Below are 452436 nucleotides of genomic sequence, written 5' to 3'. Positions count from 1 at the left end.
CGCTGTTCCTGCCCGAGCGCGGCCCGAAGTCCCGCCGCCGCACGCTCTCCTGGCACGGCACCGTCGGCCTGTGGACGGTGGCCGGTCTCGTGGCCCTCTCCGCCACCGGCCTGACCTGGTCGCGGTACGCGGGCGAGAACATCGGCTCCGTCCAGGACCGGCTCGGCGGCGCGACCCCGGCGCTCTCCGCGGACATCACGGCCGGCGGCCCGGCCGGGGCCGGGGCCGGCGAGCACGCGGGCCACGGCGCCGGGCACCAGCCCGCGCCGACCGCCCCCAAGGGCGCGGACATCGGCCTGGACAAGGCGGTCGACGCGGCCCGCGCGGCCGGCGTCGACAGCCCCGAGATCGCCGTCGTCCTGCCGGCGGACGGCACCGGCTACGTGGTGAAGGAGACCGACAAGCAGTTCCCCGTCGAGCTGGACTCGGTGGCCGTGGATCCGGCCGACGGCACCGTCCTCGACGAGCTGCGCTTCGCCGACTACCCGCTGCTCGCCCAGCTCACCCGGATCGGCATCGACGCCCACATGGGCGTCTTCCTCGGCCTGTTCAACCAGCTGGCGCTCGCGGCCCTCGGGCTCGCGCTCGTCCTGCTCGTCCTGTGGGGCTACCGCATGTGGTGGCTGCGCCGGCCGGGCCGCCCGGTCGCCCGGGGCGCCTGGCGCAAGGTCCCGCCGACCATGCTGCTCCCGCTGCTCGCGGGGACGGCCCTGGTGGCCTGGTTCGTCCCGCTGCTCGGCCTCAGCCTGCTGCTGTTCGTGGCCGTGGACGTGACGGCCGGACTGGTGGCGAGGTTCCGGCACCGGAACCCCGCCACGACTCCCTGATCAGGGGGTGTACTTGTAGCCGACCCGCCGCACGGTCTGGATCGTGTGGCGGTGCTCGGCGCCCAGCTTGCGGCGCAGCCGCGCCACGTGGACGTCGACGGTCCGGCCGTCCCCGACGTGCCCGTACCCCCACACCGTCGTGACCAACTGGTCGCGGGTGTGCACCCGGTGCGGGTGGGCCACGAGGTGGGCGAGCAGTTCGAACTCCAGATACGTCAGGTCCAGCGGGCGTCCGTCCACGACGGCGACCCGCTGGACGCCGTCGATGGCCACCGGGCCCTGCTCGCCGGCCGGCTCGGCCGCCACCGCGGCGGGCTGCTGCTGGTCGGCGGGGAGCAGCACCAGATAGCCGACCATCGGCGGCCGGCCCGGCAGCGCCGGCAGGGTGTGCTGGGGCGCGGGCAGCAGCGTGGCGCCCGGCGGGAGGAAGTCGGCGACCCGCGCGAGACCGGCGACCTCGTCGGGGTCGACGGCTCGCAGCCGGTGCCGGTCGACGCGCTCGACGCGGGGGCGGAGGGCGGTGAGGGTGGCGGCAGCCTGGGTATGGGCCATGAAAGCTCAACTCTTTCGCGCGAGTTACGGACGGACAGGCGTCGTACGTCTTGCGCGTCGGCCGAAGGCCGGAGGACCGGACCTACCGGTCGGGGGCTTTAGAGGGCCGACGCGTTCCTCACGCGTCGACAGCACCGGTCGAAGTCATGGTGCTGACGGGAAGGCCAGAACGGCTCGAGGTCGTGGCGACCCTTCGCGGTGTCGTTCTCGATGCTGGCCATATCCCTATTAAACCAGGAGGGAAGTGCGCTGGGCAGCCCTCGGTCGGCCAAAAGCCCTGTCGCGCGGCCCACATGTGTTTCCCACATGCCGGAAGGGGCGCCCACCGTACGGAACGGTGGGCGCCCCTTCCGGGTGCGCGGATCAGCGGACGGATCAGACCTGGCCGGCCCGCTCCAGGGCCTCGCAGCAGGTGTCCACCATCAGGCGGGTCACCACGTACGGGTCGACGTTCGCGTTCGGACGGCGGTCCTCGATGTAGCCCTTGCCGTCCTGCTCGACCTGCCACGGGATGCGGACCGAGGCGCCGCGGTCGGAGACGCCGTAGTGGTACTTGTCCCAGGGGGCGGTCTCGTGCAGACCGGTCAGCCGGTCGTCGATGCCCGCGCCGTAGTTCTTCACGTGGTCGAGCGGCTTCGAGCCCTCGCCCAGCGACTCGCACGCGGTGATGATCGCGTCGTAGCCCTCGCGCATCGCCTTCGTGGAGAAGTTGGTGTGCGCGCCGGCACCGTTCCAGTCGCCCTTCACCGGCTTCGGGTCCAGGGTCGCGGTGACCTTGAAGTCCTCGGCGGTGCGGTAGAGCAGCCAGCGGGCCACCCACAGCTGGTCGGCGACCTCCAGCGGCGCCAGCGGGCCGACCTGGAACTCCCACTGGCCGGGCATGACCTCGGCGTTGATGCCGGAGATGCCGAGACCCGCGGTCAGGCAGTTCTCCAGGTGCGCCTCGACGATGTCACGGCCGAAGATCTCGTCCGCGCCGACACCGCAGTAGTAGCCGCCCTGCGGGGCCGGGAAGCCGCCGACCGGGAAGCCGAGCGGACGCTCGCCGTCGAAGAAGGTGTACTCCTGCTCGATGCCGAAGATCGGCTCCTGGGCGGCGTACCGGGCGAACACCTCGGCCAGCGCGGCCCGCGTGTTGGACTCGTGCGGCGTCATGTCCGTGTTCAGGACCTCGCACAGCACCAGCACGTCGTCGCCGCCGCGGATCGGGTCCGGGCAGGAGAAGACCGGCTTGAGGACACGGTCCGAGGCGTGGCCCTTGGCCTGGTTGGTGCTGGAACCGTCGAAGCCCCAGAGCGGCAGCTCCTCCAGGGCGACCCCCGTGCCGGGCATGATCTTCGTCTTCGAACGGAGCTTGGCGGTCGGCTCGGTTCCGTCGATCCAGATGTACTCAGCCTTGAAGGTCACGGGTCTCATCCTTTGGCGTGCGCTGCGGGGGTGGTGTCTCCGCGCAGCATCGCAATATCGGATTTCCCGATGGTTGCCCGATTGTGAACCCCGTGTTACTCAGCATTCCTCCGTAATTCCTCCGTATCCACCGGGCGGGGTGCGGCGGGGCGCCGGGCTCCGCTTCGTATACGGGCATCCCGGCGCCGGATGTCCGAGCGGGGCGGCAGACTGGTGGGCATGGTGAAGATCCTCGGCGCGAAGCCCCGTATCGGACTGCTCGGCACCGGCCCCTGGGCCGAACGCACCCACGCACCCGCGCTGGCGGCGCACGCGGGAGTGGAGTTCAGCGGGGTGTGGGGCCGACGGCCCGAGGCCGCGGCGGCGCTGGCCGCCGGGTTCGGGACGCGGGCGTACGAGGACGTGGACGCCCTGTTCGAGGCGAGCGACGCCGTCGCCCTCGCGCTGCCGCCGGACGTCCAGGCCCCGCTCGCGGCCCGGGCGGCGGCGGCCGGCTGCCACGTGATCCTCGACAAGCCGGTGGCGACCTCGGCCGACGCGGCCCGCGACCTGGCGGCGGCCGTCACGGCGGCGGGCGTCGCCTCCGTCGTCTTCTGCACCCTGCGCTTCGCGGAGCCCACCGCCCGCTGGATCGACGAACAGGCCGCGGTGGGCGGCTGGTTCCTCGGCGAGGCGCACTGGCTGGGCTCCCTCTTCGCCCCCAGCTCCTCCAGCGCGTACGCGGCCTCGCCGTGGCGGCGTGAGAAGGGCGGCCTGTGGGACGTCGGCCCGCACGTCCTCTCCGTCTACCTGCCGGTCCTCGGCGACGTCACCTCGGTGACCTGCGTCCCCGGCCCCGAGGACACCCGCCACCTGGTCCTGCGCCACACCTCGGGCGCGAGCAGCACCGCCACCCTCACCCTCAGCGCCCCGCCCGAGGCCGCCGAGGCCGCGCTCTCGCTGTACGGGAAGGCGGGGCGGGTGACGATGCCGGGCTGGGACGGCGCCCTGGGCGCCTTCGGGGGAGCGGTGGACGCCCTCGTGGAGGCCGTCCGCAGCGGTGAGCCGCACCCCTGCGACGTGCGCTTCGGGGCGCGGCTCACCGAGATCCTTGCGGAGGCGGAGGCGGCGTCCGCCTGAGCCCGGACGGAGAGCGGCCGGCGGGACAGCGCGTCCCGGACGGAGAGCGGTCAGCGGGACAGCGCGTCCCGCACGGCCTCCTCGGTGCGGGCGACGACGGCCGAGCCGTCCTCCGCGGTGATGATGGGCCGCTGGATCAGCTTCGGATGCGCGGCCAGCGCCTCCACCCAGCGGTCCCGGCCCGCCGCGTCCCGGGGCCAGTCCTTGAGCCCGAGCTCCTTCGCGTCCGCCTCCTGCGTCCGCGTGATGTCCCACGGCTCCAGGCCCAGCCGGTCGAGCACGGCCCGGATCTCGTCCGGACTCGGCACGTCCTCCAGGTAGCGCCGCACGGTGTAGTCGGCGCCCTCGGCGTCCAGCAGGGTCAGTGCGCTCCGGCACTTCGAACAGGCGGGATTGATCCAGATCTCCATGCCCCCAACGTACCGCCCGAAGGACCGCCGAACGTGCCACTAAAGCCCGTCTGGCCAGGGGCGATTGTCAGTGGTGGCGACTAAAATCGGGGGTGAAGGTGAGGGTCCCGGGGAGGGCTCTCGCCCACCGTTCGCCAGGAGGTCGCGCATGGCTCTCGCCGTGATCCGGACACCGTCCCTCGAACCCTGGAAGCCGCTCCAGAAGCAGCCGCTCCCCGCGGGCCGCCCCCGCGAGTGGTACGTCACCCACAACCGCCGTCTGAAGGCCATGCGCCTCGCGATAGCCCTGCTCGACGCCGGGGTCTACATCCCGTCGCGGGCCACCAACGCGAAGATCCGCACGACCGCCGTCCAGCTCGGCATCCACCCGCCCTCCGACACCACCTGCCACATGGTCCGGGCCCTGATCCGCTACGGCCGCTGACCAGGAAGGGGCGCCGCCCGGCCACCGGGCCGGGCGGCGCCCCCCCGCTCAGATCCAGTCGCGCTCGCGGGCCGCCAAGGCCGCGCCGAAGCGGCTCGGTGCGTCCAGGCGGCGGATGAGGGCGGCGACATGGCCGCGGTAGGTGCGGACGGACATGCCGAGTTCGCGGGCGCCCGCCTCGTCCTTGGCGACCCGGGCCATGGTGCGCAGGACGCGCAGCTCGGCGGGGCTCGGCAGCTCGGCCGCCGGCCCGTGCGCGCGGGCCCAGCGGGATTCGAAGAGGGCCAGCAGCGGGGCGACCAGGGCGGGGTGGCGGACGACGAGCGCGCCCCGGGTGATGTCCGCCGGGTCGGTCGCCACCAGCGCGGTCCGCCGGTCGAAGATCACCATGCGTTCGAGCGGCCCGGCCGTGCCCCGCACCCCGGCACCCCGCTCGGCCAGTTCCGACACGAAGCGGCCGACCCCCGGGGCGCCGAGCGCGCGATCGTGTACGAGGGTCCGCATCCGCAGGCCCCGCCGCAGGTACTTCAGGTCGGAGCTCCTGACGGCGTCGAGGGCGGCGGTGAGGATCGGGCCCGGGTGCGTGGTCAGGCGCTCCTCGCGGGCGAAGAACGACAACTCGTCCACGCACGCGATCACCTGGTCGAGGCCCTCGACGTGCTGGAGCTCGACGGCCCGGCCCCACGTCCCGGCGCGCCGGTCCTCGGCCAGGCTCTCCACGAGGTGACGCGAGGAGGCGACGCGGCGGATCTCTCCCTGGAGTCCGCGGATCCGCAGGCGGGCCAGCCGGTCGATCACGGACACCGGGTCGGTGCCGCTGAACGTCCGCTGGTCGCCGGTGGCCACCATGCCGAGCTCCCGGAGCCTGCCGAGCGCGGCCCCGGCGCTCTCCTCGTCGATCCCGCACGCGCCGGCTATCGCGGCGATGCCGAGCCCCGGTGAACGCAGGGTCGTCCGGTAGACCGCCTCCTCGCCCGCGCTCACCCCGAGGAACGCGAGCATGTTGCCCTCCACCGTGCCCACCCTGATGCCACCCCGTTCTCCTGTCGACCGTCCGCACACGAGCGGGGGCCCCGCCCCCGCGTGCCGGGGCCCCTGCCGGACCGAGATCCTCCAACAGCCCGGGTCCGTCCCCCTAGGGACCTAGGTCCGTTTCCGAAAGGACCAACGCCCCGGGGTGGCCGGAGGCCGCGGAGGTCCCCGCCCCCTCAAGTGCCGTGGCGATGCGGGGAGATGGGGGTCCATCGCGGGGGAGTGGCTCATAGGCCGGAGCTATGGGGTCATAAGGCGGGGGCCTCTCGCCCTGCAGGAAGCTGCGGCACCGGTCCGCAGGAACTCCCCCCGTTTTCCGTCCTCCGGCCGGTGTGACCGTCCCTAGCTTTGATCGGGTCCGTGATGGCCCAGGCAGAGAGAAGAACGATGGTGGGGCGGAAACGCAGGATCCGTACGGTGGTCGGCGTGCTCGCGAGCGGCCTGCTGGTGAGCGGTGCGGCGACGACGGCGGTGGCGGCCGAGGCCGGTGGCGGAGACGCCGACGACGGGGTCGTGGTCGTCAAGAAGGCCGCACTGCGCGAGGGCGATTACATCGCGCACGTGACCGAGCCCGAAGGCAAGGACGACGGGGTGCCCGGCGGCCTGATCAAGGTGACGACCGAAGACGGCGACACCCTGCTCGCGTACTGCCTCGACGTCCGCACCGCCGTGAAGAGGGGCGCCGAGTACCGGGAGGCCGACCGGTCCGAGGTGCCCACGCTGAAGGACAACCCGGACGCGGCGAAGGTCGACTGGGTCCTGCGGCACGGGTACCCGGCGTACAAGCCGGCCGACCTCGGCAAGCTGACCGGCCTCAAGCTCTCCGAGAACGCGGCGGCCGGAGGCACCCAGGCCGCCGTCTGGCGTCTCACCAACCACGTCAAGGCGGTCCCGCTGGACCCGGCGGGCGCGGCTCTCGCCGACTACCTCGTGGCACACGCCGTCGACACCCCGGAACCGGTCACCCCGCTGGTCCTCGACCCCGAGACGGTGACCGGGCCGGCCGGGTCGGTCCTCGGTCCGATCACGGTCGGCACCACCGGCGACCAGGTCATGGCCGCCCTCGACCCCGCGGCCGTCGCGGCCGGCGTGGTGCTGACCGACCAGGAGGGGAACGTGGTCTCGGGCGCCGACGGCAGGCTGACCCAGGCCGTGATGGACGGCGAATCGCTGTTCGTGAAGGCCCCGGCCGGTGCCCGGCCGGGCACCGCGACCGTCTCGGCGACGGCCTTCGTCCCGGTCCCGGTGGGCCACAAGCTGGTCGGCGAGGACAGCCAGGCCCTGGCCCTGGTGACCGGCGACCGGGTTCCGGTCATCAGGCACGCGAAGGTGAGCTGGACCGGCGGCACTCCGCCGTCGCCCACCCCCACACCGACCTCCGACCCCGGCGGCTCGCCGAGCCCGACCGCGAGCCCGACCCTTCCCCCGACCGCCTCCCCGACCGCATCGGGCTCTCCCGGCGCTTCGGCGAGCGCGGACCCGAGCGGGACACCGGGACCCGACCCCACCTCCTCGGCCGGCGCCGGGGGCTCCGAGCTCGCCTCCACCGGGAGCTCCGGTGCCCTCGGATTCGTCGCCGTGGCCGCCGGCGGGCTGGCCGTGATCGGTGCTCTCGTGGTCCTCGTCCACGAGTGGCGGCGTCGCTACCGCGACCTGGACTGAGCCCAGCCGGGCGGGAACGGCCGAAACGGACGGGCCCCGGGCGGCGTCATGCCGGCCCGGGGCCCGTCCGTCAGGTGTGTCAGCGGCTCGAACGAGCCTCACGCTCTAGAGGTCGAAGTACAGCTCGAACTCGTGCGGGTGCGGGCGCAGCTGGATCGGGGCGATCTCGTTGGTCCGCTTGTAGTCGATCCACGTCTCGATCAGGTCGGACGTGAAGACGCCGCCGGCCTGGAGGTACTCGTTGTCCTCCTCCAGGGCGGTGAGGACGGCCTCGAGGTTGGTCGGGACCTGCGGGACGTTCGCGTGCTCCTCCGGAGCCAGCTCGTACAGGTCCTTGTCGATCGGCTCCATGGGCTCGATCTTGTTCTTGATGCCGTCGAGGCCCGCGAGGAGCAGGGCGGAGAAGGCGAGGTACGGGTTCGAGGACGGGTCCGGCGCGCGGAACTCGACGCGCTTGGCCTTCGGGTTCGAGCCCGTGATCGGGATGCGCATGGCGGCGGAGCGGTTGCGCTGCGAGTACACCATGTTGACCGGGGCCTCGAAGCCCGGGACCAGGCGGTGGTACGAGTTCACCGTCGGGTTGGTGAAGGCGAGCAGCGACGGGGCGTGCTTGAGGATGCCGCCGATGTAGTAGCGGGCGGTGTCCGACAGGCCCGCGTAGCCCGTCTCGTCGTAGAACAGCGGGTCGCCGTTCGACCACAGCGACTGGTGGACGTGCATGCCCGAGCCGTTGTCGCCGAAGATCGGCTTCGGCATGAAGGTCGCGGTCTTGCCGTTCCGCCAGGCGACGTTCTTGATGATGTACTTGAACAGCATCAGGTCGTCGGCCGAGGCGAGCAGCGTGTTGAACTTGTAGTTGATCTCGGCCTGGCCGGCGGTGCCGACCTCGTGGTGCTGGCGCTCGACCTGGAGGCCGACGTTCTCCAGCTCCAGGGACATCTCCGAGCGCAGGTCGGCGAAGTGGTCGACCGGCGGGGCCGGGAAGTAGCCGCCCTTGTAGCGCACCTTGTAGCCGCGGTTGTTCTCCTCCGCACCGGTGTTCCAGGCGCCGGCCTCGGAGTCGATGTGGTAGAAGCCCTGGTTCGCCGAGGTCTCGAAGCGCACCGAGTCGAAGACGTAGAACTCCGCCTCGGGACCGAAGTAGGCGGTGTCGGCGATGCCGGTGGAGGCGAGGTACGCCTCGGCCTTCTTCGCGATGTTCCGCGGGTCGCGGCTGTACGCCTCGCCCGTGATCGGGTCGTGGATGAAGAAGTTGATGTTCAGCGTCTTGTCACGGCGGAAGGGGTCCACCCGGGCCGTCGACAGGTCGGCGCGCAGCGACATGTCCGACTCGTGGATGGCCTGGAAGCCGCGGATCGACGAACCGTCGAACGCGAGCTCCTCCGACGGGTCGAAGGCCGTCGCCGGGATCGTGAAGTGCTGCATGACGCCCGGAAGGTCACAGAAGCGGACGTCGACCATCTTGACGTCGTTGTCCTTGATGAACTTCTGGACCTCGTCGGCGTTCTGGAACCCGTGCTTCTCGGACATCCAACTCCTCCTACTCCCGGCCCGGGGAGGGGCGGGCTTGCAGCTCGGTCGTGCGGCCAGTGCGGTGGCACACGCAGGACCCGACCATAGGCAGACGGGATTTCTCAAGCATGACCCATTTGTTTCGTCGAAGTTAACCGGGGCGGGTGTGTGTCCGCCCGCCCGGGGCCTCCCGCCGACCCAGGCCGAAGTGATCAAAAACGGGCACAGTACCGTGGTCGGGTGGACAACAGGCAAGCACTCGGATCATGGCTCTCCGGCCCCCGCGCCGCGGCCGAAGAAGCGGGCGTGGACTTCGGCTACCGGGGGCAGCAGCTCGGTCTTCCCGAGGAGGGGCCCGGCTCGATCGCCCGCCCCGGCCGCCGGCTCGGCGCCCTCGCCGTCGACTGGGCCCTCTGCATGCTGATCGCATACGGCCTGATCACCCACGGCTACGGCCAGGCCACCGGCAACTGGGCGCTGCTCCTCCTGCTGGTCGTGAGCGTGCTGACGGTCGGCACGGTCGGCTCCACCCCCGGCAAGCGCCTCTTCGGCCTCCGGGTGGTCTCGGTGCGCGGCGGCCGTCTCGGCATCCTGCGGGTGGCCCTGCGCAGCGCCCTGGTCTGCCTCGCCATCCCGGCCCTCATCTGGGACCGCGACGGCCGCGGCCTGCACGACCGCTTCTCCGGCGCCGTCCAGGTCCGCATCTGACGAGCCCCCCGCACGCGCGCGACGGGAAGCGCCCCGGACCTGATCGATCAGGTCCGGGGCGCTTCCCGTCGTACGCGTGCGTGTGCGGCTTCGCTCGCGCCGCTCAGCGCATCTTGCCGCCGCGCGGCATCCGCATGCCCTTGGGCATCGGACCCTTCGGCAGCGGCATGTTGCTCATCAGGTCGCCCATCGCCCGCAGCCGGTCGTTGGCGGCCGTCACCTGGGGGCCGGAGAGCAGCCGGGGCAGCTTCAGCATCTTGGTGCGGACCTTCTTGAGCGGCACCTGGCCCTGGTCCTCGTCGTTGCCGACGATGATGTCGGTCACCGGCACGTCGACGACGATCCGGGCGACCTTCTTCTTCTCGGCCGCGAGCAGCGTCTTCAGCCGGTTGGGGTTGCCCTCGCCGACCAGCACGACGCCCTGACGGCCGACGGCCCGGTGCACGACGTCCTGGTTGCGGTTCATCGCCACCGCGGGGGTGACCGTCCAGCCGCGCCCGATGTTCTGCAGCACCGCCGCGGCCGCGCCGGGCTGGCCCTCCATCTGACCGAAGGCCGCCTTCTCGGCGCGCCGGCCGAAGATGATGGCCATCGCCAGGAACGCCAGCACGAAGCCGAGGATGCCCAGGTAGAGCGGGTGACCGATCAGGAAGCCGACCGCGAGGAAGACACCGAGTACGACGATGCCCACGCCCGCGACGATAAGCCCGACCTTGGGATCGGCCTTCCGGGTCATCTTGTACGTGAGGGCGATCTGCTTCAGTCGCCCGGGGTTCGCGGCGTCAGCGCCGCCCGTGTTTGCACTCCTCGCCATGTCCTGAAGTTTACGTGGCCCGGGAGGCGCGGCCCGACACCGCCTCCATGACGTGCTGGGCCTCGACGCGGTCCTTCGCGCGGCGGCGGTCCTCCAGGACGGAGGTCCAGGCGTTGCGGCGGGCCCTGCGGTGCCCGCGGGCGAGCAGGACGGACTCGACGGCCCGGAGGGCGTCGGTGACGGACGGGAGCGCCGTGGCGCGGATCTGCGCGGCCTGCATGGGCGTGGGCCTCCGTGAACACTCGGTGGCGGTGAGTGAGTACATCCTCACAGAACGGTGTTACCAGGGCGTGACCCCGCGGTCAAACACTGATGAAGCCCTGACGGTGCCGACGGCCCGGATGGCGGCCACCAGCCGCCCCGGAAACGCCGACGCGGCCGTCCGGGGGACGGCCGCATCGGGGAGAGCACCTGGTCAGACGGCCTGGGAGGCGTCGACGGTGCCCGCGCGCTTCTCGATCGCCTGCTGGTAGAGGCGGCCGGCCCGGTACGAGGAGCGGACCAGCGGGCCCGACATCACACCGGAGAAGCCGATCTCGTCGGCCTCCTCCTTGAGCTCCACGAACTCCTGCGGCTTCACCCAGCGCTCCACGGGGTGGTGCCGGACGGAGGGGCGCAGGTACTGCGTGATGGTGATCAGCTCGCAGCCCGCGTCGTGCAGGTGCTGGAGGGCCTCGCTGACCTCCTCGCGGGTCTCGCCCATGCCGAGGATCAGGTTCGACTTCGTGACCAGACCGTAGTCACGCGCCTTGGTGATGACCTCCAGCGACCGCTCGTAGCGGAAGCCGGGGCGGATCCTCTTGAAGATCCGCGGCACGGTCTCGACGTTGTGCGCGAAGACCTCGGGGCGGGAGGCGAAGACCTCCTCCAGGAGCGCCGGCACCGCGTTGAAGTCGGGGGCGAGCAGCTCGACCTTGGTGCGGCCGTCGGCGCGGCCCTCGGTCTGCTGGTGGATCTGGCGCACGGTCTCCGCGTACAGCCAGGCGCCGCCGTCCTCCAGGTCGTCGCGGGCGACGCCGGTGATGGTGGCGTAGTTCAGGTCCATCGTGACGACCGACTCGCCGACGCGACGGGGCTCGTCACGGTCGAGCGCCTCCGGCTTGCCGGTGTCGATCTGGCAGAAGTCGCAGCGCCGGGTGCACTGGTCGCCGCCGATGAGGAAGGTGGCCTCGCGGTCCTCCCAGCATTCGAAGATGTTGGGACAGCCCGCCTCCTGGCAGACCGTGTGCAGGCCCTCGCTCTTCACCAGGCCCTGGAGCTTGTTGTACTCCGGTCCCATCTTCGCGCGGGTCTTGATCCACTCGGGCTTGCGCTCGATGGGGGTCTGGGCGTTCCGGACCTCCAGGCGCAGCATCTTGCGTCCGTCGGGTGCGACTGCGGACACATCGGCTCCTGTAGCTTCGATTCTTCGGCGCACACCAGGGTACGCCCGTTGCTTCCCATGCCTTGACGCTCTGGCCAACCCGTGGCCATGGCTCGGCATTCCTCGGTGATCGTCAGGCCGTCGCCGGCCGGTCGCGGGGCGGCCGTCAGGCCGAGGCCGGCTCGACCGGCCGCGGCCTGAGGTCCGCGTGCTCCAGGATCTCCCGCAGGTGCCCCTCGATGACCGGGAGCACCTCCTCGATCGTGATGTCGCGGCCCAGCTCGGCGGCGAGCGAGGCCACGCCGGCGTCGCGGATGCCGCACGGGATGATCCGGTCGAACCAGGTGTTGTCCGGGTTCACGTTGAGCGCGAAGCCGTGCATCGTGACGCCCTTGGCGACCCGGATGCCGATGGCCGCCAGCTTCCGGTCCTCGCGCCGCTGGCCCGCGTTGGAGGGGGCGTACTCCGGGCCGTTGAGCCGGGGGTCGAACTCGTCGTCGGTCAGCCGCGGGTCGAAGTCCAGCGAGAGCCCGCCCAGCGAGGGGCGCTGCTCGACCGGGTCGCCGAGCACCCAGACCCCGCTGCGGCCCTCGATGCGGGTGGTCTCCAGGCCGAAGTCGGCCGCCGTGCGGATCAGGGCCTCCTCCAGGCGCCGGACGTGCGCGACCACGTCGACCGGGCGGGGCAGCTTCATGATCGGGTAGCCGACCAGCTGGCCGGGCCCGTGCCAGGTGATCTTGCCGCCGCGGTCCACGTCCACGACCGGCGTCCCGTCCAGGGGGCGCTCGCTCTCCGCCGTGCGCCGGCCGGCGGTGTAGACGGGCGGGTGCTCCAGCAGCAGACAGGTGTCCTCGACCTCGTCCGCGAACCGGGCGGCGTGCACCTCGCGCTGCTTGTCCCACGCCGTCCGGTACTCGACGGCGTGCTCGCCGAAGCCCAGACGGACGAATCGCAGCTCACTCACGGCCATGCCTCCTCCTGGATGCCGAGGGCCGGGTTCCGGGGATCGTCCCGGGGCGGGAGCCGGCTCGGCACCATGCGTCATACGCGCCCATGCCACTGTACGGCGGAACGCCGAACAGCCGTCCGGCAGGTGCGTGGGGGTCCGTGCCCGCTGCTGGGAAGCCCTTCGCTTCACGGGTGGCCGTAAAGATAACTCCCCGTTCCTCACACGATCGGATGAATCTGGGGCGAAGGTGGCGGTTAGGGCGGTCCCTGCCGCTAAATTCACGCCGTTCCATGAGGGACACGAGGGTCCGTACGGGCGGACTGCCACCCGGGCCCGGAAGGCAGGAGACCGCACAGCTGATGACGGAACGACCCCCGCAGCGCATCCCGAACCGCCAGCTCGCCGCGCTCATCGCCGAGGCCGGCTTCTCCAACGCGGGCCTCGCCAGACGGGTGGACCAGCTCGGCCTGGAGCACGGACTCGACCTGCGGTACGACAAGACCTCGGTCACCCGCTGGCTGCGCGGGCAGCAGCCGCGCGGCACGACCCCCGCGCTCATCGCCGAGGTCTTCACCCGGCGCCTCGGACGCCGGCTCTCCGCCCAGGACCTGGGACTCGACGCCTGCGCCCCGGTCTACGCCGGGCTCGAGTTCGCGGCCACGCCCGAGGAGGCCGTCGACATCGTCAGCGGCCTCTGGCGCAAGGACTCCGGCAGCCACGCCGAGCTGCGGAAGATCGCCTTCACCCCGGCCGGGCTCGTCGTGCCCAGCCGGGACTGGCTGATCGGACGGGCCGACGAACGGGTGGCCCGCGGCGAGCCCGGCGGGGCCGCGGGAACGCCGCCGGACCCGAGGGTGCCCCTCCAGGGCCGCTACTCGGTGCCCCGCCAGCGCGGCACCGACCGAGGCCCCGGCCAGCGGGTCTCCGGCGGCGACATCGCCGCCCTGCGCTCCGTCGGCGAGCTCTTCCGCGCCCTCGACCACGCCTACGGCGGCGGCCACGCCCGCCAGGCCCTCGTGCGCTACCTGGAGCACGAGGCCGAGCCGATGCTGCGCGGCACGTACGGGGAGAGCACCGGCCGCCGGCTCTTCGGGGCGGCGGCCGACCTCACCCGGCTGGCCGGCTGGACCTCCTACGACATCGCCGCGCACGGTCTCGCCCAGCGGTACTTCGTCCAGGCGCTGCGGCTCGCCCAGGCGGCCGGGGACCGGGCGTACGGCTCGTACGTCCTGATCACCATGAGCCACCAGGCCGTCTACCTCGGGCACGGCCGCGAGGCCGTCCAGCTCGCCCGGGTCGCCCAGCAGGGCGTCGGCGCCGCCGCCCCGCCCGTCGTCCAGGCGCTGCTGCACTCCGTCGAGGCCCGCGGCCACGGCGTCCTCGGCGACTCCCGGGCCTGCGGCGCCTCCCTCGCCCGCGCCGAGCGCGCCCTGGAGGCCGCCCGGCCCGGCGACGAGGTGCCCTACTGGGCCAGGCCCTTCGACGAGGCCCAGCTCGCGGACGAGTTCGGGCACTGCCACCGCGACCTCCAGCAGTACCGGGCCGCCGCCCAGCACGCCGAACGCGCCCTCCAGCTCCGCGCCCCCGGCTACGCCCGCAGCCGCCTGTTCTGCCGCGTCGTCCTCGCCTCCGCCCGCCTCGCGCTCGGCGAGCTCGACCAGGCGTGCGCGCTGGCCGCCGAGGCCGCCCAGCAGGCCTCCGAGATGCGTTCGGCCCGCGCGGTCGAGTACGTCCGCGACTTCGAACGCCGCCTGGAGCCCTACCGCGACGCCCCGGCCGTCCGGAACTACCGCGACCGGGTGGCGGCGCTCGGCTGACGGACCCCCGCCCGGCTACGCCGCCGCCACCTCCGGGGCCGCTCCCGCCGGGCGCAGCCCCAGGTCCGTCAGCAGCGTGACGGCCGCGCGACGGGCCGAGGTGAGCGCGCCGACGGGCGTGCCGGTGGCCCGGTGGTCGCCGCACACGTAGAGGCCCGACAGCAGCCGCACCGGCCGCTCCGGGTCGAAGGGCGGCCGCATCGCCGGGAAGGCGTACGGGGTGTGGCGCAGCGCCAGCAGCTCCCACTCGTCCGTCGACGCGCCGTACAGCGTCGCCAGGTGCTTGCGGACCCGCCGCTCGGTGTCGTCCGGCGCGGTGCCGAGCACCGTCGAGGTGATCAGCGTCCGCCCGGCCGGCGCCCGGCCCGGGTCGACCGCGCTCATCACCGCCGTGTGCGACACCGGGCCGCCCGCGTCGGACTCCAGGAGCAGCACCGGGTTCGCGGTGGGCGCGACCGGCGCGGTGTGGTGCAGCACCGTCGCCGCGTGGTACTCCGGCACGCACAGCCCCGGCAGCAGCTCCGCCGCCGACCGGCCGCCCGTCGCCAGGACCACCGAGCGACACGTGAACACCCCGTGCTCGGCCGTGGTGACCCGCGCGATCGACACCTCGGTGACCCGCACGCCGGTACGGACCGTGCCCGGCGGCAGCGCCGCCGCGAGCCGCTCGGGCAGCGCGTCCGAACCGCCCGCCGGCACGCTCGGCCGGCCCCGCGCGAAGGACCGCAGCGCGAGGTCCGCGCGCCGGCTGGAGGTCGTCAGGTCCGGGTCGCCGAGCAGCGCCGACACCAGCGGGCGCAGCACCCCCTGGACGGTACGGGCGGGCAGCCGGGCCGTCAGCGCCTCCCGGGCGGTCCGCTCCGTGCGGCCGAGCAGGCGCTGCGCGGGCGTCGTGGCCAGCCGGACCAGGGAGGCGCCGAGCCGCGCCTGGTCGAGCGAGGTGGCCGGATTCCGCGGGGCGCTCGCGAGGGCGCGCGCCCGTCCGCGTGCTCCCCCCGCGCCGGGGGCTCCCGTGCCCCGTGAGCTCCACGGGGCGTGCGGCGCCCCCCACCGCCCGTACCGGCCGTCGCTGTGCACGACGACCCCCGGGGCGAAGGGGCGCAGCGGGACGCCCTCCAGCTGTGGCGTGGTGAGCAGTGGCCCGAGCCGGTCGAGCCGGAAGCCGTCGACGGTGTCGGTCGCCATCCGGCCGCCGATCCGCGGTGCGGCCTCCAGGACCGTGACCGAGAGGCCGGCCTCGGTCAGCAGCCGGGCCGCCGCGAGACCGGCGATCCCGGCTCCTACGACGACGACGTCCGAGTTGTTGAGCACGTGCCCCTCCCCAGGTCGGCGCGGTTCGTGGGGGGCCTATGCCCCCAACATGCCCCCGGAATGCCCGAGTTCGCAGAAGAGTAGGCAGCGCTCCCACGCGGCGAAGCCGCGCGCGACGGGGTGCACGCAGCACGGGGGAGCGCACGGGACGGGAAGGGCCGGGGAAGGTGCCAGGTGGCGGGGCCGCCGGGCCGCCGTCCCCGGTGGCGGGTGGCGGATCGTCAGCGGGCCGCCGCGCGCACCGACTCGTCGATCGTCGGGAACGCGAAGTCGAAGCCGGTCTCCAGCAGGCGCCCCGGCAGCACCCGCTGACTGCCCAGCACGTCCTGCGCGAACTCCCCGAGCGCCACCCGCAGCGCGGCGGCCGGCACGTGGAAGAAGGCGGGCCGGTGCAGCACCCGGCTCATCGCCGCGGTCACCTCGCGGTTGGTGACCGGCTCGGGCGCGGTCAGGTTCACCGGACCCGACACCCCGGGGGTGTCCATCAGGTGTCGCAGCGCGGCGACCTCGTCGTGCAGCGAGATGAAGCTCCAGTACTGGCTCCCGTCGCCCATCCGCCCGCCGAGCCCGGCCCGGAACAGCGGGAACAGGCGCCCCCACGCCCCGCCCTCGCGCGCCACCACCAGACCGGTACGGGCGTACGCCACCCGGATGCCGGCCGCCTCGGCGGGGGCCGCCGCGGCCTCCCACTCCACGCACACCGACGGCAGGAAGCCCTCGCCCGCGGGGGCGCTCTCGTCCACCGCGCGGGAGCCCGTGTCGCCGTAGTAGCCGAGCGCCGTGCCGCAGACCAGCACCTCGGGCGGGACGGCCAGCGAGGCGAGCGCCTCGGCGACCGCCCGCGTGCCGAGCACCCGGCTGTCGCGGATCTCCTTCTTGTACGCCTCGCTCCAGCGCCGCTCGCCGACGCCCGCGCCCGCCAGGTGCACGACCGCGTCGACGCCGACGAGCGCGGCGCTGTCCACGTACAGGCGGGCCGGATCCCACTCCACCTCGTCGGCCGCGGCGGCGGGGCGCCGCACCAGCCGCAGCACCTCGTGGCCGTCGGCGCGCAGGGAGCGCACGAGGGCGGAGCCGATCAGTCCGGTGGCGCCGGTGACGGCGACGCGCTTGCGGGGGGCGGCGGGGCGGGAGGAGCGCTGCATGCGTTCATCCTGCCCTTCCCGGCCGGTCCGTGGCACAGTGGCCCGCATGATCGTTCCGGAGATTCGGATACGCGCGGCCCGGCTCGCGGACGAGCGCGCGCTCGCCGAGCTCGACCGCACCGCCTGGTCGCCGCTGCACGCGGTCCTGCCCGCCCCCGAGGGCGACGAGCCGTTCTACGACGAACGGCACCTGCCCGAGCACTACCTGGTCGCGGAGCTGCCCGACACGGGCGTCGTCGGCTTCGTACGCCTGGTGCGCTCGGTCCCGCTCCCCAGCAACGCCCACGTACGCCAGATCCAGGGCCTCGTCGTCGGCGAGGCCGCCCGCGGCAAGGGCGTGGCCCGCGCGCTGGTGCGCGCCGCGATGGACCTCGCCCGACGGCAGGGCGCGACCCGCATCACCCTCCGGGTCCTCGGCCACAACACCCCGGCCCGCGCGCTCTACGAGGCGGAGGGCTTCGCCGTGGAGGGCGTCCTGCCGGGGGAGTTCCTGCTGGAGGGGACGTACGTGGACGACGTGTGCATGGGGCGCTCGCTGAACTGAGCGGGGCTGGACGAGCTGGGATGAGCTGCCCCGGGCCGGACCCGCCCCAGGCTGGGCTGAGCTGCCCCGGGCTGGACTGAGCTGGCCCCCCGCCCCCGGGCGCCCGCCGCGCCCCTCACCCCCCGTTCGTCCCCAGGATCCGCATCCCGCCCATCAGCTCCCCGAGGCAGCGCACCGCCAGGGCGGCGGGTGAGCCCTCGCCGTGGAGGGGGGCGTCGGTCTCCGCCCAGGTCTCCAGGGCGATCCGGATCGCGTCCGTCGCCGCCGCCGCCGCGAGGCGCAGTTCCAGGGGGTCGGCGTCCGGGCCCGCGAGGGTGGCGAGGACGCCGCGCAGGCGGTCCTCGGACTCCTGGTTGACGCGGTACCAGACGGCCCGCAGCGCCGGGTCGGTCTCCGCCGCGCGCAGCAGGCCGCGGGTCCAGCGCAGGCCCTCCGCCGCCTCCTCGTCCGCCGCCGCGAGCGACGCGGCGATGGACCGCTCCAGGGCGGTGGGCAGCGCGATGCCGGGGGCGGTGGTGGTGGCGAGCTCGGCCCGCCAGCGGTCGGCGCCGCCCGCGAGGAGCGGGGCGACGGCGTCCTGCTTGGAGCGGAAGTAGCGGTAGAAGGTGCGCAGCGCGACCCCGGCCCGCTGGGCGATGTCCTCGGCGGTGGTGTCGTCCGGGCCGCGCTCCGTGAACAGCTCGGCGGCGGCGCGGGCGATGTCCAGCTGGGTGGCGGCCTTGCGGCGCTCGGTCAGGGAGGGGGTCCTGGGGGACGCGGTGTCGGCGGCCGGGTTCTTGTCGCTCACGCCACCCAGCGTACGCCCGCGACTGCCATGCGTGCACTCCACGCACCTATGGCAAAACGTGCCACTTAGGCGTACGGTGGCACACATCCCCCGGATAGCTCGACATCGAGAGGTTGCCGTCATGAAGCAGCTCACCCGCTACGTAGGACGCCGCGCCCTGGTCACCGGCGGCGGCTCCGGCATCGGCCAGGCCACCGTCCTGCGCATGCTCGCGGAGGGCGGCACCGTCGTCGCCGCGGACATCAGCGAGGACGGCCTCAAGGACACCGTGGCCAAGGCCGGCGCCGACGCCGACCGCCTCACCACCCTCGTCGTGAACATCGGCGACGAGACCTCGGTGCGCGAGGGCGTCGCCGCCGCCGTCACCGCCCTCGGCGGCCTGGACGTCCTGGTCAACGCGGCCGGCATCCTGCGCTCCTCGCACACCCACGAGACCAGCCTCGACGCCTTCGAGCAGGTGCTCCGGGTCAACCTGACCGGCACCTTCCTCATGATCCGCGAGGCCGTCCCGGCGCTCCTGGAGGGCGAGGGCTCCGCCGTCGTCAACTTCTCCTCCACCTCGGCGACCTTCGCGCACCCCTACATGGCGGCCTACGCGGCCAGCAAGGGCGGCATCCAGTCCATGACCCACGCGCTCGCCGCCGAGTACGCCAAGCAGGGCATCCGCTTCACCGCCGTGCAGCCCGGCTCCATCTCCTCCGGCATGACCGACGGCAGCGGCGCCAGCAAGCAGTCCGCGGGCCCCGGCCTGCCCGAGGACACCGACTGGTCCCTCTTCGCCAAGCTGTCCCCCGCCCTCGGCCAGGGCTTCGCCGGCCCCGAGACCGTCGCCGGCGTCGTCGCGATGCTCGCCTCCGAGGACGGCCGCTTCATCACCGGCACCGAGGTCCGCATCGACGGCGGAACGCACTTCTGATGTCCGCCGCCGACACCTTCGCCGGGCGCACCGCCGTCATCACCGGAGCCTCCTCCGGCATCGGCGCCGGACTCGCCCGGCAGGCCGCCGCGCTGGGCATGAAGCTGGTGCTCGCCGACATCGCCGCCGACCGCCTCGCCGTCTTCGCCGAGGAGCTGCGGGCCACCGGCGCCGAGGTCGAGTCCGTCGTCACCGACGTCGCCGACCCCGGCTCCGTCGAGGCGCTCGCCGACACGGCGTACACCCGGTTCGGCGTCGTCGACCTGCTGGTCAACAATGCCGGGATCATGGCCATGGGCTACTCGTGGGAGATCCCCGCCGAGCGCTGGGACGCCATGCTGCGGATCAACATCGGCGGCTACGTCAACGGCATCCGGGCCTTCGTCCCGCGCATGCTGGAGCGCGGCGAGCGGGCCTGGGTCGTCAACGTCTCGTCCGTCGGCGGCCTGCTGCCGAGCCCGCTCATGGCCCCGTACAGCGTCACCAAGTTCGGCACCCTCGCGCTCAGCGAGTCGCTGCACTACGAGATGCAGATGAAGGGCGCGCCGATCCAGGTGTCCGTCGTGACGCCCGGCTCGGTCAAGAGCGAGATCTTCAAGGCCGCCCGCCCCGGCGCGGACGAGCCCCCGGAGATCGCGGCCTTCAACGCGCAGCTCCAGCAGCTCGCCGACGAGCACGGGCTCACCCCCGAGGAGCACGCCGAGCGGGTCTTCGACATGGTCGCCGAGGGCAAGTACTGGGCGATCCCGCAGCCCGAACAGCTCTTCCCCGCCCTCCAGCCCAGGACCGACATGATCCTCGGCCAGGAGAACCCCCAGCTGCGGCTCGGGGGCTGAAGGACCGGCCCGGTTCGGTCCAGGTACCCCCCCTGTCATCCGGGACCGAACCGGGCCCACAACCGAGGGAAGCGGACCGCGAGCACCCCGTCGTCCGCCAGGTCGACCGGGGTGCCCGCCGGCTCCGCGGCCTGCGGCGGGATCCCCAGATCCGGCGCCTCCACGCCGGTCAGGCGCTCGTACGCCTCGTCCGCCGCGAAACCCAGCTCCTCGCCGTCCCCGTCGATCTCCTCGTCGAAGGCGTCGAGCAGCTCCGCCAGCGCGTCCGGATCGTGCACCGCCCCCTCGAAGACCTCCCGGCCCTGGCCGATCAGCCAGCAGCGGAAGAAGTCGAAGGCGTCGTCCCCCGCCCCGTCGAAGAGCACCGCCGCCGCGCCCCACAGCTCCCAGCTGTACGCGCGGTTGAACCGGGCCTCGAAATGGCGCGCGAAGTCGAGGACGGCATCGGGATCCAGCTGCGTCAGCCGCTCGACGAGCAGGTCGGCGTGCTCCTCCGGGTCGCCGTCGGCGCCCTCCCGGGTGGAGTCGATGATCTCCCAGAACTCCGTCTCGTCCATCACGGGACAAGCATCGTGGGTGGCGCGGGGCGACGCACCCGGAACCGGCCGAAAACAATCCGGACGGAAGATGTCGTATTTTCCTGCCAGGCTCGGCCCATGACCACCGACACGAAGCCCCTGTCCGGCCGGATCGCCCTCGTCGCCGGCGCCACCCGGGGCGCCGGACGGGCCATCGCCGTCCAGCTCGGCGCCGCCGGAGCCACCGTCTACGTCACCGGACGCACCACCCGCGACCGGATCAGCGAGGTCGGCCGCCGCACCGAGACCATCGAGGAGACCGCCGAGCTCGTCACCGCCGCCGGCGGCACCGGCCACGCCGTCCCCACCGACCACCTCGACCCCGACGCGGTACGCGCCCTGGTCGAGCGGATCGACCGCGAACAGGGCCGGCTCGACGTCCTCGTCAACGACGTCTGGGGCGGCGAACACCTCCTCGACTTCGGGAAGAAGACCTGGGAGTACGACCTCGCCGGCGGGCTGCGGATGCTCGAACTCGGCGTGAAGACGCACGCCATCACCTCCCACGCCGCGCTGCCGCTGCTGATCCGGCACCCCGGCGGACTCGTCGTCGAGGTCACCGACGGCACCGCCGCGTACAACGGCACCCGCCACCGCGAGAACCTCTTCTACGACCTCGCCAAGAACGCCCCCATCCGGATGGCCTTCGGCCTCGGCGAGGAGCTGAGGGAGTACGGCGGCACGGCCGTCTGCGTCAGCCCCGGCTGGCTCAGGTCCGAGCAGATGCTCGCCCACTTCGGCGTCACCGAGGACGACTGGCGCGACGCGACCGCGAAGATCCCCGACTTCGGCGTCTCCGAGTCCCCGGTGTACGTCGGGCGCGCCGTCGCCGCCCTCGCCGCCGACCCGGACCGGGCCCGCTGGAACGGCCGGTCCACGGACAGCGGACGGCTCGCCCGGGAGTACGGCTTCACCGACGCCGACGGCTCCCGGCCGGACTCCTGGGGCTTCCTCGTGGCCAAGGAGACCGACCCGGACACCCGGGTCGAGGACTACCGGTAGACCTCGGCCAGCGCCCGCGCCGCCGCCGCGAACCGGGCCCGCAGGGAGGCGGGGGCCAGCACCTCCGCCTCCGGGCCGAGCCCGAGCAGCTGCCCGAAGGCCACGTCCTCGCTCTCCACCGGAAGCGTCACCGTGACCCGGCCGTCCGCCGGGTCCGCCCCGCCCTCGGCGGCCCCCGCCGCCAGCGCCTCCTCGGCCGCCGCCCGGTCCGTCACGTACGGCAGCCGCCGCGCGCCGGCCGGGGTCAGCCGCAGCACCACCTCCGCGCGCAGCAGCGAGCGGGCGAACTCGGCGGACCGCTCGCTCCAGAACGCCGCCAGATCGAAGCCGGGGTCCCGCTCGAAGCGCTCCTCGGCCACCACCACCTCGACGAAGCGGTCCACCCGGTAGGTACGGAACGGGCCGGCCCCGTCCTGGAGGCGCGCGCACACGTACCAGACGCCCGCCTTCAGGACGAGACCGTACGGCTGGAGCTCGCGCTCCACCTCGCCGTCGCCCCGCCGGTAGCGGGCCCGCACCGGCCGGTCGTCCCAGACCGCGTCCGCGACCGGCCCGAGCAGCTCCGGCGTCCGCGGCTCCTGGTACCAGGCGGGCGCGTCCAGGTGGAAGCGGCGGCCCACCGCCTCCGGCGCGTCCCGCAGCGAGGGCGTCAGCGCCGCCGCCACCTTCAGCCGGGCCGCCGAGGCCGCGTCGGCGAGCCCCAGGTCCCGCAGCGCCTCCGGGAGCCCCGACAGGAACAGTGCCTCCGCCTCGCCGCGGGCGAGCCCGGTCAGCCGGGTCCGGTAGCCGCCGACGAGCCGGTAGCCGCCCGCCCGGCCCCGGTCCGCGTAGACCGGCACCCCCGCCTCCGAGAGGGCGAGGGCGTCGCGGGTGATGGTGCGCTCCGACACCTCCAGCTCGGCGGCGAGTTCGGCGGCCGTCATGGACGGCCGGGACTGGAGGAGGAGCACCAACTTGATGAGGCGGGCGGCACGCATGAGTCCATCATGCGTGCCGCCCGCCTCGGGTGGATCAAGGGCCCTTACAGGCCGTAGCGCTCGCGCGCCTCCTTCACCGAGGTCGCCTTGACCTCGCCGCGGCGGGCGAGCTGGGCGAGCGCGGCGACCACGATCGACTGGGCGTCGATGCCGAAGTGGCGGCGGGCGGCGACACGGGTGTCCGACAGGCCGAAGCCGTCGGCGCCCAGCGAGGACCAGTCCTGCTGGACCCACTGCGCGATCTGGTCCGGGACCTGGCGCATGTAGTCCGAGACGGCGAGGACCGGGGAGTCCACGCCCTCCAGGGCCTGGCGGACGTACGGCACGCGCTCCTCGCCGCGCAGCATGGCCGCGTCGGCCTCCAGCGCGTCGCGGCGCAGCTCGGTCCACGAGGTGGCGGACCACACGTCGGCGGCCACGCCCCACTCGGCGGCGAGCAGCTGCTGCGCCTCCAGGGCCCAGTGGATGGCCGTGCCGGAGGAGAGCAGCTGGATGCGCGAGGCGTTCGCCGGGAGCTCCAGGCCGGCCGACTCGGCCGTGTTGAAGCGGTACAGGCCCTTGATGATGCCCTCGTCGACGCCGGACGGCTTGGCCGGCTGCGGCATCGGCTCGTTGTAGACGGTGAGGTAGTAGAAGACGTTCTGGTCCTCGCCCTCGGCCGCCTCGCCGTACATGCGGCGCAGGCCCTCCTTGACGATGGCCGCGACCTCGTAGGCGAACGCCGGGTCGTAGGTGAGCGCCGCCGGGTTGGTGGCCGCGATCACCGGGGAGTGCCCGTCGGCGTGCTGGAGGCCCTCACCGGTCAGGGTGGTGCGGCCGGCGGTGGCGCCGACGAGGAAGCCGCGGCCGAGCTGGTCGCCGAGCTGCCACATCTGGTCGGCGGTCCGCTGCCAGCCGAACATCGAGTAGAAGATGTAGAACGGGATCATCGCCTCGCCGTGCGTCGCGTACGACGTCGAAGCGGCGATGAAGTCGGCCATCGAGCCGGCCTCGGTGATGCCCTCGTTCAGGATCTGGCCGTTGACGGCCTCCTTGTAGTACATCAGCTGGTCGCGGTCGACCGGCTCGTACGTCTGGCCCTTCGGCGAGTAGATGCCGAGCGAGGGGAACAGCGACTCCATGCCGAAGGTGCGGGCCTCGTCCGGGACGATCGGGACCCAGCGCTTGCCGGTCTCCTTGTCGCGGACCAGGTCCTTGACCAGGCGGACGAAGGCCATCGTGGTGGCGATGGACTGCGTGCCGGAGCCCTTGTCGAAGGCGGCGAAGGTCTTCTCGGCCGGGGCCGGCAGCGGCGCGAGCGGGTGCACCCGGCGGGCCGGGGCGGGGCCGCCGAGGGCCGCGCGGCGCTCCTGGAGGTAGCGGACCTCGGGGGAGTCGGCGCCCGGGTGGCCGTAGGGCACCTGGCCGTCGACGAACTGGGCGTCCGAGATCGGCAGCTCCAGCAGGTCACGCATGTTCTTGAACTCGTCGCCGGTGAGCTTCTTCATCTGGTGGTTCGCGTTCTTCGACGCGAAGCCCTCACCCAGGGTGAAGCCCTTGACGGTCTGCGCGAGGATGACCGTCGGCGCGCCCTTGAACTCCAGGGCGGCCTTGTACGCGGCGTACACCTTGCGCGGCTCGTGGCCACCGCGGGAGAGGTGGAAGCACTCCAGGATCTTGTCGTCCGAGAGCAGCTTCGCCATCTCGACGAGGGCCGGGTCGGCGCCGAAGAAGTCCTGGCGGATGTAGGCGGCGTCGCGGGTCTGGTACGTCTGGACCTGCGCGTCCGGCACCTGGCGCAGGCGGCGGACCAGGGCGCCGGTGGTGTCGAGCGCGAACAGCTCGTCCCAGGCGTTGCCCCACAGGGACTTGACCACGTTCCAGCCGGCGCCGCGGAACTGGGCCTCCAGCTCCTGCACGATCTTGAAGTTGGCGCGGACCGGGCCGTCGAGGCGCTGCAGGTTGCAGTTGATGACGAAGGTCAGGTTGTCCAGGCCCTCGCGGGCGGCGAGCGCCAGGGCGGCGGTCGACTCCGGCTCGTCCATCTCGCCGTCACCGAGGAACGCCCACACGTGCGAGGCGGAGACGTCCTTGATGGAGCGGTTGGTCAGGTAGCGGTTGAAGCGCGCCTGGTAGATCGCGGAGAGCGGGCCGAGGCCCATGGAGACGGTGGGGAACTCCCACAGCCAGGGCAGCCGGCGCGGGTGCGGGTAGGAGGGCAGGCCGTTGCCGCCGGACTCCTGCCGGAAGTTGTCGAGGTGGCCCTCGTTCAGCCGCCCGTCGAGGAAGGCGCGGGCGTAGATGCCGGGGGAGGCATGGCCCTGGATGTAGAGCTGGTCGCCGGATCCCTCGGCGGCGCCCGACTCCTTGCCCTTGAAGAAGTGGTTGAAGCCGGTCTCGTAGAGCCAGGCCGCGGAGGCGAAGGTGGCGATGTGGCCGCCGACGCCGTGCTTGGAGCCGCGGGTGACCATCGCGGCCGCGTTCCAGCGGTTCCAGGCGGTGATCTTCCGCTCCATCTCCTCGTCGCCGCCGAACTCGGTGACCGAGGGCTCGGCGGAGGTGGGGATGGTGTTGACGTAGTCCGTCTCCAGCAGCTTGGGCAGGGCCAGGCCCGCGCCCTCGGCGTGCTGGAGCGTGCGGCGCATCAGGTAGGCGGCCCGGTGCGGGCCGGCGGCCTTGGTGACGGCGTCCAGGGAGGCCGCCCACTCGGCGGTCTCCTCGGTGTCACGGTCCGGGAGCTGGTCGAGCTCGCTCGGAATCTTGCCTACGGGATCGGTCATGATCGCCGCCTTCCGGACAGGTGGGGGTGGAGAAAAAGAAGCCGTGTCTGGCAGGACAGGGCGAAGGGCCGGGGTACGGCCCGCCGAAGACTGTAAGCCGACGATCGATGATCGATCAAAGTATTGAACCGAAAAACTTCCCTGGAGTACGAAAGTCGGCACAGGGTGCCGCGAAAACGGGCACCCGGTGCCTTGTTTTCGAAGGATCCGCGCAGGTGGGAGAGCGATTGAGAGCCCCTACGCACGAATGAGCGGGTCCGTTCGAAACGGACCCGCTCAGACGGTGGACGGCGACACGCGTGGCCGGATCACGCCCTCGGGGCGCACCCCAGGACGTGCGCCTTCACCAGCGCGCCGATCTGCGGGTCGCCCCTGCGGAAGGCCTCCACGAGCTCCTGGTGCTCCTCCGCGTACGACTTCTGCACCGTGCCCAGCCAGCGGATCGACAGCGCCGTGAACACCTCGATGCCCAGGCCCTCCCAGGTGTGCAGCAGCACGCTGTTCCCGGCCGCCTTCACCAGCTCCCGGTGGAACGCCACCGTGTGCCGCACCTGCGCCGTACCGTCCGCCGCCGCGTCCGCCTCGTACAGGGCCGCCACGTGCGGCTCCAGGGTCGAGCAGTCCGCCGCCAGCCGGCCGGCCGCCAGCTCGGCCGCGATCTGCTCCAGACCGGCCCGTACGGGGTAGCTCTCCTCCAGGTCGGCGGCGGTGAGATTGCGCACCCGGACGCCCTTGTTGGGTGCCGACTCGATCAGCCGCAGCGACTCCAGCTCGCGCAGCGCCTCGCGCACCGGCGTCTGCGACACCTCGAGCTCCGTCGCGATCCGGCGCTCCACGATCCGCTCGCCCGGCTTCCAGCGCCCGCTGACGATGCCCTCCACGATGTGCTCGCGGATCTGCTCGCGCAGCGAATGGACGACGGGCATGGTCATGGAAGCCGCTCCTTAGGGAGTCATTGACCCTTAGACAATACGGCGGTGTCCCCGCCCGGAAACACATCCGGACGGGGACACCGCAGGTGAGGCTTGTTACGTTGCCTTTCGGCAGCGTGCCTTACAGACCGAGGTCGACCTCGAACTCGCCGGCCTCCAGGATCGCCTTGACGGCCGTCAGGTAGCGGGCGGCGTCGGCGCCGTCCACCAGACGGTGGTCGTAGGAGAGCGTGAGGTAGGTCATGTCGCGGACGCCGATGACGGTGCCCTCGGCGGTCTCGATGACGGCCGGACGCTTGACCGTGGCACCGATGCCCAGGATGGCGACCTGGTTCGGCGGCACGATGATCGTGTCGAACAGCGCACCGCGCGAACCGGTGTTGCTGATGGTGAAGGTCGCGCCGGCGAGCTCGTCCGGCGTGATCTTGTTGCCGCGGACCTTGCCGGCCAGCTCGGCGGTGGCCTTGGAGATGCCGGCGATGTTCAGGTCGCCCGCACCCTTGATGACCGGGGTCATCAGGCCCTTCTCGGAGTCCACCGCGATCCCGATGTTCTCGGAGTCGAAGTAGGTGATCGTGCCCTCGGCCTCGTTGATCCGGGCGTTGATGACCGGGTGGGCCTTCAGCGCCTGGGCCGCCGCCTTCACGAAGAACGGCATCGGGGAGAGCTTGACGCCCTCACGGGCGGCGAAGGAGTCCTTCGCGCGGCCGCGCAGCTTCATCAGCTTGGTGATGTCGACCTCGACGACCGAGGACAGCTGGGCCTGGCCGTGCAGCGCCTTCATCATGTTGTCGCCGATGACCTTGCGCATGCGGGTCATCTTGACGGTCTGGCCACGCAGCGGCGAGACCTCCAGGGCCGGAGCCTTGGCGGCGGCCGGAGCGGCCGGAGCGGCGGCGACCGGAGCCGGAGCGGCCTTCTTGGCCTCGGCGGCCGCGAGGACGTCCTGCTTGCGGATGCGACCGCCGACGCCCGAGCCCTTGACGCCCGCCAGGTCGACACCGTTCTCGGTGGCGAGCTTGCGGACCAGCGGGGTCACGTACGCGCCGTCCTCGGCCGGCTGAGCGGCGACGGGGGCGGCCGGGGCGGCGGGCGCGACCGGGGCCGGGGCGGCGACCGGAGCGGCCGGAGCCACCGGGGCGGGCGCCGGAGCCGGAGCGGCCGGGGCCACCGGAGCCGGAGCCGCGACGGGGGCCGGGGCGGCCGGGGCCGGAGCGGCGGCGGGCGCGGCACCGGCGGCACCGATGACGGCCAGCTTGGCGCCGACCTCGGCGGACTCGTCCTCGGCGACGACGATCTCGAGCAGCACGCCGGAGACGGGCGCCGGGATCTCGGTGTCGACCTTGTCCGTGGAGACCTCGAGCAGCGGCTCGTCGGCCTCGACGGTCTCGCCGACCGACTTCAGCCAGCGGGTGACGGTGCCCTCGGTGACGGACTCGCCCAGCGCGGGCAGCACGACGTCGGTGCCCTGAGCGGCACCGGCGGGGGCGGCGGCCTCGGCCACGGGGGCCGGGGCGGCGGGGGCCTCGGCGACCGGCGCCGGAGCGGCCGGGGCCGGGGCGGCGACCGGCTCGGCGGCCGGCGCCGGGGCAGCGGCGGGGGCGCCGGTGCCGTCGTCGATGATGGCCAGCTCGGCGCCGACCTCGACCGTCTCGTCCTCGGCGACCTTGATGGAGGCCAGGATGCCCGAGGCGGGGGCGGGGATCTCGGTGTCGACCTTGTCGGTCGAGACCTCGAGCAGCGGCTCGTCAGCCTCGACGCGCTCGCCCTCGGCCTTGAGCCAGCGGGTGACGGTGCCCTCGGTGACGCTCTCGCCGAGCGCCGGCAGGGTTACGGAAACCGACATGGTTTCGGTTGCTCCTATCGAATGTGCGGAAAGTGGTCGTCGCGCCCTGGATGACGTGAGCGTCAGTCGTGCGAGTGGAGAGGCTTGCCGGCCAGGGCCAGGTGGGCCTCGCCGAGGGCCTCGTTCTGCGTCGGGTGGGCGTGGATGAGCTGCGCGACCTCGGCCGGCAGCGCCTCCCAGTTGTAGATCAGCTGAGCTTCGCCGACCTGCTCGCCCATGCGGTCACCGACCATGTGGACGCCGACCACGGCACCGTCCTTGACCTGGACCAGCTTGATCTCGCCCGCGGTCTTGAGGATCTTGCTCTTGCCGTTGCCCGCGAGGTTGTACTTGAGGGCGACGACCTTGTCCGCGCCGTAGATCTCCTTGGCCTTGGCCTCGGTGATGCCGACGGAGGCGACCTCCGGGTGGCAGTACGTCACCCGCGGGACACCGTCGTAGTCGATCGGGACGGTCTTCAGACCGGCCAGCCGCTCCGCCACCAGGATGCCCTCGGCGAAGCCGACGTGCGCGAGCTGGAGGGTCGGGACCAGGTCGCCGACCGCGGAGATCGTGGGCACGTTGGTGCGCATGTACTCGTCGACGAGCACGTAGCCGCGGTCCATCGCGACGCCCTGCTCCTCGTAGCCGAGACCGGCCGAGACCGGGCCGCGGCCGATGGCGACCAGCAGCACCTCGGCCTCGAAGGTCTTGCCGTCGGCCAGGGTGACCTTGACACCGGTCTCGGTGTACTCGGCCGACTGGAAGAAGGTGCCGAGGTTGAACTTGATGCCCCGCTTGCGGAACGCGCGCTCCAGCAGCTTCGAGCTGTTCTCGTCCTCGACCGGGACCAGGTGCTTCAGGCCCTCGATGACGGTGACCTCGGTGCCGAAGGACTTCCACGCCGAGGCGAACTCGACGCCGATGACGCCGCCGCCGAGGATGATCGCGGACTCCGGGACCCGGTCCAGGGTCAGCGCGTGGTCCGAGGAGATGATCCGGTTGCCGTCGATCTCCAGACCCGGGAGCGACTTCGGCACGGAGCCCGTGGCGAGGAGGACGTGACGGCCCTCGACCCGGCGGCCGTCCACGTCGACGGAGGTGGGCGAGGACAGGTGGCCGGTGCCCTCGATGTAGGTCACCTTGCGGGAGGCGACGAGACCCTGGAGACCCTTGTACAGGCCCGAGATCACGTCGTCCTTGTACTTGTGCACGGCCTTGATGTCGATGCCCTCGAAGGAGGCCTTGACACCGAACTGCTCCGCCTCGCGCGCCTGGTCGGCGACCTCGCCGGCGTGGAGCAGGGCCTTCGTCGGGATGCAGCCGTTGTGCAGGCAGGTGCCGCCGAGCTTGTTCTTCTCGATCAGTGCGACGTCCAGGCCCAGCTGCGCTCCGCGCAGCGCCGCGGCGTAACCGCCGCTACCGCCGCCGAGGATCACTAGGTCGAAAACGGTGCTGGCGTCGTTCGCCACGTCACGTCCTCCATGCATGTGCGCTCGTCGCCGGTCTGCAGCGACCGGGCGGCGGCTCTGGTGTCCGGCCGCATTTTCTTCGGCCCTGTGGTGGGGGCCCTGTCCTGCCGAGAACCCATCTTCGCACTTGTTGACGGGCGGCGGGACGCGGGGCCGGAGGATGAGACCGGCCGATCGTCCGTACGGACGGGTAATACGCCTGTACGAAGCTGCGGATTTCGTCGCGGGCGAACAGCGCCCGGCCCGCCCCCGGGCGGGTCCCGGACGGCCCCGTGGAACGGCCGGAACGGGTGACGGCCCCGGGGACAGGGGTCCCGGGGCCGTCACCGTGCGTGCGGGAGCCCGATCAGAGCTCGCCGTCCGCGTGGCGCTCGGCCAGCCGGACCAGGGTGCGCACCGAGGAGCCGGTGCCGCCCTTGGGGGTGTAGCCGTACGGGGCGCCCTCGTGGAAGGCCGGGCCCGCGATGTCCAGGTGGGCCCAGGTGATGCCCTCGCCCACGAACTCCTGCAGGAAGAGACCGGCGACCAGGCCGCCGCCCATCCGGACGCCCATGTTGGCCATGTCGGCGGTGGGGGAGTCCATGGACTTGCGCAGGTCAGCCGGGAGCGGCATCGGCCAGGACTGCTCGCCGACCTCGTCCGCGATCTCGTGGATCGCGGTCCGGTAGTCGTCGTCGTTGGCCATGATGCCGAAGGTGCGGTCGCCCAGGGCCAGCACCATGGCGCCGGTCAGGGTGGCCACGTCGACGATGGCGTCCGGGTTCTCCTCCGAGGCCTTGGTCAGCGCGTCGGCCAGGACCAGGCGGCCCTCGGCGTCCGTGTTGAGGACCTCGACGGTCTTGCCGCTGTACATGCGCAGCACGTCGCCGGGGCGGGTGGCCGAGCCCGACGGCATGTTCTCGGCCAGCGCCAGCCAGCCGGTGACGTTGACCACGAGGCCGAGGCGGGCCGCGGCGACGACGGCGGAGAACACGGCGGCGGCGCCGCTCATGTCGCACTTCATCGTCTCGTTGTGGCCGGCCGGCTTCAGCGAGATGCCGCCCGAGTCGTAGGTGATGCCCTTGCCGACCAGGGCGAGGGTCCGCTCCGCCTTCGGGTGGGTGTAGGCGATCCGGACCAGGCGCGGCGGGTTCACCGAACCGACGCCGACGCCCAGGATGCCGCCGTAGCCGCCCTTGGCGAGCGCCTTCTCGTCGAGCACCTGGACCTTGAGGCCGTACTCCTTGCCGGCGGCCTGGGCGGCGGCGGCGAAGGCGGCCGGGTGCAGGTCGTTCGGCGGCTGGTTGATCAGGTCGCGGGAGCGGTTCATCTCCTCGGCGACGACCTGCGCGCGCTCCGCGGCGGCCTTGTAGGCCTTGTCGCGGGGCTTGGCGCCGAGCAGGGCGACCTCGCCCAGCGGCTTCTTGGCGTCCTTGGGGACGTCCTGGTAGGCGGTGTAGGCGTACGCGCCGAGCAGGGCGCCCTCCGCGATCGCGGCGGCGTCCTCGGGGGCGGAGATCGGCAGCGCGAAGGCCGCCTTCTTCGCGCCGGCCAGCACGCGGGCGGCGGTGCCGGCGGCACGGCGCAGCGTCTCGGCCGGGTAACCCTCGCCGTCCTCGGCGACCGCGCCGAGGCCGACGGCCAGGACGACGGGGGCCTTCACACCGGCGGGGGCGGGCAGCTTGGTCGCCTCACCTTCGGCACCGGAGGCACCCAGCGTCTCCAGGACGGCGGCGAGCCCGCCGTCGAAGGCCTGGTCGACGGCCTCGGCGCCGGGGGCGACGACGAGCGCCTTCCCGGACTTCGCGACGCCGACCACGAGGGCGTCGGCGCGCAGCGTCGCCGCTCCGGCGGTGCTGAGAGTGAGAGCAGTCACGGTGGTGAAATCTCGCTTCCATTGAGTTCTTGGCGGTCGAGGGATGGGCCGACCGTGCCCCGCCGCATCGTATTTCGGCCCGATGAGCGCCGAGAACGAGCCTACGCCCGCTTGCCGGGTTCGCTCACGGCGGCGGTGATTCACTCGTCCGTGGTGTCTCTTTCGGGTTTACCCCGTCGGGTCGCGGAGCTCGTTCACACTCGCCTCATTCGCGCAAGGGCGACGCCCTCGCCTTTGCATCCTCTGCAGCATCTCCACAGGTCCTCCCGCCGGACGGGCCTGCCCGAGGGGGGACACCACGTGAAGGACTCCGGCCGAATCCGTACGCCCAGAACGGCCCGCACCGCCCGCACCGCCCGAACGACCACCGCCTCCCGCGCACCCCGCGCCGGGCGCCTCGCCGCCCTCGCCGCCGCCGGGCTGCTCGCCACCGTCGTCCCGTCCGCGCAGGCGGGCGCCGCCGAGCAGGCCCCGCGGGTCGACCTCACCGTGCTCGTCGTCGACGACGGCGGCAGCGCGGTCGAGGCGATCACCGCCGAGCTTCGGGTCTCCGGCGTGCCGTACCGCACGCTCGACCTGAACGACGCGAACCGGGCGGTGCTCACCCCCGCCTTCCTCAGCGACACCGTCGACGGCCGCCCCCGCGCCAAGTACCAGGGCGTCGTCCTGCCGCACGAGGCCGTCTTCGGCCCCGACTCCGCCGAGCAGACCGCCCTCTTCGCGTACGAGCGGACCTTCGGCGTCCCGCAGGTCGACGCGTACACCTGGGCCCACCCCGGCGTCGGCCTCGACTACACCGACGACGGCGGCTACTCCGGCGTCCTCGACGGGACCCGCGCCTCCGTCACCCCCGCCGGGCGGGCGGGCCCCTTCCGGTACCTCGGGGGAGCCGTCGCCTTCGAGGACAACGACCCGGACGTGGCCGAGAGTTACGGCTACGCGGGCCGCCCCCGGGCCGGCTACACCAGCTACCTCGACCTGCCCGTCGAGGGCGGCACCCGGGCCAGCCTGATCGGCGAGTACGCCCACGACGGGCGGCGCGAACTGGTCGTCTCCTTCGCGTACAACCCGAACCAGCGCCAGTTCCGGGCACTGGCCCGCGGCATCGTCGAATGGCTCACCCAGGGCGTCCACCTCGGGCAGGACCGCAACTACCTCTCCGTCCACGTCGACGACGTGCTCGCCCCCGACGCCCGCTGGGACACCGCGCGCAACTGCACCCCCGGCGACCTCGACTGCGCCGGCGGCGACGAGGGGGCCGAGAACCCGATCCGGATGACCGCCGCCGACGCCCAGTACGCCGCCGCCTGGCAGAAGTCCGCCGGCTTCCAGCTCGACCTGGTCTACAACGGCGGCCAGGGCGAGGAGTGGAAGACCGAGCACGGCGGCACCGACCCGCTCGCCACCCGGCTGCTGGCCGACCGCGCCCAGTACCGCTGGGTCAACCACACCTACACGCACCCCTTCCTCGGCTGCGTCCAGGACGCCACCACCGTCCCCTGGCAGTGCGCCAAGGACCCCGCCACCGGGGCGGTGAAGTGGACCGGCCGCGGCGAGATCTCCGCCCAGATCCGCGACAACCTCAACTGGGCGCTCCTCAAGGGGATCCCCGTCGACCGCACCGAACTGGTCACCGGCGAGCACTCCGGGCTCAAGACCCTGCCGCAGCAGTCCGTGGACAACCCCAACCTCGCCGGGGCGCTCGCCGACAACGGCGTGAGATGGACCGCCAGCGACAACTCGCGCGAACCGCGGCAGCGTTCCGTCGGCACCGGGGCGGGAGCCGCGCAGACGGTGCCCCGCCACCCCATGAACGTGTACTACAACGTGGGAACGGCGGCCGAGATGGCCGACGAGTACAACTGGATCTACACCGCGCGCGCCGACGGCGGCAGCGGGATCTGCGAGTCCGACCCGGCCTCCACCTGCCTGCCCGCCCCGCTCGACCCCGCCACCGGCTACGCCTCCCGCATCGTGCCCCAGGAGGCCCGCACCGCGCTCTCCCACGTGATGGGCAACGACCCGCGCCCGCACTACGCGCACCAGTCCAACCTCGCCGAGGAACGCCTCCTCTACCCGGTCCTCGACCGGATCCTCGCCGACTACCGCGAGCTGTTCGCCGCCGACACCCCGCTGGTGAACCCCCGTCAGAAGGACGTCGGCACCGAACTGGACCGCCGCGCCGCCTGGGACCGGGCGCTCACCGCCGGACAGGTCACCGCCTACCGGATCGGCACCACCGTCACCGTCAAGGCGCCCTCCGGCGTCGACGTCCCGCTCACCGCGCCCGAGGGCTCCCGCAAGCAACTCCTCCTCGGCACCACGGCCTTCGGCACCGCGTACGCCGGCGCCCGCTCGGCCTGGACCACGCCCGAACTGCTCCAGACCGCGATCACGCTCAAGCTGCCGACCGCCTGACCGGCGCCGGGGACTGTCCGACACGTCCGGGGGGACACCATGCCGAGCAGCGGCCGTCACGTCACCATGCTCACCGAAGGCACCTATCCACACGTACACGGGGGCGTCAGCACCTGGTGCGACCAGCTCGTCCGCGGCATGCCCGAGGTCGACTTCCGCGTCCTCGCCCTCACCGGCAGCGGCCGCGAACCCGTGACCTGGGAACTGCCGCCGAACATCTCGGAGCACCGCTCCTTCCCGCTCTGGGGCACCCCGGAGCGGGGCGGGGCGCCCCGGGGCCTGGCCCGCCGCCGCTTCCTCGACACCTACGAACGCCTCCTGCTCGCCATCCTCGACCCCACCGCGGGCTGCGACTTCGGCGAGGCCCTCTACGCCCTGGCCGCACTCGCCCGCCAGGGCCGCCTGACCGCCGCCCTGCGCTCGGAGCGGGTCCTGCGCTCCCTCATGTGGATCTGGTCCATGCCCCACCTGCCGACCGCCGTGGCCCGCCCCACCGTCCACGACGCCCTCACCGCCACCGACCTGCTCGAACACGCCCTGCGTCCGCTCGCCGCCCGGATACCCGGCGACCGCGTGGCACACGCCGTGTCCAGTGGTCTCGCCACGCTGCCGGCGCTCGCCGCCCAGCACTTCGAAGGGGTGCCCTTCCTGCTCACCGAACACGGCATCTACCTCCGCGAGCGCTACCTCGGCTACCGCACCGAGGCCCAGCGCTATCCGGTCAAGGCCCTCATGCTCGGCTTCTACCGCGAGCTCAACTCCCTCGGCTACCGCAAGGCCGACCTCATCACCCCCTGCAACCAGTACAACCGGCGCTGGGAGGAGCGCGGCGGCGCCCCCGCCGACCGCATCCGCACCGTCTACAACGGCGTCGACCCCGCCGCCTTCCCCTGGGCCGGCCCCGAACCGGAGACGCCCACCCTCAGCTGGGTGGGCCGGGTGGACCCGATCAAGGACCTGGAGACCCTGATCCGGGCGTACGCGATCGTCCGCGCCGAACTCCCCGAGGTACGCCTCCGGCTCTTCGGCCCGGTCCCGGCGGGCAACGAGGACTACCGCACCCGCCTGGAGAAGCTGGCCGCCGAACTCGGCGTCGCCGACGGCGTCACCTTCGAGGGCCGCACCTCCGACGTCGCCGGGGCCTACGCGGCCGGCAGCATCGTGATGCTCTCCTCCATCAGCGAGGGTTTCCCCTTCTCCCTCATCGAGGCCATGTCCTGCGGCCGGGCCACCGTCTCGACCGACGTGGGCGGGGTCCGCGAGGCCGTCGGCGACACCGGACTGGTGGTCCCGCCCCGCGAACCGGCCGTGATGGCCGCCGCCGTGACGGAACTCCTCCGGGACCACGCCCGCCGGGCGGAGCTCGCCCGGGACGCCCGCCGACGCGTCGTCGACCGCTTCACCCTGCACCGCTCGGTCGACGGCTTCCGCACCATCTACCGGGAGCTGGCGGGCGAGCGGGCCGAGCCCCCGGCCGAGCCTCGGCCGGACTGGACCGTCCGCCTCACCGAGCGGTGGCGCACCGGACTGACGGAAGGAGCCTGGGCATGAGCGGCTCCCTCTGGCTGAAACCCGGCGCCGCACGCGACGCCCTGCCGACCGTCCCCCGCCGCCGGGCCACCGCCCCGGACCCCGCCGGACCACCCCCGGCCCCCGACCCGATGGAGGAACTGGCCGACCGCCTGGACGCCCTGGCGGCGGCGGCCGTCCACCCGGACGAGATAGCCGCCATCCTCGAATCCGACGGCATGACCGACAGCCACATCCGGCTCACCTACGGCCGCGCCGACTCCTTCGCCCTGGCCGAGGACCTCTACGCGAGGACCGAACGCCGCCACGCGGCCCCCGAACCCCCGAGGACCGCGCCCTGGCACACCGGCCTGGCCGGCTGCCTGCTGCGCGGGGTGGTCTTCGCCCTGCCCGGCCTCGCCTACGTGCTGGGCGCGCCGCTGCTCGCCGGCGGCCCGGGCCGGTACGGCCTGCCGCCCGGCACCGTGCCGCTGTTCGCCGGGGCCGTCACCGGCTGGGTGTGGAACCAGGTGCTGTCCCACCGCGCGTACACCTGGCTGGGCCTCGGCGACCGGCGGGCCGCCACCCGCGCGCTGCGCGTCGGCGCCCCGGCGGGCGCGCTCGTGGGCGCGGCCGTGGCCGTCGCGACGGCGGGCCCGGGGGAGCACCCGTCGGCCCTGTTCGGCGCCGGCCAGGCGGTGTACCTGGGCGCCGCGACCGTGCTGCTCGTGCTGGGCCGCGAACGGGCCCTGCTCGGGGCGCTGCTGCCGCTCGCCGGAGCCGTCCCCGCCTTCCGTCACGACCTGCCCGGTCCGCTCCGGACCGCCCTGCTGCTCGGCTCGCTCGCCGCGACGGCGGTCTGCGCCGCGCGGGCCCTGCGCCCGGCCCCCGACGAGCCGCCGGCCCGCGCCCGCGGCCGGGGCGGACCCCCGCTCGCGGCCTCCGTCCCGTACGGCCTGTTCGGCCTGGGCAGCGGGCTGCTCGTGCTGTACGCGGGGGCCGACGCGGTCATCGCGCTGACCCTGTCGATGGGCCCGGCCGAGTGGCTGCTGCACCGCTTCCGCGGCGCGAGCCTGACCCGGCTGAGCCTGCTGACCACGGCGTACGAGTTCCGGCGCGCCGTCACCGGCATGCTCGCCCGCTGCCTGGGCGCCTACCTCGGGGTGCTGGCCGCCCTGACCCTCACCGCCGCCGCGCTGTGGCCCGGTGCCGCGGCCCTCGGCCCCGGGCGGATCGGCTCGCTGCTCCTGGTGGGCGCGGTGCTGTGGCTCGGGCTGCTGCTCCAGGCCTTCGGCGGGGTGTCCAGCGCCGCCGCGGTGTGCCTGCTCGCCGCGGGCGCGCAGACGCTGGTGCCGGCCGCCGGGCCGGTCGCGGCGGGCGCCGCCGCGGCGGCGCTGTCCGTGCTGACCTGCGTCCTGCTGGCCCGCCCCACCACCCACCGCTTCTAGGGACCGGACCATGACCACGCCCTCTCTGCTCGTCCCCTTCTACGAGCACCCCGCCGACCGCCCCGAGGACTGGTCCGCCGTCGTGGCGGCGGCGCCCGCCCTCTACGGGGTCGTCCTCAACCCGGCCAGCGGCGCGGGCCGTTCCCGCGACCCCGCCTTCGCCGAGCTGGCCGCCCGGCTGCGGGCGGCCGGGGTGCGGGTCCTCGGCTACGCCGACACCGACTACGGGCGGCGCCCGCACGCCGAGGTCGTCGCCGACCTGGTGCGGCACCGCGACTGGTACGCGGCCGACGGCGCGTTCCTCGACCAGGTGCCCACGGAGCCGGCGGCGCTCCCGCACTACCGGCGCCTCGCGGTGTCGGCGCGGGCGGCCGGGCTGCGCACCCTGGTGTTCAACCACGGCGCCCACCCGGCGCCCGGCTACGAGGCCCTGGCCGACCTCCTGGTGACCTTCGAGGGCCCCTGGGACTCCTACCGCGACCTCGATCTGCCGGTCGCCGACCACTACTGTCACCTGGTGTACGCGGCCCCGGCGGACGTCCGCCCCACGACCCCGGTGCACTGCGTGGTCCCGGGCACCGGCGCCCACCCGTGGGGCACCCTCCCACACACCCTGGAGCCCACCCGATGAGACGCCCGGCGCCCCTGCTGGCGCTGCTGCTCGTCCTGGCCGGCTGCGCGACGCCCGCGCCCTCCTCGCCCTCCCCGGAGCCCCGGCCCCCGCGCTCCACGGCCCCGGACCCGAAACCCGCCCCCCGCTGGCAGCCCCGCCCGGGAGACGCCTGGCAGTGGCAGCTGAGCGGGCGTCTGGACCCGGCCGTGGACGTCCCGGTCTACGACATCGACGGCTTCGACCACCCGGCGGCGACCGTCGCCGACCTGCACCGCCGGGGCCGCAAGGTGATCTGCTACCTCTCCACCGGCGCCTGGGAGGACTTCCGCCCGGACGCGGCGGAGTTCCCCCGGGCCCTGCTGGGCAAGGGCAACGGCTGGGAGGGCGAACGCTGGCTCGACATCCGCCGCACCGACCTGCTCACCCCCCTGATGGCGGCCCGCCTGGACATGTGCCGGACCAAGGGCTTCGACGCGGTCGAGCCCGACAACATGGACGGCTACCGCAACGACACCGGCTTCCCCCTCACCGCCGCCGACCAGCTCCGCTACAACCGCCTGATCGCCCGGCTGGCCCACGACCGCGGCCTGGCCGTCGGCCTGAAGAACGACCTGGACCAGATCCCCGCCCTGCTGCCGGACTTCGACTTCGCGGTCAACGAGCAGTGCGCGCAGTACGAGGAGTGCGCCCGCCTCGCCCCCTTCGTGAAGGCGGGCAAGGCGGTGTTCCACGTCGAGTACGAGCGGGAGCCGGAGCGGTTCTGCCCGGGCTCCCGCGAGCTCGGCCTGAGCTCGATGCGCAAGGAGTACGCGCTGGGGGCGTGGCGCCGGGCCTGCTAACCCAGCGTCAGCGCGACCAGCGCCACCGTCGCCGCCGTCTCCTCGACCGCGCCGAACACGTCCCCGGTCACCCCGCCGAAGCGGCGCACGCAGCGCCGCAGCAGCAGTTCGGCCAAGCCGAGGGCGGCGAGGGCGGCGAGCGGGAGGCGCAGGGCGTCGTACGGGGAGAGGAGGGCGCCGGCCGCCGCGCACAGGACGAGGACCAGAGCGGCCGTCAGGGCGGCGGGGCGGAGCGGGACGGTCCCGGCGACGATCGCGCCGAGGCCCTCGGGGCGGGCGGCGGGGACGCCCTGCCGGGAGGCGTGGGTGAGGGCGAGCCGGGCGACGACGCCCGCGAGGACCGCCCCGGCCGTGCCGTGCGCCCAGCCCTCGCCGTACAGCTCGTACAACGCGCCGACCTGGGCGAGCAGCGCGAAGAGGAGCACGATCACGCCGAAGGGCCCGATGTCGGACTGCTTCATGATGCGCAGCGCGTCCTCGGCGGGCTTCGCGCTGCCGAGGCCGTCGGCGGTGTCGGCGAGGCCGTCGAGGTGGAGGCCGCGGGTCATCAGGGCGGGGACGCCGACGGTGAGGACGGCGGCGAGCAGCGGGCCCGAGCCGAGCAGCAGGAACACCCCGCCGACCGCGGCCGCGCACAGGCCGACGACGAGGCCCGCGAGCGGGGCGCAGAGCATCCCGGCGCGGGCCGCGTCGCGGTCCCAGCGGGTGATGCGGGCGGGGAGCACGGTGAGGGTGCCGAAGGCGAAACGCAGGCCGTCCATCCGCGGAAGGGTAGTGCCCCGCGCCCGGACGCTAAATTGGCCATAGGGTACGAAAGCGGCCAATCGGCAGAGGGGTGGCATGGGTCACTGGTTCTCACGCAACATCGTCGAACCCGGGAAGCTCCCGCTGTTCCTCGCGCTGACCTCCTTCGTGCTGACCTTCGCGGTCACCCGCACGGTCACCCGGCTCATCCGGGCGGGCAAGGGCCCGTTCCGCAACGTCTCCTCGGGCGGGCTGCACATCCACCACGTGGTGCCGGGGGTCGTGCTCGCCGTCCTCGGCGGCTTCGGGGCGGTCGGCAGCGGCCGGGAGGGGATCGGGGCGTGCGTCTTCGCCGTGGTGTTCGGGATCGGCGCGGGGCTCGTCCTGGACGAGTTCGCGCTGATCCTCCACCTCGACGACGTCTACTGGTCGGACGACGGCCGCAAGAGCGTCGAGGTCGTGGTCCTCACCGCGGCCCTCGTGCTGCTCGCCCTGGCGGGCTTCTCCCCGCTCGGCGTGGACGACATGACGGCCGAGGAACGGCAGGACCGGGCCGGGTTCGTCCTGACCCTCACGGTGAACTTCCTCTTCGTCCTGATCACCCTGGTGAAGGGGAAGTTCCGGATGGCCGTGCTCGGCACCCTCGTGCCCTTCGTCGCGATCGTCGGCGCGGTCCGCCTGGCCCGCCCCGGCTCCTGGTGGGCCCGGCGCTTCTACCCCCGGCGCCACCGGGCCAGGGCCCGCTCCCGGATCCGCGCCTACCGGCACGACAAGCGCTGGACCCGGGTACGCCGCAGGGCTCAGGACCTGATCGGCGGCTTCCAGGAACGCGTCCCCGGGCGGGGCTCCGCGCCGCCCCGCTGACCCCGGCCCCGCCACTCCTGGAAGGCGACGACCACCAGGACCGCGGCGATGGCGGCGATGTGCTCCTTGCCGGCCAGGTTGTTCTTGATCAGCACCTCGACCACCATCGCCACGACCACCAGCGTCCCGGTCCACCGGGCCCGGTAGCGCCAGCACACGTACACGGCGAGGCCGACCACCGCCGCCGACGGGCCGGTGTCCACCACGTGCGTGTCGGAGGCCGGCAGCCCCAGCGGGCTGTCCGGGCCGAGCGCGATGCCGACCCGGGCGTACAGCGTGCCGGCCAGCGTCGCCACGTACGCGACGAGCAGCGTCCGCCACCGGCCCAGGCAGATCTCGGCGATGCCGAAGACCAGCAGGACCTGCGCGAGCGCGCCCCACACCGGCAGGTCGAGGGCCGGCACGAAGAGCGAGAGCGGGGTCCGCAGCAGGGCCAGGACCAGCGGGTCCTCGGCCCGGACCGAGCCGACGTCCTGCACCGGCTGGTAGCCCCAGTCCTGGTTCTGCACGATCTGGAAGAGGGAGGTGAGGCAGACCGCCGCCAGGGTCATCGGGATCGCCCGCCACCCGCGGGTGACCAGCGCCGTCCGCACCGTCGCGCAGAGCGGACCCCACTCCCGTATGGCGAAGCCCTTCAGGGCCCCGCGCACCCCCCGTCCCCGCGTCGCCGCCCGTCCCCCTGCCGTCAACGTCGTCCCTCCAGATGCTTGCGGTGCAGCCACTTGGGCAGTCCCGGGGCCTCCAGGAAGCCCTCGGCGCGCCCGGCGGCGAGGCCGATGCGCAGCAGGTCGGCGCTCTTCTCGAAGAGCATGAAACGGGGCTCCCAGATCGGTCGGTACTTGGCGTTGGCGCGGTACAGCGACTCGATCTGCCACCAGCGGGAGAAGAAGCTGAGCAGCGAGCGCCACATCCGGAGCACGGGTCCGGCCCCCAGCTTCGAGCCGCGTTCGAAGACGGACCGGAACATCGCGAAGTTCAGCGAGACCTGAGTGATCCCGATCTCCTTCGCCCGCTGCAGGAGCTCGATCACCATGAACTCCATCAGGCCGTTCTCGGAGTCCCGGTCCCGGCGCATCAGGTCGAGCGAAAGACCCTTCGGACCCCAGGGCACGAAGGACAGCACCGCCCGCAGCTCGCCGGACTCGTCCGAGCACTCCAGCATCACGCAGCGCCCGTCCTTCGGGTCGCCCAGGCGCCCCAGCGCCATCGAGAAGCCGCGCTCGGTGGCCCCGTCGCGCCAGTCGTCGGCCTTGCGGAGCAGCTCGTCCATCTCGTCGGCGGGGATGTCCTCGTGGCGCCGGATGCGGACCTGGTACCCGGCCCGCTTGACCCGGTTGAAGGCCTGCCGGACGGTGCGCATGGCCCGCCCGTCGAGGGTGAACTCGTCGGTCTCCACGATCGCCTCGTCACCCAGCTCCAGGGCGTCCAGGCCGTGCCGGGCGTAGATGGTGCCGGCCTCCTCGCTCGCCCCCATCACGGCCGGGATCCAGCCGTGCTCGCGGGCCTCGGCCAGCCAGGGCTCGATGGCCCCGGGCCAGGCCTCCGGGTCGCCGATCGGGTCGCCGGAGGCGAGGGAGACCCCGCCGACCACCCGGTAGGCGATGGCGGCCTTCTCACTGGGCGACCAGATGACGCTCTTCTCGCGGCGCAGCGCGAAGTAGCCGAGCGAGTCCCGGTCGCCCTGCTTCTCCAGCAGCGCCCGCAGCCGGTCCTCGTCCTGTTCGGTCAGCGGGTCGACGGCCCGCCGGGCGCGGAAGGCGGCGAAGAGCACGGCGAAGAGCAGCAGCGTCGACATGATGTTGATCACGACGTCCACCCAGCCCGGGGTGGTGATCGAGGCGTACGCCGAGTCGTCCGAGGCCAGCGTGATCAGCCGCATCACGCCGTACTTCCAGCGCTCCAGGAAGGTGGAGTGCCCGGCGGCGGTGTTGGTGACGGTCACCAGGCCCGCGGCGAGCAGCGAGGTCACGAGCAGTCCGCCGACCGCCACGGCCGCGGCGAGCGGCGGGTTGGAGCGGTCGCCCTTCGCGTAGAACTCCTTGCGGCCCAGCAGCAGCGCGGTGAAGAAGGCGGCGGTCAGGACCAGCGAGATCCAGTTCTGGGCGTGCTGGCGGATCTCCGGGAAGATCATCACCAGCGCGAAGAGCAGCAGGAAGAGCCCGCTGAGGACCAGGTTGAGGATCCACGCGGCCCGCTTGCGGCGGCGCATGGTGATCGCCAGGAAGAGCGTGAAGACGCCGGAGGCGAAGCCCGCGGTGAGCATGTACGGGGTGAAGTAGTTGTCCTCGTTGTGCCGGCGCAGGTCCTGGCCGAACGAGACCCACACGGCGCTCAGGAAATTGATGAACGTGACGACGCGCAGGTACCAGACGGCGAACGCGGCGCTGCGCCGCGAGCGGACCGTGGTCCGGGGCGCTTCTTCGGTGGACAAACGGACCTCTCCCATGAAAAGCGATCATATGGGGCATCACCCTGCATGGCTGGGCGCCGGATGGGCCCGTCCCGACGTGGCGGGACGTGCCCATCCGGGCCGGTGATCCGACTCAGCCGACCTCGTCCGCCACCACGGCGACGTCCTCCGCCGTGGTGTCCGCCTCCGGAGTGGTCACCTCCGGCAGCTCCGCGGCCAGCGCGGCGGCGGCCCGGACGAGGGGAAGAGCGAGCAATGCCCCGGTTCCCTCGCCCACAGTGACGCCGTGATCGAGCAGAGGGTTGAGCGACATCCGGTCCAGTGCCTTCGCCTGCGCCGGCTCCCCGCTCACCTGGCCCGCCAGCCACCAGTCCGGGGCCCGGAACGCCGCCCGCTGCGCCACCAGCGCGCAGGCCGCGCCCACCACGCCGTCCAGGAGCACCGGGAGCCGTCGCACCGAGGCCTGGAGCAGGAAACCGGTCGTCGCCGCCAGGTCGGGGCCGCCGACCGCCGCGAGCAGCTCCAGCTGGTCGCCCAGGACCGGCCGGGCCCGCCGCAGCGCGTCCCGGACCGCCGCGCACTTGCGCATCCACGCCAGGTCGTCGATCCCGGCACCGCCCCGGCCGGTCACCACGGAGGCGTCCGTCCCGCACAGCGCGGCGATCAGCGTCGAGGCGGGCGTCGTCCCGCCCACGCTCAGATCCCCGAGCACCACCAGATCGGTGCCCGAGTCGGCCTCCTCGTCGGCGATCGCGATGCCCAGTTCGAGCGCCGCGCGGGTCTCGTCGAGGGTCAGCGCGTTCTCCACGTCGATCCGGCCCGTGCCGCGCCGCACCCGGCGCCGGGTGACCTCCGCCGGCAGCAGCTCCGGGTCGCAGTCCAGGCCCGCGTCCACCACCCGCACCGGCACCCCCTGGGCCCGGGCCAGCACCGCCACCGGGCTCGCCCCGTCGAGGACCGCCCGCACCAGCTCGTACCCGCCGCCCGCGGCCCGCCCGGACACGCCCAGCGAGGCCACGCCGTGGTCGCCCGCGAAGAGCACCACCTTCGGCTGCTCCACCGGCCGCGGCGGGACCGCGCCCTGCGCCGCCGACAGCCACTCGCCCAGCTCGTCGAGCCGCCCGAGCGCTCCGGGACGCACGCTCAGCCGCTCCCTGCGCTCCTCGGCGTCGCGCCGGATCCCCCCGTCGGGGCGCTCGATCAGATCGGAGAAGTCGTCGAGGTTCAAGGTTCGTTCCGCCTAGGGACGTCGGTCATCGGTGGCCATGGTGGTAGGACGTTCGAACCCTACCCGGGGCCTCCGCGCCCTGTCCGGAAGCGCCCGCCCGGGGCCCTACCCGCGCAGCACCAGCGCCTGACCGGCGACCACCAGCAGCACCTGCTCGCACTCGTCGGCGAAGGCCGCGTTGAGGCGGCCCAGCTCGTCGCGGAAGCGGCGGCCCGAGGCCGTCGCCGGGACCACGCCCGAACCCACCTCGTTCGTCACCGCCACGACCGTGCGGGGCGTCGCCCGCACCGCCGCCACCAGCTCGGCGACCCGCCGCGCGAGCGCCTCCCGGCCACCGGACTCCCACCGCTCGTCGTCCCAGGCCCCGACCGCGTCCATGGCGTCCGTCAGCCACAGCGACAGGCAGTCGACGAGGAGCGCAGGACCGTCCTCCGTGAGCAGCGGTACGAGGTCGGTGGTCTCGGCCGTACGCCAGGAGCCCGGCCGCCGCTCCCGGTGCAGCCCCACCCGCTGCGCCCACTCCGGGTCGCCCTCGCGGGTCCCGCCGGTCGCCACGTACAGCACCTCGGGGAAGGTCTCCAGACGCCGCTCGGCCTCCACCGACTTCCCGGACCGGGCCCCGCCCGTCACCAGCGTCCGCCGCGGCACGTCCGGCACCGCGTGGTACTCGCCCACGTACAGCGTCGTCCCGTCCGGCACCGCCCGCGCCCCCGCCGCCGCGAGCCGCCGGTCCAGCTCGGCCCCGGTGGGCGCGTCGTGGTCCAGGTGCGCGGCGATCACATCGGTGCTCGGACCGACCGCCCCGATCGCCCGCAGCCGGGCCAGCCCGTCCGGCCGGCCCGTCACGTCGGCGATCACCATGTCGTACGGCGGCCGGTGGTCGTCCGGGAGCCCTGCCGCCGCGGCGCCCGGCGGCAGGTACAGCAGCCGCTCGCCCTCCGCCGAGGTCACCTCGTACCCGGTGCCGGGCGAGTCCATCGGCACGGCCCGCACCCGGTGGCCGCTGATCAGGGTCAGTTCCCGCCCGTCCGGCACCCGCCCCGCCGTGGGCAGCCCTGCGGGCAGCTCGACGGCCGGCCCGTCGTGCGGGTGCGTGAGCAGCACCTGCCGCACCCCGACCAGCGAGTGCCCCGAGCGGGCCGCGGCCAGCGCGGCCCCCGGCGTCAGATCCAGCAGCAGCGCCCCGTCCACGAGCAGCGAGGTGGCCGCCCGCGCCCGCTCCCCGCGGGACAGCGCGCACACCGCGCAGGGGCAGTCGGGGCGGGGGAGTCCGAGGGGTGCGCCGGTGCCGAGCAGAGTCAGTTCCACCCTCAGATCCTCCCGCGTCACCGCAAGGGGTGCGCGCCCGGCTACGCTGCGGGCAGGAAACCGATCATCCGGAGGCTGGCATGGCATGGACGTGGCGCTTCGAGAAGTCCGACGGCACTGAGATCGCACCGGCGGTCACCCCCGAGGAGTTCCCCACCCAGGGCGACGCGGAATCCTGGATCGGCGAGAACTGGCGCGACCTGCTCGACGGCGGCGCGGACCAGGTGACGCTGTCCGAGGACGGGACGAAGATCTACGGCCCGATGGCGCTCGACGCCGAGGGCTAGGAGCCGGGGAACCCCTCAGCAACCCGGCGAACCCGCCGAACCCGCCGAAACGCGAAAAGGGGTGCGGGCCCGTGCCCGCACCCCGGAAATCCCGGGTGCCTCAGCCCCGTACACCGCAGAGGTGCAGCAGGCCCGCGATGCGCCGGTACGGATCCGTGCGCGAGGCCCGGTCCTCGGCGGTCAGCAGGCGCTCCAGCTCGTCCGCGGCCGGCAGGCCCTCGTCGCCGGGGATGCCGTCGGTGAAGACCCGCACGCCGTACCAGGCGTGCAGCGGCGCCGCGATCCCGGCCAGCGTCGCGGTCAGGGCGTCGAACCGGTCGGCCCGCACCTTGGTGCCGTTGCGGTCGGTGTACACGTCCGACTCGAAGCCGTCGAGCGCGCCCGTCCAGTCCCCGGCGAGGCCCGGCCGCATGGCCAGCGCCTCCGCGTTGGGGACCACCAGGGAGAGCAGGCCGCCGGGGGCCAGCATGCGGGCCAGGCCCGCGAGCAGCGCGTCGGGCTCGTCGGCGTACATCAGCACACCGTGGCAGAGGACGACGTCGAAGCTGCCGGGCAGGAAGTGCACCCCGGTCTCGCGGCCCTCGCCCTCGATCAGCCGGACCCGCTCGCGGATGCCGGCCGGTTCGGTCGCCAGCGAGTCGCGGGCGGCCTTCAGCAGCTCGGGGTCGGACTCCAGGCCGGTCACGGTGTGCCCGGCCCGGGCCAGGCGCAGGGCCTGGGTGCCCTGCCCCATGCCCGCGTCGAGGATCCGCAGCCGCTGCCCCACGGGGTAGCGGGCGGCTATCTGCTCGTCGAGCTGGCGCGCGATCAACTCCTGGCGGACGGTGTCACGCAGTCCGCCCGGCACCACCGGCCAGTGGGCGACGACGGGCGACGCCGAACCGGAGCCGTCCCCGCTCAGGGTCGCTCTCCGCGCTTGACCTGCGGCTTCGGAAGCCGCAGGCGGCGCATCTGGAGCGTGCGCATGAGGCCGTACGCGACGGCGCCGCGCTTCGACTCGTTCGGGAAGCGCGCGTTCAGCTGCTTGCGCAGCCGGAACACGATGCCGATCGAGTCGATGACGATCATGACGATCACGCCGGCCCAGAGCACCAGCGAGATGGTCTGGAGCTGGGGCGCCTTGCTGCCGAAGAGCGAGAGCACCAGGATGACCACGGCCATCGGCAGGAAGAACTCGGCGACCGCGAAGCGCGAGTCGACGAAGTCACGCACGAAGCGGCGCACCGGACCCTTGTCACGGGCGGGCAGGTAGCGCTCGTCACCGCTGGCCAGCGCCTCGCGCTGCCGGACCATGTCGGTGCGGCGCGCTTCGCGCTGCCGCTTGGACGCTTCCTTGCGGTCCAACGGCGCGGACTGCGCGCGACGGCGCTGCGACTGGGCATCACTCCGCTTCGGGGTCGGGCGGCCCTTGGGGGCCTCGGGGTCGCGGGGCTGCTTGGAGAGGTCCGCCGTCACCTTCTCGGTGGGGGCCTTCTCATCCTTCGAACGGCTACGGAACACAAGGCCAAGGGTACGTGGTGCCACGCATGGACCCCAGCGTCGGCGGGAACGATCCGCTAACGGCCCGCGTCCCTGGGCATGGGACCCCGGGGTTCCTCTACTCCCTGGGCGGGAGGACGGATGATCGTCACTCGTCCTTGGGTAGGAGCACATCCGGTCCCGAACAGTGCGGTAATGGAGGCAGGAACCGTACTGTGGTTTCTGTTGGAGAGCTGGAGCCCAGTCCGTCAGAAGGGGGCGCGCGAAGCCCATGAGCGGTGTCATGAAGCGTATGGGGATGATCTTCCGCGCGAAGGCAAACAAGGCCCTCGACCGGGCCGAGGATCCGCGCGAGACCCTCGATTACTCGTACCAGAAACAGCTGGAGCTGTTGCAGAAGGTGCGCCGTGGCGTCGCCGACGTGGCGACCTCACGCAAGCGGCTCGAACTGCAGCTGAACCAGCTGCAGGGCCAGTCCGCCAAGCTGGAGGACCAGGGCCGCAAGGCGCTGGCGCTCGGCCGTGAGGACCTGGCGCGCGAGGCGCTGTCCCGCCGCGCCGCGCTGCAGCAGCAGGTGAGCGACCTGGAGGTGCAGCACCAGACGCTGCAGGGCGAGGAGGAGAAGCTCACCCTCGCGGCGCAGCGCCTCCAGGCCAAGGTCGACGCCTTCCGCACCAAGAAGGAGACGATCAAGGCGACCTACACGGCGGCCCAGGCGCAGACCCGGATCGCCGAGTCCTTCTCCGGCATCTCGGAGGAGATGAGCGACGTCGGCCTCGCGATCCAGCGGGCCGAGGACAAGACCGCCCAGCTCCAGGCACGGGCCGGCGCGATCGACGAGCTGCTCGCCTCGGGCGCGCTCGACGACCAGTCCGGCCTGGGCAAGGACGACATCCAGGCGGAGCTCGACCGGCTGTCCGGCGGTACGGACGTCGAGCTGGAGCTCCAGCGGATGAAGGCCGAGCTGGCCGGCGGCCCGTCGGCGCAGCAGCAGGCCATCGAGGGCGGCGCCGCGGGACAGCAGGACCCGTCTCAGCAGCAGTCCCACCCGCGCTTCGAGAAGTAGCGGCCCGCAGGGGCACTTCCTCGGGGCACTTCCTTCAGGAGGACGGCACGTCATGATCGTACGGATCATGGGGGAGGGCCAGTGCACGCTGGCCGACAGTCACTTCGCCGAGCTGAACGCGCTGGACGACGAGCTCCTTCAGGAGATGGAGTCGGGGGACGAGGAGGGTTTCCGCCGGACGCTCGGCTCCCTCCTCGACGCCGTGCGGCGGCTCGGCGAGCCGCTGCCCGACGACGCCCTCGAACCGTCCGAGCTGATCCTCCCGGCACCTGACGCGACCCTCGACGAGGTGCGTCAGATGCTCTCCGACGACGGCCTGATCCCGGGCTGACCCGTGTCCGGTCCCGGCCCGTGGCGCCCGCCCCGGGCCGGGGGCGCCGTACCGTTTCCTGCTGTGACGACCGACGGCACCCTCCTCGCCCGGGCCCGGGACCGGCAGCGGACCCATCCGCTCGCCTTCGACGCGGGCCTCGCCCTGCTGGTCCTCGTGGCGATGGTCATCAGCTCCTTCACCGACCCGCACGGCCCCGACGGGCCCACCTTCGGCACCCGCGCGCCCACCACCGAGGGCATCGTGCTGATGCTGCTCGGCGCCGGCGCCCTGGTCTTCCGCCGGCGCCGGCCCATCCCGGTGCTGATCGTCACCGGCGGCTTCGCCTTCGTGGAGCTGGTGGGCGACGAGCGGCCCGCGCCGGTCGCCATGAGCGTCGTCGTCGCCCTGTACACCGTCGCCTCGCACACCGACCGGCCCACCACCTGGCGCCTGGGGCTGGCCACCATGGGCCTGCTGACCGCCGCCGCGATGTTCTTCGGCCCCACCCCCTGGTACGCGCAGGAGAACCTGGGCGTCTTCGCCTGGACCGGGATGGCCGCCGCCGCGGGGGACGCGGTGCGCAGCCGCCGGGCCTTCGTGGACGCCATCCGCGAACGGGCCGAGCGGGCCGAACGCACCCGCGAGGAGGAGGCCCGCCGCCGGGTCGCCGAGGAGCGGCTGCGGATCGCCCGCGACCTGCACGACGTCGTCGCCCACCACATCGCCCTGGTCAACGTGCAGGCCGGGGTCGCCGCGCACGTCATGGACAAGCGCCCCGACCAGGCCAAGGAGGCCCTCGGGCACGTCCGCGCGGCCAGCCGCTCGGCCCTCGACGAGCTGCGCGCCACGGTCGGGCTGCTGCGCCAGTCGGGCGACCCGGAGGCCCCCACCGAGCCGGTGGCGGGGCTCGCCGTCCTCGACGACCTGCTGGCGACCTTCCGCAACGCGGGGCTGCCCGTGGAGCTGGCCCGCACCGACGCCGGCACCGCCCTGCCGGCCGCCGTCGACCTCGCCGCGTACCGGATCATCCAGGAGGCGCTGACCAACGTGCGCAAGCACGCGGGCGCCGAAGCCCGGGCCGAGGTCAGCGTCGTCCGGGTCGGCCGCACCGTGGAGATCACCGTCCTGGACGACGGCCCGCCCCTGCCGCCGCCCGCCGCGCACGCCGACCGGGGTGGTCACGGGCTGCTCGGCATGCGGGAGCGGGTGACCGCGCTCGGCGGCTCGCTCACCGCGGCGCCCCGGTACGGGGGCGGCTTCCGGGTGCAGGCGATACTGCCGGTGAACGCCGACAGCGGGGAGGAAGCGTGACCATCCGGGTACTGCTCGCCGACGACCAGGCGCTGCTGCGCAGCGCCTTCAAGGTCCTGGTGAACTCCGAGCCGGACATGGAGGTGGTCGCCGAGGCGGCCGACGGGGCCGAGGCGGTGGCCCTGGCCCGCTCGGCGCGGGCCGACGTGGTCCTGATGGACATCCGGATGCCGGGCACCGACGGCCTCGCCGCCACCCGCATGATCACCGCGGACCCGGAGCTGTCCGCCGTACGGATCGTCATGCTGACCACCTTCGAGGTCGACGAGTACGTGGTGCAGTCGCTGCGCGCCGGGGCCTCCGGCTTCCTCGGCAAGGGCGCCGAACCGGAGGAGCTGCTGGGGGCCATCCGGATCGCGGCGGCCGGCGAGGCCCTGCTGTCCCCGGTGGCGACGAAGGGCCTGATCGCCAAGTTCCTCGCGCAGGGCGGCGGCGCGGAGCCGGCGGACGGGGCGGGGCCCGCGTACTCCGAACGGCTCGCGGCGCTGACCGCCCGCGAGCGCGAGGTCCTGGTGCTCGTCGGGGGCGGCCACTCGAACGACGAGATCGCCGAACGGCTCGACGTCAGCCCCCTCACGGTCAAGACCCATGTGAACCGGACCATGGCCAAACTGGGCGCCCGCGACCGCGCCCAGCTGGTGGTCACCGCCTACGAGTCGGGTCTCGTACGTCCAAGGGTGGAGTGACCCCGGGGTCCGGCGTACTCCAGACGCGGTATGCGCGGCATAAGGATGTGGGCCCGGGGGGCGAGGATCCGCCCGTCTTCATGGCTGATCGTGTAGACGGGCACCCTTGGCGGTGCCCGGACGGCACTCCTCGGGGGTGACCGGACGCCTGCCGAGCACGCCACGGAAGAGAGACCGCATGTCCTGGCTGTCCAGATTCAGCCTCGCGCAACGGGCCCTGATCGGGCTGATGTCCATCGTCGCCATCGTCTTCGGGGCGATAGCGATCCCGCAGCTGAAGCAGCAGCTGTTCCCTTCGATCGAGTTCCCGATGGTCTCGGTCCTCGCCCCCTACCAGGGCGCCTCGCCCGACGTGGTCGAGAAGCAGGTCGTCGAGCCGATCGAGAACGCCCTCAAGGGCGTCGACGGCATCAAGGGCGTCACCTCGACCGCCTCCGAGGGCAGCGCCGTCATCATGGCGAGCTTCGACTACGGCGACGAGTCGACCAAGCAGCTGGTCGCCGACGTCCAGCAGGCCGTGAACCGGGCCCGCGCCCAGCTCCCCGACGCGGTCGACCCGCAGGTCGTCGCCGGCTCCACGGACGACATGCCGACCGTGGTCCTCGCCGTCTCCTCGGACAAGGACCCGCAGGCCCTCGCCGACCAGCTGGAGAAGACCGTCGTCCCCGCTCTCGAGGGCATCGACGGCGTCGGCCAGGTCTCCGTCTCGGGCGTCCAGGACCTCCAGGTCTCCATCACGCCCGACCTGCGCAAGCTGGCCGCGGCCGGCCTGAACACCATGAAGCTGGCCGAGGCCGTCCGCTCCGGCGGCGCCACCCTCCCGGCCGGCGCCTTCTCCGAGGACGGCAAGAGCCGCACCGTCCAGGTCGGCGGCGGCTACACCTCCCTGGCGCAGATCCAGGACCTGCGGATCAAGCCCGAGCAGGGCAAGGCGGTCCGCCTCGGCGACGTGGCCACCGTGAAGCAGGAGGAGTCCCCGCGGGTCTCCCTCACCCGTACCAATGGCAAGCCCAGCCTCGCCGTGTACGCCACCATGGACAAGGACGGCAGCGCCGTCGGCATCTCGGACGCGGTCGCGGACAAGCTGCCGAAGCTGCGTCAGGACCTCGGCTCCGGCGCCGAGCTGACCGTCGTCTCCGACCAGGGCCCGGCCGTCGCCAAGTCGATCTCCGGTCTCACCACGGAGGGCATGCTCGGCCTGGTCATGGCCGTCCTGGTGATCCTGGTCTTCCTCGCCTCGATCCGCTCCACCCTGGTCACCGCGGTCTCCATCCCGCTCTCGGTCGTCCTCGCCCTGATCGTGCTGTGGACCCGTGACCTCTCCCTGAACATGCTCACGCTCGGCGCCCTCACCATCGCCATCGGCCGGGTCGTCGACGACTCGATCGTGGTCCTGGAGAACATCAAGCGGCACCTCGCGTACGGCGAGGAGCGCGAGACCGCGATCCTCACCGCGGTCCGCGAGGTGGCCGGCGCGGTCACCTCCTCCACCCTCACCACGGTCGCCGTCTTCCTGCCGATCGGCCTGGCCGGCGGCATGATCGGGCAGCTCTTCGGCTCCTTCTCGCTGACCGTCACGGCGGCCCTGCTCGCCTCGCTGCTCGTCTCCCTGACCGTCGTCCCGGTCCTGTCGTACTGGTTCCTGCGCGCCCCCAAGGGCACCTCGGAGGACCAGGAGGAGGCCCGCAGGGCCGCCGAGGAGAAGGAGAACCGCAGCAGGCTCCAGCGCCTGTACGTGCCGGTGCTGCGGTTCGCCACCCGGCGCCGTCTCACCAGCGTGGCCATCGCCCTCGTGGTGCTCGTGGTCACCTTCGGCATGACCCCGCTCCTGAAGACCAACTTCTTCGACCAGGGCGAGCAGGAGGTCATGACCGTCCGTCAGGAGCTGGCGCCCGGCACCAGCCTGACGGCCGCCGACGAGGCCGCGAAGAAGGTCGAGAAGGTCCTGGCCGGCACCGAGGGCGTCAAGGACTACCAGGTCACCGTCGGCTCCTCCGGCTTCATGGCGGCCTTCGGCGGCGGCACCGGCGCCAACCAGGCCACCTACCAGGTGGCCCTGGAGGACGCCGCCTCGTACGAGAAGGTCCACGACAGCGTGGAGGCCGCGCTCGGCAAGCTGGACGGCATCGGCGACACCACCGTCTCGGCCGGCGCCGCCTTCGGCAGCCAGGACCTCAGCGTCGTGGTCAAGGCCGCCGACCCGCAGGTCCTCAAGGCCGCCGCCGACCAGGTGAAGACCGCGGTCGCGCAGCTGAAGGACGTCACCGACGTGCAGAGCGACCTGTCGCAGTCGGTCCCGCGGATCTCGGTCCGGCCGAACGCGAAGGCGGCCGACGCCGGCTTCGACGCCACCACCCTCGGCATGATCGTCGGCCAGGCCGTGCACGGCACCCCGACCGGCAAGGCGATCCTCGACGACACCGAGCGGGACGTCCTCGTCACCTCGGCGCACCCCGCCACCACGCTCGCCGAGCTGAAGGCGCTGCCGCTGGGCCCGGTGAAGCTGGGCGACATCGCCAGCGTCGAGCTGGTGGCGGGCCCGGTCTCCAAGACCCGGATCGACGGCGCCCGCGCGGCGACGGTCACCGCCACCCCGGTCGGCGACAACACCGGAGCGGTCAGCGCCGCGCTCCAGACCAAGCTGAAGGAGCTGAAGCTGCCGGCCGGCGCGACCGCGACCGTCGGCGGCGTCTCCGAGGACCAGTCCGACGCCTTCGGCAACCTGTTCCTGGCGATGCTCGCGGCCATCGCGATCGTCTTCATGCTGCTGGTCGCGACCTTCCGCTCGCTGATCCAGCCGCTGATCCTGCTGGTCTCCATCCCGTTCGCGGCGACCGGCGCGCTCGGCCTGCTGGTGCTCACCGGCACCGCGATGGGCGTGCCCGCGCTCATCGGCATGCTGATGCTGATCGGCATCGTGGTCACCAACGCGATCGTCCTGATCGACCTGATCAACCAGTACCGGGCGCAGGGCCTGGGCGTCGTCGAGGCGGTCGTCGAAGGCGGCCGGCACCGACTGCGCCCGATCCTGATGACCGCCCTGGCGACGATCTTCGCGCTGCTCCCGATGGCGCTCGGCATCACCGGCCAGGGCGGCTTCATCGCCCAGCCGCTGGCCGTGGTCGTCATCGGCGGTCTGATCAGCTCGACGCTGCTCACCCTGCTGCTCGTCCCGACGCTCTACGCGATGGTGGAGCTCCGCAAGGAGCGCCGCGCGAAGAAGAAGGCGGCGAAGCGGGAGGCGACGGCCGGCGCCGCGGAGATCCCGCCGCAGGCGAAGGAGCCGGCCGGCGTCTGACGCCGGACACGACGGAAGGGGCGCCCCGCGATCACGCGGGGCGCCCCTTCCCGTTCCGTACGGAGCCGAGCTCCGCCGACGTGCGACGAATCGTTACGGCAGAGCCAGCATCCGCTCCAGCGCCAGCTTCGCGAAGGCCTCGGTCTCCGCGTCGACCCGGATCTGGTTGACCAGCTTGCCCTCGGCCAGCGACTCCAGGGTCCACACCAGGTGCGGCAGGTCGATCCGGTTCATGGTCGAGCAGAAGCAGACCGTCTTGTCGAGGAAGACGACCTCCTTGTCCTCGGCGGCGAACCGGTTCGCCAGTCGGCGCACCAGGTTCAGCTCGGTGCCGATCGCCCACTTGGAGCCGGCCGGGGCGGCCTCCAGGGCCTTGATGATGTACTCGGTCGAGCCCACGTAGTCCGCGGCGGCGACGACCTCGTGCCGGCACTCCGGGTGGACCAGCACGTTGACGCCCGGGATGCGCTCGCGCACGTCGTTGACCGAGTCCACCGAGAAGCGCCCGTGCACGGAGCAGTGGCCGCGCCACAGGATCATCTTCGCGTCGCGCAGCTCCTCGGCGGTCAGGCCGCCGTTCGGCTTGTGCGGGTTGTAGAGCACGCAGTCGTCCAGGGACATGCCCATGTCGCGGACGGCGGTGTTGCGGCCCAGGTGCTGGTCCGGCAGGAACAGCACCTTCTCGCCCTGCTCGAAGGCCCAGTCCAGGGCCTTCTTCGCGTTGGAGGAGGTGCAGATGGTGCCGCCGTGCTTGCCGGTGAAGGCCTTGATGTCGGCGGAGGAGTTCATGTACGAGACGGGCACCACCTGCTCGGCGACGCCGGCCTCGGTCAGCACGTCCCAGCACTCCGCGACCTGCTCGGCGGTGGCCATGTCGGCCATCGAGCAGCCGGCGGCCAGGTCGGGCAGCACGACCTTCTGGTCGTCCGAGGTCAGGATGTCGGCCGACTCGGCCATGAAGTGCACGCCGCAGAAGACGATGTACTCGGCCTCCGGCCTGGCGGCGGCGTCACGGGCCAGCTTGAAGGAGTCACCGGTGACGTCGGCGAACTGGATGACCTCGTCCCGCTGGTAGTGGTGCCCGAGGACGAAGACCTTGTCCCCCAGCTTCTCCTTGGCGGCGCGGGCACGCTCCACCAGGTCGGGGTCGGAGGGCGACGGCAGGTCGCCGGGGCACTCCACGCCGCGCTCGCTCTTGGGGTCGGCCTCGCGGCCGAGGAGCAGCAGGGCGAGCGGCGTCGGCTGGACGTCCAGGGGCTGGGCGGTGGTCACGTCACGCACCCTTTCTACTTCTACGGTGAGCCTCGAAAAGCCTTTTCGTCTAAATGACGCTATCTATCATAACCGCTTCACGTCACTTTGACGATGGCCATAGTGTCGATGTGACGAATTCGCCGCGGCGCCCCCTGGCGGCCCCCGGCGTCCCCCCGGGCCGCCGCCGCTCCCGCCTTCCGCGCCGGGTGTGCGAGCATGAAAGGGAAAGACGCGCCTCGGCCCGGAATGAATCCGCGGCCCCGCCGGTTGCAACCGTCGGCAAGCAGTCTCCGTACCCACCCGGGAGAGAAGCAGATGTCCGTATCGGACGAGAAGACCACTGTCAGCGACGGCATCCTCCTGTCCGACGCCGCCGCAGGGAAGGTCAAGGCCCTCCTCGACCAGGAAGGCCGCGACGACCTCGCGCTGCGCGTCGCCGTTCAGCCCGGCGGCTGCTCCGGCCTGCGTTACCAGCTGTTCTTCGACGAGCGCTCGCTCGACGGCGACGTCGTCAAGGACTTCGACGGCGTCAAGGTCGTCACCGACCGCATGAGCGCCCCCTACCTCGGCGGCGCCTCCATCGACTTCGTCGACACCATCGAGAAGCAGGGCTTCACGATCGACAACCCCAACGCCACGGGCTCCTGCGCCTGCGGCGACAGCTTCAGCTAAGCCGTAGCACCCGAGAGGGCGGCACCCGCATCCGCGGGTGCCGCCCTCTCGCGCGTCCGGGTCGCCCCGTCCTCGCTCACTTACGGGGCACGGCCTGCCCGCTCGCCCCGTCCACCACCGGCCGGTCGCCCAGCGGCTGCTCCAGGGTCACCGTCCTCGTCACGTCCACGGCGAGCGCGACGCAGACCTTGTCCGGGTCGGCCGGCTTCTCCGCGATCCGCACGGTGACCTTCGCCGGGGTCTCCACGGCCGTCACCGTGTACGTGCCGCACACCCCGCCCCAGAAGCTCACCGACAGCTTCCGGCCCGTCGGGTCCGTCGTGAACGAGGAGAGCTGCCGCTCCGGCGCCGCCCCCCGGTCCGGTGCGGGGGAGGAGGTGGCGGGCGGCGCCAGGTACCGCGGGTCCACCGCCGTCCGCACCACCGTGTACGGCGCCGTGCCGGGCTTCTCCCGCGCCTCGAACAGCCACGCGGGCACGAGCACCTGCTCCCCGTCCACGTACTGCGCGGCCAGCCCGAAGCGCGCACCGGTCACCGTCACCACGTGCGGCGGCGCCGCGTCCGTCGTCCGGCACGGCAGGTCGGGCCGCTCGCCCGCGGTGTCGGCCGCACCCGCCGGCGGGTCGGTGGCACAGCCGCCGATCCCGACCGGGCCGGTGCCCCGCGCGGCCTTGTTCAGCTCGTCCAGCGCCTTCCGCGCGCCGACCACCGGATACGTGTCGCCCGCCGGCGGCTCGGTCAGGCGTCCGCTCCCGGCGACCAGCGAGCCGTCCGGACCCACGTGGACGCCGGTCGACCAGCCGTACGTCGGCAGGCCGCCCACCACCGGATCGGCGTTGACCACCCGCACCGAGCCGTTCATCAGCTGCCGCGCGTCCAGCTTGGCGTCGTCCTGGCCGGTCGCCTTGAGCACCGGAGCCGCGGCCGCCTTCGCCGCCGCCTCGCTCACCGGACTGCCGCCGCGCGGGGGCTCGGCCTCCCCGGGCGGCGGGCAGGCCCTGCCCTTCAGACAGGTGTCGCCCACCGGGCCGCCCCGGTACTGGCTGTACGTCCAGCTGCCGGGCGCCTTCGCCGAGACGTCCAGGCGCGGCCCGTTCTCGTCCCGGTCGGGGCCGAGCCGCCACACCTCGCCCACCAGGCGCGGCGTGCCGGACAGGCCCAGCGCCTTCGCCAGCCGGGTCACGTCGGCCGCGCCGATCCGGCCCTCGGGCCGGTGCACCGCGGCCTCGGAGGGCCCCTGGGGGAGCGGGACCCCGGCCCGGTAGACGGTGCCGCCCGGACCGCCGCCGGGATCCGGCTCGCCGGGCGCGATCCCCGGACCGCCGCCGGGATCCGGCTCACCCGGCGCGATCCCCGGGCCGCCGTCGCCCTTCTCGTCCAGGTTCAGCGCCGGCGGGGCGCCGGGCGCCGTCCTCGCGCCCCCGCCCCCGCCGGCGGCCGTGGCGGCGTAGTACACGCCACCCCCGCCGGCCAGCAGCACCCCCGCCGCCACCGAGGCGACGAGGAGCGGGCCGCGCTTCCAGGACCGGTTCTCCGTACTGTTCACCGCACGCTCCTCCTGACCGTGGCGTCCCTCTGGGAGACACCCATGGGACGGGAGAAGCGCTCAGCCGGTTCCGTCGGTCCCGTCCGGCCCGTCGGTCAGGCTCCGTACTCGGAGGTGGCGGCGATCAGCCGGGCCGAGGCGGCCGGCACCTCGACGCCGTGGATGAGTGCGGGGGAGACCCGGACGGTCGCGGGGGCGGCCGGGGTCACCCAGTGCGGAGCCATCCGTGCACTGTCACCGCACAGCTGCGCAAGACTGAACTCGGACTCCTGGGGCTCACGAGGAGCGGGGTACTGGGTCATGGCCGCACCGTACGCACGCCATCGGTTCGGGGAAAAGCCCTACTCTGGGGTAGTTTCCACTGTTCGGCATGCCGGGCCGCACCGGGTAGCGTGAACTGTCATCGCCGTCCTTACCGCAGGAGCGTCCAGCCGTGCGTATCGCAGTCACCGGCTCCATCGCCACCGACCACCTCATGACCTTCCCGGGCCGGTTCGCCGACCAGCTCGTGGCGGACCAGCTCCACACGGTCTCCCTCTCCTTCCTGGTCGACAACCTCGACATCCGGCGCGGCGGCGTCGGACCCAACATCTGCTTCGGCATGGGTCAGCTGGGCGGCAGCCCGGTCCTCGTCGGCGCCGCCGGCTACGACTTCGACGAGTACCGCGGCTGGCTCGACCGCCACGGCGTCGACACCGGCTCCGTGCGCATCTCCGAGGTCCTGCACACCGCCCGCTTCGTGTGCACCACGGACAGCGACCACAACCAGATCGGCTCCTTCTACACGGGCGCCATGAGCGAGGCCCGGCTGATCGAGCTGAAGGCCGTCGCCGACCGCGTGGGCGGCCTCGACCTGGTGCTGATCGGCGCCGACGACCCCGAGGCGATGCTGCGCCACACGGAGGAGTGCCGCACCCGCGAGATCCCCTTCGCCGCCGACTTCTCGCAGCAGATCGCCCGTATGGACGGCGAGGAGATCCGCACCCTCCTCGACGGGGCGACCTACCTCTTCTCCAACGAGTACGAGAAGGGCCTCATCGAGTCCAAGACGGGCTGGACCGAGCTGGAGATCCTGGAGCGCGTCGGCCACCGGGTCACCACCCTCGGCTCCCGCGGCGTCCGCATCGAGCGCGTCGGCGAGCCGGCCATCGAGGTCGGCTGCCCGGAGGAGGACGCCAAGGTCGACCCGACCGGCGTCGGCGACGCCTTCCGCGCCGGCTTCCTGACCGGCCTCTCCTGGGGCGTCGGCCTGGAGCGCGCCGCCCAGGTCGGCTGCATGCTGGCCACCCTGGTGATCGAGACCCTGGGCACCCAGGAGTACACCCTGCGCCGCGCCAACTTCATGGACCGCTTCACCAAGGCGTACGGCGACGAGGCCGCCGCCGAGGTCCGGGCGCACCTCTCCTGAGGCGTCCTCACCCGAGGTTGTCCTGAAAAAGCCCCCCGGAGCCCCGGCCCGCCGCCCGTACGGCGCGGACCGGGGCTCCGGTGCGTCCCCCGGCGGGCCCGCCCCGGTACGTCAGGACACCCGCCGCACCACGTACGCGGCCCCGCCCTTCGGCGACGGCTCCTCGCCCACGTACTCCTGCCCGCGCATCTCGCACCAGGCCGGGATGTCGAGCCGGGCCGCCTCGTCGTCGGACAGCACCGTCACCGTGCCGCCCACCGGTACCGACCCGAACATCTTCGCGAGTTCGATGACCGGGATCGGGCAGCGCTTGCCGAGCGCGTCCACCACCAGCGCGCCCGGCGCGCCCGAGGGCGCCGCCACCGGCTCCGGGGCCCCGAGCCGGTCCCGTACCGAGGCGACCGCGCCCGGCAGCACCGCGAGGAAGCGGTCGACGTCCTCCCCGGAGGTGCCCGTCGGCAGCGACACCCGGACGTTGCCCTCGCTCAGCACCCCCATCGCCCGCAGCACATGGCTGGGCGTCAGCGTCGAACTCGTGCACGACGAACCGGACGAAACGGAGAAACCCTCCCGGTCCAGCTCGTGCAGCAGCGCCTCCCCGTCGACATAGAGACAGGAGAAGGTCACCAGGTGCGGCAGCCGCCGCACCGGATCGCCCACCACCTCCACGTCCGGCACCAGCTCCGGCACCCGCGCCCGGATCCGGTCCACCAGGGCCCGCAGCCGCGCCGCCTCGGCCGCCGCCTCCGCCCGCACCGCCCGCAGCGAGGCCGCCGCCGCCACGATCGCCGGCAGGTTCTCGAAGCCGGGCGCCCGCCCCGACTCCCGCTCGTCGGCCGGGCCTTGCGGGGCGAACCGCACCCCCTTGCGCACCGCGAGCAGCCCGACCCCCGCCGGACCGCCCCACTTGTGCGCGCTCGCCGCCAGCAGCGACCAGCCCTCCGGCACCCGCCCCCAGCCGAGCGACTGCGCCGCGTCCACCAGCAGCGGCACCCCGGCCGCCCGGCAGGCCGCCGCCACCTCGGCCACCGGCTGCTCGGTGCCCACCTCGTGGTTGGCCGACTGCAGGCAGGCCAGGGCCGTACGGGCGTCCAGCGCCGCCGCGAAGGCCCCCGGGTCCACCGCGCCCGACCGCTCCACCGGCACCTCGGTCACCGAGCCGCCCGCCGCCGTGTGGGCCTCTCCCGCGTGCAGCACACAGGAGTGCTCGACCGCCGAGACCACCAGACGGTCCCCGACACGCCGACGCCCGGCGAGGGCCCCGGAGATTCCGGCGTGAACCGCGCGCGTCCCCGAAGGAGTGAAGACGAGCTCGTCCGGCCGGCACCCCACGGCCTCCGCCGCGGCCTCCCGCGCCGCGTCCAGGAGCATCCGGGCCCGCCGTCCCTCCCGGTGGAGCCGGGCCGGATCGGCCCACCCCTCGTCCAGGGAGGCAAGCAGCGCCTGGCGGGCGACGGGGTGCAGCGGGGCGGCGGAAGCGGCGTCGAAGTACGGCATCCGCCCACGCTAACCACTGGGGTCCGCCGGGACGAAGCGCGGACGGGTAAGCCCCCGTCAGATGCCCCGCCCGCACCGCCGATCGGCCCTGTGGAACCCACCCGTGGAACCCCGGAGTCCACCCCTTCGGGGGCTCGGACGGCGCGTTGGGCACCCTCCCCGCGCGACCCCAAATAGCGTCCAGTAGGGTTTGGTCCGCATAAACATCCAAACCCCTGCCCGCGGCCGGGGCGGCGACCGACCAGCGAGACGGACGGCCGTGGCCGACCAAACGCGGGCCGAGACTCTCGGGAAGGCGCTACGTGAGTCCCAACGGCTCCGACCGCTCGTCGCGGCGCCCGATGCGGCGGAAGCTGCCGCAGGTGCTGACTGCGGGCCTGATCCTGGCGACAGCCACCGGCTGCTCGTACAACTGGGAAGACTTCCCCCGCCTTGGCATGCCCACCCCGGTGACGGAAGAGGCGCCTCGGATCCTCTCCCTCTGGCAGGGCTCGTGGGCGGCAGCGCTCATCACGGGCGTGCTGGTGTGGGGTCTGATCCTGTGGGCGACCATCTTCCACCGGCGCAGCCGCACCAAGGTGGAGGTACCTCCGCAGACCCGGTACAACATGCCCATCGAGGCGCTGTACACGGTCACCCCGCTCATCATCGTCTCGGTGCTCTTCTACTTCACCGCACGCGACGAGTCGAAGCTCCTCGAGCTCTCCCCGAAGCCGGCCCACACCGTGAACGTGGTCGGCTACCAGTGGAGCTGGGGCTTCAACTACGTCGAGGACGTGCCCGGTGTGAAGGGCAACGCCAAGACGGACATCAACCTCGCGGCCATTCCGGACAAGTACAAGGAAGCGTTCCCCGCGAACGCGGGCGGCGTCTACGACGCCGGCATCCCCGGTACCCGGAACCCGCAGACCGGCAACCCCGGTCCGACCCTGTGGCTGCCCAAGGGCGAGAAGGTCCGGTTCGTCCTGACCTCCCGCGACGTCATCCACTCCTTCTGGGTCGTCCCCTTCCTCATGAAGCAGGACGTCATCCCCGGTCACACCAACGCCTTCGAGGTCACCCCGACCCAGGAGGGCACGTTCCTCGGCAAGTGCGCCGAGCTGTGCGGTGTCGACCACTCCCGGATGCTCTTCAACGTCAAGGTGGTCTCTCCGGAGCGCTACCAGCAGCACCTGAAGGAGCTGGCGGAGAAGGGGCAGACCGGCTACATCCCGTCTGGCATTGAGCAGACGGACCCGGCCAGGAATGCGGAGACGAACAAGCTGTGAGCATCCTCAACGAACCCCACGGCTCGGCCGCGGCTGAGGACTCGTACGAGAACGAGCTCCCGGTCCGCCGCAAGCAGCCCGGCAACATCGTGGTGAAGTGGCTTACCACCACCGACCACAAGACGATCGGCACCATGTACCTGGTGACGTCGTTCGTGTTCTTCATCATCGGCGGTCTGATGGCGCTCTTCATGCGCGCCGAGCTTGCCCGTCCGGGCACGCAGATCATGTCGAACGAGCAGTTCAACCAGGCGTTCACCATGCATGGCACGATCATGCTGCTGATGTTCGCCACCCCGCTCTTCGCGGGCTTCGCGAACTGGATCATGCCGCTGCAGATCGGCGCGCCCGACGTGGCGTTCCCGCGGCTGAACATGTTCGCCTACTGGCTGTACCTGTTCGGCTCGATCATCGCGGTCGCCGGCTTCCTCACCCCGCAGGGTGCCGCCGACTTCGGCTGGTTCGCCTACTCCCCGCTGTCGGACGCCGTCCGCTCGCCGGGTGTCGGCGCCGACATGTGGATCATGGGTCTGGCCTTCTCCGGCTTCGGCACGATCCTCGGTTCGGTCAACTTCATCACCACGATCATCTGCATGCGCGCTCCGGGCATGACGATGTTCCGCATGCCGATCTTCACCTGGAACGTGCTGCTGACCGGTGTCCTGGTCCTGCTCGCCTTCCCGGTCCTGGCGGCCGCGCTGTTCGCCCTGGAGGCGGACCGCAAGTTCGGTGCCCACGTCTTCGACGCGGCCAACGGCGGAGCATTGCTCTGGCAACACCTCTTCTGGTTCTTCGGACACCCAGAGGTGTACATCATCGCCTTGCCCTTCTTCGGCATCATCTCCGAGGTCATCCCGGTCTTCAGCCGCAAGCCGATGTTCGGCTACATCGGTCTGGTGGCCGCGACCATCGCCATCGCCGGTCTCTCCGTGACCGTGTGGGCGCACCACATGTACGTCACGGGTGGCGTGCTCCTGCCGTTCTTCTCCTTCATGACGTTCCTCATCGCCGTACCCACCGGCGTGAAGTTCTTCAACTGGATCGGCACGATGTGGAAGGGCTCCCTGTCCTTCGAGACCCCGATGCTCTGGGCCGTCGGCTTCCTGATCACCTTCACCTTCGGTGGTCTGACCGGCGTCATCCTGGCCTCGCCGCCGATGGACTTCCACGTCTCCGACTCGTACTTCGTCGTCGCGCACTTCCACTACGTCATCTTCGGCACCGTGGTCTTCGCGATGTTCTCCGGCTTCCACTTCTGGTGGCCGAAGTTCACCGGCAAGATGCTGGACGAGCGGCTCGGCAAGATGACCTTCTGGACGCTGTTCGTGGGCTTCCACGGCACGTTCCTGGTCCAGCACTGGCTGGGTGCCGAGGGCATGCCGCGTCGTTACGCGGACTACCTCGACGCCGACGGCTTCACGGCGCTGAACACGATCTCCACGATCTCGTCCTTCCTGCTCGGCCTGTCGATGCTGCCGTTCTTCTACAACGTGTGGAAGACCGCCAAGTACGGCAAGAAGGTCGAGGTCGACGACCCGTGGGGCTACGGCCGCTCGCTGGAGTGGGCGACGTCCTGCCCGCCGCCGCGGCACAACTTCCTCACCCTGCCGCGGATCCGTTCCGAATCCCCGGCGTTCGACCTGCACCACCCGGAGATCTCGGCTCTCGACCAGCTCGAGAACAAGGGCCACGAGGTGGCGGCGCTCACCGGCGGCAAGGAGACCGGCAAGTGAAGATCCAGGGCAAGATGTTCATCTGGCTGAGCGTCTTCGTCCTCGCCATGGCGATCCTCTATGGCGTGTGGTCGAAGGAGCCGGTCGGCACGACGGCGCTGTTCCTGGCGTTCGGTCTCTGCATCATGATCGGCTACTACCTGGCCTTCACGGCCCGGCGGGTCGACGCCATGGCGCAGGACGAGAAGGAGGCCGACGTCGCGGACGAGGCCGGCGAGGTGGGCTTCTTCGCCCCCCACAGCTGGCAGCCGCTCTCGCTGGCCATCGGCGGTGCGCTCGCCTTCCTCGCCATCGCGATGGGCTGGTGGCTGCTGTACTTCTCCGCTCCGCTGATCCTGGTCGGCATCTTCGGCTGGGTCTTCGAGTTCTACCGCGGTGAGAACCAGAACCAGTAGCACCCGCAGTACCCCGTAACACCCCGAGGGGCCCGGTCACTTCGTGCGAACGAAGCGGCCGGGCCCCTCGTTTGCCATGCTCGGCGCGCTGGGTCGCGGGATTGTTCTTAACGTGAAGTCATGAACGACACGCCGCGCATTCGGACTGTTCTGAGCTGCACTCTTCTGGCCCTCACCGTCACCGCGGGCGCCACCGCGTGTGCGGGCTCCGGAAACCATCCGCTGTCGGCGAAGCCCTACGACGCGGCGGACGAGATCGCCTTCAACGCCCCCGCGGAGGGGAAGAAGGCCGACCCCGAGAAGCCGCTGGAGATCACGGCCAAGGGCGACGACGGGCGGATCACCGACGTCACCGCCCTGGACGAGTCGGGCCACCACCTGGCCGGCGAGCTCACCGCGGACGGCCGCAGGTGGCGCTCCACGGCCGCGCTGGCGGCCGGTGCCCGGTACACCGTCCAGGTGGCCACCGAGGACGAGGACGGCGCTCCTGGGGCCCGTACGTTCACTTTCGAGACGGCTCCGGCCAAACGGGCCCTCACCGCCACCTTCGGCCCGGAGGCGGGCACGTACGGCGTCGGCCAGCCGATCACCGCCGACCTCAGCCTCCCGGTCAAGGACAAGGCGGCCCGCGGCGTCGTGGAACGGGCCCTCAAGGTCCGCTCGACGCCCGCCGTGGAGGGCTCCTGGTACTGGGTCGACGACAAGAAGCTGCACTTCCGCCCGAAGGAGTACTGGCCCACGGGCGCCGTCGTCACCGCCACCGGCAACCTGGCCGGCCTCAAGGTGGGCGACAAGCTCTACGGCGGCGACTCCAAGCCGCTCAAGCTCACCATCGGCGACCGGATCGAGGCCGTCGCCGACGCCGGGTCGCACTACATGACGGTGCGGCGCAACGGAGAAGTGATCAACACCATTCCGGTGACCACCGGGAAACCGGGCTTCTCCACCCGTAACGGGATCAAAGTGGTGCTCGGCAAGGAGTACTTCGTCCGGATGCGGGGCACCAGCATCGGCATCTCGGAGGGCAGCTCCGACTCGTACGACCTGCCCGTCTACTACGCGACACGGGTGACGTGGAGCGGCGAGTACGTGCACGCCGCGCCGTGGTCCGTCGGCTCCCAGGGCGTCGAGAACGTCAGCCACGGCTGTGTCGGCATGTCGACCGGGAACGCCGCCTGGTTCTACGAGAACGTGCGTCCGGGTGACATCGTCCGCGTCGTCAACAGCGAGGGCGAGATGATGGACACCTTCGGCAACGGCTTCGGCGACTGGAACCTGGACTGGGACAAGTGGCGCAAGGGCAGCGCCCTGGTGGCGGACTCCTCGGATCCGGCCGCCACCATGGACGCCAAGGCCCGGCTCAGGCCCTCGCTGTAGGCCCCACGGGCCCCAGCGGCACCCGGGGCCCCCGGGGCCGTCCCGGGCCCCACAGGGCCTCCCGGGCCCCGCGGAACCCTCAGGCGTCGAGGGAGAGCCGCGAACGCAGCAGGGACGCCAGGGACGCCGCGAACTCCACCGGTTCCACCGGAAGGGTGACCGCGGCGTCCGCGCGACTCCAGGTGGCGAGCCAGGCGTCCTGCGGACGGCCGATCAGCAGCAGGACGGGAGGGCAGTGGAACACCTCGTCCTTGATCTGCCGGCACACGCCCATGCCGCCCGCCGGCACCGCCTCGCCGTCCAGCACGCACACGTCGATGCCGCCCTGGTCCAGGGCCGTCAACACGGCGGGCAGCGTCGCGCACTCGACGAACTCGACCGGGGGAACATCGGCCGCGGGCCTGCGACCCGCCGCCAGGCGCACCTGCGCGCGGGTGTTCGCGTCGTCGCTGTAGACCAGGACCGTGGCGCTCGACTGCATCGTTCCTCCGTGAAGGTGGTCGGTCGTTGCGCGGATGCTACTCCGGTCCACACCCCGTCAACACCCGTTCAACACCTGTTCGAAGGGTGCCGGAAGGGCCTTCCGATGGGCCGTTCGGGCTGGACACACCCCCCGGACACTCCGAACGGCACCCCCCGGAGTGAGGGCGGGATAAGCGACCGACATAATGTCGGTCGTGGCGACAGTAACGACAGTAGAAACAGGGCACGCGCACCCGTCGGTCAATCGACCGAACCTCACCAGCGTCGGAACCATCATCTGGTTGAGCTCCGAGCTGATGTTCTTCGCGGCCCTCTTCGCGATGTACTTCACCCTGCGATCCGTGATGGGCGCCGAGTTCTGGGCGGAAAAGGCTTCGGCCTTGAACCTCCCGTTCTCCGCGACGAACACCACGATCCTGGTGCTCTCCTCACTCACCTGCCAGCTCGGCGTCTTCGCCGCGGAGCGGGGCGACGTGAAGAAGCTCCGGTCGTGGTTCATCATCACGTTCGTGATGGGCGCGATCTTCATCGGCGGCCAGGTCTTCGAGTACACCGAGCTGGTCAAGGAGGAGGGGCTCTCCCTCTCCTCGGACCCGTACGGCACGGTGTTCTACCTGACCACCGGCTTCCACGGCCTGCACGTGACGGGCGGTCTCATCGCCTTCCTGCTGGTCCTGGGCCGGACGTACGCCGCCAAGAGGTTCACTCACGAGCAGGCAACCGCCGCCATCGTCGTGTCCTACTACTGGCACTTCGTCGATGTCGTCTGGATCGGCCTCTTCGCCACGATCTACTTGATCAAGTAATCGTGCTCCGCCGCTCCGGCGGGCCACACATCCAGCAAGCATCGACGCAGAAGATCCTGACACCGGGGTAATCCGTGAAAAAGCTCTCCGCACGACGACGCCATCCGCTGGCGGCGGTCGTCGTCCTACTTCTCGCGCTGGCGGCAACCGGGGGGCTGTACGCCGCGTTCGCGCCCGCGGGCACGGCGAAGGCCGACACCACCGCCCAGTCCCTCGCCATCGAGGAGGGCAAGAAGCTCTACTCCGTAGGCTGCGCCAGCTGCCACGGGACCGGCGGTCAGGGCACCACTGACGGTCCGTCCCTGGTCGGCGTCGGTTCGGCGGCCGTGGACTTCCAGGTCGGCACCGGCCGTATGCCGGCCCAGCAGCCGGGCGCCCAGGTCCCGAAGAAGAAGGTCATCTACACGCAGGCCGAGATCGATCAGCTCGCGGCGTACGTGGCCTCCCTCGGTGCCGGCCCGATCGTGCCGACCGAAGGCCAGTACAGCCCTGACGGCGCCGACATCGCCAAGGGCGGCGAGCTGTTCCGCTCCAACTGCGCCCAGTGCCACAACTTCACCGGTGAGGGTGGCGCGCTGACCTACGGCAAGTACGCCCCGAGCCTCGAAGGCGTCAGCCCGAAGCACCTCTACGAGGCCATGCAGACCGGCCCGCAGAACATGCCCTCCTTCCCCGACACGACCATGCCGGAGAAGCAGAAGAAGGACATCATCGCCTACGTCCAGGCCGTCAACAGCGACAAGGCCGACAACCCGGGTGGTCTCAAGCTGGGTGGCCTCGGCCCCGTCAGCGAGGGTCTGTTCGCGTGGGTCTTCGGTCTGGGCGCGCTGATCGCAGTTGCCATCTGGGTCGCGGCCCACACCGCTAAGGCCAAGAAGTCATGAGTACCCAAGAGAATCCAGAAGAGAACCTGCCGTCCGAGCAGGACACCGCGCACGGCGCGGTGAAGGTCGCCGACGACCCGTTCGCCGACCCGGGCCTCCCGCCCCACAAGCCGCGCATCCAGGACATCGACGAGCGGGCCGCTCGCCGGTCCGAGCGTGCGGTCGCCTTCATGTTCACGCTGTCGATGCTGGCCACGATCGGCTTCATCGCGGCGTACGTGATCTTCCCGGTGGACAAGATCGTGTACATCTGGCCCTTCGGCCGGGTGTCCGCGCTCAACTTCTCCCTGGGTCTGACCCTCGGCGCGGCCCTGTTCTTCATCGGCGCGGGCGCGGTCCACTGGGCCCGCACCCTGATGTCCGACGTCGAGGTCGCCGACGAGCGTCACCCGATGGCGGCCACGCCCGAGGTCAAGGCCAAGGTCATGGCGGACTTCGCGGCCGGTGCCGCCGAGTCCGGCTTCGGTCGGCGCAAGCTGATCCGCAACACGCTGTTCGGCGCGCTGGCCATGGTGCCGCTCTCCGGCATCGTGCTGCTGCGTGACATGGGCCCGCTGCCCGAGAAGAAGCTCCGCTCCACCCTGTGGGCCAAGGGCAAGCTGCTCGTCAACATGAACACGCACGAGCCGCTGCGTCCCGAGGACGTCGCGGTCGGTTCGCTGACCTTCGCGATGCCCGAGGGCCTCTCGGAGCACGACGAGCACTTCCAGACCGAGATCGCCAAGGCCGCCCTGATGATCGTCCGCATCCAGCCGGACGACATCAAGGACAAGCGCGAGCTCGAGTGGTCGCACGAGGGCATCGTCGCCTTCTCGAAGATCTGCACCCACGTCGGCTGCCCGATCTCTCTGTACGAGCAGCAGACGCACCACGTGCTCTGCCCGTGCCACCAGTCCACCTTCGACCTGTCCGACGGCGCCCGTGTCATCTTCGGCCCGGCCGGCCACGCCCTCCCGCAGCTGCGGATCGGCGTGAACGACAAGGGCTTCCTGGAGGCGCACGGCGACTTCGAAGAGCCCGTCGGTCCCGCATTCTGGGAGCGCGGATGAGCACTGTGACCAACACGCAGAAGAAGGCCCCCGCCGGCGAGCGCATCGCCGACTGGGCCGACGGCCGCCTGGGGATCTACACCCTGGCCAAGGCCAACATGCGGAAGATCTTCCCGGACCACTGGTCCTTCATGCTGGGCGAGATCTGCCTCTACAGCTTCCTCATCATCATCCTGACGGGCGTCTATCTGACGCTGTTCTTCCACCCGTCGATGAACGAGGTGGAGTACGTCGGACCGTACGTCCCGCTCCAGGGACAGCTGATGTCCGAGGCGTTCAACTCGACCATGCACATCTCGTTCGAGGTGCGTGGCGGTCTGCTGATCCGGCAGATCCACCACTGGGCGGCGCTGATCTTCCTCGCCGGCATGTTCGTGCACATGATGCGCGTGTTCTTCACCGGCGCGTTCCGCAAGCCGCGTGAGATCAACTGGCTGTTCGGCTTCCTGCTGTTCTTCCTGGGCATGTTCACCGGCTTCACCGGTTACTCGCTCCCGGACGACCTGCTCTCCGGCACCGGTGTGCGCTTCATGCAGGGCGCGATCCTGTCCGTGCCGATCGTCGGCACGTACCTGTCGATGTTCCTGTTCGGCGGGGAGTTCCCCGGCGGCGACTTCGTCGCCCGGTTCTACTCGGCGCACGTGCTGCTGCTGCCCGGCATCATGCTGGGTCTCGTGGTCGCGCACCTCATCCTGGTGTTCGTCCACAAGCACACGCACTTCGAGGGCCCCGGCCGTACGAACAAGAACGTCGTCGGCATGCCGCTGCTGCCGGTGTACATGGCGAAGGCCGGAGGCTTCTTCTTCCTGGTCTTCGGCGTCATCGCGGTCGTCGCGGCGATCGCCTCGATCAACCCGATCTGGGCCATCGGCCCGTACCGCCCGGACCAGGTGTCCACCGGCGCCCAGCCCGACTGGTACATGGGCTTCGCCGAGGGTCTGATCCGTGTCATGCCGGGCTGGGAGATCAACCTGTGGGGCCACACGCTGGTCCTCGGCGTGATGATCCCGCTGGCGATCTTCCCGGCGGTGCTCGGCGCGATCGCGGTCTACCCGTTCATCGAGTCCTGGATCACGGGCGACAAGCGCGAGCACCACATCGCGCAGCGCCCGCGCAACGCTCCGACGCGCACCGCCTTCGGTGTCGCCTGGATCACCGCGTACATGATCATGCTCGTCGGTGGCGGCAACGACCTCTGGGCCACGCACTTCCACCTGTCGATCAACTCGATCACCTGGTTCGTCCGGATCTTCTTCTTCGCCGGACCGGTCATCGCGTTCATCGTCACCAAGCGCATCTGCCTCGGCCTCCAGCGCCGGGACAAGGACAAGGTGCTGCACGGGCGCGAGTCCGGCATCATCAAGCGCCTGCCGCACGGTGAGTTCGTCGAGGTCCACCAGCCGCTCAGCCAGGGTGAGCTGCACCGCCTCACGGCGCACGAGCAGTACGAGGCCGCGGCCCTGCCGCCGGCCGTCGACGAGAACGGCGTGGAGCGCAAGACCGGCCCCATGGAGAAGCTCCGGGTCAAGCTCAACAAGGGCTACTACGGCGCTGACAACCAGGTCGCCAAGCCCACCGCCGAGGAGTACAAGGAGATCACGAGCGGCCACGGCCACCACTGATCCCCCGACCTCCTGAAGCAGGTCGCCACGGCGAGAGCCCCGTCCATTCGATGGACGGGGCTCTTTGCCGTCCCCGTGGATCGATAGGGTGGGAAGGTACCCCTACCGAAGATCACCGATCACCGGTCCCGATCATCACTCGCCAGGAGCTGCCATGAGCGCTGCGACCCCCGCTGGAGGACTCGACTCGGCGGGCCGCTCCTGGCCCGCCGTCCTGGACGGTCTGCTGAGCGGCCGCGACCAGAGCGCGGAGGACACCGCCTGGGCGATGGACCGCATCCTGCGCGGCGAGGCCACCTCGGCGCAGATCGCCGGCTTCGTCGTCGCCCTGCGGGCCAAGGGCGAGACCGTCGAGGAGATCACCGGCCTCGTCCGGACCATGTACGAGCACGCCAACACCATCGAGGTCCCCGGCCCGTCCGTGGACATCGTCGGCACCGGCGGCGACGGCGCCAAGACCGTCAACATCTCCACCATGTCGGCGATCGTGGTGGCCGGCACCGGCGCCAAGGTCGTCAAGCACGGCAACCGGGCCGCGTCCAGCGCCAGCGGCGCCTCCGACGTCCTGGAGAAGCTGGGCGTCAACCTGGAGCTGACCCCCGCGCGGGTGGCCGAGGTGGCCGGCGAGGCCGGCATCACCTTCTGCTTCGCGGTGAAGTTCCACCCGGCGCTGCGCCATGTGGCGATGGCCCGCAAGGAGCTGGGCATCCGCACGGTCTTCAACTTCCTCGGGCCGCTCACCAACCCGGCCCGGGTGCGGGCCCAGGCGACCGGCGTGGCCGACCCCCGGATGGCCCCGATCGTGGCCGGGGTGCTCGCCGAGCGCGGCTCCTCGGCGCTGGTCTTCCGCGGCGACGACGGCCTGGACGAGCTGACCACGACGGCGACCTCCCGGGTGTGGATCGTCCGGGACGGCACCGTCCGCGAGGAGTCCTTCGACCCGCGCGACGTCGGCATCGACATCGTCCCGGTCGAGGCCCTGCGCGGCGCCGACGCCTCGTACAACGCCGACGTGGCGCGCCGCCTGCTGGCCGGCGAGACCGGTCCGGTACGGGACGCGGTGCTGCTCAACTCGGCGGCGGCGCTCACCGCGCTCGCACCGGGCGAGGGCACCCTGGCGGAGCAACTGGCCGTGGGCATCGCCAAGGCGGCCGAGTCCATCGACTCCGGCGCCGCCCGCCGCGCCCTGGAGCGCTGGATCGCGGCCAGCAACGCCTGAGCCGTCGCCACCGCCGCCCCGGCCGGCCGTCAGCCGCCCCGTACGCAGCCCCGTTCCGAATGCCGGAACGGGGTTGCGTCGTCGTGATCGACTGGCATAAGTTCTGTGACAGGTCATGAGTGACAGCGACAAAGCCCCGGCTAGCTGTCCGGCAACCCTCCGTCCGTGGCGGGGTGCCCCGGGTGAAGACCAGGCCGTACGAGCAGAAGCCTGCGGCAAGCGCGGACCCCTGCGCACAACCCTGGGGTCCTTGGTCCTCTAGGGAGCAGTGTCTCGTGAGCAAGCGAATGCGTTAGGGCCGTCGGCCCACTTCTTCACCGAACACCCGTACGCGGCACCCCCTTCTTCGCGCTGCCCTGCGGGCTCTTTCACGCCTTTTCGCGCCCCTTTTATGCCGGGAGATACCGTCATGTCCGCATGCCCGAACGCTGCCACCACCACTGCTTCCGCCCCCTCCGGTGACGCGGCGGACCCCTGCTGCGCCGCCCCGCTGCCGGTCCTCGGCCGGGACGTCACCGTCCCGCTCGTCACCGGCGGCGAGGTCAGCTACGCGGCGCTCGACTACGCCGCCAGCGCCCCGGCCCTGCAGCGCGTGTGGGACGACGTCGCCGCGTACGCCCCGTACTACGGCAGCGTCCACCGCGGCGCCGGCTACCTCTCCCAGCTCTCCACCGACCTGTTCGAGAACAGCCGCGCCACCGTCGCCGAGTTCCTCGACTGCCGCCCCGGCGACCAGGTGGTCTTCACCCGCTCCACCACCGACTCGCTCAACCTGCTCGCCCAGGTGATCCCCGCCGACTGCCAGGTCTTCGTCTTCGAGACCGAGCACCACGCCTCGCTGCTGCCCTGGCGCGACGCCCGGGTCACCTACCTCAACGCGCCGCGCACCCCGCGCCAGGCCGTCGAGACCCTGGAGCGGGCGCTCGCCGACCGCGACCCCTACGGCCCCGCCCTGGTCTGCGTGACCGGCGCCTCCAACGTCACCGGCGAGCTGTGGCCGGTCCGGGAACTGGCCGCCGCCGCGCACGCCCACGGTGCCCGGATCGTCCTCGACGCCGCCCAGCTCGCGCCCCACCACCCCGTCTCCGTCCAGGAGTTGGACGTCGACTGGATCGCCTTCTCCGGGCACAAGCTGTACGCCCCGTTCGGCTCCGGCGTCCTCGCCGGACGCGCCGACTGGCTCCAGGACTCCGAGCCCTACCTCGCCGGCGGCGGCGCCTCCCGCAAGGTGGCCCGGCGCGCCGACGGCGGCGTCGACGTGGAGTGGCACACCACCGCCGCCCGGCACGAGGCCGGCTCGCCCAACGTCATCGGCGTCTACTCCATCGCCTCCGCCTGCAAGGCGCTCACCGAGGCCGGCTTCGACCAGCTCGTCGCCCGTGAGCGGCACCTGATCGCCACGGTCCGCGAGGGCCTGGCCGAGGTGCCCGAGGTGCGGGTGCTCTCGCTCTTCGGCGACGACGCCCCCCGGGTCGGCGTCATCTCCTTCGTCGTGGACGGCTGGAACAGCTCCCACTTCGCCGCCGCGCTCTCCGCCGAGTACGGCATCGGGGTCCGCGACGGCCTGTTCTGCGCCCACCCGCTGGTGCGCACCCTGCTCGGCAGCGACCCGCAGGACCCGGGCGAGTGCGGCGCCCCGGAGGCGGCCCCCGGCGAGCGCTCCCTCAACGCCATCCGCGTCAGCTTCGGCGCGGGGACGCCCGACGAGCACGTGGAGCGCTTCGTGGGCGCGGTGAAGCAGCTGGTGCGCGAGGGCGCCCAGTGGAAGTACCGCACCGAGGACGGCCGCTGCGTGCCCGACCGCGGCTGATCCCTCACCCGTACGAGTGAAGCCGGCCTCCCGCGGGGAGAGGCCGGCTTCGTCGTGCGTGGTGCGCGGGGCGTGCCCGCGGGCTCAGCCCTCCAGGCCGATGGCGAAGGCCGCGTCCAGGTCGTTCTGGGAGTAGGCCCGGAAGGCGACATGGGTGTCGGTGCCCTCGACGCCGGGGATCTTGCTGATCTTCCCGGGGATGACGTCGGCGAGGTCGTCGTGGCGCGGCACCCGGACCATGGCGATCAGGTCGTACGTCCCGGTCACCGAGAAGACCTCGCTGACCGAGTCGATCGCGGCGATGGACTCCGCGATCTCGGGGATGCGGTCCACGCTGGTCTTGATGAGCACGATCGCGGTGATCACGGCTGGCTTTCTCCCTCGGTGGCCGCGGCTGGTGGCTTCACCTTAACGCCACCTCTGTACCGGCCCCACGCGTAGACGAAGCCGATCGCGAACCCCACCACGTGCGCCAGGTACGCCACCCCCGGTCCCGCCCCGGCCGAGCGGGCCGCCAGCCACTGGAGCACGAACCAGAAGATCAGCACGATCCAGGCCGGGAAACGCAGCGGCAGGAAGAAGAGGAAGGGGAAGAGGCTGGTCACCCGGGAGCGCGGGAAGAGATAGAGGAAGGCCCCGAGCACCCCCGAGATCGCCCCCGACGCCCCCACCAGGGTCTGCGTGCTGTCCGCGTGCGCGGCCGCGTAGCCGAGCAGGGCCAGATACCCGCAGCCCAGGTAGAAGAGGGCGAACCCGGCCGGGCCCATCCGCTCCTCGGCCATCGCGCCGAAGACGTACAGGAACAGCATGTTCCCGAGCAGGTGCAGCCAGCTGCCGTGCACGAAGAGCGCGGTCAGCGGGGTGAGCAGGGCGTGCGGCCGGCCGCTCGTCAGCTCGGCCGGGATCACGCCCCAGCGCTCGAAGTAGGTGCCCTGCGCCGCCAGCAGCCGGTCGCCGGTGCCGTACCCCGGGTTGAGCCCCGACACCGGGCTCAGGGCGAAGAGCAGGACGCACAGCGCGATGAGGCCGTAGGTCACGGTGGGCCCGTTGCGGGTTCCGTGCCACGTGCCGAGGACCGTGCGCCGCCAGTCGATCATGGACAGATCATGGCGTACCGGGGTCCACCTGGACAGAGTGCCTCGCCGTGACACGGGGTACCCGCGAGGCCGTAGGGTTACGGGCAGACTTCCGCAGTCCGACGGCGCACCGCGGTCCCGTACAACCCCGGAATTCCAGGGAAAGCCCAGAAAGAGGCGGCACGATGACGACGGTTCCCCTGCCGACCCCGGAGACCCGCTGGCGTTGCACGCTCTGCGGCAACCTGACCCGCTTCGACGTCACGCGGTCCTCCAAGGTCGTCGAGTACGTCCATCTGGACCTCGCCGGAGAGCCGAAGGTCGAGGAACGCGAGGTGGTCAGTGAGACCATCGAGTCGGTCCGCTGCCGCTGGTGCAACGCGGTGGACCAGATCGAGCTGGTGGACAGGCCGGGTTCCGCTTCCTGAGAAGCGGCCCGTGAGGGCGACGACGACAGGGAAGTGGGGTGACGGATCGTGGCGCAGCCCGCACACGGTGAAGAGCCGACGGGCTCGGCGGACGACGCCGCCGAGGCGCTCGACCGGCCGCTGCCCGAGCCCGTACGGCGCAAGGTGGTCGCGCTGGTCGCGGACGCCTTCGGCGGGCTGACCGTCGCCGAGCTCCCCGGACCGCTGCGCCAGTACGCCCGCTTCACCGCCTCCCGGCGGGCCAAGTTCGCCGGGAACGCGATGGCGGCCGCCCTGGAGAGCGACCCGCTGTTCCGGCAGCGGATCGGCGAGCGCTTCAAGGAGGCCGAGCCCGAACTGGCCGGCGCCGTCGAGTCCGGCTCCCCGCCCGCCGCCGCCGACCCCGTCGACGTGGCCGCCGCGGCCTACGTGCTGCGCCCGGCCGGCTGGGGCAAGCTGGTCGCCGCCGCCGGCGAGGAGGCCGAGCGCGCCGACGCCGAGCGCGCCGACGAGGCCGGCCGGCGCGAGCTGGAGCGGCTGCGCGAGGAGGTCGCGCACGCCCGCGAGCGCACCCGGACCGAGACCGAGCAGCTGCGCCACGACCTGGAGGCGGCCCGCAAGGAAGCGGAATCGCTTCACCGCAAGCTGCGCAGCGCCCAGAGCGACGTGAAGCGCGGCGAGGCGGCGCTGCGGCGGGTCCAGGCGGAGACCGACGCCGCCCGGACCGAGTCCGCCGCCCAGCTCTCCGCCGCCGAGAGCGAGAGCCGGCGGCTCAAGGCCCGGCTCGGCGAGGTGGAGGCGGCCCTGGAGGCCAGCCGCCGCGCCGCCCGCGAGGGCCGCTCGGTGGAGGACATGCGGCTGCGGCTGCTCCTGGACACCGTGCTCGACGCCGCCCAGGGGCTGCGCCGCGAACTGGCCCTGCCGCCGGTCTCGATGCACCCCGCGGACACCGTGGACGCGGTGGAGCCGGGCCGGATGTCGCCGAAGGACATCGCGGCCCGCGCGCTGTCCGAGACCGACCCGGCGCTCCTGGACCAGCTGCTCGAACTGCCCCAGGCGCACCTGGTGGTGGACGGCTACAACGTCACCAAGACCGGCTATCCGACGATGCCGCTGGAGAAGCAGCGGCTGCGGCTGCTCGGCGGTCTGTCCGCCCTCGCGGCCCGCTCGGGCGCCGAGATCACCTGTGTCTTCGACGGGGCCGAGCTCGCCGCCCCGGTGCTGCTCGCGCCGCCGCGCGGGGTGCGGGTGCTGTTCTCCAAGCCCGGTGTCACGGCGGACGAGTTGATCCGGCAGCTGGTGCGGGCCGAGCCGCCGGGCCGTCCGGTCGTGGTGGTCTCCACCGACCGCGAGGTGGCCGACGGGGTCGCCAAGTCCGGTGCGCGCCCGGTTGCGTCCGCCTTGCTGCTGAAGCGGCTTTCACGCCTCTCGTGACGGCTCGTAACGTCTGCGCCTGATGTCCTTTTTCTGATCCGCACAGGGTCAAGTGACCATTACTGCCCGTGTGATGTGTGTGAATAGTTCGTCACCCGAGCGAGATTTTGCCTATCGGGATTTGAACTGATCACAAGATGGTCACTAGGGTCGGGGCTCGAACCTTCGCGCGGTTGATCATCCATCCGGGGTGGCAGCGGGGGGCCCGCCTGCCGCTCACCCGGTCGGCGGCTGAAGGAAGAAGGAGCTCGCCTTCGTGGCGTCCCACCGTCGTCCCAAGCAGCCGAGCCGCACCCGCGTGACCGTGCTCACCGCGACCGCCGGCCTCGCCGTCGCGATCTCCGCCCAGAGCGGCGCCTCCGCGGCGCCCGCCAAGCCGAAGATCGACGAGGTCAAGTCCAAGGTCGACAAGCTCTACCACGAGGCCGAAGAGGCCACGGAGCAGGCCAACCTCGCCGAGGAGCGCCGCGGCAAGCTCCACAAGGAGATCGACGCCCTCCAGGACAAGGTCGCCCGCGGCCAGCAGGACCTCAACACCCTGCGCGGCCAGATCGGTTCGGTCGCCAGCGCCCAGTACCGCTCCGGCGGCATCGACCCGGCGCTCCAGCTCTTCCTCTCCGCCGACCCGGACACCTACCTCGACAAGGCGTCCGCGATCGAGCAGCTCGGCGCCAAGCAGGCCGACGTGCTCCAGTCGATCCAGGCGAAGCAGCGCACCCTCGCCCAGGAGCGCACCGAGGCCGCGACCAAGCTGGCCGACCTCGAGGACGTCCGCAAGACGCTCAACGAGAAGAAGAACAAGGCCACCGCCAAGCTGGCCGAGGCCCGCAAGCTGCTCAACACGCTGACCGCCGCCGAGCGCTCCAAGATGGAGCAGGACGAGCAGCGCGCCAGCCGCGCCGCCGGCGACCGCGTCGAGCTCGGCAACGAGGTGCCCGCCTCGCAGCGCGGCGCCGCCGCCCTCAACGCCGCCGCCACCCAGATCGGCAAGCCGTACTTCCGCGGCGGCACGGGCCCCGGCTCCTACGACTGCTCGGGTCTGACGCAGTGGGCCTACCGCCAGGCCAACGTCTCGCTCACCCGCACCACCTACACGCAGCAGAACGACGGCGTGAAGATCGGCCGCAGCCAGCTCAAGCCCGGCGACCTGGTCTTCTTCAACAACCTGTCGCACGTGGGCCTGTACGCGGGCAACAACACCATCCTGCACGCTCCGAAGCCGGGCGCCTACGTCCGCTACGAGTCGATGGACTACATGGGCACCTTCCAGTTCGGCGTCCGCATCTGACGCGACGGCAGCTGCCCTCCGAACGGGTGGTTCGCCGGATCCGGGACTGACGTGACGCCCCGCCCGTGACCTGTGGTCACGGGCGGGGCGTCACTTTGTGTGCCCGGCGGCCTCGTTGGACCTGGGGTGATCACCGGCTACTGTCTGCCGCGCCAGACCGTCCAGCCGAACGGAGCGCGTTCCGTGGCGTCCCACCGACGACCCTCCCGGGTCACCGTCCTCACCGCAGCCGCGGCCACCGCGGCCACGGCCCTCGGTGCCGTCCCCGCGCACGCCGACCCGGGCGCCCCGCGCCCCGAGGCCACCCGCGCCACCGTCGACCGCCTCTTCGAGGAGGCCGAGAAGGCCACCGAGGGCTACAACCAGGCCGACGAGAAGGCCGACGCGCTGCGCAGGACCGTCTCGCTCGCGCAGGACGGCCTGGCCCGCGGCCAGGAACGCGTCAACCGCATGCGCGGCGCGCTCGGTGCGGTGGCCGGCGCCCAGTACCGCTCCGGCGGCATCGACCCGGCCCTCGCCCTGCTGCTCTCCTCCGACCCGGAGACCTACCTCGACCGGGCCTCCGTGCTCGACCGGGCCACCGCCCGCCAGGGCGCCGCCCTCGCCGAACTCCGCCGCGAGCTGCGCAAACTGGCCCAGGAGCGGACGGAGGCGGGCCGCGCCCTCGCCGAACTGGAGCGCAGCAGGACCGAGGTGGCCCGGCACAAACGCACCGTCGAGCGGAAGCTGGCCGAGGCCCGCCGGGTGCTGGCCTCGCTCTCCGACGACGAGCGGGCCGGCTACGACCGGGCCTCCCGCTCGGGCCGCGACTCCCTCGACGACCCGCTCCCGCCGCTCGCCGACCTCGGCCCCTCCCGGGCCGCCGCCGCGGTGATCGCCGCCCGCGGCGCCATCGGCAGGCCGTACGTGTGGGGCGCCACCGGGCCCTCCGCCTTCGACTGCTCGGGCCTGATGGTCTGGTCGTACCGGCAGGCCGGGATCGCCCTGCCCCGCACCTCCTCCGCGCAGCGGTACGCGGGCCGCCGGGTGCCGCTCTCGCAGGCCCAGCCCGGCGACCTCGTCACGTACCGCAGCGACGCCAGCCATGTGGCGATCTACGCCGGCAACGGGCAGGTCATCCACGCGCCCTACCCCGGCGCCCGGGTCCGCTACGACCCGGTGAACATGATGTCCCACGCCACCGTCACGCGGGTCTGAGCGGACGGCCGGGGTCCGCCCCCGCCCCCGCCCCGTACGATCGGGGGCGTGGCAGGTCAGGGGAGCGGAAGGGCGCGCGGCGCGGCCGTGTGCCTGGCGGCGGCCCTGCTGGTGCTGACCGGCTGTACGCCCCCCGGCCCCGCCGACCCCGCGCCCGGGCAGATCCAGCGCCTGCTCGACCGGCACGCGCGGGCGCTGCTCGACCGCGACGAGGCCGCCTACCTCACGGCCCTCGACCCGGCCCTCGCACCCGCCGCCCGCACCGAGTTCGACCGGCTCGCGGCGGTCCCGCTGGGCGGCTGGACGTACCGGGTCACCGAGGTCGAACGGACCGGCGGCGGCCGGGCCACCGCCAGGACCGAGCTCGGCTACCGGATCAAGGGCTACGACTCCGGGCCCGCCACCACCGAGCGGGTCCTGGAGCTCGCCGAACGCGACGGACGCTGGTACGTCACCGGCGACCGCCCCGCCGAGGGCGCCCCCCAGCAGCTGTGGCAGCAGGGCGAGGTGACGACCGTGACCGGCCGGCGCAGCCTCGTCCTCGGCGTGGGCCAGAGCCCCGGGCGGCTGCGCGAGATCGCCGCCGCGGCCGACCGGGCGGTGCCCGCCGTCACGGACGCCTGGCACGGGGACTGGGCCGGCCGGATCGTGGTCCTGGTGCCCGCCTCGGTCGAGGCGATGGGCGGGCTGCTCGGCGCGCCGGCCGCCTCGTACCGGGGCATCGCGGCCGTCACGACCGGGGAGACCGGCGGCGGCCCGGCGGCCCCCGCCGACCGGGTCATCGTCAACCCCGACGCGTACGCGACGCTCGGCGCGTTCGGCCGGCAGCTGGTCCTCACCCACGAGACCAGCCATGTCGCGACCCGCGCCCAGACCACCAAGGCCACCCCGGTCTGGCTCTCCGAGGGCTTCGCCGACTGGATCGCCTACCTCGGCACCGGCCGCACCGCCGCCCAGGCCGCCCCCGAACTGCGCCGCGCGGTCCAGGAGGGCCGCCCGCCCGCCGCCCTGCCCGACGACGCGGACTTCGCCTTCGGCGGCGACCAGGACGCCATGGCCCGCGCCTACGAGGGCGGCTGGCTGGCCTGCGAGCTGATCGCCGAGCGCTGGGGCGAGGAGAAGCTGGCCGCGTTCTACCGGGCGGTCGGCGCCCACCCGCAGCGCGAGGGCGCCCTGGAGAAGGCGCTGGAGGACGTCCTCGGCACCACCCCGCAGGAGTTCACCGCGCGCTGGCGCGCGTACGTGGGGGAGCGGCTCGCCTAGGGCCTGTCCGGCGGATCATGGCCGGGGACGCGGCGTTCGCGCCGGGCCGTCAGGAGGAGGCCGGGACCGGGGTCTTCTCGCGCTCCGCGTGCGCCGGGGCCGGCACCGTGACGGGGGTGAGGCGCGGCTCCGTCACCGTCTGGCGCCACAGGATCCGGCAGGCCGACAGGCAGGCCGCGACGAGCAGCCCGTTGCGGACCAGGAGCAGCGCGATGCCCAGCGGGTCGCTGTGCGAGACGTGCGAGAACCAGACCGGGAACTCGAACTGCGTCACCGCCGTCGCCCACAGCACCAGATGCGCGGGCCGCCGCATCCGGCTCGCCCGGTAGACCAGGCACACCGCCGCCAGGCCCACCAGCCAGATCATGTACTGGGGGCTGATCACCCGGCTCGTCGTCACGAACAGCAGCACCGCGACGAAGGCCGCGTCCGCCGTCGTGGTGGTGGTGAAGCGGCGGGTCCGCAGCCGCCACACCAGGAGCCAGCCGAAGGCGGCGAAGGTCAGCACCATCGCCGCCGTGGACACCGCGGAGACCCCCGGGCCCAGGAACTCGATCGAGCCGTAGTTCATCCGCGCCTCGCCCTCCCAGCCGAAGTTCTTCGCCACGTGGAAGACGAGCGCGCCCAGCGACTCGACCTCGGTGCCCCGGTCCCGCTGGAAGCCGAGGAAGGCGAGCGCCCCGGGCGCCGCGAGCACGCACAGCAGCAGCACCCCGGCCGCCGTGCCGACCGCCGTGGGCCAGGACCGCAGGGTGGCCCGGCCGCGCGCGGTGCCCGCCAGCAGCAGCACCGGCCACACCTTCAGCATCGCCCCGAACCCGGCCAGCGCGCCGAGCACCGCCGGCCTGCGCACGGCCGCCAGGAGGCCCGCCACCGCGACCGCCGTCACCATCAGGTCGTAGCGCGCGTACGCGGTCGGCCCGAGCAGCGCGACGCCGGCGATCCACAGCCACGCCCCGCGCGGCGAGCGGCCCGGCCGCCGCCCCGCGTACAGGAGCAGCCCGAAGACGAGGGCGTCGCACGCCAGGCTGAGCACGAAGAAGGCCGCCGAGTAGCCGAGGAAGGGCAGCAGGGCGGGGGAGAGGATCGCCAGCGCGGCGGCCGGCGGGTACTGCCAGGTGACGTCGTCCAGCGGGAACGTGCCGGTCCGCAGGATGTCGTACCAGCCCTGGTAGATCTGCTCGACGTCGCTCGTCACGTCCGGGCCCGGGATCACCACGACCTTGAAGACGCAGAGCAGCAGCAGGACCCGGGTGACGGCCCAGACACCGATGGGCAGCCGCAGACCGTCGCGGGCGATCTCGCGCGCCAGCGCGCCCCGTCCGAGGCCGTCACGTGCCGCCGTGCCCACTGCGCCCGTCATACCTGTCCTGTTCCTGTCCTGTCGTCCGCCGGGGCGGAGGGTGGTGGTGCCGGGCTCGGGGCGCGGTCGCGGTACTGTCGGCCACGATGCACAAGACCCTGATCGTAACGAACGACTTCCCGCCGCGACCCGGTGGAATCCAGGCCTTCCTGCACAACATGGCGCTGCGCCTGGATCCCGAGCGGATCGTCGTCTACGCCTCCACGTGGAAGCGCGGCCACGAGGGGATCGAGGCGACCGCCGCGTTCGACGCGGAACAGCCTTTCACGGTCGTCCGTGACCGCACCACCATGCTGCTGCCGACGCCGCGGGTCACCGCCCGGGCCACCGCGCTGCTGCGCGAGCACGGCTGCGAGTCCGTCTGGTTCGGCGCCGCGGCCCCGCTCGGCCTGATGGCCCCCGCCCTGCGCCGCGCGGGCGCCCGCCGGCTGGTGGCCACCACCCACGGCCACGAGGCGGGCTGGGCCCAGCTGCCGGCCTCCCGGCAGCTGCTGCGGCGGATCGGCGAGGGCACCGACACGATCACCTACCTCGGCGAGTACACCCGCTCCCGGATCGCCGCCGCGCTCACCCCGGCCGCCGCCGGGCGCATGACGCAGCTCCCGCCGGGCGTGGACGAGAAGACCTTCCACCCCGACTCGGGCGGCGCCGAGGTGCGCGAGCGGCTCGGGCTCAGCGACCGCCCGGTGGTCGTCTGCGTCTCCCGGCTGGTCCCGCGCAAGGGCCAGGACACCCTGATCCTGGCCATGCCCGAGATCCTGCGCCGGGTCCCCGACGCGGTCCTGCTGATCGTCGGCGGCGGCCCGTACGAGCAGGAGCTGCGCAAGCTGGCGGCCCGCACCGGCGTGGCCGGCTCCGTGCGGTTCACCGGCGCCGTGCCGTGGGCGGAGCTGCCCGCGCACTACGGGGCGGGCGACGTCTTCGCGATGCCCTGCCGCACCCGCCGCGGCGGCCTCGACGTCGAGGGCCTCGGCATCGTCTACCTGGAGGCCTCGGCCACCGGCCTGCCGGTCGTCGCGGGCGACTCGGGCGGCGCCCCGGACGCCGTCCTCGACGGCGAGACCGGCTGGGTCGTCCGCGGCGGCGTCCCCGAGGAGTCGGCCGACCGCATCGCGACCCTCCTCCTCGACCCCGAGCTGCGCGCCCGGATGGGCGAGCGCGGCCGCCGCTGGGTCGAGGAGCGCTGGCGCTGGGACCTGCTGGCCGAGCGGCTGAGGGAACTGCTGTAGCGCCCGTCCCGGGCGGGGGCGGCCGGACCGGCCGCCCCGGGCCCGGCTAGCCGGGCAGGTAGTCGGTCAGGGCGCAGCCGTCGACGAGCAGCTTCTCGTTGCGGTAGCCGTCGGGCACCTTGAAGCCCTTCTCGCAGGTGAAGAGCAGGACCTCGGAGTCGAGCAGGGCCTTGGCGGTCCTCTCGTCGCCGGGGAACAGGGCGAAGTTCTGTCCGACCAGCACCCGCACGCCCTTGCCCTGGGCCGCGGCGGCCTTGTTCGCCCGCTGGAACTTCTCCATGTCGGAGACGGACAGCAGCGTGACGGTGTCCCGGTCGTCGTCGCCGCACACCCCGCGCGCGGATATCGCCCAGGCCGGGTCGGCGGCCTGCTCGCGCATCGCGCCGCCGCCGTTGGTGCGCAGGTCGCTGCACATGGTGTGGGCGGCGACGAGTTTCTCCATCGCCGCCATGTCGTCGGCCGCGGGCAGCCCGGCGTCCTCGCCCCAGGCGCTGCTGCACCCGGTGAGCGTGACGAGGGCGATGAGAGCCGTGCCCAGGACGGCGGCGGTGCGCTTGAGCCGCATGACTTCCTGCTTCCGTTTCGTATCGGTGTGGCGGAATAGTCCGCTCCGGTCCCGACGCGCGCGAGCGCCCCCGACCGGCCCGCGTCGCGGGCCCGCCAGGGGCGCTCCGAGGGCCTGTCAGCCCTGGTAGATCGCCTCGATCTCGTCGGCGAAGTCCTTCGCCACCACGTTTCGCTTCAGCTTCAGCGACGGGGTGATGTGCCCCGCCTCCTCGGTGAACTGCGCGGACAGGATACGGAACTTCCGCACCGACTCCGCCTTCGAGACCGCCGCGTTGCCGTCGTCCACCGCGCGCTGCACCTCGGCGAGCAGCTCCGGGTCGTCGCGCAGCGTCGCCGCCGTCGCGCCGGCCGGCTTGCCGTGCTCGGCCGCCCAACGGCCCAGGAACTCCTCGTCGATGGTGACGAGCGCGCCCACGAACGGGCGTCCGTCGCCGACCACCATGCACTCGGCGACCAGCGCGTGTGCGCGGATCCGGTCCTCGATGACCGCCGGGGCGACGTTCTTGCCGCCCGCCGTCACCAGGATCTCCTTCTTGCGGCCGGTGATCGAGAGGTAGCCGTCCTCGTCGAGGGTGCCGATGTCGCCGGTGTGGAACCAGCCGTCCGCCAGCGCCTCGGCCGTCGCCGCCTCGTTGTTCCAGTAGCCGGAGAAGATGTGCTCGCCGTGCAGCAGCACCTCGCCGTCGTCGGCGATCCGCACCACCGAACCCGGCAGCGGCTGCCCGACCGTGCCGATCTTCTGCCGGTCCCACGGGTTGAACGTGGTCGCCGCGCAGGACTCCGTCAGGCCGTAGCCCTCCAGGACCGTGAAGCCGATGCCGCGGAAGAAGTGCCCGAGCCGCTCGCCCAGCGGCGCGCCGCCCGAGATCGCGTACTCGCCCCGGCCGCCGAGCACCGCGCGCAGCTTCGAGAAGACCAGCTTGTCGAAGACCTTGTGCTTCAGCTTCAGACCGAAGGACGGGCCCTGCGGGGTGCTGAGCGCCCGGCTGTACGCGATGGCCGTGTGCGCGGCCTTGTCGAAGATCTTGCCCTTGCCGTCCGCCTGCGCCTTGGCCCGCGCCGAGTTGTAGACCTTCTCGAAGACCCGCGGCACACCGAGGATCAGCGTCGGCCGGAAGGAGGCCAGCTCGTCGGTGAGGTTCTTGATGTCGGGCAGACAGCCCAGCTTGATCGGCGCCATCACGGAGGCGACCTCGACCAGCCGGCCGAAGACGTGCGCCGCCGGCAGGAACAGCAGGACCGAGCACTCGCCGGTACGGAACAGCGGCTTCAGCCGCTCCACGATGTTGCCGCACTCGGCGAAGAAGGCGCGGTGCGTCAGCACGCAGCCCTTGGGGCGGCCCGTGGTGCCCGAGGTGTAGACGATCGTGGCCGGGTCGTCCGCGTGCGCGGAGGACATCCGGCGGTCGAGCTCCTCGTCGGAGACCTCCGCGCCGCTCTCCGTCAGCCGCGGGACGGCGTCCGCGTCGATCTGCCAGACGCCCTTGAGGGCGGGCAGGGCACCCCGGACGGACGCCACCGAAGCCTCGTGGGCGGCGGACTCGACGAGGGCGAGCGAGGCGCCGGAGTCGCCGAGGATCCACTGGATCTGCTCCGGCGAGCTGGTCTCGTACACCGGCACCGTCACGGCGCCGGCGCTCCAGATCGCGAAGTCGAGGAGCACCCACTCGTAGCGGGTGCGGGAGAGCAGCGCGACCCGGTCGCCGGGCTCGACACCGGCGGCGATCAGGCCCTTGGCGGCCCCGCGGACCTCGGCGAGGAACTGCTTGGCGGTGACGTCGACCCAGCCGCCGGGCACCTTGCGTCCCATCACGGCGACGTCTGGGTGCTGTGCGGCGTTGCGGCGGATGAGATCCGTCAGGTTGCCGTCCGTGGGGACCTCGTACAGGGCCGGAAGGCTGAACTCGCGCAAGACTGCTGCTCCTCATCGGGCGCCGGCGCCACGGCTCTGTGTGATGCGTCGGTGCGGTCCAAGATCGGGCAGGTGCTCAGTGGGGGTGAGCACGACCGGACTGCCCGGACGTTACCCATCAGTACGCGGTTCCGGATAGGGGGTCCTGGCCAGATGTTCCATGCGTCACACGTGTATGGCGTTCCTCCGCGCACAGTAATCCACCGCTTTCCCGACTCGGAAGTAACCGCAGGTCCGACCGGGCGGGCCCACCCGGGAGGCCCTGCCCCCTACGCTGACGCCATGAGGATCAACGTGGTGAGCGACGTACACGGCAACACCGGGGCCCTCGCCACGGCGGGAGAGGGCGCCGACGCCCTCATATGCCTCGGGGACCTGGTGCTCTTCCTCGACTACGCCGACCACGCGCGCGGCATCTTCCCCGACCTCTTCGGCGTCGAGAACGCCGACCTCATCGTCGAACTGCGCACCGCCCGCCGCTTCGACGAGGCCCGCGACCTGGGCCGCCGCCTCTGGGGCGAGCTCGGCATCGACCGCGCCACCGCCATCGAGTCCGCCGTCCGCCGCCAGTACGCCGAGATGTTCGCCGCCTTCCCCACCCCCACGTACGCCACCTACGGCAACGTCGACATCCCCGGCCTCTGGCCCGAGTACGCCCGCCCCGGCACCACCGTCCTCGACGGCGACCGGATCGAGCTCGGCGGCCTCGTCTTCGGCTTCGTCGGCGGCGGCCTGCACAGCCCCATGCGCACCCCCTACGAGATCTCCGAGGAGGAGTACGCGGCCAAGGTCGAGGCCCTCGGCGAGGTCGACGTGCTCTGCTCCCACATCCCGCCGGACGTCCCCGAGCTCACCTACGACACCGTCGCCCGCCGCTTCGAACGCGGCAGCCGCGCCCTCCTCGACGCCATCCACCGGGTCCGCCCCCGCTACGCCCTCTTCGGCCACGTCCACCAGCCGCTCGCCCGCCGGATGCGGATCGGCGCGACCGAGTGCGTGAACGTCGGCCACTTCGCGGCGACCGGCCGGCCGTGGACGCTGGAGTGGTGACGGAAGCCCGATGACGGCGCGATAGCCTTCTGACAGATACGACTCGCGTCCATACGAGGAGCCACCGCGATGGCGGAACACACCAGCTCGAGCATCACCATCGAGGCGGCCCCGGCCGAGGTCATGAGCGTGATCGCCGACTTCGCGCGCTACCCCGAGTGGACGGGCGAGGTGAAGGAGGCCGAGGTCCTGGAGACCGACGGGTCCGGCCGCGCGGAGAAGGTCCGCCTCCTCCTCGACGCCGGCGCGATCAAGGACGACCACACCCTCGCCTACACCTGGACCGGCGAGGACGAGGTCAGCTGGACCCTCGTCAAGTCCCAGATGCTCCGCGCCCTCGACGGCTCCTACCGCCTCGCCCCGGCCGCCGGCGGCGCCCGCACCGAGGTCACCTACCAGCTGACCGTCGACGTCAAGATCCCCATGCTCGGCATGATCAAGCGCAAGGCCGAGAAGGTCATCATCGACCGGGCCCTCCAGGGCCTGAAGCAGCGCGTCGAGTCCACGAGGTAGCCGGCCGCCCGCCGGGGCCGGACGGCGGCCTCGCGGGCGCCTCCGCTCCCCTCCCCGCGCCCGGGCACCCTCCCCGCACCTGCCCCGCCCACGGCGAACGGCGCCCGGTACGGTCGCCCCATGCGGATCATCCTCGTCACCGGAACCGGCGGAGCCGGACGCACCGCGGTAGCCACGGGCACGGCCCTCGCCGAGGCGAAGGCGGGCAGGCGCGTCCAGCTGGTGTCGGCGGACGCCGACCCCGCCTGGGCGACCGCCGTGGACACCCTGCGCCTCCTCACCCCCGACCCCGCCGCCGACTTCCGCCGGGAATTCCTCGCCCTCCAGTCCCGCTCCACCACCGCCCTCGACCTCCTCGGCACCACCCCCTTCGAGGACGCCGAGCTCACCGAGCTCCCCGGCAGCGCCCAGTTCGCCCTGCTCAGGGCCGTACGGGACGCGGCGGCCACCGACGCGGACCTGGTCGTCGTCGACCTGCCCCCACTGCGCGAGGCCCTCGCCCTGCTCGCCCTGCCCGAGCAGCTGCGCCGCTACCTGCGCCGCCTGCTGCCCCCCGAGCGGCAGGCCGCCCGCGCGCTGCGCCCCATGCTCGCCCAGCTCGCCGGCGTACCCCTGCCCGCGCAGTGGCTGTACGAGACCACCGCCCGCTGGGAGGCGGAGCTCGCCGCCGTGCAGGACGTCGTCGACTCGCCGCGCACCGGCGTCCGGCTGGTCGTCGAGCCCGGACCCGACGCCTCCGAGGCCCTGCGCACCGCCCGCCTCGGCCTCGCCCTCCAGGGCCTCGCCCTCGACGCCGTCGTCGCCAACCGGGTGCTGCCCGCCGACTCCGCCGACCCGTGGTTCGCCGCCCTCGTCGCCGAGCAGCACCGGCACCTCGCCGCCCTGCGCGAGGAGCACCCGGCCGTGCGGGAACTGCCGCACCTCGGCCGCGCGCCCCGGGGCCCCGAGGACCTGGCCCTACTGGCGGTCGAGGACCCCGCCCCCGCCGCCGCGCCCGGCTGGCGGGTCGAGGACCGGCGCGAGGCGGACGGCATCCTGGTCTGGCACGTCCCGCTGCCCGGCGCCGTCAAGGACGGCCTCTCGCTGGTCCGCCGCGGCGACGAACTGCTCCTGACCGCCGGACCGTTCCGCCGCAACGTCCCGCTCCCCGCCGTCCTGCGCCGCTGCACCGTCACCGGCGCCGGACTCGTCGAGGGCGACCTCCGGATCCGCTTCACCCCCGACCCCGGACTGTGGCCGAAGGCTGCTCCCTGAGCCCCCGCGAGGCGTGTACCGTCGACGGTAGGAGAACCTGAGGAGTACGCCATGAGCGATGGGGACGCCTGGGCCAAGGCCTGCGCCGAGGACCTGGAGGCCGAGAAGGCCCGCCGCCGCGCCGAGCGCGGCGAGGAGACCGGCACCCCGGCCGAGGAGTTCCGCAAGCTGTTCGAGGCCGTCGCCGGGAAGTTCTCCGGCACCCTCGGCGGCTCCCTCCTCGGCGGCCAGGCCGCCGAGACCGTCCAGCAGGTCGTCCACCAGGCGAAGGCCCTCGTCGAGCCGGTGATCGAGCGCAACCCGGAGGTCTTCGACCACCTCGCCGCCGCCGGCAACGAACTCCTCGCCGCCTACCGCTCGGCCGTCCAGGGCCACGAGACCCGCTGGACCCGCGGCGACACCAGCGGTACGGAACCGGGGGATCCGCGCGACGAGGGCCGCGACGAGGGCCCGGGCGCCGGGCAGCACATCGATCTGGACTGATCGGGAGCGCCCTCCCCCTCGGGTACGGTTGGCCCTAGCGGGGCTCGACCGAAAACTGAGGGACTAATGGGACTCACCATCGGCGTCGACATCGGCGGCACGAAGATCGCGGCCGGCGTGGTCGACGAGGACGGCAAGATCCTCGACACCCACACCGTGCCCACCCCGCCGACGCCCGAGGGCATCGTCGACGCGATCAGCGCCGCGGTCTCCGAGGCCGGCAAGGGGCACCAGATCGAGGCCGTCGGCATCGGAGCCGCGGGCTACGTCGACGACAAGCGCGCCACCGTCCTCTTCGCGCCGAACATCGACTGGCGGCACGAGCCGCTGAAGGACAAGGTCGAGCAGCGGGTCGGCCTCCCCGTGGTGGTGGAGAACGACGCCAACGCCGCCGCCTGGGGCGAGTACCGCTTCGGCGCCGGGCAGGGCCACGAGGACGTCATCTGCATCACCCTCGGCACCGGCCTCGGCGGCGGCATCATCATCGGCAACAAGCTGCGCCGCGGGCGCTTCGGCGTCGCCGCCGAGTTCGGCCACATCCGGGTCGTCCCCGACGGCCTGCTGTGCGGCTGCGGCAGCCAGGGCTGCTGGGAGCAGTACGCCTCCGGCCGCGCCCTCGTGCGGTACGCGAAGCAGCGCGCCGCCGCCACCCCCGAGAACGCCGAGGTGCTGCTCGGGCTCGGCGACGGCACGCCCGAGGGCATCGAGGGCAAGCACATCAGCCAGGCCGCCCGCGCGGGCGACCCGGTCGCCATCGACTCCTTCCGCGAACTGGCCCGTTGGGCCGGAGCGGGCCTCGCCGACCTGGCCTCGCTCTTCGACCCGTCGGCGTTCATCGTCGGCGGCGGCGTCTCCGACGAGGGCGAGCTGGTCCTGGACCCGATCCGCAAGTCCTTCCGGCGCTGGCTGATCGGCGGCCAGTGGCGTCCGCACGCCCAGGTGCTCGCCGCGCAGCTCGGCAACAAGGCCGGCCTCGTCGGCGCGGCCGACCTGGCCCGCCAGGGCTGAGCCCCGGCGGGCCACCCCGCGCGTCCGTGCCCGTCGTGCCCTCTGGGGCGCGGCGGGCACCGCGCCTATCGTGGGGCCATGGCGACCGGTGCGAACACCTCGATCAGCGAGCTGCCCAAGTCCCGTACGGAACCCGACGGTTCGGCCGTCGTCCGGGTCCTGTCCTACAACATCCGCTCGATGCGCGACGACGAGGACGCCCTCGCCCGGGTCATCCGGGCCTGCGCCCCCGACCTGGTCCTCGCCCAGGAGGCCCCGCGCTTCTTCCGCTGGCGCAAGCACGCGGCCCGGCTCGCCGCGAAGAGCGGACTCGTCGTCCTCTCCGGTGGAGCCACCGCCGCCGGACCGCTCCTGATGTGCTCCCTGCGGGCCACCGTCGAACGCACCGAGGACGTCCTCCTCCCGCTCACCCCCGGCCTCCACCGGCGCGGCCTCGCCACCGCAGTGGTCCGCTTCGGCGGCGCCCGGGTCGGACTCGTCAGCTGCCACCTGAGCCTGCGGGCCGACGAACGCTACGCCCAGGCCGGCCTGGTCCTCGACCGGGTCGCCGCCCTCGGCACCCCGCACGCCATCGTCGCCGGCGACCTCAACGAGGGCCCCGCCGGACGCGCCTTCGGCCGCCTCACCGAGGAACTCCGCGACGGCTGGGCCACCAGCCCCTGGGGCGCCGAACACACCTTCCCCCCGGCCGATCCCCGCCGCCGCATCGACGCGATCCTCACCACCCCGGACATCGACGTCCTCACCTGCGGCGTCCCCACGGACCTGGACCCCCACGACCTACGAACGGCGACGGACCACCTGCCGGTGCTGGCGGTGGTCCGTATCCCTGCGATCCGCGCGGAGCGGCCGGCCCCGCAGGTCTGAGCGGGAGCCGGACCCGGCGGACGGAGTCCGCCGCAGCCTTCCCGAAGCCCGTGAGGCGCCCCGGCGCCGAGCGGTGCGAGGGGGGGCGTGAGGAAGGCTCAGCCCACCTGCCGGTACTGGCGGTGGTCCGTATCCCTGCGATCCCTGCGATTCCCGCGATCCCCGAGGAGCCGCCGGCCCCGGCGTACCCCTGAGGGGCTACACGACCGCCCCGCGCCCCGGGTCGTCGAAGCCGTCCTCGTCCTCGTCGTCGTGCTTCATCCGGGCCACCAGCGTCACGAAGCCGCCCAGGAAGCCGCCCACGCACAGGGTGGTCAGCCACCAGGTCATGTCCCACTGGAGCAGCACCGCGAGCAGCAGCAGGATCGGACCGCCCACCACCGCGAGCCAGGCGAACTTGGTCGTCGTGTCGGCCTCCGGCAGCGGCGGCGGCTCCGGCGGGACGAAATGGCCCTCGTCGGAGTCGTCAGCGCCCTTGCGGCCCTTGCCCTTGCCGCCCTCCGGCGCCTCGTCCGGATCGGCCACCGAGTAGTCGCGCGGGCCGACGCTCACGCCCGGCGCGAAGACGATCGACGAGCCGAGCGCGGGCCGCCCGGCCCCCTCGGAGCCACCGCCCCCGCCGTCCGTGTCGTCCGCGTGCTCTTCGGTGCCTTCGGCACCCTCGGCGCCCTCTTCCCCGGCGGCCGGCTTCCTGAACTTGTCCGGCTTCACCGCCGCCCCGCCGTCCTCGGGCATCGGCGGCAGCGCCAGGTCCTCCACCGGCCGGAACGGCCTGGTGCCCGGCGGGTCCACCGGCTCCTCGCCGTACCCAGCGACGATCGCGGCCCAGGCCGCCTCCTCGTCGATGGGCTGCGGCTCGCGCTCCCCGTCCTGCTGCTCAGCCACCGCTCGCGCTCCCCTTCTCGCCGACGAGTTCCGGAGCGAGCCGGGACACGAACGCCCAGCTCTCATCGAAGATCCGCTCCGCGTCGTGGTCCAACGTCGCCACGTGGTAGCTCTGTTCCAGCAGGACCTCCTTCACGTCCGTCGACGAGACCCGGCTCAGCACGCGCGCCGAGTCCACCGGCGGCACCACGTGGTCCTGCGGGCTGTGCAGCAGCACCATCGGCTGCGTCACCTGCGGCAGCTCCGCGTCCACGACCTGGAAGAAGCGCCGCAGCGAGTGCGCCGCGTGCAGCGGCACCCGGTCGTAGCCGACCTCGGCCGCGCCCGGCTTCGCGATGTCGCTGGCGATGCCCTTGGTCGACGGCACCAGGTGCCGGACCACCGGCAGCGCCTTCGCGGCCAGGCCGTGCACCTTGTTGCCCGGGTTGACCAGGACGATGCCGCTGACCGCCTCGCCGTGCCGCGCCGCGAGCCGCAGGGTCAGCGCCCCGCCCATCGACAGGCCCATGACGAAGACCCGCTCACAGCGGGCGGACAGCTCGCGCAGCGCCTGGTCGACCTCCGCGTACCAGTCCTCCCAGGTGGTGAGCTGCATGTCCTGCCAGCGCGTGCCGTGCCCGGGCAGCAGCGGCAGCGACACCGTGAGGCCGCGCGCGGCCAGATACTCGGCCCAGGGGCGCAGCGACTGCGGGGAACCGGTGAATCCGTGACAGAGGAGTACGCCGACCTCTCCGCCCTCATGGCGGTACGGCTCGGCTCCAGGAAGGACCGGCACGGGGTCTCCTGTTCGGGTTCGACTTCGGGCCCGGCTCTCGCGGACACCCGAAGCGGCGACGGAAAGGGGAAGGCTTTCACCGTACGCGACCGGACCGACACCGACCAGGGCCGTTCGCACGAAGGAGCACGCCGGCCCGGTGCGCCCGGGCCGCCCGCGGCGGTCCGGGCGGGCCCGTACGGGATAAAGTCGTCGTGACGGCACACGGAAGGCATGGCGAGTTGATCTACGGCGCAATGAAGTTCTCGATCGGCGGGTCCCTGAAGCTCGCCTTCAGGCCCTGGGTGGAGGGCCTGGAGAACATCCCCGCCGAGGGGCCTGCGATCCTCGCGAGCAACCACCTGTCCTTCTCGGACTCCTTCTTCCTGCCCGCGGTCCTCGACCGCAAGGTGACCTTCATCGCCAAGGCCGAGTACTTCACCACCCCCGGCGTCAAGGGCAAGCTGACGGCCGCCTTCTTCAAGGGCGTCGGCCAGCTCCCGGTGGACCGCTCCGGCGCCCGCGGCGCGGGCGAGGCGGCGATCAAGGCCGGCATCGAGGTCATCGAGGGCGGCGGCCTCTTCGGCATCTACCCCGAGGGCACCCGCTCGCCCGACGGGCGCCTCTACCGCGGCAAGCCCGGCGGCCTCGCCCGCGTGGCGCTCGCCACCGGCGCCCCCGTGATCCCCGTCGCCATGATCGACACCGAGAAGATCCAGCCGCCCGGCAAGGTCGTCCCCAAGCTGATGCGCCCGGGCATCCGGATCGGCAAGCCGCTCGACTTCACCCGCTACCAGGGCATGGAGGGCGACCGCTTCATCCTGCGCTCGGTCACGGACGAGGTCATGTACGAGATCATGAAGCTGTCCGGCCAGGAGTACGTGGACATCTACGCGACCGCCGCCAAGCGGCAGATCGCCGATGCCGAGAAGGCCGCCAAGGAGGCCGTCAAGGCCGAGATCGCGGCACGGGAAGAGTCCGGCGCCTGACCCTCTGCGAGGGGAGTGCCCAGGGGTGGGGAAGATGGCCAGGCGCGAACGGGTCGTGCGTATGTCGGTCGAGCAGCCGCTGTGGCGCGCGCTCACCGCGTACCGCGTCCTGACGATGGTCTACGCGGTCCTGCTCTTCGCCTTCGGGCACGGCCGCTACGAACGGCCCTGGGTGGCGGTCGGCTTCCTCGCCGTCATGTGCGTCTGGACCCTCGCCACCCTCCCCAAGGTGGCGAGCGCGGTCGCCTGCACCCGGCGCTTCCTGGTCGCCGACCTCGCCCTCGCCCTCGTCGGCATCCTGCTCACCCCGCTCGCCGACGAGCAGGCCCGGACGATGGACGGCACCACCCTCCCCTCCATATGGACGGCGGGCGCCGTCCTCGCGTACGCGATCAAGGGCGGCTGGCGCTGGGCGGGCTTCGCCTCCTCCTTCGTCGCCGTCGCCAACATCGTCGAGCGCGGCCACCCGAGCCGCGACACCCTGCACAACGTGCTGCTCGTCTGGGTCGCCTCCATCGCCATCGGGTACGTGGTCGAGGTGGCCCGCGCCTCCGAGCGCACCCTCGCCCGCGCCCTGGAGATCGAGGCCGCGACCCGCGAGCGGGAGCGGCTCGCCCGCGACATCCACGACAGCGTGCTCCAGGTCCTCGCCATGGTGCAGCGGCGCGGCACCGCGCTCGGCGGCGAGGCCGCCGAGCTGGGCCGGATGGCCGGCGAGCAGGAGGTCGCCCTGCGCACCCTGGTCGCGGGCGGGCTCATCCGTACCTCGTACGTCTCCGAGGACGAGTCCGAGGGCGCGGTCGTCCGGGTGGTGGAGGAGCCCGACGACGAGGATCCCGCCGCCGAGCTCGACCTGCGCACCCTGCTCCTGCCCCGCGCCGGGGCACGGGTGACCCTGTCCGACCCGGGCACCCCGGTCCTCCTGCCGGCCCCGGCCGCCCGCGAACTGGCCGCCGCCGTCGGCGCCGCCCTGGACAACGTGCGGGTGCACGCGGGGGAGGACGCCCGGGCCTGGATCCTGGTCGAGGACTGGGGCGACGAGGTGATCGTGACGGTCCGGGACGACGGCCCCGGCATCCCCGAGGGCCGGCTCGCCCAGGCCTGGGGCGAGGGCCGGATGGGCGTCGCCCTGTCCATCCGGGGCAGACTGCGGGACCTCGGCGGCAACGCCGAGCTGATCTCGGTCCCGGGCCAGGGCACCGAAGTGGAACTGAAAGTCCCGCGGGCACCGCGGGAGCGGCGGGGGAAGGCGGGAACGAAGTGAGCGAGCAACAGCGGATCAAGGTGATGGTGGTCGACGACCACCCGATGTGGCGGGACGCGGTCGCCCGCGACCTGGCCGAGGCGGGCCTCGACGTGGTGGCCACCGCGGGCGACGGCGAACAGGCGGTGCGGCGCGCGGCGGCGGCCTGCCCCGACGTCCTGGTCCTCGACCTGAACCTGCCGCTCAAGCCGGGCGTCCAGGTCTGCAAGGAGCTCGTCGGCGCCGACCCCCGGCTGCGGGTCCTGGTGCTCTCCGCGAGCGGCGAGCACGCCGACGTCCTGGAGGCGGTGAAGTCCGGCGCCACCGGCTACCTGCTGAAGTCGGCCAGCACCGAGGAGCTGATCGACGCCGTGCGCCGCACCGCCGTCGGCGACCCGGTGTTCACGCCGGGCCTGGCGGGCCTGGTCCTCGGCGAGTACCGGCGGCTCGCCTCCGAGCCGCTCCCGGCGGCCGGCGGCGACGAGCCGAAGGCGCCGCAGCTGACCGAGCGGGAGACCGAGGTGCTGCGCCTGGTCGCCAAGGGGCTCAGCTACAAGCAGATCGCCGAGCGGCTGGTCATCTCGCACCGCACGGTGCAGAACCACGTCCAGAACACCCTCGGCAAGCTGCAGCTGCACAACCGCGTCGAGCTCGTCCGGTACGCCATCGAGCGTGGCCTCGACGACGCCTGATTCACTCGGTTCGCCGTGTCGGGGGGACCCGGCCCACCACTAGCGTGGGCCGCATCCCCCCACGTACGGCGAAGGAGTGCCCATGCACGTCGGTGTGCTGACCGGCGGCGGCGACTGCCCCGGGCTCAACGCGGTGATCCGAGCGGTCGTCCGCAAGGGCGTCCAGGAGCACGGCTGGAGCTTCACCGGCTTCCGCGACGGCTGGCGCGGGGTCGTCGAGGGCGACACGGTCCCGCTGGACGTGCGGGCCGTCCGCGGCATCCTGCCGCGCGGCGGCACCGTGCTCGGCTCCTCCCGGACCGACCCCTTCGGCGTCCCCGACGGGGTGCGGCGGATCGGGGAGCAGCTGGCCAAGCGCCGGGCCGACGCGCTGATCGCCATCGGCGGGCGCGGCACCCTCGCGATCGCCGCCCGGCTGCACGCGGAGCACGGGGTGCCGTGCGTCGGCGTCCCGAAGACCATCGACAACGACCTGTCGGCCACCGACTGGACCTTCGGCTTCGACACCGCCGTCGGCATCGCCACCCAGGCCATCGACCGGCTGCACACCACGGCCGACTCCCACCGGCGGGTCCTCGTCGTGGAGGTGATGGGCCGGCACACCGGCTGGATCGCGCTGCACGCCGGACTGGCCGGCGGGGCCAACGTCATCCTCGTCCCCGAGCAGCGCTTCGACCTCGACCAGGTCTGCGCCTGGGTCGCCTCCCGCTTCGAGGCCACGTACGCCCCGATCCTCGTCGTTGCCGAGGGGGCGCGGCCCCGTGACGGCGCCCCGGTGGAGGGCTCGGTGGGGGTGTGGCTGGCGGCCGCGATCGAGCGGCGCACCGGCAAGGAGGCCCGCACCACCGTCCTCGGGCACGTGCAGCGCGGCGGCAGCCCGAGCGCCTTCGACCGCTGGCTGGCCACCCGGTTCGGGCTGCACGCCGTGGACGCCGTACGGGACGGGGCGCACGGCACGATGGTCGCGCTGCGCGGCACGGAGGTGGTCCGGGTGCCGCTGGCCGCCGCCACCGCCCGGCTCAAGACGGTCGACCCGGCGCTGTACGCGGAGGCGGGCGTGTTCTTCGGCTGAGGGCGGGAGGCCGGGAGAGCCCGTATATTCGCTCCCGTAATCAGACATATGCGGCGCAATCCCCGGAGGGGCCCCGTGGAGATCCTGGCATTCGGTGTGCAGGCGGACGAGAAGCCGCTGATCGAGCGGGCCTTCGCGGGGCACCACGAGGTGCGCTGCCTGGACGTCTTCCTCACCGAGGACACCGCCCCCATCGCCGTCGGCTACGAGGTCGTCTCGACCAGCGTCAACGCCCAGCTGAACCACCGGGTCCTGCAGGCCCTCGCGGCCGGCGGGACCCAGATGATCGCCCAGCGCTCCACCGGCTTCAACAACATCGAACTCGACGTGGCCGAACGGCTGGGCCTCACGGTCGCCCGCGTCTCCTACTACTCGCCCTACTCCGTCGCCGAGTTCGCCTGGACCCTTGCGATGGGCGTCAACCGGCGGATCGTCCGCGCCTCCAACCGCACCCGGGACTTCGACTTCCGCCTCGACGGACTCATGGGCCGCGACATGCGCGGGCGGACGGTCGGCGTCCTCGGCACCGGCAAGATCGGCGAGGCGTTCACCCGGATCGCCCACGGCTTCGGCATGAACCTGCTCGGCTGGGACGTCGCCGAGAACCCCGCCTGCCTCGCACTCGGCATGAAGTACGTGGAGAAGGAACGGCTCTTCGCCGAGTCCGACCTGATCAGCCTGCACGTGCCGCTGCTCCCGGCCACCCACCACATCATCGACGCCGCCGCGCTCGGCATGATGAAGGACGACGCCATCCTGGTGAACTCCAGCCGCGGCGGCCTCGTCGACACCGAGGCCCTCGTCCGCGAACTGCGCGCGGGCCGCTTCACGGGCGTCGGACTCGACGTGTACGAGGCGGAGGCCGGGCTGTTCTTCCTCGACAAGTCCCTGGAGGTCGTCGAGGACGACACCCTGGCCCGCCTGGTGACCTTCCCCAACGTGGTGGTCACCTCCCACCAGGCCTACTACACGGTCGACGCGGTCGGACAGATCATCGACACCACGGTCCAGAACGTCCTCAACTACATCGCGGGGCGGCGCGACGAGAACGTCCTGGTACCGAAGATGCCGACGACGCCGTAGCGCCCGGCGCCCCGACGCCCTAGACGAGCACGCCCGCGAGGAGCGAGGCGGTCACGGCGGCCCCCTCCGTCGTCAGGACCGACTCCGGGTGGAACTGCACGCTCGCGAAGCCCGGCCCGCGCAGCGCGTGCACCTCGCCGGTGTCCGCGTCCCGGCTCACCTCGATCCGGTGCAGCGCCAGCTCGGTCGCCGCCCGCTCGTCGCACCGCGCCGTGAAGCTGTTGTAGAAGCCGACCGTCCGCTCCTGCCCGAACAGGTCGATCCGCACCTGCGCGCCCTGGAACGGGACCCGCTTGCGGACCAGCTCCAGGCCCAGTTCGGCCGCGATCAGCTCGTGGCCCAGGCAGACCCCGAGCAGCCCGTGCCGGTGCCCGCGCAGGAGATCCGCGGTGAGCCCGCGCAGGAACCGCATCTTCGGGTCGGCCGCGTCCGCGGGGTCGCCGGGACCGGGCCCGAGCACCACCGGTCCCTCGTGCGCCAGCGCCAGCTCGCGCAGCCCCGGCTCGTCGTAGCGCAGCACCGACACCTCCAGGCCCGAGGACCGCAGCAGGTGCGCCAGCATCGCCGTGAAGGTGTCCTCGGCGTCGACGACCAGGGCGTGCCCCGACAGCTCCGCCGACCGGTCCTGCATCTTCAGCCAGAACGGCGCCAGGTCCGCCCGGCGCGCGTCCAGCGCCGCCCGGACCCGCGGGTCCTCCGCCAGCCGCGGCCCCGCCGCGCCCGGCTCGGCGGGGCGCCCCTCGCGCACCCCGAGCGCGGTCAGCACGCCCGCCGCCTTGGCGTGGGTCTCGGCGACCTCGCCCGCCGGGTCGGAGTGCCGCACCAGGGTGGCGCCGACCGGGACCCGCAGCCGCCCTTCGGGCGAGATGTCGGCGGTCCGGATCAGGATGGGGGAGTCCAGGGTCTGCGTGCCGTTCCCGTCGGTGCCGAGCAGGGCCAGCGCCCCCGCGTAGTAGCCGCGGCCGCCGACCTCGTGCCGCTCGATCACCCGGCAGGCGTTCTGCACCGGGGAGCCGGTGACGGTCGCCGCGAACATCGTCTCGCGCAGCACCTCGCGCACGTCGAGCGAGGACCGGCCGCGCAGCTCGTACTCCGTATGGGCGAGATGCGCCATCTCCTTCAGACGGGGTCCGATCACCACCCCGCCCCGGTCGCCGACGGTGCACATCATCTTCAGCTCCTCGTCGACCACCATGGAGAGCTCCTCGGTCTCCTTGCGGTCGGAGAGGAACGACAGCAGCTGCTCGGCGGTCGGCGCGGCCCCCGACGGGTAGCGGAAGGTGCCGCTGATCGGGTTCATCACGACCGTCCCGCCGGACATCCGCACGTGTACCTCGGGGCTCGCCCCGACCAGCGTCCGGTCCCCGGTGTGCACCACGAAGGTCCAGTACGCGCCCCGCTCGCCCGCGAGCAGCCGCCGGAACAGGGCCAGCGCGTCGGCCCGCCCGAAGCCGGGGATCTCGCCGGTGTAGGTGCGCCGGATGACGAAGTTCGCGCCCTCGCCGGCGCCGATCTCCTCGTCGATCACCCGCCGCACGATCCGCCCGTACTCCTCGTCGCCGACGTCGAACCCGCCGCCCTCGACCCGTACGTCATGGGCCGGGAGCCCGTCCAGGACCTCGGCGAGCGGCAGCTCGTACGCCTCCTCGGCGACCAGGACGGAGAGCGGGGTGCCGTCGTCGCGCACCTCGAAGCCGCGCTCGCGGATCTGCCGGAACGGCACCAGCGCCAGCGTCGGCCGCTCGCCCACCGGCAGCTCGGCGAGCCGCCCGGCCTCGTGCACCGGGCCGATCAGCACCTCGACGGTGTCGTGGTCCCGGCCCGGGGTGCGCCGGCGCAGCAGGGCGAAGGGCGGGCAGGAGTCGTCGAGGAGACGGGGGAGGAGCAGGGGGAGGTCCATGGCGGTTCGTTCCTTCCGATGGGGCTCGGATGCGGGAGGAACGGCCTCGGGACACGAGAAAGGCCGCCCTCGGGCGGCCTTCGCGTGGTTTCTGTGTACGCGCAGTCAGTGGGCCGCCGGATGAGCGGTCCACCACCAGTTCTGGTTCGTCTGCGTGAACATGGCGCCGATCGTAGCGCATGACCCGGATCACACCCGTCTCATCCATCGGTCACTGGCGTGGACGCGGCCTCCGGCACCGTACTGTGGTGGCGTGACCGTGAACGCTGATACCCACGCCGTCGCCAAGGCGACCTGGCGAGACCTGCCCGCGGCGCAGCAGCCCGAGTACCCCGATGCCGAGGCTCTGCGCGACGTCGTCGCGGAGCTCCAGAGCTATCCCCCGCTCGTCTTCGCGGGCGAGTGCGACCAGCTGCGCGCCCGGATGGGAGCCGTCGCCCGTGGCGAGGCGTTCCTCCTCCAGGGCGGTGACTGCGCCGAGGCCTTCGACGCCGTGTCCGCCGACCACATCCGCGCCAAGCTGAAGACGCTGCTCCAGATGAGCGCCGTCCTGACCTACGCGGCCTCCGTGCCCGTGGTCAAGGTCGGCCGCATCGCCGGGCAGTACTCCAAGCCGCGCTCCAAGGGCACCGAGACCCGCGACGGCGTGACCCTGCCGACCTACCGCGGCGACTCCGTCAACGGCTTCGACTTCACCGAGGCCGCCCGGATCCCGGACCCCGAGCGCCTGAAGCGGATGTACCACGCCTCTTCGTCGACGCTGAACCTGGTCCGCGCCTTCACCACCGGTGGCTACGCCGACCTGCGCCAGGTGCACGCCTGGAACCAGGACTTCGTGAAGTCGTCCCCGTCGGGCCAGCGCTACGAGGCGCTCGCCCGCGAGATCGACAACGCGCTGAACTTCATGAAGGCCTGTGGCACCGACCCGGCCGAGTTCAAGGCCGTGGAGTTCTACGCCTCGCACGAGGCGCTGCTGCTCGACTACGAGGGCGCGCTGACCCGTACGGACTCGCGGACCGGCAAGCTGTACGACACCTCCGGCCACATGGTCTGGATCGGTGAGCGCACCCGCCAGCTGGACCACGCGCACGTCGAGTTCGCCGCGCGGATCGCCAACCCGATCGGCATCAAGCTGGGCCCGACGACGACCCCGGAGGAGGCGCTCACCTACATCGACCGCCTCGACCCCGACCGCGAGCCGGGCCGGCTGACCTTCATCGTCCGCATGGGCGCCGACAAGGTCCGCGACAAGCTGCCCGAGCTGGTCGAGAAGGTCACCGCCTCGGGCGCGACCGTGGCCTGGGTGACCGACCCGATGCACGGCAACACCTTCGAGGCGGCCTCGGGTCACAAGACCCGTCGCTTCGACGACGTGCTCGACGAGGTCAAGGGCTTCTTCGAGGTCCACAAGGAGCTCGGCACCCACCCCGGCGGCATCCACGTGGAGCTGACCGGCGACGACGTCACCGAGTGCGTGGGCGGCGGCGACGAGATCTTCGTCGACGACCTGCACCAGCGCTACGAGACGGCCTGCGACCCGCGCCTCAACCGCAGCCAGTCGCTCGACCTCGCCTTCCTGGTCGCGGAGATGTACCGCGATCAGTAAGGAGCTTCCTACGACGATGGGGCGCGGATCCATGTGATCCGCGCCCCATCGTCGTATCCGGGTCTTTTACGGCCCGGGACCGCCGGGTAAGGTTAGGTTAGCCTTATCGATCCCGGCGGGAGGTGAACCGCGTGTACGTCTGCTCATGCTTCGGTGTCACGGAGAAGCAGGTCAAGGACCACGCGGAGGCCGGCGCCTGCACGCCCCGCCAGATCGCCTCGGCCTGCAAGGCCGGCACGGACTGCGGTTCGTGCGTGAAGCGCATCCAGGCCCTCCTCGGGCGCGGCAACTGCCCGCGGCGCGAGCTGGTGGACCAGGGCATGCCGGCCCTGGCGGCCGACCTGTCCGAGGCCGCCTAGCCCCCGCTCAGCTCGGCTGCTCGATGAGCGTCGAGCAGTAGAGCGCCTCGCCGAGCTGCTCGATCAGCTCCAGCTGGGTGTCCAGGTAGTCGATGTGGTGCTCCTCGTCGGCCAGGATCTCCTCGAAGAGGTTGGCCGAGGTGACGTCCCCCTTGGCCCGCATGACCTCGATCCCGCGCCGCAGCCGGTCGATCGCCTCGACCTCGACCTGACGGTCCGCCTCGAACATCTCCTTGACCGTCTGGCCCACCCGGACATGGAAGAGACGCTGGTAGTTGGGCAGGCCGTCGAGCATCAGGATGCGCTCGGTCAGCTTGTCCGCGTGCTTCATCTCGTCGATGGACTCTTCGCGGGTGTACTTGGCCAGCTTGGTCCAGCCCTTGTTGTCCTGGATGCGGTAGTGCAGCCAGTACTGGTTGATCGCGGTGAGTTCGCCGGTCAGCTGCTCGTTGAGGAACTCGAGGACCTCGGGGTCGCCCTGCATCGCTTCAGGATCCTTCCACCTATGTAACCGCCGCCACTGGGCAGGATGGCCGCATCCTCGCAGCGCGCATGGGTGGCGTCCAGTAAGTGCAGGCTTACTGTGAGTTGTCCCGAACGCCTGAATGTCGCACGATGTCGGGCGGTCACTGGTCATGACCACCCCTCGCCGTCTGTCACCATGGATGACATGGGTCAGCCGGAGGGCGGAGTACGCCGGGAAGCAGGAGCGACGGATCTTCCGCCGGGGCAGCGTCTCCAGCGCGGCTGGCCGGTCACCCACTACGGCCCCGTGCCGCGCTTCAAGCCGGAGCGCTGGGAGTTCCGGGTCTTCGGGGCGACCGCCGACGGCGACAAGCACTGCTGGAACCACGAGGAGTTCTCGGCGCTGCCCTTCGGCTCCGTCGTGGCCGATCTGCACTGTGTGACGAAGTTCAGCATGCTCGGATCCGAATGGGGCGGGATCCCCGCCCGCACGATCCTGGAGCTCGCCCCGCCCGCGCCGGGCGTCACGCACGTGATGGTCTGGGCGGAGTACGGCTACAGCGCCAACATGCGGCTGGCCGACTTCGCCGCGGAGAGCACGATCTTCGCCACCCACAAGGACGGCGAGCTGCTCACCGCCGAGCACGGCTTCCCGCTCCGGCTCGTGGTGCCCCACCTGTACGCCTGGAAGGGCCCGAAGTGGGTGCGCGGCGTGGAGTACATGGCCGCCGACCGGCGGGGCTTCTGGGAAGAGCGCGGCTACCACAACATCGGCGACCCGTGGACGGAACAGCGCTACTCGTACCAGGAGGAGCCGGGCGACGGCCCCGAGCTCTAGGCCGTCTCTTCCGGATCTTGCCGGGCTCGCGGCGCCCGGCACGCGCGCTCGCCGCGTTGTCGTCGGTCGTCGATGCTCCGCATGGACTCCCTCCTCCGCCTTGCGAGCGCACGCACCGGACACCGCTCCCTGATCCAGCCTGATCCGGAAGAAACGGCCTAGTCGTTCCTCACCGCAGCTTCTTCAGCAGTTCCACGTCCGCCCGGTGCCCTTCGGGGCCGCCCGGCGTCTCGATGATCAGCGGCACGCCGTCGGTGGCCGGGTGGCTCAGCAGATGCCCGAAGGCCTCCTGGCCGATGTGCCCCGCGCCGATGTTCGCGTGCCGGTCCTTGCGCGCGCCCACGACGTCCTGGGAGTCGTTGGCGTGGATCAGTTTCAGCCGGCCCTCGCCGACCACGTCGACCAGCGCGTCGAGGGTCTGCGCCGCGCCGTACGGGCCGGTCAGGTCGTGCCCGGCGGCGAAGATGTGGCAGGTGTCGAGGCAGATGCCCAGCTTCGGGTGGTGGTCGAGCGCGTCGAAGTACGGTCCGAAGTCCTCCGCCCGCGAGCAGAGCGAGAAGCCCTGCCCGGCGGTCGACTCCAGGAGCAGGAACGGGTCGTCCTCGTGGGTCAGCTCGTCCAGCAGCGGCAGCATCCGCTCGCGGACCTGCGCGAGCGCCTCCGCGCGCGGACGTCCGCCGGTCGCCGAGCCGGTGTGCACCACCACGCCCTTGGCGCCGATCTCCCGGCCGCGCCGCAGCGAGTGCCGCATCGACTCCACGGACTTCTCCACCGTGGCCTCGGTGTGCGAGCCGAAGTTGATCAGGTACGGGGCGTGCACCCACGCCGACAGGCCCTCGGCCTCGCAGCCGGCCCGGAACAGCTCGTCCTGGGCCGGGTTGCCGACCGGGGTGGCCCAGCCGCGCGGGTTGGCGACGAAGACCTGCACGGTCTCGGCGCCGAGCTCGCGCGCGTAGCCCAGACCGGTGGTGGCGAGGCCGCCGGCCACGGGGACGTGTCCGCCGACGGGGTTGCGCATGAGTCTCTACAGTCCCTTGATCGTGAGCGTGATGGTGGAGCCCTCGGCGGCGGTGGAGCCGCCCTCGGCGGACTGGCCGGTGACCGTGTCGCCGAGGAAGGGGAAGGTCTTCGCGATCTTCACCTCGAAGCCGGCCGACTCCAGCTCGGCACGGGCCTCGTCGGTCTTCATGTCGACGACGTCCGGCACCTCGACCATCCGCGGCCCCTTGGAGACGGTGAGGGTGATCGTGTCGCCCTTGGCGGCCCGGCTGCTCTCGGCGAGGGACTGCGCGGCGACGGTCCCGGCGTCCTCGGGCGAGTTGATCCGCTCCGGGGCCACCGTCACCGTGAGGCCGGCGTCCTGGAGCGTGGCGGTGGCGTCGGCGACCGACTCGCCGGTGACGTCCGGGACCTCGATCGGCGTGCCCTTGCTGACCACCAGGGCGATGGCCGAGTCCGGGGCGCGCTCGGTGCCGGGCTCCGGGTCGGAGCTGATGACGGCGCCCTGCGCGACGGCCTGGCTGAAGGCGTACGTGACCACCCCGGGCGCGAGTCCCTCGTCGGTCAGCCGCTTCCTGGCGTCGGCCAGCGGGACGCCCTTCAGGTTCGGGACCTTCACGATCTCGGGGCCCCGGGAGACGGTCAGGACCACCGTGCCGTTGCCGCGGATGCGCTCGCCGGAGCCGGGGTCGGTGGCCATCACCGTGCCCCGCTCGTACACGTCGCTGAACGCGCGCCGGGTCGCGCCCACGTCGAGCCCGGCGTCGGCGAGGCGCCGGGTGGCCTGCGCCTCGCTCTGGCCGAGGACGGCGGGGACCCGGGTGAACTGGCCCGAGTTGATGTACCAGACCCCCGCCCCGACGCCCAGGGCCAGCAGGACGGCGGCGACGATCAGGAACGGCCCGCGGGGCGCCGTCCGGCGCCGGGACGCCGGGGGCGCGGGCGGCGGGGTCGGCAGCAGGCTGGTGTGCTCCACCGGCTGGGGGAGCAGGCGCGGGATGACGCTGGTGCGGTCCTCGGCGCCGGAGCGCTCCGGCGCGTGCGCCCGCGGCGGCACGGCGTCCAGCTGCCCGTCGTCGAGCCCGGCGCGGGCCTCGCGGAGCAGCGCGAGCAGCGCGACCGCGTCGTACGGCCGCAGGTCAGGGTTGCGGGCCGTGGCGCCCGCCACCAGGTCGTCCAGCTCCGGCGCGAGCCCCGGGAAGGCGGCGGACGGCGCCGGTACGTCGGTGTTCAGGTGCTGGTAGAGCACCTGGGCGGGGGTGTCCCCGGAGTGCGGCTTGGCGCCCGTCAGCATCTCGTACAGGACGACCCCGCAGGCGTACACGTCGACGCGGGTGTCCGCGGTGCCGTGCTCGATCTGCTCCGGGGCGAGGTAGGAGACGGTGCCCAGGACCGCGCCGGTGGTGTCGGTGGCCGAGCCCACCGCCCGTACGAGACCGAAGTCGGCGACCTTCACCCGGCCGTCGTCCCCGATGAGGACGTTCTCCGGCTTCATGTCCCGGTGCACGAACCCGGCCCGGTGGGCGGCGCCGAGCGCGGCCAGCACCGGCTCCAGGATGTCGAGGGCGGCCCGGGGCGAGAGCGCCCCGCGCTCGCGCAGCACGTCACGGAGGGTGCACCCGGCGACGTACTCCATCGCCAGGTACACGTAGGCGCCGTCCGCGCCCTGGTCGAAGACCCCGACGACGTTGGGGTGCGCCAGGCGCGCGACGGACTTGGCCTCGCGCATGAACCGCTCCACGAACGCGGCGTCGGTGGCGAGGTCCGGGTGCATCACCTTGAGAGCGAGCACCCGGTCGAGACGGGTGTCGACGGCCCGGTAGACCGTGGCCATCCCGCCGACGGCGATGCGCGCGTCGACGCGGTAGCGGCCGTCGAGCAGCCGCCCGACGAGGGGGTCCTGAAGGGTCGTGTCCACGGCGTCGAGTCTACGAGCCGCGTACGGGCCCGCCGCCCGCGTCGGCCGCTCTGCAGCGCGGTTGTGACGCGGGCGACCCCCGGTCCGCGCCGGTCAGGCCCCGAACGCCGGCCGCTCCGGGTCCAGCCGGGCGCGGCCCTCGTGCGGCGAGGAGGCCTCGGCGAAGCGGCGGCGGGGGATGCGGCCCGCGCGGTGGGCGAGGCGGCCCGCCTCCACCGCGTGGCGCATCGCCTCGGCCATCAGGACCGGCTCCTGGGCCCGGGTCACCGCGGAGGCCAGCATCACCGCCGAGCAGCCCAGCTCCATCGCCAGGGCCGCGTCGGAGGCCGTCCCGGCGCCCGCGTCCAGGATCACCGGCACCCCGGCCCGCTCCACGATCAGCTCGAAGTTGTGCGGGTTGCGGATGCCGAGCCCGGAGCCGATCGGCGAGCCCAGCGGCATGATCGCCGCGCAGCCCACGTCCTCCAGCTTCTGGGCGAGGACCGGGTCGTCGTTGGTGTACGGCAGCACGACGAAGCCGTCGTCGACCAGGGTCTCGGCGGCGTCGAGCAGCTCGATCGGGTCGGGCAGCAGGGTCCGCTCGTCGGCGATGACCTCCACCTTGATCCAGTTCGTGCCGAGCGCCTCCCGGGCCAGCCGGGCGGTGAGCACGGCCTCGCCCGCGGTGTAGCAGCCCGCGGTGTTCGGCAGCACCCGGATGCCGAGCCGGTCCAGGACGGACAGCACCGAGCCGCGCACCGTCGGGTCCAGGCGCCGCATGGCGACCGTGGTCAGCTCCGTGCCGCTGGTGACCAGGGAGCGTTCGAGCACGTCGAGGCTGGGCGCCCCGCCGGTGCCCATGATCAGGCGGGAGGAGAACTCGGTGTCGCCGAGCGCGAAGACGTCGTCGGACACGGCTCAGCCCCCCTGGACGGCGGTGAGGACCTCGACCCGGTCGCCGTCGCCGAGCAGGGTCGCGGCCCACTGGCTGCGCGGCACGACCGCCTCGTTGACGGCGGCGGCCACCCCGGCGGGGGCGACGGTGAGGGTCGCGACGAGGGCGTCGAGGGAGAGGGGATCCGCGAGCTCGCGGGGCTCTCCGTTCACGGACACGTTCACGCGTGCTCCAGGTGTGCGGGGGAGAAGCGGCGGGCGGTGAAGGGGCGGGCCTCGTCGGGCAGCGCCCCGGTGGTCAGGGCCTCGGCCATGACGTCGCCGGTGACGGGGGTCAGCAGCACCCCGTTGCGGTAGTGGCCGGTGGCCAGGTGCAGGCCGGGCAGCGCGCTCGGGCCGAGCAGCGGCGCGTTGTCGGGGGAGGCGGGCCGCAGTCCGGCGCGGGTCTCGGTGAGCGGCAGCTCGGTGATGCCGGGCACCAGCTCGTGCGCGTCGCGCAGCAGCTCGTACACGCCGCCCGCGGTGACGGTGGTGTCCCAGCCGAGTTCCTCGCTGGTCGCGCCGACCACCAGCTCGCCGTTCTCGCGCGGCACCAGGTAGACGTGGCTGCCGCGGACGACCGCGCGGACGGTGCGGGACAGGAACGGCGCGTACGCGGGCGGCACCCGCAGCCGCAGCACCTGCCCCTTCACCGGCCGGACCGGCGGCAGCACCCGCTCCGGCACGCCGGCCAGCCGGCCGCTCAGGCTGCCGGCCGCCAGCACCACCTGGTCCGCCGCCAGCTCCTCGCCGCCGGCGAGGACGGCGCCGCGGGCCCGGTCCCCGACGACCGTGAGCCGCTCGACGAGCGTCCGGTGGAACACCACCCCGGCCCGCTCGCAGGCCACGAGCAGCGCGTCGGCGAGCCGCCGCGGATCGACCTGGTGGTCGCCGTCCACCCGCAGCCCGCCCCGGACGCCCGGGGCCAGCATCGGCTCCAGGCGGCGGCACTCGCGCCCGTTCAGCCACTCCGAGGCGAGCCCGCAGCGGGTCTGCAGGGCGTGCAGCTCGCGCAGATGGGCCCGGTCGTCGGCGTCGAGGGCGACGGCGAGGGTGCCGCAGGCGCGGTAGCCGACGTCGTGGCCGGTGGCCTCGGCGAGTTCGGCGACGAACGCGGGGTAGCGGCGGGCGGAGTCGAGGTTGAGCCCGAGCAGGGTCTCCTCGCCGAAGTGCAGTTCGGTGACGGCGGCCAGCATGCCCGCCGCCACCCGGGCGGCGCCGCCGCCCGGTTCGGGGTCGGCCACGGCGGTGCGCAGGCCGCACTGGGCGGCCCGCCAGGCCGTGACCAGGCCGATGATGCCGCCCCCGATGACGAGGACGTCGGAGGTACCGCGTGTACGCGACATGGGCGTCCAGCCCCTCCCTTCGCCGGCATGACCCGGATCAGGTTCGTACGGTCGGAGGCCGGACAGCCTCCCTCTCAGCCCGGTGCGTCCGGGCTCCCGCGAGTGCTTTACGGCCGCCACACTAGCCGCAGGGCGCGGCCCGCCGCAGGCCCCTCCCTTCCTGACGGTCCGTCAGATGCGTAAGGTGGGCGGGTGAGCGAGCAGAAGCAGACCCAGCGGCCCACCGAACGGAACGTCGTGATCGTCGGCGCCGGAATGGCGGGCGTCCAGACCGCCGTCGCCCTGCGCGAACAGGGCTTCACCGGACCCGTGACCCTCATCGGCGCCGAACCCCACCAGCCCTACGACCGGCCCCCGCTCTCCAAGGCGGTCCTCCTCGGCACGGCCGAGGGCTCCGCCTTCGACATCGACTTCGAGTCCCTCGGCATCACCCTGCGCCTCGGCGTCGACGTCACCCGGCTGCGCCCCGCCGACCACGAGATCGACACCGAGGCCGGCCCCGTCGCGTACGACACGCTGGTCCTCGCGACCGGCGCCCACCCGCTCACCCTGCCCGGCACCGAGGGGGTGCCCGGCGTCCACCTGCTGCGCACCCTCGACGACGCCATCCGGCTGGGCGGCGTCCTGGAGGGCCGCCACGACGTCGTGGTCGTCGGCGCCGGCTGGATCGGCGCCGAGTTCGCCACCGCCGCCCGCGCGGCCGGCTGCGCCGTCACCGTCGTCGAGGCCGCCGACCGCCCCCTCGCCGGCGCCCTGCCCGCCGAGGTCACCGCCCCCATGACCGCCTGGTACGCCGAGAACGGCGCCGAACTGCGGCTCAACGCGCGCGTGGCGGGCGTCGAGAAGGGGCGGGTGGTCCTCGCCGAGGGCGCCGACCGCTCCGGCGAACGGGCCGAGCTGCCCGCCGACGCCGTCGTCGTCGGCATCGGCGCCCGCCCCGCCACCGGCTGGCTCGAAGGCTCCGGCATCGCCCTCGACCCGAGCGGCGCCGTCACCGCCGACGACCGGCTGCGCAGCTCCCTGCCCGACGTGTACGCGGTCGGCGACTGCGCCTCCTTCCCCTCCGCCCGCTACGGCGAGCGGCTCCTCGTCCACCACTGGGACAACGCCCTCCAGGGGCCGCGCACGGTCGCCGCCGACATCCTGGGCCGGGTCGCCGGGGAGCCCGCGCCGTACGACCCGGTGCCCTACTTCTGGTCCGAGCAGTTCGGCCGCTTCGTCCAGTACGCCGGCCACCACGCCGCCGCCGACACCCTCCTGTGGCGCGGCGACCCGGCCGACGGGTCCTGGACCGTGCTCTGGCTCCAGGACGAGGTGCCCGTCGCCCTGCTGACCGTCAGCCGCCCCCGCGACCTCGCCCAGGGGCGCCGGCTGATCGAACGCCGCACCCCCCTCGACCCGGCCAAGGCGGCCGACCCCTCCGTCCCCCTGAAGGCGGCAGTCAGGTAGGCCCGACTACCGGCTGTCAGTCCGGGATGGCACGCTTGTCCCGTGACCGAGATCGACGCAAAGACCGATGCACTCGTCCCCGCCTGGCTCTTCCTCCCCGACATCGCGGAAATGCTCGATGTCGAGGTGACGCGTGTGCGCCAGCTGGTCAACGAGGGCCAGCTGATCGCCGTCCGCCGCGGCGAGCGCAACGTGCTCCAGGTGCCCGCCGCCTTCATCGACGGCGACAAGGTCGTCAAGGGCCTCGTCGGCACCCTGACGCTCCTGCGGGACGACGGCTTCAGCGACCGAGAGATGCTGGAGTGGCTCTTCACCCCGGACCCGAGCCTGCCCGGCACCCCCGCGCAGGCCCTGAGTGAGAATCGCGGCACGGAGGTGAAGCGCCGCGCCCAGGCGCTCGCCGTCTGACCCAGTACCACCGCGCACCACCGAACACACCACCGCGGCTGCCGGACCGGCCCCACCGGGCCGGTCCGGCACCCGCGCCACCCGACGGGGGAACCACCATGTCCACGCCTCGCGCACAGCTCGCCGACGCCCGGCTCTACCTGTGCACCGACGCCCGGAAGCGCCAGGGCGACCTGCCCGACTTCCTCGACGCCGTGCTCTCCTCCGGCGTGGACATCGTGCAGCTGCGCGACAAGGGCATGGAGGCCGGTGAGGAGCTGGAGCACCTGGCCGTCCTCGCCGACGCCTGCCGCCGCCACGGCACGCTGCTCGCGGTCAACGACCGGGCCGACGTCGCCCACGCCATCGGCTCCGACGTGCTCCACCTCGGCCAGGGCGACCTCCCCGTGCCCGCCGCCCGCGCGATCCTCGGCGACGAGGTGCTGATCGGGCGCTCCTGCCACGCCGAGTCCGAGGCGGCCGCCGCCGCCGTCGAGCCGGGCGTGGACTACTTCTGCACCGGCCCCTGCTGGCCCACCCCCACCAAGCCGGGCCGGTACGCGCCCGGGCTCGACCTGGTGCGCCACACGGCGGCCCTGGCGCAGGACCGCCCCTGGTTCGCCATCGGCGGCATCGACGAGGGCAACCTCGACGAGGTCCTGGACGCGGGCGCCCGCCGGATCGTCGTGGTCCGCGCCATCACCGAGGCCGACGACCCGGCCGCCGCCACCGCCTCGCTCGCCAAGCGGGTCCGCGACCGCCTCGCGTGACCGACCCGCCCGGCCCGCCCGGCCGCGGCTCCGGCCTCGCCGGACACGCCGGGCTGGCCGGAAACCTGTCCAGAAGCTGTCCATAACGCGGACGCGCCTTCTGTCTCCCCCTGGACCCCGTCTAACCTGCCCGTATGGCCCTTGGTACCGCTTCCACCCGCACGGACCGCGCCCGCACGGTGCGGGACATCCTCGCCGACGGTGGCCCCTCGTACTCGTTCGAGTTCTTCGCGCCCCGGACCGAGAAGAGCGAGCAGAGCCTCTGGAACGCCATGCGGCGGATCGAGGCGGTCGCGCCCAGCTTCGTCTCGGTGACCTACGGGGCCGGCGGCTCCACGCGCGGCGGCACCGTCAAGGCCACGCAGAAGATCGCCTCCGACACCACCCTCACCCCGGTCGCCCACCTCACGGCCGTCGACCACTCCATCGCCGAGCTCCGCAACGTCCTCGGCCAGTACGCCGACGCCGGCATCCGGAACATGCTCGCCGTCCGCGGCGACCCGCCGGGCGACCCGCTGGGGGAGTGGATCGCCCACCCCGAGGGCGTCCACTACGCCGCCGACCTGGTGCGGCTGATCAAGGAGTCCGGCGACTTCTGCGTCGGCGTCGCGGCCTTCCCCGAGATGCACCCGCGCTCCACCGACTGGGACACGGACATCCGGCACTTCGTGGACAAGTGCCGTGCCGGGGCGGACTACGCCATCACCCAGATGTTCTTCGACCCGGAGAACTACCTGCGGCTGCGCGACAGCGCCGAGAAGGCGGGCTGCGAGACCCCGATCATCCCCGAGGTCATGCCCGTGGTGAGCGTCCGGAGCCTGGAGCGACTGCCCCAGCTGAGCAACGCGGCCTTCCCCGAGGACGTGAAAGACCGCATCCTCGCGGTCAAGGACGATCCGGCCGCTGTACGCTCCATTGGCATCGAGTTCGCGACGGAGTTCTGCGCGCGGCTGCTCTCCGAGGGTGTCCCCGGACTGCACTTCATCACGCTGAACAACTCCAAGGCGACGCTCGAGATCTACGAGAATCTCGGACTGCACCAGCAGTCGTGACCGGCCGTACTCGCCCCTTCCCGCGGCGGTGGCCGTAGGAGAGGGGCGGGCATGGGGTGGACGGTCCTCTACATCGCGTTCGGTGTCGTGGCGTTGTGGCTGCTGGGTGAGGTGCTCCTCCAGTACAAGGCCCGGCTGCGCTGGCGGCTGCTCGCCTTCGGCGGCTTCCTCGGCGTCGTCGTCGGCGTGCTGCTGCCCTCCGTGCTGGTCATCGTCGTGGGCGCCGTCGCCTTCGCCGTCGGCCAGACCTATGTGACCCTCTCCTTCCGGCGCGGCTTCTCCACCGGCTGGGCGATCGGCGGCAGCCCCGGCGCGAGCCGTCGCCGCAGGTCCGGCGGGCGGGCCGCGAAGGAGGGCCCGACGCTGGAGGTCAGCGACCTCTCCTACGAGCCGGCCCAGGCCCCCGCGGAGCACACCTCCGCCGAGGACGCCTTCCCGGAGCCGCACGAGGTCCGGGCCGCCGCCTCCGACGTGTACGAGCCCGAGCCGATGCCCGAGGACACCGGCCAGTACGCCGTCTACGGCACCGCCTACGACCAGCAGCAGCCGTACGCCGACGCCTACGCGGGCGGCTACGAGCAGCAGCCCGGCTACGACTACGGCACCGAGGGCCAGCAGCAGTACGCGGCCTACTCCGACCCGTACATCGGCCAGCAGGCGTACACCGACGCCGGCCAGCAGTACGGCACCTACCAGCAGCCGTACACCGACCCGTACGCGCCCTCGTACACGTACGACACCCCGCCCGGCGGCGTCTGGGTGCCCCAGCAGCAGGGCCGCCCCGGCCAGGACGGCGCGGCGCAGCACCCGCCGGAGCAGCAGCCGTACGGCCACGGCGAGGACCAGCAGTACCGCTACTAGGGCCTGTCTGGCGGATCATGGTCGGCGCCGCGCGCCGGACCGGTCACCGGGAGCCGCGGAAGTCCGCGCCCTCCACGATCAGTCCGGCGACCAGCGCCCCGGACATGCCGGCGTGCGCGAGCCCGCCGCCCGGGTGCGACCAGCCCCCGACGAAGTGGAGGCCGGGCAGCGGCGACCGGTTGGCCGCGGGCAGCCACCGCCCGCCCGCCCCGGCCAGCGCCGGCCCCGGGACCTCGGCGGCGCCCGTCTCCAGGAGGGTGTCGTCCGGGGTGCGGACCTCCTGCCAGAGCAGCCGCCCGCGCAGGTCCGGCACGGCCGTCGCGGCCTGGACCAGCATCCGCTCGGCGAACTCCGCCCAGGACGCCGAGATCCCCACCGTCGCCGTGACCGTCACCGACTCGTGCGCCGCGTCCGGCCGCAGCGCCGGGTCGTCGGGCCGCAGCACCGTCACCGTCGGCAGCTCCCCGGAGGCGTGCACGACCGTCCGGTGCGCGGCGCCGGACTCCCGGGCCCCGCGCAGGGCCAGACAGAGCGTCACCCGGCCCGTGGGCATCGGCTGGTAGCGCGGCCACTCGTCGCCCGACTCCCAGCCGACGATCTGCTCGGTGTAGAGCGCGGGCACCGGCGCGCCCGCGACCACGTGGTCGGCGGCCACCGTCACCCCGCCCGCCAGCGCGAGGCCGGTGGCCCGGCCCCGCTCCTGGAGGACGTCGGTCACCTCGGTGTCGAAGACGAACTCCACCCGCCGCTGACGGCACCGCTCGTACACCGCGTCGGCGAGCGCCCGGATGCCGCCGGCCACGTACCAGCTGCCGAAGGTCTGCTCCATGTACGGCAGCACGGACGCCGCCGCGGGCGCGGTGACCGGGTCGAAGCCGTAGCTCCAGGCGTACGAGCCGAGGAGCGCGGCCAGCCGGGGGTCGCGCAGCTCGCGCTCGCCGATCCGGCCGAGCGTGGTCGTCGGACGGCGCAACAGGCCCGCCTTGGGCGCCGGATAGGGCTCCCGGCCCAGCGCGGAGACGTCCTCGGGCTGCGGCTCCTCCAGGAGGGGGCGCCGGGTGCGGTCCCAGGCCTCGCGGGCCCGCCCCATGAACGCGCCCCAGCGCTCGCCCGCGCCCCCGCCGAGCGCCGCGTCCAGGGCGGCGATCGTGCCCGCCCGGGAAGCGTTCGGCAGGTCGACGCGGGTGCCGTCGGCGAAGACGTGACGGCTCGCCGGGTCGACCTGCGTCAGCGTGACGCACTCCTCCAGCGGCTGCTTGCCGGTCTTGACGAAGAGGTCGCGGTAGACCGCCGGGAGGTGCAGGAGCCCGGGGCCCGTGTCGAAGCCGAAGCCGTCCCGCTCGAAACGGCGGACCCCGCCCCCGTACGTCGCGCCGCTCTCGTAGACCGTCACCCGGTGGCCCGCCACCGCCAGTCGGGCGGCCGCCGCCATCGAGCCGAGTCCCGCCCCGATCACCACAATCCGTGCCATGACGCCGACCCTATCCGGCGGGTCCGGCGCTCAGAAATGCTCCGAACCGTCCGTCGGCGCGGGTGGCCGCTCCCGGACGGCCGCCAGCCTCCGCTCCTCGCGGCGTTGCGCCCGGCGCCGCCAGAAGCGCCGGATGGCGTGCGCCAGGAAGGCCACTATGACCAGGCCGAGGACGAGCAGCACGGCCGCGATCACCGCCGCGGCGACCGGATGGAATATGGCGAACGTGATCACCCCGGCGACCCCGAGGTCCTCCGCCGTGGACACCGCGATGTTGGAGAAGGGCTCCGGCGAGGTGTTCACCGCCATCCGGGTGCCGGCCTTCACGAAGTGGCTCAGCAGGGCCGTCGTCCCGCCCACCGCGCCCGCCGCCAGCTCCGGCAGCGAACCGGACTGCCCGGCGAGGAGGGCGGCGACCACGGCGCCGGCGAGCGGCCGGATCACCGTGTGGGCCGCGTCCCAGACGTTGTCCACGTACGGGATCTTGTCCGCGACGGCCTCGCACAGGAACAGCACGCCGGCCACGATCAGGACGTCGGGACGCTGGAGCGCCTCGGGCACCTCGTCGGAGAGCCCGGTCGCGCCGAACAGGCCGAGCAGCAGGACCACGGCGTAGGCGTTGATCCCGCTCGCCCAGCCGCTCGTGAACACCAGGGGGAGTACGGACACGTCCGCGATCGTAGCCAGGTCTGAGTATCCGTACCTAGGGCGTGAGATGAGTAGGTGCGCGGATGGGCCGTGACCTGCGGGGAAGGGAGAGTGGACCGCACGGAAGGGGCGCGGCTCCGGCACCGCCGGCACGGGGCTGCGGAACGGGGTCGCGCACCTGCCGCCACGAGGTCCACGGGGGATACGGGGACCACGGGGGAACGGGTCCACGGGGGACACGGGGACCCACGGGGGAGTACGGAGGAAGCGCCGGTCCGGCGTGGCTCGGGGGGATCGAGCCTCGCGGGACCGGCGCTTCTTTCGTGTCCTCGGTGTCCTCGGCGTCCGGCGGGGGTCTCCCTCGTGCCCCGGCCGTCCGGCGACCGCCGTCAGCGGCCGCCCACGCGCCCGTGCAGGAGGCGCGAGAGCGCCGCGTGCACGTCGTCCAGGGAGCGCTCGCTCTGGAACGCCTGCCAGTCGAGCGCGGCCACCAGGACCATGCCGACCAGCGCCGCCGCCGTCAGCTTCACGTCGATCTCCTCGTTCAGCTCACCGGCCTCGACGCCCTCGCGCAGCACGCCCTCGACCACCGCGACGGCCTCCTGGCGGACCACCAGGAGCGTCGAGTTCCAGGCCCGGTTGGTGCGCCAGAGCTCGGCCACGTACAGCTGGGTGAAGGCCGGGTAGCGGTCGATGAAGACCAGGCCGGCCCGGATCATCGCGTCCAGCGCGTCGACCCGGCTGCCGCCCCGCTCGGCGGTCTCCTCGGCCGCCGAGCGCAGGGAGGTGGTGAGGAGGGAGACGCCGTGCCGCAGCAGCTCCTCGAAGAGCTCGGTCTTGCTCTTGAAGTTGTAGTAGACCGTGCCCTTGGCCACACCCGCCCGCTCGGCGATCTCGTCGACGGTCGTCGCCGAGAAGCCCTGCTCCGCGATGAGCGTGACGGCCGCCTCGTAGAGCTTGGTGCGCGTGGCCTGGCGTCTGGTGCTGCTGCTGTCCATGGGCTCGATTCTCACAGGTTCAGAGCGACAGTTCGGGGTGGAGCCGGTCGAGCGACCACACCTGCTTCTGCCGGGCGGTCAGGGCGGTCAGGGCCAGCGCGCCCACCGTGAAGGCGGTGAGGACGGCGACGGCCTGCCAGACCGGTCCCAGGCCGCCGCCCGTGATGAGCCGGCGCAGCGCCTCGACCACGTACGTCATCGGCAGGTACGGGTGGATGGCGTTGAAGAAGCCCGGACTGGTCTGCACGGGGTACGTGCCGCCCGCCGAGGTCAGCTGGAGCATCAGCACCGCGAGCACCAGGATGCGTCCCGCCGCGCCGAACTTGGCGTTCAGCCACTGGATGATGGCGGCGAAGCAGCAGGTCACCAGGGCGAGGAAGCCGACGGTCCCGGCGGCCCGCGCCATCTGGAGCCCCAGGCCCCAGTGGAGCACCGACATCAGCGCGGCGACCTGGAGGACGCCGATCGCGGCGACCGGCAGCCAGCCCGCCAGCGCGATCCGCCAGGCGGAGGCACCGGCGGCCAGGGCGCGCCGGTTGAGCGGCTGGATGATCATGTACGCGACCATCGCGCCGACCCAGAGGGAGAGCGGGATGAAGTACGGGGCGAAGCCGGTGCCGTAGTTGGGCGCCTTGTGCATCGACTGGGCGGCCAGCTTGACCGGGTCGGCCATCACCTCGGTGCGCTTGTCGCGGTCCGGCTTGTCGTAGTCGGGGATCTGCTTGACCCCGTCGTTCAGACCGGTGGCCAGCTCGCCCGAGCCGTCGGCCAGCTTGAACAGGCCGCCGTCGAGCTCGCCGGCGCCCTTCTTCAGCTTGCCGACGCCCGAGTCCAGGCTGCTGGAACCGGTGCGCGCGTCGGTCAGGCCGGTGTGCAGCCGGTCCGCGCCGTCGGCGACCTTCGCGGCGCCCGCGTTGAGCTCGTTGATCTTCTTGATGGCGCCCTCGACGTCCTGGTCCAGGTGCGGGGCGCGGCGGGCCAGCTCGTCGGCGTCCTTCTTCAGCTTGGCGAGCCGGGTGTCCAGGGTCTTCAGGTCGCCCTTCTGGTCCTTGGTCAGCTCGTGCAGGTCGTCGGCGATCGTGGCGACGTCGGCGGCGGAGACCGATGCCTCCTTGAGGACCTCGCACTCCTGGGCGTCGGGCAGCGGGTTCGTCACGCAGCGCTTCTTGTAGAGCGCGGCCAGCTTGTCGTCGGCCAGGTGGGCGGCGCTGCGGGCGGCCGGGGCGCGGCGCACCAGGTCGTCCAGGTTGTGCCGGACGGCGGTCGCGGAGTCGGAGACCAGCCGGGCGGTGTCCCGGATCGACTTGCCGTTGTTCGCCAGGTACGGGCGGACCTTGTCGGCCGTGCCGTTCACCTTGTCGGCGAGCGCCTGGGTGCCGTCGGCGACCTTCCGGGAGCCGTTCTCCAGGTCCTTGGCGCCCTTGTTCAGTTTCTTGATGCCGGTGGCCAGGTCGCCGCTGCCCTTCTTGGCGTCCTTGAGGCCGTCGGCGAGGTTCTTGGAGCCCGCCTTCGCCTTGTCGACGCCGTCCTTCAGGTCGTCGGCACCCTTGGCGGCCTTGGCGGTCGCCTCGTGGATGTCGGAGAAGGAGATGAAGATCTTGTCCAGGAAGGTGCGCGAGGACTTGGTCGAGGCGGCGGTGCGGACCTCGGAGAAGACCGTGCGGGAGATCTGCCCGACGATGTAGTTGTTGGCGTCGTTCGTGCGCACCTTGAGGGCGCCGGCCTCGGGGGAGTCGCCGGAGCTGGAGGCGATCCGGCTGCTGAAGTCCGACGGCATGGTCAGGGACAGGTAGTACTTCCCGTCCTCGACGCCCTCGCGGGCCTCGTCGTCGCCGACCTCGTGCCACTCGAAGACGGCGCTCTCGCGCAGGTTCTCCGTGATGTCGGAGCCCGCGGTGATCTTCTTGCCGTCGACGGTGGCGCCGCGGTCCTCGTTGACGAGGGCGACGGGGATCTTGTCGAGCCTGCTGTACGGGTCCCAGAAGGACCACAGGTACAGCGCGCCGTAGAGCAGCGGCAGCAGCAGGATCGCGACGAGCGCGGCCCGCGGCAGCTTCCCCCTGCCGAACCGCTTGAGCTCAAGCGCGGCCAGTCGCGGCGAACGCATCGGACTCCCCCTTCTGGTCCTTCTGCCGGTCCTTCTGGACGGTGTCGTCGTCGCCCGCGGCGGGTGCGGGTGTGGGTGCCGTCTCGGGCGCGGGCTCGGTGGGCTCGGGCTCGGCCTCGGTGGGTGCGGGCTCGGGTGTCCTCGGCGTGGTCCGGGTGGCGGCGGGCGCCGTGGAGACGCGCAGGGCGCCCTCGGGGGCCTCGCTGCACACGGCGAGCACGGTGACGCCGGAGTCGGCGACGGACCGGAGCAGGGCCCAGGCCGCGGCGCGGTCGGCGTCCGAGAGCTTCAGGTCGGTGTCGTCCAGGCCGATCAGCCGGGGGCGCCCGAGCAGGGCGAGGGCCAGCGACAGGCGCAGCGCCTCCAGCCGCTCCAGGTCCCGTACGGAGGTCCGGTCGCCCTTCGGCAGGGTCTCCGGGTCGAGACCGGCGGCCTTCAGGGCCTCGTCGATCCGGGCCCGGGTGGCGGCGGCGCGCTCGGCGGGCGGCCGGAGCAGCGCCTTCAGCGAGCCGTCGAAACGGCGCTGGAGCAGGGCCCGCTCGCGCAGGTGCTCGGCGACGGTGAGGGCCGGGTCGAGGTCGCTGACGCCCGGCACCGGGCCGAGCGTGCTGATCCGCCGTACGGCCGCCATCTTCTTGGGCAGCCGGAGCCTCGCCACCTGGGCGTGGCCCTCCTGGGCCTTCATCCGGCCGGTGAGCGACAGCAGCAGACAGGTGCGGCCGGAGCCCGAGGGCCCCTCGATGGCGACCAGCGATCCGGGCGCGGCCTCGAAGCCGATGCCGCGGAAGGCCCAGCCGCGCGGGCCCTTCAGCCCGTATCCGTCCGCGACGACGGCGGCGCCGTGCGGCTCGTCCGGGTGCGCGTCCACGATCCCCCCTAGGAATTCTTTGAACTGACCAGTCAGTGCAAAAAGTTACCGCTGAGTCGCCGAACTGGCAAAACCCCAGGTCAGGCTGATTGTCAGTGGGGGCGGGCACGATGAACACATACGGCCACAGCGCCGTCACCCGACGACAGGAGGCTCGTCATGGCCGGCCACTCCGCCGCAGCCGCACCCCGGCGCCACACCGCGCCGCGCCCCGCCCCCGCCCAGTTCGGACCCGCGTCCGACATCCACCCGGTCGCCCGCCGCGCCCCGGCCCCGCCCGCCGCCCTCGACCTGCTCGCCAAGGCCAGGGCCGGACTCGACGAGGCCGCCGCCCTCGACGTGCCCAACGAGTGCTACGCCACCGCCCACCTCGCCGCCCTGCGCACCGCCGCCGCCGTGCTCGCCGCCCGCGGCCGGCCCGAGCGCGACCCCCGCAAGCGGGCCCGCATCCGCAGCACCTGGGAGGTGCTCCCGGAGATAGCGCCCGAGCTCACCGAATGGAGCGCCCTGTTCGCCTCCGGCGCCACCCGCCGGGCCCGGGCCGAGGCGGGGATCACCGGCGCCGCGAGCCGACGGGACGCCGACGACCTGCTGAGGGACGCGGCGATGTTCCTGCGGCTGGTCGAGCGCCTCCTGGTGCTCCAGCCGGTGCTGCCCCGGCAGCCGGGCGGCGAGGAGACCACGGGATGATCGGGACCGGAGGCCCGAGGCCATAGGGTGGAGCCGTTCGTCCCCGTCACCGAGGAGTCAGCAACCGTGTCGGACCCTTCCCCTGTCTTCGGCCGAGAGGCGACCTCGCGCCCGTCGCGCGCCTCCCTGCGCACCGCCGTCGTCTGGGACGTCCTCAAGGACGCCCTCGACCGCCGGGTCAAGGCCACCGGGAACGACTGCCTCGATGTCCTCGACACGGGCGGTGGCTCCGGCAACTTCGCGGTGCCCGCGGCCTGCCTCGGACACCGCGTCACCGTCGTCGACCCCAGCCCCAACGCGCTCTTCGCCCTGGAGCGGCGCGCCGCCGAGGCGGGCGTCGCCGACCGGGTGCGCGGGGTCCAGGGCGACATCCGCGGACTCTTCGACGTGGTCGACCGCGGGGGCTTCGACGTCGTCCTGTGCCACGGCGTCCTGGAGTACGTGGACGACCCGGCCGAGGGCGTGCGCAACGCGGTGGCCGCGCTGCGTCCCGGCGGCGGCCTCAGCCTGCTCGCCGCCGGACTCGGCGGCGCCGTGCTCGCCCGCGCGCTCGCCGGTCACTTCACCGAGGCCCGGCACGCGCTGAGCGACCCCGCGGGCCGCTGGGGCGACGGCGACCCCGTGCCCCGGCGCTTCACCGCCGACCAGCTCACCGGGCTCGCCGAGGACGCGGGCCTGGAGGTCGGCGCGGTGCACGGAGTCCGGGTCTTCGCCGACCTGGTGCCCGGCGCCCTCGTCGACACCGAGCCCGGCGCCGCCGAGGCGCTCCTCAAGCTGGAGGCGGCGGCGGCCGAGCTGCCGTCCTTCCACGCGATCGCCACCCAGCTGCACGTCCTGGGCGAGAAGCGGGCCTGACACCCGCACGGCGGTGCCCCCGGGCTCGGGCCCCGGGACACCGCCGCACCTGCTGAGCAGCGGCGCAACCGCACATGGAGTACGCCACAGGCCGCCCGTTCGGGGACTTGTCCCCGTATGATCGGGGGACACGATCCGGCATGACGGGCAGGGGGCTGGGGAATCAACGCCTCAGCATCCGAACCGCATGGCGGCCCGGATTGGCATTTGGCATTGAGGGCGGGTTTCACGGGGGCGATTCCCTGCCTATCCTGAAAGGGCCGCAAACCGGTCGCCCCCGCGACCGACGACTAGGAGGACTCCGTGCCGCTCTCGGAGCACGAGCAGCGAATGCTCGAGCAGATGGAGCGAGCGCTGTACGCCGAAGATCCCAAGTTCGCGACAGCGCTCGAGGGAAGCGGGCTGCGTACGTACACCCGGCGACGGGTCTACCAGGCAGTCGCCGGCTTCCTGGTGGGTATCGCGCTCCTCATGGCCGGAATGATCGCTCCGCAGATCTGGCCGCTCAGTGTGGTGGGGTTCCTCATCATGCTGGGCTGCGCGGTTCTTGCGGTCACCGGATGGCGCAAGGCGCCCAAGCCGGGCGAGCAGGCCCGGACGGTCGGCGGCGGCGGGCGGCAGGCCCGGCAGCGCCGCTCGATGATGAACCGGATCGAAGAGCGGTGGCAGCGCCGCCGCGACGAACAGGGCGGCGGCCACCACTGACCCGCCCCACCCCCACACTCCGCTGAGCCCCGCGAGGCCGTCCCCACGGCCGACCGGGGCTCAGCCGTGTCCGGATCCGTCCCCGAGCCCGCCCGCTCCCCGTGATCCCGTTCCCCCGTGATCCCGTTCCCCCGTCCCGGCCCTCCACTCCGGCCTAGCCACCCCGGCCCCACCCGCCCCGGGTTCCGCTGAGCTCCCGGGAACCCGGGGTGGGCGGGGCCGCGGCGCGCGGCCCCGCCCACCCTCAGGCCGACTCGCCCGACGGACGCCGGAAGAGGGCCCGGGCGCGTGTCGCCGCGCCGGTGCGCAGGGCGTCCCAGCGGGCCCGGGTCGCCCAGGCCACCCGTACCGCCGAGCGCGGGGCCAGCACCGCCCGCAGGCGGTTCGAGCGGGTGGCCGCCGCGTGGAAGCCCCGCCGGATCAGCTCGGCCTCCGCGGCGAGCCCCGGAGCGGGCTGCGGGCGCGGCGCGTACAGCGTCTGCTCCACCGCCCGCGCCACCCGGTGCACCGCGTCCGCCGCGTCCGGCGCCGGCTCACCCAGACGGATCAGCCGCGCCGCCGTCCCGCGCGGCGTCAGCGAGTCGTCCGGGGCGACCCCGTAGTCCCAGGCCGTGTCCTTGATCTCCGCCCAGACGGCGAGGACCTCCCCCCGTCCCAGCCGCCGCGCCCGCAGCCGGGTGCGCCAGAGCCAGGGCAGGAGCGGGAGGGCGAACAGGAGCAGCACGCCCAGGAGCAGGAGGGTCAGCCGCAGGGGCGGCAGGCCCGAGTCGGCGGACGCCGGGTCCGCCGTCGCCTTGTCCGGTCCGCACTCGCCCATGCGCCGCAACTGCGGCGGGCAGCTCTCCGCGGCGCTCGGCGCCGCCGAGGGCTGGGCCGACGTGCCGGTGGAGGGCTGCGCCGTCGGGGTCGTCGCCCCGCCGGCGGACCGCTCGCGGGTGTACTCCGGCACCGAACCGCGCGAGGGCGTCGGCTCGAAACGGGTCCAGCCCGCCCCCTCGAAGTACAGCTCGGGCCACGCGTGCGCGTCCCGGATGCCCACGGACAGGGAGCCGTCCGGCTGCGGGGTGCCCGGCATGAAGCCGACCGCCACCCGGGCGGGGATGCCCAGGGAGCGGGCCATGGCCGCCATCGAGAAGGAGAAGTGGACGCAGAAGCCCTCCCGGTCCTTCAGGAAGCGGGAGATCGCCTCGACCCCGGTGCCGGAGTCGACCTTCACGTCGTAGCGGAAGCCGCCGTCCCGGGCGAACCAGTTCTGCAGCTTCACCGCCCGCTCGTACCCGTTGTGCGCCCCGCGGGTGACCTCGACGGCCGTCGACCGCACGTCGGCCGGGAGCGAGGCCGGGACCTTGGTGTACTCGCGGAGCAGCTTCTCCGGCGCGGGCGGCGCCGCGGCCAGCTGATCGGCGGTCGGCCGGATGTCCAGGCTGGTCACCGAGTACCGCGCGCCCTTGGTGTTCTGCCCGTTGTCGCCGACGAGCATCCGCCCGGCCGGCTCGTACCGCCAGCTGCCGCCGATGGAGACCTTCGCGGCCGGGTACGGCATCGGCAGCCACTTCTGCTCGTACGCCGTGGAGGCGACGAAGTTGCTGGTGACCTCGGTGGTGGTGACGTCCTGGGCGAGGCCGTCCGGCCAGGGCAGCAGCTCGGGCACGTCCTCGATGGGGCGGACCGAGGACTTCCACGCCGTCCCGTCGAACTGGTCGAGCGCGACGAGCCGCAGATACATCCCGGACGTGTCCCGGGCGTTGGTCCGGTAGCGCAGGACCTCGCGGTCGTCCGGCTGGCGCAGGTCGTTCTGGAGGGAGACCAGCGGGTTCACCGCCGAGATCGTGCCGCCCTTGCCGCCGGCGCCCTCGCCCGCGCCGCCGCCGAAGATCCCGCCGCTCAGCCCGGGCAGGGCGAACGGCACCACCAGCGCGATGCCCAGGGCCACCACGCCGATCCGCCGCCCGGTGCGGACCGGGGCGAACGCGGAGCCGCCGTCACCGACGGCCGAGCCGGGCCGCCCCGAGCGGTGGGCGCCGCCGAAGACCCGGCCCCACTGGGAGAGCCGGTCCCGGCCCTCGGCCAGGAGCAGCAGCAGATAGCCGGCGGCGGCCAGCAGGAAGTACAGCCAGCCCGCACCGCCGCCGGAGAGCCCGGCGGCCACCGAGTAGAGGGCGAGCAGCGGGAGCCCGGCCGGGGCCGAGCTGCGGAAGGTCACCGCGAGGGCGTCCACGAGGAGCCCGACGGCAGCCACGCCGACCACGAGGAGCAGCCGGATGCCGGCCGTGTCGGGGGCGGGGATCGCGTACGTCCCCACGTCGTCCACGCCCGCCTGGAAGAGGGTGCCGAAGGTGGTGAAGACCTCGGGCCCGGGCAGCAGGCCGAGGAGGGCCTGCTCGCGGGCGAAGACCACGGTCAGCACGAGCACCGTGACGACCGCCTGGGCGCCGATGGTGAGCGGCCGGGCCAGCGGCACCCGCCGGGTGATCGTGCCGATGGCGCTCTGCAGGCCCAGGACGAGCGCCGCGGTGAAGATCCAGGTCGCCGGTTTCACCAGCGGCAGCAGCGCGGCCGACGCCAGCAGCGTCGCGCCGAAGGCCGCAAGCGTCAGCCGCCCGCGCCCGCTCATGACCAACCTCCGTACGTGTCGGCCACGGGGGCCTGGTGCGGTGCGCCGCCGGCCTGCTGCCAGAGCTGGGCGAGGCGGGTGCCCGGGGGGACGGCGACGGCCGTCCAGCCGGCCTCCCGCAGCCGTAGCAGCCGGTCCTCGACCGCGCCGGTGACGGCGCCGCCGGTCAGCCAGGTCCCGGAGTCCAGCAGGAAGGCCACCGCGGCGCCGCCGCGCCGGCGCATCCGCGCGGCCAGCGCGGCCTGTTCCTCGTCGAGGTCGCCGACGAAGGCGACCAGGAGGCCCTCGTGTCCGCCGCGCAGCACGTCGTACGCGCGGGAGAGTCCGGCCCCGTCGGAGTGGTCGACGACCGCGAGGGTGTCCATCATCAGTCCGGCGGTCTCGGCCGTGTGCTGTCCGGAGCCGGTGAAGCCCTCCGCGCCGTCGCCGGGGAGGCTGCTGCCGGTGTCGGTGAGCAGCCGGACCGCGTAGCCGCGCTCCAGCATGTGCACGAGGACGGAGGCGGCGCCCGAGACGGCCCATTCGAAGGCCGAGTCGGGTCCGCCGCCCTCGTAGGCGATCCGGCGGGTGTCGAGCAGCACGGTGCAGCGGGCCCGCTGGGGCTGCTCCTCGCGGCGCACCATCAGCTCGCCGTAGCGGGCCGTGGAGCGCCAGTGGACGCGGCGCAGGTCGTCGCCGTGCCGGTAGGCGCGCGGGATGATGTCGTCGTCCCCGGCGAGGGCGAGCGCCCGCTGGTGGCCCTCCCCGTACCCCGCGGACTCGCCGTCCAGCTTCACCGGCGGCAGCGGTTCGGTGCGGGGGATGACGGTCAGCGTGTCGTACGCGCTGAAGGAGCGGGTCAGCTCGCACATGCCGAAGGGGTCGTTGAGCCGCAGCTGGAGCGGGCCGAGGGCGAAGCGTCCGCGCAGGTCGGAGCGGACCCGGTAGGACACCTCGCGCCGGCCGCCGGCCTCCACGCGGTCGAGCACGAAGCGGGGGCGGGGGCCCAGCATGTAGGGCACGTGGTCCTGGAGCATCAGCAGCCCGGTGGGCAGCCGGGAGACGTTGTCCATGCGCAGGTGGACCCGGGCCTCCGTGCCGGTCTCGACGCGCTGCGGGGCGAGCCGGCGGCTGCCCGCGACCCGGTAGCGGGTGCGGTGCAGCACGACCACGCAGACCAGGGGCAGCACGGCGAGCAGCAGCCCGACGCGCAGCAGGTCGGCCTGGCCGAGCACGTAGGCGCAGACACCGGCGGCGATCCCGGCGGCGAGGAAGGACCTGCCGCGGGTGGTGAGGCCGCCGAGGGCGGCCCGCAGGCCGCCCCGGTCCTCGTCGCCGTCCTCCCGCTGTCCCCCCGGGGAGGCGGTGCTCATCACAGCCGCCGGCCGCCGGGCTGCTGCTGGCCGTAGAGCGGTCCGGCGGGCGGGGCCTGGGGCGCGCCAGCCGGAACGGGGGTGCGCTGGAGGATGTCGTGGACGACCTGCTCGGCCGTGCGCCGGTTGAGCTGGGCCTGCGCGGTGGGCAGCAGGCGGTGGGCGAGCACGGGCGCGGCGAGCGCCTGGAGGTCGTCGGGGAGCACGAACTCCCGGCCGCTGAGCGCGGCGGAGGCCTTCGCGGCCCGCAGCAGGTGCAGCGTGGCGCGCGGGGACGCGCCGAGTCTGAGGTCCGGGTGCGTTCTGGTGGCGGACACGAGGTCCACCGCGTACCGGCGGACGGCCTCGGCCACGTGCACCCCGCGCACGGCGTCGATCAGCTTGGCCACGTCGTGGGCGTGGGCGACCGGCTGGAGGTCGTCCAGCGGGGAGGCCGAGCCGTGCACGTCGAGCATCTGGAGCTCGGCCTCGGCGCTCGGGTAGCCGATGGAGACCCGGGCCATGAAGCGGTCGCGCTGGGCCTCGGGCAGCGGGTAGGTGCCCTCCATCTCGACCGGGTTCTGGGTGGCGACCACCATGAACGGGCTGGGCAGCTCGTAGGTCTGGCCGTCGACCGTGACCTGGCGCTCCTCCATGGACTCCAGGAGTGCGGACTGGGTCTTGGGGGAAGCCCGGTTGATCTCGTCGCCGATGACGATCTGGGCGAAGATCGCGCCGGGCTTGAACTCGAACTCGCGCCGCTGCTGGTCGAAGATCGACACGCCGGTGATGTCCGAGGGCAGCAGGTCGGGCGTGAACTGGATGCGGCGCACCGAGCAGTCGATGGACCGCGCCAGGGTCTTGGCGAGCATCGTCTTGCCCACGCCGGGGACGTCCTCGATGAGGAGGTGTCCCTCGGCGAGCAGCACGGTCAGCGCAAGCCGTACGACCTCGGGCTTGCCCTCGATCACGCCTTCCACCGACCTGCGCACCCGCTCCGCTGTGGTGGTCAGATCTGTGAGGCTCGCTCGATCGTCATAGGTCGTCACCCGGCCCTCCTCGGCCCTTCCGGCAGCACCGACACCTGCCCCCGGAACCAGGTCCGGGGGGTGTCACCCGTGCATTGTTGTTGCCGTGGCCGGGTTGTGTCACTTGCCGGCGGCCGCCCTGTGGATAACTCGGGGCGAATTGCCGGGGTTTGCTGTCTTGTGCCGGGTTGATCAGGCCGGGCTGATCTCCCGCAGCAGACCCGTCGTCACATCGAAGACGAAGCCGCGGACGTCGTCGGTGTGCAGCAGGAACGGGGAGGTGCGCACCCGCTGCATGGACTGGCGCACGTCCTGGTCGACGTCGCGGAAGGCCTCGACGGCCCAGGCCGGACGCTGGCCGACCTCGTCCTCCAGCTCGTGCCGGAAGTCCTCGGTCAGCGACTCCAGGCCGCAGTTGGTGTGGTGCACCAGCATCACGCTGCGGGTGCCGAGCGCCCGCTGGCTGATGGTGAGCGAGCGGATGACGTCGTCGGTGACCACGCCGCCGGCGTTGCGGATGGTGTGGCAGTCGCCGAGCTCCAGGCCGAGTGCGGCGTGCAGGTCGAGACGGGCGTCCATACAGGCGACCACGGCGACGTGCAGCACGGGGCGCGCGTCCATTCCCGGGTCGGTGAAGTCGGCGGCGTAACGCGTGTTCGCCGTGACGAGGCGGTCGGTGACCGCGCCCGCGTTGCGTATGGCGTCGGCAGAGGGGTGCGCAGAGGTCGACATGTCTCTGACGTTAACGGTCACGGACGGTCCGGGCCTGCTGTGAGAGTGGACAAAGAGCGCCAATGAACCTTGTTGTGAGGGAACCCACAGGCCGTGCGGCGACGGGGCCGTCCGGGTGAGCCGTCCGGAGGGGTTCCGGGAGCCTTCCGGCGGCGCCGACCGGGGCGCGCGACGCGCCAGCCGGTTGGTTGACCGACCCGTCCGGTGGACTAAAGTGACGCGGAGTTCACGGAGACATCGAGCGATTTTCGCCGTTTCTCCCCCGTATGTGCGGCGGTACCTGCGGCTCGGCCTCCTTCCGCTCGCCGGTGGTACCTGTTTCCGCCGGACCTGAGAGGGCGCATTGAGCAACGACCGACACGTCCCGGTGATGCTCCAGCGGTGCCTGGACATGTTGGCCCCCGCACTGGAGCGCCCCGGCGCGGTCGTCGTCGACTGCACCCTCGGCCTCGGCGGCCACAGCGAGGCGCTGCTGCGGAACTTCCCCGAAGCACGGCTCGTCGCCCTGGACCGGGACAAGGAGGCGCTGCGCCTCTCCGGCGAGCGGCTGGCCCCCTACGGGGAGCGCGCCACGCTGGTCCACGCGGTCTACGACGAGCTGCCCGAGGTCCTGGACCGGCTCGGCATCCCGCGCGTCGACGGCGTCCTGTTCGACCTGGGCGTCTCCTCCATGCAGCTGGACGAGGCCGACCGCGGCTTCGCCTACGCGCAGGACGCCCCGCTCGACATGCGCATGGACCAGACGACGGGCATCAGCGCGGCCGAGGTCCTCAACACCTACGCGCCCGGCGAGCTGGTCCGCATCCTGCGCGCGTACGGCGAGGAGAAGCAGGCCAAGCGGATCGTCTCCGCGATCGTGCGCGAGCGCGACAAGGAGCCGTTCAGCAACAGCGCGCGGCTGGTCGAGCTGATCCGCGACTCGCTGCCCCAGGCCGCCAAGCGCACCGGCGGCAACCCCGCCAAGCGGACCTTCCAGGCCCTGCGCATCGAGGTCAACGGGGAGCTCTCGGTCCTGGAGGAGGCGATCCCGGCGGCCGTCAAGGCCCTCGCCGTCGGCGGCCGGATCGCCGTCCTCTCGTACCACTCCCTGGAGGACCGGCTGGTCAAGCAGGTGTTCGCGGCGGGCGCCGCGAACACCGCGCCGCCCGGCCTCCCGGTCGTCCCCGAGCGCTACCAGCCCCGCCTCAAGCTGCTCACCCGCGGCGCCGAGCTCCCCACCGAGGAGGAGGTCGCCGAGAACCGCCGCGCGGCCCCGGCCCGGCTCCGGGGGGCCCAGCGGATCCGCGAGGACGAATCCGCGTGACACGACAGGGGCCCCTCAAAGGGCGGGCCGCGCGGCTCGGGAGGCTCATGCCCTCCGGGCCGAGCAGTGCGGCCCGGACCCCCTTCGTGCTGCTCGTCGTGGTGCTGCTCGGCGGCGGCCTGATCAGCCTGCTGCTGCTCAACTCCGCCCTCAACCAGGGCTCCTTCGAACTCAGCGAGCTGAAGAAGAGGACCACCGAGCTCACCGACGAGGAACAGGCCCTCCAGCGGGACGTGGACGACAGCTCCGCCCCCGACGCCCTGGAGCGGCGCGCCCGGGAACTCGGCATGGTGCCGGGCGGCAGCCCCGTCTTCCTGGACCCCGACGGCAAGGTGCGCGGCGTGCCCACCACCGCCGCCTCGCCCAAGCCCACGCCGACGCCCGCCCCGCCCGCGGCCGACCCGGCGACCGGCGCGAACACCCCGGCCTCCCCGAACACCGCGGCCACGACCCCGCCGGCCGGCCGGCCCCCGGCCACCGGCGGGCCGGCGAGAACCGGCGACACGCCGAAGCCGCCCGCGTCCGGGACGACGGGGCCGCCCGCCTCGAAGACCCCCGGTACGCCGCAGACCACCGCGACCACCCCCACGACCTCCGGCAGGTGACCCCGTGCCCTCCAAGGAGCCCCCGCGCCGCCGCGTCCCCGGCCCCGCCCGCCCCCGCCCCGCGGCCCCCGGCCGCCCCGCGCCGAGGCCCGCGCAGGCACGACGCCCCGCGCCCCGGCCGCCGGCCAGGGCGCGCACCATCCGGCTCGGCAGCCCCAAGCCCCGGCTGCGCCTGGTCTCCCTCGGGCTGACCCTGGTGATGCTGGTGTTCGTGGTGAGGCTGCTCCAGGTCCAGGCCGTGGACGCCAGCGCCTACGCGGCCAAGGCCGAGAAGCACCGCTACCAGGAGTACACGCTCTCCGCCGACCGCGGCGAGATCACCGACCGGTCCGGCGTCGCGCTGGCCGCGAGCGTCGACGCGTACGACATCACCGCCGACCCCAAGCTCTTCACGCCCGAGGAGTCCAAGGTCAGGGACGCCCCCGAGCAGGCCGCCGCGCTCCTCGCCCCGATCCTCGGCAAGGAGCCCGCCGACCTCGCGAAGAAACTGCGCACCCCCAAGTCCCGCTACACCCTGCTCGCCCGCAAGCAGACCCCGCAGGTCTGGAACCAGATCAAGGACCTGAAGAAGGTCTACGAGCAGAAGGCGAAGCCGGCCAACGGCGGCAACGGGGTCGGCCTGCTCGGCGGCATCCTGAGCGAGCCGGTCACCAAGCGCGTGTACCCGAACGGCGAACTGGCCGCCGGGATACTGGGCTACGTCAACGCCGAGGGCCGCGGCGCCGGCGGCGTGGAGTCCATGCTGGACACCGACCTGGCCGGCAAGGACGGCAAGATCAGGTTCGCCCAGTCCGGCGGGCGCCGGGTGCCCACCGCGGGCTCCCAGGGCACCCCGGCGGTGCCCGGCTCCGACATCGAGCTGACCATCGACCGGGACATCCAGTGGGCCGCCCAGCAGGCCATCACCGACCAGGTCCGGAAGTCCAAGGCCGACCGCGGCTACGTCGTCGTCCAGGACACCAGGACCGGCGAGGTCCTCGCCATGGCCAACGCCCCCGGCTTCGACCCCAACGACCTCTCCCAGGCCAACGCCACCGCCATGGGCAACGCGGCCCTCCAGGACGCCTACGAGCCCGGCTCCACCAGCAAGGTGATGTCCATGGCCGCCGTCCTGGAGGAGGGCGCCGCCACCGCCGGGACCCGGGTCACGGTCCCCAACCGGCTGCACCGCGGCGACCGCCTCTTCAGCGACGACATCGACCACATCACCTGGTACCTGACCCTCAACGGCGTCCTGGCCCGGTCCAGCAACATCGGCACCATCCTCGCCACCGGGCAGCTCGGCGAGAACCAGGCCGAGGCCAACCGGGTGCTCTACAACTACCTGCGCAAGTTCGGCGTGGGCAGCCCGACGGGGCTCCGCTTCCCCGGCGAGACCCCCGGCATCCTCGCCAAGCCGGAGGACTGGTCGACCTCGCAGCAGTACACGATCCCCTTCGGCCAGGGCCTCTCGCTCAGCGCCATGCAGGCCACCTCCGTCTACCAGGCCATCGCCAACGGAGGCGTACGCATCGAGCCGACCCTGGTGCGCGGCACCAAGGGACCCGACGGGCGCTTCACCCCCGCACCTGCCCCCAAGGAGAGCCGGGTGGTCAGCGAGAAGACCGCCAAGACCCTCGCGCAGATGCTGGAGTCCGTCGTCGACGACGAGGACGGCACCGGCAGCAAGGCGGCCATCCCCGGCTACCGCGTCGCCGGCAAGACCGGCACCGCCAACCGGGTCGACCCCGAGCTCGGCGTCTACAAGGGCTACACCGCCTCCTTCGCCGGCTTCGCCCCCGCCGACGAGCCCCGGATCGCCGTCTACTGCGCCATCCAGAACCCCACCAAGGGCAGCTACTTCGGCGGCCAGATCTGCGGACCGATCTACAAGAAGGTCATGGAGTTCGCCCTCAAGACCCTCCATGTCGCCCCGACCGGCAGCGAGCCCGCCCGTCTGCCCACGACGTTCAAACCGACCCCGTGACACACCGGGAGCACCAGTGACCACCATCACCCCCCGTTCCGGGAACCGGAAATCGAACTCCGGCGACGCCGTGGCCTCATTTAGCCCCTCGGCCGGTGCGCCCGGTACGCTCACCGCCGTGCCACACGCTGATCAGTACCGAACCACCCCGCCCCGCCCGGAGCGGCTCCGCCCGACACCCCTGGGCGAGCTCGCCGCACGGCTGGGCACCGGGACCGCCGAAGGGACCGCCGACACCGGCGCCACGGAGGTCACGGGCATCACGCACGACTCCCGGGCGGTGCGTCCGGGCGACGTGTACGCGGCCCTGCCCGGCGCCCGGATGCACGGGGCCGACTTCGTCGCCCAGGCCGCCGGACTCGGCGCCGCCGCGATCCTGACCGACCCGGCCGGCGCCGACCGCGCCGCCGCGACCGGCCTGCCGGTCCTGGTCGCCGAGGACCCGCGCGGACGCATGGGCGAGCTCGCCGCCGAGATCTACGGGCGCCCCGGCGCGGACCTGCTGCAGATCGGCATCACCGGCACCTCCGGCAAGACCACCACCGCCTACCTCGTCGAGGGCGGACTGCGCGGCGCGGGCCGCGCGACGGGCCTGGTCGGCACCGTCGAGATGCGCATCGGCGACGAGCGCATCAAGTCCGAGCGGACCACCCCCGAGGCCACCGACCTCCAGGCCCTCTTCGCGGTCATGCGCGAACGCGGGGTCGAGGCGGTCGCCATGGAGGTCTCCAGCCACGCCCTCGTGCTCGGCCGGGTCGACGGCTGCGTCTTCGACGTCGCCGTCTTCAACAACCTGAGCCCGGAGCACATGGAGTTCCACTCCGACATGGAGGACTACTTCCAGGCCAAGGCGCGCCTGTTCACCCCCGAGCGCAGCAGACGCGGCGTGGTGAACCTGGACGACGCCTACGGCCGCCGGCTCGTGAAGGAGTCGGGCGTCCCGGTCGTCTCCTTCTCCGCCACCGGCGACCCGGACGCCGACTGGCGCGCCGTGGACGTCGTCACCGGCCCCGCAGACTCCACCTTCACCGTCCTCGGCCCGGACGGACAGCGGATCTCGGCCACCGCGCCGCTGCCCGGCCCCTTCAACGTCGCGAACACCCTCGCCGCGATCGCCACCCTCGCCGCCGCCGGGCTCGACCCGCAGACCGCCGCCGACGGCGTCGCCGCCGTCCCCGGCGTCCCGGGCCGCCTGGAGCGGATCGACGCCGGCCAGCCGTACCTCGCGGTCGTCGACTACGCGCACAAGACGGACGCCGTCGAATCGGTGCTCCGCTCGCTGCGCGAGGTGACCCGCGGCAGGCTGCACGTCGTCATCGGCTGCGGCGGCGACCGCGACACCACCAAGCGCGGCCCGATGGGCGCCGCGGCGGCCCGGCTCGCCGACACCGCCGTGCTCACCTCCGACAACCCGCGCTCCGAGGACCCGCTCGCGATCCTCACCGCGATGCTCGCGGGTGCCGCCGAGGTCCCCGCCGCCGAGCGCGGCGAGGTCCTGGTGAACGCCGACCGGGCCGCCGCCATCGCGGCGGCCGTCGCCCGGGCCCGGCCCGGCGACACCGTCCTGGTCGCGGGCAAGGGCCACGAGCAGGGCCAGGAGGCCGCCGGAGTGGTCCGCCCCTTCGACGACCGCCAGGTGCTGCGCGAGGCCGTCCTGGCCCGCGGCGCCCGACCGGCCGTCGGCGACGAGCAGGACGCACCGCAGGCACAGGACACGCAGGACGCACCGCAGGCACAGGACACGCAGGACGCACACCGTCACGAGAACAGTCAGGGATGAAGCAGTGATCGCCCTCTCCCTCGCCGAGATCGCCGAAATCGTCGGCGGGCAGCCGCACGACATACCGGATCCGGCCCTCCAGGTCACCGGCCCCGTCGTCATCGACTCCCGCGAGGTGAAGCCCGGCAGCCTCTTCGCCGCCTTCGCCGGTGAGCACGTCGACGGCCACGCCTACGCGGAGCGCGCCGTCCAGGCGGGTGCGGCGGCGGTGCTCGCCGCCCGCCCCGTCGGCGTGCCCTCGATCGTCGTGGCCGACGTGCAGGCCGCGCTCGGGGCGCTGGCCCGGTCGGTCGTCGACCGCCTCGGCACCGATGTCGTCGCGCTCACCGGCTCGGCCGGCAAGACCTCCACCAAGGACCTGATCGCCCAGGTCCTGGAGCGTCACGCGCCGACCGTGTGGACGCCCGGCTCCCTCAACAACGAGATCGGCCTGCCGCTGACCGCGCTGCGGGCCGACGCCGCCACCCGGCACCTCGTCCTGGAGATGGGGGCGCGCGGAATCGGCCACATCCGCTACCTCACCGGCCTCACCCCGCCGCGGATCGGCCTGGTCCTCAATGTGGGCACCGCGCACATCGGCGAGTTCGGCGGCCGCGAGCAGATCGCCGTGGCCAAGGGCGAGCTGGTCGAGTCGCTGCCGGCCGCGGCCGACGGCGGCGTGGCCGTCCTCAACGCCGACGACCCCCTCGTACGGGCCATGGCGAGCCGCACCACGGCGCGCGTCGTCCTCTTCGGCGAGGCCGAGGACGCGGCCGTACGCGCCGAGAATGTCCGGCTCACAGAGAACGGACAGCCCTCTTTCAGGCTTCACACACCCACCGGGTGCAGCGACGTGACCTTGCGCCTGTACGGTGAGCACCACGTGTCGAACGCGCTCGCCGCGGCCGCCGTCGCCCATGAGGTCGGCATGCCCGTCGAGGAGATCGCCACCGCGCTCTCCGAGGCAGGCACCCTGTCCCGCTGGCGCATGGAGGTCACCGAGCGTCCGGACGGCGTGACGATCGTCAACGACGCCTACAACGCGAACCCCGAGTCCATGCGAGCCGCCCTGCGCGCGCTCGCGGCCATGGGCAGGCCCGCACAGGCCAGGGGCTCCCGTACGTGGGCGGTGCTCGGCAAGATGGCCGAGCTCGGGGACGAGTCGCTCGCCGAGCACGACGCGGTCGGACGGCTCGCCGTCCGGCTCAACGTCAGCAAGCTCGTGGCGGTCGGGGACAGGGAAGCGTCCTGGCTGCAACTGGGCGCCTATAACGAGGGTTCGTGGGGTGAGGAGTCGGTGCACGTGTCCGACGCGCAGGCGGCGGTCGACCTGTTGCGCAGTGAGCTGCGACCGGGGGACATCGTCCTGGTGAAGGCGTCCAGGTCGGTGGGTCTGGAGCGGGTCGCCCTGGCACTGCTCGACACGGCCGAGGGCGAGGTCGCCGGCCGATGAGGCAGATCCTCTTCGCGGGGGCCATCGGCCTCTTCCTGACCCTGATCGGCACCCCGCTGCTCATCAAGCTGCTCGCCCGCAAGGGATACGGGCAGTTCATCCGCGACGACGGCCCGCGCGGCCACGCCGGGAAGAAGGGCACGCCCACCATGGGCGGCATCTCCTTCATCCTGGCCACCCTCATCGCGTACGCCCTGACCAAGGTCATCACCGGCGAGGACCCGACGTACTCGGGCGTCCTGGTGCTGTTCCTGATGGCCGGAATGGGTCTGGTCGGCTTCCTCGACGACTACATCAAGATCGTCAAGCAGCGTTCGCTGGGCCTGCGGGCCAAGGCGAAGATGGCCGGCCAGCTCATCGTCGGCATCGCCTTCGCCGTGCTCTCGCTGCAGTTCGCGGACCTGCGCGGCAACACCCCGGCCTCCGAGCGGCTCTCCTTCATCACGGACTTCGGCTGGTCCATCGGCCCGGTGCTGTTCGTGGTCTGGGCGCTCTTCATGATCCTGGCCATGTCCAACGGCGTGAACCTGACGGACGGTCTGGACGGCCTGGCCACCGGCGCGTCGGTGATGGTCTTCGGCGCGTACACCTTCATCGGGCTCTGGCAGTTCCAGGAGTCCTGCGCCAACGCGATGACGCTGACCAACCCGAACGCCTGCTTCGAGGTCCGCGATCCGCTCGACCTCGCGGTCGTCGCCGCGGCACTGATGGGCGCCTGCTTCGGCTTCCTGTGGTGGAACACCTCGCCCGCCAAGATCTTCATGGGCGACACCGGCTCGCTGGCCCTCGGCGGCGCGCTGGCCGGTCTCGCCATCTGCTCCCGTACGGAGCTGCTGCTGGCCCTCCTCGGCGGCCTCTTCGTGATGATCACGATGTCCGTGGTCATCCAGGTCGGCTCGTTCAAGATGACCGGCAAGCGCGTCTTCCGGATGGCACCGCTCCAACACCACTTCGAACTCAAGGGGTGGTCGGAAGTCCTGGTCGTCGTCCGGTTCTGGATCATCCAGGGCATGTGCGTGATCGTGGGCCTGGGCCTCTTCTACGCGGGATGGGCAGCAGAGAAGTGAGCGAGCCGGACTGGCAGGGCAAGCACGTCACCGTCGCCGGGCTCGGCGTGAGCGGCATCCCCGCCGCCCGCGCCCTGCACGGCCTGGGCGCGGTCGTCACGGTCGTCAACGACGGCGACGACGAGCGCTCCCGGGCGCAGGCCGCGGAGCTGGAGGCGGAGGGCGTCACCGTCCGCCTCGGCGACGGGGCGACCCTGCCGCCCGGCACCGAACTGATCGTCACCGCCCCGGGCTGGCAGCCCGACAAGCCGCTGTTCCTGGCCGCCGCCGAGGCGGGCGTGGAGATCTGGGGCGACGTCGAGCTGGCCTGGCGGCTGCGCGGCCCCGGCGCGGCACCGTGGCTCGCGGTCACCGGCACCAACGGCAAGACCACGACCGTGCGGATGCTCGCCTCCATCCTGGAGGCGGCCGGCCTGCGGACCGCGGCCGTCGGCAACATCGGCGTCTCCCTCCTCGACGCCGTCCTCGGCGACGAGGAGTACGACGTGCTCGCCGTGGAGCTCTCCAGCTACCAGCTGCACTGGGCGCCCTCGCTGCGCGCCCACTCGGGCGCCGTGCTCAACCTGGCGCCCGACCACCTCGACTGGCACGGCTCCATGGAGGCGTACGCCGCCGACAAGGGCCGGATCTACGAGGGCAACCAGGTCGCCTGCGTCTACAACGTGGCCGACAAGGCGACCGAGGACCTGGTGCGCGAGGCCGACGTCGAGGAGGGCTGCCGGGCGATCGGCTTCACCCTCGGCACCCCCGGCCCCTCGCAGCTCGGCATCGTCGAGGACATCCTGGTCGACCGGGCCTTCGTCGAGAACCGGCAGAAGAACGCCCAGGAGCTGGCGCAGGTCGCGGACATCCGGCCGCCGGCCCCGCACAACATCGCCAACGCCCTCGCCGCGGCCGCCCTGGCCCGCGCCTTCGGCGTCGAGCCGCAGGCCGTACGGGACGGGCTGCGGGCCTTCCGGCCCGACCCGCACCGCATCGAACTGGTCGAGGAGATCGAGGGCGTGGTCTACGTCGACGACTCCAAGGCGACCAACACCCACGCCGCCGAAGCCTCGTTGGCGTCCTACGACCCGATCGTCTGGATCGCCGGCGGCCTGGCCAAGGGCGCCGCGTTCGACGAGCTGGTCCGCAACGCGGCGCAGCGGCTGCGCGGGGTGGTGCTGATCGGCCGGGACCGCGCGCTGATCCGCGAAGCGCTGGCCCGACACGCCCCCGAGGTCCCGGTGGTGGACCTCGACCGGACCGACACTGGGGCGATGTCCGCGGCGGTCCAGGAGGCGGCCTCGCTCGCCCGGCCGGGGGACACGGTCCTGCTGGCCCCGGCCTGTGCCTCGATGGACATGTTCACCAACTACAACAAGCGCGGCGAGGCCTTCGCGGACGCCGTCCGCAGTCTCGCGGCGACCGGGCGCGCCTGACCTGACCAGCAAGGAGGTCCGGCCGGGCCGGGCACGACTGGAGGGGACGGCGATCATGCCGAGCCGAACCGCAGGGACACGCGACCCGTCCGCCGTACGCGGCGCGGGGCGCGCCCCGGCGGCGCCGAGGAAGCGACGCCGGGGCGGGCTTCGCGGGATCCACGAGCGGGCCCGCAGGACCTGGGACCGGCCGCTCACCGCGTACTACGTCATCGTCGGCGCCGGGCTGCTCATCACCGCGCTGGGCCTGGTGATGGTCTACTCGGCCTCGATGATCACGGCGCTGCGCTACGACCTGGTGCCCTCGTACTTCTTCCGCAAGCAGTTCTTCGCGGCGCTGCTCGGGGCGGGGCTGCTGCTCGTGGCCTCCCGGATGCCGGTGAAGCTGCACCGGGCGCTGGCCTACCCGATCCTGGTCGGGGCGATCTTCCTGATGGTGCTCGTCCAGGTGCCCGGGATAGGGGTGGCGGTCGGCGGCAACCAGAACTGGATCTCACTGGGCGGACCGTTCATGCTCCAGCCCAGCGAGTTCGGCAAGCTGGCGTTGATCCTGTGGGGGGCCGACCTGCTCGCCCGCAAGCAGGACATGAAGTTGCTCACCCAGTGGAAGCACATGCTGGTCCCGCTGGTTCCCGGAACGTTTCTGCTGCTCGGGCTCATCATGCTGGGCGGTGACATGGGCACGGCGATCATTCTCTCGGCGATCCTCTTCGGACTGCTGTGGACCGCCGGCGCCCCCACCCGGCTCTTCGTCGGCGTGCTCTCGGTGGCCGGAGCCATCGGGTTCCTGCTGATCAAGACCAGTGACAACCGGCTGAAGCGCTTCGCCTGCATCGGTGCCACCGATCCCGGCGGGGAGGGCGCCCCGTGCCTCCAGGCCGCGCACGGGATCTACGCGCTGGCCTCGGGCGGATGGTTCGGTTCCGGTCTCGGGGCAAGTGTGGAAAAATGGGGCCAACTCCCGGAAGCGCACACCGACTTCATCTTCGCCGTCACCGGTGAGGAACTGGGTCTGGCGGGGACGCTGTCGGTGCTGGCCCTCTTCGCGGCCCTAGGCTATGCGGGTATCCGCGTGGCCGGACGCACGGAGGACCCCTTCGTGAGGTTTGCCGCGGGAGGCGTGACCACCTGGATCACGGCGCAGGCCGTGGTCAACATCGGTGCGGTGCTCGGCCTGCTGCCGATCGCCGGAGTCCCGCTCCCGCTGTTCTCCTACGGAGGGTCCGCCCTGCTGCCGACCATGTTCGCCGTCGGGCTCCTGATCGCCTTCGCGCGACAGGAACCCGCCGCGAAAGCGGCCCTGGCCATGCGCCGCCCCGGCTGGGGCAAGCGGGCCGGGGGGAGATGGAAGTCGATGCGACGGCGCGTCAAGAAGCGTCCGTCCGGAGAGCGGTGAATTTCGGTGCATGTCGTCCTCGCCGGCGGAGGTACAGCCGGCCACATCGAGCCCGCGCTCGCACTCGCGGACGCCCTGCGCAGGCAGGACCCCTCCGTGGGGATCACGGCGCTGGGCACGGAGAAGGGCCTGGAGACCCGGCTGGTCCCCGAACGGGGCTACGAGCTGGCGCTCATCCCCGCCGTGCCGCTGCCCCGCAAGCCCACCCCTGAGCTGATCACCGTCCCCGGACGGCTGCGCGGCACCATCAAGGCGGCCGAGCAGGTCCTGGAGCGCACCAAGGCGGACTGCGTGGTCGGCTTCGGCGGCTACGTGGCGCTGCCCGGCTATCTGGCCGCCAAGCGGCTCGGTGTGCCGATCGTGGTCCACGAGGCCAACGCCCGGCCCGGCCTGGCCAACAAGATCGGCTCGCGCTACGCGGCCGGGGTCGGCGTGGCCACCCCGGACTCCAAGCTGCGCAACGCCCGTTACATCGGCATCCCGCTGCGGCACACCATCGCGACCCTCGACCGGGCCCGGGTCCGCCCCGAGGCGCGCGCCGCCTTCGGGCTCGACCCGAACCTGCCGACCCTGCTGGTCTCCGGCGGCTCCCAGGGCGCCCGGCGGCTCAACGAGGTCGTCCAGCAGATCGCGCCGGTGCTCCAGCGCTCCGGCATCCAGATCCTGCACGCGGTCGGCCCGAAGAACGAGCTGCCGCGTGTCGACAACATGCCCGGAATGCCGCCGTACGTGCCGGTACCGTACGTGGACCGGATGGACCTCGCGTACGCCGCCGCCGACATGATGCTCTGCCGCGCGGGCGCGATGACCGTCGCCGAGCTCTCCGCCGTCGGACTGCCGGCCGCCTACGTCCCGCTGCCCATCGGCAACGGCGAACAGCGGCTGAACGCCCAGCCGGTGGTCAAGGCCGGCGGTGGACTCCTCGTCGACGACGCGGAGCTGTCGCCGCAGTGGGTCCAGGGCAACGTCCTGCCCGTACTGGCCGATCCGCACCGGCTGTACGAGATGTCCCGCGCCGCCTCCGAGTTCGGCCGCCGGGACGCCGACGACCTCCTCGTCGGCATGGTGTACGAGGCGATCGCCGCCCGCCGTCAGGCGTAGCGGCGGCGGAAAGGGAGACGCCCTGTGGCAGCCGGACCCGCGACCGACCGGAAGAGCCCGAGCGGCAGGTCCAAGGGCTCGCCCGGGGCCTCGCCCCGACCGGGCGCCCGGAGGTTCCGGGTGCCCGGCCCACGGGTCCTCCTGGTCTCCTTCGGGGCCCTCGTCCTCGTGGGCGGCGGCGTCTGGGCGCTCTACGGCTCGAACTGGTTCCGCGTGGAGCGGGTGGGCGTCTCCGGTACGGAGGTGCTCACCCCGGACGAGGTGGAGCGCGTCGCGGCCGTTCCCGTCGGCGCGCCGATGGTCTCGGTCGACACCGACTCCATCGAGGCGCGGCTGCGCGAACGGCTGCCCCGGATCGACACCGTGGACGTCGTGCGGTCCTGGCCGCACGGAATCGGTCTGAAAGTGACGGAACGGAAGCCCGTCCTTCTGATGGAAAAGGGCGGAAAGTTCACCGAAGTGGACGCCGGTGGTGTGCGGTTCGCCACCGTGTCCAAGGCGCCCGCCGGCGTCCCCCGACTGGTCCTCGACGTGGCCGCCTCGCCGAGCCTGCGCCGCTTCGACGAGGACCGGCTCCTCGGCGAGGCGGTAGGCGTGACGGGCGAACTCCCGGAGAAAATCGCCCGGGACGCCCGTGTCGTCCGGATCACGTCGTACGACTCCATCACCCTGGAGCTCGGCAGGGGACGCACGGTCTTCTGGGGCAGTGGTGAGGACGGGGCCGTCAAGGCCCGGGTCCTCACCGCGCTGATGAAGGCCACTCCCAAAGCGGGACACTTCGATGTAAGTGCCCCCACGGCGCCCGCTTCATCGGGAAGTTGACGCTCATCAGCCCTGGCCAGCACCCTGGTTGGCCAGCGCTACGGGTGATCACATAGGGTGAAAAGAAAAACGGGAGGTTCGGCGTGTTCGTTGAACGTGCGCCACTTGTCGACTTAGTGTCCTGTTCGGAAGAGTCCAGCGAACAGAGACACTGGTAACCCTAAACTTCAACGTTAGGGTTTGGGTCGGCGTTTCGGACCGTCCCAATCGGCATCCGTCGTCGCGGCGCGCTAACCACCGCGAAGCGGCGACACGTAACTCGAGGCGAGAGGCCTTCGACGTGGCAGCACCGCAGAACTACCTCGCAGTCATCAAGGTCATCGGTGTCGGCGGCGGTGGTGTCAATGCCATCAACCGAATGATCGAGGTCGGTCTCAAGGGCGTCGAGTTCATCGCCATCAACACCGACGCACAGGCGTTGTTGATGAGCGACGCCGACGTCAAGCTGGACGTCGGCCGTGAACTGACCCGCGGCCTCGGGGCCGGGGCCAACCCGGCCGTCGGCCGCAAGGCGGCAGAGGACCACCGTGAGGAGATCGAGGAGGTCCTCAAGGGGGCCGACATGGTCTTCGTGACCGCCGGAGAAGGCGGCGGCACCGGCACCGGCGGCGCACCCGTCGTCGCCAACATCGCGCGCTCGCTCGGCGCCCTGACGATCGGTGTGGTCACCCGCCCGTTCACGTTCGAGGGACGCCGGCGTGCCAACCAGGCGGAGGACGGCATCGCCGAGCTCCGCGAAGAGGTCGACACCCTCATCGTCATCCCGAACGACCGACTGCTGTCGATCTCGGACCGTCAGGTCTCCGTGCTCGACGCCTTCAAGTCGGCCGACCAGGTGCTGCTGAGCGGTGTCCAGGGCATCACCGACCTCATCACCACCCCGGGTCTGATCAACCTCGACTTCGCCGACGTCAAGTCGGTCATGTCCGAGGCGGGTTCCGCCCTCATGGGCATCGGCTCCGCCCGCGGCGACGACCGCGCCGTGGCCGCCGCCGAGATGGCGATCTCCTCGCCGCTCCTGGAGGCCTCCATCGACGGGGCCCGTGGTGTGCTGCTCTCCATCTCCGGTGGCAGCGACCTCGGTCTCTTCGAGATCAACGAGGCCGCCCAGCTGGTGAGCGAGGCCGCCCACCCCGAGGCGAACATCATCTTCGGCGCCGTCATCGACGACGCCCTCGGCGACGAGGTGCGGGTCACCGTCATCGCCGCCGGCTTCGACGGCGGCCAGCCGCCGGCCCGCCGGGACAACATCATCGGTTCGTCCTCCGCCAAGCGCGAGGAGCCGGCCCCGGCCCCCCGCATCGCCGAGACCTCCCGCCCGCTGGGCGGTCTGGGCACGGTGGCCCCGCGCGAGGAGCCGGTGGCCCCGGTCGAGCCGATGCCGGCCGTCAGCGAGACCCCGCTGCCGCCCCTCACCTCGCCGGTGGTCCCGCCGGCCCGCCCGTACCCGGACAGCCAGGCCGAAGAGCTGGATGTCCCGGACTTCTTGAAGTGATAGGGCAGCGTCACGACACGAGCGGCGCCCACTTCGCCTTCACCGACCGGTGGGGCGGGGTGAGCGCCGTTCCGTACGAGGAGCTCAACCTCGGCGGAGCCGTCGGCGACGATCCCGCGGCCGTCCTCGCGAACCGGGAACGGGCCGCGACCGGGCTGGGTCTCGACCCGGCCCGGGTGGTCTGGATGAACCAGGTCCACGGCGCCGACGTCGCCGTGGTGGACGGCCCCTGGGGGGCGGACCCCGTCCCCTCGGTCGACGCGCTCGTCACCGACCGGCCCGGACTCGCCCTCGCGGTGCTCACCGCGGACTGCGTGCCGGTCCTCCTCGCCGACCCCGTCGCCGGGGTCGTCGCCGCCGCCCACGCCGGGCGGCCCGGGATGGTCGCCGGGGTCGTCCCGGCCACCGTGGCCCGGATGACCGCACTCGGGGCCCGCCCCGAGCGGATCGTCGCCCGCACCGGCCCCGCCGTCTGCGGGCGTTGCTACGAGGTGCCCGAGGCGATGCGCGCCGAGGTCGCCGCCGTCGAACCGGCCGCACACGCCGAGACCTCCTGGGGAACCCCCGCCGTCGACGTCACCGCGGGCGTGCTCGCCCAGCTCGCCCGACTGGGCGTCACCGACGTGCTGGCGAGCGGGGTCTGCACCCTGGAGTCCCGGGACCACTACTCGTACCGCCGCGACCGGACCACCGGGCGACTCGCGGGATATGTCTGGCTGAACCGGGAAGAGACATGACGGACCGAACGGCGGAACTCGCAGCGAATCTGGCCCGGGTGGAGGAGCGCATCGCCGCCGCCTGCGCCGCCGCCGGCCGGGCGCGGGAGGAGGTGACCCTCATCGTGGTCACCAAGACCTACCCCGCGAGCGACGTGCGGATCCTGCACGGACTCGGGGTGCGTCATGTCGCCGAGAACCGCGACCAGGACGCCGCCCCCAAGGCCGCGGCCTGTGCGGACCTCGACCTGAACTGGCACTTCGTGGGCCAGCTTCAGACCAACAAGGTCCGTTCCGTGGTGGGTTATGCCGATGTGGTGCAGTCCGTCGACCGCTTGAAGCTGGTCTCCTCCCTCTCCGCCGCGGCGGAGAAGGCGGAGCGCGAACTCGGCTGTCTCCTCCAGGTCGCGCTCGACGCCGAGTCCGGCGCCCGGGGCGACCGGGGCGGGGTGGCCCCCGACGGGATCGAGGAGTTGGCCGCCGCGGTGGACGCTGCGCCCGGACTGCGGCTCGACGGACTGATGACCGTCGCCCCGCTCTCCGGCCCGTTCGCGGGAGGGCAACGGGCCGCCTTCGACCGGCTGATGGATTTGTCGACTGTCCTGCGCGCGACCCGTCCGGCTGCGAACATGGTGTCAGCAGGGATGAGTGCGGACCTCGAGGAGGCCGTGGCGGCCGGAGCGACACACGTGCGCATCGGTACGGCGGTACTCGGAGTCCGCCCGAAGCTCGGGTAACGTCGCGAAGCAGGTCGGACCACAGCAGAAAATATGGTCATTCCGCCAGGGAGGCGGGGGGACCTCGTGGATCGCGGGCACTTGGTGACACTGCGACATTCGGTAAGGGCGATCCACCACAGAGCGGAGGATGCAGAGCATGGCCGGCGCGATGCGCAAGATGGCGGTCTACCTCGGCCTCGTGGAGGACGATGGTTACGACGGCCGGGGCTTCGACCCCGACGACGACTTCGAACCCGAGCTGGAGCCCGAGCCCGAGCGTGACCGGCGCCATCACCAGCCCCCGCGCCAGGTGGAACGGGAGGAGCCGGTACGCGTGGTAGCGCCCCCCGCGCCCCGTGAGCCGGTGTCCCATTCTGTCCCGGTACCCGCCGAGAGCGGGCGTCCGGCCCGAATTGCCCCCGTGGCATCCATCACACCCGAACGCCCGAGCCTGGAGAAGAACGCGCCGGTGATCATGCCCAAGGTCGTGTCCGAGCGGGAGCCCTACCGCATCACCACGCTCCACCCGCGGACCTACAACGAGGCCCGTACCATCGGGGAACACTTCCGCGAGGGCACCCCGGTGATCATGAATCTCACGGAGATGGACGACACCGACGCGAAGCGACTTGTCGACTTTGCCGCCGGACTCGTCTTCGGGCTCCATGGCAGCATTGAGCGCGTGACGCAGAAGGTGTTCCTGTTGTCGCCTGCTAACGTCGATGTCACGGCGGAGGACAAGGCCCGTATCGCAGAGGGCGGATTCTTCAACCAGAGCTGAGAACACGAGACCGAGAACGACCCGGCCGCAAGGCCGGACAAGCGAGATCCAGGGGAGAGGGAAGCGCGGGATGGGCGTCGCACTACAGGTGGTCTACATCGCGCTGATGTGCTTCCTAGTCCTCCTGATCTTCCGGCTGGTCATGGACTACGTCTTCCAGTTCGCCCGTTCATGGCAACCCGGTAAGGCGATGGTGGTCGTTCTGGAGGCCACCTACACTGTCACCGATCCACCGCTCAAGCTTCTGCGGCGGCTCATCCCGCCGCTGCGTCTCGGGGGCGTGGCACTCGACCTGTCCTTCTTCGTTCTGATGATCATCGTCTACATCCTGATCTCCGTCGTGAGCAGCTTCGCGAGGTGATGGTGGAGGGAAATGTGGACGATACGGTCTTGCCGACTGCCGACGACTACGTAGAGGTGAAGAAGAGATGCCGCTGACCCCTGAGGACGTGCGGAACAAGCAGTTCACGACCGTCCGACTTCGAGAAGGCTATGACGAGGACGAGGTCGATGCCTTCCTCGACGAGGTCGAAGGCGAACTGACCCGTCTGCTCCGCGAGAACGAGGACCTGCGCGCCAAGCTGGCCGCCGCGACCCGTGCCGCCGCGCAGAACCAGCAGCAGCAGAGCATGCGCAAGCCCCCGGAGCAGCAGGACCGTCCCGTCGGTCCCGGCGCCCCCGTGCCCGCCGCCATATCCGGACCGCCGGCTCAGCAGCAGCCCCCGCAGATGGGCCCGCCGCAGCTGCCGTCCGGTGCCCCCGCGCTTCCCGCCGGCCCGATGCAGGGCGGCCCGATGCAGGGTGGCCCCATGCAGGGCGGTCCGATGCAGGGCGGCCCGATGGGCCCCGGTGGGATGCAGGGCGGCCCGATGGGTCCCGGCCCGATGCAGGGCGGTCCGATGCAGGGCGGCCCCATGGGTCACCCGCAGCAGCAGCAGATGCAGCCCATGCAGCCGGCCCAGGGCCCGGGCGGCGACAGCGCCGCGCGTGTCCTCTCGCTGGCCCAGCAGACCGCCGACCAGGCGATCGCGGAGGCCCGTTCCGAGGCCAACAAGATCGTCGGCGAGGCGCGTTCGCGCGCCGAGGGCCTGGAGCGGGACGCCCGCGCCAAGGCCGACGCCCTGGAGCGGGACGCGCAGGAGAAGCACCGCGTCGCGATGGGCTCCCTGGAGTCCGCCCGCGCGACCCTCGAGCGCAAGGTCGAGGACCTGCGGGGCTTCGAGCGTGAGTACCGGACCCGCCTGAAGTCGTACCTGGAGTCGCAGCTGCGTCAGCTGGAGACCCAGGCCGACGACTCGCTGGCCCCGGCGCGCACTCCCGCGACCGCGTCCCTGCCGCCGTCCCCCTCGATGGCCTCGGCGGGTGCCCCCGCCCCGTCCTTCGGCGGCAACGGCCCGATGGGCGGCGCCCCGTCGTACGGCGGTCAGCAGCAGATGTCCCCGGCGATGACCCAGCCGATGGCTCCGGTCCGTCCGCAGGCTCCGCAGCCGATGCAGCAGGCGCCGGCGCCGATGCGCGGTTTCCTGATCGACGAGGACGACAACTGACGGCGCCGCACGTCCGCGCGCTGAGCGCGTAGCCGTCGGCGGCAGTCGTAAGGGCCGGGCCCTGGGTATCCACCCAGGGCCCGGCCCTTTTGCGTGCGGCGGCGTGCGGCGGCGTTCGACCGGGGGGCACCGGCATCCCGGGCGGTACGCCGAAGGGCCCGGCACCGAGGTCGGTGCCGGGCCCTTCGCCGTGCGGGTTACGCCTTGCGGAGGCGGAAGGTGAGGGCCAGGCCCTCGTCCTCGAACGGGGTGCCGTACGAGTCGTCGGCGGCGCCCTCCGCGTGGTCCGTGGCCAGGACCTCGTCGGCGATCAGGCCGGCGTGGGCCGTCAGCGCCTCCACCGTCTCCGGGGAGGCGGAGGTCCAGCGCAGCGCGATCCGGTCCGCCACGTCCAGGCCGCTGTTCTTGCGGGCCTCCTGGATCAGGCGGATCGCGTCACGGGCCAGGCCCGCCTTGCGCAGCTCCGGGGTGATCTCCAGGTCGAGGGCGACCGTCGCACCGGAGTCGGAGGCCACCGACCAGCCCTCGCGCGGGGTCTCCGTGATGATGACCTCGTCCGGAGTGAGCGTCACCTCCTCGCCGTTGACGGTGACGACGGCCTCGCCGCCGCGCAGCGCCAGCGACAGGGCCGCCGCGTCGGCCGCGGCCACCGCCTTCGCCACGTCCTGGACGCCCTTGCCGAAACGCTTGCCGAGCGCCCGGAAGTTCGCCTTGGCGGTGGTGTCCACCAGGCTGCCGCCGACCTCCGAGAGGGAGGCGAGCGAGGAGACGTTCAGCTCCTCCGTGATCTGGGCCTGGAGCTCCGGCGACAGGGCCGCGAAGCCGTTCGCCGCGACCAGCGCGCGCGAGAGCGGCTGACGGGTCTTCACGCCCGACTCGGCGCGCGTCGCGCGGCCCAGCTCGACCAGGCGGCGGACCAGCAGCATCTGCTCGGACAGCACCTCGTCGACGAGCGCGGTGTCCGCCTCCGGCCAGGTGGCCAGGTGGACGGAGTCCGGGGCGTCCGGGGAGACCGGGACGACCAGGTCCTGCCAGACCCGCTCCGTGATGAAGGGGGTCAGCGGGGCCATCAGACGGGTGACCGTCTCGACCACCTCGTGCAGGGTGCGCAGCGCCGCCTTGTCGCCCTGCCAGAAGCGGCGGCGCGAGCGGCGCACGTACCAGTTGGACAGGTCGTCGACGAAGGCCGAGAGCAGCTTGCCGGCCCGCTGGGTGTCGTACGCCTCCATCGCCTCGGTGACCGAGACGACCAGTGTGTTCAGCTCGGAGAGCAGCCACTTGTCGAGGACCGTGCGGTCGGCCGGCGTCGGGTCGGCGGCCGAGGGGGCCCAGCCCGAGGTGCGGGCGTACAGGGCCTGGAAGGCGACCGTGTTCCAGTACGTCAGGAGCGTCTTGCGGACGACCTCCTGGATCGTGCCGTGGCCGACCCGGCGGGCCGCCCAGGGCGAGCCGCCGGCCGCCATGAACCAGCGCACCGCGTCGGCGCCGTGCTGGTCCATCAGCGGGATGGGCTGCAGGATGTTGCCGAGGTGCTTGGACATCTTGCGGCCGTCCTCGGCGAGGATGTGGCCCAGGCAGACCACGTTCTCGTACGAGGACTTGTCGAAGACCAGGGTGCCGACGGCCATCAGCGTGTAGAACCAGCCGCGGGTCTGGTCGATCGCCTCGGAGATGAACTGCGCCGGGTAGCGGCTCTCGAACAGCTCCTTGTTCTGGTACGGGTAGCCGTACTGCGCGAACGGCATCGAGCCCGAGTCGTACCAGGCGTCGATGACCTCCGGCACGCGGACGGCCTCGTGCGAGCAGCCCTCGGCGGGGCAGGTGAAGGTCACCGCGTCGATGTACGGGCGGTGCGGGTCGAGCTCCGACTGGTCGGTGCCGGTCAGCTCGGAGAGCTCCGCGCGCGAGCCCACGCAGGTCAGGTGGGAGTCCTCGCAGCGCCAGATCGGCAGCGGGGTGCCCCAGTAGCGGTTGCGGGAGAGCGCCCAGTCGATGTTGTTGTTCAGCCAGTCGCCGAAGCGCCCGTGCTTGACCGAGTCCGGGAACCAGTTCGTCTTCTCGTTCTCTTCGAGAAGGCGGTCCTTCACGGCGGTCGTACGGATGTACCAGGACGGCTGCGCGTAGTAGAGCAGGGCCGTGTGGCAGCGCCAGCAGTGCGGGTAGCTGTGCTCGTACGGGATGTGCCGGTAGAGCAGGCCGCGCGCGTCCAGGTCGGCGGTCAGCTGCTCGTCGGCCTTCTTGAAGAAGACGCCGCCGACCAGCGGCACGTCCTCCTCGAAGGTGCCGTCGGGGCGGACCGGGTTGACGACCGGCAGGCCGTAGGCGCGGCAGACCTTGAGGTCGTCCTCACCGAAGGCGGGGGACTGGTGGACCAGACCCGTGCCGTCCTCGGTCGTCACGTACTCGGCGTTGACCACGTAGTGGGCCTCGGCCGGGAACTCGATCAGCTCGAAGGGGCGCTGGTAGGTCCAGCGCTCCATCTCGGCGCCGGTGAAGGACTCGCCGGTGGTCACCCAGCCCTCGCCGAGGGCCTTGTCCAGGAGCGGCTCGGCGACGACCAGCCGCTCGTCGCCGTCGGTGGCGACCACGTAGGTCACCTCGGGGTGGGCGGCGACGGCCGTGTTGGACACCAGGGTCCACGGGGTCGTCGTCCAGACCAGCAGGGCGGCCTTGCCGGCCAGCGGGCCGGAGGTCAGCGGGAAGCGCACGAAGACCGAGGGGTCGACGACCGTCTCGTAGCCCTGGGCCAGCTCGTGGTCGGAGAGGCCCGTGCCGCAGCGGGGGCACCAGGGGGCGACGCGGTGGTCCTGGACCAGCAGGTCCTTGTCGAAGATCTGCTTCAGCGACCACCAGACCGACTCGATGTACGAGGGGTCCATGGTGCGGTACGCGTCGTCGAGGTCGACCCAGTAGCCCATCCGGGTGGTGAGCTCGGCGAAGGCGTCGGTGTGGCGGGTCACGGACTCGCGGCACTTGGCGTTGAACTCGGCGATGCCGTACGCCTCGATGTCCTTCTTGCCGGCGAAGCCGAGCTCCTTCTCGACGGCGAGCTCGACCGGCAGGCCGTGGCAGTCCCAGCCGGCCTTGCGGGCCACGTGGTAGCCGCGCATGGTGCGGAAGCGGGGGAACACGTCCTTGAAGACGCGGGCCTCGATGTGGTGGGCGCCGGGCATGCCGTTGGCGGTGGGCGGGCCCTCGTAGAACACCCACTCGGGGCGTCCCTCGGACTGCTCCAGGGTCTTGGCGAAGATCTTGTTGTCCTGCCAGAAGTCGAGCACCGCGTGCTCGAGCGCGGGCAGGTCGACCTGGGCGGGCACCTGGCGGTATTGCGGCGGCGTCATGCTTGCGAGCTCCTCCGGCGGACTGTTTCGCTTCCGTCCGGAGGGACGAGAGCAGTGCTCCCGCGGTACCACCCTCCTTGGCCCCGGGCGGCCGCTGCCGTCCTGAGCCCCCTCATTGGGGTCGCGACGCCGGGTCTACTCGCCGCGGTCGTCCGCGGCTTTCTTCCGGCAGCTCCGGGGTGATGCTTCACATCGGGCTCGCCCCCGGGCTCTCACCGTCCCCGGGTCGCTCATGGCTGCGTACGACGCTACTCGTCCCCATCCAAGCCTTTCGCTGAGCTCAGTGTACGGGGCCGGGGTGGGCCCGGCCGACCGGATTTCCGGTGTTTCCCGGTGACCCGAATGGGCACACCGGCCCGTGCGGAGTCGGACTTCGGCCAAGTGGGGGAGGACCGGGACGGATAACCCGCCGGGGAGCTGGGCACAACGGAGGCAGGCTCGTCCCGCAGGGCGCCGGGGCGGGCGCGCAGGGCGGCGTGCCCCGTTGCCGCGGGCTCTGGGCCGATTTATCGTCCCAGCACGATTCGCGAGCAAGATCACTAAATGTGAAGGGGCCGCGACATGGTGGCGAAGAAGACCGCCGCGAAGAAGACGACGGCAGCGAAGAAGACGCCGGCCGTCAAGAAGTCCGCGCCCGCGAAGAAGTCCGCGTCCGCGAGCGGGGCGCCCGCCGGGAAGGCCGCCGCGAAGAAGGCGGCGTCCGCGACGGCGGCGTCGGCCGACCCCGCGGCCCCCGCGAAGAAGGCGGCACCCGCGAAGAGGACCGCCGCGGCGAAGAAGACCCCCGCGGCGAAGAAGACCCCCGCCAAGACGGCGAAGACCGCGAAGACGGCGAAGACGGCGAAGGCCGCGACCGAGAAGACAGGAGCCAGGACGGTGGCAGCGAAGAAGACCGCGGGTGGCGTCAGGACCGCCGAGAACGAGGCCGCGGTGCCTCACTCCCGGCCGGGCGAGCTCGCCGTGCGTCCCGGGGAGGAACCGTGGACCCCCGACGAGGTCGCGGAGGCCCGCAGCGGCCTCCAGGCGGAGGTGCTGCGGCTGCGGAGCGAGCTGGTGCACTCGCAGGAGGAGCTGACCGGGCTGATGCGCGACTCGGGCGACGGGGCGGGCGACGACCAGGCCGACACCGGGACCAAGAACATCACGCGCGAGCACGAGCTCTCGCTCGCGGCCAACGCGCGCGAGATGCTGGAGCAGAGCGAGCACGCCCTGGAGCGGCTCGACGCCGGCACGTACGGCCTGTGCGAGGTCTGCGGCAAGCCCATCGGGAAGGCCAGGATGCAGGCGTTCCCCCGGGCCACGCTGTGCGTGGAGGACAAGCAGAAGCAGGAGCGCCGCGGCTGACGCGGCCCGAGGAGTGTGCCGTACCCTCGTGCACATGGCAGAGGCGGAGAGCGTCATCGGTACGCCGGATTCAGGTACGCCGGATTCAGCAGGGGCCGACGAGACGGCCGTCCCCGAGGAGCGGCCCAAGGGGAGGCGACGGATCGTCGCCCTCCTCGTGGTGGCCGTCCTCGCCTACCTCGTGGACCTCGGCAGCAAGATGCTGGTGGTCGAGAAGCTGGAGGGGCACGCGCCGATCAAGGTCATCGGCGACCTGCTGCGCTTCGAGGCCATCCGCAACCCCGGTGCCGCCTTCGGCATGGGCGAGGCGTTCACGATCATCTTCACCGGGATCGCGACCGTCGTGATCGTCGTGATCATCCGGCTCGCCCGCAAGCTCTACAGCCTGCCCTGGGCGATCGCCCTGGGCCTGCTGCTCGGCGGCGCGCTGGGCAACCTCACGGACCGGATCTTCCGCTCCCCGGGCGTCTTCGAGGGGGCGGTCGTCGACTTCATCGCGCCCGCCCACTTCGCCGTCTTCAACCTCGCCGACTCGGCGATCGTCTGCGGCGGCATCCTGATCGTGATCCTGTCCTTCCGGGGCCTGGACCCGGACGGAACGGTCCACAAGGACTGAGCCGGACCCCCCGCCCGTCCCGTGCGGAAGACAGAGTGTCTTCCGCACAAGGCATACTCGACGGGTGAGCACGAGTCCCGAGATCCGCACCCTGCCCGTTCCCGATGGCCTGGAGGGCGAGCGCGTCGACGCCGCCATCGCCCGTATGTTCGGGTTCTCCCGTACGAAGGCGGCCGAGCTGGCCGCCGCAGGCAAGGTCCAGGTCGACGGTGCCGTCGTCGGCAAGTCCGAGCGGGTCAGCGGCGGCGCGTGGCTCGAGGTCGAGATGCCGGGCGCGGCCGCCCCGGTGCAGATCGTGGCCGAGCCCGTCGAGGGCATGGAGATCGTCCACGACGACGACGACATCGTCGTGATCATGAAGCCGGTCGGCGTCGCCGCCCACCCCAGCCCCGGCTGGACCGGCACCACCGTGATCGGCGGCCTCGCCGCCGCCGGCTACCGGATCTCCACCTCCGGCGCCGCCGAGCGCCAGGGCATCGTGCACCGCCTCGACGTCGGCACCTCCGGTCTGATGGTGGTGGCGAAGTCGGAGTACGCGTACACCTCGCTGAAGCGCCAGTTCAAGGAGCGCGTGGTCGACAAGCGCTACCACGCCCTGGTCCAGGGCCACCCGGACCCGCTGAGCGGCACCGTCGACGCTCCCATCGGCCGGCACCCGCACCACGACTACAAGTGGGCCGTGACCGCCGACGGCAAGGCCTCCGTGACCCACTACGACCTGATCGAGGCCTACCGCGCGGCCTCGCTGCTCGACATCAAGCTGGAGACGGGCCGCACCCACCAGATCCGGGTGCACATGTCCACGCTGCGCCACCCCTGCGTCGGCGACCTCACCTACGGCGCCGACCCGACGATGGCCAAGCGCCTCGGCCTGACCCGCCAGTGGCTGCACGCGGTGCGGCTCGGCTTCGAGCACCCCGGCGACGGGCAGTGGGTCGAGTTCGCGAGCACCTACCCGGCGGACCTCCAGACCGCGCTCGACCGGATCGCGGCGGAGAGCCGGTGACCGGCTCCGCGTACGCCGTCCGCGAGGCCGTGGACGGCGCCGACCTCGACGCGTGCTTCGCGGTGCGCCGCGAGGTCTTCGTGGTGGAGCAGGGCGTTCCGCAGGAGCTCGAGTACGACACGTACGACGAGACCGCCGTGCACGTGCTCGCCGTCGGCGAGGACGGGGTGCCGCTGGGCACCGGGCGGCTGCTGTTCGGGGCGGACGCGACCGGCAGGACCGGCGCCGACGCCTCGGTGGGCTCCCTCGGACGGCTCGCGGTCGGCAAGGCCGCCCGCGGTCTCGGGGTGGGCGCGGCGCTGGTGCGGGCCATCGAGGACGCCGCCCGCGCGCGCGGCCTCGCCGCCGTCGACCTGCACGCGCAGACGCAGGCGCTCGGCTTCTACGAGCGGCTGGGCTACGAGGCGTACGGCCCGGAGTTCCCCGACGCGGGGATGCCGCACCGGGCGATGCGAAGGGCCCTGTAAGCGAGCACCGTCGCGACGGTGGGGCCGGCCGCCGGTCGACCGACCCGGGTTCTCGCCGCACAGTGAACCCTTGGGTGGGGGCAATCGCGGTCAAACCGGGCGTACGTGACAGGGTGGGGCCGTGGATCAATTGGCCCTGCTGTTCCTGCTGCTCCTCGGCGCCGTACTGACCGTGCCCCTCGGCGACCGGCTCGGGCTGCCCGCGCCGGTCCTGATGACCCTCATCGGGATCGCGCTGGCCTTCGCACCCTTCGTGCCCAATGTCGACATCCCGCCCGAGTACATCCTTCCGCTGGTGCTGCCGCCCCTGCTGTACGCCTCCGTGCAGCGCACCTCCTGGCGTCAGTTCGCGGCCAACAGGCGCCCGATCTTCCTGCTCGCGGTGGCCCTGGTCTTCGTCACCACGGCCGCCGTCGGCGCGGTCGCGGACGCGCTCGTGCCGGGCATCCCGCTGGCCGCCGCGCTGGCGCTCGGCGCGCTGGTGGCCCCGCCGGACCCGGTCGCCGCGACCGCCGTCGCCGGGTCGCTGGGGCTGCCCCGGCGGCTGGTGTCGATCCTGGAGGGCGAGGGGCTCTTCAACGACGTCACGGCGATCGTGCTCTACAACGTGGCCATCACCGCCGTGGTCAGCGGCTCCTTCTCGTGGCCCAGGGCGCTCGGCGAACTGGTCCTGTCGGCCGTCGTCGCGGTCGCCGTCGGGCTCGCGCTCGGCTGGACCGCCAACAAGCTGATGGGCCTGCTCGGCGACTCCACGCTCCAGACCGGGCTCACCCTCCTGGTGCCCTTCGTCTCCTACGTGCTCGCCGAGGAGCTGCACGGCTCCGGCGTCCTCGCCGTGCTGGTCACCGCGCTCTTCCTGGCCGAGTACGCGACCGACGCCGACGACGTGATGGGCCGGCTCGCCGGGCAGACCTTCTGGGAGGTCATCGACACCCTGGTCACGGGCATCGCCTTCGGTCTCATCGGCCTGGAGCTGGTGAACGTCTTCGGGGTGGTGGACGACCACGGCGGACAGGTGCTCCGGTGGGGCGCCGCCGTCGTGGGCGTGGTCGTCGTGGTCCGGCTGCTGTGGCTGCTGCCGGCGACCTGGCTGGCGAAGCGGCTGCACACCGGCCGGGACTACGCCGAGGAGATCCCGATGAGCTGGCGGGAGACCGTCGTCATGTGGTGGGCGGGGATGCGCGGGGTGGCCTCGGTGGCGCTGGCGCTCGCCATCCCGCTGCGCACCGACGACGGGTCGCCCTTCCCCGGCCGCGACGAGATCGTCTTCATCGCCTTCTGCGTGATCATCGCCACCCTCGTGGTCCAGGGGCTCACCCTGCCCTGGCTGGTCAAGCGGCTCGGCGTGAAGGCCGACGCGGACGCGGAGCGGGCCTTCGAGCGGGAGCTCGCCCTCCGCGCCGCGAAGGCGGCCAAGCGCCGGCTGAAGGAGATCGAGGAGGTCGAGGAGCTGCCCGAGGAGGTCGCCGAGCGGCTGCAGCGCGGGGCCTTCGACATCGGGGCGCGGATCAGCCCGGACCTGGTCGACGACGAGCGGCGGGCCGCGTTCACGGAGCGGGTGGACCGGGTGAAGAAGGTCCAGCGGATCCACCGGGAGCTGATGTCGGCGGCCCGCCACGAGGTGCTCTCGGCCCGCAGCGAGCCCGGCGCGGACCCGGAGGTGGTGGACCGGGTGCTCCGCGAGCTGGACGTGCGCAGCATGCGCTAGGTCGGGCCGCGCGGATGGGAGGATGGCGGCATGGACATCATGCTTTTCCACTCGGTCTACGGGATGCGCCCCGCGGTGGAGGCCGCGGCCGAGCGGCTGCGGGCCGCCGGGCACCAGGTCTGGACGCCGGACCTCTTCGAGGGCCGCACCGTCGGCACGGTCGAGGAGGGCATGGAGCTCAGGGACGGGATCGGGAAGGACGAGCTGCTGCGGCGCGCGGTCCTGGCGGCGGCGCCGTACTCGGAGCGCGGGCTCGTCTACATGGGCCTGTCCTTCGGGGCCTCGGTGGCGCAGACGCTGGCGCTGGGCGACGAGAAGGCGCGCGGGCTGCTGCTGTTCCACGGCACCTCGGACATCGCCGAGTCGGCGTCGGTGGACGACCTGCCGGTGCAGCTGCACGTGGCCGAGCCCGACCCGTTCGAGACGGACGACTGGCTGTCGTCCTGGTACCTGCAGATGCGCAAGGCGGGGGCGGACGTGGAGGTCTACCGCTACCGGGGCGCCGGGCACCTGTACACCGACCCGGAGCTGCCGGACTGGGACGAGGAGGCGGCGGAGCGGACCTGGTCGGTCGCGCTGGCGTTCCTGGACAGCCTGTAGGCCCGTACGGCCGACGGGGTGTGGCCCCCGGGGAGAGTCTCCCCGGGGGCCACACCTGTGTGCGCGGACGGTGCGTCAGGCGCGGTACGCGGTCCAGGAGTCGTTCATCCGGGTCACCTGGCCCGAGGTGAACTGGGTCATGCAGGAGTCGTACGTGTAGTCCATGAAGTTGTGGATCGGGTCCACGCCGGGCTTCGAGGTGCAGGTGTCACGGCCGGTCGGGCACTCGAAGGCGGCGCTCTTCTCGGCCGGGGTGTCGCTGACGTAGTCGCCGTTGCCCGTGCAGCCGCCCTGGAAGGTGTGGTAGAGCCCCATCCAGTGGCCGACCTCGTGGGTGGCGGTGTCGCCCTCGTTGTAGTTGGCCGCGGAGCCGCCCGGGAGCGAGGCGTCGAGGATGACGACGCCGTCCATCTTCGGGCTGGCCTTGTAGGAGGACGGGAAGGTCGCCCAGCCGAGCAGGCCGCCGCCGAGGTTGGCGGTGTAGACGTTCAGCGCGTTGGCGCCGCCCTTGCGCAGGGTGTTCTTCATGTCCTTCTCGGCCTGGGTGCCGTCGGAGACGTTGTACCAGGTGGCGTTGTCCGTGTAGTCCGTGCCGGCCAGGCTGAACTGGAAGTTGGAGTTCACGTTGCCGGTGCCCTGGCCGCTGTAGGCGGCGTTCAGGACGGCCATCTGGTTGTTGATGGCGGTGGCGCTGAGCTTGCCCGTCGTACCGCTGTGGATGACGTGGAAGTAGACGGGGATCGTCGTCGCGGCGGCGGCGTTCGCCCCGGCGGCCAGGGAGGCGCGGCCGGAGACGCGGGCCTCGCTGACCTTCTTCTTGAGGTCCGCGTCCATGGCCTTGGCCTGGGCGGCGGTGATCTCGTTGGGCTCGGCCTCGGTGGCGTGGCCCTTGGCCTTGCGGGCACCGGACAGCGCGGCGGAGCCGTCCGCGCACTTCTCGGCGGAGGCCAGCGGGGAGGTGGCCGGGGCCGCGGCGGGGGCGGAGAGGGGGGCCAGAGCCAGAGTTCCGGCCATCACGGCCGTGCCCAGCATGCGACGTGACATACGCGGCGATATACGGACAAGAGCGCGCACACTGACTCCTCGTGGGGGGTGATGGAGAGGTCGTTCCTCGCCACTGGCCGGGAGATTACGCGTCCATGTCAGACGTCGTTGAGGAGTGATCAAGCCCAATCATTCGTGGGGCAAATCGGGGCACGGGGAAGAAAAACTTCTGCCGCACCCGGAGTTTGAGACGTGAACGTCACAGAATAGACGCCGAAGGCGGGTGGTGTGTCCGGTTTCGATCTCCCGAACTCGCCACCCGCCGTAGCCATGTGATCTTCCGTTAACAGAGCGGATCATGGCTGAAAAGCATCGCCCCGGAGCTTCGGGGCGCCCCTGCGTACGCCTCAGCGCACCGGCTGGTACACGCGCTCGACGCGCTGCGTTCCGCTGAGCGTGCGGTACGAACGGGCCCAGGACGCCGTCGCCCGCGCGTCCGCCCGGTCGGAGACCGTGTAGTAGTCCATCTGCGAGCGCTCGGCCGTCACGTCGAGCACGCCGTAGCCGTGGTGGTCCATGTCCACCCACTTCACGTGCCGGTTGGCCGCCTTGACCGCGCCCGCCGCCACCACCGAGAGCGTGCCCGGCGCCACGTGCAGCAGGTCGTCCAGGTTGTCCGAGGTCACAGAGGTCACCACGAACTCCGTCGCGGCCGAGGCCGACAGCGGGTACGTCGCCGCCGTCACCGGAACGTCGTTCGCCCAGGCCATGTGGATGTCACCGGTGAGGAAGACCGTGTTCCGGATGCCCCGGTCCGTCAGGTGCCGCAGCAGCTCCTTGCGGTCGTCCGTGTAGCCGTCCCACTGGTCGACGTTGACGGCGAGGCCCTCCTTGGGCAGCCCGAGCAGCCCGGCCAGCGGTTCCAGCAGATGGGCCGGCAGCGCGCCGAAGGCCACCGGCGAGATCATCACCGAGGTGCCGACCAGCTGCCAGGCCGCGTCCGAGGCGGAGAGCCCCGACTTCAGCCAGTCCAGCTGCGCCCGGCCGGTGATGGACCGCTCCGGGTCGTCCACCTTGCCGTTGCCCACGCCCGCCTGCTCGGAGCGGAAGGAGCGCAGGTCGAGCAGGTGCAGATCGGCCAGCTTGCCGAAGCGCAGCCGCCGGAAGACCGTGCCCTCGGTCGAGGTGCGCACCGGCATCCACTCGAAGTAGGCCCGCTTGGCCGCCGCCACCCGGTCCGCCCACGCGCCCTCGGCGCCCGGCGTGTGGTTCTCGGCCCCGCCCGACCAGGCGTCGTTGGCGAACTCGTGGTCGTCCCAGATCGCGACGATCGGGTGCGCCGCGTGCAGCGCCTGGAGGTCGGCGTCCGTCTTGTACTTCCCGTGCCGGGTGCGGTAGTCGGCGAGCGAGACGATCTCGTGCGCCGGCTCGTGCCGCCGGACGGTGTACTTCGCCGCCGGGTAGGCGCCGGTGGCGTACTCGTAGATGTAGTCGCCGAGGTGGAGGATCGCGTCCAGGTCGGCGCGGGCCGCGAGATGCCGGTACGGGGAGAAGTAGCCGGCCTCCCAGTTGGCGCAGGAGACCACGCCGAAGCGGACGCCGGGTCCGGCCGCGTCGGCGGCGGGGGCGGTGCGGGTGCGGCCGGCCGGGGAGACGGCCCCGTCGGCGGTGAAGCGGAACCAGTAGGAGGTGGCCGGGCGCAGGCCGCGGACGTCCGCCTTCACGGTGTGGTCGGAGGCCGCGGTGGCCAGGGCCGTGCCCTGGGCGACGGTCCGGGCGAAGGCGCGGTCCTCGGCGAGCTCCCAGGCGACGGTGACGTCGGGGCCCGTGCCGGAGCCGGGTACGGCGTCGGGGGTGGGGGTGACGCGCGTCCAGAGCAGGACGCCGTCGGGCAGCGGGTCGCCCGAGGCGACACCGTGCAGGAACGCGGGCGCGGCCGGGTCGGCGAGCGCGGGCGAGGCGGCGGCCACCAGCGCCGGGGTCACGACGGCCGTCACGGCGGCGGCCTTCACGACGGTGCGGCGAGTGGGGGCGGATATGAGGTGAGGACTGGTCACGGGCCGTCAGATTACCGGCCGGTACGGCTCAGGGGCAGAGCTGTGCGCAAAGTTCGCCGACTCTTCGGCGGGACGTCGCCGAAGCGCCGGGAGCCACCCGCCGGGAGCCCCCTCCGAGCCACCCCGAATCCGAGCCGCCCCGGACGCGCCGCGGCCCCCGGTCCGCCGCGGAGTGCGGCGGGCCGGGGGCCGAAGAAGCGGTCCCGGGGCTCAGGGAGTCCGGGGGAGGGGCGGAGGGGTCAGCCCTTCATGACCTTGGCGAGCGACGCGTTGAACTGGTCCACCGTCAGCGGCGGGTTGTCGCTGCCCTCGGCGGTCAGGGTCTTGCCGTCCATCTTCAGCGTCGGCGTGCCCGTGACCCCGCTCTTGTCGAAGGCCTTCGACATCTTCATCGCCCAGGCGTCGAAGGTGCCGTCCTCGACGTTCTTCTTGAACTCGGCGTTGCCCTTCAGGGCCGGCACCGAGTCCGCGACCTCCAGGAGGTAGGAGTCCTTGGCGAACTTGTCCTGGCTCTCCTCCGGGTGGAACTTGGTCGAGTACAGCGCCTCCTTGTACTTCAGGAAGGCGTCGGGGCTCACGTTCAGGGCCGCGCCCAGCGCCGACAGGGCGTTCTTCGAGCCCTCGCCCTGGTCGGCGTTGTCGATGAAGGTGGCGCCCACGTACTTGATCTTGTACTTGCCGTCGGCGACGTCCTTCGCCACGGTCGCGCCCACGCCCTGCTCGAAGGTCGCGCAGACCGGGCAGCGGGAGTCCTCGTACAGCTCCAGCGTCTTCTTGGCCTCCGGCTTGCCGACGACGACCGTCGTGCCGTCGGTGCCCTCGGTGTTCTTCGGGGCCGTGACGTTCTTCGCGTCCGCGGCCGCCTCCCAGACGGACGGCTTGTTGGACTGGACGATGGCGAAGCTGATGCCGCCGACCACGGCGAGCGCGGCGACCGCCGACACCGCGACGACGACCTGGCGGCGCGTCTTGTCCTTCTTGGCCTGGCGCTCGCGCTCCTCGCGCAGCCGCTCGCGGGCGGCTGCCTTGTTGGCCTGGGTGTTGCGCTTGCTCATGATCGTGATCTCCGTGACGTGAAGCAGGAAGGGAAAAGGGCGAACGGACCGCGTGCTTGCTCAGACGAGGGCGAGCGCCGGCGCACAGACGCGCCGGAAGCCCGCGGAGCACGGCGGTCCACGCCGTCCCACGGAGTGCACGAGCAGCCGGGCCCGCGACCGGCGGGGCCGGTCCACGGGACGCCCGGCGCGCCGCGGGGCCGTCCCCACGACGCGGAAGAAGGCCGCCACCAGGAGCAGCGGCCGGAAGGCGAGGGCCACGGCCGCCGCGAGCAGCCGGGCGAGCGCCCGCTCCCCGCCGCGCAGCCAGGCGGCGGCCGTGAGCCCGACCACCACATGGGCGGCGAGCAGCAGCCAGGGCAGCGACGGATCGGGCGAGCTCAGCAGCGCCGCCGCCGTGCCGCTCCCCGGGACCGCCACACCCGGCAGCGGGGCGCCGAGGGCGCCGCCGCACAGCGCGTCCACGTCGAAGCCCACCGCGCGCAGCGAGCCGGCGACCGGGCCGCCGGCGGGGCCGTAACAGGCGACCTGCCCGCTGGTGAACAGGGTGTCGGCGGCCAGCTCCAGCGGGACGAGCAGCCCGGCGATCGGGCCGAAGCCGCGCTCCCGCCCGGCCAGCGCGTAGGCGACGGCGAAGACGCCCGCGGCGACCGGGACGACCGTCGCCAGGGGCAGCGGCACCCCGGACAGCAGCACATGCGAGGCCACGGACAGCGCCACGACCAGGGTCGTGAAGAGCGCCGCCCGGAGGGCTCTCAGCTGAATGCTTGCCATGTCCATCGCCGTGGAAGTGTGTCATGCCGGGCCGTAAGGCGTCCCTAAGGCCGAGCTGTGAGACCGCCCGGCCGCCCCACCCGCCGCTACAGCCCCGGGATGCGCCCGTTGCGGAAGAGGTCCACGAAGATCTGGTGGTCGGCCCGCGCCCGCGCGCCGTAGGAGTGCGCGAAGTCCACCAGGAGCTCGGCGAAGCCCTCCTCGTCGGCCGCGATGGCCGCGTCGATCGCCCGCTCCGTGGAGAACGGCACCAGCGACTGCCCGCTGGAGTCGTCCGCCGCCGCGTGCATGGCCGCCGTGGCCCGCCCGAGGTCGGCGACGGTCGCCGCGATCTCCTCCGGGTCGTCGATGTCCGACCAGTCCAGGTCCACCGCGTACGGCGACACCTCGGCGACCAGCTGCCCGGCGCCGTCCAGCTCCGTCCAGCCGAGCCAGGGGTCCGCGTGCGCCTGGAGCGCCCGCTGCGAGATCACGGTGCGGTGGCCCTCGTGCCGGAAGTACCCCCGTACCGCCGCGTCCGTCACATGGCGCGACACCGCCGGCGTCTGCGCCTGCTTCATGTAGATGACGACGTCGTTCTCCAGGGCGTCGCTGTTGCCCTCCAGGAGGATGTTGTACGAGGGGAGGCCGGCCGAGCCGATGCCGATGCCGCGGCGCCCGACGACGTCCTTCACCCGGTACGAGTCCGGGCGGGCCAGGCTCGACTCCGGCAGGGTCTCCAGGTAGCCGTCGAAGGCGGCGAGGACCTTGTAGCGGGTGGCCGCGTCCAGCTCGATCGCACCGCCGCCGGAGGCGAAGCGGCGCTCGAACTCGCGGATCTCCGTCATCGAGTCCAGCAGGCCGAAGCGCGTCATGCCGCGCGCGTCGCGCAGGGCGTCGAGCAGCGCGCCGCCCGCCGTGTCCAGCGTGAAGGGCGGGATCTCGTCGTGCTTGGCGCCGGTCGCGAGCGCGTGGATCCGCTCCCGGTAGGCGGCGGCGTAGATCCGCACCAGCTCGGTGATCTGCTCGTCGCCGAGCGCCTTGGTGTAGCCCAGCAGCGCCAGGGAGGCGGCCAGCCGCTTGAGGTCCCAGGTGAAGGGGCCGACGTACGCCTCGTCGAAGTCGTTGACGTTGAAGATCAGACGCCCGGTGGCGTCCATGTACGTGCCGAAGTTCTCGGCGTGCAGATCGCCGTGGATCCACACCCGCCCGGTCCGCTCGTCCAGGTACGGGCCGCCGTGCGCCTCCCGCTCCAGGTCCTGGTAGAAGAGGCAGGCCGTGCCCCGGTAGAAGGCGAAGGCGGAGCCGGCCATCTTGCGGAACTTGACCTTGAAGGCGGCGGGGTCGGCGGCGAGCAGCTCACCGAAGGCGGTGTCGAAGACGGCGAGGATCTGCTCACCGCGCTCGGCGGCGGTGGGCTGGGGGACCGACATCGAGGGTGCCTCCTGGCTACGGGGACGCGGCGCGCGGGCGCCGCGGAGGTGACTCAAAATTGTGCATGACAAATGGGACAGCTGTTCTCTGTGCCCAACGCCCGACGCTACTCCCGAGTGCCCGCCCGTTGTCGGTCGGGCGACGTAGACTTCCACGCTGTCCCCCCAGGAATTCATCGGAGGCATCCCCCGTGACCAAGCCGCCCTTCACGCACCTCCACGTCCACACCCAGTACTCCCTGCTGGACGGTGCCGCGCGGCTGAAGGACATGTTCAACGCGTGCAACGAGATGGGCATGACCCATATCGCCATGTCCGACCACGGCAACCTGCACGGGGCCTATGACTTCTTCCACACCGCCAAGAAGGCCGGTGTGACGCCGATCATCGGCATCGAGGCCTACGTCGCCCCGGAGTCCCGGCGCAACAAGCGGAAGATCCAGTGGGGCCAGCCGCACCAGAAGCGGGACGACGTCTCCGGTTCCGGCGGTTACACCCACAAGACCATCTGGGCGGCGAACGCCACCGGACTGCACAACCTGTTCCGGCTCTCCTCCGACGCGTACGCCGAGGGCTGGCTGCAGAAGTGGCCCCGGATGGACAAGGACACCATCTCCCAGTGGTCGGAGGGCCTGATCGCCTCCACCGGCTGCCCCTCCGGCGAGCTCCAGACCAGGCTGCGTCTCGGCCAGTTCGACGAGGCCCTGAAGTCCGCCTCCGAGTACCAGGACATCTTCGGCAAGGACCGCTACTTCCTGGAGCTGATGGACCACGGCATCGAGATCGAGCGCCGGGTCCGCGACGGGCTCCTGGAGATCGGCAAGAAGCTCGACATCCCGCCGCTGGTCACCAACGACTCGCACTACACCTACGCGCACGAGGCCACCGCCCACGACGCCCTGCTGTGCATCCAGACCGGCAAGAACCTCTCGGACCCGGACCGCTTCAAGTTCGACGGCACCGGCTACTACCTGAAGTCCACCGACGAGATGTACGCCGTCGACCTCTCGGACGCCTGGCAGGAGGGCTGCGCCAACACGCGGCTGGTCGCCGAGCAGGTCGACGTCGCCGGCATGTTCGAGGCCAAGAACCTCATGCCGAAGTTCGACATCCCGGACGGCTACACCGAGGTCACCTGGTTCCGCGCGGAGACCATGAAGGGCATGCACCGGCGCTTCCCCGGCGGCATCCCCGACGACCGCATGAAGCAGGTCGAGTACGAGATGGACACCATCATCTCGATGGGCTTCCCCGGCTACTTCCTCGTCGTCGCCGACTTCATCATGTGGGCCAAGGCCCAGGGCATCGCGGTCGGCCCCGGCCGAGGCTCCGCGGCCGGCTCGATCGTCGCGTACGCCATGGGCATCACCGACCTCGACCCCATCCCGCACGGACTGATCTTCGAGCGCTTCCTCAACCCCGAGCGCATCTCGATGCCCGATGTCGACATCGACTTCGACGAGCGTCGGCGCGTCGAGGTGATCCGGTACGTGACCGAGAAGTACGGCGCCGACAAGGTCGCCATGATCGGCACCTACGGCAAGATCAAGGCCAAGAACGCGATCAAGGACTCGGCCCGCGTCCTCGGCTACCCGTACGCCATGGGCGACCGGCTCACCAAGGCCATGCCCGCCGACGTCCTCGGCAAGGGCATCGACCTCGACGGCATCACCAACCCCAGCCACCCGCGCTACGGCGAGGCCGGCGAGATCCGGGGGATGTACGAGAACGAGCCGGACGTCAAGAAGGTCATCGACACCGCCAAGGGCGTCGAGGGCCTCGTCCGCCAGATGGGCGTCCACGCCGCCGGCGTGATCATGTCCAGCGAGCCCATCGTCGACCACGCCCCGATCTGGGTGCGGCACACCGACGGCGTCACCATCACGCAGTGGGACTACCCGCAGTGCGAGTCGCTCGGCCTGCTGAAGATGGACTTCCTCGGCCTGCGCAACCTCACGATCATGGACGACGCCGTCAAGATGGTGAAGGCCAACAAGGGGATCGAGCTCGACCTCCTGGCCCTGCCGCTCGACGACGCCAAGACCTTCGAACTGCTCCAGCGCGGCGACACCCTCGGCGTCTTCCAGTTCGACGGCGGGCCCATGCGCTCCCTGCTGCGCCTGATGAAGCCCGACAACTTCGAAGACATCTCCGCCGTGTCCGCGCTCTACCGCCCGGGCCCGATGGGCATGAACTCGCACACGAACTACGCCCTGCGCAAGAACAAGCAGCAGGACATCACCCCGATCCACCCCGAGCTGGAGAAGCCGCTCGAAGAGGTGCTCGCGGTCACCTACGGCCTGATCGTCTACCAGGAGCAGGTGCAGAAGGCCGCCCAGATCATCGCCGGCTACTCGCTCGGCGAGGCCGACATCCTCCGCCGCGTCATGGGCAAGAAGAAGCCCGACGAGCTGGCCAAGAACTTCACCATCTTCCAGGCCGGCGCCCAGAAGAACGGCTACAGCGACGCGGCCATCCAGAGCCTCTGGGACGTGCTGGTCCCCTTCGCCGGCTACGCCTTCAACAAGGCGCACTCCGCCGCGTACGGACTGGTCTCCTACTGGACCGCCTACCTCAAGGCGAACTACCCCGCCGAGTACATGGCGGGCCTGCTCACCTCGGTCAAGGACGACAAGGACAAGTCCGCCGTCTACCTGAACGAGTGCCGTCGCATGGGCATCAAGGTGCTCCCGCCGAACGTCAACGAGTCCGAGTCGAACTTCGCCGCCCAGGGCGACGACGTGATCCTCTTCGGCCTCACCGCCGTCCGCAACGTCGGCTCCAACGTCGTCGAGTCGATCATCAAGACCCGCAAGTCCAAGGGGAAGTACTCCTCCTTCCCCGACTTCCTCGACAAGGTCGAGGCCGTGGTCTGCAACAAGCGGACCATCGAGTCGCTGATCAAGGCCGGCGCCTTCGACACCATGGGCCACACCCGCAAGGGCCTGGTCGCCCAGCACGAGCCCATGATCGACACCGTGGTCGCGGTCAAGCGCAAGGAGGCCGAGGGCCAGTTCGACCTCTTCGGCGGCATGGGCGAGGAGGACAGCGACGAGCCCGGCTTCGGCCTCGACGTCGAGTTCTCCGACGTCGAGTGGGAGAAGGCGTACCTGCTCGCCCAGGAGCGCGAGATGCTCGGCCTGTACGTCTCCGACCACCCGCTCTTCGGCCTCGAACACGTCCTGTCCGACAAGACCGACGCCGGCATCTCCCAGCTCACCGGCGGCGAGCACTCGGACGGCGCGGTCGTCACCATCGGCGGCATCATCTCCGGCCTCCAGCGGAAGATGACCAAGCAGGGCAACGCCTGGGCCATCGCCACCGTCGAGGACCTGGCCGGCTCCATCGAGTGCATGTTCTTCCCGGCCACCTACCAGCTGGTCTCCACCCAGCTCGTCGAGGACACGGTCGTCTTCGTCAAGGGCCGGCTCGACAAGCGCGAGGACATCCCCCGTCTGGTCGCCATGGAGCTGATGGTCCCCGACCTCTCCAACGCCGGGACCAACGCGCCGGTGATCCTCACCATCCCCACGGTCAAGGTGACCCCGCCGATGGTCAGCCGGCTCGGCGAGATCCTCAAGCACCACCGGGGCAACACCGAGGTCCGCATCAAGCTCCAGGGGCCGCGCTCCACCACCGTGCTCCGGCTCGACCGGCACCGGGTGCAGCCCGACCCGGCGCTCTTCGGCGACCTGAAGGTGCTGCTCGGACCGTCCTGCCTGGCCGGCTAGGCGTCCGCCGCACACGCGCAAGGGGCGCGCCCGTCGTCACGGGCGCGCCCCTTTGCCGTGGATCCGTCAGTTGTGCCCGAAGCGCTTCTGACGGCCCTTGCGTGCCATGTCGCCAGGCGTGACCTGGGTGGCGCGCTGCTCGGCCTGGGATTCCATCGCGGACGCCTGCGCCTGCTGCTGGCCGCGTTCTGCCTGCGAGCCTCGCTGCTGACTGCGGTCCTGCTTTCGGTTCTTGGCCATGGGGATGATGCCTCCTCAAGGGGGTGTGGGGGCCAGGGCCGCTGTCAGACTCACACACGGTGGAAAGCGCCGCATTTTGGATCATTACGGACAGTAATCGAGGTCTCCGCGTGAGATCCGCCACGCCGATGATCCAGTTCCGGACCTCTCCGCGCGCGCGGTCGGGCAGACTCGGAGCAACCTGGAGCACTTCCGATCCCGAGGTTCCCGAAAGAGGGTGGAACACGTGGACCGCTGCGTCGTCCTGGTGGACGCCGGCTATCTGCTGGGCGCCGCCGCCAGCCTCCTCGCCGGGGAGCCGGCCCGCTCACGGATCACCGTCGACCACGCCGCGCTCATCCAGCAGCTGCGCGAACGCGCCGAGGCCGACACGGAGCTGCCGCTGCTGCGGATCTACTGGTTCGACGGCGCGCCCGACCGGGTGCCCCAGCCCGAGCACCGCAGGCTGCGGGTGATGCCCCGGGTCACCGTCCGGCTCGGCGCCCTCACCCGTACCGAGGGGCGCTGGGCGCAGAAGGGCGTGGACGCGGCCATGCACACCGAGCTCACCGAGCTCGCCAGGAACCGGGCCTGCTCCGACATCGTCCTCGTCACCGGCGACGGCGACCTGCTGCCCGGCCTCATGTCCGCCAAGGAACACGGGGTCGCCGTCCACCTGTGGGCCGTCCAGGCCGCCGACGGCGACTACAACCAGTCGGAGGACCTCGTCGCCGAGGCCGACGAGCGCCGGGTCCTCGACCGGGCCTGGATCACCCGGGCCGTCCGCGCCAAGGACCTCAGCGGACTGTGCGGCACGCCGCCGGTGCCCCGGCCCGAGATCGCCGCCATCCTCTCCGCCCCGCTGCCCGAGTCCGCGCTCGCCGCCTCCGCCGAACGGGCCGCCGCGGCCGGAGCGCCCCTCGACGGGCTCCGCGCCGACGGGGGCGCGCCCGCGGGTCCGGAGCCCGTCGAGGCCGAGGCCGTGAACGGCTCCGTCATCCCCGCGCCCGCCTCCGCCAAGACCGTCCCCACCCCCAAGGACCTCGCCGCGCTGCGCGGGCCGGCCGCCGCCCCCGCCTCGCCGCACCCGACGGGCGCCACCCTGCGCTGGTCCTCCGACAAGGGATGGATCGACCGGCCGGCCGCCCCGCTCGGCGAGCCCGCCGAGACCGCCTTCCTGCCCACCCTCGCCCAGCTCACCAGTGCCGAGCAGCGCTGGGCCGACCGCGAGGAGGACATCACCACCGTCGGCGGCGACCCCTACGAGGTCGGTCAGGTGTTCGCCCGCCGCTGGCTCGACCGGCTCCCCGAGCCGGGGCACGTCCAGAAGCTGGCCGTCATGTACCCGCGGATCCCGCACCGCATCGACGGCGAACTCCTCCGCTACGCGGCCCGCTTCGGCCTCCTCGCCCACAAGGACGACCAGATCGACGAGCACGACCGGTACGCGATCCGGGCGGGTTTCTGGCGCGAGATCGACGTCCACGCCGCCGGCCAACACGCCCCCGCGCCCGAGGAGAGCCGGGGGACCCCGTAGGCTCATCCCTCGTGAGTACGGTGTGCGTGGTGCGGGATCTGGTCAAGACGTACCCCGCCACGCGCGGCCGACGCGGAACACCCGCGACCCCCGAGGTGCGGGCCACCGACGGGATCAGCCTCGACGTGCGCGGCGGCGAGATCTTCGGCCTGCTCGGCCCCAACGGCGCCGGCAAGTCCACCCTCGTGCGCCAGCTGACCGGACTCATGCGCCCCGACTCCGGCACCGTCCGGATGCTCGGCCACGACCTGGTCCGCCACCCCGAGCGCGCCTCCCGGCTCCTCGCCCATCTCGGGCAGGAGTCCACCGCGCTCGACGAGCTCACCGTGGCCCTCGCCGCCGAGACCACCGGTCGGCTGCGCGGACTCGGCGCCCGGGAGGCCCGCGCCGAGCGCGACGCCGTCCTCGACGAGCTCGGCCTCGCGGAGATCGCCGGGCGCCCCCTGAAGAAGCTCTCCGGCGGACAGCGCCGGCTCGCCTGCGTCGCCGCCGCCCTCGTCGGCGAGCGGCCGGTCCTGGTCCTCGACGAGCCGACCACCGGCATGGACCCCGTCGCCCGCCGGGCCGTGTGGGCCGCCGTCGACCGGCGGCGCGCCGAACGCGGGGCCACCGTGCTGCTCGTCACCCACAACGTCATCGAGGCCGAGACCGTCCTCGACCGGGTCGCCGTCATCGACCGCGGCCGGGTCATCGCCTGCGACACCCCCGCCGGACTCAAGGAGCGGGTCGCGGGGGAGGTGCGGGTCGAGCTCGTCTGGCGCGAGCGGGCGCCCCTGGAGGTCCCCGAGGTCTCCGCGCTGCGCGGCTCCGCCCAGGAGTCGGGCCGCCGCTGGACGCTCCGGCTCGCCCCCGACGAGGCGCGCGCCGCGGTCGCCGCGGTGACCGGCGGGGCGGCCTTCGCGGCCCTCGACGACTTCACGCTGGCGACGCCGAGCCTGGAGGACGTCTACCTCGCGCTCGGCGGCGAGAACCGGGGACTGGTGAAGGCGTGACCCGACCGCACCGCCCGTCGCGCCCGCCGCGCCTGTCGTACCACCCGTCGCACCTGCCGTACCTGCCGCATTCCAGGAGCTGTACGAGTTGAGCACCCTGCCCGCGGAGGCCCTGCCCGCCGCCGCCCTCGGCGACCCGACCGGGGACGCGGAGGAGTACGCCCCCGCGCCCCTCGCCCCGCGCGCCCGGCTGCTGCCCGCGCTCGGCGCCGTGTACCGCGCGCAGCTGTCGCGCGCCCGGGTCTCCCGGATCCCGCTGCTCTTCGTGGCGACCTTCCAGTCGATCGGGATCATGGTCCTGATGCGGGGGGTCGTGGACGGCGGTACGGAGGCGCGGGCCGTGGTGGCCGGCTCCGCCGTCCTCGTCGTCGCCTTCGTCGCGCTCAACCTGCTCGCCCAGTACTTCGGGCAGCTGCGGGCCGGCGGCGGACTCGACCACTACGCGACGCTGCCCGTGCCGCCCGCCGCCGTGGTGCTGGGCGCGGCCGGGGCGTACGCCTCCTTCACCGTGCCCGGGACCGTCGTGACCGCCGTCGCCGGCTCCGTCCTGTTCGGGCTGCCGCTCGGGCACCTGTGGATCCTGGCCGCGGTCGTGCCGCTCTCCGGCGCCGCCCTCGCCGGGCTCGGCGCCGCCCTCGGACTGCTCGCGCCGCGCCAGGAACTGGCCACCCTGCTCGGACAGCTGGGCATGTCGGCGGCGCTGCTGCTCGGCGTCCTGCCGCCCGACCGGCTGCCCGGCCCGTTCGGCTGGGCGCGGGACCTGCTGCCCTCCACGTACGGGGTGGAGGCCCTGGCCCGTACCTTCGACGCGCACCCGGACTGGACGGCCGTCTGCCGCGACCTCGCCGTGTGCGGGGCGGTGGGCGTCCTCTCGCTGGCCGTCGCGACCTGGGCGTACCGTCGGGCGGCGGTCCGCTGAGGCGGCGCACAGGGACACCTGGCACGATGGCGTGGTGACCGCACCTCTGACTCCGCCGCACCAGCCGCCGCACGACTCCCAGTGGCCCGCGCCCTACCCCGCGCAGGACGCGCGGGACGGCGTCCCGAGCACCGGCACCGAGCTGCGGCAGGCCGCCGTGATCGCCGCCGTCTCCGGTGTGGCGGGGGCCCTGCTCGGACTGCTGTGGCTGTGGCTCGCGCCGCGGGTCACCCTGATCTCGGACGGCAAGGCGGTCTTCCTGCGCAACAGCGAGGGGGAGGCGGCGATCGGCATGGACGGAACGTTCGTCCTGATCGCCCTCGGCTTCGGCGCGGTCGCCGCGGCCCTCGTCTTCCTCGTCCACCGGCACGGCGGCATCGCCCTCGTCCTCGGGCTCGCCCTCGGCGGTGTCCTCGGCTCGCTCCTCGCCTGGGGCACCGGGGTCTGGCTCGGGCCCGACCGCGACGTCGTCGCGCACGCCAAGGCGGTCGGCCCCAACGTCGACTTCCAGGCGCCGCTGGAGCTCAACATGGCGGCCGCGGCGATGCTGGCCTGGCCCATCGCCGCGATGATCGTGCACCTCGCGCTGACCGCCCTCTTCGGCCCCCGCGACCCGGAGCCCGAGGACGAGGCCTGGCCCCCGCTGCCCAGCGCTTGAGCCGGACCGCTCCGCAGGGCTTGCGCCGGGACCGCTGCCCAGCGCTTGAGCCAGACCGCTCCGCAGGGCTTGAGCCGGGACCGCTGCCCAGCGCTTGAGCCGGACCGCTCCGCAGCGCTTGAGCCGGGACCGCTGCCCAGCGCTTGAGCCGGACCGCTCCGCAGCGCTTGAGCCGGGACTGCTGCCCAGCGCCGGTCGGGACCGGGCGCGCACCCGCGCCCGCTCCGGCGTCCGTCCCGCGCCCGACGGCCGTCGGCTCAGCCGCGGCCGATCGGGGCCAGCACCGCCCGCGTGAGGGCCGCCAGGTCCTGCGGGGCGAGCTCCACCTCCAGGCCCCTGCGGCCCGCCGAGACGCAGATCGTGAGGTGCTCCTCGGCCGAGCTGTCCAGGACCGTGCGCAGCTGCTTGCGCTGGCCCAGCGGCGAGATGCCGCCGCGGACGTAGCCGGTGGTGCGCTCGGCCGCGGCCGGGTCCGCCATCGCGGCCCGCTTGCCGCCCACCGCCGAGGCCAGCGCCTTCAGGTCCAGCTGGCCCGCCACCGGGACCACCGCGACCGTGAGCTCGCCGTCCACGTCGGCGACCAGGGTCTTGAAGACCCGGGCGGGGGAGACGCCCATGGCCTCCGCCGCCTCCTCGCCGTACGACGGGGCCGCCGGGTCGTGGTCGTAGGAGTGCAGGGTGTACGCGGTGCCCGCCGCCGTCAGCGCCACCGTCGCCGGGGTGCCGCCGGTGTTCTTCTTCTGCTTCTTCGCCACGGAGTCCTCTCCAGAGGTCAGTTCTGGCTGGTCGGCGCCCGGGTCAGGTCCACCGCCGGCAGCGACGGCAGATGGCGCAGGACCGCCGTCTCCGCGCGCAGCAGCGACAGCTCCTCGCGCAGCCGGGTCGCCGTGTCCGGCGCCTGCAGCAGCCGCTGCTTGGCCGGCGTGTCCAGGACCGCGGCCGCCGCCACCAGGTACGACACCACCGAGGGGTCGTCCGGCAGCTCACTGGTCGTCAGGGACCGCTCGCGCGCCCCGGCCAGCCGCTTCTGGTAGTTCCGGAAGGCGCGCAGCACGCCCTCGGCCAGGGTGCCGGCCTCGTCGCCCTGCTCCTCGGGGATCTCCTCCAGCTCGGCCGTCAGGAACGGGCCGCTGGCGTCGACCGAGAGCAGCTTCACCCGGGTCGTGCCGGTGGCCATCACCTCGAAGCCGCCGTCCGGGCGCTCCCGGATCTGGGCCGCGTCGGCGATGCAGCCGACCCGATGGAAGGCCTGGATCGGGTCCGGGCCGAAGCCGGCGGTGGGGCCCTTCTCGGGCAGCGCCGTCTGGTCCGGCAGGCCGGGCGCCGTCGGCGCGACCTCCCGGCCGTCCCGGATCGCCACGACCGCGAAGCGCCGCGGCTCGGAGTCGTCGGTCTTGAGCAGTTCGCGCATCATGGCGCGATAACGCTGCTCGAAGACGTTGAGCGGCAACACGAGGCCCGGGAACAGCACCGCGTTGAGCGGGAACAGGGGCAGGCGAGCGGTGGTCACAGCGGTCAAGCGTAATGGCCGTCCGGGCCGTCTCCACCGGCCCGGTCCCCCCGGTCCGCCGCCGGCACCCGATCGGGGTGCGCCGCGCGCAGCCGGGTACGGCGGGCCACCGCGTGGACGGCCGTCGTCCGGGCCTCCAGAAAGGCGCGCAGCGGGTCGTCGGCGAGCTGCGTCCACGGGAACGAGGTGGCCAGGGTCCCGATCCGCCCGAACTCCGTCAGGGCGTCGTGCCAACGGCCCCGCGCCACCAGGACGTGCACCAGCAGATTGCGCACCTCCGCCGGCCACGGGTCGCCCGCCGGGTACTCCGCCGACAGTTCCAGCGCCCGGTCGGCCGCAGCGTCGACCCGGTCGCCCACCACCCCGTGGCCCGGCCCGGCGAGCAGCTGCGCGAAGGCGGCCCGCACCGGCAGGGCCTGGACCAGCGAGCCGGGCCGCGCGTCCTCCGCGGCCTGCTCGGCGAAGTCGAAGCACTCGCGGTGCGAGCCGTACCACTGCGCCGACAGGTACTTGAGGGCGGCGACATGGCAGCCGTAGTGGTGCGGGGCGCGGCGCACGGCCTGCTCCCACAGCGCCTCGAAGTCGGTGTGCGGGGCGTGGGTGCCGCGCGCGTGGTCCAGGGCGAGCCGCCACGGCACCGGGTCGCTCGGCGCGGCCCCGGTCGCCGCGTCGATCAGCGGCCCGAGCTCGCGCAGCCGCTCGGCCCTGGCCGGCGACTCCCAGGCCCTGCGCACCGCGAGCTGCGCCTTGACGAGCAGGGCGTCCGGGTCGCGCGGGGCGGCGGAGAGCCAGTGCCGCAGCCACTCGTCCCGGCGGTACGCGAAGGTGCTCAGCCGGGTGACGTAGCGGTCGCGGTCCTCCCAGTCGGCGGCGTCCCGGGTGGTGGCGAGCAGCTTGGCGGCCGGCTCCGGGTCGGCCTGGGCGGCGGCGACCAGGGCCGGCGCCAGTCTCGCGTCCGGTACGTCGAGCAGCACGTCGTCGTCCGGCGGGAGCCCGGCGGTGAGGCGCGGGGCGTGCCGGACCATGCGGGCGGTGCCGATCAGGGCGCGGAGCAGTGACATGGTGCGAAACATTGAAAACCGCAGGTGAGGGCCGCGCCAGTGGGGGACTGTGAAGACTTGGTGGCGGCCGGAAGGTTGTTCTGGCGAGGGTCAAGACAGCGTAAAGAAAGGGGCGGGGTGGTGCTCGTCCGGCCCCCTGATCCTCACGATTCCCGCGCGACTACCCCCGTCTCAGCAGCCGCGAGGCCCCCGCCGCCACCGTCGTCGCCAGCACCCAGCCGAGCAGGATCAGCACCGTCGAGGCCCACTGCCAGAAGCCCTCCATGCGCCAGTAGCCGGCCTGGCCCAGGTCGATCACCGGGAGCAGCACGTCGAGGGAGTAGAGGGTGGCGCTCCACTTCGGCGCCTCGCCCGGTTTCAGCGCCACCGGGTCGTAGTGCGAGAAGGCGTAGGCCCCGGCCGCCCACAGCACCGCCATCCACAGCATGGCCCGCCCCGGGCGGTACCCGTAGGCCACCGCCAGGTCCTGGACGTACCCCCACAGCTTCCCGGCGACCGGCAGGGTCTCCCGGCGCCGCCGCTGCTTGGCGAGCAGCACCACCCGCGCGTCGGCGTCCTCGCCGCTGTTGCGCAGCACCGTGGCCAGCCGCTCGTACGGCTCTGGCGCGTACTCCGGGGTGGCCGCCGAGACCCACTCGAGGCGCCGGCTCAGCGGGAAGTGCCCGTACGGCACGAGGTTCTCGTAGACGAAGCCGCTGAGCGCCAGGCCGCCCGGGCCCGGCCAGCTGGTGGACAGGTCGATGAGCGTCACCACCTTCGCCCCGTTGAGCACCACCCGGCCCTCCTCGGGCCGCTCGCCGTTGAAGCGCAGCTCGGGCGTGACGATCCGGCGCAGCGACAGCTCCTCCCGCCGGGAGCCGTCCAGCAGGAAGCGGGCGTAGTGCAGGTCCACCGAGTCGCCGAAGCGCCCGTCGTCCAGCCGCACCCCGCCGTGGCACTCGACGGGCTTGCGCCGGGCGCCCTGCGACGGGGTCACCCCGTAGGGCGGGGTGGCCGTCGCGTCGCCCGAGGCGTCGTACACCCAGGCCGCGTTCAGGTAGAGCGTGCGCTCGACCGTCAGCTGCGGCGCGTTCAGCGCGCGGCGCTGCTGGGCGCCGCGCAGCACGCTGCCCCGCAGGCTCAGCGACACGCCGACCTTCGCCCCGCGCAGGCTCACCTCCCCGTACGTCTCGATCAGCTCGGCCTGGAGGTCCTGCGCGACCACCAGTCCGTCCGCGGTGATCGCCCGGCCGCGCCGGTCCGGCCACACCCGGATCTGGTTGATCAGCAGGTCCGTGCCGATCTGGGCGTCCGTCAGGCGGATGCCGCGCTCGACCCGGCAGCGCGGCAGGTGCAGGTCGCCCGCCGTGTGCAGGCGCGCCGCCTCCAGCCGGGGTATCGCGCACTCGACCAGCCGCAGCGTCCCGAATTTGGCCTCGGGCAGCACCACCTCGCCGTCGAAGCGACAGCCGTTCATCTCCACGTACGGCCCTATCGTGCCGCCCGCCAGGTTGAGCACCCCGGTGATCCGCGCCCCGCGCAGCTTGAGCGCCGCGACGCGCCCGGAGCGGGCCGGCGGTCCGTCGAGCAGCAGCAGCGCCACCACCTCGGCCCGTACGCTGCGCTCCGCGCCCCACACCACCTGCCGGTCGAACGGGTCGTCCCGCTCCGCGACCCCCTCCCTGAGATCACACGCCTTGCCGATCCGGAACGCCCTCCACATGAACCGCTCCGGGCCGGTCAGGCCCTCCGGCACTCCGTCGTCCACGCGCGGCTCGGTCACTGCCGCCCCCTCGCTTTCCACGACTCCGCTTCGCTTCCCCGGATTCGTACAGCCGTTCTTCCCGCTGAGTGACGGACTGAACGCTAACGGTCAGGAGTGGCGACAAGACGCCAGAGTGGCCCGTATCAGCCAGTGATACGGGCGTCCGGGGGCTGTGGGGCGTCTGCGAGAATTGACCCGTGATCTCTCGAATCGATCTGCGCGGCGCGTCCCTCCCCGAGGGTGCCGCCCTGCGCGACCTGCTGCCCCGTGCCGAGTTCGACGTGGAAGCCGCCCTGGAGAAGGTGCGGCCGATCTGCGAGGACGTCCGGCATCATGGCGCCGCAGCGGTGATCGACTACGGGGAGAAGTTCGACGGCGTCCGCGTCGAGAACCTGCGCGTGCCCGCCGAGGCCCTCACCCGCGCCCTCGACGAGCTCGACCCGGCCGTCCGTGCCGCCCTTGAGGAGTCCATCCGGCGCGCCCGCATGGTCCACCGCGCGCAGCGCCGCACCACCCACACCACCCAGGTCGTGCCCGGCGGCACCGTCACCGAGAAGTGGATCCCCGTCGAGCGCGTCGGCCTGTACGTGCCGGGCGGGCGTTCGGTGTATCCCTCATCCGTGGTGATGAACGTTGTGCCTGCGCAGGAAGCGGGCGTAACGTCGCTTGCCGTGGCCTCGCCGCCCCAGGCGCTTCCCCGCACCAGCGGGGATGATCCCGGCTTTGGCGGACTGCCTCACCCGACGATCCTGGCTGCCTGTGCCTTGCTTGGGGTGGACGAGGTCTACGCCGCCGGCGGCGCCCAGGCCATCGCCATGTTCGCGTACGGCACCTCCAGCGGCTCCGACACCTCCGACGCGCCCGGCTGCGCCCCCGTCAACCTGGTCACCGGCCCCGGCAACATCTACGTCGCCGCCGCCAAGCGCTTCCTCAAGGGCCGGATCGGCATCGACGCCGAGGCCGGTCCCACCGAGATCGCGATCCTCGCGGACTCCACCGCCGACCCGGTGCACGTCGCCGCCGACCTGATCAGCCAGGCCGAGCACGACCCGATGGCCGCCTCCGTGCTCGTCACCGCCTCCGAGGAGCTCGCCGAGGCCGTCGAGGCCGAGCTCAAGACCCAGGTCGCCGCCTCCAAGCACGTCGACGACCGGATCGTCCCGGCGCTGGCCGGCCGCCAGTCCGCGATCGTCCTGGTCGACGGCCTGGAGGAGGGCTTGCGGGTCGTCGACGCCTACGGCGCGGAGCACCTGGAGATCCAGACCGCCGACGCCGCCGCCGTCGCCGACCGGGTCCGCAACGCGGGCGCGATCTTCGTCGGCCCCTGGGCCCCGGTCTCCCTCGGCGACTACTGCGCCGGCTCCAACCACGTCCTGCCCACCGGCGGCTGCGCCTGCCACTCCTCGGGCCTGTCCGTGCAGTCCTTCCTGCGCGGCGTGCACATCGTGGACTACACGCGCGACGCGCTCGCCGAGGTCGCCCACCACGTGGTGACCCTCGCCGAGGCCGAGGACCTGCCCGCGCACGGCGCCGCCGTCAAGGCGCGCTTCGGATGGAAGGTGCCGGAGAGCAAGTGACCACGTACGACACGGTCGGCATCGACGACCTCCCCATCCGCGACGAGCTCAGGGGCAAGTCGCCCTACGGCGCGCCCCAGCTCGACGTGCCCGTCCAGCTGAACACCAACGAGAACCCGTACCCGCTGCCCGAGCCCCTGGTGGCCCGGATCGCGGAGCGGGTCGCCGAGGCCGCCCGCGGCCTCAACCGCTACCCCGACCGGGACGCGGTCGAGCTGCGCACCGAGCTCGCCCGCTACCTCACCCGTACCGCGAAGCACCCGGTGTCCCTCGGCAACGTGTGGGCCGCCAACGGCTCCAACGAGGTGCTCCAGCAGCTGCTGCAGACCTTCGGCGGGCCCGGCCGCACCGCGATCGGCTTCGAGCCCTCGTACTCGATGCACGCCCTGATCGCCCGCGGCACCGGCACCCACTGGATCTCCGGCCCCCGCAACGAGGACTTCACCATCGACCTCGCGGCGGCCGAGCGGGCCATCGCGGAGAACGCGCCGGACGTCGTCTTCGTCACCTCGCCCAACAACCCCACCGGCACGGCGGTCGACGCCGGGACCGTCCTCGCGCTGTACGAGGCCGCCCAGGCCGCCAAGCCCTCGCTGGTGGTCGTCGACGAGGCGTACGTCGAGTTCAGCCACCGCGACTCGCTGCTGCCCCTCATCGAGGGCCGCCCGAACCTGGTGGTCTCCCGGACCATGTCCAAGGCGTTCGGCGCCGCCGGACTGCGCCTGGGCTACCTCGCCGCCCACCCCGCCGTGGTCGACGCCGTCCAGCTGGTGCGCCTGCCGTACCACCTGTCGGCCGTCACCCAGGCCACCGCGCTGGCCGCCCTGGAGCACACCGACACCCTCCTCGGGTACGTCGAGCAGCTCAAGGCCGAGCGCGACCGCCTCGTCACCGAGCTGCGGGCGATCGGCTACGAGGTCACCGATTCCGACGCCAACTTCGTCCAGTTCGGCCGCTTCGACGGAGCGGAGGGCTCCCACGCGGCCTGGCAGAAGATCCTCGACCGGGGCGTCCTGGTCCGGGACAACGGCGTACCGGGCTGGCTGCGGGTCACCGCGGGCACCCCCGAAGAGAACGACGCGTTCCTCGACGCGGTTCGTGAGTTGAAGAAGGAGCAGGACGCATGAGCCGGGTAGGCCGCGTTGAGCGCACCACCAAGGAGACCTCCGTCGTCGTCGAGATCGACCTCGACGGCACCGGAAAGGTCGATGTGTCGACCGGGGTCGGGTTCTACGACCACATGCTCGACCAGCTCGGCCGGCACGGTCTGTTCGACCTGACCGTGAAGACCGACGGCGACCTCCACATCGACTCGCACCACACGATCGAGGACACCGCCCTCGCCCTCGGCGCCGCCTTCAAGCAGGCGCTCGGCGACAAGGTCGGCATCTACCGCTTCGGCAACTGCACCGTCCCGCTGGACGAGTCGCTCGCCCAGGTCACCGTCGACCTCTCCGGCCGCCCCTACCTGGTGCACACCGAGCCCGAGAACATGGCGCCGATGATCGGCTCCTACGACACGACGATGACCCGGCACATCCTGGAGTCCTTCGTCGCCCAGGCGCAGATCGCCCTGCACGTCCACGTGCCGTACGGGCGCAACGCCCACCACATCGTCGAGTGCCAGTTCAAGGCGCTCGCCCGCGCCCTGCGCTACGCCTCCGAGCGCGACGTCCGCGCCGCCGGGATCCTCCCCTCCACGAAGGGCGCGCTGTAACCGTGAACGGCCTCTCCACCATCCTGATCGTCGTCGGGCTCTTCCTGCTCGGCGGCATCTACTCCTTCGCCAAGCAGAAGATGCCCAAGGGCCTCATCGTGCTGCTCTCCTTCGGCGCGTTCATGTGTCTGGCGGCCGGTGTGCTGCGGCTGGACGTGTGGTCATGAGCGGCGGCCCCAAGAAGGTCGTCGTCTTCGACTACGGCTTCGGCAACGTCCGCTCCGCCGAGCGTGCCCTCGCCCGGGTCGGCGCCGACGTCGAGATCACCCGCGACTACGAGCGCGCCATGAACGCCGACGGCCTGCTGGTCCCCGGTGTCGGCGCCTTCTCCGCCTGCATGGAGGGCCTCAAGGAGGCCCGCGGCGAGTGGATCATCGGGCGCCGGCTCTCCGGCGGCCGCCCGGTCATGGGCATCTGCGTCGGCATGCAGATCCTCTTCGCCCGCGGCATCGAGCACGGCGTGGAGACCGAGGGCCTCGACGAGTGGCCCGGTTCGGTCGAGCCGCTGGAGGCGCCGGTCGTGCCCCACATGGGCTGGAACACGGTCGACGCGCCCGCGGACAGCGAGCTGTTCGCCGGCCTCGACGCCGACACCCGCTACTACTTCGTGCACTCCTACGGGGTGCGCAGGTGGGAGCTGGAGGTCGGCAACCCGCACATCCGTGCCCCCAAGGTGACCTGGTCCACCCACGGCGAGCCGTTCGTCTCCGCGGTGGAGAACGGGGCCCTGTGGGCGACCCAGTTCCACCCCGAGAAGTCCGGCGACGCCGGCGCCCAGCTCCTCACCAACTGGATCGGAATCCTGTGACCAGCGCGCTCGAACTCCTCCCCGCCGTCGACGTCCGCGACGGCCAGGCCGTCCGCCTCGTGCACGGCGAGTCCGGCACGGAGACCTCCTACGGCTCCCCCCTGGAGGCCGCCCTCGCGTGGCAGCGCTCCGGCGCCGAGTGGCTGCACCTGGTCGACCTGGACGCCGCCTTCGGCACCGGCGACAACCGGCAGCTGGTCCGCGAGGTCACCGAGGCCATGGACATCAAGGTCGAGCTCTCCGGCGGCATCCGCGACGACGCCACGCTCGCCGCCGCCCTCGCCACCGGCTGCACCCGCGTCAACCTGGGCACCGCCGCCCTGGAGACGCCCGAGTGGGTCGCCAAGGTCATCGCCGAGCACGGCGACAAGATCGCCGTCGGCCTGGACGTGCGCGGCACGACCCTGCGCGGCCGCGGCTGGACCCGCGACGGCGGCGACCTGTACGAGACGCTGGCCCGCCTCGACTCCGAGGGCTGCGCCCGGTACGTCGTCACCGACATCGCCAAGGACGGCACCCTCCAGGGCCCCAACCTGGAGCTCCTGAAGAACGTCTGCGCGGCCACCGACAAGCCCGTCGTCGCCTCCGGCGGCGTCTCCTCCCTGGACGACCTGCGGGCCCTGTCCGGCCTGGTGTCGCTGGGCGTCGAGGGCGCGATCGTCGGCAAGGCGCTGTACGCGAAGGCGTTCACCCTGGAGGAGGCCCTCAAGGCGGTGGCGGCCGTATGAGCGACTCCGTGCGCAAGGTCGTGACCGGCGCCCCCTGGGAGGAGCAGTTCGGCTACTCCCGCGCGGTGGAGCTGCCGAACGGGACCGTCCTGGTCGCCGGCTGCACCTCCGTGGTGGGCGGCGCGATCGCCGACGGCGGCCCGTACGAGCAGACCGTCAACTCCTTCGACGTGGCCTTCGCCGCCCTGAAGCAGCTGGGTCTGGGCGCCGAGCACGTCGTCCGCACCCGCATGTACATCACCCACGCGCGGGACGTGGACGAGGTCGGCCGGGCCCACAAGGAGCTCTTCGACGCCGTCCGCCCCGCCGCGTCCATGATCATCGTCTCCGGCTTCGTCGACCCCCGTCTGGTCGTCGAGGTCGAGGTCGAGGCGTACCGCCCGGCGGCCACCGAGGGAGGCGCCGCATGAGTCTCGCCGTACGCGTGATCCCCTGCCTGGACGTGGACAACGGCCGGGTCGTCAAGGGCGTCAACTTCCAGAACCTGCGGGACGCGGGCGACCCCGTCGAGATGGCCAAGCTGTACGACGCCGAGGGCGCCGACGAGCTCACCTTCCTCGACATCACCGCCTCCTCGGGCAACCGGGAGACCACCTACGACGTGGTGCGCCGCACCGCCGAGCAGGTCTTCATCCCGCTGACCGTCGGCGGCGGGGTCCGCTCCGCCGGGGACGTCGACAAGCTGCTGCGGGCCGGCGCGGACAAGGTGGGCGTGAACACGGCCGCCATCGCCCGCCCCGAGCTGATCCGTGAGATCGCCGAGCGCTTCGGCCGTCAGGTCCTCGTCCTGTCGGTCGACGCCCGCCGCACCGCGACGGGCTCCTTCGAGGTCACCACGCACGGTGGCCGGCAGGGCACCGGCATCGACGCGGTCGAGTGGGCGCACCGGGCCGCCGAGCTGGGCGCGGGCGAGATCCTGCTCAACTCGATGGACGCGGACGGCACGAAGGACGGCTACGACACCGAGATGATCGCGGCCGTGCGCAAGCACGTGACCGTGCCGGTGATCGCCTCCGGCGGCGCCGGCAAGCTGTCCGACTTCCCGCCGGCCATCGAGGCGGGCGCGGACGCGGTGCTCGCGGCCTCGGTCTTCCACTTCGGTGATCTGCGGATCGGCGAGGTCAAGCAGGCGCTGAAGGAGGCGGGCCGACAGGTCCGCTGATCGCAGGCTGTGCGGAGAGGCCCCCGGGATCCCGGGGGCCTCTCCCTTTGGTGGATGTGCAGGATTATTTGCGCAACATCCATTGCGCAAGGTTTCCTGTCTATCTAGAGTTCCTGACATGACCTCGTCGGAGAACCGCCGGATCACCGATCTCGGCACCCTCAAAGCCATCTCCCACCCGCTGCGGATGCGCCTCTACCGCGCCCTCTTCGTCGCCCGCACCGCCACCGCCTCGCAACTCGCCGACCAGGTCGACGAGGCCGTCTCCCTCGTCAGCTACCACCTGCGCAAGCTGGCCGACCACGGCCTCATCGAGGAGGCCGAGAATCAGTCCGCCGACGGCCGCGAACGCTGGTGGCAGCCCAGCTCCTACGGGTTCAGCGTCCACGAGCAGGACCTCCGGGACGCGCCCGAACTCGCCGCCGCGAGCACCGCGTTCGGCCGCACGATCAACGCGCAGCGCACCGAGATGCACAGCCGCTTCCTCGACGAGCGGCACACCTGGCCCGAGGCATGGCGGGCCGCCGCCATGAGCTCCGAGTGGCTGCCCCGGCTCACCGCCGCCGAACTCGCCGGGCTCGGCGCCGAACTCGACGAGGTCGTCAGGAAGTACGACGAGCGGGCCCGCGCCGCCGAGGCCGCGGGCGACACCGAGGGACGCGAGAACGTCGCCGTCCACCTCTTCGGCTTCCCGTACCGGGGCTGACCCGATGACCACCGCCGCGGCCCCGGCCGCCGCCCCCGCGCGCCCCGCCCACCGCGACCCGAACGTCCTGCGCTGGACCGGCGCCTACACCGCCTCCACCCTCGGCGACAGCGTCTACCACCTGGCCCTGTCCTGGACCGTCGTCAGCACCGGCACCCCCGCCCAGGCCGGACTCGTCATGGCCGTCAGCGCCGTGCCCCGGGCCCTGCTCATGCTCGGCGGGGGAGTGGTCGCCGACCGCCTCGGCCCGCGCCGCGTCGTCATCGGCTCCGACGCCGTCCGCTGCCTCGTCGTCCTCGGCCTCGCCGCGACCCTCTTCCTCACCTCGCCCGGCCTGTGGGCGCTCGCCGCCGTCGCCCTCGTCTTCGGCACCGTCGACGCCCTGTTCCTGCCCGCGGTCGGCGCCCTGCCGCCACGGATCGCCCCGCCCGACCAGCTGGCCCGCATCCAGGGCCTGCGCGGCCTCGCGTACCGCAGCGGCGCCGTCCTCGGCGCCCCGCTCGGCGGCCTCGCGGTCGCCGTCGGCGGCCCGGCCACCGCCTTCGGGGCCGCCGGAGCGCTCTTCGCCCTCTCGATCCCCCTGCTGAGCACGCTGCGCCTCCGCCCGCTCCCCGCCCGCGACCCGGCCCGCGACGGCACCGCCCTGAGCGACCTCGCCGACGGGCTGCGCTACCTGCGCGGGCACCGCGTCCTCGGCCCGCTGATGGTCATCGTGCTCCTCAGCGACCTCGGCTTCGCCGGCCCCCTCAACGTCGGCCTCGCCGTCCTCGCCGAGCAGCGCGACTGGGGCGCCTCCGGCATCGGCTGGATCCTCGCCGGCTTCGGCACCGGAGCGGGCTCCGCCGCGCTGCTCCTGACGGTACGGGGGCACGTGCCCCGCGCCGGGGCCGTCAGCGGCTGGACGATGACCCTGGGCGCCGTCGCGATCGGCGCCCTCGCCTACGCGCCGGTCCTGCCCGTCGCGGTCGCCGTCGCCCTCGCCATCGGCCTGCTCGCCGGCCTCTCCGGCGCGCTGTGCAACGCCCTCGTCCAGACCCACTGCGAGCCCGCCTACCTGGGTCGCGTCACCGCCGTGGCGGGCCTCTGCTCCCTCGGCCTCGCCCCGCTCGGCTACCCGCTCACCGGCGCGGCGATCGGCCTGTGGGGCCTCGGCCCGGTGTACGTCGTCAGCGCGGCCGTCTGCGCCGTCTCGGGGATCTACGGCCTCGTCGTCCCGGCGGTCCGCAGGGCCGAACTCCCGCGCTAGGGCCCAACTGCCGAGCTAGGGCCGGTCGTCGCGGGGCGGACGGGAGGGCGGCGACGGGCCTTGGGGTCCGGCGTCACAGGTGTCACGGCGTCACGGGTGTCACGGCGTCACGGGTGTCACGACGTCACGCCGGGCTCGTCGCCGGTTCCCCCACCAGGGCGCGGGTGAAGGCGTCGGGGTTGTCGAACATGATGTTGTGTCCGGCGTCGGGGACGGTCACCACGTCCACGCCCGCGGCCCTGAGCCGGTCGGCTCCCGCGAGTTCGCCGCTGAGCCGGCCCTGGAGGTAGACGCGCTCGACGCGGGTGTTGCGGAGCAGCAGTTCCCGCAGGGCCGGATCGGTGCCCCGTACGAGGTGTGCGGCGGTGCGGTGCAGGGCCAGGGGGTCGGCGAGGCGCATCGTCGCCGCCCAGGTGGGGCCGACGCGCTCGAGGACGCGGGCGAAGCCGCCGCCCCGCACGAACTCGTCCTCGGTGTGCGCGGCGATGAGGCTGCTGCCCGCCTGGGGCGGCGGGAAGGGGTCGAGGTTGGCCTCGGTGACGACCAGGCGGGAGACGAGGTCGCTCCTGCGGTCGGCGAGGACGATGGCGACCGATCCGCCCATGCTGTGGCCCGAGATCACGCCGCCGCGCACCCCGGCCGCGTCGAGCGCCGTGGCGAGCGCGTCCGCGTAGTCCTCCAGGGCGTAGCCGAAGTCGGCGGGCCGGTCGCTGATGCCGTGGCCCGGCAGGTCCACGAAGAGGATCCGGCGGCCCGTGAACTCGGGGCGGGCCGCGAGGTGGGCGTGGTAGACGGTCGAGGCGGCGCCCAGACCGTGCACGAACACCGTCGCCGGCCCCTCGCCGGGCGTCTCGGTCCACCGGATCACACTGCCCCGCGCGTCGAATCGGGCCTCACGCACTGTCCACTCCCCACCGCGGCCCGCACGGGCCGCCGACTCGGGCGACTGTACATCGGTAACGTAGTACTACGCCATCGATGTACACCGCTGATGGGCGAGAATGCGGGCATGCTGGAACTGTCCCTGCTCGGATTCCTCTACGAAGCACCCCTGCACGGCTACGAGCTGCGCAAGCGCATCACCGCCCTCACCGGCCACGTCCGCCCGGTCGGCGAGTCCACGCTGTATCCGGCGATCAAACGCCTGGAGAAGGCCGGGCTCCTCACGCGTGAGACCCGGCAAGGCCCCGCCGCCGCACCCCGCCAGGTGCTCAGCCTCACCGCCGACGGCAAGCGGGAGCTGCGCCGGAGGCTCGCCGGGCCCGAGGACACACAGATCACCGACGAGAACCGCTGGTTCGTGCTGCTGACCTTCCTGCGCCACCTGGACGACCCGGCCGCCCAGGCCGAGGTGCTGCGGCGCAGGCTGGCCTTCCTGCGGGAGCCGGCCAGCTTCTTCTACGACGGCGACCGCCCGCTGCGCGCCGAGGAGCTGGACGACCCCTTCCGGCGCGGCGTCCTGACCGTGGCCCGCGCCACCTCCCAGGCGGAGCTGACCTGGCTCACGGCGACCCTCGCCGAACTGGAGCGGGCTTCCTCCTGACCGGGCGCGCCGGAGGAAGGAGGGGGAGGGAGACAGGAGGGGGAGGAGGGAGGCGGGGGACTCGGGTCCGGCGGCCTCAGATTCCCAGCTGCTTCGCCTCGTGCAGCCGGTCCACCGCCTCCTGGTCGCCCTCCAGGGCCACCTTCGCCACGTCCTGGCGGCCGAACAGGAACATCGTCAGCTCGCCCGGCTCGCCGGAGACCGTCACCACCGGGGTGCCCTTGTGCGCCACCGCCGTCTGTCCGTTCGGGCGGCGCAGCACCAGCCCGACCGGGGCCTTGCGGCCCAGCAGCCGGGCGGACTTCTCCAGGCGCGACCACAGCGCGTCGGAGAAGACCGGGTCGAGTTCGCGCGCCGACCACTCCGGCTGCGCCCGGCGCACGTCCTCGGCGTGGACGTAGAACTCCACCACGTTCGCGCCCTCGTCCACCTGCTTGATCGTGAACGGCGAGAGCCGTGGCGGGCCCGTACGGATGAGCTGGACCAGCTCCTCGTACGGCTTCTCGGCGAACTCCGCCTGCACCCGCTCCAGCCGGGCCTTCAGCGCCGGCACCACCGAACCGGCCGCCGCGTCCGGGCGGCGCTCGCGCACCACCACATGGGCCGCCAGGTCCCGGGTCCGCCACCCCTCGCAGAGCGTGGGGGCGTCCGGACCGGCCGCCTCCAACAGGTCGGCGAGCAGAAGGCGTTCACGCTTGGCATGGGTCGACATGTCCGCCAGGGTACGGCGGCGCCCACCGGTCCGCCCAGTGGACGCACCGCCGGACATCCCCGCCCGGCGCGGCAGAATGGCGGCATGAGCAGCACGCCCCGCACCCCCAGCGACCTCGACCCGGCCATCGCCGCCCGCCTCAAGCGGAGCGAGGACGGCCTGATCCCCGCCATCGCCCAGCAGTACGACACCGGCGAGGTGCTCATGCTCGGCTGGATGGACGACGAGGCCCTGCACCGCACCCTCACCACCGGCCGTTGCACCTACTGGTCCCGCAGCCGCCGGGAGTACTGGGTCAAGGGCGACACCTCCGGCCACGTCCAGCACGTCCGGTCCGTCGCGCTCGACTGCGACGCCGACACCCTGCTGGTCACGGTCGACCAGGTCGGCGCCGCCTGCCACACCGGGGCCCGGACCTGCTTCGACGCCGACGTCCTCCTCGCGGCCGAGTAGGGTCTGGCGCCATGGATCTCGAGCACTTCCGCAAGCTGGCGGCCGACCGCCGCGTCATCCCCGTCAGCCGCAGGCTCCTCGCGGACGGCGACACCCCGGTCGGGCTCTACCGCAAGCTGGCCGCCGAACGCCCCGGCACCTTCCTCCTCGAATCCGCGGAGAACGGACGCAGCTGGTCCCGCTACTCCTTCATCGGGGTCCGCAGCGACGCGACCCTCACCGTCGAGGACGGCCAGGCCCACTGGCTCGGCACCCCGCCGGTCGGCGTCCCCGTCGACGGCGACCCGCTCGCCGCCCTCAAGGCGACCGTCGAGACCCTGCACACTCCACGAGACCTCGCGGGCGGCATGCCCCCGTTCACCGGCGGCATGGTCGGCTACCTCGGCTACGACATCGTGCGCCGCCTGGAGCGCATCGGCGAGCACGGCGGCGACGACCTCCGGCTGCCCGAGCTCACCATGCTGCTCACCAGCGACCTCGCCGTCCTCGACCACTGGGACGGCACGGTCCTGCTGATCGCCAACGCGATCAACCACAACGACCTGGAGACCGGCGTCGACGAGGCGTACGCGGACGCCGTCGCCCGCCTCGACGCGATGGAGGCCGACCTGGCCCGCCCGGTCGCCACCGTCCCCGCCGCCCTGCCCGCCTCCGAACTCCCCGAGTTCTCCGCCCTGTGGGGCGGCCCGGCCTACCAGGACGCCGTCGAGGACATCAAGGAGCGCATCCGGGCCGGCGAGGCGTTCCAGGTGGTGCCCTCGCAGCGCTTCGAGACCCCGTGCGCCGCCTCCGCCCTGGACGTGTACCGGGTCCTGCGGGCCACCAACCCCTCCCCGTACATGTACCTCTTCCGCTTCGAGAACGGCTTCGACGTCGTCGGCTCCTCGCCCGAGGCGCTGGTCAAGGTCGAGGACGGGCGGGCGATGGTCCACCCCATCGCCGGCACCCGGCACCGCGGGGCCACCCCGCAGGAGGACCACGACCTCGCCGAGGAACTCCTCGCCGACCCCAAGGAGCGCGCCGAGCACCTCATGCTCGTCGACCTCGGACGCAACGACCTCGGCCGGGTCTGCGAGCCGGGCTCCGTCGAGGTCGTCGACTTCATGTCGATCGAGCGGTACTCGCACGTCATGCACATCGTCTCCACCGTGACCGGCCGGGTCGCCGAGGGGAGGACCGCCTTCGACGTGCTCACCGCCTGTTTCCCGGCCGGCACCCTCTCCGGCGCGCCCAAGCCCCGCGCGATGCAGATCATCGAGGAGCTCGAACCCACCCGCCGCGGCCTGTACGGCGGATGTGTCGGGTATCTCGATTTCGCCGGGGACTCCGACACGGCCATCGCCATCCGCACCGCGCTGCTGCGCGACGGCACCGCGTACGTGCAGGCGGGCGCCGGTGTCGTCGCCGACTCCGACCCGGTCGCCGAGGACAACGAGTGCCGCAACAAGGCGGCGGCGGTGCTCCGCGCCGTCCACACGGCCAACCGGATGACCACGACCGGATGAACGCACGGGGAGCCGGTAGGGGATAGTGGGGTACGTGAGTGCCGTACCCGTACCCCAGCCCCGAGCCGCCCGCACGGGCGGCGCCGCCTCCTCCTCCGGAGCCCGTCGCAGTCTGGCCGCGGCCCTCCTGCTCGGCGCCCTCGGAGCCACCGTCGTGCTGCTCTCCGCGGGCCAGATCTGGGCCGAGGGCACCGCGGCCGTCGGCGGCGGCGCGGTTCCCGTGCACGCCGACGGCGGCTCCGTCACCGGCGTGCCGACCGCGCTCGCGATCGTCGGCCTCGCCGCGCTCGTCGCCGTCTTCGCCGTCCGCCGCACCGGCCGCACCCTGGTCGCCGCCCTGCTCGCCCTCAGCGGCGCGGGCGCGGCCCTCGCCGCCGTCCTCGGCGCCTCCGACAGCGCCGCCCTGGACGCCGAGGCGGCCCGCATCAGCGGCAACACCGCCGCCGTCGTCGACGGACTCAGCCACACCGTCTGGCCGTACGTGACCGCCGCCGGCGCCGTCCTCATCCTGGCCGCCGGACTCTTCGCCCTGCGCTACGGCAAGGCCTGGCCCGCGATGGGCGGCCGCTACGAGCGCTCCGGCGCCCCGCGCGCGACGCGCCGTCCCGCGACGGCCGATCCGGACCGGCCCGAGGACCTGTGGAAGGCCCTCGACCGCGGCGAGGACCCCACCCACGGCGACTGACGGCCGGACCCCGAGCGCGACGCGTGATCGTTCGGGCACCCCGATTCATCTCCGCGCCCCCATGTGCGGAAGAATGAGGCGTCACCACCGAGCAACATCAACGAGGAGCAACTCATGGCGGGCAGCGCCCACGGACACACCCCGGCCGCCTGGACCGGTGTCATCATCTCCTTCATCGGCTTCTGCATCGCCGGAGTCTTCATGGTGGCCGCCAACGTGCCCGGTTTCTGGGGCGGCATCGGCGTCATCGTCCTCGGCGGCATCGTCGGCGGCGTGATGAAGGTCGCGGGCCTCGGCATGCCGAAGCAGTCGGCCGCCGTCGTCGCCGCCCGTGAGGCCGCCACCGAGAGCATCAAGGCGCGCGCCTGACGCCCCGGGCTCACTCCGATGGCGCAGTCCCGCGACGCGGGGCTGCGCCATCGCGCGTCCCGGGCGAGAATCACCGGGTGGACGCGAAGCCGACGGCGGCAGCCGAGACCGAACCCGTACGGGCCCCCTGGGCGCCGCCCGGCCCGTACCCCCTCCCCGTGCCGCCCAAGCCCCTCGCCCGGCGGCTGCTCGCCCCGCTCGGCTCGCTCGCCGGGGTCGCCGCGGCCTTCGCGTACGTGGGGACGGTCGACCCCAACGAACCCGGCCACTACCCGGTCTGCCCGCTGCTCCGCTTCGCCGGGATCTACTGCCCCGGCTGCGGCGGTCTGCGCAGCGCCCACGCCTTCGTCCACGGCGACCTCGGCGCCGCCCTCGGCGCGAACGCCCTGGCCGTCGTCGGCTACGGCGTCTTCGCGGTCGTCATGACCGTCTGGCTGGTTCGCGCAGTCAAGGGGACCCCGATGCGCCTGGCGGTCTCCCCGGTCCTCTGGTGGGGCGTCGGGGCCGTTCTGGCCGTTTTCACCCTGGTGCGGAACCTTCCGTTCGGCTCCGCGCTGGCCCCCTGAAGTCCCAGCAGGTGGGACGCGTCGCGAACCGATGCGGGTCAGGGGCCCACCTGCGGATACCATCGACTTGGCTGAACACTGTTCCCCGGCGTTCATCAACACCGTCACCGTCCCGGAAGGGGGCCTCTCGCGTGAGTGTGCTCGACGAGATCATCGAAGGCGTGCGCGCCGACCTCGCAGAGCGGCAGGCGCGGGTCTCCCTCGATGAGCTGAAGGACCGCGCCGCCAAGGCGCCGCAGGCCAAGGACGGCGTCGCCGCACTGCGCGGGGACAGCGTCAAGGTGATCTGCGAGGTCAAGCGCTCCAGCCCGTCCAAGGGCGCCCTCGCCGCCATCGCCGACCCGGCCGCGCTCGCCGCGGACTACGAGGCCGGCGGCGCCGCCGTCATCTCCGTCCTCACCGAGCAGCGCCGCTTCGGCGGCTCCCTCGCCGACCTGGAGGCCGTCCGCGCCCGGGTCGACATCCCCGTGCTGCGCAAGGACTTCATCGTCACCGCGTACCAGCTGTGGGAAGCGCGGGCGTACGGGGCGGACCTCGCGCTCCTCATCGTCGCCGCCCTGGAGCAGGAGGCCCTGGTCTCCCTCATCGAGCGCGCCGAGTCCATCGGCCTGACCCCGCTGGTCGAGGTCCACGACGAGGACGAGGTCGAGCGGGCCGTCGAGGCCGGCGCCCGGATCATCGGCGTCAACGCGCGCAACCTGAAGACCCTCCAGGTCGACCGCTCCACCTTCGAGCGCGTCGGGCCCGAGATCCCGGACCACATCGTCAAGATCGCCGAGTCCGGCGTCCGCGGCCCGCACGACCTGATCGCCTACGCCAACGCCGGGGCCGACGCGGTCCTGGTCGGCGAGTCGCTGGTCACCGGCCGCGACCCGAAGGCCGCCGTCGCCGACCTCGTCGCCGCCGGCGCCCACCCGGCCCTGCGCCACGGCCGGAGCTGACCTCCGCCATGACCGTCCGACGCGCCACGCCGACCCCGCCAGAGGTCCCGTCGGCGCGCCGTACCCTCCTCCGCACCGCCGCCGCGCCCGCCCACGCCCCGCTGGCCCGGGGCTGTCGGCCGCGCGGCTGCCGCGCACCCGCCCGCCGTGTCCACGGCCGCCGGGTCCGGTACGTGATCGGCGACGAGCCCGGCCAGGTCAACGGCATGCGATGGCGCCCGCGCCCCGCGCGCACCCTCACCCACACCACCCACACGTAGTCCCGCCCACGCCCCGGGCCCCGCCTTCCGCCACCCGCACCCGCAACGGGGCGGCCGTCCCACACCCGTGGGCGACCAGCCACCCCGAGCCAGTGCGGGCAGCCGACCAGCCCCGAGTGCTCGCCTCGTCCACCCCCGTGTGGGCAATCGTCCCGCAGGGCGGGACGGGTGGGCACACGGGACGGCGCCCATTGCGGGCGCCTCCGCTCCTAGTGCCTCGGCCCGCACCACCAGGGCGCCGCACCGGGGGCGGGGCTACAGGCGCGGAAGCCTAGGCCCGGCAAGGGGCGCCGTTCCGTTGTGCCCACCCGTTCCGCCCCAGCGGAACGATTGCCCACAACGGGGGGCGCAGGCCCGAAAGGGTGGGCGTCGCCCCGGCGGGGCGATGGCCCACAACGGGGGCCGGAGGCCCAGGCCGGGCGGTGACGCTCGTGGGGGAGGTGTCGTGTGGGGTCGCGCGCATACCGTGACCATCATCAGCACGCGTCCCAGGAGCAACCGCATGTCCAGCGAGTTCTTCATTCCAGACCCGGAGGGTCAGATCCCCTCCCCCGAGGGCTACTTCGGCGCCTACGGCGGCAAGTTCATCCCGGAGGCCCTCGTCGCCGCCGTCGACGAGGTCGCGGTCGAGTACGACAAGGCCAAGGCCGACCCCGAGTTCGCCCGCGAGCTCAACGACCTGATGGTCAACTACACCGGCCGCCCCAGCGCCCTCACGGAGGTCCCGCGCTTCGCCGAGCACGCCGGCGGCGCCCGCGTCTTCCTCAAGCGCGAGGACCTCAACCACACCGGCTCGCACAAGATCAACAACGTGCTCGGCCAGGCCCTGCTCACCAAGCGCATGGGCAAGACCCGCGTCATCGCGGAGACCGGCGCCGGCCAGCACGGCGTCGCCACGGCCACCGCCTGCGCCCTGTTCGGCCTCGACTGCACCATCTACATGGGCGAGATCGACACCCAGCGCCAGGCCCTCAACGTGGCCCGCATGCGCATCCTCGGCGCCGAGGTCATCGCGGTGAAGTCCGGCAGCCGCACCCTCAAGGACGCCATCAACGAGGCGTTCCGCGACTGGGTCGCCAACGTCGACGACACCCACTACCTCTTCGGCACCGTCGCCGGCCCGCACCCCTTCCCGGCCATGGTCCGCGACTTCCACCGCGTCATCGGCGTCGAGGCCCGCCGCCAGATCCTGGAGCGCGCCGGCCGCCTGCCCGACGCGGCCGTCGCCTGCGTCGGCGGCGGCTCCAACGCCATCGGCCTCTTCCACGCGTTCCTCCCGGACGCCTCCGTCCGCCTGATCGGCTGCGAGCCGGCCGGCCACGGCGTCGAGACCGGCGAGCACGCGGCCACCCTGACCGCGGGCGAGCCCGGCATCCTGCACGGCTCCCGCTCGTACGTCCTCCAGGACGACGAGGGCCAGATCACCGAGCCGTACTCGATCTCCGCCGGACTCGACTACCCCGGCATCGGCCCCGAGCACGCCTACCTCAAGGACAGCGGCCGGGGCGAGTACCGCGCCGTCACCGACGACGCCGCCATGCAGGCCCTGCGCCTGCTCTCCCGTACCGAGGGCATCATCCCGGCCATCGAGTCGGCGCATGCCCTCGCCGGGGCGCTGGAGATCGGCAAGGAGCTCGGCAAGGACGCCCTGCTCCTCGTCAACCTCTCCGGGCGCGGCGACAAGGACATGGACACCGCGGCCCGCTACTTCGGGCTGTACGACAACGGAGCCGAGGGGGGCGCCAAGTGACCGGGAACACGCAGCTGCTCAGCGACACCCTGGCCGAGGCCAAGGCCGAGAACCGGGCCGCGCTCATCGCCTACCTCCCGGCCGGGTTCCCGACCGTGGACGGCGGCATCGCCGCCATCAAGGCCGTCTTCGACGGCGGCGCCGACATCGTCGAGGTCGGCCTGCCGCACAGCGACCCGGTCCTCGACGGTCCGGTCATCCAGACCGCCGACGACATCGCCCTGCGCGGCGGCGTCAAGATCGCCGACGTCATGCGCACGGTCCGGGAGGCCCACGAGGCCACCGGCAAGCCGGTCCTCGTCATGACCTACTGGAACCCCATCGACCGCTACGGCGTCGAGCGCTTCACCGAGGAGCTCGCCGCGGCCGGCGGCGCGGGCTGCATCCTGCCCGACCTGCCGGTCCAGGAGTCCGCGCTCTGGCGCGAGCACGCCGACAAGCACGGTCTCGCGACCGTCTTCGTCGTCGCGCCCAGCAGCAAGGACGAGCGGCTCGCCACGATCACCGCGGCCGGCTCCGGCTTCGTCTACGCGGCCTCCCTCATGGGTGTCACCGGCACCCGCGAGTCGGTCGGCGCGCAGGCGTCCGACCTGGTCCGCCGCACCCGGGCCACCTCCGGCCTGCCCGTCTGCGTCGGACTCGGCGTGTCGAACGCGCGCCAGGCGAAGGAGGTCGCCGCCTTCGCCGACGGCGTCATCGTCGGCTCCGCCTTCGTGCAGCGGATCCTCGACGCCGACGGCGACGAGCGCGCCGGACTCGACGCCGTAAGGGAACTGGCGGCCGAACTCGCCGAAGGCGTGCGCCGCACCCCGTAACCCATACGGGTGGATTCCGGACCGGGGAGGCACGGTGGTGCCTCCCCGGTTCGTTGCTGTGGGCGTGAGCGAGAAGAACAATGGCGGTACCCAGAGCGCGCGGGAGCGCCTCCAGCAGCAGCGGCAGCGCGACAAGGCCCGCGAGAAGCAGCGGCGCGTCCTCATCGTGTCGGCCGCGGTCGTCGGCGTCCTCGGCCTGGCCGCGGTCGTCGGAGTGATCGCCGCCAACAGCGGCGGCAAGGACAGCTCCGACAAGGCCGGCCCCGTGGTCGCCCCCACCGGAGCCATCGGCGGCGACAAGCCCGCCATCCCCCAGGGCAGGCCGGACGCCCCGTCCACGCTCGCGATCTGGGAGGACTTCCGCTGCCCGGCCTGCGCGCAGTTCGAGAACTTCTTCCGGGACACCGTCCACGAGCTGGAGGCGTCCGGCGCCGTCAAGGCCGAGTACCACCTCGCCACCCTCATCGACGGGAACATGGGCGGCAGCGGCTCCCTGCGCGCCGCCAACGCGGCGGCCTGCGCCCAGGACGCCGGGAAGTTCACGCAGTACCACGACGTGCTCTACATCAACCAGCCGCAGGAGACCGACGACGCCTACGCGAAGAACGACAAGCTCATCGAGCTCGCCGCGAAGGTCCCCGGTCTCGACACCCCCGCCTTCCGCAGCTGCGTCCAGGACGGCACGCACGACGCCTGGGTGAAGAAGTCGAACGACGCCTTCAAGGCCAGCGAGTTCACCGGTACGCCGTCCGTCCTGCTCAACGGGGAGTCGATCTTCCCGCAGAAGGGGAACGAGCAGATCTCCGCGGAGAACCTGAAGAAGTGGGTCGCCGAGGCCAACAAGGGCAAGAAGGCCGGCACGGCCTCCCCGGCCGCCGGATCCGCCGCCCGCTGACCTCGTCCGTCACGGTAGTTACGGAGAAGTTGCCGGGCAGGCTGCCGCAGGGCCCGCCCGGCAAGGTAGCGTCGGACCTGCCATGGACCTTGCCTACATTCCCAGCCCGTCGACCGGCGTGATCCACCTCGGACCGATCCCGCTGCGCGGCTATGCCTTCTGCATCATCATCGGTGTCTTCGTCGCCGTCTGGCTCGGCAACAAGCGCTGGATCGCCCGGGGCGGCACCGCCGGCACCGTCGCCGACATCGCCGTCTGGGCCGTGCCCTTCGGCCTCGTCGGCGGCCGGCTCTACCACGTGATCACCGACTACCAGCTGTACTTCAGCGAGGGTGAGAACTGGGTAGACGCCTTCAAGATCTGGGAGGGCGGCCTCGGTATCTGGGGCGCCATCGCCCTCGGTGCCGTCGGCGCCTGGATCGGCTGCCGCCGCCGCGGCATCCCGCTCCCGGCGTACGCGGACGCGATCGCGCCCGGCATCGCCCTCGCCCAGGCCATCGGCCGCTGGGGCAACTGGTTCAACCAGGAGCTCTACGGCAAGCCGACCGACCTGCCCTGGGCGCTGAAGATCACCGCGGGCCCCAACCGCGAGGCCGGCCTCTACCACCCGACCTTCCTCTACGAGTCGCTGTGGTGCGTCGGTGTCGCGCTCCTGGTCATCTGGGCGGACCGCCGCTTCAAGCTGGGCCACGGCCGCGCCTTCGCGCTGTACGTCGCGGCGTACTGCGCGGGCCGCGTGTGGACCGAGTACCTGCGCGTCGACGAGGCCCACCACATCCTCGGCCTGCGGCTGAACGTGTGGACGGCGATCATCGTCTTCGTCCTCGCGGTCGTCTACATCGTCATCTCGGCGAGGATCCGCCCGGGCCGCGAGGAGATCGTGGAGCCGAAGGCGAACAAGCCCGAGAAGGGCGAGAAGACCGAGAAGGACGAGAAGTCCGACGACGTCGCGGGTGAGAAGGCGGACGGCGACGACAAGGCCGCCGACGGCGACCCCGGCCCGGACGACGCGCCGGCGAAGGCGGCGAAGGACGAGCCTTCGGACGCCCCGGCCGAGGACGCCGCCGCCAAGGACGGCGCGGACAACGGCGCCGGCGCGGGCGGGCGCTGACCCGGCCCACTGACCCGGCCCACCGATGCGGCCGACCGACACGGCGAAGGGCCGTCGGGACCATCCGGTCCCGACGGCCCTTCCGCGTCCCCGGCGCCCCGCCCCTCAGGCCGTACGGGCCGCGAGGGTGAGGACGCGGCGGGCGCCCTCGACCACCGCCGCGTCCACGAAGCGCCCGTCGGGGAGGGCGAGCGCCCCCTCCTCGGCCTCCGCCGCCTTCACGACCTCCTCGGCCGCGGCGACCTCGCCGGGCGTGGGGAGGTAGGCCCGGGCGATGACGGGGAGCTGGCGGGGGTGGATCGCGGCCCTGCCGAGGAAGCCCATGGCGCGGCCCCGCGCGCAGCTCGCGGCGAGCGCGTTCAGGTCGCGGACGTCCGGATGCACCGACTGGATGGGGGGCGGCAGCGCGGCGGCGCGGGCGGCGACCACGACGCGGCCGCGCGACCAGTCGAGGCCGCTGTCCTCCCGTACGCCCAGATCGACGCGCAGGTCCGCCTCGCCGAGGGCGATGCCGTGGACCGACGGGTGGGCGGCGGCGATGGCGTACGCGTGCTCCACGGCCAGCGCGTTCTCCAGGAGCGGGTACAGCGGGAGGCCCTGGGCGAGCTCGACGATCCGCCCGATGTCAGTGGGGTGTGTCACCTTGGGAACACGGAGAGCGACGATGCCGGGGAGGGGTGCCAGTGCGGGAATGTCACGGGGGGCGTGGACACGGACGTGGATCGGTACGGGGTGGGGTTCGGCGAGCAGTTCGGCGGTGGCGGCCAGGGCGTAGGCCCTGCGGTCCGGGGCCACCGCGTCCTCCAGGTCGACGATGACGACGTCGGCCCCGGAGTCGAGGGCCTTGCGGACCACGGTCGGGCGGTCGCCGGGGGCGTAGAGCCAGGTGAGGGGGACGGGCGGGGCGGCGAGACCAGGGGGCCCGGCGGGGCCCGTCATACGGCGCCCTCCTCGCGCAGGGCGGCGATCTCGGCGTCGGTGAGGCCCAGCTCGGTGAGGAGCTCGGTGGTGTCGGCGCCGTGGTGGCGGCCGGCCCAGCGGATTCCGCCGGGGGTCTCGGAGAGCCGGAAGAGGACGTTCTGCATGCGGAGCGGGCCGAGCTCGGGGTCCGGGACCTCGGTGACGGTGCCGAGCGCCTGGAACTGGGGGTCGGCGAGCACGTCCCGGACGTCGTAGACCGGGGCGATGGCGGCCTCCGCCTTCTCGAACGCGGCCATCGCCTCGTCGCGGGTGTGGCGGGCGATCCAGGAGCCGACGGCCTCGTCGAGGAGCTCGGTGTGCGCGGCCCGCCCGGCGCCGTCCGCGAACCAGGGCTCTTCGACCAGCTCCGGGCGGCCGACCAGCCGGAGCACGCGTTCGGCGATCGACTGGGCGGAGGTGGAGACGGCGACCCAGGAGCCGTCGGCGGTCCGATAGGTGTTGCGCGGGGCGTTGTTGCGGGAGCGGTTGCCGGTGCGGGGCTGGACGTAACCGAGCTGGTCGTACCAGAGGGGGTGGGGTCCGATGACGGAGAGCATCGGTTCGATGATGGCCATGTCGACGACCTGGCCGCGGCCGGTGGTGGTCCTGGCGGTGAGCGCCGTCATCACCGCGTACGCGGTGGCGAGGGCGGCGATCGAGTCGGCGAGGCCGAAGGGCGGCAGGGTCGGCGGGCCGTCGGGTTCGCCGGTGATCGCGGCGAAGCCGCTCATGGCCTCGGCGAGGGTCCCGAAGCCGGGCCGGTGCGCGTACGGGCCGAACTGGCCGAAGCCGGTGACCCGGGCGAGCACCAGGCGCGGATTGGCGGCGGACAGCTCCTCCCAGCCGAGGTCCCAGCGTTCCAGGGTGCCGGGGCGGAAGTTCTCCACGATCACGTCGGCGTCGGCGGCGAGCCGCAGCAGGGTGTCACGGCCGCCGGGGGTGGACAGGTCGAGGGTCATCGTCCGCTTGTTGCGGCCGAGGACCTTCCACCACAGACCGACCCCGTCCTTCGCCGGGCCGTGGCCGCGCGAGGGGTCGGGCCGGCGGGGGTGCTCGATCTTGACCACGTCGGCGCCGAAGTCGCCGAGCATCATCGCGGCGAGCGGGCCGGCGAAGAGGGTGGCGAGGTCGAGGACGCGCAGCCCGCGCAGCGGAGGGGCGGGGACGGTGGAGGCGGGCGGGTCGGTGGCGGTCATGCGCGGTCGGCCTCCGGTGCGCCGGCCGCCGCCTCGATCTCGGAGCGGTACGGCATCGAGGTGGACGCGCCGGGGCGCTGGACGGAGAGCGCGGCGGCGGCCGAGGCCCACGCGAGCGCCTCCGGTGCGGGCCGCCCCTCGGTGAGGGCGACGGCCAGCGCGCCGACGAAGGTGTCGCCCGCCGCGGTGGTGTCCACGGCCCGGACGCGGGGCGCGGGCACGGTGACCGGCTCGGCGCCGCGCGCGGCGTACAGGCAGCCGGTGGCGCCGAGGGTGATCACCACCTCCGGGACGAAGCGCAGCAGGGCCTGCGCGGCGGCGTGCGGCTCGGTGTGACCGGTGAGGGCGGCGGCCTCGTGCTCGTTGGGCACCAACAGGTCCGTGGCGGCGAGGAGTTCGGCGGGCAGGGCTCGGGCGGGGGCGGGCGTGAGGACGGTGCGCACCCCGAGGCCGCGGGCGGTGCGGGCGCCCTCGACGACGACCGGGAGGGGGAGTTCGAGCTGGAGGAGCAGGGCGTCGGCGGTGCCGATCAGGGCCTCGTCGCCGTGGCTGAGGGAGGTGACGGTGCCGTTGGCGCCGGGGACGACGACGATCGCGTTGCCGCCCTCGTCGTCGACGACGATGTGCGCGGTGCCTGAGGGGCCCTCGACGGTGCGCAGCAGGTCGGTGTCGACGCCGCTGTGGTCGAGCGCGGACCGGAGCCGGGTGCCGAAGTCGTCGGCGCCGACCGCGCCGATCATCGACACCTCGGCACCGGCGCGGGCGGCGGCTACGGCCTGGTTGGCGCCCTTGCCGCCGGGGATGGTGCGGAACTCGCGGCCGGTCACGGTCTCGCCGCGGGCGGGGGCCCTGGGCACATAGGCCACGAGGTCCATGTTCGTGCTGCCGAGCACGACGATGCTGGTCATGGGCGTACGGCCTCCGAATGGGTCAGTGCGGCCAGGGCGTCGAAGCCGATGCCGTCGAAGGACGGCACCGAGGTGGAGAGGCGGTTGTCCAAAGGGGAGGTCCAGTGTGCGGGGAGCCGGTCCGGGCGGCCCGCGAGCAGACCGGCGACGGAGCCGGCCGTGGCGCCGTTCGAGTCGGTGTCCCAGCCGCCGGAGACGGCCGCGCAGACGGAGCGCGTGAAGTCGCCGTCGGCGTGGGTGAGGGCGGCGGCGAGCAGCGCGGCGTTCGGGACGGCATGCACCCAGTGATACCCGCCGTACCGGGCGTGGAGCCGGTCCACGACCGCGTCGAAGGCGTGGGGCGTCCGGGCGCCGCGTGCGGCGGTGACGCCGTACCGGACCGCCTCGGCCAGCCGTGACTCCGGCGGTACGACGGCCAGTCCGGAGGCCAGCGCCTCGTGCACGTCGGCGGTGCCGGTGGCGGCGGTCGCGAGGGTGGCGGCGACGAACAGGGCGCCGTACACGCCGTTGCCGGTGTGGGTGAGCACCGCGTCCCGGTGGGCCTGGCGGGCGGCGGCGGCCGGGTCCCCGGGGTGGGTCCAGCCGTGGACGTCGGCGCGGATCTGGGCGCCGATCCACTCCCGGAACGGGTTGCGGCGGGAGGCGGTGAGCGGGGGTTCGACGCCGTCGAGCAGATTGCGGTAGGCGATCCGCTCGGCCGTGAACGTACGGCCGGCCGGCAGCTCGTCGAGCCAGAGCCGGGCGACGTCGGCGGTGCCGAAGTCCCGGCCGTGACGGCGGAGCAGGAGCAGGGCCAGGAGCGGGTAGTTCAGGTCGTCGTCCTCGGGCATCCCGGCGATGTTCTCGGCGAGCGAGGTGGCGGCGGAGCGCCGGTTCCAGGGATGCGCGGCGAGCAGCGCGGCGGGCACGCCACGGGCGGTGAACCAGCCGGCGAGCGGCCAGTTGCCGGCGGCGCGGGCGAGCGCCCGGATCCCGTCCAGCGGCACCTTCTCCACGGGCTTGCCGAGCAGACACCCGACGGCCCGACCGAGCCAGGCGGCGTGCAGCCGGGGAAGGAGGGCGCCGTCGGCCGCGCGGGACGGCGGCGCCGGGCGGGGCCCCTCGGCGGACCGGCCCGCGCCGGCGCCCGGTCGGTCCGGTCGGTCGGGCTGGTGGGGTCCGTGCGGTTGGTCCGGTCGGTCCGGCCGGTGGGGTCCATGCGGCCAGTCCGGCCGGTGGGCTCCGTGCGGCGAGTCCGGCCGGTGGGGTTCGTGCGGTCCGTCCGGCCAGTCGGGGCAGGCCGCCATGATGGCGGCGAGGGTGGTCGGTTCGCGGGTGGCCAGGGGGGAGGGGAGCGCGGCCAGGGCGTCCAGGATCTCCTCGGCCAGGGGGCGGAGTTCCGGGCGGGGGAGCGGGGACGCCCCGGCGGCCGGCGGGGCCGGGGGGCCGCCGGCCGCGTACCAGCGGGCGGCGAGTCCGGCGGCGTCGCGCCCGTCCTCCGCGGCCTGCCGCAGCTCGTGTCCGACCAGGTCCTCGGGCTGCACCCAGGTCAGCCGCAGCGGGGCGACGGCCTCCGGGGCCGGGCCGCCGGGCGTCCGGGTCCCGGCCGGTGCCCCGGCTTCGGCGGTCGTCATCGGGCCCGGCCCGTCAGGGCCGCGTAGGCCGACTCGTGGGCGCGGCGGCGGGCGGTGTCGCGGCCGTGGATCTCGCGGGAGACCGCGGCGAGGGCGGTCGCCGGGGCGTGCAGGTCGAGACGGCTGGCCTCCGCGACCCGCTTCGCCCACTCCGCGGGGATCACCGACTCGCCGCCCAGCGCGCCGCTGATCGCGCCCGCCATCGTGGCGATCGAGTCGCAGTCCCGGCCGTAGTTGACCGCGCCCAGGACCGTACGCCGGTAGTCGCCCGCGCCGACGAGCAGCATGCCGAGGGCGACGGGCAGTTCCTCGATCGCGTGGACGCGGGAGGGGCGGCGGGCGTCGAGGGAGGGCGCGCGGTAGTCCGGGCCGACGGAGTCGTACGGGGCGACGGCGCGGCGCAGCGGATCCAGCGCGGACTCGAAGTCCCGGTGCTCCTCGGCGACTTCGGTGACGGCCTGGATCGCGGCGCGGGTGCCGTCCTTGGCGAGCGCCAGCGTCGCGTCGACGACCGAGCGCGGGGTGGCGCCCGGGACGCAGGCCGCGGCGACCGCCGCGGCGAGGACGCCGGCCGCCTCCCGGCCGTACGAGGACTGGTGGGCGCCCGCCAGGTCGAGCGCCTCGGCGTAGGCGCCCGCCGGGTTCGCCGCGTTCACCAGGCCGACCGGGGCCATGTACATCGCCGCGCCGCAGTTGACGATGTTGCCGGTGCCGGCCTCGCGCGGGTCGGCGTGGGCGTAGTGGAGCCGGGTCACGATCCACTTCTCGGCGAGGAACACCCGCTTGAGGGGGAGGGCCTCCGCCTCCAGTTCGGGGATCCACACGGGGCGGCCCATGAGTTCGGGGACCAGGTGCTCGGCGACCGCGTACGCGTCGAGGTGGTCGCGGACCCGCTCGTACACCCTGATCAGGGCGTGCGTCATCAAGGTGTCGTCGGTGACGTGCCCGTCGCCCTTGTGGTACGGCGCGAGGGGCCGCGCCGTGCGCCAGTCCTCGCCGTTCCACGGGCCGACGATGCCGGTGACGCGACCGCCGTGGCGTTCCAGGATCTGGGCGGGCGTGTAGCCCTCGACGGGGCCGCCGAGGGCGTCGCCGACGGCGGCACCGATGAGGCTGCCGGTGATCCGGTCATCCAGAGTGGGTGTCATGTCGGAATTGTCCACCCGGGTCGGCCGGTTCCGTGGCTCCGAGGAGACCGGCGAGTTCCACCAGGTCGGTGCCCGCGAGCCGGGGCAGCGCGCAGCCCGCGAGCGTCCGGCAGGCCGCCCGCCAGGTTCCCGGGACCGAACCGCCGCCGCCCAGCGCGCCGGTGAGCGCGCCCACGAGCGCGGGTGCCGAGTCGGCGACCCGCGACAGACAGGCCGCGGCCGGTACGGCGACGGCGATCTCGCCGCGCGCGGCGACGGTCAGCGCGAGGGCGACCGGCACCGTCTCGGCGGCGGCGATGCCGTAGCTGTACACGTGGTCGACGATCCGGTGCTCCAGGAGCGGCACGAGCTCGAACGCGGAGGCGGCGGCGCGGGCCAGCTCGACGGCGTACCGGCCGTTGCGCCCGATCTCGGTGGCCGGCGGCAGCTGCGCCAGGGCCGCCGCCACGGCCTCGTCGGGCGAGGCCCCGCCGATGGCCGCCGCCGTGGCCGCGGCCATCGCCCGGGCGCCGTGCACGCCGTCGCCGTCCTGCGTGTACCGGGCGTCGAACTCGGCGAGTTCGGCGGCGGCGGCCGGGTCGCCGGGGTGCACCAGGGCCAGTACGGCGGCCCGTACGCAGGCCGCGTCGTCGAAGTAGTGCGGGTTGTCGTGGCCGGTGGCGGGCGGCCGGAGACCGGCGGCGAGGTTGCCGAGACCGGCCCGGACGGAGATCCGGGCGCGGAGGGGGAGGACGGCCGACTCGACCTCGGGGGCGCGGGCCGCGGCGGCGGCGACCTGACTGGCGAGCGCGTTCCAGGCCATGTCGACGGCGGCCCGCAGCCGGCGCTCGGGGGGCAGTGCGTGGAAGAGCGGGCCCGCGGAGGCGAGCAGGGCCTCGGCGGTGAACACCGCCCACTCGGCGTCGTCCGAGGGCCCGAGGCGGAGGGGCTCCGGGGGCTGGTTGAGGGCGATGGGGACGGGGAGGGTGGTCGTCGCGTTCTGTTCGGCGAAGGTGTCGAGTTCGCGGGTGAGACGGCGGGTCCACTCGGGCATGCGGGCGGCCCGGTGCCGGGCGGCGGGCCAGCCTGCGGCGTCGCCTGCGGCGAGGCCCAGGAGGAGGCCTTCGATCGTGTCGCGGGTCGCCCTTGGGTGGGCGGGGGGTTTGGGGGTGCCGGTGCCTAGGACCGGCGCGCGTTGAGTGCGGGGGGCGGTGTCCGCGGTGGTGGGCTGTGCCCACCCGTTCCGCCCTGCGGAACGATTGCCCACAGGGCTCATGCGTTCTCCTCCGGCTCCGGTGTCAGCAGGTCCGCGATGTCCAGCACGTGGTAGCCCCGCATCGACGGCAGGCAGCTGCCGGTGACCGGGGTGATGGCGGTGGACCACTCCTCCGGGATGGCGGCGAGGCCGCCCGACGCGCCGGCCAGGGCGCCCGCCACGGCCGCCGTCGTGTCGGCGTCGCGGCCCATGTTGACGGCGGTCAGGACCGCCGTGCGGAAGTCGCCGCGGGCGGCGGCGAAGGCGCCGAAGGCGAGGGCGACGGCCTCGGGGGCCAGGTCCGTCCAGGGGTAGCCGCCGATGACGACCGCCGAGCGGACCGTGCGTTCGCGGGTCAGCGGGTCGGGCTGGACGCGCTGGGCCGCGACCACCGCGCGGCGCATCGAGCGGGCCGTCCAGGAGTCCATCGGGACGACCGACAGGGCCGCCGCGATCACCGAGGTGACCGAGGCGCCGGCCATCGCCGCCGCGACGCCCGCGGCGACCGCCTGGCCGCCGTAGATGCCCTCGCCCTCGTGGCTGACGCTCCCGTCGATGGCGACCAGCCGGGCCGCCTCGGCGGGGCGGCCCGCCGCGAAGACCCCGAAGGGCGCCGCCCGCATGGCGAGACCGTCGCTCCAGGCGTGCCGGTGCTGGGCGGAGATGGGGGCGGCCAGGCCCCGGCGCAGGTTCTCCAGGGTGCCGCGCTCGGAGAAGCCGGCGCCGCGGAACGGGCCCTCGTCGAGGTCGGCGATCCAGTGGTGCCAGGCCCGTTCGACGTGGGCGACGGTCAGCGCCGAGCCGTGCCGGGCGAGCAGCAGGCCGGAGAAGATGGCGTACTCGGTGTCGTCCGTGCCCGCCGGACGGTCCGTCAGGAAGCCCTCGATCCGGCCCCACCGGCGCCGGATCTCCGAGGGGCGCAGATTCTCGGCGGGCGCGCCGAGCGCGTCGCCCACCGCGAGTCCGAGCAGGGCGCCCCTCGCGCGCTCCCGGATGTCACACACCGTCTCGCCGATCATCTTCGCTCCCCTTTCGCGCTCGCCCGAATGCCTGCCACGCGAGGGGGTCCGATCCTCCAAGGAAACGTTTCTGTCACCCGGGTGACAGCAGGTCAGGCAGGCTTGCCTCAGTAATGCGAGCCTTAGTAAGTACGGCCTGCCTTGCTGGCGGGCCCCTTACATCGGGCGTATTTTCGATGCTGTCGAAGGGGGCGGGCGTGCCGAACCCGCTGGAAAGACAGGGGAGAAGCATGTCCATCATCGAAGCCGTCGCACCGCTCCACGAGGCCCACCGCGACAACCACACCCACCGTGACGTCAACGGCGGCTGGCTGCGCCCGGCGGTCTTCGGCGCGATGGACGGACTCGTCTCCAACCTCGCCCTCATGACCGGTGTCGTCGGCGGCGCCGTCTCCACGCAGACCGTCGTGATCACCGGCCTCGCCGGTCTCGCGGCCGGCGCCTTCTCCATGGCCGCCGGCGAGTACACCTCGGTCGCCTCGCAGCGCGAGCTGGTCCAGGCCGAGCTGGACGTGGAGCGCCGCCAGCTGCGCAAGCACCCGGTCGACGAGATGGAGGAGCTGGCCGCGCTCTACGTCTCCCGTGGCGTCGAGCCCGCGCTCGCCCGCGAGGTCGCCATGCAGCTGTCCCGGGACCCGGAGCAGGCGCTGGAGATCCACGCCCGCGAGGAGCTGGGCATCGACCCCGACGACCTGCCGTCGCCGATGGTCGCCGCGGTGTCGTCGTTCGGCTCGTTCGCGCTCGGCGCGCTGCTGCCCGTGCTGCCGTTCCTGCTCGGCGCGACCACGCTGTGGCCGGCCCTGCTGCTCGCGCTCCTCGGGCTCTTCGCCTGCGGCGCCCTGGTCGCCCGGGTGACCGCCCGCAGCTGGTGGTTCAGCGGCCTGCGCCAGCTCGTCCTCGGCGGTGCCGCCGCCGCCCTCACGTACGGCCTCGGCATGCTCTTCGGCGCCGCCCTGTAAGGCGGGCCCCGCGCGGCCCCGGGCGCCCCGCCCGCCTCCCCGCGCGGCCCCGCCCGCCCCGCCCGCGTCGCGAAGGCCCCCGGTCCCTGGACCGGGGGCCTTCCGCATGTCCGAAGACACGACGGACGGCCCCTGTCTCTGTGACGTATATCCCGGAGCGGATCCACCGCCGCGGTGAGACACTATGCGCAGCGCCACATAACTAGCCGGTTACCCGGCGGTTTCGAAAGCCTGACCACCGGGCATGAGGCGTAAGCGCCGCGGGCAATGAGGCCCGCTCTGTGACGGGTCGCGGAAGACCCCGGAGACAGCCCCCCGGACCTCTCGATCCGTCCCCCCATGGGAGCCATGGGAGCCCTTCAGTTCCCGTGTCCCACAGCTGGATCATTGCCACCGCTCACACGCGCGGTGTCCGCATGCTGGAATGAGCTATCCACTTTCCGAGAAGCCAGCCATCATGTAACCTGCACGAAATTTCGCGGAGGGCCAACGTCGTCCCTCGGCTGTTGCATATGCCACGACGACGACGGGAGAGCCGATGCGTTCCGACGCCTGGTCGCCCATGGACGGTCGCCCCGCCCCGCAGGGGATGTACGACCCCCGTAACGAACACGATGCCTGTGGTGTCGGGTTCGTGGCCACCCTCACCGGTGTAGCCAGCCATGCGCTGGTCGAGCAGGCGCTGACCGTACTGCGCAACCTCGAGCACCGCGGCGCCACCGGCTCCGAGCCCGACTCCGGGGACGGCGCCGGAATCCTCCTCCAGGTCCCCGACGCGTTCCTGCGCGAGGTGGCCGGATGCGAGCTTCCCGAGGCCGGCGCGTACGCCGTCGGCATCGCCTTCCTCCCCGCCGACGGCTCCGCACAGGCCGTCTCGCGGATCGAGACGATCGCGTCCGAGGAAGGGCTGAACGTCCTCGGCTGGCGCGAGGTCCCCGTCGCCCCCGAGCTGCTCGGCGCCTCCGCCCGCTCCACCATGCCGGTCTTCCGCCAGCTCTTCGTGGCCGACGGCACCAGCACGGGCATCGCGCTCGACCGCAAGGCCTTCGTGCTGCGCAAGCGCGCCGAGCGCGAGGCCGGGACCTACTTCCCGTCGCTCTCCGCCCGCACGATCGTCTACAAGGGCATGCTGACCACCGGCCAGCTGGAGCCCTTCTTCCCGGACCTGTCGGACCGCCGCTGCGCCACCGCCGTGGCCCTGGTCCACTCCCGGTTCTCCACCAACACGTTCCCGAGCTGGCCGCTCGCCCACCCGTACCGCTTCGTCGCGCACAACGGCGAGATCAACACGGTCAAGGGCAACCGCAACTGGATGACCGCCCGCGAGGCCCAGCTGGCCGGCGACGTCTTCGGCACCGGAGCCGACGGCCGCGGCATCGAGCGGATCTTCCCGGTCTGTACGCCGGACGCCTCCGACTCCGCCTCCTTCGACGAGGTCCTGGAGCTGCTCCACCTCGGCGGCCGCTCCCTCCCGCACGCGGTCCTGATGATGGTCCCCGAGGCGTGGGAGAACCACGACTCCATGGACCCGGCCCGGCGCGCCTTCTACCAGTACCACTCCACCCTGATGGAGCCCTGGGACGGCCCGGCCTGCGTCACCTTCACCGACGGCGTCCAGGTCGGCGCGGTCCTCGACCGCAACGGTCTGCGCCCCGGCCGCTACTGGGTCACCGACGAGGGCCTCGTCGTCCTCTCCTCCGAGGTCGGCGTCCTCGACATCGACCCCGCCAAGGTCGTCCGCAAGGGCCGCCTGCAGCCCGGCAAGATGTTCCTCGTCGACACCGCCGAGCACCGCATCATCGAGGACGACGAGATCAAGGCCGGCCTCGCCACCGCGCAGCCCTACGCGGACTGGCTGGAGACCGGCGAGATCGAGCTCTCCGACCTCCCCGAGCGCGAGCACATCGTGCACACCCACGCCTCGGTCACCCGCCGCCAGCAGACCTTCGGCTACACCGAGGAAGAGCTCCGCGTCATCCTCGCCCCGATGGCCCGCAGCGCCGCCGAGCCGATCGGCTCCATGGGCACCGACTCGCCCATCGCCGCCCTGTCGGCGCGCCCCCGGCTGCTCTTCGACTACTTCACCCAGCTGTTCGCGCAGGTCACCAACCCGCCGCTGGACGCCATCCGCGAGGAGCTCGTCACCTCGCTGCGCTCCTCGCTCGGCCCCGGCAGCAACCTGCTCGACCCGACCGCCGCGTCCTGCCGCAGCGTCACGCTGCCCTTCCCGGTGATCGACAACGACGAGCTGGCCAAGCTCATCCACATCAACGCCGACGGCGACATGCCCGGCATGAAGGCCGCGACGCTCTCCGGCCTCTACCGGGTCTCCGGCGGCGGCGACGCCCTGGCCGCCCGCATCGAGGAGATCTGCGCCGAGGCCGACACGGCGATCGAGGGCGGCGCCCGCCTGATCGTCCTGTCCGACCGGCACTCCGACGCCGAGCACGCGCCGATCCCGTCGCTGCTGCTCACCGCGGCCGTCCACCACCACCTCATCCGCACCAAGCAGCGCACCGAGGTGGGCCTGCTGGTCGAGGCCGGCGACGTCCGCGAGGTCCACCACGTGGCCCTCCTCATCGGCTACGGCGCCGCCGCCGTCAACCCGTACCTGGCCATGGAGTCCGTCGAGGACCTGGTCCGGGCCGGCACCTTCATCGAGGGCCTGGAGGCCGAGCAGGCCATCCGCAACCTGATCTACGCGCTGGGCAAGGGCGTCCTCAAGGTCATGTCCAAGATGGGCATCTCCACCGTCGCCTCCTACCGCGGCGCGCAGGTCTTCGAGGCCGTCGGTCTCGACACCGCCTTCGTCGAGCAGTACTTCAACGGCACCGCCACCAAGATCGGCGGCGCCGGTCTCGACGTCGTCGCCAAGGAGGTCGCCGCCCGCCACGCCAAGGCGTACCCCGCCACCGGCATCCCCTCGGCGCACCGCGCCCTGGACATCGGCGGCGAGTACCAGTGGCGCCGCGAGGGCGAGCCGCACCTGTTCGACCCGGAGACCGTCTTCCGCCTGCAGCACGCCACGCGCTCCAAGCGGTACGACATCTTCAAGCAGTACACGGGCCGGGTGAACGAGCAGTCCGAGCGCCTCATGACGCTCCGCGGCCTGTTCGGCTTCGGCACCGACCGCCCGTCGGTCCCCCTCGACGAGGTCGAGCCGGTCTCCGAGATCGTCAAGCGCTTCTCCACCGGCGCCATGTCGTACGGCTCCATCTCGCGCGAGGCCCACGAGACCCTCGCCATCGCCATGAACCAGCTGGGCGGCAAGTCCAACACCGGTGAGGGCGGCGAGGACCCGGACCGCCTCTACGACCCCGAGCGCCGCTCCGCGATCAAGCAGGTCGCCTCCGGCCGCTTCGGCGTCACCAGCGAGTACCTGGTCAACGCGGACGACATCCAGATCAAGATGGCCCAGGGCGCCAAGCCCGGCGAGGGCGGCCAGCTGCCCGGCCACAAGGTCTACCCGTGGGTCGCCAAGACCCGGCACTCCACCCCGGGCGTCGGCCTGATCTCCCCGCCGCCGCACCACGACATCTACTCCATCGAGGATCTGGCCCAGCTGATCCACGACCTCAAGAACGCCAACCCGGTGGCCCGCATCCACGTGAAGCTGGTCTCCGAGGTCGGCGTCGGCACGGTCGCGGCCGGTGTGTCCAAGGCCCACGCGGACGTCGTGCTGATCTCCGGCCACGACGGCGGCACCGGCGCCTCCCCGCTGACCTCGCTGAAGCACGCGGGCGGCCCCTGGGAGCTCGGCCTCGCCGAGACCCAGCAGACCCTGCTGCTCAACGGCCTGCGCGACCGGATCGTCGTCCAGACCGACGGCCAGCTCAAGACCGGCCGCGACGTGGTCATCGCCGCGCTCCTCGGCGCCGAGGAGTTCGGCTTCGCCACCGCGCCGCTCGTGGTCTCCGGCTGCGTCATGATGCGCGTCTGCCACCTGGACACCTGCCCGGTCGGCATCGCCACCCAGAACCCGGTGCTCCGCGACCGCTTCGCCGGCCGCCCCGAGTTCGTCGTCAACTTCTTCGAGTTCATCGCCGAAGAGGTCCGCGAGCTCCTCGCCGAGCTGGGCTTCCGCACCCTGGAGGAGGCCGTCGGTCACGCCGAGCTCCTCGACACCAGCCGCGCGGTCTCCCACTGGAAGGCGCAGGGCCTGGACCTGGAGCCGCTGTTCTTCGTGCCCGAGCTGGCCGAGGGCGCGGTCCGCCACGCCCTGATCGAGCAGGACCACGGTCTGGAGAAGGCCCTCGACAACGAGCTGATCGAGCTCGCCGCCGAGGCCCTGAACGCCGAGTCCGCCGAGACCGCCCAGCCGGTCCGCGCCCAGGTCGCGATCCGCAACATCAACCGGACCGTCGGCACCATGCTCGGCCACCGGGTGACGAAGAAGTTCGGTGGCGCGGGCCTGCCCACCGACACCATCGACATCACCTTCACCGGATCCGCCGGCCAGTCCTTCGGCGCCTTCCTGCCGGCCGGCGTCACCCTCCGCCTGGAGGGCGACGCCAACGACTACGTCGGCAAGGGCCTCTCCGGCGGCCGGGTCGTGGTCCGCCCGGACCGCGGCGCCGACCACCTGGCCGAGTACTCCACCATCGCGGGCAACACCATCGCGTACGGCGCGACCGGCGGCGAGCTGTTCCTGCGCGGCCGCACCGGCGAGCGCTTCTGCGTCCGCAACTCCGGCGCGCTGGTCGTCTCGGAGGGCGTGGGCGACCACGGCTGCGAGTACATGACCGGCGGCACGGCGGTCGTCCTCGGCGAGACCGGGCGCAACTTCGCGGCCGGCATGTCCGGTGGCGTCGCCTACGTGATCGACCTCGACCGGGACAACGTCAACTCCGGCAACCTGGGAGCCGTCGAGGCCCCCTCGGACGCCGACAAGGCGTGGCTGCACGACGTCGTGCGCCGCCACGCCGAGGAGACGGGCTCGACCGTCGCCGAGCGTCTGCTGGCCGACTGGACCGTGAACGCGGACCGGTTCAGCAAGATCATCCCCACCACGTACAAGGCAGTGCTCGCCGCCAAGGACGCCGCTGAGCTCGCCGGTCTCTCCGAGGCCGAGACCACCGAGAAGATGATGGAGGCGGCGACCCATGGCTGACCCCAAGGGCTTCCTGACCACCGGGCGCGAGGTCGCCAAGACCCGGCCGGTGGGCGAGCGAGTCAAGGACTGGAACGAGGTCTACGTCCCCGGTTCCCTGCTGCCGATCATCAGCAAGCAGGCCGGCCGCTGCATGGACTGCGGCATCCCGTTCTGCCACAACGGCTGCCCGCTGGGGAACCTCATCCCCGAGTGGAACGACTACGCCTACCGCGAGGACTGGTCGGCGGCGTCGGAGCGGCTGCACGCCACCAACAACTTCCCGGAGTTCACCGGCCGCCTGTGCCCGGCTCCGTGCGAGGCCGCGTGCGTGCTCGGCATCAACCAGCCGGCCGTGACCATCAAGAACGTCGAGGTCTCCATCATCGACAAGGCGTGGGACGGCGGCGACGTCCGGCCGCAGGCCCCCGAGCGCCTGTCCGGCAAGACCGTCGCGGTCATCGGCTCCGGCCCGGCGGGTCTCGCCGCCGCCCAGCAGCTGACCCGGGCCGGCCACACCGTGGTCGTGTACGAGCGGGCCGACCGCATCGGCGGACTGCTGCGCTACGGCATCCCCGAGTTCAAGATGGAGAAGCGGCACATCAACCGCCGCATCGAGCAGATGCGCGCGGAGGGCACCAAGTTCCGCACCGGCATCGAGATCGGCCGCGACCTGACCGCGACGGACCTGCGCAAGCGGTTCGACGCGGTGGTCGTCGCCGCCGGCGCCACCACCGCCCGCGACCTGCCCGTCCCGGGCCGGGAGCTCAAGGGCGTGTACCAGGCGATGGAGTACCTGCCGCTCGCCAACAAGGTCGTCGAGGGCGACTTCGTCTCCTCGCCGATCTCCGCCGAGGGCAAGCACGTGGTCGTCATCGGCGGCGGCGACACCGGCGCGGACTGCGTCGGCACGGCACACCGGCAGGGCGCGGCCTCCGTGACCCAGCTGGAGATCATGCCCAGGCCGGGCGAGGACCGGAACCCGGGCCAGCCCTGGCCGACCTTCCCCATGCTCTACAAGGTCACCTCGGCCCACGAGGAGGGCGGCGAGCGGGTCTACTCCGTCTCCACCACCCACTTCGAGGGCGACGAGGACGGCAACGTCCGCTTCCTGCACCTGGTCGAGGTCGCGTTCGTCGACGGCAAGCTGACCCAGAAGCCCGGCACCGAGCGGAAGATCCCCGCCGAGCTGGTCACCCTGGCCATGGGCTTCACCGGCACGGACGTGGAGAACGGCCTGGTCGGCCAGTTTGGTCTGGACCTCGACGAGCGGGGTAACATCGCCCGTGACGCGGACTTCGCCACCAACGTCGATGGCGTGTTCGTCGCCGGCGACGCCGGCCGTGGCCAGTCGCTGATCGTCTGGGCCATCGCCGAGGGCCGCTCGGCCGCCCGCGGCGTGGACCGCCACCTGACGGGCGCCAGCTCCCTGCCGGCCCCCATCCGTCCGACGGACCGTTCCCTGACGGTCTGATCGACCGGACCCCCTGAGAACGTCCCGTACAACGACGTACGGAACTGAGCGCGGCGCCCCCCGAATGTCCCCGACCGGACGACTGGGTAGGGCGCCGCGGCGCGTCCGGAAACCCTCAGGCGCCCAGCCGCCGCAGCCAGTCCGCCGCCCCGTCCAGTGCCGCGTCCGCCTCCGGCAGCACGCCCGCGCCGCCGAGGAAGCCGTGGAACATCCCCGTGTGGACGCGGACCTGCGCCGGGACGCCCGCCGCGGAGAGACGGCGGGCGTAGGCGAGGCCCTCGTCGCGCAGCGGGTCGCAGTCGGCGAGGACCAGCAGGGCCGGCGGGAGCCCGGTGACGTCGGGCGCCAGACCGGGCGAGGCGAGCGCCGGATCGCCGCCGGGGCCCACGTACTGCTCCCAGTACCAGCGCATGTGGGCCGTGGTGTGGAAGAAGCCCTCCGCGTACGTCTCCGCCGACGCCCCCGCCAGCCGGTGGTCCAGGACCGGATAGACCAGGAGCTGCCCGGCGAGCCCGGGCCCGCCGAGGTCGCGGGCGCGCAGGGCGACGGCCGCGGCGAGGTTGCCGCCGCTGGAGTCGCCGGCCAGGACCAGCGGCTGCCCCGGGTACCGGGCCGCCGCCCACTCCAGGGCCGTGCGCACGTCGTCCTCGGCCGCCGGGAAGCGGTGCTCGGGCGCGCGCCGGTAGCCGACCGAGACGACGGTCGCCCCGGTCCGGGAGGCGAGCGCGCGGCACAGCCGGTCGTGGGTGTCCAGGTCGCACAGCACCCAGCCGCCGCCGTGCGCGAAGACGACGACGAGCCCGGCCGCCCCCGGATACACCCGCACCGGGACACCGCCCGCCTCCGTGTCGGTGGCACCCGTCGGGAGCACGCCCAGGTGCGCCCGGGCCGCCGCCCGCAGCGCCGCCACGCCCGCCTCGGGACGGGGGAAGCCGGCCGACAGGGCGTCGCACAGGGCGCGGGCGGCCGGGGTCAGGGGGTCGCGTGTCACAGGGGGGCCCGGGCGGCCTCCCGCGCACGAGCAGGGCCGGCTCACGCGGCGGTCTCCAGCGCGCGAGCAGGACGGCTCACGCGGCGGCCTCCAGCGCGCGGAAGTGCGGGATGACCTTCTCGCCCCACTGCCGGATGGTCTCCATGCAGACCTCCTGCGGCACGGTGCCCATCTGGATCAGGCACATGACCTCGTCGACCCCGATCCGCCGCAGCCGTTCGACGTAGGCGATGGCGGTGTCCGCGTCCCCGTAGGCGTGGTCCGTGTGGTAGGTGCCGGTGTCGACCGGCCGGGCCGGGATGTTCGCCTCGTGCAGCCGGGCGACCAGCTTCCGCCGCTCCTGTTCGAGGGCTCCCGCGTGGTCCTCGTCCTCGGCGTAGCCGGTGGGCGCGGGGGCGCCGCCGTACCAGTGGGCGATGGACTCGGCGAAGAAGCGCTGGCCGCGGGTGCCCAGGCGCAGGGCGCGGGCGGCGTCGTCCAGGACGATCGTCGGGCAGAGCGCGGAGAAGTGGTCGTTGACCTCGGTGGACACCAGCTGCGAGCCGTCCCGTACGGCGATGGCCTCGTCGTACACCGTGCGCATCGCGCGGACGTCGTCGGCGCCCGCGAAGCCCATCACCAGCGCGCCGATGCCGAGTTCGGCGGCCCGCTTGAGGGAGTCGTGCTGCGAGCAGGCCATGAAGAGCGGCGGGTGCGGGCCCTGCACGGGCCGGGGCAGGACGGCGCCGGGGCCGATGTCGAGGGAGCCGTGCCACTCGAACTCCGGCTCGCGCCAGGCGGCGGCGAGGATCCGCAGGGCCTCCTCCATCTGCGGCCGGGTGTCGGCGGGGTCCACACCGAACATGCGGGTCTCCTGGCGGGTCGCGCCACGACCGGCGCCGATGTCGACCCGGCCGCCGGAGAGCACGTCGAGCATGGCGGCGCGCTCGGCCACCCGCACCGGGTGCTGGTAGCCGAAGGGCATGGTCACCACGCCGTGGCCGATCCGGATGGTGCGGGTGCGGGCGGCGACCCAGGTCAGGAAGATCTCGGACGCGCTCATGTGGGCGTACTGGGTGAGGGAGTGGTGCTCGACCGCCCAGATCCGGTCGAAGCCCATCTCCTCGGCGTGGACGGCCTGTTCGACGCAGTCGTGGATGACCTGGCGCTCGCGGGCGGGGGTGGGGTCGACGAGCTGTGCTTCGAAGATCATCGAGAACTTCACGGGGAGCTCCTCCCGAAGCGGATCGGCAGTATGCCTAATCGAAATACTTCTAGCAGGCGTGGAGGGAGGAGGGAAGGGAGCCGCAGGGGAGGGGATCCCGAGGGGGAGCGGGGCGGAGGACCGTAGACTCGCCACCGTGGTGGACGACGAGAAGGCGCCGGAGCCGGCGGAGCTGCCCGAGTCGGCGGAGCTGGCGGAGCTGCCCCAGCCGGCGGAGCTGCCCGAGCTGCCGGGACTGCCCGCGACCAGCTGGGCCGTGCTCGGACTGCTCTCCTTCGGACGGGAGTTGTCCGGTTACGACCTGAAGAAATGGTCCGACCGCTCGCTCGGCCTCTTCTACTGGAGCCCGTCCTTCAGCCAGATCTACGCGGAGCTCAAGCGCCTGGAGAAGGCCGGCTACGCCACCTCCCGGCTGGTCGCCCCCGAGTCCGGTTCCCGCGACAAGCGCGTCTACCGCATCAGCGACGAGGGTCTGGCCGCCGTCCGCGGCTGGGCCCGCACGGCCCCCGTCGACCCGCCGGTCCTCAAGCACGGGCCGATGCTGCGCCTCTGGCTCGGGCACCTCCTCGAACCCGAGCGGACCCGCGAGATCCTCGCCGGGCACCGGGAGCACGCCGAGACCATGCGGCTGCGCGCCGAGGCGGACGCCGCCGACGCCGGGGCCGACGCCTCCTGGGCGTACCCGATGCTCACCCTCAAGTGGGCCGAGCGGTACTACGCCGCCGAGCGGGACCTGGCCGACGGCCTGCTCGCGGACATCGAGGAGCTGGAGAGGAACCGCCCGTGGCACTGAGCCTGCGCACGATCGAGGAGACCGCCCCCGCGCTGGTCAGCCTGTACAAGACGGCGGGCGAATCGGTCCGCCGGCACGGCATCGAAGGGCAGCGGGTCGCCGTCTACCTCGTCGTCGACCACTCCGGCTCGATGCGGCCCTACTACACCGACGGCAGCGTCCAGGCCCTCGCCGACCGGGTGCTCGGGCTCTCGGCGCAGCTCGACGACGACGGGCGGGTGCCGGTGATCTTCTTCTCCACCGACATCGACTGCGAGACCGACATCGAACTCGCCGCCCACGAGGGCCGGATCGACCGCATCGTCGCGGGCCTCGGACACATGGGCAGGACCAGTTACCACCTGGCCATGGACGCGGTCATCGACCACTACCTCGACAGCGGCAGCACGGCACCCGCGCTCGTCGTCTTCCAGACCGACGGCGGCCCGATCAACAAGCCGGCCGCCGAGCGGTACGTGTGCAAGGCGGCCCGGCTGCCGATCTTCTGGCAGTTCGTCGGCTTCGGCGACCCGGACAGCCGCCAGTTCGACTTCCTGCGCCGGCTCGACGAGCTGGCCGTCCCCGCACGGCGGCCGGTCGACAACGCGGGCTTCTTCCACGCCGGGAAGGACCCGCGCCGGGTCCCGGACGAGGAGCTGTACGACCGGCTGGTCGCCGAGTTCCCCGCCTGGCTCGCCGCGGCGCGGGCCCAGGGCATCGTCGGCCGGTGAGACGGGGACCCGGCCGCACCGGGAAAACGGATCGTCAGGGGCGTCCCCCGCACGCGATAGTGACGGGATGAGCTCTCTCGTACGCCACATCACGATCGACTGCGCCGACGCCTACGCCCTGGGCACCTTCTGGGCCGAGGTCCTCGACTCGAAGGTGTCCGACGACGACCGGCCGGGCGACCCCGAAGTGCTGGTCGAGTCGCGGGGCGCGGGCCTGCTCTTCATCCAGGTGCCGGAGGCCAAGTCGGTGAAGAACCGGATCCACCTCGACCTCCAGCCGGAGGACCGCACCCGCGACGAGGAGGTCGAGCGCCTCCTCGCCCTCGGCGCCACCCTCGTCGACGACCGGCGCAGCCCGGACGGCCCGGGATGGGCGGTCCTCACCGACCCCGAGGGCAACGAGTTCTGCGTGGAGCGCAGCAAGGGGGAGCGGGCCGCGACGGCACGCGCGGAGTAATCCGGACAGAGGCTGTCGGGATTCCGTTGTCTCCTGGAGCCATGGGAGACAACGGATCCACCACCACGCCCGCCGCCGGCCCCGGCACGCCCGCCACCTGGGCCGCCTTCGAGGCCGCCGAGCCCGCCTTCGCCGCCACGGTGCGCGAGCGCTTCGGGCAGTACACCCACCACGCCCTCGCGACCCTCCGCAAGGACGGCTCGCCGCGGCTCAGCGGCATCGAGGCCGACTTCCGCGGCGACGAGCTGTGGCTCGGCATGATGCCGCACTCCCGCAAGGCGCGGGACCTCCGACGCGACCCGCGCTTCTCGCTGCTCGCGAACCCGGGCGAGGGCACCGGCATGGGCGGCGGCGACGTCCGCGTCTCCGGCCGGGCGGTCGAGATCTCCGACCCGCGGACCCTGGAGTGGTACGCGAAGGAGGCCGGCCAGCCCCTGCCGTTCCACCTCTTCCGGGTCGAGCCGACGGAGGTCGTCCGCACCGCGGTCGAGGGCGAGGAGCTCGTGCTGCGCACCTGGACCCCGGGCCGGCCGCTGCGCACGATCCGGCGGGGGAACGACGACACCCCGGCCCGGGAGTCCTGAGCCCGAGGCGCTCACCGGGGCGGGCGCCCGAGGGACCAGAATGGACGCGTGCCGACGACCAAGACCTCCGCCAAGACCTCCGCCAAGACCTCCGCCAAGACCTCCGCGAAAGCCTCCGCGAAGACATCCTCCAAGACGTCCTCCAAGACCTCCGCGAAGAAGAAGCCCCAGGCCACCGCAACCCCCGAACGGCGCCGCGAGCTGCTCGACATCGCCGCCGAGGTGTTCGCCGCCCAGGGCTACAACGCCACCACCGTCCGCAGGATCGCGGACGAGGCCGGCATGCTCGCGGGCAGCCTCTACTACCACTTCGACTCCAAGGAGTCGATGCTCGACGAGATCCTCTCGACCTTCCTGAACGAGCTGTGGGACGGCTACGACACCGTGCTCGCCGCCGCGCTGGGCCCCCGGGAGACCATCGAGGCCCTCGTCACCGAATCCTTCCGGGAGATCGACCGGCACCGCGCCGCCGTCGCCATCTACCAGCGGGAGTCCCACCACCTGGTCGACCAGGACCGCTTCCGGTACCTCGCCGACTCGCAGGTCAGGTTCGAGAAGGCCTGGCTGGGCACCCTGGAGCGCGGCGTCGCCGCCGGCACCTTCCGCGCCGACCTCGACGTCCGGCTCACCTACCGCTTCGTCCGCGACACCGTCTGGGTCGCCGCATCCTGGTACCGCCCCGGCGGCCGGCACAGCCCCGAGGAGATCGCCCGCCAGTACCTGTCGATGGTCCTGGACGGAATCGCCGTACGCGCTTAGCCCCGGGCCGTGCCCGGGGGAGCGGCGGGCGGACGGCCAAGGCTCCCGGTCCGGTCAGGGGCAGGCCGCTCCGGCCCGCTCCCACCGGTCGAGCAGCTCCCGCGCCACACGGCGGCTGCCCGCGGCGAGCACCGGCGAGCCGAAGCCGTAGTCCGCTCCGTCCGCGCCCAGGACCGCCAGACCACGCTCCCGGACCAGCGGAACTCCCGCCGCCACGTCCCAGGGCTTCGGGCCGACGCAGAGGCACGCGTCGATCCAGCCCTCGGCGACACCGACGAGGTCCAGGCTCATCGCGCCTTGCAGCCGGACCCGGTGGGCCTCGTCGTGCAGCAGCGTCAGCACGGCCCGCGCCCGTGGATCTCCGGTGCCGGTGAGGCCGACGACCGCCCGTCGGAGTTCCTGTACGGCGTCGGGCTGCTCGGTGGCCAGCGGGTCGGCCGAGATCTTGCCGCCGGCGGTCCAGCGACGGCCGAGCGCGGGGGCGTCGATCACTCCGAGCCGCGGCAACCCGCCCTCCGCGTACGCCAGCGAGATGCCGTACAGCGGCGCGCCACGGGCGAAGTTCATCGTGCCGTCGACCGGGTCGAGCAGCCAGCACTGGTCCGGCAACGGGCCCCCGGCGAAGGTCTCCTCACCGACGACCGGGATGTCCGGGGTCCGGCGACGCAGCAACGAGGAGACCAGGCGCTCGATCTCGACATCGGCGTCGGTGACCTCCTCGCCCGAGGGCTTGTGCCGGGCCCGTGCCCACTCCGCCCCGGCCCCGGCCAGCCAGCGCGCCGCCACGTCGACGGCCTCGCCCGCAACGGCGAGAAGCTTGCTCTCCGACGTCACCGCGGGGCCAGCGTCCTCTCCTCCAGGATCTCCGCGTGGGCACCGTTCTCACCCATCACGTAGAAACTGAAGCGGTCGAAGACCCACGTCCCCGGCACGTCCACCCGCTCGGGCGTCGACCGGACCAGCTCCACGGCCACCGCTTCCTCGGCGCGCCCCAGCGTGATGTGGGGGGCGTACGCGGGTCCCGTGTACCGGTACCCGTATCGCTCGAAGCTCTCCCGCTCGTCCGGGGTGAACCGCGAGACGTCCTTGGACGGGTCGAACGCCGCCCGGTCCAGATACGGCTCCAGCACCTTCAGCGTGGCCTGCTGGATCCTCTCCAGCAGAGACGGCCGCTCCAACGAGAGGAACACCCAGCCGGTGGGCTGGTGGACGACCCCGTGCGAAGCCAGCACGATCCGCTCCGGTGCGTCCACGGCGGCAACTATCCGGTCGAGCTCCGCCGCCGGGTCGAGGGAGTCGAGGAACGGGCCCTGGAACACCGTGACATGGGGCAGGTTGCCCTCCGGGCTCAGTGGCGGACGCAACACATGGTCGCCACCCACCTCCCGCTGGAGGCGAATCGCGGTCGTGCGGTGTCCCGCGCTGGGCAACAGGGCGATGCCGAGCCATCTCGTCACGGCTGAGCTCCAATCTTCGTGATCACGTGCAGTGCGGCGTCGAGTCCCCGGCGCAGGCAGGACGCCGGGGTCTCCCCGTTCGACCAGCCCGCGAGGAAATCCGCGTCGAACGCGTCGCCGCCCCTGGTCCGGTCCACCGGGCGGACGGCCATGGTCGGTCCGGTGACGACCCTGCCGTCCGGCGACGCCCCTAGTGTGCCGCTCGGCCCCAGGGTCAGGATCACATGACCGGACAGGGAAGCGGTGTACCGGAGGGCTGTGCCCTCGAGGGCACCGGGGACCGCGTCGGGCAGGCGGGCGGCCTCGTCCGCGTTCATGAGGTTCAGTGCCCCCGCCCGAGGGACGCCTCCATGTCCCGGCCGTGGTTCCCCGACGAGGTGGACGTGGTCCACCTCGCGGATGACGTCCGCGGCGACCGAGGCGATCGCCGCGCGGCGGTCGGCGCCGAGGAAGGTCATCATCCTCGGGCCGTCGCCTGGCACACGGCGGGGCCGGGTCACGGGCGGCCCAACCGGTAACTCTCGAACAGGACGTGCCGCACCAGCCGCTCCCTGCTCTCCCGGGTGTTCTGCAGCGGGAACGAGGCGTGCGTGACCAGGTCGCGTACCAGTTCCTCGAACCGTGCCTCATCCGAACCCAGATCGTGGAAGGAACGCATGAACTCCTGGTGCAACTGCTCCGGGGGCACCTTCAGCTCCTCCAGCCAGGCGCGGTTGGCCAGCAGGACGTTCGCGGCCGCGGACCTCAGCTGAGCCTGGGCGTCCGGGGGCAGCATGTCGGAGTTCAGCAGCTCGAAATACGCGTCGTCCTCCAGGGCGTGCATCCGCAGGTTCTGTCCACCGACCGCCAGGACGTCCCCGTTGAGATGGAACAGCTCCAGGCCCAGGTGGTGAGGCACGTCGAGGACGCGTACCCCCCTCTCCGCCAGGCCCGCCTCGTCCGTCGAGAACGCCCGCAGGATGTTGTCGAACATGTCGCTGTGCTTGGGTACCGCGATCGTCGCTCCTGCGGGATCCCGTAGGAACTCCTCGCCCGAGGTACTTCCCCAGCGCCCGTCCCGGGCGGCGAGGAGGTAGAAGTTGCGGCCGCCCATCGAGTAGCCGACCCGGCCGACGGGGACGACCTGTGCGGCGACCTCCGGGTCCGTCCCCCGCATGCGCAGCAACCGCTGCTCGTTGTAGACGGCGAGGTCCAGCAGGCCCCCGGCGACGTCGGTCACCAGCCTGTCCGACCACGGCATCTGCACATGGGCGACGCGATGACGGCGGCGGCCGAGGAGCTCGTCGAACCCGCAGCCCAGCAGTACCGCCTTGACCACGATCAGGGTGGAGTCGGCGAGCCGGGTCGTCCCCGAGCCGTGCTTGAGCGCGGACAGCTCGTGCTGGGCCTCGTCCTCCGCGAACGACGCGGTGGTCCTGCCGTACCAGACCGCCAGCTGGGTCAGGGCGTTGAGACACGGCTGTACGTCCTCGGTGGAGATCTCCTCACCGGAGGCGTCCTGCGCGTGACTGCCGTAGTTGCCGTAGTTCTGGATGGTCCGCACCGCGAGCGCGACCTTTGGCGGGACCAGACCCTTCGCCGTGAGGGTGGTCAACAAGGACTCCAGCGTCGGCTTCGCGCCGACCGCCTGCTGTATGGCGATGTCCAACAGGATCGACTCCGCCGCCCTCCGTGCCGTGCCGAGGAAGACCTCCGGGTCCGCCTCCGCGTAGCGCAAAGCCTTCCGGTACAACCGGATCGGCTCCCCCTCGTTCACCGTCACGTCGCCCGTGTCCTCTTCACTGTTTTTCGCGGAAGTTACCAAGGCCGGCAGGCACCCGCCAGCCGCTTCTCCGCCTTGTCCGGCTACCGCCGGTCCCCGCTCAGCGAGGCCAGGACGACGCGGCCGTAGCGGGTGGCGAAGGCGCCGACGGTCGCGACCAGGGCCGCGCCGAGACCGATCATCATGTGAGCCGGGCTCTCGTCGCCCAGGACCTGGAGGATGCCCAGGGCTGTGCTGAGCGGGAGGCCCAGGATCGTCAGCACGCCCAGCGCACCCGCGATCTGCTGGTTGTCCTGGGTCTGTACGAGCCGGCTGTAGTCGGCGGCCTCGGCGAGGATCTCCGCGAAGCGGTCGGCGAGCCGGTACTGAGCCTGGAAGGCGAGGAGCAGCTCGTTCGCCGGGCCGTGCGCCGTCAGGTGCTGCCGCCAGTACGTGCTGCGGAAGGCGGCGATGTGGCGTTCCAGCGCGGTCACCCGGCGGGCCAGCCGCCGCCCGTCGAAGACGTTCGACAGGCCCTCCGTGAGCTCGTCGATGTGGTCGCGCTGGATGGTGCCCAGCAGGATCGCGTCCAGGTACACGGTCCGGGAGTGCAACGCGGCGAACTCGTAGAAGTCGCCCTCACCGGTGTCGGGGCGGTGCCCCAGGAATGCCGCTCCGTGCCGTAGCACCAGTGCGCTCCAGTCCGCCGAGATGCGGACCGTGTCGGCGGTCTGCCGGGGGAACTGCTCAGGAGCGGAGGGGAAGTCGGCGTCGGCGGAGCGGGATGCGAGCGACCACAGCCAGCCGTCGGCCGATCCGGGCAGTTGCCCGTCGACCCGTACCGCGGCCCCGTGCTCGGGGCGTGGGGTGAGAAAGGCGACGGTGTAGGGGCGGGCGATCGCGAAGGGGCCCTGCGCGGTCATCGGCACCGCGACGCCGGCGAGCAGTGCGGCCGGGTCGAGCGGGCCGTCGAGCGGGTCGGGACCCGCGGTGGGGCGCTGGCCGACGGCCCGCAGGGTCGTCAGCAGCGACGGGCCCTTGATGTCGAGGTGCAGGACGGCGAGGGCGTGCCGCGGATGCTGCGCGGTGGCGGTGTGCAGGATCTCCATCGCCCGCAGCGTGAGGTCCCCGTGCGCCACGGACGTGAACGTGTGCCAGCGGCACGGACGTTCGGGGGTGCCGTACAGCGCGCGGGCGGCAGCGGGGGTGAAGTACGTCTGCCGGGTCCCCGCGTCGGTGGTGCGTGTGCCGAGCCGGAGCGGCAGTGGACCGGTCTCCCACGGGGGCGGAGCGGGCAGTCGTACGGGAAAGATGACAGTGACGGCCTGCCGGACGCCGGTCGCGGTGCTGAGATCGGTACTCAACGGCGGCAACTCTCCAGACGCTCGTGCGATCAGGCTTCGCGATCACGCTTCGGTGGGCGCAAGAAGGTTAACTGCACGGCAGGATCGCCACGTTGGGGATTTCGGCCGGTTGACGACGGGCCCTGGTGCGGCGGCCCGGGACGGCGGGCCGCGGCCATGTCGCTCCCGTGAGGTCAGTCGACCAGTCGTGCCCGTAGTGCTGCCAGGGTCCGGAGGTCCAGGCCGAGGCCGGTGGTCAGGTAGTGGTAGACGCTGCCGTAGGCGGTGCGGACCTCGGTGAGGGCGGCGTCCAGGTAGGGCTGGCGGACCTCCTGGAGGGGGATGATCAGGTCCGGGTTCTGCATCAGGCCGGCCTGGCGGAGGCCCTCGCGGACGCGGGCGTCGTTGGCGGCGCGGAAGGTGTTGGAGGCCAGGTAGTCCTCGGTGGCCGCGCGTTCCGGTACGCCGAGGAGGGTGAGGAGCAGCCAGCTGGTCCAGCCCGTGCGGTCCTTGCCCGAGGTGCAGTGGTAGAGGTGGGGGCCCGTGCCCGGGGCGGCCAGTTCGCGCAGGGTCGTGCCGAAGCGTTCGCGGTTGGCGGGGCTGGTGACGAAGGTGCGGTACACCTCGGTCATGAAGGCCGCGGCCCGGCCGCCGCCGAGCATCTGTTCCTGCCGGACCGGGTCGCGCGAGCCGATCGCGGCGAGCAGTTGCCCGTACAGGCCGTTGTCGGTGACGGGGCGGGAGACCAGGGCCGTGCCGGGGGGCAGGCGGTCCGAGCCGTCGGACTGGACTTCGAGGGGGATCCGGAAGTCGATCACCCGGGCGAGGCCGAGGTCGCCCAGTACGGCCACGTCGGCGTCGGTCAGCTTGCCGAGGTGGTCGCCCCGGTAGACCAGGCCGTGCCGGACCCGGGCCCCGTCGTAGGTGAGGTATCCGCCCAGGTCACGGACGTTGACCGCGCCCTGGAGGGGGACCTGCCGGATGGCGTTCGCGGTGCGGGGGTGCGGCCCGGCCAGGGCGGGCGGGGCGGTGGCCGCCAGGATCGCGGCGGCGCCGGCGGTGCTCAGCAGGGTGCGTCGTGAGAGGGGCATGTGGATCAGCTACCTTTCCACCAAACGCTTGTTAGGTGAGCGTGCTGGGAGGAAGGTAGCAGCCGGGGGAGGAGGAGGGGAGGGTCGGTGGCGGGGCCGGGGCCGGGGCCGGGGCCGGGCGCGGGGCCGCCTCGTCGCCTGCTGCGCGTTGTCTCATCGACCTCGCCGCCGCGCCCCGCCCGTCTCATCGCTGCCCCGCTGCCCCTCCGCCCCTCCTCACCGTCCGCGCGGTGCCGTCCACTCCAGGCGGGTGCGGGTCCGGGGGTCCGTCACGTGTTCCAGGGCGGCCAGGGCCGTCTCGCGGGCGGGGCCTTCCGGGTCGCCGTCCGCCAGGGTGCGGGCCAGGGCCTCCACGGCGCGCGGGTCCTGACGGATGGCCAGGCCCCGCGCGGCCTCGGCGGCCGTTTCCGGGTCCGGGTCGGCGAGTCGTGCGGCGAGGGCCTCGCGTACGGCGGGGGTGTCGTCGGGGAGTTCGGCCAGTGCCAGGGTGGCCCAGTCGCGCACCCGGGGGGCGTGGTCCCGGCTCAGGCGGACCAGTGCGTCCATCGCCTCGGCATGACCCGCGGGCACGAGTCCGGTCAGCGCGGCGGCCGTCTGCCGTCGTACCTCGTCGTCCGGGTGTCCGGCGAGGCCGAGCAGCCCGGGCACGGCGCCCGCGTCCGCGCACTGCCCGAGCGCGACCGCGAGGGAGAGGGCGGGCTCGCGGGGGAAGGCCGCGCCCGCGCCGGCCTCGCGCAGCCCGGCAGCCGCCTCCGCCGCCAGCCCGCGCAGCACCGGCAGCGCCCGTGCAGTGCGGCCCGGCAGCGCGGCGAGGACCTGGACGCCCAGAGCGCGGCGGAGCGGGTCGGGGGCGGCGCACCAGGTGGTGGCGGTCGTGGCGACGGTCTCGTCGGGGCGGGCGGTGAGCGCGGCGACCGCCGTCGTCCAGGCGTCCCGCGCCGGGTCGCCGCAGCGCAGGGCGCGCCCGGCGAGCTCCTCGTGCGGGGTGCGGAGGCCGAGGGCGCCCTCCAGGAGGGTGGCGATGGCCGCGTGGCCGGTCTGGCGTTCGTCGCCGCGGGCCGGCGCGCCGTCCTCGCGCAGCAGCTCGACGATCACGGTGACGCCGCCGTCCTCGGGCACCCGCCGCACCACCGCCTCGTAGGTGTCGCCGACGCCCCCGCCCTCCACGAGCCCGCGCCGCAGCACCGCCGCCATGTCCGCGCCGATCCACCGCCGGGCCTCGTCGAGCGCCTCCGCCCGGCCTCCCGCGCCGTGTTCGAGCAGTGCCCGTACGCAGGAGGTGGAGCCGCGCCGGGCGGCGGCCACCAGCGGGGCGAGCCCGTCGGGCCCCGGCCGGTCCGGGGCGGCGCCCGCTTCGAGCAGTTCGCGCACCACCTCCGTGTGGCCGAGCCGGATCGCCCAGGCCAGCGCGGTGAAGCCGTAGCCCTCCTCCTGGTCCGGGTCCGCGCCCGCCGCCAGCAGCGCCCGCACCACCTCGGTGTGGCCGCCGCAGGCCGCTCCGCACAGCGGCAGGTCGGCGTCGTCCTCGCCGCCGCGCCGGGCCGGGTCCGCCCCGGCGGCGAGCAGCAGCCGGACCGCCACCGGCTGGTTGCCGACGGCCGCGCGGTACAGCGCGGTCTCGGCGTCCTCCCGCGTCTCGGGGTCGGCCCCGTCCCGCAGGGCCCGTACGACCCCGTCGTCGTCCCCGTTCCACAGCGCCTCGAACAACGTGCTCATGCGCCGACCCTCACCCGAGTCACCCGAACGGCGCAAATCCATTCCCTGACGTACGGTCAGGGCGCGCATTCCAGCACGGTGGCGCACACCCCGCAGCGGGCCCTCACCCGGCCCCGGGCCGGTGCCACCCGCAGCCGCTGTCCGCACACCGGGCAGGGGAAGACGCCGTCGCCGACGGCCCGGGCGCGCCGCCGGGCGGCCCAGCCGGCGCCCGCGAGCGGCGGGTGCCGCCAGTCGCGGGCGGCCTCCTCCCGGCCCCGTACCCACGCGTCGTACGCCACCGCGCTGGTGAACCACGGCGACGGGTCCTCGCCGAACACCTCGGCCCGCTTGGCGAGGACGTAACCGAACTCCTCGGGCGTCAGATAGCCCAGCTTCTGGCTGGACATGCCGTCCTGCCGGAACGCGTCGAGCAGCAGCCAGCCCGCGCCGAGGTAGGTGGTGACGACGTCGGTGAGGATCTCGTTCTCGGGCGTCGTGGGGAAGGCGAGCCCGAGGCGGTGCAGCAGCACATGGGTGATCTCGTGGGCGAGGGCGGCGCCGATGTCCCGGCGGTGGGCCGGGCGGGCGAAGCGTTCGTTGAGCTCGACGAAGTACTCCGGACCGGCCGTCAGTTCGACGGCCGCCGCGTGTTCCATCGAGCGGAAGCTCACCACCATCCGGGCGTCGGGCAGCCGCAGGTGCCGGACCAGGGCGCGGGCCACGGCCTGCGCGCCGAGGTGGAGGCCCGCCGGGTCCTCGACGGCGACGGCGACGTCGGAGGCGGGGAGGCTCGTCTCGTAGCGCCGCACGCCGTCGGGGGAGAGGCGCCGGTAGAGCGCGCGGATGGCCGCCCGGACCGTGTCGAGGTGCGGGAACCCGTGGACGACACGGGAGACTTCGTCGCTGTGCGGCAACCCGGACCACCCCCTGCCGTCCAGGGTACGGGCGGCGTGGCCGGTGTCCCTGGGCGTCCCCCGCCTGGCCGAAAAGGCCTTCTTGTCGCTCCCGTCAAGCGGTGTCCATAATCCGGACCACGTTCTTGACGGGCTCATGCCATCAAGATCAACCCCCCATGAAAGAAGGCAGTCGCATGCAGAAGCACAGTCTGGTCCGCGCGCTGCAGAAAATCGCCGCGGCCGGCGCCGTCGTCCTCGCCGCCGTCAGCCTCCAGCCCACCACCGCCTCGGCCGCGCCCGCGCCGGTCGTCGGCGGCGTCCGCGCCGCCCAGGGCGAGTTCCCCTGGATGGTCAGGCTCTCCATGGGCTGTGGCGGCTCCCTGATCACCCCGCAGGTCGTCCTCACCGCCGCGCACTGTGTGAACGGCTCCGGCGCCAACACGAGCATCACGGCCACCGCCGGAGTCGTCGACCTCCAGTCGAGCAGCGCCATCAAGGTCAAGTCGACCAAGGTCTACCAGGCCCCCGGCTACAACGGCCAGGGCAAGGACTGGGCCCTGATCAAGCTGGCCTCGCCGATCAGCAGCCTGCCCAACCTGAAGATCGCCGAGACCACCGCGTACAACAGCGGCGACTTCACCGTGGCCGGCTGGGGTGCCGCCACCGAGGGCGGCGGCCAGCAGCGCTACCTGCGCAAGGCGGTCGTCCCGTTCGTCTCGGACGCCTCCTGCCAGGCCGCGTACGGCAGCTCCCTCGTCCCCGCCGAGGAGATCTGCGCCGGGTTCAGCCAGGGCGGCGTCGACACCTGCCAGGGTGACTCCGGCGGCCCGATGTTCCGCAAGGACAACACCAACGCCTGGGTCCAGGTCGGCATCGTGAGCTGGGGCGAGGGCTGCGCCCGCGCCGGCTACCCCGGCGTCTACACCGAGGTCTCGACCTTCGCCTCCGCGATCAAGGCCGCCGCGGCCACGCTGTAGCGGATCGACGGATCGACGGATCGACGGATCGACGGATCGACGGATCGACGGATCGACGGATCGACGGATCGACGGATCGACGGATCGACGGACCGTCGGACACCCGCACGTGAAGGTGCCCGGGGCTTCGCGCCCCGGGCACCTTCACACGCACCCCCACCACCTACACCAGCTCCACCGCGCCCCCCGCCCCGCCCTCCAGCTCCAGCACCCACACCTCGTTCGGGCCCTCCCGCAGCACCGGGCCCGGGACGTACAGCGCGTCCTGGGGGCCGGTGTTCCAGTAGCGGCCCAGGCAGAAGCCGTTGACCCAGACGAAGCCGCGGGTCCAGCCCGGCAGGCGCAGGGCCGCGTCGCCGGGGGAGGGGACCGTCACCGTGCCGCGGTGCAGGCCCGGGCCGGCGTCCTGCGGGGCCGGGACGAACGGGAGTTCGTCCACCGCCGCCGCCTCGAAGGCGTCGAGCCGCAGGCCCCGGGCCCGTACCCCGTGCAGGTACTGCCGCTCGTGCCGGATGCCGCCCGTGACGCCCTTCGGCTCCGCGAGCCGGGGCCCGTAGTTGACCCGGCCCAGCGACTCCACCCACAGCTCGACGACCGCGGGCCCCGCCACCGGCTCCGGCAGCACCGCCTCCTCCGTGTCGAGCACCCCGGCGAGGATCCCGTCCACGTACACCGAGGCCCGGTCGCGCAGCCCCGAGACCGCCAGCGGGTACGGCTGCCGGGGGCCCGGCACCTGGACCCGGTAGTGGACCAGGCCCCGGTCCACGCCCAGCTGTTCGAAGGTCGGCGGCGTCGGGGACACCGTCTCCGCGTCGCCGAGCACCGCCAGCACCTCAGCGAGCGGCGCCCAGCCCTCCGTCGCGGCGGCCGCGGGCGCCCCGATCCGCGCCGGCGGCTCCGGCACCTCGGGCAGCGGCCCCTCCGCGTAGTCGGCGAGCACCTCGCGGAAGCGCCAGAACTTCTCCGTCGGCAGCCCCGCCTCGTCGACCGGCGCGTCGTAGTCGTAGGACGTGACCGTCGGCCGCAGCGCCCCCTCGTGCAGCCGCCCGGCCCGGTTCGCCCCCGCCCATCCGGCGAAGCTGGTCCCGCCGTGCGCCATGTAGACGTTCACCGACGCCCCGCACTCCAGGATCTCCCGCAGCGTCGCCGCCGCGTCCGCCGCGTCCCGCCCGACGTGCTCCGTGCCCCAGTGGTCGAACCAGCCGCACCAGAACTCCATGCACATCAGCGGACCCGCCGGCTGGTGCCGCCGCAGCGTCGCGAACGCCTCCCGCGCGCCCGAGCCGAAGTTCGCCGTCGCGAGCACCCCCGGCACCGAACCGCCCGTCAGCATGTGGTCCTCCGGGCCGTCCGAGGTGAACAGCGGCACCTCCACCCCGCAGGCGAGCAGCAGATCGGCGACCCGCCGCAGATAGCCGGCGTCGGTGCCGTAGCTGCCGTACTCGTTCTCCACCTGCACCAGGACCACCGGACCGCCCCGGCCGATCTGCCGCTCCACCACCTGCGGCAGCAGCCGCCGGAACCAGCGCTCCACGTGCGCCAGGTACTCCGCGTCGTCCGTGCGCACCCGCCGCCCGAGCGGCCCGGTCAGCCAGTGCGGCAGGCCGCCGTTCTCCCACTCGGCGCAGATGTACGGGCCGGGGCGCACGATCGCCCACATCCCCGCGTCCGCCACCGCGTCCAGGAAACGCCCCAGCGCGTCCACGTCGCCGTAGCGGCCGGGCTCCGGCTCGTACAGGTTCCACGGCACGTACGTCTCGACGCAGTTGAGGCCCATCGCCCGCAGCATCCCGAGCCGGTGCGCCCACTGCTCCTCGTGCACCCGGAAGTAGTGCAGCGCCCCCGAAAGCAGCCGCACCGGCCGTCCGTCGAGAAGAAAGGCCTCGTCACCCACCACGAACTCGCTCATGCGCCTCACCTTCACCCTCTGGCGGCGGACCGGTCCATGGACAAAGATCGTCGCAGTTTGGACCCTTCGACGGGCGCTGAGGAGGCTGCCGCGCGATGTACCACACCTGGATGCGCTACTTCACGCCCGGACCCGTCCACCACCGCCTCGGACTGGTCTGCCTCGGCGTCGGACTCCAGCACGGCACGCTGCCCGTCGTCGGCCCGCGCACCCTCGACCACCACGTCGCCGTCCTCGTCAGCTCGGGCGGCGGCTGGTACCGGGGCCCCGACGGGCGCCGCACCACCGTCACCGCCCCCGCCGTCATCTGGCTCACCCCCGGCGTGCCCCACCACTACGGCGCCGACCCCGGCACCGGCTGGGACGAGTCCTTCGTCGACTTCACCGGGCCCGCCACCGCCACCTACACCGAGCTCGGCTACATCGAACCCGACCGGCCCGTCGTCCCCCTCGCCGACGCCGCACCGGCCCGCGCCGCCGTCGGCCGCATCGCCCGCGCCGCCCGCCCCGGCAACCCCTTCCTGGAGGTCGAGACCGGCGCCGCCGTCCACGAACTCCTCGTCGCCCTGCGCCGCTCCCGCGCCGACACCAACGCCGACGGCGACCCCGTCCTCACCGCCCTCGCCCGCGACGCCTTCGGCCGCCTCACCGTCGCCGAACACGCCGCCCGGCACGGCATGACCGCCGCCGAGCTGCGCACCGCCGTCCGCCGCGCCGCCGGGTGCAGCCCCAAGGACTACCTGCTCACCGTCCGCCTCGGCCGCGCCAAGGAACTCCTCGCCGGCACCGACCTCCCGGTCGCCGCCGTCGCCCGCCGGGTCGGCTACGACGACCCCGCCTACTTCTCCCGGCTCTTCACCCGCCGCGTCGGCACCGCCCCGATCCGCTTCCGCGAACAACAGGGCAGGACCGTCCCCGGCGGCTGGAGCACCACCGTTCCGGATCCCGAACACCCGCCGACGATCCTGCCGCGATCCGGATAGGGTCGCTCCTCATGAGCGAGACCAGTGAGACCAGCGCGTCCGACGAGAGCGGCGACGCCCGCGAAGCCCGGAGCACCGTCGGCGCCATCGACCCCTCCGTCACCGCCGAGCTGACCCGGCTGCGCGAGAGCATCGACAACATCGACGCCGCCGTCGTCCACATGCTCGCCGAGCGGTTCAAGTGCACCCAGCAGGTCGGCGTCCTCAAGGCCGAGCACGAGCTGCCGCCCGCCGACCCGGCCCGGGAGGCCCGGCAGATCGCCCGGCTGCGGGAACTCGCCGGGAGCGCGAAACTGGACCCGGCCTTCGCGGAGAAGCTGCTCAACTTCATCATCGCGGAGGTCATCCGCCACCACGAGACGATCGCGGACGGAGCACGCTGATGGCGCGGGTCACCGTATTCACGCTGGGGGGCACCATCTCCGCGCGAGGCGGTGACGCCGCCCGCATGACGGGTACCGAGGTGCTCGCCGAGCTCGGCGTCGCGCCCGAGGGCGTCGAGGTGGAGCTCCGCGACTTCCGCCGCGTGCCCAGCTCCTCGCTCTCCTTCGAGGACCTCGCGGCCCTCGCCGACGAGGTCCGGGCGACCGTCGCGTCCGGCTCCGGCGCGGTCGTCGTCCAGGGCACCGACACCCTGGAGGAGACCGCCTTCCTCCTCGACCTGCTCTGCACCACCGAGCAGCCGATCGCCGTCACCGGCGCGATGCGCCGCCCCGACCTGCCCGGCGCCGACGGCCCCGCCAACCTCGCCGCCGCGCTCGCCGTCGCCGCCGACCCCGGCTGCCGCGACCTCGGCGTCCTCGTGGTGCTCGCCGACGAGATCCACGCCGCCCGCTTCGCCCACAAGGCGCACACCACCTCCGTCGCCACCTTCACCTCGCCCGGCGCGGGCCCCCTCGGCGCCGTCGTCGAGGGCGAGCCGCGGATCCTGCTCCGCCCCGCCGTGCCGTCCCGGCTCTGCGCGCTCAGCGTCGACCCCGCCGTACGGGTGGCCCTGCTCACCCTCTCCCTCGGCGACCGCGGCGAACTCCTCGACGCCGTCGCCGACCGGTACGACGGCCTCGTCGTCGCCGCCTTCGGCGCCGGCCACGTCCCCGCCGGCCTCGTCGAACCCCTCACCGCGCTCGCCGAACGCATCCCGGTCGTCCTCGCCTCCCGTACGGGCGCGGGCGCGACCCTCTCGCACACCTACCGCGGCCCCGGCTCCGAGTACGACCTGCTGCACCGCGGCCTCGTCCCGGCCGGCCCGCTCGCCCCCGCCAAGGCCCGGCTCCTGCTGCACGCCCTGCTCTCCAGCGGCGCCAAGGGACCCGCCGGATACGACCGGCCCCGGATCTCGGCGGCCTTCGCCCACCTGGACGGCGCGGGCCTGGCCTAGGGCCCGTGGCCGTACCCCCGTCGCGAGGGCCTGTCCGAGGCATTCGACCGGCCCTGATCGCGAACCCCCCTGCCGGGCCGGGGGGCCATCAGGCAGCATGGCCCCCATGTCCGTACTGACGCGCGACGAAGCGCAGACCCGTGCCCAGCTCCTCGACGTCCACCGCTACACCGTGGAGCTCGACCTCACCACCGGCGACGAGACCTTCGAGTCCACCAGTCTCATCCGGTTCACCGCCCGCGCCGCCGGGACCAGCTTCGTCGAGCTCAAGCCGGAAGCCCTGCACTCCGCCGTCCTCGACGGCGAACCCCTGGACACCGCCGCCCTCGACGACAACCGCCTCCCGCTCACCCTCACCGAGGGCGAGCACACCCTGAGCATCGCCACCACCATGCGCTACTCGCGCACCGGCGAGGGCATGCACCGCTTCACCGACCCCACCGACGGCGAGACGTACGTCTACACCCAGCTGTTCATGGAGGACATCCAGCGGGTGTTCGCCGCCTTCGACCAGCCCGACCTCAAGGCCGTCTTCGAGATCGCCGTCACCGCCCCCGAGGGCTGGACCGTCCTGTCCAACGGCGTCACCGAGCGCGGCGCCGACGGGCGCTGGACCGCCGCCCCCACCCAGCTGCTCTCCACCTACTTCGTCTGTGTCGCCGCGGGCCCCTGGCACTCCGTCCGTACCGAGCACGCCGGCCTGCCCTTCGGCATCCACTGCCGCCGCTCGCTCGCCTCCCACCTCGACGCCGACGCCGACGAGATCCTCGACATCACCAAGGCCTGCTTCGACCGGTACCACGAGAAGTTCGACGAGCCGTACCCCTTCGACTCGTACGACCAGGCCTTCGTCCCCGAGTTCAACCCGGGCGCCATGGAGAACCCCGGACTCGTCACCTTCCGCGACGAGTTCGTGTTCCGCTCCGCGGTCACCGACACCGAGCGGATGACCCGCGCCATGGTCATCGCCCACGAGATGGCCCACATGTGGTTCGGCGACCTCGTCACCCTGCGCTGGTGGGACGACATCTGGCTGAACGAGTCCTTCGCCGAGTACATGGGCTTCCAGACCATCAACGAGGCCTGCTCCGACCGCTTCGCCGACACCTGGATCGACTTCGGCGCGACCCGCAAGGCCTGGGGCTACGAAGCCGACCAGCGGCCCTCCACCCACCCCGTCGCCCCCGACCCGGACGCCGTCCCCGACACCGCCTCCGCCCTCCTCAACTTCGACGGCATCTCCTACGCCAAGGGCGCCTCCGCGCTGCGCCAGCTCGTCGCGTGGATGGGCGAGAAGGACTTCCTCGCCGGCATCAACATCCACTTCAAGCGCCACAAGTTCGGCAACGCGACCCTCGCCGACTTCATCGACAACCTCGCCGCCGCCACCGACCGCGACGTCCACGGCTGGGCCGAGCAGTGGCTGCGCACCACCGGCGTCGACGTCCTCACCCCGCGCGTCGAGGGCGAGGGCACGCGGTGGCGGCTCACCGTCGACCGCGAGGGCAGCCGCCCGCACCGCATCGCCGTCGGCGTGTACGACCTCGACGCCGCCGGCGCGCCGGTGCTCCGCTCCCGGCACGACCTCGACGTCCCCCAGGCCGCCCCGCTCGAACTCGCCGGCCCGCGGCCCGCGCTCGTCGTCCTCAACGAGGGCGACCTCTCCTACGCCAAGATCCGCTTCGACGGGGTGTCGGAGGAGACCGTGCTGCGCGGCCTCTCCCGCATCCCCGACGGCCTCACCCGCGCCGTCGTCTGGAACGCGCTCCGCGACATGGTCCGCGACGGCGAACTGGAGCCCGCCGCCTACCTGGAGACCGCCCGCGCGCACCTCCCCGAGGAGACCGAACTCGCCGTCGTCCAGGGCGTCCTGGGCTTCGCCCGCGGCCAGATCGCCGACCGGTACGTCTCCGCCGCCGACCGGCCCGCCGCCCTCGCCACGATCGGCGGGATCGCCCGCGACCTGATGCGCCGCACCGAGGACGGCGACGCGCCCGGCCTGCGCCTCACCGCCGTCCGCACCTCCATCGACAGCGCCACCACTCCCGACAAGATCGCCTCCTGGCTCGCCGACGGCACCGTCCACGGCGGCCCCGAGCTCGACCCCGAGCTCCGCTGGCGCATCCTGGCCCGCCTCGCCGTCCTCGGCGCCACCGACGAGGCCGCCATCGCCGCCGAACTCGACCGCGACCCCAGCGCCACCGGCCAGGAGGGCGCCGCCCGCTGTCGCGCCGCCCTGCCGACGGAGCAGGCCAAGGCCGCCGCCTGGGCGTCCATGTTCGACTCCGACGACCTGTCCAACTACCTGTTCACGGCCACCGCCCAGGGCTTCTGGAAGCCCGAACAGGCCGAGCTGCTCCACCCCTACGTGGCCCGCTTCTACCCGGCCGCCCTCGCCCTCGCCGACCGCCGGGGCCCGGCCATCGCCGAAGCCGCCGGCCGCTGGGCCTTCCCCGCCGACGCGGTCGACGCCGACTCCCTCGCCCTGGGCGACCGCCACCTCGCCGAGGACAAGGCGATCCCGTCCCTCCACCGCAAGCTGGTCGACCAGGTCGACGACCTGCGCCGGGCCCTGAGGGTGCGCGACCGGGCCGCGTCCGCGGAGTAGGGCCGGGCGGGACTCTCCGGGCCCGGCCCAGAACCCGCTCCATCCTGGGCCTTCGCTCCGCTCCACGGGGCGAAGGCCCGGTCGTCCGTCCCCCGTTCGGGTCACAGCACCCGACTCTCCGGACAAACCACCAGAACCCCCGGCACCCTGTCGTCCATGCGTGCCGCACCCCTCGCCGGAGGCGCCCCCGGCCCCGAACAGCTCCGTCCACTTCTCGACACCGTCCTCGACGCCCTCCGCGCCGGAGCGGAGGACCGCGGCGGCCCCCTCCCGGCCGGCGGACCGCGGGCGGTGGCCCATCAGGTGCGGGAGGCGCTGGGGGAGGCGCTGCCGGAGAGCGGGGACGGGGCCGCCGAGGCCCTGTTCGGCGTCGTACGGGCGGTCGCCGCCGGCGCCGCCGACCCCGCGCACCCGCTGTGCGCGGCGCACCTGCACACCCCACCGCTCGCCCTCGCGGCCGCCGCCGACCTCGCGGCCTCCGTGCTGAACCCCTCCCTGGACTCCTGGGACCAGGCCCCCGCCGCCTCCGTGCTCGAAGAGCTGGTCACGGCCGCCCTCGCCGCCGAGGCGTTCCCCGCCGCACCTCGCCCGGACGCCCTGGTCACCACCGGCGGCACCGAGTCCAACCAGCTGGCCCTGCTCCTCGCGCGGGAACGCGGCGGCACCGTGCAGACCCTCGTCGGAGCCAACGCCCACCACTCCTTCCGCCGCGCCGCCTGGCTCCTCGGCCTGCCCGAGCCGGTCCTCGTGCCGGCCCCGAACGGCACCATGGACCCGGTCGCCCTGGCGCGGGCGCTCACCGAGCTCCCCGGGCCGCTGCTGGTCGCCGCCACCGCCGGCACCACCGACGCCGGACTGATCGACCCGCTCCCGGAGATCGCCGAGCTCTGCGCCACGCACGGCGACGCGGACCTCCACGTGGACGCGGCCTACGGCGGCCCGCTCCTCTTCAGCGACCGGCACCGCCCGCTCCTCGCCGGTCTCGACCGGGCCCGTACGGTCACCGTCGACCTGCACAAACTGGGCTGGCAGCCGGCCGCCGCCGGGCTGCTCGCCGTCCGGGACGCCGAGGACCTCGCCGTCCTCGGACACAGCGCCGACTACCTGAACGCCGACGACGACACCGACGCCGGGCTGCCCGACCTCCTCGGGCGTTCGCTGCGCACCACCCGGCGGCCCGACGTCCTCAAGACCGCCGTCACCCTGCGCGCCCTCGGCCGCTCGGGGCTCGGTGCCCTCGTCGACGCCTGCATGGCGCTCGCCGAGGACCTGGCCGAACGGGTCGAGAAGGCCCCGGGCCTGGAGCTGTACGCCCGGCCCACCCTCACGACCGTCCTGTTCCGGCCGTACGACGCTCCCGACGACACCGTCGCCGGGATCCGCCGCACCCTGCTCGCCGAGGGCCGCGCGGTCCTCGGCCGGGCCGCGGCCGACGGGCGGCTCTGGCTCAAGGCCACCCTGCTCAACCCCCACGCCACCCCCGGCGACCTGGCACAGATCATCTCCCTCGTGGAAGGCGGCACCGACCGATGACCGGCAGCACCCCCCAGCACGACCTCGACCGTCCGCACGACCTGGTGGGCGTCGGCATCGGCCCGTTCAACCTCTCCCTCGCCGCGCTCGCCCAAGGCGTGCCCGGCGGCCTCGCCACCGCCTTCTTCGAGCAGCGGCCCGCCTTCCACTGGCACCCCGGCCTGCTCATCGAGGGCGCCACGCTCCAGGTCCCCTTCCTGGCCGACCTGGTGACCCTCGCCGACCCGGCCAGCCCGTGGAGCTTCCTGAACTACCTCCGGAGCCGCGACCGGCTCTTCCCCTTCTACTTCGCCGAGAAGTTCCACATCCAGCGCGCCGAGTACGACGCCTACTGCCGCTGGGTCAGCGGCCTGGTCCCCGGGCTCCACTTCGGACACCAGGTCGACTCCGTCCGCTGGAACCCCGAACGGCGCCTGTTCGAGGTCGACTTCACCCAGCTGGACGCCGACGGCGAGGCCGAGGCGCTGGGCCGCGCGTACACCCGCAACGTCGTCCTCGGCGTCGGCACCGAGCCGTACGTCCCCGAGCCGCTGCGCCCGCTCGCCGACGCCCCCGGCGTGCCCGTGATCCACTCCGCCGACTACCTGACCCACCGCGAGTCCCTGCTCGCCGCCGGGCACGTCACCGTCATCGGCTCCGGCCAGTCGGGCGCCGAGGTCTTCCTCGACCTGCTGCGCGCCCGCCCCGAGGGGGCCGAGAGGCTGCACTGGCTGGCCCGCAGCGAGGCCTTCGCCCCCATGGAGTACTCCAAGCTGGGCCTGGAGCACTTCACCCCCGACTACACCCGCTACTTCCACTCCCTGCCCGAACCGGTGCGCGGCGAACTGGTGCCCCGCCAGTGGCAGTTGCACAAGGGCATCGACGCCGACACCATCGCCGCCATCCACGACGAGCTCTACCGGCGCACCCTGCACGGCGGCTGGCCGGACGCCGTCCTCACCCCGGGGGTCCGGGTCCGCACGGCCGGCCGGGTGGCCACCACCAAGGTCGAGCTCCATCTGGAGCACGCCCAGCAGAACACCCGCTCCCGGCTCACCACCGACGCCGTGGTCCTGGCGACCGGCTACCGCGAGCGCCCGGTCGACCGGATGCTCGCCGGCCTCGACCCGTACCTGCGGCACGACTCCGCCGGCCGGCCCCGGATCGACAGCGCGTACCGGCTGGTGCTCGACGACTCGGTCACCGGCTCGGTCTACGTCCAGAACGCGGAGAAGCACACCCACGGCGTCGGCGCCCCCGACCTGGGGCTCGCCGCCTGGCGCAGCGCCGTCATCCTCAACGCGGTCACCGGCAAGGAGCCGTACCCGCTGCCCCGCCGCACCGCCTTCACCACCTTCGGCCTGGACGCGCGAGAGGCGCCGAGCATTCCGGCCCAGGGCCAGAAGCTGACGCCTCTCACGCAGAACGTGTGAGTCACCGGGCGGGACCCGGTGGGGATCCGTCCTAGAACACCGGCGCGCCGTCGCGCGTCAGCTTCCAGTCCACCGAGGCGAACAGGGCCGGGTCGACCGTGCCCTTGGCCTTCACCCACTGGATGATGGTGTTGCGGATCTCGTCCGAGTTCGCCCACAGCTGCTGGGCCTTGGCCACGTGCGGGAAGGCGCCGCCGCCGCTGGCCCGGTAGTTGTTCACCGCGAGCACGAACTGCGCGGCCGGGTCGAGCGCCTGGCCCTGGAACCGCAGGTTCGCGATCCGCTGCCCCACCGGCTTGGCGATGTCGATGTCGTACGTCAGCCCGGACACGGCGTCGTAGTTGTAGTCCGGGGTGTTGTCCGCGTTGGTGAGCTTCGCGGTGTCGACGGGCGCGCCCGCCGGGGTCTGGACGTAGTACTTCGCCGAGTACTCCAGGTACTCCTTCAGCTGGGCGCCCGTCATCAGTCGGGCCTCCAGGGTGTTCTCGAAGGGGTAGAGCCCGGCGGCGTCCTTGATGGAGATGGCGCCGGCCGGGATGCGGGCCGTGCGGGAGAAGCAGGAGGCCTGGGAGAGCACCGGCAGGTTCGCGTGGGCGCCGCCGGCCAGGGCCGCCTTCACCGTCTCGGCCTGGACGACGTTGATCAGGTCGATGATCGGCTCGTCCTTCCACGGCGCGTCGGCGGTGGTCATGGCGGCGGTGGAGGTGCCGATGACCTGGTTGACGTACGCGACGACCTTCTTGTGCTCGTCGGCGAGCAGCCCGGTGATCTCCGGGTCCTCGGGGACCGTGTTGGAGTTGAGCACCTTCGCGCCGACCTTCTCGACGGTCCAGCGGCCCTTCTCCCACACCAGGTCGAAGTCGAAGAGGGTCAGGCGCTGGCCCCACTTGAGCGGCTCGGACAGGACGACGTCCTTGCCGGTCGCCTTGTTCTTGATCCGGTACTCGGGGATCTCGGTGTGCGCGTGCCCGACGAGGATCGCGTCGATGCCGGGGACCTGCTCGGCGACGAGCCCGGCCGCGTTCTCGACGTACGGGAGCTGGTCGCCGTACGAGGAGGTGCCGCTGGAGCCGGAGTGCGCCGAGACGACGACCACGTCGGCGCCGAGCGAGCGCAGCTTCGGCACCCACTTGGCGGCCTGCTCCTCAAGGCCGGGGAAGACCATCTTGCCGCTGACGTTGGCCTTGTCCCAGATGGCGATGCCCGGGTTGGTCAGGCCGAGCACCGCGACCTTGACGTCCCGCCCGTGCGGGGTGCGCAGCCGGTGGATGCTGTACGGCGGGAAGGCCGGGCGCAGGGTCTTCGCGTCGAGCGCGTTGGCGCCGAGCAGCGGGAAGTCGAGCTGGTCCTGGAACTTGCGCAGCACCGGGATGCCGTAGTTGAACTCGTGGTTGCCGAGTGCGGCGGCGTCGTAGCCGATGGCGTTCATGGCCTGCGCCATCGGGTGGACCGGGCCGCCGGCCTTGGTGATGGGGTCGACCTTGGCGTAGTAGTACGACAGCTGGGTGCCCTGGATGGTGTCACCGGCGTCGATGAGGAGGGTGTTGCAGCGCCCCTTCTCCTCGCGGACCTGCTCGACCAGGGTGGAGATCTTGGCCAGGCCGACGTCGTTGTGGGCCTTGTCGTCGAACTCCGCGTCGGTGAAGTAGTCCCAGTTGAAGACGTTCCCGTGCAGGTCGGTGGTGCCCATCACGGTGAAGGAGTACCGCTTCTGCGGACGCGGGCGGCCGTGGCCGGGGGCTCCGTCGTGGGCCTCGGCGGGAACGGCGACGGCACCGGCGAGGGCCACTCCGGCCCCGGCGGCGGCCGAGCGCTCCAGGAACGTCCTGCGGTTCAGCGGCATGTGTGTTTCTCCCCTTGTGGTTCTGTGGCGAAGGCGCCGACCGTGGCGCACAACGCGCGTAGATTCTGGCTCAGACCGCACGGTCGCAACAGACCTTTCGGGTTACGGAGTGGGAAAGTGTTCGGTATGACACAGCAGCAGCCCACCCCCGAGGCACCCCAGGTGACGGTCCGTGGCGAAGGCCGCCTGGAGGTCGATCCGGAACTCGCCAGGATCGGGGTCTCGGTACGCGCCCGGGGCACCGACCGCTCCACGGTCCTGGCCGCCCTGACGAGCCGCAACGCCGAGGCGATCGCCCTGGTCAAGTCGTACGGGGAGGCCGTCGCCAAGCTGGAGACGGGCGCCCTCTCGGTCAGCCCGGAGCCCGCCCGGCACGGGCGCGGCGAGCGGGTGCGCGGCTACCAGGGCTGGGTGCACCTGTCGGCGGAGCTGACCGACTTCACCGCCCTCGGCGAGCTGACCACCCGCCTCGCCGATCTGGAGTGGACCCGGGTGGACGGCCCGTGGTGGGCGCTGCGCCCGGACTCCCCGGCGTACGCCGAGGCCCGCCGGCAGGCCGTGCGGGAGGCGGTGCGCCGGGCGCGCGAGTACGCGGAGGCGCTGGGCTCCTCGCTGGTGGCGTTGCTCGAACTCTCCGACACCGGGCTCGGGCAGGGCGGTGGCCACGCGCCGATGGGCGGGGCGCGGATGGCGTTCGCCGCGGAGGCGGTGGACGCGCCGGCGCCGATGGAGCTCGAACCGCAGCGGCAGACGGTCACCGCCGAGGTCGCCGCGCGGTTCACGATGGCCCCGCCCCCACTCTGAGACATCCGGTCCCCGACCGCGGAAATCGCTCATCAGAGCAGGCGTTCGCACAGATTCAAGACTTGTCAACAACCTTTCACTGAAAGGTTGTTGAGTAGTCATGCCCGGCCCATTCGCTACCCGCCGGTAAGCCCTAGGCTCGCCTCATGCGCCGAGCAAAAATCGTTTGTACCCTGGGGCCCGCCACCGAAACATACGACCAGATCAAGGCATTGGTCGAAGCCGGGATGGACGTGGCCCGTCTCAACCTCAGCCACGGCTCCTACGCCGAGCACGAGGAGCGCTACCAGCGCGTTCGCAAGGCATCCGAGGAGACGGGCCGCAGCGTCGGCGTCCTCGCCGACCTTCAAGGCCCGAAGATTCGTCTCGGCCGATTCCGCGAGGGCCCCGTACTCCTTGAACGCGGCGACGAGTTCGCCATCACCATCGAGCCGATGGAGGGCGACCGCCACTGCTGCGGCACCACCTACGCCGGCCTCGCCGAGGACGTCACCTCCGGTGAGCGCATCCTCGTCGACGACGGCCGGGTCACCCTGGAGGTCGTCTCCGTCGAGGGGCCCCGGGTCAACACCCGGGTCGTCGAGGGCGGCATGGTCTCCGACAACAAGGGGCTCAACCTGCCCGGGGTCGCGGTCTCCGTCCCCGCCCTCTCCGAGAAGGACATCGAGGACCTGCGCTGGGCCCTGCGCGTCGGCGCCGACGTCATCGCCCTCTCCTTCGTCCGCAGCGGCCGGGACATCGAGGACGTCCACCGGATCATGGACGAGGAGGACCGCCGGGTCCCGGTCATCGCCAAGATCGAGAAGCCGCAGGCCGTCGAGAACATCGAGGACATCGTCGCCGCCTTCGACGGCATCATGGTGGCCCGTGGCGACCTGGGCGTGGAGATGCCCCTGGAGCAGGTGCCGATCGTCCAGAAGCGGGCCGTCAAGCTGGCCAAGCGGAACGCCAAGCCGGTCATCGTCGCGACCCAGATGCTCGACTCGATGATCGACAACTCCCGGCCGACCCGCGCCGAGGCCTCCGACGTCGCCAACGCCGTCATCGACGGCACCGACGCGGTGATGCTCTCCGGCGAGACCAGCGTGGGCAAGTACCCGGTCGAGACCGTGCGCACGATGAGCCGGATCGTCGAGGCGGCCGAGGAGGACGTCCTCGCCAAGGGCCTGCCGTCGCTGACCGAGCGCAGCAAGCCCCGCACCCAGGGCGGCGCGGTGGCCCGGGCCGCCGCCGAGATCGGGGACTTCCTCGGGGCCAAGTTCCTGGTCGCGTTCACGCAGTCGGGGGACACCGTGAAGCGGCTCTCCCGCTACCGCTCGCCGATTCCGCTGCTCGCCTTCACGCCCGACCCGGCGACCCGCTCCCAGCTCAACCTCACCTGGGGCGTCGAGACCTTCCTCGGCCCGCACGTGGACTCCACCGACGCGATGGTGGCGCAGGTCGACGAGGAGCTGCTGCGGATCGGGCGCTGCGAGAAGGGGGACATCGTGGTCATCACGGCCGGCTCCCCGCCCGGTGTGCCGGGCTCGACCAACCTCGTCCGGGTCCACCACATCGGGGAACCCCCGGCGGAGTGAAGGTCCCCCGGAAGCCGCAGTCGGGGCGTGACCTTGGAAATCGCGTTAATGTACCCCGGGTGGGATTCGAACCCACGCTAGATGGTGTTTGAGACCATTGCCTCTACCGCTGGGCTACCGGGGCATCCTTCGAAACGAAGGGAGGCGGTCACCCGCCGTGCCCCTACCTTACAGGAGGTGGGTAGGCTCATGGAGAGCTGTATCCGCCTCGATCACCCTGCGAACGAGGCCTTGAACGAGGAGCCCGCGTGACCGCCCCCGAGTCGCCCCAGCCCGCCGCCGACGACGACACGTCGCACGTCCCGCCGCTGACGACCCGCGTCGTCATCGCCGAGGACGAGGCCCTCATCCGCATGGACCTCAAGGAGATGCTGGAGGAGGAGGGCTACACCGTCGTCGGCGAGGCGGGCGACGGCGCCACGGCCGTGGAGCTCGCCCGCGAGCACCGCCCCGACCTCGTCATCCTCGACGTGAAGATGCCCGTCCTCGACGGCATCTCCGCGGCCGAGAAGATCGCCGGCGAGTCCATCGCCCCGGTCCTCATGCTCACCGCCTTCTCCCAGCGCGAGCTCGTCGAGCGCGCCCGGGACGCCGGCGCCATGGCGTACCTGGTCAAGCCGTTCAGCAAGAGCGACGTGGTGCCCGCCATCGAGATGGCCGTCTCCCGCTTCGCCGAGCTGCGCGCCCTGGAGCAGGAGGTCGCCGACCTCTCCCAGCGCCTGGAGACCCGCAAGCTGGTGGACCGCGCCAAGTCGGTCCTCCAGACCCAGTACGGGCTCACCGAGCCGGCCGCCTTCCGCTGGATCCAGAAGACCTCCATGGACCGCCGCATGTCGATGCAGCAGGTCGCCGAGGCGGTCATCGAGGACGCCGAGGAGAAGAAGGCCGCGAAGGCCAAGGAGCAGTAGTCCGCCCCGTACACGCGAGGAAGGCCCGCCCCACGTCGTCGTGGGGCGGGCCTTCGTCCGTGGTGCCTACTCCTCGCCGAGGTACGTCTTGCGCACGTCGTCGTTGACGAGCAGGTCGCGGCCGGTGCCGGACAGCTTCACCGTGCCGACCTCCATCACGTACCCGTAGTCCGCGAGGGAGAGGGCGGCCTGCGCGTTCTGCTCGATGAGCAGGATCGTCATGCCCTCGGCCTTCAGCGCCGCGATGGTCTCCATGATCTTCTGCATCATGATCGGGGAGAGGCCCATCGAGGGCTCGTCCAGCATCAGCAGCTTCGGCTGGGACATCAGCGCCCGGCCCATCGCCAGCATCTGCTGCTCACCGCCGGAGAGGGTGCCCGCGGCCTGCTTGCGACGCTCGCCCAGGATCGGGAAGAGGTCGTAGGCCTTCTGGATGTCCCGCTCGATGCCGTCCTTGTCGCTGCGCAGGAACGCGCCCAGCTGGAGGTTCTCGGCGATGCTCAGCCGGGGGAAGATGTGCCGTCCCTCGGGGGAGTGGGCGAGGCCCAGCGAGACGACCTTGTGGGCCGGGATGCCGTTGAGCGGCCGGCCGTCGAAGGTGATCCTGCCGCCGGAGGGCTTGAGCAGACCGGACAGCGTGCGCAGGGTCGTGGTCTTGCCGGCGCCGTTGGTGCCGATCAGGGCGACGACCTGGCCCGCCTCGACGGAGAAGGAGATGCCCTTGACGGCCTCGATCTTGCCGTAGGCGACCCTGAGGTCCTCGACCTCCAGAAGTGCGGTCACTTGGAGTCTCCTTCGGTGGTGCTGTCCGCGTCCTGCGACGCGGGGGTCCCGGCCGGAGCGGCGTCGCCGGCGGGGGCGTCGTCCTCCGAAGCCTCGGCGTCGGCGTCGGCGGCCTCGGCAGGCTCCTCGGCGTCGGCGTCGGCGGTCTCGGCAGCCTCCTCGGCGTCCGCGGCCTCGGGAGCCTCCTCGGCGTCCGCGGCCTCCTCGGCGGCGTCCTCCTCGGTGGCGGCCTCCGGCTCGGACTCGGATCCCGCCCCGGCCGCCGCCTCGGCGGCCTCGACCTCGGCGGCCTCCTCCGCGCCCGGCGCGCCCTCGAACGGCGTGCCCAGGTAGGCGGCGACGACCCGCTCGTCGCCCTGGACGACCTCGGAGGTGCCCTCGACCAGCTTCTCGCCCTGGACGAGGACCGCGACCCGGTCGCACAGGTTGAAGATGAACTTCATGTCGTGCTCGATGACCAGGACCGCGATGCCGAGGTCGCGGATCGCGAAGACCAGCTCCTCGGTGGTGCGGGTCTCGGCCTGGTTCATGCCGGCCGTCGGCTCGTCGAGCAGCAGCAGACCGGGGTCGCTGGCGAGCGCGCGGGCGATCTCCAGCTTGCGCTGCTCGCCGTAGGGCAGGTTGCGCGCGAGGTGCTCGGCCTTGGCGGCCAGGCCGACGAACTCCAGGAGTTCCATGGCCCGGGCGCGGGAGGCCGCCTCCGCCCGCTTGAAGCCGGGGCCGCGCAGCAGCGCGGACCACAGGCCCTCCTTGGTCCGGGTGTGGCGTCCGACGAGGACGTTCTCCAGGACCGTCATGTTGGAGAAGAGGCGGATGTTCTGGAAGGTACGGGCGATGCCGGCCTGGGTGACCAGGTGCGGCTTGGGCGGCAGGACCGTCCCCTTGTAGCTGACCTGGCCCTCGGTCGGGACGTACAGGCCGGTCAGGCAGTTGAAGAAGGTGGTCTTGCCGGCTCCGTTGGGGCCGATGAGGCCGACGATCTCGCCCTGGCGGACGGTCAGGTCGACCTCGCGGACGGCGGTCAGACCGCCGAAGCGCATGGTGACCCCGCGCGCCTCGAGGACGGCGGCCGCCGTCGCGGTCGTGCCGGTGCCGGTCTCGGTGGTGGTCGTCATGGCGTTCACGCCCCCGCCTTCGCCGTACCGACGCCGGACTCCGCGTCCACGGGCTGTCGCTGCTCCGGTACGTCGGGCTGCTCGTCGTTCTCGTGGAATTCCAGCTTGGCGCGCTTGTTGGCGATCAGGCCCTCGGGGCGGAAGCGCATCAGCAGGATCAGGGCGATGCCGAAGCCGAGCAGCTGGTAGTCCTGGAGGAAGGACAGCTTGGCCGGGATCAGGAAGAGCAGCGCGGAGCCCACGATCGGACCGCTGATCGTGCCCATGCCGCCGAGGATGACGGCCGCGAGCAGGAAGGCGGAGTTCGGCGGCACGGGGCCGGCGAAGACGTAGTTCTCCGGCACCACCGTGGTGTTGACGTGCGCCTGGACCGTGCCGGCGAGGCCGGCCAGGGCCGCGCCGAGGGCGAAGGCGACCAGCTTGACCCGGAAGCCGTTGATGCCCATGGCGGTGGCGGCGGTCTCGTCCTCGCGGATGGCGACCCAGGCCCGGCCGATGCGGCTGTTGCCGGCGCGGGAGAAGACCACGATGACGATCACCATGACGAGGATCATCAGCAGGTAGTAGTTGGCGTACGCGCCGAGCTCGACACCGAGGACGGTGTGCGGCTCGCCGAAGTTGTAGCCGAAGAACTCCAGCTGCGGGATGTTCGGGATGCCGTTCGGACCGTTGGTGATCTTCGGGCCGGAGGTGCCGTCCAGGTTGCCCATGGCGATGCGGAAGATCTCACCGAAGCCGAGGGTCACGATGGCGAGGTAGTCGCCGCGCAGCCGCAGGGTCGGCGCGCCGATGACGACGCCGAAGACCAGCGAGGCGGCCATGCCGGTCAGGGCCGCGGCCCAGAACGGGAACTGGACTCCGAAGGCGGAGGAGGTGGCACCGGAGACCAGGGCCGCGGTGTACGCGCCGACGCCGAGGAAGGCGACGTAACCGAGGTCGAGCAGACCCGCGAGACCGACGACGATGTTCAGGCCGAGGGCGACGGTCGCGAAGATCAGGATGTTGACCGCGATCAGCGTGTACGTGTCGCCGCTCTGCTGGATGAACGGGAAGGCGATCGCCATGACCAGGCTGGCCGTGACCGTCACCTGGCGGTTGCGCGCCGTCATCTGCGAAAGCCGCCCGGTGACACCGGACTTGATCAGCGCGGTGGCGGAGAAGCCGACCAGGATCAGGTACGCGATGAAGAGCTGCGGCTCCGAGTCGTCGGTGTCGATGCCGAAGGTGACCACGAAGAGGCCCAGGGCGAAGACGGCGACGATGATCAGGACCTCGGCCCAGGAGGGGAGGGCCTTGGCGCGGGCCGGCTTGCGGGTGTCGTCCGGCAGCCGGTACGCGGCGAACGCCGGGACGGCCGAGGCGAGGACGGCGACGCCGGCGCCGGGCTCCAGGTCCACCAGGGCGCCCAGCTCGACGACGATCGCGAGAGCCGTGAACAGGGTGGTGGCGAAGGTGCCCAGGGCCACGATCCACAGCGCCTTGCGGGAGCCGGCCGGGGTGAGCCAGCGCAGTCCCTTGACGCCCAGCGCGGAGAGCGCGTAGGCGGCGGTGAGGACGGCTCCGACGAGCGTGAGCAGCTGGAGCGGGGCGGGGTTGCCGTAGATCGTGAGGTTGCCGGGGAAGGCGGGGGTCCACGTCCAGGCGAGGAAGGCGCTGACGGCGGTCGCGACGCTGCCGCCGACGGCCGTCCACAGCAGGCCGGAGGGCTTGCCGGTGGCCGGGGCCCCGGCCTCGGCCGCTTCGGTCTTGGTGAGGTTCTCGCTCATGCCGCTCACGCCCTGTCCGCGACGCGCTCGCCGAGCAGGCCCTGGGGCCGCACGAGGAGGACGACGATGAGGAGGACGAAGGCCCACACGTTGGACCAGGCACCGCCGCCGAGCTGCTGCATGCCGGGGATGTCCTCGATGTAGGCGATCGAGAGGGACTCGGCGATGCCGAGGACCACGCCGCCGATCATGGCGCCGTAGATGTTGCCGATGCCGCCGAGGACGGCCGCGGTGAACGCCTTGAGACCGAGGATGAAGCCCATCTCGAAGCCGATCTGGCCCTTGTCGAGGCCGTAGGCGACGGCGGCGACGGCGGCGAACGCGGCACCGATGGCGAAGGCCATCACGATGATGCGGTCGGTGTTGATGCCCATCAGCTTCGCGGTGTCCGGGTCCTGCGCGGTGGCCTGCATGGCCCGGCCGCTGCGGCTCTTGGAGACGAAGACGCCGAGGGCGAGCATGCACAGCGGCGCGAGGACGAGCACGAAGGCGTCGGCGCGCTGGATCTGCAGGTTGTCGAGGAGCTGGAAGGCCTCACCCTTGAACTCGGGGAAGCTGACGGCCTTCTTGGCGTCCGGGTAGAACTGCCAGACCAGCTGCTGGAGCGCGATCGACAGACCGATCGCGGTGATGAGCGGCGCCAGCCGCGGCGCGCTGCGCAGCGGGCGGTAGGCGAACCGCTCGGCGGCGGTGGCGACGGCCACGGAGGCTATCGCGCCACCGACGATCATGAGCGGTATCGCCACCAGCAGGGACGTTCCGCTCGGCAGAGCGGTGTAGGTGGTGAGGGCGCCGAAGCCCCCGATCATGAAGATCTCGCCGTGGGCGAAGTTGATGAGCTGGACGATGCCGTAGACCATGGTGTACCCGATGGCGATGAGGCCATAGAGAGCACCGAGGGCCAGGCCGTTGGCCAGCTGTTGCGGCAGTTCGTTCACCGCAGGGCCTCCGATGAGCGTGTCGGATATGACTCCGCGCGAGGGCGCTGTTTGCGCCCTCGCGCGGGCTGGTTCAGGTGTGCGGTACTGCGAGGGGCGGGCCAGCCGCCCGGGCCTCAGGACCCGGGGGCGGACCGGAGTACTACTGGTTGAAGGTGTCGCTCTTGACGTCGACCCACTTGCCGCCCTCGACCTTGTAGACCGTGAGCTGCTTGTTGGTGGTGTCGCCGAACTCGTCGAAGGAGACCTTGCCGGTCACACCGTCGAAGGAGACCTTGCCCAGGGCCTCGGTGACCTTGGCGCGGGCGTCGGTCGGCAGCTTGCCGCTGTTGGCGGCGACGGCGGCCTTGACGGCCTGGATGATCGCCCAGCCGGCGTCGTAGGAGTAGCCGCCGTAGGCCGCGTACGGGTCCTTGTAGCCGCCCGCGTTGTAGTCGGCGATGAACTTCTTGGCGGTGGCCAGCTTCTCGACCGGGTAACCGATCGAGGTGGCCAGGTCACCGTCGTTGGCCTCGCCGGAGGCGCTGATGAACGCCGGGTCGTAGATGCCGTCGCCACCCATGACGGGGATCTTGGCGCCGGTCTTCTTGACCTGGTCGGAGAGCAGACCGCCCTCGGGGTACTGGCCGCCGAAGTAGACGGAGTCGGCGCCGGAGGCCTTGACCTTGTCGGCGGTGGAGGAGAAGTCGGTCTCCTTCACGGTGACGTGGTCGGTGCCGACGACCTGGCCGCCCAGGCGCTTGAACTCGTCGGTGAAGATCGCCGCGAGGCCGGCGCCGTAGGTCTGCTTGTCGTCGACGACGAAGACCTTCTTCTTGCCGGCGTCCTTGAAGAGGTACTGGGCGGCGAACTTGCCCTGGACCACGTCGGTGGCGGCGGTACGGAAGTACGTCGGGAAGGGACGCTTGAACTCGCCCTTGCCCCAGTTGTCGCCCTGGCTCAGCGAGGGGTTGGTGTTGGCCGGGGAGACCTGCGCGAGGCCCGCGGCGGCGAACACGCCCTGCATCTGCTGGGAGACGCCGGAGTTCAGCGGGCCGACGACGCCCACGACGTCCTTGTTGCCGACCAGCTTGGTGGCGTTGGCCTGGCCCGAGGCCGGGACGGCCTGGTCGTCCAGGGCCTCCACCTTGAAGGTGATCCCGGGGACTTCCTTGTTCTTGTTGGCGGTCTTGGCCGCCAGGTCCACGGAGTTCTTGATGCCCTGGCCCAGCGCGGAGAGCGAACCGGTGAGCGGGGCGTCCACACCGATGACGACCGTGGTGGTGCCGCCGGCGTCATCGCCGCCGCCGCCCTTGCCCTCGTCGCGCGAACCGCAGGCGGTGAGGGTGAGCGCTCCCGTGGTGAGCACGCTGGTGAGGATGAGCAAAGAACGGTGTCGCACGAAGAAATCCTTTCCCTGGCGCGGCCCCCTCAAGCTGAGGCGGTGCCGTGAAGCTGTGTAGCTAGAGGTGCCGTTTCGAAGCCGTGCCGTACGGGGTGGAGCGGGTGCCGTGCAGAGAGGGCGCCCGGCGGCGCGGTGACTGGCCGTGACTCTAGGCGCAGGTGGGGAGGGTGGGGAGCGCCGAGGTCAGGATGTGACTGTCTTGTTATGCCGACGGGGGGAGACGGTGTGCGGGCGGTGGGCAAAGTCGGGCACAACGGTCGGTAGTGCGGTGTTCACATACTGAGAACGCCCAGTTCCGCTAAGGGGCTTGAGCGGTTTTGGCTCCTGACGACCGAACCTGTTACCTCTCCGGATATCGGACACTCGCCTCGGCATCAGCGGACGCGGGAGCTGACCGGAGCGCTCCGCTCCGATATTTCGGCAGCGTGACGCAGTGTTACGAAGAGGAGGGTCGGAGTCCGCCGGTGGGTACTCTCTGTTCGCTGGGCGGACGCCAGTTCTCCGAACTTCCGGTCGCCCCCTTCGCCTCCTCGCAGCGCCGCCGGCTCTCCCGGTCGGCCAGCGCGAAGGCGGCGTCACGGCCCGCCCGCCGCTCCTCGGCACGCGCCGCCAGCAGGACCTCGTCGTGGATCTCGTACTGCTCGTTGGACAGGCCCTTCTGCTCCCAGTCGAGCCCCGCCCACTTGCTGCCCTTGAGCGCTTCCCGCACCCAGTACGACACGAGGTTCGCGCACACCTCGGCGGGCGAGCTCACGCGCGGCGCCGGCTCCTCGGGGGTCCGCTCGCACCCGGTGGACAGGGTGAGGACGCAGCCGGCCACGGCCGCGGCGATGCCGGCGGTCACTCTGGCCGTGGTGCGTGTGGACCTCAACGAGAACCCCTCGTAGACGAGTCGCCCGTCAGTGAAGCGCTTGCCGCGCTCGGGGGCAAGGGGCCCTGAGGTAAAGGGAGTTGGAAATCGGAAATACGAAGGGGCCCCGGGACGGAAGACCGTCCTGGGGCCCCGGTGCGCCGCGCGTCAGAAGCCGGTGGCGCGCCCCGCCGCGCGTCAGGCGCCGGTGGCGCGTCCCGCCTCCGGCAGGTTCCCCGCGTCCTTCGCGCCGATCTCCTTCAGCATGCAGGTCAGCCGCGCCGAGCAGACCCGCTTGTCCTGCTCGTCGGTGATCACGATCTCGTACGTGGCGGTGGACCGGCCCCGGTGCACGGGCGTCGCGACCCCGGTCACCAGACCGCTGCGCGCCCCGCGGTGGTGGGTGCAGTTCAGGTCCACGCCCACGGCGATCCGCGACACCCCGCCGTGCAGCATCGAGCCGATCGAGCCCAGCGTCTCGGCGAGCACCGCCGAGGCGCCGCCGTGCAGCAGGCCGTACGGCTGCGTGTTGCCCTCCACCGGCATGGTGCCGACGACCCGGTCCGCCGAGGCCTCCAGGATCTGCACGCCCATCCGGTTCCCCAGGTGACCCGCCGAGAAGAGCGCGGGCAGGTCCACGCCGAGCGCGGCGTACTCGTCGATGACCTCCTGCGGGAACTTCACATGCTGCTGCTCACCCATGGGTCCGGCTCCGTTCGTCTTCGTACGGCTGGTCTACTGCGTCGTTCCGAGCTGCCTGAGCAAACGCTTAGGCGAGGTGATTGTGTCATGCACCCCGTCGGGAGTAGACGCGGCAGAGGGTCTCCTCCTCGTGCCCGGGCTCATGGCAGGGGGTGAGCCGGAGCGGGGCGAACTGCGTCACGAAGAGCTGCGTCGGCGCGATCGGCGGCGCCTCCGCGCGAAACGGCCGGTTCTCGTCACGGATCAGCACCTCGCCGCGGGTGCCGGCCGCGTCGCGGTAGGCCGCCTTGATCGCCCAGTCGCAGCTCTCGTTCCCCACCGTGGCCGCGACCCGCAGACCGCCGGGCTCGCTGTTGCCGCCGAGGTCGATCCGCCGCCGGTCGAAGTACCGCTGCCCCTGGTCGTCCCCCTCGTCGGTGATGACCGGGGTCGCGTCCGGCCCGCGCAGATCGAAGTGGACACCCGGGTACGGTGCCTCGCCCTGGGCGGGGTGCCACAGCACGAAGCGGGCGGTCGAGGGGCCGCAGCGCAGGTCGACCGCGGTCATGCCGGTGACCGACAGCGGGGAGGTGCGGTCGCTGAAGAGGTTCAGGCGGAACCGGGTCGTGGGACCGGACCTCGGGGAGGCGACGCCGGTCGCCGCCTCGTCCAGGTGCGGTGTGGTGCCGATGACCCGCGCCCCGAGCGGGCCCAGGATCCGCCACGCCTGGCGGCCGTAGCCGTCGCTCCCGACGTCGAGGGCCTGGAGGGCGCGCTGCTCTGCGGGGTCGAGCGGCCGGTCGAGGACGATCGTCCACTCGTCGGCGTCGAGCGCCGAGAGATCGGCGTCGGCGGTGGCGGTGAACGGCGGCTTCTCGTCGTTCAGCCGGTCCTGGGCGGCGTCCTCGGACCGGGCCCGGTCGGTGGCGAAGACGGTGTCGTAGACGTAGGTGACGACCTGGGTGAGCAGCGCGGTCGCGAGCAGCCCCGCGGCGATCACCAGGAGCCCCCGGGCCAGGGCCCGGACGCGACCCCGCCGGGTCGACGGCACCGGGCTTCCCGGCGCGATCCGCTCCAGGGCGAGCGCGCTGAGGGGCGGCTCGGGCGGCTCCGGCGGTGGTGCGGGCGGGCCCTGTGGTGCGGGTGGGGTCTGCGGAGTGGGCGGGGTCTGTGGTGCCGGGGGTGGGGTGGGCGGGCTCTGCGGCACCGGAGGCACCGGCGGTGTGGCCGGTGCGGGCGGGGACTGCTCGGGCGGGTGCTCCGGCGGGTGTCCGCCGGGCGAAGGCGTGGACAACAGGACCCCCGTGGCGTCCTCGGCCGCCGGCCGACTGCCCGCGGCGCGGGAGTGGAGGATACAGAGCCCCCGCCCCTCCCGCGCAGTCCGTAACCGGTCAGTCACCCGCCGGTGGGACCAGCCGTACGATCACGGACTTGCTCGCCGGGGTGTTGCTGACGTCCGCCGTGGACTCCAGCGGCACCAGCACGTTCGTCTCCGGGTAGTACGCCGCCGCGCAGCCCCGGGGCGTCGGATAGTGCACGACCCGGAAACCGGGCGCCCGGCGCTCGCTGCCGTCCGTCCACTCGCTCACCAGGTCCGCGTACGCCCCGTCCGCGAAGCCCAGCGCCGCCCCGTCCTCCGGGTGCACCATGACCACCCGGCGACCGCCCGTGATGCCGCGGTAGCGGTCGTCGAGACCGTAGATCGTGGTGTTGTACTGGTCGTGCGAGCGCAGCGTCTGGAGCAGCAGCCGGCCCTCCGGCACCTTCGGGTACTCGACCGGCGCGGCCGTGAAGTTGGCCTTGCCGGTCGCCGTCGGGAAGCGCCGCTCGTCGCGCGGGGCGTGCGGCAGCGCGAAGCCGCCCGGGTTCGCCGCCAGGCGCGCGTTGAAGTCCTCGAAGCCCGGGATCACGCGGGCGATGCGGTCGCGGATCGTCGCGTAGTCCGCCTCGAACGCCTCCCACGGCGTGGCCGAGCCCTCGCCGAGGACCGCCCGCGCCAGCCGCGCGACGATCGCCGGCTCGGAGAGCAGCCGCGGGCCCGCCGGCGGCAGGTTGCCCCGCGAGGCGTGCACCAGGCCCATCGAGTCCTCGACCGTGACGACCTGCTTCCCGCTCTTCTGCACGTCCTTGTCCGTGCGCCCCAGCGTCGGCAGGATCAGCGCCCGCGTACCGGTCACCGCGTGCGAGCGGTTCAGCTTCGTCGACACGTGCACCGTCAGACGGGCCTTGCGCATCGCCGCCTCGGTGACCTCGGTGTCCGGGGTGGCGCCCACGAAGTTGCCGCCCATGGCGAAGAACACCTTCGCCTCACCGTCCCGCAGCGCCTCGATCGAGCGCACCACGTCGAAGCCGTGGTGCCGCGGCGAGACGATCCCGAACTCCTTGTCCAGCGCGTCGAGGAAGGCCGTCGAGGGGCGCTCGAAGATCCCCATCGTCCGGTCGCCCTGCACGTTGGAGTGACCGCGCACCGGGCACACCCCGGAACCCGTCCGGCCGATGTCGCCGCGCAGCAGCAGGAAGTTGACCACCTCGCGGATGGTCGGCACGGAGTGCTTGTGCTGGGTGAGCCCCATCGCCCAGCAGACGATGGTCCGCTTCGAGGCGAGCACCATCTCCAGGGCCCGCTCGATCTCCGCCCGGGACAGCCCGGTCGCCGCCAGCGTCTCGTCCCAGTCGGCGTCCCGCGCGGCGGCGGCGAACTCCTCGTACCCGTGGGTGTGCGCGGCGACGAACTCCTCGTCCACGGCGCCCGGCGTCTCCAGGACCAGCTTGTTGAGCAGCCGGAACAGCGCCTGGTCGCCGCCGATGCGGATCTGCAGGAAGAGGTCCGTGAGCGCGGCGCCCTTGAACATGCCCTGCGGCGTCTGCGGGTTCTTGAAGCGCTCCAGGCCCGCCTCCGGCAGCGGGTTCACCGAGATGATCCGCGCGCCGGCCGCCTTCGCCTTCTCCAGCGCCGACAGCATCCGCGGATGGTTCGTCCCCGGGTTCTGCCCCGCGACCACGATCAGGTCCGCCTGGTGCAGGTCCTCCAGGGAGACGCTGCCCTTGCCGATGCCTATCGTCTCGTTCAGCGCCGAGCCCGAGGACTCGTGGCACATGTTGGAGCAGTCCGGCAGGTTGTTGGTGCCGAACTCACGGGCGAACAACTGGAGCAGGAACGCCGCCTCGTTGCTGGTGCGCCCCGAGGTGTAGAACAGGGCCTCGTCGGGGGAGGAGAGCGCGGTCAGCTCCTCCGCGAGGATCGCGAAGGCCCGCTCCCAGGACACCGCCTCGTACCGCTCGGCCCCCTCCGCCAGGTACACCGGCTCCGTGATCCGGCCCTGCTGGCCCAGCCAGTACCCGCTGCGGGCCGCCAGGTCCGCCACCGGATGCGCGGCGAAGAACTCAGGGGTCACCCGGCGCAGCGTCGCCTCCTCGGCGACCGCCTTCGCCCCGTTCTCGCAGAACTCCGCGACGTGCCGCTTGTCGCCCTCCGGCCACGCGCAGCCCGGACAGTCGAAGCCGTCCTTCTGGTTGACCTTGAGCAGGGTCCGCGCGGTGCGCCGCACCCCCATCTGCGCCTGCGCGATCCGCAAGGTGTGCGCGACGGCGGGCAGACCGGCCGCGGCGTGCTGCGGCGCCGCGACCTGCGGCGCGTCCTGGACCGGATCGCCGGCGGGCGGCTTGCTGACCATCGCGCTCTCCCTTGAGCGGTGGGGCCCCGGACGGATCCGGGAGGGAACTCTCGTACACCTCCGATCCTGTCACGCCCCACCGACAGCGGCCCAGGCCCGGTCGGGCCACCGAGCGGGTGGACGGGAATGTCGGTGGCGCGTGGCAGGATCGTCCCGTGGCCGAGACAGCAGCGAAGAAGACCGATATGACCGAAGAGAACCGTCCGCGCCTGCTCCTCATGGACGGGCACTCCCTGGCGTACCGGGCGTTCTTCGCGCTGCCCGCGGAGAACTTCACCACCGCGACCGGGCAGCCGACCAACGCGATCTACGGATTCGCCTCCATGCTCGCGAACACGCTCCGCGACGAGGCGCCCACGCACTTCGCCGTCGCCTTCGACGTGTCCCGCAAGACCTGGCGCTCGGACGAGTTCCCCGAGTACAAGGCGAACCGCTCCAAGACCCCCGACGAGTTCAAGGGGCAGGTCGAGCTGATCGGCGAGCTCCTCGACGCCATGCACGCGCCCCGCTTCGCCGTCGAGGGCTTCGAGGCGGACGACGTCATCGCGACCCTCGCCACCCAGGCCGAGGCGGCGGGCTTCGAGGTCCTGATCGTCACCGGCGACCGGGACTCCTTCCAGCTGGTCACCGACCGCACCACCGTGCTCTACCCGACCAAGGGCGTCTCCGAGCTGACCCGCTTCACCCCGGAGAAGGTCCAGGAGAAGTACGGACTCACCCCGAACCAGTACCCGGACTTCGCCGCCCTGCGCGGCGACCCGTCGGACAACCTGCCGGGCATCCCCGGCGTCGGCGAGAAGACCGCCGCCAAGTGGATCAACCAGTTCGGTTCCTTCGCCGAGCTCGTGGAGCGCGCCGACGAGGTCAAGGGCAAGGCCGGGCAGAACTTCCGCGACCACCTGGAGTCGGTGAAGCTCAACCGCCGCCTCACCGAGATGGTCCGCGACGTGGAGCTGCCCAAGGGCGTCCAGGACCTGGCCCGCGAGCCGTACGACCGCACGGCCGTCGCCCTCGTCCTCGACACCCTGGAGATCCGCAACCCCTCGCTGCGCGAGCGTCTCCTCGCCGTCGACCCGGGCTCCGCCGAGGAGGCCGCTCCGGCCCCCGCCGCCGGCGTCGAGCTCGACTTCACCGTCCTCGGCTCCGGCGAGCTCGCCGGCTGGCTCGGCGAGCACGCCGCCCAGCCGCTCGGCGTCGCCACCGTCGACAGCTGGGCGCTCGGCACCGGCAGCGTCTCCGAGGTCGCCCTCGCCGCGGCCGACGGCGCCGCCGCCTGGTTCGACCCGTCCCAGCTCGACGAGGCCGACGAGCGCGCGTGGGCCGCGTGGATCGCCGACCCGGAGCGCCCCAAGGTCCTGCACAACGCCAAGGGCGCGATGCGGGTCTTCCCCGAGCACGGCTGGAGCGTCGCCGGCGTCACCATGGACACCGCGCTCGCCGCCTACCTGGTCAAGCCGGGCCGCCGCTCCTTCGCCCTGGACGCGCTCTCCGTCGAGTACCTGGGCCGCGAGCTCGCCCCCGCGGCCGCCGCCGACGGTCAGCTCGCCTTCGGCGCCGAGGACACCGCCGAGGCCGAGGCCCTCATGAGCCAGGCCCGTGCCGTCCTCGACCTGGGCACCGCCTTCGACGAGCGGCTCGCCGAGGTCGGCGCGCGGGAGCTCCTGCACGAGGTCGAGCTGCCCACCTCCGTCCTCCTCGCCCGCCTGGAGCGGCACGGCATCGCCGCCGACCGGGACCACCTGGAGGCCCTGGAGCAGCAGTTCGCGGGCGCCGTGCAGCAGGCCGTGAAGGAGGCGCACGCCTCCGTCGGCCACGAGTTCAACCTCGGCTCGCCCAAGCAGCTCCAGGAGGTCTTCTTCGGCGAGCTCAACCTGCCGAAGACGAAGAAGACCAAGACCGGCTACACCACGGACGCCGACGCCCTCGCCTGGCTCGCCGGCCAGACCGAGCACGAGCTCCCGGTGATCATGCTCCGCCACCGTGAGCAGGCCCGGCTGCGCTCCACCGTCGAGGGCCTGATCAAGACCGTCGCGGCCGACGGCCGGATCCACACCACCTTCAGCCAGACCGTCGCCGCCACCGGCCGCCTCTCCTCCACCGACCCCAACCTGCAGAACGTGCCGGTGCGCACCGACGAGGGCCGCGCCATCCGGCACGGCTTCGTCGTCGGCGAGGGCTTCGAGGCCCTGATGACCGCCGACTACAGCCAGATCGAGCTGCGCGTGATGGCCCACCTCTCCGAGGACGAGGGCCTGCTCGAAGCCTTCGCCTCCGGCGAGGACCTGCACACCACGGTCGCCTCGCAGGTCTTCGGCGTCGAGCGGTCCGCCGTCGACGCGGAGATGCGCCGCAAGATCAAGGCCATGTCGTACGGTCTGGCCTACGGCCTGTCCGCCTTCGGCCTCTCCCAGCAGCTGGGCATCGACCCGGCCGAGGCCCGCGGCCTGATGGACACCTACTTCGAGCGCTTCGGCGGCGTCCGCGACTACCTGCGCCGGGTCGTCGACGAGGCCCGCGCCACGGGCTACACGGAGACGATGCTGGGCCGCCGCCGGTACCTCCCGGACCTCAACAGCGACAACCGCCAGCGCCGCGAGGCGGCCGAGCGGATGGCGCTGAACGCCCCGATCCAGGGCACCGCGGCGGACATCGTGAAGGTCGCCATGCTCGACGTGGACCGCGCCCTCACGGAGGCGGGCCTCACGTCCCGGATGCTCCTCCAGGTCCACGACGAAATCGTCCTGGAGCTCGCCCCGGGCGAGCGCGACCGGGTCGAGGCCCTGGTCCGCGAGCGGATGTCCCAGGCCGTCGACCTGCGCGCCCCGCTGGACGTCTCGGTGGGCGTCGGCCCGGACTGGGACTCCGCCGCCCACTGACGGCGCTGACAGCGCCGACGGCACGGAGGGCACGGGACCGGGCGGCGGGCCGAGGAGGCCGGCCGCCCGGTCCCGCGTTCCCGCAAGTGCCGGGGCGGGGCGGGCCCTTGGGGCGTGCGGACCCCCGCACCGGGCGGGCGGGACGAGGGCCGTGCGGGCCCTTGGGCCAGGTGGACCAGCGACGGGATGCCGGGCGGGCGCGCGTCCCGACACTGGGGGCATGCCCGTGATCATGATCCGTCGTCCCCGCCTGCCCTTCTGGGCCCTCGTCGGAGCCCTCCTGGGCGGGCTCGCGGCCACCGCTCCCGCGACGGGCGCGGCCGCCGCACCCGCGCTGTGCACCTCGTCCCGCGACCCCGCCCTCGCCGCCCGCCTGTCGCAGGACATCCGCGCCGCCCTCAAGGGCCGCGAGGGGACCGTCTCCGTCGCCGTCCACGCCCCGGGGAGCGGACTGCGCTGCCGTCTCTCGGACCTCCGGTCGTACGACTCCGCCAGCATCGCGAAGGTGCTGATCATGGAGGCGGTGCTCGGCCGGGCCGAGGAACTGGGGCGCGCCCCCACCGGCCTGGAGTCCCGACGGCTCAAGGCGATGATCACCCGCTCCGACAACGACGCCGCGACCGAGCTGTGGTGGGGCCTCTCCCGGGAGCGCCTGAACCGGGTGCTGCGCGAGGCCGGGGCCACCGACACCGTCCTGGGCCACGACCGGTACTGGGGGCTCACCCGCACCACCGCCCGCGACCAGCTCGCCCTGCTCGCCGCCGTCGCCCGGCGCCCCGCGGCGCTCGCCCTGATGGGGCAGGTGGTCCGCGCCCAGGCCTGGGGCATCGGCGCGGGCGTCCCGAAAGGGGCCAAGGCCCATCTGAAGAACGGGTGGCTGCCCCGCGCCACCCACGGCTGGCGGGTGCACAGCGTCGGCCTGGTCCGGGGTGCCGGACTCGACTACCGGCTGGCCCTGCTCAGCCACGACAACGAGACCATGAGGTACGGGGTGCGCACCCTGGAGGGCGTCGCCCTCGCCGTCCACCGCCGGCTCGGCGGCGGGACGAAGGCCGGCCGCGGCTACACCCCGGCCGAGAGGATCAGCGAGATCCCGGACGGGAGCGCTCCGGCGCACGACCCGAAGCACCGGCCGGGGCATCCGGATCCGCGACCGGGAGGGACCGCGCCCGGGACCCGGGACCGGCTTCCGGCGCGGTCGCCGGACGGGGCGTCTCAGGACGGGGAGTCTTCGGGCGGGGCGCCGACGGGGCTTCCGGCCGTGCTTGCGTCGCGGCCCCCGGTCCGGCTTCCGGCCGGCCGGGCGGCCACAGGCGCGTCCCCGCCCCGTACAGCACCAGACCGAGCGCCAGCCCCGAGCCCGCACCGAAACAGAGCGTCGGGATGATGTCGAGGGGCTTGTCGATCCGCCCCCAGTACGCGTAGAAGCGCACCACCCGATGGGCCGTGGCGGCCAGGACGCACGCCCCGATCACCGCGGCCGCGAGGAGCCGCCCGCGCTGGTCGAGGACCGGGACCCCGGCGGGCGGCCCGGCCCCGGCCGGGGTGGCGCGCAGCGCCCGTACGGTGAACCAGCCGAGCAGGACCAGGGCCAGCGCCGACCCCCCGTACTGCGCGTACAGATAGACGGGGAAGCCGCCCACGAGCTCGCCCAGGAACGGGATCAGCCGGGTGCCCCAGCGGTCGAGGTGCGTGAACGCGTCCCACACCACGTGGGTCGTCGCCCCCAGCACCGCCGAGAGGACGAACCACAGGACCAGCCCGGCCGGCCGCCGCTCACGCCAGGGGCGGCCCCGGACGAACCCGTACACCCGGCCGCTCCACCGGAGCGGCAGCAGCCCCACCAGGGGCTCACGCACCATCAGCCACAGGGCTACCAGCGCGGCCGTGATCAGGACGTCGACCGTGAGGACGCCGAGCGGGGAGTGGGTGACGTTCCCGAACTCCATCGCGCCGGGGACGGCGGTGGCCGCGAAGTAGGTCAGGTCGGGGGAGAAGGAGCCCGCGACGAGCGCCGAGGCCACCAGGGGGCCGCGCGCCCGGCCGTCGCTCCGGATGCCCGGCAGGACGGCGGCGGCATGGCTCAGTGTGAACGGCACCGGAATCCCCTCGTGTGGTGTCCGGCCCAGTATGCAAGAGCGTCCGGTGCCGGAAGCGGCGACGGCCAAGTGGTGACGAAACCGTGAAACACGGTCAGGGCCCGGTGCCGCGGCGCCGGGAGTTGGCATAGGGTCACGTGGTCAGATCGCGCGGGGAGCGCGATGACGGTGAACCGGGGAGGGACCACAGGTATGGCATCGCACTTGGGGCGTCGGCTGCGCAGGGGAGCCACCAGCGGTGCGGTGGTCGCCGCGGCGGTCGCGGCACTGGCCGCCTCGCAGGCACCGGACATGGCGCCGCCGCCCGCGGACAACGCGAGCGGCGACCTGCCGGCCGGAGCCGAGGACACGGCGACACCCCCGGGCGGCTCGGCCTCCGGCAACTCGCCGTACTACACCGACCTGCCGCCGCTGAACACCCCGAACAAGCCCGGCGCTCCCACCAACCTGCCGGTCATCACCGGCCCCGCCGAGGCCGGCATACCCGCGTCCGTCCTCGCCGCGTACAAGCGCGCCGAGCAGTCGATCCGGTCCACCGACCCCAACTGCAACCTGCCCTGGCAGCTGCTCGCGGGCATCGGCAAGGTCGAGTCCGGGCAGGCGCGCGGCGGCAAGGTCGACGCCAACGGCACCACCCTCTCGCCCATCCTCGGCCCGGTCCTCAACGGTGTCGGCTTCGCCAACATCTCGGACACCGACAACGGCGTCTACGACGGTGACACCACGCACGACCGCGCGATAGGCCCGATGCAGTTCATCCCGTCCACCTGGGCCACCTGGGGCCAGGACGCCAACGGCGACGGGAAGAAGGACCCCAGCAACATCTACGACGCCGCCCAGGCCGCCGGCATGTACCTGTGCGCCAACGACCGCAACCTCGCGGTCAAGGCCGACCTGGACCGGGCCGTCCTCAGCTACAACCACTCGCGGGAGTACCTGAACACGGTCCTCTCCTGGTTCGAGTACTACAAGCGCGGCACCCACCAGGTGCCCGACGGCACCGGCGTCCTGCCCGGCGACCGCAGCGACGACCGCGTCACCAAGCCCGGCGGGAACACCCCGCCGCCGAAGCCGCCGGTCACCAAGCCGCCCACGCCGAAGCCGGACCCGTCGAAGCCCGTCGTGCCGAAGCCGCCCACGCCGACCCCCGCACCGGCGACCAAGGTCGCCCGGATCACGGACGCCTCCACCGGCACCCTGACCGCCACCGCGGGCGGCACCTTCGCCCACCGCCCCGCCGTCGTGGCGCTCGACGCGGCCGGCAAGCCGGTCGCCGGCGTCCAGGTGCGCTTCCAGATCACCGGGGACACCGACGCCCGCTTCGGCATCGGCGCCCGCGAGATCACCGCCACCACCGCAGCCAACGGCAAGGCCGTCGCCCCGAACCTCAAGGCGGGCGAGCGGACCGGCCGCTTCACCGTCGGTGCCACGGTCGTGGGCCGCACCCTGGGCGCCGTCTCGTTCTCCGCGACCGTCACCGAGCGGAGCGCCGACTCGCTCACCCGCCTCGACGCCAAGGAGCTCGCGGCCACCACCGGCGCCGAGTTCGCCGACCGGGTGCAGGTCAAGGCCACCGACGGCGGGGCCGTCGCCTCCGGCGTCGCCCTGACCGCCACCTTCATCACCTCGGCGGACAACCCGCAGACCGCCACCGAGGGGCCCTTCTTCAAGGACGCGGACGGCACCGCCCTCCACACCCTCACGGGCCTGAAGACGGACGCGGACGGGGTGCTCACCCTGCCGAAGATCTACGCGGACGGGAAGGCCGGCACGTTCCTGCTGCGCCTGACCGCGCCCGGCGGCGGCACCCTGGACGTCGTGCTGAAGGTCACCGCCCCGGACCCCGAGCCGACCCCGACTCCGACTCCGACCCCGACGACCCCGACGACCGCGACGCCCTCGCCGTCGAAGTCCACGGGCGCGCCGGAGGCCACGCCGAGCTCCTGACGCCCCCACCGGCTCCGCCACGCCGCCCCCGTGTCCCCACAGGACACGGGGGCGGCGTCCGTCGTTCTGAGTGCAACGTGTTCTCATCTCGCGATCCCGTTGCTACGGTTCCCCCGCCCTGACGACCTATCAGATCGAGCGCCGGGAGGCCGACCTTGCGCGCCCTAGTAGCCGCCGCCATCGGACTGGTCCCCGTCCTTCTGATCGTCCTGCTCTTCGCCCTGGTCGACGTCCCGCCGGACGGGCCCACCTCGCCGAGCCCCCTGCTGACCGCCGTCCCCGGCCCCGAGAAGTAAGGGGGGACGCCGATGCGCCGCCGAGCCAGCCTCGTCCTGCTCGCCTTCGCCGTCTTCTTCGCCGCCATGGCGCCCACCCTGCGCTGGTACGTCTTCCCCCGCGTGGTGAAGATCCCGTCGAACCAGTACCAGGTGACCGTCCTGGAGGCGAAGCCCGCGACCCTGCTCGACTACACGACCTTCAAGGCCCGGAAGGTCGACAAGATCACGATCGTCCAGACCCTCAAGGGCAACGTGGAGGAGTCGAAGCGGATCGAACGCGACGCCGGACGCGACGTCGTCGTCTGGGACTCCCTCTCCTACGTCGCGGGACCCGACGGCAAGATGGTGTCCCAGATCCCGGAGCGCTACATCTTCGACGCCCACACCCAGGACCCCGTCAACGCCACCGGCGAGATGGTCGACGGCGACGCGGTCCGGCGCACGGGCATCGAGTTCAAGTGGCCCTTCCTCGTCGAGAAGCGGGACTACCAGTACTTCGACGCCCAGACCCGCACCTCCGCCCCCATCCACTACAAGGGCACCCGCACCTTCCGCGGCATGGAGGTCTACTACTTCGAGCAGACCATCCCCTGGACGCGGGTCCCCATGCCCAAGTCGATGCCCGTCAAGGGCATCACCCCCGACCTCCTCGCCAAGACCGGACTCACCCGCTGGTACACCACCCAGCGCATGTTCTGGATCGACCCCGTCACCGGCGCCCCCGTCAACGGCGAGGAGATCCACAAGGAGGAGCTCCGCAACGCCAAGGCCCTGATGGGCCAGGACACCATCACCGTCTTCGCGGGCCACGTGAAGATGCGCGAGGACTACATCGAGAGCGTCGGCGAACTGGTCAAGTCCAACCGCCTCATGGTCCTGATGGTCGTCTCCTACCTCCCCTGGGGCTTCACCGTCCTCGCCCTCCTCCTGCTCGCCCTCGCCCTCTGGCTCGAAGCCCGCTCCCGGCGCCCGGACCCGGACGCCCGGCCCGGCCCCGACCCGCACGGCCGCCCCGGCCCGGGCCCCGTCACCGCTCCGGTCTGACCTCCCTCCGCTGCCGCGCGCTCGTGTGCCGGGTCGGGTCCGCCGTCGACGGATCCTCCGGCCACGGGTGCTTGGGGTACCGGCCCCGCAGCTCCGCCCGCACGGAGCGGTAGCCCTCCCGCCAGAACGAGGCCAGATCCGCCGTCACCGCCGCCGGCCGCCCCGCCGGCGACAGCAGGTGCACCTGGACCGGGACCCCCGCCACCCGGGGCGTCTCCGCCAGCCCGAACATCTCCTGCAGCTTCACCGCGAGCACCGGCCGCTCCCCGCCGTACTCCACCCGGATCCGCGAACCGCTCGGCACCTCGATCCGCTCCGGCGCCAGCTCGTCCAGCCGCCCCGCCTCGCCCGACGCCCACGGCAACAGCCGCTGGAGCCCCTGCCCCGCGTCGATCCGCCCCAGGTCCGCCCGCCGCCGAGCCCGCGACAGCTCCGGCTCCAGCCACTCCTCCGCCCGCGCGAGCAGCGCCCCCTCCGCCACGTCCGGCCACGGCTCGCCCAACTCCCGCCGCAGGAAGGCGAGTCGGCTCCGGAGCTCCGTCGCCCCCTGGCTCCACCGCAGCAGCGACAGACCCTCCCGGGCCAGCCCGTCGAGCAGCGCCGCCCGCACCGCCGCGGGGTCCACGCCGCCCCGCAGCGGGCGGACCGTCAGCTCCACCGCGCCGAGCCGCTCGACCGAGCGCGCCACGACGTCCCCGTCCTCCCAGTGGACCTCCTCGCCCGCCGCGAACAGATGCCCCGCCGCGCCCCGCGCCACCGCCTCGTCCACCACCGCCGCCAGCCGCACCCGGGCGGTGGCGCTCTGCGCCGTCCGGTCCGCCACCGCCACCGCCAGCCAGGCGCTGGACCGCAGCCCCGAGCCCTCCGCCAGCCGGGCCCCGGTACCCGACACCATCAGATACCCGCCCTGCTCCCGAGCCCTGGCCACCCGCTCGGGAAACGCCAACGCGGTCACGAGCCCCGCCGCCGCGTCCTCGCCCGCGACGCCCGACCGGCCCGACCCGGCCCCGGGCCGCCCCTCCGCCTCCTCGCCGGCCGCACGCTCCAGGCGCCGCACCTCGGCCTTCCACCGCGCCCCGTACCCGTCGCCACCCTGGCGCGCCGCCCGCCAGGCCGCCGCCAGATCGTCCCCGTACTCACGGGGCGGCTCCTCGCTCAGCAGGGCCACCACCTCCGCCGCCCGCCGGGCGCCCACCTCCCTCGCCCCGTCCAGCAGGGCCCGCCCGAGCCGCGGATGCAGACCCAGCCGGGACATCCGCACCCCCCGGTCCGTGGCCCGCCCGTCCTCGTCCACGGCCCCGATCGCCGTGAGGACCGCGCGGGCCGCCGTCATCGCCCCGGCCGGCGGCCCGTCGAGCAGCGCCAGCCCGGCGCCCGTCGGGTCGCCCCAGCAGGCCGCGCGCAGCGCGAAGTCCGCCAGGTCCGAGATCCTGATCTCGGGGGAGGGGAACCGCGCCCGGGCCCCGTCCTCCGCCTCCGCCCAGCAGCGGTAGACCACCCCGGGCGCCTCCCGCCCGGACCGGCCGGCCCGCTGGGTGGCCGCCGCGACCGACACCGGCACCGTCGCCAGCGAGCCGAGCCCCCGCGCGTGGTCCATCCGCGGCTCCCGCGCCAGCCCGGAGTCCACCACGATCCGCACCCCCGGCACCGTGAGGCTGGACTCCGCCACCGAGGTCGCCAGCACCACCCGGCGCCGCCCGCCCGGCTCGGCGCCCCGCAGCACCGAGTCCTGCACCGCGGCGGGCGCGCGGCCGTGCAGCTGGAGCACGTCCGCCTCCAGGTCCGCGAGCAGCCCCGCCGTCCGCGCGATCTCCCCCGTGCCCGGCAGGAAACAGAGCACGTCCCCGTCGTGCCGCTCCAGCGCGCCCCGCACGGTGGCCGCCACGTGCCGCAGCAGCGCCGCGTCCACCCAGGTGCCGTGCGCCGGCCGGATCCCGGCGGGCGGGGCGGCGAACCGCACCGCGTAACCGTGCCCCTCGCCCTTGCCCCACACGATCGGCGCGGGTCCGCCGCCGTCGAGGACGGTCAGCAGCTGCGCCCACGCCTCCGCGTCGCTCGTCGCCGACGCGGCGATCAGCTTCAGCTCCGGCCGCAGCGTCGCGCGCACGTCCACCAGGAACGCCATCGCCGTGTCCGCGTCCAGATGCCGCTCGTGGCACTCGTCGAGCAGCACCACGTCCACCCCGCCCAGCTCTGGATCCCGCTGGAGCCGCTGGAGCAGGACACCCGTGGTCACCACCTCGACCCGGGTCGCGGGCCCGGCCCGGCGCTCGCCGCGCACGGAGAAGCCGACCGACCCGCCGACCTCCTCGCCGAGCAGCCAGGCCATCCGCCGGGCCGCGGCCCGCACCGCCATCCGGCGCGGCTCGGCCACCAGCACCCGCCGCCGCGGCCCGTCCCCTATGAGCCCCGCGAGGGCCAGCGGGACCAACGTGGTCTTGCCGGTCCCGGGCGGGGCGTACAGCACCGCCGCACCGCGCTCCTCGAGCGCGGTCAGCAGCTCGGGGACGGCGTGGCGGACGGGGAGCAGGTCGAGTGCGTCGTTTCGGATCACGCACTCAGTCTCGTACGCCCCGCCGACGGCCGTGCGCGGTTGTCCACAGGGCCCACCCATTAATAGGACTGGTGCGGGGCCAAGAGGACTGGTGCGGGGCGGAGCCGCCCCTCACCAGTCGCGTCCTCCGGGTCTTCCGGGTCCTCTGCGTCCTGCGCGTCAGTCCTCCGCGCGCTCGCAGACGAAGATCGCGGTCCCGGGGATCAGGTTCCCCCGCAGCGGGGACCAGCCGCCCCACTCCTGGCCGTTCCAGGCCGGCCACTCCGGCTCCACCAGGTCCACCAGCCGGAAACCGCCGGCCACCACGTCCCGCACCCGGTCGCCGATCGTCCGGTGGTGCTCGACGTAGACCGCGCGCCCCCGCTCGTCCTGCTCCACGTACGGCGTCCGGTCGAAGTAGGACGCCGCCACCGACAGGCCCTCGGGCCCCGGCTCGTCCGGGAACGCCCACCGGATCGGGTGCGTCACCGAGAACACCCACCGGCCGCCGGGCCGCAGCACCCGCCGGACCTCGCGGAAGACCCGTACCGGATCCGCCACGAACGGCACCGCGCCGTACGCCGAACACGCCAGGTCGAAGGAGCCGTCGCGGAACGGCAGCACCCCCGCGTCCGCCTCCACCAGCGGCACCTCGCCGCCGATCCGCAGCGCGTGCTGGAGCTGCCGGTGCGAGAGGTCCAGGGCCACCGGCCGGGCCCCCCGCGCCGCCAGCCAGCGCGAACACTGCGCCGCGCCCGCGCCGATCTCCAGGACGTCGAGCCCCTTCAGCGCGTCGGCCGGACCGAGCAGCCCCGCCTCCTCCTCGTCCAGGCCCTCGGGGCCCCAGACGAAGCGGTCGTCGCCGAGGAACGACCCGTGATCGCTCTGGTACTCGTCGGCGTTCCGGTCCCACCATCCCCGGCTTGCCCGACTGCTCTCCGCCTCCCCCGTCTCGCGTCGGGTGGCCTCCGGCTCGTCCTCGGGGCCGTCTTCCTGTCCGTGCTCTTGGTTCATCTCGCCCGTCGATGTAGTTTGCGCTCAGTGCTGCGGCGCGACCCGGGCCAGGATGGCCTGGGCAGACATGAGTTGTGCCGGGTTTGCGGTGATCCGCCCCGGGTGAGCGCTTCGCGCATTGACCCTGTCCGGCCGTCCCCGTATGCTAAAGGTTGCGTTGCGAGCCTGCGCGCCTCAGACGGAGCAGGCCGCGCTCGCATCTGTTGTATGTCCCCTCGGTTTTCGAGGCGTCACCCCTCGCGGGTCGTGCGCTTCTTTGGCTGGCCGGCTTCATCAGCTGCGATACGGGCTCTCGGCGTAGCAGTACCTACGACTTTCTGTCCGTAACCGGAGCCCTTTCCCACATGACGAGCAGCACCGAGACCACCGCCACCAGCACCACCCCGCAGGTTGCGGTCAACGACATCGGTAACGAGGAAGCCTTCCTCGCCGCGATCGACGAGACGATCAAGTACTTCAACGACGGCGACATCGTCGACGGCGTCATCGTGAAGGTCGACCGGGACGAGGTCCTGCTCGACATCGGTTACAAGACCGAAGGTGTCATCCCGAGCCGCGAGCTCTCGATCAAGCACGATGTCGACCCGAACGAGGTCGTCAAGGTCGGCGACGAGATCGAGGCCCTTGTTCTCCAGAAGGAGGACAAGGAAGGCCGCCTGATCCTCTCGAAGAAGCGTGCCCAGTACGAGCGTGCTTGGGGCACCATCGAGAAGATCAAGGAAGAGGACGGCATCGTCACCGGTACCGTCATCGAGGTCGTCAAGGGTGGTCTCATCCTCGACATCGGCCTCCGCGGCTTCCTCCCGGCCTCCCTGGTCGAGATGCGTCGCGTCCGCGACCTCCAGCCCTACGTGGGCAAGGAGCTCGAGGCGAAGATCATCGAGCTGGACAAGAACCGCAACAACGTGGTCCTGTCCCGCCGCGCCTGGCTCGAGCAGACCCAGTCCGAGGTCCGCCAGACCTTCCTCACGACCCTCCAGAAGGGTCAGGTCCGCTCCGGCGTCGTGTCCTCGATCGTCAACTTCGGTGCCTTCGTGGACCTGGGTGGCGTCGACGGCCTCGTGCACGTCTCCGAGCTGTCCTGGAAGCACATCGACCACCCCTCCGAGGTTGTCGAGGTCGGCCAGGAGGTCACCGTCGAGGTTCTCGACGTGGACATGGACCGCGAGCGTGTCTCCCTGTCGCTGAAGGCGACGCAGGAGGACCCGTGGCAGCAGTTCGCCCGGACGCACCAGATCGGCCAGGTCGTTCCCGGCAAGGTCACCAAGCTGGTTCCGTTCGGTGCGTTCGTCCGCGTGGACGAGGGCATCGAGGGTCTGGTCCACATCTCCGAGCTGGCCGAGCGCCACGTGGAGATCCCGGAGCAGGTCGTCCAGGTCAACGACGAGATCTTCGTCAAGGTCATCGACATCGACCTCGAGCGTCGTCGCATCAGCCTCTCGCTGAAGCAGGCCAACGAGTCCTTCGGTGCCGACCCGGCCTCGGTCGAGTTCGACCCGACCCTGTACGGCATGGCCGCGTCCTACGACGACCAGGGCAACTACATCTACCCCGAGGGCTTCGACCCCGAGACCAACGACTGGCTCGAGGGCTACGAGACCCAGCGCGAGGCCTGGGAGACCCAGTACGCCGAGGCGCAGCAGCGCTTCGAGCAGCACCAGGCTCAGGTCATCAAGTCCCGCGAGGCCGACGAGGCCGCCGCTGCCGAGGGTGGCGCCGCCGCTCCGGCCGGTGCCCCGGCGGGCGTCTCCGGTGGTTCGTACTCCTCGGAGTCGGACGACACCTCCGGCGCCCTGGCGTCGGACGAGGCCCTGGCTGCCCTGCGCGAGAAGCTGGCCGGCGGCCAGAGCTGAACACGCTCTCCGCTGAGCTCCAGTAGCTAGCGTCGAGGCCCGCTCCCCTTCGGGGGAGCGGGCCTCGGTCTTTTTCCGGACGCGGGGAATGGCGCTGCCGCAGGGCGCGTTGTCCAGGAAGGACGCGAGGAGGAGCGGAAATCGTGCTTGATCCCCAGGATTTGTACGAATGGGACCAGAAGGGGCTGGCCGTGGTCGACGTGGCCCTGGCCCAGGAGTCGGCCGGACTGGTCATGCTCTACCACTTCGACGGCTACATCGACGCCGGTGAGACCGGCGAGCAGATCATCGAGGGCTTGCTCGACACCCTGCCGCACCAGCTCGTGGCCCGCTTCGACCACGACCGGCTCGTGGACTACCGGGCCCGCAGGCCCCTGCTGACCTTCCGGCGCGACCGCTGGTCCGCGTACGAGACGCCCGCGATCGAGGTCCGGCTCGTCCAGGACGCGACCGGCGCCCCCTTCCTGGTGCTCTCCGGGCCCGAGCCCGACGTCGAGTGGGAGCGGTTCGCCGCCGCCGTGCGCCAGATCGTCGAGCGCCTGGGCGTGCGCCTCGCCGTCAACTTCCACGGCATCCCCATGGGCGTCCCGCACACCCGCCCCGTCGGCCTCACCCCGCACGGCAGCCGCACCGACCTCATGCCGGGCCACCGCAGCCCCTTCGACGAGGCCCAGGTGCCCGGCAGCGCCGAGTCCCTCATCGAGTTCCGCCTCACGGAGTCCGGCCACGACACCCTCGGCGTCGCGGCCCACGTCCCGCACTACGTCGCCCGCTCCCCGTACCCCGACGCGGCCCTGACCGCGCTGGAGGCCGTCACCGCGGCCACCGGCCTGGTCCTGCCCGGCGTCGCGCACTCCCTGCGCACCGAGGCGCGCCGCACCCAGACCGAGATCGAGCGCCAGATCGGCGAGGGCGACGACGAACTGGTCGCACTCGTCCAGGGCCTTGAGCACCAGTACGACGCGATGGCCGGCGCCGAGACCCGCGGCAGCCTGGTCGCCGAGCCCGTCGACCTGCCCTCCGCGGACGAACTGGGCCGCGAGTTCGAGCGGTTCCTCGCCGAACGGGAGGGCGACTCCTGACGGCGGGGCGGCGGCATCTAGGCTGCGGCTCATGCTGAAAGTGGGCCTGACCGGCGGCATCGGTGCCGGCAAGAGCGAAGTGTCGCGGCTTCTCGTGTCCTACGGAGCCGTGCTGATCGACGCCGACCGGATCGCCCGCGAGGTCGTGGAGCCCGGTACACCCGGGCTGGCGGCCGTCGTGGCCGAGTTCGGCCCCGAGATCCTCACCCCGGAGGGCACCCTCGACCGGCCCCGGCTCGGCTCGATCGTCTTCGGCGACCCCGAGCGCCTGGCCGCCCTCAACGCGATCGTGCATCCGCTGGTCGGCGCCCGCTCGGCCGAGCTGGAGAGCAGGGCCACGACGGGTGACGTCGTCGTCCACGACGTCCCGCTGCTCACCGAGAACGGCCTGGCGCCCCTGTACGACCTGGTCGTCGTCGTGGACGCCGCCCCCGAGACCCAGCTCGACCGGCTCCTGCGGCTGCGCGGCATGACCGGACCCGAGGCCGAGGCGCGGATGGCGGCGCAGGCCACGCGCGAGCAACGGCGGGCCGTGGCCGACCTCCTCATCGACAACGACGGTCCGCTGGAGGCGCTGGAGCCCCAGGTGCGCGAGGTCTGGGAGACCCTCAAGGAGCGCGCCGCCGGGCACCCTTAGGGGAGCGGCGGGCCTGCCCCCGGCGAATGCCGGGGGCCGCTTCGGTTGGCAAGGCCCCCCGGACTGGGTAGATATGACCTGCGCGGGGCGTCCGCACACCGGGTTCCCGAGGAACACGGCCGCCGTGCCCGCTTGTTGAACCGCCGGAGCGAGGAAAGGACGCCACAGTGGCCGAGAGGAATCCGGAGACCCACGTCATCGACTTCCGGGCCGCCGAGCAGCTGCTCGCCGCCCGGGACCCGCGGGGTGCCGTCAAGCTGCTCGACTCGGTGATCGCCGCCCACCCCGAGAACACCGCGGCCCGGCTGCTGCGGGCCCGCGCCTTCTTCGCCGCCGCCCAACTACGTCCGGCCGAGCTCGAGTTCGAGCTGGTCCTGGAGCGCGAGCCGGACAACGCGTTCGCGCACTTCGCGCTCGCCCGCACCTTCCAGCGCTCCGGCCGCCCCGAGCAGGCCCTGCGCCACTTCCGTCTCGCCGCCGCACTCGACCCGAGGCCGGAGTACCTGGAGGCGGCCCGGTTCGGCGCGGCGGCCGACTGAGCCCCGGCCCGCGTCCCGCCCCGGCGGACGGGCCCGGCGGACGGACCGGGCGGAGAACCTGCGGTCCGCGGTCCGGTGCGCCTCAGCGGCGCCGGTCGCCGTGGTCCGGCTCGTACGGCGGGACGTCCCGGCCCGGCTGCCAGTGCGGGCCCTGTCGGAGATGCCGCACGACCATGACCAGGTCGACGGCGGCGACGGCGAACAGCACCCCGCAGGCCGCCGCCCAGCCGGGCCGTTCGAGCAGGGCGAAGACCGTGGTGCCGAAGGCGGCCCACAGCAGCCCCCACAGACTCAGCACGAGCCGCAGCCGCAGGGGACTGCGCGCGGTCACCGGCTCGCTCCCCGTACGCATGACGCCGACATCTCCCTCCGGGAACCCCCGAGGGCACTTCCAGCATCCACCCATGACGCGCGAACCGGAAGCACGTCCGGCGGGCAGGAGGGCGCGAGGGGCATGAGAGGCACGAGCGCGCCCGGATGCGCCGGAGCGCGCGCCCGTCCCCGCCGGGGTCAGTGGATGACGTTGTAGCTGCGCCAGGGCAGGGTCCCCGGAGCGATCTCGTCGCCGCTGTTGGTCGCCACGTAGATGGGCTTCTCGCCCTGGCAGTCCCGCGTCCGGTACAGCTGGATGTCCACCAGCGTGTTGTTCTCGATCCGCGTCGCGCCCGACGGCGCCAGCCGGTGGCAGCCGTTCACGGAGGGGCTGGTCACCGTCACCACGAACTTGTGCCCGGTCTCGTACGAGAGCGTGCCGACCATGCTGCGGCCGAGGCCCGAGCAGCCCGTCACCGTGACGGCGAGCAGTGCGGCCCCGGTGGCGATGGTGAGACGCCGGCGAAGGGACATGGGTGGATCCTCGTCTGTCGGAGACTGGCGGCGGAAGGTGTTCCTGGCCACCCTGCCCCTTCCGGGCGCGTCCGTCATGTTCTGTTGGGCCGTACGGGCGATGCGCCGGAACGCGCGTTGTCAGACCCCACCCGTATGGTCGGAGATCCAGTCGTGGATCCGTCGCGGAACAGGAGGTGAGGAGCGTCGTGACCCTGGCCCCGCTCGGCCATGCCGCCGTCTTCCTGCCCGCCGCCCTGCCCCGCGAGGGCCGGGTCGCCTTCTGGTCCCCCGAGGGCGTCGCCCTGCCCGATCCGGAGCGGCTCGACCCGGCCCACGGGCCCGCCCGGGACGCGGACGTGCCCGCCGCCACCCTGGGCGAGCTGACCGTCGTACGGCGCCACGGGGCGGGCGTCCGGTCCCGGACGGTGCCCGCGCTGTTCCTGCCCGTCGCCGAGGCCCTGCCCCTGCTGGTCGCCGCCCGGCACCAGCCGGCCGCGCACCCCGCCACCGCCTGCTGGGGAGCCGCGGCCCTGCACGCCCTCCACCTGGTCGCCCGGGGACGGCTGCTGCCCGGGCTCACCGCCGACGACCACGACGCCTGGCGGGCCGGACCGCTCGACGCCGACGACATCGCGCACCTCAGGGCGATCGCCGCCGCCATGCCGTACGAGGGCCACGCCACCCCGCTGCCGGAGCCCGGCTCCGGCCGGGGACCGCTGCGGCTGCCCGAGCCGGAGGCGCTGGTGCGGGCCTTCCTCGACGCGGTCGCCGACACCCTGCCCCGTACGCCCGCGGCCCCCCACGCGGTCGGCGCTCCCTTCGCCGCCCGGGAGGCCGTGCACCTGCCCCGCGCGCGCACCTGGGCCGCCGAGGCCGCCGCCGGCATGGATGCCGGCGTCCGCGTCTCGCTCCGCCTCGACCTGTCGAAGTTCGAGCTGTTCGACGTCTCGGGGGAGTCCGCGGAAGAGGAGGAGCGGCAGGCCGCGGCCGTGCTGCTCCAGGTGCACAGCCTCGCCGACCCCACCCTCGTCATCGACGCCGCCGCCCTGTGGGCCGGCGACGGCGACGAGCACTTCGGCCCGCGCGCCCGGATCGACGCCGTCCTCGCCCTGCGCCGCGCCGCCCGCGTCTGGCCCCCGCTCGGCCGCCTGCTCGAACGGGAGGTGCCCGACGTCCTCCCGATCACCGAGGACGAGCTGTACGAGCTCCTCGGCCCCGCCACCCCACGGCTCGCCGACGCCGGTGTCGCCGTCCACTGGCCCCGCGACCTCGCCCGCTCGCTCAGCGCCTCCGCCGTCGTCCGCCCGGCCCGCTCCGCACCGGGCTCCGCCACCGACGGCACCTCCTTCTTCGACAGCGAGGAGCTGCTCCGCTTCAACTGGCAGCTCGCGCTCGACGGCGACCCCCTCACCGAGCGGGAGATGGACCTCCTCGCCGAGGCCCACCGGCCCGTCGTCAGGCTGCGCGACCAGTGGGTGGTCGTCGACCCCGACCTCGTCCGCAAGGCCCGCAAGCGCGAGCTCGGACTCCTGGAGCCGGTCGACGCGCTCGCCGTCGCCCTCGGCGGCACCGCGGAGGTGGACGGCGAGACCGTCCCGGCCGTGCCCGTCGGCGCCCTCGCGGTCCTGCGCGACCGGCTCCTCGCCGGGCCCGAGGACGTCCTCCCGCCGCCCGGCCTCGACGCGACCCTCCGCGACTACCAGCTGCGCGGCCTGGCCTGGCTCGACCTGATGACCTCCCTCGGCCTCGGCGGCTGCCTCGCCGACGACATGGGCCTCGGCAAGACCGTCACGCTCATCGCCCTCCACCTGCGCCGCGCCCGCCCGGCACCCACCCTCGTCGTCTGCCCGGCCTCGCTCCTGGGCAACTGGCAGCGGGAGATCCGGCGCTTCGCCCCCGGCGTGCCCGTACGCCGCTTCCACGGCGCCGACCGCACCCTCGGCGGGCTCGACGGCGGCTTCGTCCTCACCACGTACGGCACCCTGCGCACCAGTGCCGCTCAGCTCGCCGAGCAGGAGTGGGGCATGGTCGTCGCGGACGAGGCCCAGCACGTCAAGAACCCGTTCTCGGCGACGGCCAAGGCACTCCGCACGATCCCCTCACCCGCCCGGGTCGCCCTCACCGGCACCCCCGTGGAGAACAACCTCTCGGAGCTGTGGGCGCTCCTCGACTGGACCACCCCGGGGCTCCTCGGCCCCCTCAAGGCCTTCCGCTCGCGCCACGCCCGCGCGGTGGAGAACGACGAGGAGGTCGGGAACGAGGAGGCGGTCGAGCGCCTGGCCCGGCTGGTCCGCCCCTTCCTGCTGCGCCGGCGCAAGTCCGACCCCGGCATCGCCCCCGAGCTGCCGCCGAAGACCGAGTCCGACCACCCCGTCGCCCTCACCCGTGAGCAGGCCTCGCTGTACGAGGCGGTGGTGCGCGAGACGATGGCGCAGATCGAGGCCGCCGAGGGCATGGCCCGGCGCGGACTGATCATGAAGCTGCTGACCTCGCTCAAGCAGATCTGCAACCACCCCGCGCAGTATTTGAAGGAGAGCTCCCCGAGGAACCGCGGATCGAGCGGTGCCGGGGCCGGAGCCCTCCGGCTCGCCGGGCGCTCCGGGAAGCTGGCCCTCCTCGACGAGCTCCTCGACACGATCCTCGCCGAGGACGGTTCGGTCCTCGTCTTCACGCAGTACGTGTCGATGGCCCGGCTCCTCGCCGACCACCTCGCCTCCCGGGGCGTCGACGCGCAACTGCTGCACGGCGGCACGCCCGTCCCCGAGCGGGAGCGGATGGTGGACCGCTTCCAGGCCGGGGAGGTCCCCGTCTTCCTGCTCTCCCTCAAGGCCGCGGGCACGGGACTCAACCTCACCCGGGCCGGCCACGTCGTGCACTACGACCGCTGGTGGAACCCGGCCGTCGAGGAGCAGGCCACCGACCGCGCCTACCGCATCGGGCAGACCCAGCCCGTCCAGGTGCACCGCCTGATCGCCGAGGGCACCGTCGAGGACAGCATCGCCGAGATGCTGCGCGCCAAGCGGGCCCTCGCCGACGCCGTGCTCGGCAGCGGCGAGGCCGCCCTCACCGAACTGACCGACCGCGATCTGGCCGACCTGGTGTCCCTGAGGAGGCCGTCATGACCCCCGACGGGCCCCGCCGCCCCGACGAGCCCCGCTTCCCGGACCGCTCCCGCGCGGGCGCCGTCCGCCCCCGGCTGTCCCGGACGGCCACCGCCCGACCCGCCCTGCCCCGCCACGACGACCGGCGCCGGACCTTCCCGCAGCTCGCCCCGCGCGAGGCGCCCGACGGGCGGTTCGCCGCCACCTGGTGGGGCAACGCGTGGGTCGAGTCCCTGGAGGACACCGCCCTCGACCAGGCCCGGCTCGCCCGCGGCAAGGCGTACGCCCGGCGCGGCCACGTGGACGCGATCACCGTCACTCCCGGCCGGGTCGTCGCCTACGTGCACGGCAGCCGCCCGCGTCCGTACCGCACCGAGATCCGTCTGCGCACCCTCGACGACGCCGACTGGGAGTGCTTCCTCGACGAGGCCGCCGCCCGGCCCGAGCACATCGCCGCCCTCCTCGACAAGGACGTCCCGCACGCCCTGGAGGCCGTCACCGGTCTCCTGCCCGCCCCCGGCGACCTGATCCCCGACTGCTCCTGCCCCGACGACGGCTACCCCTGCAAGCACGCGGCCGCCCTCTGCTACCAGTCCGCGCGCCTCCTCGACGAGGACCCCTTAGTCCTCTTCCTCATGCGCGGCCGCGGCGAACAGGAACTCCTCGCCGACCTCACCCGGCGCAACGCCGCCCGCTCCGCCGCCGAACGCGGCACGACGGCCCCGGCCCTCCCCGGCGTCCCCGCCCGCACCGCGCTCGCCCCGCTCACCGGGCACGTCCTCCCGCCGCTGCCGCCACCGCTCCCCGCGCCCGCGCACCCCGGCCGACCCGCGGTGTTCCCCGCCGACCCCGACGCGCCCGACCCCCTCGCCCTCGACCTGCTCGCCGGCGAGGCCGCCGCCCGCGCCCACACCTTCCTCACCACCGGACACGACCCCGTCGCCGCGCTCAGCCCCTGGCAGGACGCGGTACGGCTGGCCGCCGCGCACCCCGGCTCCGGACTGACCGCCTCCACCCGCGCCCTCTACCGGGACCTGTCCCACGCGCTCGACCGCACCCCGACCGATCTGGCCCGCGCCGTCGCCGCCTGGCGCCAGGGCGGACCGGCCGGACTCGCCGTCCTCGAAGAGCCCTGGGACCCGCCCGCCGGACCGTTCGACCGGGCCAGACCCGCCCTGCTGGCCGCCGACCTCCCGGCCTTCCGCCCCTGGCGCAACCGGCTCTCCACCCGCTCGCTCCAGCTCCGCTTCGGCCGTGAGGGGCTCTGGTACGGATACGAGTCGGACACCGACCGCGAGGACTGGTGGCCCCGCGGCACCCCGGACGCCGATCCGGTCGGGGTGGTCACGGCCCTGCTGGGGAGATGATCCGCCGATAGGCTGGTACGACGCGGGACGGACTCGAAGGGGGCCCGGTGGAAGCCGAGTTGGTGGCACTGGCGACGGCGGGCGCGAGCGCCCTGGTGCAGCAGATGGTGGGCGAGGGCTGGGAGCGGGCCCGGACCCGGATCGCCGCGTTCTTCGCGGCCCGTTCAGGGGCGGACGAGCAGGCGGTCGGCGAGGAGCTCGAAGCGGCCCGCGACGACCTGCTGCGCGCCGAACGGTCCGGCGACGAGGGAGCGGCGGACGAGGCCAGGACCGAGGCCCGCGTCGAGTGGCGGGCGAGGATGCGGCGGAGCCTGCTCGCGGACCCGGAGTCGGCGGAGGAACTGCGCGCGATCCTGCGCGAGTTGGCGGACGGCGAGGGGGAGCCGCAGCCGCGGCACACCACGATCACCACCAACACCATCAACGGAGGGGTCCACCACAACTTCACCCTCCAGGTCGGCACCATCGGGACCACGGGCCAGATCGGCAACAACAGCGGCGGCGGCGCGACCGGTTCGCGTCACACTCGCTCGTTGGAGTGAAACACGGCATAAGTCGGATCCGCGCACCTCACGGATGGCGTTATTTCGGGTACGGGCGACTGCCCGTGAAGAACATCCGGAAGGCAGGAAGCCATGAGGCAGATTCGCCGAAGTGGTCTGGCCACACTGTTGGTCACCGGTGGCGCGCTCGCGCTCTCGGCGGGCGCCGCCCACGCCGACTCCACGGCCCAGGGTGCCGCCGTCGGTTCGCCGGGGGTCGGCTCCGGCAACGCCGTTCAGCTGCCCGTGCACGTCCCGGTCAACCTCTGCGGGAACACCGTCAACGTGGTCGGACTGCTCAACCCGGCGGCGGGCAACAGCTGTGCCAACCGTTCGGAGTCCCGGGGGTACGGCTCCGAGGGCCGCGGTCCCACCCACAAGGACCTGCCGGGCACCCCGCTTGCCGGATCCTCCGACAACGGGGGCCGCTCGGGCGGTTCGTCCAACGGCGGCGGCGCCACGGCCGAGGGCCGTGCCGAGGGCTCGCCCGGCGTGCTGTCCGGCAACGGCCTGCAGCTCCCCGTCGACCTCCCGGTCAACCTGAGCGGCAACTCGCTGAACGTCGTCGGCATCGGCAACCCGGCCATCGGCAACACCTCGGTCAACGGCCCGGTCGAGCAGCCCTGCGACGAGCACCCCCCGCCGCGCCCGCACACCCCGCCCCGCACCGTGCCGCCGGCCCCGGGCAACGAGGTGCAGCCGCCCGCGCCCGCCCCGCAGTCGAGCTCGGTCCAGCTCGCCAGCACCGGCTCGGGCGCGGTCGGCTTCGCCGCCCCGGCCGGTGCCGCGCTGCTCCTCGGCGGCGCGCTGATGTACCGCAGGGCCCGCCGCGCGGCCGACCAGGGCTGACCGGGGCCGAACAGCGCTGACCGGGACGCGTGACGCGTCCGCTCAGCCGATACGCCAGGCCCGGAGCACCGCCTCGATGGCGGGCGCGACCCTCGTCCGGGCCTGGTGACGGGGGACCCCGGTCATCAGCAACGAGTCGTAGTCGGTGTCGACATGGCGTATGGCGGCCCGTACCGCCGCGGTGACCGCGCCCCGGTCCAGGGACCGGCCGGCGGCCGTGCGCCCCACCCGACCGCTGCCCTTGGCCGCGGCGTGCCCGGCTATCTCCGCCGCCCGGTCGGCCGGGCAGTTCGGGAAGAGGCGCAGGATCTCCGCCTCCAGGGCCGCCGTGACCTCCGCGTCCGACCCCGCCCGGCGCTCCGCGTCCCTCGCCCGGCGCCGGGCCCGCGCCTCGGCGTCCGCGAGGCAGGCGGCCTCCGCGCGCCGCAGCGCCGCCTCCTCGACGAGCAGGCCCTGGCGTTCGTACCGGGTGCGCCGCCTGTTGTGCCGCACCACCACCGCCCACAGGGTGCTGCCCTCCCGCGCCCGGCGGGTGAGGGCGGTGTCGCCGCGGCGCAGGAAGACGAGATGGCCGAGGTCGGCGCAGTCCAGGCAGACGATCGCGTTGAACTCGACGATCACGCGGGCCAGCGGCCCCTGGCGGCACTCCGAACAGCGGCGCCGCTTGAGCGGTTCGACCACGACGGGGGCGACGAGATCCACGGTGTGCTCCTACCCGTACGGGCCCCGGCCGATGCCCCGGAACGCGCCCCCGGGCGCGCCGCCGCGGCTCAGCGCACCCCGGGGGCGGCGGCCGAGATGAACAGGGCCAGGGCCTCCTTGGCCTGGTCCGAGCGCCCGGTGCGGTCGGCGTCGTCCGTCGCCTCGTGCATGCAGTGGGTCATCTCGAAGGCGGACTCGGCGAGTTGGCGGGTGCGCGGGTCGTCGCAGACCAGCTGGACCCGGAAGAGGGCCTGCCGGGCGACGGTCCGCTGCCGGTACGAGGCGTGCCGGGACTCCTCCGCCTCGTCGGAGCCCGGTTCCAGCCTCGCCCGGAACCAGCGGTCGTTCTGGCTGTGCCGGTAGTCGACGACCGCGCCCGCGAACGCGCTGTAGGTCGCGATCCGCTCCTGCCGCAGCTGCTCGGTCCTGGTCAGGGCCGCCGTCCGCTCGGTGGCCCGGCCCTGGAACCAGTGGCTGGCGACCACGCCCAGCAGGGTTCCGACGACGGCTATCAGCGCCGCATCCATGACGGATTCGCTCCTCGCATCCTCGACGCGCCCCCGACGCAGCGTCGGCGCGTGCCCAACCGGCAGGAAAAACAGTTCGATTCGCCGGGCTCCGGACTCTAGGGTCGGTCGCGTGGCAACGAAACTCAATCAGATCATCGCAGTCGAGAAAGGCGTCAAGTCCCGGGCGCATCAGGACCTGACCACCGCCCATCACGGAGTGCAGAAGCCGGCCCTGCTGGCGGGCATCTCCCGGACGTACCAGCCGAAGGACGAGGAGGGCGAGCAACTGCCGCCCGAGTCGACGCTGGTGCAGGTCAAGGCCGAGGACGTGCTGCGCGACACCGCGCGGACGCTGACCCGCCTCTTCGACGTCACCGCCACCAAGGACTGGGCGAACTGCGAGGCCCGCGCCGACATCACCGTCGACGGACGGGTGCTGGTGACCGGCGTACCGGTCGCGTACCTGCTCTTCCTGGAGAAGCAGCTGACGGACATCCTCACCTTCGTCCGCAAGCTGCCGGTCCTCGACGCCGCCGAGTCGTGGACGCAGGACCCGTCGACCGACGCGTGGAAGACCGAGCCGGTGCGCACGGTCCGTACGAAGAAGGTGCCGCGCAACCACGTCAAGGCCGAGGCGACGGAGAAGCACCCGGCGCAGGTCGAGGTGTACTACGAGGACGTCCCGGTGGGGTACTGGACGACCGTGAAGTTCTCCGGCGCGCTGCCCGCCCGGCGGGTGAACGAGCTGGTCGAGCGGGTCGAAAAGGTGCAGCAGGCGGTGAAGTTCGCCCGCGAGGAGGCGAACGGCGCCGAGATCACCGACCAGCGGGTCGGCGAAGCGGTCTTCGGCTACCTCTTCGGGTAGCCGTCCGGGGGCGGCACCGCCGCCCCCGCCATGAACTCCCCGGCCGCCAGCCGCGGCCGGGGTGCGCGAGGAGCGCAAAGCTGAAGCTGAGCCTTGTCGTGAATGCGCGGCCCGGATCACCAGAGCACTTCTGATCCGGATCGCGTTCAAACTCAGACTATTGCTCCAGACTCAGCATGCGCCGCTCATCGCCGGATCGACCGGGCCCGGGCCCTGGTGCGTCGAAATGCCAGTTCGAATCTGGTCCGCCGAGCTTCGATCGGCGGTGGTCCAAGGGCAGGACGCGACGCAATGACGAATGACCCGGGTCCTCAACTGCGCCGGCGTGTGAAGAGGAGCGGCATCGAAAGGGTCCGGGGGCAGGCTACGCCCTCGGACCCGCTGCCGTTCTCCGGCTCGGGACTACTGGCGGTAGCCGCTGAGGAAGCGTCCGATGCGGCTGATCGCCGCGTCCAGGTCGTCCGCGTGGGGAAGCGTCAGGATGCGGAAGTGGTCCGTCCGCGGCCAGTTGAAGCCGGTCCCCTGCACGACCTGGATCTTCTCCCTCAGCAACAGGTCGAGGACGAACCTCTCGTCGTCGTGGATCTTGTGGACGCTCGGATCCAGTCGAGGGAAGGCGTAGAGCGCGCCCTTCGGCTTGACGCAGGAGACGCCGGGGATCTCGTTCAGCTTCTCCCAGGCGCGGTCGCGCTGTTCGTGGAGCCGTCCGCCGGGGGCGGTCAGCTCGTGGATCGACTGCCGGCCGCCGAGCGCCGCCTGGATGGCGTACTGCGCGGGGGCGTTGGGGCAGAGCCGCATGGAGGCCAGCATCGTCAGGCCCTCCAGGTAGTTCCGGGCCTGCCCACGGGGGCCGGTGACGACCAGCCAGCCGGAGCGGAATCCCGCCACCCGGTACGTCTTCGACAGGCCGCCGAAGGTCAGCACGACCAGGTCGGGGGCGAGCGAGGCGGCCGGGTAGTGCACCGCGTCGTCGTAGACGATCTGGTCGTAGATCTCGTCGGCGAAGACCATCAGGCCGTGCCGGCGGGCGAGGTCGAGGATGCCCTCGACGATCTCCTTCGGATACACCGCGCCCGTGGGGTTGTTCGGGTTGATGATCACGACGGCGCGGGTCCGGTCGGTGATCTTCGCGGCCATGTCGTCGAGGTCCGGGTACCACTCGGCGGACTCGTCGCACAGGTAGTGCACGGCCTTGCCGCCCGCGAGGGTCGTGACCGCCGTCCACAGGGGGAAGTCGGGGGCGGGGATCAGGACCTCGTCGCCGTCCTCCAGGAGCGCCTGGACGGCCATCGAGACCAGCTCGGAGACCCCGTTGCCGAGGAAGACGTCGTCGACGTCGACCTCCCGCAGGCCCATCGACTGGTAGCGCTGGGCGACCGCGCGCCGGGCGGAGAGGATGCCCCGCGAGTCGGTGTAGCCGTGCGCCTTGGGGAGCATCCGGATCATGTCCTGGACGATCTCCTCGGGCGCCTCGAAGCCGAAGAGCGCCGGGTTTCCGGTGTTGAGGCGCAGAACGCTGTGGCCCGCCTCCTCCAGGGCGTTGGCGTGCTCGATGACCGGGCCGCGGATCTCGTAGCAGACCTCGCTCAGCTTGCTCGACTGCCGGAACTCCATGCGCCGACCTCCCCAGAAGTGTTGATGCTTGGTTTTACCAAGTTCGAGCTTGGAAAGTCCAACAACATGTCTAGACTGCGTCGCATGCCACGCCGCCGAAGCTATGACCAGTACTGCGCCGCAGCCCGCGCCCTCGACGCCGTCGGCGACCGGTGGACGCTCCTGATCGTCCGTGAACTCCTCGCCGGGCCGCGCCGCTACACCGATCTGCATGCCGATCTCCCCGGCGTCAGCACCGACATGCTCGCCGGGCGGCTCAAGGACATGGAGGGCGCCGAGCTCGTCACCCGCCGCCGGCTGCCGCCGCCCGCCTCCGCGTCCGTGTACGAGCTCACCGACCGCGGCCGCGACCTGCTCCCCGTCCTGCGCGCCCTCGCCGCCTGGGGCGCGCCCGCCCTCGACGCGCCCCGCCCGACCGACGCCGTCCGCGCCCACTGGTTCGCCATCCCGCTCCTGACCGCCCTGGAGCCGCTGGGGGCGCGGGTCGTCCAGGTCACCCTGGACGAGGGGGAGTTCCACGTACGGACCGGGGCCGACGGCCGGGCGGAGTACGGGGACGGGGCGGCCCCCGATGCCGAGGTGCGCCTGGTGACCGACGCGGAGACCTGCCGGGCCCTGGCGAACGGGGAGTCCACGCTCGCCGACGCCGTCGCGGCCGGCCGGGCCGAACTCGTCGAGACGGCCCAGGTGACCCCGACGGCCCAGGCGGCCCCGGCGGTCTCTTGACCTGACCCGCGCCGGCCTACGTGCCGACGGGCCGATCCGGCGGCTGTGCCGATCCCGATCCCGGTCCCGGTCCCGGTCCCGACCTCGGTGACCACGTCGACGCGGGCGGTGTGGTGCGTGGTGCCCGTGCGGCAGGATGGGACGGATGCGATTCGAAGCGATCAGTTGGGAACGGCTCGCCGACGCCGTGGCCGGCCGGGTCGACGGGGCCGAGCCGGCCGACGGCAGCGCCTGGCTGAAGGTGGCGGTCGACGGCGCCCCCGCCGCACCGGGCGCGGAGCTGGCCGACCGGGTCGCCGACGCCCTGCGGCTGCGCGGACGGTCGGTGCTCGTGGTCGGCACGGGCGGCTTCCTGCGGCCCGCGTCCCTGCGCTTCGAGTACGGCAGACAGGACCCGGACGCCTACTACGGCGGCTGGTTCGACACCGGGGCGCTGTGGCGGGAGGTCTTCGGGCCGCTGGAGCCGGGCGGCAGCGGCCGGGTGCTGCCCGACCTGTGGGACCCGGCCACCGACCGCGCGACCCGCAGCCCGGCCGTACCGCTGCCGCCCGGCGGAGTCCTGGTCCTGCACGGCCCCTTCCTGCTCGGGCACTGGTTCCCCTTCGACCTCACCGTGCACCTGCGCCTCTCGCCCGGCGCCCTCGCCCGCCGCACGGAGGAACCCTGGGCCCTCCCCGCCTTCGAGCGGTACGAGAACGAGGTCGGCCCGGCGGACGCCGCCGACGCCGTCGTGCGCGTCGACGACCCGCGGCGCCCGGCCTGGGCCGGCTTCGGGGACTCCCAGGGAGCGGGTTAGGGCCGCCCGCCCACCCTGGTGACCGCCTCCGCTCCCGCGCGGCAGCCCGCTCCGGCCGCCGCCACCGGGGTCGCCCCGGTCAGGAGGGCGGCCAGGAAGGCTCCCGTGAAGGCGTCTCCGGCGCCGGTGGAGTCCACCGCGCGGACCGGCGGCGCCGTCACCCGGGCCGTCACCCGGCCCTCCTCGGCGAGGACGGCACCCGCGCCGCCCAGGGTGACCGCGACCAGCGGAAAGCGCCGGCCGAGGGCCTCGGCGGCCTCGTCCGGGTTCGTGCGGCCGGTCAGCAGGCGGGCCTCGTCGAGGTTGGGCAGCAGGCACTCCGCGCCCTCCACGGCCCCGAGGAAGCGTTCCGTGCCCAGTTCCGTCAGGAACCCGGCGGACGCCGGGTCGACGCTCACCGGGACGCCCGCCGCGCGCGCGTCGCGCAGGACCCGCCCGGCCGTCTCGCGGCTCGGCCCGGCGAAGAACAGGTACCCGGACAGATGCACCCGGGCGATCCCGTCGAGCAGCGCCGGCGACCAGTCCTCGGGCGCCAGGCGCAGCGAGGCCCCGCTGTCCGTGAGGAACGTGCGCTCCGCGTCGGGCCCCACCAGGGCGATGACGGCCGCCGTGGGCGCGTCCGGGTCCAGGGCGAGCAGCGGCCGTACCCCCGCGCGGCGCAGCTCCCGCTCGTGCCAGGACGCCGAGTCGGCGCCCACCCGCCCCAGGAGCCGCACGTCCGCGCGGCCCGAACGGGCGGCCCAGCAGGCCACGTTCGCCCCCGCGCCGCCGGGCAGCGTCCGGATCCGCGCCGGGGTGTCGGTCGCGGCGGCCAGGGGCTTGTGATGCCGGGCGATCACGTCCGTGACGACGTCCCCGACGACCAGGAGCCCGCCGGGGCCGGTCACGGGCGCTCGCGGTAGGCCGCCGCGATCCGCGCCGCGAGCCGCACGTTGCCCCGTACCGCCGCCAGGTTGGCCTCCAGGGACGCGCCTTCCGTGTGCACCGTCAGGTGGTCGAGGAGGAACGGCGTCACCGCCTGCCCCGTGACGCCCTTCTCCTTCGCCGCCGCGAGGCCCTGCGCGAGCACCCGGTCGTGCAGGGCCGGATCGAGCTGGTCCCCGCGCGGCACCGGATTGGCGACGACCAGCGCCGTCCGCGGGTCACCGAGCGCGTCCTGGGCGCGCATCACCTCCGCCACCTCGTGCGGGGTGCGCAGCGTCCAGTCGACCGGTTCGCCCGACGAGGAGAGGTAGAAGCCGGGGAAGCGGTCCGTCCCGTAGCCGACGACCGTCACCCCGAGCGTCTCCAGACGCTGGAGGGTCGCCGGGACGTCCAGGATCGACTTGACCCCCGCGCACACCAGCGTGACCCCGACCCGGGCGAGCAGCCGCAGGTCGGCCGACTCGTCCTGGGTCTCTGTCCACTCCCGGTGCACCCCGCCGAGCCCCCCGGTCGCGAAGACCCGGATGCCCACGGAGTCCGCGAGCCAGGCGGTCCCCGAGACGGTCGTCGCGCCCGTCGCCCCGGTCGCGAGCGCGGGCGCCAGGTCGCGGTGCCCCAGCTTCCGGACCGACGGGTCCTCCGCGATCCGGGTCAGCGCGGCCTCGTCCAGGCCGACCCGGGCGGTGCCGTCGACCACCGCGATGGTGGCGGGGACGGCCCCGCCCTCCCGCACCAGCGCCTCCAGCTCCCCGGCCACGGCCAGGTTGCGGGGGCGTGGCAGACCGTGGGCGATGATCGTCGACTCCAGCGCGACGACGGGACGCCGCTCGTGGAGCGCCTCCCGTACCTCCTCGGACACCTGTGTGGACATGGGGGATCTCTGACGCAACCACGGCCCCCGCAAACCTCGGTGGCGCGCACCGGCCACGACGCACCGGCCACGACGCACCGGCCACGACGCACCGGCCACGACGCACCGGCCACGACGCACCGGCCACGACGCGACGGCCACGACGCGACGGCCGTGGCGCGTCCGCCGCACGGCGTCGGCCGTGGCCCGTCGACCGTACGGCGTCGGCCGTGGCCTCGGCCGTACGGCGTCGGCGGTCCGCGTCAGTCGCAGCGCGGCAGCCCGGGCAGCCGGTCCGCGTCCACCACCTGGATCACCGGCCGGGCACCCGTCGCCTTCGCGTCGCCCGCGCTGAACGCCAGGGCCAGGGCGCCGCCCGCCGCCTGCGCGTACCCGTAGGCGGGCGTGATCTCGGCGTACGCGCCCGCGTCCAGGTCCAGGCCGTAGGCGGTCTCCGGGGTGCGCCAGGTGAGGAGGTGGCCGGACACCCGGAGCTGGTCCATGCCGTCGACGGCGGGGGAGGCGGTCACGGCGTCCGTGGGTCCGGCCGGGCCCGCGCGCCACACCATCAGCCGGGGAGCGGCCTCGCCCGCCACCCATGCCCAGGTGGTGCCGTCGGACACCGCGGACCGCAGGTCGCGCAGGGCGGCGACGGGCGGGGGCAGGGCCGCCGGGCGCCCGTCCCGCAAGGAGACGCCGGCCAGCCGGGTCCCGCCGCCGACGGCCTCGCGCCACACCAGCAGCCCGCCGGCGGCGAAGGGGCTGTCCAGCACGCCCGTGTGCCACGCGCGCGGGGTGCCGCCCCCGGCCGGGGCCGCGAAGACGGTGGCCCTGCCGGAACCCGTGCCCTGCGCCCACAGCACGGTGCCGTCGTGGAGGAGCGGGCGGGGGAGCGGGCCCGGCCGGTCGGCGCGGGCGAGCCGCCGGGACCTGCCGGTGGTCGCGTCCCACACGTACAGGCTCCACGGGCTGTCCAGGGTCCGGCCCTCAAGGACGGCGAACGCGGCCCAGCGGCTCCCGTCGAAGTCCGCCGCCAGCAGCTGGTGTTCCACCGGGTCGGCGAGGCGGAGCAGGGTACGGGGCGCGGCCTCGCCCCGGCGTACGAGGGCGGCGCGGCGCCCCTCGGGGCCGGTGAGCTGGAGCGCCGTCCAGCCGGGGCCGGTCTCCGTGAGGACCGCGCGTTCGCCGGGCGGCGGCCGGTACTCGCCGGCCGTGAACGCGGCCTGCCAGGCGGCGGGCAGCGGCACCTGGCAGGCGGCGGCCCGCACCCCCGAAGGGGGTGCCGACGAGGACGCCGGGGAGGGGGCCGTCCGCGCGGGCGCGGCGCCGGGCCCGGTCGCTGCCGACGAGCACCCCGCCAGGAGCAGGGCGCCCGCCAGGAGCGGCACCGGCAGGAGGCGTCGCCTACCAGACGTACCCACGGCCGCCCATGATGGTGGTGAGGGTGTCGGAGGAGATGTGCGCGGACCTCGGCACCGGGCCCGCCCAGGAGATGACGCTGGTGCTGACCCCGCCCACCGGGTCCAGATAGTCGACCTCCCCGGCGCCGGTGTCGGTGTTGTAGCCGTCGATCGCGACCCAGTGGAAGATCTCGATGTTGGGGTGTCCGACGAGATGCGGCCCGCCCGGCACCTCCCAGGCGTTGCCGGCGATGGCGTAGTCGTTGTCCGTGTTGTGCGTGATGTGCTGCCTGAACGCGGTCTTGTCGGCGGCGGTCGGCGTGTAGGGCAGCGCCTTCGGTACGTAACCGGCACCAGGGAGCCGGTAGTTGAGGGCGTCCGCCATGGGGTAGCCGGTCGGGTTCGGCACGTTGATGTCGATGCCGTACCAGGCGGTGCCACTGGTGGTCGTCCTGAGCAGGTTCGCCGCGTCCTGCTGGGAGCGGCCGCCGACCTCGTCGTGGGCGGACTGCGTGATGACCAGGGCGGCCGGGCCGCACCAGTAGGAGGTCCGCTGCGACTGGTGGAGGGCGCCGGAGAGCTTGTACCCGGCGAGGGCGCGCGCTCCCGTGAACGTCCACTCCGCCGCGGCCTGCTTGGCGGCGGAGATTCTGCGCTGGACCGGGGTGAGCCGCTGCGGCCCGAGGGTGTCGTGGGCGGCCTTGTACGAGGCGCCGGGCGCGGGATCGGCGGTCGGGGCGCCGGCCTTCAGGGAAGCGGCGGAGGCGGTGGGGAGGGCCGTGGCGGCGGTCAGCAGGGCCGCCGAGCCGAGGACGGCCGCGCGGGCGAGGAATCGGGTGGGGGGCATCGCACTCTCCTGTCCGGATGGGGGGAGTGGGGGTGGTTCGCTCGGAGTGTGGCGCCCTCGCGCCCTCGCTGTCAGGAGACGCGACGCAATCATCGGGACCAACATGGGTCGCACCAATGGCGCCGCCCCCGACCTGCGGCGATGTCCACGGGCCCGGTACGCCCGGGCAGCGGCTTTCGGCGTCGAGACGCCACGGCCCGGTTCCGGGGGCCGGAGCGTGCTCCTCGCGCGCGCCCGCGCGCGCCTGCGGGGAGGCTGCGGAATCGGTGCCCCGCGACCCCGTTCGGCGCGGCCCGGCCGCCCCTTGGGGCGAGCCCCGGCCGCAAACCCCTCCTGCGGATTCCGTCGTGCCGGACGCCTTGGAGAAGTGCCTGGTCGGAGCATGAAACGGAAGGGATTCCTCCACCCGGTCCCGGGCCCGTGGCGGCTCCGGGGCCCCGCTACAGTCACCGCCCATGACCACTCACGCGCAGCCCTCGTTCGCCGTCCACATCCCCGATGCCGAGCTCGAGCCCGAGCCGCTGGACCCCGGCCAGATCGTCTCCGGCACCCCCGAGGTGACCGGCAAGCTCCTCTGGGAGTCCGCCGACGGCAAGCAGCTCCGCGGCATCTGGCAGATCACCCCCGGCGTGGTCACCGACACCGAGGCGAACGAGCTGTTCGTCGTCGTCAGCGGCCGTGCCACGGTCGCGGTCGAGGGCGGCGAGACCCTGGAGATCGGCCCGGGCGACGCCTGCGTGCTGCGCGAGGGCGACCGCACCACCTGGACCGTCCACGAGACCCTGCGCAAGGCGTACCACATCAGCCTCTGAACTCCCTTCGGAGGGAGCCGGTCCGGAGTCTGGTAGGAAACTTTCCTATCCACTACGATCCCGGGCAGCGGCTTGGCGCGGCGCCCGTGCCCGGGGCTTCCCCTGGGTGCGGGCGTGACGCGCTCAGCGAGAGCTCTGACCCGGCCGCCGTGCACCGCAGCATGCCCCGTGGCGCCCCTCGCCACGCGGGCCGAACCGCGCTGCCCGCACCCGGTGTCCAGCTCTCGCCGTCCCCAGGCCAGGGAGTCCCAGGTATGCGCCTGAACGCCTCCGCCCCACCTCGCCGCACCACACTGTCCCTCCTCCTCGCCGCCGTCCTCCTCCTCACCGGCGGCCTCCTGCTCGCCGCCCCCGGCCGCGCCGACGCCGCCGACCCGCTCCTCTCCCGCGGCAAGCCCGCCACCTCCTCCTCCGACGAGGACGGCACCCTCGGCCCCGCCAAGGCATTCGACGGCGACCCCGCCACCCGCTGGGCCAGCGCCGAGGGCTCCGACCCCCAGTGGCTGCGCGTCGACCTCGGCGCCCCCGCCACCGTGTCCCGCGTCCGCCTCTCCTGGGAGGCGGCCTACGCCAAGGCGTACCGCGTCGAGGTGTCCGCCGACGGCGCCACCTGGACCGCCCTCGCCACCGAGACCGCCGGCAACGGCGGCACCGACGACTGGACCGGACTGGCCGGAAAGGGCCGCTACCTCCGCGTCTACGGCACCGCCCGCGGCACCTCGTACGGCTACTCCCTCTACGAAGTAGAGGTGTACGGGACGACGGACGGCACCACCCCGCCGCCCGCCGGCTTCACCGTCGTCGCGGCCGGCGACATCGCCGCGCAGTGCACCGCCTCCAGCAGCTCCTGCGCGCACCCCAAGACCGCCGCCCAGGCACAGCGGATCAACCCGAAGTTCTATCTGACGATGGGCGACAACCAGTACGACGACGCCCGTCTGAGCGACTACCGCGCCTACTACGACAAGACCTGGGGCGCCTTCAAGGCCAAGACGCGCCCCGTACCCGGCAACCACGAGACCTACGACCCGGCCGGCTCCCTCGCCGGATACAAGTCGTACTTCGGCGCCATCGCCTACCCCCAGGGCAAGCCCTACTACAGCTACGACGAGGGCAACTGGCACTTCGTCGCCCTCGACTCCAACTCCTTCGACGACGCCGCCCAGATCCAGTGGCTCAAGGACGACCTCGCCCGCAACGCCAAGAGCTGCGTCGCCGCCTACTTCCACCACCCCCTGTACTCCTCCGGCGGCCACGGCAACGACCCCGTGTCCAAGCCCGTCTGGCAGATCCTCTACGCGGCCAAGGCCGACCTCGTCCTCAACGGGCACGACCACCACTACGAGCGCTTCGCCCCGCAGGACCCGAACGGCAAGGCCACCGCCGACGGCATCGTCGAGATCGTCGGCGGCATGGGCGGAGCCGAGCCGTACCCCATCGAGACCGTCCAGCCCAACAGCCAGAAGCGGATCAGCGGCCCCTACGGGGTGCTGAAGCTGGACTTCACCGACACCACCTACAGCTGGCAGTACGTCGGCACCGACGGTTCGGTCAAGGACACCGGCCCGACCTACACCTGCCACTGATGTACCTCGCGACCACCGGTCGCCGCGGCGCGCCGCCCACCCCCTCCGGGGTGCGGCGGCGCGTCCCCGCCACCGTCCTCGCCCTCGGCACCGTCAGCCTCGTCACCGACGTGTCCTCCGAGATGGTCACCGCCGTACTGCCCCTCTACCTGGTCCTCGGACTCGGCCTGACCCCGCTCCAGTTCGGCTTCCTCGACGGACTGTTCACCGGCGCCACCGCGCTCGTCCGCCTCCTCGGCGGGCACGCCGCCGACCGGGGCGGCCGGCACAAGCGGATCGCCGGCATCGGCTACGCCCTGTCCGCCTGCTCCCGGCTCGGCCTGCTCCTCGCGGGCGGCGCCACCGGCCTCATCGCCGCCTCGCTCGCCGCCGACCGGCTGGGCAAGGGGATCCGCACCGCCCCGCGCGACGCCCTCATCACCCTCGAAAGCCCGCCCGACGCCCTCGGCCGCGCCTTCGGCGTGCACAGGGCCATGGACACCACCGGCGCCCTCCTCGGCCCCCTGGCGGCCTTCGCGCTGCTGTGGGCGACCGCCGACGCGTACGACGCCGTCTTCGTCGTCAGCTTCTGCGTCGGGCTCCTGGGAGTGCTGCTCCTCGTCGTGCTCGTCCCCGGCGGGCGCCGGGAGACCGCGCGCACCGCACGCGAGCCGCTCGGACTGCCGGCCCTGCTCCGGCAGCCCGCCGTGCGCCGGGTCGCGCTCGCCGCCGCGCTCCTCGGCGCGGCCACCGTCGGCGACGCGTTCCTCTACCTGCTGCTCCAGCGCAGGACCGCGCTGGACGCCACCTGGTTCCCGTTCCTGCCGCTCGGCGCCGCGGCCGCCTATCTGCTGCTCGCCGTACCCGCCGGGCGGCTCGCCGACCGCATCGGCCGCCGACGCCCCTTCCTGTACGGGCACGGCGCCCTGCTCCTCGCCATGGCCCTGCTCCTCGCCCCCGTGCCGGACGCGGTCCTCATCGGCGGGGTCCTCGCCCTGCTCGGGGTCTTCTACGCGTCCACCGACGGGGTCCTGATGGCCCTCACCGGCCCCCTGCTCCCGGCCGCCCGGCGGGCCAGCGGGCTCGCCCTCGTCCAGACGGCGCAGGCCCTCGCCAAGGTCGCCGCGGCGACCGGCTTCGGCGCGGCCTGGACCCTGTGGGGGCCGTCCACCGCGCTCGTCCTCGCCTCGGCCGGCCTCGCCGCGGCCCTCGTCTGCGCCGCCCGCCTGCTGCCCGCCGCACCACCGCACGGAAGGACCACGACATGACCGCCCGTCGCCTGTGGGCACTCCTCCTGGGGGCCCTGCTCCTCGTCGGCGGCGCCACCGCCTACACCCTGCGCGCCGCCGCCGAACACCCTCGGGCGGCCGTCGCGGGGGCCGACGCCGGCTTCGGCCTCGACGGGCACCCGGGCGCCCTCTACGTCCGCGACACCGCCAGTGGCCGCGTCGCCCGCCAGGACCCCGCGGCACCCGGCTCCCGCCTCGTCGGCGGACCGCGCTGCGACCGCTTCCACGCCGCCGGGAACACCGCGCTCTGCCTCCAGCGCCGCCCGGGACTGCCGGCCCGCTCGTACGTCCTCGTGCTCGACCGGCAGCTGCGCGAACTGCGCCGGATGAGCCTGCCCGGCATCCCCAACCGGGCCCGGGTCTCCGCCTCCGGCCGGGTGCTCGCCTGGACGACCTTCGCGACCGGCGACTCCTACAACACCTCCGCGTTCGCCACCCGGACCTCGATCCTCGACCTGCGCACCGGGTACCTGATCAAGAACATCGAGCAGATCCCGCTCACCCTCGACGGACGCCGGTACCACGCCCCCGACGTCAACTACTGGGGCGTCAGCTTCGCCCGTGACGACAACCGCTTCTACGCCACCGTCGCCACCCGGGGCCGCACCCACCTGGTCGAGGGCGACCTGCGCGACTGGTCCGCCCGCGCGATCAAGGAGAACGTCGAGTGCCCCTCGCTCTCCCCGGACGGCACCCGCGTCGCCTTCAAGAAGAGGGTCTCCACCGACTCCGCCGACCCCTGGCGCCTGTACGTCCTCGACCTCGCCACCCTGCGCGAACACCCGCTCGCCGACACCCGGTCCGTCGACGACCAGGCGTCCTGGACCGGACCGGGGACGGTCTCCTACGCGTACGGGGGCGCGGTGTGGAGCGTGCCGGCCGACGGGACCGGAGCGCCGCGCCAGGTGGCGGCGGGGGCGAGTTCGCCGGTGGTGCCGCGCTGAGGCGGGTGGATCACGCGCCCTCAGGCCCGCCGCACCGCGCCCCGCAGCGCCAGCAGCGCCATCGGTACCAGCAGGCACGCGCCCACCGCGTTCAGCCAGCCGTAACCCACCGTGGAGACGATGAGTCCCGCCGCCAGGCCGCCGACCCCGGCCGCGGTGTTCATGATGAAGTCGGAGAGCCCCTGGACCGCCGCCCGGGCGGCCTGTGGGACGGAGTCCGTCAGGAGGGCCGAACCGGAGACCAGCCCGGCCGACCAGCCGAGGCCGAGGACGAAGAGGCCGAGCGCGGTCTGCCCGTGGCTCGGCCCGGCCGTGCCCGCGAGGAGGGCCGCGACGGCGATCAGGGCGACGGCCAGGCCGATCACCGACAGCCGGCCGAGGCGGTCCGACAGCCAGCCCATCACCGGCGAGAACGCGTACATGCCCGCGATGTGTCCGCTGATCACCAGGCCGATCAGCCGGATGTCCGCCCCGTGGTGGCTGAGCGCGACCGGCGTCATCGACATGATCGACACCATCGCCGTGTGCGAGCCGGCCACGGTGACCAGGGCGATCCGGGCCCGCGAGGACTCCCGTACGGCCCGCAGCCCCGCCTTCAGGGAGCGGCCCTCCGCCGCCGCGTCGTCCTCGGGCCCGGCCAGTGCCCGGGCCGTCAGGAGCGGGTCGGGGCGCAGCAGCAGGGCCACCACGAGGGCCGAGATCACGAACACGCCGGACGCCCACACGAAGGGCCCGGCCGCCACCGGGATGCCGAGGCCCGCCACGCTCTCGCCGGCCGGGGCGGCGATGTTGGGGCCGAGGACGGCGCCGATGGTGGTGGCCCACACCACCGTGGAGATGGCCCGGGCCCGCCGGTCGGGCTCGGCCAGGTCGGCGGCGGCGAAGCGGGCCGCGAGGTTGGCCGAGGAACCGGCCCCGAAGCCGACCAGGCCGACGAGCAGCACCGGGAAGCTGTCCAGGACCGCGCCGAGGACGGCGACACCCGCGCCGACGGCGCCGACGAGATAGGCGAGGACGAGCCCGGCGCGCCGGCCCCGGGTCGACATCAGCGAGGCGAGCGGCATCGCGAGCAGGGCGGGCCCCGCCACCGAGGCCGTCGAGGCGAGCCCCGACAGCGCCTCCGTACCGCTGACCTCCTTGGCGAGGACCGCGGCCAGCGCCACTCCGGTGGCGATGCCCAGGCCGCCCAGGATCTGGGTGGCGATCAGCACGGCCTGGATGCGCCGGCGCAGCGCCGGGAGCCGCTCGGGGGAGAGGGGGCCGGACATCCCGGATATCTCGGTCGGCTGGAGCGCGTCAGGGGCGCCTGGCATGGTGGTCACTTACGCATAGTGCCAGCCTTCCCACAGCGTGGGAACGGCCGGGCCGCCCCGGGGGAGCGCCCCTGGCTCAGAAGAGCGGCTCCGGCAGCACGCCCTCCAGGGCGAGGAGCCGGCGCTTGGTCTCCAGACCCCCGCCGAAGCCCCCGATCCCGCCGTCGCTCTCCACCACCCGGTGGCACGGCACCACCACCGGCAGCGGATTGGCGCCCATCGCCGCGCCCACCGCCTGGGCCGCCCCGGGCTGCCCGACCCGTCGCGCCAGCTCCCCGTACCCCACCACCGAGCCGTACGGGACGCCCTCGGCGAGCTCGCGCAGGACCTGGCGGTTGAATCCGGTCACCAGCGACCAGTCCAGCTTGACGGCGAAGCCGCGCCGCCTCTCGCCGAAGTAGTCGGCGAGCTGCCGCACGGGCTCGGCCAGCAGGCCCTCCGCGCTCTCCACGAGCTCCCCGCCCAGGGCGCCCGCGAGCCGCTCCAGGGCCCGCTCCCGCACCCGGTCGTCGGCATGGAAGACCACACTCACCAGACCCCGCTCCGTCGCGGCGAGCAGCAGGGGACCGAGGGTGCTGGGCACCACCGTCCACTCCACCCGCCCGGTCGTCCGTCCCGACGCCGGCTTCTCGCTCTCCATGCCGATCACCGTACGACCCGGCACTGACAACCGGGCAGGTCAATTCCCGGACGGCATGGCCGAGGGGGCCCGCCTGCCGCCATAATCCGGTAGCACTACTCAGCGGTACCGACTGTTTTCGGACGACGTTGCACCAGGGGTGGAGGACAGACGCTCATGCAGGGCACGGTCGACGGATTCAGCTACGGACTCGTCACACCGGTGGCGGCCTTCCTCATGGCCTGCCTCGGAGGAGCGCTCGGACTGCGCTGCACCACGCGGTCGCTGCGCCACGACGACACCTTCAAGGCAGGCTGGCTCGCGCTCGGCGCCACCTCCATAGGCACCGGCATATGGACCATGCACTTCATCGCCATGATGGGCTTCTCCGTCCAGCAGGCCCCCATCAGCTACGACCGGCCCATCACCTTCGCCAGCCTCGGCGTCGCCGTCGTCATGGTGGGCATCGGCATCTTCATCGTGGGCTACCGCGGCGCCACCGCCCTGACCCTGGTCACCGGCGGCACCATCACAGGACTCGGCGTCGCCACCATGCACTACCTGGGCATGGCCGGCATGCGGCTGCACGGCCAGATCTCCTACGACACCCCCACCGTCGCCCTCTCCGTGGTCATCGCCGTCGTGGCCGCCACCGTCTCCCTCTGGGCGGCCGTCTCCATCCACGGCTTCCTCGCCAGCCTCGGCGCCAGCCTGGTGATGGGCCTGGCCGTCAGCGGCATGCACTACACCGCCATGGCGGCGGTCGACGTCGACCTGCACGGCACGCCCGCCCCCGGCACCGGCGACACCGCCACCTCGCTCCTGCTGCCCATGCTGATCGGGCCGGCCGTCTTCCTCCTGCTGGCCGCCGTCGTGGTCATGTTCGACCCGCTGCTCGTCATGGGCGAGCCCGACTGGCAGAAGCCCACGGCCCGTGGCGGCTACCGGCACGGCGCCCCCGGCGTGCCCGCCCCGCGCCGCGCCCCCGCGTACGGCGAGCCCGCGAACTGGTCGTCGTCCCGGCCCGCCGCCCGCACCGCCCGCAGGGGCGCCCACCGCGGCACCCACCGCTCCCAGGACTGGTGAACCGCCCGCCCCGGACGCGGCGCTGAGCCGATCACCGCCCGGCTGTCAGTGCCGGGTCGTACGGTGGTTCCATGCGGCCCGTTTCCAAGATCGAACGTACGGTGGCGCCCTTCGAGGTCGTCAGTCCCTACCAGCCCAGCGGCGACCAGCCCGCCGCCATCGCCGAGCTCGACCGGCGCGTCCGCGCCGGCGAGAAGGACGTCGTCCTGCTCGGCGCCACCGGTACCGGAAAGTCGGCGACGACCGCCTGGATGATCGAGAAGCTCCAGCGCCCCACCCTGGTGATGGCGCCGAACAAGACGCTCGCCGCCCAGCTGGCCAACGAGTTCCGCGAGCTCCTGCCCAACAACGCGGTCGAGTACTTCGTCTCGTACTACGACTACTACCAGCCCGAGGCGTACGTCCCGCAGTCCGACACCTACATCGAGAAGGACTCCTCGATCAACGAGGAGGTCGAGCGGCTGCGCCACTCCGCGACCAACTCGCTGCTGACCCGCCGCGACGTCATCGTCGTCGCCTCGGTCTCCTGCATCTACGGCCTCGGCACCCCCCAGGAGTACGTCGACCGGATGGTCGACCTCAAGGTCGGCGACGAGATCGACCGCGACCAGCTGCTGCGCCGCTTCGTCGACATCCAGTACACCCGCAACGACCTGGCGTTCACCCGCGGCACCTTCCGCGTCCGCGGCGACACCATCGAGATCTTCCCGGTCTACGAGGAGCTCGCCGTCCGCATCGAGATGTTCGGCGACGAGATCGAGGCGCTCTCCACGCTGCACCCGCTCACCGGCGAGGTCATCAGCGACGACCGGCAGCTGTACGTCTTCCCCGCCAGCCACTACGTCGCCGGCCCCGAGCGCATGGAGCGGGCCGTCAACGACATCGAGCGCGAGCTGGACCAGCGCCTCAAGGAGCTGGAGAAGCAGGGGAAGATGCTGGAGGCCCAGCGCCTGCGCATGCGGACCACGTACGACCTGGAGATGATGCGCCAGATCGGCTCCTGCTCCGGCATCGAGAACTACTCGATGCACTTCGACGGCCGCGAGCCCGGCTCCCCGCCCAACACCCTCCTGGACTACTTCCCGGAGGACTTCCTGCTCGTCATCGACGAGTCGCACGTCACCGTCCCGCAGATCGGCGCGATGTACGAGGGCGACGCCTCCCGCAAGCGCACCCTGGTCGACCACGGCTTCCGGCTCCCCTCGGCCCTCGACAACAGGCCGCTGAAGTGGGAGGAGTTCCAGAAGCGGATCGGCCAGACCGTCTACCTCTCCGCCACCCCCGGCACCTACGAGCTCTCCCGGGGCGACGGCTTCGTCGAGCAGATCATCCGCCCGACCGGACTCGTCGACCCCGAGGTCGTGGTCAAGCCCACCGAGGGCCAGATCGACGACCTGGTGCACGAGATCCGGCTGCGCACCGAGCGCGACGAGCGCGTGCTGGTCACCACCCTCACCAAGAAGATGGCCGAGGACCTCACGGACTACTTCCTGGAGCTCGGCATCCAGGTCCGCTATCTGCACAGCGACGTCGACACCCTGCGCCGGATCGAGCTGCTGCGCGAACTGCGGGCCGGCGAGTACGACGTGCTGGTCGGCATCAACCTGCTCCGCGAGGGCCTCGACCTGCCCGAGGTGTCCCTGGTCGCCATCCTCGACGCCGACAAGCAGGGCTTCCTGCGCTCCGGCACCTCGCTCATCCAGACCATCGGCCGCGCCGCGCGCAACGTCTCGGGCCAGGTCCACATGTACGCCGACACCATCACCCCGGCCATGGCACAGGCCATCGACGAGACCAACCGGCGCCGCGAGAAGCAGGTCGCCTACAACAAGGCCCACGGCATCGACCCGCAGCCGCTCCGCAAGAAGATCAACGACATCGTCGCCACCATCGCGCGCGAGGAGGTCGACACCGAGGAGCTGCTCGGCAGCGGCTACCGCAAGTCGAAGGACGGCAAGGGCGCCAAGGCCCCCGTCCCCTCGCTCGCCGCGCACGCCCCGAAGGGCAGGGCGGGCAAGCCCGGCTCCACCGTCGAGCTCGGCGACCGCCCCGCGACCGAACTGGCCTCGATCATCGAGGAGATGACCGACCGCATGAAGGCCGCCGCCGCCGAGCTCCAGTTCGAGGTCGCCGCGCGGCTGCGCGACGAGGTCTCCGAGCTGAAGAAGGAGCTGCGCCAGATGAAGGAGGCCGGACTGGCCTGACCGGCCGGTCGGCCGCCCGCGCACGGCGGCCCGGTGTGTTGCAAGACCGACACAAATCCGGGCCGCTCCCGGCGCGTTGTCAGTGCCCCTGCGTAGGGTGCTGCTCACACCGATGAGAGGGGCAGCGCGTGACGGTCAACATGACCAAGGGGCAGGCCATCAGCCTGGAGAAGAAGGACGGGGGCAGCCTCACGTCCGTGCGGATGGGCCTCGGCTGGCAGGCGGCGCCCCGCCGCGGCCTGTTCGGCTCGCGCACCCGCGAGATCGACCTGGACGCCTCCGCCGTGCTGTTCGCCGACAAGCAGCCGGTGGACGTGGTCTTCTTCCGTCACCTCGTCAGCGACGACGGCTCGGTCCGGCACACCGGTGACAACCTGGTGGGCGGCGTCGGCCAGGGCGGCGACGACGAGGCGATCCTGGTCGACCTCCAGCGCGTCCCGGTCCACATCGACCAGATCGTCTTCACGGTGAACTCCTTCACCGGTCAGACCTTCCAGGAGGTGCAGAACGCGTTCTGCCGCCTGGTCGACGAGACCAACGGCCAGGAGCTCGCCCGCTTCACGCTCCACGGCGGCGGCCAGTACACGGCCCAGATCATGGCCAAGGTGCACCGGGCCGGTTCGGGCTGGCAGATGACGGCCCTGGGCAACTCGGCCAACGGCCGCACCTTCCAGGACCTGATGCCGTCGATCTTCCCGGTCCTGTAAGCAGCACGTCCGCACGTACGGAGAGACACAGCAGATGACCGCCGAGCTGGTCCGGGGGCAGAACCACCCCCTGCCCCACACCCGTCTGGAGATCCGGGTCTCGGCCGGTCATCCGGTCCTCGCCGCGGTCACCCTGGTCGACGAAGGGGGACGCGTCCCCGGCCCCGGGGCTGTCGCCCACCCCGGGGCGACCGCGCTGCCCGGGGTCGAGGTGCCCCGGCAGGCCGCGACCGCGCACCGGCTCGCGGTCGACCTGGAGGCCGTCGAGGAGGCCGTCCACCGCGTCTGCGTCCTGCTCGCCCTGCCCGTCGGCGTCGAGGGCCCGCCCCGCTTCGGCGCCTCCGCCGCCCCCGTCGTCACCGTCACGGCACCCGACGGCACCGGCATCGCCGACTACACCCTCACCGGCCTGGACCGGGAGTCCGCGGTCGTCGCCCTGGAGCTCTACCGCCGCCAGGGCGCCTGGAAGGTCCGGGCCGTCGGCCAGGGGTACGAGGGCGGGCTCGCCGCGCTCCTCGCCGACCAGGGCCTGGACCGCCCCGCGGAGCTCGCCGGCTCGATCCTGGAAGCCGTCGCGCAGGGCCTGGCCCGCTCCGTCGCCGCACCGCCCCCGCGCCTCCCCGAGGCCGACCGGGTCCGGCAGCCCGCCCCGGCCGCGCCGGCCGCCCCCGGCGGGCCCATCGACTACACGCACCGGGGCCGCCGGCCCGCGCCCGACGCCGCCGTCCCGCCGCGACCCGAGCAGCCCCCGGCCGCGCCCGCCCACCCGGTCCCCGTCGCGGGCGACGCCACCGGCTGGTCCATGGACGAGCGCCTGTACAACCAGGTGTGGGGCATGTTCGAGGACCTGGCCCGCACGGCCGCCGCCTACCGCAGCGCCTGCCAGTTCGCCGAGTCCCGCCTCGACCAGGAGCTCGACCGGGTCCTGTCCGACCCGCGCGCCCGCATCGGCGGCGCCGGGGACGCCGCCCGGGCCGCGGCCCGGGCGAAGCACGACGAGCTCACCGCCCGCGCCCAGGAGGCGCTCGACCGCGACCTGGCGCAGCTCACCGCCGAGTCCGAGGTCGTCGAGCCGGCCCTGCCCGCCGCCTACGCCCGCTGGGACAGCCCCGTCTGGCAGGCCTACCGGGTCCCGATGGAGGCGCCGATGGCCGTCCGACTCGGTGACCTCCACCTCCCCGAGCGCACCGGGCTGCGCATCCCGTTCCTGGCCCGGCTGCCGCTGGCCCGCGGGCTCTGGGTGGACTCGGGGCGCGGCCACGGCGAGGCCGCCGCCCTCCTCGACGAGGCCGAGCTGCGCACGCTCGCCCTGGACACGGCCGTCGCGCTGGTGGCCAGGCTGGTCGCGGTGTATCCGACGGACGGCTTCCGGGTGCGGGTGATCGACCCGGCCGGCGCGGGCGCGGGCGCGTTCGCCCCGCTGGTGGAGTCCGGGGTGCTGGCCGGCCCGCCCGCGGCCGGTGCCGCCGGGGTCTCGGCCTGCCTCGCCCAGCTCACCGAGCGGGTGGACCTGCTGCAGATGGCGCTCCGCGCCGGTGCCGCCGACGACCTGCCGCCCGGCGTCGACACGGCCGAGCACCTCCTCGTCGTGCACGACTTCCCGCACGGTTTCGACGACCGGGCGGTGAACCAGCTGCGCTACCTCGCCGACGAGGGCCCGGAGGTCGGCCTGCACCTGCTGATGGTCGCGGACCGGGCGGACGCCGCCGCGTACGGGCCGGTGCTCGATCCGCTGTGGCGCTCGCTGACGCGGCTCACGCCGGTGCCCGAGGACCACCTCGCCAATCCCTGGGTCGGTCATGCCTGGACGTACGAGCCGCCGAGGGTCCCCCAGGGCAGCGCGGTGTTGCGGCAGGTGCTCTCCCAGGTGGCCGACGCCCGTCGGCAATGGGGGGCCTGACCTGCGGGTTTGGACTGGCTTTACCTATCTCTTTACCTTCCCTTGGGTTTTCGGGTACTCTTTTTCACGCGGAGGGGAGTACTCCCCAAGCGCGACGTGCCCGTCAGTACGGACGGATCCGATGATCTGATCCCGGGGCGTCGGCCCGGGCCGTGCCCGGGTGGAAGAGACCTCCGGCAGCGACGACGCTGATCACAAGCCGTACGACGCCGGAGGCGCAGTGGACGTTTCGATGACCCTTTGGGTGCTGACCATTCTCGGTCTGGTTGCCCTGATCGCGGTCGACTTCTTCATCGGGCGCAAGCCCCATGACGTGTCGGTGAAGGAAGCCGGAATCTGGACGATCGTCTGGGTCGTCCTCGCCGTGCTCTTCGGAATCGGCCTGCTGGTGTTCGGGAACAGTCAGGCGGCCGGGGAGTTCTTCGCCGGCTACGTCACCGAGAAGTCGCTCAGTGTCGACAACCTCTTCGTGTTCATCCTGATCATGGCGAAGTTCTCGGTCCCCTCCCACCTCCAGCAGCGCGTGCTGCTCGTGGGCGTGGTGATCGCCCTGGTGCTCCGCACGGTCTTCATCGTCGCCGGCGCCGCGGTCATCGCGAACTTCTCGTGGGTCTTCTACATCTTCGGCGCGTTCCTGATCTACACCGCCTGGAAGCTCATCCAGGAGGCGCGCGCCGACGAGGACGAGGAGGAATGGGAGGAGAACCGTCTCCTCAAGTCCGTCGAGAAGAAGTTCGGCGTCGCGGACAAGTACCACGGCACCAAGCTCTTCATCCGGGTCAACGGCAAGCGCGTCCTGACCCCGCTGATGATCGTCATGCTCGCCATCGGCACCACGGACATCCTCTTCGCCCTGGACTCCATCCCGGCGATCTTCGGCCTGACCCAGGACCCGTACATCGTCTTCACCGCCAACGCCTTCGCCCTCATGGGCCTGCGGCAGCTGTACTTCCTGATCGGCGGCCTGCTGAAGAAGCTGGTCCACCTCAGCTACGGCCTGTCGGTGATCCTCGGCTTCATCGGCGTGAAGCTCGTCCTGCACGCCCTGCACGAGTCCGGGGTGCACGTCCCGGAGATCTCCATCGCGTTCTCGCTCGCGGTCATCGGCGGTGTCCTGGTCATCACCACGATCACGAGCCTCATCGCTTCCAAGAAGCAGGCGCAGCGTGAGGCCGCCGAGGCCCCGGCGGTCGACGCCGGCGAGGCCGAGAAGGACAGCGTCGGAGCCTGACACCCGACGCGAGCAGGGGCCGGTACGAGTTGGTGTCACGCCACTCGTACCGGCCCCTGTGCCGTTTCCCGCGCCGCTAGGCCGTCTCTTCCGGATCGTGCCGGGCTCGCGGCGCCCCGCACGCACGCTCGCCGCGTTGTCGTCGGTCGTCGATGCTCCGCATGGACTCCCTCCTCCGCCTTGCGATCGCACGCACCGGACACCGCTCCCTGATCCGGCCCGATCCGGAAGAAACGGCCTAGGCGGGCTCAGGCTCCGGCTCGGGAGCGGGCTCCGGCGCGGCGGCCCGTGAGGGCAGCGTCTCCGGGAGCAGGGCGAAACAGCCCAGGCTCACCAGCGCCACCACCGTCAGATAGGCCGCCACGCCCCACGGCGGCCCCTCGCCGCCCTGGGAGAGCGCGGTCGCCACGATCGGGGTGAGCGCCCCGCCGAGCACGCCGGCCAGGTTGTAGCCGACGGCCGCGCCCGTGCAGCGCACCCGCGGCTCGTACAGCTCGGGAAGGTACGCGGCGACCACCGAGAACATGGTGATGAACGCGAGCAGCGAACCGAGGAAGCCCAGGAACATCAGCAGCGGCACCGCGGTGTGCAGCAGTGCCACCATCGGGAACATCCACACCGCCGAGGCCGCGCAGCCCGCCAGGCAGAGCGTCCGGCGCCCGTAGCGGTCGCCGAGCATCGCCGCGAACGGGGTCACCGCCCCCTTGATCGCCACCGCCGACATCACGCAGACCAGCATCACCGTGCTGGGCACGCCGAGCCGTTCGGTGCCGTAGGTCAGCGCCCAGGTGGAGACCGTGTAGAAGACGGCGTAGCCGACCGCCAGCGCGCCCGCCGTCAGCAGCACGAGCCGCCAGTGCCCGCGGAACACCTCGGTCAGCGGCGCCTCCGCCCGCTGCCCCGAGGCGGCCAGCTTCTCGAACGCGGGCGTCTCGGCGAGCGAGGAGCGCAGGCCGAGGCCGGCCGCGGCGAGCAGCCCGGCGGCCCAGAACGGCACCCGCCAGCCCCAGGAGCGGAACTCGGCGTCGCTCAGCCCGGCCGTCAGCGCCAGCATCACGCCGTTCGCCAGCAGGAAGCCGACCGCCGGCCCGATCTGCGGGAAGCTGGCCCACAGCGCCCGCCGCCGCTCCGGGGCGTGCTCGGCGGTGAGCAGCACCGCCCCGCCCCACTCGCCGCCGAGGCCGAGCCCCTGGAGGAAGCGCAGGACGAGCAGGAGCAGGGGTGCGGCGATGCCGATGCTCTCGTACGTCGGGACGCAGCCGACGGCGACCGTGGCGCAGCCGGTGAGCAGCAGCGAGGCGAAGAGCACCGGCCGCCGCCCGTAGCGGTCGCCGACGTGTCCGAAGAGGACCGAGCCGAGCGGGCGGGAGACGAAGCCGATCGCGAAGGTGCCGAAGGCCGCCAGGGTGCCGGCGAGGGGCGAGAAGTTCGGGAAGAAGAGCGGGCCGAGGACGAGCGCGGCGGCGGTCCCGTAGACGAAGAAGTCGAAGAACTCGATGGCGGTGCCGACGAGTGAGGCGGCGGCGAGCCGCCCCATCGACGGAGAGTGACTGTGGCGCATGTGGCGCCAACTACCCGCCCGCCGTCCCGGTTACGGGGGCGTGCGGGGGCACGTCGGGATCACCAGCCGCGCTCGCGCCACTCCTCCAGGTGCGGGCGCTCGTCACCCAGCGTGGTGTCGTCGCCGTGGCCGGGGTAGACCCAGGTCTCGTCCGGCAGCGCGCCGAAGAGCTTGGTCTCGACGTCGTGGATCAGGCTCGCGAATGCCTCCGCGTCGCCCCAGGTGCCGCCGACGCCGCCCGGGAAGAGGCAGTCGCCGGTGAAGAGGTGCGGGTGGCCGTGCGGGTCGTCGTAGACCAGCGCGATCGAGCCCGGCGTGTGGCCGACCAGGCGCCGCGCGGTGAGCTCGACCCGGCCGACCGTGACCGTGTCGCCGTCCTCGACGCGGACGTCGGTGGGCACGTCGATGCCCTCCGCGTCGTACGCCCCGGCGTACGTGCGCGCGCCGGTGGCCTCGACGACCTCGGCCAGGGCCTGCCAGTGGTCGCCGTGCTGGTGGGTGGTGACGACGGACGCGATGCCGTCGTCACCGATCAGCGTGAGCAGGGTCCCGGCCTCGGCGGCCGCGTCGATCAGCAGCTGCTCGCCGGTCGCCCGGCAGCGCAGCAGGTACGCGTTGTTGTTCATCGTGCCGACCGCGACCTTCGAGATCATCAGGTCGGTCAGCTCGTGCACGTCCGCAGGTCCGCCGACCTTCACCGCTCCGCTGTACGTCATGGCCTCAGCCTATCCCCGGGGCACGGCGCCCGGGGCGGCAACGGCGGCTACAGGGGCGGGAGCTGGGGGAGCGGGCCGCCCTCGGTGACGAGCGCCGCGCCCTTGTCGCCGCGCCCGGCCAGCCAGCCCAGGAGCTCGTCCAGGGAGCCGGTGACGGTCACCGGGGTGCCCTCGGTGCCCCCGGTCCGGCCGCGGTCGGTGCCGTCCGGGGTGCGCAGGGTGACCGGGGGCACCTCGGGGCGGCCGGACCAGCGGTCGGCGAGGAAGGCGGTCTCGCGCAGCAGGAACTCCTCCGGGAGGTCGCCGAGCTCGTAGCCGGCGCCCAGGTCGACGTGGTGCAGGGCCACCTCGACCCAGCGGCGGAAGGGCACCCGGGAGGCGCTGTCGGTGACGCCGTTGCGCAGCTCCACGGTCCGGTCCCAGGCGGCGGGCTCGGCGCAGACGGCCTGGAAGCGCTCCGCGGTGGCGCGCAGGTCGCCGAGCTGCACGTCGAGGGGGCGGCCGGCGTCCCGCTCGATGTCGGCGTCACGGGTCTCGCCGTCCTCGTACATCGGCAGGCCCTGGAGCACGTTCACCAGAGCGTCGGCGTTGCGGGCGAGGTGGGCGAGGACGTGGCCGCGGCTCCAGCCCGGAAGCCGTGACGGCTCGGCGAGAGCCGCGTTGTCCCAGGAGGCGGCCGCGTCGAGGAGCCGGTCGGTCGCCTCGCGCACGGAGGTCAGGTCACGCACATGGTCGATCATGGCGCAGACCCTAGCGCCGCCGGGGTGTCGCCACTCGTTCGGGTGAAGAGGGCAGCGGAACGCCGGAAATCGAATGTGCGTGCTATAAGCTCGGTGGAAGCATCCGGCATCCTTGGTTGTTGGGTGTTCAGGCACATCCGCTCTCTGAAGAAAGGTGCGGACCGGCGTGGCCGACCGTCTCATCGTCCGTGGCGCTCGTGAGCACAACCTCAAGAACGTCTCGCTCGACCTCCCCCGTGACTCCCTGATCGTCTTCACCGGGCTCTCCGGGTCGGGCAAGTCCTCCCTCGCGTTCGACACGATCTTCGCCGAGGGGCAGCGCCGGTACGTCGAGTCGCTCTCCTCCTACGCCCGCCAGTTCCTCGGCCAGATGGACAAGCCGGACGTCGACTTCATCGAAGGTCTGTCGCCCGCCGTCTCCATCGACCAGAAGTCGACCTCGCGCAACCCGCGCTCGACGGTCGGCACGATCACCGAGGTCTACGACTACCTCCGGCTGCTCTTCGCCCGCATCGGCAAGCCGCACTGTCCCGAGTGCCGCCGGCCGATCTCCCGCCAGTCGCCGCAGGCCATCGTCGACAAGGTCCTGGAGCTGCCCGAGGGCAGCCGCTTCCAGGTCCTGTCGCCGCTGGTGCGCGAGCGCAAGGGCGAGTTCGTCGACCTCTTCGCCGACCTCCAGACCAAGGGCTACAGCCGCGCCCGGGTGGACGGGCAGACGATCCAGCTCAGCGAGCCGCCGACCCTGAAGAAGCAGGAGAAGCACACGATCGAGGTGGTCATCGACCGCCTGACCGTGAAGGACAGCGCCAAGCGACGCCTCACCGACTCGGTCGAGACCGCGCTCGGGCTCTCCGGCGGCATGGTCGTGCTCGACTTCGTCGACCTCGCCGAGGACGACCCCGAGCGCGAGCGGATGTACTCGGAGCACCTCTACTGCCCGTACGACGACCTGTCCTTCGAGGAGCTGGAGCCGCGCTCCTTCTCCTTCAACTCGCCCTTCGGCGCCTGCCCGGACTGCACCGGCATCGGCACCCGCATGGAGGTCGACCCCGAGCTGGTCGTCCCCGACGAGGAGAAGTCCCTCGACGAGGGCGCCATCCACCCCTGGTCGCACGGCCACACCAAGGAGTACTTCGGCCGGCTCATCGGCGGCCTCTCCCAGGCGCTGGGCTTCCGCACCGACATCCCGTACGCCGGGCTGCCGCAGCGGGCCAAGAAGGCCCTCATGTACGGCCACAAGACCCAGGTCGAGGTCCGCTACCGCAACCGGTACGGCCGCGAGCGGGCCTACACCACCCCCGCCTTCGAGGGCGCCGTCTCCTTCGTGAAGCGGCGGCACAGCGAGGCCGAGAGCGACTCCAGCCGCGAGCGCTTCGAGGGCTACATGCGCGAGGTGCCCTGCCCCACCTGCGAGGGCACCCGCCTCAAGCCGATCGTGCTCGCGGTCACCGTGATGGACAAGTCCATCGCCGAGGTCTCCGCGATGTCGATCAGCGACTGCGCCGAGTTCCTCGGCCGCCTCACCCTCAACGCGCGCGACAAGAAGATCGCCGAGCGGGTCCTGAAGGAGGTCAACGAGCGGCTGCGCTTCCTCGTCGACGTCGGCCTCGACTACCTCTCGCTCAACCGGGCCGCCGGCACCCTCTCCGGCGGCGAGGCCCAGCGCATCCGGCTCGCCACCCAGATCGGCTCCGGCCTGGTCGGCGTGCTCTACGTGCTCGACGAGCCGTCCATCGGCCTGCACCAGCGCGACAACCACCGGCTGATCGAGACTCTGGTCCGGCTCCGCGACATGGGCAACACGCTCATCGTCGTCGAGCACGACGAGGACACCATCAAGATCGCCGACTGGGTCGTCGACATCGGCCCCGGCGCCGGTGAGCACGGCGGCAAGGTGGTCCACTCCGGCCCCTTGAAGGAGCTCCTCGCCAACGAGGAGTCGATGACCGGGCAGTACCTGTCCGGCCGCAGGGCCATCGCGACCCCGGACGTCCGCCGCCCCGTGGACCCCTCGCGCCGCCTCACCGTGCACGGCGCCCGCGAGAACAACCTGCGGGACATCGACGTCTCCTTCCCGCTGGGCGTCCTCACCGCCGTCACCGGAGTCTCCGGATCCGGCAAGTCGACCCTGGTCAACGACATCCTCTACACCCACCTGGCGCGCGAGCTCAACGGCGCCAAGTCGGTGCCCGGACGGCACACCCGGGTGGACGGCGACGACCTCGTCGACAAGGTCGTGCACGTCGACCAGTCGCCCATCGGCCGCACCCCGCGGTCGAACCCGGCGACGTACACCGGCGTCTTCGACCACGTCCGCAGGCTCTTCGCGGAGACCATGGAGGCGAAGGTCCGCGGCTATCTGCCCGGCCGCTTCTCCTTCAACGTCAAGGGCGGCCGCTGCGAGAACTGCTCCGGCGACGGCACCATCAAGATCGAGATGAACTTCCTCCCGGACGTCTACGTCCCGTGCGAGGTCTGCCACGGCGCCCGGTACAACCGGGAGACCCTGGAGGTCCACTACAAGGGCAAGTCCATCGCCGAGGTCCTGGACATGCCGATCGAGGAGGCCCTGGACTTCTTCGAGGCCGTCCCGACCATCGCCCGCCATCTGCGCACGCTCCACGAGGTCGGCCTCGGGTACGTCCGACTCGGTCAGTCCGCGCCGACCCTCTCCGGCGGCGAGGCCCAGCGCGTCAAGCTGGCCTCCGAGCTCCAGAAGCGCTCCACGGGCCGCACGGTCTACGTCCTGGACGAGCCGACCACCGGCCTCCACTTCGAGGACATCTCGAAGCTGATCAAGGTCCTCTCCGGTCTCGTCGACAAGGGGAACTCGGTGATCGTCATCGAGCACAACCTGGACGTCATCAAGACCGCGGACTGGCTCATCGACATGGGCCCCGAGGGCGGCAGCGGCGGCGGCATCGTCGTCGCCGAGGGCACGCCCGAGGCGGTCGCCTCGGTCCCGGCCAGCCACACCGGCAAGTTCCTCCGCGAGGTCCTGGGCGCCGACCGGGTCAGCGACGCCACGGCCCCGGCCGCGCGGAGCGCCAGGAAGACCCCCGCGAAGAAGGCGGCGGGCACCAAGGCGACGGCCACCAAGACGGCCGCCACCAAGACGGCCGCCACCAAGACGGCCGCCACCAAGACCGCCGCGGCCAAGACCGCCGCCAAGAAGGCCGCGCCGGCGAAGAAGACCGCCGCGAAGAAGACGGCCTCCAGGACCCGCAAGGCCTGACGGGCGCCACCGACGGCCCCCGAGGGGGTGACCCCGCCGACACCGGCGGGGTCACCCCCTCAGCCGTCGCCCAGCTCGTGCCCGTACGGCGGCTCCGCGCCCGCCCTCGTGCAGGTCACCGCCGCCGCCCTCGCCGCGAACGACAGCAGCTCCCGCCACTCCTCCCGGGACAGGCCGGCCGGATCACGGCCGGCGAGCCCGTGCAGCAGCGCCGCGTTCACCGTGTCGCCCGCGCCGATCGTGTCCACCACCCGCACCCGGACCGCCGGCACCGACACCTCGTACGCCCGGGTGAAGACGCTCAGCCCTCCGGCGCCCCGGGTGAGGACCACCGCCGACGGGCCCCGCTCCAGCCACCCGGCCGGGGAGCCGCCCAGCCAGGCCGCGTCCTCCTCCGAGAGCTTCAGCAGCGACACGTACGGCAGCCAGCCCGCGAAGCGCTCCCGGTAGGCCGCCGCGTCCGGGATCAGACCGGGCCGCACGTTCGGGTCGAGCAGCGTGAAGGCGCCGTCCCGGTACGAGCGCCGCAACAGCGCCTCGTACGCGCTCGCGCCCGGCTCCAGGGCCAGCGAGCAGGTCCCGAAGGCCACCGCCCGCACCCCCTCCGGCAGCCGCTCCGGCAGCGCGAAGAGCCGGTCCGCCGTGCCCTCCACGTAGAAGCCGTAGCGCGCCGAACCGTCCGGCCCCACCGAGGCCACCGCCAGGCTGGTCGGCTCGGGCCCGCGCTGGACCAGCCCGGTCGCCACGCCCGCCGCCCGCAGCCCGCCGACCAGCGCCTCGCCGAACGCGTCGGTCGAGACCCGGGAGCAGAAGGCGGCCTCCGCGCCGATCCGCCCGAGGGCCACCGCCGTGTTGTAGGGCCCGCCGCCCGGCCGCGGCAGCAGCGGGGACAGGGGGCCGGCGGCCCCGTCCGGCACCAGGTCGATCAGGGACTCACCCGCGACGACGATCACGTACCGGAAGGTAACCCATGCCCCACCCGTCACGACAGCCCCGCCGCAGGCCCCCGCGAGCGCGCCGGTATCGTCGTTCGGGTCACCCGCTTCGGGTGGCTTGTCCCCGATTTCCCCGTGAACCCGTGGAGCGCTCATGTCCGGCCAGTCCACCCGCCGCACCGTGCTGAAAGGCGCCGCCCTCGCCGGGGCCGCCGGCCTGGGTGTCTCCGCCTGCTCCACGGACTCCAAGCTGGGCCACGCCCAGACCCCGACCCCGACCGCCCCGGTCGCCCTCGGCGCGCCCGACGAGGTCCCCGTCGGCGGCGCCAAGCTCTACCGCGAGCAGCGCCTCCTGGTGCACTGCCCGGCCAAGGGCCAGTACAAGGCGTTCAGCGCCCAGTGCACCCACGCCGGCTGCGTCCTCGACAAGATCGAGGACAACGAGGGCAACTGCCCCTGCCACGGCAGCCGCTTCGACGTGACCACCGGCAAGGCCCTCCAGGGCCCGGCGACCGTGCCGCTCCCCGAGGTCCCCGTCCGCGTCGAGAACGGCAAGCTGGTCGCGGGCCCCGAGGCGTAAGGGCCCGGAGCGTCAGGCCCGGAGCGTCAGGCCCGGAGCGTGAGGCCCGAGGCGCAAGGCCCGGAGCTGAGGGCCGAGGCCAAGGCCCGGGCCCGCGCAGGCCGGGCCCGCGGCACTCCTGCCCCTACGCCCAGTCCCAGTCGATCCCCAGGATCCCCGGGCGCACCCCCTGCTCCACCAGGTGCACCGCGCGGTGCCGGCCGCTCACCGTCAGCTCGGCCCGGCCGCCGCGCGGCGCGCCCGTCGACGCCTGCGCGAACCGCCGGCACCGCACCGGCAGCGCCGCCTCGTCGAAGCGCACCTGCAGCACGTACTGCCCGCCGGCGAAGCTGAAGCCCCGCACGTACTCCCGGCTCGGACCGCCGGTGCCGTCCTCGAAGCCGTACGAGAAGAAGTACGTGTCCCCGGCCCGCAGCCGCGTGTCGAAGAGCAGCTCCGCGACGAGCACCCCCGTCTCCGCGTGCCGCCGCACCCGCCCCGTGCGGCAGTTCTCCGCCGCCCGCACCTCCACCCGGCCCGGATCGCAGCCGGGGTCGCCCCAGTGGATCGCGAGATAGCGGTCGATGCCGTCCCGGTGCGCCCGGACCACCTGCTGCGAGTCCCGTCCGAGCAGCTCGCGCCCCGCCCCGATCCTCACCCGTTCGTGGTGCCCGACCGTGTGCAGCCCGCCGTCCGCCGGGCTCTCCAGCTCGGCGAGCAGGTCCTCCACCACCCCGGACGCCTCCACCAGGGAGCGGTACGAGCGGGTCGCCGGGCGCTCCACGTCGGCGCGGGCGGCGGTGTCCTCGGCCAGCAGCCGGATCAGCGAGTTCCCCGGCAGCTGGAGCACCTCCTCCAGGGCCCGTACCGCCTTCATCGACTCGGGCCGCTGCGGACGGCGGGCGCCCTGCTGCCAGTAGCTCAGGGAGGTCACCCCGACCTTGATGCCCCGGTGCGCCAGATGGTGCTGGACCCGCTGGAGCGGCAGCCCGCGCACCGCGAGCGCCGTGCGCAGCGCCAGGTGGAAGGGACCGGTGTGCAGCAACTGCGCCAGATCTGCCTCGGTGTGACCCACGAGGACTCCTCAGTGAACGTTCACGTCAGGGCGGACCGAGTACGGCACCTCCCGGGGCGGGCGGGCTGGTGGACCGGGGGCCGTCGTTCACAGCCGGGTCACACCGTTCACAGCTCGCCGTCCTCCCGCATTGAAGCGTGTTGACCCGTTCCGGACAACGCCGGATGCTCCTGACCAGCGTCCGGACGCGCTCCTCTCCTCCAACTCCCCACATCCCCACTTCGGGAGGAACGCGATGCGCAAGAGAAAGCTCTCCTTCGCGGCACTCGCCGCGGCCGCCGCACTCTTCGTCCTGCCCGCCACCCCGGCGTCCGCCGCGCCGGCCGGCTCCGGGACGCAGAACGACACGGTGTCGGCGTACGCGACCAAGCGCCTCAACATCACCATGCAGGCCCAGCAGAAGACCAACTGGTGCTGGGCCGGTGCCGGCAACACCATCGCCACCTGGTTCGGCCGCACCTACAGCCAGAACCAGTTCTGCAACGCCGCCTTCAACCGCCAGCAGGGCTACGACTGCCCCAACTCGCAGGCCACCCTCGGCAACGTCCAGACCGGCCTCAGCTGGGCGGGCATCAACCCCGGCTCGTACGTGGACGGCTGGCTGCGCTACTCGACCGTGCAGACCGAGATCAACGCGAACCGGCCGATCGAGACGCGGATCCAGTGGTCCAGCGGCGGCGGCCACATGCACGTGATCTACGGCTACGACGACGCCAACAGCTGGGTCTACTGGGGCGACCCGTGGCCCTCCAGCGACCGCTACAACTGGGCCTCGCACGACTGGTACGTCAACAACAGCTCCTTCTCCTGGACCCATTCGCTCTACCGGATCGGGGCGTGACGACGATGACCGTACGCACACGAGCCCTGGGCGCGGGCCTGCTGGCCGCCACCGCCCTGGTCGTCCTCGGCGCCGCCCCGGCCGACGCGGCCCCGGCGCCGGTCCCGCCGACCGCGCCCACCCCCGAGCAGGCGGTCGCCGCGCCGCAGACGCTCGACACGCTCGCCCGCTTCTTCAGCCGGGACGCCAAGGACGGCGCCGCTCTCGCGCGGTCCGCGGCCACACCCCGGATCGAGGGCGCGTCGGTGCCGGTGCGGATCCTCTCGCCGGACTTCGTCGCCGGGAAGCCCGGGGCGCCCGTGGCCCGCGTGGAGTTCCACGCGAGCAAGGCGGTCGCCGCGGACGGGCGGACCGCCTCGCTGTGGACCGTACGCGGGGCCGGCGGCTGGCGGGTGGTCAACATCGCCACCGGCGACGACGAGCTCCGCTACACCCGGCAGGGGCTGCGCGCGCTGCCCGGCGGGATCGTCTTCCGCGAGCCGCAGATCGACGCCTGGTACGTCCAGAAGGGGGCGAAGGTGCTGCCGCTGGACGAGGACGCGGTCCGGGCGGTGGGGAGGAACGGGGTGTCGCTCGCGGTGTACCGGGAGCGGGTCGTGAAGGCGTACGGGGACAAGTTGGCGGGGTCCGCGTACGCGAAGAAGGGGGCGGCGGGTGGGTTCGACGCCGTCGCCGCCGATGTCCCGGAGACCGCCGGTGGGTCCGCCGTCAGTGCCGCGTCCACCGCGGCCGGGGTCGGGGCCGTGCTGGTGCTCGGGCTGGTGGGAGCCGCGGCGATACGGCGGCGGCGCGGGTCCGTGGCGGGCGGAGGTGCGGGCGACTAGGAGCGGAGGCGCCCGCCAGGGCGCCGTCCCGTGTGCCCACCCGTCCCGCCCTGCGGAACGACTGCCCACACGGGCGGGGCGGGGCGGGGCAGGGCAGGGCCAGGGCGGTGGTCCGCGCAGCCCGCGGCTCGGTCACTGCGCCAGGTACCCCCCGTCCACCGGCAGGACCGCGCCCGTGATGAAGGACGCCTCGTCCGAGGCCAGGAAGAGGATCGCGGAGGCCACCTCGTCGGGGTGGCCGAAGCGGTTCATCGGGTGGGCGCGGGCCACGGTGTCGAGGTAGGCGGGGCCGCCCGGTTCCTCGCGGACGGCGGCGACGCGCTCGGTCTCGATCGTGCCGGGCGCGACCGCGTTGACGCGGATGCCGCGGGCGGCCCACTCCACCGCCAGGTGCTTGGTCAGGCCCGTCGCCACGAACTTCGCCGGGCCGTACACCGCCTGCCGGGCCTGGCCGGCGACGCCCGAGACCGACGAGGTGCAGACGATCGCGCCGCCGCCGGTGGTGAGCATCGCCTCGATCGCGTACTTGCAGGTCAGGAACATGCCCCGGCCGTCCACGGCCATCACGTGGTCGAAGTCCGCGGCGCTCGCCTCGGTGATGTCGAGCAGCGGGATCACCCCGGCGTTCGCCACCAGGACGTCCAGCCGGCCGAAGCGCTCGACCGCTGCGGCGATCATGCGGCGGGCGTCCGCGTCCCGCGAGACGTCGCCCACCACCGTCACCATGCCGTCGCCGAGCGTGCCGAGCCGCTCCGCGTCCACGTCCGTCGCCACCACCCGGGCGCCCTCGCGCGCGAAGCGCAGCGCCGTCGCCCGGCCGATCCCGCTCGCCGCGCCGGTGACCACGCACACCCGGCCCGCGAGCCGTCCTGAATCCTCGTTCGCCATGTCCGGCCAACGAGCGCGCACGGTCTGAGTGTCGGTCCCCGCCAGTAGGGTGGGAACCATGGCCGACCCCTCCAGCTACCGCCCCAAGCCGGGACAGATCCCCGACTCCCCGGGGGTCTACAAATTCCGCGACGAGCACCGCCGGGTGATCTACGTCGGGAAGGCGAAGTCCCTCCGGCAGCGCCTGGCGAACTACTTCCAGCCGCTCACGAGCCTGCACCCGCGGACGGCGACGATGGTGACCACGGCCGCCTCCGTGGAGTGGACCGTCGTGTCGACCGAGGTCGAGGCGCTGCAGCTGGAGTACTCCTGGATCAAGGAGTTCGACCCCCGGTTCAACGTCAAGTACCGGGACGACAAGAGCTACCCGTACCTCGCGGTCACCCTGAACGAGGAGTATCCGCGGGTCCAGGTCATGCGCGGCCACAAGAAGAAGGGCGTGCGCTACTTCGGGCCGTACGGACACGCCTGGGCGATCCGCGAGACCGTCGACCTGATGCTGCGGGTGTTCCCCGTGCGGACCTGCTCGGCGGGCGTCTTCCGCAACGCGGCCTCCGCCGGGCGGCCCTGCCTGCTCGGCTACATCGGCAAGTGCTCGGCGCCCTGCGTCGGCCGGGTCACCCCCGAGGAGCACCGCGAACTGGCCGAGGACTTCTGCGACTTCATGACCGGCCGCACCGGCACGTATCTGCGCCGGCTGGAGAAGGAGATGACGATCGCGGCCGAGGACATGGAGTACGAGAAGGCCGCCCGGCTGCGCGACGACATAGGGGCCCTGCGCAAGGCCATGGAGAAGAGCGCGGTCGTCCTCGCCGACGCCACCGACGCCGACCTCATCGCGCTCGCCGAGGACGAGCTGGAGGCCGCCGTCCAGATCTTCCACGTCCGCGGCGGCCGGGTCCGCGGCCAGCGAGGCTGGGTCACCGACAAGGTCGAGGCCGTCGACACCGCCGGGCTGGTCGAGCACGCCCTCCAGCAGCTGTACGGCGAGGAGACCGGCGACACGGTCCCCAAGGAGGTGCTGGTCCCCGCCCTGCCGGACGACGCCGACGCGGTCACCGCCTGGCTCTCCGGCCGCCGCGGGTCCAACGTCTCGCTGCGCGTCCCGCAGCGCGGCGACAAGAAGGACCTGATGGAGACCGTCGCGCGCAACGCGCAGCAGGCCCTCGTGCTGCACAAGACCAAGCGGGCCAGCGACCTCACCACCCGCTCCCGGGCCCTGGAGGAGATCGCCGACGCCCTGGACCTGGACTCGGCGCCGCTGCGCATCGAGTGCTTCGACATCTCCCACCTCCAGGGCGAGGACGTCGTCGCCTCCATGGTCGTCTTCGAGGACGGCCTGCCCCGCAAGGGGGAGTACCGCCGCTTTCAGATCAAGGGATTCGAGGGGCAGGACGACGTCCGGTCCATGCACGAGGTGATCAGCCGCCGCTTCAAGCGCTACCTCGCCGAGAAGGAGAAGACCGGCGAGTGGGTGGACGGCGAGGTCCCCGCGGACGAGGGGGCCGAGGGCCGGGAGGACGACGGACGGCCCAAGCGCTTCGCGTACCCGCCGCAGCTCGTCGTGGTCGACGGCGGGCAGCCGCAGGTCGCGGCGGCCCGGCGTGCCCTGGACGAGCTCGGCATCGACGACATCGCCGTCTGCGGGCTCGCCAAGCGCCTGGAGGAGGTCTGGCTGCCCGGCGACGACGACCCGGTGGTGCTGCCCCGCTCCAGCGAGGGCCTGTACCTCCTTCAGCGGGTACGTGACACGGCTCACGATTTCGCCATCCGCTACCAGCGGTCCAAGCGGAACAAGCGCATCCGCAGCAGCCCCTTGGACGCCGTCCCGGGCCTGGGCGAGACACGCAAGCAGGCACTCATCAAGCATTTCGGCTCGGTCAAACGCCTCCGGCAGGCGACAATCGAGCAGATCTGCGAGGTCCCCGGCATGGGCCGCAAGACGGCCGAGGCCGTGGCGGTGGCCCTCGCGCAGGCGGCCCCGGCCGCGCCCGCCGTGAACACGGCAACAGGAGAGATCATGGAAGACGACGGGGGCACGACGGCATGACCACGCACGACCGGCAGCACGAGAACGACCCGCACGCCGAGAACGACCCGCACGAAGAGCAGCAAGCGCAGCAACCGCAGCAAGCGCAGCAACCGCAGCAAGAGCAGCAAGAGCACGAAGACGGAGCACCGGACATGGACACGGGCACCACGGAGCCGGCGGGCGACACCAGCGCCGACGCGGCCACCCCCGAACTGGTGATCATCTCCGGCATGTCCGGAGCCGGCCGGTCCACCGCGGCGAAGTGTCTGGAGGACCTCGGCTGGTTCGTCGTCGACAACCTGCCGCCCGCGCTGATCCCCACCATGGTGGAGCTCGGCGCCCGCTCCCAGGGGAACGTCGCCCGCATCGCGGTCGTCGTCGACGTCCGCGGCCGGCAGTTCTTCGACAACCTCCGCGACTCCCTCGCCGCCCTCGACGCCAAGCAGGTCACCCGCCGGATCGTCTTCCTGGAGTCCTCCGACGACGCCCTGGTCCGGCGCTTCGAGTCGGTCCGCCGCCCGCACCCCCTCCAGGGCGACGGGCGCATCGTCGACGGCATCGCCGCCGAGCGCGACCTGCTGCGCGAGCTGCGCGGCGACGCCGACCTGGTGATCGACACCTCCAGCCTCAACGTCCACGAGCTGCGCGCCAAGATGGACGCCCAGTTCGCCGGCGACGAGGAGCCCGAGCTGCGGGCCACCGTGATGTCCTTCGGGTTCAAGTACGGCCTGCCCGTCGACGCCGACCTCGTCGTCGACATGCGCTTCCTGCCCAACCCGCACTGGGTCCCCGAGCTGCGCCCCTTCACCGGGCTCAACGAGGAGGTCTCGAACTACGTCTACAACCAGCCCGGCGCCAAGGAGTTCCTGGACCGCTACACCGAGCTCCTCCAGCTGATCGCCGCCGGATACCGCCGCGAGGGCAAGCGGTACGTGACGATCGCCGTCGGCTGCACGGGCGGCAAGCACCGCTCCGTGGCCACCGCCGAGAAGCTGGCCGCCCGGCTCGCCTCGGAGGGCGTGGAGACCGTCGTCGTGCACCGGGACATGGGGCGCGAGTGAAGCCGTACAAACGGCGTGCCTCCACGCTGTCGGTGCGCCGCGCGCTCCGCAGGCGCGGCGCCCAGCCCAAGGTCGTCGCGCTCGGCGGCGGCATGGGACTGTCCGCCTCCCTCGCCGCCCTGCGCCGCATCACCGGCGACCTGACCGCCGTGGTCACGGTCGCCGACGACGGGGGCTCCAGCGGCCGGCTCCGTGAGGAGCTGGGCGTGCTGCCCCCCGGCGACCTGCGCAAGGCGCTCGCCGCGCTCTGCGGCGACGACGACTGGGGCCAGACCTGGGCCCGGGTGATCCAGCACCGCTTCCAGTCCAAGGGCGAGATGCACGGCCACGCCGTCGGCAACCTGCTGATCGTCGCCCTCTGGGAGCAGCTCGGCGACCCCGTGCAGGCCCTCGACCTGGTCGGCAGGCTGCTCGGCGCCCAGGGCAGGGTGCTGCCCATGTCCGCCGTGCCGCTGGAGCTCCAGGCCCTGGTCAAGGGCCACGACCCGGAGCGCCCGCTCGACGTGGACACCGTCGCCGGGCAGGCGACCGTGGCCCTCACCCCCGGCGAGGTGCAGTCCGTGCACCTGGTGCCGCACGACCCGCCGGCCGTGCCCGAGGCCGTCGAGGCGGTCCTGGACGCGGACTGGGTGGTACTCGGCCCGGGGTCCTGGTTCTCCTCGGTGATCCCGCACCTGCTGGTGCCCGAGCTGCTCGACGCCCTGGTCGAGACCAAGGCCCGTCGGGTGCTCTCGTTGAACCTCGCGCCGCAGCCCGGAGAAACAGAGGGCTTCTCCCCGCAGCGTCATTTGGAGGTTTTGGCACGACACGCCCCTAAACTCGCCCTGGACGTGGTGCTGGCCGACGAGGCCGCCGTGCCCGACCGCGAGTCCCTCGCCGATGCCGCCAAGCGGCTCGGCGCCGCGGTCGAGCTGGCGCCGGTGGCCAGGCCCGACGGTTCTCCGAAGCACGACCCGGAGCTGTTGGCCGCCGCGTACGACCGTATTTTTCGGATGCATGGAAGGATCGGCCCATGGCGATGACGGCAGCGGTGAAGGACGAGATCTCCCGGCTCCCCGTCACCCGGACCTGCTGCAGGAAGGCCGAGGTCTCGTCGATCCTGCGGTTCGCGGGCGGGCTGCACCTGGTGAGCGGCCGGATCGTGATCGAGGCGGAGCTGGACACGGCGATGGCCGCCCGGCGCCTCAAGCGGGACATCCTGGAGATCTTCGGGCACAGCTCGGAGCTGATCGTGATGGCGCCCGGCGGACTGCGCCGGGGCTCGCGGTTCGTGGTGCGCGTGGTGGCGGGCGGCGACCAGCTGGCCCGCCAGACCGGCCTGGTGGACGGCCGCGGCCGCCCCATCCGGGGCCTCCCCCCGCAGGTCGTGTCGGGTGCCACCTGTGACGCCGAGGCGGCCTGGCGCGGCGCCTTCCTGGCGCACGGCTCGCTGACCGAGCCGGGCCGCTCCTCCTCCCTGGAGGTGACCTGCCCCGGCCCCGAGGCGGCGCTGGCCCTGGTCGGCGCGGCCCGCAGGCTCTCCATCGCGGCGAAGGCCCGCGAGGTGCGCGGCGTGGACCGGGTGGTCGTCCGTGACGGCGACGCCATCGGCGCCCTGCTCACCCGGCTCGGCGCGCACGAGTCGGTGCTGGCCTGGGAGGAGCGGCGGATGCGCCGCGAGGTCCGCGCCACCGCCAACCGGCTGGCCAACTTCGACGACGCCAACCTGCGCCGCTCGGCCCGCGCGGCGGTCGCCGCGGGCGCCCGGGTGCAGCGGGCCCTGGAGATCCTCGCCGACGAGGTGCCCGAGCACCTCGCCGCCGCCGGCCGGCTGCGGATGGAGCACAAGCAGGCCTCCCTGGAGGAGCTGGGCGCGCTCGCCGACCCGCCGCTGACCAAGGACGCGGTGGCCGGCCGGATCCGCCGGCTGCTCGCCATGGCCGACAAGCGGGCGCAGGACCTGGGCATCCCGGGGACCGAGTCCAACCTGACGGAGGAGCTGGACGACAGCCTCGTCGGCTGACCCGTCACCAGAACGGGCGATTCCGTTCAACTCCCCGCTGCCGGTGCCTTTCTGAGGCATCGGCAGCTTCCTTTTCGGCACGCCGTCCGCACCCTTGACGAAGCCCGTGAGTCACCACGAGCCTGACGTCTGTTCACTTTCGTGGCAGACAACAGCAAGGGGGGCTTATGAGACGCAGAGCGAGAGCGGTGCTCGCCGCCGGTTCACTGCTGATCGCGGGACTGGTGGCGGCACCCGTCGCCGGAGCACAGCCGAACACCGACGGCTCGACCCAGGGCGACGGGCTCTCCGTCTGGCGTGCCAAGGTCAGCAAGGAGCAGCTGCCGCTCCTCCTCGACGCCGGCACCGACGCCCGCGAGCTGACGGAACAGGTGCCCGCCAAGGGCTCCGCCACCGTCGAGCTGTACCTCACCGACGCACAGGCGGGGAAGCTCCGGAGCGAAGGTGTCGAGATCGCCGAGCACACCCTCTCCGCCCAGGCGGAGAAGCGCGTCGCCGGCGCCGGGGACGGCGTCTTCCGCCCGTACGGCGGACCCGGCGGCCTCAAGCAGGAGATCATGGACACCGCCCGGTCCCACCCCGGGCTCACCAAGGTCGTCTCCCTCGGCAAGACGGTCAAGGGCCAGGACATCCTCGCCCTCAAGATCAGCAAGGGCGCCGCGAAGAGCAGGGACGGCTCGCGGCCCGCCACGCTCTACATGTCCAACCAGCACGCCCGCGAGTGGATCACCCCCGAGATGACTCGGCGGCTGATGCACTACTACCTCGACGGGTACGGCAAGGACAGCCGCCTCACCAGGCTGGTCGACACCACCGAGCTGTGGTTCGTGCTCTCCGCCAACCCGGACGGCTACGACTACACCCACGCCGACCCGGACAACCGCCAGTGGCGCAAGAACCTGCGCGACAACGACGGCGACGGGCGCATCGAATCCGGCGACGGCGTCGACCTCAACCGCAACTTCGCCTACAAGTGGGGCTACGACGACGAGGGCTCCTCGCCCGACCGCGCCGACGAGACCTTCCGCGGCGCCGGACCGAACTCGGAGCCCGAGACCCGCGCCCTCGACCGCTTCGAGAAGCGCATCGGCTTCCAGTACGGCATCAACTACCACTCCGCCGCCCAGCTGCTCCTCTACGGCGTGGGCTGGCAGGTCGCCACCGACACCCCCGACGACGTGGCCCTCAAGGCGCTCGCCGGCACCCCGCAGAAGTCCGCGGTCCCCGGCTACCGCCCGCAGGTCTCCTCGGAGCTCTACATCACCAACGGCGAGGCCGACGGACACGCCGCCAACGTCAACGGGATGCAGATGTTCACCCCGGAGATGTCCACCTGCGCCACCGCCTCCCGCGTCGACCCGAACGACGCCTGGGACCCGGCGGACTGCGCCTCCGTCTTCACCTTCCCCGACGACGAGAAGCTGATCCAGGCCGAGTTCGCCAAGAACATCCCCTTCGCGCTCGCCGTCGCCGAGACTGCCGCCCACCCGGACCGGCCCGTCTCCCCGGTGGGCATCGAGGCCCCCGACTTCACCCCGGACGCCTTCGCCACCTCCTACGCCGCCCGCGGCCAGGAGCAGGAGGTCGCCGTCACCGCCCGCAAGTCGCTGCGCGCCAAGACCCTGAACTACCGGATCAACGGCGGCCGCACCGAGCGCGAGGGCCTGGAGCCCTGGAAGGGCGGCGAGACCTTCGGGGGTGAGGACAACCTCTACTTCGACCAGTACCGCGCCGAGGTCGAGGGCACCAAGCCCGGCGACAAGGTCGAGGTCTGGTACACGGCCCGCACCCGCGAGGGCAAGACCACCGCGTCCACCCCGTTCACGTACACCGTGGCCGAACGCCCCCGCGGCGACGTCCTCGTCCTCGCCGAGGAGGGCGGCACCGCCGCCGCGAAGAACACCGACGCCTACGTGAAGGCCCTCGCCGCCAACCGGCGCGGCGCCGCCGTCTGGGACGTCGCCACCCAGGGCACCCCGCACGCCCTCGGCGTCCTGAGCCACTTCCGTACCGTCGTCTGGTACACCGGCGCCGAGCAGCCCTCCGGAACCACCCTGCTCGCCGTCCGCGCCTACCTCAACGAGGGCGGCAAGCTGGTCAACGCGGGCGAGAAGTCCGGCGGCCTGGTCACCATCGGCCGCGCCGAGTCCAACGACTTCGCCCAGTACTACCTCGGCGCCTACCGCAGGGCCGGACTGAACGGCCCGGCCTCCTTCGCCGGATCCGGCCGCCTCGGCGGCGCCGGAGCGCCCCTGGGCGCCGTGGCCGGCAACCCGCTCGACAACGCGGGCGCCTACACCGTCACCTCCGACACCCTGAAGCCCGAGCTGTTCCCGCAGTTCGCGAGCAGCGCCTCCGCGGGCGACTACCCCGGCGTCCGCACCCCCTTCGAGCCCTACGAGGGCAGCCGTTTCGAGGCCCTGCGCCACTCGGACAACACCTGGGCGCGGCTCGCCAGGACCGTGGACCTCACCGGCGTCGCCGCCGCCTCGCAGCCGAACCTGAGCTTCCAGGTCAGCTACGACACCGAGCCGGGCTACGACAACCTGATCGTCGAGGCCCACACCGTCGGCCAGGACGACTGGACCACCCTGCCCGACGTCAACGGCGGCACCTCCACCGAACCGCCCGCCGACTGCGGCGAGGGCTACTACGTCCGCGGGCACCCCTTCCTCGGCCACTACCTCACCGTCGGCCAGGACGGCTGCGCCGCCTCCGGCACCACCGGCGCCTGGAACGCCTTCACCGGCCCCTCCAACGGCTGGCGGCAGGCGAAGGTCGACCTGAGCGCCTACGCGGGCAAGCAGGTCGAGCTGGCGATCTCGTACGTCTCCGACCCGGGAACCGGCGAGATGGGCGCCTTCGTGGACGACGTCCGGCTCAGCGCCGGGGCGGTCACCGAGACCGAGGGATTCGAGACCGGGACCGGAAACTGGTCCGTACCGGGCGCGCCGGCCGGCAGTCCGGGGAACGGATCCGACTGGACCCGTTCCGAGGCGCTCTTCCACTCCCAGGCATCGGTCACCACCCGTGACACCGTGCTCTTCGGCTTCGGTCTGGAGCACGTCCCGAATGCGGCGGATCGGGCGGCTCTGCTCGGAAAGGCCCTTAATTCGCTCCGACGCTGATCCGGCCGCTCAGTCGAGCACGCGTTTTCGTCACTCTCCGTAGTGGGGGCGAAGGTCCCTCGAAGGCCCTTACCTCTTGGGAGGTAAGGGCTGTCGGCCTTTTTCCGGCACTTTCAGGGCTCGTACGGCCGCACTGGATGTCACTCTCGGCCGCTCGGAGAGGTAGGGTCGTAAGCGGTCGGGGACATCCCAAAAGAGAAGCTCGCCGGGCGTCGAAACCCGGCGTACCTAACGAGGAGATCGGTTCGTGACGATCCGCGTAGGCATCAACGGCTTTGGCCGTATCGGTCGCAACTACTTCCGCGCGCTCCTTGAGCAGGGTGCCGATATCGAGATCGTGGCTGTCAACGACCTGGGTGACACCGCGACCACGGCCCACCTGTTGAAGTACGACACCATCCTGGGCCGCCTCAAGGCCGAGGTGACCCACACCGCCGACACCATCACCGTCGACGGCCACACCATCAAGGTGCTCTCCGAGCGCAACCCGGCCGACATCCCCTGGGGTGAGCTGGGCGTCGACATCGTCATCGAGTCGACCGGCATCTTCACCAAGAAGGCCGACGCCGAGAAGCACATCGCCGGTGGCGCCAAGAAGGTCCTCATCTCGGCTCCGGCCAGCGACGAGGACATCACCATCGTCATGGGCGTCAACCAGGACAAGTACGACGCGGCCAACCACCACGTCATCTCGAACGCCTCCTGCACCACCAACTGTGTGGCGCCGATGGCCAAGGTTCTCGACGAGAACTTCGGCATCGTCAAGGGCCTGATGACCACGGTCCACGCGTACACCAACGACCAGCGCATCCTGGACTTCCCGCACAAGGACCTGCGTCGCGCCCGCGCCGCGGCCGAGAACATCATCCCGACCACGACGGGTGCCGCCAAGGCCACCGCCCTGGTCCTCCCGCAGCTCAAGGGCAAGCTGGACGGCATCGCGATGCGCGTCCCGGTCCCGACCGGCTCCGCCACCGACCTCGTCGTGACCCTCGACCGTGAGGTCACGAAGGACGAGGTCAACGCGGCCTTCAAGAAGGCGTCCGAGGACGGCTCCCTGAAGGGCATCCTGTTCTACACCGAGGACCCGATCGTCTCCTCGGACATCGTCAGCGACCCGGCGTCCTGCACCTTCGACGCCTCCCTGACCATGGTCCAGGAGGGCAGCACGGTGAAGATCCTCGGTTGGTACGACAACGAGTGGGGCTACTCCAACCGTCTCGTCGACCTCACCGTCTTCGTCGGCGGCCAGCTCTAAACTCTAGGGCGGGTACTTCGATGTGAGCAGGGCTCGGCAGCGCGAAGACGCGCTGTACGAGCCCTGTCTCGTGTGCTCCACCGCGTACCAAGGGAGTCAGTGAACAGATGAAGACGATCGACGAGCTTCTCGCCGAAGGCGTCTCCGGCAAGCGGGTGTTCGTCCGCGCCGACCTCAACGTGCCGCTCGACGGCACCACCATCACGGACGACGGGCGCATCCGCGCCGTCGTCCCCACCGTCAAGGCGCTGGCCGACGCGGGCGCCCGCGTGGTCGTCGCCTCGCACCTGGGCCGCCCCAAGGGCGCCCCGGACCCGGCGTTCTCGCTCGCCCCGGCCGCCACGCGGCTCGGCGAGCTCCTCGGCGCCGACGTGGCCTTCGCGACCGACACCGTCGGCGACTCGGCCAAGGCGACCGTCGCGGCCCTGACCGACGGCCAGGTCGCCGTCGTCGAGAACCTGCGCTTCAACGCCGGCGAGACCTCCAAGGACGACGCCGAGCGCGGCGCCTTCGCGGACCGGCTGGCCGAGCTCGCCGACCTGTACGTCGGTGACGGCTTCGGCGCGGTGCACCGCAAGCACGCCTCGGTCTTCGACCTCCCGGCCCGCCTGCCGCACGCCGCCGGCTACCTCATCGCCAACGAGGTCGGCGTCCTCAAGAAGCTCACCGAGGACGTCAAGCGCCCGTACGTGGTCGCCCTCGGCGGCGCCAAGGTCTCCGACAAGCTGGGCGTGATCGACCACCTCCTGGAGAAGGCCGACCGCATCCTCATCGGCGGCGGCATGGCGTACACCTTCCTCAAGGCCCAGGGCCACGAGGTCGGCATCTCGCTGCTCCAGGAGGACCAGATCCCGGCGGTCCTGGACTACCTGAAGCGCGCCGAGGCCCGCGGCGTGGAGTTCGTCCTCCCCGTCGACGTGCTGGTCTCGGCCGACTTCCCGGACCTGAAGACCAAGGCCCCGGCGAACCCCGAGCTCGTCGCCGCCGACGCCATCCCGGCGGACCAGGAGGGCCTGGACATCGGCCCGAAGACCCGCGAGCTGTACGCCTCGAAGCTGGCCGACGCGGGCACCGTCTTCTGGAACGGCCCGATGGGCGTCTTCGAGCACCCCGACTACGCCAACGGCACCAAGGCCGTCGCCCAGGCGCTCGTCGACTCCCCGGCCTTCACCGTGGTCGGCGGCGGCGACTCCGCCGCGGCCGTCCGGATCCTGGGCTTCGACGAGAATGCCTTCGGCCACATCTCGACCGGCGGCGGCGCCTCCCTCGAATACCTCGAGGGCAAGACGCTTCCCGGCCTCGACGCACTGGAGGACTGACCTCTTCATGAGCAACACCCGCACCCCGCTGATGGCGGGCAACTGGAAGATGAACCTCAACCACCTTGAGGCCATCGCGCACGTCCAGAAGCTGGCCTTCGCGCTCACCGACAAGGACTTCGACGCCGTCGAGGTCGCGGTCCTCGCGCCCTTCACCGACCTGCGCTCCGTGCAGACCCTGGTCGACGGCGACAAGCTGAAGATCCAGTACGGCGCCCAGGACATCTCGGCGCACGAGTCCGGCGCCTACACCGGCGAGATCTCCGGCCTCATGCTGTCCAAGCTGAAGTGCGCCTTCGTGGCCGTCGGCCACTCGGAGCGCCGCCAGTACCACGGCGAGTCCGACGAGCTGTGCAACGCCAAGGTGAAGGCCGCCTTCCAGCACGGGATCACCCCGATCCTCTGTGTCGGCGAGGAGCTGGACGTCCGCGAGGCCGGCAACGCCGTCGCGCACACCCTGGCCCAGGTCGAGGGCGGCCTGAAGGGCCTCCCGGCCGAGCAGGCCGAGACCATCGTGATCGCGTACGAGCCCGTGTGGGCCATCGGCACCGGCAAGGTCTGCGGCGCCGACGACGCGCAGGAGGTCTGCGCGGCGATCCGCGGCAAGCTGGCCGAGCTGTACTCGCAGGACGTGGCCGACAAGATCCGCATCCAGTACGGCGGGTCCGTCAAGGGCGGGAACGTCGCCGAGATCATGGCGAAGGCCGACATCGACGGCGCCCTGGTGGGCGGTGCCTCGCTGGACGCCGACGAGTTCGTCAAGATCGTGCGCTTCCGCGACCAGTGAGTATGCGGTAGCGGAGATACGTCGTACCCTTGCGGGGGTCGGGCAGGCGCCCGGCCCCCGTCCGTATAAGTCCGAGGAAGTTGGTCCAGCCGTGGTTATGGGGTTCTCGATCGCCCTGATCGTCTTCAGCGCGCTGCTGATGCTGCTCGTGCTGATGCACAAGGGGAAGGGTGGCGGCCTCTCCGACATGTTCGGCGGTGGCATGCAGTCGTCCGTCGGTGGTTCCTCGGTCGCCGAGCGCAACCTGGACCGGATCACCGTTGTGCTCGGTCTGCTGTGGTTCGCCTGCATTGTCGTGCTCGGCCTGCTGATGAAGATGGACGGGTAACTCCAATCACTGGACGCGCGTTGGGCCTTACGTAGACTGGGGCATCTTCGAGCACCATCACGCAGGGAGTTACGACCGTGGCAAGTGGCAACGCGATCCGGGGAAGCCGGGTCGGAGCGGGGCCGATGGGAGAGGCTGAGCGGGGCGAGTCCGCACCCCGTCTCCGCATCTCCTTCTGGTGCTCGAACGGGCACGAGACCCAGCCCAGCTTCGCCAGTGACGCACAGGTCCCGGAGACCTGGGACTGCCCGCGTTGCGGCTTCCCGGCAGGTCAGGACCAGGAGAACCCGCCGGACCCGCCGCGCACCGAGCCCTACAAGACGCACCTCGCGTACGTACGGGAGCGGCGCAGCGACGCGGACGGCGAGGCCATCCTCGCCGAGGCGCTTGCCAAGCTGCGCGGCGAGATCTGAGCACGGTGTGATGATGTGACCGAACGGGCCCCGCCCGCGAACCGAGTTCGCGGGCGGGGCCCGTTCGGCGTTCCTCAGCCGCGATGGGCGTCCGCGATGTGCGAGGTGAGGGCCAGGGCGGCGGTGGCCCGCGAGTAGGTCAGCTGCGCGACGCGCGCGTACAGGCAGTCCAGGAGCAGCAGCACCGAGTGGCGGGTGCCGAAGCCGCCGTGCCGGAAGCCGGTGCCGGCCGCCGTCGAGGTCAGGTGCACGCCGGCCGCGCGGGCCACCGGGGAGCGCGGGTCGCCGGTGACCGCGACGGTCGCGGCGCCCCGCTCGGCGGCCAGCCGCAGCGGCCCGAGGACCTCGCGGGTGGCGCCCGAATGGGACAGGGTGACGACCGCGTCGGCGGGCGTCAGGAGGGCCGCCGAGGTCTCCGCCGCGTGCACCTCGGTCCAGGCGCGCGCCTCGCAGCCGATGCCGAAGAGCCGGGCCTGGGTCTCCAGGGCGAGCACCCCGGAGGCGCCCACCCCGTAGACGTCGATCCGGCGGGCCTGGGCGAGGGCCCGGGCGGCCCGCTCCAGGGCGCCGAGGTCGAGCTGCTCGGCGGTGGCGCGCAGGGCCTGGAGGTCGGCGCGGGCGACGGCGGCGACGACCTGCTCCAGCGGCTCGTCGGGCCCGATCTCCGGCCCGAGCGGCGTCCGTTCGGCCGCCTCGCTCTCCTGCCCCTGCTCGCGCGCGAGTTCGAGCAGCAGCCGCTGGTACGAGTCGAGCCCGAGGGCGTGACAGAACCGGGTCACGGTGGCCTGCGAGGTCCCCGTACGGCGGCCCAGCTCGGCGGCGGAGAGCCCGGAGACCCGGGCCGGATCGGCGAGGACCCAGTCGCCGACCTTGCGCAAGGAGCCGGACATCCGGGGGAGTTCGGAGCGGATCAGCGCGGTGATCATGAGGGGCCGGCCTTCGTGGGTCTTGTGTTCCGATGAATCTATCAACCACCATGCGGGCTGATGAACGAATCCGGGATTCAGTGGGTCGTCGGCGTCGACGCGGGCGGTACGCGGACCAGGGCACGGCTCGCCGACGCGGCGACCGGCCGGGTGCTGGGCGAGGGCGCCGGCGGCCCCGGCAACGCGCTGAGCGTGGCCCCCGACGCGCTGGTACGCCACCTGGGCGCGGCCCTGCGCGGGGCCCTGCCGCCGGGCGGCGGAACCGTGGCCGCCGTGGTGGGCGGCTTCGCGGGCGGCGGGCCCGGCGGGGGCCGGGAGCGGGCGCACGCGGCGCTCACGGAGGCGCTGGCCCGCGCGGGCGTCCGGGCCGCCCGGGTCGAGGTGCGGGGCGACGCGGACGTCGCCTTCGCCGGCGGCGCGGGCACGCCCGCCGACGGGCTCGTGCTCATCGCGGGCACGGGCGCGGCGGCGGCCCGGGTGGCCGACCGCCGCGCGATCCGTGCCGCCGACGGCGACGGCTGGCTGCTGGGCGACGCCGGCAGCGGCTTCTGGCTGGGCCGCGAGGCGCTGCGCGCGGTGCTGAGGGCACTGGACGGGCGGGGACCGTCGACCGCGCTCACCAGGCGGGTGGAGGCGCTGTGCGGGGGTCTGAGCAAGGAACACGTGGTGCGCTACGCGTACGGGGCGGAGCCGGTGCGACTGGCCGCGTTGAGCCCGCTGGTGGTGGAGACGGCGGACGGCGGCGACGGGGTGGCGTCCGGACTGCTGGACGCCGCGGCGGACGAACTGACCTCGACCGTGGCCGCGTTGGATCCGAGACCCGGCGAGCCCCTGGTGGTGACCGGCGGTCTCCTGGCCCCCGGCGGCCCCCTGCTCCCGCGCCTGACGGCGAGGGTCTCGGCCCTGGGCCTGGTCCCGGACCCGGTGCGCGACGGGCTAGGAGGGGCGGTCGCGTTGGCGGGACTGCTGGCCTGAAGGCGGCGCACAGGCGTGGGAAGCCGAGGCCAGGCAGAGGGCGCCGGAACGAAGGCCGGAAAGACGCGCGGGGACCGGTCGAGGTGGGCCCGACGACGGCGGGGAGGGGGTCGGATCCGGAGCGGGGGTGGGGGTGTCCGGACGTGGCGGCGCCCGTAACGAGCGAAGCGAAGTGAAGGTCGCAGTCCGGACACCCCCACCCCCGCGGAGGTTCCGACCCCCGTCACCCCACGGGTGGAACCCGCACTCTTGACCACACCCACCCACCCTGGTTCATTGAACCGACAAAACTCAACGCACCCGGTTCCCCCAACCACAGGAGCGAGCCCCCATGCCCGAACCGACCACCACCCCCACCTCCGCCCACTTCGCCGCCCTGGCCCGCGACGCGCTGGACCGGGCCGTAGCCGCCAACAAGGAGTCCGTCCCCGCCGCCGCCCGGCTCTTCGCCGACTGCGTGGCCGCCGACGGGGTGATCCACGCGTTCGGGACCGGGCACTCGCAGGCCGCCGCGCTGGAGGTGGCGGGCCGGGCCGGGGGACTGGTGCCGACGAGCCGGATCGCGCTGGCGGATCTGGTGCTGCGGGGCGGCGAGGACCCGGCGGTGCTGCGGGACCCGCTGCTCGAACGGGAGCCGGGGCTGGCCGACCGGCTGTACGCGCTCGCGACGCCCCGCCCGCAGGACCTGTTCGTGATCATCTCGAACTCCGGTGTGAACAACTCGATCGTGGACATGGCCCTCAAGGTGACGACCGCCGGTCACCCCCTCGTCGCCCTGACCTCGCTGGAGCACACCCACGCCGTGCCCGCGCTGCACGCCGGCGGCCGGCGGCTAGCCGACCTCGCCGACGCGGTGCTCGACAACTGCGCCCCGGCCGGTGACGCCGTCCTCCCGCTGCCCGACGGCGCCGCGCTGTGCGGGATCTCCACGCTCACCTCCTCCCTGCTCGTCCAGATGGTCGTCGCCGACGCCGTCGCGCTCCTGCTCGCCGAGGGGCACGAGCCGCCGGTCTACGTCTCGGCCAATCTGCCCGGCGGCCACGAGCGCAACGCGCTCCTTGAAGCCCGCTACGCGGGACGGCTGCACCGCGGCGGTCACTGAACGCGTTTCGCACACCGGATCAATTAGGTTGGTGGGGCAGCGGGGTACACACGCAGTAAGACGAAGAAATGGGCGATGTCCGAGATGAGTAACGACGGCCGTACCAGGCTCAACCAGCTGCCCGAGTGGGCGGCCCTCGGCAAGCACCGCGAGCAGCTCGGCGGGACGCACCTGCGCGAGCTGTTCGCCGCCGACCCCGCGCGCGGCACCGGTTACACGCTGCGCGTGGGCGACCTGTATCTGGACTATTCCAAGAACCTGGTCACCGAGGAGACCCTGGCGCTGCTGCGCGACCTGGCCGCCGCCACCGGCGTGGCCGAGCTGCGCGACGCCATGTTCCGCGGCGAGAAGATCAACAACACCGAGCACCGCGCGGTCCTGCACACCGCCCTGCGTGCCCCGCGCGGTGCCGTGATCGAGGTGGACGGCGTGGACGTCGTCCCCGAGGTGCACGCCGTCCTCGACAAGATGGCCGCCTTCGCCGACCGGGTCCGCGCCGGCGAGTGGACCGGTCACACCGGCAAGCCGATCAAGAACGTGGTGAACATCGGCATCGGCGGCTCGGACCTGGGCCCGGCCATGGCCTACGAGGTGCTGCGCTCCTTCACCCGGCGCGACCTGACGTTCCGTTTCGTCTCCAACGTGGACGGCGCCGACCTGCACGAGGCCGTCCGGGACCTCGACCCGGCGGAGACCCTGTTCATCGTCGCCTCGAAGACCTTCACCACCATCGAGACGATCACCAACGCGACCTCCGCCCGCGACTGGCTCCTCACCGGTCTGCGGGCCGGTCAGGAGGCCGTCGCGAAGCACTTCGTGGCGCTGTCGACCAACGCCGAGAAGGTCGAGGAGTTCGGCATCGACACGACGAACATGTTCGAGTTCTGGGACTGGGTCGGCGGCCGGTACTCCTACGACTCCGCCATCGGCCTGTCCCTGATGATCGCCATCGGCCCGGACGCCTTCCGGGAGATGCTCGACGGCTTCCACCTCGTCGACGAGCACTTCCGTACCGCCGCCCCGGAGGAGAACGTCCCGCTCCTGCTCGGTCTCCTCGGCGTCTGGTACGGCGCGTTCCACGACGCCCAGGCGCACGCGGTGCTGCCGTACTCGCACTACCTGTCGAAGTTCACCGCGTACCTCCAGCAGCTCGACATGGAGTCCAACGGCAAGTCCGTGACCCGTGACGGGCAGCCGGTCGACTGGCAGACGGGCCCGGTCGTCTGGGGCACCCCGGGCACCAACGGGCAGCACGCCTACTACCAGTTGATCCACCAGGGCACCAAGGTCATCCCGGCCGACTTCATCGGCTTCGCCCGCCCCGTCGGCGACCTGCTGCCGGGCCTGGTGGCCCAGCACGACCTGCTGATGGCGAACTTCTTCGCGCAGACCCAGGCGCTGGCCTTCGGCAAGACGCCGGAGGAGGTACGGGCGGAGGGCGTCCCCGAGGAGCTCGTCCCGCACAAGACCTTCCAGGGCAACCACCCGACCACCACGATCCTGGCCGACGCCCTCACCCCGTCCGTGCTGGGCCAGCTCGTCGCCCTGTACGAGCACAAGGTCTTCGTCCAGGGCGCCGTCTGGAACATCGACTCCTTCGACCAGTGGGGCGTCGAGCTCGGCAAGGTCCTCGCCAAGAAGATCGAGCCGGTGCTGACGGGCGGCGAGGGCGGCGACCGCCTGGACAGCTCCACCGCCGGACTCGTCGCCGCGTACCGCTCGCTGCGCGGCCGGGCCTGACCATGACCACGGGGGAGGAAGCGGTGCGGCTGCGCCCGCCGAGGAACGCCGTGGACGGCCGGGCCGTCCCCTGGTGGCGGGTCCAGCTTCTCGTGAGCACGGCCGTGCCGGTGGCCGTCCTGGCCGTGCTGGGGTGGCTCATCACCCCGGCCAGGACCTGGCTGCTGACCGCGGCCGCGATCGTGGCGGTCCTTGGGCTCGTCTGCACCGCCTTCCTCCCCTCCTGGTGGTTCCGGGTGCACCGCTGGGAGGTCACCGAGGACGCCGTGTACGTACGGACCGGCGCCCTTTGGCAGGAGTGGCGGATCGCCCCCATGTCCCGCATCCAGACCGTCGACACCGTACGGGGCCCGCTGGAGCAGAGCTTCCGGCTCGCCACGGTCACGGTCACCACGGCCTCCTCCAAGGGGGCACTGCGCATCGAGGGCCTCGACCACGAGCTCGCCGCCGAGCTCGCCGAGCGGCTTACCGCGATCACCCGGGGCACCCCCGGGGACGCCACATGACCGAGGACACGGGCACCGACCTCGACACGGGCACGGGCTCGGGCGTGGCCACGGAACCGGCGCAGGCCGCGGACCCGGTACGGGAGTGGCAGCGCCTCCACCCGCGTTCCCTCCTCGCCGGCGCCGCCGTCCTGTGCGGGGTCGCCGGCGGCGCGGCCCTGCCCGCGTTCCTCAGCCTGTCGTCCGGTTCCCGGCCCGCGTGGCAGGCGGCCGGCTGGGTGCTCGCCGGGGCTCTTCTGCTGATCGGCGGCGGCACGGCCGCCGACTGGGTCCGGCTGCGCCGCACCCGTTACCGCGTGGGCCCCGAACTGGTCGAGCTGCACACCGGTCTCGTCGTGGTCAAGCGGCGCTCCCTGGCCCGGGAGCGCATCCGCAGCGTCGACCTCACCGCCAACCCGCTGCAACGCGTCCTCGGCCTGGTCAAGGTCGGGATCGGCACCGGGGAGCACACCGCCGGCGAGTCCACCCTCGAACTCGACCTGGTGTCCCGCGCCGAGGGCGAGCTGCTCCGCCACACCCTGCTCTCCCGTCTCAAGGGCCCCGAGGACCCCGCGTACGACGGCGTCCTCGCGAGCGTGGACCCGCGGTGGATCCGCTACGCCCCGGTCTCCTTCGTCACGCCGCTGCTGGCCACGGCGGCGGCCGGCGCGGTCATGCAGGTCAGCGACTGGTTCGGCGCGCAGGGCGAGGTCATCCACTGGATAGGGGACCGCTTCGAGGACGTCTCGCTGACCTGGATGATCGCCGACCTCGTCCTGCTCGCCGTCGCCGCGGGACTGATCGGCGCCCTCGGTCTGTGGGTCGAGATGTGGTTCCGCTACCGGCTGGAGCGCGAGCCGGGCGGCACCCTGCGGGTCCGCCGCGGCCTGTTCACGGCCCGCTCGATCTCGCTGGAGGAGCGCAGGCTGCGCGGGGTCGAGCTGGTCGAACCGCTCGGCGTACGCCTCTTCCGCGGCGCCCGCGTCGACGCCGTCGCCACCGGGCTCGCCCAGAACGACGACGACAAGCACGCCGACCTCAAGAACCTGCTGCCGCCGGTGCCCCGCGCCGTCGCCGACCGGGTCGCCGCCCAGGTGCTGCGCGAGACCGAGCCGCCCACCGGCGCCCCGCTCGCCCGGCACCCGCGGGCGGCCCTGCGCCGGCGGATCCGCTGGGCGCTGTGGACCGGGCTCGGCCCCGCGGCCGTGCTCGCCGTCCTCGGCGCCTGGCTCGCCTCGCCGGTCCTCGGCTACGTGGCGGCCGTGCTCGCCGTCCTCCTGACCCCGCTCGGGCTCGTCCTCGCCCTCGACGCCTACCGCAACCTCGGACACGGCGTCAGCGGCGCCTACCTCGTCACCCGTTCGGGCAGCGTGCGCCGCTCCACCGTCGCCCTCCAACGGGCCGGCGTGATCGGCTGGACCGTCAAGCAGTCCTGGTTCCAGCGGCGGGCGGGCGTGCTCACCCTGAGCGCCACGACGGCCGCGGGGGAGGGCGCGTACGCCGTCCTCGACGCGGGCGAGAGCCAGGGCCTGAACTTCGCCGCCGAGGCCGTACCGGACCTCCTCGGCCCCTTCCTGGAGCCCGTACCGGCCCCGGAAACGCCGGAGGCCCGGCCCACCGAGCGGTGAACCGGGCCTCCGTGACGCGTCCTCAGGCCGTGGCCGGGGGATACAGATCGCGCGGCAGCTCCGAGGCCGCCGCCGAGTCCAGCAGCCACAGCGTGCGCGAGCGGCCGTAGGCGCCCGCCGCCGGGGCCTGCACCTCGCCCGCGCCGGACAGCGCGATGGCCGCGGCCTTCGCCTTGTCCTCGCCGGCCGCGAGCAGCCAGACCTCCTTCGCGGCCCGGATCGCCGGAAGGGTCAGCGAGACCCTGATCGGCGGCGGCTTGGGAGCGCCGTGCACCCCCACCACCGTCCGCTCGGTCTCGCGGACCGCCGGGAGCTCCGGGAAGAGCGAGGCCACGTGCGTGTCCGGGCCGACGCCCAGCATCAGCACGTCGAAGGCGGGCACCCCGGCGCGGTCCTCGGGGCCGGCCGCCGCCGCGAGCTCCGCCGCGTAGGCGGCGGCAGCGGCCTCGACGTCGTTGCCGTACGGGCCGTCCGAGGCCGGCATCGCGTGCACCCGCGCCGGGTCCAGCGGGACGCTGTCGAGCAGCGCCTCACGGGCCTGGGTGACGTTGCGCTCCGGGTCGCCCTCGGGCAGGAAGCGCTCGTCGCCCCACCACAGGTCGAGCCGCGCCCAGTCGACGGCGTCCCGCGCGGGCGCCGCGCGCAGCGCCGCGAGCAGTCCGTTGCCGTTGCGCCCGCCGGTGAGCACCACCGAGGCGCTGCCGCGGGCGGACTGGGCGTCCACGATCTTCGTGATCAGCCGGGCCGCCGCGGCCTGGGCCATCAGCTCCTTGTCACGGTGGACGACGAGCTGAGGGGCGCTCACTTGGCCGCCGCCTTCTTGGCCGGGGCCTTCTTCGCGGTCTTCGCCGCGGGCGCCGCGGCCGGGGCTCCGGCCTCGGGCTCCGTCTCGGCGGCCGGGGCGGTAGTCGCCGCCTCCTCGTCGAGCCGCTCCAGGCCGAACCGCAGCGCCGAGGCGTACGTGTCGTCCGGGTCGAGGCGGCGCAGCTCCTCCGCGATCAGCTCGGACGTCTCGCGGCGCTTGAGCGCCACGCCGCGGTCCGGCTGTCCGTGGATGGAGAGCGTGGCGAGCGAGCCGTCCGGCCGGTCGAGCACGATGGGGCCGCAGCTGGACTCCATCCGCACCGAGGTGAGGCCGGGCCCGGCCGACGTGGCGCGCCGCACCGGGATCTTCAGCCGGTCCGCCAGCCACATGGCGAGCAGCTCGACGCTCGGGTTGAACTCCTCGCCCTCCACCTCGGCCGAGGTGACCTCGCACGCGACCTGGTCGAGCGCGGCGGCCAGCATCGAGCGCCACGGGGTGATCCGGGTCCACGAGAGGTCCGTGTCGCCGGGGGTGTACGCGTCCGCGCGCGCGGTCAGCTCCTGGATGGGCTGCTCGGCGGCGTACGTGTCGGTCACACGGCGCTGGGCGAGGGCGCCCAGCGGGTCGTTCGCCGGGTCGACCGGTGCGTTCACCGGCCACCAGACGACGACGGGCGCGTCCGGCAGCAGCAGCGGCAGCACCACCGACTGGGCGTGGTCGACGACCTCGCCGTACAGCCGGAGCACGACCGTCTCGCCGGTGCTGGCGTCGGCGCCGAGGCGGACCTCGGCGTCGAGTCGCGCCTTGGCGCGGTCCCGCGGGGAGCGCGAGACCCTCTTGATGACGACGAGGGTCCGCGAGGGGTGCTCGCGGGACGCGTCGTTGGCCGCCTTCAGGGCGTCGTAGGCGTTCTCCTCGTCGGTGACGATGACGAGGGTGAGCACCATGCCGACGGCCGGGGTGCCGATGGCCCGCCGCCCGAGCACCAGCGCCTTGTTGATCTTGGAGGACGTGGTGTCCGTCAGGTCGGTCTTCATGGCCGGCGCCAGCTCCTGCCGTCTCGTGCGAGCATCTCGTCCGCCTCGACCGGACCCCAGGTCCCGGACTGGTACTGCGCGGGCTTGCCGTGCTTGTCCCAGAACTGCTCGATCGGGTCGAGGATCTTCCAGGACAGCTCGACCTCCTCGACACGCGGGAAGAGGTTGGAGTCGCCGAGCAGGACGTCGAGGATGAGCCGCTCGTAGGCCTCGGGGCTGGACTCGGTGAAGGACTCGCCGTAGGCGAAGTCCATCGAGACGTCCCGGACCTCCATCTGCGTGCCCGGCACCTTGGAGCCGAACCGCATGGTGACGCCCTCGTCCGGCTGGACGCGGATGACGAGCGCGTTCTGGCCGAGCTCCTCCGTCGCCGTCTGGTCGAAGGGGGAGTGCGGGGCGCGCTGGAAGACCACCGCGATCTCGGTGACCCGCCGGCCGAGCCGCTTGCCGGTGCGCAGGTAGAAGGGGACGCCCGCCCAGCGGCGGTTGTCGATCTCCACCTTGATGGCGGCGTAGGTGTCGGTCTTCGACTGCGGGTCGATGCCGTCTTCCTGGAGGTAGCCGACGGCCTTCTCGCCGCCCTGCCACCCGGCCGCGTACTGGCCGCGCACCGTGGACTTGCCCAGGTCCTTCGGCAGCTTCACCGCGCCGAGCACCTTGGTCTTCTCCGCGGCGAGCGCGTCGGCGTCGAAGGAGGCGGGCTCCTCCATCGCGGTCAGCGCCAGGAGCTGGAGGAGGTGGTTCTGGATGACGTCACGGGCGGCGCCGATGCCGTCGTAGTACCCGGCCCGGCCGCCGATGCCGATGTCCTCGGCCATGGTGATCTGCACGTGGTCGACGTACGACCGGTTCCAGATCGGCTCGAAGAGGGTGTTGGCGAAGCGGAGCGCCAGGATGTTCTGGACGGTCTCCTTGCCGAGGTAGTGGTCGATGCGGAAGACCGCGTCGGGCGGGAAGACCTCGTGGACGACCTCGTTGAGCTCCTTGGCGGAGGTCAGGTCGTGGCCGAAGGGCTTCTCGATGACCGCACGGCGCCAGGAGCCGTTCTTCTGGTCGGCCAGGCCGTGCTTCTTCAGCTGGCGGACGACCAGGGGGAAGAACTTCGGCGGCACGGACAGGTAGAAGGCGAAGTTGCCGCCGGTGCCCTGCGCCTTGTCCAGCTCCTCGATGGTGGTCTTCAGCTGGTCGAAGGCGTCGTCGTCGTCGAAGTCGCCCTGGACGAAGCGCATCCCCTGGATCAGCTGCTGCCACACCTCCTCGCGGAACGGGGTGCGGGCGTGCTGCTTGACGGCGTCGTGGACCTCCTGTGCGAAGTCCTCGTCCTGCCACTCGCGACGGGCGAAGCCGATCAGCGAGAAGCCCGGCGGGAGCAGACCGCGGTTGGCGAGGTCGTAGACCGCGGGCATGAGCTTCTTGCGGGACAGATCGCCCGTGACACCGAAGATCACCAGACCCGACGGCCCCGCGATGCGCGGGAGCCGTCGGTCTGCGGCGTCACGGAGCGGGTTCGCTCCGGTGACTGCGCTCAAGGTGATTACGCCTCCGAAGGTGCGCGGCGGGCGAGCTCCGCCTCGGTCGACTTGAGCAGGTCGTTCCAGGCGGCCTCGAACTTGTCGACGCCCTCGTCCTCGAGGAGCTGGACGACCTCGTCGTAGGAGATGCCCAGCTTCGCCACGGCGGCGAGGACCGAGCGGGACTCCTCGTACGTGCCACGGATCGTGTCGCCGACGACCTGGCCGTGGTCGGCGGTGGCCTCCAGGGTGGCCTCCGGCATGGTGTTCACCGTGCCCGGGGCGACCAGGTCGTCCACGTACAGGGTGTCCTTGTACGCGGGGTCCTTGACGCCGGTCGAGGCCCACAGCGGGCGCTGCTTGTTGGCGTGCGCCTTGTCGAGGGCGGCCCAGCGCTCGGAGCCGAAGACCTCCTCGTACGCCTCGTAGGCGAGACGCGCGTTGGCCAGGGCGGACTTGCCCTTGAGGGCCTTGGCCTCGTCGGTGCCGAGGACGTCGAGGCGCTTGTCGATCTCGGTGTCCACGCGGGACACAAAGAAGGACGCCACGGAGTGGATCTTCGAGAGGTCCAGGCCGCGCTCGCGGGCCTTCTCCAGGCCCGCCAGGTAGGCGTCCATGACCTCGCGGTAACGCTCCAGCGAGAAGATCAGCGTCACGTTGACGCTGATGCCGAGGCCGATGACCTCGGTGATCGCCGGCAGACCCGCCTTGGTGGCCGGGATCTTGATGAGCGTGTTGGGACGGTCGACCAGCCAGGCCAGCTGCTTGGCCTCGGCGACGGTGGGAGCCGTCTGGTGGGCCAGCCGCGGGTCGACCTCGATGGAGACCCGGCCGTCCTGGCCCTCGGTCGCGTCGAAGACGGGGCGCAGGATGTCGGCGGCGTCGCGCACGTCCGCCGTCGTGATCATCCGGATGGCCTCGTCCACGGTCACCTTGCGGACGGCGAGGTCGACGAGCTGCTGCTCGTAACCGTCGCCCGAGGTGATCGCCTTCTGGAAGATGGACGGGTTGGTGGTCACACCCACCACGTGGCTCTGGTCGATGAGCTCGGCCAGGTTGCCGGACGTGATCCGCTTGCGCGAGAGATCGTCCAGCCAGATCGCGACGCCTTCGTCGGAGAGGCGCTTGAGAGCGTCTGTCATGGGAATTGCATCTCCATTAAGTCGTACGTATGGGCGTCAGCGCGCGGCGGCGGCGAGGGATTCCCGGGCGGCGGCGACGATCGCCTCCGGCGTGAAGCCGAACTCGCGGAACAGCACCTTCGCGTCGGCCGAGGCACCGAAGTGCTCCAGCGAGACGATCCGGCCGGCGTCGCCGACGTACTTGTGCCAGGTCAGGCCGATCCCGGCCTCGACCGCGACCCGCGCCTTGACGGCCGGCGGCAGGACCGAGTCCTTGTACGCCTGCTCCTGCTCCTCGAACCACTCCACCGACGGCATCGAGACCACGCGGGTCGGGACGCCGGCGGCCTGCAGCTGCTCCCGGGCCTCGACGGCCAGGTGCACCTCGGAACCGGTCGCGATCAGCACCAGCTGCGCCTCGCCGCCGTCGGCCTCGAACAGCACGTAGCCGCCCTTCGCCGCGTCCTCGTTCGGCGCGTACGTCGGCACGCCCTGGCGGGTGAGGGCCAGACCGTGCGGGGCGCCCTTGCCGAACACCTTGGTGTGACGCTTCATGATCTCGCGCCAGGCGATCGCCGTCTCGTTGGCGTCGGCCGGGCGGACCACGTTCAGACCGGGGATGGCGCGCAGCGAGGCCAGGTGCTCCACCGGCTGGTGGGTCGGGCCGTCCTCGCCGAGGCCGATCGAGTCGTGCGTCCACACGTACGTCACCGGGAGGTGCATCAGCGCGGACAGGCGCACGGCGTTGCGCATGTAGTCGGAGAACACCAGGAAGGTGCCGCCGTAGATGCGCGTGTTGCCGTGCAGGGCGATGCCGTTCATCTCCGCGGCCATGGAGTGCTCGCGGATGCCGAAGTGGATCGTCCGGCCGTACTTGTCCGCCTCGGGGAGCGGGTTGCCCTCCGGGAGGAAGGAGGACGTCTTGTCGATCGTGGTGTTGTTGGAGCCGGCGAGGTCGGCCGAGCCGCCCCACAGCTCCGGGATCACCGCGCCGAGCGCCTGGAGGACCTTGCCGGACGCCGCACGCGTCGCGACACCCTGGCCCGCCTCGAAGACCGGGAGCTTGTCCTCCCAGCCGGCCGGCAGCTCGTTGGCCTCGATGCGGTCGAACTCGGCCGCCCGGTCCGGGTTGGCGGTACGCCACTCGGCCAGCGACTTCTCCCAGGCGGCGCGGGCCTCGCGGCCGCGGTCGCCGAGGGAGCGGGTGTGCGTGATGACCTCGTCGGTGACCTCGAAGGTCTGCTCCGGGTCGAAGCCGAGGACGCGCTTGGTGGCCGCGATCTCCGCGTCGCCGAGGGCCGAGCCGTGCGCGGCCTCGGTGTTCTGGGCGTTCGGCGCCGGCCAGGCGATGATCGAGCGCATCGCGATGAAGGAGGGGCGCTCGGTCTCGGCCTCGGCGGCCTTGACCGCGGCGTACAGGGCGGCCGGGTCCAGGTCGCCGTTGGCCTGCGGCTCCACGCGCTGGACGTGCCAGCCGTAGGCCTCGTACCGCTTCATGGTGTCCTCGGACACGGCGGTCTCGGTGTCGCCCTCGATCGAGATGTGGTTGTCGTCCCACAGCAGGATCAGGTTGCCCAGCTTCTGGTGCCCGGCGAGCGAGGACGCCTCGGCGGAGATGCCCTCCTGGAGGCAGCCGTCGCCGGCGATCACGTACACGTGGTGATCGAACGGAGAGGCGCCCTGGGCGGCCTCCGGGTCGAACAGGCCGCGCTCGTAGCGCGCGGCCATGGCCATGCCCACGGCGTTGGCGACACCCTGGCCCAGCGGGCCGGTGGTCGTCTCCACGCCGGCCGTGTGGCCGTACTCCGGGTGACCCGGAGTCTTGGAGCCCCAGGTGCGGAAGGCCTTCAGGTCGTCGAGCTCGAGACCGAAGCCGCCCAGGTACAGCTGGGTGTAGAGGGTCAGGGACGAGTGCCCGGCGGAGAGCACGAAGCGGTCGCGGCCCACCCACTCCGGGTCGGCCGGGTCGTGCCGCATCACCTTCTGGAAGAGGGTGTACGCGGCGGGCGCGAGGCTCATCGCCGTACCGGGATGGCCGTTGCCTACCTTCTGCACGGCGTCGGCGGCAAGGATGCGGGCGGTGTCCACGGCCCGCTGGTCCAGTTCGGTCCACTCGAGGTCTGTGGTCGTCGGCTTAGTGCTCACCCTGAGTCAGGGCTCCTCTCCGCATGTCTGTAGCCGGTGACTGAGGGTGTCCCGGCGATGTCGAGCCTACCCCCGGAATTCGTCCCTCTTTTCGTGTTCATGCCGCTCATATGTGCGCTCACAGCAAAGACTGCCGGGCCTTGCGGGACTTCGCCTCCCGAGCCGGACACGGGGGTGTCCCACCCCTTGGGACGTACCCCTGTCGCGGCCGCGTGTGGGTCCCGCCAACACGACCCCACCCCCGCGAAGATCGGCGTATGGGCAACGTCTACAGTGGCGTGGTACGCGCAAGTCTTCACCCCGTCTTCATCCGGGGAGCTTGCTGGGAATTTCTCTGTCAGGGGTGTGCGTGACGGCCGTCGAGTCCCGACCCGCAGGGGTCGTCTTGACTCCCAGCCCGGGAGGCCATCGGCCGTTCGGGGCCCGCGTCAAGGCATTCGTGGCGCTGACCAAGCCGCGGATCATCGAGCTGCTGCTCATCACCACCGTTCCGGTGATGTTCCTCGCCGAGCAGGGCGTGCCCGATCTGTGGCTGGTGCTCGCCACGTGTTTCGGCGGATACCTGTCGGCGGGTGGCGCAAACGCGCTGAACATGTACATCGACCGCGACATCGACGCGCTGATGGACCGCACGTCACAGCGTCCGCTGGTCACCGGCGTGCTCACTCCGCGTGAGGGCCTGGTCTTCGGTCTCACCCTCGCGGTGGTCTCCACGCTCTGGTTCGGCCTGCTCGTCAACTGGCTGTCCGCGGCGCTCTCGCTCGGCGCGCTCCTCTTCTACGTCGTGGTCTACACGATGATCCTCAAGCGGCGCACCGCCCAGAACATCGTCTGGGGCGGCATCGCCGGCTGCCTGCCCGTGCTCATCGGCTGGTCGGCCGTCACGAACTCGATGTCGTGGGCCGCGATCATCCTCTTCCTCGTCATCTTCTTCTGGACGCCGCCGCACTACTGGCCGCTGTCGATGAAGGTGAAGGACGACTACGCCCGCGCGGGCGTGCCGATGCTGCCGGTGCTCGCCTCCAACAAGGTCGTCGCCAAGCAGATCGTGGTCTACAGCTGGATCATGGTCGCCGTCTCCCTGCTGCTGACCCCGCTGGGCTACACCGGCTGGTTCTACACCGCGGTGGCGCTGGCGACCGGCGGCTGGTGGCTCTGGGAGGCGCACGCCCTGCTGCACCGCGCCAAGGCGGGCGCCCAGGGCGCCAAGCTGAAGGAGATGCGCCTCTTCCACTGGTCCATCACCTATGTGTCGCTGCTCTTCGTGGCGGTCGCGGTGGACCCCTTCCTGCGCTGAGGCGCCCTCGCGCATCGCTCCGGTGGACGGCCGGGGTGCGTGGCCCACGCCACGTGCTCCGGCCGTCGCCAGTTGATCTACCCGCGAGTAGCATCCTTGCCATGGCAGACACGAAGCAGACGGAGCGCAGGGCGGCCAAGCTGGCCAAGGAGATCCAGGCGTTCGCCGGCAAGCACGGCGGCGCCGAGGGACAGCTCGCCCACATCGGCCAGGCGGGGACCCGGGTCGTCCTCGTCGGCGAGGACGGCGGCTGGGGCGACCTGGTGGCCCCGACGTTCGAGACCGCCCGGCTGGCGGCCGAGAAGGCCGGCCTCACGCTGCACGACGAGTTCGACGGCGAGTTCGCCGCCAAGGTCGTCACGGGCCCGTACGAGTGGACCCGGATGGCGGGCATCCAGGTCGGCGGCCCGGCGAACGGCTGACGCCCTGAGGCGACGACCTCGCGCCGACGCCCCCACCGCGCTGTCAGTGGCCGCTGATAGCTTCGGGTCCCAGCGAACGGATCATGGGGGAGGCGGCGAAGCCGTGCGTGACGTGACGAGCCACGAGGTCGACCGGGAACGGATCGAGCGGGCCCTGGAGGGCATCCGCAGCCGGACCTTCGGACACTGGCACGACTTCCGCTACGGCGGGGGAGTGTCGCTCAGCGGCCTGGCGAAGGCGCGCGACGAGCTCCTCGACTACGTCGGGGCGTGCTCCGTGGCGGGCCCCGGGCCCGACGGGACGGACCCGCGCCGGGCGCTGTTCACCGCGGCCGAGTGCGCCGTCGGGGCGCTCGGTCTCGGCTGCTTCCCCGAGGGCGACTGGGACGTCCGCTTCCCCCTCGTCGACGAGACGCTGAGCAGCGACGAGCAGCTGTTCGACGAGGGCTGGGACGCGGCGCACGAGGTGCCCACCGCGCGGACCTGGACCGAGACCTTCGCGCTCTGCCTGCTCGGCGGGACGCTCTGGACGCCGCGACGGGTGGTGGGACCGCTGCTCCACGCGGACTACGCGCCCGCGATCCGCTCGGGGGTCCCGTACTCGCGCTTCGACTCCGTCTCCCGGCCGGCCGAGCTCGCCGAGATGGACGCCCTCTGCGCCTATCTGAGCGCGGACGAGTCCTGGGGGCGGCCCGTCCCGCTGCGGCTGCCGGACGCCGAGCAGCGGGCGGCGTCGGCGCGGGCGCTCGACGCGGCGGGGGAGCTCGACCCCGACCAGCGGCTGCTGCGGGTCCTGCTCGACGCCGACCGCGACGCCTTCGACCGGGCCCTCGCGGCCCGCCTCGACGCGCATCGCGAGAGCGCCGGGGCGGCGGGGGACGAGACCCCCGGAAGCCTGCTGCCGGTCCGGACGGCGGCCCTGGCCGCCCTCGCCCGGCAGGTCCACGGCTGGGCACCGGGCGTGCGCTCCGCCTACCTGCCCGACGCGCTGCTGGCCGAGCCGGCGCGGGAGACCGTGGGCTAGGGCCTGTCCGGCGGATCATGGCCGGGGTCGCGGCGTTCCCGGGCCCCGGACGGGCCCGGGAACGGGCTCAGGCTCAGGCCGAGGTGAGTGCCGCGTCCGGCTGGGCCGGGATCGGGGCCGTGGCCACCGGGCGCTCGCGCAGGCTCAGGGCGAGTCGCAGGACGGCGATCCACATCAGCGAGGAGCCGAGCATGTGCGCGGCGACCATGACCTCGGGGACGCCCGTGAAGTACTGGACGTAGCCGACGGCGCCCTGCGCGAGCAGCACGATCAGCAGGTCGCGGGCGCGCGCCCGGGTGTCGTCGGGGGCGTCCACCACGCGCAGGACCAGCCACATGGCGACGGCCAGGGCGCAGACCGCCCAGGCGGCGATGGCGTGGATGTGGGCCGCGTTCGTCCAGTCCCACGGCATGCGCGGCACGTCGCTGGAGTCACCGGCGTGCTTGCCGGCGCCCGTCACCGTGGTGCCGAGGGCGATGAGCAGCGCGGAGACCAGGACGATCGCCCAGGACAGCTTGCGCACCGGGCCCGGGACGCGCGGCTTCGGGGAGCCGTCGCCCTCGCCGGTGCGGTGCCAGGTGATCACGGCCACGGTGAGGAGCGCGTTCGCGGCGAGGAAGTGGCCGGCGACCGTCCACGGGTTGAGGCCCATCCACACCGTGATGCCGCCGATGACGGCATTGCTCATCACGATCCAGAACTGGGCCCAGCCGAGCCGGGTGAGGGCGCGCCGCCGCGGCTTGGTGGAGCGGGCGGCGGTGATCGCCCAGCCGACCGCCGCCGACAGGACGTAGGTCAGCATGCGGTTGCCGAACTCGACGAAGCCGTGGAAGCCCTGCTCCGCGGTGACGATGAGGCTGTCGTCCGTGCACTTGGGCCAGGTGTCGCAGCCGAGACCGGAGCCGGTCAGCCGGACCGCGCCGCCGGTGACGATGATGACCACGCTCATCACGACGGCGGAGAGCGCGGCGCGCCGGAGCGTCCGGGGGGACGGGGTCCAGCGCTGGGCGATGAAGGCGAGGGGGGTCAGCACGGGCCCTATCGTAGGCACGGGCTTGTGCGCGTTTTCACGAGGGGTGCGTTACGGGCTTTTGCGCCGCGAAACGTCACCGGACGCTCACCCTCGGCGCCCGCCGCCCCGTCGCCGGCTCACTCCCAGCGGAAGAAGCGGGCCGCCGCGCCGAGCCCCAGCACCGCCCAGACCGCGAGGATCAGCGCGTCGCCCCAGGGCAGTGTCGCGCCGTGCTGGAGCACGTCCCGCAGGCCGTCGGAGAGCGCCGAGATGGGCAGCAGCTCCAGGACCGAGCGGGCCGCCTCCGGGAAGCGGTCCAGCGGCACGATCACCCCGCCGCCCACCAGGAGCAGCAGGAAGACCAGGTTCGCCGCGGCCAGCGTCGCCTCCGCCTTCAGGGTGCCGGCCATCAGCAGGCCGAGCCCCGAGAAGGCCGCGGTGCCGAGGACGAGCAGCACCAGGACCGAGAACGGGTCGCCCTGCGGCGACCAGCCGAGCCCCAGCGCGATCGCCGTCAGGAGCGCCACCTGGAGCACCTCGGTGACCAGCACCGACAGCGTCTTGGCGGTCATCAGCGCCCAGCGCGGCAGCGGCGAGGCGCCGAGCCGCTTGAGCACCCCGTAGCGGCGCTCGAAGCCGGTCGCGATGGCCTGCCCGGTGAAGGCGGTGGACATCACGGCCAGCGCGAGGACGCCCGGGGCGAGGAAGTCGACGGCCTTGTCCGAGCCCGTGTCGACGACGTCCACCGTCGAGAAGAGCACGAGCAGCAGGGAGGGGATGATCACCGTGAGGAGCAGCTGCTCGCCGTTGCGCAGCAGCATCCGGGTCTCCAGCGCGGTCTGCGCGGCGATCATCCGGCCGACGGGCGCGGCCCCCGGCTTCGGCGCGTACGTACCCGTGCTCATCCGCGCAGCTCCTTGCCGGTCAGTTCGAGGAAGACGTCTTCGAGGGTGTGCCGCTCGACCGAGATCCGGTCCGGCATCACGCCGTGCTGCGCGCACCAGCTGGTGACGGTGGCGAGCAGCTGCGGGTCGACCGTGCCGGTGAGCCGGTACGTGCCCGGGGTCGGCTCCGCCGCGGCGGTGCCGTCCGGCAGCGCCTTCAGGAGCGAGCCGAGGTCGAGGCCGGGGCGGCCGGTGAAGCGCAGGGTGTTCTCGGCGCCGCCGCGGCACAGCTCCTCGGGGCTGCCCTGGGCGACGACCCGGCCGGCGTCGACGATCGCGACGTCGTCGGCGAGCTCCTCCGCCTCGTTCATGAAGTGGGTGGTGAGCACGACGGTCACGCCGTCGGCGCGCAGCTCGCGGACCAGCTGCCAGGTGGCGCGGCGGGCCTGCGGGTCGAGTCCGGCGGTCGGCTCGTCGAGGAAGACCAGCTCGGGGCGGCCCACCACGGCCATGGCGAGCGACAGGCGCTGCTGCTGGCCGCCGGAGAGGCGCCGATAGGTGGTCCGGCCGCAGGAGCCGAGGCCGAGGCGCTCGATCAGGGCGTCCACGTCCAGCGGGTGCGCGTGCAGCTTCGCCATGTGGCGCAGCATCTCGTCGGCGCGGGCGCCGGAGTAGACGCCGCCGGACTGGAGCATCACGCCGATCCGGGGGCGCAGTGCCGGGGCGTCGGCGACCGGGTCGAGGCCGAGGACGCGCACGGTGCCGGCGTCCGGCCTCCGGTAGCCCTCGCAGGTCTCGACGGTGGTGGTCTTGCCGGCGCCGTTGGGGCCGAGGACGGCGGTGACGGTGCCGGTCCGGACATCGAGGTCGAGGCCGTCGACGGCGGTCTTCGTCCCGTACCGCTTGACCAGGCCCCGGACCCGGACGGCGGACTCGACGGACTCGTTTCGCATGCCGGGAAGTCTAGAGAGGGGGCGAAGGTCCCTCCGGCGCGGGGCCCGGGTCCCTAGAGAAGGGACCTTTACGCGCGCTTCGCCGCCGCGGCCGGATCTAGCGTCGACAGAGTGATCAGTGTGGCGGAGAACCTGCGGGAGACGGTCGGACAGGCCGAGCACAAGGCGCACGAGCTGGCGCGCCCCGGCCGGTACGCGGTCTCGGCGGTGTTGGCCGGCGCGTACATCGGCGTGGGCGAGGTGCTGCTGCTGGTCGCGATCTCGCCGTTCGTGGCCGAGCACTCGGCGGCGGTGAAGCTGCTGGAGGGGGCGGTCTTCCCGATCGCGCTGACGATCGTGATGTTCGCGGGGGCGCAGCTCTTCACCAGCAACGTGATGGTGATGCTGCTGGGCGCGCTGTCCGGCCGTACGGGCTGGAAGGACCTGGCGGGCAGCTGGGCGCTGTCGCTGGGCGGGAACCTCGTCGGGGCCTTCGTCTTCGGGGCGATGGTGCACGCCTCCGGGGTGCTGTCGGCGCCGTCGGCGAAGGCGATGCTCGCGGAGATGGTGGCCGGCAAGGAGGCGCTGGGCGGCGGGCAGCTGTTCTGGCGGGCGGTGCTCTGCAACCTGCTCGTGTGCCTCGGGGTCTGGATGTTCTACCGGGCCCGCGGCGACGCGGCGAAGCTGTTCGTGCTGTGGCTGCCGGTGCTCGTGTTCGTGGCGGTGGGTTTCGAGCACTGCGTGGCGAACATGGCCCTGTTCTCCCTCGCGATCCTCGACGGAACGGCCGGTTTCGGCGATCTGCTGCGCAACCTGATCTTCACCGTGCCGGGCAACATCGTGGGCGGAGGAGTGCTGGTGGGCGGCTCGTACTGGTTCACCGGACGGCCGGAAACGTCCTACGAATGATCATTTCCGCAGGTCAGGTAAGCCTTACCTGAGTGATGCACCCCACCGTGACCGGTCCGGGCGCGGCTTGTCACTCCCCGATTAATTACGCAACAATGGCGTTGTGAAAAACGTTGGCGCGGCTCCGGTGGAGGAACTCGCGACCCGAGAGCGTTCCACGCGCAACCGGGTCGCGCGGTCGATCCTTGACCACGGGCCCTCGACCGTCGCCGACCTCGCCGAGCGGCTCGGCCTCACCCAGGCCGCCGTCCGCCGCCACCTCGACTCGCTGGTCGCCGACTCCGTCGTCGAGGCCCGCGAGAAGCGCGTCTACGGGACCCGCACCCGCGGCCGCCCCGCGAAGGTCTTCGCGCTCACCGACTGCGGCCGTGACGCCTTCGACCAGTCGTACGACTCCCTGGCCGTCGAGGCGCTCCGCTGGATCGAGCGCAACGCCGGCGGAGAGGCCGCCGTCGCCGCCTTCGCCCGCGACCGGATCGAGGCCCAGGCCGAGTCGTACCGCGAGGCCGTCGAGGCCGCCGGTCCGCAGGAGCGCACCGAGGCCCTCGCCAAGGCGCTGAGCGCCGACGGGTACGCTGCCACTGCGCGTCACGCGCCGGTCGGCGAGCAGCTCTGCCAGCACCACTGCCCGGTCGCCCACGTCGCCGAGCAGTACCCCCAGCTGTGCGAGGCGGAGACGGAGATCTTCTCCCGCCTCCTCGGGACCCACGTCCAGCGCCTGGCCACCATCGCCCACGGTGACGGCGTCTGCACGACCTTCATCCCGCACGGCGGCCCCCAGGGCCCACAGACCACTTCATCACCTGCATCCGCAAGCACGGCCGGGAGGAACCCCGCATGACCACCGAGATCAGCCACCCCGAGCTCGAGGGCCTGGGTCGGTACGAGTACGGCTGGGCCGACTCGGACGCGGCCGGCGCCACCGCCAAGCGCGGTCTCAACGAGGACGTCGTCCGCGACATCTCCTCGAAGAAGAACGAGCCCGAGTGGATGCTGAAGCTGCGCCTCAAGGGACTGCGGCTCTTCGGCAAGAAGCCCATGCCGACCTGGGGCTCCGACCTCTCCGGCATCGACTTCGACAACATCAAGTACTTCGTGCGGTCCACCGAGAAGCAGGCCGAGTCCTGGGAGGACCTGCCGGAGGACATCAAGAACACGTACGACAAGCTCGGCATCCCGGAGGCCGAGAAGCAGCGCCTCGTCGCCGGTGTCGCCGCGCAGTACGAGTCCGAGGTCGTCTACCACCAGATCCGCGAGGACCTGGAGGAGCAGGGCGTCATCTTCGTCGACACCGACACCGCGCTGAAGGAGCACGAGGAGCTCTTCAAGGAGTACTTCGGCACCGTCATCCCGGTCGGCGACAACAAGTTCGCCTCGCTGAACACGGCCGTGTGGTCCGGCGGCTCGTTCATCTACGTGCCGAAGGGCGTGCACGTCGAGATCCCGCTCCAGGCCTACTTCCGTATCAACACGGAGAACATGGGCCAGTTCGAGCGGACGCTGATCATCGTCGACGAGGACGCCTACGTCCACTACGTCGAGGGCTGCACCGCCCCGATCTACTCCTCCGACTCGCTGCACAGCGCCGTCGTCGAGATCATCGTGAAGAAGGGCGGCCGCTGCCGCTACACGACCATCCAGAACTGGTCGAACAACGTCTACAACCTGGTGACCAAGCGCGCCGTCGCCTACGAGGGCGCCACCATGGAGTGGGTCGACGGCAACATCGGCTCCAAGGTCACCATGAAGTACCCGGCCGTCTACCTGATGGGCGAGCACGCCAAGGGCGAGACCCTGTCCATCGCCTTCGCGGGCGAGGGCCAGCACCAGGACGCCGGCGCCAAGATGGTCCACATGGCCCCGAACACCTCCTCCAACATCGTCTCCAAGTCGGTGGCGCGAGGCGGCGGCCGCACCTCCTACCGCGGTCTCATCGAGATCGGCGAGGGCGCCCCGGGCTCCAAGTCGAACGTCCTGTGCGACGCGCTGCTCGTCGACACGATCTCCCGCTCGGACACGTACCCCTACGTGGACGTGCGCGAGGACGACGTCTCCATGGGCCACGAGGCCACCGTCTCCAAGGTCTCCGAGGACCAGCTCTTCTACCTGATGAGCCGCGGCCTCACCGAGTTCGAGGCGATGGCCATGATCGTCCGCGGCTTCGTCGAGCCCATCGCGAAGGAGCTTCCGATGGAGTACGCGCTGGAGCTCAACCGGCTGATCGAGCTGCAGATGGAAGGCGCGGTCGGCTAAAGCCCCGCCCCGCACCGCCCCGCAGCGACCGATTTTCTTTACGTACGCAGGAAGAGAGCAACACGACAGCCATGGCTGAGGCTCAGAACATCCCCGCGGGCTCCACCACCGCGGGCTCGATCGCGGTGGCCGCCGAGTCCACCGTCGCCACGCGCATGAGCGCCCCGCCGTCCTTCGACGTGGCGGACTTCCCCGTCCCGCACGGCCGCGAGGAGGAGTGGCGCTTCACCCCGCTGGAGCGCCTGCGCGGCCTGCACGACGGCACCGCCGTCGTGTCCGGCGAGGGCGTCCGCGTCGACGTGGAGGCCCCCGAGGGCGTCACCGTGGAGACCGTGGGCCGTGACGACGCGCGTCTCGGCAAGGCCGGCACGCCGGTCGACCGCGTCGCCGCCCAGGCGTACACCTCCTTCGAGAAGGCCTCGGTCGTCACCGTCGCCAAGGAGGCCGTCCTCACCGAGCCGATCCGGATCGCCGTGCACGGCCAGGGCGGCGTCGCCTTCGGCCACCAGGTGATCGAGCTCGGCGCCTTCGCCGAGGCCGTCGTGGTCATCGACCACACGGGTGACGCGGTGCTCGCCGCCAACGTCGACTACGTGCTCGGCGACGGCGCCAAGCTCACCGTGGTCTCCGTCCAGGACTGGGACGAGAAGGCCGTCCACATCGCTCAGCACAACGCGCTGATCGGCCGCGACGCCTCCTTCAAGTCGGTCGTCGTGACCTTCGGCGGCGACGTCGTGCGCATCCACCCGCGCGTCACGTACACCGCCCCCGGCGGCGAGGCCGAGCTCTTCGGCCTGTACTTCACCGACGCCGGGCAGCACCAGGAGCACCGCCTCCTGGTCACCCACAACGTCCCGCACTGCAAGTCCAACGTGGCCTACAAGGGCGCGCTGCAGGGCCAGGACGCCCACGCGGTCTGGATCGGCGACGTCCTCATCGAGGCCGCCGCCGAGGGCACCGACACCTACGAGCTCAACCGGAACCTCGTCCTCACCGACGGCGCCCGGGTCGACTCGGTGCCGAACCTGGAGATCGAGACCGGCGAGATCGCCGGCGCCGGCCACGCCTCCGCCACCGGCCGCTTCGACGACGAGCAGCTCTTCTACCTGATGTCGCGCGGCATCCCGGAGACCGAGGCCCGCCGCCTCGTCGTCCGCGGCTTCTTCGCCGAGCTGGTCCAGCAGATCGGTCTGCCGGACGTCCAGGAGCGCCTGCTGGCCAAGATCGAGGCCGAGCTGGAGGCGTCCGTCTGATGGCCTTCGTCCGCGCCTGTGCGCTGAGCGAGCTGGAGGAGGACACCCCGAAGCGGGTGGAACTCGACGGCACGCCGGTGTCCCTCGTGCACACCGAGGGCGAGGTGTACGCGATCCACGACATCTGCTCGCACGCGAACGTGTCGCTCTCCGAGGGCGAGGTGGAGGACTGCCAGATCGAGTGCTGGCTGCACGGCTCCGCGTTCGACCTGCGCACCGGCAAGCCGTCCGGCCTCCCCGCGACGCGCCCCGTCCCCGTATACCCCGTAAAGATCGAAGGGGACGATGTGCTCGTCTCCGTCACCCAGGAGTCCTGAGTCACCCATGGCAACGCTTGAAATCCACGACCTGCACGTCTCCGTCGAGGCCGAGAACGGTCCGCGCGAGATCCTCAAGGGTGTCGACCTGACCATCAAGCAGGGCGAGACCCACGCCGTCATGGGCCCGAACGGCTCCGGCAAGTCGACCCTGGCGTACTCGCTGGCCGGCCACCCGAAGTACACCGTCACCGGCGGCACCGTCACCCTCGACGGTGAGGACGTCCTGGAGATGTCGGTCGACGAGCGCGCCCGCGCCGGCGTCTTCCTGGCCATGCAGTACCCGGTCGAGGTCCCCGGCGTCTCGGTCTCCAACTTCCTGCGCACCTCCGCCACCGCCGTCCGCGGCGAGGCGCCCAAGCTGCGCACCTGGGTGAAGGAGGTCAAGTCCGCGATGGAGCAGCTCTCCATGGACCCGGCCTTCGCCGAGCGCAACGTCAACGAGGGCTTCTCCGGCGGCGAGAAGAAGCGCCACGAGATCCTCCAGCTCGAACTGCTCAAGCCGAAGATCGCGATCCTCGACGAGACCGACTCCGGCCTCGACGTCGACGCGCTGCGCATCGTCTCCGAGGGCGTCAACCGCGTCCGCGAGAGCGGCGAGGTCGGCACCCTGCTGATCACGCACTACACGCGGATCCTCCGCTACATCAAGCCCGACTTCGTGCACGTCTTCGCGAACGGCCGCATCGTCGAGTCCGGCGGCGCCGAGCTCGCCGACCAGCTGGAGAACGAGGGCTACGACAAGTACGTGAAGGGTGGCGCATCCGCGTGACTTCCGCCCATCCGGGGCTGACCGGCCTCCTCGACACCGAGGCGATCCGCAAGGACTTCCCGCTCCTGGATCGTCTGGTCCACGACGACAAGAAGATCGTCTACCTGGACTCGGCGGCCACCTCGCAGAAGCCGCGCCAGGTCCTCGACGCTCTGAACGCGTACTACGAGCGGCACAACGCCAACGTCCACCGCGGCGTCTACACGGTCGCCGAGGAGGCCACCGCGCTGTACGAGGGCGCCCGCGACAAGGTCGCCGCCTTCATCAACGCGCCGAGCCGCGACGAGGTGATCTTCACCAAGAACGCCTCCGAGTCGCTCAACCTCGTGGCCAACATGCTGGGCTGGGCCGACGAGCCCTACCGCGTGGACCACGAGACCGAGATCGTCATCACGGAGATGGAGCACCACTCCAACATCGTCCCGTGGCAGCTGCTGGGGCAGCGCACCGGCGCGAAGCTGAAGTGGTTCGGTCTCACCGACGACGGCCGGCTCGACCTGTCGAACATCGAGGAACTGATCACGGAGAAGACCAAGGTGGTCTCCTTCACCCTGGTCTCCAACCTCCTCGGCACGATCAACCCGGTCGAGGCGATCATCCGCCGGGCCCAGGAGGTCGGTGCGCTGGTCTGCATCGACGCCTCCCAGGCCGCCCCGCACATGGTGCTCGACGTGCAGGCGCTGCAGGCCGACTTCGTGGCCTTCACCGGCCACAAGATGTGCGGCCCGACCGGCATCGGCGTGCTGTGGGGACGCCAGGAGCTCCTGGAGGACCTGCCGCCGTTCCTCGGTGGCGGCGAGATGATCGAGACCGTCTCGATGCACTCCTCCACCTACGCGCCGGCCCCGCACAAGTTCGAGGCGGGTACGCCCCCGATCGCGCAGGCCGTCGGCCTCGGCGCGGCCGTGGACTACCTGTCGGCGATCGGCATGGAGAACATCGCGCGCCACGAGCACGCGATCACCGAGTACGCCGTCCGGCGCCTCCAGGAGGTTCCGGACCTGCGGATCATCGGCCCCACCACGGCCGAGGACCGCGGCGCGGCGATCTCCTTCACGCTCGGCGACATCCACCCGCACGACGTGGGCCAGGTCCTCGACGAGCAGGGCATCGCGGTCCGGGTCGGCCACCACTGCGCGCGGCCGGTCTGCCTGCGGTACGGAATTCCCGCGACCACGCGAGCGTCGTTCTATCTGTACTCCACCCCGGCCGAGGTCGACGCCCTGGTCGCGGGTCTGGAGCACGTACGGAACTTCTTCGGCTAGGGGACGCCTCGTGAAGCTGGATTCGATGTACCAGGACGTCATCCTGGACCACTACAAGCACCCGCACGGGCGCGGTCTGCGGGACGGCGACGCCGAGGTGCACCACGTCAACCCGACCTGCGGCGACGAGATCACGCTCCGCGTGAAGTACGACGGCTCGCGGATCGAGGACGTGTCGTACGAGGGCCAGGGCTGCTCCATCAGCCAGGCCTCGGCCTCCGTCCTCAACGACCTGCTCGTCGGCAAGGAGCTGGCCGAGGCGCAGAAGATCCAGGGCACCTTCCTGGAGCTGATGCAGTCCAAGGGCCAGCTGGAGCCGGACGACGCGATGGAGGAGATCCTGGAGGACGCGGTCGCGTTCGCCGGTGTCTCGAAGTACCCCGCCCGGGTGAAGTGCGCGCTGCTCAGCTGGATGGCGTGGAAGGACGCGACCGCCCAGGCCCTGGGTGACGGTGTCGCTGAGAGGAAGTCGGCATGACCGAGAACGCCGAGGCCACGATGAAGCCGGCCTCCGAAGAAGAAGTCCGCGAGGCGCTGTACGACGTCGTCGACCCCGAGCTGGGTATCGACGTGGTCAACCTGGGCCTCATCTACGGCATCCACATCGACGAGTCGAACGTGGCGACGCTGGACATGACCCTGACGTCGGCGGCCTGCCCGCTGACCGACGTGATCGAGGACCAGGCGAAGTCCGCCACCGACGGCATCGTCAACGAGCTGAAGATCAACTGGGTCTGGATGCCCCCGTGGGGCCCGGACAAGATCACGGACGACGGCCGCGAGCAGCTGCGCGCGCTCGGGTTCAACGTCTGATCCCGTCCGACGGCACGCGCCGAGGGCCGCACTCCTTTCGGAGTGCGGCCCTCACGCGTGTCCCCGACGTCTCGGAGCAGACGTCTCAGAGCACGCCCGCCGTCTGGGCCAGCACCGGGCCCAGGTTCTCCTTGCGCATGCGCTGGTCCACGTAGAGCAGGGCGGAGACCAGGGGCTGGAGGGGGGCCAGGAGGGCCTGGGAGGCGACGCTGCCGATCAGGACGACGCCCATCACGACGGACATCGAGCCGAGGACCTCGGTGGGGGCGGTGTCGGCGTCGAAGTCCAGCGTCGACATCGGGATCCAGGCGATCAGCGAGAACACCTGCTGGATCGCCCCGCTGACCGCGGCCACGATCGCGGCCGTGGCGATCGTGCAGCCGAAGACGCGCCACCAGGAGCCGCGGACCAGGTCGGCGGAGCGGCGCAGGGCGGTCAGGCCGCCCGTGCCCTCGATGACCGCGGCCGCGGGGGCCAGGCTGAACTTCACCCAGAGCCACAGGCCGAAGGGGACGGTCGCCAGGGCGCCGAGGAGGAACACCAGGCCGGCGACCGCGGGGCCCACGCCCTCGTCGCTCCCGGAGGCGCCGATGCCCGCGATCATGCCGAACAGCATGAGGCCGAAGCCGACGACGAGGAGCAGCACCGGTACGAGCATGGCCAGCATCGACAGGACGACCGCGCTCAGCACCGCGCCCACCCGGGACCAGGCGCGGCGCCAGACGGCCCCGAAGCCCACGGGGCGGCCGAGCACCGCCTCCTGCGCGACGACCGGGGCGGCGGCGTAGACCAGGGCGTTGGCCAGCATCAGGCAGAGCATGGCGGTCAGCCAGACACCGCCGAAGGCGAGGAGCAGCCCCCGGATGTCCGCGCCGTCGGGGTCCTGGCCCTGCGGGAGGTGCGAGAGCCGGTCGACGTTGTCCGACACGGCGTTCCAGGCGACCAGGACCGCGCCGAGGACGAGCACCGTCGCCACCCCGAAGGCGGTCACGGCCACGCCCAGGAGCGGCTTCCAGTAGCGCCCGAGCGCGCTGAACGCGCCGGTCAGGATCTGCCCGAAGGTCAGCGGCACCAGGGGTATGACGCCGGGCTTCGGCGGCGGTGGCGGGGGAGCGTATCCGTATCCGTACGGCCCCGAGGGATTTGTCATGGCCACACGGTAGCGGTCGGCGTCGTTGTGTACGCTCGTACACATGGGATACGGACTGCTCGCGGGCGCCATAGCGGCGGAGATCGTCGCCACCACCTCCATGAAGTACAGCGAGGGCTTCTCGAAGCTGGTGCCCTCGCTGATCACCGGCGCCGGCTACCTCATCGCCTTCGCCCTGCTCGCCCAGGCGCTCAAGACCCTCCAGGTCGGCACCGCCTACGCCATCTGGTCCGGGGTCGGCACCGCCGCCGTCGCCGCGATCGGCGCGCTCTTCCTCGGCGAGTCCATGAACCTCGCCAAGATCGCCGGCATCGTGCTGATCATCGCCGGGGTCGCCGTCCTCAACATGGGCGGCGCCCACTGATGGCCCGGCCCAGGCGGTACGACCCCGAGCGGCGCGACCGGATCGTCGACGCGGCCCTGCGGGTGGTCGGCCGGGCCGGCCTCGCGGGCCTCAGCCACCGCACCGTCGCCGCCGAGGCGGACGTGCCGCTCGGCTCCACCACGTACCACTTCGCCTCCCTCGACGAACTCCTCGTCGCCGCCCTGCGCCGCGCCAACGCCAACTTCGGGAGCGCCCTGCGCGAGAGCCCCGGTCTCGCGGACCCGGCCGCCGACCTCGCCGCCGTCCTCGCCCGGCTCATCGGCGAGTGGCTCGGCGGCGAACGGACCGGCGTGGAGCTGGAGTACGAGCTCTACCTCGCCGCCCTGCGCCGCCCCGCCCTGCGGCCCGTCGCCGCCGAATGGGCCGAGGAGGTCGGCGCCTGTCTCGCCCCGCGCACCGACCCGGCCACCGCCCGCGCCGTCATCGCCCTCATGGACGGCATCTGCCTCCAGGTCCTGCTCACCGACGGCAGGTACGACGAGGAGTACGCCCGCGAGATGCTCGGCCGGGTGCTGGGAGACCGCCGCCGGGCGGGCTGAACGAAGCGCCGAAGACCCGGCCCGCGGACTCGTCCGAACCACCAGGGAAGCGGACCGACACCTGAGACCGGTTGGCCCGCGCGGGGGCCCGCCGGTTAGGTTTTCCGTCATGACCACTGCTCCTCGCTCCACCGGCGCCGTCGCCGCCGGCCTCGCCACCATCGCCGGCGACGGCACCGTTCTCGACACCTGGTTCCCCGCCCCCGAGCTGACCGCCGACCCCGGCCCCGCCGGCACCGAGCGGATCGGCCCCGACCAGGCCCTCAACGCCCTCGGCGAGGGCGCCGTCAAGGCCGTCGGCCTGGACGCCCGCCGCGGTGTCGAGGTGGTCGCCGTCCGCACCGTCATCGCCTCGCTCGACGACAAGCCGCTCGACGCCCACGACGCCTACCTGCGCCTCCACCTGCTCAGCCACCGGCTGGTCAAGCCGCACGGCCAGAACCTGGACGGCGTCTTCGGCCTCCTCGCCAACGTCGCCTGGACCTCGCTCGGCCCGGTCGCCGTCGACGACATCGAGACGGTGCGGCTCAACGCCCGCGCCGAGGGCCTGCACCTCCAGGTCACCTCGATCGACAAGTTCCCCCGCATGACGGACTACGTCGTGCCCGCCGGCGTCCGCGTCGCCGACGCCGACCGCGTCCGCCTCGGCGCCCACCTCGCCGCCGGCACCACCGTCATGCACGAGGGCTTCGTCAACTTCAACGCCGGCACCCTCGGCACCTCCATGGTCGAGGGCCGCATCTCGGCCGGCGTGGTCGTCGGCGACGGTTCCGACATCGGCGGCGGCGCCTCCACCATGGGCACCCTCTCCGGCGGCGGCAACGTCGTCATCTCCATCGGCGAGCGCTGCCTCATCGGCGCCGAGGCCGGTGTCGGCATCGCCCTGGGCGACGAGTGCGTCGTCGAGGCCGGTCTGTACGTCACCGCCGGCACCCGGATCACCATGCCCGACGGCCAGATCGTCAAGGCCCGCGAGCTCTCCGGCGCCTCGAACATCCTCTTCCGCCGCAACTCGGTCACCGGCGCCGTCGAGGCCCGCCCGAACAACGCGGTCTGGGGCGGCCTCAACGAGATCCTCCACAGCCACAACTGACCCGTGGGCCCCCGCGTTAGCCAGAGTGCGGGGGCCGTACGGCAGTCACCAGGCGAGGGGAAGGTCGACATGACGACCAGGATCAGCGGGACGTTCAGGAACCGGTCGGTGCTCAGCGGCGCGTTCGCCGTCGCGGCGGTGGTGCTCCCGGCGGGGGCGGCCGAGGCCGACGAGACGCACAGCCACGCGCACAACGGGCCGAAGGTCGCGCTCATCTCCACCGGGCAGATCGACGACCCGCTGGAGGACGTCCTGGAGCACGCCGCGATCCTCGGCAGGACCGTCACGACCGACTCCGCCTGACGCCTCGGCGCACCGCCGGCCCGCCGCTCCACCTGCTCGGCCGGCGGGCCGTCAGCCCTCCTCGCGACGGCGGCGGTAGCGGGCGAGCACGGTCAGGGCGGTGCCGAGGGTGACGGCCGCCCCTGCCGCGAGGGGCCATGAGCCGACGCCGCCGCCGGTCTCGGCCAGCCTGCCGTCCGCGGTCGGCTCCGGAGCGGGAGTCCCCGCCGGGTCGCCGGGGGAGCGCTCGGGGCCGGGTGTCGGAGCCGGGTCGGGGGTGGGGCTGGGCTTCGCGCCGGGGTCAGGTGTGGGCTCCGGGTCGGGGTCCGGCGTCGGCTTCGGGTCTGGGGTGGGCTCAGGGTCCGGCGTCGGCTCCGGGTCCGGCGTCGGCTCCGGGTCCGGATCCGGTTCGGTCGGGCGGTAGATCTCGGACTCGGTCCACCCGGTGCCCTCGTCGTCGGCGTGTTCCTCGTTCACCCCCGCGCCGAAGGCGTAGAACTGCGACGGGGTGTCCGCCGTGAACTTCATGCGCAGCGGGAAGTCGTTCTTCCCGGGCGGGAGGGGACGCCCGTTCAGGGCCGGGTTCGAGTTGACGAGAAGCGGCGGCTGCGGCGGGGTGAACCCCTGCTCCTGCCACTGTCCGTCGACGTTCATCTGGATCCGTATCTGGTCCGTCCGCAGACCGGGGTAGTCCTCGTCGACGTCCCACCACAGCACGACGCTCAGGTCCCGCAGCACCTCGTTCCCGGTGTTGTCCAGGGTGAGAGTGAACTCCTGCCATTCGCCGCCTGCGAGGAATCGTTTCGGAAGTCGGCTCACGCTCGGGAGGACCAACGCGCCCTGCCTCTTCCGCTCCTCCGCCGTGTCGGGGGCGGACACGGCGGGCGGGCGGGACGCGTCCGCCGCCGCGGGGGTGGCCGGCCAGCTGGCCGGGGTCAGGACCGAGACGGCCGCGAGGGCCGCGATGCGCGTGGATTTCAAGGGAATCGTCGTTTCGCCGAGGTGGACGGGACGATTCCACCCTGGGGCGACGAATCGTCACCGGGTACCCGGTAGCGGTTGATCGACCCATAAACGACGTTTATCGCCCACCCGCCCTAAAGGCTCAGCTTGAACCCGTCGTGGCTCCGCGCGAAGCCCAGCGAGGCGTAGAAGCGGTGGGCGGCCGTCCGGTCCTTGTTGCTGGTGAGCTGGACGAGCGCGCAGCCACGGGCGCCGGCCCGGGCCACCGCGCGCTCCATCAGCTCCCGGCCGAGTCCGCCGCCGCGCCGGTCGGCCCTGATCCGGACCGCCTCGATCAGGGCCCGCTCGGCGCCGCCCTTGCCGAGGCCGGGGATGTAGGTGGCCTGGAGGCAGCCGACGACCAGTGCGCCGTCGGTCTCGTCGACGAGCACCAGCACCTCGTTGCGCGGATCGGCCTCGATGTCCGCGAACGCCCGCTCGTACGCGGGTGTGACGGGCACCGAGGCCGGGTCCACCACTCGGTCCTCGTCGGCGAGGAGCGCGAGGACGGCGGGCAGGTCGGCACGGGTGGCGGGGCGCAGGATCACGGCCCGCAGTCTCGCACACCCGTGCCACCGGGGAGCGCCGGGAACTACGGGCGGAAGCGCAGCACCTGCGGGTCGTGGTCGCTGTTCTGGTCCGCGAACTCGGCGTTGATGTGCACGCTGTCGTACTCGAAGTGGTGCACGCCGGGGCTGGTCAGGATCTGGTCCAGGACCTGGCTGTTGCCCTGGTAGACGTACGAGTAGCGCTCGCTGCGCGGCAGCGACTTGACCGCCGGGTACAGCGCGCCGCCGTCGGTCAGCGCCTTCGTGGTGCCGGAGAACTCGAAGTCGTTGATGTCGCCGAGGACCAGCACGTCGGCCTGCTTGTCCAGCGCCAGGACGTCCTTGACGAAGGCGTTGACGGCCTGGCCCTGGAGCAGGCGCTTGGTCTCCGAGGAGCGGGTCGGCGGCTGGTGGTGCGACACGATGGACTCGTCGCCGCCCTTGGAGCCGAAGTGGTTGGCGACCACGATCACCGTGCGGCCGCGGAAGCGGAACTCGCCCGCGAGCGGCTTGCGGCTGTTCTCCCAGGCGGTGTTCGCCGGGTCGATCCGGCCGGGGGACAGGGTCAGGTGGGCGTCGCCCTTGGTGCCCGTCACAGCGGTGGGGGTCGTCGCGTCGCCGCCCGCGCGGTCCACGAAGGAGACCCGCTCCGGGTTGAAGAGGAAGACCTGACGGATATTGCCGCCGGGCTCGCCGCCGTCCTTGCCGTTCTGCGGGTCGATCGAACGCCACTCGTACGCCGGGCCGCCGGCCGCGACGATCGCGGCGGTGAACTTCTTGAGCGTCTCGCCGGCCGTGACCGTGCCGTCGTTCTTGGCGCCGTTGTCGTCCTGGATCTCCTCCAGGGCGACGACGTCGGGGGAGGCCAGGTTCTCGACGACCGCCTTCGCGAGCGCGTCGAACTTCTCCTGCGGGTCGCTCGGGTCGAGGTTCTCCACGTTGTACGTGGCGACCGCCAGCTCGTTCTTGTGCTGGCGCTCGGTCACCTCGCGCTCCAGGCCGAGGTCCACGTGCTTGCCCAGGGTGTTCGCGACCAGGGTGTAGCCGCCGAACTGGTTGAAGTCCAGCGGGCCCTCGGTCCGGCCGGCCAGCCAGTCGCCGACGTTCGCCTTGGGGAAGGGCTGCTGGGCGATCGGCGCGAGCTGCTGGATCTGGAGCCGGCCGGTGTTCTGCGCGTCGTACGAGCCGTAGACCGTGCCGCCGCGGCGGTTGCCGTTCTCGAACGGCTTCACCGACACCCACAGCTCGGAGTACGGGTCGGTGGCGCCGACCACGCGCGAGGTGCCGATGCGGACGTTGGTGCCCTCCAGGGACTCGTAGTAGTCCAGGGCGTAGGTCTCGGGGTCCAGGGTGAGCCCGTTGATCGAGCCGCCGGCCGCCGGGTCGCCCTCGGGGGTGTACGCGTCCGGCACGGACCACGGCCAGATGGTGACGGGCGCCGGGACCGGGTTGTCCTTCGACAGGACGGTGACCACCGGCTTGGAGATCTGGGTCAGCGACTGGTTGCCCGAGGTCAGACCGCCCGGCACGTACTCGGTCACCGAGCCGTTGACGCTCACCGAGTCGCCGACGGCGACGGTCGGCACGGAGCTCGTGAAGACGAAGATGCCCTCGCTCGTCGCCGGGTCGGCGTCCGCCTGCGGGTCCTGCATCCAGAAGCCGCGCGAGCCGTACGTCCGCACGCCCGTCACGATGCCGGTGACGCCCGCGACCGGCTTGCCGGCCAGCGGCGAGACCCGGGTCGAGCCCTGGATGTCGTGGATGCGGACGGGCGCCGCGCCGGTCACGTCGTCGGCGGAGGCGGACGCGCCGCCCAGCAGGCCGGCGGCGAGGGCGGCGGAGACGACGGCGGCGACGGCGGCGGATCTCGGTATGGAGGAAGACATCAAGGAGCTCCGTGAGGGTTTGGAGAAACGAGCGAAGGGTCTACGCGCGTCAATTTCCTTGCAGACCCTTCCCCTTGTCAAGGGTCGACGGGTGTACGAAGGCTGACGCCTCCGTGAACCGCCGGACCGCCCCCCGAAAACGTCTACGCTGAAGGCCGCTCGAAGCGCCGTGAAGGCCCCGTACTCGCCGAGGAGAACACCCGAGATGGCATCGGACCGCCAGTCCCTTCCCCCCGTTCGCTTGCGCTCGGACGCGGAGTTGGCGCGGGACGCCCTGGCCACCCCCCTCCTCGCCCGCGCCGTGCGGCTCGCCCGCTGGGCCGGCCCGGAGACCCGGGTCGGGGCGGGCGGCGAACTCGTCGACGAGCAGCTGCCCGCCGCCGCCGAGGCCCTCGGACTGGCCGGCGACCCGGACGCCGAGGCGTACGCGAGCGAGGCCTGGCGGCTCGCCGTCGACACGGGCCTCGTGGACGTCCAGGACGCCGAGGAGCCCGCCGACGGCACCGAGCGGGCCGAGGGCGCCGAGGACGGCACCGTCACCCCCGGCGAGAACCTGGCGCTGGTCACCGGCGGCTCCCCGCAGGACGTCCTCGCGATCTGGCTGGAGGGCTACGACGCCGTCTTCGCCGACGCCGCCGCGCCCTACTTCGACGACCTCGACGCGCTCGTCGGCGAGGACGGCGAGATCGACTTCGAGGCCCTGGAGTGGGACCCCGAGGGCGAGGCCGAGTTCCTGGAGGGCGTGCTCGGCAACCTGTACCTGCTGACCGTCAGCGAGGGCGGCGCGGGCGAGGGCCCGGTGCCGCTGCCCGCGCTCGCCGCCTCGATGGTCGTCCCCGACGACATGGGCGAGCCCACCGACGACGTCCTGGAGCAGGTCTCCGACGCGATGATGCGGCTCGACGAGCAGTTCCGGGTCCTCGAACCGATCGGCCTGGTCGCGTACGACCCCGTCGACGAGGCCCTGATGGCCGAGGAGGGCGAGGAGCCCGCCCCGCCCGTCGACGACGAGGACGTCAGCCGCTACGGCATGGTCCGGCTCACCCCGCTCGGCCTGTACGGCGTGCGCGCCCGGATGCTGGAGGCCGGACTCGTCGTCCCCGCCGTCGGCGAACTCGCCGACAAGGGCGCCGACGTCCTCCTCGACGGCATCGCCCACTACCCGCAGGACGCCGCCCGCGCCGAGACCGCGGGCTGGCTCACCGCCCGCGAGCCCGGCACCGCCGCCCGCGAACTCCTCGCCGCCGCCAAGGGCAGCGACCCGGACTCCCCGCTGCGCCGGCTCCACGCGCAGCAGGCGCTGTCCCTCGTCGGCGCCGAGGCCGAGCCGGCCGTCCGGGAGGTCCTGGACGACCCGGAGCTCGGCGGTCTCGCCCGGGTCTGGCTCGCCGAGCACGGCGCGGCGGACATCCCGGCCCCGCCGGAGGCGATGATCTTCTGGCTGGCCATCGACACGATCGCCGCCCAGCTCGACGCCGACGGCGACCTGACCGAGCTCCAGGACCTCATCGAGGGCCTGACCGGCCGCCACGGCGGCTTCTTCGACGCGGCCTGGCGGGTCGAGCACCCGGCGACGGCCGAGGTCCTGGAGGCCATGGGCCGCCTCCACCGGGACAAGCCCACGGCGAAGGAGGCCCGCAAGGCGGCCTTCAAGGCGCGCTCGAAGGGCTGACCACGGGGACCGGAAGCCCCTCAGGTCCGCAGGTACGAGGCCCCGTTGAGGTCGAGCACCGTCCCCGAGGCCCACTGGGCCTCGGGGGAGGCGAGCCAGCGCACGGCCGCGGCGATCTCCTCCGCGGTGCCGACCCGGCCGAACGGGCTCTGGGCGAGGATGGCCTCGCCCTCGGGGCCCGCGAGCCGGGGCGCCACCCGCTCGGTCGCGAAGAAGCCGGGAGCCACCGAGGCCACCCCGATGCCGTACGGGGCCAGGGCCACGGCCAGCGACTGGCCCAGCGCGTGCACGGCCGCCTTCGTGGCGCCGTACGCCGGGTGGTCCGGCTCGCCCTTGAAGGCGCCGCGCGAGCCGATGTTGACGATGCGGCCGCCGGTGCCCGCCTCGATCATCCGCCGGGCCGCGAGATGGCTGAGATACGCCGTACCGAGCAGGTTCACGGACACGTGCCGCTGCCAGAGCCCGACCCACTCCTCGTACGGGGTGGTGGCCGGCGGGTGCGGCAGGTTCACGGCCGCGTTGTTCACCAGCACGTCGAGGCCGCCGAGGGCGCCGGCCGCCTCGTCCGCGACCCGGGCGGCCTCCGCCGGGTCGGCCAGGTCACCGCGGACCAGCGCGTGACCGGAGCCGTCCAGGGACGCGAGGGTCGCGCGGGCCTCCTCCGCGCGCGAGCCGTAGTGCACGGCCACCCGGTCGCCCTGGGCCGCGAACGCGCGCGCCACCGCGCGGCCCAGACCGCGCGAGGCACCGCTGACCAGAACGCGTCGGCCGCTGTGGGGCAGGTTCATGAGGGATCGCCTTTCTGTTCAACCGCCGTTTATACGGGGGCGCGACCGTGTGCCGCGACACCGGGTGACGACAGGGAGAAGAACCGTCATGCCTCTCAACCGCAGAGAATTCGCCAAGAAGTCCGCCGCGACCGGCGCCGGCCTCGCGCTCACCGGCGCCGTGGGCACGCTCGCCACCGCGCCCGAGGCGCTCGCCGCCGACGACCCGCAGGAGTTCGCGGGCGAGGGCCACGGCGAGGGCCACGGCCACGGGCACGGCCACGGGCACCGGCTCGGCTACGGCGAGCTCGTCCCGGACCCGGAGGGCGTCCTCGCGCTGCCCGAGGGCTTCACGTACCGCGTCATCACCCACAGCGGTGTCACCCGCCTGGAGTCCGGCGAGTTCACGCCCTCCAACCACGACGGCACCGCCACCTTCGCCGGGCGCCGCGGCACCACGTACCTGGTCAACAACCACGAGCTCAAGGGCCCCCGGGCCGGCTGGGCGCACCCCGTCCCGCTCACCGAGGGCCTGGTCTACGACCCGGCCGCCGCGGGCGGCTGCACGGTCGTCGAGGTGCACCGGGACGGCACCGTCGCCGAGTGGGTCGGCATCGCCGGCACCTCCACCAACTGCGCCGGCGGCCGGACCCCTTGGGGCACCTGGCTCACCTGCGAGGAGACCGAGGACCTGGCCGGCAAGAACGGCATGACCAAGGACCACGGCTACGTCTTCGAGGTCGACCCGCAGGACCACCGCGCCAACCGGAACCCGAAGCCGGTGAAGGCCTTCGGCCGCTACGCCCACGAGGCCGTCGTCATCGACCCCAAGCGCGGCCACGCCTACCTCACCGAGGACGCCTCCGGCCCCAACGGCCTGTTCTTCCGCTGGGTCCCGCCGAAGGGCTTCGAGCACGGCCGGGGGCGGCTCGCCACCCTCGCCGACGACGCCGGCGTCCTCCAGGCCTTCAAGTGCTTCGACTCGGCCGGCCGCTTCGTCGACGACCTGTCCCGCGCCACGCGGATCGGCACCGTCTACGGCGTGGACTGGGTCGACGTGCCCGACCGTGACGCCCGCAAGACCTCGGTCCGCAAGCAGTTCGGCGCCGGCGAGGTGACCCGCGCCCGCAAGCTGGAGGGCATGTGGTGGGCCGACGGCGGCACCTACATCGTCTCCTCGTACGCCCGTGACGAGAGCCCCGGCGCCGCGCACGACGGCCAGGTCTGGTTCTACGACCCCAAGCGCCGCACCCTCACCCTCCAGGTGCTGCTCGGCGTCAACGCGGCCCCGGATCAGGACGGCGCCTACGACGGCCCGGACAACATCACGGTCTCCCCGTACGGCGGGGTCGTCATCGCCGAGGACGGCGAGGGCGTCCAGCACCTCTTCGGCGCGACCGAGAGCGGCCGGACCTACCCGATCGCCCGCAACGACCTGAACGACAGCGAGTTCACCGGCGTGGTCTTCTCGCCGGACGGCGACACCCTGTTCGCCAACATCCAGGAGCCGGGCATCATGCTCGCGATCACCGGCCCGTGGCGCCGCCAGCCGCGCCGCTGACCTCCTGCCCCTGGTGCCGTCCACGGGCTGACACCTAACATGTCAGTCCATGGACGCCTTACGGCCGGTGGGCCGGACCCTGCTGCGCGACCGCGCGTACGACGCGCTGCGCGAGGCCATCGTGCGCGGTGAGCTCGCGCCCGGTTCCGTGGTCAAGGACGCCGACCTGGCCGAACGCCTCGGCCTCTCGCGCGCCCCGGTGCGCGAGGCCCTGGCCCGGCTCGGCGACGAGGGTCTCGTGGAGACCAAGCCGCAGAGCTACACCCGGGTCACCCGGCTGGTCAGCCGGGTGGTGCGGGACGCCGCCTCCGTGGTGCGGGTGATGCACGAGCTCGCCGCCCGCACCGCCGTACCGCTGCTCGGTCCCGAGGGCATCCGGGCGATGCGCGAGGCCAACGTCCGCTTCGCCTCGGCCGTGCGCTCCGCCGACGTGGAGGCCGCCCTGCGCGCCGACGACGAGCTCCACGACGTGCTCGTCGGCGCGAGCGGCAACCACGCGGTGGCCGCCACCATCGCCCGCTACACGCCCCTGATCCGCCGGGTCGAGCGCCGCCTCTTCGGCGACGCGGGCACCTGCGGCTCCGCCGAGCTCCACGCGCGCCTGATCGACGCGTGCGAAGCGGGCGACACGGAGGAGGCGGTGCGGGTGACCTCGGAGATATGGCGGGCCCTGGAGGAGCTCGCCGACGAGGCGACGGACCCACCGGACCGGCTCTAGGCCGTGGCCGGAACGTCCCGCGCGAGGCGTCCAGGACCTCGACCGCGACCACCCCAGGGAGCCCGTATGCCCACGATCGACGACTTCGAGCGCTATCCGCTGCTCTTCGGGCCCTCGCCCGTGCACCCCCTCCAGCGGCTGACCGGCCACCTCGGCGGCGCCACCCTGTGGGCCAAGCGCGAGGACTGCAACTCCGGCATCGCGTACGGCGGGAACAAGACCCGCAAGCTGGAGTACCTGGTCGCCGACGCGCTCGCCCAGGGCTGCGACACCCTGGTCTCGATCGGCGGGGTGCAGTCCAACCACACCCGTCAGGTCGCGGCCGTCGCCGCGCACGCCGGGCTGCGCTGCGTGCTGGTGCAGGAGAGCTGGGTCGAGTGGCCCGACTCCGTCTACGACAAGGTCGGCAACATCCTCGTCAGCCGGCTCGCGGGCGCCGACGTGCGGCTGGTGCGGGCCGAGTTCGGCATCGGCTTCAAGGAGAGCTGGGAGCGGGCGCTGCGCGAGGTCGAGGAGTCCGGCGGCAAGCCGTACGCCATCCCGGCGGGCGCCTCCGACCACCGGCTCGGCGGGCTCGGCTTCGCCCGCTGGGCGTACGAGGTGGCCGAACAGGAGCGTGAGCTGGGCGTCTTCTTCGACACCGTGGTGGTCTGCTCGGTGACCGGCTCGACCCAGGCCGGCATGGTCGCGGGCTTCGCCGCGCTCGCCGAGGAGGGCGGGCGGCCCCGCCGGGTGCTCGGCGTCGACGCCTCCGCGAAGCCGGTGCCCACCCATGAGCAGATCACCCGGATCGCCCGGGACACGGCCGCCCTGATCGGCGTGGAGCGCCCGCTGACGGCCGCCGACGTCGAGCTGGACGCCCGCTACCACGCGGGGGTGTACGGCGTCCCGGACGAGGCCACCCTCGACGCGATGCGGCTGGCCGCCCGCACCGAGGGCATGGTCACCGACCCCGTCTACGAGGGGAAGTCGATGGCCGGAATGATCGACCTGGTGGACCGGGGCGAGATCGCCCGGGACGCGACCGTGCTCTACGTCCACCTGGGCGGCCAGCCGGCCCTCAACGCCTACAGCGCGCTGTTCTAGCCGGAGCTCGGAGCCCGGATCCCGGAGCGGTACGGGGGTCCCGCGCCGCTCCGGACCCGCGGCTCAGAGCGCCTGGGCCGCGGGCTTCACCATGCCCCGGACGGTCCGCGACTTCACGAACTCGCCCATCGCGGTCATCTCCCACTCGCCGGTGAACTGCTTGATCAGCTTGGCCATCATCACGCCGGTCTGCGGCTCGGCCGTGGTCAGGTCGAAGCGGACCAGCTCCTCGCCGGTGGCGGCGTCGATGAGCCGGCAGTAGGCCTTGGCGACCTCGGTGAACTTCTGGCCGGAGAAGGAGTTGACGGTGAAGACCAGACCGGTGGTGTCGGCGGGCAGCCGGCCCAGGTCGACCACGATGACCTCGTCGTCGCCCGCGCCCTCGCCGGTCAGGTTGTCGCCGGAGTGCTTGACGGCGCCGTTGAGGATGGACAGCTTGCCGAAGTAGCAGCTGTCCTGGTGGTTGCGCTGGGGGCCGTACGCGATGACCGAGGCGTCGAGGTCGATGTCCTTGCCGCGGAAGGCGGGCTCCCAGCCGAGGCCCATCTTGACCTGGGAGAGCAGCGGCCGGCCGCCCTTGACCAGGGAGACCGTCTGGTTCTTCTGGAGGCTGACCCGGCCCTTGTCCAGGTTGATCTTCCCCGCGCCGGGGGCCGGGGCGGCGGGCGGCGCGGCGGGCGGCGCGGCCGGGACCGGGGGAGCGGCGACGGGCGCGGGGGCCCGCACCGGGGCGGGCGCGGGCGCGGCGGCGGCGGCGGGCGTCGGCTCCTCGTCGACGCTGACGCCGAAGTCGGTGGCGATCCCGGCGAGCCCGTTCGCGTAGCCCTGGCCCACCGCGCGGGCCTTCCAGGCGCCGTTGCGCAGGTAGATCTCGATGACCACGAGGGCCGTCTCCGTGCCCAGCCGCGGCGGGGTGAAGGTGGCGAGGACGCTGCCGTCGTCGGCGTTGCGCACGGTCGCCGTGGGCTCGATGCCCTGGAAGGTCTGGCCGGCGGCGTCGGGACTCGCGGTCACGACGATCTTCTCGATCCCGGCCGGGACGGCGCCGGTGTCCACCACGATCGCGTCCGGGGCGCTCCCGCCGCCGGAGCGGTAGCTGACACCGGGCCCGGCGGGCTGGTTGTAGAAGATGAAGTCGTCGTCGGAGCGCACCTTGCCGTCGGCGCCGAGCAGCAGGCCCGACACGTCGAGCCGCACGGGCGCGGCGACGTCCACCGCCACGCGCGCGGCGGTGAGAGGGATGTTCGAGCCGGGGGTCATTGCGGTCATGCCGGGGGTAACGAACGAGACGCTTTTGCCGTTCCCTTACCTTCGTCCGGTTCGGCCACCCTGGTGACGCGGGTGCTCCCGGGCGGTGCGCTCGTTCCCGAAGCGGTACGAGCCCGTCCAGCGGGCCATCACCAGCTGCGGGTCGCCGGCCTCGACCTCCGCCAGGAACGTGTCCGCGCGGCGGCCGCGGAGGGTGCCCGCGGCCCGGCCGCGGTGGGTGAGGACGACGGTGCCGTCGGCACGGCGCGCATAGGAGAATCCCTGGGGTGCTGGCATGCCGGGCATCCTGCCGTTCCCGGCCACATCCGTCATATGAATATTCTTCGGCCTGTGGGTGGGAGCTCTTTCCGGACGCGGGACGTGGACGAGGCGCGGGTCGAGATCGGCGCGCGCTATTACGCCAACTTCATGGACGTGATCGACGCGCAGGAACGTCCCTTCGCCGCGCGGTTCGACACCGTGGCGCTCGGGCCGCTGATGATCGGGGACCTGAGCTGCGGCGCCGATGTGCGCATGCGCTTCGGCGAGCTGGGCGCGTTCCACCTCAACGCCCCGATGAGCGGCACCATGGAACTGCGCCAGGGCGGCGGCGGACGCCCGCTGGTGGCCACGAGCCGGGAGGCGGTCCTGCTGGACCCGGCGGGCGACACCGTCCTCGACCGGTGGAGCGGGGACTGCCGGGCCCTCTCGGTCAAGATCGACGCGACGGCGCTCCACGAGCGCCTGGAACAGCTGATCGGGCGCCCGCCGCGCGGCCGGCTCGCCTTCGGGGCCGGGCTCGACATCACCGGCGGCCCCGGCCTCAGCTGGGTGACCTTCGCCCGCCAGGTGGCGGCGGGGGCGCTGGCCGGCGACGGCCTCGCCACCCATGAGCTGGTCTCCAGGCCGCTCCAGGAGGCCCTGCTCAACGGGCTGCTGCTGGCCGCCGAGCACCCCTGGCGCGAGGAGCTGGCCCACCCGGGCGGACCCGCGCGGCCCGGCCCGGTGAAGCGCGTGATGGACGCGGTGCGGGCCCGCCCCGAGCACCCCTTCACCAGCACCGAACTGGCCGCCCTGGCCCGGGTGAGCGTGCGCCGGCTCCAGGAGTCGTTCCGGGAGTACGTGGGCATGTCCCCGATGGCGTACGTGCGCGAGGTGCGCCTGGAGCGGGTCCACGAGGAGCTGCGGGCGGGCGCGCCGGACGGGCTGAGCGTGACCGAGGTGGCCTGGCGCTGGGGCTTCGCCCACCCGGGCCGGTTCGCGGCACGGTACCGGGAGCGGTTCGGCGAGTCGCCCTCGGAGACCTTGCGGCGCTGAAGGGCACGCCGCGCGCGTTTGGCGAGAACCGATCGCGCTTTCCGGACGGTCGCCGCGTTCCCCGGCTCGCGATGATCTTGGGCGGGTCATATCGTCGCATTGTCCGCGTGCGCCAGCCGCACGCGTCGACCCGGGCCTGGCCGGCTCCCCCGCATTGTCCGGCCGGGCCCGTTCCCCTTTTCCGGCGCGGCCCGTTCTCCTTCTCGGGCGCCGCCCGGCGCCCGTCCGGCGCGCCCCTCAGTGCTTCCAGCGCGGCGGGTCCACGCAGAAGTGCCCGCCCAGGTACACGTCGTCGGCGCTGCCCGGGGCCGGGAGTCCGTGCTCGGCGATGAGCCGCTCCGCGTACACCTCGGAGTCGTCCCTCGGCTCGTAGCCGAGCGCCCGCGCCGACGAGAGGTCCCACCACTCCCGGGTGTTGGCGGAGGAGCCGTACGCCACGGTGTGTCCGACCTCCGGCGCGGTGAGCGCGGCGTGGAACAGCCGGGCGCAGTCGGCGGGGCTCAGCCAGGTCGAGAGCATCCGCACCGAGCTCGGTTCGGGGAAGCAGGAGCCGATCCGCACCGAGACGGTCTCCACCCCGTGCTTGTCCCAGTAGTACTGGGCCAGGTCCTCGCCGAAGGCCTTGGAGAGCCCGTAGAAGGTGTCGGGCCGGTGCGGGGTGGCGACCGGAACGGGGGCTTCGCCGTGGCGGGGGCGCCGGGTGAAGCCGACCGCGTGGTTGCTGGAGGCGAAGACGACCCGGGGCACGCCCTCCTCGCGCACGGCCTCGTACAGGTGCTGGAGCCCGGTGATGTTGGCGGCCGCGATCTCGTCGAACCCGGCCTCCAGGGAGATTCCGGCGAGGTGCACGACGGCGTCCACCCCGCGCACGGCCTCGCGCAGCGCGTCCCGGTCGGCGAGGTCGGCGACGATCGCGTCCGGCGCGCCCGGGACGGGCCGTACGTCGAGGGGGCGCAGCGCGTAGCCGTACCGGGGCAGCAGCTTCCGCATCAGGGTGCCGACGCCGCCGGCGGCCCCGGTGAGCAGAACGGTGCGGGGAGCGGGGGGCATGGACCGGTCTCCGTTCGTGGTCCGGACGCACGGGCGGGGAAGGCCCGCCACGCTAGGCAGCGCCGTGGCGGACCGTCAAGGAGCCGTCCGCCCGGGACCGTCCGCCCGGGACCGTCCGCCCGGGACCGTCCGCCCGGGACCGTCCGCCCGGGGAAGCCGGCCGCTCGGGCGCCGCTGGGCGAAGCCCTCGCGGTGAAGCCGTTCCAGGGCGGGGACGGCGGTCAGGTCGCGGTCGAGTCCCCGCGACCGGCCCGGCCTGGTCGCCGCTCTCGTGGTCAAGTCGTTCCAGGGCGGGGACGGCGGTCAGTCCGCGGTCGAGTCCCCGCGACCGGCCCGGCCTGGTCGCCGCTCTCGCGGGCAAGTCGTTCCGGGGCGGGACGGCGGTCACGTCGCGGTCGAGCCTCCGCGACCGGCCCGGCCGCCCCGCGCGAGGCCCCGCCGTGCCCCGGGCGCGCCCGCCAGCACCGCCGCGCCGGCGAGCCCCGCCAGCGCCACCACCGGCAGCAGCACCCGGGCGTCCAGCACCGCGACCAGTCCGGCCCCCACGGCCAGGGCCACCGCGTTCGGCACGAAGACCAGGGTGTTCGCGGTGCCGGCGGCCCGCCCGACGGCCTCGGCCGGCACGCCCCGCTGGACCGCCGTCATCGCGGCGATCAGCACCCACGGCAGCCCCACCCCGATCACCCCGCTCGCCACCAGGGCCACCGCGTCGTATGGCAGGGTCCGCGCGGCCACCCCCACGGCGAACAGGGCCAGCCCGCCCGCCGCGAGGCCCCGCTCCGGCACCCGCCGCAGCAGGGGGCCCGCCGCGAGGCCCGCCGCCACCGAGCCCGCGCCCTGCGCGGCGTACAGGACACCGGCGTACGCGGGGGCGTGCCCGAGCCCCCGGTCCACCACGGCGTAGACGGCGGCGCCGTTGAGCCCGGCGAGGAACATGGCGAAGCCGCCCGCGACCACGAGTGCCCGCAGCTTCGGCACGCCCCACACCAGCCGGACCCCTTCCGCGATCCGGCCCCGCCCGCCGGCCGCCGCCGGTATCCGCGCCTCCCGCACCCGCAGCAGCGCGAACACGCCCGCCGCCACCGCGAACGTCGCCGCGTCGAGCAGCGCGACCGGCCCGCCGCCGTAGTGCGCGAAGAGCCCGGCGGCGACCAGCGGGGCGACCAGCTTCATGGCCTCGTTCACGGTCATCCGCAGCCCGTTGAAGGACCCGAGCCGCTCCGGGTCGAGCGCGCCCGCGGCGAGCGCCGCCTCCGCCGACTCGTGGATCGCGCCCTGCGTCCCGTACACGAGGAGCACGACGAAGAGCAGCCAGACCCGGTCGGCCCGGTCCACCCACAGGAGCAGCGGCAGCAGGGCCGCCATGGCCAGGTTCGCGGCGACCAGCAGCGGGCGCCGGGGCACCCGGTCGACGAGTCCGCCGAGCAGCGGACCGAACAGTGCGGGGGCCCAGAGCGCGAAGGCGGTGAGTGCCGCGAGGGAGTCGGAGCCGGTCAGGGACTTCACCCAGATCCCGGAGACCAGCCACATCGCGGTGGTGCCGAACCCCGAGACGAGGACGGCGCAGAGGTAGAGAGGAAGGCGCATTCCCGCAGGCTGACGTCTGAGGCGCCCCCTCCGGATCGGGCGGATGCCCTATTCGGCGGGCCCGGGCCCGGGCCGGGCCCGGGCCCGCCGGCCCCGCCCTAGGAGCCGGCGGACGCGGCCTCGGTCCGCCCGGCGCGCTTCTCGTACCGCAGGGCCACCCCGGTGGCCACGGCGCCGAGGCCCTCCCAGAGGCCCACGCCCAGGAAGCCGGCCGGGGCGCGGCCGGTGACGACGGCGAGGGTGAAGACGGTGCAGGTGAGGAGGCGGAAGGGGACCGTCCAGCGGAAGAAGGGCTTCCAGTCGGCCAGGGCGGCCAGCAGGTAGTAGACGCCCATGTTGAGGGCCGCCATGGAGGAGGCCGTCAGGAAGAGGAGGGTGTGGTCCGCGTCCGCCCGGTCCGCGCCGGGTATGGGGGTCAGACCCATGAGACGGATCGTGGTGTCGGGGGACACCAGGCCCACCACCCCCAGGGCGGCGGCGAGGGTGCCGAAGACGGCCATGGTCCAGCCGGAGGGGGAGCGGGGCAGGCGTGCGGTGGAGAGCATGCGCCCTGCATATCGTGAAGCGGGGGCGGTCGTTCCACCGGCCCCCGCTTCCACGGCACTTCGGCCGTTACGTCACCCCGGGGCGGCCGTCACGTCAGCGCGGCGCGTTCCCCTCCGGCTGTCACGTCAGCGCGGCGCGTTCCCCTCCGGGTGTCACTTCAGGGCGGCCTTCATCATCTTCTGCGCCACCGGGGCCGCCAGGCCGTTGCCGCTGACCTCCGAGCGCGCCGCGCCCGAGTCCTCGATCATCACCGCCACCGCGACCTCCTTGCCGGTGGCCGGGTCCTTCGCGTAGGACGTGAACCAGGCGTACGGCGTCTTGCTGTTGTTCTCGCCGTGCTGCGCGGTGCCGGTCTTGCCGCCGACCTCCATGCCGTCGATCGCCGCGTTGCCGCCGGTGCCCTTCTGCACCACCGTCTGCATCGCGCTGCGCAGCTGCTCCGCCGTGGCGGAGGAGACGATCCGCTCGGTGTCCCCGTCCTCGAAGGTCTTCAGGGCGTCGCCGTCGGAGTCGACCACCTGGGAGACCATGTGCGGGCTCGCCATCAGGCCGTCGTTGGCGATGGCCGCCGACACCATGGCCATCTGGAGCGGGGTGGCCGTCACGTCGAACTGGCCGATGCCGGTCAGCGCCGTCTGCGCCTTGTCCATGCCGGACGGGTAGACGCTGGCGTAGGCGCGGACCGGGACGTCCAGCTCCTTGTCGTTGAAGCCGAACTTCTCCGCCATCGCCTTCACCTTGTCCTGGCCGAGGTCGACCGCCATCTTCGCGAAGACGTTGTTGCAGGAGTACTGCAGCGCCGTGCGGATGGTGGCGTTCTCACAGGGCGCCGAGGCGTTCTCGTTCTCCAGGTAGCGGGTCGAGCCGGGCAGCTTGTACGGGTTGGGGCTGCGCGTCGGCGTGTCCACCGAGCCGTACAGGCCGTCCTCCAGACCGGCCGCCGCGACGACCAGCTTGAACGTCGAACCCGGCGGCAGCGGCTGCCGCAGCGCCCGGTTGACCAGCGGCTTGTCCTCGTCCTCGGTGAGCTGCTGCCACGTCGCGCCGTCGGTGAGTCCCGCGATCTTCGAGGGGTCGTACGAGGGCGTCGAGACCATGCCGAGGATGCGGCCGGTCTTCGGGTCGATGGCGACCGCCGCGCCCTTCTTGTTGCCGAGCGCCTGGTAGCCGGCCTTCTGCACGGCCGGGTCGATCGTCGTCAGGACGGAGCCCGGCTCCGCCTGCTTGCGGGTGACGGCGTCCACCGGGTTCTTCAGCCGGGTGTCGGTGCCGTCCAGGACATCGGAGTAGATCCCCTCCAGCTGCGTCGCGCCGTACGCCTGCGAGCTGTACCCGGTGACCGCCGCGTAGAGCTTGCCGTCGGTGTAGTCGCGCTTGTACGCGAGGTCGCCGCCCTTCGTCTCCTTCGAACCGGTGACCGGCGAACCGGCCACGATGATGTTCCCGAGCGGTTGCGCGTACTGCGCGATGGTGTTCCGCCGGTTGCTCTTCTCGTCCGCGAGGGCCTTGCCTTCGTACGCCTGCACCCAGGTGGCCCGGCCCAGCAGGGCGAGCACCAGGAGCAGCGAGAAGACCGAGGCGCGCCTGATCGTCTTGTTCATCCCGCTAGAGGGGACGAACGGAACGGCGGCAGGCGTTCCGGATGTGTCCCTTTTCTCAGCTTTCTCAGCTTTCTCAGGAAACGTTCATGCGGCCCGCGGGCGGGAGCGGGACCGGCCGGCACCCCCGTGTCCGGCCGGCCCCGCGGCTCTCAGCCCGGGGTGATGAACCCCGACTCGTACGCGGCGATCACCGCCTGCGTGCGGTCCCGCGCGCCCGTCTTCGCCAGCACCGCGGCCACATGGGTCTTCACCGTCGCCGGGCCCACCCCCATCCCGTCGGCGATCTCCGCGTTGGTCAGCCCCTTCGCCATCCGGCGCAGCACCTCCGCCTCCCGCTCGGTGAGCCGGGCCGCCCACGGCGCGAGCGGCGGATGGCGGCGGGCGTGCTCGGCGGCGAGGCCCCGGACGGCCGCCGGGTAGAGCAGCGACTCGCTGTGCGCGACCAGGCGCACCGCGCTCACCAGCTCCTCCGGCGCGACCCGCTTCAGCAGGAACCCGGCCGCGCCCGCCCGCAGCGCGTCGTACACGTAGGCGTCGTTCTCGAAGGTGGTCACCACCACGATCCGGGGCGGGTCCGGCAGCGCGGCCAGGATCCGCCGGGTCGCCTGGATGCCGTCGATCTCCGGCATCCGGACGTCCATCAGGACCACGTCGGGCCGCAGCTCCCGCACCACCGAGACCGCCTCGGCGCCGGTGGCGGCCTCCCCGACGACCTCCAGGCCGGGCTCCGCGTCCAGGATCACCCGCAGCGCCGTCCGGACCATCCGCTCGTCGTCCGCGAGGACGATCCTGATCGTGCCGCCGCCCATCAGCCCCTCCCCCCGCCCGCGCCCACCGGCAGCCGCGCGGCCAGCAGCCAGATCCCGTCCGCCGGGCCGGCCTGGGCGGTGCCGCCCAGCAGCCGGGCGCGTTCCGCGATGCCGCGCAGGCCGCGACCGCCGTCCGGGCGGGCCACCGGCGGGGTGCCGGGCAGCGGATTCTCCATCGTGATCTCCAGTTCGTCCCCCGACAGCGCGATCCGCGCCGTCACCCTCGCGCCCCGCGCGTGCCGCACGGCGTTGGTCAGCCCCTCCTGCACGATCCGGTACGCCTCCCGCGACACCGCGTCCGGCACCTCCACCAGGCTCCCGCTCACCGTCAGCGCCACCCCCGGCCCGGCCCCCTTCAGGAGCGCGTCCAGCGCGTCCAGGCCCGGCGCGGCGAGCTCGCCGTCGTCCTCGCCGCTGCGCAACAGGCCCAGGACCGCGTCGAGTTCGCCGACCGTCCGGCGGGTGGTCTCCTCGATCGCGGTGAGCGCCTCCCGTACGAATCCGAGGTCCGCGCCGCCGGGGTCCGCCTCCAGGACCCGGCGGGCGGCACCGGCCTGGAGGGTGACCGCGCTCAGCGCGTGCCCCACCGAGTCGTGCAGCTCGCGGGCGAGCCGGTTGCGCACGGCCAGTTCGGCGGCGCGCCGCTCGGCCGCCGCGAGCCGGTCCGCCGGGCTCGGCCCGAGCAGCCGGGGCGCCGCGTGGGCCAGCAGCGCGCCCGTCGCGGCGGCGGCGGCCGCGAGGGCGAGCAGCAGCAGGAGCCCGAGCGGGAGCCCGGCCCAGGCGAGCCAGGGCCGGTCCAGGTGCCAGAAGCGGCCGACCTCCGAGTCGCGCAGCGCCGCCGAGAACGGCAGCGCGGCCACCGCGAGCGCGAACGGCGGCAGCGCCAGGGTGGCCCCGGCGAGCAGGGCGCCCGTCCCGAGGTGGAGGGTGAACCACCCGGCGGTCCGCGCCCTGGCGGCCCGGCCCCGGGCGGGCCCGTCGGCGAACCGGCCCGGCGCCACCCCGCACAGGGCCCGCGCCGCCGCCACCGACATCGGCCGGGCCAGCGGGAAGAGCGCGGTCAGGGCGGCGAGCGGCAGTCCGACGGCGTACGCCGCGAGCTGGAAGCGGAGGGCGCCGCCGAAGACGTTCCCGCCCGGCGTGAACGGCCCCACGGCCACCGTGCCGACCAGCCAGTACGGCATGAACAGCGCGCCGCCGAGGATCAGGTGCAGCCACCGCCGCCGGGCCGACTGCCCGAAGAGGGCGCCCCAGGACCGTGTCACGTCGCCGCGCTCCGGCGGCCGAGGACGCGCGCGAGGCAGCCCGCCAGCAGGAATCCGGTGATCATCTCGCCAGCGTAGGCGGTGACCATCAGGCCCGCCGGGCCTTTCCCGGCCTCGGTCGCCGGCAGCAGGGAGACCAGCGTCATGTACGCGCCCCAGCACCCGGCCGCACCCGAGGCCACCCAGGAGACGCCCAGGACGGTGCGCACCCGCAGACCGCCGGGCCGGCGCAGGACGAGCAGGAGGACGGCGACGGCGGCCACCAGGAGGAAGATCCCGCGCACCGCGTCGACGACCGCCCGGTCGGAGTCGTACGCGGCGGCGAGGCCGGCGGAGAGGCCGGTGGTCGAGCCGGAGGCCCACAGGAAGCACAGGGTGGCCGGGCCGAGGGCCAGCACGGCCCCGGTGACGGCGGCGGCGCGCAGCCACGGGGTGCCCGCCCCGGCGGGCAGCTCCCGGAGCCGCCCGCTCCAGACCCGGCCCCAGCGGTCGCGGGCGTACAGGACGAAGAGGGTGCCGAGGCTGAGGCCCTGGAGGATGAAGCCGCCGTAGACGACGGGGAAGACCCAGGCGTCGAGGAAGGGCGCGTGCGGCGGCTCCGAGCTGCCGCCGCCGTCGCCGCCCAGCAGGGAGACGGCGAGCTGGGCCGGGTAGGCCGTCATGATCGGCGCGATCAGGCCGATCGCCGCCCACAGCGGGAAGAGGAGCGGCCAGGCCCGCACCCGCAGCCCCCACGGCCGGGTGAGCAGCAGCGCGAGCAGCACCACGACGGCGTCGGCGAGCACGGAGACCCCGTTGGCCACGCCCATCATCGTGGGGTGGTCGAGCAGGACGCTCCCGTCCGGGATGCCGAGCCGGCCGCCGGCCACCCAGACGACCTTGAGCACGATGTACGGGAGGCAGGCGAGGATCGCCAGGGTGCGCAGGACCGGCCGGAGGGAGCCGGCCGGCACGGTGGCGGCGGGAGCGGGGAGCGTCGGTGCGGTCATGACCCCACCGTCCCGTCCGGACCCGCCCCGGCACCTCCTGCCGGAAGACGAACCGCCTCCGCCGCACGGGGGAGACGGCCCGCCGTCAGGGCTCGGTGGGTGCCGTGCTGTGCTGTGCTGTCGGTCGCGACCGGTGGCCGTCGGCGCCGCTCAGAGCCGGCGGGTCGCCAGCGCCAGCCGGTCGCGCGCGTCGAACAGCGCGTCCTTGATGAGCTGTTCGTGCCCCGGGGTCAGCCGGGCCGCCGGCACCGAGCAGCTGATGGCGTCCCGGGCCGGGGTCCGGTTGGGGATCGCGATGCCGAAGCAGCGCAGCCCCAGGGTGTTCTCCTCGCGGTCCACCGCGTGGCCCTGCTCGCGGACGGCCCGCAGCTCCTCGATGAGCTGCTCGCGGTCGGTGACGGTGTGCTCGGTGAGCGCGGGCAGCGTCTCGGGGAGCAGCTGGCGCACCTGCTCGTCGGTGTGGGTGGCGAGCAGCGCCTTGCCGAGCGAGGTCGAGTGCGCCGGCAGCCGGCGCCCGACCCGGGTGAACGGCCGCAGGTAGTGCTGGGACTGACGGGTCGCCAGGTAGACCACGCTGGTGCCGTCGAGACGGGCCAGGTGGATGGTCTCGGCGGTGTCGTCGGACAGCCGGTCGAGGGTGGGCCGGGCCGCCGCCACCACCTCGTCGCCGTCGAGGTACGAGGTGCCGACGAGCAGCGCCCGCACGCCGATGCCGTACCGCGTGCCGGTCGCGTCCGTCTCCACCCAGCCGAGCTCGACGAGGGTGCGCAGCAGCATGTACAGGCTGGACTTCGGATAGCCGACGGCCTCCTGGACGGCGGCGAGCGCGTGCATGCCGGGCCGCCCCGCGAAGAACTCCAGCAACTCCACGGTCCGCACGGCGGACTTGACCTGGGCCCCACCCGCGTCGTTCGACGGCATCGCCCTCGCCCCTCTTCCGGAAGCCACTTGTGGAGACGGCTGGGCCGTCAATAGAGTCCGCTCAGGATTCACCTACCTGGACAGTGTTCAGAATAGCGAACGAGGTGCGTGGCGGTGGCGGCAGAACCAGTGTGGAGCGTGGACCCCCGGACGGGAAAGCCGCGGGAGCAGGTCGCGGTGGAGGCCACGGCCGAGGAGATCGACGGGGCGGTACGGTCCGCCCACGCCGCCCTCGACGCGCTCGCCGACCGGGGCGCCCGCGCCGCGCTGCTGCGGACGGCGGCCGACCTCCTCGACGAGGCCCGCGACCACGTCATCGAGGCCGCCGACGCGGAGACCGCCCTCGGGCCGGTCCGGCTCACCGGCGAACTCGCCCGCACCACCGCCCAGTTGCGCTCCTTCGCGGACATCGTCGACGCGGCCGCCTTCCTCGACGTGCGGATCTCCCGGCCCGACCCGGCCACCACCCCGCCCACCCCCGACCTGCGGCGCATGAAGATCCCGCTCGGCGTCGTCGCCGTCTACGCGGCGAGCAACTTCCCGCTGGCCTTCTCCGTCCCCGGCGGCGACACCGCCAGCGCCCTCGCGGCCGGCTGCCCCGTCGTGGTCAAGGCGCACCCCGGCCACCCGGCCACCTCCGAGCTCTGCGCCTCGCTGCTGCGCCGGGCCGCCGTCAAGGCCGGGCTCCCCGCCGACGTCGTCTCCCTCGTGCACGGCTTCGACGCGGGCGTGGAGCTGATCCGCCACCCGCTGGTCGCCGCGGCCGGCTTCACCGGCTCCGTACGCGGCGGGCGGGCGCTCTTCGACGCCGCCGCCGCCCGCCCGGTACCCATCCCCTTCCACGGCGAACTCGGCTCCCTCAACCCGGTGGTGATCACCCCGGCCGCCGCCGAGGAGCGCGCCGAGGAGCTCGGCGCCGGACTCGCCGGGTCCATGACCCTGGGCGAGGGCCAGTTCTGCACCAAGCCCGGCTTCGTCCTGGCCCCCCGAGGGGAGGCGGGCGACCGGATCGTCACCGCCCTCACCGCCGCCGTCAGCGAGACCGAACCCGGCGTGATGCTCGACCACCGGATGCGCGGCGCCTTCGTCGACGGGGTGCGCGAGCGGGCCGCGCTGCCCGGCGTGACCGCGCCCGTCACCCCGGGCGCCGGCGGCGAGCACACGGTCAGCGCCGGAGTGCTCACCGTCGACGCCGGCCTGCTGACCGCCGGCGGCCACGACCCGCTCCTGGAGGAGTGCTTCGGGCCCGTCACCGTCGTCGCCCGCTACGCCGACCGCGCGCAGCTCGGCGCCGTCCTCGGCCTGCTCCCCGGCAACCTCACCGCCACCCTCCACGTCGCCGACGAGGACCCCGCGGCCGCCTCGCTGCTCGCCGAGCTCACCCCGCTCGCCGGCCGGATCCTCGTCAACGGCTGGCCGACCGGAGTCGCCGTCGCCGCCGCCCAGCACCACGGCGGCCCCTATCCGGCGACCACCTCCACCGGCACCTCCGTCGGCGGGACGGCGATCGAGCGCTGGCTGCGCCCGGTCACCTACCAGTCGACCCCCGGACACCTGCTCCCGCCGGAGCTGCGCGACGACAACCCGCTGGGCGTCCCGCGCTTCTGAGGCCGCGCGTCACGGCTGCCCCGGGGCATGGGGGACTGGAGGCGTGTCGGCCTGTCGGCCTGTCGGTCTGTCGCCCCGGGGTCCTACACCCGCACCACGATCTTCCCGGTGTGGGTGTTGGACTCCATCAGACGGTGCGCGTCCGGGATCGCCGCCAGCCCCTCGAAGGTCTCGGCGATCACCGGCGCCAGCGAGCCGTCGCGCAGCCCCGAGCCGATGAAACCGGCCATCCGGGCCCGCCCCTCGGGCGTCCGCACCACCGCCCCGTTCGCGTAACCCCGCACGGTCAGCGGCCAGTTCAGTGGCACGGCCGCCGGCCGCGGGTCCAGCCACCCGTACAGCACCGCCGTGCCGCCCCGCTCCAGGGCGCCGCCCAGCTCGGCGAAGCCGGGACCGCCGATCGCGTCGAACGCGACCCGGGCACCCCGGCCGCCGGTGTGCCGCCGCACCTCCGCCACCAGGTCCTCGGTGTCGGTGGCGATCACCCGCGCCGCGCCCAGCGCGAGCAGCCGCTCCCGCTTCCCCGCGCCGCGGGTCGTGGCGATCGGCACCGCGCCGATCCGCAGCGCCGTCTGGATGGCCGCCGTGCCGACCCCGCTGGACGCGCCGGTGATCACCACCTCGTCCCCGGGGCGCAGCCCGCCCGCCTCCACCATGCCGCCGTACGCGGTCGAGTACGTCAGCCAGGCCGCCGCCGCCGTCACCGCGTCCACCCCCGTGGGACGCGCCACCACGTACTCCTCCGCCAGCACCACCCGCTCCGCGTACACCCCGTGCACACCGAAGTCGAAGTTGGCCGCCGCCATCACCGCGTCGCCCGGCGCGTACGCCGTGACGCCCTCGCCGACCTCCTCGACCACCCCGGCCGCCTCGTACCCGAGCCGCGAACCGGGCAGCGTCGCCCGGTAGTGGTAGGTGCCCGAACGGAACAGCGCGTCCGCCCGGTTGAGGCCGATCGCCTCCACCCGGATCCGCAGCTCGCCCGGCCCGGGTGCCCGCAGCGGCACCTCCTCGACGGTCAGTACCTCGGGGCCGCCGAGCTCGTGGAACAGAACGGCCCTCGTCATCGTGTCGTCTCCCATGGACCCGACGCTAGAAGCGCCCGGCGGGACGATCCATGTCCCGACGGCTCCCCACCATGTCCGCTCGTCTCGCCCGGCGGACGCGGGGTGCGGGGCGGCGCGGACGCGAGGGTACGGTCCGGGCATGGACGTACTGAGCGATGCCATCGCCGCCATGCGCACCGGCCGGCCGCACTCCTCCCGTACCGTCAGATTCGCCCCCTGGGGGCTGCGTTTCCCCGCCACCAAGGGAGCCGGATTCCACGTCGTGCTCCAGGGTGCCGCCTGGCTGCTGCCGCCCGCCGGCGCGGCGCCCGTCCGGCTCGGCCCCGGCGACGTCGTCCTGCTCGCCCACGGCACCGGACACGGCCTCGCCGACCACCCGGACACCCCGCTCGTCGACGCCGTCCCCGCCCCCGACGGCTCCTGGCCCACCCTCCCGGACCGCGGGCCCGTCGGTGCCGAGGAGACCCTGCTGCTGTGCGGCGCCTACCAGCTGAGCCGGTCCCGCGCCCACCCCCTGCTCACCGGCCTGCCCCCGTACGTCCACATCCCCGCCCGGGTCGGCGCCCACCCCCGGCTGCGCGCCGCCGTCGACCTGCTCGGCGCCGAACTCGCCGAACCCCAGCCGGGCGCCGACACCATCGTCCCCGCCCTCCTCGACACCCTGCTGCTGTACCTGCTGCGCACCTGGTGGCTGGCCGAGCGCGCCGACCGGTCCACCGGCTGGTCCGCCGCGCTCGGCGACCCGGCGGTGGCCGGCGCCCTGCGCGCCCTCCACGACGACCCGGCCCGTGCCTGGACGGTCGAGGAACTCGGCGCCCTCGGCGGCCTGTCGAGGGCCGCGTTCGCCCGCCGCTTCACCGCCCTCGTCGGCCGGCCCCCGCTCGCGTACCTCACCTGGTGGCGCATGACGACCGCCGGCCGTCTGCTGCGCACCGACGACCTGCCCCTGCGGACCGTGGCCCGACGCTCCGGCTACTCCTCGGAGTTCGCCTTCGCCAAGGCATTCAAACGGGAGTACGGGGTGGCCCCGGGCCAGTACCGGAAGGCCGCCTAGGCCCGCCCGCCCGGGCGCCCCGGCAGCCGCAGCGCGCCGAGCGTGGTCAGTGCCAGCAGCGCCGCGCTGATCAGCAGCGAGGTCCGCAGCGCCGCCGCCATGCCCTGGGCGACGAGCGAACCGAAGACCGCGACGGCCAGTGCCCCCGCCGTCTGCCGGATCGCGTTCAGCAGGCCCGCCGCCGTGCCCGCCCGCTCGGCCGGGACCGCCTCCAGCATCGCCGCGATCAGCGGCGGCAGCGAGAAGCCGACCCCCAGCGCCAGCGGCACGAGCAGCAGCGCCTGCGCCGCCCGCGAGGTGTCCGCGTCCACCGTGAGCAGTCCGAGCAGTCCCGCGACGGCGACGGACTGGCCCACCACGACCGGCAGCCTGGGCCCGTACCGCGCCGCCACCTTCGCCGACAGCACGTTCACCCCGGCCAGCAGTCCCGTCATCGGCAGGAACATCAGGCCCGCGCCCAGCGCGTCGAGCCCCATCACCTGCTGGAAGAAGAGGCTGAAGACGAAGACCATCCCGTAGAACGCCACGCTGTTCGCCGAGCCCGCCGTCACGGCCACCGCCACCGTCCGGTCCCGGAACAGGCCCAGCGGCACCATCGGGTGCTCCCGCCGCGTCTCGACCACCAGGAAGGCGGCGAAGGCGACCGCCGCGCCGCCCAGCGCCCACCACCCGGCCGGGCCGCCCTCGATCGCCGCGAACGTCAGCCCGCCGAGCGCCGCCGCCGCCGTCAGCTGGCCCGGCAGGTCCAGCGGCGCGGGCCGCCGCGCCGAGCCCGCGACCCGGGTCAGCAGGGCGAGCGCGACCAGACCGAGCGGCAGGTTGACGAAGAAGATCCCGCGCCAGCTCCACGCCGTGGTCAGCGCGCCGCCCACCACCGGCCCCAGCGCCACCGCGACCGTGGCGCCCGCCGCCCACAGCGACACCGCGCGGGCCCGCCGCACCGGGTCGCCGTACGCCTCGCGCACCAGCGCCAGCGAGGCCGGGAGCATCACCGCGGCCGCCGCGCCCTGCACCGTACGCGCCGCGAGGAGCGTCGGCAGGCCCGGGGCGAGCCCGCAGGCGACGGAGGCCAGCGTGAAGCCGACGACCCCCACGCCGTACGCGCGGCTCGCGCCGATCCGGTCGGCGAGCGCCCCGCTGGACAGCAGCAGCGCGGCGAAGACCAGCGTGTAGGAGTCGACCACCCACTGCAGACCCGTCATCCCGGCCCCCAGATCCGCGCCGATCGCGGGCAGCGCGACGTTGACCACCGAGGTGTCGAGCGTGATGAGCGCGAAGCCCAGCATCGCGGCGACGAGGGCGGCGCCGGGGGAGGCTCCCGGGGCGTCGGAGGCGCCGGGGGCGGCCGGGATGGCAGGGGTGTCAGGGGCGGCGGCGACGGCGGCTTCGGGAAGGTTGGTCGAGGTCATGCGCCCAGCTTGGTGAGCGCGCGGTCCGTAGAGTAGTGGCCCGAATGCCATATGACCGGAGGTTCTGGCCATGCCGTCGTCCCGGGTCCGCCGCGTCGCGGTGATCGCCGCCCCGCCCGCCTCGATGTTCAACCTCGCCATCCCGGAGATGCTGTTCGCCAAGGTCGAGGTCGACGGCGGCCCCGGCTACGAGACGCTCATCTGCGCCCCCGACCCCGGCCCGGTCGCCACCACCGGCGGCCTCGACCTGCACGTCCCGCTGGGCCTCGACGCCACCGACGCGGCCGACACCGTGATCCTGGCCGGCAGCGGCTCGTACACCGACCCCGACCCGCGGATCCTGGACGCGCTGCGCCGGGCCGCCGCCGCGGGCAAGCGGATCGCCTCCATCTGCACCGGCTCCTTCGCGCTGGCCGCCGCCGGGCTCCTGGACGGCCGCGCGGCCACCACGTACTGGGCCTACCGCGAGCAGCTCGCCGAACGGCACCCGACCGTCGACCTCCAGGACGACGTGCTCTTCGTCCAGGACGGCCCGGTGCTCACCTCCTCCGGCTACGCCGCCGGCATCGACCTGTGCCTGCACATCATCCGCACCGACCACGGCGCCGCCGTCGCCAACACCGTGGCCCGGCTCGCCCTCGTCGCGCCGGTGCGGCCCGGCGGACAGACCCAGTTCACCCTCACCCCGCTGCCGCCCGAGCGCGGCGCCTCCTTCGCCCGCACCCGCGCCTGGGCCATGGAGCACCTCGACGAACCGCTCACCCTCACCGACCTGGCCCGGCACGCCGGGGTCTCCGTCCGCACCCTCTCCCGCCGCTTCCACGCCGAGACCGGGGTCAGCCCGCTCCAGTGGCTCCTGCACCAGCGCGTCGAACGCGCCAAGGAACTCCTGGAGACCACCTCCCTGCCCATGGACCAGGTCGCCCGGGCGAGCGGTCTCGGCACGGCCGACTCGCTCCGCCAGCACCTGCTGCGCAGGACCGGCCTGACTCCGAGCGCCTACCGGAGCTCCTTCAACCGGCTGGGCGCGCCCGCAACCGGACCCCTCGCCCCCGCGTCCTGACAGGACATGACCGGAACCGACCCGCACATCCAGTACGCGCTCCCCGCCGACCTGGACGCCATCGCCGCCCTGCACGCCGAGGCCCGCGCGACCTACTACCGCGGCCACCTCCCCGACGCCGACTTCGCGGGCCCCGAGGAACTGGCCCGCTCCCGGGCCGGCTGGGCCGCGGCCATCGACGGCGGGCGGGTGCTCCGGGCCCGCGACGCGGCCGGGGAACTCCTCGGCGTCGCCGCGTACGGGCAGCGGGACGGCACCACCCACCTCACCCAGCTCCACGTCGCCCCCGCCCGCTGGCGCGGCGGCGTCGGCACCGCCCTGCACACCGCCTGCGTCGACGCCTGGCGCGCCGCCGGGGTGCGCACCGCCCGCCTGGAGGTCTTCGAGCCGAACACCCGCGCCCGGGCCTTCTACGCGGCCCGCGGCTGGCTCCCGGACCCCGACACCCCGCGCCACGGGGACCACCTCGTGCTCCGGCTCACACTCGGCCCCGGGCCCGCGGCGGAATGAAACCGGCAGGTCGGGGCGTTCCGCACCATGGACACCCGACCCCGCCCCCGTCTGGAGAGAAACCCACCATGCGCGTCGAGATCTGGAGCGACATCGCCTGCCCCTGGTGCTACATCGGCAAGGCCCGCTTCGAGAAGGGGCTCGCCGCCTTCGCCCACCGGGACGACGTCGAGGTCGTGCACCGCTCCTTCGAGCTCGACCCGAACAGCCCCAAGGGCGACACCGCGCCCGTCCTGGAGATGCTGGCCACGAAGTACGGCCGCACCCTCGACGAGGCCCGCGCCATGGAGGCCCACGTCGCCTCCAACGCCCACTCCGAGGGCCTGGGCTACCGCACCGAGGGCCGCGACCACGGCAACACCTTCGACATCCACCGCCTGCTGCACCTGGCGAAGGAGCGCGGCCGGCAGAGCGAGCTCCTCGACCTCGCCTACCGGGCGAACTTCGCCGAGGAGCGCTCGGTCTTCATCCCCGACACCCTGGTCGCCCTCGGCGTCGAGGCCGGTCTCGACGAGGCCGAGGTCCGCGCGGTGCTCGCCGACGACTCCGCCTACGCCGACGCGGTCCGCGCGGACGAGCGCGAGGCCGCCGAACTCGGCGCGAACAGCGTGCCGTTCTTCGTCCTCGACCGGAAGTACGGGGTCTCCGGCGGGCAGCCCGCCGAGGTCTTCACCCAGGCCCTTGAGCAGGCCTGGCAGGGCCGCACCCTCCAGCCCGTCGGCGGCGACGCCGCGGCCTGCGACGTCGACGGCGGCACCTGCTGACCACCCCCGGGGCGCCCGTCGGCTGACCGACGCATAAGCGCCACTTGGAGATTCCCCATGATCTATGTCAATTGACGGGAGATCGTGGGGAATCCAGGGTGGGGGCATGGACATTCTGGAGCCCCTGGGCGGAGCCGAGTTCGCCCCCAAGCAGACCTATCTGAACACCTCCGCCTGCGCCCTGCTGCCCCGCCGGACGGTCGAGGCCGTCACCCTCCTCGCCGAGGAGACCGCGGCCGGGCGCCCCGACGGCGCCGGCAGTTTCGACCTCGTCGACGAGGCGCGGGCCTCGTTCGCGCGGATCGCGCACATCGGCGCCGACCGGGTCGCGGTCGGCAGCTCGGTCTCCGTCCACGTCGGCATGGTGGCGCAGTCCATGCCGTCCGGGGCCGAGATCCTGTTCCCCGAGGGCGACTTCTCCTCCGTCAGCACCCCCTTCACCATCCGGGGCGACCTGAAGCTCCGTTACGTCCCCCTGGAGCGGCTCGCGGAGTCGGTGCGGCCCGGGACCGCCCTCGTCGCGTTCTCCGCCGTGCAGTCGGCGGACGGCCGGACCGCCGACTTCGCCGCGATCCGCGCCGCGGCCGCCGCGCACGGCGCCCGCACCCTCCTCGACGCCACCCAGTCGGCGGGCTGGCTGCCGCTGTACGCCGCGGACTGGGACTTCACCGTCGCCGGCGGCTACAAGTACCTGCTCTGCCCGCGCGGCGCGTCCTTCCTCACCGTCACCGAGGAGGCCCAGGACGCGCTGCTGCCGATCCACGCGGGCTGGGTCACCGGCGAGGAGCTGTGGGTCAACAGCTACGGCCCGGTGCGCGAACTGGCCCGCTCGGCCCGCCGGTTCGACGAGCCCGCGGCCTTCCTCTCGTACCACGGCGCGGCCCGCTCGCTCGCCCTCCTGGAGGAGGTCGGCATCGAGCGCATCGAGGCCCACAACAAGGCCCTCGCCGCCCGCTTCCGGGCCGGCCTGACCGAGCTCGGCCACGCCCCCGTCGCCGACGAGTCGACCGTCGTCGGCGTCCCGGGCCTCGGCGACCGCGCCGACGCCCTGCGCGAGGCGGGCGTCCTCCTCTCGGCCCGCGCGGGCAACCTGCGGGCCTCCTTCCACCTCTACAACTCCTCGGCGGACGTGGAGCGGGCCCTGGAGGTCATCGCGGGCTGACCCCGCGCCGTACGGGTACGCGTACGGGTACGGGTACGCGTACGGGGAAACGCCGAGGGGCCGCCGGGGGACGCGGACGTACGCGCCCCTCGACGGCCCCTGGTGGCAGAGCAGGGCCACCCGGTCACACCGGGCGCGTCAGCGCCCCCACGCCTCCGTGACCGCGCGGCGGGCGCCTTCCAGGTCCACCGTGCGGCCCGTCTCCGCGAGGGCCGCGCCGAGGGCCGCGAGGGAGGACTGGACGGCGCCCGGGGTCGCGTCCACCCCGTAGTGGTTGACCCGGATCATCTCCTTGGCGAGCGCCCCGCCGCCCGCGATCAGCGGCAGCGACGGGTCCGCGGCCAGCGCCTTCGCCACCAGCTCGGAGGCGTCGACGCCGGCGGGGGAGCGCAGCGTCGTGGCGACCGGGGCCGCGTCCCGCGCCTCGTGCACGTACGGCTCCAGGCCGCCGCCCAGCGCCAGCGCACCCGCGCGGGTGGCCGCCGCGGCGGAGGCGTGCCGGGCCATCAGCGGGTCCAGGCCCTCCGCCTCGATCCGCTCCAGGCAGGCTTCCAGGGCCAGCATCTCCAGCTGCGCCGGGGCGTGCAGCAGCGCCTTGCGGCCGCCGTCGATCCACCGCTCCTTCCAGTCCAGGAGGGAGAGGTACGAGCGGCGCGGCGCCTGCGGATTGGCGGCGAACCGCTCCCACGCCCGCGCGCTCACCGACACCGCCGAGACGCCCGCCGGGCCGCCCATCGCCTTCTGCGCGCCGATGATGCACATGTCGACGCCCCACTCGTCCGGGAGCACCGGCTCGGCGCCGATCGAGGCCACCGCGTCCAGGTAGAACAGCGCGCCGTGGGCCCGTACGACCTCGCCGATCTCCGCGACCGGGTTGGTGTTGCCGGTCGCCGCCTCCGCGTGCACCAGGGACACGAAGTCGATCTCCGGATGCTCGGCGAAGGCCCGCGCCACCTGCTCGGCGGTCACCGCGGTGTGGAACGGCACCTCCAGGTCGACGACCGTCGCGCCGCAGTCGCGCAGCCAGTTGCCGAAGGTCTGCCCGTACGGCCCCGTGACGATGTTCAGCGCGGTCGAGCCCGGCCGCGCGCCGCTGCGGATGCAGCCCTCCAGAGGCAGCAGCGCCTCGCCCTGGGTGATCACCACGTCCTGCTCGGTGCGGAGCAGCGCGGCGACCCGCCGCTCGATCGACGCGAAGTGCGCGGCGGTCAGCGGGGCCAGGTCCAGAAGCGGATGGGTCACGGTCACGGAAGTGCCTTCTTCGGAGTCGAATGGGTGTCGCATACATCGGGATCGAGCTGGTGCCAGCGTAAGCGGTGCGGCCGTCGCCGCGGCCGGGCGCTCCCGTGCGCCGTGATCACCGGATCGAGTGGGTTAGGGACTGTTCGATACCGGTCCGCCCGGCCCCGCCCCCATGCTGGGCTCGCTCGCGACAAGATCACGGAAGGACGGGTCCATGACCACCACCTCGCAGGACGTCATCACCGCCAAGCTGGAGCGCGCCTTCGACACCGTGGACGCCGACGGCGACGGGCAGCTGGAATGGGCGGACTACCGGGCGGTCGCCGACCGCTACGCCACGGCGTACCGGCTGGACGCGGAGGACCGCCGGTCCAGGGCGCTCCGGAACGTCTTCCAGATGTTCTGGCTGGAGCTGCTGCGCCACTCGGGCGTGGCCGGCGACCGGCTCACGAAGGACCAGTTCGTCGCCGCCAGCCGCCGCGCGGCGATCGACAGCAGCCGGATCAACGTCACCGACGCCATCGCCCACTCGATCTTCGACGTGGTGGACGTCGACGGCGACAACGAGGTCAGCGAGGACGAGTTCGCCCGTGCGCTGACCGACGTGTGGAAGGTCGCCGCACCCGACGCGATGGACGCGTTCCACAGGATGGACGCCGACGGGGACGGCGTGATCTCGCGCCCGGAGTTCCTGCGCGCCATGCGCGAGTACTTCTTCTCGGACGACCCGGAGGCCCCGGGCAGCCTCTTCTTCGGGCGCGTCTGACCGGCGGCCCCACAAGACCGGGACGCACGACCGGGGGGTCGACCGGCGCCCGTAGAGTGCCCGTATGAGCGATCACGTGGTGCTGCATGTGAAGGGGCGGGTGCTCGTCGGCCCGGAGGACGTACGGGACGAACTGTGGTGCGTCGACGGGCGGATCACCTTCGAGCGCCCCGGCGCCCTGGCCGGCGAGGCCCTGACCGTCGCGGGCTGGGCGCTGCCCGGCCTGGTCGACGCCCACTGCCACGTGGGGCTCGACAAGCACGGCCCGGTCGACGAGGCCACCGCCGAGAAGCAGGCGCTCACCGACCGGGACGCCGGCACGCTGCTCGTCCGCGACGCCGGCTCGCCCTCCGACACCCGGTGGATCGACGCCCGCGAGGACCTGCCGAAGATCATCCGGGCGGGCCGGCACATCGCCCGCACCCGCCGCTACATCCGCAACTACGCCCACGAGATCGAGCCCGACGAACTGGTCGCGTACGTCGGACGCGAGGCGCGGCGCGGTGACGGCTGGGTCAAGCTGGTCGGCGACTGGATCGACCGCGACCTCGGCGACCTGGCGCCGTCCTGGCCGCGCGCCGAGGTCGAGGCGGCCATCGCCGAGGCGCACCGGCTCGGCGCCCGCGTCACCGCGCACTGCTTCGCCGAGGACTCCCTGCGCGACCTGGTCGAGGCGGGCATCGACTGCGTGGAGCACGCCACCGGGCTCACCGAGGAGACCATCCCGCTCTTCGCCGAACGGGGCGTCGCCATCGTCCCGACCCTGGTCAACATCGCGACCTTCCCGCACCTCGCGGACGGCGGCGAGGAGAAGTTCCCGCGCTGGTCGGCGCACATGCGCCGGCTCCACGAGCGCCGGTACGACACGGTCCGCGCCGCCTGGGACGCCGGGGTGCCGGTCTTCGTCGGCACCGACGCGGGCGGCTCGCTGGCGCACGGCCTGGTCGCCGCGGAGGTCGAGGAGCTGACGAAGGCGGGCATCCCCGCCCTCGACGCGCTCTCCGCGACGGCCTGGGGCGCCCGCGCCTGGCTGGGCCGCCCCTCCCTGGAGGAGGGCGCCCCGGCCGACCTCGTCGTCTACGCCGAGGACCCGCGCGCCGACGTCCGCGCGCTGGCGGCGCCCCGGCGCGTGATCGTCAACGGACGGGTCGTCGGCTGAGCGGTCAGGCCCCCGTGTAGAAGACCAGCCGGGCCCGCTTCTCCGGGATGAACACCTCCGGCAGGTCCACCTCCGGGAGCGTGATCTCGGGGCCCAGCTCGAAGCCGCTGCGCGCGAGCCGGGCGAGCACCTTCTCGTTGGCGGCGTCCGGCTCGCCCACGATCCGGGTGCGGTCGGTCAGCGCGAAGTCGAGCAGGACGCCGAACAGGCGCTCGGTGAAGCCCCGTTCCGGCGCGGCCGCGGGGGCGACGAACAGATGCACGCCGATGTCGCCCGGCTGCGACGCGTAGCACTCGGAGATCCGGTCGGCCTCGGGGTCGTACGTCTGGAAGATGCCGACCGGCACCTCGTCCCGGTGCACCAGGAAGCCGTGGTGGGTGCTGAGGGAGTCGAGGTGCGCGTAGATCTCCCGCACCTGCTCGACGCTCGTGCCGTTCATGCCCCAGAAGCGGCCGCGCTCCTCGTTCACCCAGCGGTGGATGAGCTCGGCGTGCCGCTCGGGGTCGATGCGGTCGACCCGGACGGTGCCGAAGCCCTCGACGGTCCGGACGTACTCAGTTCTGCTCATGCTCTTCCTTCACGAGGTCGTTCCAGTCGGTGACGACCGGGGCGAGGCCGCCCCGCAGCCACAGGGGCAGCTGGTCATGGTGGTGCGGGTCGCCGGGCACCCCCGAGGCGCCGAACGGCACGACCCACAGGCTGCGTTCGCGGTCGGCCAGGTCCCAGACGTAGCGGGCGGCCGAGGCACGGGCGGCCCGGTCGGTGAAGCCGGGGACGGAGGACGTCGACAGGACGCAGTCGTGGTCACCGGCGAGCCCGGGCCACGCGGCGTCGGGGGCGCGCTCCTCGTCCGGCAGGGCCTGCCAGGGCGCCAGCCGGTGCGTCACGCCCCACGCGGGAGGCGCGTCGGCCGCCCCGGTCTCCTCCAGGGAGGCGCGCACGATCCCGCGGACGTCCCCGGCCGGTACGGGCCCGCCGACGAGCAGCGTCTCCAGCGCGAAGGCCACCCGCGGGCCCAGCGCCAGCCAGGGCCGGAACAGTTCGGGGTACGGGGCGGGCGTCCGCAGCTCCGTGAACGCCTCGTGCGCCGCGAGCCGGCGCACGACCGCCCCGCGCACCGCCGCGTACAGGGCGGCGTCCGTGCTGTCGGCGTCCATCCGCCGGTCCCAGCCGAGGAGCGTGCCGCGCACGTCCCGGGCGGCGGGGGAGAGGGTCGCCGCGTCGAGGTCCCGTACGGCGTCGAGCAGTCGGCGGGAGGAGGGGTTGTCGGTGTCGGTGTGGACTGCGCCCATCGCGGCCGGCGTCCAGGTCTTCGAGGCGTCGAGCAGCGCGGTGATCCGCTCGGCGCGGTGCGGCGGCGCGAACTCGACGCCCAGCGGCCCGGCGAGGCCGCGCGCGTTGGCCATCACGGCCCGCTCCCCGACCTCGGCGCGGGGCGTGGCCGCGGCCTCGCCCGTCCAGGCGTGCGCGGCCTCCCAGGCGGGCACCACCCGCAGCGAGTTGAGCCGGTCGCGCACGGGCACGTACCCGGCGACCCGGTGCAGCAGCCCGCCGTCGACGTCGGCCGCCTGCACGACGTTCACCGGCTCGATCCAGCGGTCGAGCGCCCGGTCCACGTCCCCGACGTCCCGCGCCCGCAGCAGCGCGGGCAGCGCGGCGAACCCCGACTCGCCGGTGACGCGGGGCGGGTAGCGCAGACTGACGGCCTCCCAGGTGGAGACGCCGGTCGTGTCGTTCGTGTCGTTCGTGCCCGGGGCGCCGGTCCCGCCGTCCGCGCCGGTCGTGCTCGGGGCGCCGCCGGTCTCTCCGGTCCCGCCGTCCGCTCCGGTCCCGCCGTCCGCTCCGGTCCCGCCGTCCGCTCCGGTCGCGTCGTCCGTGCCCGGGGCGGCTCCGCCTCCGCCGTTCCCCTCGTCCGCGCCGATGATCACCGGACCCCGCGCGGTCTCGATCACCTCGATCGCGACCGGTGCCGCGCCCGCGACCCGGATCGTCTCGGTGTGCGCCGTCGCGGGCTCCCAGCCGTCCGGGCCGAGGGCCTCGACGCGCCCGTCGGGGTGGCGGCGCAGGCGCTCGCGGTAGAGGTCCTGGTAGTCGGCCATCGCGTTGGTGATGGCCCAGGCGACGCGGCCGGTGTGCCCGAAGTGGGCGAGGCCGGGGACGCCCGGTACGGCGAGGCCGAGGACGTCGTGCTCGGGGCAGGAGAGCCGGATCTGCTGGTAGACGCCGGGCGCCTCGATGAAGCGGTGCGGGTCGCCCGCCACGATCGCCGCGCCGCTCGCGGTCCGGGTGCCGGAGACGACCCAGCCGTTGGAGCCCGCGGTGCCGGGGCCGTCCGTCGCGAACAGCTCCGTCCACTCCTCGCCGAGCCGGCGCGCGACCTGGTCGCGCCACAGCTTGGTGGGGAAACCGGCGAACAGGATGTGGGTGGAGAGCCACACGGCGAGCGGCGTCCAGGGCTCCCAGTGCCCCGGCTCCAGGCCGGTCGCGGCGAACTCCGGGGCTCGCCGGGCGCCTTCCGCGAGGCCCTCGTTGACCCCGTCCACGTACGCCCGCACCCAGGCCGCCGTCTCCGCGTCCAGCCGGTCGTGGCAGCGGCGGGCGGTGTCGGCGAGCCTGGCCTGCCGCACGAAGGCGTCCCAGCCGGTCTCCGCCGCGCCGAGGAAGGCGGCGGTGGTGCCCTGGGCCCGGTGCCGTTCGACTTCCAGCTGCCAGGCGCGGTCCCGCGCGGTCACCCGACCCTGGGCGCGGGCCAGTTCGCGCGGACCGTCGGCGCGCAGGTGCGGGATGCCGTAGGGGTCCCGGTAGACCTCGGTGCTCACTGCGTTCGGCCCCGATCCGATCGTCGTTTCTTAGGTTAGGCTGACCTAAATTAATCTACAGGACCGGCGGGACCGACGGGGCCGCGAGGCTCACGAAGCCGCTCGGTCGACAGGGGAGGGGTCGGAGTGGGTCGCACGGGCCACGGCTGGGAGGGCGTCGTCCTCAAGCTGTTCCGGGGCAGGGACTTCACGTTCACGGTGACCGGCGCCGAGCAGGTGACCGAGCACTACCGCCGGGTGCGCTTCACCGACGGCGGACTGCTCGCCGCCGCGGGGGCGCACCCCACCATGTGGGTGCGGCTCTGGTTCGAGCGGGCGGGCAAACCCCACCAGCGCGCCTACACCCTCGTCGACCCGGACCCCGAAGCGGGCACCTTCAGCCTGGAGTTCGCCCTCCACGACGGCGTCGCCAGTCAGTGGGCCCGGACCTGCGCCCCCGGCGACACCGTCGAGGCCACCCTCCAGGGCACCGGCTTCACCGCGCCCGAACCGGCCCCCGGCCGCCTCCTCCTGATCGGCGACGCCGCCTCGCTGCCCGCCGTGAACTCCCTCCTCGACGCCTTCCCCGGCACCCCCGCCACCCTCTGGTTCGAGACCACCCACGCCTCCGACGAGGCGCTCCCGATGCGCCTCGACCCCGACCGGCACGAGCTCCGCCGGGTGCCGCGCGAGGACGCCGGGGCCGCCCTGGTCGCCCGGGTCCGCGAGGAGCTGCCCGCGCTCGCGGCCGGCGCCCCCGACCCGTACGTCTGGATCGCCTGCGACACCGCGACCACCCGCACCCTTGCCTCCTGGGCGCGCAAGGAGCTCGGCCTGCCCAAGGAGCGGGTGCACGCGCTCGGCTACTGGCGGCCCCAGCGGGAGCGGACCGGGGAGCTCGCGGCCGGTTGACGATCCGTTACCTCCGCTCGGTACGGATCGTTGAAGCACCTCACGTCGACGCGCCGCACGCGCCCCCGCGCCCCGCGCACACCGCGACGCGCGGGGCCCGCGGGAACGCCTGTGTCGAAAGATTCGAATATGGGCACGGAAACCACCCTTTGGAGTGAACTCACTCCAGGTGTCTGCCAGTTCACCCACAGTGCGTAAAGATTCCGGTGTCTCGAGTCGCCGCTGCCGCACCGACCCACAGTCCCCGTGGCGAGCGGCCGGCGACGCCATGTCTCTCGTGGGGGTTCCACCGTCTTGAACAGCAACACCTTCCGCATGCCCGTACGCCGTTCCGCCGCAGCCGCCACCGTCGCCGCACTCGCGGTCGGGCCCGTGCTCCTCGTGGCCCCGGCGGCCCACGCCACGGGCGGCGAGGGCGCCGAGGGGCACGCCACCGCCGTCGTCCTGCGCGCCGGACTCGACGTGAACCTGCTCAACAAGGCCGTGAGCGTGCCGCTGCGCGCCTCCCTCAACGAGGTCGAGGCCCCGGCCAGCGCCCGGCGGACCGCCCTCACCGTGCAGGTGAAGGGCGCGGAGAACAACAAGCCGGTCGACGTCCTGCGCGCCGATGTCGCCACCTCCGAGGCGACCGTCCGGGGGAACACCGCGAAGGGCTACGTCAACCTCGTCAAGGCGCGGGTCCACGTCCCCGGACTCCCGCTGCTCTCCCTCGTCGAGGTCGAGAAGGTCACCTCCAAGGCCGTCTGCGAGGCCGGCAAGCGCCCGGTCGCCGAGTCCAACCTGCTCGGCCACATCACCGTCCTCGGCAAGAAGACCACCCTGTCGACCGGTGGCCGGACGAAGGTGAGCGTGCCCGGCGTCGGCGAGGTCGTCCTCGACCTCTCCCGCACCTCCACCACCTCCCGCACCGCCGCCGCCACCGCCCTGGAGCTGAAGGTCACGGTCAACCCGCTCAACCTCAACGTCGCCGAGGTCGGCGGCACGATCACCCTCGCCGAGGCCACCTGCGCCACCCCGGCCGGGAGCAAGCCGACCGAGCGGCCCACCGAGCGCCCGAGCGAGCAGCCCTCGCAGCAGCCGTCCGAGCAGCCCTCGCAGCAGCCCTCCACCCCGCCCAGCCACGACACCGGCGTGAAGACGAACAACGGCGGCACCACCCCCACCGAGAACCTCGCCGAGACCGGAGGCAGCTCCATGACGCCGTACCTGGCCGGCGGCGCCCTCCTGCTCCTCGGCGTGGGCGGCGGCTCGATGCTGCTCGCCCGCGGACGCGCCCGCGCCCGCGGCTGACCGCCCCGCGCCCGACCGCCCGAGGGGGTCCGGCCCGAGGGGGCCAAGGGGACGCCGGGGGCGGTGCCGCAGGTGCGGCACCGCCCCCGGCGAGGGTCCCGCCGCTCAGCCCAGCATCAACAGCGCCTGGTCCAGGGCCTGGAGGAAGCGGTTCGTCGTCGCCCGGTCCCGCACCGCGAGCCGCAGCCAGTTCCGGTCGAGCCCCGGGAAGGTGTCCCCGCGCCGCGCCGCGAACCCGAGCCCCCGCAGCCGTTCCCGCACCGCGTCCGCGCCCTCGATCCGCACCAGCACGAACGGGCCCTCCGCCGCCTCGACCACCCGCACCTCGTCGAACTCAGCGAGCCCCGCCAGCAGATGCGCCCGCTCCCGGCCGATCCGGTGAGCCGCCTCCTCCGCCTCCGCGAGCGCGGCCCGCGCCATGCACGCCTCCGCCGCCACCAGCGCCGGCGTCGACACCGGCCACAGCGGCTGCACGCGCTCCAGCGCGGCGATCGTCTCCGGCTCCGCCAGCACATAGCCGATCCGCAGCCCCGCCAGACCCCAGGTCTTCGTCAGGCTCCGCAGCACCACCAGACCCGGCACGTCCGTCCGCCCGGCCAGCGACTCCCGCTCGCCCGGCACCGCGTCCATGAACGCCTCGTCGACCACCAGCGTCCGCCCGGGCCGGGCCAGCGCCGCGATCGCCTCCGCCGGATGCAGCACCGACGTCGGGTTGGTCGGATTGCCGATCACCACCAGATCGGCCTCCTCCGGCACCGCCGCCGGATCCAGCCGAAAACCGTCCTCCTCGCGCAGCAGCACCCGCGCCACCTCGTGCCCGGCGTCCCGCAGCGCCGCCTCCGGCTCGGTGAACTGCGGATGCACCACGACCGGCCGCCGCGCCGGCAGCGCCCGCGCCAGAAGCACGAACGCCTCCGCCGCGCCCGCCGTCAGCAGCACCCGCCGGGCCGGCAGATCGTGCCGCTCGGCCACCGCCGCCCGCGCCACCCGCCCGTCGGGGTAGGCGGCCAGACCGGTCAGGGAGCCCGCGATCCGCTCCCGCAGCCACTCCGGCGGCGTGTTCGTCCGGACGTTGACCGCGAGGTCGATCAGCTTCTCGTCCCGGACCTCTGCGTCGCCGTGGTGACGTAGATCGTGTGCATCAGCATGAGTGTGGATGTCCATGGCCGCCGTCGTGTGGGGGGTGGGGGTGGGGATGGTGCGCGTGGGGATGCTGCCTGTGGGGGATGAGCCGGGCTCGCCTGCGATGTACCCGTGGCCCCGACCCAACAACCGTACGGCTAAGGCATCTTCGTTCGGCGGACCCACCTCATCCGGCCACCCCGCGACGGAACGCGCGACCGCGCACGTCACGCTCCGCGTCCGCCGCTTCGGCACCACCAGCACCGCCCCCGGCCCCGCCGCCCGCAGCGCCGCCGCCTCCGCCACGGACGCCGTCCCCGTCGCGGCCAGCGCCCGCCCCGAAGGATGCGGTACGGGCACCCCGGCCAGCTCCTCGCTCCGGAACGCCCGCACCGGCACCCCCAGCCGCGCCGCCGCCCCCACGACCCCCGGCTCCACGGCCCGCGCCTCCAGCGTCGCGAGCGCGCCCACGGCACCGCCGTCGAGCCCCGCCTCGCGCAGCGCCGACCCGATCAGCCCCAGCACCTCCGCCGCCCCGGCCCCGGACCGGGCCCCGACCCCCACCACGACCCGGACCCCCGCTTCGAGGTGCGCGGACGCGCCGCCATCGGATAGCAAAGGCCCATGGCTGTAGTCGTCGCGCTCGGCGCGTTCCTGATGACGCTGTTCGGCGGATGGACCGCCCAGCGCGTCACCGACCGGCGCCACCTCGTCCTCGGCCTCGCCGGCGGCCTCATGCTCGGCGTCGTCGGACTCGACCTGCTCCCCGAGGCCATGGACGCCGCCGGCCAGAAGGTCTTCGGCGTCCCCCAGGCCCTGCTGCTCTTCGTCGGCGGCTTCCTCCTCGCCCACGTGATGGAACGTCTCCTCGCGGTCCGCAGCGCCGCGCACGGCGCCGAGCCGGGGGAGCGGACCCCGCAGGTCGGACTCACGGCCGCCGCCGCGATGGTCGGACACAGCCTCATGGACGGCATCGCCCTCGGCGCCGCCTTCCAGGTCGGCGGCGGCATGGGCGCGACCGTCGCGCTCGCCGTCATCACCCACGACTTCGCCGACGGCTTCAACACGTACACGATCACCAGCCTGTACGGGAACGCCCGCCGCAAGGCCGTCGCCATGCTCGTCGCCGACGCGGTCGCCCCGCTCGTCGGCGCCGCCTCCACCCTGCTGTTCACCCTTCCGGAGGAACTGCTCGGCAGCTATCTCGGCTTCTTCGGCGGCGCCCTGCTCTACCTCGCCGCCGCCGAGATCCTGCCCGAGGCCCACCACGACCACCCCGCCCTCACCACCCTGCTGTGCACGGTGGCCGGCGTGGCCTTCATCTGGCTCGTGGTGGGCCTGTCCGGCGGCTGAGCTCACGCGCAGTGCTCCACGAAACGCGCGGCCGCGCCCGGGGCCCCCGCCCAGTGCGTGTGCACATAGCTCGCGTGCACCCCGCCCTGCACGAAGCCCTCCACCCGGCGCTCCGGCTGCCGCAGCCCCCAGGCCGCGAGCGCCCCGGCACCCGGCTCGATCACCGTGCGGTGGAACTCGTGCCCCCGCATCCGGGTCCCCGCCGCCGCCAACACGCTGTCGCTCACGGCGACCGCGTCCCGGTACCCCAGCGTCAGCCGCTCCGACATGCGCGCGTCGGCGTCGAGCACCCCGCACATCGGCCGCCCGTCCAGCGACCGCGCCAGGTACAGCAGCCCGGCGCACTCCGCCGCGACCGGCGCACCCGAGGCGGCGAGCTCGGCGACGGCCTTCCGCAACGGCTCGTTCGCCGACAGCTGCTCGCCGTACATCTCGGGGAACCCGCCCCCTATGACGAGCCCGCGCGTCCCCTCGGGCAGCGCCTCGTCCCGCAGCGGGTCGAAGGTGACCACCTCGGCCCCGGCGGCCGTCAGGAGCTCGGCGTGCTCGGCGTACGAGAAGGTGAAGGCCGCGCCACCGGCGACGGCGACGACCGGGCGCGCGGCCGAACCGCCGGCCTCCGGCCGGTCGACCGGCTCGGGCACCCACGGCGCGTCGTGCAGCTCCGGCGCGCTCCGCGCCAGCGCGAGCAGGGCCTCCAGGTCGCACCCGGCCCGCACCTGCTCCGCCTGCGCCGCCACCGCCTCCACGGCCGCGGCCTGCCGCTCGGCGACCGGCACCAGACCCAGGTGCCGCGAGGGCGTCGCCACGGCGGGCGCCCGCCGCAGCACCCCGAGCACCGGTACGCCCGACTCCTCCAGCGCCTCCCGCAGCAGCAGCTCGTGCCGGTCGGTCGCGACCTTGTTGAGGATCACGCCGCCCAGCCGCACCCGCGGGTCCCAGGACGCGAAGCCGTGCACCAGCGCGGCCACCGACCGGGACTGCGAGGAGGCGTCCACGACGAGCACCACCGGCGCCCGCAGCAGCTTCGCCACCTGCGCGGTGGAGGCCAGCTCGCCCTGCCCGGCGGCACCGTCGTACAGCCCCATCACGCCCTCGACGACCGCCAGGTCGCAGCCCCGCGCGCCGTGCGCGAAGAGCGGCGCGATCAGCTCCGTACCGCACATGTACGCGTCGAGGTTGCGCCCCGGGCGGCCGGTGGCCAGCGCGTGGTAGCCCGGGTCGATGTAGTCCGGTCCGACCTTGTGCGGGGAGACCGCGAGACCACGGCCGGCGAACGCGGCCATCAGGCCGGTCGCGACCGTGGTCTTGCCCGCGCCCGAGGAGGGCGCGGCGATGACGAGACGTGCTACCACTCGATGCCCCGCTGGCCCTTCTGACCCGCGTCCATCGGGTGCTTCACCTTCGACATGTCGGTCACGAGGTCCGCGAAGTCCACGAGCTCCTGCGGGGCGTTGCGGCCGGTGATGACGACGTGCTGCTGACCGGGACGGTCCCGCAGCACCTCGACGACCTCCTTGACGTCGATCCAGCCCCAGTGCAGCAGGTACGCGAACTCGTCGAGGACGTAGAACCGGTACTTCTCCTCGGCGAGGTCCCGCTTGACCTGCTCCCAGCCCTCCCGGGCCTTCTCCTCGTGCGACTGCTCGCCCTCGGCGACCTCGCGCTGGATCCAGGACCAGCCCTCGCCCATCTTGTTCCAGGTGACCGTGCCGCCCTTGCCGGTCTCACCGAGCGCCTTGAGGGCGTTCTCCTCGCCGACCTTCCACTTGGCGGACTTGACGAACTGGAACACCCCGATCGGCCACCCCTGGTTCCAGGCGCGCAGCGCCATGCCGAACGCGGCGGTCGACTTCCCCTTGCCGACGCCCGTGTGCACCATCACGAGTGCGCGGTTGCGGCGTTGGCGGGTGGTGAGACCGTCGTCGGGAACGACGGTCGGCTGTCCCTGTGGCATCAGGCGGCCCTCCTGGCAGAGCGGTTGTCCTGTACGTCCCTCACGTCCCTGACGAGACCCGCGATCGCGTCCGCGCGCAGCTCGTCCAGGGTGACGGCGGTGCCGCCGAGTTCACGGGCGAGGTTCCCGGCGAGGCCCAGCCGCACCGGTCCCGTCTCGCAGTCCACGACGACGCTCGCCGTGCCGTCGGCGGCGTGCAGCCGCGCGGCGCGGGCGGCCAGCGCCAGCGGATCGGCGCCGCCGCCGGTCGCGCGGCCGTCGGTGACGACCACGAGCAGCGGGCGGCGCGAGGGGTCCCTCAGGCGCTCGATCCGCAGCACGTCGTGCGCCTTGAGCAGCCCGGCCGACAGCGGCGTACGGCCGCCCGTCGGGAGCTGTTCGAGCCGGGTGGCGGCCGCGTCCACCGACGAGGTCGGCGGCAGCGCGAGCTCCGCGTCCCGGCCCCGGAAGGTGATCAGACCGACCTTGTCGCGCCGCTGGTAGGCGTCGAGCAGCAGCGACAGCACGGCGCCCTTCACCGCGCCCATCCGCTGCCGGGCCGCCATCGAACCGGAGGCGTCCACGGCGAACAGCACCAGGTTGCCCTCCCGGCCCTCGCGGGTCGCCTGCCGCAGGTCGTCCCGGCGCACCACCAGACCGGGGCCGCTGCGCCCGCGCGCCTTCTGGTGCGGGGCGGCGGCGTGCACGGTGGCGGCCAGGTGCAGCTTGGTCAGCGCGCCCCGGGGGCGGGTGGCGCCGGTGGTGCGGCCGTGCTCGGTGCGGGCCCGGGAGCGGCGCCCGGCGGCGCCCTCGCCGAGGCCGGGCACGCTCAGCATCTTCGTACGGAACGGCTCGGCGGCCCGGACGGCGGCGCGCTCACCCGAGCCGGAGCCGGAGCCGGAGCCGCTGTTCTGCGGCGCGGGGGAGGGGGCAGGGGCGGGGGACTCCTCGGGGGCCGGGGCCTCCTCGGGCGCGGCGCCGTCGTTCTCGGGCGCGGGCCCGTCGCCCTGCGGCGGGATCCCGCCTCCGCCACCGCCTCCGCCGGGACCGCCGTCGCCCGGACCGTCCGGGCCGTCGGGCTCCGGGTCGGGGTCCGGCTCGTCCTCGCCCTTGAACTGCTCCAGCGTCTCGTCCAGCTTGTCCTCGTCGAGCCCGGGGGCGTCGAAGGGCGCGCGCCGCCGCCGGTGCGGAAGGGCCAGCAGCGCGGCCTGTCGCACGTCCTCCGACGTGACCTCGGTCCGCCCCGCCCACGCGGCGAGCGCGGTCGCGGTCCGGGCCATCACGATGTCGGCGCGCATGCCGTCCACCTCGAACGCGGCGCAGGTCGCGGCGATCTGGAGGAGCACCGCGTCACCGAGCGCCACCTTCGGCAGCAACTCCCGCGCGGCGACGATCCGTTCGCGCAGCGCCGCCTCCTCGCCGGCCCAGCGGGCGGCGAACGCGGCCGGGTCGTCCTCGAAGGCGAGCCGCCGCCGGACCACCTCGACCCGCTGCTCGGGAACCCGGGAGGCGGCGACCTCCACGGTCAGCCCGAACCGGTCGAGCAACTGCGGCCGCAGTTCGCCCTCTTCGGGGTTCATGGTGCCGACCAGCAGGAACCGCGCGGCGTGCCGTACGGAGACGCCTTCGCGCTCGACGTGCGACTGCCCCATGGCGGCGGCGTCGAGCAGGAGGTCGATCAAGTGGTCGTGCAGGAGGTTGACCTCGTCGACGTAGAGGATCCCTCGATGCGCGGCGGCGAGCAGTCCGGGCTCGAAGGCCTTCACGCCCTCGGCGAGCGCCCGCTCGATGTCGAGGGCGCCGACGAGCCGGTCCTCGGACGCGCCGACCGGCAGCTCGACCATCCGCGCGGGCCGCGCGTCGGCCGCCCCGGCGCCGTGCGGCCCGTCCGGGCAGCCCGGGTCGGGTGCGGCCGGGTCACAGCTGAAGCGGCAGTCCGCGACGACGGCCACCGACGGCAGCAGCTCGGCGAGTGCCCGCACGGCGGTGGACTTCGCGGTGCCCTTCTCGCCGCGCACGAGGACGCCACCCACCGCCGGGCTGACCGAGTTCAGCAGCAGCGCGAGCCGCAGATCGTCCATGCCGACGACGGCGGTGAACGGATAGCGGGTGCTCATCGGGTGATCACTCCTTCGAGTCGTACGCGGGTCGGGGCGGGCGGGAAAGACGGTGCGGGCGCGGCGTTCACGGCGCCCCCGGCGGCACGAACGGCAGTCCCGTCGGGGCGCCCTCCTCGATGAGCCGCAGCAGCGCGTCCGTGTCGGCGTGCTCCTCGATCAGGTCGCCCAGCCGGTCCAGCTGCTCCTCGCGGAGCGCGCCGAACGAGGTGTCCGGGGCCGGGACGAAGCGGCGGCCGGCCGCGGCGGCGACCTCGCGCAGGAAGGCGCGGCGGAAGCCGTCGCTCTCCAGCGAGCCGTGCCAGTGGGTGCCCCAGACCGCGCCGACCCGGCAGCCGTCGAGGAAGGGCTCGCCGCCCTCGACGGTGGCGACGCCGTGGTGGATCTCGTACCCCTCGACGCGCTCGCCGAGCGCCTCGCCGACCGGCCGGGCCAGGGTCTTCTCGACCCCGAAGCGGATCCGTACGGGCAGCAGCCCGAGCCCGTCGACCACGCCGGCCCGCGACTCGACCTCGTCCTCGATCCGTTCGCCGAGCGCCTGGAAGCCGCCGCAGACGCCGAGCACCGGACGTCCCTCGGCGGCGCGCCGGGCCAGCGCGTCGGCCAGGCCGCGTTCCCGCAGCCAGGCGAGGGCCTTCACGGTGCCGCGGGTGCCGGGGACGACCACCAGGTCCGCGTCGACGAGCTCCTCGGGCCGGTCCACGAACCGGACCACCACGCCCGGCTCGGCGGCCAGCGCGTCCACGTCGGTGAAGTTGGACATCAGGGGGACGGCGCAGACGGCGACCCGCAGCACGTCGGCGCCGACCGGCGGCGCCACCACGGACTCGCGGACGGTGCCGCGCAGCGACACCCGCAGCCCGTCCTCCTCGTCGATGCCGAGCCCGTGCGCGTACGGCAGGACACCGAGGGTGCGGCGCCCGGTGAGGCCGTGGAGCATGTCGAGGCCGGGCTCCAGGAGCGTCACGTCGCCGCGGAACTTGTTCACCAGGTACCCGGCGACGAGCGCCTGGTCCTCGGGGGCGAGCAGGGCCGTCGTCCCGAAGAACTGGGCGAACACCCCGCCCCGGTCGATGTCGCCGACGACCACGACGGGCAGCCGCGCGGCCCGCGCGATGCCCATGTTCACGATGTCCGTGCGCCGCAGGTTGATCTCGGCCGGGCTGCCCGCCCCCTCGCAGATCACGGCGTCATACGTGCCCCGCAGTTCCTCCAGGCACGCCATCACGGGCTCGAAGAGCGTCGCCTGCCGTCCGCCGTGGTAGCCGCGGGCGCTCATCTCGCCGACCGGCTTCCCCATGAGGACGACCTGGCTGGAGCGGTCGGAGCCGGGCTTCAGGAGCACCGGGTTCATCAGCGCGGTGGGCTCGACGCGGGCGGCCTGCGCCTGCATGGCCTGGGCGCGGCCGATCTCGGCGCCCTCCCGGGTCACGAAGGAGTTCAGGGACATGTTCTGCCCCTTGAACGGCGCGACCTTGATCCCCTGCCGGACCAGCCAGCGGCAGATGCCGGCCGTGACGACGCTCTTGCCCGCGTCGGACGTGGTGCCGGCGACCAGCAGCCCCCCACCCCTCATGCGTTCCTCCGCTTCAGCGCGCTCGCGATCATCCGGCCGCCGACGCAGGCGGCCAGGGTCAGTCCGGTGACCCGGCGGGACAGGCGTACCGCCCGGTCGATGTCGGCGACCTCGACGGGCCGCCCCGCCCCGTTGAGGACGGGCCGGTGCTCGATCCGCCCGCCGTACGCCAGCGTCCCGCCGAGCCGTACGCCGAGCGCGCCCGCGAAGGACGCCTCCACGGGGCCCGCGTTGGGGCTGGGGTGCTGGGCCGCGTCGGCGCGCCAGGCCCGGGCGGCGCCGCCCGGGTTCCCGCCGGCGACGGTGGCGAGGACGGCGGTGAGCCGGGCGCCGGGCCAGCCGGCGAGGTCGTCGAGCCGGGCCGAGGCCCAGCCGAAGCGCCGGTACGTCGGCGACTTGTGGCCGACCATCGCGTCCAGGGTGTTGACCGCCCGGAAGCCGACCAGGCCGGGCACGCCCGCGACGGCGCCCCAGAACAGGGCGCCCACGACGGCGTCGGAGGTGTTCTCGGCGACCGACTCGACGACCGCGCGGGCCATCGCGGGACCGTCCAGGGAGTGCGGGTCGCGTCCGCACAGGTGCGGCAGGCGCTCCCGGGCGACCTCCAGGTCCCCGGCCGCGAGCGCCCCGCCGATCGCACGGGCCTCGCGGCCCAGGGTCGTGCCGCCGACGACGGCCCACACGGAGGCGGCGGTCAGGGCGACGGTGGCGGTGCGGCTGCCCCGTACCGTACGGGCGGCCAGCGCGCCGAGGGCCACGGTGGAGCCGGCGCAGACGGCGGTGTGCAGGGCGCCCCAGCCGCGGTGGTCGCGCAGCAGGCGCTTCTCGACGGCGCCGGCGGCCCGGCCGAAGGCGGCGACGGGATGGCCGCGGCGGGGGTCGCCCGCGAGCAGGTCGACGGCGAGGCCGGCGGCCGCTCCGTACGCGAAGACGGTGGTGGCACGGGTGACGCCGGAGGCGCCGGTGGTACCGGGAAGGCTGAGGCCGCGGCCGGGCATGGCGCTCTGTCCTCACTCAGGGTCCGCGCCCTGGATCGACGTGACCGGCGGCGAGAGTTCCTGACTCCCGGCCCCGGGGGGCCGGTCACAGTGGCGGGACCGCGCCGGATTCGCACCGGACTTCCTCTACTGCCGCCGTAATGGCCCCGGCAGTCCACCACGCTGCGCGAACAGCCGTCAACTCACCCTTGACCTGCGTCGGGTCACTGTGCGGAGCGCCACAGACACGAGGGCCGGGCGGCCCGCACCCGATGGTGCGGACCGCCCGGCCCTCGTGCTCGTCGCCTCGGACGACGCGCGGTGGAGCGCGTCAGATGACGATCAGGTAGATGCCGTAGGCCACGGCTGCCGCGCACAGGGCGAAGCAGGCGTAGGCGCCCGTGCGGGCCAGGCCGGCGGAGCCGCCGTTCGCGGCCGCCTCCTCCTGCTTGGAGAGGCCCATGACACCGAGGGTGAAGAGGCCCACCAGGGCGACGGTCGCCACGAGGCTGACTCCGAAGACGGAGCCGAGGGCTGCCCAGTCGATCTTCATGCTTGGTTCCAGTTCCTTAGACCGCGGCGGCGGGGGCCGGGGGAGCGGCCGGGTCCGTGGGGCCCGGGGTGGGGATGGTGGTCTTCAGGCCCGTGTCCGTGACGGCGGCGACGGAGCCGGCCGCCGGCGGCGGGGTGACGGCCGCGATGGCGGTGGTCACGACGCCCGCGGGCTCGGCGGGGGCGTCGAGGTCGTCGGCCGTGACGTTGTTGTGGTCGACCGGCTTGCGGCGGGAGAGCGACCAGATGACCCCGGAGCCGGCGACCAGGAGGACCGCGACGGCGCCGATGCCCCAGGGGCCCTGCTTGGTGAGGAACTCGGCGCCGGCGCCGACCAGGGCCGCGGCGGGCAGGGTCAGACCCCAGGCGACGAACATCCGGGTGGCGGTCGACCAGCGGACGACACCGCCCTTGCGGCCGAGGCCGGCGCCCATCACGGCACCCGAGCAGGACTGGGTGGTGGAGAGCGAGAAGCCCAGGTGCGAGGAGGCCAGGATGACCGTGGCGGCGCTGGTCTGGGCGGCGAAGCCCTGCTGCGGCTGGAGGTCGGTGAGGCCCTTGCCCATGGTGCGGATGATGCGCCAGCCGCCGAGGTAGGTGCCGAGCGCGATCGCGATGCCCGCGGCGACGATGACCCACATCGGGGGGTTGGAGCCGGGGGCGAGGACGCCGCCGGTGACCAGGGCGAGGGTGATGATGCCCATCGTCTTCTGGGCGTCGTTGGTGCCGTGGGCGAGCGAGACGAGACCGGCGGAGGCGATCTGGCCGGCCCGGTAGCCCTTGGCGGTGGCCTTCGTCCCGGTGTTCGACTTCGCGCCGAGGCGGTACGTCAGGCGGGTGGCGACCATCGCGGCCAGACCGGCGACGATCGGCGCGGCGACGGCGGGGATCAGGACCTTGGTGACGATGGTCGGGCCGTTGACCGCGCCCCAGCCCGCCGACATCACGGCGGCGCCGATCAGGCCGCCGAACAGGGCGTGGGAGGAGCTGGACGGCAGACCGAGCAGCCAGGTCAGCAGGTTCCACAGGATGGCGCCGACGAGCGCCGCGAAGATCACTTCTGTACGAATGCCCTCTTCGTTGATGATCCCGCCGGAGATCGTCTTGGCGACCTCCACGGACAGGAACGCGCCGACGAGGTTCAGCACGGCGGACATGGCCACCGCCGTCTTGGGCTTGAGAGCACCGGTCGAGATGGTCGTCGCCATCGCGTTGGCGGTGTCGTGGAAACCGTTCGTGAAATCGAACACGAGAGCTGTCACGACCACAATCGCGAGCAGCAGCGTGATGTGTTCCATTTACCCAGGCAATCGTTTGACGTCAGTGGCTCGTCGAACGTACGCAACCTGGGTGAACGGAAGATGAACTGGGTCGGGCTGTGTGGTGTCCCCAACCGGGGTCCCGGCATTCCGTTTCCGCCTCCGGTTCCGCCCCGGATCCCTCCCGGACGGCACGCCTGTCCACCATGCGGTCAGGGTGCGACCCGGGGTAAGCCCCGCCGTACCGGGACGCATGCGACTCGCACCCCTTCGGCCCCTCTCCGCCCGTTCCGTCCCATGGACCCCCCGGAGCCCGTCGTCGCCCCGCCCGCGCACCCCGTCAGCCGTACGGACGACCCCGCCGGGGAGACCCATGTCACTCGTCAGGGGGCCCGCCGGTGGCAGCCTTCCCGCCCTCTGCCGACACTGGGAGCGTGCGCCCGGCTACAGCGACGGCAGCGGCCGTCACCACAGTGATCGGTGTCGGCGCGGCCGCGGTTGCGGCCGGCCGGTACGCCAGCGACGCCGCCCTGGGGGTGCCGTCAGGGCGCCCCCTCCCGGGCGACCCCAAACTGACCGTGCACGCCACCGGACCCGGCCGGATCACCCTGACCCGCAGCCTGGCCTCCCTGCGCCCCGGCACCTACGGGATCGAGGCCGCCGGACTGCACGCGGTCGTCGGCCCCGTCCTCGACCGGGTCCCGCACACCGCCGACACCGTGGTGCGCCGGCTCGAACGGGTCGAACTCGGCACCCTCTCCACCGGCGCCCGCGTCCGCTTCACCCCCCAGCTGCACTGCGGCACCCCCGAGACCGCCCTCGGCCTGCCCCACGAGGACGTCGAGATCCCCGGCGAACTCGGCAACCTCCCCGCCTGGCTCGTCCCCGGCGCCCACTCCACCTGGGTGATCGCCCTGCACGGCCTCGGCGCCACCCGCGAGCACGCCCTCAACCTGCTCCCCTTCCTCCACCGCCGGCAGGTCCCCGTCCTCGTCCCCGCCTACCGCGGCGACGAGGGCGCCCCCGCCGCCCCCGACGGCCTCGCCCACCTGGGCGACTCCGAGTGGCGCGACGTCGACGCCGCCATCCGCTACGCCGTCCGCCGGGGTGCCGGACAGGTCGTCCTGCACGGCTGGGGCGCGGGCGCCGCGATGGCCCTGCACGCCGCCGCGGGCTCCGGGGTCCGGGACCGGATCCGCGGCCTGGTCCTGGACTCCCCGGTCCTCGACTGGGAGGCGACCCTGCGCAACCTCGCCGCCGCCCGCGGGGTCCCCGGCCCCCTCGTCCCGCTCGCCGTCCGCGCCGCCCAGGGCAGGACCGGCCTGCACGGCGACCGGCTCGCGGAGGCCGCCGACCCCGCCGCGCTGCGCGTGCCGACCCTCGTCTTCCACGGACCCGACGACACGATCGCCCCCTGGGACCGCTCGCAACGGCTGGCCGCCCTCCGCCCCGACCTGGTCACCCTCACCACCGTCGGCAACGCCCCGCACGCGGCCATGTGGAACGCGGACCCGGTCCGCTACGAGGAGGCCCTGCGGCGCTTCATGACGCCGCTCGTCTAGCGGCCGGACGGGGGACTCGTACGGGAACGCGCCGCGCGCGCCGCGCGCCCCGGTCCCGGAGCCGCCGTCCCCCAGCCGTCCCCAGCCGCCCCGGGCCGCCCCGAAGCGTGGACCAATGCACCGGCGTTGCGGATTCCGATTGGGCTTTCGGGCCGTCAGCGGGAAGACTGCCCCCGTGACGTCTCGAAAGCCCGATGAACCATTGGCGCGCAACTCCAGACTCCGACTCGTCCGTCCGCGGGCCCTCGCCACCGCGCGGCGGGCCGTGACGACCCGGCGCACCCGCCCGGCGCCGCGCCCGCCCGAGGGGACACCGCCCCGTGCCGTCCTGGCCGGCCAGGCCCGCGCCGTGCTGGCCGACGCCGTACGCATCGCCCGCTGGGCCGCCGTCGACCGCAACGCCGAGACGGCGCCCCCGGACGTCGTCGACGGGGAACGGGCCGCCGCCGCACTCGCCCTGACGCCCGACCAGGTCCGGGCCGGCTGGGACCGCGCCCGGCTCGCCGGACTCGTCGAACTGCACGGCGACACCGCCCGCCCCGGCTGGCGGCTGCACGCCTGGGACCGCGACGACTCCGCCGTGCTGCGCGGCTGGGTCGCCCTCTTCGACGCCTGGTCGCTGGTCCACCCGGTGCCCGAGGCCGTCGCCCCCGGCGCCGTCGCCGAGGTCGTCGAAGCCGTCCCGCAGGTCCTCTCGCTGCTCCAGCTCTCCGCCGGGCCCGTCCCGGTGCCGACCCTGCTCGACCTGCTCGGGCAGCGCGTCGAGGAGCTGCGCGAGGAGCGCTGCGAGGTTCCGGCCCCCGGCACCGCCGTCGAGACCGCCCCCGCCTCCGAAGGGCTGCCCGCGCTCCTCGACTGGGCCCTGGAGGGACTGGCCGCCGTCGGCGCCCTGACCCTGGGCACCGGCCAGGCCACCCTGACCCCGCTCGGGAACTGGGCGGTCTGGGTCAAGCTGGAGCAGATCTGCGTCGCCGCGCAGAGCCCCGCCGGCAACATCGAGCAGTCCGCCGAGGACATGCTGCGCGGCTGCGCCCGCCTCACCCCGGGCCCGGCCCGCGACGAGTACCGCGCCTGGCTCGCCGCCCGCACCCTCTCCAGCGCCGTCGGCGAGCTCCTCGCCGTGGCCCGCGGCGAGGACGCCCTGCTGCGCGGCCTCGCCTTCGAGGCCCTGCGGGTGGTCGGCGGCCCGGCCGAGCCCGAGGTCCGCGCCGCGCTCACCGAGACCTCGCTGCGCCCGTACGCGCTGCTGTGGCTCGCCGAGTACGAGGGCGCCGACCCCGACGACGCCCCCGAGGTGCTCACCCGGGAGGAGGCGACCTGGCTCTGGGTGGACACCGCCGCGGCCGTCGCCGACCACGGCGAGAGCACCCTGCTCGTACGGCACCTGGAGTCGGCCGTGCAGGGCACCGTCCCCGCGCTGCTCGACGCGGTCAGGGCCGTCGGCCACCCCCGTACCGTCCAGGTCCTGGTCGCGCTCGCCGCGGCGCACCCCGACCCGGCCCTGGCGAAGGCGGTCCGCCGGGCCGCCTTCCAGGTCCACACGGGCGGCGCCTGACCTGCCCGGGTCCCTCCGGCCGATCGACCGGAGGGACCCGCTACCCGCCTCGCCGGTGCGGGCCGCCGGGCGGGGCCGCTACCCGGCCGCGGCGCCGGGGGCGTACGTCCCGAAGCTCCACACGTTGCCCTCGCCGTCCAGGGCCATGTAGTCCCGGGAGCCGTAGTCCTGGTCGGTGGGCGGCATCGCGATCTCGACGCCGTGGGCCACGGCCCGGGCGTGGTGCTCGTCCACGTCCGCGACGCGCACGTAGATCCCCGTCGGGCCGCCGCGGGCCATCAGCTTGTCGAACTGGCTGCCCGAGCCCGCGCTGCCGAGCATCACCATCCCGTTCCCGTACGCGAGCTCCGCGTGCATCACACGCCCGTCCTCGCCCTCGTACACCGCGGTCGCCGTGAAGCCGAACGCCTCGGTGAGCAGCGTGATGGCGGCCTTCGCGTCCTCGTACCGCAGTGTCGGACAGATGTCGGGTGCCTCAGCCATCCCGATCACTTCCTCTCCGGTGATTGATGTGACCTGGATCTCAGTCTGGCAGTCACCACTGACAGGCCGCCGGAGGCCGCCCTTCACCGGAAGGTGTTGCAGCGCGCCGGGTCGCCCGTGCGGTAGCCGGTGGAGAACCACTGCTGCCGCTGCGCCGCCGAGCCGTGCGTCCAGGTCTCGGGCGTCACCCGGCCCTGGAAGCGCTCCTGGATCCGGTCGTCGCCGACCGCCGCGGCGGCGTCCAGACCGTCGCGGATGTCCTCCTCGGTCAACCGGGTCAGCAGCGGCCGGCCGGTTTTGTCGTCGGGGGTGGTCGTCGCGTGCCGCGCCCACACGCCCGCGTAGCAGTCGGCCTGGAGCTCCACCCGTACCGCGTCGGAGTTCGCCCCGGTCCGCCCGTCCTGCGCCTTGGCCAGCGTCCCCATGAGGTTCTGGACGTGGTGCCCGTACTCGTGCGCCACCACGTACGCCTGCGCGAAGGGCCCGCCGGTCGAGCCGAACTTGGTGCGCAGCTCGTCGAAGAAGCCGAGGTCCAGATAGACCCGGCGGTCGCCCGGGCAGTAGAACGGGCCGACGGCCGAGGTCGCCGTGCCGCAGGCGGTGTTCACCCGCTGGGTGAACATCACGGTCGCGGCCGGCGCGTACTGCCGGCCGCGCCGGGCGTACTCGGCCCGCCAGAAGTCCTGCACGCTGTTGACGACCGCCACGATCCGGCAGTCCTCGCGGGCGTTCGCGTCCGCGCCCTTCTTGCAGGTCTGGCTCACCTGGCTCGCGGAGGAGGCCGTCACGGCCGGTTCGTCGCCGCCCGAGGACAGGCCCAGCTGCTCGGGGCCCACCCCGAAGAGCAGGCCCAGGATCAGCGCGATGACGCCGGCGATCCCGCCGCCGATGGTGGCCCTGCCGCCCGGCACCCGGCTGCCGCGGACGTCCTTGACCTCCGAGGTGTCCAGATCGGCGTCGTCGTCGAACTGCATGCCCACCGCCCTCCGCGTTTCTGCCGAGTATCGAGGCTTCCGTCGCCCGTCACCCCTTTTGCGAAGCATGTGAGGTATGCCGCACGGCCGAAAATCAGTTGCAAAGGCCCGTTAGACTGACCGCATGGTCTGTCTCCTCTGGGTGCATTAGCGGCGTCGAAGCCCGCATCAGCCGTCCTTCCGCCCTTCCCACCGCCCTGGAGTCTGTCCGTGATCACCGCTTCCGGAATCGAGCTGCGCGCCGGCGCCCGCGTCCTCATCGAGTCCGCTTCCTTCCGTGTCGCCAAGGGCGACCGCATCGGCCTCGTCGGCCGCAACGGAGCGGGCAAGACCACGCTCACCAAGTGCCTCGCGGGCGAGGGGCAGCCGGCCGGCGGCACCATCACCCGCTCCGGCGAGGTCGGCTACCTGCCGCAGGACCCGCGCACCGGCGACCTCGACGTGCTGGCCCGCGACCGCATCCTGTCGGCCCGCGGCCTCGACACCCTGATCCGCAAGATGCGCCTGAACGAGGAGCGCATCGCCACCGGCGCCGGCGCCACCCGCGACAAGGCGATGCGGCAGTACGAGCGCCAGGAGACCGAGTTCCTCACCAAGGGCGGGTACGCGGCCGAGGCCGAGGCCTCCACCATCTCCGCCGCGCTCGGCCTGCCCGACCGGGTCCTCGGCCAGCCGCTGCACACCCTCTCCGGCGGTCAGCGCCGCCGGATCGAGCTGGCCCGGATCCTCTTCTCCGACGCCGACACCCTGCTCCTCGACGAGCCGACCAACCACCTCGACGCCGACTCGATCGTGTGGCTGCGCGACTACCTGCGGACCTACCGCGGCGGCTTCATCGTGATCTCCCACGACGTCGACCTGGTCGAGACCGTCGTCAACAAGGTCTTCTACCTGGACGCCAACCGCTCCGTGATCGACGTCTACAACATGGGCTGGAAGCTCTACCAGCAGCAGCGCGAGGCCGACGAGAAGCGCCGCAAGCGCGAGCGCCAGAACGCCGAGAAGAAGGCCGCCGCGCTCAACTCGCAGGCCGACAAGATGCGCGCCAAGGCCACCAAGACGGTCGCCGCGCAGAACATGGCCAAGCGCGCCGAGCGCCTGCTGTCGGGCCTGGAGGCGGTCCGCGCCTCCGACAAGGTCGCCAAGCTGCGCTTCCCGGACCCGGCGCCCTGCGGCAAGACCCCGCTCACCGCGGAGGGCCTGTCCAAGTCGTACGGCTCGCTCGAAATCTTCACCGATGTGGACCTGGCCATCGACAAGGGCTCCCGCGTCGTCATCCTCGGCCTCAACGGCGCGGGCAAGACGACCCTGCTCCGCCTCCTCGGCGGGGTCGAGCGGCCCGACACCGGCGAGGTCACCCCGGGCCACGGCCTGAAGCTGGGCTACTACGCGCAGGAGCACGAGACCCTCGACCCCGAGCGCTCCGTCCTGGAGAACATGCGGACGGCCTCGCCCGACCTCGACCTGGTCGAGGTGCGCAAGGTGCTCGGTTCCTTCCTGTTCTCCGGCGACGACGTCGACAAGCCGGCCGGGGTGCTCTCCGGCGGCGAGAAGACCCGGCTCGCGCTCGCGACCCTGGTCGTCTCCTCGGCGAACGTGCTGCTCCTGGACGAGCCCACCAACAACCTCGACCCGGCCAGCCGCGAGGAGATCCTCGGCGCGCTGCGCACCTACAAGGGCGCGGTCGTGCTCGTCACCCACGACGAGGGCGCGGTCGCGGCGCTCGACCCGGAGCGGATCATCCTGCTCCCGGACGGCGTCGAGGACCTGTGGGGCCCGGACTACGCGGACCTGGTCGCCCTGGCCTGACCGGCGCGGACCGGTCCGGCCCGTCCTCGATCGCGGAGTGATCATGCCGGGCTGGATCATTCGGCTCATGGGTGATCCTTCATCTGAGTGAGTGCGTCTCGTACCCCCGGCGCGGGCCCTGCGGAATCCTTCCGCCAGGGCCCGCGCCGTACTGGTGTTCGTGCCGTCTCGCTGACCTGGCACTTCCCTCGCGGAGCGGCTCCGGGGGCACCTCCGGGCACTGCGGAACGACCTATTCCGTTCGTGTCGTTCCCGGCCGTCCGGGCCAAGCCGATGGCACGGACCTTGTCGAATGGGTGGCCAGGAACTCCGGAAGGGGTGATCATGAGAAGTCCAGAGCGCACTTCCCATGAGGAGGCACGGGTGGCCGAGACTCTGAAGAAGGGCAGCCGGGTGACCGGCGCCGCGCGCGACAAGCTCGCGGCAGACCTGAAGAAGAAGTACGACTCCGGTGCGAGCATCCGGGCGCTGGCCGAGGAAACCGGCCGCTCCTACGGATTCGTCCACCGGATGCTCAGCGAGTCCGGAGTCACGCTGCGGGGACGCGGCGGAGCGACCCGGGGCAAGAAGGCGGCCTCGGCCTGACATCGGGGCGGTTCCGCCGGTCCGCCGGATCTCCCGGTGACCACCCGGTCGTCCATGCGGTCGACCGAGTGGTTACTGTGCAGTCACTTAGCAATGGCTGACGTGCTGCACCGGACCGGAGGCGCCCCCATGACTACGCTCGACGACTCTGAGCTCGTTTTCGACAAGGACGGTGTACGGCTCACCGTCGAGGACGCCGTTGCCACGGTGACCCTGACCAACCCGGCGAAGCGCAACGCCCAGTCTCCCGCTCTGTGGCGGGCGTTGACGGAGGCCGGCCGGTCACTCCCGGGCAGCGTGCGGGTCGTGGTCCTGCGCGGCGAGGGCAAGTCCTTCTCCGCGGGCCTCGACCGGCAGGCGTTCACGCCTGAGGGCTTCGACGGAGAGCCTTCCTTCCTGGAGATGGCGCGCGGGTCCGAGGAGGACCTCGACGCGCTCATCGCCGAGTACCAGGAGGCGTTCACCTGGTGGCGCCGCAGCGACATCCTGTCGATCGCGGCCGTCCAGGGGCACGCCATCGGCGCCGGCTTCCAGCTGGCGCTCGCCTGCGACCTGCGGGTCGTCGCCGACGACGTGCAGTTCGCCATGCGCGAGACCAGCCTGGGCCTGGTGCCGGACCTCACCGGCACGCACCCCCTCGTCTCCCTCGTGGGCTACGCCCGCGCGCTGGAGATCTGCGCCACCGGCCGGTTCGTCCACGCCGAGGAGGCCGAGCGCACCGGCCTGGCCAACATCGCCGTGCCCGTCGCCGAACTCGACGCCGCCGTACGGGACCTCAGCGCCGCGCTGCTCGCCGCGCCGCGCTCCGCCGTCATCGAGACCAAGGCGCTGCTCCAGGGCGCCTCGGGCCGCTCGTACGAGGAGCAGCGCACCGCCGAGCGCGCCGCCCAGGCCCGCCGGCTGCGCGACCTCGCGGGCCTCGGCGACTGACCTCCCTTCCCGGGGTACCCCCGCCGGGTCCGGGTGTCTTTGACCTCCTTCTCGGGGCACTCCCGCCGGGTCTGGGCGTCACTGCCCTTCCCTCTCGGGGCACCCCCGCCGGGTCCGGGCGTCGGGGCGCCCCTTCCGGGCCTCAGCGCAGCTCCGACACCACCACCGTGACCGTCGTCGCCTCCGGGGCGGCGGCGGTCACGGCCGTCCGGACGGCGCGGGCCACGTCCAGGGCCCGCCGGCCCGCCGTCACCGCCAGTTCGAGGCGCAGATCCCCGGCCGTGCGCAGGACCGGGCCCCCGTACGCGTCGGTGAGGGCGGCCACGCCCGCCACCGTGAGCGCGGCCAGGGCCGCCGGGTCCTCGGGGGCGGGCGGCGAGGTTCGCCCGGGCGGCGGAGCGGGGGCCATCGGATCCGGGGCCGCGTCGAGCAGCTCCGTGACCCGAAGGTCCACCCCCGCCACCACCAGGCCGAACGCCTCCTCGGCCGCCCCGAGCAGCGCCGTCCGCAGCCGTCCGGCCAGCTCCGGCAGCGGCCGTCCCGCGACCGCCGCGAACTCCACCGCGATCCCCAGCTCCCCGGGCGGCAGCCCGCCCGGCGGCACCGGGAACGGCGTCCCGGCCGCCGCCACGGCGAGCCGGAACCTCGGCGGCTCCGGCGCCGTCCCCCGTACCGCCCGCGCCGCGTCGGCCAGCACCTCCCGCACCGCGCGCTCCGCGATCCAGGCCCCGTCCTCCGGCGCGCCGAGCGGCAGCAGCCGGTCCGTCGCGCGCCCCATGTCCACCGTCGTCATCGCCCCAGCCTGCCGCATCCCCGGCGCGAGACCGGGCAAGCGCCCTTAGTGTGGGCAAATAAGGCAAAAGCCTCACGGAAGGATGGCTGGTGATGGCTGACAGCACGCATTCCGACCAGCAGAGCCCGGTGATCAAGCGCGGCGGCGGCGACCCCGCCTCCCGGGGGCGGACGACGATCGCGGACGGGGTCGTCGAGAAGATCGCCGGTCTCGCCGCCCGCGACGTCGTCGGCGTCCACGCCATGGGCAGCGGACTCTCCCGCACCCTCGGCGCCGTCCGGGATCGCGTCCCCGGCGGGGGCGGCGGCAAGTCGGGCGTCACCCGGGGCGTGAAGGCCGAGGTCGGCGAGGTACAGACCGCCCTCGACCTGGAGATCGTCGTCGACTACGGCGTCTCCATCTCCGACGTGGCCGGCGCCGTACGCGAGAACGTGATCGCCGCCGTCGAGCGCATGACCGGCCTGGAGGTCGTCGAGGTCAACATCGCCGTCAGCGACGTCAAGCTGCCGGACGAAGAGGACGAGGAGCCGGAGTCGCGGCTCCAGTAGCCGACGGCACGACGGCACGACGACGGAAAGGGCTCAACCATGAGCATGGCGGTGGTCGGCCTGGTGGCCGGCATGGCGCTCGGCTTCGCCGGGTACTTCGGCGGCTTCGGCGCGTTCCTCCTGGTCGCCGCGCTGGGGGCGATCGGCTTCATCGCCGGCCGCTTCCTCGACGGGGACCTGGAGTTCGGCGACCTCTTCCGGGGCCGCGACCACGGCGACCGGCGGAGGTGACCCGGGTTGGCAGCGGACCTGGCCCGGGACCGGGTGGGGGCGGCCGCCCGGGGCGCGACCACGGTCGCCGACCGCGTCGTCGCGAAGATCGCCGCCCAGGCGGCCCGTGAGGCGCTCGACCACATCCCCAAGGGCGGCTCCAAGCCGCACGCCTCGGTGGTCGTGCACCGGGACAGCGCCCGGGTCTCGGTGAGCCTCGAACTCCCCTACCCCTCCGACATCGGACGCCAGTGCGGCGCCGTCCGGGGCCGGGTCCGCCACCGCGTGGAGGAACTCGCCGGCCTGGAGGTCCACGAGGTCTCCGTCCACGTGGAGAAGCTGCACTCCGCGCACACCGCGCACGAGAAGGCCCGGGAGCGCCTGCGATGACCACCGGCCCCGCACCCGGACCGGCCCCGGAGGACCCGGGCTCCGGCTCCGGTCCCGTACTCACGGACCCCGTCCCGGCCGACGCCCGGGACGACCCCTCCGGCCCGCAGCCGCCGGGGCGGCGCTTCTGGGCCGTGCGGCGGATCCCCGCCGCCGTCCTCGCCGCCGTCCTGCTCGGCGCCGCCGGACTGCTCCTGTACGACGTGGCGGCCGTCCGGGCCGAGCACGCCGCCATGGCCTGGCGCCGCTCCCTCGCAGACGGCCTCGCCACCCACCGGCTCGACGACACCTGGGTACTCGTCGGCGCGGGCGTCGCCGTGGCCCTCGGGCTCTGGCTGCTGCTGCTCGCCCTCACCCCGGGCCTGCGCGCCGTCCTGCCGATGCGCCGCGAACACCCCGACCTCCGGGCCGGACTCGACCGCGAGGCCGCCGCGCTCGCCCTGCGCGACCGCGCCATGGAGGTGTCCGGCGTGCAGTCCGTGCGGGTCAAGGTGGGCCGGGCCAAGGCGGCCGTCCGGGCGGTCTCGCACTTCCGAGCGCTCGACGAGGTCCGTTCCGACCTGGAGAGCGTCCTCACCACCGGCATCGACGAGCTCGGCCTCGCCCGTCCGCCGGCCCTGACGGTACGGGTGGCCAGGCCGCCCAGGAAGGGGTGACGGCGTGACCGTCGTGCTCCGGCGCGTCAACCGGATCGTGCTCGCCCTCACGGGACTGCTGCTCGTGGTGGGCGGCGGCGCCGCCCTCGCGGCCGGCCTCGGTCTGTCCCTGCCGTCCTGGTGGCCCTGGTCGGGCCCCGACGACGTGCTGCTCAGCAAGGCCGAGCGGCAGCACTGGCGCGCCGAGAGCTGGTGGTGGCCCGTGGTCATCGCCGTGCTCGGGCTCGTCGTGCTGCTCGCCCTGTGGTGGCTGATCGCCCAGTTCCGGCGGGCCCGGCTCGCCGAGGTGCTGGTCGACAGCGGCGACGGCGAGGAGGCCGTGCTGCGCGGCCGGGCCCTGGAAGCCGTCCTGGAGGCCGACGCCGCCGCCCAGGAGGGCGTCGCCCGGGCCCGGGTCTCGCTCACCGGCCGCCGCGCCGCCCCCCGTACCCGCGTCGCGCTCCTCCTGGAGCCGTACGCCGCCCCGGCCGAGGCGCTGACCACCCTCGCCGCCCAGGCCCTGGGCAACGCCCGCACCTCGGCCGGGCTGCCCGCCCTGCCGACCGAGGCCCGCCTGCGGGCGGTCAAGCACCGCGCCCGCAGGGTCAACTGATCCGGCCTCAGAAGCCGCTGCGCGCCCCGCCGTCCACCGGCAGCATCACGCCCGTCAGGTACGAGGCGGCGGGGGAGAGCAGGAACGCGGCCGTGCGGCCGAACTCCTCCGGGGTGCCGTAACGGCGCAGCGGGATCCGCGCCTCGTTCGCCGCGCGGGCCGCGTCGGCGTCCCCGGACAGCGCGTCGAGCGAGCGGACCCGGTCGGTGTCGATCCGGCTCGGCAGCAGGCCGATCACCCGGATGCCGCGCGGGCCCAGGTCGTTGGCGAGCGACTTGGCGAAGCCGGCCAGGCCGGGCCGCAGCCCGTTGGAGATGGTCAGGCCCGGGATCGGCTCGTGCACCGAGCCGGACAGCACGAAGCCGATGACCCCGCCCTCCGGCAGCACCTCCGCCGCCGCGCGGGCGAGCCGCACCGCGCCCAGGAAGACCGCGTCGAAGGCGGCCGCCCACTGCTCGTCCGTGTTGTCCGCGGCGAAGCCGGGCGCCGGGCCGCCGACGCTGATCAGCACCCCGTCGACACCGCCGAACCGCGCCCGCGCCTCCGTGAACAGCCGCTCCGGGGTCTCCGCGTCGGCGTTGTCGGCGGCGACGCCCGCCGCGCCCGGGCCGAGCTCGGCCACCGCCGCGGCGACCGAGCCCTCCTCGCGCCCGGTCAGCAGCACCTTCGCGCCCTCGGCGAGCAGCGCCTCCGCGGAGGCCCGGCCGAGCCCTCGCGTCGCGCCGGTCACCACGTACACACGGTCCTTCAGTCCAAGATCCATGGACCTATCCTGCCGTCTCCTGCGCGGCCAGCGCGAGGGCGGTGCCCACCAGTCCGATGTGGCTGAAGGCCTGCGGGAAGTTCCCCAGCTGCCGGCCCGTCGCCGGGTCGTACTCCTCCGCGAGCAGCCCCACGTCGCTGCACAGCCCGATCAGCCGCTCGAACAGCTCGCGGGCCTCCTCCGTCCGCCCGGTCAGCCGCAGCGCGTCCGCCAGCCAGAAGGAGCAGACCAGGAAGGTGCCCTCCTCGCCCGGCAGCCCGTCCACCGAGGCGCCCTCCGTCGAGTAGCGCCGCACGAAGCCGTCCTGGGTCAGCTCCGCACGGACCGCGTCGACCGTCCCCCGCACCCGAGGATCCTCCGGTGGCAGGAACCCGACCTGGGGGATCAGCAGCGTCGCCGCGTCCAGCTCGCGCGAGCCGTACGCCTGGGTGAACGTGTTGCGCACCGGGTCGTACCCCTTGGCGCACACCTCCGCGTGGATCTCGTCCCGCATCGCCCGCCAGCGCGCCGGGTCGCCCGGCAGCGTCGGTTCGGCCTCCAGGGTGCGCACCGCCCGGTCGGCCGCCACCCAGGCCATCACCTTGGAGTGCACGAAGTGCCGGCGCGGGCCGCGGACCTCCCACAGCCCCTCGTCGGGCTCCCGCCAGGTCGACTCCAGGAAGCCGAGCAGGCTCAGCTGGAGGTTCCAGGCGTGCCGCTCGGCGGGGATCCCGGCCTCGCGGGCGCGGCTGAGCGAGTCCATCACCTCGCCGTACACGTCGAGCTGGAACTGCTCCACGGCCGCGTTCCCGATCCGCACCGGCGCGGAGTCGGCGTAGCCGCGCAGCCACGGCAGGGTCGTCTCGGGCAGCCGCCGCTCGCCCGCCGGCCCGTACATGATCTGGAGATCGGCCGGGTCGCCGGCCACCGCCCGCAGCAGCCAGTCCCGCCAGGCCGCCGCCTCCTCGATGTACCCGGCGGAGAGCAGCGCGCCGAGGGTGAGGGAGGAGTCGCGCAGCCAGCAGGCCCGGTAGTCCCAGTTGCGGACCCCGCCGACCTCCTCGGGCAGCGAGGTCGTCGCGGCGGCCACGATGCCGCCGGTCGGGGCGTAGGTGAGCGCCTTCAGGGTGATCAGCGAGCGCACCACGGTGTCCCGGTAGGGGCCCTGGTAGGTGCAGCGGGCCGCCCACTCCTTCCAGTCCGCGAGCGTCTGTTCCAGCGCCTCGAAGGGGTCGACGAGGTCCGGGCGCGGCTGGTGGGAGGGGTGCCAGGTGAGGACGAAGGCGACCTCCTCGCCCGCGCCGACGGTGAACGACGAGCAGGTCGCGAACTGCTGCCCCCAGGTCTTCACCGGCGGCTCGCTGCGCAGCCATACCGAGTCGGGTCCGGCGACCGCCACGCGGTGGCCCTCGGCCCGCCGCACCCACGGCACGATCGAGCCGTAGTCGAAGCGCAGCCGCAGCGCCGCGCTCATCTCCACGCTCCCGCTGACCCCCCGCACGATCCGCATCAGGTCGGGGGCCTCGTCGCGCTGCGGCATGAAGTCGACGACGTCGACGGTGCCCGTACGGGTCTCCCAACGGGTCTCCAGGACCAGGGTGTCCTCGACGTAGCGGCGGCTCGTACAGGTGGTGGCGCCCTTGGGCGCGATCCGCCAGTGCCCGTTGTCCTCGTCGCCGAGGAGGGCGGCGAAGCAGGCGGCCGAGTCGAAGCGCGGCAGACACAGCCAGTCGACCGATCCGTCGCGGCCGACGAGCGCGGCGGTCTGGAGGTCGCCGATGAGGGCGTAGGCCTCGATACGTTGCGTCACGCTTTGGGCTGTTCCCGGAAGCGGCGGACGTCAATCAGTTCAGGCGCTGGCCCCGGCCGGCTCGGGCGTGCCGTCCGTCACTCCGGCGCCCTCCTCCGCCGCCTGCCGGTCGCGCTTCTCGCGCCGCACCAGGATCACCCAGCCGACCGGTACGCCGGCCGTGAAGAGCCACCACTGGACGGCGTACGCCATGTGCGCGCCGATCGAGTCGTGGTCGGGCTCGGGAATCGTCTCGGGCGAGCCGTCGGCCGGCTCGGGCGCGGTCTGCTCGATGTACCCGCCGAGCACCGTGCGGCCGAGCAGGGCGGCCTGCTGCTCGCTGTTGATCAGCATGACCTGACGGTCGGGCAGGCCCTTGAGGTCCTTGATGCCGCTGGCCCCGGTCGTCTCGTCGGCCTTGAGCCGTCCGGTGACCGTGACCTCGCCGCGCGGGGCGGGCGGCACCTTGGGGAAGGAGTGCTGGTCGTCGGCGGCGGGCACCCAGCCGCGGTTGACCATGACCACCTTGCCGTCCGCGAGGACCAGCGGGGTCAGGACGTGCACGCCGACCCGGTCGTCGGCGGAGGTGCGCCGGCGCACGACGACCTCGTGGGCGGTGTCGAAGGTCCCGGTGGCGGTCACCTGGCGCCAGTAGTCGGCGCGCGGGACGGTGTGCCCCGGGGAGGTCAGCTCCTCGACGGGGACGGACGGGGCCCGCAGGTTGTCCGCGATCAGCGCGTTCTGGGCGACCCGGCGTTCGTGCCGGTGGAACTGCCAGAAGCCCAGCTCGATCATCACGGGGATGAGGACGAGGGCGACGAGGGTGAGGATCACCCACTGCCGGGACAACAGGAAGCGGTACACGTCCTTGACGGTACAACGTGGTGATGGCCCCCCTCGCGGCGGGGCCGGAGGGGGAATCCCCGCGCGGGCGGGGAGCCGCGTCGGACGCGTACCCGGTCCGACGACCCCGCGGCGGTGGCGTCACACCTTGTCGACGATCCCCGCCTTCCCCTCCGCGCGGGCGCAGTGCGCGCCGCAGTACCAGTTGCCCTCGACCTCGACGCCCTGGCCGATGATCTGGACCCGGCAGTGTTCGCAGATGGGCGCCATGCGGTGGATGGCGCAGGAGAAGCAGTCGAAGACGTGCACCGCGCCCTGCGCGTGCACCTCGAAGGACATCCCGTAATCGTTTCCGCAGACCTCGCAACGTGCCATGCGCCACAGGGTGGGGCCGGCGGCGGGCGACGGGCGGGCGGCGCGCCCGGTCCGCCCCGGCCCGTCACTCGTCTGCCGGGGTCACGTCCCGCAGCAGCTGGGTGTACGCGGCCTCGTCGACGACCGGTGTGCCGAAGGCCTTGGCCTTCACGGTCTTGGAGGTGGCCGAGTCGGGGTCGTTGGTCACGAGGAGGCTGGTGACCCGGGACACACTGGTCGCCACGTGCAGCCCCGCCTCGACGGTGCGGTCCTCCAGGAGCTCGCGGTCGATGGAGGTGTCGCCGGAGAACGCCACCCGCATGCCCTGCTTGAGCGGCTTGTCGGAGGTGTAGCGCCCCGGGTTCGGGTACGGGCACGCCGGGCGCTTCCGCGAGGGCCGCCAGCTGTTCCCCCGGTAGGAGGCCTGGTATCCGATCCGCGGCTGGGCCGGGGCGGAGGCCCACTCGGTCAGCGGCCGGCACTCCAGCAGCGGCAGCCGCACGTTCCGCTCGGCGGCGGCGTGCAGGCTGGGGCGGAACGCCTCCGCGAGCACCCGGGCGTCGTCCAGCGCGTTGTGCGCCCGCTGCTGGACCACGCCGAAGTGCGCGGCGAGCGACTCCAGCTTGTGGTTGGGCAGCGGCAGCGCCAGCTCCTTGGAGAGCGCGATGGTGCACAGCCGCTGCCGCACCGGCGCCGTCCGCTCGGCCCGCGCGTACTCGCGCGCGATCATCTGCCAGTCGAACATCGCGTTGTGCGCGACGAGCACCCGGCCGTCGAGCCGGGCCGAGAACTCCTCGGCGATCGCTGGGAAGAGCGGCGCGTCCGCCAGCACGTCGCTGGTCAGCCCGTGGATCCACACCGGCCCGGGGTCCCGCTCGGGATTGACGAGCGTGTACCAGTGGTCCTCGACGTTCCCCTGGGCGTCGAGCCGGTAGACGGCAGCGGAGACTATCCGGTCGTCGCGGGCGAGGCCGGTGGTCTCCACGTCGACGACCGCGTACCCCTGTGGGTAGGCGGTCGGCCACGTCGCTGCGGTCGTAAGGTCGTCGAGCATGGTCACTGAGAATACGGGCCGCCAGTGACACTCCCGCTCCCGGTGCCCCTTCAGTGGCCGGAACCGGTCACCGCGTTGACGGCTCGGAACCGGTGTGCGGGCCGCCGCGGGCCCGGCCGCGGGGGCGGTCGCCGCCGCTGTCGCGGCTGCCGTCGTGCGTGCCCAGCAACCCCGCCACCAGTGCCCGTACCCCCGCCGTGAAGAGCCGTTCGGTGTCGACGGGGGCGGCCAGGGCGCGGGCCAGGGCGGGGTCCTCGTCGGCGGGGGAGGGGGGTGTCGGGGCGGGGGTGCCCGTGGTGGTGGCGGGTGCCCACAGTTCGGTCTCGGCGGGGGACTGGGCCGGGGAGCGTTCGCGGTTGCGTTCCACCAGGACGTGGCCGACGACCTGGAACTGGACCGCCCGCACCAGTTCGGCCGCCCGGGCGCCGCGCAATCCGGCCGCGTGGGCCTCGTGGATCAGGGCGCGCTGGGCGGGCAGGAACATCTGCTCCGTCAGGCCGCGTTCGTGGACCATCGCCACCAGGTGCGGGCGGTCCCGCAGCGCGCGGCGCAGCAGGCGGGCCACCGAGACGATGCGTTCGGCGGGGTCCGCGCCGTGCGGGCGCAGCGTGCCGAGGTCGGCGACCGTGCGCTCGACGAGCGCGTCGAGCAGGGACTCGCGGTTGCCGACGTGCCAGTAGATCGAGGTCACCGCGGTGCCGAGCTCGGCGGCGAGCCGGCGCATGGTGAGGGCCGTCGGGCCGTGCTCCTTCACCAGGGCGGCGGCGGTGTCCAGTACCTGGTCGCGGCTCAATGCGGTGCGTGCCATCGGGTCCCCCAACTCCTTTGCGTGCACGGCTCTTTACCCTTCCGGGCCGTCGGTGTAACTGTGTTACAGGCCGATACGTTCCCGAAAGGCGGTACGTCATGGCACGAGTACGGTACGGGGCGCGCACCGAGGCGGAGATCGCCGCGACCCGCGAGAAGAGCGCGGGGCTCCCCGACATCTGGTCCACCGGAGTGGTCGCCGTCTGGGAGACCGACCCCGACGTCGTGGCGGCCGTCCTGCCGCCCCCGCTCAAGCCCACCGCGCGCCCGCTGGTGCGCGCCAACATCAGCAAGGTCGACCTGCCCGGCTACCCCCTTGGCGCCGGGTCCGTCGCCGTCGCCGCCGCCCACGGCGACCAGGAGGGCTGGTACCCGCTGGTCATGCCGATGACCCACGAGCGGGCCCTGACCGGCGGGCGGGAGGTCTTCGGCGAGCCGAAGAAGCTGGGCGAGGTGCTCGTCGAGCGCGACGGGCTCACGGTCCGGGCCTCGCTCGCCCGGCACGGCATCGCCTTCGTCGAGGTGCGCGGCGCCGTCTCCGGCGATCTCCCGCTGCCCGAGCCGGTCGAGAAGACCGACTTCTACTTCAAGTTCCTGCCGTCCGTGGACGGCGCGGGCACCGGCTTCGACACCGACCCCGTCCTCGTCCACTGCGTCCGCAACGAGAAGGTGCGGCGCCTGGAGCGGGTCACCGGCGACATCGTGCTGCGCGAGTCGATGTACGACCCGGTCGCCGACCTCCCGGTGCGCCGGCTCGTCGAGATCACCATCGGCGAGAAGACCACCGACCAGAAGGGGCGGGTCGTCGAACGGGTCAGCGCCCAGGCCCTGCTGCCCTACGTTCACCAGCGGTACGACGACCCGCGGCAGATCCTCGACGCGCCGCCCGAGGGCTCCGTGGAAGGGCGTGCCTGATGGAGCTGCGACAGGGACAGGTCGCCGTCGTCACCGGCGCGGCCGGCGGCATCGGCCTCGCGATGGCCCGCCGCTTCGCCGCCGAGGGTCTCGCCGTCGTCCTCGGAGACGTCGAGGAGGGCGCGCTGGCCAAGGCCGCCGAGGAGCTGATGGCGGGCGGGGCGCAGATCCTCGCCCGTACCGTCGACGTCAGCGAGCCCGACTCCGTGCGGGCCCTCGCCGACGCCGCGTACGACACCTTCGGCGCCGTCCACGTGCTGTGCAACAACGCGGGCGTCGGCTCCGGCGCCGAGGGCCGCATGTGGGAGCACGAGCCCAACGACTGGAAGTGGGCCTTCGCCGTCAACGTGTGGGGCGTCTTCCACGGCATCCAGGCCTTCCTCCCGCGCATGCTCGCGGGCGGCGAGCCCGGCCACGTCGTCAACACCTCCTCCGGTGACGGCGGCATCGCCCCGCTGCCGACGGCCTCCGTGTACGCCGTCACCAAGTCGGCCGTCGTCACCATGACCGAGTCGCTCTACGCGCACCTGAGGGCGGAGCGGGCGGCGGTCGGCGCCTCCGTCCTCTTCCCCGGCCCGCACATGCTCCGCACCGGGCTGTGGGAGTCGCACCGCAACCGGCCCGAGCGGTTCGCCAAGGAGCGCCCGCGCAGGACGCCGTACCGCAGTCTCGACCAGTGGGAGTCGGCCATGAAGGAGGCCGGGCACGAGATCGCGTTCACCCCGGTCGAGGAGGTCGCCGAGCACGTCGTGGACGGCATCCGGGCCGACCGCTTCTGGATGCTCCCGGCGAGCGAGCACAGCGACCGGCAGATCAGGGCGCGCTCGCAGTCGATGCTCGACCGCGCCAACCCGTCGTACCTGGAGAGCTTCATCCTCGACTGAGGGGCCGTGATGACCGCTTCGAACGAGCCGAACGACCCGAACGACCCGTACCTGATCATCTCCTCCGACTGTCACGCCGGCCTGCCCACCGAGGAGTACCGGCCCTATCTCGACTCCCGCTTCCACCGCGACTTCGACGAGTTCCTCGCCGGGCGCGAGGCCCGCCGCGAGGCCATGACCCGGCTCGGGGTGCGCAACGAGGCGTTCGCCGACAAGTGGTTCCGCGACAACGAGGAAGGGCTGCGCGGCGGCTGGGACTCCGCCCAGCGGCTCAAGGAGCTTGACGGCGACGGGGTGGCCGCCGAGGTCGTGTTCCCCGACGCGGACGCCGTCGACAGCCAGACCGCCGCGCCCTTCGGCGTCGGGCTCGGGCTCTCCGGCGACCAGGACCCGGAGCTCGGCATGGCGGGCGCCAAGGCGCACAACCGCTGGCTCGCCGACTTCGTCTCCCGCAACCCCGAGCGCCACTGCGGGGTCGCGCTGCTGCCCGTCACCGCCGACCCGGCCGAGGTCGTCGCCGAGATCCACCGGGCCAAGGAGTCCGGGCTCGGCGCCCTGATGATCCCCTCCATGTGGGTGGACAAGGCGCCCTACCACGACCGGCGTTACGACCCGGTGTGGGCGGCGGCGGCGGAGACCGGGATGCCGGTGGTGACCCACTCGGGGGCGGCGCCGCGCGAGGAGTACGGCGACCACCTCGGCATCTACGTCTCCGAGGTGACGTTCTGGCCGGCCCGGCCGCTGTGGTTCCTGCTCTGGTCCGGGGTCTTCGAGCGGCACCCGGGGCTGCGGTTCGGCGTCGCCGAGTCCGGCTGCTGGTGGCTGCCGAACCTGCTGTGGTTCATGGACCGCCTCTACCTGGGCGCGCACGGCGGAAAGAAACTGTCCCCCTTCGCCGAGTTGAAGAGGCCGCCCAGCGAGTACCTCGACCGCCAGATGTTCGTCTGCGCCACCAACACCAAGCGGCGTGAGCTGGCGCAGCGGTACGAGATCGGCGTCGACAACATCCTGTGGGGCTCCGACTTCCCGCACCCCGAGGGCACCTGGCCGAACACGCGCACCTGGCTGCGGAACACCTTCCACGACATCCCGGTGGCGGAGACCCGGCGGATGCTCGGCCTCGCGGCGGCGGAGGTCTTCGGATTCGATGTCCAGAAATTGGATCCGATCGCCCGGCGCATCGGTCCCACCCCCGCCGAGCTCGGCCAGTCCGCCGACCAGGCGGCGGTGGAGGCGTCCTGGGCGCGCTCCAGGGACGTCGGCCGGCACTGGCTGACGGAGCACGATTTCCCCGTGCTGGGGGTGACCCCGTGACCCCGGACCCCGTCACCTCGGACCCCGCGGCCTCCGTCCCCGACCGCTACACCGTCGTCTCCGCCGACTGCCACGCCGGCGCCGACCTCCTCGACTACCGGCCGTACCTGGAGAAGCGGCACCACGAGGACTTCGACGCCTGGGCGGCGACCTACGTCAACCCGTACGAGGACCTGCTCGCCGACACCGCCGACCGCAACTGGAACTCGCAGCGCCGGCTGCGGGAGCTGGAGGCGGACGGGATCGTCGCCGAGGTCGTCTTCCCCAACACCATCCCGCCGTTCTTCCCCAAGGCGTCCCTGATGGCCCAGCCGCCCACGCGGAGCGAGTACGAGCGGCGGTGGGCCGGACTCCAGGCGCACAACCGCTGGCTCGCCGACTTCTGCGCGGACGCTCCCGGGCGGCGCGCGGGGGTGGCACAGATCCTGCTCAACGACGTGGACGCGGCGGTCGCGGAGATCCGGCGCACCCGCGAGGCGGGGCTGACCGGCGGCATCCTGCTGCCGGGCGTGCCGCCGGGATCGCCCGTGCCCGAGCTGTACGCGGAGGAGTACGACCCGATCTGGGCGGTCTGCGCGGAGCTGGACGTCCCCGTCAACCACCATGGCGGCTCCGCGTCGCCGCCGCTGGGGGACGAGCCGGCCGCGCGGGCGGTGTTCATGGTGGAGACGACCTGGTTCTCGCACCGCGCGCTGTGGCACCTGATCTTCGGCGGGGCGTTCCGGCGCCACCCGGACCTGAAACTGGTCCTGACGGAGCAGGGTTCGGGGTGGATCCCGGGCGTGCTGCGGATGCTGGACTACTACCACGACCGGCTGGTGGCGGCGTCGACGAGGGCCTCGACGGCCGAGTCGAAGTTCGGCGCGGGTCTGGCGGCCTCGATGGGCAAGGGCCCGAGCGCGGTCTGGCGGGACAACTGCTTCGTCGGCGCCAGCTTCATGCGCCCCCACGAGGTGCCGCTGCGCGACCGGATCGGCCTCGACAAGATCATGTGGGGCAGCGACTACCCGCACGACGAGGGCACCACGCCCTACTCGCGGGAGGGCCTGCGGATCGCGTACGCGGGCCTGCCGCGGGAGGAGGTCGCCGCGATGGTCGGCGGCAACGCGGCCCGCGTCTACGGCTTCGACCTGCGCCTCCTCGACGCCCTGGCCGCCGTCCACGGCCCGACCGTCGAGGAGATCGCCGAGCCCCTGAAGGAGGTCCCGGCGGGCGCCACCAGCCCCGCGTTCGCGCTGGGCGGGTCGGTCCGCGTCTGGTGAACCGCCGGATGCGACCCTCCTGACGTGACCGAAACCCCCGCACACGACGAGGCCCACGGCGGTGGCCTCGGCTCCCGTCTCAACTGGCTCCGGGCCGCCGTGCTCGGAGCCAACGACGGAGTCGTCTCCACCGCGGGCCTCGTCGTCGGCGTGGCGGGCGCCTCCGACTCCCAGTCCGCGCTGCTCACGGCCGGCCTCTCCGGCCTCCTCGCCGGCTCGATGTCGATGGCCGCGGGGGAGTACGTCTCGGTCTCCACCCAGCGCGACTCCGAGGTGGCCGCCCTCGCCCAGGAACGTCGCGAACTGCGCGAGCGGCCCGAGGCCGAACTCGACGAGCTCACCGGACTCCTCACCGCCCGCGGCCTCTCCGCGGACGTCGCCCGCGAGGCCGCCGAACAGCTCACCGCCCGCGACGCCCTGCGCGCCCACGCCCGCGTGGAACTGGGCATCGACCCCGACGCCCTCACCAACCCCTGGCACGCCGCCGGCGCCAGCTTCCTCGCCTTCACGGTCGGCGCCCTGCTCCCGCTCCTCGCGATCGTCCTGCCCCCGCCCGCCACCCGCCTCTGGATCACCGTCCTCTCCGTCCTCGCCGCCCTCACCCTCACCGGCTGGTGGAGCGCCCGCCTCGGTGCCGCCCCGCCCACCCGGGCCATCCTCCGCAACGTGAGCGGCGGCGCCCTGGCGATGGGCGTCACCTACGCGGCGGGCTCGCTGCTGGGGGCGACGGGGGTGTGAGGGGCACGCCGGACGCCCTACCGGGAGCGGGACCTTGTGAGAACCGGCCAAACCCTGCTGACAACTCGTCTCGCATACTTGTCGGTAATCACGTCTAGCCGTCCCCCACCCCCGGCCCTACCGTCGTCGACATGCCCCACCTGCTCGATGTGCCGCACCCCGACGAGGACGCCGCGCCGGGAGCCCGGCGCCCGAGCCGGGTCCGGCGGACGCTCCTCGCCGCCCTCCTCCTCGCCGTCCTCGTCGACCTCGGCTCCCTCCTCCTCGGCGCCGAGCTCGGGCACCAGGTCGCCAAGCCCCTGCTCATGCCGCTCCTCGCCGGGTACGCGGTCAGCCGGCGGGCGCCCCGGGCCCTGGTCGCCGGGCTGCTGTTCGGGTGGGGCGGGGACGTGTTCCTGCTCTCCGACGCCGACTGGGCGTTCCTCGTCGGGATGGGGTCCTTCGCCGTCGGGCACGTCTGCTACCTGGTGCTCTTCGGGCGGCGGCGGACGGGCGCCGCGCCGGGGGTCGCGTACGGCATCGCCCTGCTCGGCACGGTGGCGGCACTGTGGCCCGGGCTCCCGGACGACCTGCGGATCCCCGTCGCCGGGTACTCGCTCCTGCTGACGGCGATGGCCTACCGGTCCGGCGCGCTCGGCCCGCTCGCCGGGGCGGGCGGCGCGCTCTTCCTGCTCTCCGACAGCCTCATCGCCACCGGTGTCGCCGGCTGGCCGCAGCTGCCCGCGCCCGATTTCTGGGTCATGCTGACGTACATCGCGGCGCAGTGGCTGCTGACCGAGGGAACGCTCAGGGCAACGTACGGTGACCGTCGTACAAAAGCCGTGAACAGCGATGTACGGTGAACGTCGTACAAGAGTCTGAGCACAGCGAGGAACGTCCGTCATGCGCGCCACCACCATCCACGCCCCCTTCGACATGCGCGTGCAGGACGTGCCCGACCCGGTGATCCAGGACGCCACGGACGTCGTCGTCCGGGTGGTCCGCGCCTGCATCTGCGGCAGCGACCTGTGGGCCTACCGCGGCGAGTCCGCCCGGCAGCCCGGCCAGCGCATCGGCCACGAGTTCCTCGGGATCGTCGAGGAGGCCGGCGCCGAGGTCCACGGCTTCCGCAAGGGCGACCTCGTCGTCGCGCCCTTCGTCTGGTCCGACGGCAGCTGCGACTACTGCGCCGAGGGCCTCCAGACCTCCTGCCCCAACGGCGGCTTCTGGGGCTCCGTCGGCTCCGACGGCGGCCAGGGCGAGGCCGTCCGGGTCCCCTTCGCCGACGGCACCCTCGTCAAGCTGCCCGCCGAGGCCGCCTCCGACGACCACCTGCTCACCGCCCTGCTCGCCCTCTCCGACGTCATGGGCACCGGCCACCACGCCGCCCTCGGCGCCGGCGTGACCAAGGGCTCCACCGTCGCCGTCGTCGGTGACGGCGCCGTCGGCCTGTGCGGCGTCCTCGCCGCCAAGCGGCTCGGCGCCGACCGGATCATCGCGCTGGGCCGCCACACCGCCCGGACCGACATAGCCCGCGCCTTCGGCGCCACCGACGTCGTCGCCGAGCGCGGCGAGGCCGCCGAGGCCGCCGTCCGCGAGCTCACCGGCGGCCAGGGCGCCCACGCCGTCATCGAGGCCGTCGGCACCGAGCAGTCCATGCGCACCGCCGTCGGCATCGCCCGCGACGGCGGCTCCGTCGGCTACGTCGGCGTCCCGCACGGCAGCGGCACCGGCCTCGACCTGTCCGTCATGTTCGACCGCAACATCGCCCTGCGCGGCGGTGTCGCCCCCGTCCGCGCCTACATCCCCGAGCTGCTCCCGGACATCCTGGACGGCACCATCGACCCGTCCCCGGTCTTCGACCTGACCGTCGGCCTGGACGGCGTCCCCGAGGGCTACCGGGCCATGGACGAGCGCACCGCGCTCAAGGTCCTCGTCAGGCCGTAGCCGTCACCCGCGGCGCGATCAGCCCGTGACCCAGGCGGGCCGGTCCGCCCCCGCCACCCCCGGCGGCCGCGACCAGGCCGCCGGGCCGCCCTCGAACGCCACCGGCGACAGCGCGTGCCGCAGCCGCCCCAGCGGGCCGTCCGTCTCCGCCAGGTACCGCCCCGGTTCGTAGCGGGGGAGGGTGCCCGTCAGCCAGTGCCCGGTCTGCGCGAGGGCGAGCCGGACCAGGCGGGTGCCGCCCTCGCGGTCCTGCTCGGTCAGCGAGCGCAGCACCGCCGCCGCCAGCAGATAGCCCGTGCCGTGGTCCAGGGCCTGCGCCGGCAGCGCGCCCGGCTCCGCCGCCGAACCCTCCACGGTCGCGATGCCCGTCGCCACCTGCACCAGGCTGTCGAAGCCGCGCCGCCCGGCCCACGGCCCGTAGTCGCCCCACGCGGAGAGCCGGGCCACCACCAGGCCGGGGCGGTGCGGGTCGAAGCGGTCCAGGGCGCCCGGCCGGTACCCGGTCACCAGGACGTCCGCCGCGTCGAGCAGCTCGTCGAAGGTGCGCCGGTCCGACGGACGGTCCAGGTCCAGCGCGGCCGTCCGCTTCCCGACGTCCGTCTCGGCATGCTGGTCCGGCAGCTCCGGGTTGCCCGGCGGGTCGATCCGCAGCACGTCCGCGCCGAGCAGCGCGAGCGTCCGGGTGGCGACCGGGCCCGCGATGACCCGGGTCAGGTCGAGCACCCGCAGCCGGCGGCCCGCCCGCTCCCGGGGCGCCGCCTCGTCCAGCCGCTCCCTGCTCAGCAGCGGCCGGGCCGCCACCTCCCGGCCCTGCTCGGTCGCGGCCCACTCCTCGGGCGTGCGCAGGGCGACGGCGAGGCCCCCGGCCCCGTACACGAGCGACTCGACCTCCACCGCGGGCCGCCCGGCGATCGCCGCCGCGACCGCCTCCACCGAGTCGGCGGCGCCGAGCGCGGCGAGCAGCGCGGCCTTGTGGTGCGGGTAGTTGGCGTGGGTGCGCACCCAGCCGTCGGCGGCGCGCCAGAAGCGGGACAGGGGCGCGAAGTTGACCGGGGCCCGCCCGTCCACCCGCAGATGCCGCTCGCTCACGAACGCGGTGGCCACCGCCCCGTCGTCCACCCGGGCCGGCCCCGCGAGCCCGGCGTGCTCGACGGCGGCCAGCGAGCAGACCGCGACGGTCGCCCGCGCCAGGTCCATCACCGGCAGCCGGGCCGGCAACAGCCCCGAGGGCCCGCCGTACACGACCCGGTCGAGCAGGGCGGGATCGCCGCCCAGGGCCGACCACAACAACTCCGTACCGCTGCGCACCGTGGTGTCCATGCCCGCATGATGGCACTCGGTGCCACATGAAGAGGCCCTGGTGTGGCGCACCACACCAGGGCCTGATCACCGATCAGAAGACGGTCCTACCCGCTTACCTGCGGACCGCGTCCAGCGCGTCGACGATGCCCGCGCCGTAGAAGCCGTTCTTGTTCTTGCCGCCCTCGCACACCGCGTCGACGGTGCCGTCGCCCTCGATGTCGTACGGGTTGGTGCACGCGCGCTTGTCGGCCTGCGCGTACAGCAGCGCCTTCAGGGCCGCCGGCGAGGCGTGCGGGTGGGTCGACTTCAGCAGCGCGAGGACGCCCGCCACGTGCGGCGAGGCCATCGAGGTGCCGGCCTTGTAGTTGTAGCCGCCGTTGACCGTGGTCGACAGGATGCGGCCGTTGACCGCCGGGGCGTCCGGGGTCTGGTACTCGGTGCGGTCGCCGCCGGGCGCCGCCACGTCGATGACGCCGAGACCGTAGTTGGAGTAGGACGCCTTCAGCTCCTTGGCGCCGGTCGCGGAGACCGTCACCACGCCCGGCAGCTGCGCCGGGTAGTCGAAGCACTCCTTCGGGTTGATCACCCGGTCACCGGGAGTGGTGTCGTTCGGGCTGCTGTTGTCCACGATCGAGTCGGCCGCGAGGTCGAACTTCGAGTTGCCGGCCGCCGCGACGTTGACCGTGCCCCTGCGCTCCGCGTAGCGGGTCGCACGGGTGACCGCCTCGATGAGGGCCTTCTGGTCCGCGTCGTTCTTGCACGCGAACATCCACGGGTCGGTGTAGTAGCTGTTGTTCGTGACGTCGATGCCGTGCTCGGCCGCCCACACGAAGCCGCAGACCACGGCCTCGGTGTAGAAGAAGCCGTCGGGCGTCGACACCTTGATGCCGGCCAGCTTCACGCCCGGCGCGACACCGGTGACGCCGATGCCGTTCTTGGCGGCGCCGATCGTGCCCGCGACGTGCGTGCCGTGGTCGGACTCGCCCGCGTTGGGACGCCACGAGCCGGGGGTCGTGTCCGCCTTGCCGCTGACGCAGTTGGCGGACGCCTTGGCGTCGAAGTTCGGCGCCAGGTCCGGGTGGGTGTCGTCCACACCGGTGTCGATGATGCCGACCGTGACGCGCTTGCTGCCCAGCGTCTTCTGGTGGGCCTTGTCCGCCTTGATCGCCGGCAGGTCCCACTGCAGGGGCTCCAGCGGGTCCTGCTCGTCCGTGGCGGCGGCCGTGGCGGCCTTCACCTCGGCCGGGGTGAGGGCCTGGTCGCCCTCGCCGACGGAGTCGTCCTGGGCGGCCTTCAGCGGCGCCGTACGGGTCGCGCCGGCCGAGGCCACCCCGCGCACCTTGCGGATCGTGTCGCCGAACGCAGGGTTCTTGGAGCGGACGACTATCACGCCTATCTGGTCGTAGGACACGACCACTTCACCGCCGGCGGCGGCGATCGCCTTCTTCACCGAGGCGGCCGTCCAGCGGCCCCCCTCGACGTTGACGACGTACGAGAGCTGCGGGCCGTCGGTGGACACGGCGGCCGTGACGTCACTCAGCTCCGCGGCGGAGGCGGCGCCGGAGGGCAGGAAGCCGAGCGAGGCCGTGAGCGCGAGACCAACCGGCAGAGCGAGTACTCGGCCGCGCCTCGATCCCAGATGAGCCATGGGTTCTCCACATCATCCGTCTGTACTGTCCGCGCGCCGATTGCATGCGAACAGGTGCATGACGAGTGAAGCTATCGCCGATCTTCCCCACGATTCAATGAGTTGAGAAGACTTCATGAAGATCGGGCAAAAGAAATCCTCGGCGTGAACCGCTTCGCGGTGCCCTCCGTGCCGTTGAGCAAGGGAGCCGGCTCCGTCCTGAAGCCCCCGCTCCGCACCTCAGTGAGGCCCCCTTGTCCATGCCGTCCGTCCCCGCGTCACGAGGAGATTCCGTGGCTACCGAAGCACCGCCGCCGCCGAGAGGCACCGAGACCGAGCACGGTCCCGTCCAGCCCACCACGGAGCAGTTCATCGAGGTCCAGGAGGGCGAGGAGTTCGGCGAACTGCGCCGCACCTACCGCTCGTTCGCCTTCCCCCTGACGATCGCCTTCATCACCTGGTACCTGCTGTACGTCCTGCTCTGCAACTACGCGGGCGACTTCATGGGCACCCGGGTGTTCGGCAACGTCAACGTGGCCCTCGTCCTCGGCCTCGGTCAGTTCGCGACCACCTTCCTCATCGCCTGGCTCTACTCGCGGCACGCGGCCCACCGCCTCGACCCGAAGGCCGAGGCCATCAAGGCGCGCATGGAGGCCGACGCATGAGCACCCCCGCCGACACCCCCCTCCTGCTCGCCGCCGGCAGCGGCGCCGGCGAGCACCGCCCGCTGATCATCGGCCTGTTCGCGGCCTTCGTGGTGGCCACCCTCGTCATCACCGTCTGGGCCGGCCGGCAGACCCGCAGCGCCGCCGACTTCTACGCCGGCGGACGCCAGTTCACCGGCTTCCAGAACGGCCTCGCGATCTCCGGCGACTACATGTCCGCCGCGTCCTTCCTCGGCATCGCCGGAGCCATCGCCCTCTTCGGCTACGACGGCTTCCTCTACTCCATCGGCTTCCTCGTCGCCTGGCTCGTCGCCCTGCTCCTGGTCGCCGAACCGCTGCGCAACTCCGGCCGCTTCACCATGGGCGACGTCCTCGCCTACCGGATGCGCCAGCGCCCCGTCCGCACCGCGGCGGGCACCTCCACCATCGTCGTCTCGATCTTCTACCTGCTCGCCCAGATGGCCGGCGCCGGCGTCCTCGTCTCGCTGCTGCTCGGCATCACCAGCGACGGCGGCAAGGTCGCGATCGTCGCCCTCGTCGGCGTCCTGATGATCGTGTACGTGACCATCGGCGGCATGAAGGGCACCACCTGGGTGCAGATGGTCAAGGCCGTGCTGCTCATCGCGGGCACGCTGCTGATCACCTTCCTCATCCTGCTGAAGTTCCACTTCAACGTCTCCGAGCTGCTCGGCGCCGCCGCCACCAACAGCGGCAAGGGCGAGGCATTCCTCAAGCCCGGCCTCAAGTACGGCGCCACCGGCACCTCGAAGCTGGACTTCCTCTCCCTCGGCATCGCGCTCGTCCTCGGCACGGCCGGCCTGCCGCACATCCTCATCCGCTTCTACACGGTGCCCACCGCCAAGGCCGCCCGTAAGTCCGTCAACTGGGCCATCGGCATCATCGGCGCCTTCTACCTGATGACGATCGTGCTCGGCTTCGGCGCCGCCGCCCTGCTCAAGAACAGCGACATCATCGCCTCCAACAAGGCCGGCAACACCGCGGCCCCGCTCGCCGCCCTGGAGATCGGCGGCGGCGCCGGATCGACGGGCGGCGCGCTGCTGCTCGCCGTCATCTCCGCCGTCGCCTTCGCGACCATCCTCGCCGTCGTCGCCGGCCTCACCCTCGCCTCGTCCTCGTCGTTCGCGCACGACATCTACGCCAACGTGATCCGCCGCGGCCAGGCCACCGAGAAGGAGGAGGTACGGGCCGCCCGCTGGGCCACCGTCCTCATCGGCATCGTCTCGATCGCCCTCGGCGCCCTCGCCCGCGACCTCAACGTGGCCGGCCTGGTCGCCCTGGCCTTCGCCGTCGCGGCCTCCGCCAACCTGCCGACGATCCTCTACAGCCTCTTCTGGAAGCGCTTCACCACCACCGGAGCGCTCTGGTCGATCTACGGCGGACTGATCTCCGCGGTCGTCCTGGTGCTGTTCTCGCCGGTCGTCTCCGGCAAGCCCACCTCGATGTTCAAGAGCGTGGACTTCTACTGGTTCCCGCTGGAGAACCCGGGCCTCGTCTCCATCCCGCTCGGCTTCCTGCTCGGCTGGCTCGGCTCGGTCCTCTCCAAGGAGCGGCCGGACAAGGGCAAGTACGCGGAGCTGGAGGTCAAGTCGCTCACCGGCACCGGAGCGCACTGATCCGGATACCGTCCGCAGTCGTCCGGCGGCCGCGTCGTAGAGTTCTACGACGCGGCCGGTCCGGTCCTCGTGACAATCGGGCCGTGCCCGGTGTCCGACCGGTCACGTAGGCTCGAACGAGAGAGACCGGGACCATCCGGCGGAAGAAGGGGAGGGGGGCCCAGTGCTCATCGACACCTACGGGCGGGTCGCCACCGACCTGCGCGTCTCCCTGACCGACCGGTGCAACCTGCGCTGCACCTACTGCATGCCCGAAGAGGGCCTCCAGTGGCTGGCCAAGCCGGATCTGCTCACCGACGACGAGATCGTCCGGCTGATCCGCATCGCCGTCACCGACCTGGGCGTCACCGAGGTCCGCTTCACCGGCGGCGAGCCGCTGCTCCGCCCCGGCCTCGTCGGCATCGTCGAGCGCTGCGCCGCCCTGGAGTCCCGCCCCCGCATGTCGCTCACCACCAACGGCATCGGCCTCAAGCGCACCGCCGCCGCCCTCAAGGCGGCCGGCCTCGACCGGGTCAACGTCTCGCTCGACACCCTGCGCCCCGAGGTCTTCAAGACCCTCACCCGCCGCGACCGGCACCACGACGTCCTCGACGGCATGGCCGCCGCTCGCGACGCCGGACTCACCCCGGTCAAGGTCAACGCCGTCCTGATGCCCGGACTCAACGCCGACGAGGCCCCCGACCTGCTCGCCTGGGCCATCGCCGAGGGGTACGAGCTCCGCTTCATCGAGCAGATGCCGCTCGACGCCCAGCACGGCTGGAAGCGCGACGGCATGATCACCGCCGGGGACATCCTGGAGTCGCTGCGCACCCGCTTCGCGCTGACCGCCGAGGGTGAGGGCGAGCGCGGCTCGGCCCCCGCCGAGCGCTGGACCGTCGACGGCGGCCCGCACACGGTCGGCGTCATCGCCTCCGTCACCCGCCCGTTCTGCCGGGCCTGCGACCGTACCCGGCTCACCGCCGACGGCCAGGTGCGGACCTGTCTGTTCGCCACCGAGGAGACCGACCTGCGGGCCACGCTCCGCTCGGGCGCGCCGGACGAGGCGGTCGCCGAGATCTGGCGGAAGGCGATGTGGGGCAAGAAGGCCGGCTCGGGCCTGGACGACCCGGACTTCCTCCAGCCCGACCGGCCGATGTCAGCGATCGGCGGCTGAGTCCCACTCGGCGAAGGGGACGACGTCCTTCAGGAAACCCCGTACGCCCAGGAACTGGGAGAGGTGCTCGCGGTGCTCCTCGCACGCGAGCCAGGTCTTGCGCCGCTCCGGCGTGTGCAGCTTGGGGTTGTTCCAGGCGAGGACCCAGACGGCATCGGCCCGGCAGCCCTTGGCGGAACAGATCGGCTTCTCTTCGCTCACTGGACCAATGATCACAGGGTCATTGTCCAGCAAGGGCGATGCCGAGCAGCCACGGGGGGAGCTGCCCGGCATCGGTCCGTCGCTCCGACGGGGGATGCGGAGCGCGTAGGCAGTATGTCATGGCCCATGGGGTGCGGTGCACCGGAACTTCACGATTGATCTGAGCGCTTCTTGAGCTTCGCGCTCACGCTGCGTGATCGTTTCCGCCGTCCCGGCGTTCCGCATCGGCTTCCAGCTCAGGCCGTACCGGCGGGGGGATGAACGAGGAGGGAAGGGACGGCGCGGACTCGCGTCCGGCGTTGGCGATCACCACCGCGACATAGGGGAGCAGCGCCCCGATCACGAGCGCCACGACGGCCACGTACCGCTCCACGTTCCACAGCGAGGCGGCCGCGATCACGGAGAGCGTGCGGATCGACATCGAGATGACGTACCGCCGCTGCCGGCCGCGGACGTCGTCGGCGAGGCCCTGCCGGGCGCCGGTGATCCGGAAGACCTCGGTACCGCCATGCTTCCGCATCACATTCCACCACCCAGCAGCCGTGCCGGACTCTCCCCGGTCCGTACCTGCTTCCACGGTACGCCGGTCCCTCCCGGCGGAGGAGACCGGGGCACGGATGGAGTCGCCCGACATGCGCCGTATGGGCCACGGCCCGAGACTGGGCACACATGCGCACGAGGAGGCGGCGATGGGTTGGTTGTGGGCGATCATTGTGGGCTTCGTCCTGGGTCTGATCGCGAAGGCGATCCTCCCGGGCAAGCAGCAGATCCCGCTGTGGTTGACGACCGTGTTCGGCATTGTCGGAAGCGTGCTCGGCAACGCGGTCGCGACCTGGATCGGGGTCAACGACACCAAGGGCATCGACTGGACCCGTCATCTGCTCCAGCTCATCGGCGCCATCGCCGTGGTGGGCGTGGGGGACATGCTGTGGACCTCGATCAAGGGCAACAAACAGCGGGCCTGAGCGGCCGGCCGACAGCACCCGGGCAGCACGGAGGCCCGGTACGCGCACCGCGCGCGTACCGGGCCTCCGCCCTGATCACGGCCTCGGACTAGCCGACGAACTCGATCGCCGCCAGGTTCTTCTTGCCCCGGCGCAGCACCAGCCAGCGCCCGTGCAGCAGCTCGTCCGCCGACACCGCGGCGTCCTCGGCGGTCACCTTCACGTTGTTCAGGTAGGCGCCGCCCTCCTTCACCGTGCGGCGGGCGCCCGACTTGCTCGGCGCCAGGCCGACCTCGGTGAACAGGTCCACCACCAGGCCGAGCTCCGACACCTGCGCGTGCGGCAGCTCGGAGAGGGCCGCCGCGAGGGTCGGACCGTCCAGCTCGGACAGCTCGCCCTGGCCGAAGAGCGCCTTGGAGGCGTCGATGACCGCCTGGCACTGGTCGGCGCCGTGCACCAGGGTGGTGAGCTCCTCGGCGAGCGCCCGCTGGGCGGTACGGGCCTGCGGCCGCTCCGCCGTCAGCTTCTCCAGCTCCTCCAGCTCCTCGCGGGACTTGAAGGACAGGATCCGCAGGTACGTGGAGATGTCCCGGTCGTCCACGTTCAGCCAGAACTGGTAGAACGCGTACGGGGTGGTCATCTCCGGGTCGAGCCAGACGGCGCCGCTCTCGGTCTTGCCGAACTTGGTGCCGTCGGCCTTGACCATCAGCGGCGTCGCCAGCGCGTGGACCTGCGCCTCCGGCTCCAGCCGGTGGATCAGGTCGAGCCCGGCCACCAGGTTGCCCCACTGGTCCGAGCCGCCCTGCTGCAGCGTGCAGCCGTGCCGCCGGTACAGCTCCAGGAAGTCCATGGCCTGGAGCAGCTGGTAGCTGAACTCCGTGTAGCTGATGCCCTGCTCGGACTCCAGGCGCCGGGCGACGGAGTCCTTGGTCAGCATCTTGTTGACCCGGAAGTGCTTGCCGATGTCCCGCAGGAACTCGATCGCCGACAGGCCGGCGGTCCAGTCCAGGTTGTTGACCATGACCGCGCCGTTCTCGCCCTCGAAGGAGAGGAACGGCTCGATCTGCGAGCGCAGCCGGTTCACCCAGTTCGCGACCGTCTCGGGGTCGTTCAGGGTGCGCTCGGCGGTCGGCCGAGGGTCACCGATCTGGCCGGTGGCCCCGCCGACCAGCGCCAGCGGCCGGTGCCCGGCCCGCTGGAGCCGGCGGACGGTGAGCACCTGGACCAGGTGGCCGACGTGGAGACTGGCCGCGGTCGGGTCGAAACCGCAATAGAACGTGACGGGACCGTCCGCGAGGGCCTTGCGCAGGGCCTCTTCGTCGGTGGACTGGGCGAAGAGCCCACGCCACTTCAGCTCGTCGACGATGTCGGTCACGTCGTCCGTCTCCTAGTGATGGTTGGCGGTCATGGTTGTCCCGGCCAGTCTAGGCGGGTCAGACGCCCTTGCTGACCGAGCTCATGTTGAAGTCCGGCACCCGCAGGGCGGGCATCGCGGCCCGGGTGAACCAGTCGCTCCACTCGCGCGGCAGCGTCTTCTCCGTCCGGCCCGCCTCGGTGGCCCGCGACAGCAGGTCCACCGGCGACTCGTTGAACCGGAAGTTGTTCACCTCGCCGACCACCTCGCCGTTCTCGACGAGGTAGACGCCGTCCCGGGTCAGGCCGGTGAGCAGCAGCGTCGCCGGATCGACCTCGCGGATGTACCAGAGGCAGGTCAGCAGCAGGCCCCGCTCGGTGGCCGCGACCATCTCGTCCAGGGAGCGCTCGCCGCCGCCGTCCAGGATCAGGTTCCCCGCTCCCGGGGCCACGGGCAAGTGAGTAAGGCCCGCGGTGTGCCGGGTGGTGATCAGATGGGCCAGCTTCCCGTCCCGTACCCAGTCCACCGGCTCGACCGGCAGGCCGTTGTCGAAGACGGACGAGTCGTCGCCGGAGGAGTGGGCGATCACGAACGGCGCGGACTCCAGGCCCGGCTCGTTCGGGTCGCTGCGCAGGGTCAGCGGCAGCGGCGAGAGGGTCTCGCCGAGCCGGGTGCCGCCACCGGGCTTGGAGAAGACCGTCCGGCCCTCCACCGCGTCCCGGGCCGTCGAGGACCACAGCTGGTAGATCAGCAGGTCGGCCACGGCGGTCGGCGGCAGCAGCGTCTCGTACCGCCCGGCGGGCAGCTCGATCCGGCGCTCGGCCCAGCCGAGCCGGACCGCGAGCTCGGCGTCGAGCGCGGCCGGGTCGACGTCCTTGAAGTCGCGGGTCGAGCGCCCCGCCCACGCCGAGCGCGAGCGGTCCGGCGACTTGGCGTTGAGCTCCAGGGTGCCCTTCGGCTGGTCGTGCCGGAGCCGGAGCCCGGTGGACGTGCCGAGGTAGCTGGAGGTGAACTCGTGGTTGGCGAATCCGTACAGTTCCCGGCCGCCGGCCCGGGCCCGGGCGAAGGCCTCGCCGAGCGCGGGCGCGAACGCGTCGAAGACCGCGGAGGTGGTCTCCGCCGGCGCGTCCGTGAAGTCGGGCGACGAGGGCACGCCCGTCACCAGCGGCTGGGCGTCCTCGGCGGGCCCGGCCGCCCGCGCGGCGGCCTCCGCCTCGCGGACCAGCGGCTCCAGGTCGGCCGCGGTCACGGCCGAGCGCGAGACGACGCCGGAGGCGGTGCCCTGGGCGCCGTCCACGGTGGCGATCACGGTGAGGGTGCGGCCGCGGGTCACGCCGTTGGTGGTGAGCGCGTTGCCGGCCCAGCGCAGGTTGGCCGAGGACTCCTCGTCGGCGATGACGACGCAGCCGTCCGCGCGGGACAGCTCCAGGGCCTTCTCGACGATCTCGTACGGCTTGCTGACGCGGCTCATCGACCGGCCTCCTGCGTCGTGTTCAGGATGTTGACGCCCCGGAAGAGGGCGGAGGGGCAGCCGTGGGACACGGCGGCGACCTGGCCCGGCTGGGCCTTGCCGCAGTTGAACGCGCCGCCGAGCACGTACGTCTGCGGGCCGCCGACCTGCTCCATGGAGCCCCAGAAGTCGGTGGTCGTCGCCTGGTACGCGACGTCCCGCAGCTGGCCGGCGAGCCGCCCGTTCTCGATGCGGAAGAAGCGCTGGCCGGTGAACTGGAAGTTGTAGCGCTGCATGTCGATCGACCAGGAACGGTCGCCGACCACGTAGATGCCCCGCTCCACGCCCCCGATCAGGTCCTCGGTGGACAGCCCGCCCGGGTCCGGCTGGAGCGACACGTTGGCCATCCGCTGCACCGGCACGTGGCCGGGGGAGTCGGCGAAGGCGCAGCCGTTGGAGCGGCCGAGACCGGTCAGCTTCGCGATCCGCCGGTCCAGCTGGTAGCCGACGAGCGTGCCGTCCTTCACCAGGTCCCAGGACTGGGCCTGGACGCCCTCGTCGTCGTAGCCGATGGTGGCGAGCCCGTGCTCGGCGGTGCGGTCACCGGTCACGTTCATGACCGAGGAGCCGTACGCCAGCTTGCCCAGCTGGTCGAAGGTGGCGAAGGAGGTGCCCGCGTACGCCGCCTCGTAGCCGAGGGCGCGGTCCAGCTCGGTGGCGTGGCCGATGGACTCGTGGATGGTGAGCCACAGGTTCGACGGGTCGACGACCAGGTCGTAGCGGCCGGCCTCGACGCTCGGCGCCCGCATCTTCTCGGCGAGCAGCCCCGGGATCTCGTCGAGCTCCTTGTCCCAGTCCCAGCCGGTGCCCGTCAGGTACTCCCAGCCTCGCCCGACCGGCGGCGCGATGGTCCGCATCGAGTCGAACTCGCCGGTGGTCTCGTCGACGGCGACCGCGGTCAGCTGCGGGTGCAGCCGGACGCGCTGCTGGGTGGTGACGGTGCCCGCGGTGTCCGCGTAGAACTTGTTCTCGTGCACCGTGAGCAGCGAGGCGTCCACGTGCGCCACGCCGTCGGCGCGCAGCAGCCGCGCGCTCCAGTCGGCGAGCAGCCCGCTCTTCTCCTCCGCGGAGACGGCGAAGGGGTCGATCTCGTACGAGGAGACCCACACCTTCTCCGCGTGCACGGGCTCCGCGGCCAGCTCCACGCGCTCGGTGGACCCGGCCGCCGCGATCACCTTCGCCGACAGCTTGGCCATGGCCACCGCCTGCGAGGCGACCTTGGCGGCCCCGTCCATGGTGAGGTCGACGCCGGAGGCGAAGCCCCAGGCCCCGCCGTGCACCACCCGCACCGCGTAGCCGAGGTCGGTGGTGTCCGAGGAGCCGGACGGCTTCGCGTCCCGCAGCCGCCACGAGGCGCTGCGCACCCGCTCCAGGCGGAAGTCGGCGTGGTCGGCGCCGAGCGCCCGCGCGCGGGCGAGCGCCGCGTCGGCGAGTGCCCGCAGCGGAAGCGCCGTGAATGCTTCGTCGAGGGAATGGGGGCCAGATGGCACAGCTGTCTCCTGTCGTGTGAGACCGGTCGTCCCTGATCATGTCGCGCTTTACGCCGGGATGCCCAGACCATTCTGTAGGGATCCGACAGTGACATCCGTACGCCACTGTCAGGGCCCGATTCTCCGTATCGAGGAACGGACCGATAGGTTTTCGGCATACCAGACCGCTATCGAAAGGGTGATCCGTTGAGCCGCTCGGTTCTCGTCACCGGAGGAAACCGGGGCATCGGCCTCGCCATCGCCCGCGCGTTCGCCGAGGCCGGCGACAAGGTCGCGATCACGTACCGCTCCGGCGACCCCGCGGAGCTGGAGAAGGCCGGCTTCCTGGCCGTCCGCTGCGACATCACGGACACCGAGCAGGTGGACCAGGCGTACAAGGAGATCGAGGAGAAGCACGGTCCGGTCGAGGTCCTCGTGGCCAACGCCGGCGTGACGAAGGACCAGCTCCTCATGCGCATGTCCGAGGAGGACTTCACGTCCGTCCTCGACACCAACCTCACCGGCACCTTCCGGGTCGTGAAGCGCGCCAACCGCGGCATGCTGCGCGCCAGGAAGGGCCGCGTCGTGCTGATCTCCTCGGTCGTCGGTCTGCTCGGCTCCGCGGGCCAGGCGAACTACGCCGCCTCGAAGGCCGGACTGGTCGGTTTCGCGCGTTCCCTCGCCCGGGAACTGGGGTCGCGCAACCTCACCTTCAACGTCGTCGCGCCCGGTTTCGTCGACACCGACATGACCGCCGTCCTCACCGACGAGCAGCGCGCCGGCATCGTGTCCCAGGTACCGCTGGGCCGTTACGCGCAGCCCGAGGAGATCGCCGCCGCGGTGAAGTTCCTCGCCTCGGACGACGCCTCGTACATCACTGGAGCCGTCATCCCGGTTGACGGCGGATTGGGCATGGGTCACTGATCACATGAGCGGAATTCTCGAGGGCAAGCGCATCCTGATCACCGGTGTGCTGATGGAGTCCTCCATCGCCTTCCACGCCGCGAAGCTGGCCCAGGAGCAGGGCGCGGAGATCATCCTCACCGCCTGGCCCCGGCCCACGCTGACGGAGCGCATCGCCAAGAAGCTCCCCAAGCCCGAGAACGTGAAGGTCCTGGAGCTCGACGTCTCCAACGACGAGCACCTCGCGCGCCTGGAGGGCCAGGTCCGCGAGCAGCTGGGCGACCGCCTCGACGGGGTCGTGCACTCCATCGGCTTCGCCCCGCAGGACGCGCTCGGCGGCAACTTCCTCAACACGCCGTTCGAGTCGGTCTCGACCGCCATGCACGTCTCGGCCTTCTCGCTGAAGTCCCTGACGATGGCGCTGCTCCCGCTGATGAGCGAGGGCGGTTCGGTCGTCGGCCTCACCTTCGACGCGAAGTTCGCCTGGCCGCAGTACGACTGGATGGGCCCGGCCAAGGCCGCCCTGGAGGCCACCAGCCGCTACATGGCGCGTGACCTGGGCAAGCAGAACATCCGCTGCAACCTGGTCTCGGCCGGTCCGCTCGGTTCGATGGCCGCGAAGTCCATCCCGGGCTTCGGCGAGCTGGCGAGCGTCTGGGACTCCCGCTCCCCGCTGGAGTGGGACCTGTCCGACCCGGACCCGGCCGGCCGCGCCATCGTCGCGCTGCTCTCCGACTGGTTCCCGAAGACGACCGGCGAGATCGTCCACGTGGACGGCGGCCTGCACGCGATCGGCGCCTGACGCCTCCCGTAGTGCTCCGAAGGGGCCGGACGACCGCCGGAAGGCGGGCGTCCGGCCCCTTCGCCGTTCCGCAACCCGGGCCCGAGTCGAAAAGTCTGGCGAATCACCGCAGACTGGTCGAAGCGTGACGTTCGGAGTGTGACATTCCGGCTACCTACAGGCTGCTGACTGGCGCTGACTGGCGCTGACCAGTGCTGACCAGTGCTGACAGGGGCTGACGGGCCACGGACGGGGAGGAGGTACGCACATGCGCGCGCTGTACTCCCGGGTCCCCGCTCTCGTCTCGGCCGCCGCGCTCCTCGCGGGTCTGGCCGGTCTCGCGGTCGCCGCCGAGGTACGGGCGGCCCCCGCCCCCGCCGAGGACGCGCGCCGCTCCGCCGCCGCGGCGCCGGACGAGAACGTCGGCGCCTCCTGCCACACGGTCGTCGAGGGCTCCACGGCCACCGCGCACTGCCAGAACCCCTACCCCCGCACCGACCGCGTCCGCCTCCACGTCGAGTGCGAGCGCTGGTGGGACGTGGACGGCGACAGCGCCCCGGTCGAGGTCGGCCCGGCCGACTACGCCCAGGTGAGCGGCCGCTGCTGGAAGGAGATCCGCTCGGCGTGGATCACCCACGAACCGGCGGCTCCGGGCTCCTGAGGCACAGGAACGGGTAGCTCGCCGCCTCCGCCGCCGCCCGCTCGGCGTCGCCCTCGCGCACCGCCTCGACCAGCCGAGCGTGGTCCATGTGGTTCTCCGGCCGCAGCTCCCGGCCGACGTCGCCGCGCAGCCACTCGCGCAGCACGTGCCCGAGGTCGGCGTAGAGCTCGGTCAGCACCTCGTTGTGCGAGGCCACCACCACCGCGTGGTGGAAGGCCGCGTCGACCGTCACGAACTCCTCCGCGTCACCCGACTGCCAGACCTCCTCGCGCCGCGCGAGCAGCGCGTCCAGCTGCTTCAGGTCCCGGTCCGTGCGCCGCTGCGCGGCCAGCCGGGCCGCCGAGGACTCCAGCGTCGAGCGCAGCTCCGCGATGTCCCGGGGGTCCGAGCCGGCGAACCTGCGGTGCATGACCCCGGCCAGTTCGCTGGTCGCGACCACGTACGTGCCCGAGCCCTGCCGGATGTCGAGCAGCCCGTTGTGCGCGAGGGCCCGCACCGCCTCGCGGACGGTGTTGCGGGCCACGCCGAGCTGTTCGACGAGCTCCGGTTCGGTGGGGATCCGGGTGCCCACCGGCCACTCGCCCGAGGTGATCTGGTTCCGCAGCTGGGTGATCACCTGATCGGAGAGTCCGGCTCGCCGGGGATGGCCGAGCGCCATGGGATGCACCTTCCGTCGTCTTCCGGTTCAAGATTGGACAACCAATCATCCCATGATTCTATGATGGCCTCATGCCTGACGAGCCGCAGACCCTCGCCCCCACCGCCGAGGCCGCCCCCACCGAAGCCCGCCCCCGCGCGGGCGCCGCCGATCCCACCGCACCCGCCGGCCCCGCCCGCTGGGTCGCCGGACTCGTCGCCGTCGGACTCGTCCTCGCGGCGGTCAACCTCCGGCCCGCCATCACCAGCCTCGGCGCCCTCCTCGAAGAGGTCAGCGACGGGCTCCACATGAGCGGCAGCGTCGCCGGCGTCCTCACCTCCGTACCGCCGCTCTGCTTCGCCGTCTTCGGCATCGCCGCCCCGCGCCTCGCCCGCCGCTTCGGCCCCACGGCCGTGGTCTGCGCCGGCATGGCCGCGATCTGCGCCGGACTGCTGCTGCGCCCCTTCGCCGGCGGCACCCCGGCCTTCCTCGCCGCCAGCGCCCTCGCCCTCATGGGCATCGCGCTCAGCAACGTCCTGATGCCGGTCATCGTCAAGAAGTACTTCCCCGACCGGGTCGGCAGCATGACCGGCCTCTACTCCATGGCCCTCGCCCTCGGCACCTCCCTGGCCGCCGCGGCGACCGTGCCCATGACCGCCGCGATGGGCGGCAGTTGGCGCCTGGGCCTCGGCGTATGGGCGGGCCTCGCGGCCCTCGCCGTGCTGCCCTGGCTCCCGCTGCTCCGCGACCGCTCCATGACCGCGCCCGGCGGGCCGGCCCTCGCGCCGGCCGCCGAACCCGCCGCCGCGCCCCGGGTCACCCGGAGCCGCACCGCCTGGGCCCTCGGCGTCTTCTTCGGACTCCAGGCCACCGGCGCGTACATCACCATGGGCTGGATGCCGCAGATCTTCCGCGACGCCGGCGTCCCCGCCTCCACCGCGGGCGTGCTGCTCGCCGTCACGATGGTCATGGGCGTCCCGCTCGCCTTCGTCATACCCCGGCTCGCGACCCGGATGAAGAACCAGGGCCCGATCGTCGTCGCCCTCGCCCTCTGCGGCCTCACCGGCTACACCGGACTCGCCTTCGCCCCCGCCGCCGGCGCCTGGCTGTGGGCCCTGCTCCTCGGCGTCTCCAACTGCGCCTTCCCGCTCGCCCTCACCATGATCGGGATGCGCTCGCGGACCGGCGCCGGCGTCGTCAGGCTGTCCGCCTTCGCGCAGAGCGTCGGCTACCTCATCTCCATTCCCGGCCCGCTCCTCGTCGGCATCCTCTACCAGCACAGCGGCGGCTGGCGGCTGCCCATCGCGCTCATGGCCGGCCTGATGATCCCCCAGATGATCGTGGGCAGCCTCGCCGGCCGGGACCGGACCGTCGAGGACGAATGCTGAGATGCGAGACTGATCCCATGCCTGTACTCGAACCGAATCCCCAGAACGGCCAGAAGAAGTTCCTCATCGTGCTCGGCGCGATGCTGGGCATCACCGCCGTCATCGCCGTGATCGCCTCCCTCGCCTCGCCCTGACGGGGCCCGGCGGGGGAGCCGGGCGGGAGTCCGGGTGGGAGTCCGGGTGGGGTTAACCCCCGCATCCCCTAGGGGGCGAGTGTCAGGGTCGAGTGGGTGGGTCACCTGATGGGCCGCGGGCCCCGCGCTCCGTAGGTTGGAGTCATCGCGGAGAACGGCTCCGCACCGTGACTCCCCACCTTGGAGGCGGCCATGTCGGCGCAGACCCACACCAGCGTCCGGAGGGACCTCGCCCGCGCGTCGGCCGGTGTCGACACCCGGCTGCCGTGGTGGGCGCTGGCCCTGCCCGTGCTCGCCTTCGTCGCCCTCTTCCTCCTCATAGCGGGCCCGGAACAGGCGCAGGCGGTGAGCGGCGACGCCGTGCTCGGACGCCTCCTCGAACAGCTCCAGCAGACGCTGTCCCTCTGAGGCGTGCTCCCCGGCGCTCTCCGAGTCAACACGGCCTGATTCGTGCGAAGCTGTGGAGCATGAGCGTCGACACACCCCGCAGGATCGTGCTGCTCCGACACGCCAAGGCCGACTGGCCGCAGACCTCCGACCACGAGCGTCCGCTCGCCGACCGCGGGCGTCAGGACGCCCCCGTCGCGGGCCGCCGACTGGCCGAATCCGGGATCCCCCTCGACCTGGCCCTGTGCTCGACCGCGACCAGGACCCGTGAGACCTGGAAGCTGGCCGTCACGGAGCTCCCCGAGCGCCCCAAGACGGTGTACGAGGAGCGGCTGTACGAGGCATCGCTCGGCGAGCTCATCGCCGTCGTCAACGAGACCCCCGACACGGTGAACGGCCTCCTGCTCATCGGGCACAACCCCGGGATGCACGCCCTCGCCGACGCCCTGGCCGGGCAGGCCGAGGGCGACGCCCTCGCCCGCATGAACCGCAGCGGCTTCCCCACCGCCGCCTTCGCCGTCGTGACCTTCAACGGCTCCTGGAAGTCCGTCGAGCACGGCGTGGGATCCCTGGTCGACTTCTGGACCCCGCACCCCTGAGCGCCACGCGCACGCGAGAGGGGCCCGGCCGTCCACCGACGCCGGGCCCCTCTCACGTACGCGCACCGCTCAGTGCAGCAGGTCCTCCGCGCCGCCGTCGGCGGCCTCGACCTCCTCGCGGGTGATCCCCAGCAGGTAGAGCACCGTGTCCAGGAACGGCACGTTGACCGCGGTGTCCGCCGCCCGGCGCACCACGGGCTTGGCGTTGAACGCCACTCCGAGCCCGGCCGCGTTCAGCATGTCCAGGTCGTTGGCGCCGTCGCCGATCGCGACCGTCTGCGCCAGCGGCACCCCGGCCTCCTCCGCGAAGCGGCGCAGCAGCCGCGCCTTGCCCGCCCGGTCGACGATCTCGCCGGTCACCCGGCCGGTCAGCCGGCCGTCGACGATCTCCAGGGTGTTGGCCTGGGCGAAGTCGAGCCCCAGCTTCTCCTTGAGGTCGTCGGTGACCTGGGTGAAGCCGCCGGACACCACGCCCACCTGGTAGCCGAGCCGCTTGAGGGTGCGGATCAGGGTCCGGGCCCCGGGCGTCAGGCGCACCTCGGAGCGGACCTTGTCCACCACCGACGCGTCCAGCCCGGCCAGCAGCTCCACCCGCGCGTGCAGGGACTGCTCGAAGTCCAGCTCGCCGCGCATCGCCGCCGCCGTCACCTCGGCGACCTTGTCCTCGCAGCCCGCGTGGGCGGCGAACAGCTCGATGACCTCGTCCTGGATGAGGGTCGAGTCGACGTCCATGACGACGAGCCGCTGGGCCCGCCGGTGCAGTCCGGCCGAGACCACGGCCACGTCCACGCCGACCGAGTGCGCCCCGGTGGCCAGCGCGGTCCGCAGCGGCTCCGTCTCACAACCCGAGACGGCGAACTCCACCGCCGTCACCGGGTACTTGGCGAGCCGGAAGATACGGTCGATGTTGCCGCCGGTCTCCGCGATCCTGGCCGCTATGGCGGCCGTCTGCTCCGCGGTCAAGGGGTGCCCGAGCACGGTGACGTGCGAGCGTCCCTCGCCGCGCGGTCGGTTGTCACCGGTGCCCGAGATGATCTCGGCCTGGAGCTTCATGGACTCGGCCCAGCTGTGCACGGTGGCGCGGAGCTCGCCCTGGGAGGCGACGGTCGGCTCGGTGACGAGCGCGCACAGGACGAGCCGGCCGCGGGAGACGACCTGCTCGATGTCCACGACGTCGACGGAGTAGGCGGCGAGGGTGTCGAAGAGTCCGGCGGTGATCCCGGGACGGTCCTTCCCGAAGATCTTGACGAGAAGCGTGGGAACGTCCGAAGCCGGGACGTCCGCGGCGGGAACGTCCGAGGTGGGAACGTCTGAGGTCTGCGATGCGCTCATGGTGCTTCCACCGTATCGGGCACCCGGTGCCACCCGACCCCCCGTCCCGCCTGGCGGACACCCGCGTGGCCGCGCACTTGCCACCGAAGGGTCCGCCGTGCGGGTTGCGCGAGGTCTTCACGCGGCCCGACTTTCGAATACGGCCCGGGGCCTGAAATAGTTCCCCCGGATGTTCATCATCCCTGGGCTCCCGACGACGGGGGTACCGCGGGGGACAAGTAGTGGGGCGTGGAGTGCCAGAACTCGTACTGGAATTGAATGGAAGGACCTGGACCCTCGATCCGGCCAGGTCGTACACCCTCGGCCGCGATCCCCAGGGCGACCTGGTCATCGACGACGCCCGGGTCTCGTGGCGGCACGCCACCATCAGCTGGGGCGGCCGGAGTTGGGTCATCGAGGACCACGGCTCCACGAACGGCACGTTCGTGCAGGGCCAGCGGGTCCACCAGGTGGAGATCGGCCCCGGCTCGGCCGTCCACCTCGGCAACGCCACCGACGGCCCGCGGCTGAATCTCGCCGCCGTCGGCGCGCCGGCGCAGCAGCAGCCCGCCGCACCGCAGCAGGTGCCGGCCCAGCAGGCCCCGGCCCCGCACGCGCAGCCCGCGCACCAGGCGCACGCCGCCGCCGGGCAGCAGCAGGCCGCCGCGCAGGCGGACTGGGCCACCCACCAGGCCCCGCCGCAGCAGCAGGGCTGGCAGCAGCAGCCGCAGCAGCAGGCCCCGCAGGCGGTCCCGCACCAGCAGGCGCAGCAGCCTCCGCAGGTCCCGCACCAGCAGGCCGCCCCGCAGGGCGCGTACCCGATGCACGGCGACCGCAGCCCCACCACCTTCCACCAGCTGAACCTCGGCCACGTCATGCGCATCGGCCGTGGGCTGGAGAACGAGCTGGTCGTCTCCGACCTCCAGGTCTCGCGCCAGCACGCCGAGTTCCACGCGACGCCCGACGGGCGCTTCGAGATCCGTGACCTCGGCTCGCACAACGGCACGTACGTCAACGGTCAGCCGATCACCAAGGGCGGCACCGCCCTCATCGGCCCCAACGACATCGTCGGCGTCGGCCACTCGACCTTCCGGATCGTCGGCAACCAGCTCGAGGAGTTCGTCGACACCGGCGAGGTCTCCTTCTCGGCCCGCCACCTCACGGTGACGGTCGAGGGCGGCAAGCAGATCCTCAAGGACGTCACCTTCGGCGTCCCCGAGAAGTCGCTCATCGGCGTCATCGGCCCGTCCGGCTCCGGAAAGTCGACCCTCCTCAAGGCGCTCACCGGCTACCGGCCCGCCGACCAGGGCGACGTCCTCTACGACAACCGCAGCCTCTACAAGCAGTTCGCCGAGCTGCGCCAGCGCATCGGTCTGGTCCCGCAGGACGATATCCTGCACAAGGAGCTGACCGTCCAGAAGGCGCTCCGCTACGCGGCCAAGCTGCGCTTCCCCGGCGACACCGCCGAGGCCGAGCGCGAGGCCCGGATCGGCGAGGTGCTGCGCGAGCTCAAGCTGGACATCCACAAGGAGAAGAAGGTCACCTCCCTCTCCGGTGGCCAGCGCAAGCGCGTCTCGGTCGCCCTGGAGCTGCTGACCAAGCCCTCGCTGATCTTCCTGGACGAGCCGACCTCCGGCCTCGACCCGGGCATGGACCGCGACGTCATGCAGCTGCTGCGCGGCCTCGCCGACGACGGCCGCACGGTCCTCGTCGTCACCCACTCGGTGGCCGAGCTGGGCCTGTGCGACAAGCTGCTCGTGATGGCCCCCGGCGGCTCGGTGGCGTACTTCGGCCCGCCGGAGGAGGCGCTGAACTTCTTCGGCTACTCCACCTGGGCCGACGTCTTCTCCGCCTTCGAGAACTACCGCGACTACGACTGGGCGGGCCGCTGGAAGGGCTCGCAGCACTACCAGATGTACGCGGCCGAGATCGACGCCGTCGCCGCCCAGCCGGTCCAGCTGCCGCAGCAGGCCCAGCAGGCACTGGCCCGCCCGCCCAAGCCGCAGGGCTGGGGCTCGCAGCTGTGGACCCTGATCCGCCGCTACGTGTCGGTGATCGCCTCCGACCGGGGCTTCCTGGCCCTGATGGTGATCCTGCCGGCCGTGCTCGGCGCGGTCTCCGTGGTCATCCCGGCCGACTTCGGCCTCGGCAAGCCCGTCGCGCCGTCCCGCTTCAACGGCGACGCCGGCACGATCATGCTGATCCTCGCGGTCGGCATGTGCTTCTCGGGCGCCGCCAACTCCGTACGAGAACTGATCAAGGAACGGGTCATCTACGAGCGGGAGCGCGCCACCGGCCTGTCCCGCTCCGCGTACCTGATGTCCAAGGTCATCGTCCTCGGCGTGATCACGGCCTTCCAGGGCGTGATCATCTGCGGCATCGGCTTCTCCACCCGCGAGCTGCCGGAGGAGGGCCTGTTCATGCCGCCGGCGATCGAGCTGTGCGTGCAGGTCATCGCCCTCGGCCTGACCTCGATGATGGTCGGCCTGGTCATCTCGGCCCTGGTGAAGACCGCCGAGAAGACCATGCCGCTGCTCGTCATGTTCGCGATCGTCCAGGTCGTGTTCACCGGCATCCTCTTCCAGGTGTACGGCTCGCCCGGCCTGGAGCAGTTCGCCTGGCTCATGCCCTCCCGCTGGGCCATCGCCGGCGCCGGCACCACGCTCGACCTGGCGCACCTGATGCCGCCGTGGGACCACAAGAACCCGGACAACCTCGACGGGCTGTGGGAGCACACGGTGGGGCAGTGGACCATCGACCTCGGCATCCAGCTGCTCATGGCCACGCTCTGCTGCGTGCTCGTCGCGCGGCTGCTGCGCCGCCACGAGCCCGAGGTCATGCGCAAGTAACGGCTCCGAGACCACGCCCGAAGGGCGGCACCCCGTGCGGGGTGCCGCCCTTCGGCGGGTACGGAGGGACTCAGTACGCGCTGTTGACGTTGTCGATCGAGCCGTAGCGGTCGGCCGCGTAGTTGCAGGCGGCGACGATGTTGGCGACCGGGTCGTACTGGTCGAACTTGGTGCCGGAGATGTGGTACGCCTTGAAGGTCGGGTAGATGACCTGGAGCAGACCCTTGGACGGCACGCCGTTGATGGCGTTGATGTCCCAGTTGTTGATCGCGAACGGGTTGCCGCTGGACTCGCGCATGACGTTCTTGTGGATGCCGTTGTAGGTACCCGGAATGTCGTGCTTGTCCATGATGAACAGCGCCTCGCGGATCCAGCCGTCGAGGTTGTTCGCGAAGACCGGGGCGCGGACGGCGGCGCGGCTCGCGGCGGCCTTGGCCTCGGCGCGCTTCGCGGCGTCGGCCTTCGCCTTGGCGGCGGCCTTGGCCGCGGCCTCCGCCTTCGCCTTCGAGGCGGCCTTGGCGGCGGCGTCGGCCTTCGCCTTGGCGGCGGCGTCCTGCTTGGCCTTCAGCTGGATCGTGGACTGCTGCGAGTCGAGGCTCGCGGCCAGCGCCTTCGCCTGCGGGCTGTTGGCGTTGTACGACCAGGCGACCTGCTGCGTGTGGGCGAGGGCCTGGGGCTCGGTCTCGGTGGCACCACCGTGGCCGGGGACGAGGGAGAAGCCGAGGGCTGCGACGCTCAGGGCGGCGACGCCGGCGATCGTGGCCTTGTGGGTCTTCTTCAGACCACGACTGTGGCCAGGGGTCTTCGCAGACATGTGGCACTACCTCTTCGAATCGCAGGGGGTCGCTCAGGCCGGGCGGCACTGCGCCTGCTCGGCGGCGACGGACGCAATTCTTAGCGGCAGCAAAATCCCGTGGCAAAGGTGTGACGTACGATCCGAGGTAGTGGATCAGGGGGCTGGGAGGGGCACCCCCGAACCGGTCCGAGACCAGTCCGGGCAGCGCTGATCCGTCCTTTACGTGTCCACTAGGGCGATTCGTAAGTGACCTGCGTCCTATGCGCGGGCTCACATCGGACGTGTGACAACCTCACCAGACGTTGCGTCAGCAATGCGCACGGTGAGGGCCCTCCTCCGGGAGGATGAGGTGGACGTCCCCGAACTCGTGCCAGAGGTAGCGCTCACGCACCGCCTCGGCGTACGCGCGGCGCAGCGCGGGCCGCCCGGCCACCGCCTCCAGCATCAGCAGATGCGAGGCCGCCGGCTCGTGCAGCCCGGTCAGCAGCCCGTCCACCACCCGCACCCCCCGCTCCGGCGTGACGACGAGCCCGGTCCACCCGGCCGCGGCCCGCACGAGACCCCGCCCCGCCTCCGGCGCCCCCGCCTCCGGCGCCCCTGCCTTCGGCGCCCCCGCCTCCGGCACCCCCACGGCCGACTCCAGCGCCCGCACCGCCGTCGTCCCCACCGCTATCACCCGGCCCCCGCCGGCCCGCGCCGCGTTCACCAGCCACGCCGTCGTCGGCGGCACCTCGAAGCGCTCCGGATACGGGGGCTCGTGCGCCTCCGACGACGCCACGCCCGTGTGCAGGACGACCGGAGCGAACTGCACGCCCCGGCTCACCAGCTCCGCGACCAGCCGCGCCGTGAACGGACGCCCCGCGCTCGGCATCTCCGCCGAACCCGCGCCGTCGGGCGACGGCAGGGCGAACACCGTCTGGTACGCCGCCAGCGGCTGGTCCCGCTCCGTGTACCCGTAACGGATCGGCCGCCCGTACCGCGCCAGCAGCCCCGGCACCTCGACGTCCGGCCGCGCCCACCACAACCGCGCCGCCCCCGGCGCCAGCGGCTCCTCCAGGACCAGCCGCGCCCCGCCCGGCAGCCGCACCACCGCCCCCGCCGGACCGCCCGCCCTCGGCCGCGTCGTGCCCGCCGTGTCCGGGGCCCGCAGCTCCACCGCCCACCGGCCTCCCCCAGACTCCGTCCGGGGGTACCCCCAGTCGCCCCGCGTGGAGAAGTGGACGACCACCGGCTCCCCGCCCGGCTCCGCACCGAGCCGCCCGTCCACCGCCGCCGCCAGCGTCGCCGAGGTGTTCACCACCAGGACGTCCCCGGCCCGCAGCAGCCCCGGCAGCTCCCGGAACGCCCGGTGCGCCACCTCCGTACCCCGAGGCCCCCTCGACACGAGCAGCCGTACGTCGTCCCGGCCGCGCCCCGGCCCGCGCTGCTCGGCCGGCACCCGCGCCGACAGCTCCTCGGGCACCGCCCGCCCGTCGAGCAGCGCGGTCACCGGGCCACCCCGGCCAGGTCAGCGGCCGTGTAGCGGCCGCTCGTCGGACGCTCGTCGAGCAGCCGGAGGAACGCCGGGGCGACCTCCTCCGGGGTCGGCGTCCCCGTCAGGTCCTCGTCCGGCTCCGCCGCCGCCAGCATCCGCGTACGCATGCTGCCCGGGTCCACCCACCACACCCGCAGACCGGGCTCCTCCGCCGCGAGCACGGCCGACAGCAGGTCGAGCCCGGCCTTCGTCGCCCCGTATCCGCCCCAGGTGCGGTACGGCTCCACCGCCGCGTCCGAGCTGATGTCGAGCACCGCCCCCGCGGGCGCCGCGCGCAGCAGCGGCAGCGCCTCCTGGATCAGCCCCAGCGGGGCCACGAGATTGGCCTCCAGGGCCGCCCGGAACCGGTCCAGCGGATGCTCCTCCAGCGTCACCAGCGGCTCGACGCCCAGGATCCCCGCGTTGTTCACCAGCAGATCGAGCCCGCCGAGCCCCTTCGCGGCGGCCACCAGCTCCTCGCGGTGCCCGGCGTCCGTGATGTCGCCCGGCACCGCCACCACCCCGGCCCCGAGCCGCCGCACCTCGCGGGCCGTCCCCTCCAGTACGGACGGCGTCCGCGCGTCCAGGACCAGATCCCAGCCCCGGCCGGCCAGTGCGAGGGCCAGCGCCCGCCCCAGACCCCTCGACGCCCCCGTGACGATCGCGACAGGCATGTGCCCCATCCCCTTCTCAGCCGTGTGCCGACGAAACCGACGGGATCCAGCCTCATCGCCCGCGCCGCGCCCCGCCTCGTCCCCGGGCCCCGACCGCCCAGGGCACTTCGACCTAGTCCCCGGGTCCCGGCCGACCGCCGTCCCCGGACGGATACGGACCGTCACACCCCGCCGGTACGGTGAACACATGAGCCACCGACCGAGCTCCGGCCTGGCCGCCGTGAGCAGCGCCCTGCTGGCGATGAACCGCCAGATGGAGGTCCGCGACGTCCTCAAGACGATCGTCGCCTCCGCCCGCGAGCTGCTCGACGCCGAGTACGCGGCGCTCGGTGTCCCCGACGACCACGGCGGCTTCGCCCAGTTCGTCGTCGACGGCGTCAGCGAGGAGCAGTGGCGGGCCATCGGCCCGCTGCCCCGCCAGCACGGCATCCTGGCCGCGATGCTCCACAAGGCCGAGCCCGAGCGGCTCGCCGACGTCCGCGAGGACCCCCGCTTCGAGGGCTGGCCCGAGGCCCACCCGGACATGTCCGACTTCCTCGGCCTCCCGGTCCGCGACGGCGACGAGATCCTCGGGGCCCTCTTCCTGGCGAACAAGCGCTGCCCCAGACCGGCCGGCGGCTGCGGCTTCACCGCCGAGGACGAGGAGCTCCTCACCCTCCTCGCCCAGCACGCGGCCATCGCGCTGACCAACGCCCGGCTGTACGAGCGCAGCCGCGAGCTCACCATCGCGGAGGAGCGCTCCCGCCTGGCCCACGAGCTCCACGACGCCGTCAGCCAGAAGCTGTTCTCGCTGCGCCTCACCGCCCAGGCCGCCGCCGCGCTCGTCGACCGCGACCCGGCCCGCGCCAAGGACGAGCTCCAGCAGGTCACGCGGCTCGCCGCCGAGGCCGCCGAGGAGCTGCGCGCCGCCGTCGTCGAGCTGCGGCCCGCCGCCCTGGACGAGGACGGCCTGGTGCACACCCTGCGCACCCAGATCCAGGTCCTCGACCGGGCCCACAGCGCCCGCGTCACCTTCGACAGCTCCGGCGTCCGCGCGCTGCCCGCCGCCCAGGAGGAGGCCGTGCTGCGGGTCGCCCAGGAGGCCCTGCACAACGCGCTGCGCCACTCCGGCGCGGCCCTCGTCACCGTCTCCCTCGCCCGCAGCGGCCAGGGCGCGCGACTCGCCGTCACCGACGACGGCCGGGGCTTCGAGCCGCGCACCGTCCGCAGCGCGGGCCGCCACCTGGGCCTGGTCTCCATGCGCGACCGGTCCGCCGGGGTCGGCGGCACACTGACCGTGACATCGGCCCCGGGGCGGGGCACCACGATCGAGATGGAGGTCCCCGGTGGCTGAGGAGAAGAGGAAGGCGATCCGCGTCCTGCTGGTCGACGACCACCAGGTCGTCCGCAGGGGCCTGCGGACCTTCCTGGAGGTCCAGGACGACATAGAGGTCGTGGGGGAGGCCGCCGACGGCGCCGAGGGCGTCGCCGCCGCCGAGCAGCTGCGGCCCGACGTCGTCCTCATGGACGTCAAGATGCCCGGCACCGACGGCATCGAGGCGCTGCGCAGGCTGCGCGAGCTGGCCAACCCGGCGCGCGTCCTGATCGTGACCAGCTTCACCGAACAGCGCACGGTCGTCCCCGCGCTGCGGGCCGGCGCGAGCGGATACGTCTACAAGGACATCGACCCCGACGCGCTCGCCGGCGCCATCCGCTCCGTCCACGCCGGCCATGTACTGCTCCAGGCGGAGGTCGCCGGTGCCCTGCTCAGTCAGGAGGACCACGGCCAGGGCGGCGGCACGGGCCGCGGCTCCACGCTGACCGAGCGGGAGCGGGAGGTCCTCGGCCTGATCGCCGACGGGCGCTCCAACCGGGAGATCGCCCGGGCGCTCGTCCTCTCCGAGAAGACGGTCAAGACCCACGTCTCCAACATCCTGATGAAACTGGACCTGGCCGACCGCACCCAGGCGGCGCTCTGGGCGGTACGCCACGGCCTGACCACCTAGGTCCCGCTAGGCGCCCCTATGCCCCCGCGCCTCCCGGGGCACGCCCGTTCCCCTAGTCATACCGTCGTGTGTATGTCCCCCGTTCGGCGCAACCGAGCGGGGCCGGCGGCGTTCTCCATGACGTGCTGCGGCGGACCGGCCGCGGCGATGACCAGGAGGATCCTGAAGTGAACAACCTCAAGAAGGCCGCTGCCCTCACCATGGTCGCCGGTGGCCTCGTCGCCGCCGGTGCCGGTGTCGCCTCCGCGCACGCGGACGCCCAGGGCCAGGCCCTCCACTCCCCGGGTGTCGCCTCCGGCAACCTGGTGCAGGCCCCGGTCCACGTTCCCGTGAACGTCTCCGGCAACACGGTCAACGTGATCGGCCTGCTCAACCCGGCCTTCGGCAACGGCGCCGTCAACCACTGACGCCCTCCCCGAACCCCCCGGCCCCCGGACACCGTCCGGGGGCCGACGCCGTTCCCGGCCCGGCCCGGGCTGGCCCGGCCCGCCCCGTCCCGCCCGAGCCCGAGCCCGAGCGGACGACTAGAACCCCCGCTCCCGCTCCCTCTCCTCCACATACGCGTTGTACGCCGCGACCTGCGCCCGCCGGGCCACCCGCTCCACCGGCCGCAGCGCCGCCCCCCGCGCCGCCATCTCCGCCGCGCTCACCGCGCCGCCGTGGCCGTGGTCGTACGCCAGGTCCACGAGGAGGCCGATGCGCTGGGCCAGCTCCAGGACGCGGACCGCGCGGGGCGGGTAGCCGGGGGCCAGGACCTCGCGGCCGGCCTCCGCGCGGGCGCGGTAGGCGTCGCGGGCAGCTTCGGCGGTCGGGCCCGCGGCGGCCACGTCGAGGCGGGTCAGGACCGTCGTCGCCTCCCGGAGGGCCTCCGCGAGTTCCCGCTCCGCCTCGCCCAGGGACGGCACGTCCGCCGGCGGCGCCTCCCGTACCGCCAGACAGCGCCAGACGACCGCCACGTGCAGATCACCCGCGGGTCCCGCCTCCGAGACCTCGGGCACCAGGCCGTACGGCGCGCCGAAGCCGACCACGGCCTCCTCCGCCTCCAGCGCCCGCGCGTTGAAGTCCGGCGGTCCGCTCAGCCCCAGCGGATGCCCCGGCGCGGGCAGGGCCACCCGCCACCCGGTCACCCCGAGCCGCCGCAGCCGCCCGAGCGCCAGCGTCAGGCCGACCGGCCCCGCCTCGCCCGGCAGTCCCTCCACGCGGTGCACCGCGTCCTCCCCGACAATGGCGAGCGCCGCGTCGTCCGGCGACACCGCCCCGGCCAGCAGGGCATTGCCCCAAGCGGCCAGACGTCCTGAGCGTGGTTCCGAAAGCATGCCCCCCAGCCTAGGGACTCGGGGGCGGCCCCACGGCGCAAAGCAAGCCCTAAGGACGGGCCCGGCCCGCCGGTGGCGTAGGTTTTCCCTGGACGCCGCGCCCACAGGCGCAAGGCGACGACAAAGATTCGACCGCAAGGGGAGACAACGCGCTCATGAGCGATGTACTGGAGCTGGTGGACGTATCCGTGGTCCGCGACGGACGCGCTCTGGTGGACGACGTCTCCTGGTCGGTCAAGGAGGGTGAGCGCTGGGTCATCCTCGGCCCCAACGGCGCCGGCAAGACCACCCTGCTCAACGTCGCCTCCAGCTACCTCTACCCGACCAGGGGCACCGCCACGATCCTCGGCGAGCGCCTCGGCGGCGTCGACGTCTTCGAACTCCGCCCCCGCATCGGCATGGCCGGCATCGCGATGGCGGAGAAGCTCCCCAAGCGCCAGACCGTCCTGCAGACCGTCCTCACCGCCGCGTACGGCATGACGGCGACCTGGCACGAGGACTACGACCCGGTCGACGAGGAGCGCGCCAAGGCGTTCCTCGACCGGCTCGGCATGACCGACTACCTGGACCGGAAGTTCGGCACCCTCTCCGAGGGCGAGCGCAAGCGCACCCTCATCGCCCGCGCGATGATGACCGACCCGGAGCTCCTCCTCCTCGACGAGCCCGCCGCCGGCCTGGACCTCGGCGGCCGCGAGGACCTGGTCCGCCGCCTCGGCCGCCTCGCCCGCGACCCGTACGCCCCCTCGATGATCATGGTGACCCACCACGTCGAGGAGATCGCGCCCGGCTTCACCCACGTCCTGATGATCCGCCAGGGCAAGGTGCTCGCCGCGGGCCCCATGGAGACCGAGCTGACCTCCCGCAACCTCTCCCTCTGCTTCGGCCTCCCGCTCGTCGTCGAGCGCGTCGGCGACCGCTACACCGCACAGGGCCTTCCCCTCAAGTAGCGCCGCCCGGGGCCTGACGACCGCACAGCGCCATGGCCCCCACCGCGCCCTGTCCCGGAAGCCCCACCCGCCCTACCATGACCTGGTGGACATCGACGCATGGGTCTGGTGGCTGATCGGCGCGGTGGGGCTCGGCATTCCCCTGGTCCTGACCGCGATGCCCGAGTTCGGCATGCTCTCCGTCGGCGCGGTCGCGGGAGCGGTGACCGCGGCCCTCGGCTTCGGCATCGTCGCGCAGGTGATCGTCTTCGCCGCGGTCTCCGTCGCCCTCATCGCGGTGGCCCGCCCCATAGCGGCCCGCCACCGCGACGGCCGCCCCGGACTCGCCACCGGCATCGACGCCCTGAAGGGCCGTCAGGCCCTGGTCCTGGAACGGGTGGACTCCACGGACGGCCGCATCAAGCTCAACGGCGAGATCTGGTCCGCCCGCACGCTCGACACCGGCCAGATCTTCGAACCGGGCGAACAGGTCGACGTCGTCGACATCGACGGGGCGACCGCCGTGGTCATGTGACCCCCGGCGACCCCGACGCGGCCTCATGTGACCGAACCTCGCCCATGACGCCCCGCGGTCTGGGAAACTCGATCATCATCTCGTAGTCAACCGGCAACCCGCAGCGAAGGGCACAGGGAACACGATGTCAGCAGTCATCATCGTCCTGATCATTCTGGTGGTGCTTGTCTTCATCGCCCTGATCAAGACCATCCAGGTCATCCCCCAGGCGAGCGCCGCGATCGTGGAGCGCTTCGGCCGCTACACCCGCACGCTCAACGCGGGACTCAACATCGTCGTCCCGTTCATCGACCGCATCCGCAACCGCATCGACCTCCGCGAGCAGGTCGTGCCGTTCCCGCCGCAGCCGGTGATCACCCAGGACAACCTGGTCGTCAACATCGACACCGTCATCTACTACCAGGTGACGGACGCCCGCGCGGCGACCTACGAGGTCGCCAGCTACATCCAGGCCATCGAGCAGCTCACCGTCACGACCCTCCGCAACATCATCGGCGGCATGGACCTGGAGCGCACCCTCACCTCCCGCGAGGAGATCAACGCGGCCCTGCGCGGCGTCCTCGACGAGGCCACCGGCAAGTGGGGCATCCGCGTCAACCGCGTCGAGCTCAAGGCGATCGAGCCGCCCACCTCCATCCAGGACTCGATGGAGAAGCAGATGCGCGCCGACCGCGACAAGCGCGCCGCGATCCTCACCGCCGAGGGCATCCGCCAGTCCCAGATCCTCACCGCCGAGGGCGAGAAGCAGTCGGCGATCCTGCGCGCCGAGGGCGAGTCCAAGGCCGCCGCGCTCCGCGCCGAGGGCGAGGCCCAGGCCGTCCGCACGGTCTTCGAGGCCATCCACGCCGGCGACCCCGACCAGAAGCTGCTCTCCTACCAGTACCTCCAGATGCTCCCGAAGATCGCCGAGGGCGACGCCAACAAGCTCTGGATCGTGCCCAGCGAGATCGGCGACGCCCTCAAGGGCCTCTCCGGCGCCTTCGGCAACGTCGCCCCCGGCGTCCCCGGCTTCGACACCAAGACCCCCGCGCCCAGGGACGGTTCGGAGCGCCGCGAAGAACCCCGGGTTGACTGACACGTACACGTAATTCTCGTGCATGATCAGTGCGAGCCCCTCGACCCCGGACCGACACACCAGGGCGGGGAGGCGACTCACTGACCCTGTAAGGAGATGGCCTTGTCCATCTGGGAAGCACTGGCAGTCTTCGGCGCCGGCACAGCCGCCGGCGCCATCAACACCGTCGTCGGATCGGGAACGCTGATCACGTTCCCCGTCCTCCTCGCCACCGGCCTGCCGCCGATCACCGCGAACGTCTCCAACACCCTCGGCCTCGTCTCCGGCTCCGTCAGCGGCGCCATCGGCTACCGCAGCGAACTCAAGGGCCAGAAGAACCGCGTCCTCCGCCTCGGCGGCACCGCCCTCGTCGGCGGACTGGTCGGCGCGATCCTCCTCCTCTCGCTGCCCTCCGACGCCTTCGACGCGATCGTCCCCGTCCTCATCGGCATCGCGCTCCTGCTCGTCCTCCTGCAGCCCCGCATCGCCGCCGCCGTCCAGCGCCGCCGCGAGGCCACCGGCACCGAGGCCCATCCCGACGGCGGCCCCGCCCTCCTCGTCGGCCTCTTCCTCGCCAGCGTCTACGGCGGCTACTTCGGCGCCGCCCAAGGCGTCCTCTACCTGTCGCTCATGGGCCTGCTGCTCCACGACACCCTGCAACGCGTCAACGCCGTGAAGAACGTCCTCGGCGCGGTCGTCAACGGCGTCGCCGCCGTCTTCTTCCTCTTCGTCGCCGACTTCGACTGGACCGCCGTCCTGCTCATCGCCGTCGGCTCCACCATCGGCGGCCAGATCGGCGCCAAGGTAGGCAAGCGCCTCTCACCCGCCGTCCTGCGCGGAGTGATCATCGCCGTCGGCATCGTCGCCATCCTCCAGCTCACCCTGAAATGACGGCGGGGCCCGCCCCCGACCAGGGGCGGGCCCACGCGACACATGAACGGGATACGGACGGGGTACGGAGAGGTCTAAGCCGCCTGGTCCGTCAGCCAGTCCGGCAGCTCCGACCGCTCACCGGCCCGCATCGCCAGCAGCATCGCGTCCGCCGGCGTCGGCACGAACGGCTGGTGCAGCAACGGCATCCCCGCCTGCTCCGGCGTCCGGTCCGCCTTGCGGTGGTTGTCCTCCGCGCACGAGGCCACCGTGTTCAGCCAGTGATCGCCACCACCCTGGGCCCGCGGCACGACATGGTCCACCGTCGTCGCCCGCCGCCCGCAGTACGCGCACCGGTGCTGGTCCCGCACCAGCACACCCCGCCTCGACCACGGAGCCTGTCTTCGGAACGGCACCCGGACGTAGCGGCAGAGCCTGATCACCCGCGGCACCGGCATGTCCACGGCCGCCGCCCGCACACGCAGGCCCGGGTGCTCCTGCTCCACGACGGCCTTGTCCTGCAGGACAAGCACCACCGCACGGTTGAGTGTGACCGTAGAAAGCGGCTCGAAGCTCGCGTTCAGAACCAGCGTGTCCCGCATTGTGCCCACCTCCCGTGTGCCGGCCCAGCCCCCCTTGTGGGCTCCGGGCTTGGATCAACTCTGGCCGGGCACGCCGGGTAGGACAACGCAATATCCGTGAAAAGAAAGATGCCCGCTTCTGATCTCTCCAAGACCAGAAGCGGGCAAACAACGAACGAACGCTCAGCTGTCGGCGGGACCCGTGTACGCGCCGACCAGCTGCGCCCGCCCCAGCGTGTGGAACCGCAGGTGGAAGCCGACCACGGCCGGCGACGCGTCCGCGTCGGGCCCCAGCTTCTCCGTGTCCACCGCGTACACGGTGAACACGTAACGGTGATTCTCCCCGGGCGGCGGCGCCGCCCCGCCGAAGTCCTTCGACCCGTAGTCGTTACGGGCCTGCACGGCACCCGCCGGCAGCCCCTCGAACGACCCCGAACCGGCACCCGCCGGAAGCTCCGTCACCGACACCGGCAGGTCGAACAGCACCCAGTGCCAGAAACCGCTGCCCGTCGGCGCGTCCGGATCGAAGCAGGTCACCGCGAAGCTCTTCGTCCCCGCGGGGAAGCCCTCCCAGCTCAGCTGCGGCGAGGTGTTCCCCGCCGCGTACACCTGAGCGTCCTTCAGCACCCCGCCCGGCACGACGTCGTCGCTCACCACGGTGAACTCCGGCACCGGCGGATGGAAGTCATGGGGGAGCGGCGCCCTCTTGCCCTCGGCCACGTCTGGAACCTCCGTATCGCTGGCCACTCTGAACACGTCCTGTGCGGCCGAGCCTAGAGCCAGTTGCGACGCCCGCCGACCTCGGCGAGCCACTGGTTCAGATACGCCGCCCAGTCGGTGGTGTGGAAGTCGTGCAGCCCCACCGTGAACGACCGGAACGAGTCACTGCCCTCGGTGAACAGCCCCGGCTTCTTGTCCATCTCCAGGACGACGTCCATCTCCCGGTCGTCCGCGACGAAGCTGACCTCGACCTGGTTCAGACCCCGGTACTGCTGCGGCGCGAAGAACTCGATCTCCTGGTAGAACGGCAGCCGCTGCCGCGTCCCGCGGATGTGCCCGCGCTCCATGTCCGCGCTCTTGAAGCGGAAGCCCAGCTGGAGGAACGCGTCCAGGATCGCCTGCTGCGCCGGCAGCGGGTGCACGTTGATCGGGTCCAGGTCCCCGGAGTCCACCGCGCGGGCGATCTCCAGCTCGGTCGTCACCCCGATGTTCATGCCGCGCAGCTGCTGCCCCGCGATGGCGGTGACCGGCGTCTCCCAGGGGATCTCCAGCCCGAACGGCACCACGTGCACCGCCCCGGCCTGCACCTCGAAGGCGCCGCCGAGCCGCACCTTCACGAACTCGATGTCCTGCTTGTGCTCCTGGTCGCCGCCCTCGACCTCGACCCGCGCCTGCAGCCCGACGGACAGCCCCTCGATCTGCTGGGCCACGGAACCGCCCTGGATCCGCACCTCACCCTGGACGACACCACCCGGGACGACGTTCTCCTCGGTGAGCACCGTCTCCACCGACGCCCCACCCGCACCCAGGCTCGCGAGCAGCTTCTTGAACCCCATCAACGACTCCTTATGTTTCCTGCGCTGTCCTGACCCCTACATACGCGTGACGACCGTAGCCGGTTCCCCACTACGCTCGGACGGCATGAGCGAGAGCCCCGACCGTACGCCGCTCCCGCGGGCCTTCTTCGACCGCCCCGTTCTGGAGGTCGCCCCCGATCTCCTGGGCCGCACCCTGGTACGGAACGCCCCGGACGGCCGTATCGAGCTCCGCCTCACCGAGGTGGAGGCGTACGCCGGCGCGATCGATCCCGGCTCGCACGCCTTCCGGGGCCGCACCGCCCGCAACGCCGTGATGTTCGGCCCGCCCGGACACGCGTACGTCTACTTCACCTACGGCATGTGGCACTGCCTGAACCTGGTGTGCGGACCGGAGGGACACGCGAGTGGGGTACTGCTCCGAGCGGGCGAAATCCTGAGCGGTACGGAACAGGCCAGGAAACGGCGTCTCTCGGCCCGGTACGACTCCGAGCTCGCCAAGGGCCCGGCCCGCCTGGCCACCGCCCTGGACGTCGCCCTCTCCCTCAACGGCACGGACACCTGCGCGGACCCGGACGCCCCGCTCTCCCTGCTCACGGGCACCCCGGCCCCGCACGACCGGATCCGTACCGGCCCCCGCACGGGAGTGGGAGGTGACGGCGCCCCGCACCCCTGGCGCTTCTGGATCGACGGCGACCACACGGTCAGCCCCTACCGGGCGCACACACCGCGGAAGCGTCGCCTTGACTCGGGCGCAACAGGTGCGTAATGTGGCCCGAGCCGCTTGAGACGGGAAGTGCTTACTCAAGCCTCCTGAGAGCGGCCATCCACTCCTTACGACGAATCCCGACGGGGCTTATTTCGGCATGCCGGAATTCGTTTCGAAAGGCTCGATTATGAGTCTCCCGGGAAATCGGCTAAAGTAGTGGACACGCCGGAAGGGCCCGGAGCGAAAGCAAAAGGGACCGGAAAGCACCGAGGAAATCGGATCGGAAAGATCTGATAGAGTCGGAAACGCAAGAACGAAGGAAGCGCCCGGAGGAAAGCCCGAGAGGGTAAGTACAAAGGAAGCGTCCGCACCTTGAGAACTC

General features: G+C 72.9%; 419 protein-coding genes, 1 tRNA gene, 1 pseudogene and 3 riboswitches (1 of these 424 only partly in view). Of the genes and pseudogenes, 242 read left to right on the top strand and 179 right to left on the bottom strand.

Annotated elements, in window-relative coordinates; genetic code table 11:
• A protein-coding gene (locus AB0Q96_RS06875) for a PepSY-associated TM helix domain-containing protein (RefSeq protein ID WP_365322398.1) crosses the window boundary here: on the top strand, window positions 1-827 show its 3' portion. 658 nt of this gene lie to the left of the window's left edge; 827 of the gene's 1485 nt are visible here — the last part of the coding sequence; its start codon lies beyond the left edge, outside the window; it ends in the stop codon at window positions 825-827.
• Here the strand turns inward: AB0Q96_RS06875 and AB0Q96_RS06870 are convergent, their stop codons facing one another.
• Complete coding sequence (locus tag AB0Q96_RS06870) at window positions 828-1379, bottom strand: winged helix-turn-helix domain-containing protein (RefSeq protein WP_365322396.1); 552 nt, start codon at window positions 1377-1379, stop codon at window positions 828-830. It abuts the gene before it with no gap.
• A 375-nt stretch (window positions 1380-1754) separates the two neighbouring features.
• Window positions 1755-2786 (bottom strand): glutamine synthetase, encoded by a 1032-nt coding sequence (glnII, locus tag AB0Q96_RS06865; RefSeq protein WP_365322394.1) that lies wholly within the window; start codon window positions 2784-2786, stop codon window positions 1755-1757.
• Window positions 2787-3005: 219 nt separating this feature from the next.
• Between glnII and AB0Q96_RS06860 the strand changes: the two genes are divergently transcribed.
• Window positions 3006-3905, top strand: coding sequence for a Gfo/Idh/MocA family oxidoreductase (locus AB0Q96_RS06860; protein WP_365322392.1), 900 nt, complete (start codon window positions 3006-3008; stop codon window positions 3903-3905).
• Between the two features lie 50 nt (window positions 3906-3955).
• Here the strand turns inward: AB0Q96_RS06860 and AB0Q96_RS06855 are convergent, their stop codons facing one another.
• Window positions 3956-4315, bottom strand: coding sequence for an arsenate reductase family protein (locus AB0Q96_RS06855; protein WP_365322390.1), 360 nt, complete (start codon window positions 4313-4315; stop codon window positions 3956-3958).
• A gap of 148 nt (window positions 4316-4463) precedes the next feature.
• Here AB0Q96_RS06855 and AB0Q96_RS06850 point away from each other — a divergent pair, with 148 nt between their 5' ends.
• On the top strand, window positions 4464-4739 hold the full coding sequence (locus tag AB0Q96_RS06850) for a hypothetical protein (RefSeq protein WP_329420040.1): 276 nt from the start codon (window positions 4464-4466) through the stop codon (window positions 4737-4739).
• A gap of 48 nt (window positions 4740-4787) precedes the next feature.
• Here AB0Q96_RS06850 and AB0Q96_RS06845 read toward each other — a convergent pair whose 3' ends face one another.
• The gene (locus tag AB0Q96_RS06845; protein ID WP_365322387.1) at window positions 4788-5741 is read right to left on the bottom strand and encodes a helix-turn-helix transcriptional regulator; all 954 of its coding nucleotides are present in this window, start codon (window positions 5739-5741) and stop codon (window positions 4788-4790) included.
• A gap of 456 nt (window positions 5742-6197) precedes the next feature.
• Between AB0Q96_RS06845 and AB0Q96_RS06840 the strand changes: the two genes are divergently transcribed.
• Window positions 6198-7433, top strand: coding sequence for a Cys-Gln thioester bond-forming surface protein (locus AB0Q96_RS06840; RefSeq protein WP_365322385.1), 1236 nt, complete (start codon window positions 6198-6200; stop codon window positions 7431-7433).
• Between the two features lie 105 nt (window positions 7434-7538).
• On the opposite strand, the gene glnA is transcribed toward AB0Q96_RS06840, so the two are convergent.
• A complete protein-coding gene (gene glnA, locus AB0Q96_RS06835; RefSeq protein ID WP_365322383.1) occupies window positions 7539-8963 on the bottom strand; it encodes a type I glutamate--ammonia ligase in 1425 nt (474 codons plus the stop codon).
• A 222-nt stretch (window positions 8964-9185) separates the two neighbouring features.
• Between glnA and AB0Q96_RS06830 the strand changes: the two genes are divergently transcribed.
• Complete coding sequence (locus AB0Q96_RS06830) at window positions 9186-9653, top strand: RDD family protein (RefSeq protein WP_365322381.1); 468 nt, start codon at window positions 9186-9188, stop codon at window positions 9651-9653.
• 103 nt (window positions 9654-9756) lie between these two features.
• On the opposite strand, the gene AB0Q96_RS06825 is transcribed toward AB0Q96_RS06830, so the two are convergent.
• The 4 genes from AB0Q96_RS06825 to lipB all read right to left on the bottom strand — a co-directional run bounded on the left by AB0Q96_RS06825 (window position 9757) and on the right by lipB (window position 12794).
• Window positions 9757-10467, bottom strand: a complete 711-nt coding sequence (locus AB0Q96_RS06825; protein ID WP_365322379.1) for a DUF4191 domain-containing protein — start codon at window positions 10465-10467, stop codon at window positions 9757-9759.
• A 10-nt stretch (window positions 10468-10477) separates the two neighbouring features.
• Entirely contained in the window at window positions 10478-10687 is a 210-nt protein-coding gene (locus AB0Q96_RS06820) for a hypothetical protein (protein ID WP_365322377.1), read from the bottom strand.
• 195 nt (window positions 10688-10882) lie between these two features.
• The gene (lipA, locus tag AB0Q96_RS06815) at window positions 10883-11851 is read right to left on the bottom strand and encodes a lipoyl synthase (RefSeq protein WP_365322374.1); all 969 of its coding nucleotides are present in this window, start codon (window positions 11849-11851) and stop codon (window positions 10883-10885) included.
• A 145-nt stretch (window positions 11852-11996) separates the two neighbouring features.
• On the bottom strand, window positions 11997-12794 hold the full coding sequence (gene lipB / locus AB0Q96_RS06810; protein WP_365322372.1) for a lipoyl(octanoyl) transferase LipB: 798 nt from the start codon (window positions 12792-12794) through the stop codon (window positions 11997-11999).
• A gap of 344 nt (window positions 12795-13138) precedes the next feature.
• Here lipB and AB0Q96_RS06805 point away from each other — a divergent pair, with 344 nt between their 5' ends.
• Window positions 13139-14596, top strand: coding sequence for a regulator (locus AB0Q96_RS06805; protein WP_365322370.1), 1458 nt, complete (start codon window positions 13139-13141; stop codon window positions 14594-14596).
• 15 nt (window positions 14597-14611) lie between these two features.
• Here AB0Q96_RS06805 and AB0Q96_RS06800 read toward each other — a convergent pair whose 3' ends face one another.
• Window positions 14612-15907: an NAD(P)/FAD-dependent oxidoreductase gene (locus AB0Q96_RS06800; protein WP_365322368.1), complete on the bottom strand. Its 1296-nt coding sequence runs from the start codon at window positions 15905-15907 to the stop codon at window positions 14612-14614.
• A 221-nt stretch (window positions 15908-16128) separates the two neighbouring features.
• Window positions 16129-17052: a TIGR01777 family oxidoreductase gene (locus AB0Q96_RS06795; protein WP_365322366.1), complete on the bottom strand. Its 924-nt coding sequence runs from the start codon at window positions 17050-17052 to the stop codon at window positions 16129-16131.
• 46 nt (window positions 17053-17098) lie between these two features.
• Between AB0Q96_RS06795 and AB0Q96_RS06790 the strand changes: the two genes are divergently transcribed.
• Entirely contained in the window at window positions 17099-17596 is a 498-nt protein-coding gene (locus AB0Q96_RS06790) for a GNAT family N-acetyltransferase (protein ID WP_365322364.1), read from the top strand.
• A gap of 115 nt (window positions 17597-17711) precedes the next feature.
• On the opposite strand, the gene AB0Q96_RS06785 is transcribed toward AB0Q96_RS06790, so the two are convergent.
• Window positions 17712-18383, bottom strand: coding sequence for a TetR family transcriptional regulator (locus AB0Q96_RS06785; RefSeq protein ID WP_365322362.1), 672 nt, complete (start codon window positions 18381-18383; stop codon window positions 17712-17714).
• A gap of 121 nt (window positions 18384-18504) precedes the next feature.
• On the opposite strand from AB0Q96_RS06785, the gene AB0Q96_RS06780 reads away from it, so the two are divergent.
• A complete protein-coding gene (locus AB0Q96_RS06780) occupies window positions 18505-19299 on the top strand; it encodes an SDR family oxidoreductase (RefSeq protein ID WP_365322360.1) in 795 nt (264 codons plus the stop codon).
• Window positions 19299-20135, top strand: coding sequence for an SDR family NAD(P)-dependent oxidoreductase (locus tag AB0Q96_RS06775; RefSeq protein ID WP_365322358.1), 837 nt, complete (start codon window positions 19299-19301; stop codon window positions 20133-20135). Before AB0Q96_RS06780 ends, AB0Q96_RS06775 begins: the two co-directional genes overlap by 1 nt.
• 35 nt (window positions 20136-20170) lie before the next feature.
• On the opposite strand, the gene AB0Q96_RS06770 is transcribed toward AB0Q96_RS06775, so the two are convergent.
• On the bottom strand, window positions 20171-20692 hold the full coding sequence (locus AB0Q96_RS06770) for a DUF4240 domain-containing protein (protein ID WP_365322504.1): 522 nt from the start codon (window positions 20690-20692) through the stop codon (window positions 20171-20173).
• A gap of 99 nt (window positions 20693-20791) precedes the next feature.
• Between AB0Q96_RS06770 and AB0Q96_RS06765 the strand changes: the two genes are divergently transcribed.
• Window positions 20792-21715: an SDR family oxidoreductase gene (locus tag AB0Q96_RS06765; protein WP_365322356.1), complete on the top strand. Its 924-nt coding sequence runs from the start codon at window positions 20792-20794 to the stop codon at window positions 21713-21715.
• On the opposite strand, the gene AB0Q96_RS06760 is transcribed toward AB0Q96_RS06765, so the two are convergent.
• The 6 genes from AB0Q96_RS06760 to AB0Q96_RS06735 form a co-directional block, all read right to left on the bottom strand.
• On the bottom strand, window positions 21706-22692 hold the full coding sequence (locus AB0Q96_RS06760; protein ID WP_365322354.1) for a WYL domain-containing protein: 987 nt from the start codon (window positions 22690-22692) through the stop codon (window positions 21706-21708). The genes AB0Q96_RS06765 and AB0Q96_RS06760 overlap by 10 nt on opposite strands.
• 44 nt (window positions 22693-22736) lie before the next feature.
• Window positions 22737-25451, bottom strand: coding sequence for a pyruvate dehydrogenase (acetyl-transferring), homodimeric type (gene aceE, locus AB0Q96_RS06755; protein ID WP_365322351.1), 2715 nt, complete (start codon window positions 25449-25451; stop codon window positions 22737-22739).
• 308 nt (window positions 25452-25759) lie between these two features.
• Window positions 25760-26383, bottom strand: coding sequence for a GntR family transcriptional regulator (locus AB0Q96_RS06750; RefSeq protein WP_329420003.1), 624 nt, complete (start codon window positions 26381-26383; stop codon window positions 25760-25762).
• Between the two features lie 121 nt (window positions 26384-26504).
• The gene (gene sucB, locus AB0Q96_RS06745; RefSeq protein ID WP_365322348.1) at window positions 26505-28229 is read right to left on the bottom strand and encodes a 2-oxoglutarate dehydrogenase, E2 component, dihydrolipoamide succinyltransferase; all 1725 of its coding nucleotides are present in this window, start codon (window positions 28227-28229) and stop codon (window positions 26505-26507) included.
• 62 nt (window positions 28230-28291) lie between these two features.
• Window positions 28292-29680, bottom strand: coding sequence for a dihydrolipoyl dehydrogenase (gene lpdA, locus AB0Q96_RS06740; RefSeq protein ID WP_365322346.1), 1389 nt, complete (start codon window positions 29678-29680; stop codon window positions 28292-28294).
• A gap of 346 nt (window positions 29681-30026) precedes the next feature.
• Window positions 30027-31535, bottom strand: a complete 1509-nt coding sequence (locus AB0Q96_RS06735) for a leucyl aminopeptidase (protein ID WP_365322345.1) — start codon at window positions 31533-31535, stop codon at window positions 30027-30029.
• A gap of 420 nt (window positions 31536-31955) precedes the next feature.
• Between AB0Q96_RS06735 and AB0Q96_RS06730 the strand changes: the two genes are divergently transcribed.
• Genes AB0Q96_RS06730 through AB0Q96_RS06710 form a run of 5 tightly spaced genes read left to right on the top strand, consistent with a single transcriptional unit; the run spans window position 31956 to window position 38362 of the window.
• Complete coding sequence (locus AB0Q96_RS06730; protein WP_365322502.1) at window positions 31956-33953, top strand: hypothetical protein; 1998 nt, start codon at window positions 31956-31958, stop codon at window positions 33951-33953.
• A gap of 39 nt (window positions 33954-33992) precedes the next feature.
• Complete coding sequence (pelF, locus tag AB0Q96_RS06725) at window positions 33993-35504, top strand: GT4 family glycosyltransferase PelF (RefSeq protein ID WP_365322343.1); 1512 nt, start codon at window positions 33993-33995, stop codon at window positions 35502-35504.
• On the top strand, window positions 35501-36910 hold the full coding sequence (locus tag AB0Q96_RS06720; protein ID WP_365322341.1) for a hypothetical protein: 1410 nt from the start codon (window positions 35501-35503) through the stop codon (window positions 36908-36910). Before pelF ends, AB0Q96_RS06720 begins: the two co-directional genes overlap by 4 nt.
• A 10-nt stretch (window positions 36911-36920) precedes the next feature.
• Window positions 36921-37541 (top strand): spherulation-specific family 4 protein, encoded by a 621-nt coding sequence (locus AB0Q96_RS06715; protein ID WP_365322340.1) that lies wholly within the window; start codon window positions 36921-36923, stop codon window positions 37539-37541.
• The gene (locus AB0Q96_RS06710) at window positions 37538-38362 is read left to right on the top strand and encodes an endo alpha-1,4 polygalactosaminidase (RefSeq protein ID WP_365322338.1); all 825 of its coding nucleotides are present in this window, start codon (window positions 37538-37540) and stop codon (window positions 38360-38362) included. The genes AB0Q96_RS06715 and AB0Q96_RS06710 overlap by 4 nt, the downstream gene beginning before the upstream one ends.
• Here AB0Q96_RS06710 and AB0Q96_RS06705 read toward each other — a convergent pair.
• The gene (locus AB0Q96_RS06705; RefSeq protein ID WP_365322336.1) at window positions 38359-39123 is read right to left on the bottom strand and encodes an adenosylcobinamide-GDP ribazoletransferase; all 765 of its coding nucleotides are present in this window, start codon (window positions 39121-39123) and stop codon (window positions 38359-38361) included. The two genes, AB0Q96_RS06710 and AB0Q96_RS06705, sit on opposite strands and share 4 nt — an antisense overlap.
• Window positions 39124-39202: 79 nt before the next feature.
• Here AB0Q96_RS06705 and AB0Q96_RS06700 point away from each other — a divergent pair, with 79 nt between their 5' ends.
• The gene (locus AB0Q96_RS06700) at window positions 39203-39970 is read left to right on the top strand and encodes a hypothetical protein (RefSeq protein WP_365322335.1); all 768 of its coding nucleotides are present in this window, start codon (window positions 39203-39205) and stop codon (window positions 39968-39970) included.
• On the opposite strand, the gene AB0Q96_RS06695 is transcribed toward AB0Q96_RS06700, so the two are convergent.
• The 4 genes from AB0Q96_RS06695 to AB0Q96_RS06680 all read right to left on the bottom strand — a co-directional run bounded on the left by AB0Q96_RS06695 (window position 39907) and on the right by AB0Q96_RS06680 (window position 44916).
• Window positions 39907-40620, bottom strand: a complete 714-nt coding sequence (locus AB0Q96_RS06695; protein ID WP_365322333.1) for a hypothetical protein — start codon at window positions 40618-40620, stop codon at window positions 39907-39909. The two genes, AB0Q96_RS06700 and AB0Q96_RS06695, sit on opposite strands and share 64 nt — an antisense overlap.
• Window positions 40621-40655: 35 nt before the next feature.
• A complete protein-coding gene (locus AB0Q96_RS06690; protein WP_365322331.1) occupies window positions 40656-42416 on the bottom strand; it encodes a phosphatidylglycerol lysyltransferase domain-containing protein in 1761 nt (586 codons plus the stop codon).
• 97 nt (window positions 42417-42513) lie between these two features.
• On the bottom strand, window positions 42514-43608 hold the full coding sequence (gene cobT / locus AB0Q96_RS06685; RefSeq protein WP_365322329.1) for a nicotinate-nucleotide--dimethylbenzimidazole phosphoribosyltransferase: 1095 nt from the start codon (window positions 43606-43608) through the stop codon (window positions 42514-42516).
• Window positions 43609-43713: 105 nt separating this feature from the next.
• Window positions 43714-44916, bottom strand: a complete 1203-nt coding sequence (locus tag AB0Q96_RS06680) for a bifunctional adenosylcobinamide kinase/adenosylcobinamide-phosphate guanylyltransferase (protein WP_365322327.1) — start codon at window positions 44914-44916, stop codon at window positions 43714-43716.
• A gap of 80 nt (window positions 44917-44996) precedes the next feature.
• On the opposite strand from AB0Q96_RS06680, the gene AB0Q96_RS06675 reads away from it, so the two are divergent.
• Window positions 44997-45203: a hypothetical protein gene (locus AB0Q96_RS06675; RefSeq protein WP_365322325.1), complete on the top strand. Its 207-nt coding sequence runs from the start codon at window positions 44997-44999 to the stop codon at window positions 45201-45203.
• A 100-nt stretch (window positions 45204-45303) separates the two neighbouring features.
• Here AB0Q96_RS06675 and AB0Q96_RS06670 read toward each other — a convergent pair whose 3' ends face one another.
• On the bottom strand, window positions 45304-46053 hold the full coding sequence (locus AB0Q96_RS06670) for a methyltransferase domain-containing protein (protein ID WP_365322323.1): 750 nt from the start codon (window positions 46051-46053) through the stop codon (window positions 45304-45306).
• A gap of 47 nt (window positions 46054-46100) precedes the next feature.
• The gene (locus AB0Q96_RS06665; RefSeq protein ID WP_365322321.1) at window positions 46101-46703 is read right to left on the bottom strand and encodes a DUF3043 domain-containing protein; all 603 of its coding nucleotides are present in this window, start codon (window positions 46701-46703) and stop codon (window positions 46101-46103) included.
• A 250-nt stretch (window positions 46704-46953) separates the two neighbouring features.
• Between AB0Q96_RS06665 and AB0Q96_RS06660 the strand changes: the two genes are divergently transcribed.
• From AB0Q96_RS06660 to AB0Q96_RS06640, 5 genes are all read left to right on the top strand, one after another.
• Window positions 46954-47748: a PspA/IM30 family protein gene (locus AB0Q96_RS06660; RefSeq protein WP_365322320.1), complete on the top strand. Its 795-nt coding sequence runs from the start codon at window positions 46954-46956 to the stop codon at window positions 47746-47748.
• Window positions 47749-47800: 52 nt separating this feature from the next.
• Window positions 47801-48079 carry a hypothetical protein gene (locus tag AB0Q96_RS06655; RefSeq protein ID WP_365322319.1) on the top strand — a complete coding sequence of 93 codons (279 nt, stop codon included), beginning with the start codon at window positions 47801-47803 and terminating at the stop codon, window positions 48077-48079.
• Window positions 48080-48142: 63 nt separating this feature from the next.
• Window positions 48143-49372, top strand: a complete 1230-nt coding sequence (locus AB0Q96_RS06650) for a histidine kinase (protein WP_365322317.1) — start codon at window positions 48143-48145, stop codon at window positions 49370-49372.
• Complete coding sequence (locus AB0Q96_RS06645; RefSeq protein ID WP_365322315.1) at window positions 49369-50058, top strand: response regulator transcription factor; 690 nt, start codon at window positions 49369-49371, stop codon at window positions 50056-50058. The genes AB0Q96_RS06650 and AB0Q96_RS06645 overlap by 4 nt, the downstream gene beginning before the upstream one ends.
• Window positions 50059-50236: 178 nt before the next feature.
• Window positions 50237-53356 carry an efflux RND transporter permease subunit gene (locus AB0Q96_RS06640; RefSeq protein WP_365322313.1) on the top strand — a complete coding sequence of 1040 codons (3120 nt, stop codon included), beginning with the start codon at window positions 50237-50239 and terminating at the stop codon, window positions 53354-53356.
• A gap of 93 nt (window positions 53357-53449) precedes the next feature.
• Here AB0Q96_RS06640 and nadA read toward each other — a convergent pair whose 3' ends face one another.
• Window positions 53450-54637, bottom strand: a complete 1188-nt coding sequence (nadA, locus tag AB0Q96_RS06635) for a quinolinate synthase NadA (RefSeq protein ID WP_365322311.1) — start codon at window positions 54635-54637, stop codon at window positions 53450-53452.
• A gap of 288 nt (window positions 54638-54925) precedes the next feature.
• Between nadA and AB0Q96_RS06630 the strand changes: the two genes are divergently transcribed.
• Window positions 54926-55282, top strand: coding sequence for an iron-sulfur cluster assembly accessory protein (locus AB0Q96_RS06630; protein WP_205375817.1), 357 nt, complete (start codon window positions 54926-54928; stop codon window positions 55280-55282).
• A gap of 76 nt (window positions 55283-55358) precedes the next feature.
• Here the strand turns inward: AB0Q96_RS06630 and AB0Q96_RS06625 are convergent, their stop codons facing one another.
• Together AB0Q96_RS06625 and AB0Q96_RS06620 are read right to left on the bottom strand one after the other, a co-directional pair.
• Entirely contained in the window at window positions 55359-56828 is a 1470-nt protein-coding gene (locus AB0Q96_RS06625) for a hypothetical protein (RefSeq protein WP_365322309.1), read from the bottom strand.
• Window positions 56829-56923: 95 nt separating this feature from the next.
• Window positions 56924-57130: a hypothetical protein gene (locus tag AB0Q96_RS06620; protein WP_365322307.1), complete on the bottom strand. Its 207-nt coding sequence runs from the start codon at window positions 57128-57130 to the stop codon at window positions 56924-56926.
• A 131-nt stretch (window positions 57131-57261) separates the two neighbouring features.
• Between AB0Q96_RS06620 and AB0Q96_RS06615 the strand changes: the two genes are divergently transcribed.
• On the top strand, window positions 57262-58236 hold the full coding sequence (locus tag AB0Q96_RS06615; protein WP_365322305.1) for a carbohydrate kinase family protein: 975 nt from the start codon (window positions 57262-57264) through the stop codon (window positions 58234-58236).
• A 111-nt stretch (window positions 58237-58347) separates the two neighbouring features.
• On the opposite strand, the gene AB0Q96_RS06610 is transcribed toward AB0Q96_RS06615, so the two are convergent.
• Window positions 58348-59733 carry an aminotransferase class V-fold PLP-dependent enzyme gene (locus tag AB0Q96_RS06610; protein ID WP_365322303.1) on the bottom strand — a complete coding sequence of 462 codons (1386 nt, stop codon included), beginning with the start codon at window positions 59731-59733 and terminating at the stop codon, window positions 58348-58350.
• Window positions 59734-60035: 302 nt separating this feature from the next.
• Between AB0Q96_RS06610 and coxB the strand changes: the two genes are divergently transcribed.
• The 4 genes from coxB to AB0Q96_RS06590 all read left to right on the top strand — a co-directional run bounded on the left by coxB (window position 60036) and on the right by AB0Q96_RS06590 (window position 64506).
• Entirely contained in the window at window positions 60036-61001 is a 966-nt protein-coding gene (gene coxB / locus AB0Q96_RS06605) for a cytochrome c oxidase subunit II (RefSeq protein ID WP_365322301.1), read from the top strand.
• A complete protein-coding gene (gene ctaD, locus AB0Q96_RS06600; RefSeq protein ID WP_365322299.1) occupies window positions 60998-62734 on the top strand; it encodes a cytochrome c oxidase subunit I in 1737 nt (578 codons plus the stop codon). The genes coxB and ctaD overlap by 4 nt, the downstream gene beginning before the upstream one ends.
• Entirely contained in the window at window positions 62731-63129 is a 399-nt protein-coding gene (locus tag AB0Q96_RS06595) for a cytochrome c oxidase subunit 4 (RefSeq protein WP_132915653.1), read from the top strand. Before ctaD ends, AB0Q96_RS06595 begins: the two co-directional genes overlap by 4 nt.
• Window positions 63130-63249: 120 nt before the next feature.
• Entirely contained in the window at window positions 63250-64506 is a 1257-nt protein-coding gene (locus tag AB0Q96_RS06590) for an Ig-like domain-containing protein (protein WP_365322297.1), read from the top strand.
• Between the two features lie 79 nt (window positions 64507-64585).
• Here AB0Q96_RS06590 and AB0Q96_RS06585 read toward each other — a convergent pair whose 3' ends face one another.
• On the bottom strand, window positions 64586-64987 hold the full coding sequence (locus tag AB0Q96_RS06585; RefSeq protein ID WP_365322295.1) for a hypothetical protein: 402 nt from the start codon (window positions 64985-64987) through the stop codon (window positions 64586-64588).
• A gap of 187 nt (window positions 64988-65174) precedes the next feature.
• Between AB0Q96_RS06585 and AB0Q96_RS06580 the strand changes: the two genes are divergently transcribed.
• The 6 genes from AB0Q96_RS06580 to AB0Q96_RS06555 all read left to right on the top strand — a co-directional run bounded on the left by AB0Q96_RS06580 (window position 65175) and on the right by AB0Q96_RS06555 (window position 72379).
• Window positions 65175-65795 carry a heme-copper oxidase subunit III gene (locus AB0Q96_RS06580; protein WP_365322293.1) on the top strand — a complete coding sequence of 207 codons (621 nt, stop codon included), beginning with the start codon at window positions 65175-65177 and terminating at the stop codon, window positions 65793-65795.
• Window positions 65796-65869: 74 nt separating this feature from the next.
• Window positions 65870-66679 carry a c-type cytochrome gene (locus AB0Q96_RS06575; RefSeq protein WP_365322291.1) on the top strand — a complete coding sequence of 270 codons (810 nt, stop codon included), beginning with the start codon at window positions 65870-65872 and terminating at the stop codon, window positions 66677-66679.
• Window positions 66676-67728 carry a Rieske 2Fe-2S domain-containing protein gene (locus AB0Q96_RS06570; protein WP_365322290.1) on the top strand — a complete coding sequence of 351 codons (1053 nt, stop codon included), beginning with the start codon at window positions 66676-66678 and terminating at the stop codon, window positions 67726-67728. Before AB0Q96_RS06575 ends, AB0Q96_RS06570 begins: the two co-directional genes overlap by 4 nt.
• On the top strand, window positions 67725-69350 hold the full coding sequence (locus tag AB0Q96_RS06565) for a cytochrome bc complex cytochrome b subunit (protein ID WP_365322288.1): 1626 nt from the start codon (window positions 67725-67727) through the stop codon (window positions 69348-69350). The genes AB0Q96_RS06570 and AB0Q96_RS06565 overlap by 4 nt, the downstream gene beginning before the upstream one ends.
• A 154-nt stretch (window positions 69351-69504) precedes the next feature.
• Window positions 69505-70569 (top strand): anthranilate phosphoribosyltransferase, encoded by a 1065-nt coding sequence (trpD, locus tag AB0Q96_RS06560; protein WP_365322286.1) that lies wholly within the window; start codon window positions 69505-69507, stop codon window positions 70567-70569.
• Between the two features lie 111 nt (window positions 70570-70680).
• Window positions 70681-70797: riboswitch (SAM riboswitch) on the top strand.
• A gap of 181 nt (window positions 70798-70978) precedes the next feature.
• Window positions 70979-72379 carry an aminotransferase class V-fold PLP-dependent enzyme gene (locus AB0Q96_RS06555; protein WP_365322284.1) on the top strand — a complete coding sequence of 467 codons (1401 nt, stop codon included), beginning with the start codon at window positions 70979-70981 and terminating at the stop codon, window positions 72377-72379.
• A gap of 84 nt (window positions 72380-72463) precedes the next feature.
• On the opposite strand, the gene AB0Q96_RS06550 is transcribed toward AB0Q96_RS06555, so the two are convergent.
• Both AB0Q96_RS06550 and AB0Q96_RS06545 read right to left on the bottom strand, forming a co-directional pair.
• Entirely contained in the window at window positions 72464-72745 is a 282-nt protein-coding gene (locus AB0Q96_RS06550) for an Lrp/AsnC ligand binding domain-containing protein (protein ID WP_365322282.1), read from the bottom strand.
• A complete protein-coding gene (locus AB0Q96_RS06545) occupies window positions 72742-73476 on the bottom strand; it encodes a rhomboid family intramembrane serine protease (RefSeq protein ID WP_365322280.1) in 735 nt (244 codons plus the stop codon). Before AB0Q96_RS06545 ends, AB0Q96_RS06550 begins: the two co-directional genes overlap by 4 nt.
• 164 nt (window positions 73477-73640) lie before the next feature.
• Between AB0Q96_RS06545 and AB0Q96_RS06540 the strand changes: the two genes are divergently transcribed.
• The 5 genes from AB0Q96_RS06540 to AB0Q96_RS06520 all read left to right on the top strand — a co-directional run bounded on the left by AB0Q96_RS06540 (window position 73641) and on the right by AB0Q96_RS06520 (window position 79044).
• Window positions 73641-73883 carry a hypothetical protein gene (locus tag AB0Q96_RS06540; protein ID WP_046908952.1) on the top strand — a complete coding sequence of 81 codons (243 nt, stop codon included), beginning with the start codon at window positions 73641-73643 and terminating at the stop codon, window positions 73881-73883.
• A 48-nt stretch (window positions 73884-73931) separates the two neighbouring features.
• Window positions 73932-75296, top strand: a complete 1365-nt coding sequence (locus AB0Q96_RS06535) for an NYN domain-containing protein (protein ID WP_365322278.1) — start codon at window positions 73932-73934, stop codon at window positions 75294-75296.
• Between the two features lie 256 nt (window positions 75297-75552).
• Window positions 75553-76584 carry an NlpC/P60 family protein gene (locus AB0Q96_RS06530; protein ID WP_365322277.1) on the top strand — a complete coding sequence of 344 codons (1032 nt, stop codon included), beginning with the start codon at window positions 75553-75555 and terminating at the stop codon, window positions 76582-76584.
• A gap of 183 nt (window positions 76585-76767) precedes the next feature.
• Window positions 76768-77781: an NlpC/P60 family protein gene (locus AB0Q96_RS06525; RefSeq protein WP_365322275.1), complete on the top strand. Its 1014-nt coding sequence runs from the start codon at window positions 76768-76770 to the stop codon at window positions 77779-77781.
• 48 nt (window positions 77782-77829) lie between these two features.
• A complete protein-coding gene (locus tag AB0Q96_RS06520; protein ID WP_365322273.1) occupies window positions 77830-79044 on the top strand; it encodes a hypothetical protein in 1215 nt (404 codons plus the stop codon).
• 49 nt (window positions 79045-79093) lie between these two features.
• On the opposite strand, the gene AB0Q96_RS06515 is transcribed toward AB0Q96_RS06520, so the two are convergent.
• Window positions 79094-80407, bottom strand: coding sequence for a glycosyltransferase family 87 protein (locus tag AB0Q96_RS06515; RefSeq protein WP_365322271.1), 1314 nt, complete (start codon window positions 80405-80407; stop codon window positions 79094-79096).
• Between the two features lie 86 nt (window positions 80408-80493).
• Between AB0Q96_RS06515 and AB0Q96_RS06510 the strand changes: the two genes are divergently transcribed.
• Window positions 80494-81636: a glycosyltransferase family 4 protein gene (locus AB0Q96_RS06510; RefSeq protein ID WP_365322269.1), complete on the top strand. Its 1143-nt coding sequence runs from the start codon at window positions 80494-80496 to the stop codon at window positions 81634-81636.
• A gap of 46 nt (window positions 81637-81682) precedes the next feature.
• Here AB0Q96_RS06510 and AB0Q96_RS06505 read toward each other — a convergent pair whose 3' ends face one another.
• Both AB0Q96_RS06505 and AB0Q96_RS06500 read right to left on the bottom strand, forming a co-directional pair.
• Entirely contained in the window at window positions 81683-82201 is a 519-nt protein-coding gene (locus AB0Q96_RS06505; protein WP_365322267.1) for a hypothetical protein, read from the bottom strand.
• 117 nt (window positions 82202-82318) lie between these two features.
• A complete protein-coding gene (locus tag AB0Q96_RS06500; protein WP_365322266.1) occupies window positions 82319-84115 on the bottom strand; it encodes an AMP-dependent synthetase/ligase in 1797 nt (598 codons plus the stop codon).
• 294 nt (window positions 84116-84409) lie between these two features.
• On the opposite strand from AB0Q96_RS06500, the gene AB0Q96_RS06495 reads away from it, so the two are divergent.
• From AB0Q96_RS06495 to AB0Q96_RS06470, 6 genes are all read left to right on the top strand, one after another.
• Complete coding sequence (locus AB0Q96_RS06495) at window positions 84410-85165, top strand: metallophosphoesterase (RefSeq protein WP_365322500.1); 756 nt, start codon at window positions 84410-84412, stop codon at window positions 85163-85165.
• A gap of 69 nt (window positions 85166-85234) precedes the next feature.
• Complete coding sequence (locus AB0Q96_RS06490) at window positions 85235-85678, top strand: SRPBCC family protein (protein ID WP_365322264.1); 444 nt, start codon at window positions 85235-85237, stop codon at window positions 85676-85678.
• 120 nt (window positions 85679-85798) lie between these two features.
• Complete coding sequence (locus AB0Q96_RS06485; protein WP_365322262.1) at window positions 85799-86932, top strand: ArsA-related P-loop ATPase; 1134 nt, start codon at window positions 85799-85801, stop codon at window positions 86930-86932.
• 51 nt (window positions 86933-86983) lie between these two features.
• Entirely contained in the window at window positions 86984-87415 is a 432-nt protein-coding gene (locus AB0Q96_RS06480) for a DUF5304 domain-containing protein (RefSeq protein WP_365322260.1), read from the top strand.
• A gap of 66 nt (window positions 87416-87481) precedes the next feature.
• Complete coding sequence (locus tag AB0Q96_RS06475; protein ID WP_365322258.1) at window positions 87482-88423, top strand: ROK family glucokinase; 942 nt, start codon at window positions 87482-87484, stop codon at window positions 88421-88423.
• A gap of 78 nt (window positions 88424-88501) precedes the next feature.
• Entirely contained in the window at window positions 88502-89290 is a 789-nt protein-coding gene (locus tag AB0Q96_RS06470; protein WP_365322256.1) for an endonuclease/exonuclease/phosphatase family protein, read from the top strand.
• A gap of 198 nt (window positions 89291-89488) precedes the next feature.
• Here AB0Q96_RS06470 and AB0Q96_RS06465 read toward each other — a convergent pair whose 3' ends face one another.
• Both AB0Q96_RS06465 and AB0Q96_RS06460 read right to left on the bottom strand, forming a co-directional pair.
• Complete coding sequence (locus tag AB0Q96_RS06465; RefSeq protein WP_365322254.1) at window positions 89489-90175, bottom strand: hypothetical protein; 687 nt, start codon at window positions 90173-90175, stop codon at window positions 89489-89491.
• Window positions 90168-90950, bottom strand: coding sequence for an alpha/beta fold hydrolase (locus tag AB0Q96_RS06460; RefSeq protein ID WP_365322252.1), 783 nt, complete (start codon window positions 90948-90950; stop codon window positions 90168-90170). The genes AB0Q96_RS06465 and AB0Q96_RS06460 overlap by 8 nt, the downstream gene beginning before the upstream one ends.
• Before the next feature lie 221 nt (window positions 90951-91171).
• On the opposite strand from AB0Q96_RS06460, the gene AB0Q96_RS06455 reads away from it, so the two are divergent.
• The 5 genes from AB0Q96_RS06455 to AB0Q96_RS06435 all read left to right on the top strand — a co-directional run bounded on the left by AB0Q96_RS06455 (window position 91172) and on the right by AB0Q96_RS06435 (window position 96008).
• Window positions 91172-91918 (top strand): lysophospholipid acyltransferase family protein, encoded by a 747-nt coding sequence (locus AB0Q96_RS06455; protein WP_193384176.1) that lies wholly within the window; start codon window positions 91172-91174, stop codon window positions 91916-91918.
• A gap of 34 nt (window positions 91919-91952) precedes the next feature.
• A complete protein-coding gene (locus tag AB0Q96_RS06450; RefSeq protein WP_365322250.1) occupies window positions 91953-93182 on the top strand; it encodes a DUF5931 domain-containing protein in 1230 nt (409 codons plus the stop codon).
• Between the two features lie 23 nt (window positions 93183-93205).
• Window positions 93206-93853 carry a response regulator transcription factor gene (locus AB0Q96_RS06445; protein WP_365322498.1) on the top strand — a complete coding sequence of 216 codons (648 nt, stop codon included), beginning with the start codon at window positions 93206-93208 and terminating at the stop codon, window positions 93851-93853.
• Window positions 93854-93935: 82 nt separating this feature from the next.
• Entirely contained in the window at window positions 93936-94925 is a 990-nt protein-coding gene (locus AB0Q96_RS06440; RefSeq protein WP_365322249.1) for an ATP-dependent 6-phosphofructokinase, read from the top strand.
• Window positions 94926-95000: 75 nt separating this feature from the next.
• A complete protein-coding gene (locus AB0Q96_RS06435; RefSeq protein WP_365322247.1) occupies window positions 95001-96008 on the top strand; it encodes a 2-hydroxyacid dehydrogenase in 1008 nt (335 codons plus the stop codon).
• Between the two features lie 19 nt (window positions 96009-96027).
• Here AB0Q96_RS06435 and AB0Q96_RS06430 read toward each other — a convergent pair whose 3' ends face one another.
• Both AB0Q96_RS06430 and AB0Q96_RS06425 read right to left on the bottom strand, forming a co-directional pair.
• On the bottom strand, window positions 96028-97908 hold the full coding sequence (locus AB0Q96_RS06430; RefSeq protein ID WP_365322245.1) for an anthranilate synthase family protein: 1881 nt from the start codon (window positions 97906-97908) through the stop codon (window positions 96028-96030).
• 105 nt (window positions 97909-98013) lie between these two features.
• Complete coding sequence (locus AB0Q96_RS06425) at window positions 98014-98070, bottom strand: trp operon leader peptide (RefSeq protein WP_365322496.1); 57 nt, start codon at window positions 98068-98070, stop codon at window positions 98014-98016.
• Window positions 98071-98161: 91 nt separating this feature from the next.
• Between AB0Q96_RS06425 and AB0Q96_RS06420 the strand changes: the two genes are divergently transcribed.
• Together AB0Q96_RS06420 and AB0Q96_RS06415 are read left to right on the top strand one after the other, a co-directional pair.
• Window positions 98162-99514, top strand: coding sequence for a class II 3-deoxy-7-phosphoheptulonate synthase (locus AB0Q96_RS06420; protein WP_365322243.1), 1353 nt, complete (start codon window positions 98162-98164; stop codon window positions 99512-99514).
• 122 nt (window positions 99515-99636) lie between these two features.
• Window positions 99637-99873 carry a (2Fe-2S)-binding protein gene (locus AB0Q96_RS06415; protein ID WP_365322241.1) on the top strand — a complete coding sequence of 79 codons (237 nt, stop codon included), beginning with the start codon at window positions 99637-99639 and terminating at the stop codon, window positions 99871-99873.
• A 7-nt stretch (window positions 99874-99880) separates the two neighbouring features.
• Here the strand turns inward: AB0Q96_RS06415 and bfr are convergent, their stop codons facing one another.
• Complete coding sequence (gene bfr / locus AB0Q96_RS06410; RefSeq protein WP_132915621.1) at window positions 99881-100357, bottom strand: bacterioferritin; 477 nt, start codon at window positions 100355-100357, stop codon at window positions 99881-99883.
• Between the two features lie 186 nt (window positions 100358-100543).
• Between bfr and AB0Q96_RS06405 the strand changes: the two genes are divergently transcribed.
• Window positions 100544-101176, top strand: a complete 633-nt coding sequence (locus tag AB0Q96_RS06405; protein WP_365322239.1) for a sulfite oxidase-like oxidoreductase — start codon at window positions 100544-100546, stop codon at window positions 101174-101176.
• A 169-nt stretch (window positions 101177-101345) separates the two neighbouring features.
• Here the strand turns inward: AB0Q96_RS06405 and AB0Q96_RS06400 are convergent, their stop codons facing one another.
• From AB0Q96_RS06400 to thiO, 5 genes are all read right to left on the bottom strand, one after another.
• Entirely contained in the window at window positions 101346-102194 is an 849-nt protein-coding gene (locus AB0Q96_RS06400) for a deoxyribonuclease IV (protein WP_365322237.1), read from the bottom strand.
• A gap of 6 nt (window positions 102195-102200) precedes the next feature.
• The gene (gene pknB / locus AB0Q96_RS06395; protein ID WP_365322235.1) at window positions 102201-104093 is read right to left on the bottom strand and encodes a Stk1 family PASTA domain-containing Ser/Thr kinase; all 1893 of its coding nucleotides are present in this window, start codon (window positions 104091-104093) and stop codon (window positions 102201-102203) included.
• A gap of 93 nt (window positions 104094-104186) precedes the next feature.
• On the bottom strand, window positions 104187-104987 hold the full coding sequence (locus AB0Q96_RS06390; RefSeq protein WP_365322234.1) for a thiazole synthase: 801 nt from the start codon (window positions 104985-104987) through the stop codon (window positions 104187-104189).
• Window positions 104988-104990: 3 nt separating this feature from the next.
• A complete protein-coding gene (gene thiS / locus AB0Q96_RS06385; RefSeq protein ID WP_365322232.1) occupies window positions 104991-105191 on the bottom strand; it encodes a sulfur carrier protein ThiS in 201 nt (66 codons plus the stop codon).
• Window positions 105188-106351 carry a glycine oxidase ThiO gene (gene thiO / locus AB0Q96_RS06380; RefSeq protein WP_365322230.1) on the bottom strand — a complete coding sequence of 388 codons (1164 nt, stop codon included), beginning with the start codon at window positions 106349-106351 and terminating at the stop codon, window positions 105188-105190. Before thiO ends, thiS begins: the two co-directional genes overlap by 4 nt.
• A riboswitch (TPP riboswitch) is annotated at window positions 106349-106461 on the bottom strand. It overlaps the preceding gene by 3 nt.
• Window positions 106462-106543: 82 nt before the next feature.
• On the opposite strand from thiO, the gene AB0Q96_RS06375 reads away from it, so the two are divergent.
• The 5 genes from AB0Q96_RS06375 to AB0Q96_RS06355 all read left to right on the top strand — a co-directional run bounded on the left by AB0Q96_RS06375 (window position 106544) and on the right by AB0Q96_RS06355 (window position 110870).
• On the top strand, window positions 106544-107800 hold the full coding sequence (locus AB0Q96_RS06375) for an FAD-dependent oxidoreductase (protein ID WP_365322229.1): 1257 nt from the start codon (window positions 106544-106546) through the stop codon (window positions 107798-107800).
• Window positions 107801-107842: 42 nt separating this feature from the next.
• Window positions 107843-108208, top strand: coding sequence for an Rv2175c family DNA-binding protein (locus AB0Q96_RS06370; protein ID WP_365322227.1), 366 nt, complete (start codon window positions 107843-107845; stop codon window positions 108206-108208).
• A gap of 98 nt (window positions 108209-108306) precedes the next feature.
• Complete coding sequence (thiE, locus tag AB0Q96_RS06365; RefSeq protein WP_365322225.1) at window positions 108307-108957, top strand: thiamine phosphate synthase; 651 nt, start codon at window positions 108307-108309, stop codon at window positions 108955-108957.
• Window positions 108958-109091: 134 nt separating this feature from the next.
• The gene (gene metF / locus AB0Q96_RS06360; protein ID WP_365322224.1) at window positions 109092-110009 is read left to right on the top strand and encodes a methylenetetrahydrofolate reductase [NAD(P)H]; all 918 of its coding nucleotides are present in this window, start codon (window positions 109092-109094) and stop codon (window positions 110007-110009) included.
• A gap of 51 nt (window positions 110010-110060) precedes the next feature.
• Window positions 110061-110870: a hypothetical protein gene (locus tag AB0Q96_RS06355; RefSeq protein WP_365322222.1), complete on the top strand. Its 810-nt coding sequence runs from the start codon at window positions 110061-110063 to the stop codon at window positions 110868-110870.
• A 43-nt stretch (window positions 110871-110913) separates the two neighbouring features.
• Here AB0Q96_RS06355 and AB0Q96_RS06350 read toward each other — a convergent pair whose 3' ends face one another.
• The 5 genes from AB0Q96_RS06350 to AB0Q96_RS06330 all read right to left on the bottom strand — a co-directional run bounded on the left by AB0Q96_RS06350 (window position 110914) and on the right by AB0Q96_RS06330 (window position 116962).
• Complete coding sequence (locus tag AB0Q96_RS06350) at window positions 110914-112341, bottom strand: NAD(P)/FAD-dependent oxidoreductase (RefSeq protein WP_365322220.1); 1428 nt, start codon at window positions 112339-112341, stop codon at window positions 110914-110916.
• A gap of 30 nt (window positions 112342-112371) precedes the next feature.
• Window positions 112372-113010, bottom strand: coding sequence for a DUF4126 domain-containing protein (locus AB0Q96_RS06345; protein WP_365322218.1), 639 nt, complete (start codon window positions 113008-113010; stop codon window positions 112372-112374).
• A 368-nt stretch (window positions 113011-113378) separates the two neighbouring features.
• A complete protein-coding gene (locus tag AB0Q96_RS06340; RefSeq protein WP_365322216.1) occupies window positions 113379-113987 on the bottom strand; it encodes a TetR/AcrR family transcriptional regulator in 609 nt (202 codons plus the stop codon).
• 19 nt (window positions 113988-114006) lie between these two features.
• A complete protein-coding gene (locus tag AB0Q96_RS06335) occupies window positions 114007-116094 on the bottom strand; it encodes a YhgE/Pip domain-containing protein (protein ID WP_365322215.1) in 2088 nt (695 codons plus the stop codon).
• Window positions 116066-116962 carry an ATP-binding cassette domain-containing protein gene (locus AB0Q96_RS06330; protein ID WP_365322213.1) on the bottom strand — a complete coding sequence of 299 codons (897 nt, stop codon included), beginning with the start codon at window positions 116960-116962 and terminating at the stop codon, window positions 116066-116068. The genes AB0Q96_RS06335 and AB0Q96_RS06330 overlap by 29 nt, the downstream gene beginning before the upstream one ends.
• Window positions 116963-117121: 159 nt before the next feature.
• On the opposite strand from AB0Q96_RS06330, the gene AB0Q96_RS06325 reads away from it, so the two are divergent.
• From AB0Q96_RS06325 to AB0Q96_RS06315, 3 genes are all read left to right on the top strand, one after another.
• Window positions 117122-117652 (top strand): SAV_6107 family HEPN domain-containing protein, encoded by a 531-nt coding sequence (locus AB0Q96_RS06325; protein ID WP_365322211.1) that lies wholly within the window; start codon window positions 117122-117124, stop codon window positions 117650-117652.
• Window positions 117653-117718: 66 nt separating this feature from the next.
• On the top strand, window positions 117719-118507 hold the full coding sequence (locus tag AB0Q96_RS06320) for a methyltransferase (RefSeq protein ID WP_365322210.1): 789 nt from the start codon (window positions 117719-117721) through the stop codon (window positions 118505-118507).
• A 303-nt stretch (window positions 118508-118810) separates the two neighbouring features.
• Complete coding sequence (locus tag AB0Q96_RS06315) at window positions 118811-119212, top strand: DUF3040 domain-containing protein (protein ID WP_329419871.1); 402 nt, start codon at window positions 118811-118813, stop codon at window positions 119210-119212.
• A 244-nt stretch (window positions 119213-119456) separates the two neighbouring features.
• Here the strand turns inward: AB0Q96_RS06315 and AB0Q96_RS06310 are convergent, their stop codons facing one another.
• The 4 genes from AB0Q96_RS06310 to AB0Q96_RS06295 form a co-directional block, all read right to left on the bottom strand.
• Window positions 119457-121826, bottom strand: coding sequence for a DUF3488 and transglutaminase-like domain-containing protein (locus AB0Q96_RS06310; RefSeq protein WP_365322208.1), 2370 nt, complete (start codon window positions 121824-121826; stop codon window positions 119457-119459).
• On the bottom strand, window positions 121823-123178 hold the full coding sequence (locus tag AB0Q96_RS06305) for a DUF58 domain-containing protein (protein ID WP_365322206.1): 1356 nt from the start codon (window positions 123176-123178) through the stop codon (window positions 121823-121825). The genes AB0Q96_RS06310 and AB0Q96_RS06305 overlap by 4 nt, the downstream gene beginning before the upstream one ends.
• The gene (locus AB0Q96_RS06300) at window positions 123178-124206 is read right to left on the bottom strand and encodes a MoxR family ATPase (RefSeq protein WP_365322204.1); all 1029 of its coding nucleotides are present in this window, start codon (window positions 124204-124206) and stop codon (window positions 123178-123180) included. The genes AB0Q96_RS06305 and AB0Q96_RS06300 overlap by 1 nt, the downstream gene beginning before the upstream one ends.
• Window positions 124207-124377: 171 nt before the next feature.
• Complete coding sequence (locus AB0Q96_RS06295) at window positions 124378-124917, bottom strand: carbonic anhydrase (protein ID WP_365322202.1); 540 nt, start codon at window positions 124915-124917, stop codon at window positions 124378-124380.
• A 343-nt stretch (window positions 124918-125260) separates the two neighbouring features.
• Between AB0Q96_RS06295 and rsmH the strand changes: the two genes are divergently transcribed.
• From rsmH to AB0Q96_RS06215, 16 genes are all read left to right on the top strand, one after another.
• Window positions 125261-126220 carry a 16S rRNA (cytosine(1402)-N(4))-methyltransferase RsmH gene (gene rsmH / locus AB0Q96_RS06290; protein WP_365322200.1) on the top strand — a complete coding sequence of 320 codons (960 nt, stop codon included), beginning with the start codon at window positions 125261-125263 and terminating at the stop codon, window positions 126218-126220.
• A gap of 47 nt (window positions 126221-126267) precedes the next feature.
• On the top strand, window positions 126268-126825 hold the full coding sequence (locus AB0Q96_RS06285) for a septum formation initiator family protein (protein WP_365322197.1): 558 nt from the start codon (window positions 126268-126270) through the stop codon (window positions 126823-126825).
• Between the two features lie 4 nt (window positions 126826-126829).
• Window positions 126830-128791 carry a penicillin-binding protein 2 gene (locus tag AB0Q96_RS06280; RefSeq protein WP_365322195.1) on the top strand — a complete coding sequence of 654 codons (1962 nt, stop codon included), beginning with the start codon at window positions 126830-126832 and terminating at the stop codon, window positions 128789-128791.
• Between the two features lie 118 nt (window positions 128792-128909).
• On the top strand, window positions 128910-130571 hold the full coding sequence (locus tag AB0Q96_RS06275; RefSeq protein ID WP_365322193.1) for a UDP-N-acetylmuramoyl-L-alanyl-D-glutamate--2,6-diaminopimelate ligase: 1662 nt from the start codon (window positions 128910-128912) through the stop codon (window positions 130569-130571).
• A 4-nt stretch (window positions 130572-130575) separates the two neighbouring features.
• Complete coding sequence (gene murF / locus AB0Q96_RS06270; protein ID WP_365322191.1) at window positions 130576-132003, top strand: UDP-N-acetylmuramoyl-tripeptide--D-alanyl-D-alanine ligase; 1428 nt, start codon at window positions 130576-130578, stop codon at window positions 132001-132003.
• Window positions 132000-133070: a phospho-N-acetylmuramoyl-pentapeptide-transferase gene (mraY, locus tag AB0Q96_RS06265; protein WP_365322189.1), complete on the top strand. Its 1071-nt coding sequence runs from the start codon at window positions 132000-132002 to the stop codon at window positions 133068-133070. Before murF ends, mraY begins: the two co-directional genes overlap by 4 nt.
• Window positions 133052-134488, top strand: a complete 1437-nt coding sequence (murD, locus tag AB0Q96_RS06260) for a UDP-N-acetylmuramoyl-L-alanine--D-glutamate ligase (RefSeq protein WP_365322187.1) — start codon at window positions 133052-133054, stop codon at window positions 134486-134488. Before mraY ends, murD begins: the two co-directional genes overlap by 19 nt.
• A 55-nt stretch (window positions 134489-134543) precedes the next feature.
• Window positions 134544-135884: a putative lipid II flippase FtsW gene (gene ftsW / locus AB0Q96_RS06255; RefSeq protein ID WP_365322186.1), complete on the top strand. Its 1341-nt coding sequence runs from the start codon at window positions 134544-134546 to the stop codon at window positions 135882-135884.
• 6 nt (window positions 135885-135890) lie between these two features.
• Window positions 135891-136985 (top strand): undecaprenyldiphospho-muramoylpentapeptide beta-N-acetylglucosaminyltransferase, encoded by a 1095-nt coding sequence (murG, locus tag AB0Q96_RS06250; RefSeq protein WP_365322185.1) that lies wholly within the window; start codon window positions 135891-135893, stop codon window positions 136983-136985.
• Window positions 136986-137009: 24 nt separating this feature from the next.
• Window positions 137010-137807 carry an FtsQ-type POTRA domain-containing protein gene (locus AB0Q96_RS06245; RefSeq protein ID WP_365322183.1) on the top strand — a complete coding sequence of 266 codons (798 nt, stop codon included), beginning with the start codon at window positions 137010-137012 and terminating at the stop codon, window positions 137805-137807.
• A 280-nt stretch (window positions 137808-138087) separates the two neighbouring features.
• Window positions 138088-139302, top strand: coding sequence for a cell division protein FtsZ (gene ftsZ, locus AB0Q96_RS06240; RefSeq protein WP_365322182.1), 1215 nt, complete (start codon window positions 138088-138090; stop codon window positions 139300-139302).
• The gene (gene pgeF, locus AB0Q96_RS06235) at window positions 139299-140039 is read left to right on the top strand and encodes a peptidoglycan editing factor PgeF (protein ID WP_365322180.1); all 741 of its coding nucleotides are present in this window, start codon (window positions 139299-139301) and stop codon (window positions 140037-140039) included. Before ftsZ ends, pgeF begins: the two co-directional genes overlap by 4 nt.
• Entirely contained in the window at window positions 140036-140755 is a 720-nt protein-coding gene (locus AB0Q96_RS06230) for a YggS family pyridoxal phosphate-dependent enzyme (protein ID WP_365322178.1), read from the top strand. Before pgeF ends, AB0Q96_RS06230 begins: the two co-directional genes overlap by 4 nt.
• 139 nt (window positions 140756-140894) lie before the next feature.
• Window positions 140895-141518 (top strand): cell division protein SepF, encoded by a 624-nt coding sequence (sepF, locus tag AB0Q96_RS06225; protein ID WP_365322176.1) that lies wholly within the window; start codon window positions 140895-140897, stop codon window positions 141516-141518.
• Window positions 141519-141588: 70 nt separating this feature from the next.
• Window positions 141589-141879, top strand: coding sequence for a YggT family protein (locus tag AB0Q96_RS06220; protein ID WP_361164094.1), 291 nt, complete (start codon window positions 141589-141591; stop codon window positions 141877-141879).
• 67 nt (window positions 141880-141946) lie between these two features.
• A complete protein-coding gene (locus tag AB0Q96_RS06215; RefSeq protein ID WP_365322174.1) occupies window positions 141947-143065 on the top strand; it encodes a DivIVA domain-containing protein in 1119 nt (372 codons plus the stop codon).
• 197 nt (window positions 143066-143262) lie between these two features.
• Here AB0Q96_RS06215 and ileS read toward each other — a convergent pair whose 3' ends face one another.
• A complete protein-coding gene (ileS, locus tag AB0Q96_RS06210; protein WP_365322172.1) occupies window positions 143263-146406 on the bottom strand; it encodes an isoleucine--tRNA ligase in 3144 nt (1047 codons plus the stop codon).
• A 561-nt stretch (window positions 146407-146967) separates the two neighbouring features.
• On the opposite strand from ileS, the gene AB0Q96_RS06205 reads away from it, so the two are divergent.
• The 6 genes from AB0Q96_RS06205 to AB0Q96_RS06180 all read left to right on the top strand — a co-directional run bounded on the left by AB0Q96_RS06205 (window position 146968) and on the right by AB0Q96_RS06180 (window position 152147).
• On the top strand, window positions 146968-147750 hold the full coding sequence (locus tag AB0Q96_RS06205) for a TraR/DksA family transcriptional regulator (protein ID WP_365322170.1): 783 nt from the start codon (window positions 146968-146970) through the stop codon (window positions 147748-147750).
• Between the two features lie 34 nt (window positions 147751-147784).
• Window positions 147785-148366 carry a signal peptidase II gene (gene lspA / locus AB0Q96_RS06200; protein WP_365322168.1) on the top strand — a complete coding sequence of 194 codons (582 nt, stop codon included), beginning with the start codon at window positions 147785-147787 and terminating at the stop codon, window positions 148364-148366.
• Window positions 148367-148430: 64 nt separating this feature from the next.
• Window positions 148431-149372 carry an RluA family pseudouridine synthase gene (locus tag AB0Q96_RS06195; RefSeq protein ID WP_365322166.1) on the top strand — a complete coding sequence of 314 codons (942 nt, stop codon included), beginning with the start codon at window positions 148431-148433 and terminating at the stop codon, window positions 149370-149372.
• Complete coding sequence (locus tag AB0Q96_RS06190) at window positions 149369-149839, top strand: GNAT family N-acetyltransferase (RefSeq protein WP_365322164.1); 471 nt, start codon at window positions 149369-149371, stop codon at window positions 149837-149839. Before AB0Q96_RS06195 ends, AB0Q96_RS06190 begins: the two co-directional genes overlap by 4 nt.
• A gap of 121 nt (window positions 149840-149960) precedes the next feature.
• Window positions 149961-151547 (top strand): Na+/H+ antiporter, encoded by a 1587-nt coding sequence (locus tag AB0Q96_RS06185; protein ID WP_365322162.1) that lies wholly within the window; start codon window positions 149961-149963, stop codon window positions 151545-151547.
• A 30-nt stretch (window positions 151548-151577) separates the two neighbouring features.
• Complete coding sequence (locus tag AB0Q96_RS06180; protein ID WP_365322160.1) at window positions 151578-152147, top strand: dienelactone hydrolase family protein; 570 nt, start codon at window positions 151578-151580, stop codon at window positions 152145-152147.
• Window positions 152148-152222: 75 nt separating this feature from the next.
• Here the strand turns inward: AB0Q96_RS06180 and AB0Q96_RS06175 are convergent, their stop codons facing one another.
• The 5 genes from AB0Q96_RS06175 to AB0Q96_RS06155 form a co-directional block, all read right to left on the bottom strand.
• Complete coding sequence (locus AB0Q96_RS06175; protein WP_365322158.1) at window positions 152223-153191, bottom strand: zinc metalloprotease; 969 nt, start codon at window positions 153189-153191, stop codon at window positions 152223-152225.
• A gap of 347 nt (window positions 153192-153538) precedes the next feature.
• Window positions 153539-155188, bottom strand: a complete 1650-nt coding sequence (locus AB0Q96_RS06170) for an alkaline phosphatase D family protein (protein WP_365322156.1) — start codon at window positions 155186-155188, stop codon at window positions 153539-153541.
• 239 nt (window positions 155189-155427) lie between these two features.
• Window positions 155428-156243 (bottom strand): thioredoxin domain-containing protein, encoded by an 816-nt coding sequence (locus AB0Q96_RS06165; RefSeq protein ID WP_365322154.1) that lies wholly within the window; start codon window positions 156241-156243, stop codon window positions 155428-155430.
• Between the two features lie 60 nt (window positions 156244-156303).
• Window positions 156304-157023: a hypothetical protein gene (locus tag AB0Q96_RS06160; RefSeq protein ID WP_365322152.1), complete on the bottom strand. Its 720-nt coding sequence runs from the start codon at window positions 157021-157023 to the stop codon at window positions 156304-156306.
• 80 nt (window positions 157024-157103) lie between these two features.
• Complete coding sequence (locus tag AB0Q96_RS06155; protein ID WP_365322150.1) at window positions 157104-158429, bottom strand: DUF2252 domain-containing protein; 1326 nt, start codon at window positions 158427-158429, stop codon at window positions 157104-157106.
• Window positions 158430-158620: 191 nt separating this feature from the next.
• Here AB0Q96_RS06155 and dnaE point away from each other — a divergent pair, with 191 nt between their 5' ends.
• Window positions 158621-162160: a DNA polymerase III subunit alpha gene (dnaE, locus tag AB0Q96_RS06150; RefSeq protein WP_365322148.1), complete on the top strand. Its 3540-nt coding sequence runs from the start codon at window positions 158621-158623 to the stop codon at window positions 162158-162160.
• 66 nt (window positions 162161-162226) lie between these two features.
• Here dnaE and AB0Q96_RS06145 read toward each other — a convergent pair whose 3' ends face one another.
• A complete protein-coding gene (locus AB0Q96_RS06145; RefSeq protein ID WP_329419825.1) occupies window positions 162227-162400 on the bottom strand; it encodes a hypothetical protein in 174 nt (57 codons plus the stop codon).
• 217 nt (window positions 162401-162617) lie between these two features.
• Between AB0Q96_RS06145 and AB0Q96_RS06140 the strand changes: the two genes are divergently transcribed.
• The 4 genes from AB0Q96_RS06140 (at window position 162618) to AB0Q96_RS06125 (ending at window position 166485) form a co-directional block, all read left to right on the top strand.
• A complete protein-coding gene (locus AB0Q96_RS06140; RefSeq protein WP_365322146.1) occupies window positions 162618-163916 on the top strand; it encodes an NYN domain-containing protein in 1299 nt (432 codons plus the stop codon).
• 20 nt (window positions 163917-163936) lie between these two features.
• Complete coding sequence (locus tag AB0Q96_RS06135) at window positions 163937-164908, top strand: ABC transporter ATP-binding protein (RefSeq protein ID WP_365322494.1); 972 nt, start codon at window positions 163937-163939, stop codon at window positions 164906-164908.
• Window positions 164909-165020: 112 nt separating this feature from the next.
• Complete coding sequence (locus AB0Q96_RS06130; protein ID WP_365322492.1) at window positions 165021-165827, top strand: ABC transporter permease; 807 nt, start codon at window positions 165021-165023, stop codon at window positions 165825-165827.
• A 34-nt stretch (window positions 165828-165861) separates the two neighbouring features.
• Window positions 165862-166485, top strand: a complete 624-nt coding sequence (locus AB0Q96_RS06125) for a DUF2567 domain-containing protein (RefSeq protein WP_365322144.1) — start codon at window positions 165862-165864, stop codon at window positions 166483-166485.
• 257 nt (window positions 166486-166742) lie between these two features.
• Here the strand turns inward: AB0Q96_RS06125 and ybaK are convergent, their stop codons facing one another.
• The 4 genes from ybaK to AB0Q96_RS06105 form a co-directional block, all read right to left on the bottom strand.
• The gene (ybaK, locus tag AB0Q96_RS06120) at window positions 166743-167240 is read right to left on the bottom strand and encodes a Cys-tRNA(Pro) deacylase (RefSeq protein ID WP_365322143.1); all 498 of its coding nucleotides are present in this window, start codon (window positions 167238-167240) and stop codon (window positions 166743-166745) included.
• A 17-nt stretch (window positions 167241-167257) separates the two neighbouring features.
• Entirely contained in the window at window positions 167258-167995 is a 738-nt protein-coding gene (locus AB0Q96_RS06115) for an LON peptidase substrate-binding domain-containing protein (RefSeq protein ID WP_365322142.1), read from the bottom strand.
• Between the two features lie 5 nt (window positions 167996-168000).
• Complete coding sequence (locus AB0Q96_RS06110; RefSeq protein ID WP_365322140.1) at window positions 168001-169068, bottom strand: hypothetical protein; 1068 nt, start codon at window positions 169066-169068, stop codon at window positions 168001-168003.
• Between the two features lie 148 nt (window positions 169069-169216).
• Window positions 169217-170818, bottom strand: a complete 1602-nt coding sequence (locus AB0Q96_RS06105; RefSeq protein WP_365322138.1) for an oxidoreductase — start codon at window positions 170816-170818, stop codon at window positions 169217-169219.
• Window positions 170819-170997: 179 nt separating this feature from the next.
• Between AB0Q96_RS06105 and hisD the strand changes: the two genes are divergently transcribed.
• The 10 genes from hisD to AB0Q96_RS06055 all read left to right on the top strand — a co-directional run bounded on the left by hisD (window position 170998) and on the right by AB0Q96_RS06055 (window position 178744).
• Window positions 170998-172377: a histidinol dehydrogenase gene (hisD, locus tag AB0Q96_RS06100; RefSeq protein ID WP_365322136.1), complete on the top strand. Its 1380-nt coding sequence runs from the start codon at window positions 170998-171000 to the stop codon at window positions 172375-172377.
• Window positions 172374-173504 (top strand): histidinol-phosphate transaminase, encoded by a 1131-nt coding sequence (locus tag AB0Q96_RS06095; protein WP_365322134.1) that lies wholly within the window; start codon window positions 172374-172376, stop codon window positions 173502-173504. The genes hisD and AB0Q96_RS06095 overlap by 4 nt, the downstream gene beginning before the upstream one ends.
• Window positions 173501-174094 (top strand): imidazoleglycerol-phosphate dehydratase HisB, encoded by a 594-nt coding sequence (gene hisB / locus AB0Q96_RS06090; RefSeq protein WP_030211590.1) that lies wholly within the window; start codon window positions 173501-173503, stop codon window positions 174092-174094. The genes AB0Q96_RS06095 and hisB overlap by 4 nt, the downstream gene beginning before the upstream one ends.
• Before the next feature lie 2 nt (window positions 174095-174096).
• Window positions 174097-174261, top strand: coding sequence for a hypothetical protein (locus tag AB0Q96_RS06085; RefSeq protein WP_365322132.1), 165 nt, complete (start codon window positions 174097-174099; stop codon window positions 174259-174261).
• Entirely contained in the window at window positions 174258-174902 is a 645-nt protein-coding gene (hisH, locus tag AB0Q96_RS06080) for an imidazole glycerol phosphate synthase subunit HisH (protein ID WP_365322130.1), read from the top strand. Before AB0Q96_RS06085 ends, hisH begins: the two co-directional genes overlap by 4 nt.
• On the top strand, window positions 174899-175630 hold the full coding sequence (gene priA / locus AB0Q96_RS06075) for a bifunctional 1-(5-phosphoribosyl)-5-((5-phosphoribosylamino)methylideneamino)imidazole-4-carboxamide isomerase/phosphoribosylanthranilate isomerase PriA (protein ID WP_365322128.1): 732 nt from the start codon (window positions 174899-174901) through the stop codon (window positions 175628-175630). Before hisH ends, priA begins: the two co-directional genes overlap by 4 nt.
• Entirely contained in the window at window positions 175627-176040 is a 414-nt protein-coding gene (locus tag AB0Q96_RS06070) for a RidA family protein (RefSeq protein ID WP_365322126.1), read from the top strand. Before priA ends, AB0Q96_RS06070 begins: the two co-directional genes overlap by 4 nt.
• The gene (hisF, locus tag AB0Q96_RS06065; RefSeq protein ID WP_365322124.1) at window positions 176037-176792 is read left to right on the top strand and encodes an imidazole glycerol phosphate synthase subunit HisF; all 756 of its coding nucleotides are present in this window, start codon (window positions 176037-176039) and stop codon (window positions 176790-176792) included. Before AB0Q96_RS06070 ends, hisF begins: the two co-directional genes overlap by 4 nt.
• Window positions 176793-176910: 118 nt before the next feature.
• Complete coding sequence (locus AB0Q96_RS06060) at window positions 176911-177498, top strand: helix-turn-helix domain-containing protein (protein ID WP_365322123.1); 588 nt, start codon at window positions 176911-176913, stop codon at window positions 177496-177498.
• 4 nt (window positions 177499-177502) lie between these two features.
• A complete protein-coding gene (locus AB0Q96_RS06055) occupies window positions 177503-178744 on the top strand; it encodes an MFS transporter (protein ID WP_365322121.1) in 1242 nt (413 codons plus the stop codon).
• 124 nt (window positions 178745-178868) lie between these two features.
• Here the strand turns inward: AB0Q96_RS06055 and AB0Q96_RS06050 are convergent, their stop codons facing one another.
• The gene (locus tag AB0Q96_RS06050; RefSeq protein WP_365322119.1) at window positions 178869-179645 is read right to left on the bottom strand and encodes an alpha/beta hydrolase; all 777 of its coding nucleotides are present in this window, start codon (window positions 179643-179645) and stop codon (window positions 178869-178871) included.
• A 108-nt stretch (window positions 179646-179753) separates the two neighbouring features.
• Between AB0Q96_RS06050 and AB0Q96_RS06045 the strand changes: the two genes are divergently transcribed.
• Window positions 179754-180287 (top strand): PadR family transcriptional regulator, encoded by a 534-nt coding sequence (locus AB0Q96_RS06045; protein WP_365322118.1) that lies wholly within the window; start codon window positions 179754-179756, stop codon window positions 180285-180287.
• A 76-nt stretch (window positions 180288-180363) separates the two neighbouring features.
• Here the strand turns inward: AB0Q96_RS06045 and AB0Q96_RS06040 are convergent, their stop codons facing one another.
• Window positions 180364-180999 (bottom strand): TIGR03085 family metal-binding protein, encoded by a 636-nt coding sequence (locus AB0Q96_RS06040; RefSeq protein WP_365322116.1) that lies wholly within the window; start codon window positions 180997-180999, stop codon window positions 180364-180366.
• 84 nt (window positions 181000-181083) lie between these two features.
• Here AB0Q96_RS06040 and hisI point away from each other — a divergent pair, with 84 nt between their 5' ends.
• The 11 genes from hisI to lgt all read left to right on the top strand — a co-directional run bounded on the left by hisI (window position 181084) and on the right by lgt (window position 190349).
• Window positions 181084-181452 carry a phosphoribosyl-AMP cyclohydrolase gene (gene hisI / locus AB0Q96_RS06035; protein ID WP_365322114.1) on the top strand — a complete coding sequence of 123 codons (369 nt, stop codon included), beginning with the start codon at window positions 181084-181086 and terminating at the stop codon, window positions 181450-181452.
• Between the two features lie 11 nt (window positions 181453-181463).
• On the top strand, window positions 181464-182957 hold the full coding sequence (locus tag AB0Q96_RS06030) for an anthranilate synthase component I (RefSeq protein WP_365322113.1): 1494 nt from the start codon (window positions 181464-181466) through the stop codon (window positions 182955-182957).
• Between the two features lie 25 nt (window positions 182958-182982).
• Entirely contained in the window at window positions 182983-183642 is a 660-nt protein-coding gene (locus AB0Q96_RS06025; RefSeq protein WP_365322111.1) for a TIGR02234 family membrane protein, read from the top strand.
• Between the two features lie 114 nt (window positions 183643-183756).
• On the top strand, window positions 183757-184011 hold the full coding sequence (locus AB0Q96_RS06020) for an HGxxPAAW family protein (protein ID WP_365322109.1): 255 nt from the start codon (window positions 183757-183759) through the stop codon (window positions 184009-184011).
• 158 nt (window positions 184012-184169) lie between these two features.
• Window positions 184170-184577 carry a DUF2752 domain-containing protein gene (locus tag AB0Q96_RS06015; protein ID WP_365322490.1) on the top strand — a complete coding sequence of 136 codons (408 nt, stop codon included), beginning with the start codon at window positions 184170-184172 and terminating at the stop codon, window positions 184575-184577.
• A gap of 131 nt (window positions 184578-184708) precedes the next feature.
• Complete coding sequence (gene trpC, locus AB0Q96_RS06010; RefSeq protein ID WP_365322107.1) at window positions 184709-185518, top strand: indole-3-glycerol phosphate synthase TrpC; 810 nt, start codon at window positions 184709-184711, stop codon at window positions 185516-185518.
• An 8-nt stretch (window positions 185519-185526) separates the two neighbouring features.
• Window positions 185527-185778, top strand: a complete 252-nt coding sequence (locus tag AB0Q96_RS06005; RefSeq protein ID WP_365322105.1) for a hypothetical protein — start codon at window positions 185527-185529, stop codon at window positions 185776-185778.
• 502 nt (window positions 185779-186280) lie between these two features.
• Window positions 186281-187528 (top strand): tryptophan synthase subunit beta, encoded by a 1248-nt coding sequence (trpB, locus tag AB0Q96_RS06000; RefSeq protein WP_365322103.1) that lies wholly within the window; start codon window positions 186281-186283, stop codon window positions 187526-187528.
• Entirely contained in the window at window positions 187525-188343 is an 819-nt protein-coding gene (trpA, locus tag AB0Q96_RS05995; RefSeq protein ID WP_365322101.1) for a tryptophan synthase subunit alpha, read from the top strand. Before trpB ends, trpA begins: the two co-directional genes overlap by 4 nt.
• 64 nt (window positions 188344-188407) lie before the next feature.
• Complete coding sequence (locus tag AB0Q96_RS05990; protein WP_365322099.1) at window positions 188408-189238, top strand: thioredoxin domain-containing protein; 831 nt, start codon at window positions 188408-188410, stop codon at window positions 189236-189238.
• Between the two features lie 82 nt (window positions 189239-189320).
• A complete protein-coding gene (gene lgt, locus AB0Q96_RS05985; protein ID WP_365322097.1) occupies window positions 189321-190349 on the top strand; it encodes a prolipoprotein diacylglyceryl transferase in 1029 nt (342 codons plus the stop codon).
• Window positions 190350-190454: 105 nt separating this feature from the next.
• On the opposite strand, the gene AB0Q96_RS05980 is transcribed toward lgt, so the two are convergent.
• From AB0Q96_RS05980 to AB0Q96_RS05950, 7 genes are read right to left on the bottom strand one after another with little or no spacing between them, the layout of a single operon-like run.
• A complete protein-coding gene (locus AB0Q96_RS05980) occupies window positions 190455-191288 on the bottom strand; it encodes an aldolase/citrate lyase family protein (protein ID WP_365322095.1) in 834 nt (277 codons plus the stop codon).
• Window positions 191285-192505, bottom strand: coding sequence for a CoA transferase (locus AB0Q96_RS05975; protein WP_365322093.1), 1221 nt, complete (start codon window positions 192503-192505; stop codon window positions 191285-191287). The genes AB0Q96_RS05980 and AB0Q96_RS05975 overlap by 4 nt, the downstream gene beginning before the upstream one ends.
• Complete coding sequence (gene rbsK / locus AB0Q96_RS05970; RefSeq protein WP_365322091.1) at window positions 192502-193413, bottom strand: ribokinase; 912 nt, start codon at window positions 193411-193413, stop codon at window positions 192502-192504. The genes AB0Q96_RS05975 and rbsK overlap by 4 nt, the downstream gene beginning before the upstream one ends.
• A complete protein-coding gene (locus AB0Q96_RS05965; RefSeq protein ID WP_365322090.1) occupies window positions 193410-195026 on the bottom strand; it encodes an ADP-ribosylglycohydrolase family protein in 1617 nt (538 codons plus the stop codon). Before AB0Q96_RS05965 ends, rbsK begins: the two co-directional genes overlap by 4 nt.
• On the bottom strand, window positions 195023-196174 hold the full coding sequence (locus tag AB0Q96_RS05960; RefSeq protein WP_365322088.1) for an ADP-ribosylglycohydrolase family protein: 1152 nt from the start codon (window positions 196172-196174) through the stop codon (window positions 195023-195025). Before AB0Q96_RS05960 ends, AB0Q96_RS05965 begins: the two co-directional genes overlap by 4 nt.
• The gene (locus AB0Q96_RS05955; protein WP_365322086.1) at window positions 196155-197429 is read right to left on the bottom strand and encodes an ADP-ribosylglycohydrolase family protein; all 1275 of its coding nucleotides are present in this window, start codon (window positions 197427-197429) and stop codon (window positions 196155-196157) included. Before AB0Q96_RS05955 ends, AB0Q96_RS05960 begins: the two co-directional genes overlap by 20 nt.
• Window positions 197426-198427: an ADP-ribosylglycohydrolase family protein gene (locus AB0Q96_RS05950; protein WP_365322084.1), complete on the bottom strand. Its 1002-nt coding sequence runs from the start codon at window positions 198425-198427 to the stop codon at window positions 197426-197428. The genes AB0Q96_RS05955 and AB0Q96_RS05950 overlap by 4 nt, the downstream gene beginning before the upstream one ends.
• A gap of 230 nt (window positions 198428-198657) precedes the next feature.
• Here AB0Q96_RS05950 and AB0Q96_RS05945 point away from each other — a divergent pair, with 230 nt between their 5' ends.
• From AB0Q96_RS05945 to AB0Q96_RS05935, 3 genes are all read left to right on the top strand, one after another.
• Window positions 198658-199386 carry a VIT1/CCC1 transporter family protein gene (locus tag AB0Q96_RS05945; RefSeq protein WP_365322082.1) on the top strand — a complete coding sequence of 243 codons (729 nt, stop codon included), beginning with the start codon at window positions 198658-198660 and terminating at the stop codon, window positions 199384-199386.
• A 538-nt stretch (window positions 199387-199924) separates the two neighbouring features.
• Window positions 199925-204496 carry a glutamate synthase large subunit gene (gltB, locus tag AB0Q96_RS05940; protein WP_365322080.1) on the top strand — a complete coding sequence of 1524 codons (4572 nt, stop codon included), beginning with the start codon at window positions 199925-199927 and terminating at the stop codon, window positions 204494-204496.
• Window positions 204489-205949, top strand: coding sequence for a glutamate synthase subunit beta (locus AB0Q96_RS05935; protein WP_365322078.1), 1461 nt, complete (start codon window positions 204489-204491; stop codon window positions 205947-205949). Before gltB ends, AB0Q96_RS05935 begins: the two co-directional genes overlap by 8 nt.
• Window positions 205950-206064: 115 nt before the next feature.
• Here AB0Q96_RS05935 and AB0Q96_RS05930 read toward each other — a convergent pair whose 3' ends face one another.
• Both AB0Q96_RS05930 and AB0Q96_RS05925 read right to left on the bottom strand, forming a co-directional pair.
• A complete protein-coding gene (locus AB0Q96_RS05930; protein ID WP_365322076.1) occupies window positions 206065-206940 on the bottom strand; it encodes an alpha/beta hydrolase in 876 nt (291 codons plus the stop codon).
• Window positions 206941-207016: 76 nt separating this feature from the next.
• Window positions 207017-208144, bottom strand: coding sequence for an LLM class flavin-dependent oxidoreductase (locus AB0Q96_RS05925; RefSeq protein WP_365322074.1), 1128 nt, complete (start codon window positions 208142-208144; stop codon window positions 207017-207019).
• A gap of 226 nt (window positions 208145-208370) precedes the next feature.
• On the opposite strand from AB0Q96_RS05925, the gene AB0Q96_RS05920 reads away from it, so the two are divergent.
• From AB0Q96_RS05920 to AB0Q96_RS05900, 5 genes are all read left to right on the top strand, one after another.
• Complete coding sequence (locus AB0Q96_RS05920; protein WP_365322488.1) at window positions 208371-208937, top strand: PadR family transcriptional regulator; 567 nt, start codon at window positions 208371-208373, stop codon at window positions 208935-208937.
• Entirely contained in the window at window positions 208928-209647 is a 720-nt protein-coding gene (locus AB0Q96_RS05915; RefSeq protein ID WP_365322072.1) for a VWA domain-containing protein, read from the top strand. Before AB0Q96_RS05920 ends, AB0Q96_RS05915 begins: the two co-directional genes overlap by 10 nt.
• Window positions 209648-209714: 67 nt before the next feature.
• Window positions 209715-210104, top strand: coding sequence for a VOC family protein (locus tag AB0Q96_RS05910; protein ID WP_365322070.1), 390 nt, complete (start codon window positions 209715-209717; stop codon window positions 210102-210104).
• A 41-nt stretch (window positions 210105-210145) separates the two neighbouring features.
• On the top strand, window positions 210146-210688 hold the full coding sequence (locus AB0Q96_RS05905; RefSeq protein ID WP_365322068.1) for a pyridoxamine 5'-phosphate oxidase family protein: 543 nt from the start codon (window positions 210146-210148) through the stop codon (window positions 210686-210688).
• A 201-nt stretch (window positions 210689-210889) separates the two neighbouring features.
• Window positions 210890-211447, top strand: coding sequence for a TetR/AcrR family transcriptional regulator (locus AB0Q96_RS05900; protein ID WP_365322486.1), 558 nt, complete (start codon window positions 210890-210892; stop codon window positions 211445-211447).
• A gap of 54 nt (window positions 211448-211501) precedes the next feature.
• Here AB0Q96_RS05900 and AB0Q96_RS05895 read toward each other — a convergent pair whose 3' ends face one another.
• The 8 genes from AB0Q96_RS05895 to AB0Q96_RS05860 form a co-directional block, all read right to left on the bottom strand.
• Window positions 211502-212281, bottom strand: a complete 780-nt coding sequence (locus AB0Q96_RS05895) for an inositol monophosphatase family protein (protein WP_365322066.1) — start codon at window positions 212279-212281, stop codon at window positions 211502-211504.
• Window positions 212278-212904: a hypothetical protein gene (locus tag AB0Q96_RS05890; RefSeq protein ID WP_365322064.1), complete on the bottom strand. Its 627-nt coding sequence runs from the start codon at window positions 212902-212904 to the stop codon at window positions 212278-212280. The genes AB0Q96_RS05895 and AB0Q96_RS05890 overlap by 4 nt, the downstream gene beginning before the upstream one ends.
• Window positions 212901-213365, bottom strand: coding sequence for a PfkB family carbohydrate kinase (locus AB0Q96_RS05885; protein ID WP_365322062.1), 465 nt, complete (start codon window positions 213363-213365; stop codon window positions 212901-212903). The genes AB0Q96_RS05890 and AB0Q96_RS05885 overlap by 4 nt, the downstream gene beginning before the upstream one ends.
• A 35-nt stretch (window positions 213366-213400) precedes the next feature.
• Window positions 213401-214666 (bottom strand): DUF4145 domain-containing protein, encoded by a 1266-nt coding sequence (locus AB0Q96_RS05880; RefSeq protein WP_365322060.1) that lies wholly within the window; start codon window positions 214664-214666, stop codon window positions 213401-213403.
• Window positions 214667-214749: 83 nt separating this feature from the next.
• Window positions 214750-216009, bottom strand: a complete 1260-nt coding sequence (locus AB0Q96_RS05875) for a hypothetical protein (protein WP_365322058.1) — start codon at window positions 216007-216009, stop codon at window positions 214750-214752.
• A 173-nt stretch (window positions 216010-216182) separates the two neighbouring features.
• Complete coding sequence (locus AB0Q96_RS05870; RefSeq protein ID WP_365322056.1) at window positions 216183-217079, bottom strand: tyrosine-protein phosphatase; 897 nt, start codon at window positions 217077-217079, stop codon at window positions 216183-216185.
• 216 nt (window positions 217080-217295) lie between these two features.
• Window positions 217296-218795, bottom strand: a complete 1500-nt coding sequence (locus AB0Q96_RS05865) for an ankyrin repeat domain-containing protein (protein ID WP_365322054.1) — start codon at window positions 218793-218795, stop codon at window positions 217296-217298.
• A gap of 56 nt (window positions 218796-218851) precedes the next feature.
• A complete protein-coding gene (locus AB0Q96_RS05860) occupies window positions 218852-219691 on the bottom strand; it encodes a hypothetical protein (RefSeq protein WP_365322053.1) in 840 nt (279 codons plus the stop codon).
• Window positions 219692-219867: 176 nt separating this feature from the next.
• On the opposite strand from AB0Q96_RS05860, the gene AB0Q96_RS05855 reads away from it, so the two are divergent.
• Entirely contained in the window at window positions 219868-220650 is a 783-nt protein-coding gene (locus AB0Q96_RS05855; protein WP_361164215.1) for a serine protease, read from the top strand.
• A 163-nt stretch (window positions 220651-220813) separates the two neighbouring features.
• Here the strand turns inward: AB0Q96_RS05855 and AB0Q96_RS05850 are convergent, their stop codons facing one another.
• Window positions 220814-222559, bottom strand: coding sequence for a beta-galactosidase family protein (locus AB0Q96_RS05850; protein ID WP_365322051.1), 1746 nt, complete (start codon window positions 222557-222559; stop codon window positions 220814-220816).
• Between the two features lie 95 nt (window positions 222560-222654).
• On the opposite strand from AB0Q96_RS05850, the gene AB0Q96_RS05845 reads away from it, so the two are divergent.
• From AB0Q96_RS05845 to AB0Q96_RS05820, 6 genes are all read left to right on the top strand, one after another.
• Window positions 222655-223542, top strand: a complete 888-nt coding sequence (locus AB0Q96_RS05845) for an AraC family transcriptional regulator (RefSeq protein ID WP_365322049.1) — start codon at window positions 222655-222657, stop codon at window positions 223540-223542.
• An 11-nt stretch (window positions 223543-223553) separates the two neighbouring features.
• Window positions 223554-223925: a chorismate mutase gene (locus AB0Q96_RS05840; protein ID WP_365322048.1), complete on the top strand. Its 372-nt coding sequence runs from the start codon at window positions 223554-223556 to the stop codon at window positions 223923-223925.
• Window positions 223925-224920: an asparaginase gene (locus AB0Q96_RS05835; RefSeq protein WP_365322046.1), complete on the top strand. Its 996-nt coding sequence runs from the start codon at window positions 223925-223927 to the stop codon at window positions 224918-224920. The genes AB0Q96_RS05840 and AB0Q96_RS05835 overlap by 1 nt, the downstream gene beginning before the upstream one ends.
• Before the next feature lie 106 nt (window positions 224921-225026).
• Window positions 225027-227528, top strand: coding sequence for an aminopeptidase N (gene pepN / locus AB0Q96_RS05830; protein ID WP_365322044.1), 2502 nt, complete (start codon window positions 225027-225029; stop codon window positions 227526-227528).
• Between the two features lie 156 nt (window positions 227529-227684).
• Window positions 227685-229061, top strand: coding sequence for an aminotransferase class V-fold PLP-dependent enzyme (locus tag AB0Q96_RS05825; protein ID WP_365322042.1), 1377 nt, complete (start codon window positions 227685-227687; stop codon window positions 229059-229061).
• Window positions 229058-230473 (top strand): SidA/IucD/PvdA family monooxygenase, encoded by a 1416-nt coding sequence (locus AB0Q96_RS05820; protein ID WP_365322040.1) that lies wholly within the window; start codon window positions 229058-229060, stop codon window positions 230471-230473. Before AB0Q96_RS05825 ends, AB0Q96_RS05820 begins: the two co-directional genes overlap by 4 nt.
• A 31-nt stretch (window positions 230474-230504) precedes the next feature.
• Here the strand turns inward: AB0Q96_RS05820 and AB0Q96_RS05815 are convergent, their stop codons facing one another.
• Entirely contained in the window at window positions 230505-232316 is a 1812-nt protein-coding gene (locus AB0Q96_RS05815; RefSeq protein WP_365322039.1) for a 5'-nucleotidase C-terminal domain-containing protein, read from the bottom strand.
• A 126-nt stretch (window positions 232317-232442) separates the two neighbouring features.
• On the opposite strand from AB0Q96_RS05815, the gene AB0Q96_RS05810 reads away from it, so the two are divergent.
• Window positions 232443-233120: an SIMPL domain-containing protein gene (locus AB0Q96_RS05810; RefSeq protein WP_365322037.1), complete on the top strand. Its 678-nt coding sequence runs from the start codon at window positions 232443-232445 to the stop codon at window positions 233118-233120.
• Between the two features lie 146 nt (window positions 233121-233266).
• Window positions 233267-234697: a pyruvate kinase gene (pyk, locus tag AB0Q96_RS05805; protein WP_365322035.1), complete on the top strand. Its 1431-nt coding sequence runs from the start codon at window positions 233267-233269 to the stop codon at window positions 234695-234697.
• Between the two features lie 51 nt (window positions 234698-234748).
• Here pyk and AB0Q96_RS05800 read toward each other — a convergent pair.
• Window positions 234749-234821: transfer RNA gene (locus tag AB0Q96_RS05800), tRNA-Leu, on the bottom strand.
• A 124-nt stretch (window positions 234822-234945) separates the two neighbouring features.
• Here AB0Q96_RS05800 and AB0Q96_RS05795 point away from each other — a divergent pair.
• Complete coding sequence (locus AB0Q96_RS05795; RefSeq protein WP_365322033.1) at window positions 234946-235605, top strand: response regulator; 660 nt, start codon at window positions 234946-234948, stop codon at window positions 235603-235605.
• Between the two features lie 66 nt (window positions 235606-235671).
• Here the strand turns inward: AB0Q96_RS05795 and AB0Q96_RS05790 are convergent, their stop codons facing one another.
• The 9 genes from AB0Q96_RS05790 to AB0Q96_RS05750 form a co-directional block, all read right to left on the bottom strand.
• Window positions 235672-236388, bottom strand: a complete 717-nt coding sequence (locus AB0Q96_RS05790) for an ABC transporter ATP-binding protein (protein ID WP_365322031.1) — start codon at window positions 236386-236388, stop codon at window positions 235672-235674.
• Complete coding sequence (locus AB0Q96_RS05785) at window positions 236385-237503, bottom strand: ABC transporter ATP-binding protein (protein WP_365322484.1); 1119 nt, start codon at window positions 237501-237503, stop codon at window positions 236385-236387. The genes AB0Q96_RS05790 and AB0Q96_RS05785 overlap by 4 nt, the downstream gene beginning before the upstream one ends.
• Before the next feature lie 5 nt (window positions 237504-237508).
• Window positions 237509-239269, bottom strand: a complete 1761-nt coding sequence (locus tag AB0Q96_RS05780; protein WP_365322029.1) for a branched-chain amino acid ABC transporter permease — start codon at window positions 239267-239269, stop codon at window positions 237509-237511.
• 5 nt (window positions 239270-239274) lie between these two features.
• The gene (locus AB0Q96_RS05775) at window positions 239275-240207 is read right to left on the bottom strand and encodes a branched-chain amino acid ABC transporter permease (RefSeq protein WP_365322027.1); all 933 of its coding nucleotides are present in this window, start codon (window positions 240205-240207) and stop codon (window positions 239275-239277) included.
• Between the two features lie 142 nt (window positions 240208-240349).
• Window positions 240350-241588, bottom strand: coding sequence for a branched-chain amino acid ABC transporter substrate-binding protein (locus tag AB0Q96_RS05770; protein WP_365322025.1), 1239 nt, complete (start codon window positions 241586-241588; stop codon window positions 240350-240352).
• A gap of 439 nt (window positions 241589-242027) precedes the next feature.
• Complete coding sequence (locus AB0Q96_RS05765) at window positions 242028-242435, bottom strand: hypothetical protein (protein ID WP_365322024.1); 408 nt, start codon at window positions 242433-242435, stop codon at window positions 242028-242030.
• Window positions 242436-242639: 204 nt separating this feature from the next.
• On the bottom strand, window positions 242640-243143 hold the full coding sequence (locus tag AB0Q96_RS05760) for a hotdog fold thioesterase (RefSeq protein WP_365322022.1): 504 nt from the start codon (window positions 243141-243143) through the stop codon (window positions 242640-242642).
• 85 nt (window positions 243144-243228) lie between these two features.
• Window positions 243229-244416 carry a hypothetical protein gene (locus AB0Q96_RS05755; protein ID WP_365322021.1) on the bottom strand — a complete coding sequence of 396 codons (1188 nt, stop codon included), beginning with the start codon at window positions 244414-244416 and terminating at the stop codon, window positions 243229-243231.
• Between the two features lie 97 nt (window positions 244417-244513).
• On the bottom strand, window positions 244514-246796 hold the full coding sequence (locus AB0Q96_RS05750) for an FdhF/YdeP family oxidoreductase (protein ID WP_365322019.1): 2283 nt from the start codon (window positions 246794-246796) through the stop codon (window positions 244514-244516).
• A gap of 155 nt (window positions 246797-246951) precedes the next feature.
• Here AB0Q96_RS05750 and polA point away from each other — a divergent pair, with 155 nt between their 5' ends.
• Window positions 246952-249672, top strand: coding sequence for a DNA polymerase I (gene polA, locus AB0Q96_RS05745; RefSeq protein WP_365322018.1), 2721 nt, complete (start codon window positions 246952-246954; stop codon window positions 249670-249672).
• A gap of 220 nt (window positions 249673-249892) precedes the next feature.
• Window positions 249893-250615 (top strand): annotated as a pseudogene (locus tag AB0Q96_RS05740) (serine hydrolase); the annotation flags it as partial.
• Between the two features lie 139 nt (window positions 250616-250754).
• On the opposite strand, the gene AB0Q96_RS05735 reads toward AB0Q96_RS05740, so the two are convergent.
• Window positions 250755-251771: a DUF4184 family protein gene (locus AB0Q96_RS05735; RefSeq protein WP_365322016.1), complete on the bottom strand. Its 1017-nt coding sequence runs from the start codon at window positions 251769-251771 to the stop codon at window positions 250755-250757.
• A 192-nt stretch (window positions 251772-251963) separates the two neighbouring features.
• On the opposite strand from AB0Q96_RS05735, the gene AB0Q96_RS05730 reads away from it, so the two are divergent.
• The 3 genes from AB0Q96_RS05730 to AB0Q96_RS05720 all read left to right on the top strand — a co-directional run bounded on the left by AB0Q96_RS05730 (window position 251964) and on the right by AB0Q96_RS05720 (window position 255040).
• Window positions 251964-253718: a lytic murein transglycosylase gene (locus AB0Q96_RS05730; protein WP_365322014.1), complete on the top strand. Its 1755-nt coding sequence runs from the start codon at window positions 251964-251966 to the stop codon at window positions 253716-253718.
• 155 nt (window positions 253719-253873) lie between these two features.
• Window positions 253874-254014 (top strand): SPW_0924 family protein, encoded by a 141-nt coding sequence (locus tag AB0Q96_RS05725; RefSeq protein ID WP_329419715.1) that lies wholly within the window; start codon window positions 253874-253876, stop codon window positions 254012-254014.
• 12 nt (window positions 254015-254026) lie between these two features.
• Window positions 254027-255040 (top strand): DUF3068 domain-containing protein, encoded by a 1014-nt coding sequence (locus AB0Q96_RS05720; protein WP_365322012.1) that lies wholly within the window; start codon window positions 254027-254029, stop codon window positions 255038-255040.
• Here the strand turns inward: AB0Q96_RS05720 and hrpB are convergent.
• Entirely contained in the window at window positions 255024-257594 is a 2571-nt protein-coding gene (gene hrpB, locus AB0Q96_RS05715) for an ATP-dependent helicase HrpB (RefSeq protein WP_365322010.1), read from the bottom strand. The genes AB0Q96_RS05720 and hrpB overlap by 17 nt on opposite strands.
• A gap of 159 nt (window positions 257595-257753) precedes the next feature.
• Complete coding sequence (locus AB0Q96_RS05710) at window positions 257754-258587, bottom strand: methyltransferase domain-containing protein (protein ID WP_365322008.1); 834 nt, start codon at window positions 258585-258587, stop codon at window positions 257754-257756.
• A 344-nt stretch (window positions 258588-258931) separates the two neighbouring features.
• Here AB0Q96_RS05710 and rpsA point away from each other — a divergent pair, with 344 nt between their 5' ends.
• From rpsA to AB0Q96_RS05690, 4 genes are all read left to right on the top strand, one after another.
• Window positions 258932-260440 (top strand): 30S ribosomal protein S1, encoded by a 1509-nt coding sequence (gene rpsA / locus AB0Q96_RS05705; RefSeq protein ID WP_329419710.1) that lies wholly within the window; start codon window positions 258932-258934, stop codon window positions 260438-260440.
• A gap of 143 nt (window positions 260441-260583) precedes the next feature.
• Complete coding sequence (locus AB0Q96_RS05700; RefSeq protein WP_365322006.1) at window positions 260584-261522, top strand: PAC2 family protein; 939 nt, start codon at window positions 260584-260586, stop codon at window positions 261520-261522.
• A 31-nt stretch (window positions 261523-261553) separates the two neighbouring features.
• Window positions 261554-262159 (top strand): dephospho-CoA kinase, encoded by a 606-nt coding sequence (gene coaE / locus AB0Q96_RS05695; RefSeq protein ID WP_365322004.1) that lies wholly within the window; start codon window positions 261554-261556, stop codon window positions 262157-262159.
• A 167-nt stretch (window positions 262160-262326) separates the two neighbouring features.
• On the top strand, window positions 262327-262698 hold the full coding sequence (locus tag AB0Q96_RS05690) for a tetratricopeptide repeat protein (RefSeq protein ID WP_365322002.1): 372 nt from the start codon (window positions 262327-262329) through the stop codon (window positions 262696-262698).
• Between the two features lie 82 nt (window positions 262699-262780).
• On the opposite strand, the gene AB0Q96_RS05685 is transcribed toward AB0Q96_RS05690, so the two are convergent.
• Complete coding sequence (locus AB0Q96_RS05685) at window positions 262781-263050, bottom strand: DUF6343 family protein (protein ID WP_365322000.1); 270 nt, start codon at window positions 263048-263050, stop codon at window positions 262781-262783.
• A gap of 158 nt (window positions 263051-263208) precedes the next feature.
• Window positions 263209-263544, bottom strand: a complete 336-nt coding sequence (locus AB0Q96_RS05680; protein WP_365321998.1) for a hypothetical protein — start codon at window positions 263542-263544, stop codon at window positions 263209-263211.
• A 188-nt stretch (window positions 263545-263732) separates the two neighbouring features.
• Between AB0Q96_RS05680 and AB0Q96_RS05675 the strand changes: the two genes are divergently transcribed.
• The 4 genes from AB0Q96_RS05675 to AB0Q96_RS05660 all read left to right on the top strand — a co-directional run bounded on the left by AB0Q96_RS05675 (window position 263733) and on the right by AB0Q96_RS05660 (window position 269385).
• Window positions 263733-266648 (top strand): DEAD/DEAH box helicase, encoded by a 2916-nt coding sequence (locus AB0Q96_RS05675; protein WP_365321995.1) that lies wholly within the window; start codon window positions 263733-263735, stop codon window positions 266646-266648.
• Complete coding sequence (locus tag AB0Q96_RS05670) at window positions 266645-267994, top strand: SWIM zinc finger family protein (protein WP_365321994.1); 1350 nt, start codon at window positions 266645-266647, stop codon at window positions 267992-267994. Before AB0Q96_RS05675 ends, AB0Q96_RS05670 begins: the two co-directional genes overlap by 4 nt.
• A 47-nt stretch (window positions 267995-268041) precedes the next feature.
• A complete protein-coding gene (locus AB0Q96_RS05665; RefSeq protein WP_365321992.1) occupies window positions 268042-268536 on the top strand; it encodes a hypothetical protein in 495 nt (164 codons plus the stop codon).
• A 93-nt stretch (window positions 268537-268629) separates the two neighbouring features.
• On the top strand, window positions 268630-269385 hold the full coding sequence (locus tag AB0Q96_RS05660; RefSeq protein ID WP_365321991.1) for a chaplin: 756 nt from the start codon (window positions 268630-268632) through the stop codon (window positions 269383-269385).
• A 42-nt stretch (window positions 269386-269427) separates the two neighbouring features.
• On the opposite strand, the gene AB0Q96_RS05655 is transcribed toward AB0Q96_RS05660, so the two are convergent.
• Together AB0Q96_RS05655 and AB0Q96_RS05650 are read right to left on the bottom strand one after the other, a co-directional pair.
• Window positions 269428-270087 (bottom strand): DUF2293 domain-containing protein, encoded by a 660-nt coding sequence (locus tag AB0Q96_RS05655; protein ID WP_365321989.1) that lies wholly within the window; start codon window positions 270085-270087, stop codon window positions 269428-269430.
• Window positions 270088-270155: 68 nt separating this feature from the next.
• Window positions 270156-270614 (bottom strand): hypothetical protein, encoded by a 459-nt coding sequence (locus tag AB0Q96_RS05650; protein WP_365321987.1) that lies wholly within the window; start codon window positions 270612-270614, stop codon window positions 270156-270158.
• 112 nt (window positions 270615-270726) lie between these two features.
• Here AB0Q96_RS05650 and AB0Q96_RS05645 point away from each other — a divergent pair, with 112 nt between their 5' ends.
• A complete protein-coding gene (locus AB0Q96_RS05645; RefSeq protein ID WP_365321985.1) occupies window positions 270727-271461 on the top strand; it encodes a hypothetical protein in 735 nt (244 codons plus the stop codon).
• Between the two features lie 402 nt (window positions 271462-271863).
• Here AB0Q96_RS05645 and AB0Q96_RS05640 read toward each other — a convergent pair whose 3' ends face one another.
• Entirely contained in the window at window positions 271864-273075 is a 1212-nt protein-coding gene (locus tag AB0Q96_RS05640; RefSeq protein ID WP_365321983.1) for a pyridoxal phosphate-dependent aminotransferase, read from the bottom strand.
• A gap of 66 nt (window positions 273076-273141) precedes the next feature.
• Here AB0Q96_RS05640 and AB0Q96_RS05635 point away from each other — a divergent pair, with 66 nt between their 5' ends.
• The gene (locus AB0Q96_RS05635; RefSeq protein WP_365321981.1) at window positions 273142-273801 is read left to right on the top strand and encodes a helix-turn-helix domain-containing protein; all 660 of its coding nucleotides are present in this window, start codon (window positions 273142-273144) and stop codon (window positions 273799-273801) included.
• Window positions 273802-273946: 145 nt separating this feature from the next.
• Window positions 273947-274597 carry a uridine kinase gene (locus AB0Q96_RS05630; RefSeq protein WP_365321979.1) on the top strand — a complete coding sequence of 217 codons (651 nt, stop codon included), beginning with the start codon at window positions 273947-273949 and terminating at the stop codon, window positions 274595-274597.
• Here the strand turns inward: AB0Q96_RS05630 and AB0Q96_RS05625 are convergent.
• The 4 genes from AB0Q96_RS05625 to AB0Q96_RS05610 form a co-directional block, all read right to left on the bottom strand.
• Entirely contained in the window at window positions 274594-275484 is an 891-nt protein-coding gene (locus AB0Q96_RS05625; RefSeq protein WP_365321977.1) for a sugar kinase, read from the bottom strand. The two genes, AB0Q96_RS05630 and AB0Q96_RS05625, sit on opposite strands and share 4 nt — an antisense overlap.
• Window positions 275481-276392 carry a pseudouridine-5'-phosphate glycosidase gene (locus AB0Q96_RS05620; RefSeq protein WP_365321975.1) on the bottom strand — a complete coding sequence of 304 codons (912 nt, stop codon included), beginning with the start codon at window positions 276390-276392 and terminating at the stop codon, window positions 275481-275483. The genes AB0Q96_RS05625 and AB0Q96_RS05620 overlap by 4 nt, the downstream gene beginning before the upstream one ends.
• Before the next feature lie 242 nt (window positions 276393-276634).
• Complete coding sequence (locus tag AB0Q96_RS05615) at window positions 276635-277792, bottom strand: hypothetical protein (RefSeq protein ID WP_365321974.1); 1158 nt, start codon at window positions 277790-277792, stop codon at window positions 276635-276637.
• Window positions 277776-278618, bottom strand: a complete 843-nt coding sequence (locus tag AB0Q96_RS05610) for a hypothetical protein (RefSeq protein ID WP_365321972.1) — start codon at window positions 278616-278618, stop codon at window positions 277776-277778. The genes AB0Q96_RS05615 and AB0Q96_RS05610 overlap by 17 nt, the downstream gene beginning before the upstream one ends.
• Before the next feature lie 455 nt (window positions 278619-279073).
• Here AB0Q96_RS05610 and AB0Q96_RS05605 point away from each other — a divergent pair, with 455 nt between their 5' ends.
• The 4 genes from AB0Q96_RS05605 to AB0Q96_RS05590 all read left to right on the top strand — a co-directional run bounded on the left by AB0Q96_RS05605 (window position 279074) and on the right by AB0Q96_RS05590 (window position 283228).
• Window positions 279074-279430: a cupin domain-containing protein gene (locus AB0Q96_RS05605; protein WP_329419679.1), complete on the top strand. Its 357-nt coding sequence runs from the start codon at window positions 279074-279076 to the stop codon at window positions 279428-279430.
• A 254-nt stretch (window positions 279431-279684) separates the two neighbouring features.
• Window positions 279685-281016: a discoidin domain-containing protein gene (locus AB0Q96_RS05600; protein ID WP_365321969.1), complete on the top strand. Its 1332-nt coding sequence runs from the start codon at window positions 279685-279687 to the stop codon at window positions 281014-281016.
• On the top strand, window positions 281016-282263 hold the full coding sequence (locus AB0Q96_RS05595) for an MFS transporter (protein ID WP_365321967.1): 1248 nt from the start codon (window positions 281016-281018) through the stop codon (window positions 282261-282263). Before AB0Q96_RS05600 ends, AB0Q96_RS05595 begins: the two co-directional genes overlap by 1 nt.
• Entirely contained in the window at window positions 282260-283228 is a 969-nt protein-coding gene (locus AB0Q96_RS05590) for a hypothetical protein (RefSeq protein ID WP_365321965.1), read from the top strand. The genes AB0Q96_RS05595 and AB0Q96_RS05590 overlap by 4 nt, the downstream gene beginning before the upstream one ends.
• A 20-nt stretch (window positions 283229-283248) precedes the next feature.
• Here AB0Q96_RS05590 and AB0Q96_RS05585 read toward each other — a convergent pair whose 3' ends face one another.
• Together AB0Q96_RS05585 and AB0Q96_RS05580 are read right to left on the bottom strand one after the other, a co-directional pair.
• On the bottom strand, window positions 283249-284496 hold the full coding sequence (locus AB0Q96_RS05585) for an MFS transporter (protein WP_365322482.1): 1248 nt from the start codon (window positions 284494-284496) through the stop codon (window positions 283249-283251).
• Between the two features lie 121 nt (window positions 284497-284617).
• Window positions 284618-285181, bottom strand: a complete 564-nt coding sequence (locus tag AB0Q96_RS05580; RefSeq protein WP_365321963.1) for a methylated-DNA--[protein]-cysteine S-methyltransferase — start codon at window positions 285179-285181, stop codon at window positions 284618-284620.
• A gap of 156 nt (window positions 285182-285337) precedes the next feature.
• On the opposite strand from AB0Q96_RS05580, the gene AB0Q96_RS05575 reads away from it, so the two are divergent.
• The 5 genes from AB0Q96_RS05575 (at window position 285338) to AB0Q96_RS05555 (ending at window position 292288) form a co-directional block, all read left to right on the top strand.
• On the top strand, window positions 285338-286246 hold the full coding sequence (locus AB0Q96_RS05575) for an MHYT domain-containing protein (protein ID WP_365321961.1): 909 nt from the start codon (window positions 285338-285340) through the stop codon (window positions 286244-286246).
• A gap of 71 nt (window positions 286247-286317) precedes the next feature.
• Window positions 286318-288450 (top strand): excinuclease ABC subunit UvrB, encoded by a 2133-nt coding sequence (gene uvrB / locus AB0Q96_RS05570; RefSeq protein ID WP_365321960.1) that lies wholly within the window; start codon window positions 286318-286320, stop codon window positions 288448-288450.
• A 128-nt stretch (window positions 288451-288578) separates the two neighbouring features.
• On the top strand, window positions 288579-289157 hold the full coding sequence (locus tag AB0Q96_RS05565) for a TerD family protein (protein ID WP_365321958.1): 579 nt from the start codon (window positions 288579-288581) through the stop codon (window positions 289155-289157).
• Between the two features lie 34 nt (window positions 289158-289191).
• Window positions 289192-291057 carry a TerD family protein gene (locus tag AB0Q96_RS05560; RefSeq protein WP_365321956.1) on the top strand — a complete coding sequence of 622 codons (1866 nt, stop codon included), beginning with the start codon at window positions 289192-289194 and terminating at the stop codon, window positions 291055-291057.
• Window positions 291058-291277: 220 nt separating this feature from the next.
• Window positions 291278-292288, top strand: a complete 1011-nt coding sequence (locus AB0Q96_RS05555; RefSeq protein ID WP_365321954.1) for a TerC family protein — start codon at window positions 291278-291280, stop codon at window positions 292286-292288.
• Between the two features lie 238 nt (window positions 292289-292526).
• On the opposite strand, the gene AB0Q96_RS05550 is transcribed toward AB0Q96_RS05555, so the two are convergent.
• The 3 genes from AB0Q96_RS05550 to AB0Q96_RS05540 form a co-directional block, all read right to left on the bottom strand.
• The gene (locus AB0Q96_RS05550; protein ID WP_365321952.1) at window positions 292527-293825 is read right to left on the bottom strand and encodes an MFS transporter; all 1299 of its coding nucleotides are present in this window, start codon (window positions 293823-293825) and stop codon (window positions 292527-292529) included.
• A gap of 83 nt (window positions 293826-293908) precedes the next feature.
• Window positions 293909-294565 carry an MBL fold metallo-hydrolase gene (locus tag AB0Q96_RS05545; protein ID WP_365321950.1) on the bottom strand — a complete coding sequence of 219 codons (657 nt, stop codon included), beginning with the start codon at window positions 294563-294565 and terminating at the stop codon, window positions 293909-293911.
• Window positions 294566-294612: 47 nt separating this feature from the next.
• The gene (locus AB0Q96_RS05540) at window positions 294613-295305 is read right to left on the bottom strand and encodes a maleylpyruvate isomerase family mycothiol-dependent enzyme (RefSeq protein ID WP_365321949.1); all 693 of its coding nucleotides are present in this window, start codon (window positions 295303-295305) and stop codon (window positions 294613-294615) included.
• Window positions 295306-295471: 166 nt separating this feature from the next.
• On the opposite strand from AB0Q96_RS05540, the gene uvrA reads away from it, so the two are divergent.
• A complete protein-coding gene (gene uvrA, locus AB0Q96_RS05535; protein WP_365321947.1) occupies window positions 295472-298540 on the top strand; it encodes an excinuclease ABC subunit UvrA in 3069 nt (1022 codons plus the stop codon).
• A 59-nt stretch (window positions 298541-298599) separates the two neighbouring features.
• Here the strand turns inward: uvrA and AB0Q96_RS05530 are convergent, their stop codons facing one another.
• Window positions 298600-299493 carry a carbohydrate kinase gene (locus AB0Q96_RS05530; RefSeq protein WP_365321945.1) on the bottom strand — a complete coding sequence of 298 codons (894 nt, stop codon included), beginning with the start codon at window positions 299491-299493 and terminating at the stop codon, window positions 298600-298602.
• 136 nt (window positions 299494-299629) lie between these two features.
• Between AB0Q96_RS05530 and AB0Q96_RS05525 the strand changes: the two genes are divergently transcribed.
• Window positions 299630-300055, top strand: coding sequence for a Rieske (2Fe-2S) protein (locus AB0Q96_RS05525; RefSeq protein ID WP_365321943.1), 426 nt, complete (start codon window positions 299630-299632; stop codon window positions 300053-300055).
• A gap of 124 nt (window positions 300056-300179) precedes the next feature.
• On the opposite strand, the gene AB0Q96_RS05520 is transcribed toward AB0Q96_RS05525, so the two are convergent.
• Complete coding sequence (locus tag AB0Q96_RS05520) at window positions 300180-301109, bottom strand: hypothetical protein (protein WP_365321942.1); 930 nt, start codon at window positions 301107-301109, stop codon at window positions 300180-300182.
• Between the two features lie 235 nt (window positions 301110-301344).
• Here AB0Q96_RS05520 and AB0Q96_RS05515 point away from each other — a divergent pair, with 235 nt between their 5' ends.
• Together AB0Q96_RS05515 and AB0Q96_RS05510 are read left to right on the top strand one after the other, a co-directional pair.
• On the top strand, window positions 301345-301950 hold the full coding sequence (locus tag AB0Q96_RS05515) for a papain-like cysteine protease family protein (protein WP_365321940.1): 606 nt from the start codon (window positions 301345-301347) through the stop codon (window positions 301948-301950).
• A 5-nt stretch (window positions 301951-301955) separates the two neighbouring features.
• Window positions 301956-302774, top strand: a complete 819-nt coding sequence (locus AB0Q96_RS05510) for a hypothetical protein (RefSeq protein WP_365321938.1) — start codon at window positions 301956-301958, stop codon at window positions 302772-302774.
• A gap of 132 nt (window positions 302775-302906) precedes the next feature.
• Here the strand turns inward: AB0Q96_RS05510 and AB0Q96_RS05505 are convergent, their stop codons facing one another.
• Window positions 302907-303683: an SDR family NAD(P)-dependent oxidoreductase gene (locus AB0Q96_RS05505; RefSeq protein ID WP_365321936.1), complete on the bottom strand. Its 777-nt coding sequence runs from the start codon at window positions 303681-303683 to the stop codon at window positions 302907-302909.
• A gap of 37 nt (window positions 303684-303720) precedes the next feature.
• Here AB0Q96_RS05505 and uvrC point away from each other — a divergent pair, with 37 nt between their 5' ends.
• The 10 genes from uvrC to AB0Q96_RS05455 all read left to right on the top strand — a co-directional run bounded on the left by uvrC (window position 303721) and on the right by AB0Q96_RS05455 (window position 315990).
• Window positions 303721-305712: an excinuclease ABC subunit UvrC gene (gene uvrC, locus AB0Q96_RS05500; RefSeq protein WP_365321934.1), complete on the top strand. Its 1992-nt coding sequence runs from the start codon at window positions 303721-303723 to the stop codon at window positions 305710-305712.
• Window positions 305713-305846: 134 nt separating this feature from the next.
• Window positions 305847-306755, top strand: a complete 909-nt coding sequence (gene rapZ / locus AB0Q96_RS05495) for an RNase adapter RapZ (protein ID WP_365321932.1) — start codon at window positions 305847-305849, stop codon at window positions 306753-306755.
• On the top strand, window positions 306752-307777 hold the full coding sequence (gene yvcK / locus AB0Q96_RS05490; RefSeq protein ID WP_329419651.1) for a uridine diphosphate-N-acetylglucosamine-binding protein YvcK: 1026 nt from the start codon (window positions 306752-306754) through the stop codon (window positions 307775-307777). The genes rapZ and yvcK overlap by 4 nt, the downstream gene beginning before the upstream one ends.
• Complete coding sequence (gene whiA, locus AB0Q96_RS05485) at window positions 307768-308757, top strand: DNA-binding protein WhiA (protein ID WP_046911893.1); 990 nt, start codon at window positions 307768-307770, stop codon at window positions 308755-308757. Before yvcK ends, whiA begins: the two co-directional genes overlap by 10 nt.
• A 167-nt stretch (window positions 308758-308924) precedes the next feature.
• A complete protein-coding gene (locus AB0Q96_RS05480; RefSeq protein ID WP_365321930.1) occupies window positions 308925-311885 on the top strand; it encodes a M14 family zinc carboxypeptidase in 2961 nt (986 codons plus the stop codon).
• 247 nt (window positions 311886-312132) lie between these two features.
• Window positions 312133-313143, top strand: a complete 1011-nt coding sequence (gap, locus tag AB0Q96_RS05475; RefSeq protein WP_365321928.1) for a type I glyceraldehyde-3-phosphate dehydrogenase — start codon at window positions 312133-312135, stop codon at window positions 313141-313143.
• A 107-nt stretch (window positions 313144-313250) separates the two neighbouring features.
• On the top strand, window positions 313251-314462 hold the full coding sequence (locus AB0Q96_RS05470; protein ID WP_365321926.1) for a phosphoglycerate kinase: 1212 nt from the start codon (window positions 313251-313253) through the stop codon (window positions 314460-314462).
• Between the two features lie 31 nt (window positions 314463-314493).
• Window positions 314494-315249, top strand: coding sequence for a triose-phosphate isomerase (gene tpiA / locus AB0Q96_RS05465; RefSeq protein WP_365322480.1), 756 nt, complete (start codon window positions 314494-314496; stop codon window positions 315247-315249).
• Window positions 315250-315346: 97 nt separating this feature from the next.
• Window positions 315347-315577 carry a preprotein translocase subunit SecG gene (secG, locus tag AB0Q96_RS05460; protein WP_365322478.1) on the top strand — a complete coding sequence of 77 codons (231 nt, stop codon included), beginning with the start codon at window positions 315347-315349 and terminating at the stop codon, window positions 315575-315577.
• Window positions 315578-315654: 77 nt separating this feature from the next.
• On the top strand, window positions 315655-315990 hold the full coding sequence (locus AB0Q96_RS05455) for an RNA polymerase-binding protein RbpA (RefSeq protein ID WP_365321925.1): 336 nt from the start codon (window positions 315655-315657) through the stop codon (window positions 315988-315990).
• Window positions 315991-316064: 74 nt separating this feature from the next.
• On the opposite strand, the gene AB0Q96_RS05450 is transcribed toward AB0Q96_RS05455, so the two are convergent.
• A complete protein-coding gene (locus tag AB0Q96_RS05450; protein ID WP_365321923.1) occupies window positions 316065-316916 on the bottom strand; it encodes a MurR/RpiR family transcriptional regulator in 852 nt (283 codons plus the stop codon).
• 60 nt (window positions 316917-316976) lie between these two features.
• On the opposite strand from AB0Q96_RS05450, the gene AB0Q96_RS05445 reads away from it, so the two are divergent.
• From AB0Q96_RS05445 to AB0Q96_RS05425, 5 genes are all read left to right on the top strand, one after another.
• Complete coding sequence (locus tag AB0Q96_RS05445) at window positions 316977-317891, top strand: BadF/BadG/BcrA/BcrD ATPase family protein (RefSeq protein WP_365321921.1); 915 nt, start codon at window positions 316977-316979, stop codon at window positions 317889-317891.
• A 331-nt stretch (window positions 317892-318222) separates the two neighbouring features.
• Entirely contained in the window at window positions 318223-318993 is a 771-nt protein-coding gene (locus AB0Q96_RS05440; protein WP_365321919.1) for an SIS domain-containing protein, read from the top strand.
• Window positions 318994-319077: 84 nt separating this feature from the next.
• Window positions 319078-320733 carry a glucose-6-phosphate isomerase gene (pgi, locus tag AB0Q96_RS05435; RefSeq protein ID WP_365322476.1) on the top strand — a complete coding sequence of 552 codons (1656 nt, stop codon included), beginning with the start codon at window positions 319078-319080 and terminating at the stop codon, window positions 320731-320733.
• Window positions 320734-320735: 2 nt separating this feature from the next.
• Window positions 320736-321239 (top strand): PH domain-containing protein, encoded by a 504-nt coding sequence (locus AB0Q96_RS05430; RefSeq protein WP_365321917.1) that lies wholly within the window; start codon window positions 320736-320738, stop codon window positions 321237-321239.
• Window positions 321236-322846, top strand: coding sequence for a PH domain-containing protein (locus AB0Q96_RS05425; RefSeq protein ID WP_365321915.1), 1611 nt, complete (start codon window positions 321236-321238; stop codon window positions 322844-322846). The genes AB0Q96_RS05430 and AB0Q96_RS05425 overlap by 4 nt, the downstream gene beginning before the upstream one ends.
• Before the next feature lie 22 nt (window positions 322847-322868).
• On the opposite strand, the gene pgl is transcribed toward AB0Q96_RS05425, so the two are convergent.
• The 5 genes from pgl to tkt are packed head-to-tail and all read right to left on the bottom strand — an operon-like array spanning window position 322869 to window position 329465.
• Complete coding sequence (gene pgl, locus AB0Q96_RS05420) at window positions 322869-323651, bottom strand: 6-phosphogluconolactonase (RefSeq protein ID WP_365321913.1); 783 nt, start codon at window positions 323649-323651, stop codon at window positions 322869-322871.
• A complete protein-coding gene (gene opcA, locus AB0Q96_RS05415) occupies window positions 323648-324688 on the bottom strand; it encodes a glucose-6-phosphate dehydrogenase assembly protein OpcA (RefSeq protein WP_365321911.1) in 1041 nt (346 codons plus the stop codon). The genes pgl and opcA overlap by 4 nt, the downstream gene beginning before the upstream one ends.
• Window positions 324685-326217 (bottom strand): glucose-6-phosphate dehydrogenase, encoded by a 1533-nt coding sequence (gene zwf / locus AB0Q96_RS05410; RefSeq protein ID WP_132918533.1) that lies wholly within the window; start codon window positions 326215-326217, stop codon window positions 324685-324687. Before zwf ends, opcA begins: the two co-directional genes overlap by 4 nt.
• Window positions 326218-326222: 5 nt before the next feature.
• Window positions 326223-327341, bottom strand: a complete 1119-nt coding sequence (gene tal / locus AB0Q96_RS05405; RefSeq protein WP_365321909.1) for a transaldolase — start codon at window positions 327339-327341, stop codon at window positions 326223-326225.
• Window positions 327342-327377: 36 nt separating this feature from the next.
• Window positions 327378-329465 (bottom strand): transketolase, encoded by a 2088-nt coding sequence (gene tkt / locus AB0Q96_RS05400; protein ID WP_365321907.1) that lies wholly within the window; start codon window positions 329463-329465, stop codon window positions 327378-327380.
• A 349-nt stretch (window positions 329466-329814) separates the two neighbouring features.
• Between tkt and AB0Q96_RS05395 the strand changes: the two genes are divergently transcribed.
• The 3 genes from AB0Q96_RS05395 (at window position 329815) to AB0Q96_RS05385 (ending at window position 332208) form a co-directional block, all read left to right on the top strand.
• Window positions 329815-330762, top strand: a complete 948-nt coding sequence (locus tag AB0Q96_RS05395) for a heme o synthase (RefSeq protein WP_365321905.1) — start codon at window positions 329815-329817, stop codon at window positions 330760-330762.
• A 101-nt stretch (window positions 330763-330863) separates the two neighbouring features.
• The gene (locus AB0Q96_RS05390; RefSeq protein WP_365321903.1) at window positions 330864-331184 is read left to right on the top strand and encodes a hypothetical protein; all 321 of its coding nucleotides are present in this window, start codon (window positions 330864-330866) and stop codon (window positions 331182-331184) included.
• A 103-nt stretch (window positions 331185-331287) separates the two neighbouring features.
• Window positions 331288-332208, top strand: coding sequence for an Imm49 family immunity protein (locus AB0Q96_RS05385; protein WP_365321901.1), 921 nt, complete (start codon window positions 331288-331290; stop codon window positions 332206-332208).
• A gap of 73 nt (window positions 332209-332281) precedes the next feature.
• Here the strand turns inward: AB0Q96_RS05385 and AB0Q96_RS05380 are convergent, their stop codons facing one another.
• The 3 genes from AB0Q96_RS05380 to AB0Q96_RS05370 all read right to left on the bottom strand — a co-directional run bounded on the left by AB0Q96_RS05380 (window position 332282) and on the right by AB0Q96_RS05370 (window position 335057).
• Entirely contained in the window at window positions 332282-333250 is a 969-nt protein-coding gene (locus AB0Q96_RS05380; RefSeq protein WP_365322474.1) for a COX15/CtaA family protein, read from the bottom strand.
• Window positions 333251-333357: 107 nt separating this feature from the next.
• Entirely contained in the window at window positions 333358-334125 is a 768-nt protein-coding gene (locus AB0Q96_RS05375) for an ABC transporter permease (RefSeq protein WP_365321899.1), read from the bottom strand.
• Window positions 334122-335057, bottom strand: coding sequence for an ABC transporter ATP-binding protein (locus AB0Q96_RS05370; RefSeq protein ID WP_365321897.1), 936 nt, complete (start codon window positions 335055-335057; stop codon window positions 334122-334124). The genes AB0Q96_RS05375 and AB0Q96_RS05370 overlap by 4 nt, the downstream gene beginning before the upstream one ends.
• Before the next feature lie 111 nt (window positions 335058-335168).
• Here AB0Q96_RS05370 and AB0Q96_RS05365 point away from each other — a divergent pair, with 111 nt between their 5' ends.
• From AB0Q96_RS05365 to AB0Q96_RS05325, 9 genes are all read left to right on the top strand, one after another.
• Window positions 335169-335945 (top strand): formate/nitrite transporter family protein, encoded by a 777-nt coding sequence (locus AB0Q96_RS05365; RefSeq protein ID WP_365321895.1) that lies wholly within the window; start codon window positions 335169-335171, stop codon window positions 335943-335945.
• A 103-nt stretch (window positions 335946-336048) separates the two neighbouring features.
• Entirely contained in the window at window positions 336049-336786 is a 738-nt protein-coding gene (locus AB0Q96_RS05360) for a metalloregulator ArsR/SmtB family transcription factor (RefSeq protein ID WP_365321893.1), read from the top strand.
• Window positions 336783-338198 carry a Fe-S cluster assembly protein SufB gene (sufB, locus tag AB0Q96_RS05355; RefSeq protein WP_329419615.1) on the top strand — a complete coding sequence of 472 codons (1416 nt, stop codon included), beginning with the start codon at window positions 336783-336785 and terminating at the stop codon, window positions 338196-338198. Before AB0Q96_RS05360 ends, sufB begins: the two co-directional genes overlap by 4 nt.
• Before the next feature lie 71 nt (window positions 338199-338269).
• Entirely contained in the window at window positions 338270-339451 is a 1182-nt protein-coding gene (gene sufD, locus AB0Q96_RS05350; protein ID WP_365321891.1) for a Fe-S cluster assembly protein SufD, read from the top strand.
• Window positions 339451-339768: a bifunctional 3-phenylpropionate/cinnamic acid dioxygenase ferredoxin subunit gene (locus AB0Q96_RS05345; protein ID WP_361164472.1), complete on the top strand. Its 318-nt coding sequence runs from the start codon at window positions 339451-339453 to the stop codon at window positions 339766-339768. The genes sufD and AB0Q96_RS05345 overlap by 1 nt, the downstream gene beginning before the upstream one ends.
• Window positions 339769-339775: 7 nt before the next feature.
• A complete protein-coding gene (sufC, locus tag AB0Q96_RS05340) occupies window positions 339776-340540 on the top strand; it encodes a Fe-S cluster assembly ATPase SufC (protein WP_365321889.1) in 765 nt (254 codons plus the stop codon).
• Window positions 340537-341805 carry a cysteine desulfurase gene (locus AB0Q96_RS05335; protein ID WP_365321887.1) on the top strand — a complete coding sequence of 423 codons (1269 nt, stop codon included), beginning with the start codon at window positions 340537-340539 and terminating at the stop codon, window positions 341803-341805. Before sufC ends, AB0Q96_RS05335 begins: the two co-directional genes overlap by 4 nt.
• Window positions 341806-341815: 10 nt before the next feature.
• A complete protein-coding gene (gene sufU / locus AB0Q96_RS05330; protein WP_365321885.1) occupies window positions 341816-342283 on the top strand; it encodes a Fe-S cluster assembly sulfur transfer protein SufU in 468 nt (155 codons plus the stop codon).
• Window positions 342280-342618 (top strand): metal-sulfur cluster assembly factor, encoded by a 339-nt coding sequence (locus AB0Q96_RS05325; RefSeq protein ID WP_362483377.1) that lies wholly within the window; start codon window positions 342280-342282, stop codon window positions 342616-342618. The genes sufU and AB0Q96_RS05325 overlap by 4 nt, the downstream gene beginning before the upstream one ends.
• A gap of 85 nt (window positions 342619-342703) precedes the next feature.
• On the opposite strand, the gene AB0Q96_RS05320 is transcribed toward AB0Q96_RS05325, so the two are convergent.
• The gene (locus AB0Q96_RS05320) at window positions 342704-343768 is read right to left on the bottom strand and encodes an oxidoreductase (RefSeq protein ID WP_365321883.1); all 1065 of its coding nucleotides are present in this window, start codon (window positions 343766-343768) and stop codon (window positions 342704-342706) included.
• Window positions 343769-343811: 43 nt separating this feature from the next.
• Between AB0Q96_RS05320 and AB0Q96_RS05315 the strand changes: the two genes are divergently transcribed.
• The 4 genes from AB0Q96_RS05315 (at window position 343812) to AB0Q96_RS05300 (ending at window position 346088) form a co-directional block, all read left to right on the top strand.
• On the top strand, window positions 343812-344132 hold the full coding sequence (locus AB0Q96_RS05315; protein ID WP_365321881.1) for a multidrug efflux SMR transporter: 321 nt from the start codon (window positions 343812-343814) through the stop codon (window positions 344130-344132).
• On the top strand, window positions 344132-344692 hold the full coding sequence (locus AB0Q96_RS05310; RefSeq protein WP_365321879.1) for a TetR family transcriptional regulator: 561 nt from the start codon (window positions 344132-344134) through the stop codon (window positions 344690-344692). The genes AB0Q96_RS05315 and AB0Q96_RS05310 overlap by 1 nt, the downstream gene beginning before the upstream one ends.
• 109 nt (window positions 344693-344801) lie before the next feature.
• The gene (dapD, locus tag AB0Q96_RS05305; RefSeq protein ID WP_365321877.1) at window positions 344802-345785 is read left to right on the top strand and encodes a 2,3,4,5-tetrahydropyridine-2,6-dicarboxylate N-succinyltransferase; all 984 of its coding nucleotides are present in this window, start codon (window positions 344802-344804) and stop codon (window positions 345783-345785) included.
• Between the two features lie 69 nt (window positions 345786-345854).
• Complete coding sequence (locus tag AB0Q96_RS05300) at window positions 345855-346088, top strand: hypothetical protein (protein WP_365321875.1); 234 nt, start codon at window positions 345855-345857, stop codon at window positions 346086-346088.
• Between the two features lie 51 nt (window positions 346089-346139).
• Here AB0Q96_RS05300 and AB0Q96_RS05295 read toward each other — a convergent pair whose 3' ends face one another.
• The 3 genes from AB0Q96_RS05295 to AB0Q96_RS05285 form a co-directional block, all read right to left on the bottom strand.
• On the bottom strand, window positions 346140-347048 hold the full coding sequence (locus AB0Q96_RS05295; RefSeq protein ID WP_365321873.1) for a hypothetical protein: 909 nt from the start codon (window positions 347046-347048) through the stop codon (window positions 346140-346142).
• 116 nt (window positions 347049-347164) lie between these two features.
• Window positions 347165-347617 (bottom strand): GNAT family N-acetyltransferase, encoded by a 453-nt coding sequence (locus AB0Q96_RS05290; protein ID WP_365321871.1) that lies wholly within the window; start codon window positions 347615-347617, stop codon window positions 347165-347167.
• Window positions 347618-347661: 44 nt separating this feature from the next.
• Complete coding sequence (locus AB0Q96_RS05285) at window positions 347662-349503, bottom strand: endonuclease/exonuclease/phosphatase family protein (RefSeq protein ID WP_365321869.1); 1842 nt, start codon at window positions 349501-349503, stop codon at window positions 347662-347664.
• Window positions 349504-349708: 205 nt separating this feature from the next.
• Here AB0Q96_RS05285 and AB0Q96_RS05280 point away from each other — a divergent pair, with 205 nt between their 5' ends.
• Window positions 349709-351175, top strand: coding sequence for a hypothetical protein (locus tag AB0Q96_RS05280; protein WP_365321867.1), 1467 nt, complete (start codon window positions 349709-349711; stop codon window positions 351173-351175).
• A 20-nt stretch (window positions 351176-351195) separates the two neighbouring features.
• On the opposite strand, the gene AB0Q96_RS05275 is transcribed toward AB0Q96_RS05280, so the two are convergent.
• Window positions 351196-351963, bottom strand: coding sequence for an SDR family oxidoreductase (locus AB0Q96_RS05275; protein WP_365321865.1), 768 nt, complete (start codon window positions 351961-351963; stop codon window positions 351196-351198).
• An 88-nt stretch (window positions 351964-352051) separates the two neighbouring features.
• Between AB0Q96_RS05275 and AB0Q96_RS05270 the strand changes: the two genes are divergently transcribed.
• From AB0Q96_RS05270 to AB0Q96_RS05260, 3 genes are all read left to right on the top strand, one after another.
• Complete coding sequence (locus AB0Q96_RS05270; protein ID WP_365321864.1) at window positions 352052-353503, top strand: alkaline phosphatase PhoX; 1452 nt, start codon at window positions 352052-352054, stop codon at window positions 353501-353503.
• Between the two features lie 49 nt (window positions 353504-353552).
• On the top strand, window positions 353553-354221 hold the full coding sequence (locus tag AB0Q96_RS05265; protein ID WP_365321862.1) for a GntR family transcriptional regulator: 669 nt from the start codon (window positions 353553-353555) through the stop codon (window positions 354219-354221).
• A 66-nt stretch (window positions 354222-354287) separates the two neighbouring features.
• Window positions 354288-355307, top strand: a complete 1020-nt coding sequence (locus AB0Q96_RS05260; RefSeq protein ID WP_365321860.1) for a 1-aminocyclopropane-1-carboxylate deaminase — start codon at window positions 354288-354290, stop codon at window positions 355305-355307.
• A 63-nt stretch (window positions 355308-355370) separates the two neighbouring features.
• Here AB0Q96_RS05260 and AB0Q96_RS05255 read toward each other — a convergent pair whose 3' ends face one another.
• On the bottom strand, window positions 355371-356576 hold the full coding sequence (locus AB0Q96_RS05255) for a TerD family protein (protein WP_365321859.1): 1206 nt from the start codon (window positions 356574-356576) through the stop codon (window positions 355371-355373).
• A gap of 36 nt (window positions 356577-356612) precedes the next feature.
• Entirely contained in the window at window positions 356613-356852 is a 240-nt protein-coding gene (locus AB0Q96_RS05250) for a hypothetical protein (RefSeq protein WP_365321858.1), read from the bottom strand.
• A 54-nt stretch (window positions 356853-356906) separates the two neighbouring features.
• On the opposite strand from AB0Q96_RS05250, the gene AB0Q96_RS05245 reads away from it, so the two are divergent.
• Entirely contained in the window at window positions 356907-357872 is a 966-nt protein-coding gene (locus tag AB0Q96_RS05245; RefSeq protein WP_365321856.1) for an AraC family transcriptional regulator, read from the top strand.
• 237 nt (window positions 357873-358109) lie between these two features.
• On the opposite strand, the gene AB0Q96_RS05240 is transcribed toward AB0Q96_RS05245, so the two are convergent.
• The 8 genes from AB0Q96_RS05240 to AB0Q96_RS05205 all read right to left on the bottom strand — a co-directional run bounded on the left by AB0Q96_RS05240 (window position 358110) and on the right by AB0Q96_RS05205 (window position 366640).
• Window positions 358110-358922 carry an NAD(P)-dependent oxidoreductase gene (locus AB0Q96_RS05240; RefSeq protein ID WP_365321855.1) on the bottom strand — a complete coding sequence of 271 codons (813 nt, stop codon included), beginning with the start codon at window positions 358920-358922 and terminating at the stop codon, window positions 358110-358112.
• A 384-nt stretch (window positions 358923-359306) separates the two neighbouring features.
• On the bottom strand, window positions 359307-360509 hold the full coding sequence (locus AB0Q96_RS05235; RefSeq protein ID WP_365321853.1) for an MFS transporter: 1203 nt from the start codon (window positions 360507-360509) through the stop codon (window positions 359307-359309).
• Between the two features lie 98 nt (window positions 360510-360607).
• A complete protein-coding gene (locus AB0Q96_RS05230) occupies window positions 360608-361054 on the bottom strand; it encodes a hypothetical protein (protein WP_365321851.1) in 447 nt (148 codons plus the stop codon).
• A 153-nt stretch (window positions 361055-361207) separates the two neighbouring features.
• Complete coding sequence (locus AB0Q96_RS05225) at window positions 361208-362656, bottom strand: penicillin-binding transpeptidase domain-containing protein (protein WP_365321849.1); 1449 nt, start codon at window positions 362654-362656, stop codon at window positions 361208-361210.
• Window positions 362657-362805: 149 nt separating this feature from the next.
• Window positions 362806-363465, bottom strand: coding sequence for a response regulator transcription factor (locus AB0Q96_RS05220; RefSeq protein ID WP_365321847.1), 660 nt, complete (start codon window positions 363463-363465; stop codon window positions 362806-362808).
• On the bottom strand, window positions 363465-364730 hold the full coding sequence (locus tag AB0Q96_RS05215) for a histidine kinase (protein WP_365321845.1): 1266 nt from the start codon (window positions 364728-364730) through the stop codon (window positions 363465-363467). Before AB0Q96_RS05215 ends, AB0Q96_RS05220 begins: the two co-directional genes overlap by 1 nt.
• Window positions 364727-365719: a hypothetical protein gene (locus AB0Q96_RS05210; protein WP_365321843.1), complete on the bottom strand. Its 993-nt coding sequence runs from the start codon at window positions 365717-365719 to the stop codon at window positions 364727-364729. The genes AB0Q96_RS05215 and AB0Q96_RS05210 overlap by 4 nt, the downstream gene beginning before the upstream one ends.
• A 150-nt stretch (window positions 365720-365869) precedes the next feature.
• Window positions 365870-366640, bottom strand: a complete 771-nt coding sequence (locus AB0Q96_RS05205; protein ID WP_365321841.1) for an IclR family transcriptional regulator — start codon at window positions 366638-366640, stop codon at window positions 365870-365872.
• Between the two features lie 114 nt (window positions 366641-366754).
• On the opposite strand from AB0Q96_RS05205, the gene AB0Q96_RS05200 reads away from it, so the two are divergent.
• Window positions 366755-368248: an aldehyde dehydrogenase (NADP(+)) gene (locus tag AB0Q96_RS05200; RefSeq protein WP_365321839.1), complete on the top strand. Its 1494-nt coding sequence runs from the start codon at window positions 366755-366757 to the stop codon at window positions 368246-368248.
• Between the two features lie 83 nt (window positions 368249-368331).
• On the opposite strand, the gene AB0Q96_RS05195 is transcribed toward AB0Q96_RS05200, so the two are convergent.
• Window positions 368332-369330, bottom strand: coding sequence for a zinc-dependent alcohol dehydrogenase family protein (locus tag AB0Q96_RS05195; protein WP_365321837.1), 999 nt, complete (start codon window positions 369328-369330; stop codon window positions 368332-368334).
• A 124-nt stretch (window positions 369331-369454) separates the two neighbouring features.
• Between AB0Q96_RS05195 and AB0Q96_RS05190 the strand changes: the two genes are divergently transcribed.
• Window positions 369455-370369, top strand: a complete 915-nt coding sequence (locus AB0Q96_RS05190; protein ID WP_365321835.1) for an AraC family transcriptional regulator — start codon at window positions 369455-369457, stop codon at window positions 370367-370369.
• Here the strand turns inward: AB0Q96_RS05190 and AB0Q96_RS05185 are convergent.
• The gene (locus AB0Q96_RS05185) at window positions 370366-371778 is read right to left on the bottom strand and encodes an MFS transporter (RefSeq protein ID WP_365321834.1); all 1413 of its coding nucleotides are present in this window, start codon (window positions 371776-371778) and stop codon (window positions 370366-370368) included. The two genes, AB0Q96_RS05190 and AB0Q96_RS05185, sit on opposite strands and share 4 nt — an antisense overlap.
• Window positions 371779-371848: 70 nt before the next feature.
• On the opposite strand from AB0Q96_RS05185, the gene AB0Q96_RS05180 reads away from it, so the two are divergent.
• The 4 genes from AB0Q96_RS05180 (at window position 371849) to AB0Q96_RS05165 (ending at window position 375277) form a co-directional block, all read left to right on the top strand.
• Window positions 371849-372841: a helix-turn-helix domain-containing protein gene (locus tag AB0Q96_RS05180; RefSeq protein ID WP_365321832.1), complete on the top strand. Its 993-nt coding sequence runs from the start codon at window positions 371849-371851 to the stop codon at window positions 372839-372841.
• Window positions 372842-372847: 6 nt separating this feature from the next.
• Entirely contained in the window at window positions 372848-373351 is a 504-nt protein-coding gene (locus tag AB0Q96_RS05175; protein ID WP_365321830.1) for a GNAT family N-acetyltransferase, read from the top strand.
• 68 nt (window positions 373352-373419) lie between these two features.
• Window positions 373420-374115 (top strand): DsbA family oxidoreductase, encoded by a 696-nt coding sequence (locus AB0Q96_RS05170; protein ID WP_365321828.1) that lies wholly within the window; start codon window positions 373420-373422, stop codon window positions 374113-374115.
• A gap of 106 nt (window positions 374116-374221) precedes the next feature.
• Window positions 374222-375277: an aminotransferase class V-fold PLP-dependent enzyme gene (locus tag AB0Q96_RS05165; RefSeq protein WP_365321826.1), complete on the top strand. Its 1056-nt coding sequence runs from the start codon at window positions 374222-374224 to the stop codon at window positions 375275-375277.
• Between the two features lie 138 nt (window positions 375278-375415).
• Here the strand turns inward: AB0Q96_RS05165 and AB0Q96_RS05160 are convergent, their stop codons facing one another.
• A complete protein-coding gene (locus AB0Q96_RS05160) occupies window positions 375416-376519 on the bottom strand; it encodes an aminotransferase class V-fold PLP-dependent enzyme (protein WP_365322472.1) in 1104 nt (367 codons plus the stop codon).
• Window positions 376520-376733: 214 nt separating this feature from the next.
• On the opposite strand from AB0Q96_RS05160, the gene AB0Q96_RS05155 reads away from it, so the two are divergent.
• Together AB0Q96_RS05155 and AB0Q96_RS05150 are read left to right on the top strand one after the other, a co-directional pair.
• A complete protein-coding gene (locus AB0Q96_RS05155; RefSeq protein ID WP_365321825.1) occupies window positions 376734-377285 on the top strand; it encodes an EF-hand domain-containing protein in 552 nt (183 codons plus the stop codon).
• A gap of 64 nt (window positions 377286-377349) precedes the next feature.
• A complete protein-coding gene (locus tag AB0Q96_RS05150; protein WP_365321823.1) occupies window positions 377350-378444 on the top strand; it encodes an amidohydrolase family protein in 1095 nt (364 codons plus the stop codon).
• Window positions 378445-378448: 4 nt separating this feature from the next.
• On the opposite strand, the gene AB0Q96_RS05145 is transcribed toward AB0Q96_RS05150, so the two are convergent.
• Window positions 378449-379012, bottom strand: a complete 564-nt coding sequence (locus AB0Q96_RS05145) for a GNAT family N-acetyltransferase (RefSeq protein ID WP_365321821.1) — start codon at window positions 379010-379012, stop codon at window positions 378449-378451.
• Entirely contained in the window at window positions 378999-381263 is a 2265-nt protein-coding gene (locus AB0Q96_RS05140; protein WP_365321820.1) for a penicillin acylase family protein, read from the bottom strand. The genes AB0Q96_RS05145 and AB0Q96_RS05140 overlap by 14 nt, the downstream gene beginning before the upstream one ends.
• A gap of 126 nt (window positions 381264-381389) precedes the next feature.
• Between AB0Q96_RS05140 and AB0Q96_RS05135 the strand changes: the two genes are divergently transcribed.
• Window positions 381390-382154 carry a siderophore-interacting protein gene (locus AB0Q96_RS05135; RefSeq protein WP_365321818.1) on the top strand — a complete coding sequence of 255 codons (765 nt, stop codon included), beginning with the start codon at window positions 381390-381392 and terminating at the stop codon, window positions 382152-382154.
• Window positions 382155-382448: 294 nt separating this feature from the next.
• Window positions 382449-383444 (top strand): SCO1860 family LAETG-anchored protein, encoded by a 996-nt coding sequence (locus tag AB0Q96_RS05130; protein WP_365321816.1) that lies wholly within the window; start codon window positions 382449-382451, stop codon window positions 383442-383444.
• 105 nt (window positions 383445-383549) lie between these two features.
• Here AB0Q96_RS05130 and cobC read toward each other — a convergent pair whose 3' ends face one another.
• The gene (gene cobC / locus AB0Q96_RS05125; protein ID WP_365321814.1) at window positions 383550-385133 is read right to left on the bottom strand and encodes an Rv2231c family pyridoxal phosphate-dependent protein CobC; all 1584 of its coding nucleotides are present in this window, start codon (window positions 385131-385133) and stop codon (window positions 383550-383552) included.
• 57 nt (window positions 385134-385190) lie between these two features.
• Here cobC and AB0Q96_RS05120 point away from each other — a divergent pair, with 57 nt between their 5' ends.
• Window positions 385191-385919, top strand: a complete 729-nt coding sequence (locus AB0Q96_RS05120) for a ZIP family metal transporter (RefSeq protein WP_365321813.1) — start codon at window positions 385191-385193, stop codon at window positions 385917-385919.
• Between the two features lie 2 nt (window positions 385920-385921).
• Here the strand turns inward: AB0Q96_RS05120 and AB0Q96_RS05115 are convergent, their stop codons facing one another.
• The 7 genes from AB0Q96_RS05115 to AB0Q96_RS05085 form a co-directional block, all read right to left on the bottom strand.
• Window positions 385922-387274 carry a cobyrinate a,c-diamide synthase gene (locus AB0Q96_RS05115; protein WP_365321812.1) on the bottom strand — a complete coding sequence of 451 codons (1353 nt, stop codon included), beginning with the start codon at window positions 387272-387274 and terminating at the stop codon, window positions 385922-385924.
• Window positions 387268-387876: a cob(I)yrinic acid a,c-diamide adenosyltransferase gene (gene cobO / locus AB0Q96_RS05110; protein ID WP_365321810.1), complete on the bottom strand. Its 609-nt coding sequence runs from the start codon at window positions 387874-387876 to the stop codon at window positions 387268-387270. The genes AB0Q96_RS05115 and cobO overlap by 7 nt, the downstream gene beginning before the upstream one ends.
• Window positions 387876-389972, bottom strand: a complete 2097-nt coding sequence (locus AB0Q96_RS05105; protein WP_365321808.1) for a putative cobaltochelatase — start codon at window positions 389970-389972, stop codon at window positions 387876-387878. The genes cobO and AB0Q96_RS05105 overlap by 1 nt, the downstream gene beginning before the upstream one ends.
• A 67-nt stretch (window positions 389973-390039) precedes the next feature.
• Entirely contained in the window at window positions 390040-391548 is a 1509-nt protein-coding gene (locus AB0Q96_RS05100) for a cobyric acid synthase (RefSeq protein WP_365321807.1), read from the bottom strand.
• Entirely contained in the window at window positions 391545-392546 is a 1002-nt protein-coding gene (locus AB0Q96_RS05095; RefSeq protein WP_365321805.1) for a cobalamin biosynthesis protein, read from the bottom strand. The genes AB0Q96_RS05100 and AB0Q96_RS05095 overlap by 4 nt, the downstream gene beginning before the upstream one ends.
• Window positions 392547-392580: 34 nt before the next feature.
• Window positions 392581-392712, bottom strand: a riboswitch (cobalamin riboswitch).
• A 144-nt stretch (window positions 392713-392856) separates the two neighbouring features.
• Window positions 392857-393078 carry a hypothetical protein gene (locus AB0Q96_RS05090; RefSeq protein WP_365321803.1) on the bottom strand — a complete coding sequence of 74 codons (222 nt, stop codon included), beginning with the start codon at window positions 393076-393078 and terminating at the stop codon, window positions 392857-392859.
• A gap of 16 nt (window positions 393079-393094) precedes the next feature.
• The gene (locus tag AB0Q96_RS05085) at window positions 393095-394375 is read right to left on the bottom strand and encodes an inorganic phosphate transporter (protein WP_365321801.1); all 1281 of its coding nucleotides are present in this window, start codon (window positions 394373-394375) and stop codon (window positions 393095-393097) included.
• A 395-nt stretch (window positions 394376-394770) separates the two neighbouring features.
• On the opposite strand from AB0Q96_RS05085, the gene AB0Q96_RS05080 reads away from it, so the two are divergent.
• Together AB0Q96_RS05080 and AB0Q96_RS05075 are read left to right on the top strand one after the other, a co-directional pair.
• Window positions 394771-395898, top strand: a complete 1128-nt coding sequence (locus AB0Q96_RS05080) for an alpha/beta hydrolase (protein WP_365321799.1) — start codon at window positions 394771-394773, stop codon at window positions 395896-395898.
• A gap of 265 nt (window positions 395899-396163) precedes the next feature.
• Window positions 396164-397453 carry a hypothetical protein gene (locus tag AB0Q96_RS05075; protein WP_365322470.1) on the top strand — a complete coding sequence of 430 codons (1290 nt, stop codon included), beginning with the start codon at window positions 396164-396166 and terminating at the stop codon, window positions 397451-397453.
• Window positions 397454-397531: 78 nt separating this feature from the next.
• Here the strand turns inward: AB0Q96_RS05075 and AB0Q96_RS05070 are convergent, their stop codons facing one another.
• Window positions 397532-397936, bottom strand: coding sequence for a VOC family protein (locus AB0Q96_RS05070; protein ID WP_365321797.1), 405 nt, complete (start codon window positions 397934-397936; stop codon window positions 397532-397534).
• Between the two features lie 83 nt (window positions 397937-398019).
• Window positions 398020-398910 carry a neutral zinc metallopeptidase gene (locus AB0Q96_RS05065; protein WP_365321795.1) on the bottom strand — a complete coding sequence of 297 codons (891 nt, stop codon included), beginning with the start codon at window positions 398908-398910 and terminating at the stop codon, window positions 398020-398022.
• A gap of 210 nt (window positions 398911-399120) precedes the next feature.
• On the opposite strand from AB0Q96_RS05065, the gene AB0Q96_RS05060 reads away from it, so the two are divergent.
• The 3 genes from AB0Q96_RS05060 to AB0Q96_RS05050 all read left to right on the top strand — a co-directional run bounded on the left by AB0Q96_RS05060 (window position 399121) and on the right by AB0Q96_RS05050 (window position 402234).
• The gene (locus AB0Q96_RS05060; protein WP_365321793.1) at window positions 399121-400719 is read left to right on the top strand and encodes an ABC-F family ATP-binding cassette domain-containing protein; all 1599 of its coding nucleotides are present in this window, start codon (window positions 399121-399123) and stop codon (window positions 400717-400719) included.
• A 363-nt stretch (window positions 400720-401082) separates the two neighbouring features.
• Complete coding sequence (locus tag AB0Q96_RS05055) at window positions 401083-401304, top strand: helix-turn-helix domain-containing protein (RefSeq protein ID WP_006123601.1); 222 nt, start codon at window positions 401083-401085, stop codon at window positions 401302-401304.
• 129 nt (window positions 401305-401433) lie between these two features.
• Window positions 401434-402234: an enoyl-CoA hydratase/isomerase family protein gene (locus AB0Q96_RS05050; RefSeq protein ID WP_365321792.1), complete on the top strand. Its 801-nt coding sequence runs from the start codon at window positions 401434-401436 to the stop codon at window positions 402232-402234.
• A gap of 142 nt (window positions 402235-402376) precedes the next feature.
• On the opposite strand, the gene AB0Q96_RS05045 is transcribed toward AB0Q96_RS05050, so the two are convergent.
• On the bottom strand, window positions 402377-403027 hold the full coding sequence (locus tag AB0Q96_RS05045) for a hypothetical protein (RefSeq protein WP_365321790.1): 651 nt from the start codon (window positions 403025-403027) through the stop codon (window positions 402377-402379).
• Between the two features lie 92 nt (window positions 403028-403119).
• Here AB0Q96_RS05045 and AB0Q96_RS05040 point away from each other — a divergent pair, with 92 nt between their 5' ends.
• From AB0Q96_RS05040 to amaP, 5 genes are read left to right on the top strand one after another with little or no spacing between them, the layout of a single operon-like run.
• Window positions 403120-403575: an Asp23/Gls24 family envelope stress response protein gene (locus tag AB0Q96_RS05040; protein ID WP_365321788.1), complete on the top strand. Its 456-nt coding sequence runs from the start codon at window positions 403120-403122 to the stop codon at window positions 403573-403575.
• 39 nt (window positions 403576-403614) lie between these two features.
• The gene (locus AB0Q96_RS05035) at window positions 403615-403806 is read left to right on the top strand and encodes a hypothetical protein (protein ID WP_365321787.1); all 192 of its coding nucleotides are present in this window, start codon (window positions 403615-403617) and stop codon (window positions 403804-403806) included.
• A 6-nt stretch (window positions 403807-403812) separates the two neighbouring features.
• Complete coding sequence (locus AB0Q96_RS05030) at window positions 403813-404175, top strand: Asp23/Gls24 family envelope stress response protein (RefSeq protein WP_365321785.1); 363 nt, start codon at window positions 403813-403815, stop codon at window positions 404173-404175.
• Window positions 404172-404831, top strand: coding sequence for a DUF6286 domain-containing protein (locus AB0Q96_RS05025; RefSeq protein ID WP_365321783.1), 660 nt, complete (start codon window positions 404172-404174; stop codon window positions 404829-404831). The genes AB0Q96_RS05030 and AB0Q96_RS05025 overlap by 4 nt, the downstream gene beginning before the upstream one ends.
• Before the next feature lie 4 nt (window positions 404832-404835).
• Complete coding sequence (gene amaP, locus AB0Q96_RS05020) at window positions 404836-405423, top strand: alkaline shock response membrane anchor protein AmaP (protein ID WP_365321781.1); 588 nt, start codon at window positions 404836-404838, stop codon at window positions 405421-405423.
• A 7-nt stretch (window positions 405424-405430) separates the two neighbouring features.
• Here the strand turns inward: amaP and AB0Q96_RS05015 are convergent, their stop codons facing one another.
• The 6 genes from AB0Q96_RS05015 to AB0Q96_RS04990 all read right to left on the bottom strand — a co-directional run bounded on the left by AB0Q96_RS05015 (window position 405431) and on the right by AB0Q96_RS04990 (window position 411013).
• Entirely contained in the window at window positions 405431-406186 is a 756-nt protein-coding gene (locus AB0Q96_RS05015; RefSeq protein WP_365321779.1) for an SDR family oxidoreductase, read from the bottom strand.
• Window positions 406187-406190: 4 nt separating this feature from the next.
• Window positions 406191-407975 carry a glycoside hydrolase family 15 protein gene (locus AB0Q96_RS05010; protein ID WP_365321777.1) on the bottom strand — a complete coding sequence of 595 codons (1785 nt, stop codon included), beginning with the start codon at window positions 407973-407975 and terminating at the stop codon, window positions 406191-406193.
• Between the two features lie 39 nt (window positions 407976-408014).
• The gene (locus tag AB0Q96_RS05005) at window positions 408015-408818 is read right to left on the bottom strand and encodes an SURF1 family protein (RefSeq protein WP_365321775.1); all 804 of its coding nucleotides are present in this window, start codon (window positions 408816-408818) and stop codon (window positions 408015-408017) included.
• A 120-nt stretch (window positions 408819-408938) separates the two neighbouring features.
• Window positions 408939-409172, bottom strand: a complete 234-nt coding sequence (locus AB0Q96_RS05000) for a hypothetical protein (RefSeq protein WP_329419513.1) — start codon at window positions 409170-409172, stop codon at window positions 408939-408941.
• Window positions 409173-409236: 64 nt separating this feature from the next.
• Entirely contained in the window at window positions 409237-410211 is a 975-nt protein-coding gene (locus tag AB0Q96_RS04995) for a DEDDh family exonuclease (RefSeq protein ID WP_365321773.1), read from the bottom strand.
• 61 nt (window positions 410212-410272) lie between these two features.
• The gene (locus AB0Q96_RS04990) at window positions 410273-411013 is read right to left on the bottom strand and encodes a TetR family transcriptional regulator (protein ID WP_365321771.1); all 741 of its coding nucleotides are present in this window, start codon (window positions 411011-411013) and stop codon (window positions 410273-410275) included.
• A gap of 98 nt (window positions 411014-411111) precedes the next feature.
• Here AB0Q96_RS04990 and AB0Q96_RS04985 point away from each other — a divergent pair, with 98 nt between their 5' ends.
• From AB0Q96_RS04985 to AB0Q96_RS04955, 7 genes are all read left to right on the top strand, one after another.
• Window positions 411112-411927, top strand: coding sequence for an acetoacetate decarboxylase family protein (locus tag AB0Q96_RS04985; RefSeq protein ID WP_365321768.1), 816 nt, complete (start codon window positions 411112-411114; stop codon window positions 411925-411927).
• Complete coding sequence (locus AB0Q96_RS04980) at window positions 411927-412811, top strand: SDR family NAD(P)-dependent oxidoreductase (RefSeq protein WP_365321766.1); 885 nt, start codon at window positions 411927-411929, stop codon at window positions 412809-412811. The genes AB0Q96_RS04985 and AB0Q96_RS04980 overlap by 1 nt, the downstream gene beginning before the upstream one ends.
• Before the next feature lie 9 nt (window positions 412812-412820).
• Complete coding sequence (locus AB0Q96_RS04975; protein WP_365321764.1) at window positions 412821-414125, top strand: amidohydrolase family protein; 1305 nt, start codon at window positions 412821-412823, stop codon at window positions 414123-414125.
• Window positions 414122-415387, top strand: a complete 1266-nt coding sequence (locus AB0Q96_RS04970; protein ID WP_365321762.1) for an amidohydrolase family protein — start codon at window positions 414122-414124, stop codon at window positions 415385-415387. Before AB0Q96_RS04975 ends, AB0Q96_RS04970 begins: the two co-directional genes overlap by 4 nt.
• 24 nt (window positions 415388-415411) lie before the next feature.
• Entirely contained in the window at window positions 415412-416125 is a 714-nt protein-coding gene (locus tag AB0Q96_RS04965; RefSeq protein ID WP_365321760.1) for a VIT family protein, read from the top strand.
• A gap of 131 nt (window positions 416126-416256) precedes the next feature.
• The gene (locus tag AB0Q96_RS04960; RefSeq protein WP_365321758.1) at window positions 416257-416967 is read left to right on the top strand and encodes a lysoplasmalogenase; all 711 of its coding nucleotides are present in this window, start codon (window positions 416257-416259) and stop codon (window positions 416965-416967) included.
• Between the two features lie 40 nt (window positions 416968-417007).
• A complete protein-coding gene (locus tag AB0Q96_RS04955) occupies window positions 417008-418051 on the top strand; it encodes a zinc-dependent alcohol dehydrogenase family protein (protein ID WP_365321756.1) in 1044 nt (347 codons plus the stop codon).
• Between the two features lie 18 nt (window positions 418052-418069).
• Here AB0Q96_RS04955 and AB0Q96_RS04950 read toward each other — a convergent pair whose 3' ends face one another.
• Together AB0Q96_RS04950 and AB0Q96_RS04945 are read right to left on the bottom strand one after the other, a co-directional pair.
• Entirely contained in the window at window positions 418070-419371 is a 1302-nt protein-coding gene (locus tag AB0Q96_RS04950; protein ID WP_365321754.1) for a CoA transferase, read from the bottom strand.
• A gap of 94 nt (window positions 419372-419465) precedes the next feature.
• On the bottom strand, window positions 419466-421001 hold the full coding sequence (locus AB0Q96_RS04945) for a S8 family serine peptidase (RefSeq protein WP_365321752.1): 1536 nt from the start codon (window positions 420999-421001) through the stop codon (window positions 419466-419468).
• Between the two features lie 272 nt (window positions 421002-421273).
• Here AB0Q96_RS04945 and AB0Q96_RS04940 point away from each other — a divergent pair, with 272 nt between their 5' ends.
• The 3 genes from AB0Q96_RS04940 to moaA all read left to right on the top strand — a co-directional run bounded on the left by AB0Q96_RS04940 (window position 421274) and on the right by moaA (window position 424432).
• Window positions 421274-421645: a DUF485 domain-containing protein gene (locus AB0Q96_RS04940; RefSeq protein ID WP_365321750.1), complete on the top strand. Its 372-nt coding sequence runs from the start codon at window positions 421274-421276 to the stop codon at window positions 421643-421645.
• On the top strand, window positions 421642-423279 hold the full coding sequence (locus tag AB0Q96_RS04935) for a cation acetate symporter (protein WP_365321748.1): 1638 nt from the start codon (window positions 421642-421644) through the stop codon (window positions 423277-423279). The genes AB0Q96_RS04940 and AB0Q96_RS04935 overlap by 4 nt, the downstream gene beginning before the upstream one ends.
• A gap of 163 nt (window positions 423280-423442) precedes the next feature.
• Window positions 423443-424432 carry a GTP 3',8-cyclase MoaA gene (moaA, locus tag AB0Q96_RS04930; protein WP_365321747.1) on the top strand — a complete coding sequence of 330 codons (990 nt, stop codon included), beginning with the start codon at window positions 423443-423445 and terminating at the stop codon, window positions 424430-424432.
• Here moaA and AB0Q96_RS04925 read toward each other — a convergent pair.
• Both AB0Q96_RS04925 and AB0Q96_RS04920 read right to left on the bottom strand, forming a co-directional pair.
• Window positions 424415-424633, bottom strand: coding sequence for a hypothetical protein (locus tag AB0Q96_RS04925; protein ID WP_365321745.1), 219 nt, complete (start codon window positions 424631-424633; stop codon window positions 424415-424417). The genes moaA and AB0Q96_RS04925 overlap by 18 nt on opposite strands.
• Before the next feature lie 184 nt (window positions 424634-424817).
• Window positions 424818-425153 carry a DUF3099 domain-containing protein gene (locus tag AB0Q96_RS04920; RefSeq protein ID WP_365321743.1) on the bottom strand — a complete coding sequence of 112 codons (336 nt, stop codon included), beginning with the start codon at window positions 425151-425153 and terminating at the stop codon, window positions 424818-424820.
• Window positions 425154-425322: 169 nt separating this feature from the next.
• Here AB0Q96_RS04920 and AB0Q96_RS04915 point away from each other — a divergent pair, with 169 nt between their 5' ends.
• The gene (locus AB0Q96_RS04915; protein WP_365321741.1) at window positions 425323-425598 is read left to right on the top strand and encodes a GlsB/YeaQ/YmgE family stress response membrane protein; all 276 of its coding nucleotides are present in this window, start codon (window positions 425323-425325) and stop codon (window positions 425596-425598) included.
• 88 nt (window positions 425599-425686) lie between these two features.
• Here AB0Q96_RS04915 and tyrS read toward each other — a convergent pair whose 3' ends face one another.
• From tyrS to AB0Q96_RS04900, 3 genes are read right to left on the bottom strand one after another with little or no spacing between them, the layout of a single operon-like run.
• Window positions 425687-426952, bottom strand: a complete 1266-nt coding sequence (tyrS, locus tag AB0Q96_RS04910; RefSeq protein ID WP_365321739.1) for a tyrosine--tRNA ligase — start codon at window positions 426950-426952, stop codon at window positions 425687-425689.
• Window positions 426953-427010: 58 nt separating this feature from the next.
• Window positions 427011-428402, bottom strand: coding sequence for a metallopeptidase TldD-related protein (locus tag AB0Q96_RS04905; RefSeq protein WP_365321737.1), 1392 nt, complete (start codon window positions 428400-428402; stop codon window positions 427011-427013).
• Window positions 428399-429931 (bottom strand): TldD/PmbA family protein, encoded by a 1533-nt coding sequence (locus AB0Q96_RS04900; RefSeq protein ID WP_365321735.1) that lies wholly within the window; start codon window positions 429929-429931, stop codon window positions 428399-428401. The genes AB0Q96_RS04905 and AB0Q96_RS04900 overlap by 4 nt, the downstream gene beginning before the upstream one ends.
• Window positions 429932-430117: 186 nt before the next feature.
• Here AB0Q96_RS04900 and fabG point away from each other — a divergent pair, with 186 nt between their 5' ends.
• From fabG to AB0Q96_RS04885, 3 genes are all read left to right on the top strand, one after another.
• Window positions 430118-430834: a 3-oxoacyl-[acyl-carrier-protein] reductase gene (gene fabG, locus AB0Q96_RS04895; protein ID WP_365321734.1), complete on the top strand. Its 717-nt coding sequence runs from the start codon at window positions 430118-430120 to the stop codon at window positions 430832-430834.
• A gap of 4 nt (window positions 430835-430838) precedes the next feature.
• The gene (gene fabI / locus AB0Q96_RS04890) at window positions 430839-431615 is read left to right on the top strand and encodes an enoyl-ACP reductase FabI (RefSeq protein WP_365321732.1); all 777 of its coding nucleotides are present in this window, start codon (window positions 430839-430841) and stop codon (window positions 431613-431615) included.
• 247 nt (window positions 431616-431862) lie between these two features.
• Window positions 431863-432255, top strand: a complete 393-nt coding sequence (locus AB0Q96_RS04885) for a hypothetical protein (RefSeq protein WP_365321730.1) — start codon at window positions 431863-431865, stop codon at window positions 432253-432255.
• Here the strand turns inward: AB0Q96_RS04885 and AB0Q96_RS04880 are convergent.
• The gene (locus AB0Q96_RS04880) at window positions 432224-432913 is read right to left on the bottom strand and encodes a FadR/GntR family transcriptional regulator (RefSeq protein WP_365321728.1); all 690 of its coding nucleotides are present in this window, start codon (window positions 432911-432913) and stop codon (window positions 432224-432226) included. The two genes, AB0Q96_RS04885 and AB0Q96_RS04880, sit on opposite strands and share 32 nt — an antisense overlap.
• A 71-nt stretch (window positions 432914-432984) precedes the next feature.
• On the opposite strand from AB0Q96_RS04880, the gene AB0Q96_RS04875 reads away from it, so the two are divergent.
• From AB0Q96_RS04875 to AB0Q96_RS04860, 4 genes are all read left to right on the top strand, one after another.
• Window positions 432985-434280, top strand: coding sequence for an MFS transporter (locus tag AB0Q96_RS04875; protein WP_365321726.1), 1296 nt, complete (start codon window positions 432985-432987; stop codon window positions 434278-434280).
• 17 nt (window positions 434281-434297) lie between these two features.
• Window positions 434298-434414, top strand: a complete 117-nt coding sequence (locus AB0Q96_RS04870) for an SGM_5486 family transporter-associated protein (RefSeq protein ID WP_329419473.1) — start codon at window positions 434298-434300, stop codon at window positions 434412-434414.
• A gap of 192 nt (window positions 434415-434606) precedes the next feature.
• Window positions 434607-434822, top strand: a complete 216-nt coding sequence (locus tag AB0Q96_RS04865) for a hypothetical protein (RefSeq protein WP_365321724.1) — start codon at window positions 434607-434609, stop codon at window positions 434820-434822.
• Window positions 434823-434881: 59 nt separating this feature from the next.
• A complete protein-coding gene (locus AB0Q96_RS04860; protein ID WP_365321722.1) occupies window positions 434882-435400 on the top strand; it encodes a histidine phosphatase family protein in 519 nt (172 codons plus the stop codon).
• Between the two features lie 69 nt (window positions 435401-435469).
• Here the strand turns inward: AB0Q96_RS04860 and serB are convergent, their stop codons facing one another.
• The gene (gene serB / locus AB0Q96_RS04855; protein ID WP_365321720.1) at window positions 435470-436732 is read right to left on the bottom strand and encodes a phosphoserine phosphatase SerB; all 1263 of its coding nucleotides are present in this window, start codon (window positions 436730-436732) and stop codon (window positions 435470-435472) included.
• 221 nt (window positions 436733-436953) lie between these two features.
• On the opposite strand from serB, the gene AB0Q96_RS04850 reads away from it, so the two are divergent.
• Window positions 436954-439560 (top strand): FHA domain-containing protein, encoded by a 2607-nt coding sequence (locus AB0Q96_RS04850; protein WP_365321718.1) that lies wholly within the window; start codon window positions 436954-436956, stop codon window positions 439558-439560.
• Between the two features lie 70 nt (window positions 439561-439630).
• On the opposite strand, the gene AB0Q96_RS04845 is transcribed toward AB0Q96_RS04850, so the two are convergent.
• The 3 genes from AB0Q96_RS04845 to AB0Q96_RS04835 form a co-directional block, all read right to left on the bottom strand.
• Window positions 439631-440374, bottom strand: coding sequence for a transglycosylase SLT domain-containing protein (locus AB0Q96_RS04845; RefSeq protein ID WP_365321716.1), 744 nt, complete (start codon window positions 440372-440374; stop codon window positions 439631-439633).
• Window positions 440375-440663: 289 nt separating this feature from the next.
• Window positions 440664-441845 carry an S-adenosylmethionine:tRNA ribosyltransferase-isomerase gene (locus tag AB0Q96_RS04840; RefSeq protein ID WP_365321714.1) on the bottom strand — a complete coding sequence of 394 codons (1182 nt, stop codon included), beginning with the start codon at window positions 441843-441845 and terminating at the stop codon, window positions 440664-440666.
• Entirely contained in the window at window positions 441842-442543 is a 702-nt protein-coding gene (locus AB0Q96_RS04835; RefSeq protein WP_365321712.1) for an SDR family oxidoreductase, read from the bottom strand. Before AB0Q96_RS04835 ends, AB0Q96_RS04840 begins: the two co-directional genes overlap by 4 nt.
• A 187-nt stretch (window positions 442544-442730) precedes the next feature.
• On the opposite strand from AB0Q96_RS04835, the gene AB0Q96_RS04830 reads away from it, so the two are divergent.
• From AB0Q96_RS04830 to AB0Q96_RS04820, 3 genes are all read left to right on the top strand, one after another.
• Window positions 442731-443876, top strand: coding sequence for a GAF domain-containing sensor histidine kinase (locus AB0Q96_RS04830; protein WP_365321710.1), 1146 nt, complete (start codon window positions 442731-442733; stop codon window positions 443874-443876).
• Window positions 443869-444528: a response regulator transcription factor gene (locus AB0Q96_RS04825; protein ID WP_365321708.1), complete on the top strand. Its 660-nt coding sequence runs from the start codon at window positions 443869-443871 to the stop codon at window positions 444526-444528. Before AB0Q96_RS04830 ends, AB0Q96_RS04825 begins: the two co-directional genes overlap by 8 nt.
• A gap of 167 nt (window positions 444529-444695) precedes the next feature.
• Complete coding sequence (locus AB0Q96_RS04820) at window positions 444696-444935, top strand: chaplin (protein WP_365321706.1); 240 nt, start codon at window positions 444696-444698, stop codon at window positions 444933-444935.
• A 117-nt stretch (window positions 444936-445052) separates the two neighbouring features.
• Here the strand turns inward: AB0Q96_RS04820 and AB0Q96_RS04815 are convergent, their stop codons facing one another.
• Complete coding sequence (locus AB0Q96_RS04815; RefSeq protein WP_365321704.1) at window positions 445053-445844, bottom strand: hypothetical protein; 792 nt, start codon at window positions 445842-445844, stop codon at window positions 445053-445055.
• A 155-nt stretch (window positions 445845-445999) separates the two neighbouring features.
• Here AB0Q96_RS04815 and AB0Q96_RS04810 point away from each other — a divergent pair, with 155 nt between their 5' ends.
• From AB0Q96_RS04810 to AB0Q96_RS04795, 4 genes are all read left to right on the top strand, one after another.
• Window positions 446000-446791 (top strand): ABC transporter ATP-binding protein, encoded by a 792-nt coding sequence (locus AB0Q96_RS04810; RefSeq protein WP_365321702.1) that lies wholly within the window; start codon window positions 446000-446002, stop codon window positions 446789-446791.
• A gap of 85 nt (window positions 446792-446876) precedes the next feature.
• Entirely contained in the window at window positions 446877-447305 is a 429-nt protein-coding gene (locus AB0Q96_RS04805) for an NfeD family protein (RefSeq protein WP_365321700.1), read from the top strand.
• Between the two features lie 124 nt (window positions 447306-447429).
• Window positions 447430-448380, top strand: a complete 951-nt coding sequence (locus AB0Q96_RS04800) for an SPFH domain-containing protein (RefSeq protein ID WP_365321698.1) — start codon at window positions 447430-447432, stop codon at window positions 448378-448380.
• A gap of 96 nt (window positions 448381-448476) precedes the next feature.
• Complete coding sequence (locus tag AB0Q96_RS04795; protein WP_365321697.1) at window positions 448477-449250, top strand: sulfite exporter TauE/SafE family protein; 774 nt, start codon at window positions 448477-448479, stop codon at window positions 449248-449250.
• A 74-nt stretch (window positions 449251-449324) separates the two neighbouring features.
• Here AB0Q96_RS04795 and AB0Q96_RS04790 read toward each other — a convergent pair whose 3' ends face one another.
• The 3 genes from AB0Q96_RS04790 to AB0Q96_RS04780 form a co-directional block, all read right to left on the bottom strand.
• Complete coding sequence (locus AB0Q96_RS04790; protein WP_365321695.1) at window positions 449325-449831, bottom strand: HNH endonuclease; 507 nt, start codon at window positions 449829-449831, stop codon at window positions 449325-449327.
• Window positions 449832-449993: 162 nt separating this feature from the next.
• Window positions 449994-450530, bottom strand: a complete 537-nt coding sequence (locus AB0Q96_RS04785) for a YbhB/YbcL family Raf kinase inhibitor-like protein (protein WP_365321693.1) — start codon at window positions 450528-450530, stop codon at window positions 449994-449996.
• Between the two features lie 53 nt (window positions 450531-450583).
• Window positions 450584-451366, bottom strand: coding sequence for a sporulation protein (locus AB0Q96_RS04780; protein WP_351665076.1), 783 nt, complete (start codon window positions 451364-451366; stop codon window positions 450584-450586).
• Between the two features lie 85 nt (window positions 451367-451451).
• Between AB0Q96_RS04780 and AB0Q96_RS04775 the strand changes: the two genes are divergently transcribed.
• The gene (locus tag AB0Q96_RS04775; protein WP_365321691.1) at window positions 451452-452114 is read left to right on the top strand and encodes a DNA-3-methyladenine glycosylase; all 663 of its coding nucleotides are present in this window, start codon (window positions 451452-451454) and stop codon (window positions 452112-452114) included.
• Window positions 452115-452436 lie beyond the last annotated feature (322 nt).

This window comes from Streptomyces sp. NPDC093111 (assembly GCF_040683955.1).
Taxonomy (GTDB): Bacteria; Actinomycetota; Actinomycetes; order Streptomycetales; family Streptomycetaceae; genus Streptomyces.
Note: the sequence above shows the minus strand (reverse complement) of the source record. Positions and strands in the feature narration are given on the sequence as shown.

Excerpts from the sequence above, each read along its gene's own strand:
- AB0Q96_RS06870 (WP_365322396.1), bottom strand. The coding sequence starts at position 1,379 with ATGGCCCATACCCAGGCTGCCGCCACCCTCACCGCCCTCCGCCCCCGC.
- AB0Q96_RS06860 (WP_365322392.1), top strand. The coding sequence starts at position 3,006 with ATGGTGAAGATCCTCGGCGCGAAGCCCCGTATCGGACTGCTCGGCACC.
- AB0Q96_RS06855 (WP_365322390.1), bottom strand. The coding sequence starts at position 4,315 with ATGGAGATCTGGATCAATCCCGCCTGTTCGAAGTGCCGGAGCGCACTG.
- AB0Q96_RS06850 (WP_329420040.1), top strand. The coding sequence starts at position 4,464 with ATGGCTCTCGCCGTGATCCGGACACCGTCCCTCGAACCCTGGAAGCCG.
- AB0Q96_RS06845 (WP_365322387.1), bottom strand. The coding sequence starts at position 5,741 with ATGCTCGCGTTCCTCGGGGTGAGCGCGGGCGAGGAGGCGGTCTACCGG.
- glnA (WP_365322383.1), bottom strand. The coding sequence starts at position 8,963 with ATGTCCGAGAAGCACGGGTTCCAGAACGCCGACGAGGTCCAGAAGTTC.
- AB0Q96_RS06825 (WP_365322379.1), bottom strand. The coding sequence starts at position 10,467 with ATGGCGAGGAGTGCAAACACGGGCGGCGCTGACGCCGCGAACCCCGGG.
- AB0Q96_RS06820 (WP_365322377.1), bottom strand. The coding sequence starts at position 10,687 with ATGCAGGCCGCGCAGATCCGCGCCACGGCGCTCCCGTCCGTCACCGAC.
- AB0Q96_RS06805 (WP_365322370.1), top strand. The coding sequence starts at position 13,139 with ATGACGGAACGACCCCCGCAGCGCATCCCGAACCGCCAGCTCGCCGCG.
- AB0Q96_RS06795 (WP_365322366.1), bottom strand. The coding sequence starts at position 17,052 with ATGCAGCGCTCCTCCCGCCCCGCCGCCCCCCGCAAGCGCGTCGCCGTC.
- AB0Q96_RS06790 (WP_365322364.1), top strand. The coding sequence starts at position 17,099 with ATGATCGTTCCGGAGATTCGGATACGCGCGGCCCGGCTCGCGGACGAG.
- AB0Q96_RS06780 (WP_365322360.1), top strand. The coding sequence starts at position 18,505 with ATGAAGCAGCTCACCCGCTACGTAGGACGCCGCGCCCTGGTCACCGGC.
- AB0Q96_RS06775 (WP_365322358.1), top strand. The coding sequence starts at position 19,299 with ATGTCCGCCGCCGACACCTTCGCCGGGCGCACCGCCGTCATCACCGGA.
- AB0Q96_RS06770 (WP_365322504.1), bottom strand. The coding sequence starts at position 20,692 with ATGGACGAGACGGAGTTCTGGGAGATCATCGACTCCACCCGGGAGGGC.
- AB0Q96_RS06765 (WP_365322356.1), top strand. The coding sequence starts at position 20,792 with ATGACCACCGACACGAAGCCCCTGTCCGGCCGGATCGCCCTCGTCGCC.
- AB0Q96_RS06760 (WP_365322354.1), bottom strand. The coding sequence starts at position 22,692 with ATGCGTGCCGCCCGCCTCATCAAGTTGGTGCTCCTCCTCCAGTCCCGG.
- aceE (WP_365322351.1), bottom strand. The coding sequence starts at position 25,451 with ATGACCGATCCCGTAGGCAAGATTCCGAGCGAGCTCGACCAGCTCCCG.
- AB0Q96_RS06750 (WP_329420003.1), bottom strand. The coding sequence starts at position 26,383 with ATGACCATGCCCGTCGTCCATTCGCTGCGCGAGCAGATCCGCGAGCAC.
- sucB (WP_365322348.1), bottom strand. The coding sequence starts at position 28,229 with ATGTCGGTTTCCGTAACCCTGCCGGCGCTCGGCGAGAGCGTCACCGAG.
- pelF (WP_365322343.1), top strand. The coding sequence starts at position 33,993 with ATGCCGAGCAGCGGCCGTCACGTCACCATGCTCACCGAAGGCACCTAT.
- AB0Q96_RS06720 (WP_365322341.1), top strand. The coding sequence starts at position 35,501 with ATGAGCGGCTCCCTCTGGCTGAAACCCGGCGCCGCACGCGACGCCCTG.
- AB0Q96_RS06715 (WP_365322340.1), top strand. The coding sequence starts at position 36,921 with ATGACCACGCCCTCTCTGCTCGTCCCCTTCTACGAGCACCCCGCCGAC.
- AB0Q96_RS06710 (WP_365322338.1), top strand. The coding sequence starts at position 37,538 with ATGAGACGCCCGGCGCCCCTGCTGGCGCTGCTGCTCGTCCTGGCCGGC.
- AB0Q96_RS06705 (WP_365322336.1), bottom strand. The coding sequence starts at position 39,123 with ATGGACGGCCTGCGTTTCGCCTTCGGCACCCTCACCGTGCTCCCCGCC.
- AB0Q96_RS06700 (WP_365322335.1), top strand. The coding sequence starts at position 39,203 with ATGGGTCACTGGTTCTCACGCAACATCGTCGAACCCGGGAAGCTCCCG.
- AB0Q96_RS06690 (WP_365322331.1), bottom strand. The coding sequence starts at position 42,416 with ATGGGAGAGGTCCGTTTGTCCACCGAAGAAGCGCCCCGGACCACGGTC.
- AB0Q96_RS06675 (WP_365322325.1), top strand. The coding sequence starts at position 44,997 with ATGGCATGGACGTGGCGCTTCGAGAAGTCCGACGGCACTGAGATCGCA.
- AB0Q96_RS06660 (WP_365322320.1), top strand. The coding sequence starts at position 46,954 with ATGAGCGGTGTCATGAAGCGTATGGGGATGATCTTCCGCGCGAAGGCA.
- AB0Q96_RS06655 (WP_365322319.1), top strand. The coding sequence starts at position 47,801 with ATGATCGTACGGATCATGGGGGAGGGCCAGTGCACGCTGGCCGACAGT.
- AB0Q96_RS06640 (WP_365322313.1), top strand. The coding sequence starts at position 50,237 with ATGTCCTGGCTGTCCAGATTCAGCCTCGCGCAACGGGCCCTGATCGGG.
- AB0Q96_RS06630 (WP_205375817.1), top strand. The coding sequence starts at position 54,926 with ATGTCCGTATCGGACGAGAAGACCACTGTCAGCGACGGCATCCTCCTG.
- AB0Q96_RS06620 (WP_365322307.1), bottom strand. The coding sequence starts at position 57,130 with ATGACCCAGTACCCCGCTCCTCGTGAGCCCCAGGAGTCCGAGTTCAGT.
- AB0Q96_RS06610 (WP_365322303.1), bottom strand. The coding sequence starts at position 59,733 with ATGCCGTACTTCGACGCCGCTTCCGCCGCCCCGCTGCACCCCGTCGCC.
- AB0Q96_RS06590 (WP_365322297.1), top strand. The coding sequence starts at position 63,250 with ATGAACGACACGCCGCGCATTCGGACTGTTCTGAGCTGCACTCTTCTG.
- AB0Q96_RS06585 (WP_365322295.1), bottom strand. The coding sequence starts at position 64,987 with ATGCAGTCGAGCGCCACGGTCCTGGTCTACAGCGACGACGCGAACACC.
- AB0Q96_RS06580 (WP_365322293.1), top strand. The coding sequence starts at position 65,175 with ATGTCGGTCGTGGCGACAGTAACGACAGTAGAAACAGGGCACGCGCAC.
- AB0Q96_RS06570 (WP_365322290.1), top strand. The coding sequence starts at position 66,676 with ATGAGTACCCAAGAGAATCCAGAAGAGAACCTGCCGTCCGAGCAGGAC.
- AB0Q96_RS06565 (WP_365322288.1), top strand. The coding sequence starts at position 67,725 with ATGAGCACTGTGACCAACACGCAGAAGAAGGCCCCCGCCGGCGAGCGC.
- trpD (WP_365322286.1), top strand. The coding sequence starts at position 69,505 with ATGAGCGCTGCGACCCCCGCTGGAGGACTCGACTCGGCGGGCCGCTCC.
- AB0Q96_RS06555 (WP_365322284.1), top strand. The coding sequence starts at position 70,979 with ATGTCCGCATGCCCGAACGCTGCCACCACCACTGCTTCCGCCCCCTCC.
- AB0Q96_RS06545 (WP_365322280.1), bottom strand. The coding sequence starts at position 73,476 with ATGATCGACTGGCGGCGCACGGTCCTCGGCACGTGGCACGGAACCCGC.
- AB0Q96_RS06540 (WP_046908952.1), top strand. The coding sequence starts at position 73,641 with ATGACGACGGTTCCCCTGCCGACCCCGGAGACCCGCTGGCGTTGCACG.
- AB0Q96_RS06515 (WP_365322271.1), bottom strand. The coding sequence starts at position 80,407 with ATGACGGGCGCAGTGGGCACGGCGGCACGTGACGGCCTCGGACGGGGC.
- AB0Q96_RS06510 (WP_365322269.1), top strand. The coding sequence starts at position 80,494 with ATGCACAAGACCCTGATCGTAACGAACGACTTCCCGCCGCGACCCGGT.
- AB0Q96_RS06505 (WP_365322267.1), bottom strand. The coding sequence starts at position 82,201 with ATGCGGCTCAAGCGCACCGCCGCCGTCCTGGGCACGGCTCTCATCGCC.
- AB0Q96_RS06490 (WP_365322264.1), top strand. The coding sequence starts at position 85,235 with ATGGCGGAACACACCAGCTCGAGCATCACCATCGAGGCGGCCCCGGCC.
- AB0Q96_RS06485 (WP_365322262.1), top strand. The coding sequence starts at position 85,799 with ATGCGGATCATCCTCGTCACCGGAACCGGCGGAGCCGGACGCACCGCG.
- AB0Q96_RS06480 (WP_365322260.1), top strand. The coding sequence starts at position 86,984 with ATGAGCGATGGGGACGCCTGGGCCAAGGCCTGCGCCGAGGACCTGGAG.
- AB0Q96_RS06475 (WP_365322258.1), top strand. The coding sequence starts at position 87,482 with ATGGGACTCACCATCGGCGTCGACATCGGCGGCACGAAGATCGCGGCC.
- AB0Q96_RS06470 (WP_365322256.1), top strand. The coding sequence starts at position 88,502 with ATGGCGACCGGTGCGAACACCTCGATCAGCGAGCTGCCCAAGTCCCGT.
- AB0Q96_RS06450 (WP_365322250.1), top strand. The coding sequence starts at position 91,953 with ATGGCCAGGCGCGAACGGGTCGTGCGTATGTCGGTCGAGCAGCCGCTG.
- AB0Q96_RS06445 (WP_365322498.1), top strand. The coding sequence starts at position 93,206 with ATGGTGGTCGACGACCACCCGATGTGGCGGGACGCGGTCGCCCGCGAC.
- AB0Q96_RS06440 (WP_365322249.1), top strand. The coding sequence starts at position 93,936 with ATGCACGTCGGTGTGCTGACCGGCGGCGGCGACTGCCCCGGGCTCAAC.
- AB0Q96_RS06430 (WP_365322245.1), bottom strand. The coding sequence starts at position 97,908 with ATGGACCTCCCCCTGCTCCTCCCCCGTCTCCTCGACGACTCCTGCCCG.
- bfr (WP_132915621.1), bottom strand. The coding sequence starts at position 100,357 with ATGCAGGGCGACCCCGAGGTCCTCGAGTTCCTCAACGAGCAGCTGACC.
- AB0Q96_RS06405 (WP_365322239.1), top strand. The coding sequence starts at position 100,544 with ATGGGTCAGCCGGAGGGCGGAGTACGCCGGGAAGCAGGAGCGACGGAT.
- AB0Q96_RS06400 (WP_365322237.1), bottom strand. The coding sequence starts at position 102,194 with ATGCGCAACCCCGTCGGCGGACACGTCCCCGTGGCCGGCGGCCTCGCC.
- thiO (WP_365322230.1), bottom strand. The coding sequence starts at position 106,351 with ATGTCGCGTACACGCGGTACCTCCGACGTCCTCGTCATCGGGGGCGGC.
- thiE (WP_365322225.1), top strand. The coding sequence starts at position 108,307 with ATGTCCACGCCTCGCGCACAGCTCGCCGACGCCCGGCTCTACCTGTGC.
- metF (WP_365322224.1), top strand. The coding sequence starts at position 109,092 with ATGGCCCTTGGTACCGCTTCCACCCGCACGGACCGCGCCCGCACGGTG.
- AB0Q96_RS06355 (WP_365322222.1), top strand. The coding sequence starts at position 110,061 with ATGGGGTGGACGGTCCTCTACATCGCGTTCGGTGTCGTGGCGTTGTGG.
- AB0Q96_RS06350 (WP_365322220.1), bottom strand. The coding sequence starts at position 112,341 with ATGGCACGGATTGTGGTGATCGGGGCGGGACTCGGCTCGATGGCGGCG.
- AB0Q96_RS06340 (WP_365322216.1), bottom strand. The coding sequence starts at position 113,987 with ATGGACAGCAGCAGCACCAGACGCCAGGCCACGCGCACCAAGCTCTAC.
- AB0Q96_RS06335 (WP_365322215.1), bottom strand. The coding sequence starts at position 116,094 with ATGCGTTCGCCGCGACTGGCCGCGCTTGAGCTCAAGCGGTTCGGCAGG.
- AB0Q96_RS06325 (WP_365322211.1), top strand. The coding sequence starts at position 117,122 with ATGGCCGGCCACTCCGCCGCAGCCGCACCCCGGCGCCACACCGCGCCG.
- AB0Q96_RS06310 (WP_365322208.1), bottom strand. The coding sequence starts at position 121,826 with ATGAGCGGGCGCGGGCGGCTGACGCTTGCGGCCTTCGGCGCGACGCTG.
- AB0Q96_RS06305 (WP_365322206.1), bottom strand. The coding sequence starts at position 123,178 with ATGAGCACCGCCTCCCCGGGGGGACAGCGGGAGGACGGCGACGAGGAC.
- AB0Q96_RS06295 (WP_365322202.1), bottom strand. The coding sequence starts at position 124,917 with ATGTCGACCTCTGCGCACCCCTCTGCCGACGCCATACGCAACGCGGGC.
- AB0Q96_RS06285 (WP_365322197.1), top strand. The coding sequence starts at position 126,268 with ATGCCCTCCGGGCCGAGCAGTGCGGCCCGGACCCCCTTCGTGCTGCTC.
- mraY (WP_365322189.1), top strand. The coding sequence starts at position 132,000 with ATGAGGCAGATCCTCTTCGCGGGGGCCATCGGCCTCTTCCTGACCCTG.
- murD (WP_365322187.1), top strand. The coding sequence starts at position 133,052 with ATGGGCAGCAGAGAAGTGAGCGAGCCGGACTGGCAGGGCAAGCACGTC.
- ftsW (WP_365322186.1), top strand. The coding sequence starts at position 134,544 with ATGCCGAGCCGAACCGCAGGGACACGCGACCCGTCCGCCGTACGCGGC.
- AB0Q96_RS06230 (WP_365322178.1), top strand. The coding sequence starts at position 140,036 with ATGACGGACCGAACGGCGGAACTCGCAGCGAATCTGGCCCGGGTGGAG.
- sepF (WP_365322176.1), top strand. The coding sequence starts at position 140,895 with ATGGCCGGCGCGATGCGCAAGATGGCGGTCTACCTCGGCCTCGTGGAG.
- AB0Q96_RS06220 (WP_361164094.1), top strand. The coding sequence starts at position 141,589 with ATGGGCGTCGCACTACAGGTGGTCTACATCGCGCTGATGTGCTTCCTA.
- AB0Q96_RS06215 (WP_365322174.1), top strand. The coding sequence starts at position 141,947 with ATGCCGCTGACCCCTGAGGACGTGCGGAACAAGCAGTTCACGACCGTC.
- ileS (WP_365322172.1), bottom strand. The coding sequence starts at position 146,406 with ATGACGCCGCCGCAATACCGCCAGGTGCCCGCCCAGGTCGACCTGCCC.
- AB0Q96_RS06205 (WP_365322170.1), top strand. The coding sequence starts at position 146,968 with ATGGTGGCGAAGAAGACCGCCGCGAAGAAGACGACGGCAGCGAAGAAG.
- lspA (WP_365322168.1), top strand. The coding sequence starts at position 147,785 with ATGGCAGAGGCGGAGAGCGTCATCGGTACGCCGGATTCAGGTACGCCG.
- AB0Q96_RS06180 (WP_365322160.1), top strand. The coding sequence starts at position 151,578 with ATGGACATCATGCTTTTCCACTCGGTCTACGGGATGCGCCCCGCGGTG.
- AB0Q96_RS06175 (WP_365322158.1), bottom strand. The coding sequence starts at position 153,191 with ATGTCACGTCGCATGCTGGGCACGGCCGTGATGGCCGGAACTCTGGCT.
- AB0Q96_RS06165 (WP_365322154.1), bottom strand. The coding sequence starts at position 156,243 with ATGAGCAAGCGCAACACCCAGGCCAACAAGGCAGCCGCCCGCGAGCGG.
- AB0Q96_RS06160 (WP_365322152.1), bottom strand. The coding sequence starts at position 157,023 with ATGGACATGGCAAGCATTCAGCTGAGAGCCCTCCGGGCGGCGCTCTTC.
- AB0Q96_RS06155 (WP_365322150.1), bottom strand. The coding sequence starts at position 158,429 with ATGTCGGTCCCCCAGCCCACCGCCGCCGAGCGCGGTGAGCAGATCCTC.
- AB0Q96_RS06145 (WP_329419825.1), bottom strand. The coding sequence starts at position 162,400 with ATGGCCAAGAACCGAAAGCAGGACCGCAGTCAGCAGCGAGGCTCGCAG.
- AB0Q96_RS06110 (WP_365322140.1), bottom strand. The coding sequence starts at position 169,068 with ATGTTTCGCACCATGTCACTGCTCCGCGCCCTGATCGGCACCGCCCGC.
- hisB (WP_030211590.1), top strand. The coding sequence starts at position 173,501 with ATGAGCCGGGTAGGCCGCGTTGAGCGCACCACCAAGGAGACCTCCGTC.
- hisH (WP_365322130.1), top strand. The coding sequence starts at position 174,258 with ATGAGCGGCGGCCCCAAGAAGGTCGTCGTCTTCGACTACGGCTTCGGC.
- AB0Q96_RS06070 (WP_365322126.1), top strand. The coding sequence starts at position 175,627 with ATGAGCGACTCCGTGCGCAAGGTCGTGACCGGCGCCCCCTGGGAGGAG.
- hisF (WP_365322124.1), top strand. The coding sequence starts at position 176,037 with ATGAGTCTCGCCGTACGCGTGATCCCCTGCCTGGACGTGGACAACGGC.
- AB0Q96_RS06060 (WP_365322123.1), top strand. The coding sequence starts at position 176,911 with ATGACCTCGTCGGAGAACCGCCGGATCACCGATCTCGGCACCCTCAAA.
- AB0Q96_RS06055 (WP_365322121.1), top strand. The coding sequence starts at position 177,503 with ATGACCACCGCCGCGGCCCCGGCCGCCGCCCCCGCGCGCCCCGCCCAC.
- AB0Q96_RS06045 (WP_365322118.1), top strand. The coding sequence starts at position 179,754 with ATGCTGGAACTGTCCCTGCTCGGATTCCTCTACGAAGCACCCCTGCAC.
- AB0Q96_RS06040 (WP_365322116.1), bottom strand. The coding sequence starts at position 180,999 with ATGTCGACCCATGCCAAGCGTGAACGCCTTCTGCTCGCCGACCTGTTG.
- hisI (WP_365322114.1), top strand. The coding sequence starts at position 181,084 with ATGAGCAGCACGCCCCGCACCCCCAGCGACCTCGACCCGGCCATCGCC.
- AB0Q96_RS06030 (WP_365322113.1), top strand. The coding sequence starts at position 181,464 with ATGGATCTCGAGCACTTCCGCAAGCTGGCGGCCGACCGCCGCGTCATC.
- AB0Q96_RS06020 (WP_365322109.1), top strand. The coding sequence starts at position 183,757 with ATGGCGGGCAGCGCCCACGGACACACCCCGGCCGCCTGGACCGGTGTC.
- AB0Q96_RS06005 (WP_365322105.1), top strand. The coding sequence starts at position 185,527 with ATGACCGTCCGACGCGCCACGCCGACCCCGCCAGAGGTCCCGTCGGCG.
- trpB (WP_365322103.1), top strand. The coding sequence starts at position 186,281 with ATGTCCAGCGAGTTCTTCATTCCAGACCCGGAGGGTCAGATCCCCTCC.
- lgt (WP_365322097.1), top strand. The coding sequence starts at position 189,321 with ATGGACCTTGCCTACATTCCCAGCCCGTCGACCGGCGTGATCCACCTC.
- AB0Q96_RS05980 (WP_365322095.1), bottom strand. The coding sequence starts at position 191,288 with ATGACGGGCCCCGCCGGGCCCCCTGGTCTCGCCGCCCCGCCCGTCCCC.
- AB0Q96_RS05975 (WP_365322093.1), bottom strand. The coding sequence starts at position 192,505 with ATGACCGCCACCGACCCGCCCGCCTCCACCGTCCCCGCCCCTCCGCTG.
- rbsK (WP_365322091.1), bottom strand. The coding sequence starts at position 193,413 with ATGACCAGCATCGTCGTGCTCGGCAGCACGAACATGGACCTCGTGGCC.
- AB0Q96_RS05965 (WP_365322090.1), bottom strand. The coding sequence starts at position 195,026 with ATGACGACCGCCGAAGCCGGGGCACCGGCCGGGACCCGGACGCCCGGC.
- AB0Q96_RS05960 (WP_365322088.1), bottom strand. The coding sequence starts at position 196,174 with ATGACACCCACTCTGGATGACCGGATCACCGGCAGCCTCATCGGTGCC.
- AB0Q96_RS05955 (WP_365322086.1), bottom strand. The coding sequence starts at position 197,429 with ATGAGCCCTGTGGGCAATCGTTCCGCAGGGCGGAACGGGTGGGCACAG.
- AB0Q96_RS05950 (WP_365322084.1), bottom strand. The coding sequence starts at position 198,427 with ATGATCGGCGAGACGGTGTGTGACATCCGGGAGCGCGCGAGGGGCGCC.
- AB0Q96_RS05945 (WP_365322082.1), top strand. The coding sequence starts at position 198,658 with ATGTCCATCATCGAAGCCGTCGCACCGCTCCACGAGGCCCACCGCGAC.
- gltB (WP_365322080.1), top strand. The coding sequence starts at position 199,925 with ATGCGTTCCGACGCCTGGTCGCCCATGGACGGTCGCCCCGCCCCGCAG.
- AB0Q96_RS05935 (WP_365322078.1), top strand. The coding sequence starts at position 204,489 with ATGGCTGACCCCAAGGGCTTCCTGACCACCGGGCGCGAGGTCGCCAAG.
- AB0Q96_RS05910 (WP_365322070.1), top strand. The coding sequence starts at position 209,715 with ATGAGCTCTCTCGTACGCCACATCACGATCGACTGCGCCGACGCCTAC.
- AB0Q96_RS05905 (WP_365322068.1), top strand. The coding sequence starts at position 210,146 with ATGGGAGACAACGGATCCACCACCACGCCCGCCGCCGGCCCCGGCACG.
- AB0Q96_RS05885 (WP_365322062.1), bottom strand. The coding sequence starts at position 213,365 with ATGATGACCTTCCTCGGCGCCGACCGCCGCGCGGCGATCGCCTCGGTC.
- AB0Q96_RS05870 (WP_365322056.1), bottom strand. The coding sequence starts at position 217,079 with ATGCCCCTCTCACGACGCACCCTGCTGAGCACCGCCGGCGCCGCCGCG.
- AB0Q96_RS05865 (WP_365322054.1), bottom strand. The coding sequence starts at position 218,795 with ATGAGCACGTTGTTCGAGGCGCTGTGGAACGGGGACGACGACGGGGTC.
- AB0Q96_RS05855 (WP_361164215.1), top strand. The coding sequence starts at position 219,868 with ATGCAGAAGCACAGTCTGGTCCGCGCGCTGCAGAAAATCGCCGCGGCC.
- AB0Q96_RS05850 (WP_365322051.1), bottom strand. The coding sequence starts at position 222,559 with ATGAGCGAGTTCGTGGTGGGTGACGAGGCCTTTCTTCTCGACGGACGG.
- AB0Q96_RS05845 (WP_365322049.1), top strand. The coding sequence starts at position 222,655 with ATGTACCACACCTGGATGCGCTACTTCACGCCCGGACCCGTCCACCAC.
- AB0Q96_RS05840 (WP_365322048.1), top strand. The coding sequence starts at position 223,554 with ATGAGCGAGACCAGTGAGACCAGCGCGTCCGACGAGAGCGGCGACGCC.
- AB0Q96_RS05835 (WP_365322046.1), top strand. The coding sequence starts at position 223,925 with ATGGCGCGGGTCACCGTATTCACGCTGGGGGGCACCATCTCCGCGCGA.
- pepN (WP_365322044.1), top strand. The coding sequence starts at position 225,027 with ATGTCCGTACTGACGCGCGACGAAGCGCAGACCCGTGCCCAGCTCCTC.
- AB0Q96_RS05825 (WP_365322042.1), top strand. The coding sequence starts at position 227,685 with ATGCGTGCCGCACCCCTCGCCGGAGGCGCCCCCGGCCCCGAACAGCTC.
- AB0Q96_RS05820 (WP_365322040.1), top strand. The coding sequence starts at position 229,058 with ATGACCGGCAGCACCCCCCAGCACGACCTCGACCGTCCGCACGACCTG.
- AB0Q96_RS05815 (WP_365322039.1), bottom strand. The coding sequence starts at position 232,316 with ATGCCGCTGAACCGCAGGACGTTCCTGGAGCGCTCGGCCGCCGCCGGG.
- AB0Q96_RS05810 (WP_365322037.1), top strand. The coding sequence starts at position 232,443 with ATGACACAGCAGCAGCCCACCCCCGAGGCACCCCAGGTGACGGTCCGT.
- pyk (WP_365322035.1), top strand. The coding sequence starts at position 233,267 with ATGCGCCGAGCAAAAATCGTTTGTACCCTGGGGCCCGCCACCGAAACA.
- AB0Q96_RS05785 (WP_365322484.1), bottom strand. The coding sequence starts at position 237,503 with ATGACGACCACCACCGAGACCGGCACCGGCACGACCGCGACGGCGGCC.
- AB0Q96_RS05780 (WP_365322029.1), bottom strand. The coding sequence starts at position 239,269 with ATGAGCGAGAACCTCACCAAGACCGAAGCGGCCGAGGCCGGGGCCCCG.
- AB0Q96_RS05760 (WP_365322022.1), bottom strand. The coding sequence starts at position 243,143 with ATGGGTGAGCAGCAGCATGTGAAGTTCCCGCAGGAGGTCATCGACGAG.
- AB0Q96_RS05750 (WP_365322019.1), bottom strand. The coding sequence starts at position 246,796 with ATGGTCAGCAAGCCGCCCGCCGGCGATCCGGTCCAGGACGCGCCGCAG.
- AB0Q96_RS05730 (WP_365322014.1), top strand. The coding sequence starts at position 251,964 with ATGGCATCGCACTTGGGGCGTCGGCTGCGCAGGGGAGCCACCAGCGGT.
- AB0Q96_RS05720 (WP_365322012.1), top strand. The coding sequence starts at position 254,027 with ATGCGCCGCCGAGCCAGCCTCGTCCTGCTCGCCTTCGCCGTCTTCTTC.
- AB0Q96_RS05710 (WP_365322008.1), bottom strand. The coding sequence starts at position 258,587 with ATGAACCAAGAGCACGGACAGGAAGACGGCCCCGAGGACGAGCCGGAG.
- rpsA (WP_329419710.1), top strand. The coding sequence starts at position 258,932 with ATGACGAGCAGCACCGAGACCACCGCCACCAGCACCACCCCGCAGGTT.
- coaE (WP_365322004.1), top strand. The coding sequence starts at position 261,554 with ATGCTGAAAGTGGGCCTGACCGGCGGCATCGGTGCCGGCAAGAGCGAA.
- AB0Q96_RS05685 (WP_365322000.1), bottom strand. The coding sequence starts at position 263,050 with ATGCGTACGGGGAGCGAGCCGGTGACCGCGCGCAGTCCCCTGCGGCTG.
- AB0Q96_RS05680 (WP_365321998.1), bottom strand. The coding sequence starts at position 263,544 with ATGTCCCTTCGCCGGCGTCTCACCATCGCCACCGGGGCCGCACTGCTC.
- AB0Q96_RS05670 (WP_365321994.1), top strand. The coding sequence starts at position 266,645 with ATGACCCCCGACGGGCCCCGCCGCCCCGACGAGCCCCGCTTCCCGGAC.
- AB0Q96_RS05660 (WP_365321991.1), top strand. The coding sequence starts at position 268,630 with ATGAGGCAGATTCGCCGAAGTGGTCTGGCCACACTGTTGGTCACCGGT.
- AB0Q96_RS05650 (WP_365321987.1), bottom strand. The coding sequence starts at position 270,614 with ATGGATGCGGCGCTGATAGCCGTCGTCGGAACCCTGCTGGGCGTGGTC.
- AB0Q96_RS05640 (WP_365321983.1), bottom strand. The coding sequence starts at position 273,075 with ATGGAGTTCCGGCAGTCGAGCAAGCTGAGCGAGGTCTGCTACGAGATC.
- AB0Q96_RS05635 (WP_365321981.1), top strand. The coding sequence starts at position 273,142 with ATGTCTAGACTGCGTCGCATGCCACGCCGCCGAAGCTATGACCAGTAC.
- AB0Q96_RS05630 (WP_365321979.1), top strand. The coding sequence starts at position 273,947 with ATGCGATTCGAAGCGATCAGTTGGGAACGGCTCGCCGACGCCGTGGCC.
- AB0Q96_RS05620 (WP_365321975.1), bottom strand. The coding sequence starts at position 276,392 with ATGTCCACACAGGTGTCCGAGGAGGTACGGGAGGCGCTCCACGAGCGG.
- AB0Q96_RS05610 (WP_365321972.1), bottom strand. The coding sequence starts at position 278,618 with ATGCCCCCCACCCGATTCCTCGCCCGCGCGGCCGTCCTCGGCTCGGCG.
- AB0Q96_RS05605 (WP_329419679.1), top strand. The coding sequence starts at position 279,074 with ATGACCACTCACGCGCAGCCCTCGTTCGCCGTCCACATCCCCGATGCC.
- AB0Q96_RS05600 (WP_365321969.1), top strand. The coding sequence starts at position 279,685 with ATGCGCCTGAACGCCTCCGCCCCACCTCGCCGCACCACACTGTCCCTC.
- AB0Q96_RS05595 (WP_365321967.1), top strand. The coding sequence starts at position 281,016 with ATGTACCTCGCGACCACCGGTCGCCGCGGCGCGCCGCCCACCCCCTCC.
- AB0Q96_RS05590 (WP_365321965.1), top strand. The coding sequence starts at position 282,260 with ATGACCGCCCGTCGCCTGTGGGCACTCCTCCTGGGGGCCCTGCTCCTC.
- AB0Q96_RS05585 (WP_365322482.1), bottom strand. The coding sequence starts at position 284,496 with ATGTCCGGCCCCCTCTCCCCCGAGCGGCTCCCGGCGCTGCGCCGGCGC.
- AB0Q96_RS05580 (WP_365321963.1), bottom strand. The coding sequence starts at position 285,181 with ATGGAGAGCGAGAAGCCGGCGTCGGGACGGACGACCGGGCGGGTGGAG.
- AB0Q96_RS05575 (WP_365321961.1), top strand. The coding sequence starts at position 285,338 with ATGCAGGGCACGGTCGACGGATTCAGCTACGGACTCGTCACACCGGTG.
- uvrB (WP_365321960.1), top strand. The coding sequence starts at position 286,318 with ATGCGGCCCGTTTCCAAGATCGAACGTACGGTGGCGCCCTTCGAGGTC.
- AB0Q96_RS05560 (WP_365321956.1), top strand. The coding sequence starts at position 289,192 with ATGACCGCCGAGCTGGTCCGGGGGCAGAACCACCCCCTGCCCCACACC.
- AB0Q96_RS05550 (WP_365321952.1), bottom strand. The coding sequence starts at position 293,825 with ATGGGGCGGCTCGCCGCCGCCTCACTCGTCGGCACCGCCATCGAGTTC.
- AB0Q96_RS05545 (WP_365321950.1), bottom strand. The coding sequence starts at position 294,565 with ATGACGTACAGCGGAGCGGTGAAGGTCGGCGGACCTGCGGACGTGCAC.
- AB0Q96_RS05540 (WP_365321949.1), bottom strand. The coding sequence starts at position 295,305 with ATGATCGACCATGTGCGTGACCTGACCTCCGTGCGCGAGGCGACCGAC.
- AB0Q96_RS05525 (WP_365321943.1), top strand. The coding sequence starts at position 299,630 with ATGTCCGGCCAGTCCACCCGCCGCACCGTGCTGAAAGGCGCCGCCCTC.
- AB0Q96_RS05515 (WP_365321940.1), top strand. The coding sequence starts at position 301,345 with ATGCGCAAGAGAAAGCTCTCCTTCGCGGCACTCGCCGCGGCCGCCGCA.
- AB0Q96_RS05510 (WP_365321938.1), top strand. The coding sequence starts at position 301,956 with ATGACCGTACGCACACGAGCCCTGGGCGCGGGCCTGCTGGCCGCCACC.
- uvrC (WP_365321934.1), top strand. The coding sequence starts at position 303,721 with ATGGCCGACCCCTCCAGCTACCGCCCCAAGCCGGGACAGATCCCCGAC.
- rapZ (WP_365321932.1), top strand. The coding sequence starts at position 305,847 with ATGGACACGGGCACCACGGAGCCGGCGGGCGACACCAGCGCCGACGCG.
- whiA (WP_046911893.1), top strand. The coding sequence starts at position 307,768 with ATGGCGATGACGGCAGCGGTGAAGGACGAGATCTCCCGGCTCCCCGTC.
- AB0Q96_RS05480 (WP_365321930.1), top strand. The coding sequence starts at position 308,925 with ATGAGACGCAGAGCGAGAGCGGTGCTCGCCGCCGGTTCACTGCTGATC.
- AB0Q96_RS05470 (WP_365321926.1), top strand. The coding sequence starts at position 313,251 with ATGAAGACGATCGACGAGCTTCTCGCCGAAGGCGTCTCCGGCAAGCGG.
- tpiA (WP_365322480.1), top strand. The coding sequence starts at position 314,494 with ATGGCGGGCAACTGGAAGATGAACCTCAACCACCTTGAGGCCATCGCG.
- secG (WP_365322478.1), top strand. The coding sequence starts at position 315,347 with ATGGGGTTCTCGATCGCCCTGATCGTCTTCAGCGCGCTGCTGATGCTG.
- AB0Q96_RS05450 (WP_365321923.1), bottom strand. The coding sequence starts at position 316,916 with ATGATCACCGCGCTGATCCGCTCCGAACTCCCCCGGATGTCCGGCTCC.
- AB0Q96_RS05445 (WP_365321921.1), top strand. The coding sequence starts at position 316,977 with ATGAACGAATCCGGGATTCAGTGGGTCGTCGGCGTCGACGCGGGCGGT.
- AB0Q96_RS05440 (WP_365321919.1), top strand. The coding sequence starts at position 318,223 with ATGCCCGAACCGACCACCACCCCCACCTCCGCCCACTTCGCCGCCCTG.
- pgi (WP_365322476.1), top strand. The coding sequence starts at position 319,078 with ATGAGTAACGACGGCCGTACCAGGCTCAACCAGCTGCCCGAGTGGGCG.
- AB0Q96_RS05430 (WP_365321917.1), top strand. The coding sequence starts at position 320,736 with ATGACCACGGGGGAGGAAGCGGTGCGGCTGCGCCCGCCGAGGAACGCC.
- AB0Q96_RS05425 (WP_365321915.1), top strand. The coding sequence starts at position 321,236 with ATGACCGAGGACACGGGCACCGACCTCGACACGGGCACGGGCTCGGGC.
- opcA (WP_365321911.1), bottom strand. The coding sequence starts at position 324,688 with ATGAAGACCGACCTGACGGACACCACGTCCTCCAAGATCAACAAGGCG.
- tal (WP_365321909.1), bottom strand. The coding sequence starts at position 327,341 with ATGACAGACGCTCTCAAGCGCCTCTCCGACGAAGGCGTCGCGATCTGG.
- AB0Q96_RS05390 (WP_365321903.1), top strand. The coding sequence starts at position 330,864 with ATGGCAGACACGAAGCAGACGGAGCGCAGGGCGGCCAAGCTGGCCAAG.
- AB0Q96_RS05375 (WP_365321899.1), bottom strand. The coding sequence starts at position 334,125 with ATGAGCACGGGTACGTACGCGCCGAAGCCGGGGGCCGCGCCCGTCGGC.
- AB0Q96_RS05370 (WP_365321897.1), bottom strand. The coding sequence starts at position 335,057 with ATGCGAAACGAGTCCGTCGAGTCCGCCGTCCGGGTCCGGGGCCTGGTC.
- sufB (WP_329419615.1), top strand. The coding sequence starts at position 336,783 with ATGACCACCGAGATCAGCCACCCCGAGCTCGAGGGCCTGGGTCGGTAC.
- sufD (WP_365321891.1), top strand. The coding sequence starts at position 338,270 with ATGGCTGAGGCTCAGAACATCCCCGCGGGCTCCACCACCGCGGGCTCG.
- AB0Q96_RS05345 (WP_361164472.1), top strand. The coding sequence starts at position 339,451 with ATGGCCTTCGTCCGCGCCTGTGCGCTGAGCGAGCTGGAGGAGGACACC.
- sufC (WP_365321889.1), top strand. The coding sequence starts at position 339,776 with ATGGCAACGCTTGAAATCCACGACCTGCACGTCTCCGTCGAGGCCGAG.
- AB0Q96_RS05325 (WP_362483377.1), top strand. The coding sequence starts at position 342,280 with ATGACCGAGAACGCCGAGGCCACGATGAAGCCGGCCTCCGAAGAAGAA.
- AB0Q96_RS05320 (WP_365321883.1), bottom strand. The coding sequence starts at position 343,768 with ATGACAAATCCCTCGGGGCCGTACGGATACGGATACGCTCCCCCGCCA.
- AB0Q96_RS05315 (WP_365321881.1), top strand. The coding sequence starts at position 343,812 with ATGGGATACGGACTGCTCGCGGGCGCCATAGCGGCGGAGATCGTCGCC.
- AB0Q96_RS05310 (WP_365321879.1), top strand. The coding sequence starts at position 344,132 with ATGGCCCGGCCCAGGCGGTACGACCCCGAGCGGCGCGACCGGATCGTC.
- dapD (WP_365321877.1), top strand. The coding sequence starts at position 344,802 with ATGACCACTGCTCCTCGCTCCACCGGCGCCGTCGCCGCCGGCCTCGCC.
- AB0Q96_RS05300 (WP_365321875.1), top strand. The coding sequence starts at position 345,855 with ATGACGACCAGGATCAGCGGGACGTTCAGGAACCGGTCGGTGCTCAGC.
- AB0Q96_RS05285 (WP_365321869.1), bottom strand. The coding sequence starts at position 349,503 with ATGTCTTCCTCCATACCGAGATCCGCCGCCGTCGCCGCCGTCGTCTCC.
- AB0Q96_RS05280 (WP_365321867.1), top strand. The coding sequence starts at position 349,709 with ATGGCATCGGACCGCCAGTCCCTTCCCCCCGTTCGCTTGCGCTCGGAC.
- AB0Q96_RS05275 (WP_365321865.1), bottom strand. The coding sequence starts at position 351,963 with ATGAACCTGCCCCACAGCGGCCGACGCGTTCTGGTCAGCGGTGCCTCG.
- AB0Q96_RS05270 (WP_365321864.1), top strand. The coding sequence starts at position 352,052 with ATGCCTCTCAACCGCAGAGAATTCGCCAAGAAGTCCGCCGCGACCGGC.
- AB0Q96_RS05265 (WP_365321862.1), top strand. The coding sequence starts at position 353,553 with ATGGACGCCTTACGGCCGGTGGGCCGGACCCTGCTGCGCGACCGCGCG.
- AB0Q96_RS05260 (WP_365321860.1), top strand. The coding sequence starts at position 354,288 with ATGCCCACGATCGACGACTTCGAGCGCTATCCGCTGCTCTTCGGGCCC.
- AB0Q96_RS05255 (WP_365321859.1), bottom strand. The coding sequence starts at position 356,576 with ATGACCGCAATGACCCCCGGCTCGAACATCCCTCTCACCGCCGCGCGC.
- AB0Q96_RS05250 (WP_365321858.1), bottom strand. The coding sequence starts at position 356,852 with ATGCCAGCACCCCAGGGATTCTCCTATGCGCGCCGTGCCGACGGCACC.
- AB0Q96_RS05240 (WP_365321855.1), bottom strand. The coding sequence starts at position 358,922 with ATGCCCCCCGCTCCCCGCACCGTTCTGCTCACCGGGGCCGCCGGCGGC.
- AB0Q96_RS05235 (WP_365321853.1), bottom strand. The coding sequence starts at position 360,509 with ATGCGCCTTCCTCTCTACCTCTGCGCCGTCCTCGTCTCGGGGTTCGGC.
- AB0Q96_RS05230 (WP_365321851.1), bottom strand. The coding sequence starts at position 361,054 with ATGCTCTCCACCGCACGCCTGCCCCGCTCCCCCTCCGGCTGGACCATG.
- AB0Q96_RS05225 (WP_365321849.1), bottom strand. The coding sequence starts at position 362,656 with ATGAACAAGACGATCAGGCGCGCCTCGGTCTTCTCGCTGCTCCTGGTG.
- AB0Q96_RS05220 (WP_365321847.1), bottom strand. The coding sequence starts at position 363,465 with ATGGGCGGCGGCACGATCAGGATCGTCCTCGCGGACGACGAGCGGATG.
- AB0Q96_RS05210 (WP_365321843.1), bottom strand. The coding sequence starts at position 365,719 with ATGACCGCACCGACGCTCCCCGCTCCCGCCGCCACCGTGCCGGCCGGC.
- AB0Q96_RS05205 (WP_365321841.1), bottom strand. The coding sequence starts at position 366,640 with ATGCCGTCGAACGACGCGGGTGGGGCCCAGGTCAAGTCCGCCGTGCGG.
- AB0Q96_RS05195 (WP_365321837.1), bottom strand. The coding sequence starts at position 369,330 with ATGGGAGACGACACGATGACGAGGGCCGTTCTGTTCCACGAGCTCGGC.
- AB0Q96_RS05190 (WP_365321835.1), top strand. The coding sequence starts at position 369,455 with ATGGACGTACTGAGCGATGCCATCGCCGCCATGCGCACCGGCCGGCCG.
- AB0Q96_RS05185 (WP_365321834.1), bottom strand. The coding sequence starts at position 371,778 with ATGACCTCGACCAACCTTCCCGAAGCCGCCGTCGCCGCCGCCCCTGAC.
- AB0Q96_RS05180 (WP_365321832.1), top strand. The coding sequence starts at position 371,849 with ATGCCGTCGTCCCGGGTCCGCCGCGTCGCGGTGATCGCCGCCCCGCCC.
- AB0Q96_RS05175 (WP_365321830.1), top strand. The coding sequence starts at position 372,848 with ATGACCGGAACCGACCCGCACATCCAGTACGCGCTCCCCGCCGACCTG.
- AB0Q96_RS05170 (WP_365321828.1), top strand. The coding sequence starts at position 373,420 with ATGCGCGTCGAGATCTGGAGCGACATCGCCTGCCCCTGGTGCTACATC.
- AB0Q96_RS05165 (WP_365321826.1), top strand. The coding sequence starts at position 374,222 with ATGGACATTCTGGAGCCCCTGGGCGGAGCCGAGTTCGCCCCCAAGCAG.
- AB0Q96_RS05155 (WP_365321825.1), top strand. The coding sequence starts at position 376,734 with ATGACCACCACCTCGCAGGACGTCATCACCGCCAAGCTGGAGCGCGCC.
- AB0Q96_RS05150 (WP_365321823.1), top strand. The coding sequence starts at position 377,350 with ATGAGCGATCACGTGGTGCTGCATGTGAAGGGGCGGGTGCTCGTCGGC.
- AB0Q96_RS05145 (WP_365321821.1), bottom strand. The coding sequence starts at position 379,012 with ATGAGCAGAACTGAGTACGTCCGGACCGTCGAGGGCTTCGGCACCGTC.
- AB0Q96_RS05120 (WP_365321813.1), top strand. The coding sequence starts at position 385,191 with ATGGCTGTAGTCGTCGCGCTCGGCGCGTTCCTGATGACGCTGTTCGGC.
- cobO (WP_365321810.1), bottom strand. The coding sequence starts at position 387,876 with ATGCCACAGGGACAGCCGACCGTCGTTCCCGACGACGGTCTCACCACC.
- AB0Q96_RS05105 (WP_365321808.1), bottom strand. The coding sequence starts at position 389,972 with ATGAGCACCCGCTATCCGTTCACCGCCGTCGTCGGCATGGACGATCTG.
- AB0Q96_RS05100 (WP_365321807.1), bottom strand. The coding sequence starts at position 391,548 with ATGAGGGGTGGGGGGCTGCTGGTCGCCGGCACCACGTCCGACGCGGGC.
- AB0Q96_RS05095 (WP_365321805.1), bottom strand. The coding sequence starts at position 392,546 with ATGCCCGGCCGCGGCCTCAGCCTTCCCGGTACCACCGGCGCCTCCGGC.
- AB0Q96_RS05090 (WP_365321803.1), bottom strand. The coding sequence starts at position 393,078 with ATGAAGATCGACTGGGCAGCCCTCGGCTCCGTCTTCGGAGTCAGCCTC.
- AB0Q96_RS05085 (WP_365321801.1), bottom strand. The coding sequence starts at position 394,375 with ATGGAACACATCACGCTGCTGCTCGCGATTGTGGTCGTGACAGCTCTC.
- AB0Q96_RS05070 (WP_365321797.1), bottom strand. The coding sequence starts at position 397,936 with ATGGCTGAGGCACCCGACATCTGTCCGACACTGCGGTACGAGGACGCG.
- AB0Q96_RS05065 (WP_365321795.1), bottom strand. The coding sequence starts at position 398,910 with ATGCAGTTCGACGACGACGCCGATCTGGACACCTCGGAGGTCAAGGAC.
- AB0Q96_RS05050 (WP_365321792.1), top strand. The coding sequence starts at position 401,434 with ATGACTACGCTCGACGACTCTGAGCTCGTTTTCGACAAGGACGGTGTA.
- AB0Q96_RS05045 (WP_365321790.1), bottom strand. The coding sequence starts at position 403,027 with ATGACGACGGTGGACATGGGGCGCGCGACGGACCGGCTGCTGCCGCTC.
- AB0Q96_RS05040 (WP_365321788.1), top strand. The coding sequence starts at position 403,120 with ATGGCTGACAGCACGCATTCCGACCAGCAGAGCCCGGTGATCAAGCGC.
- AB0Q96_RS05035 (WP_365321787.1), top strand. The coding sequence starts at position 403,615 with ATGAGCATGGCGGTGGTCGGCCTGGTGGCCGGCATGGCGCTCGGCTTC.
- AB0Q96_RS05025 (WP_365321783.1), top strand. The coding sequence starts at position 404,172 with ATGACCACCGGCCCCGCACCCGGACCGGCCCCGGAGGACCCGGGCTCC.
- AB0Q96_RS05015 (WP_365321779.1), bottom strand. The coding sequence starts at position 406,186 with ATGGATCTTGGACTGAAGGACCGTGTGTACGTGGTGACCGGCGCGACG.
- AB0Q96_RS05000 (WP_329419513.1), bottom strand. The coding sequence starts at position 409,172 with ATGGCACGTTGCGAGGTCTGCGGAAACGATTACGGGATGTCCTTCGAG.
- AB0Q96_RS04990 (WP_365321771.1), bottom strand. The coding sequence starts at position 411,013 with ATGGCACGCACCGCATTGAGCCGCGACCAGGTACTGGACACCGCCGCC.
- AB0Q96_RS04985 (WP_365321768.1), top strand. The coding sequence starts at position 411,112 with ATGGCACGAGTACGGTACGGGGCGCGCACCGAGGCGGAGATCGCCGCG.
- AB0Q96_RS04980 (WP_365321766.1), top strand. The coding sequence starts at position 411,927 with ATGGAGCTGCGACAGGGACAGGTCGCCGTCGTCACCGGCGCGGCCGGC.
- AB0Q96_RS04975 (WP_365321764.1), top strand. The coding sequence starts at position 412,821 with ATGACCGCTTCGAACGAGCCGAACGACCCGAACGACCCGTACCTGATC.
- AB0Q96_RS04960 (WP_365321758.1), top strand. The coding sequence starts at position 416,257 with ATGCCCCACCTGCTCGATGTGCCGCACCCCGACGAGGACGCCGCGCCG.
- AB0Q96_RS04955 (WP_365321756.1), top strand. The coding sequence starts at position 417,008 with ATGCGCGCCACCACCATCCACGCCCCCTTCGACATGCGCGTGCAGGAC.
- AB0Q96_RS04950 (WP_365321754.1), bottom strand. The coding sequence starts at position 419,371 with ATGGACACCACGGTGCGCAGCGGTACGGAGTTGTTGTGGTCGGCCCTG.
- AB0Q96_RS04945 (WP_365321752.1), bottom strand. The coding sequence starts at position 421,001 with ATGGCTCATCTGGGATCGAGGCGCGGCCGAGTACTCGCTCTGCCGGTT.
- AB0Q96_RS04935 (WP_365321748.1), top strand. The coding sequence starts at position 421,642 with ATGAGCACCCCCGCCGACACCCCCCTCCTGCTCGCCGCCGGCAGCGGC.
- AB0Q96_RS04920 (WP_365321743.1), bottom strand. The coding sequence starts at position 425,153 with ATGCGGAAGCATGGCGGTACCGAGGTCTTCCGGATCACCGGCGCCCGG.
- AB0Q96_RS04915 (WP_365321741.1), top strand. The coding sequence starts at position 425,323 with ATGGGTTGGTTGTGGGCGATCATTGTGGGCTTCGTCCTGGGTCTGATC.
- AB0Q96_RS04905 (WP_365321737.1), bottom strand. The coding sequence starts at position 428,402 with ATGAGCCGCGTCAGCAAGCCGTACGAGATCGTCGAGAAGGCCCTGGAG.
- fabI (WP_365321732.1), top strand. The coding sequence starts at position 430,839 with ATGAGCGGAATTCTCGAGGGCAAGCGCATCCTGATCACCGGTGTGCTG.
- AB0Q96_RS04885 (WP_365321730.1), top strand. The coding sequence starts at position 431,863 with ATGCGCGCGCTGTACTCCCGGGTCCCCGCTCTCGTCTCGGCCGCCGCG.
- AB0Q96_RS04880 (WP_365321728.1), bottom strand. The coding sequence starts at position 432,913 with ATGGCGCTCGGCCATCCCCGGCGAGCCGGACTCTCCGATCAGGTGATC.
- AB0Q96_RS04875 (WP_365321726.1), top strand. The coding sequence starts at position 432,985 with ATGCCTGACGAGCCGCAGACCCTCGCCCCCACCGCCGAGGCCGCCCCC.
- AB0Q96_RS04870 (WP_329419473.1), top strand. The coding sequence starts at position 434,298 with ATGCCTGTACTCGAACCGAATCCCCAGAACGGCCAGAAGAAGTTCCTC.
- AB0Q96_RS04865 (WP_365321724.1), top strand. The coding sequence starts at position 434,607 with ATGTCGGCGCAGACCCACACCAGCGTCCGGAGGGACCTCGCCCGCGCG.
- AB0Q96_RS04860 (WP_365321722.1), top strand. The coding sequence starts at position 434,882 with ATGAGCGTCGACACACCCCGCAGGATCGTGCTGCTCCGACACGCCAAG.
- serB (WP_365321720.1), bottom strand. The coding sequence starts at position 436,732 with ATGAGCGCATCGCAGACCTCAGACGTTCCCACCTCGGACGTTCCCGCC.
- AB0Q96_RS04845 (WP_365321716.1), bottom strand. The coding sequence starts at position 440,374 with ATGTCTGCGAAGACCCCTGGCCACAGTCGTGGTCTGAAGAAGACCCAC.
- AB0Q96_RS04835 (WP_365321712.1), bottom strand. The coding sequence starts at position 442,543 with ATGCCTGTCGCGATCGTCACGGGGGCGTCGAGGGGTCTGGGGCGGGCG.
- AB0Q96_RS04830 (WP_365321710.1), top strand. The coding sequence starts at position 442,731 with ATGAGCCACCGACCGAGCTCCGGCCTGGCCGCCGTGAGCAGCGCCCTG.
- AB0Q96_RS04815 (WP_365321704.1), bottom strand. The coding sequence starts at position 445,844 with ATGCTTTCGGAACCACGCTCAGGACGTCTGGCCGCTTGGGGCAATGCC.
- AB0Q96_RS04810 (WP_365321702.1), top strand. The coding sequence starts at position 446,000 with ATGAGCGATGTACTGGAGCTGGTGGACGTATCCGTGGTCCGCGACGGA.
- AB0Q96_RS04800 (WP_365321698.1), top strand. The coding sequence starts at position 447,430 with ATGTCAGCAGTCATCATCGTCCTGATCATTCTGGTGGTGCTTGTCTTC.
- AB0Q96_RS04795 (WP_365321697.1), top strand. The coding sequence starts at position 448,477 with ATGGCCTTGTCCATCTGGGAAGCACTGGCAGTCTTCGGCGCCGGCACA.
- AB0Q96_RS04790 (WP_365321695.1), bottom strand. The coding sequence starts at position 449,831 with ATGCGGGACACGCTGGTTCTGAACGCGAGCTTCGAGCCGCTTTCTACG.
- AB0Q96_RS04780 (WP_351665076.1), bottom strand. The coding sequence starts at position 451,366 with ATGGGGTTCAAGAAGCTGCTCGCGAGCCTGGGTGCGGGTGGGGCGTCG.
- AB0Q96_RS04775 (WP_365321691.1), top strand. The coding sequence starts at position 451,452 with ATGAGCGAGAGCCCCGACCGTACGCCGCTCCCGCGGGCCTTCTTCGAC.